Raw genomic sequence first — 356971 nt, forward strand, 5'->3', positions numbered from 1 at the left:
GTGACCGATCCAGACCAGCAACAGACCGATGACCATGGCCAGAAGACCGCAGCCGCGCAGAAGCGGCTCCGGCAGACGGGCCAGGACGAGGAGCAGCTTCCTGACCCGCAGCGGCGACAGAAACCAGGGAACCCCTTCGAAGATAAAAACCAGCCCGACCACTACCAGCAACGACTTCACATTCCCTCCATCCCGCGTCCCTGAATCGTTTGGCAGGTTATTTGCAAAAATGGGACAGGGTTCAACGGGCGGAGCATACTAGAACCTTCCCGCATCAGTGTCAAGGAACGGGAGAGCCTCCGGCCGGCGCCCAACGAATGCGGAAAGGCTCACTCTCTTAAAGAAAAATCATTGTACTTCAACTTCCTTTCTCTGCTAGATTGGCCGCGCTGAAAACCCGGTTTTTTCGTCACTGCGGTGCGGGTTTTGCTGCCAAACCACGGACCGGAAGTTCGCTTTCCCCTTTCAGGAAACTGATGAACTCTTTAAAGATTAAAATTCTCGGCTTGACCACTGCCATCATGGTGATGGCGGTCGGCCTGACCGCCTGGCATAACCTCAAGACCCAACGGGCCATGCTGACCCGCTTTGCCGAGCAGACCAGCCGGGTTCTCGGTGAAACGATCCGCAACAGTATCATCACCCATATGGCCAATGGCCAGAACGCCGAGGTTGGCCACATCCTGGAGAAGATCAAGCGCGAGCCGGCCATCGAGTCGGTGCGGATTTTCGATGAATCGGGGCGCATCCTGATTTCGGGGATACAGGAAGAAATCGGCGACCTCGTCCCGTCGGCCGACCTGCTCGCCTATCGCTCACGCAAATTCTCCTTTGCGGAAATGACCGAAGGGCAGGAATTCCACAGCACCACCGTCCCCATTTACAATGCACCGCTCTGCTTTCGCTGCCATGATGAGGAGAGGAAAGTCCTTGGCATCCTCAACGTTCACCTCTCGCTGAACGTCCTCGACAGCCTGCAGCAAAAGGGGCGCGAAGCGACCCTGATCTCCTCCGCCGGTATGCTGGCGATTCTGGTCCTGACGATCTCGGTCTTCATCCTGGTCTATGTCGATCGTCCGATCCGTCGCCTGGTCAACGCCATGACCCAGGTGGAGAACGGCAACTTCGAAAAGGCCCACACCCAGGTTCGCAGTTCCGAGGAGATGGAACTGCTGACCAGCAAGTTCAACCTGATGGTGGACCGGCTCAAGGGATTGATCGACACCACCGTCCTGCACGAGCGGGAAATTGCCGTCAGTCAGGAAAAACTGACGCACCACGATGAAATCCGCAACATGAACATCACCCTTGAGGAGCGACTCAAGGAGATTGAATACCTGAACATTACCCTCGAGGAACGGATTGAAGAGATCGAGGAAGCCAACTACAAGATTGCCGACCTGGCGAGCGAACTCGAGGACAAGAACACGACCCTGGAGACTGCCGTGGCCCGGCTCTCGGCTCTCTACAGGATGGGTCTTGGCATCAACTCGACGATGGACATCGAACGCCTCTTCGCCCTGCTGGTAAACAAGACCCTGACCACCCTCAAGGCCCGCATCGGTTACATTCTTCTCCTCGACCGTGAGAGCTGGGTTTTGAACATCGCCAGCGCCGAAGGGCTGCCGGTTCATTTCGACCTGGGCAAGCGGATCCCCCTCAAGCCGGGGGGGTGTTCCCACTGGGTGATAAACAATCGCCAGCCGCTGCTGGTCCAGAATATCGGTGACAACTCCGAATTCAGCCGGGTCAGTCGCCTCGGCTTTACCCGGGAGTCGGTCATCTGTGCGCCCCTGGTGATCAAGGACGAGATCATCGGCACCATCACCATCGCCAACAAGCTCGACGAAACCGCTTTTACGCCCGACGATCTGGAGTTGCTGTCAACCATCGCCGCCCAGGCGAGCATCGCCATCAACAATGCCCGCCTCTACGAGGAGCAGCAGCAGACCTATCTCAATACGGTCCAGGCCCTGGTCTCCGCTATCGAGGCCAGCGACGCCTACACCCGGGGCCACTCCGAGCGGGTGACCCGCTACAGCCTCGCCCTGGCACGGCATATCGATGTCAACCCCGAGGCGATCCGTCGCCTCGAACAGGCGGGGATTCTGCACGACATCGGCAAAATCGGCATCGGCACCTATCTGCTGCACAAGGAGGGGAAACTTTCCGGCGAGGATATTGAAATCCTGCGCCAGCATCCGACCATCGGCGTGCGCATCCTCGAACCGATCCGGTTTTTGACGGGGGTTCGGGAAATTATCGAACAGCACCATGAACGGTTCGACGGCAAGGGTTATCCGCGCGGCCTGGCGGCGCGGGAGATATCCCTGGAGGCACGGATTCTGGCAGTCGCCGATACCTACGATGCCATGACCTCGGATCGGCCCTATCGCAAGGCGCTGAGCCATGAGACCGCGATCACCGAGATCCAGGCTTGTGCCGGAAGCCAGTTCGACCCCGAGGTGGCGGCAGCTTTTATCGATCTTTGTGAAAACATCGGTTTGACTGCCTGATGGGCAGGGCATGATGCAGACAACACCCACCTACCACGGCTGGTCGCTGCGGCGCCGGCTCCTCCTCCCCTTCTCACTCTTGCTGGTGCTGCTCGGAGCCGCGGCGACCATCGGCTCCGGCATGGTCATCATTGAAGCCCTTTCGCGGGACGCCGGCCAGCGGCTCCTCGCCATCCAGGAGATCGTCTTTCGGGAGATTACCGAACAGGAACTCCTCCTTGACACCTACGCCGATCTCCTCGCCTATACCCGCGCCGTCTCCCTCGAAAAAAAGATCGACCTTGCTGCCAGGGCGGTGCTGGAAAAGCATGTCGCCAGTGCCCTGAACGGCGCCAATATCCGGCTCGATTATTATCCGGTTACCATTATCGACATTCCGACCCAGCCACAACGGGACCTTTTCGATCAGGCTTTGCGCAGCGGCCGGCCGCGGTTCCGCTTCGTCTCTGCCCCCGGACAGGCCCCCGACCTGACCGTGGTTCACACCGTGACGAAGGAGGGCGCAGCGCAGGAGTTCCTCGCGTTGCGGACCCCTATCAGCCGCGCCTTCCTGCACCAGATGACCGGCCCTTTTACGATTCGCACCTACATTCTCTCCCGGGAAGGGAAACTCCTTTCCGCCAGCGACGAGGGGAGCGCCGCGCCGCTACTGCAGCCGGAGGAGCTGGCCCGGGTTCTGGACGGCGAACGCCTGTTCAAGACCGTCAATATGCCGTTGCCCCATCGGCAACTTTTCAGTGCCATCCCCCTGGGAACGACCGATCTTGTCCTGCTTGCCCTCGATACCCCGCTGACCGAGCTGGACGCCGTCATCGGAGCGATGACGACCCGCTCCGTATTAACCATCCTCGTGGTCCTGCTCTTTGGAGGCTACATCTTCTTCCGCCTGGTGAATCGCGTCATCATGAACCCCATCGACGACCTGCTGACTGCCACCGAGGCGATCGGCCATGGCAATCTCGATTACCGGATCCGTGAAATACCCGCCGGGGAAATGGGCACGCTCGCCCACTCGTTCAACGCCATGTTCGGTGAAATCGGCCAGCTCTACCAGGAACGGCTCGGCCATGAAAAATCTCTGACCCTGGCGCAGGAAGAGCTGCGCTACAAGGATATCCTCCAGGCCAAGAATGCCGAGATCGAAGCCTCCAACCGCGAACTGAAGACCCACCTGCACGAAATGGCGACCCTCTTCCAGCTGAACCAGGCGATGATCTCCACCCTCGACCTGAATCTCCTCTTCGACCGGATTCTCAAGTCGCTGCAGGATGTCATTGCCTGCAACGAGATGGTCCTTTTGCTCTACAACAGCGGGGCCGAGGAGCTGGAGGTCCGCGGGGTCCTCGGCCTCGATCCGGAGGCGCTGCAGGGGATCTCCTTCCGACTCGACGAAGGGATTACCGGTCAATGCGCCAGTTCCCTCGACGTCGTCTATATCCGTGACCTGATGAGCGACAGCCGCAACCTGAACTACAAGGGGAGAATCCTGCGCAAGGGCTCCATGCTTTCGGTCCCCATGGTCATCAAGGGGCGCCTCACCGGGGTTCTCAACCTGCACAAGGAGCAGACGGCCGCCTTCAGTGACTCGGATATCAAACTGGTCCAGGCCGTGGCCAACCAGGCAGCTATCGCCGTGGAAAACGCCCAGCTCTATGAGAAAACCCGCAACCTCTCCAACACTGATGAGCTGACTGGCCTGGCCAATCGCCGCTACTTCCAGGAAATCTCGGCGCGCGAGCTGTCGCAGGCGCAGCGGTTTCGTTCCCACTTCGCCATCATCATGGCCGATATCGACCATTTCAAGGCGTTCAACGATTGTCACGGTCACCTGCGCGGCGATGTGGTCCTGAAAAAGGTCGCCTCGATCATGCTGCAGAATACCCGCGGCATCGACCTGGTCGGTCGTTTCGGTGGCGAGGAGTTTGTCATCCTGCTCCCCAAAACCACCCGCGAGGGGGCGGCTGCCGCGGCCGAGAAGCTGCGTCAGTGGGTGGAACAGGAGACCTTCGCCGGCGCCCAGAAGAGTCAGCCCGGCGGCCGTCTGACCCTCTCCCTGGGGGTTGCCGAGTTCCCCACCGACAGCAAGGATCTCTACGAGCTCCTCGACCTGGCCGATCGCGCCCTTTACCGGGCCAAGGAAGCCGGGCGCAACCGGGTGGTGGCCTGGACTCCCGACGCCTGACCTTGCCGCCGAAAGATCCAGGGGCCGGCAGCTAACGCTGCCGGCCCCGATTTTTTCTGCCGCCCTTACCTCCACCGGCGCCGAGCAGTTCGCCGGCGACCGATTCCCTGCGGCACAATTTCAGCGCCTCGAGAATATCTCCCCGCACCTCGGGGCGATGCCAGAGCAGCAGAGCCTTCTGCAGCCGGCGTTCCCGCGGGGAGCGCGGCACATGAAGCGACTGGCCGGTAAAGGGATCGACGCCGCTGTAATAGATGCAGGTCGCCAGGGTCCCCGGCGTGGGCGTGAACTCCTGGACCTGCTCCACCCGCAATCCGTTGCGTTTCAGAAAGAGCGCGACCTCGACCATATCCTCCAACCGGCAACCGGGATGCCCGGCGATCAGGTAGGGGACCACCCCCTGGCGCTTGCCGTTGCGGGCCGACCGTTGCCGGTAGAATTCGAGAAAGGCGAGCAGCGCTTCGGGGCCGGGCTTGCGCATGACCGCGGTGATCTGGGGGACCGTCGACTCGGGTGCAATCTTGAGCAGACCGCCGACGTGGTGATCGAGCAGTTCGGCAAAATAATCGGCCTGGGTCTCGAGCAGGTCATAGCGAACCCCCGAGGCGACAAAGAGATGGCGGACATGGCTGATGCCGCGGATTTTCCGCAGCAGGGCAACAGCACTGCGCCCTTCGGCACGGAGGTGGGGACAGCGGCGGGGAAAAAGACAGCTCTCGCGACGGCAGTCCCTTCCGCCAGCGCCGGCCCCGCAAGCGGTGCCGTACATGTTGGCGGTGGGCCCGCCAAGATCGGTCACCGTGCCGCGGAAGTCAGGATGGGCGGCGAGTTGGTCGACCTCGGCATGAATCGACTCGATACTTCGGGACTGGATTGTCTTCCCCTGGTGGGCGGTAATCGCGCAGAAGGCGCAACCGCCATAACAACCGCGATGGGTCGTGATCGAAAAGCGGATCTGCTGGTAGGCGGGGATCTCCTCCCGGTAACCGGGATGGGGACGCCGGCTGAAGGGGAGCTGGTAGAGGCGGTCGAGTTCGGCACCGCTCAAGGGGCGGGCCGGCGGCTGGACCAGCACCTGGCGCCCTCCCTGGTCCTGGAGCAGCGGCCTGCCCTGCGGACGCTGTTCGGCCGCCGCCAGCCGGAACGCCTCGTTGTAGGTCGCGGGGTCGGCGCAGACCCGGTCGAAGCCCGGGAGGATTACCGCGTCCGGGACCGATCCCGGCGCAAAGGAGGCGGTCCCCGGGATATCGGTCATGGTGACCGGGGCTTCCCCGCTGGCAGCCCGGCGGGCAATGGTGGTCAGGGCGAGCTCCCCCATGCCGTAAACGAGCAGGTCGGCCTTGGCATCGACGAGGATGGAGCGCCGGACCCGGTCGCTCCAGAAATCGTAGTGGGCAAGGCGGCGCAGGCTCGCTTCGATGCCACCGATCACCACCGGCAGACCGCGGAAGGCCCCCTTGACCGCCGCCGTATAGGCAATCACCGCCCGGTCGGGACGGGCGGCGGCCTTGCCACCCGGGGTGTAGGCATCATCGTTGCGGACTTTTTTCGCCGCCGTGTAGCGGTTGACCATCGAATCCATCGCCCCGGAGGAGACCGCGGCGAAGAGGCGCGGCCGCCCCATCACCCGCAAGGACTCGGGGTTGCGCCAGTCAGGCTGGGCCAGGATCCCGACCCGGAACCCCTCGCTTTCGAGCAGCCGGGCCAGAAGCGGAACTCCAAAGGCCGGATGATCGACGTAGGCGTCACCGGAGATGAAAAGAATGTCGAGCTCATCCCAGCCGCGGGCGGCGAGTTCTTCCCGGTTGGTTGGCAGAGGGGCAAAGGTAACGGAAGTCAGCGGCAGCGATCCTTCAGAAAATGGTTCAGAGATCGATCGTAACTGCGTTCTCCGGCAGCAGAAAAGAAACAGCCGGGAATCTCGTTACGCTGCCGGTGAAAGAGGACGCACTGGCAGCAGTTGCCATGCTTGTCGCAGCCGGGGTAACTGCAGCTGCAATGGGTGGGGGATGATTTGGCCGTGCATTCCATGGTGAAAATCCGGCCGCAGGCCGGCCTCCTTGGTGGGCGGGTCCCCGCCGCTACTTCCCCTGGTCAGGGGAAGATTGGCAGGTTGCCGAGACCGGCGGTTTCGGCAAAACCGAGCATCAGGTTCATGTTCTGCACCGCCTGCCCCGCCGCCCCCTTGACGAGATTATCGATGGTCGCCACGACAATGACCCGCCCGGTACGGGCATCGCTGACCAGGCCGATATCGCAGAAATTGCTGCCACGGACAAAGGCGATATTCGGCAGGCTCCCCTGCGGGCAGACGCGGACAAAGGGTTCTGTACCGTAGCGTTCGGTGTAATATCCGAGCAACGTGGCGCTGTCGCTGGCGCCGTTCAGGGTTGCATAGCAGGTCGAGAGAATACCGCGATTGACTGGCAGCAGGTGGGGGGTGAAGTTGACGGTCACCGCCTCCCCGGCCAGCTGGGTCAGGGTCTGTTCGATCTCCGGCGTATGCCGGTGGGAGGCGACCCCATAGGCGGCAAACCCCTCGTTAACCTCGCAGAAAAGGCTGCCGACCTTGGCGCTGCGACCGGCGCCGCTGGTCCCCGATTTACTGTCGATGATCAGGGTGCGATGATCGATTAGCCCCCGCTCCAGAAGCGGTGCCAGGGCAAGGGCGACGCTGGTCGGATAGCAGCCGGGGTTGGCCACCAGCCGGGCCCTGCAAATCGCCGCCCGGTTCAACTCGGGCAGGCCGTAGACGGCCTCATCGAGCAGCTCCGGGCTGGTGTGCTCCTGGTACCAGTGCCGGTAGACGGCCACGTCATGCAGGCGGTAGTCGGCCGAGAGGTCGACGACCTTCTTGCCGGCGGCAAGCAGGTCGGGAACCACCTCCATGGCGGTCTGGTGCGGCAGGGCGGTGAAGATGAAATCGGCCTTGCCGGCCACCAGCTGCGGGTCGCCGGGATCGCAGCTGAGGGTCACCCGCTCCCGCAGGGAGGGAAAGAGCCGGGAGATATCCTCGCCGACATTCTGCCGCGAGGTGACGCAGCTGACCTCGACCTCGGGATGAACTGCCAGCAGCCGGAGCAATTCCACCCCGGTGTAGCCGCTGGCGCCAACGACGGCAACCTTGACCATAGCCTTATCCTTTGCCTGAAAACGAAAAGGGAAACCCTTGGGGCTTCCCTTTTCGATAACGTTGCTGCCAGGGAACCACCCGGCGCTGCGCTTCTGGTTAACGCTTGGAGAACTGGAAGCTCCGGCGTGCCGCGCGACGTCCGTATTTTTTCCGTTCCTTGACCCGGCTGTCGCGGGTGATGAAACCGGCCTTCTTGAGAACGCCGCGCAGGTCGGTATCGACCGCGAGCAGCGCCTTGGTGATGCCATGCTTGATGGCGCCGGCCTGCCCGGAGGGGCCACCGCCACAGACGTTGACCATAATGTCGAACTTGCCGGCATTGTTGGTCAGCTCGAGGGGCTGACGCACGACCATCTTCGAGGTCTCGCGACCGAAGTAATCGTCGATGCTGCGACGGTTGACGACGATGTTACCGGAGCCAGGCTTGATCCAGACCCGGGCCACGGAGGTTTTTCTCTTGCCGGTGGCGTAATATTTCTGTTCGGCCATCTTATTCTATCTCCTTGACCCTTAAAGGGAGAGTTCCTTGGGTTGCTGGGCGGCATGGGGATGATCGGCGCCGGCATAAACCTTCAGCTTGCGGAACATCTGGCGGCCCAGTTTATTCTTGGGCAACATCCCCTTCACCGCCTTCTTGATGACCTCCTCGGGCTTCTTGGCAAGGAGTTTCTCGGCGTTGATGGAGCGGATGCCACCGGGATAACCGGTGTGGTGGTAGTACATCTTGTCACCGAGCTTGTTGCCGGTGAAATTGACCTTTTCGGCATTGACGACAACGACGAAATCGCCGGTATCAACGCTCGGATGGTAGATCGCCTTGTGCTTGCCGCGCAGAACACGGGCAATCTCGGTAGCGGCGCGACCGAGAACCTTGCCATCGAGATCGATGACGAACCAGGCCCGTTGCACGTCGCTTTTGCTGATAACCTGCGTACTCATGGAAGTTCCTCTCTATAGTGAAATCTGTGATATGAACGGGGCTCACAGAAGTGGTGAAATTAGCTAAATGTTTGCCGGTTGTCAAGAAGTTTTTTCGCTGCAGCCGACGGCTCAGGGCCGGCGGGACAGCCCTGGTCGTACCAGACCTCCATCAGGCAGAGCCCCTGGGGCGGGGCGGTGAGACCCGCCTCGGGTCGGCAGCCGGCGGTGAGCAGCCGTTCGATGTCCCCTGCCGGCCGCCGGCCGCGGCCGATTTCGACCAGGGTACCGGTCATCACCCGCACCATGTTGCGCAGAAAACCACTGCCGCAGACATCGAAGAAAATCAATTCGTCGTGGCGCGCAACCCGGGTGGCAAATATCTCCCGTTCGGTCGTAACCGCGTCACAGCCGCTGGAGCGAAAGGCGGCAAAATCGTGCCGGCCGACAAAAGCAGCCGCCGCAGCAGCCATCGGGGGAAGATCGAGAGGCGCACGCAGATGCCAGCTGCTGCGGCGAACCAGGGGCGAGCGAATCGCGCCGTTGTAGATCTGGTAGCGGTACCATTTTCCCCGGGCATCGAAGCGGGGATGAAAACCGGGTGCCGCCTCCCAGGCCTCCCGGATCGCGATATCGCCGGGGAGGAGGCGATTGACCCCTTCGCGATAGGCGGTCAGCGGCAACGCCCGCGGGCTGGTAAAGCAGGCGATCATCCCCCGGGCGTGAACTCCGGCGTCGGTGCGCCCGGAGCTGACCAGGCGTACCGGTTCACCGAGCAGCCGCTCCAGCGCCGCCTCGACCGTTTCCTGCACCGAAACTCCGTTGCGCTGCCGTTGCCAGCCGACGTAGGCGCTGCCGTCGAACTCGAGGCGAAGACCGATGTTCGTCATGCCAGCCTCCCGTAGCAGAGAGCGGCGAGCAGCGTGATGAGACCGAAGAGGGCGACACTCCCTGCTCGACAGGGAGCAAGGGGTGACGCCAGTTCAAGCCCGGGGACAGGTTCCCCGGCGGCGAGCTGAGCGGCGAGGCGATCGGCGCGCTCGACCAGGCGCAGCAACAGCGGGGTCAGCATCCGGCAGACGAAGCGGCCACGGGCCAGATAGCCGGTTGGCGGGATGCCGCCCGCTTCAGCCACCAGCCCGGCATGGACGGCCAGGGCCTCGACCCGCATTAGCGGGATGAAGTGCAGGACCAGCAAAATCAGGTCGGCCGCCGCTGCCACCGGCAGCCGCAGGTATTCCAGGGGCCGCAGCAGCCAGGCGAGCGCGGCCGTCAGTTGCGCCGGCAGGGTTGTTGCGGCGAGCAGCGCGGCAAAGAGGAGCGCCAGCAGCAGGCGCCAGCAGGCGAAGAGGCCGTCTTGCAGACCCTCCATCGAGAGCCAGCTGAGCCCGAACAGGGTGTGCCCGGGAGCAAAGAGGAGATGGACCACGAGGGTAAAGAGGAGGAGCCAGCGCAGGGCCCAGGCCAGGCGTGCCAGCATTCGCGGCGGCAGTCCGGCCAGCATCCAGGCGCTGCCGGCCACCAGGCTCAAGCCGCCGAGCTGCCCCGGGCTTATAGCGGCAAAGGTTGCCGCCACCAGCAGTGGCACCGCCACCAGCTTGAGTCGTGGATCGAGGCGATGCAGCAGGGAATGGCCCGGCAGGTAGCTGCCGATGGGGAAGTCGGTCTCTGGGATCATGGCCGGCATTTTCGGCGGCAGACGGAATGAGGAGATGCGCCAGGGGCACCGGGGCGGCCTATCGCGCCGCCTCGGTGCCCCTGGCTGTCATACGGGATAACCGCTCAGCGTTCGAGCAGGATCCGGAGCATCCGCCGCAGCGGCTCGGCGGCGCCCCACAACAGCTGATCGCCGCAGGTGAAGGCCGAGAGGTAGTGCGGCCCCATCTTCATCTTGCGTACCCGGCCGACCGGCACGCTCAGGGTGCCGGAAACGGCGGTGGGGGTGAGCCCGGCCAGGGTAGCGGCCTTGGTATTGGGGATCAGCTTGACCCACTGGTTGTCGTTCTTGATCAGCTCCTCGATGTCGGCGATGGGCAGATCCTGTTTCAACTTGATGGTCAACGCCTGGCTGTGGCAACGCATGGCACCGACCCGCACGCAGATGCCGTCGACCGGGATCGGCGTCTTGCTGCCGAGGATCTTGTTGGTTTCGACCAGTCCTTTCCACTCTTCGCGGCTCTGGCCATCCTCGACCTCCCGATCGATCCAGGGGAGCACGCTGCCGGCAAGCGGAAAGCCGAACTCCTGCGTGGGCAGCAGGTCGCTGCGCAGCATGGCGGTCACTTCCCGGTCAATTTCGAGGATCGCGGAAGCCACATCCTGAAGCCGCTCGTGGACCGAGCCGTGGATGGCGCCCATCTGGCTGATCAACTCGCGCATGTTCGGAGCGCCGGCGCCGGAGGCGGCCTGGTAGGTCATCGAAGTGAGCCATTCGACCTGGCCGGCACGAAACAACCCGCCCAGCGCCATCAGCATCAGGCTGACGGTACAGTTGCCGCCGATAAAGTCTTTCTGGCCATTTTGCAGCGCCGCATCGATAACGCCGCGATTGACCGGATCGAGAATGATCACCGCGTCCTTTTCCATGCGCAGGGTGCTGGCGGCATCGATCCAGTACCCCTGCCAGCCGGCCTGGCGCAGCTGCGGATGGATCGCCTTGGTGTAGTCCCCCCCCTGGCAGGTAAGGATGACGTCGAGCTTTTTGAGCTCGGCGATATCTTCCGCCCGCTTCAGGGTCCCGGCGTTCATCGGGGCGGGCGCCCCGGCCTGGGAGGTGGAGAAGAAGACCGGCTCGATGCCGGCAAAATCGTTCTCCTGCTGCATGCGCTGCATCAGGACCGATCCGACCATTCCGCGCCATCCGACAAGTCCGACTTTCATCTGCTGCTTTCCTTTTCTGGTTAAATAACCCTTAAACCGGCTCAGCCCTGAAGGAGCGCGATGATCGCGTCCCCCATCTGCCGGGTAGTCAGTTTCTGTTCGCCAGCTTTTCCCTGAAAGATATCGCCGGTACGCAAGCCCTGGTCGAGGGCCGCCTCCACCGCCACATCAATGGCGTCGGCCGCCTCGACCAGGCCAAAGGAGTAACGCAGCATCATCGACGCCGAAAGAATCTGGGCGATCGGATTGGCGATCCCCTGCCCGGCAATGTCGGGGGCGCTGCCGCCCGAGGGCTCGTACATGCCGAAGGTCCCCTCGGCGAGCGAGGCGCTCGGGAGCATGCCGAGAGATCCGGTGAGCATCGCCGCCTCGTCGGAGAGGATGTCGCCGAACATGTTCTCGCAGAGGATGACGTCAAACTGCTTCGGCCACTTGACCAGCTGCATGGCGGCGTTGTCGACGTACATGTGGGAGAGGGCGACCTCCGGGTACTCTTTGCCGATCCGGGTCACGATCTCGCGCCAGAGGACCGAGGTCGAGAGGACGTTGGCCTTGTCGATGGAGCAGAGCTTGTTGCCCCGTTTCCGTGCGGCCTGGAAGCCGACATGGGCGATGCGTTCAATCTCGGGGACGCTGTAGCGCATGGTATCGACACCGATACGGGCGTTCCCCTCCCCTTCAATCCCCTTCGGCTGCGAGAAGTAGATACCGCCGGTCAACTCCCGTACCACCAGGACGTTGAAACCACCGGCGATCACTTCTTCCTTGAGGGAGGAGGCGCCGGTCAGGGAGGGAAAGATGATCGCCGGCCGCAGGTTGGCGTAGAGACCGAAGATCTTCCGTAGCGGCAGCAGGGCACCCCGCTCCGGCTGCTCGTCCGGGGGGAGGCTCTCCCACTTGGGACCGCCGACGCTGCCAAAGAGGATGGCGTCCGAATTCTTGCAGATATCGATGGTGGTCTGCGGCAGCGCCTTTCCTTCGACATCAATGGCGATACCGCCGACATTGGCCAGGGTCCGTTCAAAACGCACCGCATATTTCGCCTCGACCGCATCGAGGACCCGCAACGCTTCAGCCATTACTTCCGGGCCGATACCGTCACCGGACAGGACCGCCACCTTGAAAACCTTCGACATCTTGTTTCATCTCCTTTGCAATGTCATAGCAACCTGGCGGGCCACCCCTGTGGACCCGGCAAAGTCCCCTTTTTTCGAATGGTTGCCACTATAGGAAGGGGTCAATTCTTTGTCAAATGCTTTTTCTGCCAACCTCCCGATCCGGGTCCGATGTCAGCCAAACCTGGCACAGGCTGCGCGCCAATTGTGGCACACAATGACAATCGGGGTCAACCGGCCGTGCCATCGGAACCCGCTGTGGCTGCGGCAACCGGGGGCTTGCCAAACCAACCGCGCACCGCGCCCTGGAGACGGTCAAAGTAGTAATAGATAACCGGAGTAATGTAGAGGGTGAGCAGTTGCGAAACCAGCAGGCCACCGACCACCGCCAGGCCAAGGGGGCGGCGCGATTCGGCGCCAGCCCCGATGCCGATGGCAATTGGCAGGGTCCCCATCAATGCCGCCATGGTGGTCATCATGATCGGGCGGAAACGGACCAGGGCCCCCTGGTAGATCGCATCGAGGGGCGCCTTTCCTTCAGTGCGCTGGGCCTCGAGGGCGAAGTCGATCATCATGATCGCATTCTTCTTGACGATCCCGACCAGCAGGATGATGCCGACAAAGGCGTAAAGGTTAAGGTCCTTGCCGAAGGCGAGCAGGGTGACCAGGGCGCCGAAACCGGCGGCGGGCAGCCCGGAGAGGATCGTCAGCGGGTGGATGTAACTTTCGTAGAGAATCCCAAGGACGATATAGATCACCACGATCGCCAGCAGCAGCAACCATACCAGGCCCCTGGTCGAGGCCTGGTAAACCTGGGCCGCACCCTGGAACCCGGTGGAGATGGAGGCGGGCAGCGCGGTGGCCTCGGCCTCGATCGCCTTGACCGCATTGCCAAGCGGCACATCCGGGCGCAGATTGAAGGAAATCGTCACGGCGGTGATCTGCCCGAGGTGATTGACCGACAGGGGACCGAGACTGCGGGTCACGGTAACGAGGGAAGCCAGGGGGACCAGTTCGCCACTGTCGGAGCGGACATGGAGCAGGTCGAGGGAGGATGGGTCGGTCTGGAAGCGAGGCTCCAGTTCCATGATCACCCGGTACTGGTTGGTCGGCGAGAAGATCGTCGACACCTGGCGTTCGCCGTAGGCCGAATAGAGAGCATTTTCGATGCGCTCGGCCGTGATGCCGAGCGCCGCGGCCCGGTCGCGGTCGATAGCCAGGTTGACCTGGGGGTTATCGATCTCGAGATCGGAGTTGACATCCTGCAACAGCGGCAGATTGCGCAGTTTCTCCTCGAACCCGGCCGCCTGGCGATAGAGCTCGGCCGTATCGGGACTTTGCAGCACGAACTGGTACTGGGCCTTGGAGGAGGTCGATTCGAGGCGGATCGGCGGCGGGTTCTGCAGATAGATCCGGATGCCGGGAATCCCGGAGAGCTGCGGCCGCAGGCGCTGAATGATCTGGTCGGCGCTGGCCTGACGCTGGTCGCGATCCTTGAGCTTGATGAACATGAAACCGCTGTTCGACCCGACCCGCGAACCGGCAGCGCCGACCGAGGACATGAAGGCAGCGACATCGGGGTCGCGGATGATGATGTCAGCGAGCTGGGCCTGGTTGCGCTTCATCTCCTCAAAGGAAACCCCCTGCGGGCCCGAGGTCATGCCGCGGATGGCGCCGATATCGTCGGGCGGGAAGAGCCCGGTCGGCATCCGGGTAAAGAGCCAGACCACGCCCAGGGTCAGCGCCAGGGTCAGCACCAGCGTCGTCCGCCGGTACCCCAGCACCCACCCGAGACTCTTTTCGTAGAGGCGCAGCCAGCCGTCAAAAAAGCGCTCCATCCAGTTGTAGAGCCTGCCGTGAACCTTCTCCCCGGTCGGTTTTAGAAAACGGCTGGCGAGCATCGGTGTCAGCGTAAGGGAAACCAGCCCGGAGAGGAGGATCGCCACCGCAATGGTAACGGCAAATTCGTGCAGCACCCGGCCGAGCATGCCGCCCATGAAGAGGACCGGAATGAAGACGGCAACCAGGGAGATGGTCATCGAGATGATGGTAAAGCCGATCTCCCGCGCTCCGCTGAAGGCCGCGGCCATCGGCTTTTCGCCGGCCTCCATATGGCGGACGATATTCTCCAGCATGACGATAGCGTCATCGACGACGAAACCGACGGAAAGGGTCAGGGCGAGCAGGGTGATATTGTTGATCGAGAAGCCGAGCAGTTCCATGGCCGCGAAGGTACCGACGATGGAGAGCGGCAGCGCCAGGCTGGGGATAATCGTCGCCGAAAGATTGCGCAGGAAGAGGAAGATCACCAGGATGACCAGGGCAATGGTCAGCATCAGGGTGAACTTGACCTCGGCCACCGACTCCCGGATCGAACTGGAGCGGTCATAGAGGAGATTGAGCTCCACCGCGCCGGGGAGTTGCTGGCGCAAGCTCGGCAGCTGCTGGCGGATGCTGTTCACCACCTCGATGGTATTGGTGCCGGGCTGACGCTGGATGGCGAGCACCACGGCCCGGGCATTCCCCTCCTTGGTGCGAAACCAGGCGGCGACCTTGTTATTCTCGACGCTGTCGCTGACCTCGGCAATATCCTGCAACCGGACCGGAGCGCCGCCGCGGTAGGCGACAACCAGCTGGCGGAACTGTTCGGCATTGTAGAGCTGGCCGCCGACCTGAATGGTAAAGGACTGGGTCTGGCCCTGCAGGCCGCCGGTCGGCAAATTGACGTTCCAGCGTCCCAGTGCCGCTTCCACCTCGTCGAGACCGATGCCGCGCCGCTTCAGCTGCTCTGGATCGAGTCCGACCCGCACCGCATACTTCTGGGATCCGTAGACATTGACCTGGGCGACTCCGTTGACCATGGAGATGCGCGGTGCGATGACGGTATCGGCGAATTCGTTGACCTCCGAAAGGGGAAGGGTCGATGAGGTCATCGCCAGGTAGAGGATGGAGGAGTCGGCCGGGTTGACCTTGCGGATCGAAGGAGGACTCGGCATCTCCCGTGGCAGCTGGCGTGCGGCCTGGGATATGGCAGTTTGTACATCCTGAGCCGCCGCATCGATATCCCGTTCGAGGGTGAACTGCAGCGTGATAATGGTCGAGCCCTGGCCGTTGGTGGAGCTGAGGGATTCGACGCCGGCGATGGTGGAGAGTTGCCGTTCGAGGGGGGTCGCGACGGCGCTGGCCATCGTCTCGGGACTGGCACCGGGGAGACTGGCCCGCACCTGGATAGTGGGGAAATCGACATTCGGCAGATCATTGACCGGCAAATTGCGGTAGGCAAAGAGGCCGAAGATCATGATCGCCAGCATGATCAGGCTGGTCATGACCGGCCGGCGGATGAAGAGGGCGGAGAGGTTCATGGCTGCCCAGTCCGGGCCGATTCAGCTGCCGCTGTCTTCACCGTCACCCGGGCACCGGGAAAGAGCCGCAACTGGCCATCGGTGACGACGGTTGCTCCCGCTTCGAGGCCGCTGTCAATGACGGTCAGATCGTTCCAGGTGATCCCGGCGCTGACCGCACGCGAGGCGACCGTGGCGTCGGCCCCGACCACAAAGAGGTAACTTCCCTGTTGTCCGGTCTGCACAGCGGCGGTCGGCACCACCAGAGCGCCTTCGAGGGTCTGGAGCAGAACCCGAACCTGGACGAACTGCCCGGGCCAGAGCCGGCGGTCCGAATTGGCAAAGGTTGCCTTGAGCCGGATCGTGCCGGTGGCCGGATCGACACTGTTGTCGAGAAAGGTGACCACCCCCTCCCCGGCCGGCTCCGCGGCGCCGGGCAGCAAGGCACTCACCCGCAGCGGTTCGGTGGCGAGGTGGCGACGAACTTCGCCGAGGAGGCGTTCCGGAATATGGAAAGCGACCGTCACCGGTTGCAGCGCCCTGATCGTCACCAGGTCTGGAGCATCGTTGGCCCTGACCACCGTCCCCGGGTGGACCAGCAAGGCGCCGGTCAGACCGTCCTGGGGCGCGCGGATGGTCGCGTAACCGAGCTGGATCGTGGCATTATCGAGACTGGCCTGGCTCGACGCAACGGCCGCGGCCAGGGCGTCGGCCCGGGCCTGGGCGGTTTCGGCCTCGTTGCGACTGATAAAGCCGTCGACGAGCAGTTGCGCATAACGCTGCGCATCCCTGGCGGCATTAGCGGCTTCGACCCGGGCCTGGTTCAAATCGGCCTGCGCCCGGGCGACGGCCGCCTGCAACGGGGTCCGATCGAGGGTGAAGAGGGGAGTCCCTTTTTTTAACTCCTCCCCTTCCCGGAAGTGGACCGCCGTAATGACGCCCGCGACCTGGGAGCGGACCTGGACCGTCGCTGAAGCTTCGACCTGGCCGACTGCCTGCAATTCCACCGGCACCGCCTGCAGACGGGCCACAGCGACGGCGACCGGTAACGGCGGCGCGGTTTTCGCCGCAGGCGGCTCCCCGGAACAGGCGACCAGCAGCAGCATTGACAGTGCCAGCAGACTTCCAACCCGAACGATTCCTTGCATCTGCGGCTACTCCGCTCTTGCTGAATTGAATTTCCCGCCGGGCCCTGCTCTCCCCGGTCCCGCTCACCCTCCGTGCAAATTACGTCATTCTCTGGAGAGCGTCAATTTGATTTGCACCCGCCCGAATGACAAGGGGCCGGCGAAACTGGCCGGCCCCTTGTCATTCAGTTTTCCCAGTCTCCTCAATAGCGGGCATCGGCGAATTCGACCCAGCCACCCGCCTCGACCAGGGCCTTGTCGAAGGGAGAGATTTCGAACCGGAAAGCTTCGCTTTTGCCCCCTGCTCGGGCGGAAAGCTGCTGCCCGGCAAGGTCAACGGTGACTTCGACCGGACCGGCCGCCTGCAGGGCAAAGAGCCGGTCGATATCCGCCCTGGGAAGTTCAATCGCCAGCATGCCGCCATTGAACATATTCTGCCGGAAAATCCGGGCATAGCCCTCGGCGATGATGGTATGGATATCGTTGACTTCGAAGACCCAGGGCGCATGTTCCCGGGAGGAGCCGCAACCAAAGTTCTCCCGGGATACGATCACCCGGGCCTGCTTCAGGGTTTCCCCCCGGGGGTCGAAACCTTCGAGCTTGAGGTCCTCCAGGCAATAGGGCTTGAGGGCCTCTTTCGTCACCTCGGTCAGGTACTTGGCCGGGATGATTTCATCAGTGTTGATATCGGAACGGTCGAGAAGGAGCGCCGGGCCGCCAAAAACCTTTTTCATAGCGATGAATCCCTTTCAGACTGTGCGAAAATAGTGCGCCACGCTACCGCTTCAGAGCGAACGGGCATCGGTAATGACCCCGGTGAGGGCCGAGGCCGCTGCCGTGGTCGGGCTCATCAGGTGGACCATCCCGCCCTTGCCCATGCGGCCGTTGAAATTGCGGTTGCTGGTCGAGGCACAGACCTCCCCTTCGGCGAGGACACCGTTGCTCATCCCGAGGCAGGCGCCGCAGGTCGGATTGGTGACACAGAAGCCGGCCTCCATGAAGACCTGGATTATCCCCTCGGCGAGAGCCTCGTTGAAAATTTTGGGGGTCGCCGGCGAGACGATACCGCGCACGGTCTCGGCAATCTTCTTCCCCTTGAGCACCGCCGCGGCCTGGCGCAGGTCTTCGATCCGCCCGTTGGTACAGGTGCCGATATAGACCTGGTCGACGCGGGATCCGCTCAATTCGCCAACCGCCTTGACATGATCCGGTTTGTAGCCATAGGTAACCTGAGGCTCGAGCCCGGAGACATCGAAGGTCAACACTTTTTCGTAAACCGCATCGGCGTCTGAATGCCAGACCCGATAGTCCTCGACTGCCGCCGCCTTGTTCGGAAACTCGTCCTGAATGAAGGTCCAGAGGTAATCGACCGTGGTTGCATCGGGAAGACAGATGCCGCAGGTCCCACCCGCCTCGATCGCCATATTGCAAAGCGTCATTCGCGCATCCATGCTCATCGCTTCGACGATCGGCCCGCGGAATTCCAGGACCCGGTCCGTGGCGCCGTTAACGCCGAGTTGGCCGATGACGTGAAGGATCACATCCTTGGCATAGACACCTGCGGGCAGGGTACCGACGAGATCAACCCGGATCGAAGCGGGTTCCCGAAAGGCACATACCCCTTTAAGGATGCCGACCTCGAGGTCGGTGGTACCAACGCCGGCGGCAAATGCGCCGAAAGCACCATGGGTACAGGTATGGGAGTCACCCATGATGACGGTGTAACCTGGACGGATATAGCCCTTTTCCGGGAAGAGCGCGTGGCAGACCCCGTTGTGCCCGACATCGAAAAAGTCCTTGATGTCATGGCGCCGGGCCCAGTCGCGCAGCATCTTCGCCTGCAGGGCAGTTTTGCTGTCCTTGGACGGGGTGACATGGTCAATCACCGCCTTGATCTTGGTGTTGTCGAACACCCGATCCTTTCCCCGCCACTCGAGGTCGGCAATCGCAACCGGAGTGGTGATTTCGTGGCAAAGAACCCGGTCGAGGTCAAGCACCTTGGTCCCCGGGAAGGGTTCATCACGCAGGTGTGCATCGAAAATCTTTTCAGCAATGGTCTTGCCCATGTTCACTCCTTGATAGCTTCGGCTGTTCGCGTTTTGCCGCTGGCTGCCTGCTGGCAGCTCCTCTTCACAAATGGACCGGGTTCCGCTTCGGTGTCGAGGCGACCTTGTTAATGGCATTGATATAAGCCTTGGCCGAGGCAACGATGATGTCGGGATGCGCTCCCTGACCGATGATCTCGCGACCGCCCTCTTCCAGGCGGACGGTACATTCCCCCTGGGCATCGGTACCGCCGGTAATAGCGCCGACGGTAAAGGTGACGAGGCGGGCCGAACTCTTGGTCAGCTTGCGGATCGCCTTGAAGGTGGCGTCGACCGGTCCGTCCCCCATGGTGGCGGTCTTGCGCTTGCGGCCGTCGATTTCCATTTCGACGGTGGCCGTCGGCGCGGCGAAGGAGCCGGAGGAGACGTTCATCTGCAACAGCTTGAAGCGCTCGGGGACGCGGATGATCTCGTCGGCGACGATGGCGTCGAGGTCCTCGTCAAAAATCTCCTTTTTCTGGTCGGCGAGGGACTTGAAACGAACAAAAGCCTTTTCCGAGTCCTCCTTGGAGAGGGTGTAGCCGAGTTCCTTCAATCGCTCGATAAAGGCATGGCGTCCCGAATGCTTGCCGAGGACCAGTTTGTTGGTATTGAGACCGATCGACTCGGGGGTCATGATTTCGTAGGTCGATTTCTCCATCATCACACCATGCTGGTGAATGCCGGCCTCGTGGGCAAAGGCGTTGGCGCCGACGATCGCCTTGTTGGGCTGAACGACGATGCCGGTGATGGTGGAGAGGAGCTTGCTGGCGGCATAGATATGTTCCGTCGCCACATTGGTCTTGAAAGGCATGATGTCCTGGCGGGTGCGCAGGGCCATCACCACCTCCTCCAGCGAGCAGTTGCCGGCACGCTCGCCGATGCCGTTGATGGTGCATTCCACCTGCTCGGCACCCGCCTGGACTGCGGCCAGGGAGTTGGCGACCGCCAGGCCGAGGTCGTTATGACAATGGACCGAAATAATCGCTTTTTCGATATTCGGCACATTCTCCTTGAGGTAGCGGATGATATTGAAATATTCCGACGGGATGGTGTAGCCGACGGTGTCGGGAATATTGACGGTGATGGCGCCAGCATCGATCACCGCCTCGATCACCCGTGCCAGAAACGGCAGGCGGGTGCGTACGGCATCCTCGGCGGAGAATTCGACGTTCGGCGTGTAGCCGGCGGCGCGCTTGACGGCACGGACGGCGGTCTCGACGACCTGGTCCTCGCTCATCTTCAACTTGTACTTCATGTGAATGTCGCTGGTGGCGATGAAGGTATGGATCCGGCCCCGCTCACCGGCGTACTTGAGTGCTTCCCAGGCACGATCGATATCCATGTCGCCGGCCCGCGACAAGCCGGCGATCTGCGGGCCGCGGATGGTCTGGGCGACCCGTTTTACAGCCTCGAAGTCGCCGTCGGAGGCGATCGGAAAGCCGGCCTCGATGACATCGACATTGAGCTTTTCGAGCTGGTGGGCGATGCGCAGTTTCTCCTCGATGTTCATGCTGGCGCCGGGGGATTGCTCGCCATCGCGGAGGGTGGTATCGAAAATTCGGATTCTTTTGGGCTCGCTCATGCTTCGTCTCCTTGAATGGTTGCGGACCGCCTGGTCCGAAGTGACCGCAAAAACCTGGTTCCGGACGCATCGAACACGCGTCCTTCGGCTAGTTCACCTAGGTCAGCTTCCATACGGCCACCTCCTTTCCCTGCTGCCGGCGTCGGCAGGTCTTGCCGACGTCGCAAAAAAAGCTCCCGCCCTTTACAGGGGCGAGAGCTTGCGCTTCGCGGTACCACCCTGATTCAGTCCCGTCGGGACCCTTGATTGGCCGGTTACGCTGGCTGGCGGCGAAAGCTGAGCTGCCCTGGCAGGTTCACTTCCGCGGCTCCGAGGCGAGTTCAGCTTTTCCTGTACCGGCTTGCAGCGACCGCCGGCTCTCTGGGACAGGAGGGGAGCCTACTACTCCTCTTCATCGCCTTTCTGCATATGCCCAGTAAATAGACCAGAAGATCCAGGGGGTTGTCAAGCCTGTTCCGCGGTTTTGAAACGCCGGCATGACGTTTTTCCGGCGGGCCAGACTCGGTTTGATTCCCCCGAATCGATTTTTCGGTCAGCGCAGGAACCCGAGGATCGATTCCCCGGCAACGGTCGTCTCGCCATTGCGGACCGTGACTTCAGAGCCGGGGGGGAAATAGAGATCGACCCGGGAACCGAAGCGGATCAGGCCGTAACGGCAGCCGCGTTCGAGGGTATCGCCAACGTCCGGGTAGGTGACGATGCGCCGCGCGATCAGGCCGGCGATCTGGACACAGAGGAGCCGCAGTCCCTCGGGCGTTTCGATCAGCAGACCGGCCTGCTCGTTCTGCAGGCTCGCCTTGTCGAGGGAGGCATTGACGAAGGCGCCCTTGTTGTAAAACTTCTCGACCACCGTGCCGCTGACCGGGGCGCGGTTGACATGAACGTTGAAGACGTTCATGAAAATGCTGACCTTGGTCGCCTTCCCTTTGAAATAGCGATCCTCCATGACCTCGCCGACAAAGATCACCTTGCCGTCGGCGGGGGCGATCACGGCATCCGCTTCATCGGGCGTCACCCGCTCGGGATTACGGAAGAAGTAGACCGTGAAGAGGCTCAGCCCGAGGAAGAGCAGGGTCGGCAGCGACCAGCCCAAAAGAGCAAAAACCAGGGTGATAAAAGAAAAAAGGGCGATAAAAGGATATCCTTCGCTCGCCACCGGTTGGTTCTGATTACGCACCGTGATCGTCCCTTCTGCAATACGAGCGGGGGGCCGGGAAGTCCATCGACTCCCCGGCCCCCCGCTCATGATCAGTTTTTACTCTTGTCGACGATCTTCTGGATCCAGGGCATCATGCTGCGCAGCCGCTCGCCGACCTGCTCGATGGGGTGCGCGGCGTTGAGGCGACGGCGGGCGGTCATCTCCGGGTAGTTGGTCTGTCCCTCGAGGATGAAGCGCTTGGCGTAGTCACCGGTCTGGATGTTTTTCAGGCACTCGCGCATCGCCTTGCGGCTTTCTTCGTTGATGACGCGGGGGCCGGTCACGTACTCGCCGTATTCGGCATTGTTGGAGATCGAGTAGTTCATGTTGGCGATGCCGCCTTCGTACATCAAATCGACGATCAGCTTGAGCTCATGGAGGCACTCGAAGTAGGCCATCTCCGGCGCATAGCCGGCCTCGACCAGGGTTTCGAACCCGGCCTTGACCAGTTCCACGGCGCCGCCGCAGAGGACCGCCTGCTCCCCGAAGAGGTCGGTTTCGGTTTCATCCTTGAAGCTGGTCTCGATGATGCCGGTACGACCACCACCGATGGCACTGGCGTAGGAGAGCGCCACATTCTTCGCCTTGCCGGAAGCGTCCTGGAAGACGGCGATCAGGTCGGGAATGCCACCGCCGCGGGTGAACTCGCTGCGCACGGTGTGCCCCGGGGCCTTGGGGGCAATCATGATGACATCGAGGTCGGCACGGGGGACGACCTGGTTGTAATGGATTGCGAAACCGTGGGCAAAAGCGAGGGTCGCCCCCTGCTTGAGGTTCGGCTCGATTTCCGCTTTGTAAAGCTGGGACTGGAATTCGTCGGGGGTGAGGATCATCACCAGGTCGGCCGCCGCCACGGCGGCCGGGACGGGCTTGACGGTGAGGCCGGAATTCTGGGCCTTCTTCGCCGAGGCCGAGCCCTCACGCAGGGCCACGGTGACATCAACCCCGGAATCCTTGAGGTTGTTGGAGTGGGCATGCCCCTGGGAACCGTAGCCGATGATGGCAACCTTCATCCCGCGGATCAGGGAGAGGTCGGTATCCTTGTCGTAATAAACCTTCATAGTCTGGTTTCCTCCTCGTTACGGAACATAGTCGCTATTGAGCCAATCCTTATAACATGAACGGCACTCCGGTGCCAAACCCTTTTAACCTGGACCGTAAAGGGAGCGACATCAGCGAGCGGCGGCCGGCCGGCCCCCTACTCGGCCCCCTTCCACCCCTTGCTGCCGCGTCCGAGCACCACCGGCCCGGAGCGGACCAGTTCCTTGATCCCCAGCGGCCGCAGCAGTTCGACGATGGCATCGATCTTGGCCGGCGCACCGGTGATCTCCACCGTATAGGAGCGGGGCGTGACATCGACCACCTTGGCGCGGAAGATATCGACAATGCGCAGGACCTCCGCCCGGGTCTCCTCTTCGGCGGTGACCTTGATCAGCGCCATCTCCCGCTCGATAAAGTCCTGGCCGGTAAAATCGATCACCTTGATGGTATCGATCAGCTTGTTGAGCTGCTTGGTGATCTGTTCGAGAATCTGGTCGTCGCCCCGGGTCAGAATGGTCATCCGTGAGATCGAGGGATCGAGGGTCGGGGCCACCGACAGGCTCTCGATATTGAAACCGCGCCCCGAAAAGAGCCCGGCCACCCGGGTCAGGACGCCGAACTCATTCTCCACCAGCACCGAAATTGTATGTTTCATCGGAAGAGTCTCCTTGGAGTTGCATTGCAGTCGATCGATGTGAATAGGACCGATGAAGCGCCATAAGTCCCAGTGGTCCTATGGGTCCTGGTCCTTGGCCCTTAAGACGCCAGCACCATTTCGTTGAGTCCGGCGCCGGCCGGAACCATCGGCAGCACGTTCTCTTCCCGGGCCACCTTGAACTCCATGATCACCGGACCGGGGGTCGCGAACGCCTGCTTGATCACCTCCTCGACCTCGTCGGGGCTGGTCGCCCGCAGGCCAGTGGCGCCATAGGCTTCGGCCAGTTTGACAAAATCGATGGGGAGTTCCATGCAGGTCTGGCTGTAGCGGCGATCGAAAAAGAGCTGCTGCCACTGGCGGACCATGCCGAGAAAATTGTTGTTGAGGATGACGATTTTCACCGGCAAGCGGTACTGTACCAGGGTCGCCAGTTCCTGGGAATTCATCTGGAACGAGCCGTCGCCGGAGATATCGATCACCTGGCGCTCGGGGAAGGCGGCCTGGGCCCCGAGAGCCGCTGGCAGTCCGTAGCCCATGGTGCCGAGCCCGCCGGAGGTGAGGAAGGTCCGGGGCTGACGGAACTCGAAGAACTGGGCGGTCCACATCTGGTGCTGACCGACTTCCGTGGTGACGATGGCATCGTCGTTCGAGAGTTCGCGCAGCTTTTCGATGACGTACTGGGGCTTGATGATCTTGTCGGAGGCCTGGTAGGCCATCGGATGCTTGGCCTTCCAGCCGTCGATCTCCTGGCGCCAGGGCGCGAGGGTCGCGACCAGTTCTTTCACCTTGTCAGCATGCCCGCCCAGGTCGGCCACCATTTTCTGCAGGACATCCTTGAGGTCGCCGACGATCGGCAGATCGACGCGAACATTCTTCTTGATCGAGGTCGGGTCGATATCGATATGGATGATCTTGGCGTGGGGGGCGAAGGTCGCGATCTTCCCGGTCACCCGGTCATCGAAACGGGCACCGACAGCAATCAGCAGGTCGGAATGGGTGATCGCCATGTTGGCATAATAGGTGCCGTGCATGCCAAGCATGCCAAGACTCAGCGGGTTGTTGCGGGGGAAGGAAGCCATCGCCATCAGGGTGGTGGTCACCGGGGCCTGGATGGTTTCGGCAAAACCGAGCAGTTCGTTGCTGGCGTCCGACAGCGTCACCCCGCCGCCGACATAGATGACCGGCTTTTTCGCCGCCAGGATCATCTTCACCGCCTTCTCGATCTGGCGCGGGTTGCCGCTGTAGGTCGGCTTGTAGCCGCGAATCTCGACCGTCTCGGGATATTCGAATTTGGTCGAGGCCATTTGCACATCCTTGGGCAGGTCGATCACCACCGGCCCGGGGCGGCCGGTGCGGGCGATGTAGAAGGCCTGCTTGATGATCCGCGCCAGGTCCTTGACATCCTTGACCAGGTAGTTGTGCTTGGTGATCGGGCGGGTGATGCCGATAATGTCGGCCTCCTGAAAAGCGTCGTTCCCGATCAGCGCCGTCGGCACCTGGCCGGTGATGACGACCAGCGGAATCGAATCCATGTAGGCCGTGGCGATGCCGGTGATGGTGTTGGTGGCGCCGGGACCGCTGGTTGCAATGGCGACACCGACCTTGCCGGTGGCCCGGGCATAGCCGTCGGCGGCATGCACCGCCCCCTGCTCATGGCGGTTGAGGATGTGCTTGATCGGATAATCCATCAAGTCGTTGTAAATATTGATGACAGTCCCCCCGGGATAGCCGAAAACGGTATCAACCCCTTCCAGCACCAGGCTTTCGAGCAGAATCTGCGATCCGGTTTTCTTCACCGAAACCTCCCCATTTTTAAAAGCAATGTTAAATTTTGAACTTCGAATTTTGAATTAAATTCACAATTTATAATTCAAAATTCAAAATTGTCATTCATGCCTTGGTCACCGCCCCGGTATTGGCCGAAGTGACGACGGCCGCATAACGGGCGAGCCAGCCGCCACTGATTTTCGGCTCGGGCCGGCTCCAGCGGCTGCGGCGCTCCTCCAGAACGGCCGCATCGACCTTGAGTTCCAGCTTGCGGTTGGGAATATCAAGCAGGATGGTATCGCCATTTTCGACCAGGGCGATGGGACCTCCTTCCGCCGCTTCCGGCGAAATATGCCCGATGCAGGGCCCGCGGGTGCCGCCGGAGAAGCGCCCGTCGGTGATCAGGGCGACGCTGTCGCCGAGGCCAAGCCCCATCAGGGTCGCGGTGGGGGCGAGCATCTCGCGCATGCCGGGTCCTCCCTTGGGCCCTTCGTAGCGGATGACGACGATATCACCAGGGACGATGACGCCATTCATCAGCGCCTGCATTGCCCCTTCCTCGGAATCGAAGCAGACCGCCTTCCCTTCGAAGAGCATCATCTGTTCCGACACGCCGGACTGTTTGACGACCGCCCCGTCCGGCGCGAGGTTGCCGCTGAGGACGGCAATCCCGCCCTCGGCGCGCACCGGATCACTCACCGGGTGGACGACCTCCTCGTCGACCCGTTCGACACTGGCGACGATCTCCTGCACCGTCGGTCCGGTCAGGGTCGGGTTGTCGTTGATGCGATCGCGCAGCTGGTAGAGGACCGCGGCGACGCCGCCGGCGGCGTCGAGGTCTTCCATGAAATGCTTGCCGCCGGGGTTCATCGACGCCAGTTGCGGGGTGGTGCGCCCGAGCTCGTCGAAGGTCTCCAGCGGCAGCTCGACGCCGGCCTCCCGGGCGATGGCGAGGAGATGCAGAACCGTGTTGCTCGAGCCACCGAGGGCGAGGTCAACGCGGATGGCATTTTCAAAGGCGGCCCGGGTCATGATCTGGCGCGGCGTGATCTGGTCGCGCACCAGTTGCACGATACGCTCCCCGGAGGCGAAGGCGATGCGCCGTTTGAGGGAAGAAACCGCCAGCGCCGTTCCGCAGCGCAGCAGGCTCATGCCGAGGGTCTCGGTCAGGATCGCCATGGTGTTGGCGGTGAAGAGCCCCTGGCAGGAACCGGCGGTGGGACAGGCCTGGTCCTCGCACATCTGCAATTCCTTGGCGTCGATCACCCCCGCCTTGTAGCGGGCCATCGCCTCGAAGGTGTCGCTGACAAAGGAGAAGCGCCGGGTCCCCTCGCCGCGGCCGGTCAGCATCGGTCCGGCGGTGACGACAATGCAGGGGATGTCGAGCCGCGCTGCGGCCATCAACATCCCCGGGGTGATCTTGTCACAGTTGGTGAGGAGCACCAGGCCATCGAGGCGATGGGCCTCGGCGACCGATTCGATCATGTCGGCAATCAGCTCCCGGGTCGGCAGGGAATAGTGCATCCCCTTGTGCCCCATGGCGATGCCGTCACAGACGCCGGGAATCCCGAAAAAGAAGGAATAGCCGCCACCGCTGTGTACGCCCTTTTCGATAAAGCGCTCCAGGTCGCGCATCCCGGTATGGCCGGGGATGAGATCGGTGAAGGAGGTGGCAACCCCGATGAAGGGGCGGTCCATCTGTTCCCGGGGGACACCGGTCCCCATCAGCAGGGCGCGATGGGGGGTACGTTCGAAACCCTGGGTGATCATGTCACTGCGTTTGCTCATGGCAGGGCGAATCCTTGTCTGGATGCTGAGAATAAGCGGACAGGGGTCGGTCAGACCCCTGTCCGCAACTGGTCCTTCGTTCGATTTCCCACCCAAGGCGGGATCATCCTGAGACAGCAAGGGGTTCCGGTGCTCACGGAACCCCTTGCCGTGCAAAAGCTGGCGGTCAGTGCCGGTGGCCGGCGATAATTCGCTCCATCTCGTCCTTGCCGGCAAGTTTCAGTTTCTGGATTTTTTTCTTTTCTATCTCGTCTTCCGGGGTCAGAAAGGGCCGATCCTCAAGCTGATTCAATTCCTTTTCCAGCAAGCGGTGTTCTTCGTAGAGCAGACGAAAGCGAGGATTGCTGTCGAACAGCGTCTGAACCACAGTCTGGTCTTTCTCCTCCATCGAGCACCTCCCGGGCAAGGGTTAACACGGAGCGAATAACGCCTTTTTAAAATAGCGATTGGCCAAAAACTTGTCAACCATCTAGAACGCCGGCGGCGGTCCGCCGGGAATGCATGATTTCCGCTTCGCTGCGACGGATGTAGCGGGCTTTCAGGGCGGCCGCCGAGCAGCCCTCCCCGGCGGCGAGCGCCTGCTGCACCAGGGGAGCGGCAAAGCTGACACGAAGAAGATTCCCCGGCCAGGGGACAAAGTGAGCCCGGGTGCCGAGACGCCGGACAATAAGGGTCCGGTAGACCAGAGCGCCGTCGCCGACAAAGAGGGTCGTCTCGGCAAGGTCGTCGAGCAACCCTTCCGGGTCGATCACCGCCTCTACCCCCTGCAACTGCGGAACACCCTCAAACCATCGGTAAAGCCCGGCATAGACTTCCTTTTTTCGGGCATCGAGCAGGACACAGACCGGAAGGGAAGAGGCGGGGAACTGGCAGGCCAGCGCCTGCAGCGAGGAGATGCCGACCAGCGGCTTGCCGGTGGCCAGCGAGAGTCCCTTGGCGGTTGCGATTCCGACCCGCAACCCGGTAAAGGAGCCGGGGCCGTGCACCACCCCGATCGCGTCGAGTTGGGAAAGGCTGGTACCGGTATCCGCGAGAAGCCGGTCAATCCCGGCCAACAGGCGATCGGAATGGGGGCTGGCAAGGTTGAGCAGCAATTCGGCGAGCACCTGCTCACCGGCGGTGAGCGCGATACTTCCCGCCGGGGTAGCCGTGTTGATCAGGAGCAGGCGTGGGTCCATCACTGACCACCGAAGAGCAACCGCACGATGTCGTTGTAGAAGGCGAGAACCATCAGCATGATCAGCAGCGCCAGGCCGACCTGCTGGGCGATTTCCCGGGTGCGCAGCGACAGGGGGCGCCGCAGCACCGCCTCGAAGAGATTGAAGAAGAGATGACCACCGTCGAGAATCGGGATCGGAAAGAGGTTGAGAATCCCGAGCTGGATACTCAAAAAGGCCAGCACCGAAAGAATGCTGGCGAGATCGGTCTGCGCCGCCTGTCCGGCGATCTGCACCACGGTAATGGGACCACCGATGTTCTTGGTCGAGACCTGTCCGGCGACCAGCTTCTGGATAAAGACCAGGGTCAGCTCGATCAGCTCAATCGACCGCTTTCCGCCCGCCTGAATCGACGCCAACAGGCCGAAGCGCTTGAAGACCGTCGCCTGGTCCGGGGCGATCCCTATCAGGTAGTCCGAACCCTGGCCGTCTTCGCGCACCGGGGTCAGGGTGAGCGCAAGGGGCTTGCCCTGGCGCTCGATGTGAAAGGTCATGGCAGCGCCCTCCCCCTGCTGGATGACCTGTTTGAGGTCGTACCAGGAGGTGATGGGAGTAGCGTCGATGGCAAGGATGCGATCGCCGACCTCGAGACCGGCGGCGCTGGCCGGCATGCCCGGTGCGAGGCCACCGACCACCGCCTCCTGGCGGGGAAAGAGCCCGAGGGAACGCAGGCCCTCAAGCCCGCCATTGGCCGGCGTCAGGATGAGGCTCAGCGGCTGCCCGTCACGGCGCCCCTCCACCTGCAACACGCTCCCGGCGTGGGCAAGGAGGGAGAGGTTGGCCTCATTCCAGGTCGAGACCGGGTCGCCGTTGATCTGCTCGATGCAATCCCCCGGCAGGAACCCGCTGCGACCGGCGTCGGAATCGGCAGCGACAAAGCCGATGCAGGGCGGCTCTTCGAGGAAGGCCGGCAGCTGCACCCCGACCAGGTAGGCAACTGGCATGATCAGGAAGGGGAAGATCAGGTTCATCAAGGGACCGGCGGCGACAATGGCGCTACGCCGCGATACCGACTTGTCGGCAAAGGAACGTTCCTTCTCGGCGGCGGTCAGTTCGGCATCTTCACCGTTCTCCCCCCCTCCTTCGCCCAGCATCTGGACGTATCCGCCAAGCGGAACGGCGCAGATCATGTACTCGGTTTCGCCCCAGGTCCGGGAGACCAGCCTGGGACCGAATCCGAGGGAAAACTTGAGAACCTTGACGCCGGCCCACTTGGCGACGCAGAAATGTCCGAGTTCATGGACGAAAACCAGGATGCCGAGCATGATAATCCCGGCCAGAATGGTGATCATTGGACCTCCCGGTCAGAGTAGGACGGCCATCTGCCGGCGGGCTTCTTCGCGAGCCCAGCGGTCAGCGTGGAGGACGTCATCGATATGGTGCAGGGGAGAAACCGGATGCCGGTCCAGAACCTGCTGGATCAGCGCCGGGATATCGAGAAAACCGATCTGGCCGCCGAGGAAGGCTTCGACGGCAATTTCGTTGGCGGCATTGAGAACCGCCGGGGCGCTCCCCCCGGCGGCGAGGGCGGCGTAGGCAAGTTCCAGGCAGGGAAAACGTCCCTGTTCCGGCGCATCAAAGGTGAGACTCTGCAAGGCGCAGAGGTCGAGGGGCGGCAGATCAAGGGGCAGCCGGTCGGGGTAAGAGAGGGCGTAGGCAATCGGCGTTTTCATGTCGGGTATCCCGAGCTGGGCGATAACCGACCCGTCCCGATATTCGACCATGGAATGGACGATGCTCTGCGGGTGGATGTGCACCGCGATCCGCTCTCCGGGGAGGTCGAAGAGCCAGCGGGCCTCGATCACCTCCAGCCCCTTGTTCATCATCGTCGCCGAATCGATGCTGATCTTGCGTCCCATCTGCCAGTTGGGGTGGGCAAGGGCATCGGCCGGAGTTACGCCGGAGAGTTCCGCCAGGCTGCGGGTCCGGAACGGACCGCCGGAGGCGGTGAGGATCAGGCGCCTGACATCGGCATGGCGATGCCCCTCAAGGGACTGGAAAATGGCGGAATGTTCACTGTCGACCGGGAACAGCTTCACCCCTTTGCGCGCTACCGCGGCCATCACCAGCGGGCCGGCTGTTACCAGGGTCTCCTTGTTGGCAAGGGCGATCCCCTTGCCCGCCTCGATTGCCGCCATGGTTGGCACCAGCCCGGCAGCCCCGACGATGGCCGAAACGACCATGTCGACCCCCGCGAAGGTGGCGCAGGCGATCAGCCCTTCAATGCCGCTGACGATTTCGACCGGGGAGGGCCCGAGCAGCTGTTGCAATTGGGAGCGATGGTCTTCGCTCAATACCCCGACCAGGGCCGGCCGGAAGCGGCGGACCTGGTCGGCGAGGCGCTCGATGTTCTGCCCGCCGCTGAGGGCACCCACGGAAAAGCGATCGGGATGGGCGGCCACGATGTCGAGGGTGCTGACGCCGATAGAACCGGTGGCCCCGAGGATGGCGAGACATTTGTGATCGGCAGGCGGCATGGTCAGGCACCGAACCGTAGCAGGGCGTAATAGTAGGCGAGAGGAAAGACGAAAAGAAGGCTGTCCAGGCGGTCGAGAATGCCACCGTGGCCGGGAATCAGGGTCCCCGAATCCTTGACGCCGAAACTGCGCTTCAGCATCGACTCAAAGAGATCACCCAGTTGACCGACACTGCCAAGGACCAGGCCGAGAAACAGCGTATCGATCCCGGTCAGCATCGGCAGAAACCAGAGTTTGGCCAGAAAGGCGCCAGCCAGGCTGCCAAGCAGTCCGCCGATAGCGCCCTCGATACTCTTCTTCGGGCTGATGGCGGGGTAGAGTTTATGGCGACCGAAGTTGATACCGCTGAAGTAGGCAGCGGAATCGCCCGCCATCACCACCAGCATGACGAGAAAAACCCAGCCCCGGCCGTCGGGGAGCCCCCGCAGCATCGCCAGATGGGCGAGCAGCAGTGGCACGTAAATGAAACCGAGCAGAATCAGGTTGATCTGGGTGATGACCGAGGCGAGATCCCGAAAGCGCAACAGAAAAAGGATGGCGATGAAAATAAAAGCGAGGGCAATGCCACCGAGGCCCCAGGGCGAGGGGGCAAGGCTGACCAGGGGAACCAGGAGCGCACCCGCAACGACAGCGATGCGCTTTTCAAGAACCCGGTCGGCCGGCAGGCTCATACTGAAGAGTTCGTGCAAGGCCGGGATGGCGACCACCGTGACCAGGGCGGCAAACCAGGCCGGTCCGGCGAAATAGACGAACAGCACCAGTAACGGCAGGAGAATCAGGCCGGTCAGAATTCGCTGTCTAATAACAATCCTCCGAGGACGAATCCCGGTCCCGGGCCAATTGGGCGCCCGTCAGACCGAAGCGCCGCTGGCGCCGGCTGAATTCATCGATCGCCTTGTGCAGTTCAACGGGGGAAAAATCGGGCCAGAGGGCCTCGCTGAAATAGAGCTCGGTATAGGCCAGTTGCCAGAGGAGAAAATTGCTGATGCGGTGCTCACCGCTGGTCCGGATCAGCAGGTCCGGATCGGGGAGACCTGCCGTGTCGAGGCGGCCGGCGAACTCTTCCTCGTCGATCCGGGCCGGGTCGAGACGGCCGGCGGCAACATCGCGGGCCACCGCCTGCATCGCCCGCAGAATCTCGTTGCGGCTGCCATAGGAGAGCGCCAGGGTCAGGACCATCTCCCGGTTCGACGCGGTACTCTCGATGGTCGACTCGAGAATCTGCCGGATTTCAGCGGGGAGCCGATTGATTTCGCCGATGACGCGGAGTTGGATCCCCTGCTTGAGCAGGGAATCGAGTTCGCTCTGCAGGTAGCGCCCGAGCAGCCCCATCAGGGCGTTGACTTCAGCGGCGGGGCGTCCCCAGTTTTCCGAGCTGAAGGCATAGAGGGTGAGGAAAGGAATCCCCGATTCGCGGCAATCGGTGACGATCTTCTGCACCACCTCGACCCCACGCTGATGGCCGACAATACGGGGCAGCCGACGGTTTTCGGCCCAGCGGCCGTTGCCGTCCATGATGATCGCGATATGTCGGGGAGCAGGCATGGGAGGCTCTCGCAGCTGGAAATTCAGGCCTTTATAGGTAGCATGAAACGCACCTTCAGGCAAGCGCCGCGAGCGAGGATTTGGGGCAAAAAAGGGGCGCCGCAAGCGGCGCCCCGGCTCGGTTCAGTCGACGATGGCGTTTACCGGGCAGCTGTCTTCGCAGGCACGGCACTCGGTGCAGTCGTCGTTGATGGCGAATTTGTCGCCGGCCTCGACGATGGCGCCCAGGGGGCAAGTATCAACGCAGGTTCCACAGGCAATGCAGTCTTCGGTGATTTTAAGAGCCATTTCTAAGTTCCTCCTTTTGGTTTTGGTTTGTGGAGATCAGATCTCCATCACTTCTTTTTCCTTGACCGCCACCACCTCGTCAGCCTTTTTGACAAACTGGTCGGTCAAATCCTGAATCTCCTTCTCGCCGCGCTTGAGCTCATCCTCGGAGATTTCCTTTTCCTTTTCCAGTTTTTTCAGCCCTTCGTTGCCATCGCGGCGGACATTGCGGATGGCGATCTTCGCCTCTTCCCCCATGCGCTTGATCTGCTTGACCATTTCCTTGCGCCGCTCTTCCGTCAGGGCCGGAATGGCAATGCGCACCAGAACCCCGTCGGAAGCGGGATTCAGCCCAAGATCAGACTTGAGAATCGCCTTTTCAATATCGGGGATCAGCTTCTTTTCCCAGGGCTGGATGGTAATCAGGCGCGGTTCGGGGACGACCAGGGTTGCGACCTGATTGAGGGGAGTCGGGGTGCCGTAGTAATCGATGCGGATATCGTCCAGCAGCGAAACCGACGCCCGCCCGGTACGGACCCGGGTGAACTCTTTTTTCAGTGCCTCGATCGCTTTCTCCATGCCGACTCGAGCCTTGCCGATGAGATCCTGGTACATGGTCAGTCTCCTTTCACGATGGTCCCGATCCCCTCGCCGAGCACAACCTTCTGGATGTTGCCGCGCCGGGTCAGATCGAAAACCACGATGGGAAGGTTATTATCCATGCAAAGCGACGTTGCCGTGGCATCCATCACCTGAAGATTCATCTTCAGAACGTCGAGGTAGGTAAGGGTCGGGAACTTGACCGCGTTCTTGTCCTTGGCCGGGTCGGCGCTGTAGACCCCGTCGACCTTGGTCGCCTTGAGGATCACTTCGGCATTGATCTCCATGGCCCGCAGGCTGGCGGCGGTATCGGTGGTGAAGTACGGGTTCCCGGTCCCGGCGCCAAAGATGACGACCCGCCCCTTCTCGAGGTGTCGCACCGCGCGGCGCCGGATATACGGTTCGGCGACCTCCTGCATTTCGATGGCCGACTGGACCCGGGTGACGACCCCGACCTTCTCCAGGGCATCCTGCATCGCCAGGCTGTTCATCACCGTCGCCAGCATCCCCATGTAATCGGCGCTGGCCCGGTCCATCCCCCGGGAAGCGGCGGCAACGCCACGGAAGATATTGCCGCCACCGATGACCAGGGCAACCTGGACGCCAAGGGCGATCACGTCACGAATCTCTGCTGCAATGGCACCGATGACCTCGGGGTCAATCCCGTAGCCCTGGGTGCCGGCCAGCGCCTCGCCGCTCAGTTTAAGCAGAATGCGGCGGTAGATCGGTTCTTCGCCTGCCATGGCAACTCCAAAGGTTTATTTGGACAGGGAGGCTACTTCCGCAGCGAAATCGTCCTCTTTCTTCTCCAGCCCTTCGCCGAGCTGGAAGCGGACGAAACGATCAAGAGTCAGCGGGGCACCGATCGTCTTGCCGAGGGCCTCGACGACCTTGCCGACCTTCTGATCGGGATCGATGACGAAGGCCTGCTCCAGCAGGCAGACTTCGCCGAAGAACTTGTTGATCTGCCCTTCGATGATCTTCTCGACGATGTTGGCCGGCTTGCCGCTCTCAAGAGCCTTGGCCCGCATGATTTCCTTTTCCCGCTCGATCACCTCGGCCGGGACCTCGTCGCGCCGCAGGAACTGGGGGCTGGCAGCGGCAACATGCATCGCCACCTGCCGCGCCAGGCCGGCGACGCGCTCATCGTCACCGCGGCTCGTGCCGAGCTCGACCAGCACACCGATCTTGCCGGCACCGTGAACATAGGAAGCAATGACCCCCTGCGCCTCAAAGCGGGCGAAGCGGCGGATATTCATATTCTCGCCGATGGTGGCAATCTGGTGGGTCAGTTCCTCGCCAACGGTGCGGCTGCCACCGGGAAAGGTCAGCGCCTTGAGGGCTTCGACATCGGCGGGAGCGTGTTCGAGGACCGCCGCGGCAATGCCGGCGACAAAGCTCTGGAAGGCTTCATTCTTGGCGACAAAGTCGGTTTCCGAGTTGACCTCGACAACGACGCCCCGGTTCCCCTCACCGGCACAGGCGATCATCCCCTCGGCGGCAACGCGGCCGGACTTCTTGGCGGCGGCGGAGAGCCCCTTCTTGCGCAGGATATCGACCGCTTCCTCAATATTTCCATCCGCCTCGGCAAGGGCTTTCTTGCAATCCATCATGCCGGCGCCAGTCTTCCCGCGCAGTTCAGAGACCATTGATGCAGTAATGTTAGCCACGCTTTCCTCCTCTGAAAATCTTCTATTGGTTAAGGCCATCCGCCGGCCCGGATCTGTCAACCGGCCGCGAACGGCTATTGTCGGCAAAAAGGCGGCCGGACAGGTGCCGGCCGCCCTCGGGGCGTTTCACAGCAGTTGGGAATCAGGCCTCTGCGGCCGGACCCGCTGCGGCAACAACTTCAGGCTGAGCAGCCTCGACGGCAACTTCAGCGGCCGTCTCGCCACCTTCGGCGTCGCTGCGCAGACCAGCTTCACGGGCCTGGGCGCCCTCGATGCAGGCGTCGGCAATCCGCGCGGCAAAGAGGCGGATGGCGCGAATGGCGTCGTCATTGCCGGGAATCAGGTAATCGATTTCGTCAGGATCACAGTTGGTGTCAACCACGGCAACCACGGGAACACCGAGTTTGCGGGCTTCCTTGACGGCGATCCCCTCTTTCTTGGGATCAATGACAAAGATCGCACCAGGCATCTTGGTCATCCCCTTGATGCCGCCAAGGCTTCGCTCGAGCTTTTCCTTCTCCCGATCGAGCTGCAAAGCCTCCTTTTTGGTGATCAACTGATAGGTCCCGTCCTGGGACATGGTTTCAATCTTCTTCAGCCGGTCGATGCTCCCCTTGATGGTGCTGAAGTTGGTGAGCATCCCGCCAAGCCAGCGGTTGTTGACAAAATACTGGCCGGCGCGAACTGCCTCCTCGGCGATCGAATCCTGCGCCTGCTTCTTGGTGCCGACGAAAAGAATTTTGTCGCCGCCTTCGACCGTCTCCTTGACGAAGTTGTAGGCGGTCTTGAAATAGCGCACGGTCTTCTGCAGGTCAATGATGTAGATACCGTTACGGGCCCCGAAGATATAAGGTTTCATCTTGGGGTTCCAACGTTTGGTCTGGTGTCCGAAATGGACCCCGGCTTCGAGCAGTTGCTTCATGGTGATCTGGGACATCTTTTACCTTCTCCTTTAGCGGTTGATTTCCTCCGCCCCGGCTCTGGTTCCGCAACCCGTCATCAGTCCGGGCACCGCGCGGAGAGCCACCGAAGCGTGCGATTTGAATAACGTGTGTCTATACCATGCACCCCCCTGGCAAGGCAAGGGAAAAATAGGGGGATTCCAGTTTACAAGGACGCCCTTCTATACTAGGATGTCCGCCTATGTCAGCCCATCGAATCCATCGCTATATTGCACGCGAGGTCACCATCCCCGCCCTGCTCGGACTGCTGGTCTTCACCTTCGTGCTGATCCTCGGGCGGCTCCTCAAGCTGGCGGAGCTGGTCATCAACCAGGGCGTTCCCCTCGGCCAGATCACCACCCTTTTTGCTTACCTGATGCCAACCTTTCTGGTGATCACCATCCCGCTCGGCTTCCTCCTCGGCGTCCTTCTCGGCTTCACCAGGCTCTCGACCGACAATGAGATCACGGCCTTCAAGTCGACCGGCGTCAGCCTCTACCGCCTGCTGCGACCGGTTCTCTTCTGCGCCCTCGCCGCATCAACGCTGACCGCCCTCGCCACCCTGGTGATCGCCCCGGCCTGCAAGCAGCTCTTTCGCAGCCAGGTCTTTGAAATCGCCCTCAACCAGGCCAGCATCAAGCTGCAACCCCGGACCTTCAACACTGATTTCAACGGGCTCGCCATCTATGCCAATGGCGTCGATGAGCAGAGCGGAACCATGCAGGGGATCCTGATCGCCGATGAACGCTCCGGCAGCGCTCCGGCCGTGATCCTCGCCCGCTCGGGACGGATCATCCCCGATTCGAGCCAGATGGCTGTCACCCTGCGCCTGAATGACGGCACCATTCATCGCAAACCCGAGCAGAAATCGGGCGAAACCTACCAGCTGGTCAGCTTCGCCAACTATGACATCAACCTCAACCTCGGTCAGCAAACCCCCAGCAAGGAGAACCGCTACCGCAAGCCCTCGGAATACGCCCTCGGCGAGCTGATTACCAGCCTGCGCACGGCACCTGACGCCGCCGACCGGGCAGGATTCAGCATCGAACTCCAGCGCCGCATGATCCTCCCCCTGGCACCGCTCCTCTTTGCCCTGATCGGGGTTCCCCTCGGGGTGCAGTCCAACCGCAGCGGTCGCAGCAGCGGGTTCGCCCTGGCGCTGATCGTCTTCCTCCTCTACTACATGTTCCTTTCCCTCGCCCAGACCCTGGTCGAAGAGAAGAACTTCCCGGTAATCCTCACCATGTGGAGCCCCAGCGTCCTCTTCTTCGCCGCCAGCATCTACCTGTTGCGGATCACCGCCAGCGAGAGACGCCTCCCCCTGGCCGACTGGATCAGGGACCGCTGGCGTGTGGCACGCCGGCTGTTGCGCCGCCGGGGGCTGGCATGACCCTGATTACCCGTTTCCTTCTGCAGGCCTTTTCCCGGGTCTTCCTCCTCTCTCTGGTCGCCTTTGCCGGCATCTACCTGCTGGTCGACTTTGTCGAAAACGTCGACAGCTTCATCGCCCGCCAGGCGACAGCCACCGCATATCTTGTCTATTTTTTCGGCAAGCTCCCGCAGATCCTCACCCAGGTGACGCCGATGGCCATCCTCTTCGGGGTTTTCATGACCCTTGGCGGTCTCTCCCGCAGCAATGAGCTGACGGCGATGCGGGCGGGCGGCATCAGCCTCTGGCGTATCAGCATGCCGCTCCTGGGCGTGGCTCTGCTCGCCACCGTCGCCACCCTGGCCGCCAACGAATATGTGGTCCCCTACACGGCCAGAAAGGTCAACTTCATCAACCGCACCATCATCAAGGGGGAACCGAGCCAGCTGCTGCGCCGGGACCGGGTCTGGTTCCGTGAAGGGGACCAGCTGATCAATGTCCGCCTCGTCCTCCCCGCCGAAAAACTTCTCTACGGCATCTCCCTCTTCCGTATCGACCGTGATTTCCGGCTTCTCGCCCGCATCGACGCCGACCGTGCCGTATACCAGGATGGCCACTGGCTGTTCCAGAACCTGACCACCCGCACCTTTGCCGCCGACGGAAGCGAGTCGATGACCCTGGTGCGCGCGAAAGAAGAGGTCTTGCCGCTGGCCAAGACACCGAAGGACTTCGCAACGCCCGAATTCCGCAATGACGACCTCTCCTACCGGGAACTGCACCAGATGGTCGAGCGGCTCGAATCCGAGAATTTTTCGGCGACCCGCTACCGGGTTGACATGATGGCCCGCCTGGCCACCCCCTTCACCAGCCTGATCATGGCCTTTCTCGGCATCCCCTTTGCGCTGCAGAAAGGGCGCAATGCCAACCTGGCGATGGGGGTAGCGCTCAGTATTGCCGTCGGAGTCGTCTTCTACCTGGTCCAGGCGACCCTTCTCGCCTTTGGCTACTCGGCCGTGGTTCCCCCCCTGGTCGCAGCCTGGGCGCCCAATCTCCTCTTCGTTCTGATTGGCGTCTGGCTCCTCCTCTCCGCCCGCGACTGATCCCCTTGTCTCCACAGCGGCCTGTGGTTTAATCAAAAGTTGGGTTCAATTCCCCGCAGCTTGCTGCGCGATTTTTACTAAGGGTGTAGGCTGTTGATACCCCGTAGCTTGCTGCGGGGTAGTTCAATGAATCTCCCCGCAGCAAGCTACGGGGTATCAAAAGTTTAGATTGATCGCTTTCATCGAAGCAAGCTTCGGGGAATTCGACCCACCTGAGATTAAAGCTACGACTGTCAAGGAGAAGTAGCATGCGCAAATATTTCCTCTTCCTGCTGGGATTCCTCCTCTCTACGTCACTGCCGGCCCTGGCGACGGTGCAGATTACCTCGATGAGCCCGGACAGCGCCGCCCCCGGGGACGAAATCACCGTCACCGGCGGCCCCTTTTCCAATGAGATCGAAGTCCTTCTTGGCGAGATCAGGATCACGCCCCAGGCCGTTTCGGACCGGCGCCTGACCTTTTCCCTGCCGGAGCTCCCCCCCGGCCAATACCTGTTGCGCCTGGCCGAGCAAGGCCGGGTTTCGGCAAGCCCCCTGCTCTTCCGGGTGACCGAATCCGAACCGCGGATCAGCTCGTTGCAGCCGGTGGAGGTGGACGTCTGCGATACCGACCCGCCAGCGCAACTGACCGTCGAGGGGCAGGGCTTCCAATCGGGCAGCAGCTTGCTGATTGATGGCGTGACGATTGGTGTCGAGAAAATTTCCAGTGACCGCATTACCCTGACCCTCCCCCCCCTCGCCCCCGGAACCCACCAGGTGCAGGTCGCCAACCCTGCCGGCAGCCGCTCCCTCCCCCGTGGCCTGCTGGTCAACGGCACCCCGGTAATCTTTTCTACCCGGATCGGCGCCGACGATGTCACTACCTATGCACTGATCATCGAGGGGAAGAACTTCCTCGCCTCCTCCCAGCTACTCGTCGACGGCAAGCGCATTCCCCTCGTTGACCGGCAGCCGCCCGGCCGGGAAAGTGCCAGTCTCGGCGACTGTCGGACCATCGTCTACCACCGCCGTCCCTACAGCAGCCAACCGAAACCGATCACTCTGAAGGTGATCAACCCCGGCGGCCGGGAGAGTGCCGCGGTAACCATCCAGGCCCCTTAGATAACGCGTCGAGCAGCAGCACCCGGCGGCGCCTCGAACGAAAAAAGCCCCGCAGTTGCGGGGCTTTTTTCGTTTTGTTGCATGCTGCCAAACCGGCTCAGTACCGATAATGGTCCGGCTTGAAGGGGCCGGTGGCAGAAACACCGAGGTATTCGGCCTGGGCCGGGGTCAGGGTCGTCATCCTGGCCCCGAGCTTTTCAAGATGCAGGCGGGCCACCTTCTCATCGAGGAGTTTCGGCAGGACATAGACCTGGTTGCCATAAAGGCCGGTGTTGGCGAACAGCTCGATCTGGGCGATCACCTGGTTGCTGAAACTGTTGGACATGACGAAAGAAGGATGGCCGGTAGCACAGCCAAGGTTGAGCAGGCGGCCTTCGGCGAGAACGATGACCCCGTGGCCGTCGGCAAAGAGCCACTGGTCGACCTGGTTGCCGTGTTCCTGCGGGTTTTTGATGTTGATCTTGCGAATCCCCGGCACCTTGGCCAGCCCGGCCATATCGATCTCGTTGTCGAAGTGACCGATATTGCCGACAATGGCGTTGTGTTTCATCCGCGCCATATGCTCCGGGGTGATGATGTTGAAGTTGCCGGTGGCGGTAACGAAGATATCGGCGCTGGCCACCACATCCTCCAGCGTCTTCACCTCGTATCCCTCCATCAGCGCCTGCAGGGCGCAGATCGGGTCAATCTCGGTGACGATGACCCGGGCACCCTGCCCACGCAACGACTGACAGCACCCCTTGCCAACATCCCCGTAACCGCAGACCACGGCAACCTTGCCGGCGAGCATGACATCGGTAGCGCGCATGATCCCGTCGATCAGGCTGTGGCGGCAGCCATAGACGTTGTCGAACTTGCTCTTGGTGACCGAATCATTGACGTTCATCGCCGGGAAGGGGAGCTTCCCTTCTTTCTGCAGCTGATAGAGGCGATGGACACCGGTGGTGGTCTCTTCGGTAACCCCCTTGATCGAGGCACAGATCGCACTCCAGTCGTTCTTGCCGGCGGCAATCGACGCTTCCAGGCAGCGCACCAGTTCGCGCCAGTCCTCCGGGGCGTCCGCCCCGACCGCCGGAACTCCGGAGCGCTGCCAGTCGGCCCCATGCAGGACCATCATGGTGGCATCGCCGCCATCGTCGAGAATCATGTTCGGCAGCTGGCCATCGGGCCAGGAGAGGGCCTGCTCGGTGCACCACCAGTACTCGCTGAGGCTCTCCCCCTTCCAGGCGAAGACCGGGATGCCGGCGGCGGCGATCGCCGCCGCCGCCTGGTCCTGGGTCGAGAAGATGTTACAGGAAGCCCAGCGGACCTTGGCGCCAAGAGCGACCAGGGTTTCGATCAGGACCGCGGTCTGGATGGTCATATGCAGCGAACCGGTAATACGGGCGCCGGCAAGGGGACGCGCCGCGCCGAATTCTTCCCGCAGCGCCATCAGGCCGGGCATTTCAACTTCAGCCAGTTCAATCTCCTTGCGCCCCCAGCTGGCGAGGGCCAGGTCCTTGACCTTGAAGTCGCCCCGGGCCAGAACCGGATTATTCATTTTCTGCTGTGACATGCTAACCTCTTTTCGTTGCGGGCCGGCCAAGCCGGCAGGTTTCAATTTACTGCTTTTCGAGCGCAAAGCAGAAAAGCCGTGAACGGCCCGGGCTCTCCGGAGAGTTCACGGTAGGACTCCATGACAAAACCGCCATCCTGCAGCCAGCCGGTGATATCCTCGCGAACAAAACCAAGCCAGAGATCACCGAGCTCTTCCCGCGCCCACTCCTGCTCGTGGCGCAAAAGGTCGAGGATGACAAGTCGGCCGCCGGGCTGCAGCACCCGCAGCAGTTCGCCGATAATGGCCCGGGGACGATCGGCATGATGGAGAGCCAGGTGCAACAGCACGCCATCGACACTCCCATCGGCAAGGGGAAGATGGGTCATTTCGCCGAGGCGAAGGTCGACCCGTTCCGTCAACCCCGCGCCGGCGACCCGCTGCCGGGCTTCGGCGAGCATCGCCGGCGACTGGTCGATACCGACAACCTGGCGCGCCTTGTCGCAGAGGGCCGGCAGCAGGGCACCGGTACCGACCCCGAGATCAAGAATGACACCCGCTGGCGGGAGACTGGCCAGAACCAGGGGGCGCCAGTTTTCGAGGGGCAGAAAGCGCTTGGCCAGCCCCTCCCAGTGCCGGGCATGACGATCGAAAAAGGTGACGCTCGCCTGGCGCCGGCGCTGCAGAATCATCTCCAGCCGCACCAGGTCGCGGCGGAAGTCATCCCCGGCCAGACCGGGAGCAAGGACGGCCCACCAGGAGCGCAGCGGCTCCTGATCGACCAGGCTGCGGTAATAACGCCAGGTTCCCTGCCGCTGAACGGCGAGTAGCCCGGCATCGGCAAGTATTTTCAGGTGCCGTGAAATCCGGGATTGCCCCATCCCGAGGATATCCGTCAACTCCTGGACGGTGAGTTCGGCCTGGGCCAAAACCGCGACCAGCCGTAACCGGGTGCCATCACCGAGGGCCTTGAGAACTTCGAGCAGCGACATATCAATGTGGCCTGTTGTTGTTAAATCAGGTTTTCTTGATATATCATCGCTCCGCCCCAAAGGTCAAGAAAAAGGAGCTGGATCCCGAAGGACCCAACTCCTCGCCAGCGGATATGCGTGCCACCCCTAAAGAGCCAGGGTCGTGTTGAACAGCGTCCCTGACTCCGGGTCTTTCAGCTGCAGCCGAAGCTGGCTGGCAGAGGGCGCCTCCCCCGGGAAAAAGAGAAACCCGCGCCCCAGAACTCCCGGCCTTATGCTGCGATTTTCAAGGGACTTGTTGGCCAGGTCCCGGGAGATCTGCCGTTCTTCCTCCCCGGAGGTCCCGCTGTCGACGCCACCAAGCAGGGCTCCGCCGGCAGCGCCCACCGCCGCCCCCTTACCGAGCGCTTCGCCGACGCTTTCGCCAGTGAGAATACCGATAGCGGCGCCGATGACGGCACCACCGGCGGCACCCAGTACTGCGCTCCGCCCCGACCCCTTGGCAATCCTGGCGTACTCGGAACTCTTCTCCACCCGCTCGTAGGCGGTTCGGCGATCGAGCAGGTTCCAGTAGTTGCCGACGGCGTCGATCAGGAAGGTCTGGGCCGGCACCACTTCCAGAGTAGTCGAACCAATATTGTCGATGACGACCTGGACCGGCAACAGTCCGGCCTCGCGGATATCGAACCCGAAGGCTTCCCGGGCCTTCGATTTGTCGGCATACCCCTCGGCGGCGACCTGGGCGCCGGCGACAACCTGCATTCCGGGGTAGGCGGCCGGCGGGCGGAAGGGGAGCTCCTGGCTCTGGTAGGAAGCGCAGGATGCAAGCAGGAAGGTCAAAATGGTCAGCGACATCACGAAACGAAACGATTTCATCGGAATCTCCTTTTGCTGAGATTTTATTCTATCACCGCCGGCGCGATCAACAACAGGACCAGCCCGACGTGCGCCAGCGAATTCACAGCGCCCGATCCCCGACCGTTGCGCCCTCCCGGGCTTGCCGACGGGCGAGTCGGAACCGGGTCAGATGGAACCAGCAAAAGACCAGCACTGTCGTCAGGGCCCGCCCCGGCGGGTGATCGGTTATCTGCTCAAACCAGCGGTCGAACCATTGTAACCAGGGGGTCGGGCCGGCTCCGGGGGCATGGCCGGCCCGGCGATTTGCGCGACAATCGAGGGCAAGTCCCAGCTGCCAGCCCTGGCTGCGTACGTAGCCACCGGTCCGCCGCCACAGCCGGCGCCGCTCCGCCACCGGCAGGGTTGCCAGCAGTTCGCGGATGCGATTGAGAAAGGGGAGCAACTGCAATTTCGCCGTCGTGTCCTGTTGCCGATAGAGTCCGGGAACCTCGGCAAAAAAAAGCTCCCAGCCGATGGCGGCAAAATTCATGACCAACGCATTGAGAACCTGGCGCTGCAACAGACCCTCCCGGTGAAAACGGCGGGTCGAGGTAAGAATTTCTGCCGGCAGCAGCAGCCAGTCACCGGTCGCCAAGACCCGCTCGGCAAAGCGATGGTCTTCCAGAAACGGCAGGGATTCGAGAAAACCACCCATTTCGCAAAAGGCCTTACGTCCGATCAAAAACCCCTGGTCTCCGTGAATGGTTCCGGGGCGCCCGCTTTGCGCCTTGCAGGAGTAAAAATAGTAGGGGGCGGTATCGGCGCCGGGGCCGCTGAAGCAAAGGCGGAAATGGCCGGCGAGGGGCCCGGGTCCGGAGGCAGATCGGGCCCTTCGATAGGCGGCAAGGGCTTCGCTGAGGGCGAGCGGAGAAGAAAAACGGGAATCGGCATGCAAAAAGAGGAGGGTTGCTGCTGTGGCCACCCGGGCCGCGGCATTCATTTGCTGGCCGCGCCCGGCGGGGGAAAGAACCAGGCGCGCATTTACGTTGGGCGCGGCGGTGGCCTGGCGGCAGAGTTCGAGGGTGCCGTCGGTCGACCCGCCGTCGCAAAGGATCAGCTCGATACGTACCCCGTACTGCCCCCCGAGGTTGGCGAGCAAACCTGGCAGGGTTTCCTCCTCGTTCAGCAGCGGGACGATAATGGAGAGTTGCGGCGCCAGATCACCTTGAACCACTGCGGAGCCTCCTCGCTGCGGCAGCCGGTCAGATAAAAAAGGCGGGCCGCTGCCGGCCCGCCTGGAGTAACTCGCTCGCGACCGGTTTCAGATCCCGGCCCGCTTGCGCAACGACTCGACCCGGTCGGTACGTTCCCAGGTGAATTCGGGGAGTTCACGCCCGAAGTGCCCGTAGGCTGCGGTCTTCCGGTAGATCGGACGAAGCAGATCGAGGGTCTCGATGATCGCCCGCGGCCGCATGTCAAATTCCTCCTGGGCAATCCGGGCGATATCGTTGGAGGGAATCTTGCCGGTCCCGAAGGTGTTGATCATCACCGACACCGGCTGGGCTACACCGATGGCGTAGGCGACCTGAACCTCGCATTTATCGGCCAGCCCGGCCGCGACGATATTCTTGGCGACATAACGCGCCATGTAGGAGGCGCTGCGATCGACCTTGGAGGGGTCCTTGCCGGAAAAGGCGCCGCCGCCGTGGGAGCCCTGGCCGCCGTAGGTATCGACGATGATCTTGCGGCCGGTCAGGCCGCAGTCCCCCATCGGTCCACCGACGACGAAGCGGCCGGTCGGATTGATAAAGTACTTGGTCCGCTCGTCCAGCAGATCGGCCGGAATAACCTTGCGCACGACCTCCTCGATGATCCCTTCCTTGAGGTTCTCGTAGGTCACCTCCGGGCTGTGCTGGGAGGAGACGACCACGGCGTCGACGCGAATCGGCTTGTCATTGATGTACTGAATCGAGACCTGGGACTTGCCGTCGGGACGCAGGAAATTGAGCAGACCGCTCTTGCGTACCTCGCTGAGCCGCTTGGTCAGCTTGTGGGCAAAGGTGATCGGCATCGGCATCAGTTCGGGGGTTTCGTTGCAGGCGTAACCGAACATCAGTCCCTGGTCGCCGGCCCCCTGCTCGGTAAAGAGCCCCTCTCCCTCGGTGACCCCCTGCGAGATGTCGGGCGACTGCCGATCGATGGAGGTCAGGACGGCACAGGTCTCCCAGTCAAAGCCCATCGACGAGTCGCCATAGCCAATGTCGCGAATCGTCTCGCGTACGATCACCGGCATATCGACGTAAGCGCTGGTGGTGATCTCGCCGGCGATCATCGCCATGCCGGTCGTCACCAGGGTTTCGCAGGCGACCCGGGATTTCGGATCCTGGGCCAGGATGGCGTCGAGGATACTGTCGGATATCTGGTCGGCGACCTTGTCCGGATGTCCTTCGGTCACCGATTCGGAAGTAAAGAGAAAGTCTGTCATGGCCATGGGCGGGATGTCCTCCTTTGTGCCGGTTTCAGATGGCAAGGTTTCGCATCTTAGGTTAGAGCGGAAGGGTCTGTCAAGAGCCCGGGTTGGGTCGGGAGATTCTTCAAATCTCCGGATTGCCGAATATCGCAGGGAAATTCCGGTCCATGTAATTCTCAAGGGTGGCGGCTACCTCCACCCCCGTGGCGAGCTGAAGCAGGTCTTCGAGCAAGCGGACCCCGTCTTCGCGGCGGATTTCCCGGAGGATCTGCTTGACGCGTGGAATGCCGGTGGCGTTCATCGACAATTCACGGAAACCGAGGCCGAGCAGGATCAGGCTGTAGCGGGGCTCACCCGCCATTTCGCCACACATGCCGACCTCGATTCCGGCGTCCCGGCCAGCCTGGCAGGTCATCTGCAGGGCCCGCAGCACCGCCGGATGGAGCGGCTCGTAGAGATAGGCGACATGCTCGTTGCTGCGGTCGACAGCGAGGCAGTACTGGATCAGGTCGTTGGTGCCGACGGAGAAGAAGTCAACCTCGGCCGCGAGCAGGGGAGCGATGATCGCGGCGGCCGGGGTTTCGATCATCACCCCCACCGGCAGGTTGTCCGCTACCGGAATGCCTGCGGCGAGCAGCTCGTCCCGGGCCTCGGCGAGGCATTCCTTGCAGTGACGGATTTCGGCGACCCCGGAAATCATCGGGAACATCACCCGCAGGTTGCCATGGACGCCGGCACGCAGAATCGCCCGCAGCTGAATATGGAACAGGCGGCGCTCCTTGAGGGAGAAACGAACGGCCCGCAGGCCGAGCGCAGGATTGCTCTCGTCGCTGAGGTTGATATCCGGCACGAACTTGTCGCCGCCGACATCGAGGGTGCGGATGGTGACCGGATGCGGCGCCATCCGTTCGGCCAGTTCGCGGTAGACCTGGACCTGTTCCTCCTCGTCGGGGGGAAGCGGACGGTTCATGAAGAGGTATTCGGTACGAAACAGGCCAACCCCTTCGGCGCCGAGGTTGAGGGCCCCGGCAATCTCGGCTGCAGTCTCGATGTTGCAGCGCAGCGCCACCCGCTCGCCGTCACGGGTCGCCGCTGGCAGTTCGCAAAAGGAGAGGAGCTGCTGCTCCTGGTATTCATAAGCCTGTTTTTTCTGCAGATATTCGCGAAAGGTTTCCGGGGACGGGTTGAGAATGACGGTGCCGGCGCTGCCGTCGACGATCAGCGGGGTCCCCGGCGGGATCAGGGAGGTCACCGATTCCAGGCCGACAACCGCCGGAATCCCAAGGGAACGCCCCAAAATCGCCGTATGGGAGGTCCGGCCGCCGACATCGGTGACAAAGCCGTTGATCTTGCTGCGGTCCATCTGCATGGTGTCGGCGGGAGATAGGTCGTGGGCGACGATAATGACCTTGCGATCGATATCCCGCAGCGACTGCTGCCCTACCCCTTTCAGGTTGCGCAGCAACCGATCCCCGATGGAATCGATATCGGAGCGCCGCTCGCGCAGGTATTCATCCTCAATCTTGTCGAAGACCGCCCGCACCCGGTCGAGGGTCGCTTTGAGCGCCCCTTCGGCATTGACCAGTTCTTCCCGGATGGTGCGGATGGTCTTTTCGACCAGCATCTGGTCTTCCAGGATCAGCAGATGGGTATCGATGATGTAGAGATGTTCTGAGAGCTGGGCATCGTCGACCCCGTCGCGCACATCCCGAAGCTGTTGCTTGGAGAGGTCGAGGGCGGCGCGAAAGGCAGCAACCTCCCCGTCGACTTCCGCCGGCGTTATCTGGCGGTCAATGGTTGCCATCCGTGCCCGGTTGACCAGGTAGGCTTCGCCGATGGCAATCCCCGGCGACGACCCGATGCCGACGAGGAAGGTATCGCTCGATATCTCAGTCTTCACCGAATCCATCCGTGATCAGCTGGCCGACGGCCTCCATGGCCAATTGCTCATCCTCGCCATTGGTCGTTACCGTAATCTGGGAACCCTTGGGCGCGGCAAGCATCAGAATTCCCATGATGCTTTTGCCGTTGACCTCCTCGTCATCCTTGGCGACGGTAATCTCACTGCGGAAGCGGTTGGCGGTCTGGACAAGCTGCGCAGCAGCCCGGGCATGCAGGCCGAGACGGTTGACGATGGTAAAGTCAGCTTTTTGCATTCTTCAGGTCCTTTATCAGGAGACAGCCATAGCCGCCAGGGCAAGTACCAGGGCGGTAACCAGAATAACCAGCAACAGGGCCGACCAGCCCCGACGGGCCAGAACCGCCAGCAGATAGACCGGAGCAAGCAGGAAGAAGCCCCAAAGTTCGGAAACCTCCTGGCGATGGCAGGCGGAATAGACCAGAAATCCGCTCAGCACCCCGAGCAGCACAACGGTCGCCTCTTTGCAGCGCACGGCCAGATCGGGGAGTTGAAAGCGCTGGATGAACGCGACCAGCCCCATCCCGAGCCGATACCCCTGAACCAGCCCCAGGCACCGCAATCCAAGGTGGGGAAGGTTGAAAAGGATCAGAAAAACCAGGGGCGCCCACAGCGACCCCTTGACCGCGATAAAGAGGGCGACACCGGCAGCCAGTGGTCGCAGCCCCCCCCAGAAGAGCGCGTCCCCGATGGCGGCGTAGGGCGCCATGATCATCCCCTTGAACTCGGCAACCCCGGGGGAAGCGGCACCGCCGCGGCCAGCATCTTCCTCCAGGGCCAGGGTGGCACCGAAGACCGGCCCGGCGAAATAGGGATGGGTGTTGAAGTAGACCAAGTGCCGCTGGTAGGCCTGCACCAACGCTTCCCCCCGGAAAAGAAGGCGCAGGGCCGGTGCCAGGGTAAAGATGACCCCCAGGTTCTGCATCCGCTCAAAATTCCAGCTCGCCTGCAGCAGAAAGGAACGCAGCATCACTGCCACAAGGACTGCGCCGGGAAGTTCCCGATTCACCATACGCCCCCCTAAACCAGCCAGAGCACCAGCAGGGAACTGCCGAAAGCAGCCCCGAACAGGGTCCAGGAGCGATTGACGTTGACGGTTCCCAGCAGCACGGCGACCCCGACCAGCGGTAATGCGAGCTGCAAGGGGATCGCGGCGACGGAAAACCAGGGCGCAAAAACCGGCGCCAGCAGCAGCAGCGCCAGGGAACCACCCCCCACAATCGCGCCGAAGGTGGTCAGGGAAGCCAGGGCAAAATGACCGAGCCCCTGCAGGTGCAAAGTCTCGATCCGCCCCAGCCGCCCGGCGGCCAGGGCCGTTTCGGCCGCCGGTACCAGGCGATCATTCCAGTGTCGCACCAGGCGATCGGAAACCTGCCCGATCTTTCCGATCGGCAGGGCAACCAGCACGCAGAGCAGAACAAACCCTGGACCGTGCAGACCAAGAGCCTGCCCCATGACGACACTGAGGGTGGTCCCACCAATCGCCACCTGGGTGTCATCCGGGGGAATTGCCGCTCCGACCGGCAGCCGGCCGAGCCAGAGCAATTCAACCACCGAGCCCACCAGCAGTCCGCTCTGGGGGGCGCCAAGAATCAGGCCAGCCAAAGGCGCCGCCACAATCGGTCGGGCCAGCATTACCTGCATCGCCGCGGTGCGGTCGAGACCAGCGGCCACCGCCAGCAGGGTGACCCAGAAGAGATCAATTATCGGCATGTCAACCATCGCTCAGCGGCAACAGGTTCTTCCAGGGGCGTTCCCGGTCCGAGGGGATACACTGGGACATGATGCGTACTCCATCCGCCTCCAGTTGCTGCAGGTTGCCGATATCTTCGGGATCGAGGGCAATGGTGCAGGAGAGTTTCTGTTTCCCCGCACCGGCATGCATGTTGCCGAGGTTGAGCTCGTGAAACGGTGCCCCGCTGCGCAACCCCCGCAAGGCATCTTCGGAGGTGGCATACAGCAGCAGGACCCGGAAGTCATCGAGTTCGCCGGTCGACAGGAGCGCTGAACTTTCGGCAACGCTGCCAATAAGCACCTTGATTCCCTTCGGCACCGCCGCTTCCATCAGCATGCGCTGGAACGGAGCGGAGGCGGCCTGATCATTGGCCACAACGATACAATTGGCCCTGACCGCCGGGACCCAGGCTTCCAGCACCTGTCCGTGAATCAGTCGGTTGTCGATACGGACCAGAACAATACTCATGGAGACAAGACCTTCAACCGCACCCCTATTTGGTGAGAAACTCACTTGCCAGGGTAATGCCCTGCTGGCCATACGCCTTGACCAGGACGGCCCGCTCGACCAGGGAAAGATTTTCCTGGGTATTAAAAAACTTGAGGATCATCGGCAAGTTGACGCCAGTCAGCACCTCGACCTTCCCGGGATCGAGAAAAGTAAGGCTGAGATTGGCGGGAGTCCCGCCGAACATGTCGGTCATGATCAGCACCCCGTGGCCGTCACCGCCAACCTCCTCGATGGCAGCGGCCAGGCGGCCGCGGATCTCCTCCACCGCGTCTTCCCGACGGATGGCGATACTGCGTGCCATGGCAAGCGGACCGATAATGGTACTGCAGGCCTGCAAAAACTCTTCGGCGAGGTTTCCGTGGGTGGCGATAATCAGACCGGTCATCGAATTCTTATCCCTTGTCGAGATCCCGATGGGTTGTCTGCACGGTGATTCCGGTGCCGGCAATGAGAGGGCTGAGCGCCTCGGCGAGCGCAACACTGCGATGACGGCCGCCGGTGCATCCGATTGATATCGTCAGGTAGCTCTTCCCCTCCTGGCGGTAATGGGGGAGGAGGAATTGCAGCAGGTCCCGGAACCGGTCGAGAAACTCCCGGCAGATTTCCTGGTCGAAAATAAAATCCCGGACTGCGGGGTCAAGCCCGGTCTGACCGCGCAGATCGGGATGGAAATGCGGATTGGGCAGAAAACGCACATCCATCAACAGATCAGTACCCGGGGGGATACCATAGCGAAATCCGAACGACTGCACCAGAACTGCCAGAGGGGTGGCATCGTTGCCGCCCAGAACGAGGGCGGTGACCCGGGCCCGCAGGAGGTGCGGGGTCAACTGCGAACTGTCGGTGATCATCGTCGCCTGGCCACGAAGTCCGGCCAGAAGCTCCCGTTCGCGGTGGATGCTGTCGAGGACGCCGACACCGCCACCGACCGGGTGGCGGCGGCGGGTTTCCGAATAGCGGCGCAACAGAATTTCGTCGCTCGCTTCGAAAAAGAGGATCTCGAGACGATAACCGGCCTGCCGGATCTCGGCGAAGACCGTCTCACTGGCAGCCAGAAAACTGCGATTGCGGATATCGAGGACAATGGCAACATCGCCACCGGCGGAGGCCGCCGCCGGGCTGATCTCGAGCAGGCGCGGCAAAAGCGGTATCGGCAGGTTGTCGACGACGAAAAACCCTTCGTCCTCCAGCGCCCGGGCCGCCGTCGTCTTTCCCGACCCGGAGAGTCCGGTGATGATGATCAGCCGTTTCTGGGTCATTCGAGATTATCCCCGATGATCTCATGGGCATGCAGCCGCGCCATCTCTGCCATCCGTTTTTCCAGGCGATCCTGGAATTCCAGGGCGCTGTGATAACCCATTTCCTTAAGGAGCTGGTTGCGCGCGGCAACCTCGACGATCGAGGTCATATTGCGTCCCGGGCGAATGGGAATGCGCAGCAGCGGGATCCTGACACCGAGCAGGTCGAAGGTCTGGTCCTCGATGCCGAGGCGGTCATATTCCTTCTCCTCGTCCCATTCCACCAGTTCGATGGCGAGGTCGATCTTCTTCCGCTCACGAATTGCCGCTACCCCGAACAGGTGCTTGATATTGATTATCCCCAGCCCCCGGATCTCCATATGGTAATGGAGCAGATCACTCCCCTCACCGAAGAGGACGGCGGGGAGTTTGAGACGAACCTTGACCACGTCATCGGCGACCAGCCGGTGTCCCTTGAGAACCAACTCCAGGGCACACTCGCTCTTGCCGACCCCGCTCTTGCCGAGGAGCAACACCCCCACCCCGAGAACATCGACGAGAACGCCATGCACCGTGGTCGAGGGGAGGAGCCGTTCCTCAAGAAACTTGGTGATCAGGGAGATGAAAGTTGAACTCTGGTGATGGGTGGACAACAGCGGGATGCCGTTGCGTTCGGTCTCGCGGATCAGCAGGGGGGGCGGGGTCTGTCCCTTGGTAATGATAAAGCAGGAGATATCGAGGTGACAGAGCTTTATCAGGTGTTCTTCCGCCCGGTCCGGGGGGAGTTGCCCGAGGTACGTCAACTCGGTCGAGCCAAGCACCTGAATCCGGTCCGGATGAAGATTGGTCGTGTAACCGGCAAGGGCCAGCCCCGGTTTCTGGATGCGCGGCACCTGCACCCGCCTGGCGAGACCGGCCGCCCCAGAGAGCAGTTGCAGGTCGAGTCCGGCTTCCGTTTCGGCCAGCAGCTCCTCAATAGTCAATCCAGCCATGCCCAGTCCCGTTCCGTGCCCCCCGCTGTATATTCTTCCCAACTGGCCTTGGCCGAGGTCTAGAGTTTCTCCTCTTCCTCGGCAATAATACGCTGCAGGTCAGCGGCGTCCTGACCTTCGAGCAAACGCTTGCGGACCTGCGGGTTCTTCAGCAGCTTGGAAATGCGCGCCAGGGTTTTGAGGTGAATCCCGACCGACTCTTCCGGCGCAACCAGGAGGAAAAAGAGATGGGCCGGCTTGCCATCCATCGAATCGAAGTCGACCCCGGAGGTGCTGCGGCCAAAGGAAATCAGCAGACGGTCAAGATCCTTCAGCTTGCCATGGGGAATGGCCACCCCTTCGCCGATGCCGGTGCTGCCAAGGCGCTCCCGCTCCTGCAGCACCCGCACCACCTCGTCGCGGCCAAGGGATTTCTCGACACGCAGCAGGGCATCGGTCAGCTCACCCAGCACTTCGTTTTTGGTCGTCCCGCGAAGTTCGGCAGCGATGGCCAGGGGGTCCAGCAGATCAACGATTTTCATAGCTAATTGTTCTCGCCTCCAGAAGCTGAAAAACCGGACGGAGCGGCACAGTCTGCCCTCTCCGTCCGGTAGCCATCGCCCCTTATCTTGCCTGGGGAATAATCAAACCGTAATTGCCGTCCTTGCGCCGGTATACAACATTGACCTCCTCGGTCCTGGCATCGGTGAAAACCAGGAAATCCTTGTGCAGCAGGTCCATCTGCATGACCGCCTCTTCCACCTCCATCGGCTTGACCGGGAAGCTGTCGGTCCGAATGATGACCGGTTCGCCCTGCCCCTCGTCAATGCTTTCCGCCGCGAGCACCGATTTCTGGACCTGGCGCTCCTTTCCGGCGTGGGGCTTGTGCATCTTGATTTTTTCCTTGTAACGCTTGAGCTGACGCTCAATCTTGTCGACCACGTTATCAATGGCCGAATACATGTCGTTGGTCTCCTCCGACCCCTTGATGGTGATCCCCTTGGCGACGATGGTCACCTCGGCACGGTGGCGGATTTTTTTCTCGACGGAGATGGCAACCTGGGCATCGATCGGCTCGTCGATGTATTTCTTGACCCGGGAGACTTTCTCTTCGATATAAGCGCGAACCGGCTCACTCGTTTCCATGTGACGGAATGTAACGGCAATTTGCATGTGGACCTCCTGGAAAATCCCCGTCCGGGGGGTGATATCAGTTATTTGTTGTGATTATACCACCGGCTGCTGCGATGGCCACGACCGGCCTGACTAGAAGAGCCTTTTGCGTTCCGTGGAAGAACCGATCCCAAGCATTTCACGGTATTTGGTGACGGTCCTGCGCGCGATATCGATGCCATGGCGCTTGAGTATGTCTACAATCTTCTGGTCGGAATAGGGCTTCTTGGGGTTCTCTCCCGCAACGATATCCCGAATCTTGCTCTTCACGCTCTCCGACGCCACCGATTCACCTTCGGTAGTGTTGATGCCGCTGTTGAAGAAATACTTGAGTTCGAAGAGCCCCTGCGGGGTCTGGACATACTTGTTGGTGGTCACCCGACTGATCGTCGATTCGTGCATCTCGATGTCTTCGGCGACATCGCGCAGAACCAGGGGGCGGAGGTGCTCGATCCCCCGATCGAAGAAATCCCGCTGGAACTTGACGATGCTGCGGGTGACCTTGTAGATGGTCCGCTGGCGCTGATGGATACTCTTGATCAGCCAGACCGCGCCGCGCATCTTCTCCTGGATGTATTCCCCGGCCTTGGCATCGATGCTCGAAGCGCCGGAGAGGGCATGGCGATAGAAGGAGTTGATCCGCAGGTTCGGCAGTCCTTCGTCATTGAGCACGACGACATACTCCTCGCCGATCTTGTAGACGAAGATATCCGGAATGATATAGTGGACATCGTCATGGCCGAAAGGAGTACCCGGCTTGGGATCGAGTTGGCTGATCACCTTGGCCGCGCCCAGAACCTCGTCGAGAGTCGCCCCGACCGCCTTGGCAATCGCCTGGAATTTCCGGTTTTCGAGTTCACCGATAAAATCCCGCAGAATGGTCTCGACCAGGGTGCCGGCCATGTCCAGTTGCCGGACCTGCAACAGCAGGCACTCCTGCAAGCTTCGCGCGGCCACCCCGGGCGGGTCGAAGGCCTGAACCTGGCCCAGGACGGTCTCGACCTCCCCGTTGGTACAGCCGCAGGCCCCGGCGATTTCTTCGGGTGTAGCGGTCAGGTAGCCGTCGTCATCGATGTTGCCGATGATCTCGGTAGCCACCAGCCGCTGCAACCCGGATATTCGCGACAGTCCCAACTGCCAGAGGAGGTGATCGGAAAGGGTGCTCTTCTTGGTCAGCAGGTTTTCATAGGAGGGGCGATCTTCGTCTTCTTCGTAGGAGTCGGCCACCGTACCGCCAAGGTTGTAGCCTTCGAGGTAGGTCTGCCAGTCGATATCATTCAACCCCTCGTCGCCACCGGCAACTTCCTTAACTTCCTCGGAAGCGGATGCGGACTCATCCGTCCTCTCGGCCTCGGCCGCGACGGTTTCTGCTTCCTGGACTTCCTCGGCGCCTTCTTCCAGGACGGGATTCTCCTCCAGTTCCTGCTGCACCAGTTCGACCAACTCCATGCGTGACAACTGCAAAAGCTTGATCGCCTGCTGCAGCTGGGGAGTCATCACCAGTTGCTGGCTCAGTTTCAGTTGTTGTCGGATTTCAAGGGCCATTGTTCTCCTGCAGCCGGTGACCATCAAGTGGACAGAAGGTCCCAACCATCAAAGGCTGAATTTTTCTCCCAGATAAATCTGTCGCGCCCGGGGGCTCGCGGCAATTTTTGCCGGTTCGCCAAATTCGAGAATTTCGCCGTCGCTGAGAATATAGGCCTGATCACAGACCCCCAGGGTCTCCCGGACATTGTGATCCGAGATCAGCACCCCGATCCCCCTCTCGCGCAACTGCCCGATGATCGTCTGGATGTCAATGACGGCAATAGGGTCGATGCCGGCAAAGGGCTCGTCGAGGAGGATGAACGATGGTTCCAGGACCAGCGCCCGGGCAATCTCCACCCGGCGGCGTTCGCCGCCGGAGAGGGAATAGCCGAAAGAACGGGTGATATGGGTCAGGCGCAGCTCCTCGAGCAACTGGTCGCAACGCCGCCGCTGCTGACGGGAATCGAGATCAAGAGTCTCCAGGATCGCCAGCAGGTTCTGTTCCACGGTCAGCTTGCGAAAAACCGAGGCTTCCTGGGGGAGGTAGGAGATCCCGGTCCGGGCGCGCTGATACATGGGGAGCGGGGTCAACTCGGTATCGTCCAGAAAAACCTGCCCCTGGTCGGGGCGAACCAGTCCGACCACCATGTAGAAACTGGTCGTCTTTCCGGCGCCGTTGGGGCCGAGCAGACCGATCACCTCGCCGGAGGCAACCTCGAAATCAACGTTGCGTACTACCTCGCGGCCCCGGTAGGCCTTGCAGAGGCCCCGGGCCAGCAAGCGCCGCTTCAAGGCTTCACCCCCCGGGGATGAAAGACCGCATTAACCCGGGAGCCCTGGTCGCTTTTGACGATACTGCGCTCCTCGTCGAGAAAGACGATAATCTCATCCCCCTCCAGAAAGTCATCCCCCTGGTAAACCCGCGGCGACCCGGTCAGAACGATCTTTCGTTCGGCGTTGAAGAAGCTCGCCTTTTCGCCCGTGGCGATACGGTTCCCCTGGACGATTCGCACCGCCCCAGTCGCATCGATCCGCTCAATATCCCGTCCCGATTCAGGATAGACCAGCATCAGTTCACCGGCGTAGATGGCCACGTCTCCCTGGCGGGCGACAACATTGCCGGAAAAGCGGACCTGATGAAGCTTGTCGTCGGCCTCAAGCCGGTCCGAAGTAACCGAGACCGGGGCATCGGCCTGCAACCCCGGCGGCGCAATCTGGGCGAATGCCGGCACTCCGCTGCAAAGAGCGAGAATGAGAAATCGAGCTGCCAGCCATCGGGTCATGGGTGCTCCCTGCTAAATCCCCGGGGGAATTCGGCTTTTACGTCGGCAAGCAGGGTCAAGGTCCGGTCGACGACATTCAGGCGCATGCCACGGCCACGGATAGTCCCCGTCGGAGCTTCCAGCCGTACCGGCAGGTTGGTCCTGATAAAACGGTCGTTTTCACGGTAATCAAGGCGCTCGGTATAAAAGCTGTACCCGGCGGGGCTGCGAACCACCACGTTCCCGGTGGCGGTCACCTCGCGTTTTTCCGGGGACAATTCGCCGTGATCGGCCTGAACCCTGAGTTCACCCAGCCGCTGGTCGAAGAAGGTCATGCGCACATTTTCAATCCGCCCAACCCCCTCGGTCAGGTTATGCGCGGCAGAATCGGCCGTCAGGGTCCAGGTCCGCTTGCCGTCGCGCGTCTCGGTATAGTCAATCTTCTTCAGCGAGAGGTCAACGTTCTTCGGCAGCCCCTCAAGAACTTCTTCCGGAGCATTCCCTTTCAGGTTGCTGGCAATGAAGAGGGCGAGGGCGGAGGCGAGAGCCAAGATTACAAACGCCAGGCCATTGCGTAGTTGCAGTCTCTTTTTCATAAGCTGGGCCAGTATAACACTCGGCGCAAGGGCGTGTAAAGACCAATCGGCAGATTTGGCACGGGAATTGTATAAGGCCCTCAGCCGCCAGCAAAATAGCGAGCGGTTACGGCGGTCCAGGCTCCCGACTCCTTGAGCAGCAGGTCGCAGATTTCCCGGACCGCGCCCCTGCCGCCAGGTCGCCGGCAAACATAGTGAACATGCGGCTTGACATCTTCAGCCGCGTCGGCAACCGTCGCCGCAAACCCGACCCGGCGCAGAATCGGCAGGTCGACGACGTCATCGCCGACATAAGCGACTTCCGCGTCGGTCAGGCCAAGCTCGGCGAGGATCGCCCGGTAGGGCTCAAGCTTGTCCTTGATCCCCTGGTGGAGAATATCGATACCGAGTTCCGCGGCCCGCACCTCGACCAGTCGCGACTGGCGTCCGGTGATGATGCCGATACGCACTCCGGCCCGCTGCAGCAGTTTGAGACCGTGACCGTCCTTGACATCGAAAGCCTTGGTTTCGACGCCATGGTCGTCATAGACGATGCGCCCGTCAGTGAGGACACCATCAACATCAAGCAGGAGCAGGCGAATGGCACGGCAACGCTCCTTCATCAGACCACCCCCGCCTTGAGCAGATCATGCAGGTGGATGATGCCGACCGGAACCTGATCCGCCTCCCCCTCGAAGACAAAGAGAGAGGTAATCGAATGCTCTTCCATCTTCTGCAGCGCCTTGGCAGCGAGGTTGCTGCGAAGGATCCGTTTCGGGTTGCGGTTGCTGAAATCACCGATCGGCCGGTTTAGAATCTCTATCCCTTCACCAAGGGCGCGGCGCAGGTCACCGTCGGTAAATACTCCGCAGAGACGACCGTCGGCGGTGCCGACCCCGGTGATGCCCAGCTTCTTGCTGGTAATCTCGAAGAGGGCTTCCTTGAGCAGGGTCGATTCCGGCACCATCGGGATGTCCTTCCCGGTGTGCATGATATCCTCCACCCGCAGCAGCAGCCGCTTACCGAGGGCGCCACCAGGGTGGAAAAGAGCAAAATCCTCTTCCTTGAAGCCGCGTTCGACCAGCAGGGCCACCGCCAGGGCGTCGCCCATGGCCAGGGTCGCCGTGGTACTGGCCGTCGGCGCCAACCCGAGCGGGCAGGCTTCCTCGCGAATCGAGATGTCGAGGAAGACATCTCCGGCCCGGGCCAGAGTGCTTTTCGGATTGCCACTCATGGCAATCAGGGGGAGCCCCATGCGCTTGATCACCGGCAGGATCCGGGTGATCTCTTCGGTCTCCCCCGAGTTGGAAACGGCAATCACCACGTCCCCCTTCATCAACATCCCGAGGTCGCCGTGAATCCCTTCGGCAGGGTGGAGAAAGAGCGCCGGGGTGCCGGTGGAGGCCATGGTGGCGGCGATCTTCTGGCAGATGAGACCCGACTTCCCCATCCCGGTGATCACCACCCGCCCCTGGCAGGCGAGGAGCATCGCCACCGCCCCTTCGAAACGGGCATCGACCCGGTCAACGAGGGCGAGGATGGCTTCCGCCTCGATGCGCAACACCTGTTTTGCCTTTTCCAGCATCGGTAATTTCTCCAGAGGCCTGCGGTTGATGAAAGGGCCGGCTATTTCTTGACGATCGCATCGATCGCCAGGAGGTCTTCCAGCATCGGCCGCAGGTCTTTAAGGTAAAGGGAGTTCGGTCCGTCGCAGAGGGCCGCTTCGGGGTTTTCGTGGACTTCCCAGAACAGCCCATCGATTCCGGTCGCCACGGCGGCGCGGGAAAGGGTACCGACGAACTGCCGCTGCCCGGCCGAAGAGGTCCCGGCGCCGCCGGGGAGCTGTACCGCATGGGTCGCATCCATGATTACCGGGCAGCCGGTTTCGCGCATGATCGGCAGCGACCGCATGTCGACCACCAGGTTGTTGTAGCCGAAAGAGGCGCCGCGCTCGGTCAGCAAGACCCGGTCATTCCCGGCCGCGGCCATCTTGCCGACCGCGTTCTTCATATCCCAGGGGGCCAAAAACTGCCCCTTCTTGATATTGACCACCTTGCCGGTCTTTGCCGCAGCGAGCAGCAGGTCGGTCTGCCGCGACAAGAAGGCGGGGATCTGCAGGATGTCGAGGACCTCGGCCGCGATCTCGACCTGGCTGATCTCGTGAATGTCGGAGACCACCGGCACGTCGAACTCACGCTTGATCCGCGCCAGGATCTTCAGCCCCTCCTCCATCCCCGGACCGCGAAAGGCAGCAATCGAGGTCCGGTTGGCCTTGTCGTAGGAAGCCTTGAAGACTAGGCCGATACCGAGATCCCCGGTCAGCCGCTTGAGGAATTCGGCAATCCGCAGGGTGAGAGACTCTTCCTCGATGACGCAGGGGCCGGCGATCAGAACCAGGGGGCGATTGCCGCCAAAGACGACGTTGCCGATACGGATTTCACGGGTCATGTTATTTCTCCCCACGATGTTTCAGGCAGGCGCCGACAAAGGATTCGAAGAGCGGATGGGGCGCCATCGGCCGCGAGCGGAACTCGGGGTGGAACTGGCAACCAAGGAACCAGGGGTGGTTGGCGAGCTCGACAATCTCGACCAGGTCAAGCTCGGGATTGCTGCCGGAGATGACCAGACCGGCCTTGCGCAGGGTATCGCGGTAGTGGTTGTTGAATTCGTAGCGATGCCGATGGCGTTCGCTGATCGACTGCTGGCCGTAGATCCGGCGCGCCTGGGTCTTGGCGGCGAGCTCGCAGGGGTAGGCGCCGAGGCGCATCGTCCCCCCCTTCCCTTTCACCCCCTTCTGCCCTTCCATGATATGGATGACCGGATTTTTCGCCTCTTCCCGGAACTCGGAAGAGTAGGCATCCTCGATATTGCAGACGTGGCGGGCAAATTCGACCACCGCCATCTGCATACCGAGGCAGATACCAAAGAAGGGGAGCTGGTTTTCCCGGGCATGGCGAATCGCCGCAATCTTTCCTTCGCTCCCCCGTTCACCGAAGCCGCCCGGTACCAGGATGCCGTCGGCACCGGCAAAGGTGTCGCCGACGCCATGGCGCTCCAGGGCTTCGGAATCGACGTAGGTCAGATTGACGCGGCAGTCGTTGGCGATGCCGCCGTGGGTCAGGGCTTCGGCCAGGGACTTGTAGCTCTCGGTCAGCTCGACATACTTGCCGACGATGGCAATGGTCGTCTCGCCGGCCGGTTCGCGCACCCGCTTGGCGATCCGCTCCCAGTCGGAAAGGTCGGGCGCCTTGGTCCAGATATTGAGGAGTTCGACCAGCCGCTCGTCGAGCCCCTGGTCGTGGTAGACCTTGGGGACCTCGTAGATCGACTGCACGTCACGGGCGGTGATGACCGCCTCTTCACGGACGTTGCAGAAGAGCGCGATCTTCGCCTTCATGTCCCGGGGGATTTCCCGGTCGCAGCGGCAGAGGAGAATGTCGGGTTGAATGCCGATCTCGCGCAATTCCTTGACGCTGTGCTGGGTCGGCTTGGTCTTCAGTTCACCGGCGGTGGGGATATAGGGGACGAGGGTGAGATGAATGTAGAGAACATTTTCGTGGCCGCGGTCGGTGCGAAACTGGCGGATCGCCTCCAGAAAGGGCAGGGACTCGATGTCGCCGACGGTCCCGCCGACTTCGATGATGGCAAGATCGACCCCCTTGGCATTCTCGAGGATCTTTCCCTTGATTTCATTGGTGATATGGGGAATGACCTGGACCGTCCCGCCGAGGTAGTCGCCACGGCGCTCCTTGCGGATGACCGAGTCGTAGACCTGGCCGGTGGTGAAGTTCGATTTGCGCGACAGGGTCGCGGTGGTGAAGCGCTCGTAGTGACCGAGATCGAGGTCGGTCTCGGCCCCGTCATCGGTAACAAAGACCTCGCCATGTTGAAACGGGCTCATGGTCCCGGGGTCGACATTGATATACGGATCCATCTTTTGCATGGAAACCCGCAAACCCCGGGCTTCGAGGAGAGCCCCGATGGAGGCGGCGGCGAGTCCCTTGCCCAGAGAGGAGACGACACCGCCGGTAACAAAAATAAACTTGGTCTTCATGGGGACTCCTTTGGCAGCACGGAAACCTGCCCCAATGCCGAAGCAGGCAGGATCAAAATCGAAATTTTACACATCGGGGTGGCAAAAGAAAACCCCAATTTCACCCCTTGACCCTGCCGCCACGCAGGAGTTCGACGACCCGCTGCAGATCCGCCGGGGTATCGACCCCCTGGGTCGGAAGAGCGGTCTCCGCCACGCGGATGCGAAAACCGTGTTCGAGCGCCCGCAACTGCTCAAGTTTTTCAAGATTTTCCAGCGGGGTGACGGCCAGTTTGGGATAGGTGAGGAGGAAATCCTTGCGATAGACGTAAAGACCGACATGCTTGAAGCAATTGAGGCCGGCAAGATCCTCGGGGAGGAGGTCGCCGAGGTCGCGGGCATGGGGGATCGGCGCCCGGGAGAAGTAAAGGGCGAACCCCTGGCGGTCGGTCACCACCTTGACCACATTGGGGTTGCGGAACTCTTCCAGCGAGGTCAGGGGGCATTTGAGGGTCCCCATCGGGATGCCGCGATTCTTCTTCAGCGGCGCCAGCGCCTGTTCGATCATTTTCGGGTCGATCAGGGGCTCGTCCCCCTGCACGTTGACGACCAGATCGGTTTCGATGCGCGCAGCGACCTCGGCCAGGCGGTCGGTGCCGGTGGGATGATCCGGCCGTGTCATTTCGACCTCGCCGCCGAATGCCCGCACGGCGTCGGCAATGCGCTGGTCATCGGTAGCGACGACCACCCGGTTGATCCCGGAGGCCCGGGCGGTCCGCTCGCAGACCCATTGGATCATCGGTTTGCCAAGCAGGTCGGCGAGGGGCTTGCCCGGAAAGCGGGTGGAGGCAAAGCGGGCGGGAATAATCGCGGTAACGCGCATGATGGAACGAATCCTTTCACTGCTGCTGGAAGCCGCCCGTAGAGTAAAGAAATCGCAGGGGGAAGTCAAGCCATGCAGCAGCGGGGGGAACGCGCCCGAGGCCGCGACCCGCAAGGGATCAGCGGCGGCGCTGGCCGCCGAAAAGGGAGCCGAGCAGGCCGCGCAACAGCTGGCGCCCGAGTTGACTGCCGATGGCGTGGGCGGCGCTCTTGGCGGCCGCCTCCAGCAGCACCTTCTGCCGGTTTTCCGGGGCGGCCGGGGGCTTCCCGTTCCCCACCTCGGGCACCGCCCGGGCAGCCCGGATCTTGAGGCGTTCGTAGGCAGAATCGCGATCAATCGTCTGCTCGTACTGCCCGGCCAGCAGCGAGGCGGCGACCACCTGCTGCCGTTCGGCAGGAGTAAGGGGGGCCAGGCGGCTGCGGGGTGGACAGACCAGTGCCCGTTCCACCGGCGTCGGCGCACCGCGGGAATCGAGCACCGAGACCAGCGCCTCGCCGACGCCGAGTTCGGTAATGGCGCGGGCGACATCGAGTCCGGGACGGGAGCGAAAGGTCTCCGCCGCCGCCCGTACCGCTTTCTGGTCACGAGGAGTAAAGGCACGCAGGGCGTGCTGGACGCGATTGCCGAGCTGGCCGAGGATGGTGTCAGGAAGATCAAGGGGATTCTGGGTAACGAAATAGATCCCGACCCCCTTGGAGCGAATCAGCCGCACCACCTGCTCGATGGTCTCGAGCAGCGCCTTGGGCGGATCGGCGAAAAGGAGATGGGCCTCGTCGAAAAAGAAGACCAGGCGCGGCTGGTCGACATCGCCGACCTCCGGCAAGCGCTCGAAGAGCTCCGCCAGCAGCCAGAGCAGAAAGGTGGCGTAGAGCTTCGGCTGCTGAATCAGCCGGTCGGCGGCCAGGATGTTGATGACGCCGCGACCGTCGCCGGCAGTTTGCAAAAGGTCCTCGAGATCGAGACCCGGTTCCCCGAAGAAACGCGCCCCCCCCCTGCTGCTCGAGGGCGAGCAGGGCACGCTGAATGGCACCGATGCTCGCCGCCGAGATGTTCCCGTACTGGGTGCGGAAGGTCGCCGCCTGGTCGCCGACGAAACGCACCATCGCCTGCAGGTCTTTGAGGTCGAGCAGCAGCAACCCCTGGTCGTCGGCTATCTTGAAGACCAGGTTGAGGACTCCGGCCTGGGTCTCATTGAGGTCGAAGAGCCGGGCCAGCAGTAGCGGCCCCATTTCCGTCGGCGTGGTGCGCACCGGGTGCCCCTGGGCGCCGAAAAGATCCCAGAAGACCACCGGAAAGCCGGCCGGATTGAAATCCGTGAGCCTAAGGTCTGCGGCCCGCTGTTGGATCCGCGGCTGGTCGCCGCCGGGGTGGGCCAGGCCGGAAAGATCCCCCTTGACGTCGGCGACAAAGACAGGAATGCCGCGGGCGCTGAATTGCTCGGCCAATACCCGCAAGGTAACAGTCTTGCCGGTACCGGTAGCGCCGGCGACCAGTCCGTGCCGGTTCGCCATGGTCGGCAGGATGCCGATGAAGTCCGCCCCTTTGGCAATGGTCAGCTGATTATTGTCACCCATGACAGACGCTCCAGGTTCGCAAATGGGGTCCCCTTCCGAGAGGGACAGGAGAGATGGCAACAGGTTGGTTTCAGCTCCCCGGCCCGGGACGGACGAAGATTTCCCGCGCCAGCTCCTGGTCGACGGCGAATTCGGAATGACCGATGCGGAAGATGTAGCTCGGGTAGGCGCGCTTGAGCAGTAACTGGTTGCCGGGAAGAACGCCCATGCTCATCAGTTTCTGCATCTTCTTCGGCTCGGCGGTGGAGAGATAGGCAATTTCGCCGACTTCGCCCGCTTTGAGTTCGGTCAGGGCGACCACCCCGGGCGCACCCTGCTGTTTGGCGTCACGGCAGCACCGGCCAGGAGGAATCGGCCGGCCATGGGGACAGGTCGCAGGGTGGTTGAGCAGGGTGCAGAGCTTGGTGTCGACGGCGCCGCGCAACAGGTGCTCGAATTCGCAGGCCTTCTCGTCCCCTTCCGGACCGCGGATATCAAAGATGTCCATGGTCAGGCGTTCGGCCAGCCGGTGCCGGCGCACTGCCATCTGCGCCTCCTCGCGCCCTTCTTCCCGCAAATGAACCCGCTCCCCTTGGATATCGACAAAGGCGAGCCGGTCGAGTTCCTCCAGAGCGGCGTCATCGGGACGGAGCCCGAGGGTCTCAAGCAGGGCGCCGTGGTCCCCTTTCTCCTCGGTCGCAATCCAGAGCGCCTCGAGGATATCTTCTGCCTGGTGCGAGATCATCATGAATCCTCCTTCTCCCCCTTGGCCCTGGAACGAGTCAGTTTTTGCAGAAATGCCGGCACCGACGGATTGGCGTACCCGCAGTGCGGACAATGAACTTTGCGACAGCCACCGGGACAAGCGCCGCAACGGTCTTCCGGTTGGGGAAGACGGTCGGGAATCTCCCGGCCGCAGAAACCACAGATCATGAAAGGACTCCGGTGAAAAGCAGGGCCTGGTTGAGAAGCCAGCCGCAACCAAAGGCGACGGCAGTGACGAAGACAAAGATGCCGGTCGCCGTTGGCCAGCCCCGCTCCTTTTTCATCATCAGGAACTGGGCGATACAGGGGACAAAGAGGGTCAGGGTGACCGCGGCTACCGTCAGCTGCACCACGCTGAGGACGCCGTTGGCCTGCATGTCGTAGAGCCCGGCGGCGCCGAAATCGCGCCGGAAGAAGCCGAGGACGAAGACCGCTGCGGTGTCGGGTGGCAGCCCCAGGGCGAGCATCGCCGGCCGCAGCAGGGTAATCAGTCCGCCAAGGGCGCCGCTGAGCTTGCCGGCCCAGAGCAGCACCGAGGCGAAGATGAAGAGGGGGAAAATTTCGAGCAGGTACCACTGCATCCGGGTCAGGGTCTTGACCAGGACGTTGCGTGGCTGCGGCAGGCGCAGCGGCGGAATCTCCATGTAGAACATCGGCAGCTCGCCGGGCGTCACCCGGGCGGCGAGAAAGCCGATGACGAGAAAGATGGCGGCAACGCACAAGGTCCAGACCAGGAGGGCGCCGGGGGCGCCGGAGAGGAGCCCGAGAATGACGCCGAGCTGGGCGCTGCAGGGGATCGCCAGGGCAAGCAGGACGGTGGCGATCAACCGCTCGCGGACCGTCTCCAGGGTGCGCGTGACCATGGTCGCCATGGTGTCGCAGCCAAAACCGAGGACGATCGGGATTACCGCCCGGCCGTTGAGGCCGATCTGCTTGAAAATCCGGTCGACCAGCATCGCCAGGCGCGGGAAATAGCCGGTATCCTCGATCACCGAAAAGGCGAGAAAGAAGGTCCCGACAATCGGCAGGATGATGGCGACCGCGTAGCGGATGCCGAGGGTAAAGATGCCGTACTCGCCGGTGATCAGTTCGCGCAGCCAGTACCAGGGAAGGAAGCGATCGGAGAGGGCGATCGCCCAGGGATTGAGCCATTGCTCGAAAAGATGCCCTTCGAGCAGGTCGACCACCGTCCCGGCGCCGAAGTTGCCGACGAACTGATAGAGCCCGAAGTAAAGCACCAGCAGCAGCAGCGGAAAGCCGCTCCAGGGATTCATCATCCAGCCCGACAGCCGTTCGCTGAAGGGGGTGCGGGCGCCGGAATCCTGGCTGACCACGCCGTCGAGAACCCCCTTGCAGACCCGTTTGCGCTCCAGGCTGATGCGCAGATGCAAGTCGACGCGGCGTTCGAAAGCGACCGCCCGCACCGCCGTCTCGACGGCAGCAAACCCTTCCCCTTCCGCCGTCCGGACCAGCTCCAGCACCTCCTCGTCCTTCTGCATCAAGAGCAGCGCGATGGCGCGGCGATCGAGGGGGTAGTCGCTGGCGAGGGTGGTGGCAATCCGCAGGATATCGCGCTCAAGGTCACTGGCATAGGCGAAGGTGGGGCGGCGCGTGCTGTCGAATGCGGCGATGGCAGCGCGGATCTCCTTCAGCCCCCGCTTGCGGGCGGTGGCGGCGCCGATCACCGGAATGCCGAGTTTTTCCTGCAGCAGCGCGGTATCGATCTGCATGCCGATGCGCTCCGCCTCGTCGAGGATATTCACCACCAGCAGCACCGGTAGCCGGCCCTCGATCAGCTGCAGCGTCATCGGCAGCATCCGTTCGAGGTTGCGGGCGTCGATAACGTGAACAATGATGTGGCCGGTTTCGGCAAGGAGAATCTGCCGCGCCACCCGCTCCTCTTCGGTAATCGGCAGCAGGGCGTACATCCCCGGGGTGTCGAGCACCTCGTAGCGGGTGCCGTCGATTTCGCAGTGGCCACGGGAGACCTCCACCGAGGTCCCGGGGTAGTTGGAGACGGTGGTGTAGGCCCCGGTCAGGGCATTGAAGAGCACACTCTTCCCTACGTTGGGGTTGCCGACCAGGACGATTTTGGGGTGATTCGAATCAGCGGGAGGGGTCTGCATCAATAACAGCTTTCACACCTAAGATGGATATTCATTTTCACTACGGGGTGAAACCGGGATCACCCTTGCGCACACTTGCCGCAACGCCCGTAAAGTTCGAGGCGATGGTTTTCGATGACGAAGCCGTGCTGTGCGGCCACCTTGGCCTGCAGCTCCTCGATACGGAGATCCTCGAATTCGATGATCGCGCCGCAACCGAGGCAGATCAGGTGATCGTGGTGTTCTTCGCCACTGCGTGACTCGTAGCGGGTCTGGCCGTCACCGAAATTGCGCTCTTCGGCAATCCCGCATTCGGAGAAGAGCTTGAGGGCGCGATGAACCGTCGCGTAGCCGATCCCCGGGTGTTTTTTTCGCAGACGCAGGTAGAGCTCTTCCGTCGAAGGGTGTGAAGCGCAGCGCAGGAACTCGTCGAGGATAACCTCCCGCTGCCGGGTCGACTTCAATCCCTTGGCGGCAAGATAGTCGCGAAAAAGGGTTTTTCCGGGCATGGCTCTCTCCAAAATTGAAAATCGTTTTCAACCATAGAGAAGCGGGCTGCCGCTGTCAAGCCGAAAACGCGCTGCGCCTTCAGCCGGTCAGGGGCAACCAACGATAGAGGTAACCGGAGAGTTTGCCGAAAAAGCCGAAGAAGAGCATCACCCCCACCGCCATCAGCAGCACCCCGGTCAAAATTTCCATGATGCGGATATGTTTCCGGAAGCGGTTGAAAAACCCGAGGAACCCATGAAATAGCAGGCCGGAGATGAGAAACGGGATCCCCAGCCCTACCGAGTAACAGGCGAGGAGTAGAATTCCGCGGCCGGCGCCGCCACTGGTGCCGGCGACCATGGCGAGAATACCACCGAGAATCGGCCCGATGCAGGGGGTCCAGCCGGCGGCAAAGGCGATGCCGACCACCAGCGTTCCGATGAACCCGCTCGGCTTGGTCTGGATATGAACCCGTTTTTCCCCGAGGAGAACCCCGAAATGAAAGAGACCGCTCATATGGACGCCAAACAGGAAAATCAGCAAACCGCCGACCCGCTGCACCCAGACCAGCCCTTCGCGCAGGTGGCTCTGAAAGGAGGCGGAGGCGAGGCCGGCAAGGGCCCCGAGGGAGATGAAAACCAGGGAAAACCCGAGAATAAAGGTCAGCGAATGGAGCAGCACCACGACCCGCACCTTGGCGGTCGGGTGGGCTTCCTGCAGTTGCTGGAAGGAGAGTCCGGTAATGTAGGTAAGGTAGGAAGGGATCAGGGGCAATACGCAAGGGGAAAAGAACGAGAGAACCCCGGCGGAAAGCGCAATCCAGACCGTCACATCGGCATTAGCGGTCACATCCTCACCCGTTGATCAGGAATTTGATCAGGTTGAGGACCTTGGGACCGGTCCAGTCGATGGCGCCGATAACGTGATCGGCGATAATCCCGTCGCGGCGGATGATAAAGGTCTCCGGAAAGGCATAAACCCCGTATTGTTGCTGCACCGCGGTCTCGCCGTCGAGGAGGACCGGAAAGGAGTGGGGTGACTTTTGGAGATACTCCTGGACGATATCGAGGGCGTCCTCCTCGGCGTTGATGGCGAGGAGCACGAAATCATCATTCGAAAGCATGGCGCTCAGCTTCTCCATCGACGGCATCTCCGCCCGGCACGGCGGACACCAGGTCGCCCAGAAGTTGACCAGCACCACCTTGCCGCGCAACTCCGACAGGGTGTAGCTGCGCCCCTTGACATCCTTGAGGGTGAAGTCGGGGGCGAGCTGCCCGACCCGCGGCGGACCGGCCTTTGAGGTGCCGGCGGCGACCAGGTTGGCGGAGAGGGAGAAAAAAAGGAGCAGCAAGAGCGGTACTATTTTGCAGACAGGACGAAACATCGGGAAGGTTTCCTTTCAGAAGGGTAGGCCCATTTCTACCCGTCAGCGGGGGAAATGTCAAGACGGAGGCCACCCCGGCGGCGCAGCCTGCCGGTACGGCTCAGTGACCCGATTCCGCCCAGTGCGCCTCGATGTGGTCCATCTCCTCCTCGGAGAAGCCAAAATAGTGGGCCAGCTCGTGCAGCAGGGTTTCGCGGATCACCCGCAGCAGTCCTTCGCCGCTTTCACGGGCATATTCCTCGATCGCCCGCTGGTAGAGGACGATGACATCCGGCAGCCCCGGCAGCTGGTCGAAACCGCGTTCATCGAGGGGGAGCCCGCGGTAAAACCCGAGGAGATCGCGGGGGTCCTCGAAACCGACCTCGGCCAGGGTCTCCACATCGGCCCAGTCCTCGACCTGGAGACTGAGATTGTCGACCCGCTCCAGAAATTCCCCGGGAATGGCGGCCCAGCTCCGCTCGACCAGGGCGATGAAGTCCTGGCGGTTCATTCGCCGATCCCCTGCCCGCGGGCGACCCGAAAGACCGAGCTGAAATGCGCCACCTCGCGACCGTCCTCAGCGACGACCCGGGCCTCGCCGAAAAAACTGCGCCCCTCGGGACCGCGTACCCTGGCATGGGCCACCACCCGCCCGGACGCTACCGGGGCGAGAAATCGGGTCGTCAGTTCGGTGGTGGCAAAGATCGTCCCGGCCGGCAGCCGGGACTTGATCGCCATGGCCACGGCGGTATCGGCGAGGGCAGTGAGCGCCCCGCCATGCAGCACGCCGCCCCCCTGGGCGAGGCGAACGACGAAGGGGAGGCTCAGCACTGCGGCCCCCTCCCCCACCGATTCGATGGTCATGCCGAGCAGGTCCTCGAAGGGGGCGGTATCGATCCATCCCTCCAGCTCGAACTGTGGCGATCCCGGCTGCCGCGGAAGGGTACCGTCGACCAGCATGCGTGCCATGGCTGACTCCAGTCAAGACGCCGGTGGCGTCGAAGATGAGGGTTCCCGGTCAGGGGAGATCGATGTAGGCGCCGCGGTCCCCCCGGCCGAAGAGGAAGCTCTGCGGCAGTTCGCCAAGATGGGCTTCGAAGTAGGCCCCGAACTCCCTGGCGCCGCTAAAGCGCTGACCCCCGACTTCCGCCACCACATCCCCGACCTGAAGGCCGGCCTGCTGGGCCGGACTGCCGGCGGTGACGGCGGCAATCACCAGACCACGGGAACCTTCCCGGACCCGGAAACCGAAAATTCGCTCGACATAGCGCAAGCCATATTCTGGCGGCAGCGGAGCGAGAACGACCGTCACCTCCTGCTCCTGGTCGCCGCGCAGCAACCGCAAGCGCAGCTGATCTTCGGGCGTGTAACTGGAGAGGAGTTGCAGCATCTCGGCGGGCGACTCGACCTCGAGACCGTCGATGCCAAGAATGACGTCGGCCAGCTCCACCCCGGCCTTGGCGGCCGGCGAACCCGGGTCGACCTCGGTCACCAGTACCCCGCCAGCGCCGCGACTGCGGGTCAGGGCCACATTGACCGATCCTGGCAGCAGGCCGAGCCAGACCGGGCGGCGCTGGCCATGTTTTATCAGGTCTCCGGCGACGCGCCGGGCGAGATCGATCGGGATCGAGAAGCCGATCCCCTGGGCCTGGCGGGCAATGGCGGTGTTGATGCCGATCAGCTCGCCGTTGATGTTGAGCAGCGGGCCACCGGAGTTCCCCGGGTTGATCAGCGCATCGGTCTGGATGAAATGACCGACGACGCCGTCGTCCATCGGCAACCGCCGGGAGGCGGCGCTGACGACACCAGTGGTCACCGAATGGCCGAGTCCGAGAGGGTTGCCGATGGCAATCACCGTCTCGCCGAGGAGGAGGTCGTCGGAGCGGCCCGGGGCCAGAAAAGGAAAATCCCCCTCCCCCTGGATGCGGACCACCGCCAGGTCGAGGCGCTCATCGCTCCCAACCAGTTCCCCGGCCAGTTCCCGGGTCTGTCCCGGCACTGCGACGAAGATCTTCGACGCCTGTTCGATCACGTGGGCATTGGTCAGGACGTAACCGCGCCGATCGACGATCACCCCCGAGCCGAGGGACTGGGTCTTGTAGACCTGGGGCGCGGCGAAGCTGCGAAAGAACTCGTCGAAGATCGAATCGCCGAACCCGAAGACCGGCGCGCGCCGGCGTTTGACGATCTGTTCGGTGCGGATGTTGACCACGGCCGGGCCGGCCTTCTCGATCGCCGCCACCACCGGACTGCGCCGCTCGGCGGCCGGCAGAGAGGCGGGCAACAGGGTAGCGAGCAGCACCAGCAGGGTGAAGATACCTTTCATGACGGACGGGTGCCTTCCTTTCCAGCGACGTCAGCGGTCGCCGTCGCTGCCTCCGCGCCGTCATCCGACGGCCGCGGGATGGCATATTTTTCCATCCGGTAGACCAGGGTGTGCCGCGGTATCCGCAAAAAGGCGGCGGCCCGGGTCTGGTTGCCGCCACAACGCCGCAGCGCTTCGACTACCACCTCTTTCTCCAGTGCCTCGAGACTGTAGCCCCCCTCCGGCAGGGTAACGACCCCGCCAGAGGGGGAAAGGGGCGTACGAGTGATCTTTTCCGGCAGATCCGCCACCTCCACCACTCCCCCCTGCCGCAGGACCAGCGCATGCTGCACCGCGTTTTCGAGTTCGCGCACGTTGCCGGGCCAGGGATAGGCAGTGAGCGCCTGCAGGGCGGCCGGGGCAAAGTCACCGCCGCCGTACTTGCCGGCAAAGTGCCGGACCAGCAGCGGGATATCTTCCCGCCGCGCCCGCAGCGGCGGCAGGCGCAACGGCACCACCGCCAGCCGGTAATAGAGATCCTCCCGGAAGCGCCCCTGCGCCAGTGCCTGGTCGAGGTTCTGGTTGGTTGCGGCGACCAGGCGCACATCGACCTTGCCGGGGAGACCGCCGACCGGTTCAATCTCCCGTTCCTGCAAGGCCCGCAGCAACTTCGGCTGCATCTCGCTCGGCAGTTCGGCGACCTCGTCAAGAAAGAGGGTGCCGCCATCGGCCTGGGCAAACTTGCCGCGGCGATCGCGGATGGCACCGGTAAAGGCCCCCTTGACGTGGCCGAAGAGTTCGCTCTCGAGCAGGTCGGCGGGAATCGCCGCGCAGTTGACCGCGACGAAGGGACCGTCGCGCCGGTCGCTCTGCTGGTGAATCGCCCGCGCGATCAGCTCCTTGCCGGTCCCGCTCTCCCCCTCAAGGAGGACTGACGCCTCGCTGGCGGCGACCCGACGCACCCGTTCGAAGACCTCCCGCATGACATCGGAGTTGCCGACCACCAGGCTGAAGTCCTCGCGGGTCGCGAGGGCATCGCGCAGGCGCCGGTTCTCCTTTTGCAGGTCGAGGAAACTCCAGGCCCGCTCCAGGACGAGGCGCAGCTCGTCGCGGGAGAAGGGTTTGGTGAGGAAATCGTAGGCCCCCTGCTTCATCGCCGCGACCGCTTTCTCCACGGTGCCGTAGGCGGTAATCATTACGACGACCGCGCTCGGGTCGAGCTCCCGCACCGCGGCCAGAAGCTCCATCCCCGACATCCCCGGCATCTGGATATCGGTAACCACCACCGCAGGCCGTTCCTGGCGGAAGAGGGCCAGACCCGCTTCGCCGTCGGCCGCCAGCAATACCCGCCACCCTGCCTGATCGAGAGTAAATTCCATCACCCGACGCAGGGAATCGTCGTCATCGATCAACAGTACGCTGCTCGTCCCAACTTCAATCATTCGCGGTTCCATTTCATTTCAGCCCGTTGCCAGAGCCGGGAAAGTCAGGGTGAAGAGGGTTCCGACGCCGGGCTGGCTCGCAACCTCGATCCGGCCGCCGTGCCCCTGCACGATGCGGTGGGTAATCGCCAGCCCCAGCCCGGTCCCTTCGCTGCGGGTGGTGAAGAAGGGGTTGAAAATCCGGCTCAGGTTGGCGGGGGGGATGCCGCCGCCACTGTCGCGGAACTCGATCGAAACCGTCTCCCCGTCGCTGCGCGAGGCGATCTGCAGGGTACCGCCATCGGGCATCGCCTGCAAGGCATTGAGGATCAGGTTGAGAAAGGCCTGCCGCAGCTGTTCACTGTCGGCCTGGACCAGCGGAATCGATCCTGGCGCAAAGTCGACTGCGACACCACCGCTGCGGGTCGGCTGCCGGGTCAGCAGCAGCAGCTCCTGCAGCAGCTGGTTGAGATCGACGGGACTGCGGCCGGTCTCGCCGGGGCGAGCGAATTCGAGAAAATCCTGCACCACCCGGTTGAGGCGATCGACCTCCCGGATCAGGATGGCGGCAAACTCGCTGCGCGGATCATCGACCGCCATGCCGTCGCGCAGAATCTCGGCGGTGCCGCGAATCGAGCCGAGGGGGTTGCGGATTTCGTGGGCCATCCCTGCGGAGAGTTCGCCGAGGGCGGAGAGGCGATCGGCGCGGCGCAGCTGTTCCTCGATCTCGAGGATCTGGTCGGCCTGCTGACGCAGCTTGGCGTAATTCTCCTCGAGAATCCGGGCCGCCTGCTGGTAGCGCTCCTTCTGCAGTCGCTCGCGCTGGGAAAGAAGACCGGTCAGGCCGCCGATCACGTTGTAGAGGAGGATTTCCAGGTACTGCTCGACCTCGGTCAGCGGATGATGCCCCCACTGCAGCACCACGTGCGGGAGGTAGAGGAGGGAGACCGCCAGCGCCACCCCGATGCCGCCGCGCAGCCCGAACCAGAGCCCGCCAAGTACGATGGGGAGATAGTAGAGCCGCCGATAGATATCGTGGAACTGGGCATACTGAATGGTCGTCAGGTAGTGCAGGGCGGTGATCCCTGCTACCAGAACGAACAGGATGGCAATCCGCGAGCGGTCGATTCGATGCATACCTGCGATTGTGAAGTGCGGCCAGGCAGCCGTCAAGGGGGAAGCGACTTCGAGAATAATCTTGAAGAGGATTTCCTCCCCGGGGTATCCTCCCGGAACGCCATCCAAAGCGAGGTCCTCCCCCGGTGCTCTTTTTCGACATCCTCAATATCGTCCTGCCGGTCTTCCTGGTCATCGGCCTCGGCTACCTGCTGCGTCGGCTCGCGCTGATCGACGCCGGTTTCCTGCTGCAGACCAACCGCCTCGTCTACTACATCTGTCTGCCGCTCCTCCTCTTCTACAAGATCGGCAGCGCCGACTTTTTTGCCAACTTCAACCCCACCCTGGTCCTCGGTTCCGCCGCCGGAATCGGCGCCGGTTTCCTGGTCAGCTACGGCTGGGGGGCGCTGCGCCACTATCCGCCGCCGGCGCACGGCGCCTTCAGCCAGGGCTCCTTTCGTGGCAACCTCGCCTACATGGGCCTCGCCATCGTCTTCAATGCCTACGGCGAAAACGGCCTGACCCGGGCCGGCATCCTCATGGGCTTTCTCGTCCCGGTCCTCAATTTCCTCGCCATCCTCGCCCTGCTCCTCCCCCAGCGCGACAGGAAAACCGGCCGCGGCTACGGCTTCTGGGGCCGCCAGATCCTCCTCAATCCGTTGATCATCGCCTCCTTCGCCGGCATCGCCTGGAGCTTTCTCAAGCTCCCCTTCCCCGCCGTCCTCGACCGCAGCCTGCATATCGCCACCGGCATGACCCTCCCCCTCGCCCTGATCGCCATCGGCGGCTCCTTTTCCCTCGAAAAGCTGCGCGGCGACCTGGTGCGGGCGGCCTTTGCCACCGGCATCAAGCTGCTCTGGCTCCCCCTCGGCACCGCCCTGCTCCTGGTCGGTCTCGGCGTCTCCGGCATCGACCTGGCGATCGGCGTGCTGATGGCGGGAACCCCTGCGGCGACGGCAACCTACATCATGGCCCACCAGCTCAAGAGCGATGCCGAACTCGCGGCCTCCATCGTCATGCTTTCAACCCTCCTCTCCGCCGGCACCTACACCATCGCCCTGCTGATCCTGCGGACCCTCGGGCTGTGAATTCCCCGGCAGTCTCGATCCTGCTGACAGTCCGCAACGAGGAAGAGTTCCTGCCGGCCGCCCTCGCCTCCCTGCAACGCCAAACCTTTACCGACTGGGAGCTGGTCGCCGTCGACGACGGCTCGACCGACCGCACCCCGCAACTTCTCGCGGCCGCCGCTCTCGATCCCCGGGTGCGCCTCCTGACCCTGCCGCCGCAAGGGCTGGTGAGCGCCCTCAATAGCGGCCTGGCCGCCTGCCGGGCGCCCTTGGTGGCGCGCATGGACGGGGACGATGTCTGCCACCCCCAGCGCCTCGCCCGGCAGTGGCGCTACCTGCAGAATCATCCTGAGTGCCTGCTGGTAGCGAGCCGGGTGCGCCACTTTCCCCGGCCGCGGCTGGCGGGTGGCATGCGTGACTACGAGCGTTGGCAGAACAGCCTTCTCGACGATGCCGCCATCCGCCGCGACCTTTACGTCGAGTCCCCCTTTGCCCACCCCAGCGTCATGTTCCGGACCGGGCAGGTCCTGGCCGCCGGCGGCTACCGCGATCTCGGCTGGGCCGAGGATTATGACCTCTGGTTGCGCCTGGCGCGCCGGCCGGGAACCTTCGCCCGATTACCGGAGCCGCTTCTTTTCTGGCGCGACCGGGATCGCCGCCTGACCCGCACCAGTCCCGCCTGCAGTCCGGCAGCATTTCGCGCCTGCAAGATTCATCACCTGCGTCAGACCTTTCTCGCCGGGGCGACCCAGGTAACCTTATGGGGGGCCGGCACAGAGGGGAAGGCCTGGCGCAAGTCTCTGGCAGAGGCAGGGATCGCTGTAAGCGGCTGGGTCGAGGTCGACCGCCGCAAGATCGGCCAGGTCATTCACAAGGCGCCGGTTGTGGCTGTCGATGCCCTGCAGGCGGGCGGGGCGAGGATTCTGGTGACGATCGGCGCCAGGGGCGCCAGGGAGCAGGTCCGTGAATGGTCCAGGCAGCGCGGCCTGGTGGAGGGGCGGGATTTTCTATGCGTGACCTGAAACCGGGGGGTCGACCTACTCGTGGAGCAGGCTGACCAGCCATTCACCGAGCAGGTAGGCAGTCAGGAAGAAGGGGAGCCAGCGGAGAATCCGTTCGCGCATGACCATGGTCTCCGGTGCGGCAGGGGTTGCAGGAACGCCTCTAGGTGCGCTCCTGCAGTTCGCTGAGCAGAGAACGATAGAGGGGCTCCCCACTGGTAAAACGCAGGATGCGCACCCCCATCCCTCCCTTGAGACGACGCAGCAGGTTGGGCGGAACCTTTTTCGCCCACATCACCCTTCCGACCAGGTGGATGACCTCGCCGCCGGGAGAGGTAAGCTCCAGCTTGAGAACCGAATTGGGATTCTGCACCACTGCCGATTTGATGAAAATCCCGGTATCGGAAATGTCCTCGGTGAAGCCGAAGCGGCCCGCCTCGTCCACTCCGAACTTTATCTGCAGGCGCTTGCGGTGCCGCCTGATATTGCGCTTGTCACTGGCCATGCCAGCCTCCAACATTGAATGAATTCATGAAATAAGCGTAGAACCAGTGCCTTGTACCATTTCACGATAAAAATAACAATGGTCAAAACGGGTAGTTACCGACGGCTAGCCAAGCAGGGTTCCCCAGCGACTGCGCACGGCTTCTTCAGACCGCGCCCTGCAGCTTTGCCTTGCGCTCCTTGAGGGCGGCGGCGTGGCGCTCTTCCTCCCCGGCCAGCCAGGCAAAGGCCTGGCGCCCGTCGGCGCTGCGGGCCTGGCTGGCGGCGAGGTTGAAATAGGCGGCAAACTTCTCTTCGGCCTCGATCGCCAGGTCAAAGGCCTGCAGGTCGGAATCACCACTTCCCAGCATCGCCTCAAGACGTTCCGGGGCGGGGAAGATGCTCTCCTCGGCAAACCGTTTCAGGTAGGGGAGGAAGAGTTCCTCGTCCTCCCAGAACTGACCCTCCTGGAACTGCGGCACCATTCGCTCCAGGGTACGCAGGTGCTGCACTTCGTCCTGGGCGAGCCAGGAAAAGATCTCCCGCGCCAGCTCGCTGCGGGCCTTATTGGTCATGGCGCTGTAGAAGCGGTGGCCATTCTTCTCGATTTCCATGGCGGCGCGAATCACCTCGAAACCGCTGTAGTCTTCCATTCCTGCCATCTTGCCGGGCTCCCTTTCATAAAAAAGATCGTTCTTTGTACTGCATGGAGAGCGCCCCTGTCAATTTTTGAACAGGCCGCGGATGCTCTCTTCGAGGAGCTTCTTCTGGTCAGTGCCGCCGGCCGGCTCCCCCTTCTCCTTGGGCCCGAGCTTGTCGATCAGCTTCTGCTCCAGTTTCTGCTGCAGCTTTTCCCCGGCCTGGCGCGTCGCTGCGCGGGCGTCGATCTCGAAGTGCGGCTTGTCGATATTGCCGCTCAGTTTCAGGGGCAACTGCCCCCAGCCGTCAGCATCCTTGAAATAGGAGCTGACCTTTCCGCGCTGGTCGAGCTTGGCGGTCAGTTCCGGCGCGACCCGGGTATCGAGCACGACATTGAGGCTGCCGTCCAGCCCGACCGACCCCTGCGGCGACAACCGGAGCTGACCCCCACTGAAGCGGCTGTCGAACTTCACCTTCCCCGCCTCGATACGGAAGTTGCCGTCCCACTGCTGGAAGGTCAGACGCTGCAGCTCGTCGAGGCCGAGGACCGTGGCCAGCCCCCGGGCCAGTTCACCGCCGTCGAGGCGTCCATTGCGGAGCGTGACCTCGCCGTTGCCGGAGAGCTCGCGGCGGATGGTCGCCGGCAGGGTCCCGTTACCGGCCAGGTCAGTGACCAGGGCAATGGTTCCCGACAGCTTGCCGTTGGCCTCGGGTTGCAGGGCGCCCACCAGCGGCTCGAGCTCGATATCGGTCAGCACCAGGTGGGTGCGGTAGGCGAACCCGGGGCGACCGAGGTCGATGCGGGCGGTGTCGGTGAAATTCCCCCCGGCGAGGTTGCCGCGCAGGCTGTCGATCTGCAGGATGTTCTTCACCAGCGTCCCGTGCAGGAAAAGATCCTGACACTCCAGTCCCTGGTAGATCGTTTTCTTTACTGTCATGGTGACGTCCGCCGTAAGCGGCAGATCGAGGGGGCCCGCTTCGGTTGCCGGTGGAGACGGCGGCGCATCCGCGGCCGGGGTATCCGGGGGCGGGTTGCCGGCGGCAACCAGTGGATCGAGCAGCAGGCGGTCGGCGCTCACTTTCAAGCTCACCACCAGCGGGCGGGCGAAGAGGTTCGCCACCTTGAGGTCGAGATCGGCCCGATTGTCGCCGGCAACCAGCTGCAGCCCCTGGCTGGAGAGGGCGCCCCCCTTGAGGGCGAAACTGCCATTGAGCGCCGGGCGCAGACCGGCCAGGCTCGCCTGCACCGCGCTCAGGCGCAGGCTCCCTTCCTGCAAGAGAGCCTCGGGGTGATCGGTGGTTCCGGCGAGATGGGCCTGCAGATCGAGCTTTCCGGCCGGATCGAGTCCGTCCGTCGCGGCGACCAGCCCGGGCGGGAGGGCGTCGAGGGCCTGTCGCAGGTCGAGGGCCGGCAGGGCCAGCTGGAGATCGACCCGGGGGGTGGTCCCGTAGTCGGCGACGCTGCCGCTCAGCTCTGCCGCGATACCGTTGAAGGTGAAATGCCCCTTGTCGATTGCCAGCTGCTGCCGGGTCGGGTCGAGCCTGATCGCATAGTCGAGACCGAGGCGGGCCTGGCGCAGCGGCGCATCCGGCAGCGCATCGAGGGTGAGGTCGAGGTTGGCGAGGGTCAGCTCTCCCCTGGATGTGAGCTGGCTGGCATCACCGGCCAGGGTCAGGTCGGTGCTGACCTTGAGCGCGCCGAGCGTGCCGGGGATGTGGCCGCGCAGATAGGGGGCAAAGCCGGTCACGTCGAGATCGGTGAGGCGCACATGGGCGTTCCCCTTGCGGGCCCCTAGGTCGGCGTCACCGCTGATTTCGAGCTGGGCATCGTTGATCCGTGCCTGCAGTTCGAAGGGGAAAGACCGGGTCAGGGAGACATCCTGCAGCTCCAGGCCGATGGCGGAGAACTTCAACCGGTAGGGGGCCTTGGCGTCGACTCGGTAATCGAGGAAGACCACCTCCCCCCCTTCGATGGCGACCCGGGAGATGCTTAGGTCAATAGGGGTTCCCGATCCTGGCGACGCTGGCGCTGCTGGCGTTTCCGAACCTGCAGGTGGCGCGGCGACCAGGTCGTCGAAGTTGAAACGGCCATCGGCCAGCCGCACGATGCGGATTTTCGGTCCGACCAGGCGCGCCTCGTCGATGACGACCTGACCCCGCAACAGGGGCCAGAAGCGATAGCGCAGCACCACCTTGTCGGCGGCGACAAAGCTTTCACGGCCATCGGGTTCGCCGATTTCCAGGTTGGCCACCTGCACCCCGGAGAAGAGCCCGATGTTGATCTCACCGAGGGCGACCGGCCGCTGCAGCGCCTTTTCCGCCAGCGGCACCAGGGTGGCCCGAACCCGTTCCGGCGTCACCAGCAGCTTGACCAGCACAAATCCGGCGATCAGCAAAGCGACCACCACGACGGCGACGATCGCCAGCCAGCGTCCAATCCGTTTCATTCCTACCTCCCAAGAACCTGCTCCACCCAGAGGCGGAGCGCTAGATTTCCTGCAGGGGATCGGCGACCCCGGCCAGGTTGAGGACGACTCGCCATTCGCTTTCACGCACCGGCTGCACCGAGAGCCGGCTCCCCTTGCGCAGCAGCTCCATTCCGGCCAGTGCCGGATGCCGGCGCAGGTCGTCGCGGGTCAGCGGCTGCGGCAGGGGCCGCAGGGCGCGGACATCGACCAGAAACCAGATCGGGTTGTCGACGCTGGCCCGGGGGTCGAAGTGTTCCGCCCGCGGATCGAGGGCGGTGGCATCGGGGTACCCCCTGCTCGCGACAACAGCAAGCCCGACGATCGCTGGCGCCGGGATATTGCTGTGGTAAAATAGGATCCCGTCACCGGGCTGCAACTCGTCGCGCAGCAGGTTGCGGGCCTGGTAATTGCGGACCCCGTCCCAGGAACTGGTGCTCTCCGGCGCCCCCTGCAGATCGGCAAAGGAGAAACAACCCGGCTCCGACTTCAGCAGCCAGTAGCGGCACATGACAGCCTTCATCTGCCTGGGTCCTGAAATTTTTTCATTTGTTGTTTCCCTTTTTGATCAAAGTCAAAGCCGCTTCCAGAATTTACCGCTAGGGTAGCGCCACCTGCAGCAGATTTACCTGCGTGCAGGAATTATAACAGTTGCCGCGGCAAGTTTTCCCTGCACCGTACCACTTGTCAAGGAATCCTTCCCGCTGCCGGCTCTCCCCGAAACCACGACCTATCAACCAACCACAAGGAGGACACCAATGGAGAACATGTTCTGTTTCCAATGTGAGCAAGCCGCTCAGGGTACGGGCTGCACCAAGATCGGCGTCTGCGGCAAGCAACCCGAGGTCGCCGCCCTGCAGGACCTGCTGGTCTACACCCTGAAGGGGATCGCCTTCTGGGCCGACAAGGCCCGCGCCGCCGGCAAGAAGGACGCCGAGATCGACCGTTTCATGATCGAAGGGCTCTTCACCACCGTCACCAACGTCGACTTCGACGCTGAAGATATCGCCAAGACCCTGCGCAAGGCCGGCACCCTGCTCGGGAAAGCCAAGGCCCTTGCCGGCCCCGTCGCCGGGTCCATCCCCGCCGCCGCCAGTTTCCAGCCGGCTGGTTCGACCGCTGAGCTGATCGCCCAGGGCGCCGCCCACGGCGTCAAGAGCGACAGCATCGACCCCGACGTCAAGTCGGTCCAGGAGATCGTGGTATACGGCATGAAGGGGTACGCCGCCTATGCCGACCATGCCCTGATCCTCGGCCGCGAGAATGACGAAATCTACGCCTTCACCCACAAGGCCCTCGCCGCCACCCTCGACCCGAGTCTCGGGCTGATGGACTTCGTCGGCCTCGCCATGGAGTGCGGCCGCATCAACCTGGTCACCATGGAGCTGCTCAGCACCGCCCACACCGACACTTACGGCCATCCGGTGCCGACACAGGTACAACTCGGCACCAGGGCCGGCAAGGCGATCCTCGTTTCCGGCCACGACCTGAAGATGCTCGAAGAACTCCTCAAGCAGACCGAAGGCAAAGGGATCAACATCTATACCCACGGCGAGATGCTCCCCGCCCACGGCTACCCCGGCCTGAAAAAATACGCCCATCTCGCCGGCAACTTCGGCGGCGCCTGGCAGGACCAGGCCAAGGAATTCCCTGCCTTCCCCGGCGCCATCATCTTCAACACCAACTGCATCCAGCGCCCGGCCGAGGCCTACAAGGACCGCCTCTTCACCTGGGGGCTGGTGCAGTGGCCCGACGTCAAGCACGTTGAGGGCTGGGACTTCTCCGCCGTCATCAAGAAGGCCCAGGAATGTGAAGGTTTTGCCGACAATCCCGGCCAGGAGATCCTCACCGGCTTCGGCCACAACGCCGTCCTCGGCGTCGCCGACAAGGTGATCGCCGCGGTCAAGGCGGGCCAGATCAAGCATTTCTTCCTCGTCGGCGGCTGCGACGGCGCCAAGTCGGGACGTAACTACTACACCGAGTTCGCCGAGAAGGCGCCGAAGGATACTGTCATCCTCACCCTCGCCTGCGGCAAGTACCGTTTCAACACCATGGACCTCGGCGACATCGGCGGCATCCCGCGCCTGCTCGACGTCGGCCAGTGCAACGATGCCTACAGCGCGATCCAGATCGCGGTCGCTCTCGCCGGCGCCTTTGAGTGCGAGGTCAACGACCTGCCGCTGTCGATGATCCTCTCCTGGTATGAGCAGAAGGCGGTGGCGATCCTGTTGACCCTGCTCCATCTCGGCATCAAGAACATCAAGATCGGCCCGTCGCTGCCGGCCTTCGTCACGCCCAACGTCCTCAATTTCCTGGTCGAGAACTTCAATATCGGCCCGATCGGCACTGCCGAAGGCGATCTCAAGCAGATCCTCGGCTGATCGATCACCAGGCTGTCCAGCGGCAAAAAGCCGGGCCCATTTCGGGCCCGGCTTTTTGCGTGGCAGAACCGGCGGCAGGGGTACGCTCCCTTCCTCTCCCGGTCGCGGTTGCACTATTTACCCGGAGCGGAGGTGACATCCTCTGCGGCTCCCCCTTGACTATTGACCAGCTGGTTGAACTCGAAGGGTCCGCTCTTTTCGCCGAAGTAGAGAGAGCGGTGCGGGAAGGGGATTTCGATGCGGTTTTCATCGAAGGCGAACTTGACCCGGCGCAGGAACTCGCGGCCGACCTCCCATTGGCGGATCGGCTTGGTCTTGATGCGCCCCTTGATGATGACGGCGGAGTCGGCGAACTTGTCCACGCCGAAAATCTCCGGCGCTTCCAACATCAGGGGACCGAAGTACTCATCCCCCCGCATCCCCTCCCCGACCTGCTGCATGATCGCGATGACGCGATCGGTATTCTCCTTGTAGGCGACCCCGATCTCGAAGACGCTGGCCGACCATTCATTGGTCAGGTTGCTGAGGGTATTGATGGTGCCGTTGGGGAAGATATGCACCACGCCGCCGAGATCGCGCAGCACGGTGGTGCGGAAGTTGATCTTCTCCACCAGTCCGCCGGTGCCGTTGATAATCGCCACATCGCCGACGCGGATCTGGTTTTCCAGGATGATAAAGAAGCCGGCGATGATATCGCGCACCAGGTTCTGGCCGCCGAAGCCGACCGCAAGACCGACGATCCCCGCGCTGGCGATGATCGGACCGATCTCGACGCCGAATTCCTTGAGGACCACCAGGCCGACCGTCAGCCACAGCATGAGCAGGGCGCCCTGCCGGATCAGGCGGACAATGGTTTCGATCCGTTTTTCCGATTCGCTGGGCGGCTCCTCCCCGGCCGCGCTCTTTTCGAGCAACCGCCTTTCAAAGCTCTTGATAAACTGCTGCAACACCTTGGTGGCAATCCAGGCTGCCACCAGAATGAGAGTGACGCGCAGCCCGGTCTTAATGATGGCATCCCAGCTGAACGAGGCAAAATAGTTCTCAATTACATCCATGCCTTCTCCCTTGATAGAGGTAGATTTTGTCAACGCACCCAATGTAACGCACCGCGCCAGCGAGGTCAAAACAGACCGCTGGAGCGATATCTCCTTTGCACACTCCCCCCTTTTTGCTTCCCGGGCCCGGCATGGTAAGGTTTAACTGTCGAGCAAAATTCAGCTGGAAACTGACCCACCAGGAGACCTTGCCATGGCCGAACCGATTCACACCTCGCGCATCACTATCACCCGCGACCGCGGCCCGATCCGCATCGCCCGCATCGAGGGCTTCAAGGACCCGGTCTATTACGGGATTCACGGCGGCATCCAGAAGTTCTACCAGGTCGATCCGGTCGAGGAGCACGCCGCCACCCTCGACCACATCGTCGGCGCCGTCGCGGCCTGAATGATGGGAACCTTCGCCAGCGTGCTGGCGACCAGAAAGATCAGGAGTCATACCGACCGCTTCCGGGCCGAAATCGAGGGGGATATCGAGGATGTCAACGGCGTCCTCAAGATCACCGTCATCCGGGTTCACTACACCCTGAAATTGAAGGCGGAAGAAGAAGCCGATGCCCGCTGGGCACTGGCGAACTACATCGAAAAATGCCCGGGGGCGATGAGCGTGACCGGGTGCATCCGCATCGATCACAGGCTGACCACCGTGGTGGAGTGAAAAGAGGGAGGATTAAGCGATGACCGCCGCACCCGTCGTCGAGGTTTTCTTCGACTACATCTGACCCTGGTGCTACCTCGGTACCGTGCGTACCGACCGATTGCAGCGCGAATGCGGGGTCGAACTGCGCTGGAGCGTCTTTCCCCTGCACCCGGAGACGCCGCCCGAGGGGACGGAACTGGCCGACCTTTTCGGACGCAGTGCGGCCGAGATCAGGGCGCTGCAGGAGCGCCTGCAAGGGCTGGCCCGGGACGAGGGGCTGAGCATCGTCCCCCGCAGTCGCACCGTCAACAGCCGCCGCGCTCAGGAGTTGGGGAAATGGGCAGAAGGAAAGGGCCTGGGCGAAGGCTACCGGATGGCCACCTTCGCCGCCTACTTCAGCGCAGGGCGCGACATCAGCCAGGAAGAGGAATTGCTGACAATCATCGCCAACCTTGGCCTTGACCCGGTCGAGGCGAAGGCGGTTCTCGCCGGCGGGCTTTTCGCCGCGGCGGTCGATACTGACTGGGAACGGGCCCGCACCTTGGGCGTACGCGCAGTACCGACCCACCTCTGCCAGGAGCGGCGGCTGGTCGGCTTTTCCCAATATGAGGATTTTTTGGCCCTGGTCGGCCAAAGCTGAACCAGGAGGCCGCATGATCGACCCGCCGACTATTCCCCGTCCCGCCGGGCAATCTTTCACCCCAATGGACTGGCCGGCCTTTCACGCCGAACTCCTCAACGAGGTGCGGGGGGAATTTAGCAGCGGGACCGGTGATCAGGAAAAGATAGCGGCGGCGATGGCCATGCACGCCAAAACCGAGGCGATCCTGCCGACCCTGCGCCAGGAAGCATCTCTGGTCGCCTGCGGGCCCGGCTGCGGCCATTGCTGCATCGTCAACGTCGCGGTGCTGGAACCCGAAGCGCTGCTGGTGGCCCGGGAGGTGAACAGGCTCCCTCCGCAGCAGCGAGCAAAGGTGCGGGAACGACTACGGAAGCTCGATTGGGAGACCGCCGGCATGACCGATGAAGAACGCCTGGTGATGCAGCGCCCCTGCGCGTTCCTGGATGCGGCGGGGAACTGCTCGATTCACCCGGTGCGCCCCCTGCTCTGCCGCAAGCTGACCTCCACCAGCGCGGAAGACTGCGAGCAGGCCAGAGTCCGGGCGGTCTTTGGCGAGACATTGTCACTGACGGCCGACCTGTGTCACGGCCAGGTCTATGAAAGCGCTTTCACCGCCCTGGCCGAAGGGTTGCGTGAAGCCGGCTGCGATGATCGCAGCCGGCGGCTCAGCGCCTCGGTGCTGGGACTGCTGGAGAGCAACAGGCTCACCCCTTCCGGTCAATTTCCTGACCGCCCCACGATGCCCGCATAACAGTCCGTTCCCGGAGGCAACCGTCAATGCGCTCCCGTGCGGATCAGGTCCGCCAGATCGGCCGCAGGCAGATAACGCCGGCAGATCGCTGCAAAGGTGCCATCCCCTTTCATGGCGTCCAGGGTCGCCTGCCACGCCGCCACCTCGGCGGCGGGGGTCCCGCGGGAGAAAGCGATGTAGAAATCGGTCCGGGTGACGGTGAAGACCGGTTCCAGATCCTCCATGCGGTAGCCGGCCTCCCGAACGATCTCCGCAACGGTGAGGTCCGTGAAGATGGATAACCGCACCCTCCCCTCCATCAGTTGCCGGACACTTTCGGCCGGCTCCGGCGAACTGACCAGATTGGCAAACCCCTCCTCCTTCAGATACTGCTCGGTGAACCAGTTGCTGGTGGTAGCGATGGCGTCCAACGCCCGGGCATCCGCCAGATTCTTCACCTCGACATGGGAGCCCTTTTTGGCATAGAAGACAGCACTGTTGCGGCCGACCGGACCGACCCACTGGAACAGTTTTTCCCGTTGCGGGGTGCGCTCGGTGCTGAACAGCACCACGTTCGGCTGGTGCAGGGCGAGATCATAGGCGTTCTTCCAGGAGGTGACGCGGATGTCAGCGGGGAGACTGCGGCGCGCTGCAATCTCCCGGACCATGTCGGTGACCAGCCCACCCGCCTTACCGTTCTTCAGGAAGGTGACGGGCGGATAATGCTCGGTCATCAGTTGGAGGATGCCGGGAGGCGCCTCGGCAGGGAGCCAGCGGGCGTAAATCTTCCCGAAGGTGCCGTCCCGTTTCATCTCATCCAGCGCCTGCTGCCAGCGTTTCACCTGCTGCTCCGGGGTCGCCCTGGAAAAGGCCAGGTAGGTCAGGTCCGTGGACAGGTTGAAGACGCTCTTCACGTCACCCGGGTTCGCCCCGATTTTTTCCAGGACCGCCGGCAGTGCAGTGTTGTTGCCGACCACCAACTGCACCTTCCCGGCCAGCAGCTTCTCCAGTGCCTCCTTTTCGCTGTCACAACTCTCCAGGTTGGCGAAACCGGCCTGTTTCAGAAGCTGTTCGCTGTAGTAGCCGGCGACCGTGGCGATCCGGTGGGCTCCTTTCGCCGCCTCCAGGGTGAGGATTTCTATCTCGGACCCGCGGGGGGCATAGAGATTGGTCTCCAGGATACCGATCGGCCCGACCCACTGAAACTGTTCCTTACGCTCCGGAGTCATGGCGGTGGAGAAGAGCGCCGTATCGGGTTCTTCCCGCACCAACCGGTACCCTTCCCGCCAGGGGACCAGGCGGATTTCTGCCGTAGTCGCGGTCCGGCGCAGCAACTCCCGGACCACCTCCGTAGCCAGGCCGGTCACCTGGCCGTCCGCCGCGAAACTGAGCGGGGGATAGGCCTCGGTAAAAATCCGCAGGGCGGCGTTCGCCGGAGGCAGGGGTACGAATGCGGAGAGCAACAAAAAAAAGAACGCGCACAGGGCCAGTCTGGTCATCTAATCCTCCGATACGATGTTCATCCCGCTGTTCCCAACAGGCGACGCCAGCGGGAAAGGTATAGGGTTCTCTCCTCACGGAGTGGATGGGGTACCGCCCCTTCAGCCTGCGGAGCGAATTTGCTCCAAATATAAAACAGCACTCAACACCGAAACGGGTTGAGTGCTGGCAACGGTTCCAGGCACCTGCATCGGATCTCCCTCGTCGGAAACCTGGCGATCCGGGTCCCGCAGGATGCGGTACCGAGGACCCATGGCTTTGCGTCGCCGGATTTCTCCGGGTTTGCCATTATCGGAGGTTTGATCGCTAATCTTTCATGAAGTAAACATCATCTTCTAGGCTTGTCAAGGATGGCCTGCGGGGTGGACGCGCGGTACATGGCACTGCTGAAGGCAGTGGCCGATGGTGTTGCGATGCAGCCTGCCCCGCGCATCGTGGTGGGCATGGGGCCTAACGTTCACGTTGACGGTTCGTCTGGAGGCGCGCTCGGCGCGGCTTCAGAGGATACCTGTCGAACGTGTTGTTCTGTCTCTCTCGTGATCCATTTAGCCACGGTGTTTGACTTGAGCATCAAGAAGATGCCGAGGACAAACTGAATGGCGGTAGGCAATACGCTCGTCCAAAGTTCACTGTACCGCGTTTGCCACAGCATCTGCCTTGACATTGCGTGAGCGAGTGAATTGCTTGAGTAGGCATGTGTCATCCATTCAGAGAGCGCTTTGATCAGTTCAGGGATTGCCTCCACAGATGTGAATACTCCGACAAGGGCAATTCCTGTCCGTAGGGTCGCGCCAGCATCCAGTCCAACTGGCGCGCCTTGCTCAATGATTCTGAGCCGGTCGGCAAGCCACTGAGTCTTGAACATGAGCACCCAAGCCAGTCCGAATGATGCGACTACGAAAACCACAAGGCCGACGGCATACATTGCCGAACCCTGACCCTGAGCGCCTGGGATTCTTGTCATCGCTTTCAGTGCGGCACTGACGCTCGTTAGATACGTGAGTGACCAGTAGACCTGTAGCAGCCCAAGTAGTTTTGCGAGACACACAAAGAGACTTCTCATCAATTCCTTCCCTCGATGACAGAACAGTGTTTAGACGGATCCGTATAAGACGCCGGGCTTGGCCCCGATGGCCAAAATCCCACAATTTTGCAAATTGTCGAACGGGTTACAAATAGCTTAATCCGCAGGCAATTTCAACCAACAACGTCTTATGACGGAGTTTTATACGGATCCGTATAAGACGCCCGGCAGTCCTAAGATATCAGAGGCCGTCCATGGGGCTTTTTACTCCTGATGGCCCGCGATTGAGGACATGCGTATAAATCATGGTGGTCTTTACGTCGTTGTGGCCGAGGAGTTCCTGAACCGTTCGTATGTCGTATCCACTTTCCAAAAGATGCGTTGCGAACGAGTGCCGGAAGGTGTGACAGGTTGCCCGTTTGACCAGGCCTGCCTGGTTAACGGCAATGCGCATTGCTTTTTGAACCAGAGAGGCATCGATGTGGTGACGCCCCTGCTCCCTGGTTTTCGGGTTGGTCCAACGCTTCTCCTGGGGAAAGACCCATTGCCAGCGCCACTCCGCTGGGGCATTGGGGTATTTCCGATCGAGCGCCTCCGGCAGTTGCACCCTTCCCCAGCCGTCGGCCAGATCCTTTTCATGGATGATCTTGACCTTGGCGAGATGTTCCTGGAGTGGCCCATCGAGAGCCTCCGGCAACATGGTGATGCGATCCTTCGCTCCCTTGCCATTCCGGACCAGAACCTCCCTGCGCGGTGGATCGATGTCCTGTACCCGCAATCGCACGCATTCCATCAGGCGTAACCCGGCCCCGTACATCAGCGTGGCCATGAGCCACTTGTCCCCTTCCAGGTGGTCCAGAACGATCTTCACCTCTTCGCGGGTCATCACGACCGGAAGCCTGGTCGGCTTTCGGGCACGAATGACGTCCCCCAGGTCTCCCACGTCCTGGCCGATGACATGACGGTAAAGGAACAACAGGGCGGCCAATGCCTGGTTCTGAGTGGAGGAACTGACTTTCTTGTCGACGGCCAAGTGGGTCAAAAATGCATTGATCTCCGGCTCGGCCATCTCACCAGGATGGCGGATTCCGTGAAAGAAGATGTAGCGCCGAATCCATTCGCGGTAGGTTGCTTCGGTCCTGCGGCTGTAATGACGGGCCCGCAGTTCGTGGCTCAACCGGTCGAGAAGTTTGGGTGGCTGCCCTTCGGTTGGCGCCAAGGTGCCTTCTTCTTTGTCCATCCACTCCCCCTCCTGCTGCGGTGAAAGGAACTTCCTCGCATTGAGACCGTTATCCTACCTTGGCAACTCTGACAATTATCTGATAGCCCGGCGTGGTTATGGGGGGAACGTAGTTGTTTGATTGCTTTATCCTGCCTGCAGTTTACAACCGCGCCCCGACAGGATGGCCCGTCGCCGTGCAGAAACCTTCATGGCAAAAGGCCGTGCGGTTGCAAATTCCAGGCAATCCGCCAGCAGGACCGTATAATGGGGAGAAAACCAACGGGACCCGGAACTGGCCCGGAAAAGGAGACGAGGATGGAAAAAGGGAGTAAGCAGAGGCGGGCCGACTACCCGGTGGACAACCTATTTCTCGACCGCTGGTCGCCACGGGCGATGTCCGGGGAGGGGATCCCGGAAGAAGAGCTGATGATCCTGTTCGAGGCGGCGCGCTGGGCGCCGTCAGCCTTCAACAACCAGCCCTGGCGCATCCTCTTCGCGCGGCGGGAGAGCGAGCATTGGCCGCTTTTTCTCGACCTGCTGGTCGAGTCGAACCAGGCCTGGGCCGCCAATGCGGCTGCCCTGCTCCTTTTCCTGTCGAAGACGACCTTCGATCACAACGGCAAGCCGGCGCGCACCCACTCTTTCGATACCGGCGCCGCCTGGGAGAACCTCGCCTTGCAGGCGCTGCTGCGCGGCTATGTCGCCCATGGCATGCAGGGGTTCGATTACGAACGGGCCAGGACAGTTCTCGCCGTCCCGGAAGGTTACCAGGTCGAAGCGATGGTGGCGGTCGGGATGCCGGGAGAGAAGGACTCCCTGCCCGAAAATTTACGCGCCAAGGAGATGCCCAATGACCGGCGTCCCCTGGCCGAAACAATCTGCGAAGGCCCCTTTCGCCCTTAACCTTAATTATCAGAAAAGGAGTCCAACCATGCAGATAAAGGTCGGTTTTAAAGAGATGGTGCGCCGCGCTGAGGCGGAGATCGAAACCATCAGCGCAGCCCAGGCGCTGGACGCCGCCAGCCGGGAAGAAACCCTCTTCGTCGATCTGCGCGATATCCGCGAGCTGCAGCGGGAAGGGAAAATTCCTGGCGCCCGGCATGTCCCGCGGGGGATGCTCGAATTCTGGATCGATCCGCAGAGCCCCTACCACAAGCCCCTCTTCACCGAGGAGCGGCGCTTCGTCTTTTACTGCAACCTCGGCTGGCGCTCGGCCCTGGCAGCCCAGGTCGCCCAGCAGATGGGGCTGGAGAACGTCTGCCACATCGCGGGCGGTTTCGAGGCCTGGAAAGCGGCCGGCGGCGCAGTGGAGGAATTGAAGAAATAACGAGGGGTCGCAGCGCCCGTCTCAACGCACGCCGTAGGTCCGATGGAGGCGCAGGGTGTTGCGCATGCACATCGCCACCGTCACCGGGCCGACCCGGGGGATGAAGAGTTCGGCCTCTTCCTCCACCTCCGGCGCGAAGTTCTTGACGGTGGCGAAGTTGAGGCAGATGGCATGAGGCGGGAGTTCCTCCAGGCGGATCTTCGGGAAGCTGCGACTGGGGACGCCGGTGATGACAAGGTCCGACTGCCGCAGAGCCTCGCTGCGGCTGATTTCGGTCTCTTCGGCGTGGCCGTCGCGGTAGAGGAGCGGCCCCTGCTCATCGAAGGAGAAGACCCGCGCGCCGTCGTTGGACATCATCACCGCCAGCGGCCGGCCGACCACTTCGCTGCGATTGAAGATGGCCACCGTCTTGCCCTCGGCAGGCCGGGTGCCGCTCGCGCCGTAGGCGCCGTTGGCCTCGAGAACCTTGAGGATGGCGAGGGCGGTGCAGGGGACCACCGCCTTGCCGCTCTGTTCGGCGCCGCGTACCAGGCGCTCATTCTCGTAAAGCTTGCCGATCCAGTAGGCGCCCAGCCCCTCGATATCCTTGCGATAATCGACCAGGTCCTTGAGGTAGCGATCCTGCTCGTTGCCGAAGATCGGGTAGTAGACCATGATGCCGTGCACCGTCGGGTCGGCATTGGCCTGACGGATCCCCTGCTCCAGCTTGAGCCGCGGCAGGATGCGCAGCTCATAGACGATGCCGAGATCGGCACAGGCACTGCGGGTATACTCGGCATAGGTCAATGACGGCCCATAGTCGCCGGCAAGAAAACCGACCACCTTCAGTTCGGTTGCCAGGGCACGGATTTCCTGGCGGATTTCGGCGCGGTAGCGGGCGGCAACGGTAGCAGGGGTGACCAGCATGGCAATGACCTCCTCAAGGGATGCGGCGGCAGACCGGCCGGCGCGAAAAAGCTAACACAGCCGGCCCCCGGGAGCAATCCTGTATACCCCATCCTGTATACCCCAAACCGCCCTGCCCCGTTCCAATCACCCTTGCATTCCGGAACTGAAATAGATACCAGTGACAACGCCTGCTGCGCCGCCCCGTCCGGTTCCGGCTTTTCCTGAGGCGGACCATTGCCGGTCGCGTGCCGACCTCTCCTGCAAAACGACAAGGGCGGAGCCAGATGGCTCCGCCCTTGTCGTTTTCCTCGAAAATTTCCCCGGATCAGCTGCGCACGAAGTCGGCAGCGGCGGTCAGCAGCCGCTCCAGTTCCGATGCGCTGTCGGCTTCGGCATAGACCCGGACTACCGGCTCGGTCCCCGACTTGCGAAAGAGTACCCAGGAACCGTCACGGAAGAGGAGCTTGACACCGTCAATGGTGATCACCTGCTCGACCTTTTTGCCGGCAATCTCGGCCGGAGGAGTGGCGACCTTGGCGCCATACCCCGCCTCCAGCTCCGGCGAAAGGTGGATATTCTCGCGCCGGGTGTGGAACTCACCGACCCGCCGGTAGAGATCGGCGAGGAGCTCCCCCAGCGACTTTCCTTCCACCGCCACCATCTCGGCCACCAGCAGACAGGCGAGAATGCCGTCCTTGTCGGGAACGTGGCCACGCACGGTCAGCCCGGCGCTCTCCTCGCCGCCGATGAGGATGCGGTCCTGGCTGATGTACTCGCCGATGTACTTGAAACCGACCGGCGTCTCCAGCACCTGCAAGCCGTGATGGCGGGCGACGGCATCGACGAAATGCGAGGTGGCGACGGAGCGGGCGATGTCGCCGTTCTTCCCCTTGACCCGCACCAGGAAGTCGAAGAGCAGGGCGAGGATATAGTTCGGTTCGATGAAGCTGCCGTCGAAGTCGACAATCCCGTAGCGGTCGGCGTCACCGTCCGTCGCCAGCCCGATGCGGATCTTTGCATCGCTGCGGACCAGGTCGATGAAATCCTCGATATGCTCGGCTGATGGCTCCGGCGGCAGGCCGCCGAAATAGGGGTCGCGGTGGTTATTGAGGGTAACCACTTCAACTCCCGCCTCCTGCAGCAGAACATCGAGGTAGCCCCGTCCGGCACCATACATCGGATTGACGGCAATGGTCATCCCCGCCCTGGCGATGGCGGCAAAATCGACCAATTGCCGCAGGCGGGCGAAATAGTCGGCACGGGGGTCGATCTCTTCCACCAGCCCGGCCTGGCAGGCCGATTTCAGGTCCATTTCCCGGTAGCAGATTTCGCCGAGCATGGCATTGGCCCGCTTCTCGATATCGCGGGTCGTCTCGGGCAGGGCCGGCCCGCCGCTCTCTGGAGAGAATTTGAGACCGTTGTACTCGGGCGGATTGTGGCTGGCGGTGAAGTTGATCCCCCCGGCGGCCTGACGGCGGATGATTTCGAAGGCAATGACCGGGGTCGGCGTATCGCGATCGCAGAGAAAGGAGTGGATTCCGGACCCGGCGAGAACGCGGGCAGTCTCCCGGGCGAACCGCTCGCCCATGAAACGGCTGTCGTGGCCGATCACCACGCCGCGGCTGGCGGTACCGAGCGCCTGCAGGTGATCGGCAATCGCCTGACTGACGATCTTGACGTTTTCGAAGGTGAAATCTTCACAGAAGATGCCGCGCCAGCCCGAAGTGCCAAAGGTGATCCGCATAAAAAGTCTCCTCCAGTTCAATGTGAGTGCCAGCAGTGATCACGGGACCATCGCCGGAAAGCATACCACAGCCACCACCGGGGCACAGCCGGCGGTTCAGGGAATCTCCTCCTCGTCCCAGAGTTGCGGCCCGCAATAGCCGGGAATCGCTGCGACGTAGGGACAGTCGCCCGGCAGCAGGCCCTGGCGCAGCAGGCGCGGCGTCAGGGGGGCGCAGTCCGGGCGCAGCTCATGGCGCCGCCGGTAAACCGTGCAGTGACGGGTTTCGCGATCGAGATATTCGCAGGGCTGGTCGGTATAGTAAACCGTCCCCTCGAATTCGATCTTCTCATAACAGCAGCGCCCGCAGCGCCGGCATTTCGCTTCCCAGGACCGGGTGGTCATCATTTGCCTCCTGTTGTTACGGTAGCCAATGCCTGGTGACAGGGTCAAGGGAAATGCTGGCCCGATAAAGAATTTTTGTTGACAATTTTCCGGCTGTTCCCTGATAATCTTTTTTTGTCACCGAAACCGCAAACGCAAGGAGGCACCGCAGATGCAATGTCAAACCGTTCTTCCCGGTACCGAGTGTACCTTCTGGTCTAAGCAGGGTTGTAACTTCAACGGCAGCAGCTGCCAGAACGTGGTCGCCGAGTGCGAAGGTTGTGATCGCATCGTCGAGGGGACCATCGGCAAAGTCTGCTCCGTCGCCCCGGCTCCGGAGCGTAAATGGGCAGCCGGCCTTTGCAACATGGCGACCCACCGCAAGGTCGAAATCAAGACCGTCGAAGCCAAGGTCAACCCGCTCAAGGCCTCCAAGAAGGCATCGGCCAAGAAGAAGTAATCCGGGCCACAACAACAGCAAGGAAAAGGGCAGGTGCGCAGGCATCTGCTCTTTTCTTTTGCCTGCCGCTCAACCAAAGAGCAGATAGACCAGCGGCACCAGAAAAGCGGTGATCAGGCCGTTGAGGCCGATCGCCAGTCCGGCGACCGCCCCGCCGAGCCGATCGACTTCGAGCATGCGGGCGGTGCCGATACCATGGGCCGAGGTACCGACGGCGAGGCCGATGGCGGCCTGGTGGCGCAGTCCGATCAGGCGGCAGAATTCCGGGCCGCAGATGGCACCGACGCAGCCGGTGATGACGACGATGGCCGCGGTCAGCGGCGGCAGACCGCCGACCTTTTCGGCGATGCCGATGGCGATCGGGGTAGTGACCGACTTGGGGGCGAAGGACCAGATCACTTCGCGACTGCCGCCGAGCAGCCAGGCGAGCCCCGATGCCGTGACAATCGAGGTCAGCGCGCCGGCGGTGACGCCGGCCAGGATCGGCAGCTTCCGGGCGAGGATCTCCCGGCGCCGCTGGTAAAGAGGGAGGCCGAGGGCGACCACCGAGGGACCAAGCAGGAAGAGGAGCAGGTCGCCGCCGCGGGCATAGTCCTGGTAGCTGATTCCACCGAGCTGCAACAGCGCGATGATCGCGGCGATGGCGATCGCCACCGGGTTGAAGAGGATGCTCCCACTCTTCTGGTAGAGCCGTTGCGCCAGGAAGAAGACGAGCAGGGTGAGCCCGACGCCGAACAGGGGGGTGCGCAGCAGGTCAATCCACATGGGCCCCTCCCCGCTTCTCCAGCCAGGCCTCGGTCCAGCCGGTGACGGCCATGACGACGAAGGTGCTGACTACCAGAGCGACGATGATCGCCAGCCACTCCCGGCGCAGCAAGTCGAAGTAGACCATGACACCAACCCCGGCCGGAACGAAGAGCAGGGCCATGTGGGAGAGGAGGAGTTCGGCGGCGTCTCGGATCGAGCCCTCCTCGATCCAGCCAAGGAGCAGGCCGATCAGCAGCAGGCCCATCCCGAGGACGTTCCCCGGGATGGGGAGACCCAGGCCCCGCGCCAGGACTTCCCCGAGAAACTGCAGACCGAGCAGCACGGCAAATCCGCGTACCATGATCGTCCCTCCCCCCTCCCCCGGTTAGAGTTCGTCCTTGAGCCCCGCGATCACTGCGGCGACTTCGTCGCGAATCTCCGCCGCCGCCGGCGAGCGCTCCCGCAGCAGAAATTCCTGGAAAAAGTGCAGGGCTTCCCGGGGCTGCTCCTGGTCAAGAAAAATGTTCCCGAGGGTCAGGCAGGCGAAGGCATGCCCGGGGTCGAAGCGCAGCGCGGCCCGGCATTCGGTTTCGGCAGCCGCCAGCTCGCCCCGCTCGTAGTAGATTTCGCCGAGGTTGTAGTGGGCCTGGGCATCCTCCGGGTCGAGTTCGAGGGCGCGTCGGAAACTTTCGAGGGCAGCCCCAGCGTCCCCCTGAGCAAAGAGGGCATCCCCGAGGGAGTTGAGGGCGAACAGGGACTCGGGGTCGATTTCGAGGGCCCGGCGATAACAGGCGACCGCCTCGGCGAACTGCTCCTGGTTGAAGTGCACCAGGCCGATACTGACCAGGGCATCGGCCTCTTCGCCGTCGCGATCGAGGATGGCCTGGTAGGTGGCAAGGGCCTTGGCCAAATCGTTCTTCTCGAAGTAGGCATCACCGAGGGCAAAGAGGAGGTCGAGGTCGTCGGGCGCGAGCTTGCTTGCCGTCAGCAAGGCCTCGATCGCCTCCTGCAGGCGCCCGGTTTCGGCATAGGCCTCCCCCAGCAATTGCCACCCTTCCGCGTTTTCCGGGGCGCTTCGCGTCAGCTGGCGCAGTTCAGCAATGGCGCTCGGATAATCGCCGGTTTCCAGGGCTTCGCGGCCCCGCCGCAAGACATCGTCTAATTCTGCCATCGTCCTTGCTCCTTGCTCGCGCCCGGGGGGCGCCGAGTTAGCTGTTCGTTAACCGGCCCGGACCACCAGTCTGGCGGCCGGCCCGGGACTAACCAGGGCTATTCCCGCCCGGCGGAGAACTCCTCGAGAAAATCGAGAAGTCCCCAGGGGGAGGCGCCGACAACGCGTACCGGCACGCCCAGTTCCCGTTCCAGATCACTGAGCGCCATATCGTCGAGGAGCAGACTGTCTTCCTCGCGCAGCATCACCGCGGGAAGGAGTAGGATGCGCCCGAGGTCCTTCCCTTTCAGCGCCGCCAAAAGATCGGCGCCGGTCAATAGCCCGGCAACCGACACATGGCCACCGAAAAAACGGTTGGCGACCGGGTAGAGCCGAATCGTCACGCCCGTGGCGGCAGCCAGCGCATCGACAAAACGCTTAACTTCCCCCCAGGCCGATGCACCGGTGACGACGGCGACGGGGTCACTGGCGAGCGGTCCGGCCTCCGCCAGCACCTCGGCCGCTTCAGCGCGAAACTGGGCGAGCAGCCCGACGCCATTTTCAAGCTGGAACAACTCCTCGTAGGCGCTAAGGGGTGGCACCTCCTGCTCCGCCTTGAGGTAGAGCTCGTCGGCGGCGAAGACAAAGCGGGTCCCGATCTGAGCCAGGAATTGTTCCTGGCAATCATGGATCAGGGCAAGGATCGCCGCGGCCTCGCTGCGGTCGGGAGGGCGCAGGGCGGGCAGGCGTTGCCGATACCCGGTAAGGCCGACCGGGACCACCGCCAGGCTCTTGACCCCGGGGGCAAGCTGTTGCAGCTCGCGGATGCTCTGTTCGAGGACCGTGCCGTCGTTGATCCCCGGGCAGAGTACGATCTGGGCGTGGATTTCGATGCCGGCGCCCGTCAGTCGCTGCAGCAGCTCCCGGATCGAAGGACCGGGATGGCCGAGCAGGGCCTGCCGCACCCGGTCATCGGTGGCATGCACGGAAACGTAGAGGGGCGACAGCCGCTGATCGATAATGCGGTGAATCTCCGCCTCGGCCACATTGTTCAGCGTGACATAGGCACCATAGAGATAGGAGAAACGGAAGTCCTCGTCCTTGACATAGAGGGTCGGACGCATGCCGCGCGGAAGCTGGTGGACGAAGCAGAAAAGGCAGTTGTTACCGCACTGGGTCGGTTGCGGGTGCTCCAGTTCCAGTCCCAGGGGCTGCGGGGCATCCTTCTCCAGCTCCAGGTCCCAGAGTTCGCCGTTCTTCTTCTGCACTTCGAGGAGCAGCTCTTCTTCGGCTTCGGCCACCAGATAATCGACCAGGTCCCGCAGCGGGTGGCCGTTGATGGTAAGCAGGAAGTCACCCGCTTCCAGTTCGAGTTCAGCGGCAATACTGCCAGGGGTTACAGCGAGGATTTCAAGCATCGGATCGGATGCCTTTGCCGCGGGTCGAAAGGGCCGAGGAGGTCAGGCTGTCGCGCAGCAAACCGGCGGCGCTGACCGGGAGACGGATCGTTACGGGACGTCGGGCTTTTGCTGCGCGGCTTCCCCATCGCAAACGGAAAAGTCCCTGCCGGGAGGTTGACCCATCCAGGCAGGGACCTGTCGTGCCGTGCGCTGTCAGCCGCCCGTGCGGGCTGGTCAGTCTTTCCCGCCGTGCAGCCGGAAAGACCCGTCGCTGGAGGTGATGGACGAAACCGCGTGTTTGTAGAGCAGGATATCCCCGCCGCTTTCGATCAGAACACAGAAACTGTCGAAGGACTTGATATACCCCTCCAGCTTCTCGCCGGACATCATGACGATGGTGACGCGAACCCGTTCTTTGCGGGCCTGGTTTAAATATTGGTCCTGAATATTGAATGGTGTCTTGGCCATGTCCGCTCCTTCATTGGGGCATAAAATCGTCAAATAACGACAGGATTCTAGCAGACTCTCGCGAGGAATCAACCCAAATAATTGATTTGTCTCTCCGGAACCAGGTGAGCTGCCGCTTGGCATAACGCCTGGTATTGATGATGATTCGCTCCCGCATCGCGGCGGAGCTGCATCGGCCGTGGAGATAGTCCAGCACCTCCCGGTAACCGATGGTCTGCAGCGCCTTGAGATTCTCCCCGTAGCCCGCGGCCAGAAGGCCCGCCACCTCGGCGACCAGTCCGGCGCCAAGCATGGCATCGACCCGTTGCTCGATCCGCTGCAGCAACTCCGCCCTGGGGGGTGCCAGGCCGAGCTTGAAGCAGCGATAGGGCTGCTCGGCAAAGGCGTGGCTCGCCTGATGACGGGAGATCGGAACTCCGGTCAGGGTCCAGACCTCGAGGGCGCGGATGATCCGCACCAGGTTGCGCGGCGGCGTATTCGCCGCCGCGACCGGATCGACCGCCGCCAGGCGGCGGTGCAGGGTTCCGGGGCCCGAGTCTTCCTCTTCGGCAGCCAAGGCGGCGCGCAGCTTTGGGTCGGCGCCGGGAAGGTCGAGCAGGCCAGCGGTAAGGGCGCGCAGATAAAGGCCGGTACCACCGACAATCAACGGCACTTTCTGGCGCTCTCCGATGGCCGCGATTGCCTGGCGTGCCAGGGAGAGAAAATCGGCCACGGAAAAGTCCTGGTCCGGGTCGGCGACATCGAGGAGATGATGGGGAACCAGAGCCTGCTCGGCAGCGCTCGCCTTGGCGGTGCCGATATCCATGCCGCGATAGACCTGGCGGGAATCGGCGGAGACGATCTCCAGCGGCCAGTGCGCCGCCAGCGCAAGGGCGAGGGAACTCTTGCCGGAAGCTGTCGGCCCGCAGAGGACCACGACGGGAGTCTGCTTCCCGTTGGCAGGTGCCATTTCCGTCATCAGCCTGCTAGCTCCGTTTGAACATCCGTTCGACCTCAGCCAGGGTCAACCGCTTCATCACGGGCCGGCCGTGGGGGCAGTTGCCGCGGAAATCGACACGGTCGAGGTCTTCCAGCAGGGCCCGACCTTCGGCCGGGCTGAGGGTCTGGTTGGCGCGCAACATGCCGTGGCAGGCCATGCGGATCAGTACCTTGTCGAGAGCGTCTTCCAGCAGACCGCTGTTGCCGAGAGCGGCGAGTTCGCCGGCGACGTCCCGGATCAGGTCATTTACCGTGACCTCGCCGAGCAACTGCGGCGTCGCCTTGACGACAAAGGCATTGCCGCCGAAGGGCTCGATCTCGAAGCCGAGCCGGGCGAGATCGTCGAGATGCTCGCCAAGCCAGGCCGCTTCCCGGAAATCGAGTTCGAGCAGACTCGGGAAGAGGAGGAGCTGGCGCTCGATACCCGCGGCAAGGAATTGTGCCTTGAGCCGTTCAAAACCGATCCGTTCGTGGGCCGCATGCTGGTCGATCAGCACCATGTCATCCCCATCCTGGCAGAGGAGGTAGCTGCGTCGGTACTGGCCGATGATCGCCAGCGAAGCGAAGTATCCCTCCGGGCTCGGTGGCAACCTTGCCGGCGGCTCGTTGTCGGCGGCCATGGGCAAGGGCCACGACTGGGGTGCCGGGGGTGCCTGGGGTCGCTGGGGAAAGAGGTCGGAAGTTCCGCTTCTGGTGGCATAGGCCTGCAGCGCCTCTTCGATGCGGCCGACGGCGGCAGCGGCGGCACTCGGCGGATCCGTAATTCCGGCTGGCGCCGCAACGGTTTCCGATGGGGCGCCGAGCCAGCCGGTGGGGCGCAGGGTTGCCCGCAGGCTGGCAACAATGAACTCGTGGACCTGGCGCTGGTCGCGGAAGCGGACCTCATGCTTGGTCGGGTGCACATTGACATCGACCAACTCCGGATCGAGATCGAGAAAGAGGACCACCACCGGGTAACGCCCTTTGAGCAAGAGGTTGCGATACCCTTCCATGACGGCATGCTGAACCACCCGGTCACGGATATAGCGCCCGTTGATATAGGTGAATATGGTATTGGAGGTCGACCGGTTCTGCCCGGGCTGGGCGATCAGCCCGTGCAGCGCCAAGGGACCCTCCCCGTCCTGGCAAAGGGGGAGCAGATCCTTGAGCAGCGGCCTGCCGAGCAGCGCGGCAACCCGCTCCTCCAGGCTATGGTTGCGGTAGACGTCGATCAGGGTACGGCCATTGTGCTGCAGGCGAAACCGGACCTCGGGATTGGCCAGCGCCAGCTTGGTGACGACATCGCCGATATGGCCAAGTTCGGTCTCGTCCCGACGCAGGAACTTGCGCCGCGCCGGAGTATTGAAAAAGAGGTTGCGGACTTCGACCACCGTCCCGCAGGGGAGCCCGACGGCGTTTGAGCGGCGCACAACGCCCCCCTCGAGATAGACTTCCCAGCCCGCCTCGGCGGAAGCGGTACGACTGCTCAGGGTCAGTCGGGAGACGGCGGCGATCGACGGCAGGGCTTCACCGCGAAACCCGAAGGTCCGCAAACGGAAGAGGTCGTCGTCGCTGGCAATCTTGCTGGTGGCATGGCGTTCGACACAGAGGAGCAGATCATCGCGGTCCATCCCCTCACCATCGTCGCTGACCCGGACCAGCCCCTTCCCCCCCTGTTCCACCTCGATGGAGAGCTCTGTGGAGCCGGCGTCAAGGGCATTCTCCAGCAGCTCCTTGACGACCGACGCCGGCCGTTCCACCACTTCGCCAGCGGCAATCTTGTTGCAAAGATTCTCCTCGAGAATGCGGATCCTGTTGGTCATCATCCCTCTCCGGGCGAACGTGGTCGGGAAATGCAAACGGCCGGGGAGCCCCGGCCGTTTGCATATGTGTGGCTGCCTGGCAGGCCGTCAGAACTTCTGTTCCAGGCGATCCAGCATATTTTCTATTTCATCGAGTTCGCTGCGGCTGTCCCCCGCTACCGGTGCGGCGGAATCCTGCCGCAACAGGCCGAGATCCTCGGCGACGCTGTGCACGATGCTCGCATCGACGGTCGCCTGTTTGCGCAGCGCCCCTTCGAACAGGCAATTGTCGCAGACCGTGTTGATCAGGCGCGGAACCCCGCCAGTATATCCGTGGATCAGGCCGATACTGTCGCCGGCAAAGAGCATCCGCTTGGCCCCGGCAACCTGGAGCCGGTGCTTGATGTAGGACTCGGTAATGTCAATGGTCAGGGACTTGAGGTGATATTTGACGGCCACCCGCTGGGCCAGGGGTTCGTCCAGCTTCAGACATTCCTCCAGTTCGGAGAGGCCGAAGAAAACGATGTTGAGGAGCTTCTTGCCCGGGAGTTCCAGGTTCAGCAGACCGCGAAATTCTTCCATTAATTCGCGACTTTGCAGCATCTGCGCTTCATCGATGAGCACCACTGCCCGGCGTCCGGCCTCGTCGATCTGCAGCAGGCGATCATAGAGCTGCTTGAGAACGGCCAGGCGGTCACTGGCAGGATTGGCAACCCCCAGCTGCAGGGCAATCCGGGTCAGGATCCACTCCGGGGTGATGCCGGAATGGACCATGACGAGCATGGAGGATTCATACTTTTGCTCGGGCAGGCTGTCGAGCATGCGGCGGGCAAGGGTGGTCTTGCCGGTACCGACGCCGCCAACCAGAACGGCCAGTCCCTTGTTGGAATCGACGGCGTACATCAGGCGCAGCAAGGCCTGGCTGTGGCGTTCGCTGTTGTAGTAGAAACGGGCATCCGGAGCATTGGAAAAGGGTTCCCGTTCCAAGCTGTAATGCTCGATGTAGCTCATGAAAAAACTCCTGGCGGGTGCGAAAGGTCAGAGCTAGAGATAGGACACCCGGTTCTTTTTCCCGTTAGCGGCAGCGCTGCCGGCTGACTCCCCGTCGACTACCCCGAGTTCAGCCCGCAATGCAGCCACCTTTTCGCCGACATCCCGGTAGAAGTGGTCCTCAGCCGCAACGGCTTCAAAGGCTTCCAGCGCCTGCTGCGGCCGCTGCCAGTCCTGGTAAAGCAGGCCGAGTTCATAGCGCAGACTGGCCGCCTCGTCCTTGGAGAGGCGCAGCCGGCCGAGCCCGGCAATGAAAGTCTGTTCTGCCTCGGCATGCTCCCCCTTTTCGACCAGGCAGATCCCCTTCAGAGTGATCGCGTCAAGCGCCCGGGCAGGACTGCGTGCCGCCTTGTCGAACTCGACAATGGCATCGTCGGTCAGCCCCATCTCCTTGTAGGCGATGCCGAGGTTGTAATGGGACTCGGCATCCTCGAGGTCGATCTGGTCAACCCCTTCGCCGGCTCCGGAGGCGAGACTCCCGTCAAACTGGAACCCTGGCGCGCCCTCCCCACGCTCTGCCGCGACAGGACCTTCGGCTTCGGCACGAAGTTCACCCGCCAGGTCGAAATAGTCTCCGGCCGGTGCTTCCGGGGGCGCTTCTTCGGCAACAGTCTGGGCCGCAACGAGGGTACGAATATCGGCCAGCTTTGCATGAGCTTCCGCGCAATCAGGAGCGGTCGCCAGCAAACCACCCAAAACCCGCGTGGCGTCGTCGTACAATCCCTGCTGAAAGTAGAATTCAGCTTCCTCAAGGTCGGCCCGGATCGCCTGGGCAGCGGCTTTCGCCAAGGTCTCGGCATCCGGCTCCACGATCGCTTCCGGTTCGGATTCCGGTCCGGATTCAGGTTCGGGCTCGGCCGGCAGGAGGGCGTCCTCCTCCAGCTCCAGCTCGACTTCGGCAAACCCGGTCTCTTCGTCCATCGCGACTTCGGTGACCGGCTCCAGTTCTTCCAGGGGGGACAAGGTTTCGAGAGAGGGAGCGTCAACCTCCTCGGCGACGGGCTGCAACTCCTCGTCCAGCTCCAGGTCGAGTTCGAGTTCCAGTTCCAGATCGTCCTCGGCAGCAACCGTCCCTTCCTCGCCAGCGGTCGGGACCGCATCGGCCGCAACCGGCTCGTCCTCGATGACGGGGTCATCGAAAACCAGCTCGCCAACCCCTTCGAGGAACTCGAGGGGAATTTCCTGTGCTTCCTCGGCAACCTCCTGGGTCAGCTCCGCTTCGGTCGCTGCCTGGTCCAGATCAGGGACGTCTTGCGGTGGCTCGATCTCGTCGATGGTTTCGAGCTCTTCAAGGTCTTCCACCGCCTCCTCGAGGATGGAGCCGTCGAGGATCTCCTCCCCCTCCTCGTTCTCGCTGCCGGTATCGAAACCGTCGACAGCGGCGGGCATGGCAGAGATCAGCGCAAAGAGTTTCTCCCCTTCCCCGGTCAACTCGTAAATGGAGTGCAGGGTCTTCATGACCCGATCGTCATCAAGGTGCGCGTCTTTCAGCCGTTCATAAAACTCTTTCAGCAACGCCACCTTGCCAGCAGCGAAGAAGGTCTCTTTCCAGTCCTCCAGCTCATCGAGCGCCCGCGGGGAGTCGCCCTGGTTCAGGCAAGCGCGGATATACCCTTCGCGGAATTCCAGCTCATCGGGAGCATTCTTCAGCAGGTGCTGGTAGGTCAGGCGTTCGTTTTCAAAATCTTCCCTGCTATGGTAGCCATGGGCCAGCACCAGCAGGATCTCGGTGCTGTCCGGGGCCTTCTTGAGCAAGCCCTTGAGGTTATCGAGGCCCTGGTCGATGTCGCCCTTTGCAATCAGGGTCTCGGCCTGGCCGATCTCCAGATCGATATCCCCGTTGAAGCGGGGGAGAAAGAGTTCATAGAGTTTGAGAATCCGGGCAAAGTCCTGTTTCTGGTGCAGCAGGTTGAGAATTTCCAGGAACTCTTCCCGGGCCTTTTCCTTGAGCCCTCCCGAAGCAAAAGTCTCGGCAATCTTGACCCGGATATTCAGGTTTTCCGGCTCCAGTTCGCGCATCTTCTGCAAGACATTGATCGCCTCGGGAAGCATGCCGTTCTTCTCGTAATAAGCGACCAGACTGCGATATTCGGCAAGAGCGTTGCCGACCAGGCCCTGCTTTTCGTTGAGCTCGGCCAGTCGGTGATAAATGCTGACCCGGGTCGGTTCGAGCTTCTGCATCTGCTTGTAGACGGCAATCGCCTTGAGGTAGAAGCCATTTTCAGCGTAATGCTTGGCGACTCCCTCGTAAGCTTCAACCGCCTCGGCGGGGTGGTTGTCACGGCTGTAGAGCTCGGCGAGTTTCTGCCGGTTTCGCACATCGCGCGGATCGAGCTCGACAATTTTCTGATAATCCTTGATGGCGCGCGCGACCTGGCCCTTTGCCAGGTATTTCTGCGCCGATGCGAGGAGTTTTTCCTTATTCGACAAAATGGCCACCCATTAAGGAGAAAACAGCACAAATAAGCATTGAATCTAAACCAATCCCAGCAGACCTGTCAAGGTCAAAGAGGGCGGAATTTCCTTGAGAATGCAGCATTTTAGAACCGCCCGAAGGCCGGAAATGCGCCGCGGAGAAGGTCTTGTGGCCAGGTTTGCGGGAGCGCCGGCATGAGGTGCAGCGGAATCCCCGAACCGGTCCCGACCGCGGGGGGAGCCGCCACGGCGCGGCAGTCCGATTATGGCAGAAGTCAGAGCCTTTTCAATCGTGAGACTTCCTCTGCCGTCAGGGGCCGGAACTCGCCGGGACGCAGTCCCGCCAGGTCGAGGAAGGCAAAGCGCACCCGCTTGAGGCGGCTGACCGGATGGCCGACCGCTTCGCACATACGCCGCACCTGGCGATTGCGCCCTTCGTGGATGGTGATCTCGAACCAGGTATGCCCGGCACTGAAGCGGACCTTGGCGATCTTGGCCGGCGCCGTCGGGCCATCTTCGAGCACGACCCCGCCAGCGAGACGACGCAGGGTCTCCGGTGCAACCTGCCCGCGCACCCGAACCAGGTAGGTCTTGTCGACCTGGTGGCGGGGGTGGGCCAGATGCTGGGTCAGTGCGCCGTCATTGGTCAAAAGCAGGAGACCTTCGGTAGTCAGATCGAGACGTCCCACCGGATGGAGGCGCCCGGGAACCTGCCGGACCAGGTCGCAAACCGTCGGGCGCCCTTCCGGGTCCTGCAGGGTCGTGACATAACCGACCGGCTTGAAAAGGAGCAGGTAATGGTGCGCTTCGGCGGCGGCTAGCGGCTGCCCGTCGATGAGAATCGTGTCCAGCGCCGGATCGGCGCGGTCGCCGAGACTGGCGATGACACCATTGACGCTCACCCGCCCGGCGGCGATCCACTCTTCGGCAGTTCGCCGCGACGCCAGTCCGGCAGCGGCGATCAACTTTTGCAGGCGTTGCGGCATTAATCAAGGTCTCCGGAAATGAAAAAACGCCGGGGTGTTCCCGGCGTGGCAACAGGGTTGCGAATCAGGTGGGGGTGCCTTCCTCGGCAAGGGGTTCGAACCCGGGCAGCAAGGCCTCCCCCGCCGCCAGTTCCTCGGGGTTCAACTCGCTGAACTCCTTCAGGGTCGGCAGGCTGGCGAGGTCGCGCAGGCCGAAAAATTCGAGAAACTCACGGGTCGTCCCATAAATCAGCGGCTTGCCGGGGACATCCTTCTTGCCGAGGATTCGGATCAGGTGGCGTTCCAGCAGGGTCTTGATCACCCCCCCCGAGTCGACCCCCCGCAGATAGTCGATCTCGGAGCGGGTAACCGGCTGGCGGTAGGCAATGATCGCCAGAGCTTCGAGGGCCGCCCGGGAGAATCGCACCGGCCGGGTCTTGGTCAGCCGCAGGACCCAGTCGGCATATTCCGGGCGGCTGCGAAACTGGTACCCCTCGGCGACCTGTTGCAGAAAAAAGCCGCGACCGGCCTCCTGGTATTCGTTAACCAGCGCCGCGAGCGCCGCTTCGACCTGGGGCCGGGGCAGCTCAAGCGCCTCGCTGATCCGGTCCGGGCGCAACGGCACATCGGCGACAAACAGCAGGCTCTCCACGATCGGCTTGATTTCAGAGATATCCAAGACTTCCCTCATCCACAGCGGCAGTTGGGGCGGCCTCCTCGGAGACGGCCGGATAGAGCCAGATGCTGCCGAAACGGGCATTTTGCAGCAGGCGGACCAGGCGCATCTTGACCAGTTCGAGGATCGCGAGAAAGCTGACCACCACCTCGTTGCGCTCGGGGCGGGTGCTGAAGATCTCGTTGAAGGCGAGGCTCTCCCTGCCATCGAGCCGGGTGAGAATCAGGTTGATCCGGTCACTGACCGACAGGCGTTCCATTTCGACCTGGTGGATGTAGGGCTCGGGCGCCTGCTGCAGCAGCGCCCGAAACGCTTCGACCAGCTCGAACAGGCCGACCGCTTCCAGTTCGGTATTTTCGGCCTCTTCCAGCTCTGCGGCCGGGAACTTGCGGGCAAAGACCTCGCGCCCGAGGTGGGGGAGCCGTTCGAGGGAACCGGCGACATCCTTGTATTTCTGGTATTCGAGAAGCCGGCGCACCAGTTCCGCCCGGGGGTCGTCTTCCTCCTCCTCGCTCAGCTCCTCTTCGCTGACCGGAAGCAGCAGCCGCGACTTGATGTGGAGCAGGGTCGCCGCCATCAGCAGAAACTCTCCGGCGACATCGAGGTTGAGATGCTGCATGGCATCCAGAATTCCGAGATACTGGGTGGTAATCTCGGCGATGGGAATATCGTAGATATCCATCTCGTTTTTCCGGATCAGGTGCAGCAGCAGGTCGAGGGGCCCCTCGAACTTTTCCAGATGAATATCGTAACCCATCCGTGCGCCCCTAGTGACCGAAGAGGAACTGCATGGCGCGCTGGACGATGGCCGCCTGCGGTCCGGCGAGCAGAGCGACCAGATGATAGACCACCGGCCCCAGAACAACGCGCCAGAGGCTGGTGAAAAAGACCAGGAAGATGATAATGACAAAGCCGAAGGGTTCGAGCCGTGCCAGCAGCTCGGCCTGCCGCTTGGGCAGCAGTCCGGTCATGACCCGCCCGCCGTCGAGGGGAGGGATCGGCAGCAGGTTGAAAACCCCGAGGATGATATTGATGTAGAGGCTGAATCCAGCCATCAGTCGCAGCGGTTCGACGGCGGCCCCCAAAGGGGAGCCATCGGCCACGCCGCTGCCGGCCAGCCAGGCGAGACTGCGCAGCAGGAGTGCCGACGCCAGCGCAAGGACGAAGTTGGTCCCCGGGCCGGCCAGCGAGACCAGGATCATGTCCCGGCGCGGCCGCTGCAGGTTGAGGAAATTGACCGGCACCGGTCGCGCCCAGCCGAACCCGAAGATCAGCAGCGCCAGCGTCCCGATCGGATCGAGATGACGCATGGGGTTGAGAGTGAGTCGCCCCAGAAGGCGGGCAGTCGGGTCACCGAGTTTATCGGCAATGAAGCCATGGGCGACTTCGTGCAGGGTCACGGCGAGGAGTGCCGGAACCAGCATGATGGAAATCTTGGCGAGGATATGTTCCAAGTCGATGCCTTTGACCAGATGGCTGGGGGAATCCACAGGCGCCGCCCCGGTGGCGGAATCCTTACGGGGATTGAAAACCTCCGGAAAGACTTCGTCTTTGTAGCAAAAGGAGGCGGGGAAGTCAACGCGGGACTGGAGCCGTCACGTCTCTCGCCCCGCACCCTTTTTTTCTCCCGCAAGGAAGCGGCGGCGGACCAGTTCCAGCTCCTCCTCACGACTGGCGATCTGGCCGTCGAGCCGGGCCGCGAGCAGGCATTCGAAAATCTCGCGGTAGACCGGGCCCGGCGCCAGGCCGAGGGCGGCGAGGTCCGCGCCGGTCAGTTCCGGGCGCTGCCCGCGCTGATGGGTGACATAGAGGGAGAGGAGCCGTCGTACCTCTTCCCGGCTGGTGGCGGCGAGCAGGAAGAGAACCATCTCGATCGCCAGCGGTTGCAGCAGCCGGCAGATCTCGCTCGCCCGCGGGGCCCGCTTGCCCCGGCGCCGTTCGAGCTGGCGCAGCACCAGCAACCCCTCCTGGCGCTGCTGGCAGAAGAGAGGCCGGTATTTTTCAGGAATGGCAAGGCGCCGGCAGAGGGCGTCCAGGGACGGTTCGTCAAGATCGTTGCTCAGGCCGAGGAAATAGACCTGCCAGCGGCTCGCTGCCTCCCCGGTGAAGAGGAGGTCGAACCAGTTCAGCACACGGCGGGTCTCGGTGAAGAGTTCGCGCAGGCGCTCGCCGACGGCCAGCCTGGGCTGGAGCGCCTTGAGCAGGCCGAGGGCATCGAGGCGGAGCACCGCCGGCAGGGGGTCGGCTTCGCGCAGGATAATCACCAGCTCGTTGAAGACCCGGCTGCCGCCGACCTTGTCGAGAAAGCCGGTGCGCACCGCACTCACCAGCAGGTGCTCGGTATGCTGGCCAAGGTGGAAGCCGAGGCGCTGCTCGAAACGAATGGCCCGAAAGACCCGGGTCGGATCCTCGACGAAACTGAGGTTATGCAGGACGCGGATCGCCTTTTCCCGCAGATCGCGCTGGGCCTGAAAAAAATCGAGCAGTTCGCCGAAGCTGTCGCCGTTCAGCGCCAGCGCCAGGGTATTGATGGTAAAATCGCGGCGCGCCAGATCGAGGCGAATCGAGGCGTGTTCGACATTCGGCAGGGCACCGGGTTCGAGATAATACTCCATGCGCGCCGAAGCGACGTCGATTTTGAAACCATCGGCAAAGGCGATGACGGCGGTAGCGAACTTCTGGTGCGACCGCACCCGGCAGCCGTGGCGGCGGGCGAAGGTCTGGGCAAAGGCGATGCCGTCCCCCTCGACGACGATATCGATATCGAGATTTTCCTGGCGCAGCAGCAGGTCGCGTACAAAGCCGCCGACCGCAAAGACATTGACCCCGAGCTCATCGGCGGCCCGGCCGAGCTCGGGCAGCAGCTCCTGCACCCGTGTGGGGAGTTGTTCGCGCAGCAGGCGCAGCACCTGGCGGCGCTTGAGACCGTGGCCGGCATCACCGCCCGGTCTCCCGGAGCGGGCGGAGAGACGCCCTTTCGAGGCAAGGTGGCGCAGCAGGTCGGTGCGGGTGATGGCTCCGGCGAGACGGTCGCCGTCGAGGACCGGGACGAAGCGCTGGTTGCGATCGACGATCAGTTCCCGCAGGCTCTCCAGCGAGGCATCGGGGGGGACGGTGACGAATTCGGTGCTCATGTAGTCGACCACCGAGGCGCGGCCGAGGCCATGATGGACCGCCTTGTCCATCACCTGCCGGGTCACCAGGCCGGCGACCCGCTCCCCTTCCAGCACCGGCACGGCGTTGAGGTTGTAGCGGGTCAAGAGTTCCCGGACCTGGTCGATGTTGGCGGTAACCGGAACACTCTTGACCGGGTGCGACATCAGGTGGCGGGCTTCCCAGTGGGGGTTGACCTGCCCCTGCAGCAGTTGCGGCAGACGCTCGACCACCTGCAGCAGCGTGAGATCCTTGACCGTTCCCGAGGCGGCATAGGCGTGCCCGCCGCCACCGAACTCAGCGAGGATTTCGCCGACATTCACCTCCGGGATGCGCGAGCGACCGACCAGGAAGACCCGCTCCCCCATGCGCACTGCAACCAGCAGGGCATCGAGGTTCTCCATGTCCTTGAGCTTGTGGGCGAGGACCGCGAGATCGCCGACAAAACGGTCGGTCGAAGCCTGGGCGATGGAGATGTCGATGCCGTTGACGTTGAGGACGGTACGCGACTCGATCAGTTCATGGAGAAGGGCGACCTGTTCGGCGGTCAGTTCCTGGGTGAGAAAATCGGAAACGGTATTGAGGTTGGCGCCATGTTCCAGGAGAAAGGCTGCCGCCTGCAGGTCGCGAACGGTGGTGGAATTGAAGCGCAGACTGCCGGTATCCTCATAGAGCCCGAGCATCATCAGCGTCGCTTCGTCAGGGGTCGGCTCGATCCCCCGCTCGCGGAAGAGTTCGCAGAAGAGGGTGACGGTGGCACCGACCGGTTCGATCACCTCGACGGCGCCAACGAGATCGGCCTGCCCGGACGGATGATGGTCGAAGATGTGCAGCGCTACTCCGGCGCGTTTGGCGACGGCGCCGAAGGGACCGATGCGGTCGGATTGTCGGACATCGACCAGGACCAGGCGCTCGATGGCATCGAGGTCGATGTCGCGGATGCGCTTGAAGCCATAGGCGTAGACGGTGCTGCGCAGGAAGAACTCGCGCAGGCTCTTCTCCTGGGCGCCGGCGAAGACCAGTTCGGCATCGGGGTAGAGCCGGCGCGCCGCGATCATCGCACCGAGGCAGTCGAAGTCGGCATTGATGTGGGTGGTGATGACATCCATAAGACCGGGAAGCGGGATGCGGGACGGGGGAGGAGGAATGACCCGATCCTCAACCGTTCCTGGGAACTGACTACAGTCTACCCGACCTTGAAGGGCTCTGCTCTTCCTCGTACCTCGTCCCGCGGCCCCTGGTTTTTTGGGTTTAGCCGGTGAAACTGCCGATCACCTGGTTGATGTCGGTCAGCCCCTCATCGACCAGGAACTGTTCGAGATCGTCAATGATCGTCATCATCACCCCGGGGTCGATGAAGTTGGCGGTGCCGACCTGCACCGCCCGGGCACCGACGATAAGGAATTCGAGGGCGTCGCGGGCGCACATGATGCCGCCGATGCCGATGACCGGAATCTTCACCGCCTGCACCACCTGGTAGGTCATGCGCACCGCCACCGGTCGAATCGCCGGACCGGAAAGACCACCGGTGCGGTTGGCAATCTTCGCCTTGCGACTCTTGACGTCGATCGCCATGCCGGTAAGGGTGTTGATGCAGCTGATGGCGTCGGCCCCCGCTTCTTCCACCGCCCGCGCGATAACGGTGATGTCGGTGACATTGGGGGTCAGCTTGACGATCAGCGGCTTTTGCAGCGCCTTGCGCACCAGGGTGACCACCTGGGCGGCGGCGGTCGGCTCGGTGCCGAAGACGATCCCCCCCTGCTTGACGTTGGGGCAGGAGATGTTCAGCTCTACCGCGGCGATCTCGGGAATGTCGGCCAGCCGCCGCGCCACTTCCCCGTACTCCTCCAGCGTATTGCCAAAGAAGTTGGCGATTACCGGCGTCGTCAGCTGCCGGTAAAGGGGTGTCTTGCCCTGGATGAATTCACTGACGCCGACATTCTGCAGACCGATGGCGTTGAGCATGCCGCTGGTGGTCTCCGCGATGCGCGGAGTCGGGTTGCCGGCCTTGGGGTTGAGGGAAAGTCCCTTGGTGACCAGGGCGCCGAGGCGGTTGAGGTCGAGGTAGGGGGCGTACTCCTCGCCGTAACCAAAGGTCCCCGAGGCGGGCATCACCGGATTCTGCAACTTAAGGCCGGCGATCTCGACGGCGAGACTGGGACGGGTGGCGGGCATGGCAGCATCCTTCTGAGTGAAATCGATCATTTGCACTCACCCCCGCAGCCGTCGCTGGCAACCGTCGCCCGCTCCCAGTCGAGGGCTGCGGCAGCAAAGACCGGGCCGGCCTTGCAGGTACAGAGATAACGGGGCGTGGCTTCGCTGTGACCGACCCCCTTGACGACGCAACCGAGACAGGCCCCAACGCCGCAGGCCATGTGAGCTTCGAGGGAGACCTGCAGGTCGGCCCGCAGGGAGGCACAGAGATCCGCCACCGCCCTCAGCATCGGCATTGGACCGCAGGCATAGACCTCGGCGTCCGGATATTTGCGCAGCTTGCGCTCCAGGACCTTGGTGACCAGTCCCGCTTCGCCGAAACTGCCGTCATCGGTGGAGACGTAGGTCTCGACCCCGGAGCGCTCGAATTCGGTCAGTGCCAGGATGTCGTCCCGGGTGCGCCCCCCCATCAGCAGCCGCACCCGGCTCCCTTGGGCGAGGAGCGCTTCGCCGAGCATGAAGAGGGGCACCAGGCCGATGCCGCCGCCGACCAGAAGCTTCTCCCTGCCGGGGGCGCCGAGGTCGAAACCGTTGCCGAGAGGGCCGAGGAGCTCCACCCGGTCCCCCTGGTGGAGTTCACTGAGGATGCGGGTTCCTTCCCCGACCACCTTGTAGAGGATCTCCATATATTCCCGCGGCGGCAACCCCTCACACTCCGCCGGCAGGCAGCCGGTGCGGAAGATGCCGAAGGGGCGCCGCAGCATGGTCGGCAGCCCCAGCTCCGGCCGAACCATGACGAACTGTCCCGGCGCCGCCACCGCGGCGAACCCGGGCGTCAGGATGCGCATCCGGAAGTAAGCCGGCGAAATCTCCTGGTTGGAGAGAATGATGGTTGCGTAGTTTTTCATCGACCCTTCCTCTCACGATTACCTGTCATCAGGACCGTAGGTTGGGTTGAGCTCCGCGAAACCCAACATCGGCGAACCCCGCGGTTGCAATCCCGCAGCGGGGAATGCAATCCCGCAGCGGGGAATGCAATCCCGCAGCGGGGAATGCATTCCCCCATCGGGATGAATTGATTGTTCGTTACCGAATGCCACCAGCGTTGGGTTTCATTGCATTCAACCCAACCTACCTGTTGATCTGGACCCGCTCGCCTTCTCCATCAGCAGGGCGTCCTCGCCGTCGGGGTAATACCCCTTCCGCCTCCCGCTCTCGACAAACCCGAACCGGCGGTAGAGGCGGATGGCTCCGTCGTTACCGGCCCGCACCTCCAGCAGGGCCCGCTCCATTCCGACAGCCGCGCCCTGCCGCAGGGCCTCCTCGAGGAGCGCGGCGGCGACCCCGCGCCGCCGGAAGCAGGGGGCGGTGGCGAGGTTAAGAACGTGGAGTTCACCACACAACAGCCACCAGCAGTGGTAACCGGCCAAGTCTCCGTCGATCAGCAGCAAATCGAGGTGGGCGTGGGGAGTACCGAGCTCGTCCCGGAACTGGACCTCGCTCCACGGCTGCGAATAGCAGCTTTGCTCCACCGCCAGGATGGCCGGAAGATCGGCGGCGGTGGCCGGGCGGATTTCCGATGGGCTGGGCACTTCCGCCATGGTTCGTCATCGTCGGGAGGTTGTGAATGACAAGCGCCGCCAAAGCAGTTAGAATTAGTGCGGCAGGCGGCGGCGCCGGTCAGGATGCCGGCCATTCTATGTCACGCCCAACCACCTGTAAAGTCTTTCCGTGCCGGCTGCCAGGGGGGACTTTGCCGTTGACAATCACACGGAGCTTGATTTATTAATGGGCCACCAAATTTACAGGAGTCAAAACAATTGGGCACAGACAGCAAGGTAACCTATAAGGATGCCGGCGTCGATATCGATGCCGGCAATCGTTTTGTCCAGCTGATCAAGCCGCTGGTGAAAGCCACCTCCCGCCCGGAAGTCCTCACCGACATCGGCGGCTTCGGCGGTCTCTTCTCCCTCAACGCCGGCAAATACGAGAAGCCGACCCTGGTCGCCTCCACCGACGGCGTCGGCACCAAGCTCAAGATTGCCTTCCTAGCGGACAAGCACGACACGATCGGCATCGACCTGGTGGCGATGTGCGTCAACGATATCGTCGTCCAGGGCGCCGAGCCCCTCTTCTTTCTCGACTACCTGGCGACCGGCAAGCTCGCACCGGAGAAGGCGGTGGAGATCGTCCGGGGGATTTCCGAGGGGTGCGTCCAGGCCGGCTGCGCCCTGATCGGCGGCGAGACCGCGGAGATGCCCGGCATGTACGGCGACGGCGAATACGACCTCGCCGGCTTCACCGTCGGCGTGGTCGACAACACCAGGATCATCGATGGCTCGTCAATCACCGTCGGCGACCGGGTAATCGGCATCGCCTCGAGCGGCCTCCATTCCAACGGCTTCTCGCTCGCCCGCAAAGTCTTCCTCGACATCCTGCAGCTCCCCCTCGATGCCACCCCCGCAGGGCTGGAGCGCCCCCTTGGCGAAGAGTTGCTGACCCCGACCCGGATTTACGTCAAGGCGATTCTCAACCTGCTGCGCGACTTCCAGATCAAGGGGATGGCCCATATCACCGGCGGCGGCATCCTCGAAAATGTCCCCCGCGTCCTTCCCAGGCACTGCAAGGCGGTCATTGCCAAGGAGAGCTGGCCGAAGCCGGCAATCTTCGAGCTGCTGCGAACCGGGGGCAATATCGAGGAAGCCGAGATGTACCGCACCTTCAACTACGGAATCGGCATGGTCCTGGTTGTCCCGGAGCGGGAAGTGGACGATATCATGACGCGGCTCGTCGGACTGAAGGAGACCGCTTTCCTGATCGGCGAAATCGCCAAGTGCGGCGATGACGAAGATCAGGTCGAGTTGACCTAGGAGCGCCAGGATGGCCGGGAGCATGCGCATCTCTGTCCTCGCCTCCGGCGGCGGCACCAACCTCCAGGCACTGATCGATCACGCCGCCGCGGGATCGCTGGGGGCCGACATCGGTCTCGTGCTCAGCAACAACCCGCAGGCGGGCGCCCTCGAGCGCGCCCGCAAAGCGGGAATTGCAACCTGCTGCATTGACCATCGCCAGTTCGCCGGCCGCGAGGAATTCGATCGCGCGGTGGTGGCCGCCCTTGAGGATGCGGGAACCGGGCTGGTCGTCCTCGCCGGCTTCATGCGCATCCTCAGCCCCGTCTTCATCGACGCCTTCCCGGGTCGCATCATGAATATCCACCCAGCCCTGCTGCCGGCCTTCCCGGGACTGCACGTGCAACGCAAGGCAATCGAATATGGCGCCCGTTTCGCCGGCTGCACCGTCCATTTCGTCGATGGCGGGGTCGATACCGGCCCGATCATCATCCAGGCCGTTGTCCCGGTGCATGAAGACGACAGCGAGGCGACCCTCGCCGCCCGCATTCTCGAACAGGAACACCGCATCTACCCCGAAGCGATCCGGCTCTTTGCCGCCGGTCGCCTCCAGATCGACGGCAGAAAGGTACGGATTTCTCCACCGGCCGCCCTCCCCTCCGGGGTACTGATCAATCCGCCGCTGGCGTCTGCAACCTAGCCACCTCTCATCCGGACCACCCGCATGTCTCAGCCGATCCTCGTCAGCGCCTGCCTGCTTGGGCTCGACACCCGCTACGACGGTTCCACCCGGCGCAACGAGCGGGTCATCGCCTGGCTGGCGACGCAGGACCTGGTCCCGGTCCCGGTCTGTCCGGAACAACTGGGCGGATTGCCGACACCGCGACCACCGTGCCAGTTCGAGAGCGGTGATGGCCATGACATTCTCGACGGCCGGGGACGCCTGCTGACAACCGACCAGCGGGACGTCAGTGCAGCGTTTCGTCAGGGCGCCCGGGAAACCCTCAAGGCCTTCCGCGCCTGCGGTTGTCAATCCGCCCTGCTCAAGGAGCGGAGTCCCTCCTGCGGCCGCCACCAGGTTCACCGTGCCGGCCGGGTGGTTGCCGGGCAGGGGGTCGCCTGCGCCCTGCTGCTGCGCGCAGGGATCGCCGTCATCAGCGAAGAGGACCTTTCCGCCTAGGAGTCTGCCCATGTTCCAGCTTGCTCCGCCTTTGCCCAGCCGCCCCCGGGCAACTTCCTCCCGGCGCCGCCCCTTGATCAGACGACCGACAGCATGAAACAGAGCCATCATTTCGACGCCGTGATTCTCGGCGACAGCCTCGCCGCCCGCATTACCGGCGCCCTCCTGGCCCGCGCCGGCTGCCGGCTGTTGACCCTGCGTCCGGCCCAAACCCTCCCCACGCCGACCTGGTTCTTTTCTTCGCTGCTGCTGGAGCGAATCCTCGATCAGCTGGATGGCCGCGCGGTCCTCACCAAGCCGCAACCGTTTCAATACCTGGCCGATGAGGTACGTCTCGATTTTCATGGCCGCAATCCGCTTCCCGAGGAAGTTCGGCGGGAATTTCCCACTGCGGCCGATGAAATCCTCGCCACGACCTCGACCCTGGCGGCTTTGGGTGACAAGCTGGCAACCCTGCTCTGGGAGCAGGGCGGGCTCCCCCTCTCCGGGCTGCCTTCGCGCTGGTCCTTTGCCTTCCGCTGCCTGCGCAAGGGGCTGACCCAGGGGCGCCTGCACGAACCTCTCGGCGACCGCCTCGACGAACTCGACTCGACGGTGGCAGCCGGCTTCCTTTCCGGCCTCCTGCCGGGCCTGGCGCTGCGCAGCGCCGAGGAGTTGAGCCTGGCCGAGGCCGCTCTTCTCTGGCATGGGGTGATGCGTCCCACGGCCGCCTCGGCTGCCGGGCTGGAGGGTTTGCTCCAGCGCCGCTACCAGCAGTTCCATGGCCAGGAGGACGACCTCGCCCGGCTCGAATCTCTCGATCCCGGACGCCACCAACCGAGCCGCCTCCATTTTCGCGGTGGCCAACAGATGACGGCAAGCGCCGTGGTCGTCGGGGGGGGCGCTGCGGCAGCATTTCTCCCCCAACCGCTGCAAACCTTCACCGTCGCCGACAGCCAGCAGCCGCCTCAAATTCCCCTCGGCGACAAGGTTCCACCTGTGCTTGCCGATCATGTCGTGCTCGCGGGAGCGCCGCCACTGCGACTCTTTTTCTCCGGCTCGGGAGACCAGCGCCGGGTAACCGTCGAATGCCGGCAAGAACTCTCCGCAAAGGCCCTCAAGGCCCGCCTGGAGGCCCTGCTCCCTTTCGCCACCTTCGCCATCCCTGGGGGAACGCGCCCGGCAGTGCCGGACCTGCCGCCCGGCTTGCGGCAGGCAATCAGGCGGGCGGTTCCCGCACCAGGCATCTATCACTCTTCGGAAGCGATCCTGCCCGGCCTCGGCAGTAATGGTGAAATCCTCACCGGTCTCTCGGTCGCCACTGCCATCCAGCGCCGTCTCCGTCGAAAACCGGCATGATCCAAGGCAGGCACCCCGGGGGAGAAAAAAATGTTGCATTCAGGTGCCGGGCATGCTAGAAATTCACGTTCTAAACTTCCAGGAGGTCAGGTACCATGTCCCGTATTTGTGAAATCTGCGGAAAAAAACCGACGACTGGCAACAACGTCAGTCATGCCCATAACAAAACCCGCAAGGTCTGGTATCCCAACCTGCAAAAGGTCAAGGCGATCGACAAGGGAACCGTCCGTTCGATCAAGGTCTGCACCCGCTGCCTGCGTGCCGGCGCCGTGACCAAGGCGGTCTGATCCCCCTTTCGCAGGGCAGAAACCCGAAGAGGGGGGCGGAACAACCGGTTCCGCCCCCCTCTTTCTGCTTCCTCGCACCAGACCGGGGAGACAGCTCCAGCACCAGCTCCCCCGCAACCAAACCGGCCGGCGCGCCGGCTTCATCGACCGGGGCGTTATGACGTCGCTCACCCCCATCCTGCTGGAAATCGGCCTTCCGATCCTGGCGATGCTGATCGCGGAACGTTTCGTGGTCGGCTATTTCCTGCGCACCCCCGCGCAGATTGCCTGGGTCCGCCGCCACTGGTGGCTGCACCCCAACGCCATCAGCCGCGCCCGCTACCCCATGGGGATCGCCTCGGTCCTGCTGCTCCATTTCGATTATCCCCGCGCCTGCCTCTTCTTTTTCACCTTCTGGATGATCACCGATATCACCGACGGTGAAATCGCCCGCAAATGCGACCTCCACACCGAAAAGGGGGAGTCGATCGACCCCCTTTCCGACAAGCTCATGTACCTGCCGATGCTGATCTATTTTGCCTGGCGCGGCTGGCTCAACCCGGTCTTCCTCGGCTTTTTCGTCGCCTTCGATATCATCGGCCAGGCCTCCCGTCATTTCATCAAGATCAAGGCCGCCAACCTCTTCGGCAAGGCCAAGACCTTCCTGGTGGTGGTGCTGCTGATCGTGGTTGGTCTCGAATGGCTCTACGGTCCGCTCCCCCTGCTCGGCCGCGCGATCCAGCCACTCCTTGGCATGTGCGCCTTTCTCGCCTTCTGCTCGACCTCCTTCAAGCTGATTCCCAACTACTGGTATGCCAACATCCTCAGCCTGATGAACCTCGCCTGCGGGATTGCCGGCTGCTGGGTCATCCTCCGTAACGGCCCCCCCGTTTACGCCTTGGGCCTGGTCTTTCTCGGCCAGTTCCTCGATCTCTTCGACGGCCGGGCCGCGGAACGCTGGGGCTCCACTCCCCGGGGCGAGGTCTTCGACGACGTCGCCGACGGCACCAGTTTCGGCCTGACCATCGGCCTGATCGCCACCTTCTCGTTTACCAACTTCTGGGTCGGAGTGGCGATCGGCAGCTTCTACCTGGTCGCCGTCGTCTACCGCCTGGTCCGTTTCGTCGTCGAAAAACGCAAGGCCGGCATTGCCGGCGGCGTTGCCACCTTTGCCGGGCTGCCATCACCGGCCGGAGCCCTCCTGGCCGGTACCGCCTGCGTCCTGATCGGGTCCGATCTCATTTCGGGGGCAATCGTTCTCACCACCGCCTTGCTGATGGTCTCGAGAATTCCTTACGCCCATTTCGGTCGCGCCATCCTGCCGAGAATCCCGCGCGTGGTGAAGGTTCTCACCCTGGGGGGGTTCCTCTTCCTGCTCGCCCTCGGCTTCCGCCACGATGAGTACACCGCACCCCTTTTGATCGTCCTCTGCGCCGCCCTGGTCTACCTTGCTTCCCCCCTCTTCTGGAAACCCCGCGCCTGAACCACCCCCTACCCTGCGGCCGGAACTTCACCAGCTGTAACCACCCGTCAATCGACCTCCCGATTTGACGAGTATGTTACTATTTAGTATCTATGCAATAAGATTGGGAGGAGCTTCTGTTGTCAGCTGCCGGTCAGGAACAAATCACGCGCAAGGGTCTCTACCTCTGCCTCATCAGTATTCATGGCCTGATTCGCGGTGAAGAGCTGGAACTCGGCCGCGACGCCGACACCGGGGGGCAGACCAAGTACGTGGTCGAACTCGCCCGGGCCCTGGCGCGACACCCGGAGGTCGCCCAGGTCGATCTGCTGACCCGCCAGGTGGTCGACGCCCAGGTCAGCGGCGATTATGCAGAGCCGATCGAGGCCCTGGCCGCCAATGCCCGTATCATCCGCATTGAAGCCGGTCCCCCGGGCTACCTCGCCAAGGAAACCCTCTGGGATCACCTCGATACCTTTGTCGACAATACCATTGCCTATTTCCACAGCCAGCCACGGCAACCCGACCTGCTGCACAGCCACTACGCCGATGCCGGCTACGTTGGCAGCCGTCTCGCCCACATCCGTGGCATTCCGCTGATTCATACCGGTCATTCCCTGGGACGGGTCAAACGCCGCCGCTTGCTGGCGACCGGTCTGAGCTCCAACCAGATCGAGGAACGCTACGCCATGGCTCGGCGCATCGAAGCCGAGGAGTTGACCCTCGCCTCGGCGGAACGGGTCATTACCAGCACCCGCCAGGAGATCGAGGAGCAGTACGCCCTCTACGACTATTACCAGGCCGAGCAGATGCAGGTGATCCCCCCCGGGACCGACCTGGAAAAATTTCATCCGCCGGCAGGAGATGAAGAAAAGGCGCCCATCGCCGCCGAAATCCGGCGTTTTTTGCAGGATCCTGACAAGCCGATGATCCTGGCCCTCTCCCGCCCCGATGCCCGCAAGAACGTCGGCGCCCTGCTCACCGCCTTTGGCGAGGACCCGCAGCTGCAAAAGGCCGCCAACCTGGTGATCGTCCTCGGCAACCGCGACGACATCCAAAACCTCGAAAGCGGCGCCCAGGAAGTTTTGACCCAGCTGCTGGTACAGATCGACCAGTACGATCTTTACGGCCGGGTCGCCTACCCCAAGCATCACGCCGCCAGCGAAGTACCGCTGATCTACCGCCTGGCGACCAGGACCAGGGGCGTCTTCGTCAATCCGGCGCTGACCGAACCCTTCGGCCTGACCCTGATTGAGGCGGCCGCCAGCGGCCTGCCGATCGTCGCCACCGAGGATGGCGGCCCGCGTGACATTATTGCCAACTGCCACAACGGCCTCCTCACTGACCCCCTCGACCCGCAGGATATCGCCGCCAGGATAGGATCGATTTTGTTCCAGGCGGCGCGCTGGGATGAATATTCCCGCAACGGTATCACCGGGGTCGAGGCCCATTACTCCTGGGATGCCCATGTGCAGAGTTACCTGACCATGGTCAGCGCCGTCATCAGCAGCGCAGGAACCCCCCTGTTCCGCCAACGCAAGACACGCAAGAAACGCCTTTACCATGACCGGGCAATCTTCAGCGACCTCGACCAGAACCTTCTCGCCGACCCTGAAGCCATTCCGGAACTCGCCCGGGTGCTGCGGGAAAATCGTAATATGGCCTATTTCGGCATTGCCACCGGTCGCCGCCTCGACTCGGCGCTGGAGGTCATCCGCAGATACGGCATCCCGGAACCGGACTTTCTCATCACCAGTGGCGGCACCGAGATCCACTATGCGCCGGAACTGACCGAGGACACCGCCTGGCCCCAACATATCGACACCCGCTGGACCCCCCAGGTGGTACGGCGGACTCTCGCCAGTCTGCCCGGCTTATGGCTGCAAAAGAAACAGGACCAGAGCCGCTTCAAGATCAGCTATTACATCGACCCCGACCTCGCGCCGAGCCTTGAGGAGATCAACCAGTTGCTGGCGCGGGAGGAACAGGCCGTCAACGTGATTCTCTCTTTCGGCCAGTTTCTCGACATCCTGCCGATCCGCGCCTCCAAGGGACTGGCGCTGCGCTACATCGCCGCCCTGCGCGAACTCCCCCTGGAACGGATTCTCGCCTGCGGCGGTTCCGGTGCCGATGAAGACATGATGCGCGGCAACACCCTGGCCGCGGTGGTCGGCAGTCGTCACGAGGAAGAGCTTTCCCACCTGACCGATCTCGATCGGATCTATTTCGCCCGGGCGCCGGGGGCGCGCGGCATCCTGGAGGCGATGGAGCATTACGACTTCTTCGGGCGCTGCCAGCCCCCGGAGGAGGAAGCAACGCAGCCATGACCGCCAAGCGCCTGTTGCTCTGCACCGATCTCGACCGCACCCTGCTCCCCAACGGGCCGCAGCGGGAGTCGCCCCGGGCCCGCCAGGGACTGGCGGCCCTGGTCGCCCATCCCGAGGTCAGTCTCGCATTCGTCAGCGGCCGCGATCGCCAGCGGGTTCTCGCCGCCATGGCGGAATTTCAGCTCCCCGCCCCCGACTTTGTCATCGGCGATGTCGGCACCACGATTTACGACCTGCGGTCGGGGACCTGGCAGCTCTGGCAAGAATGGCGCCAGCGGATTGCCGCCGACTGGGGTGGGAAGAGCTGGCGCCAGCTCCATCCGGTGCTGGCGCAGGACACGCCCCTCCACCTGCAACGGGAGGACCAGCAGGGCGAATTCAAGCTCAGCTATTTCGTCCCGGCAAACGCCGACCGTTTACGGCTCGCTGCTACCCTTGACCGGCGGCTCAACAACCTGGGCATTGCCACCCGGTTGGTCTGGAGTACGGATGAAACCGCCGGCGTCGGCCTGCTCGACATCCTGCCGCGGCGGGCCGGCAAACTGCAGGCCGTGGAGTTTCTGGGCGCAGCCCTCGGGCTTTCGTGGCGCCAATGCCTCTTCGCCGGCGATAGCGGCAACGATCTCGAGGTCCTGGCCAGCCCCATTCCAGCGGTCCTGGTCGCCAATGCCATTGCCGAGGTCCGTGCGGAAGCCGTCGCCGCCGCCGACCGGGCCGGCAACCGGGAACAGCTTTACCTGGCCGGTGGCAATTTCTGTGGGCTCAATGGCAATTACAGCGCCGGCATCCTGGAAGGTGTCGCGCACTTTCATCCCGAACTGGTCGAGTTCTTCGCCTCGGCCCTGGAATCCCATGACTAGGCTCCCTGACAATTCGCCCCCGCTGCTGTCGCCGGTCATTTTCGGCGAAGTCCTCTTCGACTGCTTCGAAGACGGCAGTCGAATCCTTGGCGGCGCCCCCTTCAATGTCGCCTGGCATCTGCAGGCCTTCGGCGTCCCGCCCCTCTTCATCAGCCGCGTCGGCAACGATCCTGCCGGGGACGAAGTCTACGCCAGGATGAGGCACTGGCATCTGGCGACCTGTGGCCTGCAACGCGACCCGGATCGCGGCACCGGCCTGGTCCGGGTCCTTCTGGCCGATGGCCAACCCGCCTTCGACATCGCTGCCGAGCGCGCCTTCGATTATATCGATTCGGCCGCCTTTCCCGCCCTCCCCCCGACTGCGCTGGTCTATCACGGCAGTCTCGGGGTCCGTCATCCGACTGCGGCGGCAGCCCTGGGTGCCCTGCTGGATACCACCCAAGCCCAGGTCTTTCTCGATATCAACCTGAGGCCCCCCTGGTGGCGCCGGGAGCAGGTCGAAAAGCTGCTGCAGCGCGCCCACTGGGTCAAGATCAACGAGGACGAGCTCCACACCCTGGCCCCGGGACCGGGCACCCTGGAGGAAAAGGCCGAAAAGTTCATCGCGCGTTACGAGCTGGCACTGCTCCTGGTCACCTGCGGAGCACGGGGGGCATTTGCCCTCGATCGGGCCGGCAGCTGCCACCAGGTGGCGCCCGCGGGCAAGACCCGGGTCATCGACACGGTCGGCGCCGGTGACGCCTTCGCCGCGGTCTCTATCCTCGGCCTGCTACGCGCCTGGCCCCTGCCCAAGACATTGGCCAGGGCGCAGCAGTTCGCCAGCCAGATCGTCGGCCTGCGCGGCGCCCTGAGTCACGACCTGAACCTCTATGCGCAGTTGCGCTCAGCCTGGAAAAAGGAAGACTGATCTATGTACGAACAGGTATCCCACTCCCTGCTCAATGAAATCCTTGACGAACTCAAACCCGAGATCCGTCGCCAGGACCTGCGCCATTTCTATACCCGCCTCGGCGCCAATTTCTATGTCATTCATTCACTGTTTCATCACCTTTACGGCAAACGCGAGGACTTTCGGCGAAAGATGGTCGAGCTGGTGGAAGTCATGGCGAGCCGCTACATCGAACGCTCGACGGAGTTGGAGTCCTGCGACAAGGGCCGGGAAAAGGAGCACAACTGGTTTCTCAGCCAGGAATGGATCGGCATGGCGCTTTACGCCGATGGCTTTGCCGGCAACCTCACCGGGGTCCAGGAGAAACTCTGTTACCTGCAGGAACTCGGGGTGAACCTGCTGCACATCATGCCGATGATGCCTTGCCCGGTCGGCGCCAGCGACGGCGGCTACGCCGTGAGCAACTTCAAGGAGATCGACCCGCGTATCGGCACCCTGGAAGAGCTGCGCCAACTTGCCGCGGCCCTGCGCAAGCGCGGTATCCTGCTGACGCTCGATGTGGTCGTCAATCACACCTCCGATGAACATGAATGGGCACGCCGCGCACGCGGCGGCGAAGAGAAATACCAGAACTACTTTTACATCTTCCCCAGTCGCGACGTGCCGGACATGTTCGAAGAAACCATGCCGCAGATTTTTCCGGAAACCGCGCCGGGCAACTTCACCTGGGATGACGCCCTGCAACAGTGGGTGATGACGGTCTTCAACAGCTACCAGTGGGACCTCAACTACAGCAACCCCGATGTCTTCATCGAGATGGTCGATATCATCCTCTTCTGGGCCAACCTCGGCGCCGACATCGTCCGCCTCGATGCCGTCGCCTTTCTCTGGAAAAAGATCGGCACCAACTGCCAGAACCTGCGGGAAGCCCACCTGATTCTGCAGCTTTTCAAGGATTGCTGCCAGGTGACCGCCCCCGGAGTCCTCTTCATCGCCGAAGCGATCGTGGCACCGGTCGAAATCATCAAGTATTTCGGTGAGGACGCGGTGATCGCCAAGGAGTGCGAAATTGCCTACAACGCCACCTTCATGGCGCTGCTCTGGGACGCTGTCGCCACCCGCAACGCCAAGCTGCTCAACCGCGGGATCAAGAGCCTGCCGAACAAACTCGACCGGGCAACCTGGCTCAATTACGTGCGCTGCCATGACGACATCGGCTTCGGCTTTGACGATGCCGACATCGTCCGCTGCGGCTACGATCCCGCCACCCACCGCCAGTTTCTCGTCGACTATTTTACCGGCGCCTATGCAGCCTCCGAAGCCCGCGGGCTCCCCTTCGGTCGCAACGGCAGGACCGGCGATACCCGTATCGCCGGGTCACTCGCCTCGCTGATCGGTCTCGAGGCGGCCCTCACCCATGAGGATCCGCAGGAAATTGACCGCGCCGTCGATCTGATCCTGCTGCTCCATGGCATGATCCTCTCCTTCGGCGGCATTCCCCTCCTCTACTACGGCGACGCCATCGGGACCCTTAATGATTTCAGCTACCTCGGCGATGCTTCAAAGGCCGCCGATACCCGCTGGATCCATCGTCCGCAGATCGACTGGGAGAAGGCCGAGCGCCGCCACCAGCGCGGAACCATCGAGTACCGGATTTTCCAGGGGTTGCAGAGGTTGATCGCGGTGCGTAAATCGATCCCGGCCTTTGCCGATTTCAACAATCGCGATCTCGTCGAGGTCGACAATGAGCACCTCTTTGTCTTTCTGCGCAGCCATCCGCAACACGGCAACGAGAATGTCCTCGTCGTTGCCAACTTCGATGGCAGGCCCCAGCATCTTGACATGGACAACCTTGGCCAGCGCGGCCGGTTCCAGTTCGGCGTCCCCCAGGATCTGGCCAGCGGTGAGTCCCCCGCCCTTTTCAACCGGCAACTGGTCATCCCCCCGTTCCGCTTTTACTGGTTGACCGACCAGCGCTCAACCGCCATCCCCTGAAAGAGCCGGCCGGTGATGGCCGCGGGCGATCACTGAACCAAGCGAAAGGGCCAGCTTTCCAACGGGAAGTCTGGCCCTTTGGGCGGTCTAGAAACCTGAGCCGGGCTGTTTCAGGAAATCGCGTTCCTCGGCACTGGAAACACGCCCCAGGATCTGGTTCCGGTGGGGATAGCGACCAAATCGATCGATAATGGCCTTGTGCCGCAGTTCAAACTCGTAGCTGGCTGGCGGCGTGTGGTCGCGGAAGAGCTGTTCCGCCCAACGATGAATTTCCCGCGATTCGCTGTGCATATAGGGCATCAACAGGAAACTTCGTTCGGTCGCAGTCAAGTCGGCAAGGGCGTCGGCGGCAACCGCCTCCTGCGCCAGCACCAGGGCCATGGAGTCCTGGGAGAATGCAGCCGGCGTCTGCCGGTAGAGGTTGCGCGAGAACTGATCGAGGAGGATGATTTCGGCTAGGCGCCCTTTCGGTTCCCGGCGCCAGGAATAGAGTTCAGCTCGCGCGGCGCGCTCCAGCAGGGTGAGGAAACGCTCCCTGATCAGATTGTCGAAGTCCGGATTGGCGGACCACCACATCCTGGGTTCCGTTTCGACAAACCAGAAGTCGAGGATCTGCCGGTACATTGCTGCCTCCAATCTATGCCGTTTTGGTTTTTCACCCCATCGGGCGCTGTCGGGTCAGGTGCAGGGGTCACCAGATTGCAGGATAGCAGCTTGCTTCCATGCCGCAAGCAAGTGCCCCGGGCAAACAAGAAGGGCCTGCCGCGGATGCAACCCGGGAGGCCCTTCCATTTTACCTGGAGCAGTGCAGTCTAATCCTTGCGGCAGGCGATGCAGTCGATCTCGACCAGCGCCCCCTTGGGGAGGGCAGCCACCTGCACCGTGACCCGGGCCGGGGGGATGGCGGGAAAGGCTTCGCCGTAAATCCCGTTAACAACCGCGAAGTGGTTGAGATCGGTGAGATAAATGGTGGTCTTGACCACGGCATGGAAATCAACTCCGGCGGCGTTGAGAACCGCCTTGAGATTGGCCATGACCTGGCGGGTTTGCGCCTCGATGCCGGTGCCGATCAATTCGCCGGTACGTGGATCGAGGGGGATCTGGCCGGACAGGAAAATCCAGTCGCCGGCCTGGATCGCCTGGGAATAGGGCCCGATCGCCTCGGGAGCCCGATCGGTCGCGATTGCCGTGGTCTTCATCTGCCACTCCTTCCTCATGGTTCACAATGCAAGACTGCCAACAAAAGGCCTTCGCCATTCCTGCCTACTGATCTTACCTCAGTTCCGCAAACGTTCCACCCCGGTCACCCCCTTCAGTTTGAGCAGGGCACTGGTCACCCGGTTGAGATGGTCGAGATCCTGGATGTCGATTTCAAAATTGTTGACCCCACGGTGGTCGGCGGTGGAGACGACATTGGCACTGATAATGTTCGCCTCGCAACTGGTTATCGCACCGGTGATTCCGGCCAGCATCCCCTTCTGATCGAGACAGTAGACCCGGATCTTGATCGGCCGGGAGGCTTTCTTCTTCATGTCCCATTCGATATCGACCCGCCGTTCGGGGTCACCCTCGGCGACATGGGAACAGTCGAGGGTATGCACGGTGACCCCGCGCCCCCGGGTAATGAAGCCGGTGACCGGATCGCCCGGCAAGGGATTGCAGCATTTGCCGAAGCGCACCAGGATATCGTCGATGCCGTCGATCTTCATCGCACTCGACGGGCGCTTGCGAATCTTGTCCAGGACCCGGCCGAGCCGATTGGGCTTGGTCGATTCCTTCTTCAGCTTATCGTGGGGGACCAGCCGGCCGATCGCCTGACCGACGGTCACCTTGCCGTAACCAAGCGCCGCCAGCAGATCGTCGACCTGCTGGAACCCGAGTTCTTCTACGGTTGCCGCCAGTTCCGGCGAGGTAAGGGCCCGATTGAGACTGAAGCCATGCTTGCGCAACTCCTTTTCGAGAAGGCTGCGCCCGAGTTCGAGGCTCTTTTCGTGCTGCTGGGTCTTGATCCACTGGCGCACCTTGTTGCGGGCCCGCGGCGTTTTGACGAATTTAAGCCAGTCCTTGCCGGGGTTCTGATGCGGTGAAGTGATCACCTCGACGACATCGCCGTTCTTCAACTCGGTCTTGAGTGGCACCAGCTTGCCATTGACGCGGGCGCCACTGCAATGGTGGCCGACATCGGTATGAACGCTGTAGGCGAAATCGACAGGGGTGGCCCCCCGCGGGAGTTCCTTGACGTCGCCGTTGGGGGTGAAGACATAGACCTCCTCGGGAAAGAGGTCGATCTTGACCGTGTCGAGAAATTCCCGGGAGTCCTTGAGTTCCTTCTGCCATTCGAGCATCTGCCGCAACCAGGAGAAACGCTTGTCCTCGCTGTCGACCACTACCGAGGCCCCCTTCTCCTTGTACTTCCAGTGGGCGGCAATTCCTTCTTCGGCGATGGAGTGCATGTCGAAGGTGCGGATCTGCACTTCCATCCGCTCGCCGAAGGGACCGATAACGGTGGTGTGCAGGGACTGGTACATGTTCGCCTTGGGCATGGCGATGTAGTCCTTGAAGCGGCCGGGGACCGGCTTCCAGGCGGCGTGAATGATGCCGAGGACCGCGTAGCAGTCCCGGATATTGTCGAGCAGGATGCGAAACGCCACCAGGTCATAAACCTGTTCAAAATCGATCCCCTGGCGCTGCATTTTCTGATAGAGCGAATAGAGGTGCTTGTAGCGCCCGGAAATCTCGCCACGGATTTCATGCTCGACGAGCTTGGCGCTGATCTGCTTCCTGACGTCCTCGATGTAGGTTTCCCGCTCCCGCTTGCGTTTGGCCACCTTGGCGTCGAGATCGGCATAGACCTCCGGTTCGAGGTAGCGAAAGGCGAGATCTTCGAGCTCGCTTTTCAGCCAGCTGATACCGAGGCGATTCGCCAGCGGCGCGAAGATGTCGAGGGTTTCCCGGGCGATCCGGCGCTGGCGCTCTAGCGGCTGGAAATCGAGGGTGCGCATGTTGTGGAGACGGTCGGCGAGCTTGACCATGATCACCCGCAAATCGCGCGCCATCGCCAGCAGCATCTTGCGGAAGTTCTCGGCCTGGCGCTCCTCGCTGGTCCGGAAGGTGATCTTGCCGATCTTGGTCACCCCCTCCACCAGGCTGGCGACCTCGACCCCGAAGAGGGTTTCCAGTTCTTCGGGCGTGGTCAGGGTATCCTCGATGGTGTCGTGGAGCAGACCGGTAACGATCGTCGGTACGTCCATCTTGAGCTGAACGAGAATTTCCGCCACTTCCAGCGGGTGGGTCAGGTAGGGCTCGCCGGAGAGGCGGACCTGCCCCTGGTGCCCCTTGGCGCTGAAGACATAGGCCTTGCGGAGAGGGTCGAGATCGGCCCCCGGATTATAGGCGAGGATTTTTTCGAGAATTTCGTTGAAACGTACCATCGCGATTCTTACCGGTGATCATCCGGAGTCGGGGAAGAGAGCGGGACACCGTCAGCAGCAAGCGGCGGTGGTAGGCATGAAACAAAAAAAAGCAGGCGACCCGATGGCCGCCTGCGGTGACTGCTGTTCAGCGTTTGCGGGCCGGGATTTCGAATTCGACCTTGCCGGCGGCGATCTCCCGCAGGGCGAGGACGATCTTCTTGTTGCCCGCCCGGTTCTCGATCAGCCCCTGGCTCCCCTTGTAGAGCTGCTTGGCGCGTTTTGCCGCGACCATGACGAGCAGAAAGCGGTTGGGGACCTGGTTCAGGCAGTCTTCGACGGTAATACGTGCCATGGGATTAGTGAACTCCTTCTACAGTGTTGCCGGTGATCGACCCTAGCGGCGATCAGCCGGGAGAAAAATCGAAGCGACCCTTCAGCGTCGGCAGGACCAGCGACGTCCGCTGCCCTGCGGCAATAATGATCGCCTTCAGCTGGTCGAGCGCCTTGGTGAAGTCATCGTTAACGACAAGGTAATCGTAGCGGGGGGCGTGGGCGATCTCCCCGCGGGCGTTGACAATGCGTTGCTCGATAACCTGGTTGCTATCGGTATTACGATGGACGAGGCGTCGCCGCAACTCGTCGAAATCGGGGGGGAGGATGAAGACAAAGACCCCGGAATCGAGGGTGCGACGTAACTGCTCGGCGCCCTGGCAGTCGATATCGAGGAGGATATCCTGTCCGTTTTGTCGGGCGGCTGCCAGGGTCGCCAGGGCGGTGCCGTAACAGTTGCCATGCACCTCGGCCCATTCGGCAAAGGCGCCTTCGGCGACCATCGCGCGAAAACGCTCCCTGGTCACGAAATGGTAGTCGACACCCTCTCCTTCGCCGTTGCGGGGAGGGCGCGTCGTGTAGCTGACAGAATGCCGCAGGGTCGGAAAAAAGTCAATAAGTTCCTTGCACAACGAGGTTTTTCCCGCACCCGATGGGGCGGAGATGACAAAGACATTGCCGTTGCGCCGGGGACTCCCGGTCCCCTGCTCACTCGACATTCTGCACCTGTTCGCGAATCTTCTCCAGTTCCGACTTCAGGGTCACCACCGATCGGGTCAGCTCCGCATCATTGGACTTGGAGCCCATGGTGTTGGCTTCGCGGTTCAGCTCCTGGACCAGAAAATCGAGTTGGCGGCCGACCGGCTCTGCCGCGACGAAGAGAGTCCGGAACTGTTGCAGGTGACTGCGAAAACGGGTCAGCTCCTCGCTGATGTCGCAACGGTCGGCATAGACGGCGAGTTCCTGGGCGAGGCGCTGCGGGTCGATTTCTATTTCCTGGGCGTAGCGGGCGAGTCGTTCCTTAAGCCGTTGCTGCCACTCCAGCGGGACCTGGGGGGCCCGCGACTCGATCTGACCGAGAAGCTCTTCGACCGTCGCCAGGCGCTGTTCGAAATCGGCCAGGGTCGCCGCCCCTTCGGCAAGACGCATCTTCTCCAGCATGTCGAGTGCCGCCGTCAGCGCCAGTTCCACCGCGCCGGCGAGGGCATCCTCGGCGACACCCCCCTCCTGCAGCAGGACGACGTCCCGTTGCCCGGCGAGGAGTTCGAGGGGGACGCCGCCGGTCAGCGGGAAGTCCCGGGCAAGCTTTTCGAAGAGCTGCATGTAGGCTTCGGCCAGCGGCAGGTTGAGCGTCGGCAGGGCGCTGTTCCCGGCGGCGGTCTCCTGGGTGATAAAGACGTCGATCTTGCCGCGCTTGAGCCGCTCGGCAACCCGCTTCTTGATCTCCAGCTCGCTGGCGAGGAGCCCACGCGGGGCCTTGACGCTGACATCGCCGTAACGATGATTGACCGAGCGCACCTCGACGGTGACGGTCAAGCCATCGACGGCGGTCTGCCCCTTGCCATAGCCGGTCATGCTCTTGATCATGGTCTGGTGTCCAATTCTCCTTCCCGCTCCGCCGCAAGAGGACGGACAGTGGAAGGGTCAGGGGAAGGTTGGGGCCATCCGAAATCCTTGTGCGGCACGATCCTTGGCCGACAACAGCGGTGCCGCCATCGGCCAGGTGATCCCGAGGTCGGGGTCGTCCCAGCGGATACAGCACTCATGCTGCGGCGCATAGTAGTCGGTGGTCTTGTACAGAAATTCGGCGCTTTCCGACAGCACCAGGAAGCCGTGGGCGAAGCCGGGCGGAATCCAGAGCTGGTGCTTGTTCTCCGCAGAGAGATGAACCCCGACCCAGCGACCGAAAGAGGCCGAACTGCGCCGCAAATCGACAGCCACATCCCAGACTTCTCCGGCCACGCAGCGCACCAGCTTCCCCTGGGGCTGTTCGATCTGGTAGTGCAGCCCGCGCAGTACCCCCTGCGCCGAGCGGGAATGGTTGTCCTGCACGAAGGGAATGTCGAGGCCGGTTTGCGCCGTCCATTGCTTCTGATTGAAGCTTTCGAAAAAAAATCCCCGATCGTCGCCAAAGACCCGTGGTTCGATCAGCAGGATATCTGGTATCGCGGTTGGCGTCACCTGCATCAGAATTCGTCCCTCAAAATCATCTCCAGATAGCTGCGATACCCCGATCTTGGTGTGGCCGCGATAATCGCCTCAAAACCGGCGCGATCGACAAATCCCTTGCGGTAGGCAATCTCTTCCAGACAGGCGATCTTCAGCCCCTGGCGGGCTTCGAGGGTCCCGATGAAGTGGCTCGCCTCGAGGAGGCTCTCATGGGTACCGGTGTCGAGCCAGGCGATGCCGCGCCCCAGCTTCTCGACCCGCAGGCGGCCGCTGCGCAGGTAGGCGAGGTTGACATCGGTGATCTCCAGCTCCCCCCTGGCTGAGGGCTTCATCGCGCGCGTCACCTCAACCACCTCTCCGTCGTAGAGGTAGAGGCCCGGCACCGCGTAGTGGGATTTGGGCGCGACCGGCTTCTCCTCGATAGAGAGAACGGTGCCGGACTTGTCGAACTCCACCACCCCGTAGCGCTCGGGATCGTGGACCGGGTAGCCGAAGACCATGGCGCCGCCGGAGAACGCTCCGGCGATACGATCAAGGGCCATCTTGCCGTAGAAGATATTGTCGCCCAGAATCAGGCAGACCGGGTCGCCGGCGATGAATTCCTCACCGACCAGAAAGGCCTGGGCGATCCCTTTCGGTTCCGGCTGCACCGCGTAGGAGAGCCGGATACCGAAGCGGCTGCCGTCACCGAGCAGCGCGTCGAAGCGGGGGGTGTCGTGGGGGGTGGAGATGATCAGGATGTCGTTGATCCCCGCCATCATCAGGGTCGAGAGGGGGTAATAGATCATCGGCTTGTCGTAGACGGGCTGCAACTGTTTGCTCGCCACCAAGGTCAAGGGGTAGAGGCGGCTGCCGGCGCCGCCGGCGAGAACGATCCCCTTTTTGATTCCTGCCATCTCTCTTCCTCCGTTCACAACAGGTTACCGGGCGGGCCGGTTGAGCTGCCGGCGCCGCACCAGATAGCGATCGAGGGCGTCCTGCCAGGAGGGAATCGCCTTCCCGGTGGCGGCCTGATATTTGGCGGTCGAAAAGACCGAGTAGGCCGGCCGCGCGGCCGGCAGCGGGTAGTCGGCGGTGGTGATCGCCAGATGACGCTGCAGTGCCACCTCCCCGCCAGATTCGACATACTTGCGCACGATTTCGCGACTGAACTGATACCAGCTGCAGACCCCGGCGTTGGCGAAGTGAAAGAGACCGTACGCTTTTTTCTCCAGCAAGGCAAAGATCGCCTGGGCGAGGTCGGCGGTATAGGTCGGGGAACCGACCTGGTCATCGACCACCCGCAGTTCCTCCCGTTCCGTGGCCAGGCGCAGCATGGTCTCGACGAAATTTTTCCCGCCCGGTCCGAACAGCCAGCTGGTGCGGATAATCAAAAACTTCTCCAGCCTCGAACCGAGGATTTCCTCTTCGCCAAGGAGCTTGGAGCGGCCGTAGGCGGAGCGGGGTCCCGTGGCCGAGGTCTCGCTGTAGGGCCTGGTCGCCAGGCCGTCGAAGACGTAATCGGTGGAGATGTGGACCAGCGTCGCCCCGCTGAGCTTCGCCGCCTCGGCCAGCAGCCCGGGGCCGTCGCCGTTGACCCGGTTTGCCAGCTCCGGGTTGCTCTCGCAGCCGTCGACATCGGTATAGGCCGCACAGTTGACGATCAGGTCGAAGCCGCCGCGGCCGATTTCGCTCAGCACCTGGCCGCGCAAGCTCAGGTCGAAGGCCGGGAGGTCGAAATCGCTCCAGTGGTAATGGTCCGGAGCAACCTCCCGCACCATCTGCCCCAGCATCCCGCTGGCGCCGATCAATGCCGCCCTGACCGGCTGGCTACTCATGCCTCGGCTCCGTACATCCGCTGGTAGAATTCCCGGTAACTGCCATCGAGCACCGCTTCCATCCACTCCCGGTTGGCAAGATACCAGTCGATGGTCTGAGCCATGCCGGTGGAAAAGTCGAGCGACGGCTTCCAGCCGAGTTCAGTGCGAATTTTTCCGGCGTCGATGGCGTAACGCCGGTCATGCCCGGCGCGGTCCTTGACGAAGCGGATCAGGGTGGTGCGAGGCTGGCCGGTGGGGAGGAGACCGACTTTCCGGTCGAGCAGCTCGCAAATCGTGGTTACCACTTCGAGATTCTGTTTCTCGCTGTTGCCGCCGATGTTGTAGGTCTCACCGGCACCTCCCCTGGCGAGAACTTCGAGGATTGCGGCGCAGTGGTCGGTAACGTAGAGCCAGTCGCGCACGTTGCGGCCATCGCCGTAGACCGGAAGCTCCTTGCCGTGGAGCGCATTGTTGATCACCAGCGGGATCAGCTTTTCGGGGAACTGGAAGGGACCATAGTTGTTGGAGCAGTTGGTGATCGTCACCGGCAGGCCATAGGTATGATAATAGGCACTCGCCAGGTGGTCGGAGGAGGCCTTGCTCGCCGAGTAGGGGGAGCGCGGGTCATAGGGGGTCGACTCGGTGAAGTAGCCGCTATCGCCCAGGGAACCGTAGACTTCGTCGGTGGAGACATGCAGGAAGCGGCAGGCGCCGACAGCCTTCCCGCTCCACGCCTGGCGGGCGGCCTCGAGGAGAGCAAAGGTGCCGACGATGTTGGTCTGGATGAACTCGCCGGGGCCGACGATGCTGCGATCGACGTGCGACTCGGCGGCGAAATGGACAACGGTGTCGACCTGCTCGCTGGCAAACAGCTCCGTCAGCAGGGCTCCGTCACAAATATCGCCGTGGACAAAACGGTAACGCTCGTCCGATTCGATGTCCCGCAGGTTTTCAAGGTTCCCGGCATAGGTCAGCTTGTCGAGATTGACCAGGCGCAGGCCGGGATGCCGTGCGAGAGCGAGACGGACAAAATTCGAACCGATAAAGCCGCAGCCACCGGTCACCAGCATCGTTTTCATCATCGAACTCCTAGAGGGACCAGTAATAGTAACCGGCTTGCCGTGCCGCGACCGGATCGAGCTGAGCCTTGACATCGATCAGCACCTTCCCGCTGCCACCGTCCCGGTAGAGTTTGCCGAGGCGAGAAAAATCAAGGGCGGCAAACTCCTGGTGGGCCACCGCCCAGACCACCCCATCGACGTCCTGCACCGCGTCAAGGGGGGTCAGCGTGACGCCGTATTCGTGCGCTGCTTCCGCCGGGTCGGCGACCGGGTCATGAATCACCACTTCGACCCCGTACTCGGCCAGTTCGCGCACGATGTCGATGACCTTGCTGTTACGGATATCGGGGACATTCTCCTTGAAGGTCAGCCCCAGCACCAGCACCCGGGCCCCCTTTACCGCCTTGTCGGCACGGATCAGTTCCTTGACCGTCATCTCCGCCACATGCTTGCCCATGCCGTCGTTGATGCGCCGGCCGGCAAGAATCACCTGCGGATGGTAGCCGATGCTTTCGGCCTTGAAGGTCAGGTAGTAGGGATCGACGCCGATACAGTGGCCGCCAACCAGGCCGGGGGTGAACTTGAGGAAGTTCCACTTGGTGCCGGCGGCGGCGAGAACGTCGCGGGTCGGGATGCCGAGGCGACCGAAGATCAGCGCCAGTTCGTTCATCAGGGCAATGTTGAGGTCGCGCTGGGTATTCTCGATCACCTTGGCGGCCTCGGCGACCTTGATCGAGGCGGCGCGATGGACGCCGGCGCTGACCACCAGCTCGTAAACCGCCGCCACCGTCGCCAGGGTCGCGGCATCGAGACCGGAGACGACCTTGACGATCTTGTCGACGGTGTGGACCTTGTCGCCGGGGTTGATCCGCTCCGGCGAATAGCCGACGCTGAAATCGACACCGCACTTAAGGCCCGACTCGGCCTCGAGAATCGGCACGCAGATCTCCTCGGTGACCCCGGGGTAAACGGTCGATTCAAAGACGACGATGCTCCCCTTGGCGAGGTGACGGCCGATGGTGCGCGAAGCGCTTTCCACCGGCCGCAGGTCGGGACGCTTGGCCTCGTCGATGGGGGTCGGCACGGTGACGATGAGAAAGGAGGCCTCGGCAAGCCGAGCCGCGTCGAGGGTAAAATCGATGCGGGTGGCCGCCAGGTCGTCCCGGGTGAGTTCGCCGGTGGCGTCGAATCCCTCTTTAAGTTCCGCGATCTTTTTGGCGCTGATGTCGAAACCGATGACCTCGACCACCTTGCCGAAAGCCGCAGCGAGGGGGAGACCGACATAGCCGAGACCGACCACCGCCAGCTTGGCACGTCGGCCGGTCAAATCGTCAATGGAGAGCATAGGACCTCTTCAGGGCTTGAGGGGAGGATTGCAATGCGTGCGGTCTGCTTGACCGTTGCTCCCAGCTGCGGCACATCGCATGGTAAATCTGATGGAAATCAATTAATTAAGTGGCCAGGCAAAAAAAGAATTAGATACCATGAGCCGCCCCGGGCGGTCAAACAAAAACCCCATTGCAGCCCTCAGCCAGCCATCCGCAGAATCCACTCCACGGCCGCGGCCAGATCGACACAGCGCACAACCGGATCGTCCCCCAGTTCGACACTGCTGGCGGACCCATAGCCCGTCAGCACCAGCAGCGGGGTGCAACCGGCGCGGCGGCCCGCCTCGATATCCGCCACCTTGTCCCCGACCATGAAGGAACGGGAGAGATCGACCCCGTAATCGCCGGCAGCCTGCAGCAGCAGACCGGGATTCCCCTTCCGGCAGTCACAGGTTCGCCGCCAGGGATCAAGGCCCCGTTCCGGGTGATGGGGGCAGACATAAAAGGCATCGATGGCCGTCCCCTGGCGGACCAGTTCCTGCTGCACATGATGATGCAGGCGCTCGACATCCTCCAGGGTAAAGTAGCCGCGGGCCACTCCCGACTGGTTGGTGACGATGAAAAGCAGGAATCCCGCTGCCTTCAGCCGGCGCAGGGCGTTGACGGCGCCGGGGATGAACTCGAAATCCTCGACCCGGTAGAGGTAGTCCTTTTCGACGTTGAGGGTGCCATCACGGTCGAGAAAAACGGCCGGCTGCAAGGTCGGTTTCATAAAATCCTTATCCCGGGAGGAGTCCGTCGGCCCCTGTCTGCGATCGCACAAAGACGGTTGCAGCACTCGCCGGCACAGGGTACTATCGCAGCCACGAACCCGGCTGCGGCCCTACTACGGAGATTCCGGCATGGAAAAACTTTCGGCATTCGTTACCACTTACAATAATGCACGCACCCTGCCTGCCTGCCTGGAGAGCGTCAAGTGGGCGGACGAGATTGTCGTTCTCGACTCCTTCAGCACGGATGATACCCCGCAGATTGCCGCCGCTTACGGCTGCCGCTTCTTCCAGCACCGGTTTCTCGGTTACGGCCCGCAAAAACAGCTGGCCCTGGAACATACCAGCCACCGCTGGGTTCTCCTCCTCGATGCCGACGAGGCCCTCTCCCCCGAACTGCAGCAGGAGATCCGCGACCTGCTGCAACGGGGTCCGGACCAGGCCGGTTACGAACTGCCGCGCCAGGAGCAGATGTTCTGGCAGATGGCCAGCACCGCCTCGCGCCTCAATGGATTCCTGCGCCTCTTCGACAAGAGCCGTGGCCGGGTCAGTAACATGCCGGTGCACGCCGCGCCCGAGGTGGACGGCCCGGTCGGGCGCCTCAAGGCCCCCTTCTACCACTACGGCGAGACCGACATCCATACCAAGGTCGACAAGGTCAATGCCTATTCCACCGGCCTGGTCGCCGACAAACTTGCCCGGGGCAAGCGGGCCAATCCCTGGCTGATGATCGTCTACCCCCCCTTTTTCTTCCTGCGCCTCTACCTCTTCAAACGCAACTTCCTCAATGGCTGGGCCGGCTTCATCGCCTCGGTCACCGGCGCCTTCTATGCCTTCCTCAAGTACGCGAAGCTCTTCGAACATCAGCAGTTGCAGCGGCTTGGCACCTCGCGGCTGCCGCAGGACGCGCCGGCGCCCGAACTCAGGAGCGCCCCGCAATAAGCCCTTCCGGCAGCCTGGCCAGCACCATCTCCGGCGTTATGCGGACCATGCAGCTGTGGTGCTCGCAAGGGGCCTTGCAGTAGCAGTTGATGCAGGCGAGACCGGTCGTCTGCAGGGCCACCACGTTCTCCCCCACCGGTTTGACCCGCAGCGGGTCCGTCGGCCCGCAGATGACCACCATCGGCGTCGGGGTGGCGGATGCCACATGGGCGGTTCCGGTGTCGTTGGCGACGATCAGGCGCGCGCCGGCGCAGAGCGGGACCAGTTCGAGAATCTGCGTCTGACCGCAGAGATTGACCAGCCAGTCGCTGCCGCAGCGGTCTGCGATCCGGGCGCACTCCTCGATCTCGTCGGGCCCCCCGAGCAGGACCACCTTGGCCAGCCCCCGCTGGTGCAGCAGCCCGGCCAGCGCCGCGTAGCGTTCCCACCCCCAGCGCTTCAGCCGCCCCGCTGCCTGGCTTCCCGGCAATAACACCGCGTAATTGTCCGCTTCCAGTCCGAACTGCCGTTGCAGCTCCTGCGCATGGGCGAGGTGCTCCGGCCCGGGATAGAGAACCGGCCGCGGGGTGACGGTCGGGATACCGCCAACGCGGAGCGTTTCCTGCTGTAAATCGAAGGCGTGGATGACCCCCGCTGCCGGCTCCGGGGCGAGGGTATAGGGGAAGCGCCGGTGGTTCCCCATCAGGTGGCGCGGCGCAGCGCCGGTCAGTTTCAGCAGGGTCATCAGGCTGCGGCTGCGGTCGTTGGATTGCAGATCGACGATCAGGTCGTAGCGACGGCTGCGGACGAAACGCAGCCAGGCGAGCAGTCCGCGCAGCCCCCCCTGCTTGCGCCGCACATCGATGGTGCAGACCTCGGCGAAGCGGGGATCGTGGCGGAAGAGGCCGGCCCAGGGTGGCAGGGTATGCAGATCGAGGGTCGCCGCCGGAAAGGCGCGCCGGATATCCTCGAAGAGGGCGCTGGAGATAACCACATCCCCCATGGCGCTCCACTTCAGCACGAGGATTCGCCGGATGGAGGAGTCGGCGGGGAGATCAATGGGCGTTTTCATAGGGCCTTGCTGCTAAGGGTTCAATAGTGAGGGGGCTACAGATCACGATAGTTTTCGAGAATCCGCTCGACGATACCGGTGGTCGACTTGCCGTCCACAAACTGGATCAACTCGACCCGACCGCCATAACTCTCCACCAGTTCCCTGCCGACCACCCGCTCCGGGGTGTAGTCCCCCCCCTTGACGAGGATGTCGGGCCGTAGCAGCTCCAGCAGCTCCAGCGGCGTATCCTCGTCGAAAATGGTGACAAAATCGATGCAGTCGAGGGCAGCCATGATGTGAGCGCGCTCCTCCTCGCCGATCAGGGGGCGTTTCGGTCCCTTGAGGCGGCGGATCGAGGCGTCGGAATTGAGTCCGAGCACCAGCAGGTCGCCAAGCTGTCGCGCCCTTTGCAGGTAGCGCACATGGCCGACATGGAGCAGATCGAAACAGCCGTTGGTGAAGACCACCTTGCGCCCCTGGCGGCGGGCAGTGGCGAGTAGCGGGGCGAGGCTCTCCCGGCTGCGGATCTTCACGCCGCCGTCGCTGCTCTGCAACAGGGCGGCGTGCCGCAGTTCGTCGGGGCTGACGGTCGAGGTGCCGAGCTTGCCGACGACGATCCCGGCGGCGAGATTGGCGAGGCGCGCCGCCGCGCCGATGTCGAGACCGCAACCAAGCCCGGCGCCCAAAAAGGCGAGCACCGTATCGCCGGCGCCGGAGACATCGAAGACCTCCCGCGCCTCCGTCGGCAGGTGCAGATGCTCGCCGTCCCGGAAAAAGAGGCTCATCCCCTCTTCGCTGCGGGTCAGGACCAGGGTCTCCAGGTCGAGGTCCCGGCGCAGCTTTTCGCCAGCCGCCAGCAGGCTCGCCTCGTCGACGATGTCGATGCCGGCGGCGGTCTGCGCCTCCCGTCGATTGGGGGTAAGCGCAGTGGCCCCCCGGTACTTGGCAAAATCACGCCCCTTGGGGTCAATCACCACCGGGATCCCCCGGGCCCGCCCCTGGGCGCAGAGCGCTTCCAGCACCCGCTCGCTGAGCACCCCCTTGAGGTAGTCCGACACCAGGATAACGCTGAAAGCGTCGAGCGCACCGCGCAGGTAATTCAGCAGCGCCTCCTCCTGTTCGGTCGCCAGCGGGGTGCGGCTCTCGCGGTCGATACGCAGCATCTGCTGGTGGCTGGCGAGGACCCGGGTCTTGCGGCTAGTGGTCCGCCCCGGCGCGAAGAAAACGCCCCCGGCAGCGATTCCCTCCCCCACCAGCATCCCGTGCAGCAGCCGCCCGTCGCCATCGTCGCCAAGGACGCTGGCCACCTCGACCTGGCAGCCGAGTGCCACCAGGTTGTTGAGGACGTTCCCGGCCCCGCCGAGACGTAGTTCGTCGCGCTCGATCTCGACCACCTGGACCGGCGCCTCCGGGGAGATCCGCTCGGTGCGCCCCCAGAGATATTCATCGAGCATCAGATCGCCGACCACCAGCACCCGCAGTCCGGCGGCGCGGCTCAGAAAGGTATCGATATCGGGCAGTCCCATCAGCGCGCGCCCTCCCCTGGTTGCTCCAGCTCCCGCAGTCCCTCCAGCACCGCGGTGGCGAAGAGCGGGATATTGATCTCATGGTGGCCGGTGAGCGTATAGCCGCGGCCGCTGCCGGAGGTGGGGCGTTTGACGACATTCTGCAGCGGGCGATAGTGCTGGATCATGTCGAAATTTGCGGTGGTGAAGTCCTCCACGTGGTGGCCAAGGTTCTGGGCGATGGAGAGGGCCTTGAGGAAAACCTCGGGGAGGAGGACCGCCGAGCCGACGTTGAGCCAGACCCCGCCGTCGCCAAGATCGGCGACCACCGCGGTCAGCAGGCGGAAATCACGGAACGACATCTCGCCGAGGATGGCGCCGTCGGCGGCCGGGTGCTGGTGGATGATATCGGTTCCGATGGCGACATGCACCGTCACCGGAATCGAGGCACGGACACAGGTCGCCAGCAGGCTGTAATCCGCAAAGGGGTGCTGGGCGTTGACAATCTGCCGACCGAGCGCCTCACCGAAGCCCTGACCCGCCGCCAGGCCGGTGCGCAGCGCCCGATGCATGCCGCCGCCGGTCTCTTCCGAAAAACCGAAATCCCCCGAGTGCAGCACCGCGCCGACATCCTCCGAGGTCGCACCGACCAGGGAGACCTCGTAGTCGTGGATCGCCGTCGAGCCGTTCATCGCCACCGCCGTCACTGCACCCGCCTCGATCAGGCTCTTCAGCACCGGTTGCAGCCCGCATTTGATGACATGGCCGCCGATGGCGAGGATCACCGGCCGCTGCCGGCGGCGCGCCGCGATCACCGCCGCGACTACGCCACGCAGACTCTCGGCGCCAAGCAGATTGGGAAGCGCGTCGAAGAATTGGCTGAAGCTGCCGCCAACCTTGGGTGGCTGGGCAAAATGCTCGCGGACGTTGACCTTGTTGTCGCGGCTGCGGATCGAATAGGTGTGTACACCGCTCAGGTCGATGGGACGATAGGTCTTGCTCATGGCGACTCCCCAGAAGCGGCACCCGGCTGGTCGCACAGGGTGCGTTCGACCAGGTCGCAGAGGATGTGGATGATGGTGGCGTGGGCCTCCTGGATGCGCGGCGTCGCCGCGGTCGGCACGACCAGCGCCAGGTCGACGCCGGCGGCGATGGCGCCGCCGCTGCCGCCGAGCAGGCCGACGGTTTTGCAGCCGATGGCGCGGGCGGAGGCCAGGGCGATCCGGACGTTGGCCGAATTGCCGCTGGTGGAGATGCCGATCACCACGTCGCCGGGGGCGGCCAGCGCCTCGACCTGGCGGGAGAAAATCTGTTCGAAACCGTAGTCGTTGGCGACCGCGGTCAGGATCGAGCTGTCGGTGGTGAGCGCCACGGCGGGGAGCGCCCGGCGCTCGCGGAGGAAGCGCCCGACCAGCTCGGCCGCCAGGTGCTGGGCGTCCGCCGCCGAGCCACCGTTGCCCATCACCAGCACCTTGCCGCCACCGGCAAGGGCGCCGCAGAGCAGCTCGGCGCAGCCAGCGATCGCCCCGCTCAGCTCCGCCGCGACCAATTCCATGGTCCGCCGGTGCTCAGCCAGGTTCACCTCGATCAAATCCCGTGTCATATTTTCACCAGCCATGGACAATCCTCCAATTCAAAATTCAAAATTCAAAATTCAAAATTCAAAATTGCCCTCACAGGTTTTCCCGATACCAGGCGATCGAGCGCTGCAACCCCTCCTCGACCTTGACCGCCCCGCGGTAGCCGAGCAGGCGATTCGCCTTATTGATATCGGCGAGACTGTCCCGCACATCCCCGGCCCGGGCCGGGCCGTAGTTGGCAGGAATGGCGGTCCCGAGCAGCTGCTGCAGGCGGGCGTAGAGATGGTTGAGGGAGGTGCGTTCATGGCAGGCGATATTGAAGACTTCCCCCACCGCCGTTTCCGGGGCGGAACAGGCGAGGAGGTTGGCGGCCACCGCATTGGCGACGAAGGTGAAATCCCGGGTCTGCTCGCCGTCGCCATTGATGGTCGGCGCCGTCCCCCGCAGCAGGGCGCTGACAAAGAGCGGAATGACCGCCGCGTACTGGGAAAAGGGATCCTGGCGCGGTCCGAAGACGTTGAAGTAACGCAGTCCGACCGTCTTCAGCCCGTAGCAGCGGCCGAAGACCTGGGCGTAGAGTTCATCGGCGTACTTGGTCACCGCGTAGGGGGAGAGGGGGTTGCCGATGCGCCCTTCGACCTTGGGCAGCTCCGGATGATCCCCATAGGTCGACGAAGAGGCGGCATAAACGAAGCGCTTTACGCCGGCGTCGCGGGCGGATAGCAGCATCTTCAGCGTCCCGGTGACGTTGACCTCGTGGGAGGTGAGCGGGTCGGCGATGGAGCGCGGTACGCTACCGAGGGCGGCCTGGTGCAGCACGAAATCGACCCCGGTGCAGGCGCCGCGGCAGGTCTCCAAATCGCGAATGTCCCCTTCGATCAGTTCGATGCGGCCGGCGCAGTGAGCGAGGTTCTCCCGCTTGCCGGTGGCGAAGTTGTCGAGTACCCGCACCGTTTCACCGCGGGTGAGAAGTTCGTCGACGATATGGGAGCCGATGAAGCCGGCGCCGCCGGTGACGAGATAATGAGCCATGATTACCCTCTATTTCAGGAACGAGGATGCAACCCGAGATCGATCAGAACTTGCACGAGTTGCTTTTCAATATGCGCCACAGAGAGAAAGGCCTCGTAGCTCTGCCGTGCCGCCGCCCCGAACACGGGGAGAGACCACGGGTCGCTGGCCAGGTCGGCAACCGCTGCCGCCAAGGCAACGGGATCTCCAGGCGGAACCCAGAAAAAACCTGAATTTTCCTTTGCAATCAATTCAGCAGGGTATGCCTGGGCGTGCAAAGTAACTACCGGACGGGCGCAGGCAGCGGCTTGGTACACTTTATTGGGAATCACCCGCGACGCTTTGGGCGTGGCTCCGAATATCCCGAGCAAGATATGAGCTTGGGAAATCCGACAAGGTAGTTGCTGATAAGGAACCCAGGGTTCGAAAGAAATTTGGTCGAGGTCCGCGGCTGCCTGACGACACTCGGCAAGCAGCGGACCATCGCCAACGAGTACCCAGCGTACCGCCGGTCCCCGGTAACACCGTGCTGCTTCGATAATAACCCGGGGGCCTTGTAGCGGAATAAAACTGCCGAAAAACAGTATCTCCAACGCTCCGCCAGTGCCAAGGGAGGGCCAGGGGCCGGGGGAAAATAGCCCCTCCTCGGCACCTACCGGCACCACCTGGATCTTTTCGATCGACACCTGCAGGGTTTTACTGAAATATTCGGCATGGGCAACCGTATCAGCCAGGACCCTGTCAGCCAATCCCAGGCAACGCCGCTCCCAAGTTAGCAGCCGCCTGGCCCGGCCACTGTCGACATTAAATTTGCGACGTTCGAAAACCTGTTTGTCATAGGCGCTGATGAGGGGATCCACCAACAAGGGCACCCCACGCCGTCGAGCCCAACGATGGGCGGCGACGATGTCCCGCTGGCGAAAACAGGGGACCCAGACCAGCGCGGGGGTTTCTATTCCACGCAAGGTGGCTTCAAGGTCTCCCAGGGCGCTGGAACGTGGACGAAAATCCCGTACCGACCAACCGAAGTTGGCAAGCACCTGGCGCAGGATACGGTTGCGCGAGTATTCGGGGTCAAAATGCCCCCACCAGAGTACCGTCCTCTTCCCATCGCCCTGCCTGCCGACATTGACAGTGATTGCGGGAGCTTTCACCACCGACGCCTCAGACTGCCGCCCGAACCGAAGCAACCACCGCCTCGGCCTGGGCATCTTCTATGTGAGGCCCCATCGGCAGGCTGAGAATCTCGCCGCTGAGCCGTTCAGTTACTGGGAAACGGGCTGGATCGGCTCCTAGACCAGCATAGGCCTGCTGGCGGTAGGGAGGGATCGGATAATGGATCAGGGTACCGATGCCGGCTGCTTGCAATGCCTTCTGCAATTGGTGGCGCCTCGGCGAGCGTATCACATAAAGATGCCAAGAGGACTCGGCCCAGTCAGGTACCTGCGGCAGGCCGAGGCCGCAATCGGCCAGGCCAACGGTGTAGCGCTGCGCCAGGCGCATCCGGCGACCATTCCATTCGTCGAGTACGCCGAGTTTGACCCGCAGCAGGGCGGCCTGAAGTTCATCGAGTCGGGAATTGAAACCCGCCACCTGGTGGACGTATTTCTCCTGGGACCCATAATTACGCAGCGCCCGCAAGCGTTCGGCCAGTTGGTCGTCGTCGGTGGTCACCGCTCCGCCGTCGCCCATGGCACCAAGATTCTTCCCAGGGTAGAAACTGAAAGCGCCAGCATCGCCGAGGGTGCCGGCCCGCCGACCGCGGTAGCGGGCTCCATGGGCCTGGGCCGCGTCTTCGATCACCCGCAGACCACAGGACTCGGCCACGGCCAGAATCTCCTGCATGGCGGCCGGTTGACCGTAAAGATGGACTGGCAGAATCGCCTTGGTTCGTCCCGTAACCGCGGCGGCAAGCTGCGCCGGGTCAAGATTGGCCGTCTCATCGAGTACATCGACCGGCACCGGAGTGGCGCCAACCTGGGAGACTGCCAGCCAGGTGGCGATGAAGGTATGGGCCGGGACAATCACCTCGTCTCCCGGTCCAATGTCGTAGCCGCGCAGAATCAGGTGCAGAGCGTCGAGGCCGTTGCCGACCCCGATACAGTGCTTGACACCGCAATATTTGGCAAACTCAGCCTCGAATGCCTCGACCTCCGGCCCCAGGATGAACCAGCCAGATTCCATTACTCGCTGCCAAGCAGCCTCGAGTTCTTTCCGAAGCTCCCGGCCAGGGGCCTGAAGGTCAAGGAAGGGGAGCTTCATCAAAGGGTGATTCATGGGGTAATCCCGCGCGCAGCGACATAGTCCGGATAGTCCCGGAAGTAATCCGCTTCGTCATAATGGTTGGAGGCGAGCACCAGACAGACTGAACCTGAAGAGAAATTGTCGATTTCCCGCCAGATCATCGGGCAGACATAAAGGCCGTAATAAGAACGATTGAGGTGAAAGCGCTGCTCCCCATATCCATCGTTGAGAACCACGTCGAAACTTCCTGACATGGCGATAATCAGTTGCTGCAACCCCTTGTGGGCATGACCGCCGCGCGAGGCACCGCCGGGGACATCATAGAGATAGTAAACCCGCTCGATGGCAAAGGGAACATGCTGGCTCCCCTCAATGAAGGTGAGGTTGCCGCGGGGGTCCTGGATTTTGGGCAGTTCAACGATCCGGCATTCTTCGAGCAAGCTCATGCAGACTCCTCAGGTCAAATCCCACTGGTAGGTATCGTGAACCACTGCCCGGGCCCCGAACATCTCTTTCTGGGCGAGCAGACCAGCATTCAGAATACGCCCCCCCTCTTCGGTCGAAATGCCGAAATCGAAGAAGCGCACCTGATCCGCGTAGAGGGCGATCACCTGCTGGACAAGCAGATCGAGGGCACCACACTCCCGACCAGCTTCGGTAGTGGCCATATACTGGACATGGGCGACATTCGCACCGGAGTAGATGATCAGGCCGGCATGCAGTTCGTCATTGCAGAAGGCACCGAACAGTTTGATATTTCCCGGGAACCGGCCAGCCAGCAGTTGCAGCTCCGCCGTGCTATGTACCGGTTTGGTGCCGTATTTTTCCAGAAGGAGTCGCGCTTCGATCGCCATGAAGCTGTCATAGTCGTCGGAGGGCCGGATTTCAATTCCGGCCTTTTTCGCCTTACTTATCCCGCACTTGCGCCCCTTGCTCAGTTTCAGCGGAGTCGCCAGGTTGATGGCGCTGGTTACCTCGCGTTTGAGCAGGATTGCATTCTGCAAAAAGAGAGAGTAGCGGTCCTCTTCGGCCGGAACGGTGTGGTATATGTGGGGCACCGCCTTGTAAACCAGCTGGTGCAGCCCCTCCTGGCGGGCGTGGTCGGCAATGGCGGCAAAAACCTCCAGCATTTTTGCCGTGGTCATCCGCTCATCACTCACCACCCCGCCGAATGTCAGGCCGCCATGGCTGATCAGCGCTTCCTCCCGGCGGTTGGCCGGCAACAGGGCGCAGAGTTTATCCGCCTCATCATAAAAAAGCAGGGAATGGTCCTCAAAACGATCGGCATGGTAATCCATGTAATCACGGAAAAAAAGGAAGAGCCCATTCTTCGCCTTGCGTACGAAGTTATCCCAGGCGGGTCGCTCCTCACCCCGGTAGCGAACCGCCCTCATAAACTCTCCAGCAGGGCCACGCCGAACCCGGTCTGCCCCATGTTGTTGCCATTGTAGAACATGTAGGTCCGATCTCGCCACGTCAGAATGGCCGGGTAAGCCAGGTGGAGGGAATCCCAGCCACCCTCGCTCAGCCCGATCCCCAGTTGATCGTCCATCCGAGTCCAGGTCAGACCGTCATCGGAGCGGGCATATCCGGCAATGTAATCGCCGTCCAGGGTTCCCCGGGTGTAGTGCATGTGGTAACAGCCGCCAGCCTTGAAAACCCGCGGGCGGCCGATCCGGTATTCCCGCCCGGTGACATCGATGCAGGGGACACCTTCACCCCGAAAGGTCGTGCCGTCGGGTGATTCGATATAGCGGATGTGGTAGCGGGGATAGGGCCTGCCGTCGATCAGTTCCCAGCCGTCACCGGCGGCGAACCAGACCCGGAAGCGGCCATCCTCCTCCATGATTGAGTGAATCGCTCGAATGTAGCGCTGCCGATGGCAACGGTCGAGCACGGGCGCATCACTGCTGCGCTGAAAGCTTCGGCCGCAGTCACTGCTGATCGCATGACCGGTAAAGGCCAAGAACTTAACCTGGGCCACCAGTTGAAACCCGACATAATAGAGGTGCAACGACTCCCCCCGGGGAAGAATATCTCCCAGGATCACCCCATTGTCGTCAAAGGTACCCGGGGATCCCACATCGAGGGCCGGGGTCGTTGCGACTTCCAGCACCCGCAAGGGATCAATCGGATCGACATCGACAAAACCGATGCGGCTGACCCCGACCTGGTCGCGGATGCCGACAAAGACCCGAATTCGATCCTCGAGCAGGACCGGGGTCGGAGTCAGAGCGGTATTCCGGGCCCACCCCTCAGAGCCGGAAGGTGCATAGACCTGGCCGATCTTTTGCCAACGCATGCTGACTACTCCTTGATACGGAACAAACGGTGACTGGTCACCGCCGACGGCTTGGTGCTCTCCCCCTGATAGACTTCCCCCTCACCCGTATTCTTCTGGATGAGCGTACCGGCGCCGATGAAGCAGTCGCGGCCGATGCTGATGTTATTAATGACGGTGCTGTTGACACCGAGGAAACAGTTGGCGCCGATTTCACAAAAACCCGACACCACCACCTGTGAGGCAATGAAGCAATTGTCGCCAATTCGGCTGTTGTGTCCGATATGGTTACCGCTCCAGAGCACCACATTCTCCCCCACCTCCACAAAGGGCTGCAGGGTATTGTCCTCGAAGATGAAACAGTTTTCGCCGATCTTCACGTTATGCCAAACGAAGGCCCGGCTGCTGACATAGCTGGCGCACTGGTACCCCTTCTCCTTGGTTGCATGAAAGAGTCGGGTCCGCACCCGGTTGAGTTTGGTTGAGCTGACAGCGACGAAGGCCTGGTATCCCTCTGGTGGGAAGTGTTCCTCGATCTCCTCGAAGGGGACCAACGAAAGGCCGTTGAAGTTGGGTTCCTTGAGATAGGCTGCCTCGACACTGAATCCGGCCACGGTGTAGGGCGAATCGTGGGTGAAATATTCATAGGCAATGGCCGCCGTCTCTCCGGAACCGATGATGACAATCGATTTGCTACTGTCCTTTTCCATGGTGTCGACCCCCTTAAACGGAGTGCTGCCGCACTGCCGTTCGGTTGAAATTTCGTCAGCGGAAGCTCCCTCCTTGCGAGGAGGACCAGCGGGCCATGGCCGCCTGTAGTCGACCACGTAGCACGGCCGCGGGCAGAACCCCGTCAAGCAACTGAACCGCCCGGTGATAATAGGAATGTTCGGCCAGAACCCGTTGCCGGGCTCGGTGGGCCAAAGCTTTTGCCCGTTCCGGGGCTGCGAGTAGCTCGGCCAGCTTCTCGACCAGCTCCGTCTCTTCACTAAACACTGCAAGCTCCCGCTCCAGGTCGAAGAACCGTTCCAGGCCAGGACGCTTTTCGACCAGTTGGGCAATGCCGTAGGCAGCGCACTCGAAGGTCCGCATATTGGTCCCTTCCCGCACTACTTCGGCATGGATATTCAGGCTAAGCTGGTGCCGCCCATAAATGCGTCCCATGGCTTGATTACTGACCGCGGGGCGGAAGTTGAGCGGATGGCGCCAGAAGAACGGGTGATGCAAAAAGTAATTGCCTACGACCAACGGAAAATGCCCGGCCTGAAAGAGGGCGGCCAGATAACGATCCCGCTTGGGATCGCGGTTACCGATGAAGCAGGCTCCCTCCCGCCGGCCTTCAGGGGCTCGTGGAGCGTGAACTGCCGGGCAGTAACCGAAAGAAACTTCGCCGCCAAAGCTCTCCGCCGCAAGTGCCGCCTTGACCTCGCCCACGTATCCGGGATCGGAAAGGCAGACCCGGCCAAAAGGGTCCAGTTCTCCGGGGCGGGGACGAGGTCCGTCCGTCAACCAGAGAATGCGGTTTTTCCTCGGCGCCAGGGGTGGGAGTTCTCTGGGATAATTGATAAAGATCTGCGCCTCCGCCGCGCACCGGTCGATCCGTTCCCAGAGTCGTGCATACCAGCCTTTTTTATCCCGCGCGAAGGCCAGCCGCCCACCCAGAGTCACTGGGCGGGTTGGCCACCACTCCACCGAACCGGGGACGATCTCGGTCAACGCCTGGTAGAGATAATCGGCCAGACCGCCGCGCCAGGGTTTGGCGACCAGCAGCAACTTCACGAGCGCCCCTCCAAACGATGCGCAATTCGTTTTGCCGCCAGTGTATAATCCGCCGGGGTCGGGAGGCGCAAGGGAGACTGCAACGCCTGCGCCAACAACCACGGGAGAAAACCCGGGTCTTCCCGCCGCGCCCAGCGATAAAGGCGGTGAAGATTCTTGCGCCAGTTCTTCCGGATGAGAGCCGCGGGGAGGAGCTCTGCGTCCTTGGCCAGGAACTTACCAAAAGTTAACAGCATGGCCCGCAGCATGCGTGCCTGGCCGCGGTGGCTGTTGTCGGCGTGATAGCGGTACCTGCTGACCGGCTCCGGCACCCTGCCGATGGGGTAGCGCGCCGAGAGACGTAGCCAGCAGTCCCAGTCCTCCATCGGCAGACTTTCGTCGAAACCACCGATCGCCTCGATGGCCCGGCGCCTGAATGCCATGGTCGGCCCGTTGAGGCGGTTGGCGAAAAAAAGTTCGAGGTAGCCTTGGTGGTTAGGGCCAGGGGGCGGCCTGACCCCCTTGGGCATCTCGACGGGGTTGCCGTCCATGTCCATGAAGAGGGTGTCGCCATAGATCAACGCCACTTCCGGGACCCCCCATTCCTGGTAGGCCTGCCAAATCACCTCCACCTTGTTATCCAGATACATGTCGTCGGAGGAGAGGGGATGGATCCATTCGCCACGACTTAAGGAGACCAGTTCGTTGAGGGTCGCACTCACCCCCCGGTTGGGCCGGGAACGGAATTCAACCCGGGCAAAACGCGCCTCATATTCTGCCAAAAAGGCCTCAATAACCGCCGCCGTTGCATCTCGGGATCCATCATCGATGATAATCAGTTCCAGATTCTGATAAGTCTGGCGATAAATGGACATCAGACAATCACGGATGTAGTTGGCGTGATTGTAGGCAGGAACAATGATGCTGGCTATGGGTTGATTGCTGTTCATCGTCGGTCCCCTAGGCAACAGTCGGCCACAGAATGCTGGTTAGCGGCGAAAAAATCAAGGGCAGGCACGTCGATTTAGTGACCTCCAGCATTAAGAATCCTCGTGGTTCGGTCCCGGAGAACCTTTGGATAGTTCTGATTTATAAACCGTCAGGGTCTCCGCCACCATCCGCTCCAGGGTGAAGTTTTTCGCCACAAAGTCCCGTAACCCGGCAAAAGAAGTGAGCCGGGCTCGGAGGATCAGGTCCGCGAGGAGGGCGGCCTCCCCCGGCGGGAAGAGGTAGCCGGTCTCGCCGTCCCGGACGATATCGACCACACCGCCATGATTCGTTGCCAGCACCGGCGTCTCCATTGCCAGCGCCTCGGCGGCGGCGCGCCCAAAACTCTCCGGTTTCTTTGAGGCGGAGACGACCAGATCGCTGAGGGCGTAGATTTCCGCCACCTGTCGCTGGCTGCCGGTAAAACGGATGTACTCTTCTGCTCCGGCGCTGGCAATGCGCTGCTGCAGCTGCCGGAAATAGGTCTGTTTGTCCTCCCGCACCCCACCGACGATCAGCCCGAGGACTTCGGGCAGGACCGTCTTGACCCGGACCAGGGCGTCGATGAAGGTTTCATAGTCCTTGAGCTGGGTGATGCGGCCGACACTGGTAATGACGTAACGCCCCTCGAGCCCGTATTCCCTGCTGAAATTCTCCTGGAATTGGCGGTCAAGTTGGCCCGGATCGAACCGCACCAGATCGACCCCCCTCGGAATGACCACCATTTTTTCGGTGGGAACGCCGTAGTGGAGCTGCACATAGTCGCGGATGGCGCTGCTGACACAGATCACCCGGTCCCCGAAGGTCATCACCCGGCTGTAGGCATTGACACTGTTGAAGCCGTGTACCGTGGTGACAAAGGGAAGCTGCAGGGAGCGGTTGGCGAGCCAGCCGAGCCAGGCCGGAACGCGGCTGCGCGCGTGCAGGATATCGGGACGGAGATTTTCCAGCAGCCGTCGCAGCTGCACCACCCGCAGCGGAGCGGTGAGCGGATTCTTGCTGCAGAGGTCGAAGCTGATATGGCGCCCGCCGTCCGCCGCGATCTGCGGGGCGAGGTTTCCTCCGGCGCTGAGGACAAGGCTGTCATGCCCGAGCCTGACCAACTCCCGGCTCAGCTCCACCACCCCCCGTTCGACCCCGCCTTCGTTCAGTTCCGGCAGCAGCTGGATTATCCGCATAGCCGAACCCCTTGCAGCAGCGCCGCGAGATCGATCTTTTCGTCGCAGTCCCCGAGGGTGCCGTCGAAGATGTGCAGGCAGCCGCGCTGCGCCAGGGTGGCAACCATGGTCCCGACCTTGTTGCGCGCCCCGGTCGATTGCAGGGGGAGGACCTCGACCCGCGCCGCGCCGAAGCTGACCGCCTCGCTGATCATCGAAGTCGAGTCCTCGGTAACGAAGACGTAGTCGCTGAGCGCCAGAAAGTCGGGGATCGGGTTGATCGGCTCCCGCGAGTAGAGGACCCGGCGCCGGAAGGGGAAGGTCTCAAGGAGCGCCTCCACCGCTGCCGGGGTACGCCGAGAGCTGGTCACCAGCAGATCGGCGCCGGGAAAGAGGGCAAAGATCGCCTCGATCTGGCTGCGCAGGGTCTCCGGGTCCATCTGAAAATGCCGGCTCGGGCCGCCGATCACCAGGGCGACACTCGTCTTTCCGGGAACGGCCGCGACCAGCCCCTGCGGACGCGGCCGGCAGAGGTTGATCGGCAGGGTCAGGATATTGGCGCGCTGCGGCGGCCGATCGTGGGCCTGGGCCAGGATCAGGTCGAAATCGTAGCGGTAACCGCGGGGGAGCATGATGGCAGCGACCGGCACCCCGAGTTGCCGCGCAATCACCTTGGCCGCGTAGTAGGTGGCGGAACCGGCGGCAGCCACAGCGCAGCAGTCAGGCAGCGCTCCCTTGACCTGGAAAAGGTGCGGCGAATGCAGCCCGCAGCGATCCAGAAGATAGGAGAGCCCCTTGGCGCCGGCGAAGGCAAAGGCGACCTCGCGCACCGCGGCCTGCAGCCCGAGCAGGTCGGCAAAGGCCAGCGACTGGTTCAGGTGCCCGGGCTTGCCGTCGCTGAGGACCAGCAGCGTCCGGCCTCTGATGTCGGTGCCTGGAATCAAAAAGGTTCCGCCTCGTCGATGAGCATGACCGGGATATTGTCCCGGACCGGGTAGCTCAGTCGGCAGGCCTGGCAGACCAGGGCCGACTCGTCGGGCCGGGGCTCGACCGGCCCCTTGCATTTGGGACAGGCGAGGATTTCAAGAAGCTTTTTGTCAAGACTCATGCCACCTCCTTGCCATGCAGGCAGTTCTCTATCATGGCTGCGAAACGCTCCGGTGCGTCGAACACGATCTCCAGCGGCAGCTGGTAACAGGGGACGGGGAAGTCCGCCCCTGTTAGCTTGACGCCGTCTTTTTCCGTGGTCACCAGGCAGTCGGCCTGCCGCGCGGCGGCGCTGAGCTGCGCCCGCAGTTCCTGGCCGTAGCTGGCGTGATCGGGCAACGGAAAGGTCGCCACCAGTACCATCCCGTGCGCGGTCAGGGCGGCGAAAAAGGCCTGGGGATCGGCGATGCCGGCAACGGCCACCACCCGGCGCCCGGTCAGTTCCGCCAGTGGCCGGGGTTCACCCTTCAGATCAATGGCCGCTGCCGCCAGCTGGTGCCGACAGCAGAGGGTCGGCTTCTCCACTGGCAGAACAGGGAGATCGCCGCCGCAGTAGCGGGTCAAGAGCAGCAGGTCGGCCCGCTTCAGGGCCGCGGCCGGCTCGCGCAGGCGCCCGGCCGGCAGCACCCGGCCGTTGCCGAGGGGGCGCGCCGCATCAAGAAGGACGATATCGAGATCGCGGACGACGGCGAGGTGCTGAAATCCGTCATCGAGAACCACCACCTCGGCGCCTTGCCGGACGGCGGCTGCGACCGCGACGCGACGGCGGGGGTTGACCAGCACCAGCGCCCGCGGATTGCGCCGGGCAAGCAGATAGGGCTCGTCGCCGGCGGCCTCCGGGCCGACGATCGGCCCACCTCCCCTGCTGACCAGCCCCTCCCCCTCGACCCCGGCGCCGCCATAACCGCGGCTGACCACGGCCACGCGCAACCCGCGGGCGAGGAGGAGCTTGACCAGGTAGTCGGTCACCGGCGTCTTGCCGGTACCGCCTACCGCCAGGTTGCCGACGGAAATCACCGGGACCGGTGCCCGGTAGACCGGCAGCCAGCGCCAACGGTAGCAGGCGACCCGCAGGCGCCCCAACAGGCTGAAAAAGAAGGCTGGCAGCCGCAGCAGAAACAGCAGGGCCTGCTGCGAAAAGGAATTCGCGCACCCCTCGATCAGGCGCCGATGCCATCCCCCGAGATCAGCCATGCGCCTCCCCGAGCAGGCCGGCAATGACCCGCAAGGTGTGCGCCGTCGCCCCGGCGTTGGCGGCCAGCAGGTCGCGTCCCTTCGCCCCCATCGCCTGGCAGGCCTGGGGAGAATCGAGCAGTTTTCCAGCCTCCCGTGCCAGGCTCTCGCCATCGGCCACCTGGATGCCGCCGCCGACCACCAGCAGCAGCCGGGAGATTTCCTTGAAGTTATGCATGTGCGGGCCGAACAGGACCGGTTTGCCGACCAGCGCCGCCTCGAGGACGTTGTGCCCGCCCACCGGTACCAGGCTGCCGCCGACAAAAACCAGGTCGGCGACGGCATAAAAACGGAGCATTTCTCCCAGGGTATCGCCGATCAGCACGGCGCCGGGGCTAAGCCGCTCCGGGCGCCCTTCGACCTCGCTGCGCAGCACCCAGGGGAGCCCGGCCGCGCCGAGCATCTCGGCCACCAGGCGACAACGCTCGGGATGGCGCGGGACCAGGATCAGGACGGCCTGGCGGCCACTGGCGAGGAGTTGCCGGTAGGCGGCGACCACCGTCTCCTCTTCCCCGGCATGGGTGCTGCCGGCGACCAGGACCTTGACCTCGGGAGAAAGCTGGTAGCAATCCCGCAGGCGCAGAACCTCAGCCGCGTCCGGCAGCGGCGCCTGCATGTCGAACTTGAGGTTATGGGTGACCTCGACCCGCCCGGGGTCGGCCCCCAGCTGTCGGATCCGTTCGCCGTCCAGCTCCGACTGCATGCAGAAGGCGGAAAACTTCGCCAGCAATGGCGCCATCAGGGGGCGAATGCGCCGGTAGCGGGGGAAAGAGCGGTCGGAGAGGCGGCCATTGACCAGCACCACCGGGATGCCGAGACGATGGCCGAAACGAACGAAATTGGGCCAGATTTCGGTTTCGACAATGATCAGCATCGCCGGCTGCACCTGTGCCAGCACCCGCCGCACCACCCAGGAGAGGTCGAAGGGGAAGAAGAGGCAGAGGTCGGCTTCGCGCACCGTTTCGGCCACCGCATGGCCGGTCTCGGTCATATTGCTGATCAGTACCGCCGCCTCGGGATAGGCCTCTTTCAGCGCCCGCACCAGCGGGATGGCAGCCCGGGTCTCGCCGACGGAGACGGCGTGCACCCAGAAGACCCGCCTGCCGGCGAGGGGCGCGAGGCGGTCGGGCGCAAAGAAGCCGATCCGTTCGCGGATACCGCGCCGGCTCTTGCCATAGCGCAGGCCCCGGAACAGGTAGTAGGGGACCAGCACCAAGCTCGAAGCGAGGAGCATCAGGTCATACAGCAGATACACCGAAAGCCTCCAGGCAGGCCCGTGCCTGCCGGTCATTCTCTTCCATCGCCTCCTGCAGCCGGGCGAGAAAGGCCTCCCGGTCTTCGCCGCGCTGATGGCAAACCGGCGCCGCGTAGCGGAAGATTGCCCGGCTGAAGGGATAGGGGAGCAGAAAGCGGTCCCAGGAAGCAAAGCGATGGCCGCGGCTGCAGGCAAAGGCGAGGGGAATCACCGGCCGGCCGGTAATCCGGGCCAGTTCCCCGACGCCGGGCTTGATCCGGTGTCGCGGCCCCTTCGGGCCATCGGGGGTGATACCGAGATCGAAATCCTGCCGGCCGAGCTCCACCATCTCCCGGAAGGCCTCCCGCCCCCCGCGGCTGGAAGAGCCGCGCACGGTACCGAGACCGAAGTGCTTCAGGGTGCGGGTCAGAAGTTCGCCGTCCCGGGAGGCGCTGATCAGGACCTTGGCGCCCGGTCCGTGGTAGACCTGCGGCATCATCAGGAGCTGGTCGTGCCAGGAGGCGAGGATCACCCGCTCCCCCCGATCCCAGTAGCCGCGCGGACCTTCCTCGCCACGAATCTCGATGCGCATGCTGGCATGGAGCAGCAGGATCACCGGGGCGGCCAGCGCAGGCGCCAGAGCGAGCAGCAGCCCCTCGCCGAGGCGCGATTTCATGACGACTCCTTGAACTGCATTTCATAGAGGCGCCGGTAGAGCCCGCTCACCTCCAGCAACTCCTGGTGGCGGCCGCACTCGACCACCCGCCCCGCTTCGAGGACCACGATACGATCGGCATTCATGATCGTCGACAGCCGGTGGGCGATGACGAAGGTGGTCCGGTTGCGCATCAGGTTGGCCAGCGCCTGCTGAACCATCGCTTCGCTCTCGGTATCGAGGGCGCTGGTCGCCTCGTCGAGGATCAAGATCGGCGCATCGCGCAGAATCGCCCGGGCGATACAGAGCCGCTGGCGCTGACCGCCGGAGAGGCGCAGGCCGCGGTCACCGATGGAGGTCTCGTAGCCATCGGGGAGTTGCCGGATAAAGTCATCGGCATAGGCGAGGCGCGCCGCCTCCTCCACCTCGGCCTCGCTCGCCGCGAAGCGCCCATAGCGGATATTGTCGCGGATCGTTTCGTTGAAGAGGAAGGTCTCCTGGTCGACCAGGGCGATATTGTCGTGCAGGTTCTTCTGGCTCATTTCCCGCAGGTCGCAGCCGTCGACGAGAATCCGCCCGCCGGTGGGATCGTAGAAACGACAGAGCAGTCCCGCCACCGTCGACTTGCCGGCGCCGGAGGGTCCAACCAGGGCGACCACTTCGCCGGGGGCGGCCGTGATCGAGAAATCCCTGAGCACCGGCTCATCGTCATAGGCGAATTCGACATTTTCGAACCGCACCGCGCCCTGGATCCGTCCTGGCGATTTCCCCGCGGCGGGGTCCTGGATCGTCGAGCGTTCCTCCAGCACTTCAAAGACCCGCTCCGCTGCCCCCATCGCCTGCTGTACCATGTTGTTGGTGCGGGTCAGGCGCTTGAGCGGAGTGTACATCAGCAGGATCGCGGTGAGGACGGAAAAGAGCTCGCCCTGGGTCATCGCCCCCGACATCACCCGGGCCAGCCCGAACCAGAGGACGCCGGCCACCCCGAAAGCCGAAAGGATTTCGATCATCGGCGAGGAGCCGGCATCGTACTTGATCACCTTGCGGATGAATTTGTAGAATCGATCGTTGACGGCGAGGAAGCGGCTTTTTTCGAACTCTTCGGTGCCGAAGGCCTTGATCACCTTGATGCCGGAAAAGGTCTGTTCCAGAGAAGTCGTCAGGATCCCCATCGCTACCTGGCCGCTGCGGGAATAACCCTTGATTTTTTTGCCGATGAAGGAGGCCGGCCAGCCGGCGACCGGAAGAACGATGAAGGCGATGGCCGCCATCTTCCAGTCGGTGTAAAAGGCCACCGCCGTCAGGGCAACCAGGGTCACCCCTTCCCGCATGATGTTGACCAGCACATCTGAAACCGCCCCCTGCATGACGCCGACATCATTGAGGATCCGGGACATCAACGTTCCCGCCGGGGTGCGGGAGAAAAAGCGCATCGGCAGATCGATGGCATGGCAGTAGAGTTCATTCCGAATCCGCTGGATGACCAGCTGCCCGGTGGTCTTGATGAAATATTCCTGGACATAGCGGGAGCCCCCCTTGAAAAAGGCGAGGCCGAGCACGAGAAAGGGGACCAGGGCGACCATGGTGCGGTCACCGGCGACGATCAGGCGGTCAACGAAGGGCTGAACCAGTTTGGCGGTGGCGGCATCGGTCCCGGCAACCCCCAGCGAGGCGACGATCGAGAGCGCGATGCGCCAGCGGTAGGGCCAGGCATAAGCGAAAAGCCGGCGGTAAAGGGTCAGGCCCTGCTCTTTCACGAGGTCCCTTTCGTCTTGCTGTTGGTAATCATTTCAACGGCAATCTCCGCCACCCGCCGTGAACATCCGGGGGCGCCGAGGCGCTCGCGAACGGCAGCGAGGCCGGCCAGGGCGTTTTGCCGGTAAGTCTCGTCCTGCAGCAGGCGCTCTATCTCCGCCACCAGGGCCTCCGGAGAGGCGGCATCCTGCAGAAACTCGCGGGCCACCTCGCGGCCGGCGACAATGTTGGGCAGGCCGAAGTGGTCGATTCGGATCAGCCGCCGGCCTACTTCGTAGGTCAGGGTGGCGCCCTTGTAGAGGATCGCCAGCGGCGTTCCGGCGAGGGCGGCCTGCAGGGTCACGGTACCGGAAACGCAGAGAATCGCGTCGCAGGCGGCGGCGACATCGTAGATATTCGCTTCGACCAGAGCGATGGGGAGACCGGCCGCGGCAATCCGTTCCGCCAGAAAGTAGCGATCAACCCCCGGGGCCACCGGCATCAGAAATTGCCTGGCCACACCACCCTCGCGGAGCCGCCGGGCACTCTCCAGCAGAGTGCCGAGCATGTAGCGGAGCTCGGCGGCGCGGCTCCCCGGGAAGAGCCCGACTACCGGCAGCCCCGGATCTAGGCCATGGCCGCTGAGCAACTCCGGCCGCTCCTGCTCCCGCCGATATTCGTCAAGGAGCGGGTTGCCGACATATTCCACGTCGAGTCCGAGCCCCTGGTAGAGAGCCGGCTCAAAGGGGAAGATCACCGCCAGCTTGTCGACCCGGGCGGCGATGGTCCTGACCCGTCCCCGCTTCCAGGCCCAGACCTTGGGACCGATGTAGTAGAGGACCGGGATGCCGGCCCGCTTCGCTTCCCGGGCAAAGCGGAGGTTGAAGCCGGGATAGTCGATCAGGATCACCAGGTCGGGACGCTGCGCCCCCTGCAGGGCGTCCCTGAGCCGACGAAAGGCGCGCCGGATCGTCGCCAGCTTGCCAAGCACTTCCACCAGCCCCATCACCGCCAGTTCTTCGGCCGGGAAGATGATTTCACACCCCGCGGCCGCCATCCGTGAACCGCCGATACCGAAAAAGGAGAGCCCGGGATCGACATCCCGGGCTGCCCTGATCAGGTTGGCGCCGTGCAGGTCGCCCGAGGCCTCGCCGGTGACAACCAAGGCCCGCCGCAGCCTTCCCATCTGGTTCATGGACGGCTCCGCATCCATCGCCTCAGCGCGCGATCCCCCGCTGGCTGTTGCGGATGAAATCGACAAAGAGCGCCAGTTCCGGGCTCTTCTCGAGTTCGCTGTCGATGCGGGCCAACGCCTCTTCGAGGCGCAGGTCACTGCGGAAGACCAGCTTGTAGGCGGTCTTGATCGAGCGCAGGACTCCTTCCGAATAGCCGCGCCGCTTGAGGCCGACGATATTGATCCCTACCGTCTTCGCCCGGTCCCCCTGGGCGATGGTGTAGGGCGGCACATCCTGGGCGACCATCGAGCCGCCACTGATCATGGTGTGGCTGCCCACCCGGGTAAACTGGTGCACCGCCGAGAGCCCGCCGAGGATGGCATGATCATCGATCTCGACATGGCCGGCCAGGGTGGCACAGTTGGCGAGAATGACGCGGTTGCCGACCCTGCAGTCGTGGGCGACGTGCGAGTAGGCCATGAAGAGGTTGTCATCGCCGATCACTGTCTCGCCGCCGCCGTCCTCGGTGCCGCGATGGATGGTGACGAACTCGCGAATGGTGTTGCGGTCGCCGATCTTCAAAAAGGTCTCCTCGCCGTGGAACTTGAGATCCTGGGGGACGGCGCCGACCGAAGCGAACTGGAAGATCCGGTTATCGCGGCCGATGGTCGTCGGGCCTTCGATGACGGCGTGGGGACCGATGCTGGTACCGGCAGCAATGCTGACCCGGTCGCCGATCACCGCATAGGGCCCGACGCTGACCCCCTCTTCCAGGGTGGCACCGGGGTGAATGATGGCCGTGGCATGAATCATCGTCGTCACCCTTCCTTGGGGGCGAAGGTTGCCTTGAGATCGGCTTCCGTCACCAGCAGATCGCCGACGTAGGCTTTGCCGGAAAAGCAGTAGAGCCCGCGCCGGCAGTTGGTCAGTTCGAGCTCCATGCGCAGCACATCCCCGGGAACGACCGGGCGCCGGAAGCGGGCATTGTCGATCCCGGTGAAATAGGTGACCTTGTCCGGTCCGATCTTGTCGGAAATGATGGCGAAGACGCCACCGACCTGGGCCATCGCCTCGATAATCAGGACCCCGGGCATCACCGGATGGCCCGGGAAGTGCCCCTGAAAGAAGGGTTCGTTGATGGTGACATTTTTGATCCCGACCACGCGCTTCCCTTCGACCAGCTCCTCGATCCGGTCGACGAGGAGAAAGGGGTAACGATGCGGAAGAATCTTCATGATCTGCAGACTGTCAAGTTTCATCCTTGGCTCTTCTCCTTCAACAGCGTTTCCATCTCATCGAGCTGCCGGCGCAGCCGGGTCAGCTCCTTGCGCATTTCGGGCAGCTTGGCAAAGCTCATCGAGGCTTTCAGCCATTCGCGGTGGGGCATCGCCGGCGAACCGGAGAGCACCTGGTTCCCCTCGGTATTCCCCGCGATCCCGCTCTGGCCGCCGAGCATCACGTTGTCGCCGACCTTGATGTGGCCAACCACCGCCGACTGGCCGCCAAAGGTGCAGTGGTTGCCGATCACCGTGCTGCCGGCGATACCGACCTGGGCGACGAGGATCGTATCTTCGCCGATGGCGACATTGTGCCCGATCTGCACCAGGTTATCGATCTTGGTGCCGCGCCCGATCCGGGTCACCCCCATGGCAGCGCGGTCGATGCAGCAACAGGCGCCGACCTCGACATCGTCCTCGATCACGACAATGCCGACCTGGGGGATCTTGTAGTAACGGCTGCCGTCCGGGGCGAAGCCGAAACCGTCGGACCCGATCACGGCGTTGGGCTGCAGAATGACCCGGTCACCGAGCCGGCACCCTTCGCGTACCACCGCGCCGGCATGCAGCAGAGCGTCGGCTCCCACCTCCACCCCGGCATAGAGGACCACCCCGGGATGCAGGATGGTGCCGCGACCGATACGGACCCCGGGCCCGACCACGCAGCCGGGGTGGATCGTCACCTCCTCCGCCAGATGGGCCGAGGGATCAACGCACGCCCCGGCCATCACCCCCTGCGGCTGCGGACGGCTGGGCTGCAGGCAGGTCAGGATTTTCGCGAAGGCGAGATAGGGGTTGGCGCAGACCACCAGCGGCAACCCGGGGCTCTCGATCCCGGCGCTGACAATGGCCGCCGCCGCCCGGGTCTCGGCCAGGCGCGGCAGATATTTGGGGTTGGCGACAAAGGTAATCTCGCCGGGTCCAGCGCTGTCGATCGGCGCGACGCGGAGAATCTCGAGCCGGTCGTCCCCCACCACCTTGCCGCCAACCAGTTCCGCCAGTTCCTTGAGGGTCGCCATCATCCCCCCTTACTTCCCGGCGCCCTTCTGGAACCGGGCATCGAACTCTTTGAGAACAATGGCGGTGAGATCCACCTTGTCGGCACCGTAGATGATACCGCCGCTGTTGCGCTCGACAACCAGGTCGTAGCCATCGCGCTTGGCAATCTCCTGCACCAGGTTAACCAGCTTCTCGATGATGCGGTTGGTGTGGTCGCTGTCCTGCTGCTGCAGCTCCTCCTGAACATCCTTGGTGAAACGCTGGAATTCCTTGAGCTTCTGCTGGTAATCGCGCTCCTTGGCGTCGCGCGCCTCGGGCGAAAGGAGGACCGCCTGCTTCTCCAGATCCTCCTTGAGCTTTTTCAGCTCCTGCTGCCGGCTGTCGATGACCGACTCGTATTCCTTGACCTTGGCGGTGATCTTCTCCTTCGCCGCCTTCCCCTCGGCGGAGAGGTTGAGCGCCTTCTGCAGGTCGACGAAGCCGACCTTGGTCTCGGCAGCCGAGGCGGCGAGAGCACCGAAGAAAATCAGGGACAGGGTCAGGATCAGCACCTTCTTCATGACGAACTCCTTGCGGGATAGGGTGAAAACCTAAAAGAAATTACCGATGGAAAATTCGAACTGGGAGGCGCCCTCCCCTTCCTTTGGATCGAGGTTCTTGCCCCATTCGAGACGGAGCGGACCCAAGGGGCTGAACCAGCGGATGCCGGCACCGACACTGGAACGCATATCGGTAAAATAGTCCTGGTCTTCACTCCAGGCGTTGCCGGTATCGTAGAAGAGCACCCCCTTCAGGCCCAGATCCTTGACCAGGGGAAAGAGATATTCAACGTTGAAATAGGCGTCCTTGGTGCCGCCGATGTACTCGAAATCTTCGCCGGTGGAGAGAACCGCCCCGGTTACCGGATCGACACTGTTGCCGACCCGTCGCACCCGCGGCCCGACCTCCCGTGACTTGAAGCCACGCAGGGTCCGGATCCCCCCCAGGTAGAAACGCTCGTCGATGGGAATCTCGCGGCCACCCACCTGGGCGACATAGCCGACCTGGCCGTGAATGGAGAAGACCGTCCCCCAGAACCAGGGCCAGAAATGGCGATGATCGAGGATGGTCCGCGCAAAACGGTCGGTGCCGCCGAGGCCGGCATATTCAATGGAAAACTCGGAGACGCCGCCGCGGCTCGGGTCGAGCCGGTAATCGGTCGAGTCCCGGCTGACCGAGGCGTAGATGGAGGAGAGGGATGACTGCCCAGCCTGGTCCTTGATGGTCCGGGACGCGTTGGGGTCGACATCGTAGAGATCCTTCTGCTCGTACCGGTAGATGAAGAAGGCCCGGGAATTATCGGTCAGCGGAAAACCGAGCTTGATGTCGCCCCCGGTCGCCTTCTTGCTGAAATCGGTCCATTCGCGATCGGTCTTGTAGAGGTCCCCACCGAGGGAGAGGTTGCGATCCAGGAAATAGGGATCGAGCAGCCCGAGCTGGTAGGTGGTGCTGGTGCCACCAATCGACCCGGAGAGGTTCAGCTTGAGGCCGCGGCCGAGAAAATTGGCCTGGGTGATCGATCCCTGGCCGATAAACTTGTCGACGGAAGAATAACCGAAGCCGAGGCTGAAGGTTCCGGTCGGCTTCTCCTTGACGGAAATATCGATATCCATCAGCGCTTCCTCCGGCCCCTTGGCGGTCGCCAGGTTGACCTCCTCGAAGAATCCGAGGTTGTTGAGCCGGCGCCGGCTCTCCTTGAGGGCGGTGGCGCTGTAGAGGTCCCCTTCGACCAGTTTCATTTCCCGGCGCACCACCTTGTCCCGGGTCTTGGTATTGCCGGAGACGCGAATCCGGTCGATATGTACCTGGAACCCCTGCTCGATATCGTATTTCAGGTCGATGGTGCGCTGGTCGGGATCGGTGGTGGAGAGGGGTGCGACGTTGACGTAGGCGTACCCCTGATCGGCGTAGAGGTCGTTGATGGTGGTAATATCCTGGCGCAGCAGTTCCCGGCTGAAGACATCCCCGGCCTTGAGCTTGGTCAGGGCGAGGATTTCTGCGGCCGGCTTGATGAGGTCTCCGGCCACCTCGATCTTGCCGACGTGGAACTGGGGGCCTTCCTCGATGACGATCAGGATATCCATGTAGCGATTTTCGTCGACCAGGGTGATCTGCGGCTTGCGCACCTTGACCTGGACATAGCCCTGATTGAAATACTGGTCGGCCAGAAGTTCCAGGTCGTTGTCGAGAAGGTCTTCGCGGTAGGTGCCACGATCGGTCAGCCAGGAGAGGAACCAGCGCTCTTTGGTCTGCATCACCTTGCGCAGCTTGCGGTCGGAAAAGACCGTATTCCCTTCAAAGCGGATCGTATCGATCAGGACCTTTTCCCCCTCCTTGATGGCCAGGGTCAGGGTCGCCTCGCCATTGGTTCCAGCGACCAGTTCCGGTGTGATGACCACCGCGTGGTAGCCCTCTTCGACGTAGGCCTTGCGAATCGCCGTGGTACTCTGTTCGACCAGGCGCGGATTGTAGATATCGGGAATTTTCAGGCTGATCAGGGTGCGCAGTTTCTCTTCGGTGAACTCCTTGTTGCCAGAGAAGACCACCTTGCGCAACAGTGGACGTTCGACCAGCCGGTAGGTGAGGATAGTGGCGCCCCCCTGTTCGGTGATATCGGCGCTGACATCGGTAAACCGGCCGAGCTTGAAGATCGCCTGGATATCCTTGTCGATCGCGTCCAGGGTTACCGTCTGCCCGGGCTGCACCGAAATGACAGCGCGCACCGCGCTCGGTTCCACCCGCAGCACCCCTTCGACCTGCACGGCGCTGATCAGGTAGGGCTGGGCCCAGGCTGCGACGGGGAGCCAGAGGAGTGCCAGCAGCATGAGCAAACATTTCAACATACAGAAAAAACTCCTGAAAATCCGCTGCCAAAGGGCGTCATTATAGAAAATGCCCGCCAGCGTGTAAACCAAAAAACTAGCAATCGAGCAACCCGTCGCGCATGCGGATAATCCGGTCCAGCCGTCCGGCCAGCCGTTCACTGTGGGTAACGATGACCATGGTCAGACCATGGCGCCGGTGCAGCTCGTCGAGCAGGCGATAGATCTCGTCGCTGGTGCCACTGTCGAGATTCCCGGTCGGTTCGTCGGCGAGGAGCAGCCGCGGGGACATCACCAGGGCACGGGCGATGGCGACGCGCTGCTGCTCGCCGCCGGAGAGCTGCCCCGGCTTGTGATCGAGGCGGTGCGCAAGGCCGACTTCGCGCAGCAACTCCTCGGCCAGGGCACGGGCCGCCGCCGGACTTTTGCGGGCCACCAGCGCCGGCATCATGACATTTTCGAGGGCACTGAACTCGGGGAGGAGCTGGTGAAACTGGAAGACGAAGCCGACGCTACGGTTACGAAAGGCATCGAGGGCCTGACCGCGCAGTCGGGCAAGGTCCTGCCCGGCAAAGGTGACGGTGCCGGCGGTCGGCCGGTCGAGGGCGCCGAGGATATGCATCAGCGTGGTCTTCCCCGCCCCGGAGGCACCAACCACGGCGACCCGCTCCCCGGCGCGGATTTCGATATCGATGCCGCGCAGCACCTCGACCACCCCGCCGGCCGTCGCAAAGCTCTTCGCCAGGCCGGTAACCCTAAGCAGGCTTGTTGCCACCGCCTCAGTCATAGCGCAGCGCCTCGGCCGGGTCCATCTTCGCCGCGCGCCAGGCCGGGTAGATGGTGGCAAAGAGCGAAATCCCCATGGCGACGGCAATCACGGCGAGCACGTCGCCGGAGTTGACCACCGAGGGGAAGGTATCCATGCCGTAGACACTCTGGTCAAAAATCTTCACGTGCAGCAAACTCTCCAGTCCCTTGATGATCGGATCGGCATTCTTGGCCAGCAGCAGGCCGAGCAGGGTACCGAGGAGGGTGCCGACGGTGCCGATAATCAGCCCTTCGAGGACAAAGATCTTCATGATGCTGCGGGCATTCGCCCCCATCGAGCGCAGGATGGCGATGTCCTTGTGTTTTTCCATGACGACCATGATCAGCGTGGTGCCGATATTGAAGGCGGCGACCAGAACGATGATACCCAGGACAATGAAGAGGCCGAGTTTTTCCAGCTTGAGGGCGGAGAGAAAGGAACCGAAAAGGTCCTCCCAGGAACGCACCACGTAGGGGAAGGAGAGCTCCTGCCGCAGTTCGGCCGCCACCGGACGCGCCTGGTCGAAGTTGTCGACCTCGACCTCGATGCCGCTGGCGCGGTCCTTGGCATCGAAGAAGGTCTGCGCCACCGGCAGCTGGATATAGGCAAAATAGGTGTCGAGAAAGCCCCCGCGCTGCCGAAATATGCCGACGATCCGGAACGGTTTCATCTTCGGGATCATGCCGAAGGGGGTAATGGTGAAGAGGGGCGGGATAACGTTGATCGACTCACCCACCGCCACCCCGAGGGTGGTCGCGGTGTCGAGGCCGATGATAATCCCCGGCAGACCGTCCGTCGCCTGGAAGAGCAGCTCCTCGGCACTCTTGCCATCCAGGGTGAGAAACTTCTGCTGAAAGATCTTGTTCCCTGCCTCGATCCCCTTGACGTTGACCGCCGCGACATTGCCGCGGGAGAGGAGCATCGCCTCCCTGGAGGCAAAAGGGGTGGCGGAGGTGACATGGGGGAGTTGGCGGATCGAGGCCGCTACCTCCTCGTAACCGCTCATATCGGCGCCCTGTTTCTGTACCAGGACATGGGGAATGTTACCGAGGATCTGCTTGCGCACCCCATCGTGAAAGCCGGTCATCACCGCCAGCACCACGATCAGCGCCGCCACCCCCAGCGTCACCCCGGCGATGGAGATGAAGGAGATGACCGAGATGAAGGTCTGTTTGCGCTTGGCCCGCAGGTAGCGCAGGCTGACAAAGAGTTCGTAGCTCATAGTAGGTCCGGGACGCGGAACGCGGGACGAAAGGGGGTGGTTTCGACGTGGGGAACCTTCGCGTCCCGCCTCCCCCGTCCCCCGCTGCGGTCAGTTCTTTTCGGGCCGCAACTGCGGAAAGAGGATGACGTCGCGGATCGAGGCCGAATCGGTGAGAAGCATCACCAGCCGGTCGATGCCGATCCCCTCGCCCGCCGTCGGCGGCAGACCATGCTCGAGGGCGCGGACATAATCCTCGTCCATGGCGTGGGCTTCCTCGTCCCCCGCCTCTTTTTCGGCCAGCTGCTTGAGAAAACGCTCCTTCTGGTCGTCGGGGTCGTTAAGCTCCGAGAAGGCATTGGCCAGTTCGCGGCCGACCATGAAGAGCTCGAAACGGTCGACGACCTCGGGGTTGGCGTCATTGCGCCGGGAAAGGGGCGAAACCTCGGTCGGGTACTCGGTAATGAAGGTCGGATGCCAGAGCTGCGGCTCGGCGACGGCGTCGAAGAGCTCGGTCAGCAGCTTGCCGTGGCCGATGCCAGGCTCCAGCTCCAGACCGATGCTGCGGGCATAGGCGAGGGCCTGCTCCCGGTCTTCCAACGCCGCGGCATCGATGTCGCCGTACTGGATGATCGCCTCGCGCACCGTCAGGCGCTGCCAGGGGGGGGAGAGGTCAACCTCGCGGCCGCCGTAACTGATCTGCAGGCTGCCACAGACCTCGGCGGCGACGTGGCAGATCAGTTCCTCGGTGAGGTTCATCAGGTCATGGTAGGTCGCGTAGGCCTGGTAGAACTCCATCATGGTGAACTCGGGGTTGTGCTGAATCGAGATCCCCTCGTTGCGGAAGTTGCGGTTGATCTCGAAGACTCGCTCGAAGCCGCCGACCACCAGCCGCTTCAGATAGAGTTCCGGAGCGATGCGCAGGAAGAGATCCATCTTCAGGGTATTGTGGTGGGTGATGAAGGGCTTGGCGGTGGCGCCGCCGGCAATCGGCTGCATCATCGGCGTCTCGACTTCGAGGAAGTCGCGCTGCTGCATGAAATCGCGGATCAGACCAATGATCCGGCTGCGCTTGCGAAAGGTTTCGCGGACATCGGGGTTGACGATGAGGTCGAGATAGCGCTGGCGGTAGCGGGTCTCGACATCGGTCAGCCCGTGCCATTTCTCGGGGAGCGGCTGCAGCGACTTGGTGAGCAGCCGCAGGCTGTCGGCCCGCAGCGAGAGTTCCCCGGTCTTGGTACGAAACGGTACGCCGCCGGCAGCGACGATATCGCCAAGGTCGAGCTTCTTGAACTGCTCAAAGGCCGCTTCTCCGATCAGGTCGCGACCGACGTAGACCTGCAACCGGCCGCTGCGGTCCTGCAGCTGGATAAAGGCGGCCTTGCCGAAATCGCGTCGGGCCATGATCCGGCCGGCGACGGCGTAATGGGGCGCCCCGGCTTCCAGAGCCGCCGCATCCTGGTCGGCGTGGGCCGCGTGGATTTCCGCCGCGGTATGGCTGACCGGGCAATCATTGGCGTAGGGGTTGAGCCCCTGGGAGCGCAGCTCGGCCAGTTTGGCGCGGCGCTGAAGGACCAGGTCGTTGAGTTCTTCCATGGTTCGATTCTGCCTTTCCTGCCGGATTCAGGTCGCGGTCGCAGCCCATAAGGGGCGACCGGTATTCATCAAAGGGTGGTGAAAAACCAGCTCACATTCCGCGCCAGGGGCTGGCCGGAGAGGTCGGTGATGGCGGAGGGCAAGACGCCCCCGTTGCTGTCGCGCGCCAACAGCGTCGCCGTATAGACGGTCCCCGGCGCCAGGGGGGAGACCGGCGTCAGGGTGGCGGTACGACTCGCATCGTCATAGGTCACCACGGCGGCGACCGCCACGGCGGGATCGCCGGCGCTGAGGGTGAAGCTGCTGTCGGTGATGGTGGCTGCGGCCATCGCCACCGGGAAGGTGACACTGACGGTCGTCGCGGCAGCGACATCGAAGGCGCCGGGATGAGGAATCCGGTCCGCGACCAGTTGCTGGGTGATCAGGGTCCGCGCCGTGGCGGTGATATTGTTGGCGCTGTCACTGGTGATGACGATATTCTTCCCGGCGGCGAGGGCGGAAAGGGAAAGGTCCCAGAGCCCGGCCGCGGCATTGAGGGTGCCGGGAGTGGCCGTCGCCACCGAGACCACCGGGGCGGTGGTGTAGCTGCCACTCAGGTTCTGGTCGGCAGCCACCGTCGGCGTCACCACCGGGTCGATGGTAATAATCGGCGCCAGGGTATTGACTTGGAGGGTAAGATTCTTTTTTACCAGGCCGAAAACCGGGTGGGTGACGCTGACCTCGAGGGCATTGCTGCCTTCGACCAACCCGGTGAGATCAAAACTCCAGCGGTTGCCGCTTACTGTGCCATTACCGACAACCACGCTGTTCAGGGTCACCTCCGGCGCCGCCAGGGCCGGATCGACCTGACCGCCGATCGTCTGGCTGGTGCCGGGGAGCGGGGAAACGTAGGTGTCGATGGTGAGCAGATCGTAAACCAGGAAGAAGGAGAGGATATTCTGGTTGCCGATGGCATCGACGGCGGTGACGCTCACCAGGTTGCTGCCGGCGGCCAGATTGTCGATCACGCAGCTCCAGTAGCCGCCCGATACATGCACCTGGCTTGCCGGGAGGAGATCGTTGCCGAGGGTCACCTCGACCGTCGCGCCGGCTTCGACCGTTCCCGACAGGTAGCGGGTACGGGAGGTCGTATCGGCAGCGGCGCCATCGAAGGTTATCCTGGGGGCGACAAGATCCTCCTGACTGCTGCCGCAACTGGTGAGCAGCAGTCCAGAGAGCAGCAACCCCATCACCAGGGTCATCCCATTCCAGATATTGCAACGCTTCATTTTTGCAACTCCCTGCCGCTCACCGCGGTGAACGGCCCGGCTATTTTTTACTCAGCAGATAGGCCTCGATGAAATCTTCGATATTGCCGTCGAGCACCGCGTCGGTATTGCCGACCTCATGCCCGGTGCGGTGGTCCTTGACCATCCGGTAAGGATGCAGGACATAGGAACGAATCTGGCTTCCCCAGCCGATCTCCTTCTTTTCGCCGGCGATGGAATCCGCCTCTTCCTCTTTTTTGCGCACTTCGAGTTCATAGAGCCGGGCCTTGAGCTGCTTCATGGCGGTAGCCCGGTTTTTGTGCTGGGAGCGCTCGTTCTGGCAGGCGACGACGACGCCGGTCGGGATATGGGTGATGCGGATCGCTGATTCGGTCTTGTTGACGTGCTGACCGCCGGCGCCGCTCGAGCGGTAGGTATCGACGCGCAGATCCTTTTCGTCGATCACCACCTCGATATCGTCGGAGATCTCGGGGAAGACGAAGATGGAACAGAAGGAGGTGTGGCGGCGCGCATTGGAATCAAAGGGGGAGATTCGCACCAGCCGGTGAATCCCCATCTCCGCCCGCAGGTAGCCGTAGGCGTAAGGGCCCTCGACGGTGAAGGTCACCCCCTTGACCCCGGCCTCGTCGCCTGGCTGATAGTCGGTGATCTCGGTACGGAACCCCTTGCGTTCGCAGAAACGCAGGTACATGCGCAGCAGCATTTCGCCCCAGTCCTGGGCTTCGGTCCCGCCGGCGCCGGCGTTGATGCTGACAATGGCGTTGTTGGCGTCATGCTCGCCGGAGAGCATGCGGGCGAACTCCATGCGCGCGACCCGGGCTGCCAGGGCCGGCAGCAGCTCCCGTACCTCGACCAGGGTCGCCTCGTCCTCACTCTCCTCACCGAGTTCGCACAGGACCAGCAGATCCTCCAGCTCGCGCGTAGCGCCCTCCCAGTCCTCCACCACCTTCTGCAACGTGGTCCGCTCGCGGAGCAGTTCCTGAGCCCGGTCCCCCTGATTCCAGAAATCGGGCTTGGCGATTTCGGCTTCCAGCTCAGCCACCCGTTCCTGCTTGGCGGCTAAGTCAAAGATACCTCCTCAGCTCGGCGAGCTTGTCCTGGAGTTCCTTGAGGGCTTCGATTTCTTCACGGTACATAGCGGCGCTCCCGTTGGATTTGGCAAGGTTTGCGATTATAGCGACTGCCGCGGCTTTCCACAAGACTTCTCTTGCCAGACTTCTCTTGCCAACAGGGCCGAAGGGGGCGGGACCCGGGCCGGACCGAAACTCAGGGCAGCGGGCGCTGGTAGCGGCGGCGCAGCAGGCGCAGGAACCAGAAGAGGGAGAGGGCGAGACAGACCCCCGGCAGGATGTCGCCATAGCGGCTGTAGAAGGCATGGCCACTCCCCAGGCCAACCCTGCCGCGCAGAAAAGTGGAAAGGAAGATTTCGGTCTGGTCGGGAATCCGCCCCGAGGGCGCGATCAGGGCCGAGACTCCCGTATTGGCGGCGCGCGCGACCCAGATGCGGTTTTCGATGGCGCGAAAGCGGGTCATGGCGAGATGCTGAAACGGGGCCGAGGAACGACCGAACCAGGCATCGTTGGTGATATTCACCAGCAGGTCACTCCCCTGGCGGACGAAATCCCGGGCCAGTTCGGGGAAAATTCCTTCGAAGCAGACGAGAACCCCGAGGCGGTGACCATCGAGGCGCAAGGGGGCGACGCTGCCGGGAGAAAAGTCACCGATACCGACGACCAGCTTGTCAATAAAGGGGAAAAAGCTTTTCAACGGCACATATTCGCCGAAGGGGACGAGATGAACCTTGTCGCTGCGTCCCAGGACGGCACCGGTCGGGGCAAGGAGAAAGGCGCTGTTCAGATAGCGGACAACGTTATTCCGGCGTTCATAGGCCGGACTGCCGAAGAGGAGCCAGGAGTCGGTGACCCGCGGCACCTGATGCACCAGGCTTTGCAGGGGAGAAGGATCCTGGGCGTAAAAGGGGGTCGCACTCTCCGGCCAGACGATGAGCGCCCCGGTCAGCCCGGAGGCGCCCTGCAGGGAGAGGTCGCGGTAATGTTCGACGGTTGCTTCCTGGAACGCCGGGTCCCACTTGATCGACTGGTCGATATTCCCCTGCACCAGGACCGTCTCCAGGGTAGTATCGCGGCGGTCGATATCTTGCCCGAGCCGCCACTGCCCGTAACCGAGATCAGCCAGCACCAAAAGGAGGAGTGCGACCAGCGACCAGCGGGGGGTCATTGCCAGCTTCCGCTGGTATCCAGCCTGCAGCAGACAGGAGAGAACCGTGTTGGCGAGGAGCAAAAGATAGCTGATCCCGTAGACGCCGCAGAGGTCGGCGGACTGGATCAGCGCAAGATGACTCTGTTGGGAATAACCGAGGGTCGCCCAGGGAAAGCCGCTGAAAAGGAAGGAGCGCAGGAATTCTAAACCGACCCAGAGGACCGGCAAGGTCAACGGCAACGGCAGCCTGAACCGATCCCGCAGCGCAAAGCCGCCCCAGACCGCAACGGCAATAAAGAGGCTGAGATAGGCGACCAGCATCAGGTAGGCGACCACCGACAGCAGCGGGTTGAGCCCGCCATAGGTGGTCATGACGATATTGAGCCAGTAAAGGACGATCGCAAAGAAGGTGGCGCCCGCGACAAAACCGTCCCGTAGCGGGCGCTCGCCGCTGAATATCAGCAGCGGGACCAGGCCGAACCAGGCGCAGCTGGCCAGGTCGGGGCGGGGAAAGGCGAGTGCGAGCAGCAGGCCGGAGAGCAAAGCGGCGGCCAGGCCGCGATCAGGGCGCAAGCGCATCAGGGGATGTTCTCCCCGCTAGCGGGATCGCGCAGGAGCCGGACGTGGACCTTGCGCACCTTGCGCTCATCGGCATCGACGGCCGTCAGCGAGAGAGAAGCATCGCAAACCTCCTCCCCCTGGCGTGGCACATGACCGAGCAGGTGAATGAGATACCCGCCGACCGTATCGAACTTCTCCCGCGGGATCTGGATCGCGTAATGTTCTTCGAGGTCTTCGATATTGAGCCGGCCATCGACCAGGACCGAGCCGTCCCCCTCCTCGATCAGCCATTCTTCCTCGGTATCGTATTCGTCCTGGATGTCGCCGATGATCTCTTCGATCAGGTCCTCAATGGTAATCAGGCCGGAGGTCCCCCCGTATTCGTCGATGGCGATCGCCATGTGGACCCGCCGGCTGCGAAAATCCTGCAGCAAATCTTCGATATTCTTCGATTCGGGAACGAAAAACGGGGGGCGCATCACCTCGGTCAGGCGGAGATCCTCGGCGGCCGCCCCCCAGTAGCGAAGCAGGTCCTTGGCATAGACGACACCGACAATCCGATCGACCACCCCCTCATAGATCGGAATCCGGGAATGCCCGGAGGAGAGTATCGCCTCGAGGACTTCCGGCAGTTGCGCCTGGCAACTGCAGCAGACCATGTCGGGTCGCGGCACCATCACCTCGCGCACGATGGTGTCACCGAATTCGAAGATGGAGTGGAGCATCTCCCCCTCATCTTCGTTGATCAGCCCCTCCTCCTCCGATTCCTGAATGATGTCCTGCAGGTCCTTTTCGGTCAGCGCCCGCCGCCGGCCGAACAGCAACCGCTGCAAGGTACCCTTCCAGAGACCCGAATGTCCGTTACTACTGCCGTCTTCGTCCAAGGAACCCTCTCCTCCCCAGCAAAAAAATATTCGATCCGCTCAGCGCGGCAGATCAGCCAAAGACCAGGTAGATAACCAGCGTCACACCACTCCCCAGCAGTGCACCGGCAAGGACTTCGCGCAGACTATGGATCCCCAGCAGCAGGCGACTCTGGCTGACCATGACCGCCATCCCCAGCGCCAGCAGGACCAGCACCGTACCGGGCCCGGCAAGGGCCAGGGAAGTGGCAATGGAAAAAGCGACCGCGGCGTGGCCGCTCGGCATCCCCCCCTGCAACGGGGTGCCGTAACCGAAGCGCGCCTTGAGCAGCACCACCAGCAGGGTGACGACCAGGACCGCCGCGATCGAGAGTTCTCCTGGCGGGTGACCGAGCAGGTCGAGATTCCGGCCCAGCGGCGGAACCAGGTAGCGGGCAAAGGCGAAGAACCCCAGCACCGCCGCACCGCAGCTGGCGACCAGAACCGCGCCGGCGGCTACATCCTTGGCCCGCTTGGCGAGGATATGATAGTCGGGGGAGACCAGGTCGACCAGCACTTCAAAAGCGGTGTTGACCAGCTCGGCAAAGAGAACCAGGGTGATGGCGAAGGTCAGCAGAATAAACTCAAGGGTCGAAACCCGCAGAAAAATCGCCAGCAGCAGGACCAGCACCGCCGCCAGAAAGTGGGCGCGCATGTGGCGCTGGGTCGAGGTGGTCCAGAGAATCCCCTCAATGGCGCAGTTGATCGCCGCCACCCAGTTGGCCGGTTTGATTTTCTCCCTGCTCACCCGGTCACAAACTCCCTGCGCAACTGGGCGAACAGCTCCGCTTCCCGGGCCTCCATGCGCCGGGCCTCGGCAGCCGTCCCCCGCTCATGATCATAGCCAAGCAGATGCAGAATGCCATGCAGGAGCAGGAACCAGAGTTCCTCCTCGAAGCCGATGCCCGCTTCGGCGGCATCCCGCGCCGCGGTCTCGGCGGAAATGACCACATCGCCGAGTAGCAGCGGGTTGATGCCGCTCCCCTCCCCCTCCTGCATGGCGAAGGAGATCACGTTGGTCGCCTTGTCGCGCTGCAAAAAGTCCCGGTTGATGACCCGGATTCCGGCGTCGTCGACAACCAGGATCGAAAGCTCGGCATCAGGACATCCCGAGGCGCTTAAGATCCTCCGTGCTACCCTTCGCAGTGGCAGTTTCCTTATCTTTTGCTTCCTTTGCCGGTTCTCGATTTGAATCTTCACCATTTTTCCTTTTGCTGGGATCCTTTTCCCGCTCCTTGTAGGCCGGCTCGGGATAATCGACCCGGTGGTGGAAAATACCGGAAAGGATGCGATTGAAACTCTTGGCGATGTTGTCGAGGTCCTTGAGGGTCAGCTCACATTCGTCGAGCTGGCCGTCGATGAAGATATTGTTGATAATCTTCTGCACCATGCCGCGAATGCGGGCCGGGGTCGGGTCGGTGAGGGTACGGCTGGCCGCTTCCACCGCGTCGGCGAGCATGATCAGCGCCGCCTCCCGGGTCTGCGGCTTGGGACCGGGATAGCGGTAATCCCGCTCGTCGACCTGCTGGACATCGGGGTCGGACTTGTTCTTGGCCTTGTCGTAAAAGAACTTGATCAGCGAGGTGCCATGATGCTCGCGGATGATATTGATCAGCGGCTCGCCGAGCTTGCACTCGCGGGCCATCTCGACCCCGTCCTTGAGGTGGGCCATCAGCACCAGCGCGCTCATCGATGGCGCCAGCTTGTCGTGGCGATTCTCCTGCCCGCCGAGGTTTTCGATGAAATAGAGGGGTTTGCGAATCTTGCCGACGTCATGGTAGTAGGCCGCCACCCGGGCCAGCAACGGATTGGCGTTGATCTCTTCCGCGGCGGCTTCGACCAGGTTGCCAACAATGATGGAGTGATGGTAGGTCCCCGGCGCCTGCACCATCAGCTCGCGCAACACGGGGGTGTTCATGTTGGCCAGTTCCAGCAGCTTGATATCGGTGGTGTACTTGAAAAGATGCTCGACCAGGGGAATCAGGCCGGTGACGATTACCGCACAGAGGAAACCGCCCCCCAGGCCAAAGCCGATCTTGTAGAGCAACTGCGTATCGAAGCCCCGGCCGGCGAGGAGCTGCAGGCCGAGAATCATCAGGGCATTGACAATGGCCACCCGGAAACCGGCGCGGTAGAGGCTTGTCCGTTCTTTGCACTGGCGAACCCAGTGGGCGCCGACCAGGCTGCCGCTCATGGCGTAGAGGGTAATGAAGAGGCTGTTGCCGAAAAGAACCCCGAGCAGGGTGGTGGAGAGGAGGATAAAGATCAGCGCCACTTCCGAATTGAGGACGATCCGGACCAGCATGGCGCCGACGGCAAAGGGGAAGAGATAAAAATAGCTCGAGGAATCGATGTAGGGGAAGGCGCTCTCCAGCGCCGTGGAGATAAAGATCGCCAGTTTGATCAGGACAAAGAGCCCGAGAAAGGCAGTGACGAGAAAGAGGAGGTCACGGGTTGCCGGCCGGTATTTGCGCACATTGAGCTTGGCGAAGCGGTGGGTGATAAAGATCAGCAGCAGCGTGACCAGGAGCATCCCGGCGCCGGTTCGCAGCGTGCTCGAATCACTTCCCGATTCGCGCAGTGCCCGCAGCTTGGAGATCTGCTCCGAAGTGACCCGCTCCCCCTCCCGGGCAATCATCTCCCCCTTCTTGACCTGAAAAAGGACCGGTGCTACGGCGGCGCGGGCGGCCGCCCGCCGCGCTTCGGTTTCATTCTTATTGAAGGTCAGGTTGGGGTGCACCAGCCGGCGCAACAGCCCGTCGAGAAACTCCCGCTCTCCCCGGGAGAGCTCCTTCAGTTGGCGCAGACCTTCCCCTATCCGGTCCTGCGCCCCCCCCAGGCCGATGACAGAGGAGATATCCTCAAGTTTTGACTCCTGCTGGCTGGTCAGGTCCCTGACCAGGACGCCCCGCTCCTTTTCGCCCTGGAAGAGCTGCAGATTCCCGACAATCCTGCCGCCGAGAGCGCGAGCCACTACGGTTCCGAGCTGGGTATAGAATGCATCCCCCTCCGGAATCTTGCGCAGCCCGGCCAGGTCAGCTTCCGTCAGTGGCACCCCGAGGGTTGCCTCGATCTCCTTGCGCAGGCTCTCGGATTCACTTCCCGGTGGCGGTTCCCGGCGGCTCTGCCGCAATGCCTGCACCAACTGATCCGCGATCTCCCTGCCAACCGCGGGATCGTAATCGTACAAGGGGAGGACAGCAGCTTCCGCCTCAACCCGCTTCTTTTCGGTCAGGGGCTGGTCGGGGATGAGCAGATCCTTGGGCGCCTTGATATCCCGGGAGACGATATCACCCGGCTCGTAGTAGTCAGGGACGAGCCCCCCCTTGGGGATGATGATAATGGTCAGAACGACGGCCAGGAAGATCAGCAGCAGTTGGCGCCGGGTTCGTTCCTGCAACGGCGGTCCGGGCAGCTCGGGAGCGAAGCGTCCCTTGCGCTTGGAACTTTCCGGTTTCCGTTCAGCTTTGGTCATGGCGGAGAAGATCCTGGCCGGCGACTGGAGGTCTGCCAGGCAACGGAGCGCGCTCGTAGGCCTGCACGATCAGTTGCACGATCGGATGCCGGACCACGTCGCGGTCGGTAAAGTGGTTAAAGGCGATCCCGTCAACCCCGGGCAGGACGCGCAGCGCCTCGACCAAACCGGAGGTGCGGCCGGTCGGCAGGTCAACCTGGGTCACATCCCCGGTCACAACCGCCCGGCTGCCGAAACCGAGGCGGGTAAGGAACATCTTCATCTGTTCGGCGGTGGTATTCTGCGCCTCGTCGAGAATCACGAAGGCATCATTCAGGGTGCGACCGCGCATGAAGGCCAGGGGCGCCACTTCGACCACTCCCTTTTCGATGAGCGCCTGCCCCTTTTCAAAGTCCATCATATCGTAGAGGGCATCGTAGAGCGGCCGCAGGTAGGGATTGACCTTCTCGGCCAGGTCGCCGGGCAGGAACCCCAACTTCTCCCCGGCTTCAACGGCGGGCCGGACCAGGACGATACGGCTGACCTCTTTCTTCATCAGCGTCGCCACCGCCATCGCCATGGCGAGGTAGGTCTTGCCGGTCCCGGCCGGACCAATACCGAAGACGACGTCATTGCCGCGAATGGCATCGATGTAGGACTTCTGCGCCAGGCTCTTTGGGGCGATAACCTTGTTGCGGGCAGAGACGTAGATCGTATCGAGAAAGATATCCCGGAGGTGGCTGCCGGAGTCGGCACTGAGAATGCGGATGGCGTAATCGATGTCGGTCGGGTAGAGGGGATAGCCTTCCTGAAGCAGGATCTGCAGTTCATCGAGCAGGCGCCGGGTCAGGCCGACCTGGGGCGGGTCCCCCTCGATGCGCAACTCGCTCCCCTTGGAGCCGATGCGCACCCCAAGCACCCGTTCCATAATCTTCAGATGGCGGTTCTGTCGGCCGAAGAGGAGGTTCGCCAGGTGTTGATCAGCAGCCGAAAAATGTCCTGCAGTCGGATCAGTATCCAAAAAACTTCCTTTTATGCACGCATGAAATTTGGAGGCCAAACAATAGCACCACCCCCCGGGAAAATCAATCGTCATTTCCCCGAAGGCGCCGCGGCAAGGGGGAAAAAAGGCTTTCCTTTCCGGCCCGTTGTGCTATAAAAGGAACACTTCGCCCCGGCCCCTGCCGGGGGCAACATAATTCCAGTCCCAAGGGGGTTCAAATGAGTGAAATTATTGACATTTATGCCAGAGAGATCCTCGATTCCCGTGGCAACCCGACGGTCGAAGTGGAAGTTTACCTGGAGAGTGGGGCCATGGGTCGGGCAGCGGTTCCGAGCGGCGCCTCTACCGGTGAACGGGAAGCGCTGGAACTGCGGGACGGCGACAAGGGGCGTTACCTCGGCAAAGGGGTCACCAAGGCCGTGGAAAACGTCAACGAGGTCATTTCCGAGGCGCTGGTCGGCTGGGAAGCCTCCGACCAGGCGGGAATCGACCGCAAGCTCCTGGAACTTGACGGCACCGATTTCAAAAGCAACCTGGGCGCCAATGCCCTTCTCGGCGTCTCCCTCGCCTGCGCCAAGGCGGCGGCAGAGGATGCCGGCCTCCCCCTCTACCAGTATCTCGGCGGCTCCAACGCCAAGGAATTGCCGCTGCCGATGATGAACATCATCAATGGCGGTGCGCACGCCGACAACAATGTCGACATCCAGGAATTCATGATCATGCCGGCCGGCGCCACCTCCTTCAAGGAAGCCTTGCGCATGGGAGCGGAGATCTTCCACGCCCTGAAGACGGTTCTCAAGGGGAAGGGCTACAACACCGCCGTCGGCGACGAGGGGGGCTTCGCCCCCAACCTGGGCAGTAACGAAGAAGCACTCCAGGTCATCATGGAGGCGATCAAAGCCGCCGGTTACAAGCCGGGAGAAGATATCCTGCTCGCCCTCGACGTCGCCTCCTCGGAACTCTTCAAAGACGGCAAGTATCACCTTGAAAACGAGAAGCAGCCGGTGAAGACGCCGGCCGAGCTGGTTGCCTTCTATGAAGACCTGGTCAACCGCTACCCGATCATCTCCATCGAAGACGGCATGGCGGAGAACGATTGGGACGGCTGGAAACTCCTTACCGACCGCCTCGGCAAACGGATCCAGATCGTTGGCGACGACCTCTTCGTCACCAACCCGAAGATCCTCAAGGAAGGAATCAGCAAAGGCATCGCCAACTCGATCCTGATCAAACTCAACCAGATCGGCACTCTCACCGAGACCCTCGACGCCATCGAAATGGCCAAGCGGGCCGGCTATACCACCGTCATCTCCCACCGCAGTGGCGAGACCGAAGACACCACCCTGGCCGATCTCGCCGTGGCCGTCAATGCCGGCCAGATCAAGACCGGCTCCCTCTGCCGCACCGACCGGGTCTGCAAATACAACCAGCTGCTGCGCATCGAGGATGAACTTGACGAGGTCGCACAGTTTAACGGGCGCGAAGTCTTCTACAACCTGCGCTGATCGGCGTAACTTCTGCTCTCACCAAAAGGGCCGGTCCGGAATATTCCGGACCGGCCCTTTTTCTAACCTGATTAGGTCCAATTCTCAGCTCGGCGAAGCCAGGCCTCGGGCCGCTTGCCGATTGAGACACAGGCGAAAAGCAGTCTTGGCAGCATGCTGCGCAGATCGAACCGCCGGTTGAACCGGTACTGAAACTCGGCCAGATAGCGATGCGCATATTTGTCGAAGTCAAACGCATGATACGTTCCGGCCATGGCCGTCTTAAGATTGCCCAGGATGGTGTTGATCCAGTGGAAGCAGCCCATGTCGGTACTTCTGCGTTGATCACCAACCACCTCTCGCTGATGGTAGCACCCAGTCTTGGTGACCGCGCGGAAGCAATTCAGGCCATCAGAAACGACCAGCGCCGTCGGTGCCAAATGATTCTTGGCCCATTGATCAACGTCATGGCTGCTGAAGGTCGTCACCCGGCTAAAAACCGCTCGCAGCGGATGGCCGTCATGACTCGTTTCCACCGCCGCAATGAAGGGAACTTTGTTCTCCGAACCGCGACCGACTTTCCCGCCGGAGCGTTCTCCGCCCAAGTAGGCATCGTCGATCTCGACTCGCTGACCCAGAACCGTTGTCTCTTCGCGTTCGAACATCGCCTGCATGAGCTTGTGCTTGAGTCGCCAAGCCGCCTTGTAGCTCAAGCCCAGCATACGTCTCATCTCCAGCATCGACAGGCCGGACTTGCCTTGTGTCATAAAGTAGAGGGCAAGAAACCACTGGGTCAGCGGTAGATTGCTCCCATGAAAAATCGTTCCGGAAATCAGAGAGATCTGTTTTCGACAGCGACTGCACTGGAAGATTTTCGACTGTCCTCGCCGGAACTGGACCGCGCGGCTTGCACTGCATGCTGGGCAGACAAATCCTTGGGGCCAGCGCGAGCGCTCAAGGATCGCCTCGCATTGGGTTTCCGTACCGTAGTCTTTGAGAAAATCAGCCAAGCTCAGCCCCGGTTGAAACTGGATACGATTGATGGCCATGGGTGCTAACCTCCTTGTTTTTCATGGGTTCCATGGCCAAACTCTATGCTTCCTGTGCGACAGAATGTGTCATAGCTGAGAATTAGGGCTAATCAGGTTTTCTAATGCAATACTCCGATCGAAACCTCGCGCCGCAGAAACGGGAACCACTATCCCCGGGACGCTCAGGCCGGAAAGAGTTTATAGGTGCTCCCCTCTTTCACCCTGCGAACCAGGCCGCCGCGATCGAGCCGCAACAGCAGTTCCTGCAAGGTCTTGCGATCAACTTGGCTCATTTCCCGGTAGATGTCGGTCTGCAGCCGGCCCGGCCGGGTCCGGATCAGGCTCAGCACCTGGTTGTCGAGGGTAACGGCCACCGGTTCCGACCCTCCCCCTGACGGCAGCGCCGGCTCCCTTGCAGATACTTCGTCCTTTTTTGGTTTCTCCTGGCGACCGGCAATCTCGCCACGAATCTCTGTTTCCATCTCCCGCAAACGACGAAATGCCAGATAGCCACCAACCCCGCCAGCAGCCACCACGACCCAGAACCCGAAGCTCATCTTCCCGACTCCTTCTACCGATGGGGCCAATTTCCCAGAAGCAACTCGCTGCTGTTTACTTCTTCCAGTCTGAAGCTTAGCAGGCCCACAGGACCTAGCAAGGTGGTTCAAAAAACGGGGGCGGCGCATCGGCGCCGCCCCCGTTAGGGTCAACTTTTCTGCTCCTGCTGAAACCAGGTCTCAAACCAGGTGCGGTGATCCTTTTCGGCCAGTATCTGCAAATCCTTCGGTCCCAGCCAGACACCGCCGCACCCAGGGCACTGGTCAAGAGGCACGCCACGAAATTCTTTCGGTTCGATCGGCTCACCACACTTGGGACAACGATTGCGGCAGGCTTCGCGGATCAATCGCTCGCGGGCATCATGCTGCATCCGCGCAATCTGTTCCTTTTCAAGCTTGAAAAAGTATTCGTTTTCAAGCGCTTTCTTGCGTTCCTCCCATGCATCTGTCATGGCGACACCTCCCCGTAATTACTGCCTTTTTAGGAAGTATAGCGAACAATATCCCGACTACAACCACCATCGGCACAAAAGGCGTTACGCCCGGCCCGCCGCCAACGGTTCAATTGCATAGTGGCCAGCGCCATACGCCGCCCCCTTGCCGATCCCGACCAGGGCGCCCAGGAGAAGGAGCGCCCGCAGATCCTCGTCCGCGGGGGCAGCAAAGGTCGCCGACCCGACCAGCCCGCCGAGATCGAGACTCTCCGCGCCCCCTTCCAGGGAGCGCCAGTCCTGCCACCAGAAACGTCCCCGGTCGAGCACGAGCGCCTCAGCAGCCGCAAGGACGCGGCGGGGATCCCGAACCAGTTCCACTCCGCAGTGGGCATAAGCCATCGAAGTAACGCGGCGCATGACAAAAGGGACGATGCGCGGCAGTGTCCCCCGAAAGAGAGGGCGCCCGGCCACCAGTAGCCGCGCCGGGGTCGAAAACCGCAGAGACCAGATCGCGCTTTCGGCGAAGGTTTCCAGATACCAGCGGGCGCTGACTATCGGCAGTCTTCCGCCGACCGGGAATGCGGCGCCGGTCAGGTCCTCCCCGCCCCCGGCGGCATCGAACAGGCGCACGGCGCCAATTTCGAAACGGCCGGCGCCCTGGGCCAGCCCCTGTCTGCCAAGGGCGTCAAGGACGGCAATAAATGCGTCTGCGTTTCGGATCCCTGGCCCAAAGAGGACGAGGTCAAGGAGCAGTCCTGCCCCGGCTGCGCAGCTTCCGCACTGTTCCGGCGCCAGGTTCAGGACGAAGGCGGGACCGGGCCGCTGATAGCGCCGCTCCCCATAGGGAGAAGACGGGACCGGTGGGTCGAAAATGGCTGCATATGCCGCTCCCCCGCCAAGGACCTGGCGTCCCAGCCGCTGCAACTCGCGGCGCAGTCCGAGCAGGGCCACAGCCGGCAGCTCGACCGCCGTGCCCAGGTCAAGGCGCAGCCGCAGGCGGCTGAACTCGAATTGATCCAGGTTCTCAAGCATCAGTTCGGGGCATTCTGCCGGCAATTTGCTGCCAGCGTACAGCGAAAAAGGGCGGGTCCGAAGACCCGCCCGACTGGAGACCGCTGGCCAATTGCCGGCGGTGTTAAAATACCTTCCTGACCTATTCGCCCTGGGGCAGGGCCTTCATCAGTTCGCGATTCATACGGGCGATGAAGGTGGCCTTGATCCCTTTGGGACAGGCGGCTTCGCATTCGTAATGGTTGGTGCAGTTGCCGAAGCCTTCGGCGTCCATCTGCTGGATCATGGCGCGCACCCGGCGGGCCGCCTCCACCTCACCCTGCGGCAGCAGACCGAGGTGGGAAACCTTGGCAGCCGTAAAGAGCATCGCCGAGGCGTTGGGGCAGGAGGCGACACAGGCGCCGCACCCGATACAGGCAGCCGCATCCATCGACTTGTCGGCGTCGACCTTCGATACCGGGATGGCGTTGCCGTCCGGCACCCCGCCGGTGTGGGCGGAGGTATAGCCGTAGGCCTGGATAATGCGATCGAAGGCGCTGCGGTCGACCTGCAGGTCACGAATGACCGGGAAGGCCTTGGCACGCCACGGCTCGATATAGATGGTATCGCCATCCTTGAACTTGCGCATGTGCAGCTGGCAGACGGTGATCAGGTCGTCGGGACCATGGGCGATTCCGTTGATCATCTGCGAGCACATGCCGCAGATTCCCTCGCGGCAGTCGTGGTCGAAAACGATCGGCTCCCGGCCGGTCCGGATCAGGTCCTCGTTGACTTCGTCGAGCATTTCAAGGAAGGACATGTCGGGGCTGACATTCTTCGCCTGGTACTGCTCGAACTTCCCTTTGTCGTTGGCATCTTTCTGCCGCCAGACATGCAGCGTCAGATTCATTCCGTTCGCGGCCATTATTTGTAACTCCTCACGGCAAGATGAACATTGTCGAATTTCAGCGGCTCCTTGTGGAGTTCCGGCTCCTTGTCGTTGCCCTTGAATTCCCAGGCGCCGACATAGGTGAAGTTCTCGTCGTCACGCATCGCCTCGCCGTCGTCGGTCTGGTGCTCGACACGGAAGTGGCCACCGCAGGATTCCTCACGATGGAGGGCATCCTTGGCAAGCAGCTCGCCGAACTCGAGGAAGTCGGCCAGACGACCGGCGTTTTCGATCTGCTGGTTGACCTCGCCGGGACCACCGGTGACATTGACGTTTTTCCAGAATTCCTCGCGCAGGGCGGGGATCTCCTTGAGGGCCTTGGTGAGGCTCTCCTTGGAGCGCGCCATGCCGACGTTCTCCCACATGATCTTGCCGAGGTCGCGGTGCATTTCGCCGACGGTCTTCTTTCCCTTGATGGCGAGGAGCTTGTCGATCTGCCCCTTGACATCTTCGGCCGATTTCTTGAACTCCGGGTGGTCGGTCTTCACCAGGCCCGGTTTGATCTGCGCCAGGTAATGGGCGATGGTGTAGGGGATGACGAAGTAGCCGTCCGCCAGCCCCTGCATCAGGGCCGAGGCGCCGAGACGGTTGGCGCCGTGCACGGAGAAGTTCGCCTCGCCGAGCACGAAGAGGCCGGGAACGTTGCTCTGCAGGTTGTAGTCGACCCAGAGACCGCCCATGGCGTAATGCGGCGCCGGGTAGATCCGCATCGGCTGCTTGTAGCCGTTTTCGTCGGTGATCTTCTCGTACATGTCGAAAAGATTGCCGTAGCGCTCGGCGATGGTGGGCTGGCCAACGCGGTCGATGGCGGACTGGAAGTCGAGATAGACCCCGCGCTTGCCGGGGCCGACACCACGACCGTCGTCGCACTGTTCCTTGGCGGCACGGGAAGCGATATCGCGCGGCGCCAGATTGCCGAAGGAGGGGTATTTGCGCTCCAGGTAGTAGTCGCGATCTTCTTCCTTGACCTCGTGGGGCTTTTTGTCGCAGTCCTCTTTCTTCTTCGGCACCCAGCAGCGGCCGTCGTTCCGCAACGACTCGGACATCAGGGTCAGTTTCGACTGATGATCGCCGGTCTGGGGGATGCAGGTCGGGTGAATCTGGGTGTAGCAGGGGTTGGCGAAGAAAGCGCCTTTCTTGGCTGCTTTCCAGTTGGCCGTGACACTGCAACCCATGGCATTGGTGGAGAGATAGAAGACGTTGACGTAGCCGCCGGTGGCGAGGACCACGGCGTCACCGACGTAGGACTCGATCTCGCCAGAGACGAGGTTGCGGCAGGTAATCCCCTTGGCGACGCCGTCAATAACGACCAGGTCGAGCATTTCGCGGCGGGTGAAGAGCTTGACCGTCCCGGCCTTGACCTGGCGGGAGAGCGCCTGGTAAGCACCGATCAGCAGCTGCTGGCCGGTCTGTCCGCGGGCGTAGAAGGTACGGGAGACCTGGGCACCGCCGAAGGAGCGGTTGTCGAGGTAGCCGGCGTAGTCGCGGGCGAAGGGAACGCCCTGGGCGACGCACTGGTCGATGATGTTGTTGGAGACCTGGGCGAGGCGCCAGACGTCAGCCTCGCGAGCGCGGAAGTCGCCACCCTTGATGGTGTCGTAGAAGAGGCGATAGATGGAGTCGCCGTCATTCGGGTAGGCCTTGGCCGCGTTGATACCGCCTTGGGCGGCGATGGAGTGGGCGCGGCGGGCGCTGTCCTGGTAGCAGAAGGCTTCGACGTTGTAGCCGAGCTCGCCGAGGGAGGCCGCAGCGGCGCCGCCGGCAAGGCCGGTGCCGACCACCAGGATCTTGAATTTACGTTTATTGGCGGGATTGACCAGCTTCATGTCGAAGCGGTGTTTATCCCAGGAATTTTGAATAGGTCCGGTAGGACATTTGCCGTCGAGAATCACTGTTGTACCCCCTAGCCGTTGACTGCGCCGATGATGATGAGAAGCGGAATGGAGACATAGCCGAGCAGCAGCACGAACGCCACCGCCTTGCCGAATACGCCGATCCCCGGGAAGGTCTTGTCGTTGGTCAGGCCCATGGTCTGGAAGAAGCTCTGGACGCCATGACCGAGGTGGAGGAAGAGAAAGATCATCCCGACCACGTAGACCAGAGTGATGAAAAGCTGCTTGAAACTCAGCACGACCATGGTGTAGACGTCGGGAACCATTTCACCGTGAAGATCGACGAGATTGGCCTTGGCACTGAAGGGGCCGACGCTTTGGATGGTGAAATGAAAGAGGTGGTAGATGATAAAGGCGAGCAACACGCCGCCGGAGATAATCATCGTCTTGCTGGAGAAGGTCGCCCGCAGGCTCTCCTTCACCGAATAGGCCAGCGGCCGGGCGCTCTGGTTCTCCAGAGTCAGCTGCACGCCGAGTGCGATGTGAATACCGATCACGACCAGCATCACCAGGCGAAACAACCAGACCAGGGGACCGAGATCATGGAGATGCTTGGCATAGGCGTTGATCCCGTCCGGTCCGACGAAGACCGACGAGTTGCCGAGCAGGTGGACACACACGAACAGGAGCAGGATGAGCCCGGTGATTCCCATCAGGAGCTTTCTGCCCACGGAGCTTTGCGTCAGTAACATGATGTCTTTTCCCTCGATTGAAATTTCATTTGCCAAACTGGGGCATGAAAACCCCAGGCCTCTATGCGCTATGCCCCGTCGCCGCTCTCCGGATGGACTCACAGAGAATGTGGGCGCCGAAGACCGGTGAAGAAACAGGTGGAGCACGCCATTCGCCGTAGGATTTCATGATTCAGACCCCCTTTTCGGGAAAAAGGAATGGATTGGAACCGGCGCCAGGGTCAAAAGACCACGGACACCCTTTGAAGATGGCAGAATTTTAACGGGGCAGAAACTGGTTCTAAGTACCATTCGGGGTGTATACGTGTCAACTTAAAAGTGCATATTGTATACACCTTTCAAACAGTGTTAGGACCGCTTCCCGGGCCGTTTCCAGGCCGGTCCGCAGCCCCTCTCTCCGGTTGCTTTCCAAGGCGGCATCTGCTAGAGTCCGCAAGGCATGCCCGGATCATTTCGGGCTATTCTTTTTCCCCGGCTCGCCCCCAACTGGATGACTCCGATGTTTGACTTTCAGCTCCTCGCCACCGACCGCACCACCCGCGCCCGCCGCGGCCGTCTCAACACGCCCCACGGGGTGATCGAGACGCCGATCTTCATGCCGGTCGGCACTCATGCCGCCATGAAGGCAATGACGCCCGACCAGGTTGGCGAATGCGGCGCCCAGATCATCCTCGCCAACACCTACCATCTCCATCTCAAACCGGGCGAGGCGCTGGTACAGAAGGCCGGCGGCCTGCACCGCTTCATGAACTGGGGAAAACCGATCCTCACCGACAGCGGCGGCTTCCAGGTCTTTTCCCTGCCCAAGAAACGCATCACCGAGAACGGTGTTTTCTTCCGTCACGAGGTAACCGGCGAGGAGATTTTCCTGGGCCCCAAGGAAGCGATGGCGATCGAGAATGCTCTCGGCGCCGACATCATCATGGCGTTCGACGAATGTATCCCCTATCCCTCCGATCATGGCTACGCCGCCAACTCCATCCGCAAGACGATCCGCTGGGCCGAGCAATGCCGCAAGTCCCACCAGCGCACCGATCAGGCCCTCTTCGGCATCGTCCAGGGGAGCGTCTATCCCGACCTGCGCCGGGAATGCGCCGAGCAGCTGACCGCCCTCGATTTTCCCGGCTACGCCATCGGTGGCGTCAGCGTCGGCGAGGGGCTGGATCTGCTCAAGCAGGTGGTCGACGACACCGAACCCTTCCTGCCGGCCAACAAGCCGCGCTACCTGATGGGCGTGGGATTGCCGGAGGACATCCTCGAAAGCATCGAACGCGGCATGGACATGTTCGACTGCGTCATCCCTACCCGCTACGCGCGCAGCGCCACCCTCTTCACCAGCCGCGGCAAGATCCGCCTCACCCATCGCCGCTACCGGCGCGACTTCTTCCCCGTTGATGCCGCCTGTGACTGTTACTGCTGCCGGAACTTTACCCGGGCTTACCTCCACCACCTTTACAACGCCAATGAAATCCTCTCGGCGATCCTGGCGGCGATCCACAATGTACGCTTTTACCTGAACATGGTGGCCGGCGCGCGGGAAGCGATCGAGAGCGGCGACTATGCCGCCTTCAAGGCCGAGTTCCTGGGCCTTTATGGCACGAGCGGCGGCGACGAGTAACCGGACCCATGCCAGGCCCCGCATCCCGGACGCAGGGAGGCGCCGTTGAGTGAAAATCACCCCGCCGGCCAGCTTGACCCCGACCTGGTGGGCCGCCTGCGACAAGCGTTAACCGCAACCTCCGCCAACCTCTTCCAGGTTCTGCAGGATCCGGCTCCGGAGGTCCTGCGCGCGGCGCTGAAAAACCGTGCTCTTCGCGAAGAGCACCTCCTCGCCCTGTTGAAACGGCGGGATCTCCCCGAGGATCTGCTTCGGGCCTTGTCCCAGCTCCCTCTGGTCGAAACCAGTCACCGCCTGAAGCTGGCCCTCGCCGCCAATCCCGGCACCCCGGGAGCGGTCACCCTCACCCTCCTCCCCCACCTCTATCTCTTTGAACTCCTCAATCTCTGCATTCTTCCCGGCACCACCCCCGACCAGCGCCTTGCCGCCGAACGGGTCATCCTGCAGCGGCTGCCGACGGTCGAACTTGGCCACAAGCTGACTCTGGCCCGGCGCGGCACCCCGGTGCTGCTCGCCGCGTTGCTGCGGGAGGGAGAACCCCGGGTGGTCGAGGCCTGTCTCGCCAATGGGCAGCTCCGGGAAGTGGCCATCCTGCAGTTCCTCAACAGCGCCGCCGCCAGTGCCGAGACCATCTCCATGGTCGCGCGTCACCCGCGCTGGAAGAGCCGCCCCAACCTGCGGCTCGCCATCCTCAAAAACCGCCGGACCCCGGCGATCTGGTTCACCCTCTTCCTCCCCGCCCTGCGCACCCCCGACCTGCACAACCTGCTCGCCGGCCGGCGCCTTTCCCCCGCCCAGAGAGAACTGGTCTCCGACGAACTAAGGCGCCGTGGTCACGGCTGACCTGGGCCGTTTCCAGCGCAAGTCGCCGCTATTCACTAACGGCAAGAACGCTGTGGTAACAAGGGAAGTGAGCTGCGCCCCAAGGGGCAAACCGTGGGGCAGGAGACGGATGGGACTGGGGGCGAGCCGGATTTGAGGCTGGGTGGGAACCGGAGTTAAAGGCAGACCTTCATAACCTGGTCAAAATCGGTCTGTCCAGCCAGCACCTTGGCGACACCGTCCATTTTCAGGCTGCGCATCCCCTGGTCGAGAGCGAGATCCCGGATCTCTTCAAGGGGAAGATTGCGCTTGATGGCATGCTTGATCTCCGCGGTTGCGACCAAAACTTCATGCAGGGCAACCCGTCCCCGATACCCCTTGCCGTCACATTTTTCACACCCCTCGGCCAGCATCAGGACGGCATCGGGTGACCATGCGGGAAAGCCATCCGCATGATACCGCTCTTCACCATAGGCGGCGATCAAGTCGGACCAGGTCTCTCGGGACGCAGGCCGGGGCCGGCGACAGTGGCTGCACAGCGCCCGCGCCAGGCGCTGGGCGATTACCCCGAGCACGGCATCGGAAAAGCTGAACGGATCCATCCCCATCTCGATCAGCCGGGTGAGGGTCTCGGGGGCGCTGTTGGTGTGCAGAGTGCTCAGGACGAGGTGCCCGGTCAGGGACGCCTCGATGGCGATTTTGGCGGTCTCCACATCGCGCATCTCGCCGACCATGATGACGTCGGGGTCGGCGCGCAGGAAGGAACGCAGCGCCTCGGCGAAACCAAAACCGATTCGTGGATGGACCGGGACCTGGCGCAAACCGGACTGGGTAATCTCAACCGGGTCCTCGACGGTCCAGATTTTCCGCTCCGGAGTGTTGATCACGGCGAGCGCGGAATGGAGCGTCGTCGTTTTCCCCGAACCGGTCGGCCCGACGCAGAGGATCAGGCCATAGGGTTTGCGCAGAAAATCATGGAAGGCATTGAGATTGCGAGAGGAGAAGCCGAGCTGGTCGAGGGGCAGCGGCTTGGAGGAACTCAGCACCCGCAAGACGGCGTCTTCCTGGCCACCGACGGTGGGGGTGATTTCGACCCGGTATTCGAGGAGTTTGCGCCCGACCCGCAGCAGGATCTTGCCGCTCTGCGGCTTACGGCGCTCGGCGATATCGAGGTTGGACATGATCTTCAGGCGCGCGATGACCGCGCGTTTGAAGACGCCGGCGATTCTGTGAGCCACCAGGCAAGAGCCATCGATGCGGTGCCGAATCCGCAGCGGGGCCGAACCGGGACCGGGCTCGAAGTGGATATCCGATACCCCCTCCTGGTGGGCCTCGATGAGAAGCCGGTTGACGACATTGATCACCTGGGAGTCGCTCTCGCTGACCTCGGAGCCGAACTCCTTCGCCTCATCCTCTTCGAAGGTGGCAATCTCACCGTCGAGTTGCCCGAGGAGCGAATCGACCGAACCCTCGGGGGTGTAATAACGGGTCAGGGCATCGTCGATGGCGGCCGCATAGGCAACCACCAGATCGATGTGGCAACCGGTCGCAAAGCGCAGGCTGTCGGCAATGGTCGTGTCGGTGGGGGCTGAGGTCGCGATCAGCAGCCGGTTGCCGTCCCGCTCCAGGGGCAGGACCTTGAACCGGTAGGCCATGCCGCTGGAGAGGGCGGCAAGGGCCTCCTCCTGCGGCTCGACCGCGCTCAGATCGACCAGGGGGAGCCGGAATTTTGTGGCCAGGGCGACCATCAGCTGTTCCTCGGTAATCAGGCCCCGTTCAATCAGCAGGTCCCCGATCCGCTTGCTCTTCCCCTGTTCCTGGCTGGCAACCGCCTTCTCCACCTGTTCCCGGGTCACCAGTCCGGCCGCAATCAGGATGTCGCCAACCCGCGCATTTTTCGGCAGACTCCCCTCAGCAGGAGGGTGTTGCAGGGTCGCCTCAATGGTCCCCTGGGGGAGGTTGTTCTCCTCGGCGAGAATCTCCCCAACCCGGCGACGCCGCAAGCGATCCTGCTCGGCGAGAGCCGCGTTCATATCGGTTTCCCGCAACACCCCATTTTCCAGCAGTATTTGCCCGACCGGGCGCTGCAGCTGCCGCAGCCGGATGCCGTGGCTGGTGAAAAAAATCGACTGGTAGGGTCCCTGTCCATCTTCGGGAAAACCAAAGAAGCCGGCGGTGAACTTGTCCCGATCCGGAATCTGCACGCGAAAGGTCTCGCCGTTCATGGTGAGAACCTCCTCGTACCCCCCCCCCAGCTCGGCATTGACGATCTTTACCGCCGGCCCACAGAACTTGATGCAGGCCAGCTCGGAGAGACGGAATGTCAGTGCGCGACCCTGCCCCTCGAGGAGAACCTCGACGACCCCCTCGCCCGGCTTGAAGGGTCGTTTCAGCACCCCCTCGACCTCCGCGCGGTCGAGAAAGTTCAAAAATACTCGTTGTTCCATCGCTTGCGCCTCCGGTCGACATAAAATTCATACCAGGCCCGCCACCACAGCGGGAATGATGAAAGAAGGAGCATTACAACTTTTGGCATCTCTTTCCTGCTCCTGCTCTGGTCACGACCCCTGGCGAAATTTTGATCCTCGATTCAGCCTGCAGTAAGCTCCGAGGTGCAGTTGGGGCAGCGACTCGCCTTGATTGGTATGGCGGTGAAACAAAAGGGACAATCCCGGGTGGTCGGCTCAGCCACCGGAGCTTCCTCCTGCCGCTTCATCCTGTTGAGCGAACGGACCAGGAAAAAGACCGCAAAGGCAACGATCACGAAACTGACGACCGCATTGAAAAAGAGACCGAAGTTGATGGTCACGGCACCCGCCTTCTGGGCATCAGCCAGAGTGAGATAAGGGGCGGCCGTAGCCCCTTCCCGGAGCACCACATACAAGTCGGAGAAATCGACATTTCCCAGCAGCAGGCCGATCGGCGGCATGATGACATCGGCGACGAGAGACTTGACGATGGTACCAAAGGCACCGCCGATAATAATCCCGACCGCCATGTCGACGACGTTGCCGCGCATGGCAAACTCTTTGAATTCCTTCACCATGGCCATCCCATTCATCTCCTTCTCAAGGGTGAATCTGATTTCAACCGGGATTCCATGATGGTCACGACTGCACAGTTGCAGTCGCCCGGCATGGAGGAAGTCTACCACTCTGGCGGCAAATGCAAGGGAGGGACGGGTGAGGAGCTACCCTTCCGCCCAGAGCGGTCCCTGGTGCGGAAGCCTAGAACCCCTCGAAAGCGGTCACGGCCCGGCGAAATGGCCCGGGAAGCCGGACCGGGCGCCGGCTCTGGTAATCGAAGGCAACCAGGCTGGTTGTCCCCTCGGCAACGGCGGCACCACCCCGTTCGATGCGGTAGCTCATGATAAAAGACGAGTTGCGCAGTTCGCTGACCCGGACGCCGATTTCAAGCTGTTGGCCGAGAAACATCTCCGCCAGGTAGCGAACCTGTGCCTCGGGAAGGATGATGCCACAGCCGCCAATATCGAGTTCCGAGAAATCGCCGAGATGGCCCAGATAAGCAATGCGTGCATCCTGGAAAAAACTGAGAACCGCGGCGTTGGAGACATGACCACCGTAGTTGATGTCGGCCACCCGAACCGTGTAAGGGATGCTGAAACGAAAATTTTCCATGGCACATACTCCCGGATTTCAATTTCCAGCTGGGACTGTCAAAAAAGCGGCCGCACCAATTCACTTCCTGGCGGGAGGCCGGCTCTCGTTCGCGACGGTTATCGGCTTCGGCGGCAAGGGGAACCAGAGCGTGAAGGTCGTCCCACCTCCGGGTGAACTTTCGACCTCAATGCGGCCGCCATGCTCCGAAACGATATTGTGGCTGATGGAGAGCCCCAGGCCGGTCCCCGCCCCCTTGCTGGTGTAAAAAGGTTCGAAGATCAAGGGGAGACGCTCTGCCGGTATCCCCTCTCCGGAATCAGCAACGGCAATTCGCACCTGATCATCCTGGAGTGCGGCGCTCAGTCGCAGGACCCCTCCCGCCGGCATCGCTTCGATGGCATTGGTCAGGAGGTTGAGGAATGCCTGTTTCAGTTTGTCGCGGTCAAGGGGGAAGGAGGGCAGGTTCTCCGGGATACTCTGCTGCAGGGAGATTCCGGCCTTGCGACATTGCCCTTCGACCAGGAAGAGGGTGTCGGCGAGAACGCCGCCGATTGCATCGTTTTGCAGGCGCAACTTGGGGAGCGCAGCGAATTCGAGCAGTTCATTGACCAGCCCCTCGAGGCGCTCGATTTCACTCAGGGCGCGCCGGATCAGCACCTGGTCGCCACTGCTGCTGATCAGCCGGTCGTGCAGTTCATCGAGCAACAGACTGAGCCCGGTCAGCGGGTTCCGAATTTCGTGGGCGATCCCGGCGGAGAGCCGCCCCAGGGAGGCGAGGCGATCCATGCGCGCCAGGTGATGGCGCATCTCGACCCGCTCGGTGAGATCCTCCACCGTCAGCAGTTGCCCCCCCGCTTCGCCGAAACTGAGCGGCAGCAGGGCAAGGCGGAAGGTGCGCTCCTTGCCATCGCGGCTGGCAATAACGTAATCACTCCAGATCCCGCGCGCCCCTTTGGCCGCCTCTCCTGCACCGAGGGCGCCGAGAAGTTCCGGCCACCCGGCCAGCAGTACCGCGGCCGATTGGGGTGCGGCAAGGACCGGCAGATCGAGAATCTGCCGCGCCGGCCCGTTGGCCGAAGTCACGTTGCCGCCCGCGTCAAGGGTAAAGATTCCCGTTTCGACATTTTCGAAGATCGTCTCCTTGAAGTTGCGTTCGCGGAGAATCTCCTTGCGCGACCGGCGCAGGGCCTGGAGGGTGCGCAGCAGGCGGCCCCGGCGTTCATTGAGTTCGCGGGCCATGGTATTGAAGGAGGCGGCGAGCTGCCCGACTTCATCATGGCCGGAGACCGGCACCTCGGTGGCCAGCTTCCCCCGCGCCATCTTCCGGGTCCCGTCAATCAGCTCCAGGAGCGGTCCGGTAATCCCGCGCGACAATCGCCAGGCAGCGAACAGGACCAGCAACCCGGTGAGGGTGATCATCAGGGAGGAACCGCTGACGAAACGGGTGATTTCGCGCCGGATAACTGCCGAGGTGGCGAGAGCGGTCTTGTGAAACTGGCGCACCTCGGCGCCAATCGTCACGCCGCCAAAGATTCCCCGGTCACCATAACTCCCCCCGCTATACCGAATTGGCGCGTAGGCCATGATCTTCTCCGAGCCACCGACATTGGTGACATCGGCCACCCCCGATTGGCCGTCGAGAACAGCGCTGGCCACGACCGGATAATTGGGATGGACGAAACCGGCGTTGAAGAGATTAAAGGGGATACGCCCGGCCTGGACATCCTCAAAACTGGAGGCAAGGGTATAGGGGGGAACGAGCCGGCCCTGGGAATCCAGCCCGCGGATGTCCCAGAACTTGGGGTGGGCGATCATCCACCCCTCGTCATCAAATAAAAAGGCGTAGTTGCCGCTGTCGTAGGAGGGAAAGACGACGTAGCGTTCCTCCGTCGGCATGATGTGCTGGGTGAACTCCATCAGGTGACGGTGATCGAGAGAGAGCACGACCACCCCCCGCAAGGTGCCGTCCGGGGCGCGCTGCGGCATGGCGAAGCGGACCACTCCCTGGTAGCTCGCCCCCTCCACCGCTTCCTCGGGGCTGGCGGCGTCCCCCAGCTGCGCCTGGCGTCCGACATGCCAGCCGGTGACATGGGACACATAGACCGCACCGGCGGGCAACCGGGCCGCTTCCCTGAAGTAGGTTTCGCTGCGATAGGTCGTATCGGCCGGGTCGGCAACCTTGCGCAACTCCCGGCTCACCACCCCGTCGACAATCCGGAGTCGCTCGAAGCCGTCGGCACCGACAAATGCCAGTTCCCGGTAAAGGGGGATTTCGTCGCGGCATTCCTGCGGGGCCCGATTGGTTCCGCAGCGCTGCCAGATCGCGCGATGATGGTTGGCACTGAAGGCGAGGTAGGAATCGGGCCGGGCGGGGAGGAGTGCCAGGTCGCGCAGGTCCCCTTCGACCCGTTGCAGAAAGTCGCCGACATCGGTTGCAACCATCTCGGCGCGCAGTTGCAAGGCCCGGGCGGCCTGCTGATCGATGGCGGCAGTCGCACTGGCGCGCAGCAGTGACTCCACCAGCCGCAGACTGTGGTTGGAACTGACCAGCAGCAGAATCAGCGGGATCAGCGACAGGGCCCAGAAGGCATAGAGCACCTTGCGGTGCAGGTTCAGACGCGGCATGGACGGGAGTATAGCAGCAGGGCGGGGCTGTCGACCACCCTGTTGGGACAGTCGCTAAAAAATTAGCAGCTCAGGCGGCGGGTCGCGTAGAGCAATTCGCGGGAATTGACCGCCAGCGGGAGCAGCCGCTGGTGCCGGGAGAGTGCTTCTTCGAGGGAAATCCCGTCGTTGATGATGACGTCACGGGGGGTAAAGAAAGTCTTGGCAACATGCGTACCATCCGCCCGCCGAAAGATCAGAATTTCGTAATCGTTTCCGGCAATCGCATGGTGGGTGGTGTGAACCAGAGTTTCCATAATCGTCCCCCCCGGGGGTTCGGCAGGTTTAGCCAAAGTGCCCGGCTGACGGGCGCCAATAAAATATGGATTCTATTTTTGAGCAAAATTCAGGCCAACCAGAAAATCTCCCCAGGTGCAAACGAGAGACGCCCGCAACGGCGGGGCCGTCACGGGCGTCACTGGAAGAACCAGACCAATCCTCTCAAGTTATTTAACCGGTCGGTCGCCGTCTATTTACGGCGACTAAGGACATAGTCGGCCACGGTTTCTAGGGCGTCCCGCTCCTGGCCGGAGGCAAAGGCGGCGAGGTGGGACTTGGCACGGGCAACCATATCGGCGGCACGGCGGCGGGTGTATTCGATCCCCTGGTAGCGCTCGATCAGCGCCGTCACCCGGGTCAGGGCGACATCGTCCAAATCCTCGGCCTCGACTATTACAGCCACTTCCTGGCGCTCGGCAGGGGTACACTGGCGCAGGGCGTGGATCAGCGGCAGGGTCATTTTCCCTTCGGCAAGATCATGCCCCTTGGCCTTGCCGAACTCGTCCTGGTCAGCCACGTAATCGAGGGCATCGTCCATCAACTGGAAGGCAATTCCCAAATCCATGCCATAAGCGGCGAGGGCTTCCTCCTGCTGGGGCTCCAGGTTGCCGAGGATGCCGCCGACGCGACAGGCGGCGGAGATCAGAATGGCCGTTTTGTTCTCGATCACATTCAGGTAACTCGCCTCGTCGATATCGAGGTCACAGGTACTGATCAGCTGCTGGACTTCCCCCTCGGCCATCTGCGTGGTGGCATCGGAGAGTGCCTGGAGGACCGCCAGGCTGCCGCCCCTAACCATGAGCGAGAAGGACTTGGCGAACAGAAAATCACCGACCAGTACCGAGGCCTCGTTCCCCCAGACCGAATTGGCGGAAGCATTGCCGCGCCGCAGCACGGCGCTGTCGACTACGTCGTCATGCAGCAGGGTCGCGGTGTGGATAAACTCGACGACGCTGGCCAGACCGATATGGGCGTCGCCGCGGTAACCGGCCAGGCGCGCACAAAGAAGGAGCAGAATCGGCCGGATCCGTTTGCCGCCGCTGGCCAGGACATATTCCCCAACCTTGCGGATCAGGACCACATCCGAGGTCAGGTCGATCTTGAACTGGGCTTCCACCCGTTGCAGATCGTCTTTCAGTTGGGCCAGTACCTTGTCCATAAGTGTCAAGCCATCTCCGGCAAATAGGAAATTCTCGTCATCCTAAAGAATCGTCGTAACCCTTGTCAAAACTTTTTTCCGGGCTTTGAATGGGCAATTGCAAGCGGAAGCAGGCGCCGGCCCCTTCCCGAGCCTCAGCCTCGAGACTCCCGCCATGCTCTTCGATCAATTTCCTGCAGACCGGCAAACCGAGCCCCGTCCCCTCACCGCTTGGTTTGGTGGAGAAAAAGGGCTCGAAGATTCGTTCCCGCAACTCGGGTGGTATCCCCGGCCCGTCATCGCAAATGCGCAGCACCAGGGCTCCCCCCTCCCGGGCCAGTTCCATGTCGATCATGCCCTGACCACCAAGAGCCTGGGCGGCGTTGATCAACAGATTGACCAGCACCTGGCGCAGACGGTCGGCATCGCCGACCAGCAACGGCAGATCGGGGTCAATGGCAAGGCGACAGTCGATGCCGCGAAAAATCTTCTGGGGCTGCAGCGAGGTCAGGGTCTCGCGCACCAGAAGGGTGAAGTCGAGGGGTTCCCACTGCACCGGGGTGCTGCGGGCCAGTCCGAGCAAACCGCCGGTAATGCGCCGACAGCGCTGACATTCGGCGATGATTGCCAACACGTCCTCGCGCCGCGGGTCGGTCTCCGGCAAGTCTTCCAGCAGCAGCTCGGCATAGCCGAGAATAATGCCGACCGGGTTGTCGATTTCGTGGGAAACTCCTGCCGCCAACTGGCCGATAGTGGCAAGGCGCTCGGCCCGGATCAGGTGTTCCTGGATCGCCTGCAGTTCGGCGTTGGCCCGGATCAGGGCGGCGTGTTTGGCCGTCAATTCGTCCTGGTTGGCGGCCAGGCTCGCCGCCATTTCGTTAAAAGCCCGGGCCAGGGTCGCCAGTTCATCCCGCCCGTTTTCGGCAATCCGCGTTGCCAACTGGCCGCGGGCAACGGCGCGGGCGCCGGCGGTCAGGGCCTGGATCGGCCGGGTCACCCGCCGCGCGCCAAGCCCGGTGAGGAGCAGGGAGCAAATCAGGGCAATACCGCCGATGCGCCACGATTGCTGACGCATCTCGAGCAGGCGGCGGTCGACGGAATCGAAGGAGACCAGGTAGCGGATGGTCAGCACCTGGGCCCCGGTCGGCCCGAACGCAGGCTCGGTCAGGTCGAGAAGCCGCTGGCCATCCTCCAGGTGCAAGGTCTGCACCGTCATGCGCGGCACCTTCAAACGCTCGCGGTCCACCGCGATGCTGTCAAGTTTAAGGGGGAGATCGAGGTAATCGGGAAACTGGGGAGACTGGAACAGGAGACGCCCGGCCGGGCTGTAAATCTCGAAGCGCACCAGGTCACGGTTAAAACTGAGGAAGTCATAGACATCCTGAAGCACCACGCTCTCCCGGGGGGGGAAGTCCCCCCGGAAAAGTTTCAGGAGTTCAGGTGTCGCCAGCCGGGCAAAAGAGCTGTTCTGGGTCCGCAGGTGGTCCTCCCACTGGCGGGCCTGTTGCCGTTCCAGGGTCAGAAACGCAATGAGCAGCACCACCACCAGGGTACCGCCCGAATAGAGAAAGAATTTCCGCCCCAGCGTCAATGGCACAGCCCTGCCCCCTTTCCGACCGGGGCAACAGCCACGGTGCTGGCATCATAGTGAAGCGGTGATATAACTGTCAACTACATGCCCCGAACTACATACCCAGGCTACAGAACCCGGGCTGACCTGCGCCCGGAAAACAAAATACGACAACCGGGTTGACATCCAACCGGCACTGAGTAATATAGGACAATTTTTATCTCTTTTACCTTCAGCGGGGGACCCTGCCTGCCCCGCTTCCCGGCCACACCGGGAGGGACCTGCCACGATCTCAAGGAGGCGCCATGGAACAACCCGGCTACAATTACGCCATCGTCCGCAGCTTCGTCAGCTGGAGCATCCTCTGGGGGCTGGTCGCCGTGCTGGTCGGCGTCCTGATCTCCTTCCAGCTGGTCTACCCTGACCTCAACTTCCCGCCCTACCTCACCTACGGCCGCCTGCGCCCGCTGCACACTAATGCCGGCATCTTCGGCTGGGCCATCGGCAGCTTCTTCGCCACCTTCCTCTACATGGTACAGCGTCTCACCCGCCGCCCCTTGTGGAGCAATGGCCTGGCGCGCTTCCAGCTCTGGTTTTTCAACGCTACCATCATCGCCGCCGCCATTACCCTCCTGCTCGGGTTCAACACCTCCAAGGAGTACCACGAGCTGGAGTGGCCGGTGGACGTCATGGTGGTCATCCTCTGGGTGGTCTTCGCCATCAACATCGTCATGACGATCATCAAGCGCCGGGAAGAGCAGATGTACATCTCGCTCTGGTTCATGCTCGCCTCCATCGTTGGCGTTGCCATCCTCTATCTGGTCAATGCAGCGGAGGTTCCGGTCTCTCTCTTCAAGTCCTATTCGGCCTATGCCGGCACCAATGACGCCAACGTCCAGTGGTGGTATGGCCACAACGCGGTGGCGATGGTGCTGACGGCGCCGCCGCTGGCGGTCTTTTACTATTTTCTGCCAAAATCGACCGGGGTGCCGATCTACAGCCACCGCCTCTCCATCGTCGCCTTCTGGTCGCTGATCTTCATGTATCTCTGGACCGGCGCCCACCACCTGCTCTGGACCCCGGTGCCGGACTGGATCCAGACCCTGGCGATGGCCTTCTCGGTAATGTTGATCGCGCCCTCCTGGGGTTCGGTCTTCAACGGCTACCTGTCGATGGGGGGGCAGTGGCACCAGATGCGGGAGAATTACCTGGTCAAGTTCCTGATCCTCGGCATCACCTTCTACGGCCTGCAGACCCTGCAGGGTCCGCTGCAGGCGATACGATCCTTTTCGGCTTTCATTCATTACACTGACTGGGTTCCCGGCCACGTTCACATGGGAGCCCTGGGTTGGGTTTCCCTGGTACTTTTCGCCGCCATCTACTACCTGGTGCCACGCATTTACGGCCGGGAGCTCTACAGCATCCCCTTGGCCAACCTTCACTTCTGGCTGGTTCTGCTCGGTCAGCTCGGCTATTCCGTCTCCATGTGGATCGCCGGAGTGCAGCAGGCCGGCATGTGGCACAGCCTCAATCCCGACGGCAGCCTCGCCTACTCCTTCATGGAAACCCTGATCGAACTCTACCCCTATTGGTGGATTCGGGCGATCAGCGGGGTGATTTACCTTGTCGGCCTCGCCACTTTCATCTACAACCTGTTCATGACGGTTCGCCGCGGCAAGCCCGCCGGCGCAATCGCTCAGAACGCTTGAGAGGGGAGGTCGACGTCATGTGGGAAAAAAAACCGGTCCTCTTTCTGCTGCTGGCTACCCTGACCATTCTGGTTGGCACCATCATCACCATGGTGCTTCCCTTCGCCTGGGTCAATACCGAAGCCGACCGTATCGCCAGCGTCAAACCCTATACCGCCCTGCAGCTGGCCGGCCGCGATGTCTATATCCGCGAGGGATGCAACAACTGCCATACCCAAACGGTACGGCCGCTGGTCGCCGAAGTGTTGCGCTACGGGGACTATTCGAAGTCGGGTGAGTTCGTCTACGACCGTCCCCACCTCTGGGGCTCGCGCCGTACCGGGCCGGACCTGGCCCGCATCGGCGGCAAGTATCCGGACGCCTGGCATTACCAGCACATGGCCGCGCCAACTTCCATGGTGCCCCGTTCCAACATGCCGGCCTACGCCTTTCTCGGCTTAGGGCTGGTCGACCCGGCCTACACCCGAAAAAAGATGGAGGTTTTGGACTTCCCATACCAGGAGGCTGACATTACCGCCCTGCAGGGAAAGAGCGAGATGGATGCCCTCGTCGCTTACCTGCAGAAACTCGGCAGCGACATCCCCTGGCGCCAGGCCGCGCAGACGATCATGGTCGGCGAATTGCAGAACCCCTACCAGAGCGATTCCAGCGTCCTGGAAGCCGGGGGAGCCCTGTTCGCCCAGCACTGTGCCGCCTGCCACGGCGACGACATGACCGGCGGTATCGCTGCTGACATCCACGACCTTGACCTGCCCGATGCCGACCTTTACGAAATCATTTTCAACGGTATCCCCGACGCCGGTATGCCGGGCTTCGCGGCCCTCGGTCCCGACCGGGTCTGGAAGCTCGTCACCTTCGTCAAGTACCACAAGCGCCACTGATGAGATGGGCCTCGCTCCTTTATCTGGGGATCACCTTCGGCCTCTTCCTGGTCTTTGCGGTTATTGTGGTGCGCACCTACAGCCGCAAGCGCAAGGAGACCTTGGAGGAACCGAAAAACCGTATGCTTGATGACGACTGACTTTCGCGGAGGAATTCGCTATGGCCATGCTCGACGACCACGAACACAAACACGCTGTGCACAATTTTGACGGGATCATTGAAAATCGCGTCACCGCGCCGCCCGCCTACTTCTCCGTCCTCTTCTACGGGCTGATTCTCTGGGGTGTCATCTTCTCCGCCTACTACCTGCTCTCCGGCTGGAGTTCTGAGGCCGAGTTCGAGCAGAAGATGGCGACCCACCAACAGCAGGTGGATCAGCAGGGCGGCAAGACTCCTTCAGGATCAGCAGCAGCGGTTGCGGCTAAGCCCGCCGAGCAGAGCCAGGCAGACCAGGTCGCGGCCGGCAAGGAGCTTTTTGCGCAACATTGTGCGGCTTGCCATGGCGCCGCTGCGACCGGCGGTATCGGACCCGACCTGACGGCCAAAACCCTCAAGTTCGGCCGTACCACTGCTGACATCGAGACCTCGATCAGCGGCGGCCGGCCGGGCGGCATGCCGGCCTTCGGCAACCAGCTCTCCAAGGACCAGATCGCCAGCCTGACCGCCTTTATCGAATCGCTTTAAGGAAACCGGCGGGGGAGTTACTCCCCCGCCGGCCTTTTCCCCGCCATGACCAAGTCCACCCCCCATCGCCTCGGCCCCTGGCGCCGAACTTTCCAGTGGTGCACTTCGTTGGTCCTGGTGGTGATTCCGTTTATCCGCAGCGGGGATCAAAGCCTGCTGCGGCTCGATATTCCGACCCTCTCGCTTCAGCTCTTCGGCAGCACCCTCCATCTCGAAGAGCTCTATCTCTTCCTGCTGCTGGCCCTCTCCCTGATCTTCCTCTTCCTGCTGGTGACCCTGGCGTTCGGACGGGCCTGGTGCGGCTGGGCCTGTCCGCAGACGACCCTGAGCGATCTCAGCGAGGGGCTCGCCCGCCGCCTCGGCCTGGAGCTGGAGCAGGGCGGCTTTTCCGGCGCTCCCTGGCGCCGCGGGCTGCTGCACCTGCTCCTCATCCTGCTGGCCTTGCTGGTCGGCGCCAACCTGGTCTGGTATTTCATCTCCCCCTACAGCTTCTTTCCCCGGCTGTTTACCCTATCGCTCCCCCTTGGCGCAGTGATTTCCCTTTTGGGCACGGCCCTGATCGTCTACCTCGACCTGGTCTGGCTGCGACGGCTCTTTTGTCAGGAGTTTTGCCCTTACGGCCGTTTCCAGACCGTCCTGGTCGATTCCGGTACCCTGACCCTGCGTTATCACCCCGACCACGCCGACCGCTGTATCCAGTGTGGCGCCTGTGTCCGGGCCTGCCCGATGAAGATCGACATTCGCCGCGGCTATCAGGTAGAATGCATCAACTGCGGTCGCTGTCTCGATGCCTGCCGGGAGGTCATGGCCCGTCGCGGCCAGAGTGGAATCATCCGTTATACCTTCGGAGTCGATGGCAATGGCTTCGCTGCCCTCCTCAATCTGCGCATGCTGCTGGTCGGCGCTGCCTTCATCCTCCTCTCCGCGGTGCTGGTCGTCGCGACCCTCAACCGGCCGCTGGCGACTCTCAAACTGGCGCGCGCGGGAAATATCGCACCCCGCGCGCTGGAGGATGGAAGGGTGGCCACCATGTTCACCACCGTCATCGCCAACCGCGGTGCCGCTCCCTTGTCGCTGACCCTCTCTGCCCATGACGACAAGGGGCACACCCTGGAGTTGCGGGGTCCGACTGAGCAACTGCAGGTGCAGCCGAATGAACGGCGCCAACTCAGCATTCTGCTTCTCGCCCCCGCCGCCCCGCAGCGGCAGGCAGTCGATTTCAGGCTGAGCAACAGCCAGGGAGAACCCCTTGCCAGCAGTCGGGCCTACCTCGATCCGTTACCCGGGAGTCATTAATGAAACAAGTCATCCGCCGTCGCCATTGGCAGCCCCTGCTGACGATTCTCATCGTCCTTTTCCTCGCTCTGACCGCCTGGGCCATCGACCAGGCCCGGCAGAAGGGGAGCGCGGTCAGCGACCAGGATTATTATCGCCACGGCCTCGCCTACAATGAAAACGCAGGGGGCTCTGAGGCTGGTGCAACAGGCAGCTGGTCGCTTACTTTCCAGCTTGACGGCACCCTCCTGGAGATCCGCCTGCAGGCCGCTGACGGCAGCAGCGTCAGCGGCGCCAAGGGCGAAATCGTCCTGCTCGGATCCCGTCCCGGCGCCATGAAACGCTTCGACCTGTTCCTTACCGAAGGGGACCCCGGCCAATACCTGGTGCGCCTCCCCGAAGGTCTGGATGGACAGGTCATGGCCCAGCTCACCCTGGAGAAGGGGAGCACCAGCCTGCACCGCAGCCTGTTACTGAACTTCTGAGACGCGGGCCCCGCTTCCGCCCCGCTCCGAGCCAATCCCGATGATGACTCCTTCTGACCAGTGCGCCCATTGCGGCCTGCCGATTCCGCCCGGGGAGCGCATCAGCGAAACCCTGCCCGATCGCCGGCTCGATTTCTGCTGCCAGGGGTGTCACGGCGCCTTCCGGATTATCAACGGCGCCGGCCTCGATCGTTTCTACCGTGAACGGCATTGGGAGGAGAGCGGTCTGCCGACCGGGGCCTATCGCGGCCGCTTCGATCCGGCCACCCTGGCCAACGAGGTTCGCATGACCCCGGACGGCGCCGAACTAACCTTTCTGGTCGAGGGGGTACGCTGCGCCACCTGTGTCTGGCTCAACGAGAAGATTCTCTCCCGCCTTTCCGGAGTGCTCGATGCCCGGCTCAACTATGCAAGCCATCGGGCGCGGGTCCGTTTTGACCCGGCCAGGACCACTCCCGTAGCGATTTTCGAAACCGTCAGCAGCCTCGGCTACCTCCCCCGCCTCGACAGCCATGACAGCCAAACGCAGCTTCGTCTGCAGGAACGCCGCCGACTGCTGATCCGTTTTACCACCGCGGCCTTTCTCTCTCTGCAACTGATGGGATTTTCGATCGCGCTATATGCCGGTTATTTCCAGGGCATGGCCCCCGGCATCCGAAGTCTGGTGCAGTGGCTTGCCGCCATCGTCACCACCCCGGTCATCTTCTTTTCCGGGTCATCCTTTCTTACCGGAGCCTGGCGCAGCCTGCGCAACCGCACCCCGGACATGGAGCTGCTCATCGCCCTCGGCGTTCTGGCGGCTTATGGCTACAGCATGGTGGCACTGCTGCGGGGAGGCGAAGTCTATTTCGATACGGCGGCGATGATCGTGACCCTGGTCCTGCTCGGCCGCTTGCTCGAAAATGGTGCACGCCAGCGGGCGGCGGAAGGAATCGAACGCCTGCAGGCCCTCGCCCCGGATACTGCCTGCCGCATTGCCGACAATATTGAAGAGCTGGTCGACAGTGCGCTGCTTCGCCCCGGCGACCTGATTCTGGTGCGCCCCGGCGAACGGGTCCCGGTCGATGCCGCAGTGGTCTCCGGCAGTACCGAAGTCGACGAGGCCGTGGTCAGCGGCGAACCCTTGCCGGTCCTGCGCGGGCCCGGCGACCCGCTTCTCTCCGGCAGCCTCAATCTGAGTACGGCCGTGACCCTGCGGGTGACCCGGGCCGCCAGCGAATCTTTCCTCGCCCGGATCGCGGCCCTGGTCGAAGAAGCCCTCGCCCGCAAAGCTCCGGTACAACGGCTCGCGGATAGCATCGCCGGCATTTTTGTACCGATCGTCATTCTCCTCGCCATTGGCACCGCCGCCTTCTGGTTCGCCAGGGGTGCCGGCAGCGCAACCGCACTCCTCCACGCCGTGGCCGTCCTGGTCGTCGCCTGCCCCTGTGCCCTCGGCCTCGCCACGCCGACCGCGGTCATGGTGGCAACGGGGGCTGCCGCCCGCCGCGGCATTTTCTTTCGCGGCGGCGATGTTCTCGAGAAGGTCGGCCGGTTGCAGTTGGTCGCCTTCGACAAGACCGGGACCCTGACCATCGGCCAGCCAACGGTCAGCTCCCTGAACCCGGCGAGCGGGGTCAGCGAAGAGGAGCTACTTCGCTGCGCCGCGGTCGTCGAGGGGGGCTCCGGTCATCCCCTCGCCCGGGGGATTCGCAGTGAAACCGCGCGGCGGGGCTGGCCGGTCACCAGGATCGGCAGCGGCGCGCGGACCCTCCCCGGGGCGGGCGTCAGCCTCGACCTTGCGGGGGAGCGCCTCCTGGTCGGCACCCGCGAATTTCTTTCCGGCCAGGGGATTCCGGTCTCCGCGCCTGGCGCCGGGACCCCCTTGACCGAGGTCCATGTCAGCCAGGGCAATCGCTATCTCGGCATGATCCGCCTCGAAGATCCGCTACGCACCGAGGCCGCGGCGGCCCTTGCCGCCCTCCATGGCCAGGGCGTGACAACCGCCATCTTGAGCGGTGACCGGCCGGCGGCCGTCGCCAAGGTCGCCGACCGTCTCGGCATCAGCCACGCCTGTGACAGCCTCACTCCGGCCGGCAAGGGCACCTGGATTGAAGATCGCCGCCGTTCCGGCCAGCGGGTGATGATGGTCGGCGATGGCATCAACGATGCGCCGGCCCTGGCGGCCGCCGATGTCGGTTGCGCCCTCGCCGGCGGCACCGACATTGCCATCGAAACCTCGGATCTGGTCCTGACCCGTCCCGACCTGCGGCGCCTGGTCGAGGCGATCACCCTCGGCCGCCGCACGCTGCGGGTCATCCACCAGAATCTTTTCTGGGCCTTCATCTACAACCTGGCGGCCTTGGCCCTCGCTGCCAGCGGCAGGCTGGCACCGATTCACGCTGCTGCGGCCATGGCGCTCAGCTCGTTGTGTGTGATCGGCAATTCCCTGCGCCTGGCGCGCAGTTCGATTGCGGAGGAGCGCGGATGTTGACCTCCGTCGTGATGTTGATTATCCTTTCCCTTTTCCTCGCTACCGGGGTCTGGCTGGTCTTTCTCTGGGCGGTCCGCAAGGGGGAATTCGACGATGCCGAAAGGCCCAAGTACCGTATGCTCGATGAAGATGAACCTGCTCCGCCGATCGAGGAGATTGAGAATGGCCCGAAACAATAGACCTGCCCCCTACCGCCCGCTGCTTGTTGTCACCACTCTCATCCTCGCCTTGCTCCTCCCGGGGTGGGCCATGGCTGCCAGCACCCGCATTGCCGCCTCTGGCCAGGCCGGCTACCGCGGCCTGCTCGAATTTGCCGCGTCACCGCTGCAGACGATGCGGCCGACGGCCTTCACCCTCACCCTGCAGGATCCCACCGGCCTGGAGACGACCGCACCGGACGCCAGTTGCTCCCTGGTCATGCCGGCCATGGCCATGCCCGAGAACCGGCCGCGGGTGACCCGCTCTGGCGGCCATTTTGCCGGGGAAGCCATCTTCACCATGGCCGGGGCCTGGCAGATGCTGGTCACCCTGCGCCGTGACGGCACCGAGGTTGATCATCTCACCTTCGACATTGAGCGGGTCCTCCTTCAGTGATCGACCCGCTCTACAGCATGGCCCTGATGACCGGGCTGCTCGGCACCGGCCATTGTCTCGGCATGTGCGGCGGGCTGGTTGCCGCCCTCGGCCTGGCCGGCGAAGGCAGACCGCGCGGCCCTCTGTTTCATCTTGCCTACAACCTCGGCCGCATCACGACCTATACCCTGATCGGCCTGACCGTCGGCTGGCTCGGCTCGGCGATTGCCTACACCGACGCCTTCAGCCTCTGGAGCCGGATCATCCTAGTCGCTTCGGACCTCTTTATCATCACCCTCGGTCTCGGCACTGCCGGGCTCCTGGCCCGCATCAACCTCAATCGCCTCGAGTGCGCCCCCCTCCTCCCGGCGCTGACCCGTGGCGCGACACGCCTGGGCGCTTCGAAGACATCCCTGGTCGGGCTCCCCCTTGGCCTTTTGATGGGGTTCCTCCCCTGCGGTTTCCTTTATGCCCTGGCGATCACGGCGGCGCAGAGTGCCGACCCCTGGAAGGGAGCGCTGATGCTTGGTGCCTTCGGCGCGGGAACGCTGCCGGGCCTGCTATTTTTCGGTAGCGGCGCCCATTGGCTCGGGCAGAGGATGCGGCAGGGAATGATGCGTGCGGCAGGAATGATGGTGGCACTGATGGGTATTTACAATCTGTTCCGGCATGGCCAGCTCCTCGGCTGGTGGTGACCGGTGCGGCCCCGGCAAGACCTCATTTGCCCGGGTGTTCGGGGATAAAGACTCTCTTGCCCGGGTCCCAGCGGTAACCTTCGGCATCCCAGATATCTTCCAGCTGGTTCCAGTCGAGATGGACCCCTTTCATCTCGTCAAAGGTGTCGGAGGCGGTGAGCATTTCACTGTCATCGACCCGGCCATCCCCGTTGAGATCGGCCCAGAGATAGGGGCCAACCTTGATATTATTTTCCCCCAGAAGGGCCGTCGGCGCATTGTTCCCGTTCGGGTTGGCCACGATTTCACCGCTGAAGGACCCCGTTGATCCCAAGGGAGCATCGGTGGCAGCGCGCACCAGATAGGCAATCAGGGGACGGGTTTCATCCGGCTTGACAATCCAGCGTGCGGTCCCTTCTTCATTATTGAGACTCGAAGGGGGCGGGTTCGCCTCGATCAATTGCCACCCCGGCGGGAAGTGTTCGCGCAGGATAAACCCCTTGGTCTCCGGTCCGGCTTCGAGCCGGACCCGCACCGGGACAATCCCCCCGGGCGCGGCAAACTCGGGCAGAACCCGCTTCGCAATCAGGACCAGGCCCGGACTCTCCTGCCGCTGGTAATAGCCGAATAGTGCCGCCAAAACCACGACCACGCCGAGCAGCGGCAGGTACCTGATCAATGCGGGGGTGGTCTCTTCTGCGGCCTCCGCAACCGCGGCCATCTCTTCGATGGCCGGCTGCAACAGCTCATCGACCTCGACTTCGAGGGCAACGGCCAGGTTCAGGGCATTCTCCCGCTTGATGGACGGGTAGCGATTATTCTCCCAGCGTGAAATCGTATCGGTGGTGACACCAACGACCTTGGCCACGTAGAGCTGGGTCAATTTTTTCTCTTCCCGAATGCGGCGCACGGCGCTGCTGTCAAGGCAGACCGTTGGCGGCAGGATTTTATTTGCCATGCATTCACCTCACAGAGTCGCGCCGAGTCTAGCAAAGCGGCGATAGCCTGTAAACCCTAAACATCGACCCGACTTCATCCTTGGAGCTGACCCGACATTCCATATTCCAACCCATTGATTTCACATGATCAAAACCCGACATCGGGGTGTACGGCGATCGATGTCTAATGCATTGTCGGGAAAAACCTCTTATACTTGTAGCCAACTTAGCCAGGCGGAATAGTGGTTAGCGCCCGCCTGCCCCATCAACCCGGAAACTGGAGGAAATCAACATGAAACGTCTCATCGTCACCCTGCTCGTCGCCGCTTTCATCGCCGCCGGCTCCCTCGCCTTCGCCGACAACGGCCCGGCCGAAATGAAACTGCCGGCCAAAATGGGCGAAGTCACCTTCAACCATGCCGGCCATCAGGCCAAAGTTGGCGACTGCAAAGTTTGCCACGAAGCCGGCCCCGGCAAGATCGAAGGTTTCGGCAAGGACTGGGCTCACAAGCACTGCAAGGACTGCCACAAGGAAAAAGGCGGCCCGACCGGCTGCAAAGACTGCCACAAGAAATAAGTTACCGTTCCACCTGCTCGCCCAGAAGGGGGTCGCTGTCCGCAGCGACCCCCTTCTTTTTGTCACCCTTTCCCGCCACGAATAATATTTTTCCTTTTCTTCCCCATCCCCCCTTTTTTCATCCCGCAGTTGAACAGTTAACCGATCAATTTCATTGTATTTTTTTTCCGAAAAATATTTCCGTTGACAGGTCGTTCCGATGAGGAGTATACGCATTTCTAACGGTGTCACGTTCCGGTCCAGGACGCGCACGACGATCAAGCGTAAAAAGCAACCCCTTTTTATGGCCTAACGCCTCCGGGCACCCTGGACCGAGTGAACAGACCCGCCTCTCCTTCTGGAGAATTACGGCACGATCTGGCTTTGAAAAGGGGTTAAAAATGCATATCGCTCTCGCCTTCAATCTGCGGGAGGATTCCGTCCAGGCGGCTGACCAGCCTGCCCCGGAACCTCCGTCCGAACCTCCCTCGCAACCGGGTGACGATCGCTACGCCGAATGGGATGACATTCAGACCATTCGTGCCGTGGCTGACGCCCTCGCCAGCCGGCATCAGGTTTCCCTGGTTAACGCCGCGCACGACCCCTGCCGGGAATTCCGGCGCCTCCGCCCTGACCTCGTCTTCAATATTGCCGAGGGGCTCAACGGGGCCAGCCGCGAGGCCCAGGTGCCGGCGATGCTCGACTTTCTCGGCCTTCCCTATACCGGCAGCGACCCGGTCACCCTTGGCATCTGCCTCGACAAGCAGCGGACCAAGGAGATCCTCGCCTACCACCAGATTCCAACCCCGCGCTTCCATGTGGTGCGTTCCCTGGCCGAAGTGCCGGCCCGGCTGCGCTACCCGCTCCTGGTGAAACCGACCCTGGAAGGATCGAGCAAAGGGGTCACCGACAAGGCGCTGGTGCAGGACCGCAAGGCGTTGCTGGCCCAGGTTGACTGGGTCCTGTCGGGTTACGGTCAACCGGCCCTGATCGAGGAATACCTGCCGGGGCGGGAATTTACCGTCGCCCTGCTCGGCAATGGCGAGTCCCTGCGTACCCTGCCGATCGTCGAAATTGACTTCACGACCCTCCCCGCCGGGGTCAATCCGATCTACTCCTTCGAAGCCAAGTGGCTCTGGGACCAGGAAGAGAACCCGCTGCAGATTTTCGCCTGCCCCGCCCCCCTCGAACCGCTGCTGCAGCGCAACATCGAAGAGACCTGCAAGCGCGCCTTCCGCGCCATGGGCTGCCGTGACTGGTGCCGCATCGACGTGCGTCTCGATGCGCGCGGCATTCCCAACATCATCGAACTCAACCCGCTTCCCGGCATCCTGCCGCGTCCGGAGCAGAACAGCTGCTTCCCCAAGGCGGCGCGAGCGTCCGGCCTGACCTACGACGCCATGATTCTCAGCGTGGTCGATGCCGCCTGCGCGCGGCTCAATCTGGTCCCGGGGGTTGCCGATGAACGTCGCCGTATGCTTTAACCGCGTCCCCCCCAAGCTCTTCAAGGGGGAAGCCGCCGACCGCATCAGCGAGGAGGGGGCCGAAGCCGAGGCGCGGGCGGTCAAGAAGGCCCTTACCGAGCTCGGCCACAGCGTGCGCCTGCTGCCGCTGGCCGGCGACGTCGCCCCCTTCATCGAGGAGTTGCGCAGCAGCCGCAGTGAACTGGTCTTCAACCTCTGCGAAGGGTTCTGGGGAAACAGCCGCCTCGAACTGCACGTCGCAGCGCTCTTCGACCTGCTGGGGCTTGCCTACACCGGGGCGCCCCCTCTCGCTCTCGGTCTCACTCAGGACAAGGTCCGCACCAAGGACCTGCTGGTCCGCCACGGTCTGCCGACACCGAAGTATATCCTCGTCAAGATGGGGGAACAGTTCCCGAAAACCCGCGACCTCACCTACCCGCTGATCGTCAAACCGCGCTTCGAAGACGCCTCGCTGGGCATCACCAATGAGAGCATCGTCGCCAACGAGCGTGCCCTGAAAAAACGGATTCAGTACGTCCACGACACCTACCGCCAGGGCGCCCTGGTCGAGGAATTCATCGAAGGGCGCGAGCTCAACGCCGCAGTGATCGGCAACGGTCCCTTCGAGGTGTTGCCGGTTTCTGAAATCCTGTTCCAGCCCGGGCTCAAGCACTCGATTGTCAGTTACGACGGCAAGTGGCTGGAAGATTCCCCCGAATACGTCCGCACCGAACCGGTCTGCCCCACCCTCCTCAAGGCCAAGGAAGGCATCCTGGTCAAAGACGTGGCGCTGCGCGCCTACAAGATCCTCGAATGCCGTGACTACGCGCGGGTCGACATCCGCCTGCGCGATGGTGTCCCCTACATCCTCGAGGTCAATGCCAATCCCGACATCTCCCCCGGCGCCGGCCTCGCCCGCGCCGCCCGCGTCGGCGGGCTCCCCTATAGCAAACTGATCGAGCGGATTCTCGGCATGGCCCTCAAACGCAAGGAGCTGCAAAGTGCGAAAGCTTGAACGGTCCGACTTGCCGGAACTGGAGCGCGTACTGCGCGCCACCGGCGCCTTCACCGAGCCGGAGGTCGAATGCGCCATGGAACTGCTGCATATCGTCCTCGATGATCCGGCCCAGAAGGACTACCTGGTGGCGGTGGCTGACCACGAGGGCAAGGCTGCCGGCTACATCCTCTACGGCCCGGTGCCGGTGACCGAGGGGAACTTCGACATCTACTGGATCGCCACCGATCCGGCGGTGCAGGGAAAAGGGCTCGGCCGCGCGCTGATGGAATTTGCCGAAGCCGATGCCCGCGCCCGCGGCGCCCGCATGGTCTGCCTGGAGACCTCCTCCCAGGGGGGGTACCAGCGCACCCGGCGCTTTTACGACCAGGCCGGCTATATCCAGGAGTCGTGTATCCGGGACTTTTACAAGCCCGGCGATGATCGCCTCACCTACGTCAAACGCTTTTCTTCCTGAGGAGGAGACAAAAAGAGGATGGAGACCTGGCAGAAACTGTTGCAGGCAAGCATTACCCGTCCGAAAGATCTGACCCGGCGCTTCGGCGTCGATCCGCAGCCGCTCGAAGCGGTGGCGGAAGCCTACCCGATGCGGGTCAACCCCTACTATCTCGGCCTGATCCGCGAGGTCGGCGACCCGATCTGGCGTCAGGCGGTTCCCGCCGCCGAGGAACTGCAAGACGCGGTCTGCGTCGCCGATCCGCTGGAGGAGGAGAACCAAAGCCCGGTACCGAACCTGGTGCACCGTTACCCCGACCGCGCCCTCTTTCTGGTGTCGTCGGAATGCGCCATGTACTGCCGCTTCTGCACCCGCAAGCGCAAGGTCGGCGGCGAGAATATGGTCATTACCCGCGAGACCCTGCAGGCCGGTATCGATTACATCCGCAGCAAGCCCGAGATCCGCGACGTTATCCTCTCCGGCGGTGACCCGCTGCTCCTCGGCGACGAGCGCCTCGAGTGGATCCTCAAGGAATTGCGGGCAATCCCCAGCGTCGAGATCATCCGCATCGGCACCCGCGTGCCGGTGGTCCTGCCGCAGCGCATCACCCCCAACCTGGTGCGGCTGCTGCGCAAGTATCACCCACTCTACATCAACACCCACTTCAACCACCCCGACGAGATCACCGAGACCGCCGCCAAGGCCTGCGGCCGCCTTGCCGACGCCGGCATCCCGCTTGGCAACCAGACCGTGCTGCTGCGCGGCGTCAACGACGATCCGGCGGTGATGAAGCGCCTGATGCAGAAGCTCCTCACCATCCGGGTCAAGCCCTACTACATCTACCAGGCCGACCTGGTACAGGGGACCGACCACTTCCGCACCAGCGTCGAAGAGGGGATCGAGATCATCCGCGCCCTGCGCGGCCACACCAGCGGCATGGGGGTGCCGGCCTATGTCATCGACGCCCCCGGCGGCGGCGGCAAGATCCCGATCCTTCCCGACTACCTGCAGAGTCTCGGCGAAGAGGTTGTCCTGAAGAACTACCGCGGCGAGACCTACCGCTACACCAACGCCCAGGCGGTAATGACCGAGGACCAGCGCAAGGTGGTCAACGAAAACCGCTGATCTTCACCGCAAGGTGCCGTGCAACGCCAAAGGCCTGCCCCAACTGGGGCAGGCCTTTGGCGTTTATTCAGCTGTTTTCCCGCTATTCGAGTGAGTAGTCGGAGAGCCGGACAAAGCGGAAGCCGCGCCGGCGCAGTTCCGGAACGGCGGCGATGATGCCGGCGCCGGTTCCGGCCTCGGGGTGATTCATGTGGGCGATGATGATCTCCCCCGGCTGCGCGGCCAGCAGCGCCGCCTCCACCTCGGCAGCGCTGTAGGTTGCCCCGGCATCGCCGAGCACCGAAAATCCGATCACCTCATGACCGAGCCGCCGGGCCACCGCGACCGCGTATTCATCGTAGTAGGCGGTTCCGGAGCGGTAGTAGCGGGTGCGTGTGCCGGTCAGCGCTTCGATCTTGCGGGCATTGAGCTCGATCTCCTGCACCAGTTCGGAGACGGTGGCGGTGCCGTCAATGCCGTAGACCGAGCGGCCGTCAATGGAGGCCGGCTTGTGCCACATGCCGTGGTTGGCGATGGTAAAGAGGGGGTTGGCCGCCAAGCGCTGAAACAGTTCCGGGTTGGCGTCGATCCAGCGGGCATTGAGAAAGAGAGTGGCGGGAACCTGCTCCCGGGTGAGAAAGTCGAGCAACTCCTGATCGACCCCCTTCCCCTTCGGCGAACCGCAGGCATCGAGGGTCAGCACCAGCACCCGCTCCGGCGTCCCCAACCGGGTCCTGACGCCCGTCACGGTTTCACCCCACTCCCGCGCCTGCTTGCCGGAGAATTCCCGCTCCAGGCCACCTGCCAGGTCGGGCACAGAGGCACCGGCCACCGCCGTGGAAAGCGCCACCAGCAGGAGCAGCGGAATGCCGAGGGCCAGTCCCTTTACGAACATCTTCACCTCGTCTATTTTGGCCGCGGCCAGAGCGCTGCAGGAATCGCCGCCCGGTCCTGCACCAGACAACGGCGTTCACCACCAGGGGGTGAACACGGCAATTCGGCCTTACCCGGAGCCCCAGATTTTACTTCTCCCGGCGCGGCACCACGACGATACCTGAATCGGTAACCGTGTAGCCCTTGGCGCGATCGGCCGCGACATCGTAACCAATTTCGGAACCATCTTGAATCACTACGTTTTTATCGATGATCGCCTTGCGGATCTTGACGTGGCGGCCGACGGTGACGTTCTCGAACAGGATCGAGTCTTCCACCAGGCTGTAGCTGTTGATCTTGCACAGGGGGCCGAGGATGGAGCGCCGTACCGTGCTGCCGCTGGTGATGCAGCCGGCGCAGACGTAGGAGTCGATATTCTGGCCGCGGCGGGCCTCGTCGTCGAAAACGGTCTTGGCGGGGGGGAGGTTCCCCTGGTTGGTGAGGATCGGCCACTTGTAGTTGTAGAGATTGAGCTGCGGCGAGACGTTGACCAGGTCCATGTTCGCCTCGTAGTAGGAATCGAGGGTACCGACATCTCGCCAGTAGCCGCGCTCCTCGCTCTTCATGCCGGGGATGACATTGTCGTTGAAATTGTAGGCGAAGACGCGGTCGTTGTTCTTGAGCATCATCGGGATGACATGCTTGCCGAAGTCGAGATCGGCGTGGTTCTTCTTCCCCTCCAGCAGCACCTCGATCAGCTTCTTGGTCGGGAAGATGTAGTTCCCCATCGAGGCGAAACTGGTCTGGCGACCGGGAATCCGTTCCGGCTTTTCCGGTTTCTCGGTAAAGGCGGTGACCCGGGCATCCTCGTCGACGGAAAAGACCCCGTAGCGGCTCGCCTCCTCCACCGGCACTTCGAGCGCCGCGATGGTGATATCTGCGCGGTTCATGCGGTGAAAGTTGATCATCTGGGTGATATCCATCTTGTAGATGTGATCGCCGCCGAAGACCGCCACGTAATCGGCATCGGACGATTCGACGAAGCGCAGGTACTGCAGGATAGCATCGGCCGTCCCCTTGAACCATTCTTCGCTCTCGCTGCTCGTCTCCGGCGAGATGGCGACAAAAAACTCGCCGAGGCCGGTCCACTTCCCCCAGGATTCACGGATGTGCTTGTTGAGGGAAAAGGCCCGGTACTGAGTGAGGATGTAGCACTTCTTGATGCCGGAGTTGAAGAGGTTGGAGAGAACGAAATCGATGATCTTGTACTTGCCGCCGAAGGCGACGCTCGGCTTGGCACGCCGATGGGTCAGGGGGCTGAGCCGCTCCCCCTTGCCCCCGGCCAGCACCATGGCGATGGTGCTTCTCCCCACGTTGTCCATTGAATACATAAAAAAACCTCTCCCTGATAGAAATACGTCCGGCCCGCGCCGTCCGCCTTAAGTGTGACAAAACTCCCTGCGGTTGCAAGGGCGGGTTCGGATCAAATTCGAACGGTTGCCCCCTTGAGTCACGAGCTTAAGGGGAAGCCGGGAAATTGGCAACCATTCTTTATCTGCGGGCCAAGATTCCGCCGGAGGGGCCCTATCCGGATTCGTTCCGCTACCCTGCCAGCTGGCGGGCGGCGGTCTGCACCGGGTCCCAGACCGGCGAATAGGGGGGCGCGTAGCTCAGGTCGAGATCGACCAGGTCGGCCGCGGTCATGCCGGCGGTGAGGGCGGTGGCGACGATATCGATGCGCTTGGCGGCCCCCTCGTGACCGACGATCTGGGCACCGAGGAGACGGCCGGAACCGGCTTCGGCGAGGAGCTTGACGGTGATCGGCCCGGCGCCCGGGTAGTAGTGGGCTCGGGTCCGCGCCTCGATACGGGCGCTGATAAAATCGATGCTCAGCTCCTGCAGTTCCCTTTCCTGCAGCCCGGTGCGCGCCACCTCCACCTGGCAGATCTTGCTCACGGCCGTCCCCATCACGCCGGGGAACCAGGCCTGGCCGCCCGCAAGGTTGATGCCGGCGACCAGACCCTGTTTGTTGGCCACAGTCCCCAGCGCGATGTAGATCGGCTTTCCGGTCAGGCGATGGACGCTGGCGACACAGTCGCCGGCCGCCCAGATATTGGGATCACCCGTCTGCATGCGGCCATCGACATTGATCGCCCCGTTCACCCCGAGCTCCAGCCCGGCTGCGGCGGCCAGTCCGGCGTTGGGGCGCACCCCCATGCCGAGGATGACGATATCGGCCGGCAGCTGTCGCGCATTGGTGACCACCCCCGTCACCCGGGAGGCGGAGACCTGGAATTCGAGCAGTTCCTCGCCGCGATAAAGGGCCACCCCGACCTCCTGCAATGCAGCGGAGACCAGCGCTCCCATCTCCGGGTCGAGGGTGTTCATCACCTCGGGATTGCGATCGACGAGGGCGACTTCGAGCTTGCGGCGCACCAGCGCTTCCGCCATCTCCAGGCCGATGTAGCCGCCGCCGATCACCACCGCCCGGCGCGGCCGTTCCTTCTCGATAAAGGTTGCCAGTCTCTCCCCGCTCGCCAGGGTGGAGAGGCCGAAGATACCGCGGGCGTCACTCCCCGGCAGGTCGGGGCAGAAGGGGTGAGCTCCGGTGGCGATCAGCAACTGGTCGTAGGCTTCCCGGCATTCGCGGCCCTCGGCAGTGCGAACCAGGAGCCGCTGCGCCACCGGATCAATGGCGCGCACCTCGTGACCGGTCTTCACCTCGATATCATAATCACGCCGGAATACTTCCGGGGAGCGCACCACCAGGCTTTCGGCATTCTCGACCAGACCACCGAGCCAATAGGGAATGCCGCAGGCCGAATAGGAGGTATGGTCAGTCCGTTCCAGAACCAGGATCTCCCGCCGCGGCTCTTCGCGGCGAATTTTTGCTGCGGCACTCATGCCGGCGGCATCGCCGCCGATGACCACGACCCGGTTCCCTGCCATGATTTTCCTCCCGCCCCTCGCGTTTCGCCAGCAGCCTAACCGTCGGCCATCCCTTTTTCCGCCAGCTCGGCGCGTGCCTTGGCCGACTTTTCCAGCCCTGTCAGCCCCATTCCTCGCAATACCTGGTCCGCCTTGGTGAACTGGATGTCCCGATACTCCACCACCTGCACGTGGTTCCCCCAGGGGTCGAGGAAATCGAGCCCCCGGCTCGGCAGAATGGTTGCCGCCGTCTCGGCCAGCGCCCGGCGCAACGTCTCGCGGTCATCGACCACCAGGCCGAAGTGCCAGGCCGAGTCGGGCTCCTGGCTGCGGCGCGGCGAGAGATTGATGAACTGGTCACCGATATCGATGAAGGCCATGCCGTCGTGGCGACCGCGCAATTTCAGCTCGAAAAGGCTGCCGTAGAATTCCAGCGCGGCATCGACATCGCCAACTTCCAGGGCGACGTGATTGATGCCGACAACTCGGGCTTTGGTTTGACGATTTTTGGTCATGACGTCTCCTTTATTCAGGACTCCTGCACCCAGCCCGGATCGGGAGTAAAGCGTTCACCGTGGCGGGCGGCCAGCGCTTCCAAAACCCCGGCGATCTCGGCGAAACCCCGCTGCCGGGCGTAATGCAGGGGACCGCCGCGGAAGGGGGCGAAACCGGTGCCGAAGACCAAGGCGCCGTCGAGGAGTTCGGCGTCGGCGACCACCCCCTCGCGCAGGCAGGTCATGCAGGCGTTGAGCATCGGCAGCAGCAGCCGGTCGGCCAGGTCGTCATTGTCGGTGCTGTCGATCGTTTTCTTCTGTGGCCGCCCCTCTTTCCAGAGGTAGAAGCCCTCCCCCGACTTGCGGCCCAGCTTCCCCTGCTCCACCTTCTCCCGGAACCAGTCCGGGATAGCCGCCAACGGCCGGTCGAGGCGTTTTTCCAGCATCTCGGCGACATCGAGGCAGATGTCGAGCCCGACCTGGTCGGCCAGCTCCACCGGCCCCAGCGGCATGCCGAAATCCTCGGCGGCCCGGTCGATGATCTCCGCAGCAACGCCTTCATCGAGGAGGACGATTGCCTCCATCAGGTAAGGCATCAGCACCCGGTTGACCAGGAAGCCCGGAGCACTGGCGACGGTCACCGGCAGGCGACCGATCTGATTGACAAAGGAGCGGGCGACTTCCAGCGTCGCCGGCGCCACTGCTTCCGGGGCCACCACCTCGACCAGTTGCATCCGCGCCACCGGATTGAAGAAGTGCAGGCCGACGAAGCGCCCCGGGTCCGCGAGGTCGGCGCGCAGCTCTTCGAGGGGAATGCTGGAAGTGTTGGTGGCCAGAAGCGCCCCCGGTTTCAGCAACGGTTCCACCTCCCGGTAGACCTCGCGTTTGATCTCGATCTTCTCCGGCACCGCCTCGATGACGAGGTCGGCCCGGGCGATCCCCTGGTTGCGCAGGTCAGGGATCAGCCGGTCAAGGACCTCCCGGGTTTCGGCCGCGCCGAGGTGCCGGGCGCGGCAGACCTCGGCGGTACGGCGGACGGCAGCGGCGACGGCCGCGGGGTCCCGATCGTAAAGGGTCGCCCGCAGCCCCTGGATGGCGCACCAGCCGGCGATATCCCCCCCCATGGCACCGGCGCCAATCACGTGCACCTGGCCGATAGTCCGGCCCCCGGCGCCTGCGCTCTTCTTCAGCTTCTCCCGCAGGAAGAAGACCCGCAGCAGGCCGCGGGCGGTGGCGCTGGTCAGCAGCTGGGAAAAGGATTTCATCTCGGCCTGGCGCATTGCCACGGGGTCGCCCCCTGCTTCCTCCCAGAGGTCGATGAGGGCTCCGGGGGCGGGGTAATGCTCGGGGCGGGCCTTTTTGGCGCTCTGGGCCCGCATCTGCCGGGCCGCGAGGCGGCGGGCCGCGCTGGTGGTCAAAAGCTTCCCTTTCAATCCCACCCCCCGCTGCTCGATTCGCCCGGCAAAAGCGGCGCGAAGTGCCTGCTGCAGCTGGCGTTCCTCGATGACCCGGTCGACCACCCCGGCCTTCTTCGCCTGGCGGGCATCGAGCGTCCTGCCGGTGAGCATCAGGGTCATCGCCTCGATGGGGTCGATCAGGTGGGTCAAACGGGCGGTCCCCCCAAGTCCGGGGTGAAGGCCAAGGCGCACTTCGGGCAGGCCTAGCTTCAGGTCGGGCAACGCCAGGCGCAGCTGGCAGCAGAGTGCCAGTTCGACGCCGCCCCCCAGGCAGCTGCCATGGAGGATGGCGACGGTCGGAAAGGGAAGAGCTTCGAGGCGGTCGGCGACCGCGTGCGCCGCCTGGAGTTTGGCGAGGATCGCCTCCGCTTCATCCAGGTCGGTGAACTCGTTGAGATCAGCGCCGGCGCAAAAACCGGAGGCCTTGGCCGAACGCAAAACCAGCCCATGGGGGGGATTTTCCGCCAATTGCGCCAGGATCTCCGCCAACTCCAGCAGCACCGACTCGGAGAGGACGTTGACGCTGGCATCCTGCCGGTCGAAAAGGAGCCAGGCGATCTTCCTGTCGTCCCGGGCGAGACGCCAGTGGCGCCAGGAGCCTGCACCGCCGCTTTGTTCCGCCAGCGGGCCGAGCTCCATGAAGCGTTGCTGCAGCAGCTTGAGAATGGGACCGGTCATATCAAAACTCCTCGGGAAAATCAGGCCGCGGATTCGCGGAAAAAAGCTTTGTCCAGGGGGTTATGCCAACCGTCGGCCGTTATGCTCGCCTCAGACTCGTTCCAGCAGCATCCCCCCGGCCTGGCCGCCGCCGATGCATTCGGTGGCGATGCCACGTTGCACCCCCTGGTCAACCATGGCGTTGGCGAGGTGAAGCAGAATGCGATTGCCGCTGGCGCCCACCGGGTGCCCGAGACTGATGGCACCGCCGTCCACATTGAGGATCGCCCGGTCGATGGCGCCCAGGGGCTGGTCGCGGCCCAGGGCTTCGCGGCAGAAGTGGGGATCGTCCATCGCCTTGAGGCAGCCAAGAACCTGGGCGGCGAACGCTTCGTTGAGTTCCCACAACCCAACCTCGGGGACATCCAGCTCCGCCCTGCGCAGAAGTTCGGCGATGGCGAGCACCGGCGCCAGGCCCATGATCCCGGGATCGAGGGCGGACCAGGCGCTGTCGCGGATCACCACTTTCGGCGTCAGCCGGTACTTCTCCACCGCGGCTTCCGAGGCGAGGATGACCCAGGAGGCGCCGTCGGTCACCTGGGAGCTGTTCCCGGCCGTCACCTGGCCAAAGGGCTCGAAGACCGGTTCCAGCCGGCCCAGGGCCTCCATCGAGCTGTCGGGCCGCACCCCGTCATCCGCCGTGAAGAGCTCACCATCGGCGCTGATCGCCGCTTCAACCTCAACGTCGAGCCCCCCCTGCTGCTGCGCCCGGGCCAGGCGCTTGTGGCTGATGACGGCGTACTGATCGGCTTCCTGGCGGGTGACGGCGAAGAGATGGGCGACCAGTTCGGCGGTCTCCCCCATGCTCATGCCGACGATCGGATCGGTCAGCCCCTGGCGCAGGGAGAGGAGCGGCTTGAAGAGGTCGGGACGCAGTTCGGTCAGATGGCGGGTGCGTTCCCAGAGGGTATCGGCCTGGCGCTGCTCAGCAAGCCACTGCACCGCTTCGGGGCGCAGCTGCAGGGGCGACCGGCTCAGGGCTTCGGTCCCCCCGGCGAGGACCAGTTCCCGGGAGCCGTCGCGAATGGCGCGAAAGGCGCAATCGATCGACTGCATCCCCGAACCGCAGTTGATCTGCACGGTATAGGCGCGCATCGCCTCGCCCATGCCGAGCCGCAGCGCGGCTATCCGGGCCGGGTTCATTTCATCGGCGAGGACGTTGACGCAGCCGAGGATCACCTGGTCGTAGGCTGCGCGGGGAATCTCCTGGCGCAGCAGCAACGGCCGGCCGCATTGCACCGCCAGGTCGACGGGCGAAAACGGGCCTGGCTTGCCCCGCGCCTTGAGAAAGGGGGTGCGGGCTCCGTCGATGAGATAGACGGTCCGCGCTGTCGTTGCGGTCGATTTCGGACTCATGAAGATTCCTTTCCGGCCTGCGATTCAGACTCGGCAGAACCATTCGGCTCGCCAGGTTGAAAGTCGGTACCAAGGATGGGGACGACCAATCCAACCACTTTCATCATAACGCCATGAACCGGCCTGCGCCACCCGCGGGGGAGAGACGATGTCTGCCCTTCGCCGGTCGATCGGACCGGCATGGTATTATTTGAAGCAGGATCGAAAACTTCTTTACCAAGGGGAGACTGAACCATGAAAACCGAATGGAACCTGATGATACCTGTTACCCTGCTTACCCTGGTGCTGGCCGCCACGCCCCTGTTCGCGGCAGCAAACAGCACCGCCAAGACCACCGCCAACGATGTCCGCCAGGAGATCGGCGACGCCCTGCAGACCATCGGCAGCTACAGCGCCGAGCAGCGCGACGCGGCGGTGGCCGCCGCCAGGCAGGCCCTGGAAAAAACCGACGCCCGTATCGAGCAGTTGCAGAAGCGAATTGACCAGAACTGGCAAAGCATGAGCGCCGAGGCCCGGCAACAGGCCCGCGCGGCGATGAAGGAGCTGCAGCAGGAGCGCCGGGATATCGCCGAATGGTACGGCGGACGGAAACACAGTTCGAGCAATGCCTGGGATGAGATCAAGCGGGGATTTGCCAAAAGCTATGATCAACTCGGGAAATCCCTCGAGAAGGCGGCCGGGGAGTTCTGATCCACGTTCGCGGCAATTCAATGGGCGGCGAGCTGCGCCGGAAGGTTTGACATGGCCGGGAATTACGTTTGAATTTGAACTGATTTGCCGCGTTGCGGCGCCACCCCTTGCATCCATCATCTTTTTAGGAGGTTTAGCCATGCCCGACTTTGGACACCCCTTCAGCGGCCTCAAGCACGACCGCCTGCTGACCCAGCCTGAGCTGGTGCGAGCCATTCGTTTCATGGTCTCCGCCGAGTACGAGGCGATCCAGCTCTACATGCAGCTCGCCGAGTCGACCGACAACACCCTCGCCCAGCAGGTGCTGATCGACATCGCCAACGAAGAGCGGGTCCATGCCGGTGAGTTCCTGCGCCTGCTTAGGGAGCTCGACCCGGAGGAGGAGACTTTTTATCAGCAGGGGGCGCAGGAAGTGGAGGAGGAATTCCTCGGCGCCGCTCCCGCCGACGCTGCACCCGCCCCGGCCGCCAAGCAGGGCGGCGGCGGCATCGGTGTCGGCAGCCTCAAAAAATAGCGACGGACGCCGCCGGCTGACGCCACCCCGGCCGCTGCCGTTCCACCCGTTGCCAAGGAGATGCTCATGGACCTGCTCAGACGCGAACTCGCCCCTGTTACCCCCAATGCCTGGTCCGAGATCGACGCCATGGCCCGCGAGGCTCTGGTCGCCACCCTCTCGGCGCGCAAATTCGTCGACCTCGATGGCCCCCAGGGCATCGCCCACGCCTGCGTCAACCTCGGCCGCCTCGCCCTCCCCTCCGGCCAGCAAGACGGCAGCGTACGCTACGGCATCCACCAGGTCTTGCCGCTGATCGAAACCCGGGTCAACTTTGTCCTCAGGCAGTGGGAGCTCGACAATATCGACCGCGGGGCCAAGGACACCCAGCTCGACGCTCTGGTCGCCGCCGCCCGCGAGATCGCCGGATTTGAAGAGAAGGCAATCTTCCATGGCTTCAAGGAGGCCGGCATCAAGGGGCTGCATGCCGAGATCCCATCCCGCCCGGTTTCGCTGGAGCTGCACATGGACGCCTTCGTCGATGCCGTCTCCGAAGGGCAGGCGCAGCTGCTGCGCGACGGCGTCGAAGGCCCCGCCCACCTCGTGGTCAGCCCCGAGATCTGGAAATTTCTCGCCCGCAGCACCCCCGGCGGCACCCTGCGCAGCCTGCTCGAACAGCAGCTCGGCGGCCAGGTGATCTACTCCGCCACCGTCAAGGACGCGCTCCTTGCCGCCACCCGCGGTGGCGACCTCGAGCTGACCATCGGCCAGGATTTCGCCATCGGCTACCACCACCACACCGCCGAGGAGATCCACCTCTTCATGACCGAATCCTTCACCTTCCGGGTGATCGCGCCGGAGGCGCTGGTCGGTTTTGCGCTGAAGAAAGCAAAGAAGTAGAAGCAGCGGCTAGGTGGCCATCCCAAGTACGCATACCAGCAGGGTCCAGCCTGGCCAGGCTGGACCCTGCTGGTATTGCCTCAGTGATCGAGGGGCAGCGCCACTGGCGCTGGGGCGTGGAGGTGATACCCTTGCAAGAGTTATCGATTCCCAACCCCAACCAGGAGAAGAAGATGCGACTCATCCCGACCTTGCTCATGGCAGTGATGATCACCTTCCTCGCCGGGGCCTGCTCCCAGGAGCCTGCCCCCGTCAAGGAACCGGTCAAACCATCGGCGCAGGAGACGCAACCGACGCCTGCCACCGTCCAGCAGCCGGCCCAGCCAGCGGCTCAGGAGACGCAACCGGCCCCCGCGACGGCGGGAGAGAAGATGACGCAGCAGGTTGAAACCAGCCTTAACAAGGTTGAGCAGGAGGCGGTCCAGGGAGCCAAGGTCGTGGCCAAGGAGGCCGACAAGGTCGCAACGGAGAGCAAAGCCGTAGTCGAGGAAACTGTCACCAAGGCGAAGCAGGAAGTCGCTGCCGCCGCGACCGTGGTCGCCGATTCGCTGACCCCGCCGCCAGCACCGGCGCCGAAGGCGCCCGAAGTCATCACCTACCCGGCGTCGATGGGGAAGGTCGCCTTCACCCATGCCACCCATGCCGCCCGACTCGACTGCAGCAAGTGCCACACTAACGACCCACCCCAGAAGATCGCCATCGACAAGACCTCCGCCCATACGCTCTGCAAGGGGTGCCACCAGGTCATGGGCGGCAATGCCCCGACCGCCTGTACCGGCTGTCACAAAAAGGGCTGAGAATGCTACGATGGTAAAGAAGTTCAAACGAATAACGGGGTAAACCGGCTGCGATCCTGAATCTTGCCGGTCTGGCCGTATCGACCGAGCTTTTCAGGAGCAAGACTTGGGTTGAAGAATAAACGACCCCGTAGCGTGCTGCGGGGTCGTTTATTTGGAGCGGCGGCAGACTTGTCGATAGGAGGAGCATCGATGGAACCTGGACCGATGGAGCCCCTGGCAAGACCGCAGTGGGCGAAAACGGCCGAGGAATCGTTTCGGGACCGGGTCGAGGCCTTGTTCGACCTGGCCGGAGTCCGGGTGAACGGTAACCGGCCCTGGGATATCGAGGTAAACGATACCCGCCTCTTCCGACGGATTTTGGCCGAAGGGAGCCTCGGCCTGGGCGAGGCTTACATGGACGGCTGGTGGGACTGCCAGGCCCTCGACCGATTCTTCCATCGGGTCCTGCAGGCGGGGCTGGATGCAAAGGTGCGGACCCTCGGCATGCTCTGGGCGTCCTGCAAGGCGCGGCTTTGCAATCGCCAATCGGTTGCCCGCGCCCGCCAGGTCGGCAAGCGCCATTACGACATCGGCAACGATCTTTACCGGGCCATGCTCGATTCGCGCATGAACTACAGCTGCGGCTACTGAAAGGAGACCGCCGACCTCGAAATCGCCCAGGAGCAGAAACTCGACCTGATCTGCCGCAAGTTGCATCTGCGGTCCGGGCAGCGTCTGCTCGATATCGGCTGCGGCTGGGGGGCGATGGCGCGCTTTGCCGCCGAACGTTACGGCGTCAGCGTGGTGGGGGTGACCATCTCCGAACAGCAGGCCAGGCTGGCCCGGGAACTCTGCCACGATCTGCCGGTGGAAATCCGCCTGCAGGACTACCGCGCGCTCAACGAACCTTTCGATCGGGTCGTTTCCGTCGGCATGTTCGAGCACGTCGGCCCGCGCAACTATGCAACCTTCATGCAGGTCGTTGCCCGCTGCCTGGTTGATAATGGACTTTTCCTGCTCCATACCATCGGCGGCAACCGACCGACAGCGACCACCGACCCCTGGATCGAGCGTTACATCTTTCCCAACGGCGTTCTCCCCTCGCCCGGACAGATCGCCCGCGCCCTGGAGAAGGTCTTTGTGCTGGTGGACTGGCACAATTTCGGCCCCGACTACGATCTGACCCTGATGGCCTGGTACCGCAAATTCGAAGCGGCCTGGCCGGCGCTGCGCAGCCGCTACGACGAACGTTTTCACCGCATGTGGCGCTACTATCTCCTCTCCTGTGCCGGAGCCTTCCGCGCCCGGGTCAATCAACTCTGGCAGATCGTGCTGAGCAAGGAGGGGATTCCACAAGGGTACCGGGCACAGCGTTGAGGATTCCGAGGCCTGCAATTCCGGGTAGCGCAAAACCGGGGACGTTCATCAGTCGATTAGCGACAACAGCGCCGGATCGTTCTTGATCAATAGTTCCCCCCGTCGGACAGCCATACTCACCCCGGAGCGACTCAACCCCAGTTGCCTCCCCACCGCGGCACCGCTGTGACCAAGATAACGGGTGGCCAAATACGAAACGAGACCGCGAACCTCGGCGACCCCCACCGCGCGGCTCTTCTCCCGCAACAGAGCGGAATCGACGGTGAAACGATCACAGACCTTGGCGATCAGTTCAGCGATGCCGAGACGGGACGGCAGCTCCGCAGCCAACCCCCGGCGCCCGCGGAGGTCTTCGACAAAATCTCCCCCGCCCAGAATCCGGTCGTCATACGGATCATCGGGGTTCTCCAGGCGCCGCTTACCGCTGCTGGTCAAATCGTCCCGTTTTCCTTGTTCAACTCCATCGGCGACAAATTGACGGTAGCGGCGCCGTCCTTCGCCTTCACGCCTGGCAAAGAGGCGAAGGAGATCATCCACAGACTGACCTGGCAGAACGCCCTGCCCCATGATAACCGCATGGCCGGACCAAGGGCAGTCGTCCAGCGCCGTCAAGTCCGTCACCAGCCCGGCCCGTAACGGATTGAGATGGATATAACGAACCAGTTCCAGAAGGTAGGTGTCCTCATCGCAGACAATCGACTTGTAACGATTCTGAAAGAGGTGTCCGGAACGCTTGTGCCGGAGGTTGAAATAGATGGCATAGCCGGTGAGCAACCGACGCATGAAGGGTGCGAGGCAGGTCTGGCGGGGACGAAGCAAGAGATGGACGTGATTGGTCATCAACGCCCAGGCGAAACATTCGGTGCCGGTCTGAATGAGAAGACGTGAAAGATTATGAAGAAATCGCCGGCGGTCGTTGTCGTCGCGAAAGAGATCACAACGGTCGACACCGCGGAAGATGACGTGTTGAAGCAAGTCGGGAATATCGAGGCGAGCGGCTCTTGGCATGCTGAAAGACTAGCATCCGAAACAGGCTAGTCAACTATTGAACAACGTCCCCGGAGGGTCTGTGCTGCCTGTAGAACGCCAGAAAATCAGCCGGAGAGAGAACGGTCACCTCCTGGCAGGACTCAGACGGAAAATGTACGTGGTTGCCAGTGATAAGACACGCTACACAAGCGGCGATGGCGACTTCCAAAAATGGCTCGTCATCGGGGTCTGGCAACGGTTGCTTGAGGGGGGAAGCCGCGACGATGCTGCCGTAATGTTCTATGAGATCAAGCATGGCTGCAACCTTGTCCTGATCAAATCTGAATTTGGGTCGAGCAAGGACATCCTGATATTCCGTCAGGATTCTGGCATCAAGGGCGAGTATCAATTCGCCAGACGACACCATACGAACAACTTCCCCGCAAGGACCAAAAGGCGACAGTAGGCCGGCGACCAAAACATTTGTGTCAAGGACGATTTTCATCGCGGGCGTTTACCGCGAACTGCTTTGATCTCGCTGTCGATCTCCTCCAGAGAAATCCGATCTGTTCCCAGTTCAACTGACCGGCGCTGGAGATAGGCAGTTGCTTCGACCGCACGTGCAGTGCGGAATGCCGAAAGAGCCTCTTCAAGATTTGATTCGTTGATCGCCGCAAGAATGGCAATGGGTCGGCCGTTGCTCGTAATCACCATTTCCCGCTCTCCAGGGAGTTCTTTCCAAACCTTTGCGGATTGGCCTCTTAAATCGCGAACACTTAGAAATTTCATGACGACCTCCATTCGTGTACACCACAGAGTACACAAACGTCCCTCAATGTCAAGTTGTGGGTTTTAGAATTTTGACCGGTTGCCGTCAATATCGGGCTGGTCACTCCTCCTCGAACGCCTTCTCTTTCCGCTCCACCGGACACAACGCCGCCTGGTTCGGCGCTGCCAGCTTGGCGTGAATGCGGTCGATCCACTCGGAGGGGAGCTCGAAGATTGACGAGCGCAGGCGCTCCATCCACCAGTTGGAAATCTCGCGCAGATCCTCCTGGCCGTAGCGGTGCTCGACGATGCGGAAGGAATCCTTCTCGTACATGATGACGTCCACCGGCAAATCGACGTCGGTGGCGCTGATGCGGGTCGAGTCGAAGGCGAGGATGCCGACCTTGAGGGCGAAGTTGAGGGGGTCGTCGTAGGTGAAGGTACGGTCGAGGATCGGCTTGCCGTAGCCGCTGGCGCCGACGATCGAGTAGGGGGTCCCCTTGGCGACCTCGACCCAGTTCCCCTGCGGATAGAGGAGGTAGAGCTTGGGCTCGGCGTCCCGCGCCATCTGGCCACCGATCAGGCAGTGGATGTCGAAGATCAGGCCGCTTTTGGAGAGCGCCGGCTGATCCTCCTCGGCGACCTTGCGGATCATCTCGGCGAAGGCATTGACCGCCTTGTAGAGGCGATCGAAGGGGACCTCCTGGGCCTCGATGAACTCTTCGAAGTAGGTCAGTGCCTTGTCGCGCACCGAGCGCAAGCCGGAGGTCATCAGGAACATCGCCGACTTCTCGGCGTGGAAAATGGTGACTTTCTTGGCGGTGATCGCCTCGTAGCCGGAGGTGATACGGGTGTCGGCGATACCGACCAGCCCGGCGCTGGTGCGCATGCCGAGGCAAAAGGTCATTGCAGTTGCTCCTGTTTGGAGGATCGGCCGGTTTCGCCGAGGGGGTGCAGGGCGAAAAAGGTTTCGGAGATGGCTTCGCCGACATTGTTGATGCGCGTCTGGGTGCTGTCAAGAAATTCGTGCAGGCCGCCGTTCAATATCTCCTCGATGGTGATGTAGTCGAGATCGGCGAGGAGCTTGCCGAGGGTCTTGTCGGCGAGGTTGGAAAAAGAGCCGCGCGGGCGCCCGGTGATGTTGCGCAGGGAGATTTCGGCGGTGGTCAGGCAATAGTGGATCGCCCGCGGAAACTTGGTGTCGAGCACCAGATAATCGACGATCTTCTCGCGGTCGATGCGGCCGTGGCGCTTGCGGTACATCTCAAAAGCGCTCGCCGAGCGGAGCAGCGCCGCCCAGAGGATATTGTCGAAGGGGGTACCGACGTAATCGACCGACGGCAGCAGGATGTAATACTTGACGTCGAGAATGCGCGAGGTCTTGTCGGCGCGCTCCAGCATCCGCCCGAGGCGGCCGAAGTGCCACCCTTCGCCGTGGGTCATGGTGCTTTCGGTGATGCCGACGAAGAGGTGGCTCGCCATCATGATGTCGACAAAGAACTGGTGCGGCAGGTCCATGCTCAGCCCCCGCGGCGCCGCCTCGTTGACCATCAGGTAGAAGGTGTTGACCTGCTGCCACATCTCCGAGCTGATGTGCTCGCGCACCGAGCGGGCGTTCTCGCGCGCCGCGCGCAGACAGGAGAGGATCGAGTTGGGGTTGTTGCGGTCAAAAGTCAGAAACTGGAGGACGTTGTCCCGGGTCATCCCCTGGTAATGTTCGGCAAAGAGCTCGTCGTCGCCGGTGGTGGCGACCAGCGGCTCCCACTGCTCGCTCGCCCCGCGCGGCAGGTCGAGGATCATGTGATAGCTGGCATCGATGAAGCGGGCGACGTTCTCGGCGCGCTCGATGTAGCGGTTCATCCAGTAGATCGATTCGGCGACGCGGCTCAGCATGGCTCGCCCCCTCCTTCTTTGAGCGGCGGATTCGCCGGCATGGTCAGCGGGCAGCTGCTGTCGATGACCCAGGTATCCTTGCTGCCGCCCCCCTGGGAGGAGTTGACCACCAGCGACCCCTTCTTCAGCGCCACCCGGGTCAGACCGCCGGGGAGGACGTAGGTCTCCTCGCCGTAGAGGATGTAGGGGCGCAGATCGACGTGACGCCCTTCGAAGTGATCGTCGACCATCACCGGCACCCGCGAGAGGGCCAGGGTCGGCTGGGCGATGTAGTTGCGCGGTTTGGCCTTGATGCGCTCGGCGAACTCGGCCTGCTGCTCTTTGGTCGAGTGGGGACCGACCAGCATGCCGTAGCCTCCTGACTCGTTGACCGCCTTGACCACCAGCTCGCCGAGGTGCTCGAGGACGTAGCTGAGGTCGTCGGGGCGCCAGCAGGCATAGGTCGGCACGTTGTGAAGGATCGGCTCCTCGTCGAGGTAGTACTTGATGATGTCGGGGACGTAGGCGTAGACCGCCTTGTCGTCGGCGACGCCGGTGCCGGGGGCGTTGGCCAGCGCCACGTTGCCGGCCTGGTAGGCGGCCATCAGGCCGGGAACGCCGAGCATCGAGTCGGGGCGGAAGGTCGCGGGATCGATAAAGTCGTCGTCGATACGCCGGTAGATGACATCGACCCGCTCCAGCCCCTTGGTGGTGCGCATCATCACCTTGCCGCGCTGCACTACCAGGTCACGCCCTTCGACCAGCTGCACCCCCATCTGCTGGGCGAGAAAACTGTGTTCGAAATAGGCCGAGTTGTAGACGCCGGGGGTCCAGACCGCGACCAGCGGGTCGCGCACCTTCTTCGGTGCCAGGTACTGCAGCAGGTCGAGGAGCCGGCTCGGGTAGTCGGTAACCGGCAGGACGCTGCAGGCGTCAAAGACCATCGGGAAGGTGCGCTTCATCACCAGCCGGTTTTCAAGCACGTAGGAGACCCCGGACGGGCAGCGCAGGTTGTCCTCGAGGACGTAATACTGGCCGTCGGCGTGGCGCACCAGGTCGGTGCCGGTGATGTGGCACCAGATCCCCTGCGGCGGCTTGAGGCCGAGGCAGGGCTTGCGAAAACCGTCGGCGGAAAAGACGAGGTCGGCCGGGACAACCTGGTCCTTGAGAATCTTCTGGTCGTTGTAGACATCGTTTATGAAGAGGTTGAGGGCGTGGACCCGCTGCTTGAGCCCGGCCTCCATCACCGCCCACTCGCCCGCCTGGACGATGCGCGGTACGATATCGAAGGGGAAGATCCGCTCGGTCCCCGAGTCGTCGCCGTAGACGCTGAAGGTGATGCCGAGGTGGAGCAGCGCCCGCTCGGCAGCGCGCTGGCGGCGGGTCAATTCCTCCGCCGGCAGAGAATTGATCCGCTCCACCACCAGATTGGCGCCGGGACGGGGCGTCCCATCGGCGTCGAACATCTCGTCGTAGAATCCATCGGTCTGGTAATTGTCAAAATTCATGCAGGACCATCCTTTCTCACAACAAGGTCTTCACCGGCAGGCCGGACTCAAAATTCAAAATTCAAAATTCAAATTCCCCTCCCAGCGGCTGCACATCGACCGACACCTTCAGCTTCTGCTTGCCGCCGCCGAAGGCGACCCCCTTGAGGGGGGTGACGTCGGCAAAGTCCCGCCCCCAGCCGATGGTGATGTGACGCTGCGTCGGGCGCAGGTTGTTGGTCGGGTCGAAATCGACCCAGCCGCTGCCGGGGAGAAAGACGGCAAACCAGGCATGGGAGGCGTCGGCGCCGACCAGCTTCTCCTGCCCCGGCGGCGGCAGGGTTTCGAGATAGCCGCTGACGTAGCGGGCGGCGAGCCCCTGGGCGCGCAGGCAGCCGATGGCAAAATGGGCAAAATCCTGGCAGACGCCGCGCCGATGGGCGATGACCTCGGAGAGGGGGGTCGCCACCGTGGTGACGCCGGGCGAATACCTGAAGTCGCGGTGTATCCGTCCCATCAAATCCTCCACCGCCTCGACCAGGGGCCGGCCTGCCTGGAAGGAGTCGCCGGCATAATCGGCCATCTCGCCGTCGGTGACAATGATCGGCGAGTCCTGGGCGTAGGCGAGGGCAGCGAGCAGCTCCGGTGCACGGTCGCTGCGCAGCTGGTCGCGGACCTGCTCCCAGGGGACGTCGCTGCCGAAGACGAAGGCTTCCTGCTCCTCGCTCAGGGCGACCTCGCTGGTGGCGGTGACAACCAGCTTTTCGTACGGCTGCTGAATCGCGAAATAGGCGACCCGGTTGCCGAAAAAATCGACCCGCTCGCGGTAGTCGACCGGCGCCGGGTCGACCGCGAGGACGCTGCGCAGGCAACGCTGGCGCGGCGAATGGCGTGGCTGCAGGCGCGCCTCGTTGTAGCAGAGGGAGGCCGGCTCGCTGTAGTTGTATTCGGTGCGATGCACCACGCGGTAATTCACAACTCCACCTCCAGCGGATCGGCCGCCAGCAGCCGCGGCCCCTGGGCATGGCTGAAATAGGCCCGGGTCAGAGCATCGGAGAGCTGGGCGAGCAGGGAGGTGACCCCGTCGAGCAGATCATCGAGGTCGGCAAAGATATCACTTTCGGCTGCCGTCGCCAGCCGGGTGACATCGGCCAGGCGCACCCGGGTGAAGGCCTCGAGCACCAGCCGTTCATCTTCCTGCAGCGTCGGCCAGGCCTTTGATTTCGGCAGGAAGGCGATATGACTCTGCAGCTTGCGCAGCTGGTAGGCAAGGGCCCGGGGATGCTTCTCGTCGAGGAGCAGCAGTTCGAGGACCGCCGGCAGCTGCAGGTGGGAACGGTAACGGCGGCGGAAGGTCACCAGGCTTTCGGTGGTGGCGAGAACCGCCTCGAGAACCTGGCCGACCACCGCCGGGTGATGGCAGGAGACCAGGGTCGCCCGCAGCAGGGCGGTGGTCAGCTTGGCCCGCTCCAGCCGCCGGCCGATATCGAGCAACAGCCAGCCGGAGTCGTGGGCCATGCTCTCGGTGGTCAGGCCGGAAAAGGCGACCAGCTTGAGAATCAACTGGTCGAGGGAGTCCTGCAGCGACTCGGGGGCTTCGCCCGGGGGCCAGGACTGCACCTGCCGCCACTGCTGCTGGATTTCGTCCACCACGCGCCAGGCATCGTTGGACCAGAGATCTCGGACGGTAAAGGCGGCGCGGCTGAAGGCGACCAGGGTCCCCGGCAGCGAGCCGGGGCGCTGTTCGTTCAGCAGCAGGGAGCGCAATTCCGGCAGCGGCTGCGAGAGCCGCGAGGCGCCCCCTTCACCGACAAAGCCGGGATAGCTGCTGGTCAGGTGGGTGACTGCCCGCAGCAGGTGCTCAAGACAGATCGCGTCGCCGGGGTCGTCGATCTCCTGCTGCTCGTCGAGCTTGTTGAGAATGGTGCGCACCAGCCGGGCGCTGCTCTCCGCCCGCTCGGTATAGCGGCCGACCCAGAAGAGGTTGTCGGCGGAGCGGCTCGGCAACGGCCCGAGCATCGGCTGCACCGTGCCAGGGGATTCCGGCGCGGGCGTCGTGGTGGAGAGCTTTTCGACCTCGTCGACAAGCACCCAGGTGTCCTTGCTCACCCCCCCCGATTGGCCGGAGACCGAGAAGCTCTCCTTCGCCGGCGCGATTCGGGTCAGCCCGCCGGGCATGGCGAGGTAGTCCTGCTCGCGGGCGACGAGGAAGGTGCGCAGGATGGCGTGCCGCGGTTCGACCCCCTCCCCCACCAGCGACGGGACTGTGGAGAAGCTGATCCGCTCCTGGCCGACATACATGTGCGGCTTGGCCCGGATCCGCTCCCGCCAGAGCGCCAGACCGGCCTGGTCGAGACTGCCACCAAAGACCGACGACTTGCCGGGGGTGCGGTGGATGGTCTTGATCACCAGCTCGCCGAGGTTGGCGAGGACGAACTCCCGTTCCCGTGGCTGGCCGCACCACCAGGTGGCGACTGCCGGGAGCTCCAACTCGGCGCCGAGCAGGTGGCGCGCGATGCCGGGGAGGAAGGGGAGGAATCCGGGGTTCTCCAGCAGGCTGCTGCCGATCGGGTTGGCGATGGCGACGTGGCCGCGGCGCACAGCCTCGACCAGGCCCGGAACCCCGAGCAGGGAGTCGGAACGCAGCTCCAGGGGATCGCAGAAGGAATCGTCGAGGCGTCGCAGGATGACGTCAACCTGCTGCAGCCCCTCCAGGGACTTGAGCCAGACCCGGCCATCGCGCACCGTCAGGTCATCCCCCTGGGCGAGGGGATAGCCGAGGTAGGCGGCGAGGTAGGCCTGCTCGAAGTAGGTCTCGTTGAAGGGACCGGGGGTCAGCACCACCACCCGGGGGTCATCGCGGTTGTGGGGCGCCAGCCGGGCCAGGGCGAGGCGCAGCGAACGGAAGAACTGGGCGAGGCGCTGAATCTGGGCGTCCCGAAAGAGGCCCGGCAGGATGCGGGTCATCACGGTGCGGTTTTCCAGGGCGTAGCCGGCACCGGAGGGGGCCTGGCTGCGATCGTCGAGGACCCACATCCGCCCTTCGGGGCCGCGGGCGAGGTTGGCCGCGTAGAGGACCAGGTGCCGCCCCCCCACCACCGGCACGCCGACGCAGGAGCGCTGGAACCCGGCGTGACAGTGGACCAGCTCCAGCGGCAGCAGCCCGTCGCGGATCAGCGCCTGCTCGCCATAGAGGTCGGCAAGGACCCGGTCGAGCAGTTCGGCGCGCTGCTGCAGGCCCCGCTCCAGCCGCAGCCACTCTTCGCTGCCGAGGAGGAGGGGAATCGGGTCGAGCTGCCAGGGGCGCAGGTTTCCTTCCGGGTCGTTGTAGACGTTGTAGGTGACCCCGTTCTCCCGCAGCAGGCGTTCCGCCTCCTGGCGCCGGCGTGCCAGCCCCTGGCCGCCGAAGGCCGCCAGCGATTTCAGCAACTGCTCCCAGTGCGGCAATACTGCGCCGGCGGTCGCCTGCATCTCGTCATAGGTGCCGAGACGGGTCGCATAGTACTGGGCGCCGCTGCCGCCGCTCATTTCATCTGGCATCTTCATGCCGACCTTTCACCGATGGCTGACTGCATGCAGCTACCCCCGCCCGCGGCGCAGGTCGAGGGTGTAGGGGAACTCTTCGTTGACATCCTCGGGCGGCGGCGCCATCGGGCGCGGCGGACTGCCGCTGGGAATAAACTTGCCGAGGCTGGCGAGCTCCGGAACCGGCTGCAGCGGCCCCGGCGTATGGCCGTTGTCCCAGAAGCGGCTGATGCGCCGCGACTCGGCCTCGAAGGCATTGACCGGGAAGATATCGTAGCTGCGCCCCCCCGGGTGGGCGACATGGTAGGAGCAACCGCCGATGGAGCGGCCGTTCCAGGTGTCGATGACATCGAAGACGAGCGGCGAGTGGGGCTTGATGGTCGGATGGAGCGCCGAGGGGGGCTGCCAGGCCCGGTAGCGGACGCCGACGACAAACTCGTCCTTGCGCCCGGTGCTGCGCAGCGGCAGCCGGCGCCCGTTGCAGGCAACGACGTGGCGCCCTTCGGTGAGGCCGGAGACCCGCAGCTGCAGCCGCTCCACCGAGGAGTCGACGAAACGGGCGGTCCCCTGGTTGCTGACCTCTTCGCCGAGGACGTGCCAGGGCTCGATGGCAAAGCGCAGTTCCAGTTCGAGGTTGTCGATCTGGACCGTACCGTAGTGGGGAAAACGGAATTCGAAGAAGGGATCGAGCCATTCGAGCTGGAACGGATAGCCGGCGCGCTGCAGGTCGGCGGCGACGTCCTTCAGGTCCTGGCGCACGTAGTGGGGGAGCAGGAAGCGGTCGTGCAGCTCGGTCCCCCAGCGGATCAGCGGGTGCTTGTAGGGCGTGTTCCAGAACCAGGCGACCAGGGTGCGCAGCAGCAGCGCCTGGACCAGGCTCATGCGGGCGTGGGGGGGCATTTCGAAGGCCCGCAGCTCGACCAGCCCGAGGCGGCCGGCGCTGCTGTCGGGGGAGTAGAGCTTGTCGATGCAGAACTCGGAGCGGTGGGTGTTGCCGGTGATATCGACCAGCAGGTGGCGCAGCAGGCGATCGACCAGCCAGGGGGCCGGGGTCTCCCCTTCCGGCATCTGCTGAAAGGCGATCTCGAGCTCGTAGAGGAGATCGTCCCGCCCCTCGTCGACCCGCGGCGCCTGGCTGGTGGGACCGATGAACATCCCCGAAAAGAGGTAGGAGAGCCCCGGATGGTGCTGCCAGTAGGTGACCAGGCTGCGCAGCAGGTCGGGACGCCGCAGCGCCGGGCTGTCGGCCGGGGTGGCGCCGCCGAGGGTGATATGGTTGCCGCCGCCGGTGCCGGTATGACGCCCGTCGAGCATGAACTTCTCGGTGCCGAGGCGGGCCAGGCGCGCTTCCTGGTAGAGGGTGGTGGTATTGCTCACCAGCTCCTGCCAGCTCGCCGCCGGGTGAATGTTGACCTCGATGACGCCAGGATCGGGCGTGACCAGCAGCCGCTCCAGGCGCCAGTCGCGCGGCGGCTCGTACCCTTCGATCACCACCGGCAGGGAGAGGTCGGCGGCGGTCGCCTCGATGCTGGCGATCAGGTCGAGGTAGTGCTCCAACATCCCCAGCGGCGGCAGGAAGAGGTGAATCCGGCCGTCGCGGGCCTCGACGCAGAGGGCGGTATGGGGAATCTCCACCAACTGCTGGCCGCTGTCGGCCGGCGACTGCGGTTGCAGCTCGGGGTGCGCCGGAAGTTCGGGCTCGAAACGGCTGTAGCGCCGGGCGACCTCGCCGTGGATATCGCCCAGCTCCGGCAGCTCGGCGAAGAGGCTGTTCTCGGCCAGCGGTTCCCGCTCCTCGGGGGCGACCCAGGGGATCGAATCGAGGGGGAGGCGCAGCCCCATTGCCGAGTTGCCGGGGACCAAAAACATCGCGCCGCGGCGGAAATCCCAGCGGCCACTCTGCCAGCCGCCGGCATCGGCCCGCCATTTGAGCGGCAGGGCGAAGCCGATCGGCTCGCCCAATCCCTGGTCGAGGAGCCGGGTGAGATGTTGGCGCTCCAGGGAATCTTTCAGGTTGGCCTTGAGGGGATCGCAGTTGGCCGGAATCGTCCCCTCTTTCCAGAGGTAATAGAAGACATCCTCGTGGCCGGGAACGAGATAGCCGGGGTTGATGCCGAGCCGTTTGGTGAGCTGGCGGGCGAAACGGCCGGCGTCCACCACCGTAGCGCCGTCATCCCGGGTGAGATCGGCGAGGAGCTTGGGGTTGTGCCAGACCGGGACGCCGTCCTTGCGCCAGAAGCAGCCATAGGCCCAGCGCGGCAGCGGCTCCCCGGGATACCATTTCCCTTCGCCGAAGTGCAGCACCCCCCCGGGCCCGAAGGCCGCGCGCAGGCGCAGGGTCAGCTCATGGGCGAGCTTGCGCTTGTGGGGACCGTCGGCGCGGGTATTCCATTCGGCCCCTTCCATGTCGTCGATGGAGACGAAGGTCGGCTCGCCCCCCATGGTCAGGCGCACATCCCCGGCGAGCAGGTCGGCATCGACCTTGGCGCCGAGGGCGTCGATAAAGGCCCACTGCTCGTCGCTGTAGGGTTTGGTGACGCGGGGATCTTCGTGGATGCGCCGAACCGTGTTGGAGAATTCGAAGCTGACCTCGCAGGGCTCCATCGCCCCATCGACCGGAGCAGCGCTTCCCGGGGACGGGGTGCAGGCGAGGGGGATGTGACCCTCGCTGGCGAAGAGTCCCGAGGTCGGGTCGAGGCCGATCCAGCCGGCGCCGGGAAGGTAGACCTCCGCCCAGGCGTGGAGATCGGTGAAGTCGGCCTCGGGTCCCGATGGACCGTCGAGGGATTTCTCATCGGCGGTCAGCTGCACCAGATACCCGGAGACGAAGCGAGCCGCCAGGCCGAGGTGACGCAGGATCTGCACCAGCAGCCAGCCCGAGTCGCGGCAGGAGCCGATCGCCCGGCCGAGGGTCTCCTCGCAACTCTGCACCCCCGGCTCCATGCGCACCGAATAGTTGACCGAGTCCTTGACCCGCTGGTTGAGCTCGACCAGGAAGTCGATGCTGCGCCGTTTCTTGAGGTCGACCTTCTCCAGCCAGGCACTGAGGAGCGGCCCCTTCTCGCTCTTTTCGAAATAGGGGGCGAGTTCCTTGCCGAGCTGCGGATCGTAGGTAAGGGGATAGTTCTCCGCCGACTCCTCGACAAAAAAATCGAAGGGGTTGATCACCGTCATGTCGGCGATCACCTCCACTTCGATGCGCAGCTCCCGGGCCCGTTCCGGGAAGACCAGCCGCGCCAAGTAATTGCCAAAAGGATCCTGCTGCCAGTTGAGAAAGTGGGTCTCGGGGAGAATCCGCAGGGAGTAGGCATGGATCGGGGTGCGGCTGTGGGGAGCCGGGCGCAACCGTAACACGTGCGGCGCAAGGGAAACCGGACGATCGAAGCGGTAATGGGTCACATGATTCAGAGCAACTCGGATCGTCATTTCAGCCTATCCTTCAAGCAGGGGTGCCACCCGGTTGGGCAGCAAGAGGGGTCCGGCGGCGGGAAAACGCAGGAGGATCGCCAGATCAGCAAGTGAAACGCATTAATTATGCCACGAAAAGTCACCAATAGCATTTTATGGCAATTTATATCCCGCTTTCATTCCCCGGGCGACCGGGACTCCTCCCCTGCGGGCGACCCTCCCTGTAACCGGTTATGGACCTGGCCTGGGAGTCGGCCTATACTGGGCAGAGACGTTGCGCCAAGGGGAGACGGCATGGACTGGATTTTCTGGGACAATGACGGGGTACTGGTCGCTACCGAGGACCTCTATTTCCAGGCGAGCGCCGAAGCCCTCGGTCTGGTCGGCATCGACCTCGACCTGGCAGACTTCCGGACCATTTCCCTGCAGCGGGGCGAGAGCGTGTTCCAGCTCGCCACCGGCACCGACCTCGGCGCCTGGACCATCGACGCCCTGCGCGACTGGCGCGACCGGCGCTACAGTGAGTTGCTGGCGGCCGGCGCGCCGCTGCAACCGGCGGTTATCGCCACCCTCGAAGCGCTGCACGGCCAGGTTCGCATGGCGATCGTCACCAGTTCCCGTCGCCACCATTTCGAGGCGATCCATCGTCACAGCGGCCTCCTCCCCTATTTCGAATTCTGCCTGGTGCGCGAAGACTACCACCACTCCAAGCCGCACCCGGAACCTTACCGGCTCGCCCTCAGCCGCAGCGGCGCCCGCCCCGAGCGCTGCCTTGTCATCGAGGACTCCCCCCGTGGTGCCGAGGCGGCCCTCGGCGCCGGCCTCTCCTGCCTCGTCATCCCCGGTGCCATGAACGCCGGCGGCCCGTTTCACACCGGCTGCCGGGAGATCCGCTCCCTCGCTGAAATTCCCGGATTGCTGGGGTTGTCTCACGGCCGGTGAGAAAAATATCAGATCGGCCATTTTTCCCTTGAAATTTCTTTTTTGTCCCCTTAATATCGCCACGAGCTTTGGCCTGGTTTACCAGTCCAAAGGTTTGGCCCCGTACGCACCCCCCCTCCGTGTACGGGGCCTTTTTACGTCCGCCGCCCGCCAACCGTCTCCTTAAAAAAATTCTCCCGGGATGATTTCTTTCCGGTTGCACGACGGGGCCGATTCGGGTAGACTCCCGCCAATGCTTCCCCCGGCACCCCCAAAAGGCCGGGGGGTTTTTGCCCCGTGATACCCCTCCTTCACGGGGCTTTTTTATGTCCGCAGCCCACCGCCCGGCCGCGCCCCTCCAGTCGCCCCACCCGGCGTTCATGCTAGAATGGTAGCCTCTCTGCCAAGGAGTGCTGTCATGCCCACCCCCTCCGCCCCACCCCCCGGCCGCGACAAGCCGTCCCCGCGGGAACGGCCGCGATCGAACCGTCTCGCCCGGGAAAAGAGCCCCTACCTGCTGCAGCACGCCGACAATCCCGTCGACTGGCATCCCTGGAGCGAAGCCGCCTTTACCCGGGCGCGGGCGGAGGAGAAACCGGTCTTTCTCTCCATTGGCTACTCGACCTGCCACTGGTGCCACGTCATGGCCCACGAATCGTTCGAGGACGAGGAAGTCGCCGCCCTGCTCAACCGGCATTTTGTCGCCATCAAGGTCGATCGTGAGGAGCGTCCCGACATCGACGCCACCTACATGGCGGCCTGCCAGATGATGACCGGCAGCGGCGGCTGGCCGCTCACGGTCATCCTGGACCCGGAGCGCCAACCCTTCTTCGCCGGCACCTATTTCCCGCCCCGGTCCCGTCCCGGGGTTCTCGGCCTGATCCCGCTGCTGGAGAAGATTGTCGAGCTCTGGCAGGGGCAGCGCCAGCGCGTCCTCGCCACCGGCACCCAGCTCGCCGTCTCCCTGCGCCAGCGCAACAGCCGCAGCGCTCCCGACAAGCAGCCAGGTGGCCAGCCGCTGCGCCAGGCCCTCCAACTCTATCGCCAGACCTTTGACGCTACCCACGCCGGCTTCGGCGCCGCGCCCAAGTTTCCGGCCCCCCACAACCTCTCCCTGCTGCTGCGCCTCGGCGCCCGCTTCGCCAGTGAAGACGCCGAGGAGATGGCCGTCGCGACCCTCCTCGCCCTGCGGCGGGGGGGCATCTACGACCAGCTCGGCTTCGGCCTCCACCGCTACGCGGTCGATGCGCGCTGGCTGGTGCCGCATTTCGAAAAGATGCTCTACGACCAGGCGCTGCTGATCCTGGCGGCTAACGAGGCCTGGCAGGTCAGACGCGACCCCGCCCTGGCACAGATTGCGATCGAAACGGCGGCCTACCTGCTGCGCGACCTGCAGCACCGGGAGGGGGGCTTCTATTGCGGTGAGGACGCCGATTCCGAGGGGGAGGAAGGGGCCTTCTATCTCTGGACGCCGGCTCAGGTTCACGCCGTTTTGGGCGATGACCGTGCCGAACTCTTCTGCCGCCACTTCGATATTTCTGCCGCGGGCAACTTCGAAGGGCGCAGCATCCCGAACCTGCTCGGAAGGCATTCCCCTCCGGACCCGGTGACGGCGGAGCAGCTGGAACAGGCCCGGATAGCGCTCCTGGCCGCCCGCACCCGGCGACTTCGTCCCCATCTCGATCGCAAACTCCTCACCGGCTGGAATGGCCTGGCGATTGCCGCCCTGGCCAAGGCCGGAGCGGCCCTGGGCCGGCCGGACCTGGTAGCAGCGGCAAGGGCGGCGGCCGATTTTGTCCGCGGCCACCTGCGCACCGCCACCGGGCGGCTGTTGCGGCGCTGGTGCGACGGCGAGGCTGCGATTCCCGCCTTCCTCGAAGATTACGCCTTTTTCTGCTGGGGGTTGCTCGAACTGCACCAGGCGCAGCTGCTCGCGGAAGACCTGCAACTCGCCCTTGAGCTGGCGACGGCGATGGAAGATCTCTTTGGCGACGGCGAAGGGGGGCTCTTTGACATCGGCAGGGATGCCGAGGAGGTGCTCGGCCGGGGGCGGTCGTTGCAGGACGGTGCGATCCCGTCCGGCACTTCGGTGGCGATCGGGGTGCTGCTGCGCCTGGGACGGGTGAGCGGCCAGCGGGAGCTGACGGCGCGTGGATTAAAACTGCTGGCCCTTTCCCTGCCGGAAATCGAACGCTATCCGGCGGCCTATGCCCAGGCGCTCTGCGCCCTCGATGTCGCCCTCGCGCCGGAGGCGGAGCTCAGTTTCTGGCCCGGCGCGGAGGAGACGGCGCCAAGTCCGCTGCTGGCGGCAGTCCAGCAGGGCTTCTATCCCGGCCTGGTCTGGCGGCGCGGCAGCGGCCCCGCTCCGGAACCGGGACCAACCGCCCAGCTCTGCCGCGACCACACCTGCCTGGCGCCGGTCCATAGCGCCGCAAAACTGCTGGAACTGCTGGCCCCCGCGGCTAGGCCTTGAAGGCCTTGAGCAGGTGCGGAACCAGCTGCTTCTTGCGCGAGAGGACCCCGGGGAGATCGAAGAGGTTGGCGTCGACTTGGGAATAGCCGATGCGGTAGGAAAGATCGCGCCCGCCGACAGCGAGGAGCAGGCTGGTCTCGCGGACAATGTCGGTGACCAGCAGCCCGGCGAAATCGAGCCGGCGTTCTTCGCGCAGCTTGCCGAGTTCGGCGGCGATCGCCTCCTTCATCCCCTGGAATTCGTGAAAGCTGACCACCTCCACCTGCCCGACGCCGAAGGACTGCTCGCCGGCACTGTATTCCTTGAAATCGGCCAGCAGCAGTTGCCGCAGGCTGGCGTAGGCGGCCAGGGCGCTCCCCGCCGCGAAGATCCGGCGGCCGAACTCCTGGGGGTCGCGGCCGGCAAGACGCCCGAGCCAGGTCGCCAGCTCGTGGTCGCTGGGGGTGGTGGTCGGCGACTTGAGGATCACCGTGTCGGAGAGGAGACCGGCAAGGAGCAGACCGGCCATTTCCGGCTCCGGCTCGAGTCCGGCCTGGCGATAGAGGGAGGCAACGACGGAGCAGGTACTGCCGAGGGGCTGGTTGATAAAGCGGATCGGCGCTTCGGTGTGGAAATTGCCGAGGCGGTGATGATCGACGACTTCGGTGATCTCGACCTTATCGGCACCGGGGACCGCCTGGGCGAGCTCATTGTGGTCGACCAGGATCAGTTGCAGCGGCGAACTCTGCAGCAGGTTGCTCTTGGTCGCCACCGCGGCCACCCGTCCCTCTTCGTCGAGAACCACCACACCCGGGTCCTTGCCGTGGGTCAGCTTGAGGCGCAAATCGTCAAGGCGGTCCGTGAGACTGACGCTGGTGACCTCGCCGTCGACGAGGTGGGAGATTGGGGTCGAAAGGCGGGTCAGCCAGGCGCTGGTGGCGGTGTCGAAGGGGGTGGAGAGGACCGTCACCCCGCGTTTCGCGGCTATTTCCAGCAAACCAGGCGCGACCGGCAGGTTGCCGGTGACGATCAGCACCCTTACCCCCATCTCGATCCCCTTGCGCTGGATATTCTCCCGGTCGCCGGTCAGCAGCACCAGACGGCGGCCTTCGAGTCCGGCGAGCTTGGCATCGAAGGTGGCCGAGGCCATGGCGCCGACGTAGAGGGAGAGCTCCTCGACCGTTTCCAGCTCGTCGCCGACCAGCACCGTCCCCTTCAGGCAACGGCGCAGCGACGCCGGTGAAGCCTGGACGCGGCGGATTGCGCTCTCCTCGCGGGGAACCAGGAAACGTTCGGCGACCCGCTTCAGGACCAGCATGCCGACCGGGCGGCGATCGTTGTCGACCACCGGCAGCAGACGGATGTTGTGCAGGTGGAAGAGTTCCAGCGCCCGCGACAGGGGTGCTCCACCGTCAATGGTCACCACCTCCCGGCCGACCACATCCTTGACCCGGGGATAGACATCGATCAGCAACTGCGGTTGCGGGATGCCGAGCTCCTCAAGGACAAATTCGGTCTGGCGGTTGACGTTGCCGGCCCGCGCCGGAAGGATATGCTCCACCCCCTGGCGCTGGCGCAGCCGGGCATAGGCAATGGCGCTGCAGATGGAATCGGTGTCGGGGTTGCGGTGGCCGACGACGAAAATGCGGCGTTGGGTCATGGCACTTCCTCAGGATGAAATTTCAGGGACGCAGGCTGCCGCGCACGTCCCCGAGACCGATGACGTTCTGGACGATGCCGCGGGCCGGACGGAGTTGATCATCGAGCCAGACGTAGATCCCGCCATCCTCCGAATCGAAAATCTCCGGATCGACCTTGATCCGGGCGACCAGGCCGCCGCCGGGGAAAAAATCGAGTCCTTTTCGGTCCTTGCTCGCCAGCAGGTCGATTTCGATATTGCCGGCCCCCTGACGGTTGAAGGTCGGCACCAGGTAGTGGCGACCCGCTTCAAGAGGGCCGAAGTAGCCGGCGCGAAAATTGAAAAAAGCCGTGAGGATGTCGTTGGGCGTACTCTCCGCCATCGGTTTGACCTCCTCCCAGACCTGCTTGCCATCGGCCAGTTTTTCCATCCGCACTTCCCGCCGCACGTGATCGAAAGTGAAACGCTTGGTCCGTTCGATCAAGGTCTTGTCGCGGCGCCGGATGATCCGTGATTCGTACCGCAGCGAGCGCAGCTGGCCGTCCGGCTGCCGCTCCATCAGGGCGACGTAGCTCTGCACCCGGTCCTGGGTCAGCCAGGCGGCAACGCCCAGGGTCCGCGCCTCCAGCACCGCCCGGTAGGTGCCGGGCTGCTCCCCGGGCAGGAGACTGAAACGCCCCTTGGCGAGGCGGTCGAACCAGAGGAAGGAGATGTCGTAGGAAAATTCACGACCGACCAGTTCGTCGAAGGAAAGGACCTGTGTTTCCAGGACCGGTCGGTCCGCGGCTATTTCCTCGGCACCAGGCGTCGCCGGCCAGCTGACCAGGATCAGCAGAAGGAGGAGTCGTTGCAACAAGGTCGGTTCCTTTCCGAGGGCGAGAAGCGCGGCCAGTGATGGTCGCCGCACCGGCAGAAGTGAGGGGTCGAAGGCAGACTTGAGGCTGGCTTTGAACCCAATTATTTCCACATAATACACGAAATCGTATTGACAAGCATTCACCGGCCCAACTAAAATCCGCATATTCGAATAATCGTTCGGGCCTGAGATCGGGAGAATAGCAATGGATCGTGTGGAATTCAACAAGGACCTCAACTGCGATCGTGAAGCGGAGATCCTCAAGGTCCTCGGCCACCCGGTGCGGCTGAAGATCGTTGCCGGCCTGATGTCCCAGTCCTGTAACGTGAAGAAGATCTGGGAATGCCTCGGGCTGCCGCAGGCGACCGTCTCCCAGCATCTCGCCCTGCTCAAGAACAAAGGGATCATTGACGGGCGCCGTGACGGCGTCGAAGTCTTCTACACCGTCATCTCCGACCCGGCGCGGATGATTGTCGGCGCCCTCTTCGATCCCGGCAGTTGCCCTTGAAGCACCAGCTTCTGCTGCGCCCGGGGCAGGATCGCCGCCTGCGCGCCGGCCATCCCTGGGTCTTCAGCAACGAAATCGAACACCTCCCCTCCGACCTCCCGCCCGGCGCCGCCGTGGAAATCCGCTCATCACGGCAGGCCTATCTCGGCAACGGCTATTTCAACCCCCACTCGCTGATTGCCGTCCGCGTCCTCAGCCGCAGCGGCGAAGATATCGATCATCCCGACTTCTATCGTCGACGGTTGGAGCAGGCCGCCGCCCACCGCCATCGGCTCTATGGCCACCGCGACGGTGTGCGCCTGGTTCACGGCGAGGCGGACGGGCTGCCGGGACTGGTCGTCGACGCCTACGGCGAGGTCCTGGCGGTCCAGTTTTTGACCTGGGGGATCGACTGCCGGCGCGACCTGGTGCTGCAGGCCCTGCAGGAGCTTTTCCAGCCGCGGGCGATCGTCGCCCGCAACGATGTCGCCGTCCGCGAACTGGAAGGGCTGAAACCGCAGGTCGAGCTTTTGACCGGTGACCTCCCCGACCCGCTCTGCTTTCGCGAAGGGGAACTGAGCTTCCGCGTCGACCTCCTCGGCGGGCAGAAGACCGGCGCCTTCCTCGACCAGAAGGAAAACCACCAGGCGCTGCGCGGCCGGGTGGCCGGGGGGCGGGTCCTCGACCTCTTCTGTTACGGCGGCGGCTGGTCCCTGCACGCCGCGCACTTCGGTGCCGCCAGTGTCACCGGCATCGACATCTCCCCGGGTGCGGTCGCCCTGGCGGCGGAGAACGCGCGCCGCAACGGTCTGGACCAGGTCTGCCGGTTCGAACAGGGGGATGTCTTCGAGCGCCTGCGCCAGCAGGGTCCCGGCTACGACGCTGTCATTCTCGACCCGCCGGCCTTCGTCAAGAGCCGCAAAAAACTTCCCGAAGCGCTGCGCGGCTATCTGACCATCAACCGCCGGGCGATGGAACAGGTCGTCCCCGGCGGCATCCTCGTCACCTGCACCTGCTCCCATCACCTTGACCGCGAAACCTTCCTCGGCCTGCTGCGCCAGGCGGCCCACCAGGCCGGCCGCGAGGCCCGCCTGCTCGAGGTTCGTGGCCAGGCCTTCGATCACCCGGTGCTGCTCGCCTGCCCGGAGACCGAATACCTCAAGTGCGTGATCCTGCAGCTCCTCTGACCCTCCCTGCCCCTGCTCATCCCACGAAAACCAAAGTCCCTGGCCCAAAGCTTCTCCTCTGATCGCCATCGAGGATGCAGCTATCCTACTTTCCGCGCCAGCAGATAAATCACCTCGTAGGTGGCCGGGATCGATCCGGGCCGGCCAAACTCGGCCTGGTAAATCTGGGTCATCCGCTGCATGACATCCCGGCGCGCCAGGCCGGGGGGGCGGCTACGGGCGGCGTTGGACGCTCCGAGCCCCTTAAGACCGCGCAACAGGCTGGCGACATCCCGATGGGTTTCAGACACCTCGTCGCTGAAAAGCTGGAGGGGGGAGAGGCCACTCCCCGCCAGGGCGGCCTGAAGGTCGCCGAGATCAGGAAAGTCGAGGGCATGGGAGGGCTGGAGACTGTTGCTCTCGGCAACCGCCCGCCGGTGTGAGGTGCGCAGTTCGTGGAGGGTCCGCCCGCCAAAGAGGGCGAGGGCCAGCACGCCTGAAGGGCGCAGGATGCGTCCCGCTTCGGCTAGGGCGCTGGGGAGGGAATTGAGCCACTGGTAGACCGATGCGGAAGCGACCAGGCCGCAGCTCCCGCTGGCGAAAGGGAGCGTCTCGGCATCGGCATCGACGGCGGAGGCAGCGGGGAGCAGGTTGGCGGCACAGCAGGTCATCGGGTGGGCGAGGTCGGAAAGGATCAGGGACGCTTCAGCGCAGCGGGAGCTTAAGAGGCCCGACAGCAGCCCGGTACCGCATCCGACCTCGAGGATGGGGCCGGCCGGCCAGTCGACACCGTCCAGGAGCCCGGCAAGGCGCTGGGCGACCTGGCGCTGTACCCGGGCGTGGCGCTCGTACTCGCTGGCCTGGCGGGCAAAGTTGCGCTTCACGCTGGCCCGGTCGACGGGACGCAGGGGGGTCATGACAGGAACGCCTCCCAGGTTTCGACGCTCTGCTGCGGGGCACTGAGGAAGGGGGCGTGACCACGCTCCGGCAGCAGCTCCAGGAGCCCCCGGGCAGAGGTGGCGGCGAGAGCCGCGGCTGCACCCGGCAGGGTGATGCGGTCGAGTTCTCCCTGCTGGACCAGGACCGGGCAGGGAAGCTCGGTCAGCTCCGGGCGCAGGTCGCCCTCCTTCAGGGTCTCTAGCGCGGCGAGCGCCACCTCCACGGGGGCCAGTTTCCCGCCCCGAACGGCAAAGGAGACAATTTCGCGCAGCCGCTGGCGCGGAATCGCTTCGCCGGCAAACTGGAGCTGAAAGAAGTCGCCCTGGGTCTTGGCATAGGCACGGACGAGGTCGCGGGCCATGACCCGAACCTGCCCGGCCGGGAGGCCGTGGGGCCAGTCGCCGGCGGCGACAAATTTCGGTGTTGTTGCTACCAGCAGCAGCGCCCTGACCTCGATCCGACGACGGCGCGCCAGGCGGATCGCCACCTGGCCGCCGAGGGACCAGCCGAGGAGATCGATCTGCCGATGCCCGCTGGCGAGCAGCCAACCTTCGAGATCGGCGGCAAAATCGTCGAGGGCGTAGCCGGGCCCCGGGGAGGAGTCCCCGTGCCCGCGCAGGTCGGGAGCGAGGGCCAGGCGCCTCGCCCCGAGCAGGGGCAGCACCTCGCCAAAGACCGCCGATGACATCGACCAGCCATGCAGTAGCACCAGCGGCGCACCGCTCCCCTGCTGGCGCCAGGCCAGGTTGCGGCCATCGGCGAGAAGATGCCGCCTCACGGCAGGTTCTCCAGGGTGGCGACGATCGCTGCCGCGGCCCGCTCCAGTTCGGCAGGATCGTGGTTCGCCATGACCGTCGCCCGCAGCCGGCATTTGCCGACCGGGACGGTGGGCGGCCGGATCCCCTGCAGGAAGATACCGCGTTCGAAGAGACGGTTGGCGGCTGCCATGGTCGGTTGCGGCTCCCCGGTCAGCACCGGCACGATCTGCGTGGTACTGCCGAGCAGGTCGAGACCGGCGGCGCTCAGCACCGCGCTGAAACGGCGACGGTTCTCTTCCAGCTGCCGACGCAGGCGGGCGCCTTCGTCGCTGGCGACGATGGCCAGCGCCGCTTCGGCCGCCGCGGCAACCGCCGGCGGCAGGCTGGTGGAGAAGATGAAGGGACGGCTGCGGTTGATCAGGATATCGATCACCGGCCGCGCCGCCGCGAGGTAGGCGCCGGCCGCACCGAGCCCCTTGCCCAGGGTTCCCATGTGCAGGTCGACCTGGTCGAGGCAGCCGAAATGCTCGGCCGTGCCGCGACCATGGGGACCGAGTACCCCGGTGCCGTGGGCATCGTCGATCATCAGCAGGGCGGAGAAGCGTTCCTTGAGGCGGACCAACTCGGGGAGTGGAGCCAGATCGCCGTCCATGCTGAAGACGCCGTCACTGACGATGAGCCAGCGCCCCTTGCGCTGCGGCGCCTCGGTAGCGAGCAGGGCTTCCAGGGCGGCGCAGTCGGCGTGGGGATAGACAACAGTGCGGGCTCCGGACAGGCGGCAGCCGTCGATCAGCGAGGCGTGGTTCAGGGCATCGGAGAAGATCACGTCACCGGGGCCGAACAGCCCCTGCAGAATCCCGGTGTTGGCGGCATAGCCGGAATTGAAGAGGAGCGCCCCTTCGCACCCCTTGAAAGCGGCCAGGGCCTCTTCGAGACGCACATGGGGGCGCATCGAGCCGGAGACCAGGCGACTGGCGCCGGACCCGGCGCCATAGCGGGCGGTCGCCGCGCAGGCCGCCTCGATCAGCGCCGGATGGTTGGCGAGCCCGAGGTAGTTGTTGGAGCAAAGGAGAAGGAGCTCGCGTCCCTCGACCATGACCCGGCTTTGCTGGGGGCCGTCGACGGTGCGCAGCGAGCGGTACATGCCGTCGGCGCGCAAGGCTTCCAGTTCACGGCGCCACTTTTCCATGTCAGGACTCCTGCGCCGGAGGGCGGGCGATGGTGCCGACCTGGTCAATGAGCAGCACCTGGCGTTCGAGAAAGGTCACCGTCTCCTCCAGGCTGGCGGTGCCGGAACGCCAGAAAAAGGCGCGACCGCCGCGCTCTTCGCCGAGTGGCTTGAGGTGGGGCAGGCGCAGGTAACCGTCCACTGCCGTCGCCACGTAACCGGCCGGGTAATCGGGATCATCGGACCAGCAGAGCTCGGCGACGATCCCCGGGGCTGCCAGGACCTTGGCGGCGAGGACCAGGGCCTCGCGAACGTGGGGGTTGTTCAGACCGACCCGGGCGAGGCGACGGCGCAGCATACGATCCGCCGACCGGGTCAGGTCCATGCGGCTGGCGCGAACCCCGCGGGCAGGGTCCGCCTCGAGCCGGGCGCCGCTGTCGGCGTCGACCAGCATCGCGCCGCGCATGCTGACGCCGCCCGGGGCAGGACCGGCGACCAGCGCCGCCAGCGCCTGATCGACGGCCAGCCTGCTGACGCCGGCCTTGATCAGGAGATCGACCGCTAGGCGGCGACCGGCCTGGTAATCGGCAACGGGGAGCGTCCGTACTTGGGGCAGGCGCCCGTAGCGAATCTTTGCCGGATCAAGCGCCTCGGCACTCAGGCGCAGTTCGTCAGCAGCACCGCGGGTGTGGTCCAGAGCCCGTTGCAGCAGGTCCCTGCCGGCGCGCGCCAGCTCTTCGGCAGGCACGATCCTTTCGGCGCCGGAGATATGTTTTCCCTCCCGGGTGCTGTGCATGCGCAGGCTGTAAAGGGTCGGATTCATGGGCGAAGAAGCTAGCATGACGGCCCGGCCCTGTCAACCTCAAGGAGATGCCTGGTTGACAATCGTTACGGGCTGTCGTTACGGGCTTGGCGCGGGCGCCGGTTTGGTTTATGCTACCGGGCCAAACCCTCCCTTCCCTCTCCGGACCGTCACCGCCTGCGGAGTTTCCGCCGATGTTGCTGTTGACCCGCATTCTGCTTGCCGCCGCCTTCGCCAGTTACCTGCTGGCGGTCATCCTTTACCTGCTGCAACTGCGGTATCGAAACCGGGGGCTGGTGCGCAACGCCCTGCGCCTGATTGGCCTTGGTTTCCTTCTGCAGAGCATCTGCCTGGCACAGCGCTGGTGGCTGGCCGGGTTCCTGCCGGTGACCAACCTCTTCGCGACCCAGTTCTTTTTCAGCTGGGCCCTCGCCGCGACCTTTCTTTACTTCGAACTGCGCTACCGCATCGGTGCGACCGGCCTCTTCGTCATGTTCCTCAACCTGCTCCTGCTCGGCAGCGCGCTCCCCCGCGACCCGGCGATTCCGCCGCTGATCCCGAGCCTCGATACCCCGCTCTTCACCCTGCACATCGGCTTTTCTTTCTTCGGCTACGCCTTCTTTGCCATGGCCTTTTCCCTCGGCGTTCTCTACCTGGTCCAAAAACGCTGGCATTCGCCGCTCCTGCCCGGCCTCCCCGAGTTGCGCCGCCTCAACGAAGAGGCGATCTTTCTCGGATTCTGCCTCTTCACCTTCTGCATGCTCTGGGGGAGCCTCTGGGCCTACATCGCCTGGGGCTTCTATTTTTCCTGGAACGTCAAGGCGGTCTGGTCCTTCATCGTCTGGCTCTTCTACGCTGGTATGTGCCACGCCAAGTTCGTCCGCCGCTGGCAGGGGACTGGTTACGCCTGGCTGTCGATCGCCGGGTTCGCCGTCGTTCTCTTCACCTACCTCGGCATCGGCCTGCTGCTGACCAGCAACCACCCCCTGGATTGAACCATGCCGACGCTGCGCCAGAAGATATGGGACTATTGCATTTCCCTCAAGCTGACGATCCTCCTCGCCAGCCTCGCAACCCTGCTCACCATGGGCGGTTCCCTGCTGATCCATTTCCTGCCCGGCATCTTCGGCAACCTCGATCAGGTTCCTCTCGGCGCCTGGTTCCTCGGTCGCGGCCGCGAGCATCCCTTCTTCGCCGCCTGGCTTGCGGCCCTGGTGCTGCTGATGGGGCTGCTGGCACTCAACACCGGCTGCTGTTTCCTCGACTGGCTGATCAGGCTGCGCAGCCGCTGGCGCAAAAGTGGTGAGTATCTGCTCCATCTCGGCTTTCTTCTGATCGTCTGCGCCTACCTCTGGGGCGGGATGACCGGATCACGGCAGTCCGGTCTGCGCTTTTCCCCGGGGGCCCCGGTCCCGTTGCCGGGGCAGGCCGGGCTCTACCTGCGCCTCGATCAGTTCGATCCGGTCTTTCGCGATGGCCGCCCCATCGACATGATCAGCAAGGTGACCCTGCTGCAGGGAGATTCCCCTCTATCCTCCGCGGCCATTCGCATCAACCACCCATTGATCTGGAAAGACCTGGTTATCCTGCCGGAAAGCTTCGGCCAACAGCCGACCGGCTTTCGCTTCCTGCTCGGCAATGGCGCCGAGGTGGAACTGCGTCCCGGTTCGCGGCACGATCTCGGTGGTGACCGCGCGCTGCTGGTTCGCGGCTTTCTTCCCGATGCCTCGATCGGCAGCGACGGTCGCGCCTATGCCCGCAGCGAGAACCTCGGCGATCCCGCGCTTTTGCTGCAGCTGGTCACCGCCGACCGCCTCCTCTGGCAAGGGTGGTACCCGTTACGGCAGGGACTGCCGCGCGCTGCCGCCGTCGCCGGACTGCAGATGACGCCGCTGGCACCGATATTTCAGACCTATGCGGTGCTGACCGTCAACAGCGACCCGGGCGCGCACCTCGCCCTCGCGGGGGCAGCGGCGATGCTGACCGGCGTCAGCCTGGCCCTCGTCTCCTTCTACCGGAAACGGCGGCGAGGTGACCGACCCGACATTGGCTGACCACACGAATATTCTCCAACGATCCGTTTCTTCCTTGCAAAAACCTCTGTCTCTTCTTATAGTTAATGGCTGATTCCGGAGACGGGCCCAACTTCCAGACGACACGGATCGTTTACACGGGCTTTCGATATTTCTGGTGGACGACTTTCTGCAGCAGCCTGAACGTCGGCGCCAGCGCAAGCTCCCCGAACTGGTAACCGCCGTCACCCGCCGGTGGTAACAAGTCGAGCCAGCACGACCAAAGGTTACGGCCGTCATCTCTGCCGCGCCGTCAGGGGAAATGGGGCAAGGCCATCCCGACTCTCGATACCCTCCTCGCATTCGTCCCGGGAGGGCGCGGGAAGGCCAGGAACGCCTATATCAGGCATCCCCCAGATGCTGGTCCTCGCTCTGGCCGATGGTCGCCGTTCCATCCACACCATCTGTAGCGAAGCGACCATGCTCGATTTCGAGGTGTACAATTTTCTCTACCTGATGGTTCGTGCCCGCATTCTGCAATTGGACGAAGCTGAGGGACACATCCCAGAGAGGGAAGCCTAGGCGATGATGACCGCTGCGCAGCAACAGGACCACGTCCGGCGGCTGCTGATTGTTGACTACTCTGCCGAACGGCGTGCCAGCCTGCGCCAGCTGTTGGAGGAACGGCAGATAGTGACGCTCGAGGCTGACAGTTGCGAAAGCGCCCTGGCCATGTTGATCGTGGAACCGGTTGCCCTGATCCTTACCGAGACCGAGCTCCCGAACAAGAGCGGTCTTTATCTGCTGCAGAAGGTGAAGCAGAAGCACCCCGAGGTTGAGGTCATCCTCCTCACCCACAACGCCTCTTCCTATAATCTGCTCCAGGCCCTGCGTAACGGTGCCTACGACTTTATCGTTCGCCCCATTGACACCGGGGAAATCCTGCACAACGCGCTCGACCGGGCCTTCAGCCACATCCAACTGCGGCAGCAGAACAACCAGCTCCTCAGCGAGCTGGCCCAGCACAACCGCTTTCTGAGCCACAGCCTGGACATGCTAAAAGCCCTCAATACCTCCATCGAGCGGGTGGCCGCGGCCACCGACATCGAAACCCTCTTCATGGAACTGCTCACTTCGGCGGTTGAGGAACTGCACCTGAAACGCGGCTTCCTTGCTCTCTTTGACCGTTCCTCGGAAAAACTCGGGCTCAAGGTCGGCGCCGGTATCCCGACCGCCATCTGCCGCCAGTATGCTACGACCATTCCCGCGGGACTGACCACGAAGCTTGCCAGCCGCGGCAAACCGCTGCTGATTCCGGGAGAATTGCCATCCAAATTGCAGCGCCTGGCCGATGTGGACGAATTGACCGATCTCCTCTCCAGCCCGGGACTCCTCGCTGCACCGCTGACGCTGCGTGACCGGGTTGTCGGCATTGTCGTCCTCTCCGGCACGCGGCCGGAACATCCCTTCACCGAACACGAAATGCATTTCCTGATCCAGCTCTCCCATCACGCGGCCCTGGCTCTCGAAAAGGCCGGCATTATTCACCAGCTCAAGCGGAGACATTCTCACCGGGGGGAACCGGGATGACGCGGCAGCGGCCATGGAACTGCTGACGGCCTCTCCCTACTTCAACCTATTCCTTCTCAGCTTTCTCGCCGCCACCCTGATCCCCCTCGGTTCCGAGTGGCTGCTGCTGGCCCTCCTGATCGAGGGATACCCTGCGCCGCAACTCCTCACCCTGGCGACCTTCGGCAACCTCCTTGGCGCCTGCACGACTTATCTGGTCGGCCGCGGCGGCAGCGACTGGCTGGTGACCAGGGTGCTGCGAATCAGCCCCGGGCAGCGCCAACGGGCAGAAGGGCTCTACCAGCGGTTCGGCCGCTGGAGCCTGCTCCTCTCCTGGCTGCCGCTGATCGGCGACCCGATCTGTCTCGCCGGCGGCATGCTGCGCGTCAACTTTGGCTCCTTCCTGGTACTTGCCGGAACCGGCAAATTCTTCCGCTATCTTCTCATCGCCCTCGCTGTTCAGACCGGCAACCACCCGATTTGAAGCAAAGAAAAAACGACCGCGGGCACCCTTGCCGGGTGCCCGCGGTCGTCCTGATCCTTGATGGTACCAACCCGGATTTCACCCGGCGGGCGGCAGCAACGAAAAGAAAAAACAGCTGCCGTTTCCCGGTGCACTCTCCGCCCAGACCTGGCCACCATGACGTTCAACCACCCGTTTTACCGTGGCCAGCCCGATGCCGGCGCCGGGATACTGTTCCTGGCTGTGCAGCCGCCGAAAGGGTTGAAACAAGTCGCCGGCCTGGGCCATATCAAATCCCGTCCCGTTGTCGCAAAGGAAATAGACCGGTCCATCTTCCCGCTCCCGGCGCCCCAGCTCAATCCGCGCCAGCTCTTCATCGCGCGTATACTTCCAGGCATTGCCGATGAGATTCTCCAGCAACACCCCCAGCATCTGGGGGTCTCCCTCGACAATCAGATTAGCGGGAGCGATGAATCTACTCTGGCGCCCCGTTTCCTCCTGGGTCAGTCCCTTGAATATCCGGCGTGCTACGGCAGCCAGGTCGACCTCCTCCCGCTTCAACTCGCTCAAAGTCAGCCGGGAGAGACGCAGCAGGGCATCACTCAGCATCGTCATCGAATCGCACCCCTCCCGGATCCGAACCAGGCAGTATTGCCCGGTCTCGTCGAGTTGGGAGAAGGCCCTCTCCTCGAGGATTTCCGCCGCAAGACTGACCCGGGAAAGGGGATTGCGCAGGTCGTGGCTGAGGCTGTAGCCAAAGGCTTCCAGTTCCCGGTTGCTGGCGGCCAGTTCTGCTGCCTGGCGCTGCAATTCGAGGTTCAGCTGGCGGATTTCCCGTTCCGTCTGTTTTCGTGCCGTCAGATCGACCATGACACCAACCAGGCCGGCAGGCGGCCCCTTCTCCGGACCGTAGGTCGCCTTGGAGAAGACAAAATCGCGTACCTGGCCATCACCGCAACAGACCTGCTCCTCGTAGCTTTGAATTCCGCCGCTGGCAAAGAGAGCATCGTCCTGCTGGCGATAATGGGCGGCCAGCTCGGGGGGAGCGAGATCCTCCACCTGGCGGCCGACCACAGCCTCCCGGGTCAGGCCATGCAGGTCGAGAAACGCCTGGTTGCACCCCTGGTAGCGGCCGGCGCTGTCTTTGTAGAAAAGGGGATTGGGAATGGTATCGATGAGCCTTTGGAGAAATCGGCTGCGGAGGGTCGCCTCTTCTGTCGCCGCCTTGCTGAGGCTGATATCCCGGACGACCTCAATGCCGGCGACAATCTCCCCGGCGGCGTTACGCAGGGGCGAAGAGAGAATCTCGATGTGCGACAGACCCTCTTTTCCCTCCAGGCGCTTCTCCAACCGGTGAATTCCCCCGTCGGCAAAGGTCCGTGCCACCGGGCAGTTGTTGCAGACCTGTTCCTGGTGGTCGTAGGCCTGATAGCAGAAGCGGCCGACGAAATCGCCCTGGACCAATTCCCGGTGGGCGGCGTTCTGGTAGAGAATGCGAAAATCGGTCCCCTGGATGCTGACACCATCACCGATGGCGGCAAGCACTCCGTCACTGCGTTGGCGGGCCAGAGAGGCCTCATCGAGGGCGCGGGTCAAATCGGCGGTCAGACGGCGGTTCTTCCGCAGACTGTTGCGGAACAACCAGCCGAATCCGAGGAGCAGGGCGAGGGAAAGGAGCCGGAGCAGCACCTCGTGGGGTTCACCGAGGACAGCCTCGGACAAGGTGGCGGCATTGCGGACATGCATATCGAGCAAAGCATCCCCAACCCAGAGTCCAGAGAGGAGCAGGAACCCGAGCAGAAGAAGGTGGTCGAAGTTAGGTCCGCGGGAGTTGATGGGGAACCTCGAAAGGGTTTGCAGAACTTAGCGGGAAACCACCTGCGCGCCCGACTGTTGCAGAAAAGGTCGAACGGCGTTGGTAATCCCAGCGGCATCGAGACCATAGCGGGCCAGAAGTTCGGCCTGGCTCCCCTGCTCGACGAAGTGGTCGGGGAGCCCGAGGCGCAGAACCGGAAGGGTGACCCCGGCGTCGGCGAAAAGCTCGAGAACGGCAGAGCCGAAACCGCCCTGCAGGGCATTCTCCTCGATGGTGATGACCTTACCGGTTCGCTGAGCCTCGGTGAGCAGCAGCTCACGGTCGAGCGGTTTGACGAAACAGGGGTCGACCACCGCCAGGGAAATACCTTCCGCAGCCAGGGTCTCCGCCGCCCGCAGGGCCGGTTCAACCATGGTGCCGAGAGCAAAAACAACCCCGGAATCACCGGCACGCAGCTTTTCACCGCGCCCAACCGGAAGCGGCTGAGGGTCGCTTGCCAGCTCCAGGCCGAGCCCCTTGCCCCGCGGGTAACGGTAGGCAAAGGGACCTTCCGCGGCCAGCGCGGTCACCATGAGGCGCTGCAATTGGAGTTCATCGCGGGGGACGGCGAAGGTCAGGTTGGGAATGTGTCGCAGGTAGGAGAGGTCGAAAACCCCGTGGTGCGTCGGGCCGTCGGCGCCCACCAAACCGCCCCGGTCCATGGCGAAGGTTACCGGCAGGTTTTGCAGGCAGACGTCATGCAGGACATTGTCGTAAGCACGCTGCAGGAAGGTGGAATAGAGCGCCACCACCGGCCGCAACCCCTGGCAGGCGAGCCCCGCCGCAAAGGTCACCGCATGCTGCTCGGCAATGCCGACATCGAAGAAGCGGTCCGGATGGCGCTCGGCAAAACGACTCAGGCCGGTGCCGTCGGGCATCGCCGCAGTGATCGCCACCACCCGTTGATCGCGATCGGCCATGGCGCAAAGGGTCTCCCCGAAGACACCAGTAAAGCTCTTCGCCCCCCCCTTGCCAGCGGCAACGACCCCGCTCTCGGGGTCAAAAGGGCCAACCCCGTGAAAGACCGAGGGGGAACGCTCGGCGGCGGCGTACCCCTTCCCCTTCTTGGTCACGACGTGAACCAGGCGTGGCCCCTTCAGGCGTACCACGTTACCGAGGGTCTCGACCAGATCATCGAGCTGGTGGCCGTCGATAGGGCCGACATAATCGAAGCCGAAGGCCTCGAAGAGCATCCCCGGGGTGAGAAACCCCTTGACCGACTCCTCGGCCCGGCGGGCCAGGTTGACCAGGTCCTTGCCGAAGCGGGGGACCGTGCCGAGCAGGTGTTCGGTTTCCCGCCGGAAACGGACGAAGAGATCGGAGGTCATCTTGCGACTGAGGAACGAAGAGAGTGCCCCGACATTCTGGGAAATGGACATCTCGTTGTCGTTGAGGATGACCACCAGGTCCTTCTTCAGGTGCCCCGCCTGGTTGAGCCCTTCAAAGGCGAGGCCGGCCGTGAGCGAGCCGTCCCCGATAATCGCCACCACCTTTTCGGTACCACCGAGCGCATCGCGGGCGGCGGCCATCCCCAGCGCCGCCGAAATGGAGGTACTCGAATGGCCGACATCGAAGGCATCATAGGGGCTCTCCATCCGTTTCGGGAAGCCGCTGATGCCGTCAAGCTGGCGCAGGGTATGAAAACGATCCAGCCGACCGGTCAACAGCTTGTGCGCATAGGCCTGGTGACCGACATCCCAGACAATCTTGTCCTTCGGGGTATCGAGCACCCGATGCAGAGCAATGGTCAGTTCGACCACCCCCAGCGAACTCGCCAGGTGACCGCCGTTGCTCGCCACCGTGGCAATGATCGTCTGGCGAAGCTCCCCGGCAAGAGTTTCGAGCTCGGCCAGGGTGAAGCCCTTGAGCTCGGCGGGAGACTGTAAACGGGAGAGGATTTCCGTCATAGGCAAGACACCACGTAAAAGGTTACGAACTGCGGTTGACGATGTAATGGGCAATCTGCCGCAGAGGCTCGGCCGCATCACCGAGGGGTTCGATGGCGGCAACCGCGCGATCGCGCAGTTCCCGGGCCCGTTGCCGCGCCGGCTCCAGCCCGAGCAGGGCGACATAGGTCACCTTGCCGCGGGCGGCGTCGCTGCCGACATCCTTGCCGATTTCGGCCTGGTCGCCGACGACGTCAAGGATATCGTCGGCCACCTGGAAGGCGAGGCCGGCGGCCTCACCGTAGCGGCTCAGCGCCTGGAAGGCGGAGTCCGAGGCGCCGCCAAGCAGACCGCCGCACTGAACTGCAGCAAGAATCAGGGCGCCGGTCTTGTGGGTGTGGATATATTCGAGGGTCGGCAGATTGACCTCCTTCCCTTCCGATTCCATGTCGACGACCTGTCCACCGACCATGCCGAGGCTGCCGGCACAGCGGGCCATGACATGGATCACCTGGCGAACGATCGCGACGGGGACCGCCTCCTGCAGGTCAGGATTGCTGAGCAGGATGAAGGCCTCGGTCAGCAGGCCGTCACCGGCGAGGATTGCCGTTGCCTCACCGTATACCTTGTGACTGGTCGGACGGCCGCGCCGGAAATCGTCGTCATCCATCGCCGGCAGATCATCATGGATAAGGGAATAGGTGTGGATCATCTCCATGGCGCAGGCCGCCGGCAGGACCAGTTCGGGATCGCCGCCGACCGCCTCGCAGGCGGCAATCATCAGCAGCGGCCGCACCCGCTTGCCGCCGGCAAAGACCGAGTAGCGCATCGCCTGATGGAGGCTGGCCGGGAGGGTGTCGGCGGCGGGGAGGTAGCGATCAAGGGCCTGGTCGACCCGCAGCTGCCGTTCGGCCAGGTAAGCTTTGAGATCCATCGAATCAGTCATCCTCGGCCGGTTGGAAAGGCTCGACCCGCAGGCTGCCAGCACGATCTTTGAGCAGGCAGTCGACCCGGGTTTCCACATCCTTGAGCAGCAACTGGCAGCGGGACGCTGCCTGCACCCCCTGCTCGAAACAGGCGAGGGCCTGTTCCAGTGGCAGGTCGCCCTGTTCAAGGCGTTCGACCGCCGCTTCCAGGATTTTCAGCGTCGCTTCGAAGTCGGGAGGAACACTCTTTTTTGCCGTCATAAATCGCCACCATCAGGAGAAGGTTCATTATTGCCGGGGGTCCGGGGTGAGTCAAGGCTTTTCCCGGTAACGGCAAGCAGCGCCAGCGGGTCGATTCGTGCCCCGCGCAGCTTCGCCCCCCAGTGCAGGTGGGGCCCGGTCGATCGTCCGCTGCTGCCGACCCGCCCCAAAAGAGCCCCCCCCTCCAGGTCGTTGCCGGTGCGGCAGTCCAGTCTCTGGAGATGGGCATAGAGGGTATAGAGGCCTTCGCCGTGATCGAGAATGACGGTATTGCCGGTAAAGTAGAGGGCGCCGGCAAAGACCACCCGGCCGGCGCCGGCAGCCAGCACCCGGCGTCCCAGCGGGCTGCGAAAATCGACGCCGCCGTGGGGGGAGCGGGGAGAACCATTGAGAATTCGTCGCAGGCCGAAACTGCTGCCGGCGGGATCGGGGACCGGGCGCCGGAAGGGACCGGCCCGTAATCCCGGGGTCTCCTTGGCAAAAAGAGCCGCGAGGCGCTTGGACTCGCGCTCGATCCGAGCGAGGATAGCCGGGTCCCGCGGGTTGACCATCGCCGCCGGCAGGGATAGGCGCTCTTCCGGGAAAGGGGTCGCAAAGACCTCGAGGGCGGACTGGAAAAAGTGGGAAGCGCCACTGCGGTCGACTACGGCCAGGGTGAGCGGATAGGATCCCGGCGCCAGCGCCAGGTCGGCCCCGAGCAGGGCATGGGCGCCGTTTCGGTCCCGCTCCAGGTAGATCAAGCGGTCATTCCAGCGCGCCACGGCCAGCACCGGTGGCGCGCCGCGATAGGCCAGCCGGACCACTCCGCCGGTGGCGACCCGCGGCGCCGAGAGCTGCAGCTCACCGGCCCCGGCGGCTGTCGCCCAGAAAAGCAGAGCGAGCAGAAGAAGAATTTTCATTCCCCCTCCTCCGCGACCACCACCCGCACCTTTCCCCGGGCCAGGTGGAGCCGCAATCCCTCGCCCGGTACCAGGGTGGCGGCATCGACGACAGCCCGTCCGTCGCTTTCCCGCAAGGCGATGGCATAGCCGCGCTGCAGCGTTCGCAGCGGTGAGAGGAGATCGAGGCGAGTGCCGAGAACCGCGAGCCGCCCGGAGTACTCCTGCCAGCGGGATTGCCAGGCCAGGTAGAGCCGCTGCTCGAGGGCGAGCTGCCGTTGCCGCGACAGCGCCAGGTCGGCGAGGGGGGAGCGCAGTCGCCGCTGCAGACCCGTCAGCCGCTCCCGCAACAGGCCAAGCCGGCTGTCGATCTGGGCGCCGAGCCGCAACACCAGGTGGTCGAGGTGGCGCTCCAGTTCAAGGCGGCTGGCGACCACCAGCTCGGCCGCAGCGCTCGGTGTCGGCGCGCGCAGGTCGGCGACAAAGTCGGCGATGGTGAGGTCGGTTTCATGCCCGACCGCAGAGATCACCGGCAACCCTGAGGCCGCGATCGCCCGTGCTACCACCTCGGTATTGAAGGCCCAGAGGTCTTCCAGCGAGCCGCCGCCGCGACCGACGATCAGGACTTCGGCGCGGCCATGCCGGTTGAGATCCTCGATCGCGGCGGCAATCTCCTCGGCCGCACCCTCCCCCTGGACCCGCACCGGGCGGAGCAGCACCCGCACTCCGGCGGCGCGGCGCTGCAAGACGTTGAGAATGTCATGGATCGCGGCGCCGGTCGCCGAGGTGACCACTCCGACCATCACTGGATGCCCGGGAATTGGCCGCTTGCGCTCCGCGGCAAAGAGCCCCTCCGCCGCGAGACGTCCCTTCAATTGCTCGAAGGCGAGCTGCAACCCTCCGGCGCCGAGGGGATGCAGGGTATCGACGATGAGCTGCAACTCCCCGCGCTGGTTGTACACCGAGACCCGGCCACTGCAGACAACCTGCAGGCCGTTTTCCGGCTGGAAGCGGAGCAGCCGGTTCTGGGTGCGAAACATGACCGCACGCAGCTGGGCCTGCTCATCCTTGAGGGAAAAATACCAGTGCCCCGAAGCCGGTGCGGCAAAATTGGACAACTCCCCCTCGACCAGGACCTGGACAAAATTGTCTTCGACGGTCTCCCGCAGCAATGCTACCAGTCGGGAAACGGTCAAACGCGGCGCTGTCTGATCCATGCCTAGACCACCAGATATTGGGGTTTTAAATTGACAAAGCGGCCCTGATTCCCTATATATAGGAATCTCTTCAATGAATCAAGGAACCGTCATGTCGCAACTCTACGTGGTGACAATCGCCAGCGAAAAGGGGGGGGTCGGCAAAACCACCCTGGCGACCAACCTCGCCATCTATCTCAAGGCATTGTGCGAAGACCTGCCGGTCACCCTGTTCAGCTTCGACAACCACTTCTCGGTCGATCGCATGTTCCGGATCGGCCAGGGAACCCCGCGCGGGGATGTTGCCGACCTGCTACAGGGAACGCCCGCCGAGGCGTTGGTCGAACTGGGCGAATACGGCGTCCAGTTTATCCCTTCCCGCTCTGACCTCACCAGCCTGCGCGAGCGACTGACCACCCCGGACCTCCTCGCCAGGATGCTCTGTGCAGCGCAATTGACCGGGGTTCTGATCATCGACACCCGCCCCGACCTCGACCACTTCACCCGCAACGCCCTCTACGCCGCCGACCGGGTTATCGTCCCGGTCAAGGATATGGCCTCCCTCGAAAACTGCCGCAACCTCTACGCCTTCTTCGCCGAGCAGGGGCTGAGTAAAAAGGCGCTGCGCATTCTCCCGTGCCTGGTCGACTCGCGCATTCATTTCGACGGCCCCTTTCGCGATTCCTACCAGCTGCTCAAAGGCTATGCCATCAATCGCGGCTACCGCTGCCTGGAGGGATATATCGCCAAGAGCCCCAAGGTCGAATCTCTCAATACCAACCCCGACGGCAAGATCTACCCGGTCATTACCCATGGCCGCGGCACGGAGGTCCATATCCAGTTCAGCCACCTGGCCCGCCAGGTCTTCCTCGACCTGCGCGACTGCAATGAACTCCGTCTTTCGGCCATAGCATTGGAGCAAGAGCGCCGGAGCCAGGAGCGCAGCAGCGCCTTTGCGGCCCGTCTCGCCAAAATCGCCCCGGGTTGCCTGCTGTGCGACCGCGAACTGGTCGGACCGGGAGGAGTCGAATCAGCGGGCTATTTTGCCGCAACCGGAAGCGGCAGCCTCTCCGGTTTCCTCGATGAGGAATGCTACTCGGAGCTGGTCTTCCGCCATATCTTCCAGTCATCGCGGGAAGGGAGCGGCAGTCAGCCTTTGCGGGAGCTGTTCCGGGAATCGGCGCAGCGCTCCTACTTCGTCCTGCGGCGTGCCCCGGGAACCCGCAATTTCTTTCGCCAGCAGCTCTCTTTTTACCGCTTCGACGAAAGCGGTCTCGAAGTTTCCCACCGGGTAATCGACCTCGACGGGCTTGGCCGGGAAACCGAGAACCCGTTGCAGCGACTGGCGCTAAGGACCCTCTGCGACCAGCAGGGACGACTGGGGGACGATTTCCTGCTGGTGCGCAGGGTGAGCAGCGATGTGCCGGAAGAGATCCTCTACGATGAAGCCCAGGAAGCCTTCCGGGAAGCCGGGCGGCGCATTGCCAGCCAGTTCTACTGAGGGGCGGTCGGAACCGCAACCAGCTGCGAAACCGGCACCACTTCGATGCCGGCGGCGCGCAGTTCGGGGAGGGCCTGGCGCAAGGCGGTCAGGGTCGCGGGATGGGGATGGCAGATGCCGATGGCGCTGCCGTGCTGGCGAGCCATGCGAATCAGCTTGCGGATTTCACCGCCGATCAGGCCGGCGTCCTGGACATTATCAAGGAACATATCGCGCTGGGCCACCGGAATTCCGGCCCGCCGCGCCAGTTCAAAGGCGACCGATGCGCCGGTCGTCCGGCTGTCAACAAAGAAGAGCCCCGCCTCGCGCATCTGCCCCAACACCACCGCCATTCCCGCCGGATCCTCGGTAAATCTTGACCCCATGTGATTGTTGCCGCCCACTGCAAAGGGGACCGCGGTCAGGTAGCCCTGGAAACGTTGCCGCAATTCATCGGCGGAAGCGGCGACGAAAAGGGCATCATGCCCCGGGTTGACGGCCGGGTAGCCCTGCGGCTCCATCGGGATGTGGATCAACACTTCGTGCCCCGTTTCGTGGGCAAGCCGGGCCGACTCCCGGGCATGGGTCTCGTTGGGAAGAATGGCCAGGGTCAGGGGCACCTTGACGCCGAGGAACTGGCGCAGGGTCGCGACGTCACGCCCGAGATCATCAACGATGATCGCAACCCTGGCACTCCTGCCGGGCTGGGCGGGAGGGGCTGGGGGCTGGAAAAGGATCGCCCCCTGCTGATGATCGCCATGAAGAATCCGCAGGCCTCGTCCCGGCAGGAGCTCGGCCTCCACCCCTGGCAGACGACACAGCGACTCGGCCATGGCCGCCAGTTCGGTCGATGGGGGGATGGGACGGGCGACCCGGTACTCCCAGCTGGCGGCACCGGGTTCGGCATCAAACCGTTCCCCCCGCCAACCGGCGCTCTCGAGCCGGCGCCGGATTTCCTCCCAACGGGTCCCTTCCGTTACCTGCGGGGGAGTTGCCGGGGCGCCGGCACTGGGCGAGGGGGGCGGCACGGTCGGCGAGAGATAGCGGCTGCGCAGCTCGCCAAGCAGAATGAGGCTGACCAGGACAAAGCCGACCAGGAAGACCCCGGCGAGCCAAAGTTTCAGGGTCAGGGACCCCCCGTGCGAACGGCGGGGGGATTTGCGCCGCGACGGTTTTTTCCTTGCGGACATGAAGGTTCCAGCAGCAACGGGGATTGGGCCCCCGGAAAAGACGACAAATCAAGCGGCCTTGTGGGTCAGCTCCTGCATGATGCGATACCCCTTGAGCAGATCGAGGGCCCGCAGCAACTGATAATCCTGCCGTGCTGCCTGGTCAAGCTGGAATTTGGGTGTCGCCGCCGGTTCGGTGGTCACGGCCGGGCTCCCCCCCTCGAAATGATTGGTGAGATCTTTTTCCCGCAGCCCGCTACCCTCTTCGAGTTCCTTGATCTCCATGGCCGGCACGACGATATCCGGGGTTATCCCCTTGGCCTGGATGGAGATCCCCGCCGGGGTAAAGTAGCGGGCCGTGGTCAGGCGCAAACCGGAGTTGTCGCTGAGGGGCATGATAGTCTGCACCGAGCCCTTGCCGAAGCTCTGGGTGCCGAGAATTACGGCACGATCGTGATCGTGAAGGGCGCCGGCCACGATTTCCGAGGCGCTGGCGCTACCGCCGTTGATCAGGACCACCAGGGGATAGTCCGGTTCGGTCCCGTCCTGGTGCGCGGTGAACTTCATCGCGCTCCCCTCTTCGCGCCCTTCGGTATAGACAATCAGGCCACTGTCGAGAAAGAGATCCGACACCTTGACCGCCTGATCCAGGAGCCCCCCGGGGTTGTTGCGCAGGTCGAGAATGAGACCGGAGAGCCCCTGGGGGTTTTCCTGGTGAAGTCTTTCCAGGGCTTTCAGCAGATCGTCCCCGGTGCGCTCCTGGAACTGGGTAAGCCGCACATAACCGAACCCGTCTTCGAGGGTCTTCGCCTTGACACTCTGGATCTTGATCAGTTCCCGGACCAGGGTGAATTCCTGCGGTTTTTCGAAGTCATCGCGCATCACGCTGATCGTCACCGAGGTCCCCTTCGGACCACGCATCTTCTTGACCGCGTCCATGATCGTCATCTCTTTGGTCGATTCCTCACCGATCATGATGATCTGGTCACCGGCCTTCAACCCGGCCCGGAAGGCGGGGGTATCCTCGATCGGCGAAACCACCGTCAGCACGTGGTCCCGAATGGTAATCTCGATGCCGAGCCCACCGAACTCCCCCCGGGTGTCGACGCGCATCTCCTTGTAGACGTCCGGCGGCATGAAGGAAGAGTGGGGATCGAGGGAACCGAGCATGCCGTTGATCGCCCCGTAAATGAGGTCTTTCATCGGCACTTCTTCGACATAGCTTTTGCGGACGATCGCGAGGACATCGGTAAAGAGCTTGAGTTCCTGGTAATCCTGCCCCGATTCGGCAATCGCCGGCGGGTTGAACCTGCCGCTGGAAAGCCAGCCGAGCAGGACCAGGGCAAGAACCAGGATGAAAAGAGTCGCACGCCGACTTTTATGCATATCCGTCTCCTCCGGACTCAGTGATTTTGGTGGGGTGCCAGCCAGGCTTCCGGGTCAAGGGGGGTGCCGCTGTGACGGATTTCAAAATAGAAGCGGCGGGCGCCTTCGTACCCGGTCAGCGCCACAACCTCGCCCCGCTCCACCTGGTCACCGACCTGCTTGGTCAGGCTGGCCGCCTGGGCATAGAGCGAATAGTAACTCTCCCCGTGATCGATGATCAGCAGCCGGCCGTAGCCCTTGAACCAATTGGCGAAAATAACCCGCCCCGCCCAGATGGCCCGCACTTCCTCGCCCGCCCGGCAGCCAATTTCAATCCCCTGGCTGTCGTGCAGGGTACCCAGTTGCGGGTTCCTTCCGGTCCCGAAACTGACCTCCACCGGACCCGGCAACGGCCAGGCAAGACGGCCCTGCTGCTGGACAAACAAGTGTGAATCGCCACTATACTCGGCACCTTTGGTGGATTCAAGCCTTTTGACCAGGGCCACCAGCCGCTCCGCCCGTTCGCGCAGATCGGCCAGTTCCCGCTCGAGGCCGGCCCGTTCCTGGCGCAACTCGGCAACCAGGCGCGCCTTGAGCGCTCCAGCTGCCTTCAACGTTTGCTGTTCCCGCCGGCTCGCTGCCAGGCTGGCCTCTTCCTGCCGTTTGAGCTGCGCCAGGCGCTGCAGGCCCGCTTCCTGCTGCTGCAACGTGTCCCGGTAGCCGGCAATCAGCTGCCGGTCCCGGCCGATGATCCGTCCCAGGAAGTCATAGTCTTCGGCCAGACTGGCGGGTGAGGTTGCCCCGAAGAGGACCCGCAGCAGGCCGCCATCACCCGACTTGTAGAGGCCGACCAGGCGTTGCCGGACCTTTGCTGCCAGGGCGGTGACCGATCGCTTGATTTCCGCGACGAGTTGCTCTTCGGTACCGATCCGGGCACTCAGCTGCCGCAGCGAAACCTGCCGCTCACGAATGCGCTTTTCGAGCCGGCCCTGTTCCTCCTCAAGGGTCGCCAGGTCCGCGGCAAGGTGTTTCTCCCGATCCTTTTTTTCGGCGGCGTTTGCCGCCGTAGTTTCAATCCGTCGCTCGATCTCGGCAAGTCGCTGCCTGGTTGTCGTCAGCTCATCGGCCCGGAGCGGCCCTGGGGCGAGCAGGACCAGGAGGAGCAGGCCGACGCCAATACGCCTCCCCCGGGCACCGCCGTGCAACCGCATCAGGCCCGTACCAGGCGGCGCAGGGAGAGCAGGCTGCCGGCCACCCCGAGGAAGACCCCGAGCCCAACCAGAAACAACTGGTAGATCGGGGGGAGAAAGGTAATGCCGTCAACCCCTGCCGCCAGCAGCAGGGTACTCAGCCCCTGTTGCAGGAAACCGTGAAACACCAGCGCCGCACCGGCCAGGGCCAGGCCGCCGCCGCACAACCCCTGGATACCGCCCTCGAGAAGAAAGGGGGTCTTGATAAACCAGGGGGTCCCCCCCACCAGCGCCATGACTTCCAATTCATCCTTGCGCGCATAAAGCGTCAGTTTGATGGTGTTGGCGACGATAAAGAGGGCGGCAAAGAGCAAAAAGCCGCCGAGGACCAGAAAGCCGGTGCGCAATAGGGTGAGAAACGCCTCAAAGCGGTCGAGCCAGTCCTGCCCGTAACGAAGATCGGCCAGCCCCAACCGGTCTCGCAGCGCCGCCACCACCACCTCCGCGCCGGCACGATTGCGGGCCTCGGGACGCAGGCCGATTTCAAGCGAGGCGGGCAGGATGTCCTCCTCGACACCTTCCAGCAGGGAGGCATCGGCGCCAAGCCGTTGGCGAAAACGTTCGAGGGCGGTGCCGCGACTGACGAAAACGACCCGATCCACCTCAGGAAGAGCGGCGATCGATTTCTTCCAGGACTCCAGAACGGAGGGTGCCGGAACCTGGTCAAGATAAGCGACCACCTGGACTTGCTGACTCCACTGGCTGGTCAGTTTCTGGATATTCAGGACGAGGATGCCGAAAAAGGCGAGGATGGTCAGGGCGACGGCCACCGTGCCAATTGCGGCGCCGCACAACACCGGGCTTTGCCGAATGTTGCGCAAGGCCCGTCGCAAGAGGTAGAGACTCCGTTCCAGCACTCCAGGTTCCTTTTGCAAGCGGCGGATTCGACCCCTGCCGCGCCGGTTAAAAATCTAGGGAGTACGGTCTTCCACCAGGCGACCCTGATCGAGAATGATCTGCCGGCGGGGAAATCGGCTGATCATCGCCCGGTCGTGGGTGGCGATCAGGACCGTGGTACCGCGGGCATTCGCCCCTTTGAATAGCTCCATGATATCGAGAGTGATTTCCGGATCAAGGTTGCCGGTCGGCTCATCGGCCAGCAGAACCAGGGGGTCGACGACCAGCGCCCGGGCAATGGCTGCCCGTTGTTGTTCGCCACCGGACAATTCGAGGGGGCGGCGGTGCAGCTTGTGCTCCAGACCGACCTGTTTGAGGGTTTGATAGACCTTTTTACTGACCTCGAAGCGTTTGCGCCCCTGGACCTCAAGGGGAAAGGCCACATTTTCGAAGATGGTACGGGTCGGGATCAGCTTGAAATCCTGAAAGACGATGCCGAGTTGCCGCCGCAAATAAGGAATGCGGCCGGGCCCCATGCGGGTGACATTGAGCCCATTGATCAGGATCTGGCCGCGACTCGGTTTTTCAGCCGCGTAGAGAAGCTTGAGCAAGGTTGATTTGCCGGCGCCCGAGGCCCCGGTAATGTAGATGAAATCGCCTTTGGGAACCTTGAGGGAGATATCGGACAACGCCGAGGCGTCTTTCTGGTAGGCCTTGCAGATGTTGAAGAGCTGGATCATCGCCCTACCACTCGTTGTACGGAATGCCATTGAGTCCGACCAGGTCACTCCCGCTGCGGACATCGAAAACACCCCCTTCGGCCAGCGCCCCCTCCGGGGTCGGTTGGGGTGGCTCGATCACCCAGGTATCGGCGGAGCGGGTAAAGGGGTCGACCGGGATATCCCGCAAATAGCGGGCATCGACCAACTCGTTGAGTGAATCAGGATAGCGGGAGTGATCGGCAAAATAGCCGTCAATGGAGCGCCGCATCTGATAAAGATCTTCCATCAGGACCGTTTCCCGGGACCTGATCAGGCTGGTCTTGTAGTTGGGAACAACAATGCTGGCGAGGATGCCGATGATCGTCATGACGATCAACAGTTCGATCAGCGTGAATCCGCGTTTGCAACTACAAGGTAAAATGTTGAATTTCATCGCAGATCTACCAACTGTTATAGGGCGTGCCATCGAGCGCAGTGGCATCACTCTGGGAATAGACATCGTAAACATCCTCCCCCCCCCAAACCGTCGAGTCAGGTTCATCGGTGTAGGCCCGCAGGCCCCACCCCTGACCATAGGTATCGAAGGGGTCGACGGGAATGCGCCGCAGATATTTGCGCGGGAAGGGGTAGAGATCTCCCCATTCCTTCCCCTCGACCAGGTCCTCCAGGCTTTTCGGGTAGCCGGTTTCATTGACCGAGGTAATGATCTTGTTCTCCGCCTTTGCCTTATCGAAATCGGCTTTGTATTCGTCGATAGCGACCCGGATCATGCGCAGGGAGCGACGCAGTTCCAGTTCCCTGGTCCGGGTCACTGTGACCTCGGCCATCGGCAGAATCGCCGAGGCGAGGACGCCGAGGATAGCCATGGCGATCAACAGTTCGAGCAGGGTCAGGCCTTGCTGACCCCTTCGCGAAAAAAAAGGCCGGGGCATTGACAAGCTAGCGCACCTCGATCGGCAGTCCGTCGGTCACTACTGACAACCGGTTTCCGGCCGGGTCCCGGAAATTCACCCGATCGAGGGTGATCTCGCCCCGGCCTACGGCCTGGGCGGTGAAAACTACCCGTGCCAGGATTCCGGCGCCGGAGGAACCGGTTCCGGCGGCCCCCTGCTTGGTACCGATGATCAGCTGCCCCTTGTCGCGATTGGCGCTGGAGGTGAAGATCGTGCTCGCGCCACTGGCGCCGAGGAACTCTCCTTCCTCGGCCCGTACGAAACTGCAGAGCTCCGGAGGGAAGAACAGAAAGAAGGGAGCACTGTAAAGGTTCTGCATTGCATCCACAGCAACCTCGACGACAAACTCCTCTCCAACCGTGACCAGGCCAGGCCCCTTCAGAAAAATCCGCGCCTCGGCTGGGGCAGGTGCCAATTCAAGGGGAGGCAGGGTCACCTCGGGGACATTCCCGGGAGGTAGGGGTTTGCCTTCCGTCCCAGGGGGGGGCAGCGCGAGCGGCAGACTGGCGGCGGCCGGCATCTGAGCCTGGGGAACTTCCATCATGGCCGGCGGCTCCTGGGGTGGGGGCAGCACGGGAAGAGCGGACTCAGGGTTGCCCGGGCTCATTGTGGCTGGAGGTGGACCTTCCAGCCCTGCCCCTGCCGGAGAAGTGACCGCAGGCTGCAACGGCTGCGCCGGAGTTGCAGGTAATGAGGACACGGAGAACTCAGCTTCACCAGGAACAGCAGCCCCCTGAGTAACCGGGTTGCGCCCAGGAGCGGGAGGGGGCGCGGTTTTATTCTGCTGTGCCTCGAGCGGCGCAGCGAAGGCGCTGAAGTTCGGCCCCGCCTTCAAGTCATCCTCCCCACCCGACCAGATGCTGGCGACATCCGACCTGGGCAATTCGAGGGCCTTGACGATATGGGGGGTGATCGAAAGCAGGATCTCGCGCTTGGTCTTGTCGCGCTTGTGGCCGGAGAGGAGGTCGCCCACCAGAGGAATCCGGCCGAGGAACGGAAAGGTATTTTTGGTCTTGGAGTAATCGTCACGGATCAGGCCACCGAGAATGGTCGTTTCCCCGTCCTTGAGGGTGAGGGAGGTGTTGGCGTTGGTGGTGGAGATGGTCAGCGCCAGGGTACCATTATCGGTGGTCATTCGGTTGGTGACGTTGCTGACTTCGAGCCCGAGCTTGGTGATCACGGTATTGTCCAGCTGCACGCTTGGCTCGACCTCGACCTTGACCCCGACATCGACGTACTGGATATTGTCGGAACGGGTATCAGTCCCGGTGGTGGTGACAGTGATGACCGGTTCGCGCGAGCCGATATGAACCTTGGCCTTCTCCTTGTTGCGCACCCGGATCTTCGGGTTGGCCAGAATCTCCGAATCGGTCAGGGTCTTCTGCAAATTGAAGGTGGCAGAGGGAATGGTGTAGAGAAAATCGAGGTTGCGCAGCCCGCTCATACCGTTGACGGTGATGCTGTCCCCGATGGAGGTCTCACCCGGGTTGACGAAGCCGAAACTGGTGCCATAGCTTTTCAGCCGGGCGCCGATATCGAGGTTGTCGGTGTGGCTGATCTCGACCAGTTCCAGCTCATAAATGACCTCGGCATCGCCGCGATCGGCGGCCTCGATTATCTGCTGCGCCAACCGGATGACATCGGGCGTATCGCGGATCACCAGGGCGTTCAATTCTTCGTGGACATAGATCTTGCGCAGTTGCAGCATCGTCCGCAGCAGGTTGACCGCCTTCTTGGCATCGATGTTGGAAAGATAGAAGGTCTGGATCAGCTGGTCCTGGTACTGCTTCTCCTTGTCCTTGCTGCTGCTGTAGATGATCACGGTCTTCGGGTTGAGCACCCGCTTGCCGAGGTTGTTCATCTTCAGCAGCAGTTCGAGGGCCTGGGCAAAACTGGCGTCCTCGAGAAAGACGGTGACCTTCTGCTCCTTGGTATCTTCGTCGAAAAGGAAATTGATCCCAGAGAGCTTGGAGAGGATGCTGAAGACCTCCTTGATCTGCGCATCCTTAAACTTGAGGGTGATCGGTTTGTCCGAAGCAACATCGAGTTCCTGGCCATCCAGGATGGTTCCCCCGGAGCTTTGGACCTTTTCGAGCAGGGTGCGGGCGCGGAGGTTCTCCGGGTCAAGAATCAGCGCCTGTTGCAGGTTTTTCCGGGCCGGGGCAAAACGGCGCTGCCGGTAAAAATCCTCGGCTTCGTCAATGAGCAGTCCGGCCTGGATCCGCGCCTCCGCCTGCTTGAGCTCCAGCCCGGCGACCGCGAGACTAGGGTCATAGCTGATGGAGCGGCGGAATTCATCGACAGCAGCATTCAATTCGTTCCCGGCGGATAATTCCCGCCCCTTTTGAAGATGTGCCCAACCCGCCTTGGCCCGGGCGTTGGCGAGTTTGACCCGGTACTCGTCGGTATCCGGGTCCCCGCTGGCAGCAGCCAGATACTTTTCAACCGCCGCATCGTATTGGCCCTGGGCCATCAAGTCCTCGCCGGCGACGAAAGACTTCTTGGCCGCGCAACCGCCAAGCAGCAGGGCAAGTAACACGAACAGAACGCAAAACACGCTTGATGCTGGTTTTATCATTGGCCAACCTCATTCGCCTTGACCGGAGATTCCGGCAAAGGGCTATCCGGGGGCAATCCCTCCTCGACGGGAGGAACGGTAATATCGGGGAGTGGCTCGACGGCAGGAGCCTCTTCGCTCCCGGTCATGACCGGCATGGTGGTCGCTGATGGCCGCACCGGCAACAACATCCGCGGGTTAATCCGCGACCCCGGGGTCGGGCTGCGTCCTGTCTTATTTCCGCCACCGGTACCGAATTGGGGGATCAGGGGCTGATTCTCGGCCAGTTCGATCTCGATCTTACGGCTGTCGCCGGCCACCTGGATTACCAACCTGGTGGCAGTCAGTTCGCCGACAGTGAATTCCTGCCGATCACCGAAACGCGTCCCTTTCTTTACCAGATAAAGATCCTTGTCACGACTTAGAAATACAGTCTTTTCCTGATCCTTTTCGAGATAACCGAGAAACCTGAAGCGCGCCAGCTCCCGTTGCACCACCGGGGTGGGCTGCGGTGGCGGCGGAGGTGGCGGTGCCGCGACGACCGGGGCACTGACGACCTTCGGCGGTGGCGGGGGGGGCGGTGGCGGCGGTTCGACGCTGCCAAAAATATTCCGCTTGTACCCGGGGAACGTCCCCTCATTTACCTGGAACAGCTCCAGGTGAAGATGGGTATCGTCGACGGCCGGATCGCCCTTGGGCGTGGTCAGCCGGGTTGGCAAGGGACGTTCCTTGCCGGGCGGGTTCTGCCGGGGAATGCGTTCCTGACGCGGAGAAGCCCAGTAGCTGTAGGCGATGGAGAGCCCGAGACAGATGAGCAGCAGCAGGAGAATAAGTGGTTTTCGCTTCATGGTGCCGGCTTCCGAAAATAGGTCGTCAACCGCAGCCCGAGGTTGATCTGGTCGGGGCGCTCTGCTCCTGAAGAAGTATTCAGGTTCAATTCCTCGATGGCCACCAGACGCGGGGAATGCTCAATAAGGTAGATGAACTTTTTGACCTGCCCGTAATCGCCGGTCACCGTGAAGGAGACGGTGTAGCTGAGCAACTCCTCCTCGCCCTTGACCGGGGCGGGGTCGTAATTGACCCGGTCGATGGCAAGCCTGGACTGACCCGCCATCGCGAAGAGATCGCCGATCAGGCCGGTGAAGTCGGTCCGATCGGGAATAGCCGCCGCCAAGGTTTGCAGGTCGGCAAGACCGCGCCGGAAGAGCCCCTGGGGTGATTCGTCAACCTCTCCGGACTTGCGGGCGTCACGATAATTCTGCTGGGCACGGAGAAAGTCGTTCTCCAGGGCAGCCAGCTGCGGGCCGACGTACCAGAATGCCACAGCTGCCGCGGCAAGACTCACCAGCAACAGGATGCCGATTAGTATTGGCAACACGCGGTTGGTGCGCCAGATAGCCGCCCAGAGCGATTCCCGGACCATGTCAAAAGGCTCCTTCGAGGACCAGGGAGAAGCTCAGTTCCTCCCCCCCCCCGGTCTGCCCCCGGCCCGGTTCAATGCGGGCCTGGTTGAGCAGGTAAACCGCTGCAATATCCTCGGACGCCAGCAGGCGATCGAGGAAATTCTGCAGTTTGTCAAGGTTGCGGGCGAGGCCGGAGATTCTTAGCGAGCGGCCACGAAAGTCAGGCTGGATACTGCGCAACCCGATCCCCGCCGGAACCAGCCTCTCCAGGCGCCCGAGGAGGTCGGTCCAGCGAAAGGTATCCTTGGCCAGAACACCATTAAAAAAGGCAATCCGTTCCCGCAGGCGCTGGTACTCCTCAGCGGAAAAGCGAACTTCGGCAGTACCCACTTCAGGCTGCGCTGCCCGCTCCATCTGGACAATAGCTGCGCGCAGTTTTTGGCTCTCCTGCCAGCAACTCCAGAAATAAGCTCCCAGCCCCGCCAGCAATATCAGCAGAAGCAGCATCGCCACCCCATAGCCGGCATAGAGCAGGCGGCGGTTCAGGTAGGTTTTGGTCGCCAGGTTCAGACTTGGATTCATCCCCTTACCTCAAAGAAGTCGTTCCGCAACGCCGATAGCCGCGGCCAATCCGCGCGCCCGCCAGGGTGGGAGGTCGAGAGCACCGGTGGCCAGTTGTTGGAGATTGACATCCAGCAGGGTTGATTCGCGACCGAAGGCCGAATCAACCGCAGCGGAAACGTCACCGGTTTCCGGCCAGTCGCAATGGAGGAAAACCGGGGCGCGGCCGCTGCCAGGGATTTTCTCGCTTTGCCCGGCGAGGGAACGGGCCAGTTCCTGGAACACCCGGGTCGGGCTGCTCTCCACATCCCGGGCCCGGTAGAAAGCCAGGGCACGGTCCTGGTAAACCTGGAGCGAGAGCGTCTGCCGGTCGACCCCGACCAGAATGAAATCATTCCCCATTTCAAGTCGCGGCCGATAGAAATTGTAAACGTTGAGAGGATGAAAATCGATCAGTTGCGCCCCGTAGCCGGCCGCGGCGAGGGTCTCCTCGTAATCGAGCAGGACATCCTGGGCGACCAGACCGACCAACAGCCGGGTGCGCCCGTTCTGCCCCGGCCCGATCGACTGATAATCGAGATGAACCTCCTTGGCTTCCCCGGGGAGCTGGTTTTTCAGTTGCCAGCGAAGAATCTCCACCCCCTCTTCGCGCGAACGGAAGGTCTCCCCTACCTCGGTCAGCAAGAGTCGGCCGGCCCCCTCCGGCAGGGAGACTGCAACCCGTTCTTCCGTGCCGGCAAGGGGGTGCAACACCTCCTGCAGCGCCTTGACAAAGAGCCTCCGGTCCGGGATATTGGCGCCCCGCAGGGCCGGCCGGAGCAGGCCATCACGCAACGGCAGCAGGCGGCCGTTGGTCAATCGCCCGGAGCGGCCATGGCGGTGCAGGGCGACCGCGCGCAACTCACCGCTGCGGATATCGAGGCCGAGATAGGTGCGGCGGATCATAGACTCTCCGTCGGTTCGACAAAGGTCACCCGGTTGATTTCACGCAGGGTGGTGATGCCGGAAAAGACCTTTTCCAGAGCCGCATCCCGCAGAAAAACTGTGCCGCAGGCTTTGGCCGCCCGCTTTAATTCGGTCACCGGAGCCCGGGTGATAATCAATTCGCGAATCTCGTCGGTCAATTCCAGCAGTTCGACGATGGCGCTGCGTCCCATGTAGCCGGTGCCGTGGCATTCGGAGCAACCTGCCCCCTCGAAAAACACCTGGTCGGCCATCGCCTCGATCTTGAGACCCGAATCGAGCAAAAGCTGCGGATCGGCCGGAACCTGCTGCCGGCAATGGGGACAGATTTTGCGCACCAGGCGCTGGGCCGCCACGCAGTTGAGACAGGAGACGAAATTGTAGGCGTCAATCCCCATATGGAGGAAACGGCCAAGCACATCAAAGACGTTATTGGCGTGAACCGTGGTAAAGACCAGATGCCCGGTCAGGGCCGACTGCACAGCGATCTGGGCGGTCTCGGGGTCGCGGATCTCGCCGACCATGATCTTGTCCGGGTCATGGCGCAGAATCGAGCGTAACCCGCGGGCGAAGGTCAAACCCTTCTTTTCATTGACCGGAATCTGCACCACCCCCTTGACCTGGTATTCAACCGGGTCCTCGATGGTGATGATCTTCTCTTCCTCGTTGTTGATTTCGAGGAGGGCGGCGTAAAGACTGGTAGTTTTGCCGCTGCCGGTCGGACCGGTGACCAGCACCATGCCGTAGGGTTCACGGATCTTGCGCCGGAACCGTACCAGTTCCCGCTCGGTAAAGCCGAGGGCCTCCAGGGTCAGCCCTTTGAGGTCGGCCGCGATCGACTCCTTGTCGAGGATACGGATAACCGCATCTTCACCAAAGATACTCGGCATGATCGAAACCCGAAAGTCGATCGACTTGCCGCCGATCCGGACCTTGAAGCGGCCATCCTGGGGGATGCGCCGTTCCGAGATGTCGAGTTCGCTCATGACCTTGATACGGGAGATGATCGGGCTCTGGAAGCGGCCATCGAGGGGCTCGGTGGCGCGGTAAAGGACGCCGTCGACGCGGTACTTGATGATGACTCCTTCCTGGCTCGATTCGATATGGATGTCACTCGCCCGCTTGACCAGGGCGTCATAGAGGGTGGAATCGATCAGGCGGATTATCGGGCTGGTGTCGGCGGTCAGTTTCTCGATGGAGAGGACCTCTTCGCCCTTGTCGGTCTCCTTCACCAGCTGCAGCTTGAAGTCCTCGGAGACTTCGCGCAAGACCCGCTTGGAGCCGGCCTCTCCCTTTTCGAGGAAGCGGTCGATGCGGTCCCTGGCCGTCACCATCAGGGTCAGGGGCTGGCCGAGCTGGGCTTCGAGTTCATCGAGGGAAAGCACATCCGTGGGGTCCGCGACCGCGACCACCAGCCGGCCGGCTTCCCGCCGCACCGGTATGAAATGGAAGCGCAGCGCCAACCCGGGCGCAAGTTCGCCCAGCAGTTCGGGGTCCGGGATAAAGGTCCCGAGATCGAGAAACTCCAGGCCAAACTGCTGGGCCAGCGATTGCGCGAGCAAGTCCTCGCTGAAGAACCCCTCGGCGACGCCGGTTTCGCCGAAACGCTTGCCGTGCAGCTCCTGCTGGGCACGGATCAGGTCGACCTCCGCCGGCGTAATGGCGCCCGCCTCGACCAGAATTTCACCGAGTTTTCTGCGCTGGAAATTCATTCCTGCTCCGAAATTATCAACGGACGGTACCGGCCATCTGGAAGATCGGCAAATACATGGCGACGACGACGCCGCCCACCAAAAGACCCATGCCGAGCATCATCAGCGGCTCGATCATGGTTGTCAACCGATCGAGCCGTTTCTCGACTTCGCCCTCATAAAAATCGGCTACATCGGTGAGCATTTCGGCCAGGGCGCCGCTCGTCTCGCCAATCCCGACCATACGCAGGGCGATCAAGGGGAAGATGCGGCTCGGCTCAAGAGCGGCCGAGAGCGACGTCCCCTCCTCGACCCGACGGACGACCAGGCCGAGGCTCCGTTCAAGAACCCGGTTGTTGAGCGTGCCGCCGGACATGCGCAGGGCCGGCACCATCGGAATCCCGCTCGAAAGGGTCGTGCCGAGGGTGCGGCAGAAACTGGAGAGGGCATAATCGGCAAAGAGCCCGCCGAAAAAAGGGAGGACCAGCCGTGCGCGGTCGACCAGCAGCCCCCCTCTTTCGGTGCGCAGGAACCCGCGCAGGAGGAGGGCGACGGCGGCGAGCAGGGGAAGGGTTACCGGCAACGAGCGGACCGCCCCCTTGGAAAACCCGATCAGGAGACGGGTCGCCAGGGGGAGTTCCACATTGGCATCGGCGTAAATCTGGGTAAAGCTGGGGATGACGTAGAAGATCAGGAACGAGAGTACCGCCACCACCGCGATCGTTACCAGCAGCGGATAGAATGATGCGCTGCGGATCTTCCCCTTGAGCACCTCGATCCGCTTCTGATAGGCAATGAATCGCCCCAGGGTCAGCACCAGATCGCCAGTCTTTTCCCCCGCTTTGAAAGACGCAATGTAAAGAGGGGGAAAGATTTTCGGAAATTTTCCGAAAGACTCGGAGAGGGAACTGCCCCCCTTGATATCCTCCCGCACCTCCCGGAACAGGTCGAGCATGAGCCCGGGCTCCATCCGCTCGATGAGGACATCGAGGACCTGAAGAATGGGCAAGCCCGACCGCAACAGGACCAGGAGTTCCTGGTTGAGGGCCAAAAAACGCCGGCTGTTGAGACGGCGTCTGAAAAGCTGGGCCGGTATCAGGGAACGAAAGAGCCGCTTCCGGATCCGGAAGACAAAGAAACCCTGCGTCTCGAGGTTCTCCCGGAGCAGCTCCTGGTTGCTGGCCTCGAACTCTTTCTCGAGGACCCGGCCGTCGACGGTGCCGAGCTTACAGAGGTAGGTTGGCATAGGGTCGAAAAGATATCACAAATCCACCGGGAATTGAATAGAAACCTTGCAAAACGGCCGGTCGGAATAGTATCCGACCGGCCGTTAAAAAAATTCAAAACAGCCTTTGCGTCAATAACTTTTCGGGTTGTGTTCGACGCCATGGCAGTTCAACAGACAGCTGCCGTGCCTGCTGGCCACCCCCTGGGCATTAAACTCGAGCTTGTTGTCGGCATTGGGCTGCACGAAGTCTTTGTTAAAAGAAATCAGAAATTGATATCGGTTGCTACCATGGGCGTCATGGCAGGAAAAACAGGTCGTCCCAAGTTTCCCAGTTGCCACGTTACCCTTAATATGAAGCGCATGATAAGGGAAACTTTCATTACCGAGGATACTCGTCCGGCTGTGGCACTTGTAGCACAGGGCGTAGGCGAACTCGCTCTCGGGCCGTTCGTCTTCCATCTCATAATTGTTAACGAGCAGACCCCTGTAATTCGACCCATGCGGTCCCTTGGGACCGGCCGAGTCGTCATTCCCATGACAATCCCGGCACGAGATGACAGAAATGTCACCAGGCTTCTCCTGACGCGTTGCGTAGGGAGTTTTGAGGCTGATCACATACGCATTTCGCCCCTCCCCTTCGATCGGATGGAAGGAGGTGTTCGTAACGGAAAATTCTGCGTGTTTGTTGGAAGAATCGGACGGCAGGTTGGCACTCTCGGCGTGACACTTGTAACAAAGTTCGTACTCTTCGGTAAGTTCGACTGTGAAATTACCGACCCGCTTTCCGGAAAGCCCCCGGAAGGGGGTGTCACGATCCAGCTGGTGCGGCTCGTGACAATCCACACATTCGGCGTGCCGCGCCGCATTCACCAACTCCTCGGGAAGCGCCTCGTTGGCCTGATGCACCCCACTGGTCGCCAAAACCGGATGGTTGTATGGTTTACGCAATTCCGCACCGATATCCCGCAAGGCCCCGGCCCCCTCCGACTTCAGGTAGCCCCGGCGGCTCATCTCCTGACGTCCCTGGCTGTCGCCGTGGCAAACGAGGCAGGCCTGCTCCTCTCCGGAAATGCTCATGGACATCCCCCGGTGGCAGGCACGACAGGATTTTGGCAGCAGGGTCTTGTCGCCGTGTACACCCTGCAGCATGCTGGCCCCGGGAGCGGCAAACGCAGCCCAGGGCGCGACTATAAGCAGCAGGGCAAAAAGCGCAAATTTAGGCATCAGATTCCGTCGACGAAAATTGGTCATGGTCAGAAGGTGTTATGCCCCGCCCCGACCCCACCTCCGGCGGGAAGACCTCCGGAAGAGAACGCCGGTCCGTGGCAGGCATTACAGGTCGTGTCATAATCGCTAACAGCACTGGCATCGTTGGTGTAATGGGCCCACATGGGGAGGTCGTAACTGGCGTTTCGCGTGTCGTTGTGGGGATCATGGCAGGTGGTGCACTGCATTCGCTTTTCCTTATCCAGGTACTCTATTGGGGGCTCGATATAGTTACCTTTGCCGACGACAGCGCTCAGGGTACCTTGCACGGTCCCGTCGTAGACAAAGGAAATCGGGTGGGAGGTCGTCAAGTCGATCGTCCCCTGAGCGGACATGGTCAAGTTGGCAATTGTGCCCCGACTGATGACTTCGCCGACCGCAGAAACCCCGTCATGGCAGGAAAGGCAAAGTCGCGACGCCCCGTTCGGGTACTCGATGGTGGGATCGGTATTGGTATACTTGGCCGCGGGAATTTCGTCGATGGAAATTGCCGCCAGATTGCCGTAGAGGGGAAATCCGCCACTCGGCCTCGTGGGGTCGTTGCGGTTCCAGAGTGGACCCTTGGTGGAAGCACCATGCGGCGTATGGCAAAAGACGCAAACCTGTTGCACGTTCTCATTCGACGTCGCATGGATGGCACTTTGGCTGTTGCTGGAAAGGTTGTGCGGATGGTCGTTGACCCCGCCGGTCCCTGCACTCAGCTTCTGTGCGGCGTCAGCAGTGCCAAGGACCAGGAGCCCCCCCCCCAGGCAACCCAGACCGTACAGCAAAATTTTTTTTAGGTAGACCATATCTCGTCTCACGGGCAGAACTGGATGTGGATAGCAATCACCCCGACCTGGCTAGGTAATGCAAGAAAAACACCATCGCTACAGCGGCACCACTCGATTTCAGGGGCTGACCAGGTACTGAAAGATCTGTACCCGGAAGTTACAGGCATCCACAGCATATAGCCGATCGTGGTTGTCCATGAAAAGCCCGGCAGGCAGACAAAACTGCCCGGCGCCTCGTCCCGGCTGACCGAAATACAGCAGCAAATTCCCTTCCGAATCGAAAACCTGGATATTATCGAATGCCGCATCAGTCACGTAAATATTGCCTGTCGAATCAAGGGCAATTCCACGAGGTCTGGCAAAAGTCCCGGGTCCGTCGCCTAGCTGGCCGATGTACCCCAGAAAATTTCCTTGGGAATCCTGAACTTCAACGCGAAAATTCAAACTATCAACAACAAAAATCCGACCGTCCTTGGCCACCACCACCGCGGTAGGGTGATTAAACCCTCCCCCTTGGCCGGAACCGCGGATGGTTTTCTGATAGGCCAGGTTGCGGTCAAAAACCTCGACGGTCCCTTCCAGGACATCTACGACATAGAGCTGCCCGGCGGAATCGACCGCCAGACCGCCGGGGCGGGAAAAGGGTTTGTTGGGCTGGACAAAGCCCTGCCATTTCCCCGAATAGTCGAAAATTGAAACGCTTCGTGCTATTGAATCGGCGACGAAAATCCTCCCCTGGCCAGAATCGACGGCGATTCCCACCGGCGAGGTCAGAGGCCGGTTGGCAGCACTAAGCCACTGCTCGTGCGTTCCCCGTGTCAGGTCGAAGCGATGGATAGCGGGGGTCCCGGAATCGGTGACCCAGATGCGTCCTTCGCCATCGGCGACAACCCCGTAGGCATTGGCCAACGGCCTCGGGGTCCGATCCTTTCCTGCCAACCACTCGAAAAACCTGTTCCCTTTGCTGCCATCCCCTTCGCCAATGTTCTCCTCATTAACCGTCCGCAGGAATCGGATTCGCGGTGGCGAGGGAGCTTGGGGCCATGCGAGGTTTATCTCAGGGTTGCTCCACCTCGCTCCGGATGACAATCCGGAGGAACAACCACCCAGGCACAACAGACCGCCTAGAGCCAACCAACTCCAAGAGCGCAGCAAGGTACAACACCCCCTAATAATATTTAACTGGATACTTTTCTTTCAGGGCGTCCATCCAATCCTTGGTTAATTGTTCCCGTTGCTGTTTTTCCAGGTCGCTTTTGATCTTGTCATGCATCTCTTCATACGATAGTTGCTTTGGCTCTTTGACTTCGAACAATTTAATTATGTGATACCCATACATGGTTTTTATGGGTCCAGATATTTCACCGGGTTTCATCGACTTTAACGCTGCGTCAAATTCAGGGACAGTCTGTCCCTCATGAAAAGTACCAAGATCGCCGCCGACGTAACGGGTCCGGTCATCGGAATTGTAATATGCCAGGTTATAAAAATCATCTCCAGCCTTGGCTTTTTCAAGAAGATCCTCGGCCTTTTCTAGCAGAACGGTACGCTCTTCCTGGTTGGATGAGGGGTCGACTTTAATCAGGATGTGGCTTGCGTGATATTGTCTGGGGCGCTTGAAGCGTGCCTTGTTCGTTTCGTAATACTCCTTGATTTTTGTTTCCGGTACCTTGACCTTACTGCCAACGGCAGCCTCTTCGGCCTTTTCAGCAAGAAGGTCCCGGTAAATGTCGGCGCGCAGGAATCCGGCTCCCTCCGCGCCAATTGCATCCCTAAAATCAGCTTCCGATTTAAATCGGTCCCGGATTTTCTGAAAACGCCTGTCAACCTCACCATTATCGACAACCAGTTCCTCACTGAGGGCGTACAGAACTTTCAACGCGCGTTGAACCAAACCATCCAAGGCTTTCTTTTTGATTTCCTGAATCTTCTCCGGTGAAACACCGCCATGAAAGCTGACATTTAAGGGGAGAACTTTCTGGATTGCCTGATTCATCTCCTGATTGGAGATCGTCAGGCTTCCGACCTGGGCAACACCTTCGGCCTCGGCAGCAAACACCGATACATTAAAAATTCCGGCACATAAAAAGACCAGAGCAACCAGGCCGCGAAAAGCATAAAGCATTTTATAATCTCCTTTAATCTCAGGTGGGTCGAATTCCCCGAAGCTTGCTTCGATGAAAGCGATCAATCTAAACTTTTGATACCCCGTAGCTTGCTGCGGGGAGATTCATTGGATTGGTCAGGAACCGTTATCATAGGGAACCGACTCAGGCAAAGTCAAGTCATAGACCCAAAGTACAAAGAGGAGGCGAACCATTGCGAGTTCGCCTCCTCTTTGCATTCAATAAAATGGCGGGGCTGACGGGACTCGAACCCGCGACCTCCGGCGTGACAGGCCGGCGTTGTAACCGACTCTACTACAGCCCCATATCTGTTTGACTCTGTTGCTACCGCTGAGGACTGGTGGGCGAAACAGGGATCGAACCTGTGACCCTCGGCTTGTAAGGCCGATGCTCTCCCAGCTGAGCTATTCGCCCCGGCAGCCAGTAAACAAGGAAAGGAAATGGCGGGGCTGACGGGACTCGAACCCGCGACCTCCGGCGTGACAGGCCGGCGTTGTAACCGACTCTACTACAGCCCCATTTCTTAGACAGAAAATAGGAAACAAAAATAGTCGTTAAGTGGGAGCGAAGCCGGCTATTTCCGTTTCCTATTTCCCTGATTTTTTAGCCGCTGGTGGCAGGACAGCGGGGTGAAGCAATTTAGTTGACCGAATCCTTGAGAGCCTTGCCAGCCTTGAATTTGGGGGTCTTGGCGGCAGGGATGTTGATCTTGGCGCCAGTCTGGGGATTTTTGCCCGTACGGGCCGCACGAGCGCTAACACTGAAGGTACCGAATCCAACCAGGGCGACTTTCTCGCCGGCCTTGAGAGCATCGGTCACCGCATCGGCAAATGCTTTAAGTGCCTTCTCGGCATCGGTTTTGCTCAGACCTGCTTTTTCTGCCATCGCATTAACAAGATCCGCTTTCGTCACAACATACCTCCACGTATTAGGGATTATTAAAGCCCTGCTGAAATCGCGATACTTATATCAGAGTTGGAAAAAGAGTGTCAAGAGAATATTTCCGCCGCAACCCTAATGGTGGAGCGGTTCTTCGGCCTCCGGGCGGTAGTCTTCAGCCGGTGGGAGCGAGCTCAGGGGGAGGTCGACCAGCAGGGCCCTCTCCAGGACCTCGTCCATGTGTCCAACCGGGGTCACAGTCAGTGCCTTGAGTATCTGCGCCGGCACCTCTTCCAGGTTCTTTTCGTTCTCCTTGGGGATTAAAACCTTGGAAATCCCTGCCCGCCTGGCCGCCAGAAGCTTCTCCTTGAGGCCACCAATCGGCAGAACCCGGCCGCGCAGGGTGATTTCTCCAGTCATCGCCAGGTCGCGGTCGACACTACGGCCGGTAAGGGCTGAGGCCAGGGCCGTTGCCATGGTGATCCCGGCCGACGGCCCGTCCTTGGGGATGGCCCCCTCGGGGACATGAATGTGGATATCGAGCTTCTGGTAAAAATCCTTCTCCAGGCCCAGCTCGGTCCAGCGCGAACGAACGTAACTGAGGGCCGCCTGGGCTGATTCACGCATCACCTCACCGAGCTTGCCGGTGATGGTCAGCTTGCCCTGGCCGGGGAGGATAGCCGTCTCGATCGTCAGCAACTCACCGCCGACTTCGGTCCAGGCCAGCCCGGTGGCCATGCCGACCCGACTCTCCTCATCACGAACACCGTAACTGTACCGGGGGACGCCGAGATATTTCTTGACCTGGGCGGCAGCGACATTGAAGCGGCGCTGCTTCTCTTCTGATTTGACCAGCTCCCGTGCAATCTTGCGGCAGATGTTGGCCAGTTCCCGTTCCAGGTTGCGCACGCCGGCCTCGCGGGTGTATCGGCGGATAATCTCGTAGAGAGCGGTTTCGGAAAACTGAACCTGGTCAAGGGCCAGGCCATGGGCCGCGAGCTGCTTGGGCACCAGATAGCGCCGGGAAATATTCAGCTTTTCTTCCTCGGTATACCCCTCGATGCGGATCACTTCCATCCGGTCCCGCAACGGCCCGGGAATAGAGAAGAGATTGTTCGCCGTGGCGATAAAAAGGACGCTAGACAGGTCGTATTCGACATCGAGAAAATGATCGCCGAAGCTGTTGTTCTGTTCCGGATCGAGGACCTCCAGCAGGGCAGAGGACGGATCACCGCGGAAATCGGTGCTCATCTTGTCGATTTCATCGAGCAAAAAGACCGGGTTTTTTACCCCGACCTTGCGCAGGCTCTGGATGATTTTGCCCGGCATGGCGCCGATGTAGGTCCGGCGATGGCCGCGGATTTCGGCCTCATCGCGGACGCCACCGAGAGAGATGCGGACAAATTTCCGGCCGAGAGAACGGGCGACGGAGCGTCCCAGCGAGGTCTTGCCGACCCCGGGAGGTCCGACCAGGCAGAGGATCGGCCCCTTGATCTTCTTGACCAGGGCCTGGACCGCAAGGTACTCGATGATCCGCTCCTTGACCCGCTCCAGCCCGTAATGATCCTCCTCCAACACCTGTTCGGCAAAGGCGAGATCGAGCCGGTCGCGGCTTGCCTTGCGCCAGGGGAGGGAGATCATCCAGTCGAGGTAGTTGCGCACGACGGTCGCCTCGGCGGACATCGGCGACATCATTTTCAGTTTCCGCAGTTCGCTGTTCGATTTCTCCGTGGCTTCACGGGACATCCGTTTTTTACTGATCTTCTCTTCGAGTTCGCGCAGCTCCTGCTTGAACTCGTCCTTGTCCCCGAGTTCCTTCTGGATCGCCCGCATCTGCTCGTTGAGGTAGTACTCCTTCTGGCTGCGCTCCATCTGGCTCTTGACGCGGTTGCGAATCTTCTTCTCGATCTGCAGAATTTCGACTTCCCGCTCGAGCATGGCGAGGAGCTGTTCCAGACGCTCCTGGGGATTGATCAGTTCCAGCAGCTCCTGCTTTTCGGTGATCCGCACACTGACCTGGGCAATGACCGTATCGGCCAACCGCCCCGGCTCGGTGATACCGGCGATCGAAGCCACCATCTCCGGGGGAACTTTTTTACTCAGGTTGATGTAACTCTCAAAGGTGTCGCGGACGCTGCGCAGCAACGCCTCGATCTCCGGGGAATCGACCGGGAGATCGGCCAGACGCTCCGCCGAGACGAAGGTACACCCCTCCCCGTTGACAACTTCGAGGATTTTGGCCCGTTCCTTCCCTTCGATCAGAACCTTGACAGTGCCATCGGGGAGTTTGAGGAGCTGGATGATCTGACCGACACAGCCGGAATGGTAGATGTCGTCGAACTCCGGGTCATCGGTGCGGGGGTCGAGCTGGGTCGCCAGAAAGATTTCCCGGCCACGCTCCATCGCCCATTCCAGCGCCTGGATGGAGCGCGCCCGACCGACGAAGAGGGGAGTAACCATGTGGGGGAAGATGACGATGTCACGCAGCGGCAGCAGGGGTAACAGCCCGCTGTCGAGCATCTCTTCGGCGATAGGTTCGGTCTTATCGGTCATGAGTGGAATGACCTTTCTCGACGCCGGCGTTCAAACAGTTCACGCCGACTCGGCGCATTCGTAGAGGACGATCGGCCGGGCATTGCCAATGATGGTTTCCTCACTGATCACGACCTCTTTGACCCGGTCCTGGGACGGAATATCATACATGACCTCCAGCATGGCATTCTCGAGGATCGAGCGGAGGCCACGAGCGCCGGTCTTGCGCTTGAGCGCTTCCCTGGCAATGGCAACCAGGGCGCCGTCGGTGAAGCGAAGATGGACCTTTTCCATCTCGAAGAGCTTCTGGTATTGCTTGACGAGAGCGTTCCTGGGCTCCTTGAGAATCTGGATCAACGATTCCTCATCCAGTTCGTTAAGGGTGGCAACCACTGGCAGCCGGCCGATAAATTCGGGGATCAGGCCGTATTTCAGCAGGTCCGAGGGTTCGACCTGGGCGAGGATTTCTCCCAGGTTCTGTTCACTCTTGCGCCGGATATCGGCGCCAAAACCCATCCCTTTGGCACCGATACGCTGGGAAATAATGGTGTCGAGGCCGGAAAAGGCACCACCGCAGATAAAGAGGATATTGGTGGTATCGACCTTGAGAAATTCCTGCTGGGGGTGCTTGCGCCCCCCCTTGGGAGGAACGCTCGCCATGGTCCCTTCGATGATTTTGAGCAGCGCCTGCTGCACCCCTTCGCCGGAGACATCCCGGGTGATCGACGGGGAATCGGACTTGCGGGCGACCTTGTCGACCTCGTCGATATAGATGATCCCCTTCTGCGCTTTCTCGAGGTCGTAGTCGGCCGCCTGCAGCAGATTGAGAATGATATTCTCGACATCTTCACCGACATAACCCGCCTCGGTCAGGTTGGTGGCGTCGGCGATGGCAAAAGGAACGTCGAGGAGTCGGGCCAGGGTCTGGGCAAGGAGGGTCTTGCCGCTGCCGGTCGGTCCCAGGAGCAGGATGTTGCTCTTCTGCACCTCTACATCACCGGTACGGCCGGTATTCTCCACCCGCTTGTAATGATTGTAGACCGCGACCGCCAGGACCTTCTTGGCGCGCTCCTGGCCGATGACATACTCGTCCAGAACTTCCTTGATTTCGATCGGTTTGGGCAGGCTGCCAGTCCCGCTGCCGCCAGACTCCTCGAGCTTGGCTTCCTCGGCGATGATGTCCTTGCACAGCTCGATACACTCATCGCAGATGTAGACCGCCGGGCCGGCAATCAGCTTCTTGACCTCGTCCTGGGCCTTGCCACAGAAGGAACAGATCAGCTGTCCGGAATGCTCGTTGTTCGGGCTCAATACTGCCTCCGTTCAGGGGTGATTCAGATTTTGCTCTTCACGATGTCGTCGACGATACCATATTTCTTCGCCGCCTCGCTACCCATGAAGAAATCCCGCTCGGTGTCAGCCGCGATCCGCTCCAGCTTCTGTCCAGTGTGTTTTGCCAGAATCCCGTTCAGGGTATCGCGCATGCGCAGAATCTCCTGGGCGTGGATATTGATGTCGGTCGCCTGTCCCTGGAAACCGCCGAGGGGCTGGTGAATCATGATCCGTGCATTGGGCAGAGCGAAGCGCTTCCCCTCCGACCCGGCCGCCAGCAGGACCGCCCCCATGCTCGCCGCCTGCCCGACACAGATGGTCGATACGGGAGCCTTCAGATACTGCATTGTATCATAAATGGCCATACCAGCCGTCACCACCCCACCGGGGGAGTTGATATATAGGTGAATATCCTTTTCCGGATCCTCGGACTCGAGAAAGAGGAGCTGGGCAATGACCAGGTTGGCCATATGATCCTCAATCGCTCCGCCGAGAAAGATGATCCGGTCCTTGAGCAGTCGTGAATAGATATCGTAGGCGCGCTCGCCCCGTCCGGTCTGCTCAACCACCATCGGTACCAGGGTCATCAGCTTCACTCCTTGTCGTCGGTCGATTTGGCCGCCAGGTCTGCTTTGGCAACTTCGCTGATCTGTGCCCCGGCCAGCAGGAACTCGATCACCTTCTCTTCACCCATCTGCAGCAGCAGGCCGCGGCGGGCGTCTTCGTTGCCGTAATGGCGCTTGACGGCATCGATTGGCGCGTTGGACATGGCGGCAATCTGCTCGAGTTTGCCGTCGATCTCGCTCTCCTCGACCTGCAATCCCTCCTGGCGGCCGATCGCCTCCAGGATCAGGGTCCCCTGCACCTGCTTGACCGCCGTGTCGCGGTACATGGCGCGGAAAGACTCTTCGTTCATGCCAAGCATCTCCAGGCTCATCCCCTGGGACTGCATGCGGGAACGGATGTTGGCGAGCATGTAATCGAGCTGGCCGGAGACCATGGTCTCGGGGGCCTCGACCGGGTTCGCCGCGATCAGGGCTTCCATCAGGCGTTCACGCAGGTCACCGTCGATCCGGTTCCGCTCCTGGGTGAGGTAGTTCTCTTCGAGACGCGCGCGCAGCTCGGCGACGGAATCGAGTCCGAACCCCTTGGCAAACTCGTCATCGAGAGCGGGCAGTTCCTTCTCCTTGATCTCGTGCAGACGCACCTTGAAGGTGACCTCCTGGCCGGCGAGTTCCTCGTTGCCGTAGTCGGCGGGGAAGGTGACCTGAATCTCCTTCTCCTCCTCCCGTTTCATCCCTTCGAGCTGCTCTTCGAAGCCGGGGATGAAGCTCCCCGAACCGAGCTCGAGCTGGTGCCCTTCCGCCTTCCCCCCTTCAAAGGCCTCCCCCTTGAGGAAACCTTCGAAATCGATGACGACAAAATCGCCCTTGCGCGCCTTCTTGCGAGTGGAAACCACCATCTCGGCCCGGGAGGCCCGCATCTCCTCGATGCGCTTGTCGGTCACCTCGGGATCGGCCTCGAACCGCTCCTTTTCGAGCTTGAGCCCGGTGTAGTCCTTGGCGGTGAATTCCGGCTTGACCTCGACATGGGCCTCGTAGGTAAAAGGCTGCCCTTTTGCGATCACACCACTGTCGACGATTTCCGGATCGGCGATGGCCAGAATCTTGTGCTCGAACAGGGCCTTGAAGTAGGAATCATTGATCAGCCGGCTGAGTACCTGCTCTTCCATCTGCGGCGCAAACTGCCGTTCGAGGATAGCCCGCGGAACCTTGCCGGGGCGAAATCCGGGAAGCTTGGCCGACTTGCCAATCTTGCTGTAGGCCTTGTCGATCTCTGCCGCCACATGGTCGGCAGGGAGCTCGAAGGAAAGTTTCTTCCGGACGCTGCTGATCTCTTCTATCTTGACGTTCATCTGATTTTCCTCACCTTGGATTGAAGCTGTGAAAAAGGGCAAAGGGGCCTGATGGCCAACCGGTCGGATGCGTGGGCGCGGCCAGGATCCTTGCCGCGATTATTGAGGTTGGTGCGAGAGGGGGGAGTCGAACCCCCACGGTTGCCCGCTGGATCCTAAGTCCAGTGCGTCTGCCAGTTCCGCCACTCTCGCACGGAATTTTCCAACGACGCGGTCAGGCCAACCGGCACTCGGGAAGGTTTCCCGGCGGGTGCGCCTGTCTGCCGATGGGAAAATAGAGAAGCCCGCCCTTTTTTGCCGACTTACCTGTGGCCCGGAAAGCCACAAATCTCAGGCACGGAAAAGGCGGGCCAGTCCAATCTAAATGGGGTGAGTGAAGGGGATCGAACCCTCGACAACTGGAGCCACAATCCAGTGCTCTACCAACTGAGCTACACCCACCACAAAACGGAGCCAATACTAGCCAAGCAACTGGCCATTTGTCAACGGGAATCTTGGGTTTTCCCGACACGGCTGAAATGGCGCGCCAGGAAGGATTCGAACCCTCGGCCAACGGCTTAGAAGGCCGCTGCTCTTTCCAACTGAGCTACTGGCGCGGAATGGTCGGGGCGACTGGATTCGAACCAGCGGCCCCCTGCTCCCAAGGCAGGTGCGCTACCAGGCTGCGCTACGCCCCGACAAGAGGGAGATTACTAACACACCCCCGTACTTTCTGCAACCCCAAAATCGGCCTTCATGGCCTGCCGACTCTCCGCCCGGCTCCACAATCGACCTGCAACCCTTCAATCAGCCAGCGACCTGGGCATCATGTCGCCCGTGAGGGTGCGACTTTGGCCGTGACATTCCCTTCCGGTCGGTTAAACTTACGACCTGACAAATTAACCTTGGGAGTTGCCTGCCAATGACTGAAACCACCCCCGCGCCCGGTCCCTTCGGCTACGGATTCGAAACTGTTCGACAGATCGAACTGCCGGAACTCAATGCCACCTTCATCCAGCTGCGCCACCCGGCGAGCGGCGCCCGCTATGTCCACCTCGCCACTGCCGATCCCAACAACCTCTTTGCCGTCACCTTCCGCACTCCACCCGCCGATTCGACCGGCGTCGCCCACATCTTGGAGCACACCGTCCTTTGCGGGTCAGAGCGCTTTCCGGTGCGCGATCCTTTCTTCACCATGCTCAAGCGCAGCCTCAATACCTTCATGAACGCCATGACCGCCAGCGACTGGACCTCCTACCCCTTTGCCAGCCAGAATCGCAAGGACTTCTACAACCTGATGGAGGTCTACCTCGACGCCGCCTTCTTCCCCCTGCTGCGGGAGCGCGACTTCCGCCAGGAGGGGCACCGGCTCGAATTTCTCGACCCGACCGACCCGGCCTCCCCCCTGACCTACAAGGGAGTGGTCTACAACGAGATGAAGGGGGCGATGGCGTCCCCTTCATCGCTCCTGTCGCGACGGCTAAGTCGCGCCCTTTACCCGACCACCTGCTACCGGCACAATTCAGGCGGCGAGCCGGAAGAGATCCCCGCGCTGACCTGGGAAGGACTGCGCGCCTTTCATCGCGACTACTACCAGCCCGGCAATGCCTGGTTCTTCAGCTACGGCAACCTGCCGCTGCAGGAGCACCTGCGGGTCGTCGAGGCGAGAGTGCTGCGCCATACCCTGCCGCGCCAGGTCGACAGTGCAGTCCCGCCCGAGACCGGGCTCACCGCGCCGCGCCGGGTGGAGGAGTTCTATCCCCTCGATGCCGCCGAGGCGCTGACGGCCAAGACCATGATCCAGGTCGGCTGGCTGGCCGGAGATGTCAATGACAGCTTCGAGCGCCTCGCCCTGGGCCTGCTCGCGACCCTCCTCCTCGGCAACCCGGCGGCACCGCTCTACAAGGCGCTGCTCGACTCGGGTCTCGGCGGCAACCTCGCTCCCGGGGGGGGCTTCCACGACGAAAACCGCACCACCTATTTCGCCGCCGGCCTGCAGGCGAGCGAACCGGAGCACAGCGCCAGGGTCGAGGCCCTGATCTTCGAAACCCTGGAACAGGTCGCAGAGACCGGCTTCTCGGCAGAGCGCATCGAAGCGGCCATTCATCGCCTCGAATTCGGTCATCGCGAGGTCTCCGGCGACCACTACCCCTACCCCCTCGCCCTGCTGATGCGGATGCTCGGTCCCTGGCTCCATGCCGACGACCCCCTCTCACCGCTGCAGCTCGATGCCAATCTCGCCCGGCTGCGCCAGGAGCTGGCCGCCGGCCCCTTCTTCCAGCAGCTGATTCGCCGCCGGCTTCTCGACAACCCGCAACGGGTCACCCTGACCCTGCGCCCCGACCACCAGCTGCAGCAGCGCCAGGAAGCAGAAACCAGCGCCCGGCTGCAGACGGTCGGCGCCACCCTCACTCCCGCCGAGCGGGAGGCGATCAAGCGCGCCGCCGAGGAACTGCAGCAGGCCCAGGAAGCGGCCGAGGATCTCTCCTGCCTGCCCGGCCTCGGTCGCCAGGATATCCCGCCGTCCGAAGCTGCGGTGCCGGTAACGCAGCAGAGCCTTGCACAAGGTGCGGTCCACCTCTTCCCGCAGCCGACCAACGGCATCGGTTATCTCCACGCCCACATGCCGGTCGCCCTGGTCCCGCCCCGGCTGCTGCCGCTCATCCCCTTCTACTGCACCCTCCTCACCCAGGTCGGCGCCGCTGGCAGGAGTTACCTCGAAATGGCGGAACGGATCGAGGCCGCCACCGGCGGAATCAGTATCAGCACCGACCTCCTCGAAGACCCGGCCGACCACCGCCAGCTGCAGGCCATTCTGAGCCTGCGCGGCAAAGCCCTGGAGCGCAACGCCGGCCCGCTCTTCGCCATTCTCAGCGATCTCAGCCGGGCTCCCGATTTTTCCGACCTCGCGCGGCTGCGCACCGTCTTCAACCAGCTGCGTACCAACCTCGACAATTCAATTACCGGCTCCGGCCACAGCTACGCGGCCCGTGCCGCCGCAGCCCGCCTGACCCCCGGCGGCGCCCTGCGCGAAGGCTGGGCCGGCCTCACCCAGGTTCGGCAGGCAAGGCGCCTCGCCGCCCTGGAACCGGCCGCGCTGCAGGAGGTGGCGACAAACCTGCAGGAACTGGCCGGCATCCTCTTTGGCCGCGCCACCCTCACCTGCGGCTTGACCGGCGAGGAGGAGCAGCTGCCGACCTTCTCCCGGCAGCTTGCCGGCTACCTTGAATCTCTGCCGGCCGGCACCGATAACCGGCACCCGCTGCCAACCTTCGAGGGTGGCCGCGGAAGTTTCGGCTGGGCCACCTCGGTTCCGGTGAATTACGTCACCCGGGTCTTCCCCGGAGTCTCCTTCACGGCACCCGACACGGCCGCCCTGCTGGTCCTCGCCAAGCTACTGCGGACCGGCTACCTGCATCGCGAAATCCGCGAAAAGGGGGGCGCCTACGGCGGCATGGCAAGCTACGATGCGGAAGGGGGGCTGCTCTCTCTTCTCTCCTACCGCGATCCGCAGCTCGCCCGCACCCTGCGCGTCTTCGACGAGGCGGCGAACTGGGCGGCCGGCGGCCACTTCGACACCCAGGGAATCGACGAAGCGGTCCTCGCCGTCTTCGGCGACCTTGACCGCCCCCTCGCCCCCGGCAGCCGCGGCGCCCGCGAGTTCGCCAATCTCCGCCAGGGGATGACCCTGGAATTGCGCCAGCAGTTGCGGCAGCGGATCCTCGCCGTTGATCGCCAGCAGCTGATGGCGGCGGCGGAGAAATACCTGATCGCCGGACGCAGCGCAAGTGTGGTTTCGGTGATCGGCGGCGAAGAGGCGCTGCTCGCTGCGAACCGGGAGCTGGCCGCAGAAGAGCAGTTGGAGGTGGAGCGGATATAAACAAAAAGGCGGGAAGGTGGGTATTGATGCTGGCTGGACTGCTGCTGACCGCCTGCGCCGGGGAGATCCCACCGGGGCTTGGTCTCCAGAACGGGCGGCTCGCCGCCTGTCCCAAAAGCCCTAACTGCTTCGCCAGTCAGGAAGGTGATGCGGACCACCGGATCGCGCCGCTCAGCTACAGCGGCAGCCGTGCGGCGGCGCTGGAACGACTGGCGCAGGTAGTCGCCGCGCAGCCCCGCACCCGCATCGTCGCCCGCAGCGACGATTACCTGCATGCCGAGGCCCGTTCGCTGATCTTCCGTTTCGTCGACGACCTCGAGTTCTATCTCCCCGCCGACGAAAACCGGATCGAAATGCGCAGCGCCGCCCGCAGCGGCTGGTCCGACTTCGGCGTCAACCGCCGGCGGCTGGAGCAGATTCGCGACGCCTTTTCAGCCGATTAATTCGTTTCAACCGGGCAAAAACCCTGAATAGGTTGTCCTTGACTGAAATCCGTGTTCATCCGTGCAATCCGTGTCCACATGACCTTGACTTCACTACCCTTTGGACATGGATCAAATCGGATTACCCGGATCAGGCCAATCGAAAAAGAAGTTGAGTTGGAGGTAGCATGAACGTGATCATCGATCTCTGCATCGTCCCCCTCGGAGTCGGCGTTTCGGTCTCCCCCTACATCGCCGCCTGTGAAAAAGTGATCCAGGAAGCCGGACTGAAACACAACCTGCATGCCTACGGGACCAACATCGAGGGGGAATGGGACACCGTCTTCGCCGCCGTCAAGCGCTGCCACGAGACGGTTCACGCCCTGGGCGCGCCGCGCATCACCACCACCCTCAAGGTCGGCACCCGTACCGATCGCACGCAGACGATGGAGGAGAAGATCCGCAGCGTCTGCGATAAGCTGTAGGTCACGCCACTTCTTACTCGGCGCCAGCCTCTGCGCTCTTTTCCACGACCTGCTTGAGCCAGTTGATCTCTTCCGGCACAAACTGCTTGGCATGGTCGGTCCCGACATTCATCGCCAGGTGCAGCCCTTCGGTCGCCATCGCAATTGCCACGTAGCCGGGCATGGTGAGGCACTGCACCTCCTCCTCGGCCCAGGCGGTCACCCGCTCTTCTTCGTCAAACAACATCATGAAGTTGCTGCCGTCGGCTTCCATGATCAGCGGCAACGCCTTCTCCGGATCAGCCTTTGGCCCAGTTGCACTGGACACGCCGCCACTCTCCTGGTCGAAAATCGGCACAAAAAAGTTGCTCTGGAGAAAAAGGCTGTAAAAGTGATGCCGATTCTCGAGACTTTCGGGGTCGTCATGGAGGCTTTTGAGGGCCTGGTCCAGAGGTGTCATCGTGTCAAACCTTTCGGAAAAATTGGCTCGCTCGGGCGAAGGTCAATAGCGATCTCATCGTAACAGATCGGGCCTCCCGGGCCAACAGGTGGGCAGGGAGTACCCGCCTAGGTCCGCTTCTTGACCCGCCTGGTCGCCACCGTGTTCCAGGGGTCATCCGGCCAGGGATGCCGGGGGTAGCGCCCCTTCATCTCCTTCTTCACTTCGGGGTAGACGCTGTCCCAGAAAGAGCGCAGATCGCGGGTGACAGCCAGCGGCCGGCCGGCGGGAGAGAGGAGATGGATCAGGACCGGCACGGTGCCGCCGACGACCGCCGGTGTCGCAGCCAGGCCGAAAAGTTCCTGCAGCTTGCAGGCGAGGACCGGGCCCTCGGAGGCCGCGTAGTCGAGGCGGATAGCCGAACCGCTCGGCACGGACAGCCGCTCCGGGGCGAGGCGGCTCAGCTCCTGCTGGCGCTGCCAACCAAGATAGTTCTGCAGGGCGGACCAGAGGTCGACCTTGCGCAGACCGGCCAGAGTGGTGGTGCCGGCCAGGTGCGGTGCAAGCCAGGCCTCCAGAGAGGCCAGCAACCCCGCATCGGAAAGGTTGGGCCAACCGGGACGATGGGCGGCGACCAGCGCGGCGCGCGCCCGCAGTTGCAGCGCGGCCGGGTTCCAGTCGAGCAGGTCGAGGCCCCGGCGGCGGATCACCGCCAGTAGCGCCGGAACCGTATCCGCCGGCGTTGCCTTCACCGGCCGCTCCTGCAGCAGCAGCGCCCCCAACCGGCGCACCTCGCGGGCGACCACCCGCCCGGCGCGCTCATCCCAATCGACCTCCCGCTCCCAGGCCAGGTCCCGGCCGAAGAGTTCCTCGACCGTCTCCCGGCGTAACCGGTTGGCGAGATCGATTGCCCCCTCCCCGCCCGGCCTGCCGGTAACCTCCACCGCCACCAGCCACTCCCCACCCTTGAGGGCCGAGCGCGCCGAGAGTTTGCCACCGAATCCGCCGCTGAACAGGTAGCGCCCGCTGCCGGGTTCCCGTTCGCGGCCGATGCGGTCGGGGAAAGCTGCTGCCAGCAGCCGTCCGACCGCTTCGGCGTCGGGAGGAGCCTCCGCGGCACCAACCACGAGTTTTTCCCGCCAATAACGTGCCGCGCGCGCTGCCGCCTCCCCCCCGCGCCGCCGCAGCAGTTCGAGCCGGTCGAGCAGGTCACTGGCGCCGGCGTGGGCTGGCGCCTCGCGTCCGGCCAGGTCCCGTTCCCCGAGCAGGGCGGCGAGATCGGCGCCAAGGCCCGGCACGCCGGCATCCTGCGCCGCGAGGAGGAGGCGGGAGAGGCGCGGATGGGCCGGCAGTTGCGCCATTGCCTCACCGCGGGAGGTCAGGCGCCCCTGGCCGTCAAGAGCACCAAGGAGGTGCAACAGGGCATGCGCCCCGGCGAGGTGGCCGGCGGGAGGGGGGTCGAGCCAGGCGAGCTCGCTGGCGTCCTGCACTCCCCAGTGGGCGAGTTCAAGGGCGAGGGGGGCGAGATCGGCGCCACGGATCTCCGGGGGGGTGTAGGGGAGCAGCGCTCCCTGGCTCCCTTCGGTCCAGAGCCGATAGCAGACCCCGGGGCCGAGGCGCCCGGCACGACCGGCGCGCTGTTCGGCACTGGCCCGGGAGATTCGTACCATCTCCAGGCTGGTCATGCCACGGGCGGCGTCAAAACGGGGTCGCCGCTCAAAACCGGCATCGACCACCACCGCCACCCCTTCGATGGTCAGGCTGGTTTCGGCGATGTTGGTGGCAAGGACCACCTTGCGCCTGGGGCCGGGAAGGATCGCCCGTTCCTGTTCGGCAAAAGGGAGATCACCGTAGAGCGGCCGGACATCGACCTTGCCGGCCAGATCGGCTAACTGCTCGGCGCAGCGCCTGATCTCACCGCTGCCGGGGAGAAAAACGAGCAGATCGCCCCGGGTCTCGCCAAGAGCCCGGCGTATTGCCGGCGGAACATAGTCGCCGACCCGGCCGGTCGGCTCTTGGGGCAGATAGCGCACCTCGACCGGGAAGCTGCGCCCGGTGCTGCTGATGCGCGGGCAGCCGCCAAGGAGCTGGGCCACCGGGGCGGCGTCGAGGGTTGCCGACATGACGAGGAGCTTCAAGTCCGAGCGCAGCCCGAGCTGGGCATCGCGGCAGAGGGCGAGGGCAAGGTCGGAGTTGAGATTGCGCTCGTGGAATTCGTCGAAGATGACCAGCCCGACGCCGGCGAGCTCCGGATCGCTCTGCAACCGGCGGGTGAGAATCCCTTCCGTCACCACCTCGATGCGCGTTCGCCTTGACACCTTGCGTTCATAGCGAATGACGTAGCCAACGGCCTGCCCGACCTCTTCGCCCCGCAGTCGTGCCATGAAGCGGGCGGCATTGGTAGCGGCGAGCCGGCGCGGCTCAAGCATAATGATCGACTGCCCGGCAAGCCAGGGCTGGTCGAGGAGCGCCAGCGGCACCCGCGTCGTTTTGCCGGCGCCAGGGGGCGCTTCGAGGACCGCCGCCGGGTGGGTGGCAAGGGCCGTGATGAGTTCAGGGAGAACCTTGTCGATGGGGAGGGGTGCAGACATGATGCCCTATCTAGCACGGACCGCCAGCCAATTACCAGCGTAGGTTGGGTAGAGCAAAGCGAAACCCAACACAAGAATCGATGTCAGGTTTCATTGCATTCAACCCGGAAATCTCCGGTGGGGTGCCAACAGTGTTGGGTTTCATTCCATTCAACCCAACCTACGGTTCGTTCGGCGATCAGGCACCCAGCTCCCGAAAGCGCGCCACCGCCGCCGGCACCGCCGCTTCCGGCAGATTGCCGAAGGCGAGGCGCAGGTAAGGTTCGAGGCCGGGCCCGAAGACTTCGCCGGGGAGACAGCTGAGGTTGCCAAGATCGGCGAGGCGGCGGGCGGCGTGACGGCCGGAGAGGCGGTCCCAGGGGTGACGCACCCAGGCGAAGAAGCCGCCGCTGGCGACCAGCTCGAAAGGGTTGCCGGGACGCCGGAATTCCTTGCGGAAGAGGTCGTGGCGGCGCTGCACCATGGCGTTGTTCGCCACAACCCAGGCATCGAGATGATCGCAGCCGAAGCGCACCGCCTGCTGGGTGATGCGCGGCTGGCAGACCGCCATCGTGTCCTGCACCTTGAGGGCGTGGCGGATAAAGGGAGCCGAGGCGATCAGCGCGCCGGCCCGGTAACCGGTAAGGGCGAAGGTCTTGCCGAAGGAGGCGATCTGGACGAAATGGTCGCTCCAGGCCGGATCGCAAAAGAGTTCGTGGGGGCGGACGTTGCCGGGGAGGAAGGCGTTGTAGGTTTCGTCGAGGACCAGGGCGAGATTGCGGACCCGCGCCATGTCGAAAAGTCGCCGCAGCGTTTCCGGCGGGGTCACGGCGCCGGTCGGGTTACTCGGCGAGACCAGCAGGATCGCCCGGGTGCGGGGTGTGACCAGGGCGGCGATCGCCCGGGGATCGGGAAGGCCGCCGGACGCCTCTTCGAAGGGGGCGTAGACGCAGCGGATGCCGAGAGCCTGGAGCGCCATCGGGTGATCGAAGTAGGCCGGGAGTTGCACGATCACCTCGTCACCGGCCTGGCAGAGGACCGTCATGGCGAGCCAGAAGGCCTGGCTGGCGCCGATGGTCAGGCAGAGCTGGTCGGCCTGCGGTCCGCCGCCGTAGCGCCTCCCGTACCAGGCGCATACGGCCGCGCGCACCTCCTCAAGCCCCTCGTCGGGGGTGTAGCGGGAGGTCTGAGGATCATCGAGCAACGGCCTGAGATGGTCGACCAGTTCAGATGCAGGAGCATAGTCGGGGACCGCCTGGCAGAGATCGATCAGCGGGCGCTGCGCGGGAAAATTCCGTCCCACCAGCCAGCCGCGCACCTCGGAAATCGGCGGAAAATGGACCCCTTCGATCTGCGGCGAGACCTTGAATTTCATGGCTTAACCTTAGGTTCGGCGGCGAGGCGGATCGTCTCCACCAGCAGCTCCGTCACCCGCACCATATCGGCGACGCTGACCGCTTCCTGGACGGTGTGCACATCCCGCATGCCGGTCCCGACAATCACCGTCTCGATGCCGTGACCGTTGAAAATGTTGGCGTCCGAACCGCCTCCCTCGGCGCGGATCGCCAGGGTGCGGCCGAGGTTAGCGGCGGCCTGTTGCAGCAGCAGGAGAATCGGGGCGTCCAGCGGAACGTTGACCAGGGGATAATCATTGATTACCTCGACCTTGACCTGGGCCGCGACGGTCTGGCCGTCGATCTCCCGGACCTGGTCGCGGGCGGCGCGTTCGAAACAGTCGACCATGTGCGCGGTCTGGGTGGCCAGCTTGTCCGAATCGTGGCTGCGCGCCTCTCCTTCGATGATGACACTGCGGGCGACGATGTTGGTCGCCAGGCCGCCGGCAATGGTGCCGAGGTTCGCCGTGGTCTCGGCGTCGATACGCCCGAGGCGCATCCCGGCAATGGCCCGGCCGGCAACCTCGATGGCCGAGATTCCCCGCTCCGGAGCGATGCCGGCGTGGGCCTCGCGGCCGGTAATTTCGAAGCGCAGCTTGTTGGCGCAGGGGGCCCGGTGGATCACCACATCGACCCCGGAGGTGTCGAGGGCGAGTCCGCGCCGGGCGCGAATCAGTGAATAGTCGAGAAACTTGGCACCGACCAGGCCGATCTCCTCGCAGATCGTCACCACCACTTCGAGGGGCGGAACGGGAATCGCTCGGGCCTGCAGCACTTCGAGGGCCTCGATCAGTTCAGCGATACCGGCCTTGTCGTCCGCTCCGAGGACGGTCTCTCCGGCGCTGGTGAAGAGGCCATCCCGGAGCACCGGCTGAACCCCGGTACAGGGTTCGACCGTGTCCATGTGAACCGAGAGCATCAGCGGCTCACCCTGACCGGGAAAGCGGGCGATCAGGTTGCCGGTTTCGCCACCGACCTGGTGGCCGGCGCCATCGAAGAGGACCTCAGCGCCCAGAGCGGCAAATCTCCCGGCCAGATAGCGGGCCATCCCCCCCTCTTTGCGGGAAGGACTGGCAATTTCCGCCATGCGGGCGAATTCGGCAGCAAGGCGATTGGCATCGATCATGACAAGAGCTCCTTGGTGATAACCTGGGGGCTAAAAAGAGTGCCCCCATCTTTAGCCCATCCCCGGCGCCTTTTCAACAGAAATGGCCCGGAGGAACGGCCTGCTGCGGCTGGACAAAAGGCGGTCGCTCCTGTTAAGATGGCGCCACTTTCCGAGCCTTTTGTTACCGGCATTTCCGAACCTTGAGGAATTTCGTGGATTTCGACTTCAACCCGCCCCTCGGCAGCACCCCCCCGCCTCGCTCCGCCCGTCCCCGCCGTTCTCTGGTCGTGCTGCTGGCGGTGGTACTGGCGCTCGGTGCCGGGCTCCTGGTGCTGCGCCTGCTGGTGCCGCAGCTTGAGGCCCGTACCAACCCGGTCGAAATCAGCGCCCCGCCGCCGGAGGCCCAGGTTCACCGCAAGGTGGTCGAGGGAACGATCCAGCCCGGAGACACCATCACTGGCCTGCTCGGCGACTACTTCAACCCGCAACAGTTGCATGACCTGGCGACGACCAGCCGCAAGGTCTTCCCCTTGAGCGGAATCTGCGCCGGCCAGCCCTTCAAGCTCTGCCTGCAGGATAACGCGGTCGAGCGGTTCGAATACGACATCGACCGTGACCAGCAGCTGATTATCCGTCCCAGCGAAAGCGGATTCGATGTCGCCCGGGTGCTGATCGCCTATACGGTGCGGACCGACCTGGTGCGCGGCACCATCTCCACCAGCCTCTTCGAGGCGGTCACCGAGAGTGGCGAAAATGCCGAGCTCGCCATCGCCCTCGCCGATATTTTTGCCTGGGATATCGACTTCATCCGCGATATCCGGGTCGGCGACGCCTTTCAGGCGATTGTCGAAAAACGCTTCCGCGACGGTCAGCCGGCCGGCTATGGTCGGATCCTCGCCGCCCAGTTCATCAACCAGGGGGACCACTACGACGCCTTCCTGTATCAGGATGGGGACCGGACGCCGGCCTACTTTGACGCCGACGGCAACAGCCTGCGCAAGGCTTTTTTGCGGGCGCCCCTCGCCTTCAGCCGCATCTCTTCGGGGTTTTCCATGCGGCGCTTCCACCCGATCACCAAGACCTGGAAATCCCATCCGGCCATCGATTACGCGGCGCCGACCGGCACGCCGATCATGGCGATCGGCGACGGCAGCATCGTCAAGATCGGCCGCACCAAGTACAACGGCAACTACATCAAGTTGCGGCACACCAATGGCATCGAGAGCCTCTACCTGCACATGAGCCGCTTTGCCAAGGGGATGAAACAGGGGAAACGGGTGGCCCAGGGGCAGGTCATCGGCTTTGTCGGTGCGACCGGCCTCGCCACCGGACCGCATCTCTGCTTCCGCATGTACAAAAATGGGGCACCCCTCAACCCGTCCAAGCTCAAGAGTGCCTCGGCGTCACCGGTCTCCAAGGCCAACCTTCCGGCCTTCAAGGCCCGGGCCGGCGAGCTCCTCGCCGCCCTCGAAGGTCGCCAGAACCTGGCCGCCGCAACGACAGCAACGGCTACCCGCTAACCAACCCGTTATCCGGAGAGCAGTCATGCCTCGATTCGCTCCGTCCTGCGCCCTTTTCCTGCTCCTCACCTTCCTCCCGGCCTGTAGCGGTCCGGCAAGTGCCGGCACCGCGCGGCCGCAGCCAGCAGCTTCGGCCAACCACGTTGAATTTTCCGGCCAAGTCGTCCTCAAGCAGCTCGAAGGCGGCTTCTGCGGTCTCGTCGCCGCAGACGGACAACGCTACGACCCGGTCAATTTGCCGGTCGAGTTCTGCCAGGATGGCCTTGCCGTACAGGTCAGCGGCGAACGGATCGAGGGTGGCGTCAGTTTCCGCATGTGGGGCAAACAGCTGCGCATCGACCACATCGAACGTCGATGAGCCGCACCACCACCCTCTCCTTCTGCTTCTGCCTGCTCAGTCTGCTCGTTCCCGGCTTTGCCCCGGCGGCGCCATCGGCAACCGACCCGGCCGTGGTCAAGGTGCGCAAAGGGGATACCCTCTTCGCCATCGCCCACCGCAACGGCCTCTCGGTCAAGGACCTGAAACATCTCAACCGATTGGGCTCCGACCTGATTCACCCCGGCCAGCGGCTGCGCCTCGCTTTGCCCCGGGAGCAGCCGGCCGGGGCGGAAAAGACCGCGTGCGGCGGGGAAGACCCGCTGGCGGACGCGGCCTGCGACTACCTCGCCATCCCGTACCGCTTGGGCGGCAACGACCTTAGCGGTATCGATTGTTCGGCCCTGGTGCAACGATTCTTCCGCCCGCTGGGGATCGAACTGCCACGTACCGCCCGCGAGCAATTCCGTCTCGGCCATCCCGTCGACCCGAAAGACCTGGCCAGCGGGGATCTCCTCTTCTTCCATACTTATGCTCCCTACGCTTCCCATGTCGGCATCTACCTGGGAGAGGGGCACATGCTGCATGCTTCTTCGCGCAGCCACCGCGTCGTCATCTCGGCCATTGCGAACAGCTATTTCCGCCAGCGGCTGCTCGGCGCCAGACGCCTCCTGGACCCTATCGAATTGCAGGAGCAGCTCCAGCTGACCACCCTTGACCTGCCGCAGGAAGAAGCGGCCAGCGACCCGCTGGCGACCCTCCCCGGCACCCTCCCCGCCCGATGAACTACCTCGTGCATCTCTACCTCTCCGACCCCGAGCCCCTCTGCCGGCTCGGCAACCTGACCGGTGATTTTGTCAAGGGCGTACTCAGGGATGGCTGGCCGCCGCTGCTGCTGCGCGGCCTGCGCCAGCATCGCCAGGTCGATGTCTTTGCCCAGGGGAACCGTGCTTTTCAGCGCAGCCGGGAACGCCTCGACCCGGCCTTCGGACTTTGCCGGGGGATCCTCGTCGATCTCTTTTACGACCACTTCCTCGCCCGCCACTGGCACCGCCACGCCGAGATTCCCCTCGGCGATTTTGCCGAGGCGGTCTACCGCGACATCGAAACCTACCTGCCCCTGCTGCCGCCCGGATTCCAGGCGGTGGCGCCGCGGATGATCGCCCACGACTGGCTCACCTCCTACTGCCAGCAGGAGAATGTCGGCCGCGCCCTTGAGCGCCTCGGCCAGCGCCTGCGCCGCCCCCGCGACCTCGCCGCCGGGCTGCACGAGCTGCAGCGCCATCGCGCCGGGCTCGCTGCCGATTGTGATGAATTCCTCGGCGCCGCCCGCGACTTTCTGCGCCGTCATCCGCTCCTATAAAGGAGCGGGGTGGCCGTTTCCGACCACCCCGCTCCTTTCCTTTCAGACTGTCGCGCCATTTCAGAGAAGGCGTTCAAGACCTGCCGCCAGCTGTTTCAGATGGCGGCGTTCCTCGTCGGCCAACAGCTCGAAGACCCGCTGCGAGTTCTCATCCGGCAGCCGGCGCTGGAGATAGAGGTAACGGTCGAGGGCGCTCGTCTCCACCGCCATCGCCAGTTCCAGAATCGCCCGCGCCGGCTGCTGCCGGGCCCAGGCGATCGCCTCTGCGACCTCCATCCCCCCTTCCATGTAGTCGTCAGCAGCGCCTGCGCCGAGTTCGCAGGCCGGGAAATCATCGGGAGCGAGAGCGCCGCGGAGCGCTTCGTAGACCCCCCGCAACATCTTTTTGTGCCCCTCCTCGGCGTTCACCAGCTCGCCGAAGAGGGTGCCCAGTTCCGGGGTCTCCGCCTGTTCGGCGGCGGCGGCGTAAAATCGGCGCGTCCCCTCCTCAAGGCACCAGGCCAGGGCCGCATGTTCGGTTGGCCGGGTGTAACGCTGGAAGCGCTCGAGTTCGACCGCCGGATGGCCCGCCGCCAGCTCCCCCTCCCAGGCGTGCAGTCCCCCGGCCAGATGATGAACGTCGTGGTAGCCGGCACGGGCGAGTGCCGCGGCGGCGGCGTGGCTGCGCATCCCGCTCTGACAGTAGACGATCACCGGCCCGACGCCGTCGAGTTCCGGCAACCGGTCGAGCAGCACATCGAGGGGAAGGTTGATCGCTCCCGGCAGGTGCCCGGGGGCAAACTCCCGGGGTTGACGCACATCGAGGAGGGTATAGCTGTCGGGGTGATGGCTGGTCAGAAAGTCGCGCACCTGGTCCGCCGACCAGGCCGATACCTGCGGGGCAAGGTCCAGAAAACCCATCGTCAGACTCCCTCCCGAATTACAAAAACAGGCCAAGGGTCATGCTGCCGGCAGCTTCAGGCGGGTAGCGGCCAATCACTCTGGTAGCCGGCCGGAAAGAAATTTTCGCGCGTGCGGTTGAAGTAGCCGTACTGGATTTCCGGGAAGTTGCCCTTGACCCGAGCCAGCATCGTTGCCATCCCCATCCCTTCCCCGGCCACGCCCAGCGCATCCCGGTAGAGAACCGGATCGATAGCGAGATTGCGCATCTGGATCAGGTCGACTTCGCCACGGGCAAGAACCTCTTCCAGCGCCGCCACCTCCGCCGCGCTGTCGGTCACCCCCGGGAAAACCAGGTAATTGAGCATGGTGAAGATTCCGGCCTGGCGCGCCCGCCGCAACGACTCCAGGACATCGGCAAAGCGGTAGCCGCGCGGCCGGTAGTAGGCGTTATAAAGCTCTTCCTGGACCGAGTTGAGGGAGATGCGGATCGAATCGATACCGGCCGCCGCCAGCTCTTCGACGGCGTCGGGGAGGGAGGCGTTGGAGTTGAAATTGATGGTGCCGCGGGTGGTCGCCCTGCGCATCGCCCGCACCGCCGCGGCGATGGTGTCGGCCTGCAGGATCGGATCTCCCTCGCACCCCTGGCCGAAAGAGACGATGGCGTTCTCGGCCTGTTCGAGGTGCGGCACTGCCACCTGGCAGAGCTCCGCGACCGTCGGCACGAAAGTGAGGCGTTCCTGGCTCGACGGGCAGCACTCCGACTCCTGCAGCGAGATGCAACCCAAGCAGCGGGAATTGCAGACCGGCGAGGTCGGCAGCGGCGCCTCCCAGCGCCGATAGAAGAGGTTCTTGGCGGCGAAGCAGTGATAATCGAGGGCACAGCGGGAGAGCTGCTCGAAGAGGCGGTTGTCGGGAAATTCCTTGAGGATGCGGCGCACCACCGGGTCGATGTCGCGATCGTCGAAGTGGTCGGGACGCCACTGGTCGTTGCGATCGACGCGCACCGCTGCGCAATAGAAACGCTCTTCCTCGACACACCAGCCAACGGCGGTGTAGGACCACAAGGGGAGAGTCAACCCCTTGCGGCGCCAGTCGGCGGCAGGAAGCAGGGTACGGGTGAAGGCGGGGGTGAGAAAGGCCGACACCGCCTGCACCTTGCCGCCACCCCAGCTGCGCGGCAGTTCACTGACAGTCTGCAGCTTGTTGCTGCGACGATCGAAGCCGATCGGCGGGGTGCCGGGGATGGTAAAGAGCCGGCTCCCCTGCGGCAGCGGAATCAGCTCCTCGGAGCGGGGCCGGCGAGCAACGAGGCCACTCATGCCGGCCAGCAGCAGGTCGGGATGTTCGAAGACTTCGCCCCGCTCGTCGGCGACGACGGCGAGGATGGTCTTTTCAACTGCCATCGGCTGCACGTTCGGTAAGGGGATCGGGACCGCCGGAGACCGCCCACCGCGGGCGCCCGCAGGGTGAGACTACCACAGCCGGGGGCGGGGAGACAATCATCGATCCTGGGGGGACCGCCCTCAGCCGGCGGTGCGGCCGGCGTTCAGGTGCCGGGCGAAGGCGCGGTCCATTTTGCGGATGTGGCCGACCAGCCACTCCATCAGGGTAGTGTTGGTCTTGACCAGCAGTCCGAGGGAGGCCCCTTCGCTGCGGAACTGGTCCGCCAGCGCCTCGGTGGTGGCGATGAAGTTATCGTGCTGGGCCCGGTGTGCCGGGTAGTCCGGAAAGTTGCTGCGCTGCTGCATCAGTTCCTCCTCGTGAAAATGGCTGCGGATGTAGTCGTCGAGGAAGGTCAGGGTACGGAGCACCTCCTCCCGCCCCTGCCCCTGGTTGCAGGCGGCGAGGAGATTGTTGAAGCGGCGGAAGAGTTCCCGGTGCTGGTCGTCGATGTCGTCTACCCCGGTGAGGAGAGAGTCGTCCCAGTTGATGGCCATGTGATGTTCCTTTCTTGTCGTTCCCCTGGCGGGTCAGGCCACCTTGGCCAGCCCTTCCAGCATGGTTTGGTAGAGATCGCGCGAGGCGGACTGGGCGGTCAGCCGCGCGGCGTTGACCTCGGTGAAGTTCTGCTCCAGCAGTGCCACCAGGGCCCCGTCGAGAGCCTCGCTGGCCGCCATCTCGCGCAGGAGATGGAGGATCTCCTCCCCCGCCAGCCCCGCCCGGTAGGGGCGGTCCTCGGCGAGGGCAGTGAAGACGTCGGCCACCGCCATGATCCGCGACCCGAGGGGGAGGTCGTGGCGGTCGACATGGAAGGGGTACCCCTGCCCCGCCGGGCACTCGTGGTGAAAGGAGCTCCAGACATTGATTATGGCGAAGTCAGGAATCCGCTCCAGGGTCCGGTAGGTGTAGAAGGGGTGGCAGCGCACGATGTTGCGCTCGCTGGCGGAGAGGGGTCCCGGCTTCTCGAGGATTTCCGTCGGCACCCCGAGCTTGCCCAGGTCATGCAGAAAGCCGGCGATCTGGATCAGCTGGCATTCCCGCCAGCTCCAGCCGCAGAGCCGGGCCAGGGTTTCGGCGCAGGCGGCGACGCCGCTGGAGTGGGTGGCGGTGAAGGGGCTGCGAAAGTCGATCACCCGGGCGAAGACCCGGGTCAGGTCGCGCAGGCCGTCGAGGTTGAGCAGGAACCCCTCCATGCCGACCCGCCGTTGCAGGCGGGAACGGAGCAGCGGCGAGACGATGTCGAGCCAGAAGTAGTCCTTTGCCGCCAGGCGCCGGAAGGCGGCCACCGCCTCGGGGTGGAAGACGCCGCCGTTCTGCGCCTCGATCTCCCGGCGGATTCCCGCCGCCTGACCGAGGGCGTCCGGGCCGCTGCGGGTCAGGACTGCCACCCGGTCGGCGAGGTGGAGAATCTGCGACTTGACCACCAGGTCGTTGGCGCCCCGCCCCTGCACTTCCCCCCAGCGCTCGTGGTGACCGCGGATGATTTCGGCTACGGCACCGAAGGGGGCGAAGTCCCGCAGCAGCAGGTAGCCGACCTCGGCATGGCGCTGGGCCGACTCGGTCTCGAAGCTCAGCAGCCGGAGGCGCTCCTGCAGGGAAAGGGCGCCGATGTCGTGCAACTTGCCCGCCACCAGCAGTTCGGTGCTCGCCTCCTCCCCCAGCCCCATCTCCCGGGCGATGGCGCAGGCGATGTAGGCTACCCGTTTGTGGTGATCGACCAGCTCCGGGTTGATCAGGTCGATGACGTCCGAAAGGCAGGCGATGAGATCGGCAAGGGGAATCCGGATTTCCTGGCGACTGAGCATGAAAGCACTCCTCAAAAGTAACGATGCGGTTCCGTTCCCCCGGTCGGCGCCGGTGAGCTTTTTCTCATAGATAACCGGCTTTGTCAACTATTAATTGATGAAACTTCGCTACTTAAAGGGAATGAACTACCCCGCAGCAAGCTACGGGGTATCAACAGCCTACACCCTTAGTAAAAATCGCGCAGCAAGCTGCGGGGAATTGAACCCAACTTTTGATTAAAATGGTGCGCCGCCGTCCGGCCAGGGCCGCCGCTTTCTCCTTGGCAGGGCGCTCTTCCTTCGGTATTCTTCCCCCTATGCGCGTCCTTCTCGCCACCCTGCACAGCAAGTTTATCCACCCCAGCCTCGCCCTCCCCTGCCTGGCCGCCTACTGCCGCGACCTGCCGGTCGAACTGGCGATTCGGGAGTTCACCCTCCACGAGCCGAAGGAGAGTGTCCTCGCCGCCCTGCTCGCCGAGGAGCCGGAGGTGGTCGCCTTTTCGGTCTACCTCTGGAACCGCGGCGCAACCCTGGAACTGGTCGACGCCCTGGCGGTCGCCCGGCCGGGACTGCGGATCGTCCTCGGCGGCCCGGAGGTCTCCTTCGATGGCGCCGACCTCTTCCACCGGCACCCGGGACTGACCGCCCTGGTGCGCGGCGAGGGGGAGCTGCCGCTGCACGGCCTGCTGGCCGCCTGGAGTGCCGGGCGGGAACCGCAAGGGGTGGCGCGGCTCTGCTGGCGCCGCGCCGAGGAGGTGGTCGAAGGACCGGACGGGCCGCCGCTGGCCCACCTCGATGCCCTCCCTTCCCCCTTCACCCTCGGCCTGGCCGATCTCTACCGCGGCTTTGTCTACTACGAAAGCAGCCGCGGCTGTCCTTACGACTGTTCCTTCTGCATGAGCGCCCTCGATGCCACGGTCCGTTCCTTCTCGATGGAGCGGATTCACAGCGACCTCGGCTGGCTCCTGGCACAACGGGTAGCGAAGATCAAGCTGGTCGACCGCACCTTCAACTACGATACGGCCCGAGCCCGGGAAATTTTCCGCTTTATCCTGGAAAACAACCGCGGCAGCCACCTCCATTTCGAGATCGGCGCCCATCTCCTCGACGCGGCGACCCTGGAGCTCCTCGAACAGGTCCCCGCCGACACCTTCCAGTTCGAGATCGGCGTGCAGTCGACGCTGCCGGCCACCCTCGCCGCCATCGGCCGACGCGCTCCCCTCGAAGCGCTCTTCGCCAATGTGCGCCGGCTGCGCCAGCGGACCGCGGTCCAGCTTCACCTCGACCTGATCGCCGGTCTGCCGGGCGAGGGGTTCGACGCCTTCGTCGCCTCCGTCGACCGCGTCGCGACGCTGGCCCCACACCATCTCCAGATCGAGCCGGTCAAGCTCCTCCCCGGTTCCCCCCTGCGCCGCGAGGCGTCAGCCCGCGGCATCCGCTTCGACCCCAACCCGCCCTACACCGTGCTGGCGACGCCGGACCTCGATTTCACCGAACTGGAGCGCTTGCGCGGGCTGAGCCGGCTCTTCGACCTGATTGTCAACAGCGGACGCTTCCCCGGCTTTACGGCCGGCCTCACGGCGGCGACCGGCTCCCTGGCCGGCGGCCTGCTGCAAGTCGAAGCCGACTGGCGTCGCCGCGGGCTCTTTCGCCACCCGCTCTCCCAGCGTGCGCTGTTCGAAGCCCTCGCCGAATTTGTCCATGCCACCTTCGACGGGGAGCGCCGGCAGGAGATACTGGAACTCCTCGCCCGCGACTTTGCCCGCTGCGAACGGGTGGTGCCGGGAAAGGCCCCGGCCTTTTTCGACATCGATTTGACTGCGGAGGAAGAGGATAGGGTCCGGGAGGCGGTGCGGCGCGAGACCGGAGAGATCCGCGGGCAGGGGGTCAAACTGCAGCATTTTGCCGCCGTCTTTCACCAGCTCCCGGTGGGGACCGGGCGCCAGCTGCGGCTCTTTCTCTACCTGACCCGCAGCGGCGCCGGGCTGGAAGTGCGGGAACTGCTTCTGGAGTCTGGCGCGCCGGTCAAGGAGTGTTCCGCCGGCTCGGATCGGGATTGAAGTGGTTGCGGGGAACCACCGTCGCTCCCCCCTCCCCAGAGCAAGGTTACCGGCAAGAGCATGACACTATTTTCCTCCCCCTGCCCCCACCACTCGCGGCTCAAGCAATCCTGACAATCAGCCCGCCGATAAAACGGGGATCGAGATCGTCGGCATCCAGGGCACAGAACTCCTCCTCCCAACGATCAAGGGCGGCATTGGCAAATGCGCCGCCCCCCACTTCCAGGCTGTCCAGCCAGGCGACCGTTTCGCGGCGCAGGCCGGCTGCCAGCTTGCCACTGTGACTGACCCCGGCATGAAGTTCGCCGAGGCGACCCGCGGCGACCGGTTCGGGCAGAAACGCGCCGCCGAGCAGACGGTTGGCGAGAGCGGTGAGAAAGAAAGTCGAAAGGGTAAGCGCCTCGGCCCCAGACGGCTGGCAGCCGTCCAGGTCAAGATCGGCGGGGTTGGGGAGCCTGAAGTCGAAATGTTTTTCGAAGAGCCGCACCTGCACCTCCAGCCAGCCGAGCCACTCCTCGGCCCGGCGCAGATCCCGCAGGGTGGCAAAGGGGCGCACCCCGCCGCTGGTGGCATCCTCGATCCCGGTAAAAAAGAGCGGTAGCCGGCGGTCGAGAGCGGCAAGCAGGGCCCGGAAAGCCGGGTCGTAGTAGGGGGCCAGTTTCTTGCCGGCGAGGGCGGCGGCCCGCCGCCGCAGCTCCTGGGTCAGGGTGAAGCCAACCCGGAAGAGATGTTCGACATAGTGCCCGTTGAGGAGTTCCCGGCCGCGCAGCGCATCCTCCCCGGCCAGCTCCTCGAGGGCGAGGTTGAGATAGCGGTAAACGCTTTCCGCGGCCCCCTGCACCTGCTGTGGCTCACCGACATCGACCCGTTCGGCCATCATCAGCTTGTTGATCAGGTAGACCAGTTCCCGGGCGGTCGCCTCACTGATACCGGCGGCGAGCACCTCGGCGAGCAGGTCCAGCGGGCGCGCCGCGGCGAGGAAGAATCCCGGCGAGGGGACCCGGCCGCGTCCGGTGGCAAAGGGAGTCTTCACCTTTTCCGGAGCTTCCAGCTGGTCCACGGTCAGCAGCGCGTAGATGCGCTGTGCCGTCTGCGGGTCGGGGAAACCGCAGTCCTCGAGACGACCGCAATGGAGCTGGTAGGCATCCTCCTCTAACTGCGCCTCCTGCTCCCAGCGCACCGCCTCGATCAGGCCGCGAAAGAAATCCTGGTCGCCGCGATAGAGCACGCCGAGGAGCTGGGCCAGGGGCTTCGATTTCTCGCTGTCGAAATAATCGAGCTGGTAGCCGCCATCGCGGGCCTGGGCCTCGACACGTTCATCATCACCGACGAAATCCCCGGGACCGGCGATCACATTCAGGTGCTTTTTCAGCATCAGTACCAGCATCTCGAAGTCGAGTTCGCGCACTGTCTGCAGCACCTTGTCCTCGCCACAGTCGAGGAGCGCCTGCAGCCACTTGAAGACCGCGTCCCCTTCGAGCTGATCCTGGTCCCAGCAGTCGAGATCGAACAGCAGGTTGTACTGCTCGCTGCTGATCATCGGCAGCAGCTCGGCGACGTCCTCGAAACCCTGTTCGCGGATCAGCAGGTAAAGCTCCTGAGGCGCCAGCTGCGGCACCAGGGTTTCGATATCCGCCGCCTCGAGCAGTAGCCGGTATTTCTCCCCCCCCTGGGCGCAGCTGATCAGTTCGAGGCGTTCCTCGGCACTCAGGAGGTTGAATTCCCTGGGGGTGATGCTGCGCGCCTGGCGCAACAGGGTGAGGTGGCCGCTCCGTTTTTCGGCGGGGAGTTCAATGCGGGTCACGATGGGATATCTCCTCGGTTTGGCAATGGAGGGCCAATGTAAAGCAGGCTCAGGCGAGGGTCAAGCGCTATCGACCCCGGGAAGCGGCCGCAAGCATGCCAAACCGCCCGCGGCTCTTTACAGTATACTCTCCGCTCCCCACTCGACACGATCTGGCCAAGCAGGGAGGGGACGGTTATACTGGGAGCATGCGGCGTGCTGCCGCCCCCAATCCCGGGAGTTTCCATGTCCACACCACCATTCCGGTTTGCATTTCTCGTCCTGCTCTCCCTCCTGCTCGCCTTCCCCGCACTGGCGCGGGCGCTCGACCTGCAGCAGCTGATCCACGATGTCGAACAGCAGTACATGGGGGTCTCTTCCCATTCGCGGATGGAGATGCAAGTAGCGACCGCACACTGGCAGCGCAACCTGACCATGGAGGCCTGGTCCCTGGGGCGCGAGCACTTCCTGGTCCGCATCCTCGAACCGGCCAGGGAGCGCGGCGTCGCCACCCTCAAGGTGCGCCGCGAGGTCTGGAACTACCTCCCCAAGGTCGACCGGGTGATCAAGATCCCGCCGTCGATGATGGGGGGCGCCTGGATGGGGAGCCACATCACCAACGACGACCTCGTCAAAGCGAATCACGTCGACCAGGACTATACCTTCACCCTCCTCGAAGAGACTCCGGAACTCTGGCGCATCGAAGGAACCCCCCGCCCTGACGCTGCGGTGGTCTGGGGCAGGATCGTCTACACGGTTCGCAAGGCCCCCCGGGTCCCGGTGCAGGTCACCTATTTCGACGAGGCGTTGCAACCGGTCCGCACCATCACCTTCAGCGACGTGGAAAAGGTCGGGAACCGCACCCTGCCGCTGACGATGACGGTGCAGCCCCTCGACAAACCGGAGGAACAGACCGTCCTCCATTATGACAGCATCGAATTCGACCTGCCGCTGGGGGAGGACTACTTCTCGCTGCGCAATCTCAAGGCGCGCTGAGATGCTACTGCGTCTCGCCCTGCGCAACATCTGGCGCAACCGGCGCCGCTCTCTCCTCACCCTCTCGGCGATGGTCGTCTCCGCGTCGCTGCTGATCCTCGCGCTCGGCGTCTTCTCCGGCATGCTCGCCGACATCCTCGCCTCGGCCACCGAGCAGTATCAGGGACACCTGGTCATCGCCCGCAGCGGCTACCAGGATGACCATGACCTCTTCGCCAACTTCAGCCCGACGGACCAGACCCTCGAATCCCTGCGCGCCGATCCCGCGGTCCTCGGCGCCACGCCGCGCCTGCGCGGCTTCGGACTGGTCTCCCATCGCCAGGCGACCTACCCGGCCGAACTGCTCGGCATCGAAGCGGCGGCCGAGCGCCAGGTGACGACCCTCGCCGGGCGGCTGAGCAGCGGGCGCTATCTCGACAGCGGGGAGAAGGACGGCGCCCTGATCGGCACCGGCCTGGCGGCCCGGCTCGGGGTCAAGCCGGGGGACGAGCTGGTCTTTGTCACCCAGGCCGCAGACGGCTCCATCGGCAACGACCTGTTACGGGTCAAGGGGATCTTCGCCACCGGCGACAGCAGCCACGACAACGGCCTGGTCCTGGTCAACCTTGGCTGGCTGCAGCGGCTCATGGTCCTGCCCGGCAAGGTCCACGAGATCGCGGTGCGCCTCGCCGACCCGATGGCCGCCGCCAGCGTCGCCGCCCGTATCAACCGGTGGCTGCCGGCCGACCTGAGCGCCGTCGGCTGGGAAACGCTGCTGCCGGAGATGAAAGAAGTAATCGCCAGCTTCGATGTCTCGCGGATGATCATCGTTATCATCCTCTACCTCGCGACCGGCCTCGGCATCCTCAATACCTTTTTCATGTCGGTGCTGGAGCGGACCCGCGAGTTCGGGGTGCTGATGGCGATCGGCATGCGGCCCTGGAAAATCCGCGCCCTGGTCCTGATCGAGACCCTGGTGATGGGCGTTTTTGCCCTCGTCGCCGGGGTCAGCCTCGGCCTGCTGATGAGTCTCTACATGGCCCGTTACGGTATCGACCTCTCCGCCACCATGACGCCGATCACCTACGCCGGCGGCACCCTGCCGCCGCGCCTGCATGCCGTCATCGTCGCCAGCAATGTCCTCCTCCCGGCCTGGCTGCTGCTGGTCGTCTGCCTCCTCGCCGGCTTCCTCCCCGCCAATCGCGCGGCGAAGCTGAAGGTGGTCGAGGCGCTTCGGGAAGACTGATAGGAAGTTTTGCGTTCTGAGTTCCGGGCACCTCGTCGCTCGTCGCTCGTCACCTGACCCTGGGAAGCCATGGATTTGTTACAGCTGGCCTGGAAAAATCTCTGGCGCAACCCGCGCCGGACCCTGATCACCCTGGCGGCGCTGAGCTTCAGCCTGATGCTGGTGCAGGCCTTCCACAACCTCTCCTTTGGGGTTTATGCCGGCATGATCGACAGCGGGGTGCGGGCCGGTTCGGGACATATCGCGATCTACCGCGGCAATTACGCCGCCAGCCGCAACGAAAAGCTCTCATTCCCGGCGGCGCAACTCCCAACCACGACGGCGGCGCTGCCGGCGGTCCTGCAGGCGCTGCCGCGGGTCTATCTGCCGGGTCTGGCCCAGTCGAGCCGCGAGAGCCGCGGCATCCTTTTGACCGGGGTCGATCCGGAGTTGGAGATGGCGATCAACCCCTTCCTGCGCCACCTCGGCAACGAGGAGATGCTGCGCGCCGACAACAGCCGCGATGCCCTGGTCGGGGAACGGCTGCTACACGAACTCAAGCTGCAGCCGGGGAACAAATTCGTCATCACAGTGCAGAATCGCGACGGCGAGCTGGCGAGCGAACTTTTTCGCGTCCGCGGCGTGGTCCAGAGCGGCATCCGTGAGGTCGATCGCTCCCTGGTCATGGTCGACCGGCGCCGCGCCGCGGCCATGGCCGGCATCCCCGGCGAGATTCACGAGCTCGCCCTGGTCCTGCGCGGGACCGGGGACGAGGCGGCGACCCTGCCACAGGTGGCCGCCCTGGTCGCCGACCGCCCGGAACTGCGCGCCCTCGGCTGGCAGGAGGCGATGCCGAACCTCTCCAACGCCATCCGCCTCGATTACGCGAGCCAGAAGTTTATCTTCGTGGTGATCCTGCTCATCGTCACCATCGGCGTCGTCAACACCCTGCTGATGTCGGTGCTGGAACGGATCCGCGAGTTCGGTGTGATCCTCGCCGTCGGCGCTACCCCGGGACGGCTGCGGCGGATGATCCTCGCCGAAGCGTTGATCCTCGGCCTGGCTGCCCTGCTGCTCGGCAGCCTCCTCGGCAGCCTCGCCACCTGGTACCTGGTGACGGTCGGCATCGACCTGCGCACCTTCCTGCCGGAAAACCTCGAATTCGGCGGGGTCGTTTTTGACCCGATCCTGCGCGCCACCTGGGACATCGCCTGGATGGTGCGCATCGCCCTTTACGTTCTCGCCCTGGCGCTCCTCGCTTCCCTCTACCCGGCGGTCAAGGCGGCCCGCATTCGCCCGGTCGAGGCGATGCGGCATTTTTAAAGGTGGACCCTGCCCATGCCCCTGATCGAACTGAACGACCTGACCCGCATCTACCCTGTCGGCAACCGCACGGTGACCGCCCTGGCCGGGCTGACCCTGACGATCGCGGCGGGGGAGTTCACCGTCCTCGCCGGCCCCTCGGGGAGCGGCAAGACCACGGCCCTCAACCTGATCGGCGCCCTCGATGCGCCAACCCGCGGTTCGGTCACTATCGCCGGGCGCAATCTCGGCGGGGAGAGTCCGAAGGCGCTCGCCGAGTTCCGTCTCCACCAGGTCGGTTTCATCTTCCAGTCCTACAACCTGATCCCGGTCTTGACGGCGGCGGAGAACGCCGAATTCACCCTGATGCTGCAAGGTGTGCCAAAACGGGAACGGCGCCGGAAGGTAAGCGCCCTCTTCGCCGAGCTCGGCATCGCGGGGCTTGAAGAGCGCCGCCCCGGCGACCTCTCCGGCGGCCAGCAGCAACGGGTCGCAGTGGCGCGGGCGATCATCTCGCAGCCGGCCGTGGTCCTCGCCGACGAACCGACCGCCAACCTCGACTCCCACACCAGCGAAGAGCTGCTGCGGCTGATGCGTAACCTCAACACCGAGCACGGCACCACCTTCATCTTCAGCTCCCATGATCCCCAGGTGATTGCCCTGGCACGGCGCGTGGTGCGCCTGCGCGACGGCCAACTGGAGAGTGATTCGGTGGGGGCGAGATGAAAAGAACGGGCTGGCTGCTTTTCCTTATTATCCTCCTCTCCGCCCCGCTTCCCGCTATCGCCGAACTTCGCCCGGGGGGCTCACTGAAGAGTCTCAACCTCTACCTTGAGGCTCCGCCGGGGGGAGATAACGGCTACGGCGCCCTCAGCAGCAACCGCCTGCGCCTGGAGCTGACAGGTCCCTGGCGCCACGGCCTCGATGTCGAATTCGCCCTCGACAACCAGTTATTGTTCAGCGACCCGCCCGGCTACCTCCCCCTCCCGGTGGCCGGCGTCAATCGCCGTCTCGATCTCGACCGGAGCTGGAACGACGGCGGCCGCTGGGCCGATCGGCTGCAGGTCGACCGCGCCAATCTCGCCGGCAGCCACGCCGGATTCAACTGGCGGCTGGGACGCCAGGCCCTCGGCTTCGGCCGCATCGCCCTGGTCTCCCCCCTCGATGTCATCGCCCCTTTTCCCCCCGACGCCATCGATACCGATGTCCGCCCCGGGGTCGATGCCGTGAACCTGGTCCGCTATTTCGGCCTCGGCGGCCAGATCGGGACCACCGTCGTCTTTGGCGACAGCAGTCGTCACAACAGCTACCTGCTCACCCTGACGGAGAATCGGGGCGGCGTCGACCTGCTCGCTATCGTTGGCAGCCTGCGTCACCGCTCCCTGCTCGGTCTCGGCCTCGCCGGCAGTCTCGGCCCCCTCGGACTGAAGGGGGAAGTGGCCGGCTACCAGGGAACGTCGTCAGGGGAGCCCGGCGGCGATCCCGCCCGCCACTTCGCCATCGCGGCGGTCGAGACCTGGTATCGCTTTGACGTCGGCCTGGTGCTGCTCGCCGAATACCTCTACAACGGGCCCGGTAGCAGCGAGCCGGCCGCCTACCCGACGGTCTGGGCCGGCGCCCCGTTCCGGGAGGGCCTGAGCTTTCTCGCCGGCCGCCACTACCTGCTGCTCGGCCCCTCCTGGGAAGTCCACCCCCTGCTGCGGCTCGACGGGCTGGTGATCGCCAATCTTGACGACGGTTCCTGCCTGCTGCGCCCGCTGGCTGAAATCTCCCTCAGCGACGCCGCCACCCTGCAACTCTTCTGGAATTTCAGCCGCGGGCCCGCCCCCCGTTCCACCGCCCCCCCCTTCCCGGCCACCCCGCGCAGCGAATTCGGCACTACCGGCGCCAGCGGCGGCCTCTTCCTGCAATACTTCTTCTAAAAAAAAAAGAGCCCCGCATCAGGCAGGGCTCGGATCGAGGGGGTGGCGGCATGAGTTCAGGGCTGTCCCGAGTACTGGCGCAATTTCTCCCTGAAGCGCCCGATCTCGGGCGTCTCGCGACTGGCATTGCCGTTGATGATGCTGCGCGGCGAGAGGTAGCGGGCGCCGTAGTAGTCCGCGTTGACCGGGTCATCGATCTGCAGCACCGACCCTTCCAGCGCCACCCCGGCAAAGAGCCCGCGGCTGCGGGAATAAGAATAGATTTCGGCACGCAGCGTGGTGTCGGTCGCGCCGGACATGTTCCGGCCCACCGGACCGGCCGCCACCGCGGCGTCGGCGCCGAGGGTGACCTTGCCGCTGAGAATGCCGTTGACGCTGCGCGGCGACTTGAAGACGAGAATGACATCGGTCGCCTGGGCGCCGATCTGCCAGCCAAGGCTGCCGCCGGTGAGGGAGATGAAGATCGGGTCGCTCCAGCTCCCCTGCTCGTTGCGCAGCGACAGGATCCCCTTGCCAAAGCGCCCCCCGACCATCAGGCCGACCTTGAGAACGTTGGGGATGACCGCAATCCCGGCCGCATTGGCAAGCAGGTTGGCGGGCATCCCCTTTTCCGGGATCAGCATGATCTCGTCGAGAATAATGGACGCCAGCTCGATCCGCTCCCGTTCTTCGTTGGGCGCTGCATATGCAGCCGGAAAGCTCGTCTGCAGGATCATGACAGCAAGAACAGTGGTCAGAGAAAAGCGCATATCAACAAATCTCCTGTCAGGCAAGGGGAAGGAGGATAGGCATTAGGGTGCGGGAAGGGGAGCGAGCTGCCGCTCCGGGTTGATGCCCGCCTCCCGTTCCCCAATCCAGGTCAGGAGTTCATCCAGGGCGAGGGGCTTGTCGAAGATCCGGCAACCGAGGCGCTGCGCCTCGAGGCGCTGGGCATCGGTCCAGGCCCCGGAGATCAGCGCCTTGTTGACCGCCGCCCCCTTGCATCCCTGCTCGGCCTGGCGGCGGATGAATTCCAGTCCGGTCATGCGCGGCATCCGATTATCGCTGATCAGCAGATCACCGCAGGGGTACTGCTGGGAACAGGAGCAGTCATCCCTGCTGTAGAGGGGGCAGGCCAAAGGGTCGGGAAAGGCGAGAACTTCGTGCCCGAGTTGCTCGATGGAGCGAAGCAGCAACTCCCGGGCAAGGGGGTCATCTTCGAAGATGATGATGCGCAGCCGCATTGGGTTCCTCCCAGGCAAATTCAACGTTACTACAATAGCAGGAAAAATGACCGAAGGAAGCCCCTCTGCCGCCGGGGCCCCAGAAACGTGACCGATTGTCAGGGAACTAAATTCTGTTAGAGTCTTCAAACTGGACCGACGCTGAATGGTAGTCCCTTCCTCTAGCAAGGAGCATAATATCTATGAATCGAATGACCAGTACCATTTTTGGAATTTTCCTGATTTTAATCCTGGCAGTTCCGGCACTGGCAGCCAACCAGGGAGGAACCTATACCCTGACACCGCTGGTCGGAGGCTATCTCTTTGAAGGGCAGCAGAATGTCGAGCGCAATGCGCCGACCCTGGGGCTCGCCCTCGGTTACAACTTCGACCGGAATCTCGGCACCGAGGCCACCTTGCAGTATATCAATGCCAACACCAACCGGGGCGGGGGCAAGGATATCAATGGCTACCTCTACCGGATCGATGGAATCTACCACTTCTTCCCGGGGAATATGGTCGTCCCCTACCTGGCTGCCGGCTTCGGCGGCCTGACTCTCAACCCGTATTTCAACGAGGAGGAAACCAACGGACTGTTCGACTGGGGCGGCGGACTCAAGATCTACGGCAGCGACAACCTGGCACTGCGCCTCGACGTCCGTCACCTGCTGGTTTTCGACCACCCGGAAAACAACCTCGCCTATACGGCCGGCTTAATGTACCAGTTCGGTGGTGCGCAGCCAGCACCGGCGAAAGTCGTTCCCCCGGCCGACAGTGATGGCGACGGGATCCTGGATTCTGAGGACAAATGCCCCGGGACCCCGGCGGGGGTTCGGGTTGACAAGACCGGCTGTCGCCCCGACAGCGATGGCGACGGCGTCTTCGACGATCTGGACAAGTGCCCCGGGACTCCAGCCGGCGTCCGGGTTGATACCGCCGGCTGTCGCCCCGACAGTGATGGCGACGGTGTTTTCGACGATCTGGACAAGTGCCCGGGGACCCCGGCCGGCGTCCGGGTTGATACCGCCGGCTGTCGCCCCGACAGCGATGGCGACGGTGTTTTTGACGATCTGGACAAGTGTCCCGGAACCCAGGCGGGAATCCCCGTCGACCAGAACGGTTGCCGCCCCGACAGTGACGGCGACGGCGTCTTCGACGATCTGGACAAGTGCCCGGAAACCCCGGCCGGCGAACTGGTCGACAAGACCGGTTGCACCCTGAAACTGACCCTGCACATCAAATTCGATTCCAACAAAACGGAGATCAAACCGGAATTCAAGGACGATATCAGCCGCACAGCGGCTTTCATCCGCGCCAATCCGAATGTTCCCTACTTTGTCATTGCCGGCTACACCGATTCCATGGGGGATGCCACCTACAACCAGCGACTCTCTGAACGCAGGGCCGCCGAAGTGCGCGATGCCCTGATCCGCGATTACGGTTTGAGCCCGGACAAGATTCACGCCCGCGGTTATGGTGAAACCAAGCCGGTGGCCAGCAACGAAACCGCGGCAGGACGTTATGAGAACCGGCGGGTGGAGATCATCTGCTGCGCGGTTCTGCCGCAGTAGCCGGTTTCGAACCTGCCTGAAATAACCAGGGGGGCGGTGACACCGCCCCCCTGGTCTTGCCTGAAGTTCCGAACCATTCAGAATCCCTGGACCTGCCCGGCCGGCGCCACAAAGACAGGAATAGCCGTCAAAAGCTTCCCCCGTTCCTGCGGGGATTCGCCAAGGTCCAACCGTTCCATCTCCAGACCGGCCACCTGCAGAAAGGTCAAGGCGGCCCTGGTCAGGGCGTGCCAGCCCTCCTTGCCGACCGGTTCACGCGCCGGGCGATACACGAGGGTGCGCTGACTGCTGCCAAGCCGAAAGACGACCTGCAGCGTCGGCACCCCGCCACGGCGCCAGCCAATGATCCAGGCCGATGCGTACTGGTTGGGAAAACCCTCCAGGGAGAGCTGGGTCTGGTTGATCGATTGCCAGACTTCGAGAAGATCCGTCGCCGGGTTACAAGCGATTCCATCTTGATCGAGATCGGCAATAAAGGGAGCACCGGAGACAGCGGTGCGCTGGCGCCGGGGCGGCGCCGCCGATGGCGGTGGCGGCGCCGGTTTCTCCTGCAGGGGAAACCTTGGCAAGGTTTCCTTCCCCGGCTCCGCTCCACCCCCCTTTCGCGCGGTTTCCTGTCGCTGCAGGAGAGCCAGCCGTTCTTCGGCCAGGGTCTTGGCGGCGAGCAGTGCTTCGCGGTCGCGCCGCTCCCGTTCTGCTTTTTCGACCGCCATTTTGGCCACCCGTTCCAGCTCCGCGGCCTGCTGCTCCAGACGTGCTTTCTCGGCGCTCAACCACTCCTGGTCGAGCCCCTTGGCCCGGGTCTCTTCCCGGGCGGCGGCTGCTGCCGCCGCCAAAGCGGCCGCCTGGCGCTCCAGCGCCGCCTTCTCGGCGACAAGGCGCGCCTTTTCCGCCAGCAGGATTTCCCGCTCCCGCTGTTCGATGGCGAGACGCTCCCGGGCTTCGCGTTCGGTCTGGGCCATCGCGTCGGCCTGACGGGCCACAGCGGCGAGTTGGGCCGCCCGTTCTTCCAGGGCCGCCTTCTCGGCAGCCAGCCGTTCCCGTTCCGCCCGCTCCCGCGCGAGGGTGTCGCGGGCAGCCGCCTCGGCAGCGGCACGGGCGGCGTTCTGGCGAACCTGCTCCCCGAGTTCCCGCAGGCGCTCTTCCGCTTCGGCTTTCTCCCGGACCAGCTCTGCGCGCAACTTCCGCTCCAGGTCCAGGCGCTCCTCCACCTGCTGCAGGTTGGCGGCCATGATCCCCGCCTGCTCCTCGGCCGCCCGCTTTTCCGCCGCCAACCGGTCACGCTCGCTGCGATCCCGATCGGCCCGGGCGACAGCGGCGGCGACTTCTTCGGCAAGGCGGCTGGCGCGCGCTTCGGCCGCGGCCTTCTCCCGGTTCAGGCTTTCCTTGTCCCGTTCAGCGGCCTGCTCTGCCTGCTGGGCAGCACGGGCCAGGGCTTCCGCCTCGGCCTGGCGGGCCTGCAAGCGGGCCACTTCTTCCTGCTCGCTGCGGGCCTTGCGCGCGGCCTGGCGCACCGCCTTGGTCAGGGCGACCGTGCGCTCTTCCAGCGCACTCTTCTCCGCGGCCAGGCGCTCGCGTTCTGTGCGTTCCGCTGCGATCAGCTCGGCCGCCTGCCGGCTTGCAATTGCCAGCTCGGCAATTTCCTGTTCCGCCCCATTCAGTTCTCCGGCCCCACTTCCGCTTTCGGCAATCGCGGTCGACGGCAGGGGAACGTTAACCTCCGGCGCGGCGGACGGGGCGGGAACCTCTTCCGCCCCAGGCGGAAGATCCTGCTCCTCCGGACGGCCATTGAAGAGATGCCCGATCCGGGTCAACAAGGCGTCGCCGCGGCGCTGCTCCTCCAGTCTGCGCAACGCGGCCCGGGTCAGGCCGAGACGCTCCTTGCGCGCCAGATCGAGGGCAGCGCGCCGGGCCGGAGAAAGATCGCTCTCGCCGGCCGGAGCATTCTCTTCATTGGCTTCGGCCTGCCACTTGAGTTCGGCCTGCAGGGCGGCGTGCTGCTCCAGGGCCCGCTGGGCAGTTTCCGGCGATGCGATGACCGGGATATCGCGAATGACCACTTCCCGCATTGCTGCGCCGTACTTGAGATTGACCGGTTCGAGGTGAAAGCCGTGGGCGGAAAAGCGGGCGAAAGCGCGCTGCAGCAAAGTATCGGGGGGCAATTCCGGCTGCTGGGCCTCCCGCACCTGGAAGACCAGTCCGCGTTTGAGCTCCCTGCTGTAGAGGGCGGCGAAGACCTGTTGGCGACCGCCGCTGCCGGTGACGACGACGAACCCCTGGAGTTGGGGGAGGTCCGGCCGGGCGCCACGCAATGGCTGGGGCGCCGCTGACCGATAGACGGCCACCACATCGGCGGTCTCGACCACGATCCAGTTTGCGTCCTGATGCAGCTCGAACATGCCAGCTCCTGCTCCTCGGAACCCGGCCTCCCGCAAAGAGGAAAGGCCGGAGCGAAAAATATCGACGATATTTCGGCATCCCGGCCATCTCAAAGAGACCCTGGGCTTTCCGCCCCATCCTCACGGATGGTTTAGTCTTGTCGGCTACCGTCCAGTGAATCGCTGGTAAAAAATGGGTCCAAACAATATTAGCAAGGTACATGCCGAGGCAGGCACGACCTGGCGATGGGACGATATGCCCCACAAATTAGGGCTGAATCCAAAACGGACATGGAATTACCGTCATATGGCGATGACGAAATCCGGTCCTTTCGCAGCCCGGATTATGCAGCTCCACCCCCGCGCCGCGCTGCCAGCACCAGAAACGGGGCATGCACGCGGTTAGGCACGCGCAGCTGCAGGGTCTCCCAGTGCTGAGGGGGGAGGGCCGCGAACCACCCTTCGACCACCGCGGCCTCTTCCCCCCCGCCGGGATGCCCCGGGTAGCCAGCAACCAGCAGCCTGCCGCCGGGCAGCAGATGCCGCTCCGCCCCCTGCAGGGCGGCGAGGGTCGTTTCCGGCCGGGTAACGAGCTCCCGGTTCCCCCCGGGGTGGAACCCGAGATTGGCAAAGATGACCTGCGGTGCGGCCGGGAGGAATTCACCGAATCGGCTATGGCAGGCGGCGACCGGGTAGACGCCGGGTTCGGGGCCAGCCGGTTCGCCGAGCTTCCGGGATGAATGGACCGGAGCGCCGGCAGATTCGAGGCGGGCGACAGTTTCTGCCAGGGCCGCAGTTTGAATGTCGAAGCTGAGGACCCGGCCGCTGGGGGCTACCTGCTGCCAGAGAAAAAGGGTATCGCGACCGCAGCCGGCAGTGAGGTCAACGGCCAGGTCGCCGGCGGTGAGACAGTCGCCGACCAACGAGTGGGCCCAGGCGACGATTCGGGTCAGTGGCGGGACGGGCAGGGGCACGGGGGGGGAGGCCTCAGGGACGTCCCTGCTCGCCGAGGACCCGGAGTTTCAGGTCGATGGCCTGGCGCGGCGAGAGGCGGAGCAGGCCGGCGAGCTGGCGCGCCAGGGCATCCTCGTACTTGTCGAGAACCCCGTCGGCATAGATGATCCGCCACAGAGTCTCCATGATCGCCAGTTTCTCCTCCAGGCTGCAGACGGCGTTGATTTCACGGGCGAACTGGAAGAGGTCGGCGCTCTCGCGGCGGGCCTGGCGAGCGTTGGCGAGCAACCCGTCGAGGGCGGCCGAATCGAGCTGAAAATGCTGCTGCAGGTGGGTGCGCAGCAACGCCTCCTCGGCGGGATCAAAGCTGCGGTCGGCGTAAGCCATCTCCAGCAGCAGGGCACAGGTGGCGATTTGCAGTTTATCGGCGCTCCGCTCCTCGCTAGCGGCCGAGGTCAGGAGGCGACGCAGGTGATTGAGCATCAAAATTACTCCGAGTAGCGAATGACGTGGGCCTTCTCCAGGGTGACAAGCCCCCCCTTGAGCATGGTGTCGAGCCGGGGCAGCAGACAGTCGATCTTTTCGCGGCTGTCGACCACCTCGACCACCACTGGCAGGTCGCTGGAGAGCCGCAGCAGCTTGTCGCTGTGCACGACGCTGGCGGCGCCGAAGCCCGCCGCCCCTTTAAGGACCGTGGCGCCGGCGAACCCTTCACTCCGCAGCAGATCAAGCAGCGCCTCGTAGAGGGGGCGATGTTCGAAACGGTCGCTTTCGCCGATGAAGATCCGCATCAGGGTCTGCTCCCCTTCCAGTTTGCGCATGGCTCCTCCTAGAGTTGGCGGGCGACGAAGATTCCGGCGGCGGCAAATGTGAGACAGACGATCATATTGAGCAGGATATTGGTACCGGCCTGCCAGAAACTCCCCTCCTCGAACAGCCGCACGGTCTCGTAGGAAAAGGTCGAAAAGGTGGTAAAGCCTCCCATGAAACCGACGCTGATTCCCACTCGCACCGCGGGAGAGAAGAAGGTGCTGCGCAGGCTCCCTTCCATCAGCAGCCCGAGCAGGAAGGAGCCGACGACGTTGACGACCAGGGTGCCATAGGGGAGAGTCCGCCCGCAAAGGGCGTAGGTCCAGCCGGAGACGAGATAGCGGGCCAGACAGCCGCAGGCGCCGAAAAGACCGATATAGATGAGCTGCATGGCAGATCCCGCACGGTTGGAGAGGAAAAAGACCCGCGTATTATGTTGCCGCCGCCGGGTGGCTGTCAACCATGGGGAAGCGCAACCTGTCGGCGCCCTACCCTTGCGCCCAGCTGCGGCAGCGCCGGATCAAAGCATTGGTGGAGGGATCGTGCCCCGGTTCCGCCGCTCCAGACCCCTCCAGATCGGGCAGGATCTTCCCAGCGAGCTGTTTGCCGAGTTCCACCCCCCACTGGTCGAAGGAGTTGATCTGCCAGATCACCCCCTGGACGAAGACGCTGTGCTCGTAAAGGGCCACCAGCCGGCCGAGCATCGCCGGGGTCAAGGCCGCGCCGAGGATGGTGGTGGTCGGCCGGTTGCCGGGAAAGCTGCGGTGCGGAATCAGTTCCGCGGCGACCCCCTCGGCACGAAGCTCGGCGCCGGTCTTGCCGAAAGCGAGGGCGGCGCTCTGCGCCAGCAGGTTGGCCAGCAGCAGCGCCTGATGGCGGCCGAGGTCGTGGCGGGGCCGGGCGAAGCCGATGAAATCGCAGGGAATAATCTCGGTCCCCTGGTGGAGGAGCTGGTAGAAGGAGTGCTGGCCGTTGGTTCCCGGCTCGCCGAAATAGACCGGACCGGTAGCGCAGTCGACGGGGCGGCCATCGCGGGTCACCGACTTGCCGTTCGACTCCATGGTCAGCTGCTGCAGGTAGGCCGGAAAACGTTTCAGATACTGGTCGTAGGGGAGGATCGCAACACTCCGGGCACCGCAGAAGTCGACGTTCCAGACCGTCAGCAGGCCGTGCAGCACCGGCAGGTTGGCGGCGAAGGGGGCGCTGCGGAAGTGCTCATCCATGCTGCGGAAGCCGGCGAGAAATTCCCGGAAGCGGTCGGCGCCGATCGCCAGCATGGTGGAAAGGCCGATCGCGGAATCGATCGAATAACGTCCGCCGACCCAGTCCCAGAAACCGAACATGTTGGCGGTATCGATGCCGAAGGCGGCGACCTTTTCGGCATGGGTCGAAACGGCGACGAAGTGGCGGGCGACCGCCTCCTCGGCACCGAGCCCGGCCAGCAGCCAATCGCGCGCGGTATGGGCGTTGGCCATCGTCTCCTGGGTGGTGAAGGTCTTCGAGGCAACGATAAAGAGGGTTTCCGCCGGGTCGAGGCCGGTGGTCGCCTCGACAAAATCGCTGGCATCGACGTTGGAGACGAAACGGAAGACGAGGTCGCGCCGGCTGAAGGAGCGCAGCGCTTCGTAGGCCATCACCGGGCCGAGGTCGGACCCCCCGATGCCGATATTGACGATATTGCGGATCGGCCGGCCGCTGTAACCGCGCCACTGGCCGCTGCGCACCTGTCCGGAAAATTCCGCCATCCGGTCGAGCACGGCATGGACTTCGGGGATCACGTTGACCCCATCGACGACGATGGTGGCGGCGCGGTTTGCCCGCAGGGCGACATGCAGGACCGCCCGCTGCTCCGTACTGTTGAGCATCTCACCGCGGAACATCGCTTCGATCCGTTCCCCCAGACCGCACGCCACGGCAAGCTCTACCAGCAGTTGCAGGGTCTGGTCGGTGATGCGCTGCTTGGAGAAGTCGAAGTAGAGCCCGGCGGCCTCGACGGCAAGGCGCTCGGCACGGGCCGGGTCGGCCTCGAAGAGCTGGCGCAGATGCTGGCCGCGGAGGGTTTCGGCATGGGCCGCAAGGGCTCGCCAGGCCGGCAGTTCAGTGTGGGAAATAGAGGGTTCCGGGGTCATGGTGCCTCCTGATGGCGGATATCGTAATTGGCTGTTTACTCTACCAGAGACCCGGCGGCATTTCGAGCTGGAAAGCACCCCGCCGGCCTGCTGACGCCGCCGCTTGCATTAAAGCAACTGATTTGCTATATTTGGCACTCTAAAGGACAGAGTGCCAATCTATTGTATTAACAGCGATATCTTGAGGTCAATCGATGAACAGCGCCCTCCTTTCGGTCACTACCGACAGTTTTGAGCACTACATGAGCCAGGTTCACCGCTTCCCCCTTCTCAGCCGCGAGGAGGAGAATCAGCTCGCCCTGCGCTATCGCCGCGATGGCGACCTGGAGGCGGCGCACACCCTGATCTGCGCCAACCTGCGTTTCGTCGTCAAGGTCGCCAACGAATATCGAAACTACGGTATCAAGCTTCTAGACCTGGTCCAGGAAGGGAACATCGGTCTGATGATGGCGGTGAAGAAGTTCGACCCGGAGCGGGGTATCCGCCTGATCTCTTACGCCGTCTGGTGGATTCGGGCCTACATTCAGAACTTCGTCATCCGCAGCTGGTCGCTGGTCCGCATCGGCACCACCCAGGCCCAGCGCAAGCTCTTCTTCAAACTCGGCCAGGCGCGCCAGGCGATCGAGCGCCTGGGCGGCAGCAGCGACGCCGAAGCCCTGGCGCAAGAGCTCACCGTGCGGGCCGATGAAATCGACGAAATGACGGTACGCCTCGCCGGGCGGGATGCCTCTCTCGATGTCGAACTGACCGAAGGGGACGACTACTCCCTCCTCGACACCCTCGCCGACCAGCGCCAGAGCCAGGAGGAACTCCTGATCGAGCGGGAGAGCGAAAGCCGCCTCTCGGCCCGGGTCGGCAAGGCCCTGGCTGTCCTCAACCCGCGCGAGCGGCACATTGTGCAGGACCGCATCCTTGCCGACGACCCCCGCACTTTGCAGGAGTTGGCGGACGATTACGGCATCAGCCGCGAACGGGTCCGGCAGCTGGAAAAGCAGGCGCTGGGCAAGCTCAAAGGGGTGCTGGCGGAGGCGTCGTAGCAGCGGAAAAAACGAGCCAACGGCGCATTTGCAACCGGGGAAGCCGCCCGGGTCGAAAGTTCACCGACTCGGGCGGTTTTTCGTTTTCAGCGATCGCGAGGGGGGAGAACACCAAGCCTGGGTCAATGGGGTCGTACCTTGAAGAGTTGTAGATTTTCAGGATGTTCGAAACTTCAAGGCCCTACTGCCCCCGCCAGTCCGATCACCCGGAGGTGATCGGGCGGCTGGGCTGGTCCGCGGCGCTGGAAGCGGAGTGGCGCGGCTAAGAAGGCAAAATGATTGACAGCCGGCTACGATTTCCGGTATTTAACAAGGGTCTTGATTCCATTGCATTTGTGGAGGGATGATGCCGGGAAGAGGACCAGACCGGGGAACGTTCACGAGCCGCCCGACCGGAGCAGAATCCGGCGGGCGGCTCGTTGTTTTTTCCGCCAGGGTGAGGTGCCGGCAGCGGCCCGGGTCGCCTCTCTCACGACAGGCCATCCAGCGGGCTTTGCACCCCGAGGATATTCTTCTTCGCCTCGTGGCCACGCAAGGTTGTCAGAAAGCAGATGAAGCACCGCAGGGGCAGGCGCCCCTGTTTCACCTGCCACTCCTCATGGGATTTCGCCATCTCCGTCAGAAAGACACTCTTCTGATCCGTCGCCAACGGCTGCGCCAAACCCACCCGGCAATGGCTGTAGGCATTGCCAACCCCGGGACCGTAATAAGGAACACTCTTTTCCTTGACGGTGCCGCTGGTTGCCAGATACCCTCGAAAACCGTTCAGCATAATCCCCCTCCGTTATTCCGCCGCTGCAGCATAACTCCCCCGATTTGGCGAGTTATGTTGCATGCCGTGGAGTTTTTCCTGGCTAATTTTAACAAGATACGCCCCAACCGGGTGGTCCGGTCGGGAATTTCTGGGAAAAGATAGAAGAAACAGAATTACTAATGTTATGCCAATAAAATGAACGATCAAAGGAAATATTGATGGACCCTGCTAAATTCTCGAAAGAACCAACGTTTACCAGTACCGGCCTTAATAGCCCGATAACTGAATTTGCTCTCGGAATAGTGGCCCATAAGGATGGGAAATATTATGCGGATGGTTCAGCAATAATTATTGCTCCATACATTGCGATCACAGCCCAACACGTTATTAACGGGTTCTTTCGTGATTTTGAAGGAAACGATATTGATGCACCACCGAATAGTAAGTTGGCAGGAACCTTTCACCTGCAATTATTTCAAATTTTGGACAGTGGGAAATCCGGGCTGATATGGAATGTAACACAGTTATGGTCTTGTAGCTATACTGATATAGCCATTATGAGACTTACTCCAACTACTAGAGAAGCAGCGGAATACAAATGGCGATTACCGCGAATAGATTTAATTCCTCCAAAGCTTGGCGAAAGAATTTCATGTTTTGGGTATAGGCATCCTAAAATTCAGCAGTGTCCGGTTAGGTTTATGCAATCCGACTGATTGGGTAGAAATAACTGAAAAATCGAGTAGTTATGCGATTTTTCAGTTGACAAACCGTTGGGAGGTCGCGCGGATTTTTCGTAAATACCTGCTTTTAAAGGATTTACGAAAATGCCATTGCTTGCCCGCGTTCACCGTGCCCGGCTCAATGCCCGGTCCCTGACCAGAATGTTGACGCCGCTTACGGCCTCTGTCGACGATGCTCCCGCTCTTGAGGCCCGAGGAAACAGACCCTTGCAGATGACGTTCGAGGATCAGATAAAAATCCTGATCTACTATCACCTCGAAGAACACACTTCGGGGCGGCATCTGCTGCAGGTTCTTGCCCAGCAGGATTTCGCCGCAACACACATCGCGCCACCCCACGGCATCCAGAAAAGCGCCTTCTTCGAGGCCATCAACTCGCGGGGTTTGGAACAGGCGGCCCATGTCTATGAGCACCTTCAAAGACAGGCCACGGCCAAACTCCCTATAGCCAAGGAGATCGACGGCCTGGGGGAGCTGATCGCGGTCGACGGTTCCCTGATTGATGCCACACTCTCCATGATCTGGGCCGACTACCGAGACGAAGTCAAAAAAGCCAAGGTGCACCTGGGCTTCAATATTGGCCAGAGCATTCCGCACAAAATGGTCCTGACCGATGGCAAAGCCGATGAACGGCAACAGGCTGAGCGTCTTGTTGCTCCTGGCCAGACGGGGGTCTACGATCGCGGCTATCAGTGCTACAAGAACTTTGACGACTGGCAGGAGCAAAAGCGCCATTTCGTCTGTCGCATCAAGGCCTCTTCCCGCAAGACAGTGCTGCGAGAGAATCCTGTCGGTCCCGACAGTCACGTCTTTTACGATGCCGTGGTGTTGCTCGGCACCAAGGACATCAACCAGACCGCGCGGGAAGTCCGCGTGGTCGGTTACAGGGCCGACGGCAAAACCTACTGGGTGGCCACTGACCGCTTTGACTTGAGCGCCGAGCAGATCGCCCTGATTTACAAGCTGCGCTGGACGATCGAGTCCTTTTTCGGGTGGTGGAAGCGCCACCTCAAGGTTTACCACCTCATCGCGCGCAGCCCCTACGGCTTGCTGATGCAGATTCTCTCTGGATTGATTACCTATCTGCTGCTGGCCATGTATTGCCATGAGGAGCATGGTGAGAGGGTCAGCATCCGGCGGGTGCGCGAGTTCCGCAACAAAATCCGAAACGAAGCCGCCGAAGATGCGGTGGCTGACGGCTTAACGTCTCCCGGCTTCATTGATTGGGGATTAAGCGCTTGTGCAACTTCTTAACCGGACACTGCTGATGAGAAGTCGTTCTATGTCGAATATGTTTGAACAATCCATTTCTATCCAGGGGCCCCCGACGCTTGTATGGGGGGGGGCAGAGGGGACGTCCCTTTTTATTTTTCTAATTGAGGTGCGCATTGATCGGAATTTCGCGGGGACAGGCCCGGAACTCCTCTTCCGTAACAGATAGTTGCAACCATATTTTGTCACACAGAATCAAGGTCTCATGCCGAACCTCCTTCCCAAGCTCTTCCGCCTTAAAATCGACCGCTTCCATAGCGCCGTCCCGCACAAACCCCTTCTGAGTCCGGGGGATACCTCACTTAATTACGACGGTTGCGCTCCCTGGTAAATGACCGGCTGTGATGACAGCGGCCTCTGGTCCCTCCGCGTTGAATACACCAACCTCGTCACCACCACTTCGTCAAAGCCGGGGGGGGCAGAGGGGACGTCCCTTTTTATTTTTCTAATTGAGGTGCGCATTGATCGGAATTTCGCGGGGACAGGCCCGGAACTCCTCTTCCGTAACAGATAGTTGCAACCATATTTTGTCACACAGAATCAAGGTCTCATGCCGAACCTCCTTCCCAAGCTCTTCCGCCTTAAAATCGACCGCTTCCATAGCGCCGTCCCGCACAAACCCCTTCTGAGTTCGGGGGAAGCCTCACTTAATTTCGACGGCTGCGCTCACGGGTAAATGACCGGCTGTGATGACAGCGACCTCTGGTCCCTCCGCGTTGAATACACCAACCTCGTCACCACCACTTCGTCAAAGCCGGAGAATCTACTCATCTGCTCGCCCGCGCGAAAGACAGAAAGATCACCCTCCCCAGGAATGAAGTTTCCCGCTGGCATTTCAGGTGGTTGGCTGATATAGTCAATTTCCATGGAGACGCGCACCGAGGAATGGCTCCGCCAGTCGGATTATGATCTTGAGACCGCCGAAATCATGTACCAAAGCGGGCGGCAGATCTATGCCGTCTTCATGTGCCATCTGGCCATCGAAAAAGCCCTCAAGGGCCTCCTCTACGATCGACTCCGCGAGATTCCGCCGAAGAGCCACAGCTTGGTGCTGCTGATGACGAAGCTGGAGGAACGGCCTCCCGAATATCTGGGCAAAGTGATCGTCAAGCTCAGCGAAGCAAGCATACCAACCCGGTATCCTGATGATCTTGCCAAAGTGCAGCGGGATTATTCAGCCGACGTGGTTCGAGAGCTCCTGGATCGCAGCAGGGAGGTAGTCGTATGGATAAAAAAGCAGTTGTCACCATAGTTGAGCAGTTCACCCGTGAACTGCAGGCACGCGGCATCCAGCCGCAGCAGGTGATTCTCTACGGCTCCCAAGCTGCCGGCACGGCAACCGAGGCCAGCGATATCGATGTGGTGGTCGTATCGGAGAGCTTTGCCGGGAAGAGTTACTGGGAGCGAATCGAAATCCTGACCGATGCCATCTATGCGGTCTATGCACCGATCGAAGCGGTCGCCATGACGCCGAAGGAGTGGCAGGCGGGTGATTCCATGATCGTCGATTTCGCCGGCAAAGGGGAGGTTCTGTATGCCGCGTAAAGAACCCCCAGCGGGACGTTCCTGATGTGTCACAGGGGTTTGCGAGATGGTATAAGGACATGTCTGTAGGGCTTGGAAAGTTGGAAAATTCTGCTGAGTTTAAAACCTTCCAGGCCCTACTGCCCCCCTGACCCTATTTCCCCATTCTTTGGAATTATCTGCTTAAATTTCCGACAATTTTGGTTATAGTTGAATCATGCCCTGGCACTCGTCGCCGGTGCCGGGGCTTTTTTCATACTCAGATGCACGATTTCGCCGCGGAGGGAGAAAGGTCACACCCCATGGCGCAAATCCTCCACCTGCACTGCCGATACTGCGGCGAGCGGTTAAAGAACCGCTCCCAACCCTACTGTCCCGCCTGCAACCTCTACCTCTGCTACCGGGCCATGCCGATTCTGCTTGGCATGGTGCTGACCGGCCACCTCGCCCCCGACCTGGCCAACGTCGCCTGGGCCCTGGAGAAAATCCCCTCGGGCTACGACGACGACAACGCCCTGATCATGGAATAGACCAGTGGCTATCGGGTGCCCCATTTAAAGGCGCCGGTCAATAGGATAAAAATTTTTCTGGCTTGGAAAGTTGGAAAGTCCTCGTATTTTTCTAATATTCAAAGACCCGACTGCCCTACCTTTGATCGCAGGAACGGCTTGTCCTGGATGCGGAGGTCAATTGGGTCGTACCTTGAAGATTTGAAGATCATCAGGAAGTTCACCTTCAAGGCTTTGACCCAACTGCCCACGGAAGCTTGCGTGTTTCCCCGCCCCCATCCCGGGCAAGCTCAGGGAAGTGTTGGCGGAGGGGTGAGCGGGGGATCATCGAGGAAGCTCTTCAGGGCCTCATAACCGGGCCGGTTCATCTCGTGCAGGACAATCAGGCTGGCGTTGGCCGCCGCTTTGACCGCCATCGGCACGCCGCCGCCGTATTCGCCGCAGTGGCCGCCGAGCAGCAGGCGCTTAACCGGCGTCTGGTGATGGGCGACCCCGGCGCGGATGTTGCGGCCGGTCGGTTTGACACCGGAAAAACTGCCGCGGGCGTTGCCGGTGTAGCGCCAGTAGGTGATCGGCGTGGCCAGCTCCATCACCTCGATATGTTGCCGCAAACCCGGGGCGAAGGCGGCTTCGACCCGTTCAAGCAAGGTGGCGGCAAATTCCTGCTTGAGTGCCCGGTAGGCCGGGCCACGGACCAGCCCTGGTTCCGTTCGCCAGAAATTCTCGTAACCAAAATCGGCACTGCAGTGAATGGTCAGGGTCCCTTTCCCCGGCGGCGCCAGGGAGGGGTCGCGATGGGAGGGGGCAAGGACGACGAGGCTGCAGCGCTGCGGGTCGCCGCTGTTATGCTCGGCCCGCGTCGCATCGCTGCGCATCAGATGCAGGGCCTCTTCGCCGAAACCGAGTGCCGCCGGAGGGCAATCGAGGCCAAGAAAAATGCTGAAGCTGGAGGGGTAGAGGTCGGCCTGCTGCAACGCCTGCTGCAACCGTTGGGGAATCGTCCCTTCCGGCAGCATCCGCTGGTAAAGATGGAGGCTGTCGCAGGCGGCGATGACGTAACGGGCTTTCACTGCCATGCCATCGGCAAGACGCACCCCCGCCGCTGCACCCTGGTCATCGAGCAGAACCTTCTCCACCCTGCGATTGAGCAGCACTTCCGATCCCGCCCCCTCGATCCGCTCGCACAGCCAGGTGGCAATCGCCTGGCTCCCTCCCGGCGGACAGCCCTGGAAGTTGCCGGAAAAAGCCCAGCCAATCGAAACCATCACCGCCATGAGCGAATCATGGCCGGCGAACAGGTCGGCGCCGCCGCTGGCTCCGAAGTAACGCTGCAGCCCCTTTTCGACCGGGGTGCGCAGGTAGCGCAGGATGGGGAGAGACCAGCCGAGCATCTGCAGCCCCCGCAGCGCCCGGTCGACGCCGCTCAGGGTGGCGCCGCCGACGGTGCGGGTGTCGAGCCGTTCCAGACGGCGGCCGAGGCGTTCGCCATCCCGGAACAGGGCACGGATACCACGCTCCGCGCCGGGAAAATCGCGCACCAGCTCGCCGCAGAGCTGGCGCGGATCGCTGGTCAGAAGATAGTCGAAGTGGTCGCTCTTGAAGCGCTGGATACGGTGCAGAGGGGGACACTCGGGGGGGGATGCGCCGAGATGACCGAAGATGGTGCGGACAAAGCCGTTGGGACCGCACTGGTTGAGCCATTCGATGGAACTGCTGAAACGGAAGCCGCGGCGGTCAAAGCCGGCGAGGTAGCCGCCGACCTGGGACTCTGCTTCGAAAACGACCACCCGCAGACCGCTGCGGGCGAGCAGGGCCGCGGCCGTCAATCCACCGACACCGGCGCCGATTACGGCGACATCCATCTTTTCCGGCAGCGGGTCCGTCGATCCTGACATGGCGGCACCTTGGGCTCTGAGGTGATATTTTTACCCGGCAACAGTAGTGGCGGGCGGGGGTAGTTGTCAATCGAATCCGGCACCACCGGCAAGTTCCGGTGCGACTTCTTCCTTCTTGAACTGCCGAGAGCAGCTGTCTATACTCGGATAACCGGCCGCCGGCCGCGCTTTCATCCCGGGAGGAACCGTGCCGATCCCCACCCCGAGCCAGCAAGTGACCGACAAGGAGCGCGACATCACGCGCCTGAGCGCCTTTGTCGAACCGCTCTTCCATGAAATGGGCAAGCAGATCGTCGGCCAGCGCGAGCTGGTCGAGGCCTTGCTGATCGGCCTGCTCAGCTCCGGCCATGTTCTCATCGAGGGTCTTCCCGGCCTCGCCAAGACCCGCACCGTAAAGACCCTGGCCAGCGCCCTCGCCCTCGATTCCGGGCGCATCCAGTTCACTCCCGATCTCCTCCCGTCGGACCTGCTCGGGGCGCCCGTTTACCATCCCGGCAGTGGCGCTTTCAGCGTGCGCCGCGGTCCGATTTTCACCCACCTCCTCCTCGCCGACGAAATCAACCGTGCCCCGGCCAAGGTCCAGTCGGCGCTGCTGGAGGCGATGGAAGAGCAGCAGGTGACTATCGGCGACGAATCGCTCCCCCTCCCCGAGCCGTTCCTGGTTCTCGCGACCCAGAACCCTCTCGACCACGAAGGAACCTACCCCCTCCCCGAGGCGCAGCTCGACCGCTTCATGCTCAAGGCCCTGGTCGGCTACCCGAGCCGCCGCGAAGAGGAAGAGATCCTCGCCACCATCGAGGAGGCGTCCTGCCGCCCGGTGCTGCCGGTCCTCGCCGCGGCCGAGCTGGCGGCGGCCCGTGCGGCAGTACGTGAGATCTTCCTGGCGCCTTCGCTGCGAGGTTACATTCTCGACCTGGTCGCCGCGACCCGGAACCCGGCCACCAGCGGCCTCGCCGAACTGGCGCCGTTCCTCGAGCATGGCGTCTCTCCCCGCGGCGCCATTTTCCTCGCCCGCGCGGCCCGCGCTCACGCTTTTCTCGCGCACCGTTCCTATGTCGTTCCCGACGATATCCTGAAGGTCCTGCCGCTGGTCTTCCGCCATCGCCTGGTGCTCTCCTTCCAGGCCGTCGCCGAAGGGGTCGATGCCGACCAGCTGCTGGAACGGGTCGCCTGCCACATCCCGCCGCCCTGAGGTTCGATGACCACTCCCGCCGATCTGCGCGCCCTGGTCCGGCGCCTGGAGCTGCACTCCCGCCGCCTGCTCGACACGCCGCTGGCCGGTGATTATCGCAGCCGGATGCGCGGCCGCGGGATGGAATTCGCCGCTCTGCGCCCCTACGAGGCCGGCGACGACCCGCGCGCCATCGACCCCTTCGCCTCGGCCCGCAGCGGTCGTTTGCACGTCCGCCTGCAGCAGGAAGAGCGGGCACGGGAAATTGTGCTGCTGGCCGACCTCTCCCAATCCTGTACTCCCGCCAAACGGGAGCTGTTGACCGAAACCGTGGCCCTGCTCGGAGCGGTCGCCGTCAACCACCGGGACCGGGTCGGTTTGATCGCCTTCTCCGACCGCATCGAACTGCTGGTTCCAGCTAGCGGCGGCTGGCCGCACCTGCGCCGGCTGCTCGCTGAGCTGCTCGCCTGCCGACCAGCCGGGAGCGGCACCGACCTCGCCCTCCCCTTTGCCACCGCCGCCCGGCTGCAACGGCGTAGCAGCCTCTGTTTCGTTCTCTCCGACTTCCACGCCCCCTGGCCAGCCACGGCCATCGACCGTTGCCACCTCCGTCACGACCTTTTGGCCCTGGTCCTGCGCGACCCCCGCGAGCGCGACTGGCCGGCGGGTGGCATACTCCGGGTCGGTGACGCCGAAGCGGGCCGGCACGGGCTGCTCGACCTGCACAGTCGCCAGCGCCGGGGCATCGTCACTGCCTGGCAGGAATGCGACCGCACCCTGGCGGCCCGATTCAGCCAGCGTGCCATCGACCATGTTTTTCTGCAGAGCGGCACCCCCCCATTGGCGGCCCTGCGCGAGCTCTTCCAGCGCCGGAGGCGAACATGAAGCGGTTCTGCCTCCTCGGTCTTGGCTGGCTCCTCCTCACCGCGGCAGGACCTACTCCGCAACTCAATCCACCCCGGCCCCGGCTCGGTGAGCCCTTCGTCGCCAGCTACCCTCTCCCGGAACCGGGTCTGAGGCTGACGGGGCTACCGGCGCTCCCCCCCCTCGAACTCCTCGCCCCGCCCCACACCAAGGATGGCGAACTGCGCCTCTACCTGGTGGCGATGCGACCCGGCCCGGTGCGAATTCCCACGCTGCTGCTCGAAAGTCAAACCGGCACCCGGGTCGAGACAGCAGCCGTCGAACTCCAGGTCGCCAGCGGCCTGGCCAGCGACAGCGCGATCGCGCCTTTCAAATCCTTGCCCTCCCCGCCGCCAGCCCCGGCAAGTCGCTGGTGGCCCCTGTGCTTCCTGCTCCTCCTCGCCGGTAGCCTGGCGCTGCCGCTCCTGCGCCGGCGGTTGCGGCGCCCGCAAACCGGGCCCCCCGGCGATGCCGAGGAGCTGCTTCTCACCCGGCTGCAGCGGCAACTCGAGGCTGCGCCCGGCGAGGAGGACCCGGCCTGGCGGCAATTGCACGAGGAACTGCTACGGTTGCGTTTTGCCCCAGGTCCCCGTCCGCCGCAAGCGGTCGCGCACCTCGCCGAAAAAATAGCGCTGCAGACCGGGGGGGCAGCGCCATGAATTTCGCTTTCGAACAACCGGCCTTGCTCTGGGCCCTCCCCCTCGCCCTGCTGCCGCTCCTGCCGCGCCGGGTGCGGACCGTGCCGATCTCCACGCTGGATCACCTGGCCGCCGCCGGCCGCAGCTGGCGGACCCGGCTGGCGGCGCTGGAACCGGTGGTGGCGCTGGCAACTCTGCTGCTGCTCATCCTCGCCCTTGCCGGGCCGGTTGCGTTCACGGAGAACCAGCGGGTGATCCGCCGCGGCATCGACCTGATGCTCGTCCTCGACATTTCGGCGAGCATGGGGGCCGCCGACATCCCGCCGGACCGGCTCAGCGTCGCCCGCGCTGCCGCCGCCGAATTCATCGCCGGCAGAAGCAACGACCGGGTCGGCGTCGTCCTCTTCGCCGGCATCCCCTACCTGCTGGCACCGCCGACCCTGGAGCGGGCGCCGCTGTTGGCTCGTCTCGCCGCCATCGAGCCCGATCGCCAGGGGAGCGGCACCGCCGTTGGCGACGCCCTCGCCGCTGCGGCGGCACGGCTGGCCGGCTCGGATGCGGCCAGCCGCGCCGTGATCCTGCTGACCGACGGCAGCAACAACCGCGGCCACCTGACCCCCGTGGCGGCGGCCCGGGCCGCGGCGGCCCTCGGCATCCGCATCTACAGCATCGGCTACGGAACCAGCAGCGGCGCCCCCGTCCCCCTCGCCAGTCCGGCCCCGCTGTTGCGGGAGAGCCTTCATCCCGAACCGCTGCGCGAGATTGCCCGCCTTACCGGCGGCCGTTATTTCCCGGCGAGCGACGCGTCGACGCTGCGGGAAGTCTACCGCCAGATCGACGCCCTCGAGACCAGCCCGCTGGAGACCAGGGTAGAACGGCGCGCCACCCCCCTGGCGCCGGCGCTGGCCCTTGCCGCCGCCCTGCTGCTGGGGCTCGAACTCCTCCTCTGGCGCTGCTGGCTGCGGAGGGTGCCATGACAGGGCTGCTGCTCCTTCTGATTGCGGCCCTGCTGCTGTTGGCGGAACGACGCAGTCGCCGGCTGCTGCGCTATTGCCGGTTGCAACCCCGTACCCTGCCACGGCTGGCCGGGGATGCCTGCGCCCTGGTCGCTCTCGGTCTGCTCCTGTTCAGCAGCAGCAAGGTTCCGCAGGGGGAAACAAGAACTGCCGATCTGGCGATCGCCATCGCGGTCGATGTCTCGGCCAGCATGACCGCCACCGATCTCCTCCCCTCGCGCCTCGACCGGGCCCGGGCCGAGATCGCGGCCCTGCTGACGGCCCTTCCCGGCGCACGCTTCGCCCTGCTCCCCTTTGCCGGCGAAGCGGTCCTGCAGGTGCCACTGACCAGCGATACCCGCGCCCTCGGCTTCTTCCTTTCGGGGCTGGACAGCAGCACCGTCAGCGCTCCCGGATCGGCGCCCCAGGAAGCTCTGCTAGCAGCCCGCCAGGCCCTGGCCGATGCCGGCGGCGTTCGGGCGATCGTTCTCTTCAGCGACTTCGAGCGCACTCACCCCGAGCCGCCCCCTCCCCTGCCCCGGGACCTCCCTGTCTACCTGGTCCCCCTCGCGACGACGACCGGCGCCACCGTTCCCGGGCACAGCTTGCGCGGAAAACCGGCCACCAGTCGCCTCGATCGACCGGGTCTGGTCGAATTTGCCCGGGATTGCGCCGCCAGCATTGTCGAGTTGCCCGGGACCGGCCTGGCCGCGGAGGGTCTGGCCGCCCGCCTGCGACCATTGGGGTCATCCCCGGGCTCCGCCCCCCCGGTCCCCTGGCTGGTTCTCGCCCTGGCGTTGCTGCTGGCCCGCCAGCTTCCCGGTCTCCCGGGCTGGCGACCGCAAGCTGCCGCCGGCCTCCTCGCCCTGCTGGTTTTCGCCGCCTGCTCCCCGGCCCAGGAAGAACCACCGGGTCGCGACGATTTTTCCCGCGGCGTGAGCGCGGCCGCCGCCAGGGACTATCCGGGGGCGGCTGCAGCCTTTGCCGCCGCTGCAGCGAGCCTGGAGGGAGAGGAGCGGGGAATCGCTCTCTATAACAGCGGCAGTGCACTGCTGCAGGGCGGTCAGGCGCCGGCGGCGCTCCCGCTCCTGGAGGAGGCGCTGCTCCTCCTCCCCGGCGACGCCGAGGTCCGTCGCAACTTCGCCCTGGCGCTGCGGGAGGCCGGCGACCAGGCCGGCGCCGGGGTCGGCGAGGAAATGCCATCCCGCCCCGACCATGGCGCTGACGGTTTTTCTGCCGAGCAGGCCCTGCAACTGCTGGAAGCGGTCCGCCCCGCCCCCGGGGCGCCGCCGACCGCCACCGGCAGGGTCTTCGAACGCCGCCCGGAAAAGGACTGGTGATGGCGCGCCTGCTCTTTTGCCTGTTGCTCCTGGTCCTTGGTGCGGCTCCGGTTCCCGGGAGTGCGAGCACCGAATCCCCCCGGGTCCGCTTGCTCGCCTCCAATCCGCTCCCCTATCTCGGTGAGGAGCTGATCCTGACCCTGGAGTTTGCGTACCAGCAGCGCCCCCCGGGAAACCTCACGCTGGTCTGGCCACTCCTCGACCGCTTTGCCATCGAAGAGCTCCCGCCTAGCCGGCCGCGACGGGTCGCGGTGGCGGGAGAAGCCGCCGAAATCATCGAAAGCCAGCGCCTGCTGCTGCGTCCCCTGGCTGCGGGACCGGTGCTGCTGCAAGGGGGCGGGGTACGTCTGGCGGATGGCCGCCTGCTGGCCGCCCCGGACCTCCCCTTGCGGGTCCGCCCCCTCCCCGGCGCCGGTCGCCCACCCGGCTTCCGAAGCCCCCCCGGTGCGATCGACCTTACCCTCGAAGCGGCCGGCGCCGGGCTGCGCGAAATCAGCATCTCGCTGCGGGGGAACGCCTGGCTGCAGGGGTTCGCGGTGCCGACCGCCACTCCGCCCCGGGGCGGACGGTTGATCCCCCTCGGCGAGGAAATGGCCGGGGTCCCGGGGGGACCGCGGAGCCGCACCTTCCGCTACCTTTACGATCCGGGCGCCGATCCCCGGGCCCTGCCCTCGGTCGACCTGACCATTTTCGACCCCGGCCACAGCCAATACCGGCAACTGCACGCCGGCCGCCAAAATAGCGGAAGGAGCTTCCCCGTTATTCCTGTCGCCCTCAGCCTCCTGATCCTCTTCGGCCTGGCCCGTCACCAGCTGCGCCGCCGCCGCAGCCTCGCGACCCTGTTGCGCCAGCTCCTCGGTCGCTCACCGCAAGGACTGACCAGCGCAAGGATCCGGCAGGAGCTGGCCGCCCGCGGCGCGGCTCCGGCAACGGTCGCGCTGTGGGAAGCCTGGCGCAGGGCCGAGGACGAGGAGCGCTTTGCACCAACCCCGTGCGGCGACAAGGCACGGCGCCTTAGGTTGCGCTCCCTTCTGCGCCGGGCGCTCGCAAATGACATTGACAAACGCCGGGGGTTCCCTTACCTTCAACAGGTTCGAAACCGTGAAATTCCCACCCAAGAGGTCATGCGCTGATGTCGTTGCCACGCCTTTCGCTCCTGCTGTTGCTCCTCTTTCTCGCCGCCTGCAGTTCGACCATCGTTCCGCCACCCAAGTCTGCCGCCACCTATTTCCAGGAGGGGGAGAACTACTTCGACAAGGGACTCTATGACGAAGCGGTTACGGCCTGGGAAAAAGTCCGTGACAGCTACTATTCCCCGGAACTCAATGTGCTGGCCGAGATGAAAATCGCCGAGGCCTACTACCTCGGCGAACGCTACGTCGAGGCGGCGACCGCCTACGAGGATTTTCTCAAGCAGCACCCGGACCATGAACGGACCGAGGAAGCCATCTACCGGCTCGGCATGTCCTACTATCACCAGATTCTCTCCGCCGATCGCGATCAGACGGCAACCCGTAATGCCCTGGTGACCTTCGAAACCTTCCTCAAGCGCTTCCCCAAATCGAACCGCAGCGAGGAGGTCGCCGTCTTTGCCAGCCGCTGCCGTGACCGCCTCGCCGAACACGAGCTCTACGTCGGGCGGTTTTACCTGCGCACCGGTCATCCGGAGGCGACCATCGGCAGACTGCAAGCCCTGCTCAAGGATTACCCCAACTTCATCGGCCGCGACTCGGCCTGGTTTTTTCTCGGCAAGGCCTACCTGGAGACTGGCAAGCGGGACCAGGCGGTCATCGCATTCAATACCCTTTACCGCGATTTTCCGGAGAGCGAATATATCCTTCAGGCGCAGAAATACGTGGAAAAGAAATTCTGAGAAACTTCCAACCAGGAGCTTGCGGCGGCCCCTGAATGGAACCCAAATTTCCGAAATTTTTCTTTTGTTTTCAAATATTTGCTACTCTTGTGGGCCACCCTGCCCGGCACCCTTTTTTGCTTGACTTGATGTTTACGGCATTATATAAAAGTCGTCACTGTTATAACGGAATTCTATTCAACCAGACGAGGACTTCCCTTTCCCCACCCGTTCTCGTTTGCCACAATCCACAGAGGGCAAAACTTTCCATTGAATTAAAGTGACTTACAGCAAAACAAGGTTCAGCTGAAAAGTGCTTGACCTTGTTTTACTTTTTTACCCCCCGTTTCGGGACGCACCCATTTCGTGCGCCACCGACATATTACAGTAGGAGGAGAGAGATGGCCGATTACGGTACCCTGAAAGATCGCGTTCGCTGCAAGTCCCTGCTCAACAAGGTGATGACCCCCGAGGAGACGGTCCCCTTCTTCAAGTCCGGCATGAACCTCGGCTGGTCCGGCTTCACCCCCGCCGGGTACCCCAAGGTGGTGCCCATCGCCCTGGCCGACCACGTCGAGAAGAACAACCTGCAGGGGAAGATGAAGTTCAATCTCTTCATCGGCGCCTCGGTTGGCGCCGAGACCGAAGACCGCTGGGCAACCCTCGACATGATCGACCGCCGCTGGCCCTACCAGACCGGCAAGAACATCGCCAAGGGGATCAACGAGGGGCGCATCCGCATGGGTGACAAGCACCTCTCCCTCTTTGCCCAGGATCTCGGCTACGGCTTCTACACCAAGGACTCCCCTACCGGAAAGCTCGACCTCGCCATCATCGAAGTCTCGGCGATCACCGAAGACGGCGGCCTGGTGCCGACCAGCTCCTGCGGCGTCATTCCGGAAATCCTGATGGTCTGCGACAAGGTCATCGTCGAGGTCAACACCGGACAGCCCTCCTTCGAAGGGATCCATGACCTGGTTTCCTGCAACAACCCGCCGAATCGCCAGATCCTCGGCATCACCAAGGCCGGCGAGCGCATCGGCTCCACCTCGATCCCCTGCGACCCGAGCAAGATCATCGCCGTCGTCGAATCGAAGCTGCGCGACAAGGGGCGCGCCTTCACCGACATGGATGCGACCTCGGAAGCGATCGCCGCCAACATCATCGACTTCTTCTCCAACGAAGTGAAGGCCGGGCGCCTGCCGAAAAACCTGCTGCCGCTGCAGTCGGGCGTCGGCTCCATCGCCAACGCCGTCGTCGGCGGCCTCGCCAAGGGTCCCTTCTACAACCTCAGCGTCTACACCGAGGTGCTGCAGGACACCATGCTCGACCTCTTCGACTCCGGTCGTCTCGACAGCGCTTCCTCCTGCTCCCTCTCCCTCTCCGAGAACCCGGGCTTTCCGCGCTTCTTCGAGAACTGGGACAAGTACTTCAGCAAGATCACCCTGCGCCCCCTGTCGATCTCCAACGCGCCGGAGCCGATCCGCCGTCTCGGGTGTATCGCCATGAACACCCCGGTCGAGATCGACATGTACGCCCACGCCAACTCGACCCTGGTCGGCGGCACCCGCATGATCAACGGCCTCGGCGGTTCGGGCGACTTTTTGCGCAACGGCTTCCTGAAGATCATGCACACCCCGTCGAGCCGTCCGAGCAAAACCGACCCGACCGGCATCTCCTGCGTCGTGCCGCACTGCTCGCACATCGACCATACCGAGCATGACCTCGACTGCGTCGTCACAGAGCAGGGTCTCGCCGATTGCCGCGGTCTGGCACCGAAGGATCGCGCCAAGCTGATCATCGAGAAGTGCGCGCACCCGGACTACAAGGACCAGCTCAACGAGTACCTGGCGATTGCCAGCAAGGATTGCCTCTCCCGTGGCGTCGGCCACGAGCCGCAGCTGTGGGACCGCGCCTTCAAGATGCACCTCAATCTCGAGCGCAACGGCACCATGAAGCTGAAAAACTGGGACGTCAAAGTCGATCTCTGCGAATAGTTCGACTGCACCACTTCATCATCCAGACAAAATACCCCCCGGGAAACCGGGGGGTATTTTGTCTGGATTTCAAATCAGAGCGGACCGGGTTTCTCCTTGACTCCAATCCGCTTTCGTCCTTAAATAGCCACTTGTAACGGCGTGGTGTTGTTCACGCTGAGCAGAGCCAACCCAAGGGAACCCGGAGGTCAGGCACCCCACAACGACCCAACCGGAGGGGACTGCACAAGAGAGGAGATGCCCCAGCCAGGAAGGACGCGGGCAGGCCCATGGAGGTGGGGCGCACATTCAAACGGCCGGAGCAGTGTTTTTTTTGCTAGGGCACCCCAATTCTGTTCTTGCTTCCACGATCACTCACCCGCCGCGACCCTGCATCCGAAACAGCTTCACGACCGCCATCCACCCGCCACCTACATTAGATGAGAATGAACGCCTTAAAGCATTTGACATTGCTGTTTGTTGAAGACCAGAATTTGCTGCGCCATGCCCTGGCAGACCTTCTGGCGCCCCATTTCGGCAAGCTGCTTCTGGCGGCTAACGGCCGCGAGGCCCTGGAGATTTTTCAGCGGGAAAACCCGGACCTGGTGCTGACCGACATCATCATGCCGGAAATGGATGGCATCACGCTGACCGAAGAACTCAGCCAACTCAGTCCTGAAACCCCCGTCATTTTCTACAGCGCCTTCTCCGATGTTCCTAATCTGCTGCGCGGGATCGAACTGGGCGTGGCAGGCTTTGTACCCAAACCCTGCGATGACGAAAAGCTGCTGACCACCCTTCAAAAAGCAGCCCTGCCAATACTGCAGAAACGGCAGCTGTCCGAACTCAAAGAAGATTTGCAGCTGTCGCTAGAACAGATGCTCGGCAAAGGGTCAAAGCTGAAAGCCATCGCCGCGCAGGTCCGCCGCATCGCCCGCAGCCATTACGCCGTCCTCATCCAGGGGGAAACCGGAACCGGGAAATCGCTACTGGCCTCGATGATTCACAATCTCAGCTCGCGTTCCGACAAACCCTTCGTTACCGTACAATTGGGGGCCATTCCCGAGTCCCTGGTCGCTGCTGAACTTTTCGGCCATGAAAAGGGTGCCTTCACCGGCGCTGAGAAAAAACGCGAGGGCCGCATCAACGCCGCCCAAGGGGGGACGCTCTTTCTCGATGATATCGATGCGGCCCCGCCGGCGATACAAGCCATGCTGCTTCAGCTGGTTGAGGAAAAAAGCTATCACCCCCTCGGCAGCGCCCACAAAGCCCACGCCGACATCCGCATCATTGTTGCCAGCAACAAGGACCTGGCAGCCGCAGCCGCGGCCGGGACTTTCCGCCAGGATCTTTATTACCGCCTTGCGACCTTCATGATCGAGATGCCCCCCTTGCGCGCCATTCCTGAGGATATCCCCGTGCTGGCATCAAAGTTCCTGATTGAGGCATGTCACGAAATCGGCAGAACCCCGCCGGAGTTTTCCGACGATGCCATGACCGCCTTGCGCGAACATCCCTGGCCGGGGAATATCCGGGAGCTGCGCAACGTCATCAAGAATGCTGCTGTCATGGCGGACGACCTGATCTCCTGCGCCATCTTGCAGGGGATTTCGACCAAGCCCGATCCGGGCGTCAAGCCGGCTGCGGTGCAGGAGAAAGGCCTCGACGCCTTCCCCGAAGGACTCCCACTTAAGATGGCGGAAGTGGAAAAGTGGGCGCTGAAGCGGGCCCTGGCGGCGGCCAATGGGAAAAAGATGGTGGCCGCGCAACTTCTGGACATGAATTACTACACCTTCCGGCGTCGCCTGGCACGTTACGGCATTGATGAGGAAGCTGAAAGTTGATCTGTTCGGGTATCCATGGACCCCAGGGCCAGAAACTAACCCTATAGAGTTTTCGTTCAGCCTTTTGCAAAAAGAGGAAATTGATTGTTCCCTGGAACGGCTTTCCCGGGCGATACCGCAGAAGGGGGCCTGCTATTTCCAGCTCTCGCCGCATCTAATGCTGTCCTGATAATTCCAAACGATTTCTGCGCGACACCAGCACAATGCATGGGTGAATTTCATGTAATTTTGGCGACTTGGACGAAAGTACACGCAACAGCCGGCACGGGCTCTCTCACCTTTCATTGACACCCCCTACCTGGGGTGCCATACTTTCCACCACCTTCCCCCTTCCCTTACCGTGAGTTCCGCATGCTCGAAGCGCTACGCAGTGTGCTGCTGGCCGAAAGTAACCAGCAGGACCGCGAAGAACTTGCCGGCATGATCCGCAAGGAGATCGACTGCGTCGTCTACGAAGCGGACAATTCGGCCGAGGCGCTTAACATTCTCGCCAATGAAACCGTCTGCGTCCTTGTCATCGGCATTCTCCCCCCGGACCAGGATGAGACGAACCTCCTGAAAACCGTGCTCAGGCAGTATTCCCAAGTGCTTGTCATTCCGGTGGTTCCCCTGGGAAACCAGGAGGCCATCGTCGCGGCGCTCAAGGTTGGCTGCTTTACCTACCTAAATCATCCTTACCACTTCACCGAGGGGGTCATTGCCGTCGCCAGGGCCCTCTACTTCTACGATCTGCTGATTCACCAGGAAAAGCGCGGCCCAAAAATCCGTAAAACCGACGGCTTCTACGGTATGATCGGAGACTCGCCAAAAATGCACGTTGTCTACCAACTGATCGAAAAGGTTGCCGAGGACGGGCTCAGCACTGTCCTGATCCAGGGGGAAAGCGGCACCGGCAAGGAGTTGGTGGCACGAGCGATCCACGCTCATAGCCGGCGCCGATTGAAAAATTTTGTCCCTGTCAATTGCGCCGCCATCCCCGAGGATCTTTTGGAGAGCGAGCTCTTCGGCCACCACAAAGGAGCCTTTACCGGCGCGATTCAATCGAAAATCGGGCGAATCCAGTATGCAGAAGGAGGCACTCTCTTTCTCGACGAAATTGGCGACATGTCCCCCTCCCTGCAGGCCAAGTTGCTGCGGGTGGTGCAGGAGAAATCGTTCGTCCCAATCGGCGGTCTGGAACAGGTGCCGGTCGATGTACGCATCATCGCAGCCACCCATCGCGACCTGGAAGCAATGGTCGCGGATGGAGACTTTCGCGAGGATCTCTTCTACCGACTGAGCGTCGTCCCCCTTTCGCTCCCGCCCTTGCGCGAACGCCGGGAGGACATTCCCCTGCTGGTGGAAAAATTCGTCCAGATATTTAATCGGAATCGTCCGAACCGCTTGCAAGAAATCAAACCTGCGGCCCTCGCGGCGCTGGTCGAATATCCCTGGCCGGGAAATGTCCGCGAGTTGGAAAATCTGGTTCAGCGCCTGGTCGTGCTGCATGGAGGGCGATCTATCGGCGTTGCCGAGCTTCCCGACAAGTACTCCCCGTCCCGGCAATCAGACTCCCCGCCCAATACGCAGACAACGACAGCGGTTCTGGCCCACCCCTTCGGTCCCGAGGGAGTCGATTTTGACGCCTTGGTCCAGGACTTCGAGGACCGCCTTATCCTGCACGCCCTCCAGCTCAGCAATGGCAACAAGAAAGAGGCGGCGCGGTTGCTCCGGTTGAACCGGACGACCCTGCTGGCCAAGATGAACAAAAAAGGGTTGCGGTAAACCTGAATCCGTTGGGGGGTGCGGGATTTCAATCGTGGAGACTTGACGACAAGTCATTGCGTGCAGCGAATGCCAGAGGATAGCGAACGCGTTTAACACAATCACCTTCCTGCTCGACCTCCTTCAGGGTGCCCTGAAAATGGGCTGAAAAGTCAGCCGGAAGTGAACGAGCCCCCCAGGTATCTATTTTGAGTATCCAAAATGGATACCTATACACTTTTTACTCCCCCCCCCTGAACCCTCCAACCACCTGGAATCAGGTCATAGCAATGCTGGCACGCTGTATGCTATATACCAATGCACAGGCAACTAAAGGCCGTAAAAAATTAAATCGCAAAAACAGGCCTTTAGCTTGGCGGATTGAATTTTTGGGTATTGACTTTCTCCTGACACTATGCGATGCTCCGCTAATTATAACCAATTTAGTCTCCGATACTGGCAAAGCCGGAGAAATCCGGTGACGCAAAGCCACGGGTCCTCGGTCATCGAAAGATGGCACGGATCGCCGGGTTGCCGAAGAGACGGGTGACGCAAGTTCCCGTTACTTCTGCGCGCCCGTCTTCGGCAACAGCTGAAGACGGGCGCTTTTTGTTTAGCCCATATACGCCTGAATCGACAGGCTCAAACAGGGATCATCCCACAAACCACAGAATGGAGGAACACATGAAAACGATGAAACTGGCAGCATTGGCTCTGGCCCTCACCGGGATTTTCGCGGCGGGGAATGCAATGGCGGCAAGCCAGAACGCTACCGTTGACGTTAGCGCGACGGTTTTGGCAACCTGCAAGGTCAACAGCGGCGGCGCTCTGGATTTCGGCACCCTCGATCCGGTCAACGACACTGGCACCAAGAGCGCCACGGCCACCAGCCCTTCGATCACCTGCACCAGTGGCGCCTCCTTCACCGTGGGCGACAACAGCGACACCTACCTGCTCACCGACGGCACCAACAGCTTCTCCTACAGCATGACCTTCCCGGCTAGCGGCACCGGCACCGGTACTGCCCAGGCCCTTGCCATCACGGGTTCGGTTGCCGCTACCGATTACGCTTCGGCGCCGGCCGGCGCCTACACCGACACCGTTACCCTTACCATTACCTATTGATCATGGCTCTTCCAGGCCCGGCGGCTGTCGCAACAGTCGCCGGGCTTAGGAAAACCTCCCGTCTTCGACGAAAGGCGGATCGAAGGACAGGCAACTGCAAATTGATATGAGATTTTCACAAATGGTGACGCTGCGACTCAAAAAACTGCTGCTCTTTGGCCTCGCGACAGCGCTGCTGTTTGCTCCCGGCAGCCTTGCCTGGGCTGCCCCCGTCACCGTCGCCATCTCCGCTACCATCCTCTCCAAAAGCAACTGCCAGTTCCAAACGACCAACGCCGCCCTGAACTTCGGCACCCTTGACCCCACCAACCCGGTGAACAAAACGGTCAACGCCATCCCTCCCGTCACTTACACCTGCCGCGGCAGTGCGCCCGTGGCGACTTTTCTTATCAGCGACGACGACGGTCTCTACGAACTCGGGCCTAACGGCAACCGGATGCGGCACGCCACCGCCCTGACTGCCTTTTTGCCCTATAGCCTGTCCCTGAGCCCGGCAACCGGCAGTGTCGCCAAAAACACTACCCAGACACTGACCGTCACCGGCACCATTTTGGGAACAGACTACCAGACCGCTATTGCCGGGAGCTATTCGGACCAGGTAACCCTGACCATCACCCCGTAGCGATGTGGTGAAACTCAGCAATTAAAAACCCACGAAACAATTGCAAAAGCAGGCCGGATGGGGTAGATTCGCCAGCATGAAACCAAGCTTCCTCGACCATGTCCGCTCCGGCAAGCCCCAACTCTGCATCATCCTGGGGATGGTCCTGTTGTTTGCCTCGCAGGCCTTCTGTGGGGAGTGGCGGGTCATTCCCATCCGCCTCGATTTCGACCAGAGAACCCGCAGCGGCGTAATCACCGTCACGAACGACGGCGAGCAGAAAATCAGCTTCGATATCAGTGCCCTGGCCTGGACTCAGGACGCCGAAGGTAAGGACCAGTACGCGGCTACCGATGAGGTGATTTTCTTCCCCAAGCTCCTCACCATCGGCGCCCATGAAGAGCGGGTCATCCGGGTCGGCATCAAAGCGCCCGCCATCCTCCAGGAGAAGACATATCGTCTCTTCATCCGCGAGCAGGCGGCACCCCAAGATGCCAAAGGGTCAACCGTCGCTATCGCAATTCAATTCGCGGTGCCCATCTTCTCTGCACCGGCGAAAACCATTGCCGAAGGGAAGATCGTCGACAAAGGGATCGTTAATGGCCTGGCCACGATCTTACTGAAAAATACCGGGAACGTTCATTTTCGTGTCACGGATGTAGCGCTCTCCGGCAAAGACGTTTCTGGTGACGAATTATTTTCCAAGGATCTTCCCGGCTGGTATCTTTTGCCCGGAACCTCCCACAGCTACGCGGCCCCAATTCCCAAGCAGGACTGTGAACGGCTCCGGAATCTCGACATCCTCTTGACAACCGACAAGTTCCAACTCACCGACAGGATCGATGTCGATTCAGCCATGTGTACCGCGAATTAAGAATAATGGGCGCCACTGGCTCCCCTGCATCGCCCTGACCCTGCTGGCCAGCCTCACGCTCGGTCTGTTTTTTCCCTCCTCCTCGCTCGCCGACCAGACCATCATTGTTTCGCTGACCCTGAATCAACAGATCAAGGGTGATATTTTCGTCATTTTTCGGGATGACGGGGACTTCCTTGTCAGGGCTGCCGATCTTCACGACGCCGGATTCCGCAGTCTCCCGGGGGTAAAACTGTTGGTGGATGGGGACACCTACGTTTCCCTGAAATCCCTGGCGGAAGTGACATATCATTTCGATCAAGCCACCCTTACGCTCGGAGTCACTGCCCCACCAGAACTTTTACCCAGGACGGCAATCGACCTCAGCCCCGCCCGGCGCACTGACATTCTTTATCCCCACGACAACAGTATCTTTCTCAACTATGGCCTCGATTATTCGGCTGGCGGCAACAACCTGGCCTTCAGCGGGATGTCCGTTAGCAACGAACTTGGCGTGCGTTACAACGACCTGCTGCTGATCAACGACTCCCAGTACTCCGAAACCCCCGACAATTCCAACTTCGTCCGACTCAATACCAACCTGACCTGGGACGACCACGCCACGTTGCGGCGGATGGTGGGCGGCGACTTCTACGCAACCTCCGGGAACCTCGGCAGCAGGGTGCAGCTGGGTGGCCTGAGCATCTCCAAGCAATACAGTATCGATCCATACTTCATCCTCTATCCGCTGTTCGATTTCAGCGGCCTGGTGTCACTCCCCTCGACCGTCGACCTCTACGTGAATGGCATCCGGGTCCACTCCGAGAACTTCGCGCCCGGGGCATTCGAACTGCGCAATTTTCAAGGGATCGGCGGAGCACAGAATGTGGAGGTGGTGATCCGCGACGCGTTGGGACGCGAGCAGCGAATCGCCGCTCCTTTCTATTTCACCAGCCAACTGCTGCGTCGTGGCCTGAATGAATACAGCTACAACCTGGGCTTCATGCGTCAGGAATTCGGGCAGGTGAGCAACCACTACGCGGATTTGGTTTTCAGCGGTTTTCACCGCTACGGCGTGACGGACCGTCTCAGTCTGGGGCTGCGTGGCGAAGCAAAGAACGGCCTGTTGAACCTGGGGGGCGAATCGGCCCTGACTGTGGGTGGGTTTGGGCTTTTGCATTTTGAAGTCGCCGGAAGCACGGGTGAGGGGAATTCGGGCAGCGCAGGACTGATCAGCTACGAGTACCAAAGCCCGCGGGTTCGAATCCATTTGTCCCTGCAAAAGTTTTCCGGGGGCTACAGGACGCTCGATGACACCGAAAGCGGATCCCGGCGCGAGTTGAATCTGCGGGCGGGCATCGTCTATTCGACGCAACAATTCGGCTCCTTCGGCGTCGATTTTTCCCGTGCAACGGTTTTCAACGGCACTGACCAACAGGTGACTAACTTTTCCTGGTCGCGGTTGTTGTGGCGCAATGTTTATGTCCTCGCCTCCATGCGTCAGGTCCGCGATCCCCGTACTTCCTACGAAGCGGCCCTTAACCTTTCCTGGTATTTCGATAAGGGCTATTCCTTCACAAGCTCGGTGCAGCACGAAAACGGAAGAAGCAGTCAGGTTATCGAGGCCCGCAACACCATCCCGCTCGGTGAAGGTAGCGGCTGGGACCTCCGTGGCGAGCATTCGGGGGATTCCTATTTACTGAATGCCACCGCCCAACACAACGCCCGCTATGCCAGCCTGCGCGGCGATTTCACTTTGGACGACAGTGCCGCAGCTACCACCAAGGACTTGCGACTCTCACTTTATGGGGCCCTCGTTCACATAGGCGATACCTTCGCCCCGACCCGCCCGGTAAGAGACAGTTTTTCCCTCGTCAGTGTCGGAGAAGCCGAAGGGGTCAGGGTCTACACTAACGGCCAGTTGGCAGGGCGAACCAACATCCATGGTAAAGCTGTCATCCCCGATCTAACCTCTTATTACGATAACCAGGTTGCAATCGAAGACACGGACATCCCTATCGACTACCTGATGCCGCGTGTACGCCTCTTCGTTTCCCCCCCCCTGCGCAGCGGCTCCTGCCTCAACTTTCCCCTGCGCCGCTATCAGGCCTTCACCGGCACCCTGCTGCGGGATGAAGCCAGCGGCGAGCCATTGGCCAACGCGGAGTTGATTCTTGCCGCACCGGACGGCCCGGTCGATTTCTGGACCGGGGGAGACGGCGAATTCTATTTCGACAGCCAGATGGCGACGGTCGATAGCAACCGCTACCAGGGGTGCGATGCTCTGGAGCAGGGCCCCGGCGAATTTCTCCCCGCCGGCAGCTACGGGGTCACGGTCAAACTGGAGAATGAAACCTATCAGGCCCAGGTGACCATCCCGACCAGCACCGGCGAAACCGTTGACCTTGGGAAGCTGGTCTGCCGCAGGATCGCTTTGGGAAAACCTGTCGCGGTGGGGCCTGCCACTTTGGCGCCTCCAATCAACGTGAGCCCAACTCCACCATCAGGAGCACCGCCTGCCGTCGAGGCGGAAAACATCCTTGAGAAAGAACCACTCCCGCCGTCACCAGTGACACCAGAAGTGCGTCCGGAGCCGATTCCCGACCGGGTCGTCCTCCAATTTCCTTTTGATCGTTCCCGCCCCTTCCCGCAGGAGTGGGAAAAGCTGCAGCCCATGGTTCGATATTTGCAATCTCATTCGGGAATGAAGCTGGAAATCGTTGGTTATACCTGCAGCCGGGGAACCGAGGCTTACAATCTCAGGCTCGGCCGGCGGCGCGCCGAATCTGTTCGCGACTATCTGTTCAACGCGGGTGTCGAAGCAGGGCAAATCTTGCGCGTCGTCAGCCGTGGGGAGGCAAACCCCCTCTGCTCCGAATCCACCCCAGGTTGCCAGATTCGAAACCGTCGGGTGGTGATGACGGTGGTAGCCGGGGAGGAATAGTGTTAGGTTTAACGGGCGTACGATAACGTTTCGGAGGTCAGGACATGATGCGCATACTTTTCATTACCCTGGGACTGTTTTTGACGTTGCTGAGCGCTGCGCCCGAAGCTCTCGCCTTTAAATGTAATGTCATGGCCACCGGGCTCAATTTCGGCAGCTACGATGTGTTCGACAATGTCGCCAAGGATACCACCGGCGCCATAACCGTCACCTGCAATGCCCCGGAACAAAATCCCAACGCCCCGCTCCCGGTCACGGTTTCCCTCAGCCCCGGCAATTCCGGGACCTTCGCGCAACGCCAGCTTCGGGGGACGGGGAACACCCCGCTCGTTTACAATCTCTTTACCAATGCGGCTTGTTCCACCATCTGGGGCGACGGCTCCGGTTCATCGAGCATCATCAGCGGCAATGTAACCAGAACTTCACCCTTGACGGCAACGATCTACGGCAGAATCCCCCCCCGCCAGAACGTTGCCGCCGGTAGTTACAGCGACCTCATCACGGTAACCATTCAGTGGTAACGTCTATGGCCTCTCCCCGGGAGGAAAAGTGTCAAATTATTGATTCCGCGTCAAAATTACAACCACCCTGTAGCAGCCAACGAACTGCTCTAGGATTCGTATCCCCGTATATTATCAGCAAGTTACCAGCTCCCCGCCGGGACTGACGATCCAACCTTCCCCAATCCTTCGATCCTTCCCTGCCAAGTTATTGACTCTCCATATTTTTTCTTCCCTGTTTTCAACAACTTGAGGCTTGGCACAACAATCGCAGCTTACACTGATCAAGAGCCCTGCAAGGTTCATGGATCCAGGAAAGGCAAAACGAAAACGACCAGCCTTTCCCCGATCACCGTAAAAGGGCTGCACACTTCAGCGACAACGGCAAACCCGGAGAAATCCGGCGACGCAAAGCCACGGGTCCTCGTCAACCTGAACATTGGTGCAGGTGGAACGGATAGCCGGGTTACCGAAGGGAGTGACAATCATGAAACTTCTCGTCACTGTAATTCTGGCACTTGCCATCCTCAGCCCCTGGGCCGCGACGGTACAGGCGTCCTCCAGCAGCAGCGCCATCGTACAGGTCCAGGCCGTTATCCGCCCCTGGATCAAGTTCTCGGCCAATCAGCCTATGACCAGCTACGAAGTGACCAGTGAAGACATCCGTCGCGGCTACATTGATTTGCCCCAGGCCCTGACCTTCAGTGTTCAGACCAACATCCGCGATGCCATCCGCTTCGAAATCAGCAGCGGTGGTCCGGAACAGATCCTGGTCAAAGATGGTCAATCCGCCCTGTCGGAGGCTGTCCATGTTGTCGGCACCCTGCCATCGGTTGCAGTGACACGTAACCTCGACATGCGTGTCGTCCTTGCCGAAGGAACCCAGGAAGGGACCTACCCACTGATGATCGCCATGGCGCCGATCGCCTACTGATCGACCACATCGCCCAGCCGAAAGAAAGAGAGCGCCATCCTGTGCGGGACGGCGCTCTCTTTCTTTCGTTCTTTCGGCTGCAGAAATCTTTTTCAGAGACTCCCGGCCTTCTTGCTCAGATAGCTGGCGACACCTTCGGCGTTCGGCTTCATCCCCTCATCCCCCTTGTTCCATCCCGCCGGGCAGACCTCCCCGTACTTCTCGGTGAACTGCAGGGCGTCGACCATGCGCAGCATCTCGTCAACGTTACGACCAAGGGGGAGATCGTTGACGACCTGGTGACGAACGATCCCCTTCTCATCGATGAGGAAGGAGCCGCGATAGGCAACCCCGGCATCACCGAACTCGACATCGTAAGCGCGGCAGATCTCGTGCTTGACGTCGGCGACCAGCGGGTACTTGACGGCGCCGATACCGCCATCCTCGACCGGCGTATTGCGCCAGGCGACGTGGGTGAACTGGGAATCGATGGAGCAGCCGATAACCTGCACGCCACGTTCCTCGAATTCCTGGATCCGGCGGCTGAAAGCAATCAGCTCGGTGGGGCAGACAAAGGTGAAGTCAAGGGGATAGAAGAAGAGGACGATGTATTTGCCGTGGTAATCGGCGAGGGAGAAATCCCCCTTGATGGTACCATCGGGCAGGACCGCTGCAGCCGTGAACTCGGGGGCTTTCTTGCCAACCAGAACGCTCATTGTACTACTCCTTTCAGGGGGTTGAATCGGTTGTCAGTGTTCAAATTGGCACCAGTTTACCGATTGCTCCGGAGGTGTCAAGGAATTACTGACCGTTTTTGTCTTTTTTTATCCGGCTGCGCGGATGGGCGTCGTCGTAGACCCGGGCGAGGTGCTCGATGCTGACCTGAGTGTACTTCTGGGTGGTGGAAAGGGAGGCGTGGCCGAGCAGTTCCTGGATCGCGCGCAAGTCGGCGCCGCCCCCGAGCAGGTGGGTGGCAAAAGAGTGGCGCAGGGAATGGGGGGTCGCCTCCTTGAGGATGCCGGCCTGCAGCAGCCGGACCTTGAGATTGCGCTGGACGCTGCGGGGGGTGAGCCGGCCGCCGCGGTGGTTGATGAAGAGGGGCGCATCGAGGGGCGCCGGGCCGCGGGCATCGAGATAGTCACGCAGCGCCTCCCGCGCCTTGCGACCAACCGGGACGATCCGCTCCTTGCGCCCCTTGCCGACGACCCGGACCAGGCCGGCCGCAAGATCGAGCCCCTGGATGTCGAGCCCGGTCAGTTCGCTCACGCGCAGGCCGCAGGAATAGAGGGTCTCGACGATCGCGCGGTCGCGCAGACCGAGGAGGTGGTCACCGCCGTCCCGTTCCATCAGGGCGAAGGCCTCGTCGACGGAGAGGGTTTTGGGCAGATACTTCTCCGCCCTCGGCGTCCCGACCAGTTCGCCGGGGTTGACCTCGAGGAGACCTTCGCGAACCAGGTAGCGGAAGAAGGTGCGCAGCGCCGCCAGTTTCCGGCCGATAGTCGAGCGCTTGCAACTGCGGTGCAGCAGGGCCAGGTAACGGCGCAGGACGATCTGATCGACGCGCCGCAACAGCGCGGCGTCCACTTCTTCCCATTTCAGCTCGTGATGTAGAAAGGCATTGAACCCGAGCAGGTCGCGGCGATAGGCATCGAGGGTATGGGGTGAGACGTTCCGTTCGACGCTCAGGTGCTGGGTAAAGCGTTCCAACAGGCGGTCCACAGATAGCTCCCGGTTGAGGTTGGGCGGGTCTGCCGGAATTATGGCATTCTCGCGCCGGCGGCACAAGAGGCGGGGGGACGATTGACGACCCCGGCCTGGCATGCCATACTTGCCGCAGACAGGAGGGAACATGTTGATTATTTTCGTCATTTTGGGCGCCCTGGGCGGCGCGGCAGGACTGGTGGTTCTACTCTCTTACGCCATTGCCTGGTATGAGAGCGCCAGCGCCCAGCCGGAACTGGTCCCCGGCCGCTTCGCGCCGGAGCGGCTCTGGCTTGCCGTCCGCCTGCTGCTGCAGGAAGCCTTTTTTCTGATCGTCACCCTTCTGCTGCATCCCTTTGGCTGGGTGGCGCCCAGGCCGGCCCCCTTCGATCCCGGGGGCGGTCCCCCGGTCATCCTGTTGCATGGGCTGTTTCATAACCGGGCCTGCTGGCTGTGGGTCAAGTTCCGCCTGCGGCGCAAGGGCTTGCGCAACCTCTACACCATCAATCTCCCCCCCTGGAAGGATATCGAAAGCCTCACCGAACGCCTGACCCTGAAGATCGACGAACTGCGCCTGGCAGGGGCCGGCGACCGCGTCCACCTCGTCGGTCACTCCATGGGCGGCATCATCGCCCGCAACTATCTCCAGCTCCGGGGTGGCGGCGAACGCATCGACCGCTGCGTCCTCCTCGCCGCGCCCAACCACGGTTCCAAGCTCGCCCCCTTTGCCGTCTCCCGGCTCGGCGAGGCGCTGGTGCCAGGCTCCGCCTTCCTCAACCGCCTCAACGCGGCCCCCCTGCCGCGCCCCGAGCGGGTCACCGCCATCTGCAGCTGCCACGACAACATCGTCCTCCCCTGGCAGAGTGCCCGTCTTGGCGGAGTACGCAACATCGAACTTTCCGGGATGGGACACGTCGGCATCCTTTACTGCCCCAGCGCCCTCGACGCCCTCATTGAAGGGCTGTGTGCATCGCCTTCTGCCCCAGCGCCAACCGGAGCCGAGCATGCCCTCCCTTGAGATCGTCAGCCGCGCCCAGGTGGAGCTGATCGACATCACTGCCGCCGTGCGAACCAGCGTCCGCGCCAGCGGGGTGCGCGACGGCCTCGTCTGCCTCTTCGTCCCCCACACCACCGCCGCGATCACCATCAATGAAAATGCCGACCCGGACGTCGTCACCGACCTGGTGATGGAATTGAACAAGATCGTCCCCTTCGCCGACAACTACCGGCACGCCGAAGGGAATAGCGCCGCCCATCTCAAGGCGACTCTGGTCGGCGCCAGCGAGACGCTGATCCTCGCCGGCGGCGACCTCGTCCTTGGCACCTGGCAGGGCCTCTATTTCTGCGAGTTCGACGGCCCGCGCCGGCGCTCGCTGCAACTGAAGATTCTGCCCGGATGAAACCAGCCGTCAGCCTCCAGGCACTGGCCGACTACCGCCCGCCCGCCGTTAGTGCCGCCCTCGCCCAACTCCTCGCCCCCCTCGGCGGCATCGCCACCTTTGTCCGCCCCGGCCAGAAGGTGCTGCTCAAACCGAACATGCTCGCCGGCAAGGCGCCGGAGAAGGCGGTCACCACCCACCCGGAAATCCTGCGCGCCGTGATTCGCGCGGTGCGCGCCGCCGGCGGCCTGGTCAGCGTCGGCGACTCCCCCGGCGTCGGTTCCCCCGAGCAGGTCGCACGGCGCTGCGGGCTGCTGCAGGTGATCGAGGAGGAGGGTGCACGTTTCGCCCCCTTCAGCGAGTCGGTGCGGGTCCGCGTCGGCCAGGGGACCTTTCATGAGCTGGAGCTCGCCCGCGACGTCCTCGACGCCGAGGTGATCATCAATCTGCCGAAGCTCAAGACCCACCAGATGATGGGCTTGACCTGCGGCGTCAAGAACCTCTTCGGCGCGGTGGTCGGCATGCGCAAGGTGCGCCTCCACCTCCAGGCCGGCACCGACAAGGCCTTCTTTGCGCTGATGCTGCTGGAACTGGCCGAGCAGATCGCCCCGGCGCTGACCATCGTTGACGCGGTGGTCGCCATGGAGGGGGACGGCCCCGGCAGTGGCGACCCGGTCCTGGTCGGCGCCCTCCTCGCCGGCGCCAACCCGCTGGCCGTCGATACCGTCGCCGCCGCCCTGCTCGGTCTCGGACCAAAGGTCAACTGGACGCAGAAGGTCGCCTCTCAATCCGGGCGGGAAGGGAGCGACCTGGCCGGAGTCGATATTTTCGGAGCCGTGCTGGAAGAGCTACAGGTCAGCCAGTTCCGACCCGCCAGGACCACCGACGTCAACTTCGGCCTGCCGGCCTTCATCAGGCGGCCGCTGAAAAACGCGCTCACCGCCCGGCCGTCACCCGACCATACCAAATGCGTCCGTTGCGGACTCTGCGTGGAGCACTGCCCGCCGCAGGCGATGCAGATCACCGATGAGGCTTTGGAGATCGACTACGCCCGCTGCATCCGTTGCTTCTGCTGCCAGGAGCTCTGCCCGCATGGAGCGCTGCTGACCGAGCAGGGGCTGCTGCTGCGGCTGACCCGCTACCTTAACGGCAGGAATTGATTATTGCGCTCGCCTGAACCGATAAGAAAATTGCCCCGGAAATCCCTCCCGGAGGTTCCCTTCCCTCCGGCGGACAATGGCTCGACGGATAACCTCCACGGAGCTGGACAGGGCCGATTCGCAGCAGGAACCTTCAGACGGCCACCCTGTTATGCTATGCTTGGTCAAACATTGATCTGGGAGGAAAGCATGAAAATCGATTGGGCTTACCTGCGAAAAGGCTGAACGTCCTGCATTAATGCCCAGGAGTTTCTTGGGAACAGGCAGCTCGAGCCGAAAGAAGTCGTCGACGCCCGGTTGACGCGATTTGATGCCGACCAGGCATGGGCCCTCTTGAAGTCCGCCCATTCCGTCACCGTCGCCAAGGGGAAAAAGTTCCAGTGCTTCGAAGAGGTCGCCAGGGAGAAAGAAGAAGTCCTGAAAGCGGCGATGGGACCGAGCGGCAACCTGCGTGCCCCGACCTACCGGGTTGGCAATGACTTTGTCATCGGCTTCAACCCGGAACTCTACGAGGAGTGGACCCGAGGATAGCCCGGGAGCAGGGGGCGGGGTGCCGGGAACGGTACCCCGCCTTTTTCATCAGGAGCTTGCCGGTCCGGAATTTCCCTGCCACCGGAGCAAGGAAGCGGGAAAGATTCCTTGAGGATTTTCCGCGTCTTTCCATTCCGGCCCCCTTCGGTTATGATTGCTCCTCACTCCGGGCGGAGCGCAGCCTCCCCCGCTACATTCAAGGAAAAATCCGAAGATGACCTTTGCTGATCACCCGATTCTGATCTTTGACGGCGCCTGCGGCACCAACCTGCAGCAGATGGTGATCCCCGCCACCGCCTGGCAGGGGTGCGAAGGGTGCAACGAGATTCTCAATATCAACGCTCCCGAGGTCATCGTCCGCCTCCACAGCGAGATGCTCGATGCCGGTGCGATGGTCCTGGAGACCAACACCTTCGGCGCTTCGCGGGTGGTGCTCTCCGAGTACGGCCTGCAGCAGCGGGTGAAGGAGATCAATCGCCAGGCGGTCGCCAACGCCCGCGCCGCCAGCGCCGGCCGGCCGGAGCGCTATGTCGCCGGCTCCATCGGCCCGGGGACCAAGCTCCCCTCGCTGGGACACATCGAGGTCGCCGAGCTCGCCGCGGCGACCCGCGAGCAGGTCGAAGCTCTGCTCGAAGCGGGCGTCGACTGCCTGATCGTCGAGACCTGCCAGGACCTGCTGCAGACCAAGACCGCGTTGGTCGCCGTCTTCGAGGTGCTGGCGTCAGCCCGCCTGGAGCTGCCGGTGCTGGTCTCGGTGACGATCGAACAGCAGGGGACGATGCTCCTCGGCACCGACATCGCCGCGGTCGTCACCACCCTCGAACCCTTTCCGCTCTTCTCCCTCGGCCTCAACTGCGCCACCGGGCCCCGCGACATGACCTCGCACATCAATTATCTCAGCCACCACTGGCCGGGGCGGATTTCCTGTATCCCCAACCAGGGGCTGCCGCAGGTGGTGGGCGGCGCGACGGTCTACCCCTTGTCTCCGGACGATTTTGCCACGCAGATGCACGGCTTCGTCACCGAGCAGGGGGTGAGCGTGGTCGGCGGCTGCTGCGGCACCAGCCCCGCCCACATCCGCGCCCTCGCTGAAATACTCGCCGGGGTGACACCGAAAATCCGGGAGGTGAGCGCATGAAACCGGCCGTCGCCAGCCTCTACCAGTCCGTCGAGCTGCACCAGGAGATCCCGCCGCTGCTCATCGGCGAACGCTGCAACCCCAACGGCTCCAAGGCCTTCCGCGAGGCGCTCCTCGCCGAAGACTGGGACGGCTGCCTGAAAATCGCCCTCGACCAGGAGGCGCGCGGCGCCCAGGTCATCGACCTCTGCGTCGCCTACGCCGGTCGCGACGAACTCGCCGACATGATCCATCTGACCAGACTCTTTGCCGGCTCCTGCAAGGCGCCGCTGATGCTCGACTCGACCAGCCCGGAGACGCTGGCGGCGATCCTCCCCCGCTATCCCGGGCGGGCGATCATCAATTCGATCAACCTCGAAGATGGCGGCGCCAACCTCGAACGGATCTGCACCCTGGCGAAAAAGTACGGTGCGGCAGTGGTCGCCCTGACCATCAGCGTCGAGGGGATGGCCCTGACCTGTGCCAAAAAGGTCGCCGTCGCCCGGGAGATCTACGACCTGGCGGTTCACCGCTTCGGGCTGCGGCCGCAGGATCTCCTCTTCGATCTTCTCACCTTCACCGTCGGCTCCGGCGATGAAAAGATGCGCAACGCCGCCATCGAAACCCTGGCGGCGATCAAACAGGTGAAGCGTGAGCTGCCGGGCGTCGGCTTCACCCTCGGGGTCAGCAATATCAGCTTCGGCCTGCGGCCGGTGGCGCGCAAGGTCCTTAACTCGGTCTTCCTCCACGAAGCGGTCGCCGCCGGGCTCAATACCGCCATCGTCGACGCCGCCAAGGTCCTCCCCTACGCGGCGATCAGCGAAGCCGATCGCACCCTCTGCCTCGACCTCCTCTACAACCGCAGGGAGTCGGCGCTGATGGACTTCATCGATCACTTCGAGCAGGCGGTGGAGGAGAACGAAGAGAGCGGAGAGGTGCTGCGGCCCGAGGAACTGCTGCGGCAGAAGGTGCTGAAAGGGGAGAAGGAGGGGCTCGAGGACCTGCTCAGTGAACTGCGGGGCCGCTGGCGGCCGCTCGATATCATCAACACCCTGCTGGTGCCGGCGATGCGCGAGGTCGGCGAACTCTTCGGCCGCGGCGACCTCCTCCTCCCCTTTGTGCTGCAATCGGCGGAGGTGATGAAACAGAGCGTTGGCCTGCTTGAACCCCACATGGAGAAACTCGCTGCCGAGGGGCGTACCCGGGTGCTGCTGGCGACGGTGGCCGGCGATGTCCACGACATCGGCAAGAACCTGGTCGACATCATCCTCTCCAACAACGGCTACCTGGTGCACAACATCGGCATCAAGGTGCCGGCCGAAGAGATCATCGCCAAGGCCCGCGAGTTCCGGGTCGACATCATCGGCCTCTCCGGGCTGCTGGTCAAATCGGCGCTGCTGATGAAGGAGAACCTCGCCCAGTTCCAGGCCGCCGGCCTGACCCAGCCGGTCCTGCTCGGCGGCGCGGCACTGACCGGCAAGTATGTCGCCGAGGATTGCGTTCCCAACTATGCCGAGCCGGTGGTCTACTGCGCCGACGCCTTTGCCGGGCTCAAGGCGCTGCGCGAGTTCGAGGCCGGCACGCTGCAGTCGACCACCTGGCAGGCGGCGGCGACCCCCGCCAACCGCCCGGGGCCGCAAATCGAAACCCTCGACCGTACGGTCGAACCGCCAACCGTCCCCTTTGCCGGCCGCCGGCTGGTCACGGACATCGACCCGGGACTGCTCTTCGACTACCTCAACCTTGCCGCGCTCTTTCGCGGGCGCTGGGGCTATCGGCGCGGCAAGCTCAGCAAGGAAGAATACGAGACCCTCACCAACGAGACCGTTCTCCCCCTCTATGAGCGACTGAAACGGGAACTGCTCGACCAGGGCCTGCTGCAGCCGCAGGTCGCCTACGGTTACTTCGACTGTCACCGGGACGGCGACAGTCTGCTGGTCGACCACGGTGCGGGCTACCGCTTCGACTTCCCGCGCCAGGCCGCGGCGCCGGGCTTGTGCATCGCCGATTACTTCCGCAGCGCCGCGGAAGGGGGGGACAAGGTCGGTTTCTTCGTCGTCACCATCGGCGCCGCCCTCGCCGAACGGACGCGGGCCCTCTACGAGGCCGACAGCTATCACGACTACCTGATGCTGCATGGGCTCGGGGTCGAGCTGACCGACGCCCTCGCCGAATACTGGCATGAGCAGATGCGCATTGAACTCGGCCTGCAACAGAGTGCCGGCGACCCGGCCGCCTACGTGGCCCAGGGCTATCGCGGCTCCCGCTACGGCTTCGGCTACCCCTCCTGCCCCGACCTCGAGGCGCACCGGCCCCTCTTCGCGCTGCTGCGCCCGGAAGAGATCGGCGTCACCCTCACCGAGTCGTGCGAGATGGTACCGGAGATGACGACCTCGGCCATTGTCGTCCACCACCCGCAGGCGAAATATTTTGCCGTCTAGTAATTGATTCAGGGAGGGAAAGATGCGGTATATCTGCAGCTGTTGCGGCTACATCTACGACCCGGAGCAGGGCGATCCGATGAACCAGGTGGCGCCGGGGGTCCCCTTCGAGGAATTGCCGGAAGGGTGGGTCTGCCCGATGTGCTACGCCAGCCGCGACCAGTTCGATCCTCTGGATTGAGGTAGGACAATTCTGGGGGCAGCGGAAAGGCCCCTAGAGAATTCCGTCCAGGTAAGCTGCAATATCGGTGCGAATCGGCATGAAGTAAAGGTTGCTGTCGTGGTCGCGGGCGAATTGCAGTGCCTGGCGGGCAAAGCCCCGGTTCCACTCCAGGGTCGGGCGAAAATCGGGCGGAAAGACAGCGTTATTCTTGTTCTCCCAGTAATTCTGGCTGTTCTCGGTAAGAACCGGCGAGACCCCCCAATATATCTGGCAGTCCGGCAGCAACCCCTGGTAGATCTCCATCAGACGCAGGTCAAAGAAGGGCTGGGTGAAGAACCCTTCGGCACCGGCATCCTGCTTGGCGCGCAGGTAGTCGATCTCTTCCTTGATGCCGCTGCGGTAGGGATCCATGCCGGCATAGATGGTGAGGGCGGGAAGCTCGCGTTTGAGACGGCGGATCATCTCCAGGCAGCTGGTGCGGTAGCATTTATGTCCCATATCCTGGGGGAGGTCGCCGGTCAATACCAGCACCGCCTCGATCTCCCGGCAACTCAGATTCTCGCAGATCGGCAGCGGGCTGTTGGGATCAAAGTCGATGGCGCGCAGGTGGGGAATGGTCCTGGGGAAATATTCGCCGGCAATGCGACACCCCTGCCAGCTGCGCAGGTCGAAGCGCAGGATATCGGGGATGTTGATCCGGGTGACGGCGGGAAAGTGGCGCCGGACCTCGTCCAGTTCACGGCGCAGCGAGGTTTCATTGCGCGGCACCAGTTCGATGGAGATCTCGGTCATGGGCGGTTCCTGTACGGGCGACGGGGAGCGGGCCAGTTGCCGTTAAGGGCCTACGGGGAAGCCTGATGGTGCAGAAAACGGCAGGAAATTGCAACGGTTAACTTGCCGGACCGGTAACGGCGCGCCTCACGAGCTCCGCCCCGGTCCGCAGTTGGGGCAGCCGCTGCCGGCGCCCATCGCCACCTGCAGAAACTCCATCGCATCGTCCATCCTCCCCAGGCTGCCGCCGAAGCCGGTCTGAAAACGTCGTGCCACCTCGAGATCACTGAACGTCAGCAGCGAGGGGTGACAGCAGGGGGCGGCCGAACTCCCGAGCAGAAAGTAGGAATCCAGGGCCGGGTGAGGGTGTCCGCTGAGGTAATCGACGCACATCGCCAGCGACACCTGGTCCCGCAGCACCAGCTGGGCGGAGATGCCGCAGTGCGGGCAGCAGGCGAAACGCTGCTCGCCGCTGGTCAGGGTGATGGTATAGAGCAGGTTGGCCGGGGGCGGGCGCCGGCAGACAGTGCAGACCCGCGACAGCGAGGAATCGCCGCCAGGATGGGCGGCGCCAGTCCGTTCAACCACCGGAACGGCACCGCCGAAAATGCGCTTGATCGCGCCGCGCTGTTCGAGCTGCTCGAGATCGCGGTGACCGGTCATCTTCGAAACGCCGAAACGTTCGGCGATCTCCCCCACCGAAATTCCTCCCTTGGCCTTGAGCATGGCCAGAATCTCTTTCCTGCGCTGCGCGCTTCGCATCCCCTCGTTCCTCCTCCCCCACCTAAATTGTGAACAATGTAACATTATTTTTGTTACTTTCAAAATTATTCTGTTGTTGGCCAAACTTTTTCCGCTATAGATTTAGACCGTTATCACAATTCAATCACACCAAAACCTGCCTTACTTTATATCGTCCCGGGAGGGAATTCCATGTCATCTGCGCTACTGTCCGGCCTGCTCGTCCTCGCCCAGACGCGCCAGCGCAAGCGCTCCCGAAAGGAGCTGCCATGGACCGGATGATGCGGGGGGGCGCTCCCCTTTCCCTCTCCCTGCTGGCATCGCTGCTCTTTCACGGCCTGGCGATTCTGATCCTCGCCCTCGTCGCCGGCGAGTGGCAGCGCAAGCCTCCAGTAGTGCTGATCGAGTTCAATCTCAGCAGCGCGGCGCCGACCACGAACCGCATCTTACCGCCCCCAGCGCCGCGAGCGCCCCGCCCGGCGCCCCGGCCACCCCAGGCTCCGGCACGAAAAGCGCCGGTCGCCCCGGCAGCACTGCCGCAACCGGTCCTGGCGCCACATCCTCCCGCTCTCCCCGTTCCGGTCCCGACCGTGGCCGAGTCTTCCCTTCCCGGTCAGAATGCAGAGACGGCGGACCGGGTGGCCGAAGAACCGGCCACACCCCTGACTCAAGGATCGACCTCCCCGGCCGCGGCCCAGGCGCACTACCTTGCGGCCAACTTCGCCTATATCCGCGACCGGGTGCTGCAGCGGCTCAACTACCCGGCCGTCGCCAGGCGCAACGGCTGGGAGGGCGAGACCCGCGTCGCCTTCCTGATCCGCGCCGACGGCCAGATCGAGCATTTGCGCATTGAACAGAGTTCGGGCCGGCCTCTGCTTGACCGCCAGGCCCTGGCCGCGGTCGACCGGGCCGCCCCCTTTCCACCACCGCCAGTCGCCGCAGAGTTGATTCTGCCGGTCGCTTTCCAGTTGCGCTGATTCACCCTGTTGCCGCGTTGCAGCCAGCCTCACTGCAGCAAGCCGGCCGAGCCCCGAGGCAGAAGAGGGTCCTGTTCATGTCATCTCATCGCATCCTGCTCACCCTGGCGGTGAGCGCCCTGCTCCTGGCCCCCCGGCTCGCCCCGGCCGCCGAACCGCTGCTCCTCGAAGAGATCAATATTCGCGGCGACCAGCAGTCGTCGATCGAAGAGAGCCTGACCATGCGCGAGGTGCGCGAGAGCCCGGCCCGCGACATCGGCGAGGCGCTGCAGCAGCTCGGCGGCATCAACACCGTGCGCAAGGGGGCGATCGCCAACGACATCGTGCTGCGCGGTTTCCAGCGTGACAACATCAACGTCACCATCGACGACGTGCGCATCCACGGCGCCTGCCCGGCGCGCATGGACCCGCCCGCCTTCCACTTCGACTTCGCCGAGGTCGAGAGCGTCGAGGTGATCAAGGGCCCCTACGACATCACCAGCCCCGGCGGCATCGGCGGCAGCGTCAAGGCGGTCTCCAGGCGCCCCGCCCACGGTTTCGGCAGCAGCGTCAACCTGACCTATGGCTCCTTCGACCTGACCAACCTCGCGGCCAGCGCCGCCTATGGCAGCGACGCCTACGACGTGCTGGCCGGCTACGCCTACAAGTACTCCCTCTCCCCCCGTTCCGGTGACGGCAAGCGCCAGACCGAGGTCGCCAACTATCGCCCCGAAGCGATCGATTCGCGCGCCTACGAGATGAACACCGGCTGGCTCAAATTGGGCGTCAACAGCGGCGCGCACCTGCGCAGCGAGCTTGGCTACACCTACCAGGACGCCGACCACGTCCTCTATCCCTACCTGAAGATGGATGCCGACTATGACCGCACCCACCGGCTCAACTGGAACCTCACGGGGCACGACCTCTCGGGACGGGTGAAGGAGGTCGCCTTCAAGACCTACTGGGACAAGGTCAACCACGTCATGGACGACCGGCTGCGCACCAGCTCCCTCGCCAAGCCGAAGTACTACATGATGCAGACCGACGCCAAAACCGAGACCGCCGGCGCCAGCCTCGGCGCCAAGATTGCCGCCGGCCCCGGCACGGTCAAGACCGGCATCGACCTCTACCGCCGCAACTGGGACGCGGTCAACGAGCGCATGATGTACACCATGATGACTCCCTACACCCCGGTCAACATGATCCCCGACGTCGTCATCGTCAACCTCGGTCTCTATGCCGGGTACGACTGGCCCCTCTCCGCCACCCTCACCCTGAAAGGGGGCCTGCGCGGCGACGTCACCACGGTCAAGGCCGGGACGGCCAATGGGCTGACCACCTCCAAAGGCGACGACCGTGACTTCTCCACCCTCGGCGGCAATCTGCAGCTGCAGTGGCAGGCGAGCACCCCCCTCCAAATCTTCGTCGGCATCGCGAGAGGGGTGCGCACCCCCGACCCCGAGGAACTCTACATCCATCTCCCCGGCAGCACCGTCTGGAGCGGCGACCCCGACCTCGATCCGACCGTCAACCACCAGGCCGATCTCGGCGTCAAATACGCCACCGGCCGCTGGTTCGCCAGCGCTTCGCTCTTTTACAGCCGCCTGACCAATTACATCAACTTCACCCAGCTCAACGCCACCACCAAGGGGTACCAGAACGTCGACGCCACCATCTATGGCAGCGAGCTGAGCGGCCAGGTGGCCCTCCCCGCCGACCTCTTCCTGCGCGCCGCCTACTCCTGCAGCTGGGGTGACAACCGCGACAGCAATGAACCCCTCGCCGAGATGCCGCCCCGCAAGGGGCTACTCGCCCTGCGCTACGACAACGGCACCTGGTTCGTCGAGGCGGCGGAAAACCTCGCCGCCCGCCAGGACCGCGTCGACCCGGCGCTGAACGAATCTGAGACCGCGGCCTGGGCGACCACCGACCTCAAGGCCGGCGCCACCCTCGGCCAGTGGTCGCTCTACGCCGGCGTCAACAACCTCTTCGACCGCCAGTACACCACCCACCTCTCCTACCAGCGCGACCCCTTCGCCACCGGCAGCAAGGTTCCCGAGCCGGGGCGCAATCTTTATGTGACGCTCAACTGGAACTACTGAAGAGAAATTCAAGGTTACGATAAGAAGAGCCGGCTCCCGCAAAGGGGCCGACTCTTTTTGTTGCTGGGCGGGGCAAACAGGCACGTTGCAAAAAGCAACTATTTTCAGTTGCACTTTTTAAATAATATCTGCTAGAGTTTCTGCAATGGAGGGGGGAAATGACCAGACGTGACAAGCTGTTGCAGCGCTTCTGCAACCGACCGAAGGATTTCACCTGGCAGGAGCTTGAAACTCTGCTGGCTGGATTCGGCTACCATCCGGCAGTTGCCGGCAAGACCGGAGGTTCGCGGGTCAGGTTCCTGCACGAGACGCGGGCTCCCATCATCCTGCATAAACCCCATCCGACCCCGGTCTTGAAGCACTATCAAGTGGAACAGATCAAGGAAACACTCGCCCAAGAGGGTTTACTATGAAAGACATGATGCGTTACCGGGACTATTTCGGTTCCGTCCATTACAGCGACGAGGATCGCGTCTTCTTCGGCCGCGTGGAGTTTATCCGCGCCCTGGTGAGTTACGAAGGAACCGACGTCACCTCCCTGCGCCGTTCCTTCGAGGAAGCGGTCGACGACTATCTGGAAACCTGCCAGGCGGCAGGCCACGCCCCGGAAAAACCATTCAAGGGCTCCTTCAACGTCCGCGTCGGCGCCGCCCTGCACCAGCGCGTCGCCATCGCCGCGAGCCAGCGGGGAATGACCTTGAACAAGTTCATCGTCGAGGTGTTGGAACGGGAGGCGGGAAAAGATCTGGCAGTGTAGAATACCTCTGCTGGCGGGATGGCCGTCAGTCCCCTGCTCCACCTTGACCGGATATACCCTCCCCTCCCCGTAGAGGCCCGCCGGTGCTCTGGTTCCCCCTCACCCTCTTCTGCGCCCTCGCCCTGGCGAGCAGCGTCGCCCTGGGCAGCTCGGCAAGGAGGCGATCATCGCCGCCTCGCCGAGGGTCAT

The 356971-nt window shown here is 62.9% G+C and carries 333 protein-coding genes, 7 tRNA genes, 4 pseudogenes, 4 riboswitches and 1 other annotated feature (1 of these 349 only partly in view); of the genes and pseudogenes, 106 read left to right on the plus strand and 238 right to left on the minus strand.

The genetic code is table 11. The features are described 5' to 3' along the window. Positions 1-180 carry the 5' portion of a DUF2065 domain-containing protein gene (locus ACYQ8E_RS05225; RefSeq protein ID WP_066727508.1) on the minus strand. It extends 3 nt beyond the left edge of the window, so 180 of the gene's 183 nt are visible here — the first part of the coding sequence; the start codon lies at positions 178-180; its stop codon lies beyond the left edge, outside the window. 296 nt (positions 181-476) lie between these two features. Here ACYQ8E_RS05225 and ACYQ8E_RS05230 point away from each other — a divergent pair, with 296 nt between their 5' ends. Then, positions 477-2516 carry an HD domain-containing phosphohydrolase gene (locus ACYQ8E_RS05230; RefSeq protein WP_231875321.1) on the plus strand — a complete coding sequence of 680 codons (2040 nt, stop codon included), beginning with the start codon at positions 477-479 and terminating at the stop codon, positions 2514-2516. 13 nt (positions 2517-2529) lie between these two features. Next, a complete protein-coding gene (locus ACYQ8E_RS05235) occupies positions 2530-4698 on the plus strand; it encodes a diguanylate cyclase (protein ID WP_197463631.1) in 2169 nt (722 codons plus the stop codon). 31 nt (positions 4699-4729) lie between these two features. Here the strand turns inward: ACYQ8E_RS05235 and ACYQ8E_RS05240 are convergent, their stop codons facing one another. The 30 genes from ACYQ8E_RS05240 to rpsB all read right to left on the minus strand — a co-directional run bounded on the left by ACYQ8E_RS05240 (position 4730) and on the right by rpsB (position 36046). Continuing rightward, complete coding sequence (locus ACYQ8E_RS05240; protein ID WP_066727510.1) at positions 4730-6538, minus strand: YgiQ family radical SAM protein; 1809 nt, start codon at positions 6536-6538, stop codon at positions 4730-4732. Beyond that, a complete protein-coding gene (locus tag ACYQ8E_RS05245) occupies positions 6535-6729 on the minus strand; it encodes a DUF6485 family protein (RefSeq protein ID WP_066727511.1) in 195 nt (64 codons plus the stop codon). Before ACYQ8E_RS05245 ends, ACYQ8E_RS05240 begins: the two co-directional genes overlap by 4 nt. A 63-nt stretch (positions 6730-6792) precedes the next feature. Continuing rightward, the gene (gene argC, locus ACYQ8E_RS05250) at positions 6793-7830 is read right to left on the minus strand and encodes an N-acetyl-gamma-glutamyl-phosphate reductase (RefSeq protein WP_066727512.1); all 1038 of its coding nucleotides are present in this window, start codon (positions 7828-7830) and stop codon (positions 6793-6795) included. Between the two features lie 97 nt (positions 7831-7927). Beyond that, complete coding sequence (gene rpsI / locus ACYQ8E_RS05255) at positions 7928-8320, minus strand: 30S ribosomal protein S9 (RefSeq protein WP_066727513.1); 393 nt, start codon at positions 8318-8320, stop codon at positions 7928-7930. Positions 8321-8341: 21 nt separating this feature from the next. After that, positions 8342-8770: a 50S ribosomal protein L13 gene (gene rplM, locus ACYQ8E_RS05260; RefSeq protein ID WP_066727514.1), complete on the minus strand. Its 429-nt coding sequence runs from the start codon at positions 8768-8770 to the stop codon at positions 8342-8344. 59 nt (positions 8771-8829) lie between these two features. Next, entirely contained in the window at positions 8830-9639 is an 810-nt protein-coding gene (truA, locus tag ACYQ8E_RS05265; protein WP_082820298.1) for a tRNA pseudouridine(38-40) synthase TruA, read from the minus strand. Continuing rightward, on the minus strand, positions 9636-10427 hold the full coding sequence (locus ACYQ8E_RS05270) for an energy-coupling factor transporter transmembrane component T family protein (RefSeq protein WP_066727515.1): 792 nt from the start codon (positions 10425-10427) through the stop codon (positions 9636-9638). The genes truA and ACYQ8E_RS05270 overlap by 4 nt, the downstream gene beginning before the upstream one ends. A 104-nt stretch (positions 10428-10531) precedes the next feature. Beyond that, positions 10532-11629 carry an aspartate-semialdehyde dehydrogenase gene (asd, locus tag ACYQ8E_RS05275; RefSeq protein ID WP_066727516.1) on the minus strand — a complete coding sequence of 366 codons (1098 nt, stop codon included), beginning with the start codon at positions 11627-11629 and terminating at the stop codon, positions 10532-10534. A gap of 41 nt (positions 11630-11670) precedes the next feature. Then, complete coding sequence (leuB, locus tag ACYQ8E_RS05280; protein ID WP_066727517.1) at positions 11671-12765, minus strand: 3-isopropylmalate dehydrogenase; 1095 nt, start codon at positions 12763-12765, stop codon at positions 11671-11673. Positions 12766-12974: 209 nt separating this feature from the next. After that, positions 12975-16106 (minus strand): efflux RND transporter permease subunit, encoded by a 3132-nt coding sequence (locus ACYQ8E_RS05285; RefSeq protein WP_066727518.1) that lies wholly within the window; start codon positions 16104-16106, stop codon positions 12975-12977. Further along, on the minus strand, positions 16103-17233 hold the full coding sequence (locus tag ACYQ8E_RS05290) for an efflux RND transporter periplasmic adaptor subunit (protein ID WP_082820300.1): 1131 nt from the start codon (positions 17231-17233) through the stop codon (positions 16103-16105). The genes ACYQ8E_RS05285 and ACYQ8E_RS05290 overlap by 4 nt, the downstream gene beginning before the upstream one ends. A gap of 182 nt (positions 17234-17415) precedes the next feature. Next, positions 17416-17946, minus strand: a complete 531-nt coding sequence (locus ACYQ8E_RS05295) for a 3-isopropylmalate dehydratase small subunit (protein WP_066727520.1) — start codon at positions 17944-17946, stop codon at positions 17416-17418. Positions 17947-17997: 51 nt separating this feature from the next. Next, positions 17998-19278, minus strand: coding sequence for a 3-isopropylmalate dehydratase large subunit (locus tag ACYQ8E_RS05300; protein ID WP_066727521.1), 1281 nt, complete (start codon positions 19276-19278; stop codon positions 17998-18000). 64 nt (positions 19279-19342) lie between these two features. Beyond that, positions 19343-20881, minus strand: coding sequence for a 2-isopropylmalate synthase (locus ACYQ8E_RS05305; protein WP_066727522.1), 1539 nt, complete (start codon positions 20879-20881; stop codon positions 19343-19345). Positions 20882-21065: 184 nt separating this feature from the next. Next, positions 21066-21285: a binding site (T-box leader), on the minus strand. A 128-nt stretch (positions 21286-21413) separates the two neighbouring features. Continuing rightward, positions 21414-22058, minus strand: coding sequence for a phosphatidylserine decarboxylase family protein (locus tag ACYQ8E_RS05310; protein ID WP_066727523.1), 645 nt, complete (start codon positions 22056-22058; stop codon positions 21414-21416). Between the two features lie 71 nt (positions 22059-22129). Next, complete coding sequence (gene ilvC, locus ACYQ8E_RS05315) at positions 22130-23140, minus strand: ketol-acid reductoisomerase (RefSeq protein WP_066727524.1); 1011 nt, start codon at positions 23138-23140, stop codon at positions 22130-22132. Positions 23141-23277: 137 nt separating this feature from the next. Next, positions 23278-23775: an acetolactate synthase small subunit gene (gene ilvN / locus ACYQ8E_RS05320; RefSeq protein ID WP_066727525.1), complete on the minus strand. Its 498-nt coding sequence runs from the start codon at positions 23773-23775 to the stop codon at positions 23278-23280. A gap of 101 nt (positions 23776-23876) precedes the next feature. Next, entirely contained in the window at positions 23877-25574 is a 1698-nt protein-coding gene (gene ilvB / locus ACYQ8E_RS05325; protein ID WP_066727526.1) for a biosynthetic-type acetolactate synthase large subunit, read from the minus strand. 94 nt (positions 25575-25668) lie between these two features. Then, complete coding sequence (gene ilvD, locus ACYQ8E_RS05330; RefSeq protein ID WP_066727527.1) at positions 25669-27333, minus strand: dihydroxy-acid dehydratase; 1665 nt, start codon at positions 27331-27333, stop codon at positions 25669-25671. A gap of 166 nt (positions 27334-27499) precedes the next feature. Beyond that, positions 27500-27721: a DUF465 domain-containing protein gene (locus ACYQ8E_RS05335; RefSeq protein WP_066727528.1), complete on the minus strand. Its 222-nt coding sequence runs from the start codon at positions 27719-27721 to the stop codon at positions 27500-27502. 73 nt (positions 27722-27794) lie between these two features. Next, on the minus strand, positions 27795-28511 hold the full coding sequence (gene tsaB, locus ACYQ8E_RS05340; RefSeq protein WP_066727529.1) for a tRNA (adenosine(37)-N6)-threonylcarbamoyltransferase complex dimerization subunit type 1 TsaB: 717 nt from the start codon (positions 28509-28511) through the stop codon (positions 27795-27797). Then, positions 28511-29842, minus strand: coding sequence for an RIP metalloprotease RseP (rseP, locus tag ACYQ8E_RS05345; RefSeq protein WP_066727530.1), 1332 nt, complete (start codon positions 29840-29842; stop codon positions 28511-28513). Before rseP ends, tsaB begins: the two co-directional genes overlap by 1 nt. Positions 29843-29854: 12 nt before the next feature. Continuing rightward, a complete protein-coding gene (locus ACYQ8E_RS05350) occupies positions 29855-31027 on the minus strand; it encodes a 1-deoxy-D-xylulose-5-phosphate reductoisomerase (RefSeq protein ID WP_066727531.1) in 1173 nt (390 codons plus the stop codon). Between the two features lie 2 nt (positions 31028-31029). Continuing rightward, a complete protein-coding gene (locus ACYQ8E_RS05355) occupies positions 31030-31851 on the minus strand; it encodes a phosphatidate cytidylyltransferase (protein ID WP_335339878.1) in 822 nt (273 codons plus the stop codon). Beyond that, a complete protein-coding gene (gene uppS / locus ACYQ8E_RS05360; RefSeq protein WP_066727533.1) occupies positions 31826-32572 on the minus strand; it encodes an undecaprenyl pyrophosphate synthase in 747 nt (248 codons plus the stop codon). Before uppS ends, ACYQ8E_RS05355 begins: the two co-directional genes overlap by 26 nt. 123 nt (positions 32573-32695) lie before the next feature. After that, positions 32696-32860: a 4Fe-4S binding protein gene (locus tag ACYQ8E_RS05365; protein ID WP_066727534.1), complete on the minus strand. Its 165-nt coding sequence runs from the start codon at positions 32858-32860 to the stop codon at positions 32696-32698. Between the two features lie 36 nt (positions 32861-32896). Continuing rightward, positions 32897-33454: a ribosome recycling factor gene (gene frr / locus ACYQ8E_RS05370; RefSeq protein WP_066727535.1), complete on the minus strand. Its 558-nt coding sequence runs from the start codon at positions 33452-33454 to the stop codon at positions 32897-32899. Between the two features lie 2 nt (positions 33455-33456). Further along, positions 33457-34182, minus strand: coding sequence for a UMP kinase (gene pyrH, locus ACYQ8E_RS05375; protein ID WP_066727536.1), 726 nt, complete (start codon positions 34180-34182; stop codon positions 33457-33459). A 15-nt stretch (positions 34183-34197) separates the two neighbouring features. Further along, positions 34198-35109, minus strand: a complete 912-nt coding sequence (tsf, locus tag ACYQ8E_RS05380) for a translation elongation factor Ts (protein WP_335339834.1) — start codon at positions 35107-35109, stop codon at positions 34198-34200. A gap of 142 nt (positions 35110-35251) precedes the next feature. Beyond that, complete coding sequence (gene rpsB / locus ACYQ8E_RS05385; RefSeq protein ID WP_066727538.1) at positions 35252-36046, minus strand: 30S ribosomal protein S2; 795 nt, start codon at positions 36044-36046, stop codon at positions 35252-35254. Between the two features lie 206 nt (positions 36047-36252). Here rpsB and lptF point away from each other — a divergent pair, with 206 nt between their 5' ends. The 3 genes from lptF (at position 36253) to ACYQ8E_RS05400 (ending at position 39619) form a co-directional block, all read left to right on the plus strand. After that, positions 36253-37440 (plus strand): LPS export ABC transporter permease LptF, encoded by a 1188-nt coding sequence (lptF, locus tag ACYQ8E_RS05390; protein ID WP_459860344.1) that lies wholly within the window; start codon positions 36253-36255, stop codon positions 37438-37440. Continuing rightward, entirely contained in the window at positions 37437-38519 is a 1083-nt protein-coding gene (lptG, locus tag ACYQ8E_RS05395; protein ID WP_459860346.1) for an LPS export ABC transporter permease LptG, read from the plus strand. The genes lptF and lptG overlap by 4 nt, the downstream gene beginning before the upstream one ends. Positions 38520-38767: 248 nt before the next feature. Continuing rightward, a complete protein-coding gene (locus ACYQ8E_RS05400) occupies positions 38768-39619 on the plus strand; it encodes an IPT/TIG domain-containing protein (RefSeq protein WP_066727541.1) in 852 nt (283 codons plus the stop codon). A 97-nt stretch (positions 39620-39716) separates the two neighbouring features. Here the strand turns inward: ACYQ8E_RS05400 and ahcY are convergent, their stop codons facing one another. The 35 genes and pseudogenes from ahcY to ACYQ8E_RS05575 form a co-directional block, all read right to left on the minus strand. Continuing rightward, positions 39717-41174, minus strand: coding sequence for an adenosylhomocysteinase (gene ahcY, locus ACYQ8E_RS05405; protein WP_197463632.1), 1458 nt, complete (start codon positions 41172-41174; stop codon positions 39717-39719). Positions 41175-41215: 41 nt separating this feature from the next. Next, positions 41216-42145, minus strand: coding sequence for an ArsR/SmtB family transcription factor (locus ACYQ8E_RS05410; RefSeq protein ID WP_066727542.1), 930 nt, complete (start codon positions 42143-42145; stop codon positions 41216-41218). 126 nt (positions 42146-42271) lie between these two features. Further along, the gene (locus ACYQ8E_RS05415; protein WP_082820302.1) at positions 42272-43000 is read right to left on the minus strand and encodes a YajG family lipoprotein; all 729 of its coding nucleotides are present in this window, start codon (positions 42998-43000) and stop codon (positions 42272-42274) included. A gap of 82 nt (positions 43001-43082) precedes the next feature. Then, complete coding sequence (locus ACYQ8E_RS05420) at positions 43083-44195, minus strand: TIGR04283 family arsenosugar biosynthesis glycosyltransferase (RefSeq protein WP_459860349.1); 1113 nt, start codon at positions 44193-44195, stop codon at positions 43083-43085. 87 nt (positions 44196-44282) lie between these two features. Continuing rightward, entirely contained in the window at positions 44283-45452 is a 1170-nt protein-coding gene (gene metK, locus ACYQ8E_RS05425; protein ID WP_459860351.1) for a methionine adenosyltransferase, read from the minus strand. Positions 45453-45555: 103 nt separating this feature from the next. Next, on the minus strand, positions 45556-47340 hold the full coding sequence (gene ptsP, locus ACYQ8E_RS05430; RefSeq protein ID WP_459860352.1) for a phosphoenolpyruvate--protein phosphotransferase: 1785 nt from the start codon (positions 47338-47340) through the stop codon (positions 45556-45558). Further along, complete coding sequence (locus tag ACYQ8E_RS05435; RefSeq protein WP_066727546.1) at positions 47321-47587, minus strand: HPr family phosphocarrier protein; 267 nt, start codon at positions 47585-47587, stop codon at positions 47321-47323. The genes ptsP and ACYQ8E_RS05435 overlap by 20 nt, the downstream gene beginning before the upstream one ends. Before the next feature lie 15 nt (positions 47588-47602). Next, a complete protein-coding gene (locus ACYQ8E_RS05440; RefSeq protein ID WP_459860353.1) occupies positions 47603-48361 on the minus strand; it encodes a PTS system mannose/fructose/sorbose family transporter subunit IID in 759 nt (252 codons plus the stop codon). An 8-nt stretch (positions 48362-48369) separates the two neighbouring features. After that, complete coding sequence (locus tag ACYQ8E_RS05445) at positions 48370-49062, minus strand: PTS sugar transporter subunit IIC (RefSeq protein ID WP_459860355.1); 693 nt, start codon at positions 49060-49062, stop codon at positions 48370-48372. A 1-nt stretch (position 49063) separates the two neighbouring features. Then, a complete protein-coding gene (locus tag ACYQ8E_RS05450; protein WP_066727549.1) occupies positions 49064-49552 on the minus strand; it encodes a PTS sugar transporter subunit IIB in 489 nt (162 codons plus the stop codon). Between the two features lie 25 nt (positions 49553-49577). Continuing rightward, the gene (locus tag ACYQ8E_RS05455; RefSeq protein WP_459860357.1) at positions 49578-49979 is read right to left on the minus strand and encodes a PTS sugar transporter subunit IIA; all 402 of its coding nucleotides are present in this window, start codon (positions 49977-49979) and stop codon (positions 49578-49580) included. A 7-nt stretch (positions 49980-49986) separates the two neighbouring features. Beyond that, a complete protein-coding gene (rapZ, locus tag ACYQ8E_RS05460) occupies positions 49987-50853 on the minus strand; it encodes an RNase adapter RapZ (protein WP_066727551.1) in 867 nt (288 codons plus the stop codon). Then, entirely contained in the window at positions 50850-51824 is a 975-nt protein-coding gene (hprK, locus tag ACYQ8E_RS05465) for an HPr(Ser) kinase/phosphatase (protein WP_066727552.1), read from the minus strand. Before hprK ends, rapZ begins: the two co-directional genes overlap by 4 nt. 59 nt (positions 51825-51883) lie before the next feature. Continuing rightward, positions 51884-52345 carry a PTS sugar transporter subunit IIA gene (locus tag ACYQ8E_RS05470; RefSeq protein ID WP_066727553.1) on the minus strand — a complete coding sequence of 154 codons (462 nt, stop codon included), beginning with the start codon at positions 52343-52345 and terminating at the stop codon, positions 51884-51886. 82 nt (positions 52346-52427) lie between these two features. Next, a complete protein-coding gene (gene hpf, locus ACYQ8E_RS05475; protein ID WP_459860360.1) occupies positions 52428-52976 on the minus strand; it encodes a ribosome hibernation-promoting factor, HPF/YfiA family in 549 nt (182 codons plus the stop codon). A gap of 93 nt (positions 52977-53069) precedes the next feature. Further along, positions 53070-54521, minus strand: a complete 1452-nt coding sequence (rpoN, locus tag ACYQ8E_RS05480) for an RNA polymerase factor sigma-54 (RefSeq protein ID WP_459860362.1) — start codon at positions 54519-54521, stop codon at positions 53070-53072. Between the two features lie 48 nt (positions 54522-54569). Then, the gene (gene lptB / locus ACYQ8E_RS05485) at positions 54570-55295 is read right to left on the minus strand and encodes an LPS export ABC transporter ATP-binding protein (RefSeq protein WP_066727556.1); all 726 of its coding nucleotides are present in this window, start codon (positions 55293-55295) and stop codon (positions 54570-54572) included. Next, positions 55292-55786: a lipopolysaccharide transport periplasmic protein LptA gene (gene lptA / locus ACYQ8E_RS05490; RefSeq protein WP_459860364.1), complete on the minus strand. Its 495-nt coding sequence runs from the start codon at positions 55784-55786 to the stop codon at positions 55292-55294. Before lptA ends, lptB begins: the two co-directional genes overlap by 4 nt. After that, positions 55783-56361: an LPS export ABC transporter periplasmic protein LptC gene (gene lptC, locus ACYQ8E_RS05495; protein ID WP_459860366.1), complete on the minus strand. Its 579-nt coding sequence runs from the start codon at positions 56359-56361 to the stop codon at positions 55783-55785. Before lptC ends, lptA begins: the two co-directional genes overlap by 4 nt. A gap of 80 nt (positions 56362-56441) precedes the next feature. Then, complete coding sequence (locus ACYQ8E_RS05500) at positions 56442-56963, minus strand: KdsC family phosphatase (protein WP_459860368.1); 522 nt, start codon at positions 56961-56963, stop codon at positions 56442-56444. Continuing rightward, positions 56963-57925, minus strand: a complete 963-nt coding sequence (locus ACYQ8E_RS05505; RefSeq protein ID WP_459860370.1) for a KpsF/GutQ family sugar-phosphate isomerase — start codon at positions 57923-57925, stop codon at positions 56963-56965. The genes ACYQ8E_RS05500 and ACYQ8E_RS05505 overlap by 1 nt, the downstream gene beginning before the upstream one ends. 41 nt (positions 57926-57966) lie before the next feature. Next, positions 57967-58788 carry a 3-deoxy-8-phosphooctulonate synthase gene (gene kdsA / locus ACYQ8E_RS05510; protein WP_459860371.1) on the minus strand — a complete coding sequence of 274 codons (822 nt, stop codon included), beginning with the start codon at positions 58786-58788 and terminating at the stop codon, positions 57967-57969. A gap of 1 nt (position 58789) precedes the next feature. Next, positions 58790-60394, minus strand: coding sequence for a CTP synthase (gene pyrG, locus ACYQ8E_RS05515; protein WP_459860372.1), 1605 nt, complete (start codon positions 60392-60394; stop codon positions 58790-58792). Positions 60395-60494: 100 nt separating this feature from the next. Next, on the minus strand, positions 60495-61256 hold the full coding sequence (kdsB, locus tag ACYQ8E_RS05520; protein ID WP_066727563.1) for a 3-deoxy-manno-octulosonate cytidylyltransferase: 762 nt from the start codon (positions 61254-61256) through the stop codon (positions 60495-60497). 118 nt (positions 61257-61374) lie between these two features. Continuing rightward, positions 61375-62830: pseudogene (locus ACYQ8E_RS05525) on the minus strand (helicase HerA-like domain-containing protein). Positions 62831-62900: 70 nt separating this feature from the next. Further along, the gene (locus ACYQ8E_RS05530; protein ID WP_066727565.1) at positions 62901-63557 is read right to left on the minus strand and encodes a metal-dependent transcriptional regulator; all 657 of its coding nucleotides are present in this window, start codon (positions 63555-63557) and stop codon (positions 62901-62903) included. A 181-nt stretch (positions 63558-63738) separates the two neighbouring features. Then, entirely contained in the window at positions 63739-65700 is a 1962-nt protein-coding gene (feoB, locus tag ACYQ8E_RS05535; protein ID WP_459860373.1) for a ferrous iron transport protein B, read from the minus strand. 59 nt (positions 65701-65759) lie between these two features. After that, positions 65760-66188 (minus strand): Fur family transcriptional regulator, encoded by a 429-nt coding sequence (locus ACYQ8E_RS05540; RefSeq protein WP_459860375.1) that lies wholly within the window; start codon positions 66186-66188, stop codon positions 65760-65762. Positions 66189-66267: 79 nt separating this feature from the next. Beyond that, positions 66268-67017: a cytochrome c biogenesis CcdA family protein gene (locus ACYQ8E_RS05545; RefSeq protein WP_459860376.1), complete on the minus strand. Its 750-nt coding sequence runs from the start codon at positions 67015-67017 to the stop codon at positions 66268-66270. A gap of 4 nt (positions 67018-67021) precedes the next feature. Continuing rightward, positions 67022-67552 (minus strand): TlpA disulfide reductase family protein, encoded by a 531-nt coding sequence (locus tag ACYQ8E_RS05550; RefSeq protein ID WP_459860378.1) that lies wholly within the window; start codon positions 67550-67552, stop codon positions 67022-67024. A gap of 100 nt (positions 67553-67652) precedes the next feature. Further along, a complete protein-coding gene (locus ACYQ8E_RS05555) occupies positions 67653-68042 on the minus strand; it encodes a metallopeptidase family protein (protein ID WP_066727570.1) in 390 nt (129 codons plus the stop codon). Beyond that, positions 68039-68500 (minus strand): PaaI family thioesterase, encoded by a 462-nt coding sequence (locus ACYQ8E_RS05560; protein WP_066727571.1) that lies wholly within the window; start codon positions 68498-68500, stop codon positions 68039-68041. Before ACYQ8E_RS05560 ends, ACYQ8E_RS05555 begins: the two co-directional genes overlap by 4 nt. Positions 68501-68549: 49 nt before the next feature. Beyond that, complete coding sequence (locus ACYQ8E_RS05565) at positions 68550-69857, minus strand: trypsin-like peptidase domain-containing protein (RefSeq protein WP_459860380.1); 1308 nt, start codon at positions 69855-69857, stop codon at positions 68550-68552. Continuing rightward, positions 69854-71278, minus strand: a complete 1425-nt coding sequence (locus ACYQ8E_RS05570) for a sigma-54-dependent transcriptional regulator (RefSeq protein ID WP_459860381.1) — start codon at positions 71276-71278, stop codon at positions 69854-69856. Before ACYQ8E_RS05570 ends, ACYQ8E_RS05565 begins: the two co-directional genes overlap by 4 nt. A gap of 18 nt (positions 71279-71296) precedes the next feature. Next, a complete protein-coding gene (locus ACYQ8E_RS05575; RefSeq protein ID WP_459860382.1) occupies positions 71297-72394 on the minus strand; it encodes a two-component system sensor histidine kinase NtrB in 1098 nt (365 codons plus the stop codon). Between the two features lie 125 nt (positions 72395-72519). On the opposite strand from ACYQ8E_RS05575, the gene ACYQ8E_RS05580 reads away from it, so the two are divergent. Both ACYQ8E_RS05580 and ACYQ8E_RS05585 read left to right on the plus strand, forming a co-directional pair. Further along, complete coding sequence (locus tag ACYQ8E_RS05580) at positions 72520-73461, plus strand: AEC family transporter (protein WP_066727573.1); 942 nt, start codon at positions 72520-72522, stop codon at positions 73459-73461. Continuing rightward, positions 73458-74462, plus strand: coding sequence for a glycosyltransferase family 2 protein (locus tag ACYQ8E_RS05585; RefSeq protein ID WP_066727574.1), 1005 nt, complete (start codon positions 73458-73460; stop codon positions 74460-74462). The genes ACYQ8E_RS05580 and ACYQ8E_RS05585 overlap by 4 nt, the downstream gene beginning before the upstream one ends. A 142-nt stretch (positions 74463-74604) precedes the next feature. Here ACYQ8E_RS05585 and ACYQ8E_RS05590 read toward each other — a convergent pair whose 3' ends face one another. From ACYQ8E_RS05590 to ACYQ8E_RS05605, 4 genes are all read right to left on the minus strand, one after another. Further along, complete coding sequence (locus ACYQ8E_RS05590; RefSeq protein ID WP_066727575.1) at positions 74605-74946, minus strand: PilZ domain-containing protein; 342 nt, start codon at positions 74944-74946, stop codon at positions 74605-74607. Positions 74947-75091: 145 nt separating this feature from the next. Continuing rightward, entirely contained in the window at positions 75092-75586 is a 495-nt protein-coding gene (locus ACYQ8E_RS05595) for a ferritin-like domain-containing protein (RefSeq protein ID WP_066727576.1), read from the minus strand. 60 nt (positions 75587-75646) lie between these two features. Beyond that, positions 75647-78010, minus strand: coding sequence for a DUF748 domain-containing protein (locus ACYQ8E_RS05600; protein ID WP_066727577.1), 2364 nt, complete (start codon positions 78008-78010; stop codon positions 75647-75649). 40 nt (positions 78011-78050) lie between these two features. Next, the gene (locus ACYQ8E_RS05605) at positions 78051-78551 is read right to left on the minus strand and encodes an EVE domain-containing protein (protein ID WP_066727578.1); all 501 of its coding nucleotides are present in this window, start codon (positions 78549-78551) and stop codon (positions 78051-78053) included. A 244-nt stretch (positions 78552-78795) separates the two neighbouring features. Between ACYQ8E_RS05605 and hcp the strand changes: the two genes are divergently transcribed. Then, a complete protein-coding gene (hcp, locus tag ACYQ8E_RS05610) occupies positions 78796-80409 on the plus strand; it encodes a hydroxylamine reductase (RefSeq protein WP_082820482.1) in 1614 nt (537 codons plus the stop codon). A 113-nt stretch (positions 80410-80522) separates the two neighbouring features. Here the strand turns inward: hcp and ACYQ8E_RS05615 are convergent, their stop codons facing one another. Then, positions 80523-81464, minus strand: a complete 942-nt coding sequence (locus ACYQ8E_RS05615) for a mechanosensitive ion channel family protein (protein WP_066727580.1) — start codon at positions 81462-81464, stop codon at positions 80523-80525. A gap of 193 nt (positions 81465-81657) precedes the next feature. Here ACYQ8E_RS05615 and ACYQ8E_RS05620 point away from each other — a divergent pair, with 193 nt between their 5' ends. The 4 genes and pseudogenes from ACYQ8E_RS05620 to ACYQ8E_RS05635 all read left to right on the plus strand — a co-directional run bounded on the left by ACYQ8E_RS05620 (position 81658) and on the right by ACYQ8E_RS05635 (position 83477). Next, positions 81658-81852, plus strand: coding sequence for a hypothetical protein (locus ACYQ8E_RS05620; protein WP_066727581.1), 195 nt, complete (start codon positions 81658-81660; stop codon positions 81850-81852). Continuing rightward, positions 81853-82122 (plus strand): OsmC family protein, encoded by a 270-nt coding sequence (locus ACYQ8E_RS05625; protein WP_066727582.1) that lies wholly within the window; start codon positions 81853-81855, stop codon positions 82120-82122. 76 nt (positions 82123-82198) lie between these two features. Then, positions 82199-82744, plus strand: a pseudogene (locus tag ACYQ8E_RS05630) (DsbA family oxidoreductase); the annotation flags it as partial. Between the two features lie 13 nt (positions 82745-82757). Next, positions 82758-83477 (plus strand): YkgJ family cysteine cluster protein, encoded by a 720-nt coding sequence (locus ACYQ8E_RS05635; protein ID WP_066727584.1) that lies wholly within the window; start codon positions 82758-82760, stop codon positions 83475-83477. 23 nt (positions 83478-83500) lie between these two features. On the opposite strand, the gene ACYQ8E_RS05640 is transcribed toward ACYQ8E_RS05635, so the two are convergent. The 3 genes from ACYQ8E_RS05640 to ACYQ8E_RS05650 all read right to left on the minus strand — a co-directional run bounded on the left by ACYQ8E_RS05640 (position 83501) and on the right by ACYQ8E_RS05650 (position 87220). After that, the gene (locus tag ACYQ8E_RS05640) at positions 83501-84955 is read right to left on the minus strand and encodes a substrate-binding periplasmic protein (protein ID WP_066727585.1); all 1455 of its coding nucleotides are present in this window, start codon (positions 84953-84955) and stop codon (positions 83501-83503) included. A gap of 204 nt (positions 84956-85159) precedes the next feature. Next, a riboswitch (cyclic di-GMP riboswitch) is annotated at positions 85160-85253 on the minus strand. Between the two features lie 160 nt (positions 85254-85413). Further along, a complete protein-coding gene (locus tag ACYQ8E_RS05645) occupies positions 85414-86019 on the minus strand; it encodes a hypothetical protein (RefSeq protein WP_459860388.1) in 606 nt (201 codons plus the stop codon). Positions 86020-86221: 202 nt separating this feature from the next. After that, entirely contained in the window at positions 86222-87220 is a 999-nt protein-coding gene (locus ACYQ8E_RS05650) for an integron integrase (RefSeq protein ID WP_066727587.1), read from the minus strand. A gap of 297 nt (positions 87221-87517) precedes the next feature. Here ACYQ8E_RS05650 and ACYQ8E_RS05655 point away from each other — a divergent pair, with 297 nt between their 5' ends. Together ACYQ8E_RS05655 and ACYQ8E_RS05660 are read left to right on the plus strand one after the other, a co-directional pair. Then, complete coding sequence (locus ACYQ8E_RS05655; RefSeq protein WP_082820312.1) at positions 87518-88105, plus strand: nitroreductase family protein; 588 nt, start codon at positions 87518-87520, stop codon at positions 88103-88105. A gap of 34 nt (positions 88106-88139) precedes the next feature. Beyond that, complete coding sequence (locus ACYQ8E_RS05660) at positions 88140-88529, plus strand: rhodanese-like domain-containing protein (protein WP_459860490.1); 390 nt, start codon at positions 88140-88142, stop codon at positions 88527-88529. A gap of 21 nt (positions 88530-88550) precedes the next feature. On the opposite strand, the gene ACYQ8E_RS05665 is transcribed toward ACYQ8E_RS05660, so the two are convergent. The 3 genes from ACYQ8E_RS05665 to ACYQ8E_RS05675 form a co-directional block, all read right to left on the minus strand. Further along, positions 88551-89435 (minus strand): bifunctional methylenetetrahydrofolate dehydrogenase/methenyltetrahydrofolate cyclohydrolase, encoded by an 885-nt coding sequence (locus tag ACYQ8E_RS05665; protein WP_066727589.1) that lies wholly within the window; start codon positions 89433-89435, stop codon positions 88551-88553. A 307-nt stretch (positions 89436-89742) separates the two neighbouring features. Then, on the minus strand, positions 89743-91161 hold the full coding sequence (locus ACYQ8E_RS05670) for a phosphoglucomutase/phosphomannomutase family protein (protein ID WP_066727590.1): 1419 nt from the start codon (positions 91159-91161) through the stop codon (positions 89743-89745). A gap of 96 nt (positions 91162-91257) precedes the next feature. After that, entirely contained in the window at positions 91258-91548 is a 291-nt protein-coding gene (locus ACYQ8E_RS05675; protein ID WP_082820313.1) for a CxxCxxCC domain-containing protein, read from the minus strand. 148 nt (positions 91549-91696) lie between these two features. Here ACYQ8E_RS05675 and ACYQ8E_RS05680 point away from each other — a divergent pair, with 148 nt between their 5' ends. Then, positions 91697-91984: a PxxKW family cysteine-rich protein gene (locus ACYQ8E_RS05680; RefSeq protein ID WP_066727592.1), complete on the plus strand. Its 288-nt coding sequence runs from the start codon at positions 91697-91699 to the stop codon at positions 91982-91984. Between the two features lie 69 nt (positions 91985-92053). On the opposite strand, the gene ACYQ8E_RS05685 is transcribed toward ACYQ8E_RS05680, so the two are convergent. The 17 genes from ACYQ8E_RS05685 to rimI all read right to left on the minus strand — a co-directional run bounded on the left by ACYQ8E_RS05685 (position 92054) and on the right by rimI (position 110522). After that, complete coding sequence (locus tag ACYQ8E_RS05685; protein ID WP_066727593.1) at positions 92054-92749, minus strand: LrgB family protein; 696 nt, start codon at positions 92747-92749, stop codon at positions 92054-92056. Then, entirely contained in the window at positions 92739-93092 is a 354-nt protein-coding gene (locus ACYQ8E_RS05690) for a CidA/LrgA family protein (RefSeq protein ID WP_066727594.1), read from the minus strand. The genes ACYQ8E_RS05685 and ACYQ8E_RS05690 overlap by 11 nt, the downstream gene beginning before the upstream one ends. A 24-nt stretch (positions 93093-93116) precedes the next feature. Next, entirely contained in the window at positions 93117-93902 is a 786-nt protein-coding gene (locus ACYQ8E_RS05695) for a tetratricopeptide repeat protein (protein ID WP_066727595.1), read from the minus strand. A 98-nt stretch (positions 93903-94000) separates the two neighbouring features. Further along, the gene (locus ACYQ8E_RS05700; protein ID WP_066727596.1) at positions 94001-95299 is read right to left on the minus strand and encodes a DUF512 domain-containing protein; all 1299 of its coding nucleotides are present in this window, start codon (positions 95297-95299) and stop codon (positions 94001-94003) included. 216 nt (positions 95300-95515) lie between these two features. Next, positions 95516-95749, minus strand: a complete 234-nt coding sequence (gene hfq / locus ACYQ8E_RS05705) for an RNA chaperone Hfq (RefSeq protein WP_066727597.1) — start codon at positions 95747-95749, stop codon at positions 95516-95518. 10 nt (positions 95750-95759) lie between these two features. Next, positions 95760-96698, minus strand: coding sequence for a tRNA (adenosine(37)-N6)-dimethylallyltransferase MiaA (miaA, locus tag ACYQ8E_RS05710; protein ID WP_066729805.1), 939 nt, complete (start codon positions 96696-96698; stop codon positions 95760-95762). A 16-nt stretch (positions 96699-96714) separates the two neighbouring features. Next, positions 96715-98529 carry a DNA mismatch repair endonuclease MutL gene (mutL, locus tag ACYQ8E_RS05715; protein ID WP_066727598.1) on the minus strand — a complete coding sequence of 605 codons (1815 nt, stop codon included), beginning with the start codon at positions 98527-98529 and terminating at the stop codon, positions 96715-96717. An 87-nt stretch (positions 98530-98616) separates the two neighbouring features. Further along, positions 98617-99519: an ExeA family protein gene (locus ACYQ8E_RS05720; RefSeq protein ID WP_066727599.1), complete on the minus strand. Its 903-nt coding sequence runs from the start codon at positions 99517-99519 to the stop codon at positions 98617-98619. Positions 99520-99552: 33 nt separating this feature from the next. Beyond that, positions 99553-101988 (minus strand): tetratricopeptide repeat protein, encoded by a 2436-nt coding sequence (locus ACYQ8E_RS05725; protein WP_066727600.1) that lies wholly within the window; start codon positions 101986-101988, stop codon positions 99553-99555. Positions 101989-102248: 260 nt separating this feature from the next. Further along, entirely contained in the window at positions 102249-102959 is a 711-nt protein-coding gene (locus tag ACYQ8E_RS05730) for a pseudouridine synthase (protein ID WP_066727601.1), read from the minus strand. Between the two features lie 64 nt (positions 102960-103023). After that, positions 103024-103617: an SMC-Scp complex subunit ScpB gene (gene scpB / locus ACYQ8E_RS05735; RefSeq protein WP_231875323.1), complete on the minus strand. Its 594-nt coding sequence runs from the start codon at positions 103615-103617 to the stop codon at positions 103024-103026. After that, positions 103604-104371: a segregation and condensation protein A gene (locus ACYQ8E_RS05740; protein WP_066727603.1), complete on the minus strand. Its 768-nt coding sequence runs from the start codon at positions 104369-104371 to the stop codon at positions 103604-103606. Before ACYQ8E_RS05740 ends, scpB begins: the two co-directional genes overlap by 14 nt. Before the next feature lie 10 nt (positions 104372-104381). Beyond that, positions 104382-105068 carry a site-2 protease family protein gene (locus tag ACYQ8E_RS05745; RefSeq protein ID WP_442856865.1) on the minus strand — a complete coding sequence of 229 codons (687 nt, stop codon included), beginning with the start codon at positions 105066-105068 and terminating at the stop codon, positions 104382-104384. A gap of 141 nt (positions 105069-105209) precedes the next feature. Beyond that, a complete protein-coding gene (locus tag ACYQ8E_RS05750; RefSeq protein ID WP_066727604.1) occupies positions 105210-107876 on the minus strand; it encodes a CBS domain-containing protein in 2667 nt (888 codons plus the stop codon). Between the two features lie 142 nt (positions 107877-108018). Next, complete coding sequence (locus tag ACYQ8E_RS05755; protein ID WP_066729808.1) at positions 108019-108942, minus strand: dihydroorotate dehydrogenase; 924 nt, start codon at positions 108940-108942, stop codon at positions 108019-108021. Positions 108943-108968: 26 nt separating this feature from the next. Then, positions 108969-109829 carry a dihydroorotate dehydrogenase electron transfer subunit gene (locus ACYQ8E_RS05760; protein WP_066727605.1) on the minus strand — a complete coding sequence of 287 codons (861 nt, stop codon included), beginning with the start codon at positions 109827-109829 and terminating at the stop codon, positions 108969-108971. 213 nt (positions 109830-110042) lie between these two features. Further along, positions 110043-110522: a ribosomal protein S18-alanine N-acetyltransferase gene (gene rimI / locus ACYQ8E_RS05765; protein WP_066727606.1), complete on the minus strand. Its 480-nt coding sequence runs from the start codon at positions 110520-110522 to the stop codon at positions 110043-110045. Positions 110523-110741: 219 nt separating this feature from the next. On the opposite strand from rimI, the gene purM reads away from it, so the two are divergent. From purM to ACYQ8E_RS05815, 10 genes are all read left to right on the plus strand, one after another. Continuing rightward, a complete protein-coding gene (gene purM, locus ACYQ8E_RS05770) occupies positions 110742-111791 on the plus strand; it encodes a phosphoribosylformylglycinamidine cyclo-ligase (protein ID WP_066727607.1) in 1050 nt (349 codons plus the stop codon). 10 nt (positions 111792-111801) lie between these two features. Next, the gene (gene purN / locus ACYQ8E_RS05775; RefSeq protein ID WP_066727608.1) at positions 111802-112470 is read left to right on the plus strand and encodes a phosphoribosylglycinamide formyltransferase; all 669 of its coding nucleotides are present in this window, start codon (positions 111802-111804) and stop codon (positions 112468-112470) included. A 24-nt stretch (positions 112471-112494) separates the two neighbouring features. Beyond that, entirely contained in the window at positions 112495-112950 is a 456-nt protein-coding gene (locus ACYQ8E_RS05780; protein ID WP_066727609.1) for a 2-thiouracil desulfurase family protein, read from the plus strand. 93 nt (positions 112951-113043) lie between these two features. Further along, positions 113044-114288 (plus strand): hypothetical protein, encoded by a 1245-nt coding sequence (locus tag ACYQ8E_RS05785; protein ID WP_066727610.1) that lies wholly within the window; start codon positions 113044-113046, stop codon positions 114286-114288. Positions 114289-114383: 95 nt separating this feature from the next. After that, entirely contained in the window at positions 114384-114575 is a 192-nt protein-coding gene (rpmB, locus tag ACYQ8E_RS05790; protein ID WP_066727611.1) for a 50S ribosomal protein L28, read from the plus strand. Positions 114576-114732: 157 nt separating this feature from the next. Next, positions 114733-116037, plus strand: a complete 1305-nt coding sequence (locus ACYQ8E_RS05795) for a CDP-alcohol phosphatidyltransferase family protein (protein ID WP_066727612.1) — start codon at positions 114733-114735, stop codon at positions 116035-116037. 119 nt (positions 116038-116156) lie between these two features. Further along, a complete protein-coding gene (locus tag ACYQ8E_RS05800; protein WP_231875324.1) occupies positions 116157-118343 on the plus strand; it encodes an HAD-IIB family hydrolase in 2187 nt (728 codons plus the stop codon). After that, positions 118340-119203 carry an HAD-IIB family hydrolase gene (locus ACYQ8E_RS05805; RefSeq protein ID WP_066727613.1) on the plus strand — a complete coding sequence of 288 codons (864 nt, stop codon included), beginning with the start codon at positions 118340-118342 and terminating at the stop codon, positions 119201-119203. Before ACYQ8E_RS05800 ends, ACYQ8E_RS05805 begins: the two co-directional genes overlap by 4 nt. Continuing rightward, a complete protein-coding gene (locus tag ACYQ8E_RS05810) occupies positions 119196-120110 on the plus strand; it encodes a carbohydrate kinase family protein (RefSeq protein ID WP_066727614.1) in 915 nt (304 codons plus the stop codon). Before ACYQ8E_RS05805 ends, ACYQ8E_RS05810 begins: the two co-directional genes overlap by 8 nt. A 3-nt stretch (positions 120111-120113) precedes the next feature. Next, a complete protein-coding gene (locus ACYQ8E_RS05815) occupies positions 120114-122087 on the plus strand; it encodes an alpha-amylase family glycosyl hydrolase (protein WP_066727615.1) in 1974 nt (657 codons plus the stop codon). An 87-nt stretch (positions 122088-122174) separates the two neighbouring features. Here ACYQ8E_RS05815 and ACYQ8E_RS05820 read toward each other — a convergent pair whose 3' ends face one another. The 12 genes from ACYQ8E_RS05820 to gmhB form a co-directional block, all read right to left on the minus strand. Next, positions 122175-122711: a DUF924 family protein gene (locus ACYQ8E_RS05820; protein ID WP_066727616.1), complete on the minus strand. Its 537-nt coding sequence runs from the start codon at positions 122709-122711 to the stop codon at positions 122175-122177. A gap of 188 nt (positions 122712-122899) precedes the next feature. Then, positions 122900-123286 carry a RidA family protein gene (locus ACYQ8E_RS05825; protein ID WP_066727617.1) on the minus strand — a complete coding sequence of 129 codons (387 nt, stop codon included), beginning with the start codon at positions 123284-123286 and terminating at the stop codon, positions 122900-122902. Between the two features lie 78 nt (positions 123287-123364). Beyond that, positions 123365-125518: a RelA/SpoT family protein gene (locus tag ACYQ8E_RS05830; RefSeq protein WP_066727618.1), complete on the minus strand. Its 2154-nt coding sequence runs from the start codon at positions 125516-125518 to the stop codon at positions 123365-123367. A gap of 127 nt (positions 125519-125645) precedes the next feature. Beyond that, positions 125646-125852 (minus strand): DNA-directed RNA polymerase subunit omega, encoded by a 207-nt coding sequence (gene rpoZ / locus ACYQ8E_RS05835; protein ID WP_066727619.1) that lies wholly within the window; start codon positions 125850-125852, stop codon positions 125646-125648. 52 nt (positions 125853-125904) lie between these two features. Further along, positions 125905-126549: a guanylate kinase gene (gmk, locus tag ACYQ8E_RS05840; protein ID WP_066727620.1), complete on the minus strand. Its 645-nt coding sequence runs from the start codon at positions 126547-126549 to the stop codon at positions 125905-125907. Beyond that, complete coding sequence (locus ACYQ8E_RS05845) at positions 126539-127417, minus strand: YicC/YloC family endoribonuclease (RefSeq protein WP_066727621.1); 879 nt, start codon at positions 127415-127417, stop codon at positions 126539-126541. Before ACYQ8E_RS05845 ends, gmk begins: the two co-directional genes overlap by 11 nt. A gap of 57 nt (positions 127418-127474) precedes the next feature. Then, entirely contained in the window at positions 127475-128017 is a 543-nt protein-coding gene (gene rfbC / locus ACYQ8E_RS05850; RefSeq protein WP_066727622.1) for a dTDP-4-dehydrorhamnose 3,5-epimerase, read from the minus strand. Next, on the minus strand, positions 128017-128895 hold the full coding sequence (gene rfbA, locus ACYQ8E_RS05855) for a glucose-1-phosphate thymidylyltransferase RfbA (RefSeq protein WP_066727623.1): 879 nt from the start codon (positions 128893-128895) through the stop codon (positions 128017-128019). Before rfbA ends, rfbC begins: the two co-directional genes overlap by 1 nt. A 24-nt stretch (positions 128896-128919) precedes the next feature. Further along, positions 128920-129816 carry a dTDP-4-dehydrorhamnose reductase gene (gene rfbD / locus ACYQ8E_RS05860; RefSeq protein ID WP_066727624.1) on the minus strand — a complete coding sequence of 299 codons (897 nt, stop codon included), beginning with the start codon at positions 129814-129816 and terminating at the stop codon, positions 128920-128922. Next, the gene (gene rfbB, locus ACYQ8E_RS05865; protein WP_066727625.1) at positions 129813-130877 is read right to left on the minus strand and encodes a dTDP-glucose 4,6-dehydratase; all 1065 of its coding nucleotides are present in this window, start codon (positions 130875-130877) and stop codon (positions 129813-129815) included. The genes rfbD and rfbB overlap by 4 nt, the downstream gene beginning before the upstream one ends. A gap of 10 nt (positions 130878-130887) precedes the next feature. Further along, entirely contained in the window at positions 130888-132204 is a 1317-nt protein-coding gene (locus ACYQ8E_RS05870) for a nucleotide sugar dehydrogenase (protein ID WP_066727626.1), read from the minus strand. Between the two features lie 182 nt (positions 132205-132386). Next, complete coding sequence (gmhB, locus tag ACYQ8E_RS05875) at positions 132387-132959, minus strand: D-glycero-beta-D-manno-heptose 1,7-bisphosphate 7-phosphatase (protein ID WP_066727627.1); 573 nt, start codon at positions 132957-132959, stop codon at positions 132387-132389. 130 nt (positions 132960-133089) lie between these two features. On the opposite strand from gmhB, the gene ACYQ8E_RS05880 reads away from it, so the two are divergent. After that, positions 133090-133899 carry a glycosyltransferase family 2 protein gene (locus ACYQ8E_RS05880; protein WP_082820315.1) on the plus strand — a complete coding sequence of 270 codons (810 nt, stop codon included), beginning with the start codon at positions 133090-133092 and terminating at the stop codon, positions 133897-133899. Here ACYQ8E_RS05880 and ACYQ8E_RS05885 read toward each other — a convergent pair. The 37 genes from ACYQ8E_RS05885 to ACYQ8E_RS06065 all read right to left on the minus strand — a co-directional run bounded on the left by ACYQ8E_RS05885 (position 133880) and on the right by ACYQ8E_RS06065 (position 172641). Next, positions 133880-134950, minus strand: a complete 1071-nt coding sequence (locus ACYQ8E_RS05885) for a glycosyltransferase family 9 protein (protein WP_197463635.1) — start codon at positions 134948-134950, stop codon at positions 133880-133882. The two genes, ACYQ8E_RS05880 and ACYQ8E_RS05885, sit on opposite strands and share 20 nt — an antisense overlap. Positions 134951-134985: 35 nt before the next feature. After that, on the minus strand, positions 134986-136458 hold the full coding sequence (rfaE1, locus tag ACYQ8E_RS05890; protein WP_066727628.1) for a D-glycero-beta-D-manno-heptose-7-phosphate kinase: 1473 nt from the start codon (positions 136456-136458) through the stop codon (positions 134986-134988). Continuing rightward, entirely contained in the window at positions 136458-137441 is a 984-nt protein-coding gene (locus tag ACYQ8E_RS05895) for a GSU2086 family protein (RefSeq protein ID WP_066727629.1), read from the minus strand. Before ACYQ8E_RS05895 ends, rfaE1 begins: the two co-directional genes overlap by 1 nt. Next, positions 137438-138055, minus strand: coding sequence for a D-sedoheptulose 7-phosphate isomerase (locus tag ACYQ8E_RS05900; RefSeq protein WP_269465515.1), 618 nt, complete (start codon positions 138053-138055; stop codon positions 137438-137440). The genes ACYQ8E_RS05895 and ACYQ8E_RS05900 overlap by 4 nt, the downstream gene beginning before the upstream one ends. 55 nt (positions 138056-138110) lie before the next feature. Next, positions 138111-139049 (minus strand): SDR family oxidoreductase, encoded by a 939-nt coding sequence (locus ACYQ8E_RS05905; RefSeq protein WP_066727630.1) that lies wholly within the window; start codon positions 139047-139049, stop codon positions 138111-138113. Positions 139050-139063: 14 nt separating this feature from the next. Then, on the minus strand, positions 139064-140182 hold the full coding sequence (locus tag ACYQ8E_RS05910; protein WP_197463636.1) for a glycosyltransferase: 1119 nt from the start codon (positions 140180-140182) through the stop codon (positions 139064-139066). A gap of 10 nt (positions 140183-140192) precedes the next feature. Further along, entirely contained in the window at positions 140193-141290 is a 1098-nt protein-coding gene (locus ACYQ8E_RS05915; protein ID WP_066729817.1) for a DegT/DnrJ/EryC1/StrS family aminotransferase, read from the minus strand. Positions 141291-141301: 11 nt separating this feature from the next. Continuing rightward, entirely contained in the window at positions 141302-141718 is a 417-nt protein-coding gene (locus ACYQ8E_RS05920; protein WP_066727632.1) for a sugar 3,4-ketoisomerase, read from the minus strand. A gap of 9 nt (positions 141719-141727) precedes the next feature. Continuing rightward, positions 141728-142666 (minus strand): GNAT family N-acetyltransferase, encoded by a 939-nt coding sequence (locus ACYQ8E_RS05925; protein ID WP_066727633.1) that lies wholly within the window; start codon positions 142664-142666, stop codon positions 141728-141730. Continuing rightward, a complete protein-coding gene (locus ACYQ8E_RS05930; protein ID WP_066727634.1) occupies positions 142663-143574 on the minus strand; it encodes a glycoside hydrolase family protein in 912 nt (303 codons plus the stop codon). Before ACYQ8E_RS05930 ends, ACYQ8E_RS05925 begins: the two co-directional genes overlap by 4 nt. Before the next feature lie 5 nt (positions 143575-143579). Continuing rightward, positions 143580-144263, minus strand: coding sequence for an acetyltransferase (locus tag ACYQ8E_RS05935; RefSeq protein WP_066727635.1), 684 nt, complete (start codon positions 144261-144263; stop codon positions 143580-143582). 55 nt (positions 144264-144318) lie between these two features. Beyond that, a complete protein-coding gene (locus ACYQ8E_RS05940; protein ID WP_157471874.1) occupies positions 144319-145326 on the minus strand; it encodes a CgeB family protein in 1008 nt (335 codons plus the stop codon). Between the two features lie 2 nt (positions 145327-145328). After that, on the minus strand, positions 145329-146261 hold the full coding sequence (locus ACYQ8E_RS05945; protein WP_066727637.1) for a glycosyltransferase: 933 nt from the start codon (positions 146259-146261) through the stop codon (positions 145329-145331). Between the two features lie 90 nt (positions 146262-146351). Next, the gene (locus ACYQ8E_RS05950) at positions 146352-147476 is read right to left on the minus strand and encodes a glycosyltransferase family 4 protein (RefSeq protein WP_066727638.1); all 1125 of its coding nucleotides are present in this window, start codon (positions 147474-147476) and stop codon (positions 146352-146354) included. Next, the gene (locus tag ACYQ8E_RS05955; RefSeq protein ID WP_066727639.1) at positions 147467-148399 is read right to left on the minus strand and encodes an ELM1/GtrOC1 family putative glycosyltransferase; all 933 of its coding nucleotides are present in this window, start codon (positions 148397-148399) and stop codon (positions 147467-147469) included. Before ACYQ8E_RS05955 ends, ACYQ8E_RS05950 begins: the two co-directional genes overlap by 10 nt. Continuing rightward, positions 148396-148563: a Trm112 family protein gene (locus ACYQ8E_RS05960; protein ID WP_082820317.1), complete on the minus strand. Its 168-nt coding sequence runs from the start codon at positions 148561-148563 to the stop codon at positions 148396-148398. The genes ACYQ8E_RS05955 and ACYQ8E_RS05960 overlap by 4 nt, the downstream gene beginning before the upstream one ends. Then, on the minus strand, positions 148560-149636 hold the full coding sequence (gene lpxK / locus ACYQ8E_RS05965; protein ID WP_066727640.1) for a tetraacyldisaccharide 4'-kinase: 1077 nt from the start codon (positions 149634-149636) through the stop codon (positions 148560-148562). The genes ACYQ8E_RS05960 and lpxK overlap by 4 nt, the downstream gene beginning before the upstream one ends. Beyond that, a complete protein-coding gene (locus tag ACYQ8E_RS05970) occupies positions 149629-150930 on the minus strand; it encodes a 3-deoxy-D-manno-octulosonic acid transferase (RefSeq protein ID WP_231875326.1) in 1302 nt (433 codons plus the stop codon). Before ACYQ8E_RS05970 ends, lpxK begins: the two co-directional genes overlap by 8 nt. Continuing rightward, entirely contained in the window at positions 150914-151585 is a 672-nt protein-coding gene (locus ACYQ8E_RS05975; RefSeq protein ID WP_066727642.1) for a lysophospholipid acyltransferase family protein, read from the minus strand. The genes ACYQ8E_RS05970 and ACYQ8E_RS05975 overlap by 17 nt, the downstream gene beginning before the upstream one ends. Continuing rightward, positions 151582-153321 (minus strand): lipid A export permease/ATP-binding protein MsbA, encoded by a 1740-nt coding sequence (gene msbA / locus ACYQ8E_RS05980; RefSeq protein ID WP_459860413.1) that lies wholly within the window; start codon positions 153319-153321, stop codon positions 151582-151584. The genes ACYQ8E_RS05975 and msbA overlap by 4 nt, the downstream gene beginning before the upstream one ends. After that, on the minus strand, positions 153318-154493 hold the full coding sequence (lpxB, locus tag ACYQ8E_RS05985) for a lipid-A-disaccharide synthase (protein ID WP_066727643.1): 1176 nt from the start codon (positions 154491-154493) through the stop codon (positions 153318-153320). Before lpxB ends, msbA begins: the two co-directional genes overlap by 4 nt. A gap of 22 nt (positions 154494-154515) precedes the next feature. After that, entirely contained in the window at positions 154516-155286 is a 771-nt protein-coding gene (lpxA, locus tag ACYQ8E_RS05990; protein WP_066727644.1) for an acyl-ACP--UDP-N-acetylglucosamine O-acyltransferase, read from the minus strand. Positions 155287-155291: 5 nt separating this feature from the next. Next, on the minus strand, positions 155292-155732 hold the full coding sequence (gene fabZ / locus ACYQ8E_RS05995; RefSeq protein WP_066727645.1) for a 3-hydroxyacyl-ACP dehydratase FabZ: 441 nt from the start codon (positions 155730-155732) through the stop codon (positions 155292-155294). Continuing rightward, positions 155729-156772 carry a UDP-3-O-(3-hydroxymyristoyl)glucosamine N-acyltransferase gene (lpxD, locus tag ACYQ8E_RS06000; RefSeq protein ID WP_066727646.1) on the minus strand — a complete coding sequence of 348 codons (1044 nt, stop codon included), beginning with the start codon at positions 156770-156772 and terminating at the stop codon, positions 155729-155731. Before lpxD ends, fabZ begins: the two co-directional genes overlap by 4 nt. A 6-nt stretch (positions 156773-156778) precedes the next feature. Next, the gene (locus ACYQ8E_RS06005; RefSeq protein WP_066727647.1) at positions 156779-157309 is read right to left on the minus strand and encodes an OmpH/Skp family outer membrane protein; all 531 of its coding nucleotides are present in this window, start codon (positions 157307-157309) and stop codon (positions 156779-156781) included. A gap of 30 nt (positions 157310-157339) precedes the next feature. After that, positions 157340-159631 (minus strand): outer membrane protein assembly factor BamA, encoded by a 2292-nt coding sequence (bamA, locus tag ACYQ8E_RS06010; RefSeq protein ID WP_066727648.1) that lies wholly within the window; start codon positions 159629-159631, stop codon positions 157340-157342. A 76-nt stretch (positions 159632-159707) separates the two neighbouring features. After that, positions 159708-160397, minus strand: a complete 690-nt coding sequence (locus ACYQ8E_RS06015) for an ABC transporter ATP-binding protein (protein WP_066727649.1) — start codon at positions 160395-160397, stop codon at positions 159708-159710. Next, the gene (locus ACYQ8E_RS06020) at positions 160390-161640 is read right to left on the minus strand and encodes a lipoprotein-releasing ABC transporter permease subunit (protein ID WP_066727650.1); all 1251 of its coding nucleotides are present in this window, start codon (positions 161638-161640) and stop codon (positions 160390-160392) included. Before ACYQ8E_RS06020 ends, ACYQ8E_RS06015 begins: the two co-directional genes overlap by 8 nt. 90 nt (positions 161641-161730) lie before the next feature. Then, complete coding sequence (lysS, locus tag ACYQ8E_RS06025) at positions 161731-163215, minus strand: lysine--tRNA ligase (RefSeq protein ID WP_066727651.1); 1485 nt, start codon at positions 163213-163215, stop codon at positions 161731-161733. 68 nt (positions 163216-163283) lie between these two features. Further along, positions 163284-164483 (minus strand): Ig-like domain-containing domain, encoded by a 1200-nt coding sequence (locus ACYQ8E_RS06030; protein WP_066727652.1) that lies wholly within the window; start codon positions 164481-164483, stop codon positions 163284-163286. A gap of 40 nt (positions 164484-164523) precedes the next feature. Beyond that, positions 164524-165619, minus strand: a protein-coding gene (gene prfB, locus ACYQ8E_RS06035; RefSeq protein WP_157471875.1) for a peptide chain release factor 2 whose coding sequence is annotated in 2 segments (ribosomal slippage) — positions 164524-165549 and positions 165551-165619 — 1095 coding nt in all. Because the reading frame shifts where the segments join, the coding sequence is not laid out codon by codon here. A 130-nt stretch (positions 165620-165749) separates the two neighbouring features. After that, the gene (gene lnt / locus ACYQ8E_RS06040; RefSeq protein ID WP_082820319.1) at positions 165750-167282 is read right to left on the minus strand and encodes an apolipoprotein N-acyltransferase; all 1533 of its coding nucleotides are present in this window, start codon (positions 167280-167282) and stop codon (positions 165750-165752) included. Continuing rightward, entirely contained in the window at positions 167282-168097 is an 816-nt protein-coding gene (locus ACYQ8E_RS06045; RefSeq protein WP_231875327.1) for a hemolysin family protein, read from the minus strand. The genes lnt and ACYQ8E_RS06045 overlap by 1 nt, the downstream gene beginning before the upstream one ends. 103 nt (positions 168098-168200) lie before the next feature. Next, positions 168201-168914: a diacylglycerol kinase gene (locus tag ACYQ8E_RS06050; RefSeq protein ID WP_231875328.1), complete on the minus strand. Its 714-nt coding sequence runs from the start codon at positions 168912-168914 to the stop codon at positions 168201-168203. Next, a complete protein-coding gene (gene ybeY / locus ACYQ8E_RS06055) occupies positions 168911-169369 on the minus strand; it encodes an rRNA maturation RNase YbeY (protein ID WP_157471876.1) in 459 nt (152 codons plus the stop codon). The genes ACYQ8E_RS06050 and ybeY overlap by 4 nt, the downstream gene beginning before the upstream one ends. Further along, positions 169266-171641, minus strand: coding sequence for an HD family phosphohydrolase (locus ACYQ8E_RS06060; RefSeq protein WP_066727654.1), 2376 nt, complete (start codon positions 171639-171641; stop codon positions 169266-169268). The genes ybeY and ACYQ8E_RS06060 overlap by 104 nt, the downstream gene beginning before the upstream one ends. Further along, entirely contained in the window at positions 171628-172641 is a 1014-nt protein-coding gene (locus ACYQ8E_RS06065; RefSeq protein ID WP_066727655.1) for a PhoH family protein, read from the minus strand. Before ACYQ8E_RS06065 ends, ACYQ8E_RS06060 begins: the two co-directional genes overlap by 14 nt. A 200-nt stretch (positions 172642-172841) precedes the next feature. Between ACYQ8E_RS06065 and eno the strand changes: the two genes are divergently transcribed. Further along, positions 172842-174128, plus strand: coding sequence for a phosphopyruvate hydratase (gene eno / locus ACYQ8E_RS06070; RefSeq protein WP_459860418.1), 1287 nt, complete (start codon positions 172842-172844; stop codon positions 174126-174128). Positions 174129-174199: 71 nt separating this feature from the next. Here the strand turns inward: eno and ACYQ8E_RS06075 are convergent, their stop codons facing one another. The 7 genes from ACYQ8E_RS06075 to ACYQ8E_RS06105 all read right to left on the minus strand — a co-directional run bounded on the left by ACYQ8E_RS06075 (position 174200) and on the right by ACYQ8E_RS06105 (position 180652). Then, positions 174200-175156, minus strand: coding sequence for an IS1595-like element ISDesu2 family transposase (locus ACYQ8E_RS06075; protein ID WP_066727657.1), 957 nt, complete (start codon positions 175154-175156; stop codon positions 174200-174202). A gap of 164 nt (positions 175157-175320) precedes the next feature. After that, positions 175321-175695 (minus strand): hypothetical protein, encoded by a 375-nt coding sequence (locus ACYQ8E_RS06080; protein WP_066727658.1) that lies wholly within the window; start codon positions 175693-175695, stop codon positions 175321-175323. 149 nt (positions 175696-175844) lie between these two features. Further along, positions 175845-176147 (minus strand): zf-TFIIB domain-containing protein, encoded by a 303-nt coding sequence (locus ACYQ8E_RS06085; RefSeq protein ID WP_066727659.1) that lies wholly within the window; start codon positions 176145-176147, stop codon positions 175845-175847. A gap of 84 nt (positions 176148-176231) precedes the next feature. Next, positions 176232-177161 carry a CRISPR system precrRNA processing endoribonuclease RAMP protein Cas6 gene (gene cas6 / locus ACYQ8E_RS06090; protein ID WP_066727660.1) on the minus strand — a complete coding sequence of 310 codons (930 nt, stop codon included), beginning with the start codon at positions 177159-177161 and terminating at the stop codon, positions 176232-176234. Between the two features lie 121 nt (positions 177162-177282). Continuing rightward, a complete protein-coding gene (locus ACYQ8E_RS06095; RefSeq protein ID WP_066729831.1) occupies positions 177283-178029 on the minus strand; it encodes a succinate dehydrogenase/fumarate reductase iron-sulfur subunit in 747 nt (248 codons plus the stop codon). A gap of 14 nt (positions 178030-178043) precedes the next feature. Beyond that, the gene (locus ACYQ8E_RS06100) at positions 178044-179960 is read right to left on the minus strand and encodes a fumarate reductase/succinate dehydrogenase flavoprotein subunit (protein ID WP_066727661.1); all 1917 of its coding nucleotides are present in this window, start codon (positions 179958-179960) and stop codon (positions 178044-178046) included. A gap of 11 nt (positions 179961-179971) precedes the next feature. Next, on the minus strand, positions 179972-180652 hold the full coding sequence (locus tag ACYQ8E_RS06105) for a succinate dehydrogenase cytochrome b subunit (RefSeq protein ID WP_066727662.1): 681 nt from the start codon (positions 180650-180652) through the stop codon (positions 179972-179974). A 499-nt stretch (positions 180653-181151) separates the two neighbouring features. On the opposite strand from ACYQ8E_RS06105, the gene tgt reads away from it, so the two are divergent. Next, positions 181152-182270 (plus strand): tRNA guanosine(34) transglycosylase Tgt, encoded by a 1119-nt coding sequence (tgt, locus tag ACYQ8E_RS06110; protein ID WP_066727663.1) that lies wholly within the window; start codon positions 181152-181154, stop codon positions 182268-182270. 45 nt (positions 182271-182315) lie between these two features. Then, the gene (locus ACYQ8E_RS06115) at positions 182316-183113 is read left to right on the plus strand and encodes a hypothetical protein (RefSeq protein WP_066727664.1); all 798 of its coding nucleotides are present in this window, start codon (positions 182316-182318) and stop codon (positions 183111-183113) included. 155 nt (positions 183114-183268) lie between these two features. Here ACYQ8E_RS06115 and ACYQ8E_RS06120 read toward each other — a convergent pair whose 3' ends face one another. The 7 genes from ACYQ8E_RS06120 to ACYQ8E_RS06150 all read right to left on the minus strand — a co-directional run bounded on the left by ACYQ8E_RS06120 (position 183269) and on the right by ACYQ8E_RS06150 (position 192390). After that, positions 183269-185539, minus strand: coding sequence for a GspE/PulE family protein (locus ACYQ8E_RS06120; protein ID WP_066727665.1), 2271 nt, complete (start codon positions 185537-185539; stop codon positions 183269-183271). Between the two features lie 143 nt (positions 185540-185682). After that, entirely contained in the window at positions 185683-186138 is a 456-nt protein-coding gene (gene mscL, locus ACYQ8E_RS06125) for a large-conductance mechanosensitive channel protein MscL (RefSeq protein WP_066729833.1), read from the minus strand. 181 nt (positions 186139-186319) lie between these two features. Beyond that, positions 186320-186730, minus strand: a complete 411-nt coding sequence (locus ACYQ8E_RS06130) for an acyl-CoA thioesterase (RefSeq protein ID WP_066727666.1) — start codon at positions 186728-186730, stop codon at positions 186320-186322. A gap of 60 nt (positions 186731-186790) precedes the next feature. Then, a complete protein-coding gene (locus ACYQ8E_RS06135) occupies positions 186791-189337 on the minus strand; it encodes a PAS domain-containing sensor histidine kinase (protein WP_066727667.1) in 2547 nt (848 codons plus the stop codon). A gap of 62 nt (positions 189338-189399) precedes the next feature. Then, positions 189400-189633 carry a hypothetical protein gene (locus ACYQ8E_RS06140; RefSeq protein WP_066727668.1) on the minus strand — a complete coding sequence of 78 codons (234 nt, stop codon included), beginning with the start codon at positions 189631-189633 and terminating at the stop codon, positions 189400-189402. A gap of 212 nt (positions 189634-189845) precedes the next feature. Beyond that, positions 189846-190814, minus strand: coding sequence for a polyprenyl synthetase family protein (locus ACYQ8E_RS06145; protein WP_066727669.1), 969 nt, complete (start codon positions 190812-190814; stop codon positions 189846-189848). Between the two features lie 37 nt (positions 190815-190851). Further along, a complete protein-coding gene (locus tag ACYQ8E_RS06150; RefSeq protein ID WP_157471878.1) occupies positions 190852-192390 on the minus strand; it encodes a sensor histidine kinase in 1539 nt (512 codons plus the stop codon). Positions 192391-192668: 278 nt separating this feature from the next. Between ACYQ8E_RS06150 and ACYQ8E_RS06155 the strand changes: the two genes are divergently transcribed. From ACYQ8E_RS06155 to ACYQ8E_RS06200, 10 genes are read left to right on the plus strand one after another with little or no spacing between them, the layout of a single operon-like run. Beyond that, the gene (locus ACYQ8E_RS06155) at positions 192669-194072 is read left to right on the plus strand and encodes a cbb3-type cytochrome c oxidase subunit I (protein WP_066727671.1); all 1404 of its coding nucleotides are present in this window, start codon (positions 192669-192671) and stop codon (positions 194070-194072) included. 17 nt (positions 194073-194089) lie between these two features. Then, complete coding sequence (locus tag ACYQ8E_RS06160) at positions 194090-194953, plus strand: cbb3-type cytochrome c oxidase subunit II (RefSeq protein ID WP_066727672.1); 864 nt, start codon at positions 194090-194092, stop codon at positions 194951-194953. Then, complete coding sequence (locus ACYQ8E_RS06165) at positions 194953-195093, plus strand: cbb3-type cytochrome c oxidase subunit 3 (RefSeq protein ID WP_082820321.1); 141 nt, start codon at positions 194953-194955, stop codon at positions 195091-195093. Before ACYQ8E_RS06160 ends, ACYQ8E_RS06165 begins: the two co-directional genes overlap by 1 nt. Before the next feature lie 20 nt (positions 195094-195113). Next, complete coding sequence (locus ACYQ8E_RS06170; RefSeq protein ID WP_197463637.1) at positions 195114-195638, plus strand: c-type cytochrome; 525 nt, start codon at positions 195114-195116, stop codon at positions 195636-195638. A 45-nt stretch (positions 195639-195683) separates the two neighbouring features. After that, positions 195684-196934 (plus strand): 4Fe-4S dicluster domain-containing protein, encoded by a 1251-nt coding sequence (locus ACYQ8E_RS06175; protein WP_066727673.1) that lies wholly within the window; start codon positions 195684-195686, stop codon positions 196932-196934. Then, positions 196934-197398, plus strand: a complete 465-nt coding sequence (locus ACYQ8E_RS06180) for a FixH family protein (protein WP_066727674.1) — start codon at positions 196934-196936, stop codon at positions 197396-197398. Before ACYQ8E_RS06175 ends, ACYQ8E_RS06180 begins: the two co-directional genes overlap by 1 nt. Before the next feature lie 40 nt (positions 197399-197438). Next, positions 197439-199871: a heavy metal translocating P-type ATPase gene (locus ACYQ8E_RS06185; RefSeq protein ID WP_066727675.1), complete on the plus strand. Its 2433-nt coding sequence runs from the start codon at positions 197439-197441 to the stop codon at positions 199869-199871. Continuing rightward, on the plus strand, positions 199865-200050 hold the full coding sequence (gene ccoS, locus ACYQ8E_RS06190; protein ID WP_066727676.1) for a cbb3-type cytochrome oxidase assembly protein CcoS: 186 nt from the start codon (positions 199865-199867) through the stop codon (positions 200048-200050). Before ACYQ8E_RS06185 ends, ccoS begins: the two co-directional genes overlap by 7 nt. Then, the gene (locus tag ACYQ8E_RS06195; protein ID WP_066727677.1) at positions 200034-200465 is read left to right on the plus strand and encodes a hypothetical protein; all 432 of its coding nucleotides are present in this window, start codon (positions 200034-200036) and stop codon (positions 200463-200465) included. Before ccoS ends, ACYQ8E_RS06195 begins: the two co-directional genes overlap by 17 nt. Then, the gene (locus ACYQ8E_RS06200; protein WP_066727678.1) at positions 200462-201139 is read left to right on the plus strand and encodes a sulfite exporter TauE/SafE family protein; all 678 of its coding nucleotides are present in this window, start codon (positions 200462-200464) and stop codon (positions 201137-201139) included. Before ACYQ8E_RS06195 ends, ACYQ8E_RS06200 begins: the two co-directional genes overlap by 4 nt. Positions 201140-201161: 22 nt before the next feature. On the opposite strand, the gene ACYQ8E_RS06205 is transcribed toward ACYQ8E_RS06200, so the two are convergent. Next, positions 201162-202076: a helix-turn-helix transcriptional regulator gene (locus ACYQ8E_RS06205; protein WP_066727679.1), complete on the minus strand. Its 915-nt coding sequence runs from the start codon at positions 202074-202076 to the stop codon at positions 201162-201164. Positions 202077-202348: 272 nt separating this feature from the next. Here ACYQ8E_RS06205 and ACYQ8E_RS06210 point away from each other — a divergent pair, with 272 nt between their 5' ends. The 5 genes from ACYQ8E_RS06210 to ACYQ8E_RS06230 all read left to right on the plus strand — a co-directional run bounded on the left by ACYQ8E_RS06210 (position 202349) and on the right by ACYQ8E_RS06230 (position 206651). After that, positions 202349-202633: a cytochrome c3 family protein gene (locus tag ACYQ8E_RS06210; protein ID WP_066727680.1), complete on the plus strand. Its 285-nt coding sequence runs from the start codon at positions 202349-202351 to the stop codon at positions 202631-202633. Between the two features lie 380 nt (positions 202634-203013). Further along, positions 203014-204096 (plus strand): D-alanine--D-alanine ligase family protein, encoded by a 1083-nt coding sequence (locus tag ACYQ8E_RS06215; RefSeq protein ID WP_066727681.1) that lies wholly within the window; start codon positions 203014-203016, stop codon positions 204094-204096. Continuing rightward, positions 204074-205090 carry a D-alanine--D-alanine ligase family protein gene (locus ACYQ8E_RS06220; RefSeq protein WP_066727682.1) on the plus strand — a complete coding sequence of 339 codons (1017 nt, stop codon included), beginning with the start codon at positions 204074-204076 and terminating at the stop codon, positions 205088-205090. The genes ACYQ8E_RS06215 and ACYQ8E_RS06220 overlap by 23 nt, the downstream gene beginning before the upstream one ends. Next, a complete protein-coding gene (locus tag ACYQ8E_RS06225) occupies positions 205077-205547 on the plus strand; it encodes a GNAT family N-acetyltransferase (protein WP_459860426.1) in 471 nt (156 codons plus the stop codon). Before ACYQ8E_RS06220 ends, ACYQ8E_RS06225 begins: the two co-directional genes overlap by 14 nt. An 18-nt stretch (positions 205548-205565) precedes the next feature. Beyond that, positions 205566-206651, plus strand: a complete 1086-nt coding sequence (locus ACYQ8E_RS06230; protein ID WP_066727683.1) for a KamA family radical SAM protein — start codon at positions 205566-205568, stop codon at positions 206649-206651. Between the two features lie 82 nt (positions 206652-206733). On the opposite strand, the gene ACYQ8E_RS06235 is transcribed toward ACYQ8E_RS06230, so the two are convergent. The 6 genes from ACYQ8E_RS06235 to ACYQ8E_RS06260 all read right to left on the minus strand — a co-directional run bounded on the left by ACYQ8E_RS06235 (position 206734) and on the right by ACYQ8E_RS06260 (position 214455). Then, complete coding sequence (locus ACYQ8E_RS06235) at positions 206734-207525, minus strand: polysaccharide deacetylase family protein (RefSeq protein ID WP_066727684.1); 792 nt, start codon at positions 207523-207525, stop codon at positions 206734-206736. A 127-nt stretch (positions 207526-207652) separates the two neighbouring features. After that, on the minus strand, positions 207653-208894 hold the full coding sequence (glgC, locus tag ACYQ8E_RS06240; protein WP_066727685.1) for a glucose-1-phosphate adenylyltransferase: 1242 nt from the start codon (positions 208892-208894) through the stop codon (positions 207653-207655). 211 nt (positions 208895-209105) lie between these two features. Next, positions 209106-210452 (minus strand): FAD-dependent oxidoreductase, encoded by a 1347-nt coding sequence (locus ACYQ8E_RS06245; protein WP_066727686.1) that lies wholly within the window; start codon positions 210450-210452, stop codon positions 209106-209108. Positions 210453-210487: 35 nt separating this feature from the next. Then, positions 210488-210946, minus strand: coding sequence for a VOC family protein (locus ACYQ8E_RS06250; protein ID WP_066727687.1), 459 nt, complete (start codon positions 210944-210946; stop codon positions 210488-210490). A gap of 14 nt (positions 210947-210960) precedes the next feature. Continuing rightward, positions 210961-213060: a 3-hydroxyacyl-CoA dehydrogenase NAD-binding domain-containing protein gene (locus tag ACYQ8E_RS06255; protein WP_066727688.1), complete on the minus strand. Its 2100-nt coding sequence runs from the start codon at positions 213058-213060 to the stop codon at positions 210961-210963. A 90-nt stretch (positions 213061-213150) separates the two neighbouring features. Next, positions 213151-214455 (minus strand): acetyl-CoA C-acetyltransferase, encoded by a 1305-nt coding sequence (locus ACYQ8E_RS06260; RefSeq protein ID WP_066727689.1) that lies wholly within the window; start codon positions 214453-214455, stop codon positions 213151-213153. Positions 214456-214689: 234 nt separating this feature from the next. Between ACYQ8E_RS06260 and ACYQ8E_RS06265 the strand changes: the two genes are divergently transcribed. The 5 genes and pseudogenes from ACYQ8E_RS06265 to cfa all read left to right on the plus strand — a co-directional run bounded on the left by ACYQ8E_RS06265 (position 214690) and on the right by cfa (position 218694). Continuing rightward, positions 214690-215145, plus strand: a complete 456-nt coding sequence (locus tag ACYQ8E_RS06265) for a sll1863 family stress response protein (RefSeq protein WP_082820322.1) — start codon at positions 214690-214692, stop codon at positions 215143-215145. A 139-nt stretch (positions 215146-215284) separates the two neighbouring features. Next, positions 215285-215659, plus strand: coding sequence for a ferritin family protein (locus ACYQ8E_RS06270; RefSeq protein ID WP_066727690.1), 375 nt, complete (start codon positions 215285-215287; stop codon positions 215657-215659). Between the two features lie 66 nt (positions 215660-215725). Then, positions 215726-216538 (plus strand): family 1 encapsulin nanocompartment shell protein, encoded by an 813-nt coding sequence (locus ACYQ8E_RS06275; RefSeq protein WP_066727691.1) that lies wholly within the window; start codon positions 215726-215728, stop codon positions 216536-216538. Positions 216539-216669: 131 nt separating this feature from the next. Continuing rightward, entirely contained in the window at positions 216670-217335 is a 666-nt protein-coding gene (locus tag ACYQ8E_RS06280; protein WP_231875329.1) for a cytochrome c3 family protein, read from the plus strand. A gap of 207 nt (positions 217336-217542) precedes the next feature. Next, positions 217543-218694 (plus strand): annotated as a pseudogene (cfa, locus tag ACYQ8E_RS06285) (cyclopropane fatty acyl phospholipid synthase). Positions 218695-218742: 48 nt separating this feature from the next. On the opposite strand, the gene ACYQ8E_RS06290 reads toward cfa, so the two are convergent. From ACYQ8E_RS06290 to ACYQ8E_RS06330, 9 genes are all read right to left on the minus strand, one after another. After that, the gene (locus tag ACYQ8E_RS06290; protein WP_066727692.1) at positions 218743-219702 is read right to left on the minus strand and encodes a transposase; all 960 of its coding nucleotides are present in this window, start codon (positions 219700-219702) and stop codon (positions 218743-218745) included. Between the two features lie 34 nt (positions 219703-219736). Then, complete coding sequence (locus ACYQ8E_RS06295; protein WP_082820324.1) at positions 219737-220168, minus strand: putative toxin-antitoxin system toxin component, PIN family; 432 nt, start codon at positions 220166-220168, stop codon at positions 219737-219739. Next, positions 220165-220452, minus strand: a complete 288-nt coding sequence (locus ACYQ8E_RS06300) for a prevent-host-death protein (RefSeq protein ID WP_066727694.1) — start codon at positions 220450-220452, stop codon at positions 220165-220167. Before ACYQ8E_RS06300 ends, ACYQ8E_RS06295 begins: the two co-directional genes overlap by 4 nt. A gap of 100 nt (positions 220453-220552) precedes the next feature. Next, positions 220553-221338 carry a proteasome-type protease gene (locus tag ACYQ8E_RS06305; RefSeq protein ID WP_066727695.1) on the minus strand — a complete coding sequence of 262 codons (786 nt, stop codon included), beginning with the start codon at positions 221336-221338 and terminating at the stop codon, positions 220553-220555. After that, entirely contained in the window at positions 221335-222324 is a 990-nt protein-coding gene (locus ACYQ8E_RS06310) for an alpha-E domain-containing protein (RefSeq protein WP_066727696.1), read from the minus strand. Before ACYQ8E_RS06310 ends, ACYQ8E_RS06305 begins: the two co-directional genes overlap by 4 nt. Further along, entirely contained in the window at positions 222318-223811 is a 1494-nt protein-coding gene (locus tag ACYQ8E_RS06315) for a circularly permuted type 2 ATP-grasp protein (protein ID WP_066727697.1), read from the minus strand. The genes ACYQ8E_RS06310 and ACYQ8E_RS06315 overlap by 7 nt, the downstream gene beginning before the upstream one ends. A 61-nt stretch (positions 223812-223872) precedes the next feature. After that, positions 223873-224766, minus strand: a complete 894-nt coding sequence (locus ACYQ8E_RS06320) for a transglutaminase family protein (protein WP_066727698.1) — start codon at positions 224764-224766, stop codon at positions 223873-223875. Beyond that, entirely contained in the window at positions 224763-227336 is a 2574-nt protein-coding gene (locus ACYQ8E_RS06325) for a circularly permuted type 2 ATP-grasp protein (RefSeq protein ID WP_459860433.1), read from the minus strand. The genes ACYQ8E_RS06320 and ACYQ8E_RS06325 overlap by 4 nt, the downstream gene beginning before the upstream one ends. Before the next feature lie 33 nt (positions 227337-227369). Beyond that, on the minus strand, positions 227370-230741 hold the full coding sequence (locus ACYQ8E_RS06330; RefSeq protein ID WP_459860434.1) for a transglutaminase family protein: 3372 nt from the start codon (positions 230739-230741) through the stop codon (positions 227370-227372). A gap of 276 nt (positions 230742-231017) precedes the next feature. Between ACYQ8E_RS06330 and ACYQ8E_RS06335 the strand changes: the two genes are divergently transcribed. Together ACYQ8E_RS06335 and ACYQ8E_RS06340 are read left to right on the plus strand one after the other, a co-directional pair. Beyond that, on the plus strand, positions 231018-231665 hold the full coding sequence (locus ACYQ8E_RS06335; protein ID WP_066727700.1) for an HAD family hydrolase: 648 nt from the start codon (positions 231018-231020) through the stop codon (positions 231663-231665). Between the two features lie 397 nt (positions 231666-232062). After that, a complete protein-coding gene (locus tag ACYQ8E_RS06340; RefSeq protein ID WP_066727701.1) occupies positions 232063-234117 on the plus strand; it encodes a thioredoxin domain-containing protein in 2055 nt (684 codons plus the stop codon). Here ACYQ8E_RS06340 and ACYQ8E_RS06345 read toward each other — a convergent pair. Then, the gene (locus tag ACYQ8E_RS06345) at positions 234107-235756 is read right to left on the minus strand and encodes a putative manganese-dependent inorganic diphosphatase (RefSeq protein WP_459860435.1); all 1650 of its coding nucleotides are present in this window, start codon (positions 235754-235756) and stop codon (positions 234107-234109) included. The two genes, ACYQ8E_RS06340 and ACYQ8E_RS06345, sit on opposite strands and share 11 nt — an antisense overlap. Before the next feature lie 22 nt (positions 235757-235778). Continuing rightward, positions 235779-236588: a DUF3108 domain-containing protein gene (locus ACYQ8E_RS06350; protein WP_459860436.1), complete on the minus strand. Its 810-nt coding sequence runs from the start codon at positions 236586-236588 to the stop codon at positions 235779-235781. A 208-nt stretch (positions 236589-236796) separates the two neighbouring features. Between ACYQ8E_RS06350 and ACYQ8E_RS06355 the strand changes: the two genes are divergently transcribed. Both ACYQ8E_RS06355 and ACYQ8E_RS06360 read left to right on the plus strand, forming a co-directional pair. Beyond that, positions 236797-237099 carry an ArsR/SmtB family transcription factor gene (locus ACYQ8E_RS06355; protein WP_066727704.1) on the plus strand — a complete coding sequence of 101 codons (303 nt, stop codon included), beginning with the start codon at positions 236797-236799 and terminating at the stop codon, positions 237097-237099. Next, entirely contained in the window at positions 237096-238265 is a 1170-nt protein-coding gene (locus tag ACYQ8E_RS06360; RefSeq protein ID WP_231875330.1) for a class I SAM-dependent rRNA methyltransferase, read from the plus strand. Before ACYQ8E_RS06355 ends, ACYQ8E_RS06360 begins: the two co-directional genes overlap by 4 nt. Positions 238266-238345: 80 nt before the next feature. On the opposite strand, the gene bioC is transcribed toward ACYQ8E_RS06360, so the two are convergent. From bioC to ACYQ8E_RS06380, 4 genes are read right to left on the minus strand one after another with little or no spacing between them, the layout of a single operon-like run. Continuing rightward, on the minus strand, positions 238346-239161 hold the full coding sequence (bioC, locus tag ACYQ8E_RS06365) for a malonyl-ACP O-methyltransferase BioC (RefSeq protein WP_066727706.1): 816 nt from the start codon (positions 239159-239161) through the stop codon (positions 238346-238348). Then, complete coding sequence (locus ACYQ8E_RS06370) at positions 239158-239961, minus strand: alpha/beta fold hydrolase (RefSeq protein ID WP_066727707.1); 804 nt, start codon at positions 239959-239961, stop codon at positions 239158-239160. The genes bioC and ACYQ8E_RS06370 overlap by 4 nt, the downstream gene beginning before the upstream one ends. After that, entirely contained in the window at positions 239958-241130 is a 1173-nt protein-coding gene (bioF, locus tag ACYQ8E_RS06375; protein ID WP_066727708.1) for an 8-amino-7-oxononanoate synthase, read from the minus strand. The genes ACYQ8E_RS06370 and bioF overlap by 4 nt, the downstream gene beginning before the upstream one ends. 1 nt (position 241131) lies before the next feature. Next, positions 241132-241932 carry a 6-carboxyhexanoate--CoA ligase gene (locus ACYQ8E_RS06380; protein ID WP_066727709.1) on the minus strand — a complete coding sequence of 267 codons (801 nt, stop codon included), beginning with the start codon at positions 241930-241932 and terminating at the stop codon, positions 241132-241134. A 173-nt stretch (positions 241933-242105) separates the two neighbouring features. Here ACYQ8E_RS06380 and ccsA point away from each other — a divergent pair, with 173 nt between their 5' ends. From ccsA to ACYQ8E_RS06405, 5 genes are all read left to right on the plus strand, one after another. After that, positions 242106-242906 (plus strand): cytochrome c biogenesis protein CcsA, encoded by an 801-nt coding sequence (ccsA, locus tag ACYQ8E_RS06385; RefSeq protein WP_066727710.1) that lies wholly within the window; start codon positions 242106-242108, stop codon positions 242904-242906. A 3-nt stretch (positions 242907-242909) separates the two neighbouring features. Beyond that, positions 242910-243965: a cytochrome c biogenesis ResB family protein gene (locus ACYQ8E_RS06390; RefSeq protein WP_066727711.1), complete on the plus strand. Its 1056-nt coding sequence runs from the start codon at positions 242910-242912 to the stop codon at positions 243963-243965. A gap of 375 nt (positions 243966-244340) precedes the next feature. Next, positions 244341-244505 carry a hypothetical protein gene (locus ACYQ8E_RS06395; RefSeq protein ID WP_157471882.1) on the plus strand — a complete coding sequence of 55 codons (165 nt, stop codon included), beginning with the start codon at positions 244341-244343 and terminating at the stop codon, positions 244503-244505. A gap of 3 nt (positions 244506-244508) precedes the next feature. Beyond that, positions 244509-245513, plus strand: a complete 1005-nt coding sequence (locus ACYQ8E_RS06400; RefSeq protein WP_459860442.1) for a response regulator — start codon at positions 244509-244511, stop codon at positions 245511-245513. Between the two features lie 13 nt (positions 245514-245526). Beyond that, the gene (locus ACYQ8E_RS06405; protein WP_066727713.1) at positions 245527-245976 is read left to right on the plus strand and encodes a YqaA family protein; all 450 of its coding nucleotides are present in this window, start codon (positions 245527-245529) and stop codon (positions 245974-245976) included. Positions 245977-246054: 78 nt separating this feature from the next. On the opposite strand, the gene ACYQ8E_RS06410 is transcribed toward ACYQ8E_RS06405, so the two are convergent. The 6 genes from ACYQ8E_RS06410 to xseA form a co-directional block, all read right to left on the minus strand. Continuing rightward, a complete protein-coding gene (locus tag ACYQ8E_RS06410) occupies positions 246055-247701 on the minus strand; it encodes a sensor histidine kinase (protein WP_066727714.1) in 1647 nt (548 codons plus the stop codon). Positions 247702-247818: 117 nt separating this feature from the next. Beyond that, positions 247819-249717, minus strand: coding sequence for a 1-deoxy-D-xylulose-5-phosphate synthase (gene dxs / locus ACYQ8E_RS06415; RefSeq protein ID WP_459860444.1), 1899 nt, complete (start codon positions 249715-249717; stop codon positions 247819-247821). Positions 249718-249739: 22 nt separating this feature from the next. Continuing rightward, the gene (locus ACYQ8E_RS06420; RefSeq protein ID WP_066727716.1) at positions 249740-250630 is read right to left on the minus strand and encodes a polyprenyl synthetase family protein; all 891 of its coding nucleotides are present in this window, start codon (positions 250628-250630) and stop codon (positions 249740-249742) included. 4 nt (positions 250631-250634) lie between these two features. Further along, positions 250635-250883, minus strand: coding sequence for an exodeoxyribonuclease VII small subunit (gene xseB, locus ACYQ8E_RS06425; RefSeq protein WP_066727717.1), 249 nt, complete (start codon positions 250881-250883; stop codon positions 250635-250637). Further along, the gene (locus ACYQ8E_RS06430) at positions 250880-251782 is read right to left on the minus strand and encodes a M23 family metallopeptidase (protein ID WP_066727718.1); all 903 of its coding nucleotides are present in this window, start codon (positions 251780-251782) and stop codon (positions 250880-250882) included. Before ACYQ8E_RS06430 ends, xseB begins: the two co-directional genes overlap by 4 nt. Further along, positions 251779-252978: an exodeoxyribonuclease VII large subunit gene (gene xseA / locus ACYQ8E_RS06435; RefSeq protein ID WP_066727719.1), complete on the minus strand. Its 1200-nt coding sequence runs from the start codon at positions 252976-252978 to the stop codon at positions 251779-251781. The genes ACYQ8E_RS06430 and xseA overlap by 4 nt, the downstream gene beginning before the upstream one ends. Positions 252979-253051: 73 nt before the next feature. Between xseA and ACYQ8E_RS06440 the strand changes: the two genes are divergently transcribed. Beyond that, entirely contained in the window at positions 253052-254458 is a 1407-nt protein-coding gene (locus ACYQ8E_RS06440) for a ParA family protein (protein WP_082820327.1), read from the plus strand. Here the strand turns inward: ACYQ8E_RS06440 and ACYQ8E_RS06445 are convergent. The 30 genes from ACYQ8E_RS06445 to ACYQ8E_RS06590 all read right to left on the minus strand — a co-directional run bounded on the left by ACYQ8E_RS06445 (position 254452) and on the right by ACYQ8E_RS06590 (position 280636). Beyond that, on the minus strand, positions 254452-255627 hold the full coding sequence (locus ACYQ8E_RS06445) for a divergent polysaccharide deacetylase family protein (RefSeq protein ID WP_066727721.1): 1176 nt from the start codon (positions 255625-255627) through the stop codon (positions 254452-254454). The genes ACYQ8E_RS06440 and ACYQ8E_RS06445 overlap by 7 nt on opposite strands. A gap of 48 nt (positions 255628-255675) precedes the next feature. Next, positions 255676-256992, minus strand: a complete 1317-nt coding sequence (locus ACYQ8E_RS06450; protein WP_066727722.1) for a S41 family peptidase — start codon at positions 256990-256992, stop codon at positions 255676-255678. A 17-nt stretch (positions 256993-257009) separates the two neighbouring features. Continuing rightward, positions 257010-258182, minus strand: coding sequence for a murein hydrolase activator EnvC family protein (locus ACYQ8E_RS06455; RefSeq protein WP_066727723.1), 1173 nt, complete (start codon positions 258180-258182; stop codon positions 257010-257012). Further along, the gene (ftsX, locus tag ACYQ8E_RS06460; protein ID WP_066727724.1) at positions 258182-259078 is read right to left on the minus strand and encodes a permease-like cell division protein FtsX; all 897 of its coding nucleotides are present in this window, start codon (positions 259076-259078) and stop codon (positions 258182-258184) included. Before ftsX ends, ACYQ8E_RS06455 begins: the two co-directional genes overlap by 1 nt. A 54-nt stretch (positions 259079-259132) precedes the next feature. Then, a complete protein-coding gene (ftsE, locus tag ACYQ8E_RS06465) occupies positions 259133-259798 on the minus strand; it encodes a cell division ATP-binding protein FtsE (RefSeq protein WP_066727725.1) in 666 nt (221 codons plus the stop codon). Positions 259799-259802: 4 nt separating this feature from the next. Beyond that, positions 259803-260213 carry a type IV pilin protein gene (locus tag ACYQ8E_RS06470; protein ID WP_066727726.1) on the minus strand — a complete coding sequence of 137 codons (411 nt, stop codon included), beginning with the start codon at positions 260211-260213 and terminating at the stop codon, positions 259803-259805. Between the two features lie 7 nt (positions 260214-260220). After that, positions 260221-260712, minus strand: a complete 492-nt coding sequence (locus tag ACYQ8E_RS06475; RefSeq protein ID WP_066727727.1) for a type II secretion system protein — start codon at positions 260710-260712, stop codon at positions 260221-260223. A 7-nt stretch (positions 260713-260719) separates the two neighbouring features. After that, on the minus strand, positions 260720-263290 hold the full coding sequence (locus ACYQ8E_RS06480) for a secretin N-terminal domain-containing protein (protein WP_066727728.1): 2571 nt from the start codon (positions 263288-263290) through the stop codon (positions 260720-260722). A gap of 17 nt (positions 263291-263307) precedes the next feature. Then, entirely contained in the window at positions 263308-264138 is an 831-nt protein-coding gene (locus tag ACYQ8E_RS06485) for a hypothetical protein (protein WP_066727729.1), read from the minus strand. Then, positions 264135-264713, minus strand: coding sequence for a type 4a pilus biogenesis protein PilO (gene pilO / locus ACYQ8E_RS06490; RefSeq protein WP_066727730.1), 579 nt, complete (start codon positions 264711-264713; stop codon positions 264135-264137). Before pilO ends, ACYQ8E_RS06485 begins: the two co-directional genes overlap by 4 nt. Position 264714: 1 nt before the next feature. Beyond that, complete coding sequence (locus tag ACYQ8E_RS06495) at positions 264715-265275, minus strand: PilN domain-containing protein (protein ID WP_066727731.1); 561 nt, start codon at positions 265273-265275, stop codon at positions 264715-264717. Positions 265276-265284: 9 nt separating this feature from the next. Beyond that, the gene (locus ACYQ8E_RS06500; protein ID WP_066727732.1) at positions 265285-266199 is read right to left on the minus strand and encodes a type IV pilus biogenesis protein PilM; all 915 of its coding nucleotides are present in this window, start codon (positions 266197-266199) and stop codon (positions 265285-265287) included. Next, positions 266196-267929: a GspE/PulE family protein gene (locus ACYQ8E_RS06505; protein WP_066727733.1), complete on the minus strand. Its 1734-nt coding sequence runs from the start codon at positions 267927-267929 to the stop codon at positions 266196-266198. The genes ACYQ8E_RS06500 and ACYQ8E_RS06505 overlap by 4 nt, the downstream gene beginning before the upstream one ends. Before the next feature lie 16 nt (positions 267930-267945). Continuing rightward, positions 267946-269154, minus strand: a complete 1209-nt coding sequence (locus ACYQ8E_RS06510) for a type II secretion system F family protein (protein ID WP_066727734.1) — start codon at positions 269152-269154, stop codon at positions 267946-267948. A 111-nt stretch (positions 269155-269265) separates the two neighbouring features. Further along, positions 269266-270387, minus strand: coding sequence for a cytochrome c3 family protein (locus tag ACYQ8E_RS06515; protein ID WP_082820329.1), 1122 nt, complete (start codon positions 270385-270387; stop codon positions 269266-269268). Positions 270388-270389: 2 nt separating this feature from the next. Continuing rightward, the gene (locus ACYQ8E_RS06520; protein ID WP_066727736.1) at positions 270390-271193 is read right to left on the minus strand and encodes a hypothetical protein; all 804 of its coding nucleotides are present in this window, start codon (positions 271191-271193) and stop codon (positions 270390-270392) included. Positions 271194-271292: 99 nt separating this feature from the next. Next, complete coding sequence (locus ACYQ8E_RS06525) at positions 271293-272084, minus strand: 6-bladed beta-propeller (protein ID WP_066727737.1); 792 nt, start codon at positions 272082-272084, stop codon at positions 271293-271295. Positions 272085-272343: 259 nt separating this feature from the next. Beyond that, complete coding sequence (locus ACYQ8E_RS06530; protein ID WP_157471883.1) at positions 272344-273366, minus strand: peptidylprolyl isomerase; 1023 nt, start codon at positions 273364-273366, stop codon at positions 272344-272346. A 162-nt stretch (positions 273367-273528) separates the two neighbouring features. Continuing rightward, a tRNA-Asp gene (locus ACYQ8E_RS06535) sits at positions 273529-273605 on the minus strand. Positions 273606-273639: 34 nt separating this feature from the next. Continuing rightward, positions 273640-273715 (minus strand) — tRNA-Val (locus ACYQ8E_RS06540). Between the two features lie 27 nt (positions 273716-273742). Next, positions 273743-273819, minus strand: a tRNA-Asp gene (locus tag ACYQ8E_RS06545). A 121-nt stretch (positions 273820-273940) separates the two neighbouring features. After that, complete coding sequence (locus ACYQ8E_RS06550; RefSeq protein ID WP_066727739.1) at positions 273941-274213, minus strand: HU family DNA-binding protein; 273 nt, start codon at positions 274211-274213, stop codon at positions 273941-273943. 102 nt (positions 274214-274315) lie between these two features. Continuing rightward, positions 274316-276733 (minus strand): endopeptidase La, encoded by a 2418-nt coding sequence (gene lon / locus ACYQ8E_RS06555; RefSeq protein WP_066727740.1) that lies wholly within the window; start codon positions 276731-276733, stop codon positions 274316-274318. Positions 276734-276772: 39 nt separating this feature from the next. Next, on the minus strand, positions 276773-278023 hold the full coding sequence (clpX, locus tag ACYQ8E_RS06560) for an ATP-dependent Clp protease ATP-binding subunit ClpX (RefSeq protein ID WP_066727741.1): 1251 nt from the start codon (positions 278021-278023) through the stop codon (positions 276773-276775). A gap of 23 nt (positions 278024-278046) precedes the next feature. Further along, on the minus strand, positions 278047-278631 hold the full coding sequence (gene clpP / locus ACYQ8E_RS06565; RefSeq protein WP_066727742.1) for an ATP-dependent Clp endopeptidase proteolytic subunit ClpP: 585 nt from the start codon (positions 278629-278631) through the stop codon (positions 278047-278049). Between the two features lie 5 nt (positions 278632-278636). Then, positions 278637-279959, minus strand: coding sequence for a trigger factor (gene tig, locus ACYQ8E_RS06570; RefSeq protein WP_066727743.1), 1323 nt, complete (start codon positions 279957-279959; stop codon positions 278637-278639). 109 nt (positions 279960-280068) lie between these two features. After that, positions 280069-280151 (minus strand) — tRNA-Leu (locus ACYQ8E_RS06575). Positions 280152-280324: 173 nt separating this feature from the next. Next, positions 280325-280400 (minus strand) — tRNA-His (locus ACYQ8E_RS06580). Between the two features lie 78 nt (positions 280401-280478). Continuing rightward, positions 280479-280555: transfer RNA gene (locus ACYQ8E_RS06585), tRNA-Arg, on the minus strand. 4 nt (positions 280556-280559) lie between these two features. Beyond that, a tRNA-Pro gene (locus ACYQ8E_RS06590) sits at positions 280560-280636 on the minus strand. 224 nt (positions 280637-280860) lie between these two features. Between ACYQ8E_RS06590 and ACYQ8E_RS06595 the strand changes: the two genes are divergently transcribed. From ACYQ8E_RS06595 to ACYQ8E_RS06605, 3 genes are all read left to right on the plus strand, one after another. Then, entirely contained in the window at positions 280861-283818 is a 2958-nt protein-coding gene (locus ACYQ8E_RS06595; protein WP_066727744.1) for an insulinase family protein, read from the plus strand. Positions 283819-283844: 26 nt separating this feature from the next. Then, positions 283845-284261, plus strand: a complete 417-nt coding sequence (locus ACYQ8E_RS06600; RefSeq protein ID WP_066727745.1) for a DUF1499 domain-containing protein — start codon at positions 283845-283847, stop codon at positions 284259-284261. 167 nt (positions 284262-284428) lie between these two features. Continuing rightward, entirely contained in the window at positions 284429-284725 is a 297-nt protein-coding gene (locus ACYQ8E_RS06605; RefSeq protein WP_066727746.1) for an MTH1187 family thiamine-binding protein, read from the plus strand. A 13-nt stretch (positions 284726-284738) separates the two neighbouring features. Here the strand turns inward: ACYQ8E_RS06605 and ACYQ8E_RS06610 are convergent, their stop codons facing one another. The 4 genes from ACYQ8E_RS06610 to ACYQ8E_RS06625 all read right to left on the minus strand — a co-directional run bounded on the left by ACYQ8E_RS06610 (position 284739) and on the right by ACYQ8E_RS06625 (position 290233). After that, complete coding sequence (locus ACYQ8E_RS06610; protein WP_066727747.1) at positions 284739-285164, minus strand: SseB family protein; 426 nt, start codon at positions 285162-285164, stop codon at positions 284739-284741. 107 nt (positions 285165-285271) lie between these two features. Continuing rightward, the gene (hrpB, locus tag ACYQ8E_RS06615; RefSeq protein WP_066727748.1) at positions 285272-287734 is read right to left on the minus strand and encodes an ATP-dependent helicase HrpB; all 2463 of its coding nucleotides are present in this window, start codon (positions 287732-287734) and stop codon (positions 285272-285274) included. Between the two features lie 178 nt (positions 287735-287912). Beyond that, positions 287913-289088: an aminotransferase gene (locus ACYQ8E_RS06620; protein ID WP_459860455.1), complete on the minus strand. Its 1176-nt coding sequence runs from the start codon at positions 289086-289088 to the stop codon at positions 287913-287915. Then, entirely contained in the window at positions 289085-290233 is a 1149-nt protein-coding gene (locus tag ACYQ8E_RS06625; RefSeq protein ID WP_066727750.1) for a M20/M25/M40 family metallo-hydrolase, read from the minus strand. The genes ACYQ8E_RS06620 and ACYQ8E_RS06625 overlap by 4 nt, the downstream gene beginning before the upstream one ends. A 194-nt stretch (positions 290234-290427) precedes the next feature. Here ACYQ8E_RS06625 and ACYQ8E_RS06630 point away from each other — a divergent pair, with 194 nt between their 5' ends. The 4 genes from ACYQ8E_RS06630 to ACYQ8E_RS06645 are packed head-to-tail and all read left to right on the plus strand — an operon-like array spanning position 290428 to position 293414. Next, positions 290428-291735 carry a M23 family metallopeptidase gene (locus ACYQ8E_RS06630; protein ID WP_231875331.1) on the plus strand — a complete coding sequence of 436 codons (1308 nt, stop codon included), beginning with the start codon at positions 290428-290430 and terminating at the stop codon, positions 291733-291735. 25 nt (positions 291736-291760) lie between these two features. Beyond that, complete coding sequence (locus ACYQ8E_RS06635) at positions 291761-292093, plus strand: hypothetical protein (RefSeq protein ID WP_066727751.1); 333 nt, start codon at positions 291761-291763, stop codon at positions 292091-292093. Beyond that, the gene (locus ACYQ8E_RS06640; RefSeq protein WP_066727752.1) at positions 292090-292836 is read left to right on the plus strand and encodes a C40 family peptidase; all 747 of its coding nucleotides are present in this window, start codon (positions 292090-292092) and stop codon (positions 292834-292836) included. Before ACYQ8E_RS06635 ends, ACYQ8E_RS06640 begins: the two co-directional genes overlap by 4 nt. Further along, entirely contained in the window at positions 292833-293414 is a 582-nt protein-coding gene (locus ACYQ8E_RS06645) for an acyl carrier protein phosphodiesterase (RefSeq protein ID WP_066727753.1), read from the plus strand. The genes ACYQ8E_RS06640 and ACYQ8E_RS06645 overlap by 4 nt, the downstream gene beginning before the upstream one ends. Before the next feature lie 60 nt (positions 293415-293474). Here ACYQ8E_RS06645 and ACYQ8E_RS06650 read toward each other — a convergent pair whose 3' ends face one another. The 4 genes from ACYQ8E_RS06650 to ACYQ8E_RS06665 all read right to left on the minus strand — a co-directional run bounded on the left by ACYQ8E_RS06650 (position 293475) and on the right by ACYQ8E_RS06665 (position 297541). Then, the gene (locus ACYQ8E_RS06650; protein ID WP_066727754.1) at positions 293475-294314 is read right to left on the minus strand and encodes a rhodanese-like domain-containing protein; all 840 of its coding nucleotides are present in this window, start codon (positions 294312-294314) and stop codon (positions 293475-293477) included. Between the two features lie 56 nt (positions 294315-294370). After that, entirely contained in the window at positions 294371-295699 is a 1329-nt protein-coding gene (locus tag ACYQ8E_RS06655; RefSeq protein WP_066727755.1) for a radical SAM family protein, read from the minus strand. A gap of 120 nt (positions 295700-295819) precedes the next feature. Further along, positions 295820-296233, minus strand: coding sequence for a bacteriohemerythrin (locus ACYQ8E_RS06660; RefSeq protein ID WP_066727756.1), 414 nt, complete (start codon positions 296231-296233; stop codon positions 295820-295822). Positions 296234-296266: 33 nt separating this feature from the next. Then, the gene (locus ACYQ8E_RS06665) at positions 296267-297541 is read right to left on the minus strand and encodes an HD domain-containing phosphohydrolase (RefSeq protein WP_066727757.1); all 1275 of its coding nucleotides are present in this window, start codon (positions 297539-297541) and stop codon (positions 296267-296269) included. A gap of 296 nt (positions 297542-297837) precedes the next feature. Between ACYQ8E_RS06665 and ACYQ8E_RS06670 the strand changes: the two genes are divergently transcribed. Beyond that, entirely contained in the window at positions 297838-299580 is a 1743-nt protein-coding gene (locus ACYQ8E_RS06670; RefSeq protein WP_066727758.1) for a B12-binding domain-containing radical SAM protein, read from the plus strand. 100 nt (positions 299581-299680) lie between these two features. On the opposite strand, the gene ACYQ8E_RS06675 is transcribed toward ACYQ8E_RS06670, so the two are convergent. Continuing rightward, positions 299681-301384 (minus strand): DUF6178 family protein, encoded by a 1704-nt coding sequence (locus tag ACYQ8E_RS06675; protein WP_066727759.1) that lies wholly within the window; start codon positions 301382-301384, stop codon positions 299681-299683. Positions 301385-301609: 225 nt separating this feature from the next. Between ACYQ8E_RS06675 and ACYQ8E_RS06680 the strand changes: the two genes are divergently transcribed. The 5 genes from ACYQ8E_RS06680 (at position 301610) to ACYQ8E_RS06700 (ending at position 306787) form a co-directional block, all read left to right on the plus strand. Further along, a complete protein-coding gene (locus ACYQ8E_RS06680; protein WP_066727760.1) occupies positions 301610-302359 on the plus strand; it encodes an outer membrane lipoprotein-sorting protein in 750 nt (249 codons plus the stop codon). Between the two features lies 1 nt (position 302360). Beyond that, the gene (locus tag ACYQ8E_RS06685; RefSeq protein WP_066727761.1) at positions 302361-303584 is read left to right on the plus strand and encodes an ABC transporter permease; all 1224 of its coding nucleotides are present in this window, start codon (positions 302361-302363) and stop codon (positions 303582-303584) included. A 69-nt stretch (positions 303585-303653) separates the two neighbouring features. Further along, positions 303654-304886, plus strand: a complete 1233-nt coding sequence (locus ACYQ8E_RS06690; RefSeq protein WP_066727762.1) for an ABC transporter permease — start codon at positions 303654-303656, stop codon at positions 304884-304886. Positions 304887-304901: 15 nt separating this feature from the next. Continuing rightward, complete coding sequence (locus ACYQ8E_RS06695; RefSeq protein ID WP_066727763.1) at positions 304902-305591, plus strand: ABC transporter ATP-binding protein; 690 nt, start codon at positions 304902-304904, stop codon at positions 305589-305591. Next, positions 305588-306787 (plus strand): hypothetical protein, encoded by a 1200-nt coding sequence (locus ACYQ8E_RS06700; RefSeq protein ID WP_459860461.1) that lies wholly within the window; start codon positions 305588-305590, stop codon positions 306785-306787. The genes ACYQ8E_RS06695 and ACYQ8E_RS06700 overlap by 4 nt, the downstream gene beginning before the upstream one ends. Before the next feature lie 56 nt (positions 306788-306843). Here the strand turns inward: ACYQ8E_RS06700 and ACYQ8E_RS06705 are convergent, their stop codons facing one another. Continuing rightward, positions 306844-307536, minus strand: a complete 693-nt coding sequence (locus ACYQ8E_RS06705) for a lipid-binding SYLF domain-containing protein (RefSeq protein WP_066727765.1) — start codon at positions 307534-307536, stop codon at positions 306844-306846. A gap of 42 nt (positions 307537-307578) precedes the next feature. Further along, entirely contained in the window at positions 307579-308010 is a 432-nt protein-coding gene (locus tag ACYQ8E_RS06710) for a response regulator (protein ID WP_066727766.1), read from the minus strand. A gap of 182 nt (positions 308011-308192) precedes the next feature. Between ACYQ8E_RS06710 and ACYQ8E_RS06715 the strand changes: the two genes are divergently transcribed. Then, complete coding sequence (locus ACYQ8E_RS06715; RefSeq protein WP_459860463.1) at positions 308193-309560, plus strand: OmpA family protein; 1368 nt, start codon at positions 308193-308195, stop codon at positions 309558-309560. A gap of 77 nt (positions 309561-309637) precedes the next feature. On the opposite strand, the gene ACYQ8E_RS06720 is transcribed toward ACYQ8E_RS06715, so the two are convergent. The 6 genes from ACYQ8E_RS06720 to pgi form a co-directional block, all read right to left on the minus strand. Continuing rightward, the gene (locus tag ACYQ8E_RS06720) at positions 309638-311959 is read right to left on the minus strand and encodes a hypothetical protein (protein ID WP_066727768.1); all 2322 of its coding nucleotides are present in this window, start codon (positions 311957-311959) and stop codon (positions 309638-309640) included. A gap of 71 nt (positions 311960-312030) precedes the next feature. After that, positions 312031-312105: riboswitch (cyclic di-GMP riboswitch) on the minus strand. Between the two features lie 177 nt (positions 312106-312282). Next, a complete protein-coding gene (locus ACYQ8E_RS06725; protein WP_066727769.1) occupies positions 312283-312912 on the minus strand; it encodes a tRNA (mnm(5)s(2)U34)-methyltransferase in 630 nt (209 codons plus the stop codon). Positions 312913-312925: 13 nt separating this feature from the next. After that, positions 312926-313375, minus strand: a complete 450-nt coding sequence (locus tag ACYQ8E_RS06730) for a tellurite resistance TerB family protein (RefSeq protein ID WP_066727770.1) — start codon at positions 313373-313375, stop codon at positions 312926-312928. Positions 313376-313380: 5 nt separating this feature from the next. After that, on the minus strand, positions 313381-313713 hold the full coding sequence (locus tag ACYQ8E_RS06735) for a DUF190 domain-containing protein (protein WP_066727771.1): 333 nt from the start codon (positions 313711-313713) through the stop codon (positions 313381-313383). Between the two features lie 8 nt (positions 313714-313721). After that, entirely contained in the window at positions 313722-314093 is a 372-nt protein-coding gene (crcB, locus tag ACYQ8E_RS06740) for a fluoride efflux transporter CrcB (protein WP_066727772.1), read from the minus strand. A 97-nt stretch (positions 314094-314190) separates the two neighbouring features. Continuing rightward, positions 314191-315831, minus strand: coding sequence for a glucose-6-phosphate isomerase (pgi, locus tag ACYQ8E_RS06745; RefSeq protein WP_066727773.1), 1641 nt, complete (start codon positions 315829-315831; stop codon positions 314191-314193). Between the two features lie 194 nt (positions 315832-316025). Between pgi and rpoH the strand changes: the two genes are divergently transcribed. Beyond that, complete coding sequence (gene rpoH, locus ACYQ8E_RS06750; protein ID WP_066727774.1) at positions 316026-316868, plus strand: RNA polymerase sigma factor RpoH; 843 nt, start codon at positions 316026-316028, stop codon at positions 316866-316868. A 469-nt stretch (positions 316869-317337) separates the two neighbouring features. Here the strand turns inward: rpoH and ACYQ8E_RS06755 are convergent, their stop codons facing one another. Then, positions 317338-317640, minus strand: a complete 303-nt coding sequence (locus ACYQ8E_RS06755) for a hypothetical protein (RefSeq protein ID WP_066727775.1) — start codon at positions 317638-317640, stop codon at positions 317338-317340. Between the two features lie 200 nt (positions 317641-317840). Here ACYQ8E_RS06755 and ACYQ8E_RS06760 point away from each other — a divergent pair, with 200 nt between their 5' ends. The 5 genes and pseudogenes from ACYQ8E_RS06760 to ACYQ8E_RS06780 all read left to right on the plus strand — a co-directional run bounded on the left by ACYQ8E_RS06760 (position 317841) and on the right by ACYQ8E_RS06780 (position 321691). Further along, the gene (locus ACYQ8E_RS06760; protein WP_459860466.1) at positions 317841-318338 is read left to right on the plus strand and encodes a hypothetical protein; all 498 of its coding nucleotides are present in this window, start codon (positions 317841-317843) and stop codon (positions 318336-318338) included. Positions 318339-318449: 111 nt separating this feature from the next. After that, positions 318450-319550, plus strand: a pseudogene (locus tag ACYQ8E_RS06765) (IS4 family transposase); the annotation flags it as partial. Between the two features lie 952 nt (positions 319551-320502). After that, on the plus strand, positions 320503-320889 hold the full coding sequence (locus ACYQ8E_RS06770; protein WP_066727779.1) for a HEPN domain-containing protein: 387 nt from the start codon (positions 320503-320505) through the stop codon (positions 320887-320889). Next, positions 320862-321182, plus strand: coding sequence for a nucleotidyltransferase domain-containing protein (locus ACYQ8E_RS06775; protein WP_066727780.1), 321 nt, complete (start codon positions 320862-320864; stop codon positions 321180-321182). The genes ACYQ8E_RS06770 and ACYQ8E_RS06775 overlap by 28 nt, the downstream gene beginning before the upstream one ends. Positions 321183-321463: 281 nt before the next feature. Further along, positions 321464-321691 carry a hypothetical protein gene (locus ACYQ8E_RS06780; protein ID WP_066727781.1) on the plus strand — a complete coding sequence of 76 codons (228 nt, stop codon included), beginning with the start codon at positions 321464-321466 and terminating at the stop codon, positions 321689-321691. A 269-nt stretch (positions 321692-321960) separates the two neighbouring features. Here ACYQ8E_RS06780 and ACYQ8E_RS06785 read toward each other — a convergent pair whose 3' ends face one another. Further along, positions 321961-323565 (minus strand): phytoene desaturase family protein, encoded by a 1605-nt coding sequence (locus ACYQ8E_RS06785; protein WP_066727782.1) that lies wholly within the window; start codon positions 323563-323565, stop codon positions 321961-321963. A 187-nt stretch (positions 323566-323752) separates the two neighbouring features. On the opposite strand from ACYQ8E_RS06785, the gene ACYQ8E_RS06790 reads away from it, so the two are divergent. The 16 genes from ACYQ8E_RS06790 (at position 323753) to ACYQ8E_RS06865 (ending at position 342984) form a co-directional block, all read left to right on the plus strand. Further along, positions 323753-324757 carry an AAA family ATPase gene (locus ACYQ8E_RS06790; RefSeq protein ID WP_231875332.1) on the plus strand — a complete coding sequence of 335 codons (1005 nt, stop codon included), beginning with the start codon at positions 323753-323755 and terminating at the stop codon, positions 324755-324757. Between the two features lie 6 nt (positions 324758-324763). After that, positions 324764-325621, plus strand: a complete 858-nt coding sequence (locus ACYQ8E_RS06795) for a DUF58 domain-containing protein (RefSeq protein WP_066727783.1) — start codon at positions 324764-324766, stop codon at positions 325619-325621. After that, positions 325618-326298 (plus strand): hypothetical protein, encoded by a 681-nt coding sequence (locus ACYQ8E_RS06800; protein ID WP_066727784.1) that lies wholly within the window; start codon positions 325618-325620, stop codon positions 326296-326298. Before ACYQ8E_RS06795 ends, ACYQ8E_RS06800 begins: the two co-directional genes overlap by 4 nt. Beyond that, positions 326295-327254, plus strand: coding sequence for a VWA domain-containing protein (locus ACYQ8E_RS06805; protein WP_066727785.1), 960 nt, complete (start codon positions 326295-326297; stop codon positions 327252-327254). The genes ACYQ8E_RS06800 and ACYQ8E_RS06805 overlap by 4 nt, the downstream gene beginning before the upstream one ends. Beyond that, complete coding sequence (locus ACYQ8E_RS06810; protein ID WP_066727786.1) at positions 327251-328612, plus strand: vWA domain-containing protein; 1362 nt, start codon at positions 327251-327253, stop codon at positions 328610-328612. The genes ACYQ8E_RS06805 and ACYQ8E_RS06810 overlap by 4 nt, the downstream gene beginning before the upstream one ends. After that, positions 328609-329745: a hypothetical protein gene (locus ACYQ8E_RS06815; RefSeq protein ID WP_157471885.1), complete on the plus strand. Its 1137-nt coding sequence runs from the start codon at positions 328609-328611 to the stop codon at positions 329743-329745. The genes ACYQ8E_RS06810 and ACYQ8E_RS06815 overlap by 4 nt, the downstream gene beginning before the upstream one ends. Beyond that, positions 329745-330485: an outer membrane protein assembly factor BamD gene (locus ACYQ8E_RS06820; protein WP_066727788.1), complete on the plus strand. Its 741-nt coding sequence runs from the start codon at positions 329745-329747 to the stop codon at positions 330483-330485. Before ACYQ8E_RS06815 ends, ACYQ8E_RS06820 begins: the two co-directional genes overlap by 1 nt. Positions 330486-330865: 380 nt before the next feature. Beyond that, positions 330866-332461, plus strand: a complete 1596-nt coding sequence (gene scpC / locus ACYQ8E_RS06825) for a succinyl-CoA:acetate CoA-transferase ScpC (RefSeq protein ID WP_066727789.1) — start codon at positions 330866-330868, stop codon at positions 332459-332461. 449 nt (positions 332462-332910) lie between these two features. Next, a complete protein-coding gene (locus tag ACYQ8E_RS06830) occupies positions 332911-334284 on the plus strand; it encodes a sigma-54-dependent transcriptional regulator (RefSeq protein ID WP_066727790.1) in 1374 nt (457 codons plus the stop codon). Positions 334285-334635: 351 nt separating this feature from the next. Beyond that, on the plus strand, positions 334636-336048 hold the full coding sequence (locus tag ACYQ8E_RS06835) for a sigma-54 dependent transcriptional regulator (RefSeq protein WP_066727791.1): 1413 nt from the start codon (positions 334636-334638) through the stop codon (positions 336046-336048). 427 nt (positions 336049-336475) lie between these two features. Continuing rightward, a riboswitch (cyclic di-GMP riboswitch) is annotated at positions 336476-336566 on the plus strand. 145 nt (positions 336567-336711) lie between these two features. Next, the gene (locus ACYQ8E_RS06840) at positions 336712-337152 is read left to right on the plus strand and encodes a spore coat protein U domain-containing protein (RefSeq protein ID WP_459859992.1); all 441 of its coding nucleotides are present in this window, start codon (positions 336712-336714) and stop codon (positions 337150-337152) included. A 106-nt stretch (positions 337153-337258) separates the two neighbouring features. Beyond that, on the plus strand, positions 337259-337774 hold the full coding sequence (locus ACYQ8E_RS06845; protein ID WP_082820336.1) for a spore coat protein U domain-containing protein: 516 nt from the start codon (positions 337259-337261) through the stop codon (positions 337772-337774). Positions 337775-337850: 76 nt separating this feature from the next. Next, positions 337851-338627: a fimbrial biogenesis chaperone gene (locus ACYQ8E_RS06850; protein WP_459859994.1), complete on the plus strand. Its 777-nt coding sequence runs from the start codon at positions 337851-337853 to the stop codon at positions 338625-338627. Then, a complete protein-coding gene (locus ACYQ8E_RS06855) occupies positions 338596-341550 on the plus strand; it encodes a fimbria/pilus outer membrane usher protein (RefSeq protein WP_459859996.1) in 2955 nt (984 codons plus the stop codon). The genes ACYQ8E_RS06850 and ACYQ8E_RS06855 overlap by 32 nt, the downstream gene beginning before the upstream one ends. A 44-nt stretch (positions 341551-341594) precedes the next feature. Then, positions 341595-342071 carry a Csu type fimbrial protein gene (locus ACYQ8E_RS06860; RefSeq protein WP_066727796.1) on the plus strand — a complete coding sequence of 159 codons (477 nt, stop codon included), beginning with the start codon at positions 341595-341597 and terminating at the stop codon, positions 342069-342071. Between the two features lie 352 nt (positions 342072-342423). Then, positions 342424-342524, plus strand: a riboswitch (cyclic di-GMP riboswitch). Positions 342525-342537: 13 nt separating this feature from the next. Beyond that, a complete protein-coding gene (locus ACYQ8E_RS06865) occupies positions 342538-342984 on the plus strand; it encodes a hypothetical protein (RefSeq protein ID WP_066727797.1) in 447 nt (148 codons plus the stop codon). A gap of 92 nt (positions 342985-343076) precedes the next feature. On the opposite strand, the gene ACYQ8E_RS06870 is transcribed toward ACYQ8E_RS06865, so the two are convergent. Then, positions 343077-343679, minus strand: a complete 603-nt coding sequence (locus ACYQ8E_RS06870) for a peroxiredoxin (RefSeq protein ID WP_066727798.1) — start codon at positions 343677-343679, stop codon at positions 343077-343079. A gap of 85 nt (positions 343680-343764) precedes the next feature. Next, positions 343765-344682 carry a tyrosine recombinase XerC gene (gene xerC, locus ACYQ8E_RS06875; RefSeq protein ID WP_066727799.1) on the minus strand — a complete coding sequence of 306 codons (918 nt, stop codon included), beginning with the start codon at positions 344680-344682 and terminating at the stop codon, positions 343765-343767. Between the two features lie 100 nt (positions 344683-344782). Between xerC and ACYQ8E_RS06880 the strand changes: the two genes are divergently transcribed. The 7 genes from ACYQ8E_RS06880 to ACYQ8E_RS06910 all read left to right on the plus strand — a co-directional run bounded on the left by ACYQ8E_RS06880 (position 344783) and on the right by ACYQ8E_RS06910 (position 351473). Then, positions 344783-345682 (plus strand): esterase/lipase family protein, encoded by a 900-nt coding sequence (locus ACYQ8E_RS06880; RefSeq protein ID WP_082820337.1) that lies wholly within the window; start codon positions 344783-344785, stop codon positions 345680-345682. After that, positions 345669-346064 (plus strand): secondary thiamine-phosphate synthase enzyme YjbQ, encoded by a 396-nt coding sequence (locus tag ACYQ8E_RS06885; RefSeq protein WP_066727801.1) that lies wholly within the window; start codon positions 345669-345671, stop codon positions 346062-346064. Before ACYQ8E_RS06880 ends, ACYQ8E_RS06885 begins: the two co-directional genes overlap by 14 nt. Then, complete coding sequence (locus tag ACYQ8E_RS06890; RefSeq protein WP_066727802.1) at positions 346061-347203, plus strand: DUF362 domain-containing protein; 1143 nt, start codon at positions 346061-346063, stop codon at positions 347201-347203. The genes ACYQ8E_RS06885 and ACYQ8E_RS06890 overlap by 4 nt, the downstream gene beginning before the upstream one ends. 234 nt (positions 347204-347437) lie before the next feature. After that, positions 347438-347734 (plus strand): ArsC family (seleno)protein, encoded by a 297-nt coding sequence (locus ACYQ8E_RS06895; protein ID WP_258577557.1) that lies wholly within the window; start codon positions 347438-347440, stop codon positions 347732-347734. A 214-nt stretch (positions 347735-347948) separates the two neighbouring features. Further along, positions 347949-348872: a homocysteine S-methyltransferase family protein gene (locus tag ACYQ8E_RS06900; RefSeq protein ID WP_066727803.1), complete on the plus strand. Its 924-nt coding sequence runs from the start codon at positions 347949-347951 to the stop codon at positions 348870-348872. After that, positions 348869-351292 carry a methionine synthase gene (locus tag ACYQ8E_RS06905; RefSeq protein WP_066727804.1) on the plus strand — a complete coding sequence of 808 codons (2424 nt, stop codon included), beginning with the start codon at positions 348869-348871 and terminating at the stop codon, positions 351290-351292. The genes ACYQ8E_RS06900 and ACYQ8E_RS06905 overlap by 4 nt, the downstream gene beginning before the upstream one ends. A gap of 22 nt (positions 351293-351314) precedes the next feature. Further along, entirely contained in the window at positions 351315-351473 is a 159-nt protein-coding gene (locus ACYQ8E_RS06910; RefSeq protein ID WP_066727805.1) for a rubredoxin, read from the plus strand. Between the two features lie 33 nt (positions 351474-351506). Here ACYQ8E_RS06910 and ACYQ8E_RS06915 read toward each other — a convergent pair whose 3' ends face one another. Further along, positions 351507-352247, minus strand: coding sequence for a methylenetetrahydrofolate reductase (locus tag ACYQ8E_RS06915; protein ID WP_066727806.1), 741 nt, complete (start codon positions 352245-352247; stop codon positions 351507-351509). A gap of 126 nt (positions 352248-352373) precedes the next feature. Further along, complete coding sequence (locus ACYQ8E_RS06920; RefSeq protein WP_459860467.1) at positions 352374-352988, minus strand: DeoR family transcriptional regulator; 615 nt, start codon at positions 352986-352988, stop codon at positions 352374-352376. A gap of 248 nt (positions 352989-353236) precedes the next feature. On the opposite strand from ACYQ8E_RS06920, the gene ACYQ8E_RS06925 reads away from it, so the two are divergent. The 4 genes from ACYQ8E_RS06925 to ACYQ8E_RS06940 all read left to right on the plus strand — a co-directional run bounded on the left by ACYQ8E_RS06925 (position 353237) and on the right by ACYQ8E_RS06940 (position 356782). Further along, on the plus strand, positions 353237-353944 hold the full coding sequence (locus ACYQ8E_RS06925; protein WP_459860469.1) for an energy transducer TonB: 708 nt from the start codon (positions 353237-353239) through the stop codon (positions 353942-353944). A 77-nt stretch (positions 353945-354021) separates the two neighbouring features. Beyond that, the gene (locus tag ACYQ8E_RS06930) at positions 354022-356025 is read left to right on the plus strand and encodes a TonB-dependent receptor (RefSeq protein ID WP_459860472.1); all 2004 of its coding nucleotides are present in this window, start codon (positions 354022-354024) and stop codon (positions 356023-356025) included. 158 nt (positions 356026-356183) lie between these two features. Next, the gene (locus tag ACYQ8E_RS06935) at positions 356184-356438 is read left to right on the plus strand and encodes a type II toxin-antitoxin system HicA family toxin (protein ID WP_459860474.1); all 255 of its coding nucleotides are present in this window, start codon (positions 356184-356186) and stop codon (positions 356436-356438) included. Further along, positions 356435-356782, plus strand: a complete 348-nt coding sequence (locus tag ACYQ8E_RS06940) for a type II toxin-antitoxin system HicB family antitoxin (protein WP_459860476.1) — start codon at positions 356435-356437, stop codon at positions 356780-356782. Before ACYQ8E_RS06935 ends, ACYQ8E_RS06940 begins: the two co-directional genes overlap by 4 nt. Positions 356783-356971 lie beyond the last annotated feature (189 nt).

It is taken from the genome of Desulfuromonas carbonis (assembly GCF_054658035.1).

Coding starts and splice junctions, on each gene's coding strand:
- ACYQ8E_RS05230 (WP_231875321.1), top strand. CDS start 477: ATGAACTCTTTAAAGATTAAAATTCTCGGCTTGACCACTGCCATCATG.
- ACYQ8E_RS05235 (WP_197463631.1), top strand. CDS start 2,530: ATGCAGACAACACCCACCTACCACGGCTGGTCGCTGCGGCGCCGGCTC.
- ACYQ8E_RS05245 (WP_066727511.1), bottom strand. CDS start 6,729: ATGGAATGCACGGCCAAATCATCCCCCACCCATTGCAGCTGCAGTTAC.
- argC (WP_066727512.1), bottom strand. CDS start 7,830: ATGGTCAAGGTTGCCGTCGTTGGCGCCAGCGGCTACACCGGGGTGGAA.
- rpsI (WP_066727513.1), bottom strand. CDS start 8,320: ATGGCCGAACAGAAATATTACGCCACCGGCAAGAGAAAAACCTCCGTG.
- rplM (WP_066727514.1), bottom strand. CDS start 8,770: ATGAGTACGCAGGTTATCAGCAAAAGCGACGTGCAACGGGCCTGGTTC.
- truA (WP_082820298.1), bottom strand. CDS start 9,639: ATGACGAACATCGGTCTTCGCCTCGAGTTCGACGGCAGCGCCTACGTC.
- ACYQ8E_RS05270 (WP_066727515.1), bottom strand. CDS start 10,427: ATGATCCCAGAGACCGACTTCCCCATCGGCAGCTACCTGCCGGGCCAT.
- asd (WP_066727516.1), bottom strand. CDS start 11,629: ATGAAAGTCGGACTTGTCGGATGGCGCGGAATGGTCGGATCGGTCCTG.
- leuB (WP_066727517.1), bottom strand. CDS start 12,765: ATGTCGAAGGTTTTCAAGGTGGCGGTCCTGTCCGGTGACGGTATCGGC.
- ACYQ8E_RS05285 (WP_066727518.1), bottom strand. CDS start 16,106: ATGAACCTCTCCGCCCTCTTCATCCGCCGGCCGGTCATGACCAGCCTG.
- ACYQ8E_RS05290 (WP_082820300.1), bottom strand. CDS start 17,233: ATGCAAGGAATCGTTCGGGTTGGAAGTCTGCTGGCACTGTCAATGCTG.
- ACYQ8E_RS05295 (WP_066727520.1), bottom strand. CDS start 17,946: ATGAAAAAGGTTTTTGGCGGCCCGGCGCTCCTTCTCGACCGTTCCGAT.
- ACYQ8E_RS05300 (WP_066727521.1), bottom strand. CDS start 19,278: ATGGGCAAGACCATTGCTGAAAAGATTTTCGATGCACACCTGCGTGAT.
- ACYQ8E_RS05305 (WP_066727522.1), bottom strand. CDS start 20,881: ATGAGCGAGCCCAAAAGAATCCGAATTTTCGATACCACCCTCCGCGAT.
- ilvC (WP_066727524.1), bottom strand. CDS start 23,140: ATGAAGGTTTATTACGACAAGGATACCGACCTCTCCCTGATCCGCGGG.
- ilvN (WP_066727525.1), bottom strand. CDS start 23,775: ATGAAACATACAATTTCGGTGCTGGTGGAGAATGAGTTCGGCGTCCTG.
- ilvD (WP_066727527.1), bottom strand. CDS start 27,333: ATGAGCAAACGCAGTGACATGATCACCCAGGGTTTCGAACGTACCCCC.
- ACYQ8E_RS05335 (WP_066727528.1), bottom strand. CDS start 27,721: ATGGAGGAGAAAGACCAGACTGTGGTTCAGACGCTGTTCGACAGCAAT.
- tsaB (WP_066727529.1), bottom strand. CDS start 28,511: ATGGACCCACGCCTGCTCCTGATCAACACGGCTACCCCGGCGGGAAGT.
- rseP (WP_066727530.1), bottom strand. CDS start 29,842: ATGATCACCATTCTGGCCGGGATTATCATGCTCGGCATCCTGGTTTTC.
- ACYQ8E_RS05350 (WP_066727531.1), bottom strand. CDS start 31,027: ATGCCGCCTGCCGATCACAAATGTCTCGCCATCCTCGGGGCCACCGGT.
- uppS (WP_066727533.1), bottom strand. CDS start 32,572: ATGCCTGCTCCCCGACATATCGCGATCATCATGGACGGCAACGGCCGC.
- ACYQ8E_RS05365 (WP_066727534.1), bottom strand. CDS start 32,860: ATGGCTCTTAAAATCACCGAAGACTGCATTGCCTGTGGAACCTGCGTT.
- frr (WP_066727535.1), bottom strand. CDS start 33,454: ATGTACCAGGATCTCATCGGCAAGGCTCGAGTCGGCATGGAGAAAGCG.
- pyrH (WP_066727536.1), bottom strand. CDS start 34,182: ATGGCAGGCGAAGAACCGATCTACCGCCGCATTCTGCTTAAACTGAGC.
- rpsB (WP_066727538.1), bottom strand. CDS start 36,046: ATGTCCCAGATCACCATGAAGCAACTGCTCGAAGCCGGGGTCCATTTC.
- lptF (WP_459860344.1), top strand. CDS start 36,253: ATGTCAGCCCATCGAATCCATCGCTATATTGCACGCGAGGTCACCATC.
- lptG (WP_459860346.1), top strand. CDS start 37,437: ATGACCCTGATTACCCGTTTCCTTCTGCAGGCCTTTTCCCGGGTCTTC.
- ACYQ8E_RS05400 (WP_066727541.1), top strand. CDS start 38,768: ATGCGCAAATATTTCCTCTTCCTGCTGGGATTCCTCCTCTCTACGTCA.
- ahcY (WP_197463632.1), bottom strand. CDS start 41,174: ATGTCACAGCAGAAAATGAATAATCCGGTTCTGGCCCGGGGCGACTTC.
- ACYQ8E_RS05410 (WP_066727542.1), bottom strand. CDS start 42,145: ATGTCGCTGCTCGAAGTTCTCAAGGCCCTCGGTGATGGCACCCGGTTA.
- ACYQ8E_RS05415 (WP_082820302.1), bottom strand. CDS start 43,000: ATGAAATCGTTTCGTTTCGTGATGTCGCTGACCATTTTGACCTTCCTG.
- metK (WP_459860351.1), bottom strand. CDS start 45,452: ATGGCCATGACAGACTTTCTCTTTACTTCCGAATCGGTGACCGAAGGA.
- ptsP (WP_459860352.1), bottom strand. CDS start 47,340: ATGGATTCGGTGAAGACTGAGATATCGAGCGATACCTTCCTCGTCGGC.
- ACYQ8E_RS05435 (WP_066727546.1), bottom strand. CDS start 47,587: ATGCAAAAAGCTGACTTTACCATCGTCAACCGTCTCGGCCTGCATGCC.
- ACYQ8E_RS05440 (WP_459860353.1), bottom strand. CDS start 48,361: ATGGTGAATCGGGAACTTCCCGGCGCAGTCCTTGTGGCAGTGATGCTG.
- ACYQ8E_RS05445 (WP_459860355.1), bottom strand. CDS start 49,062: ATGCCGATAATTGATCTCTTCTGGGTCACCCTGCTGGCGGTGGCCGCT.
- ACYQ8E_RS05450 (WP_066727549.1), bottom strand. CDS start 49,552: ATGAGTATTGTTCTGGTCCGTATCGACAACCGACTGATTCACGGACAG.
- ACYQ8E_RS05455 (WP_459860357.1), bottom strand. CDS start 49,979: ATGACCGGTCTGATTATCGCCACCCACGGAAACCTCGCCGAAGAGTTT.
- rapZ (WP_066727551.1), bottom strand. CDS start 50,853: ATGACCCAGAAACGGCTGATCATCATCACCGGACTCTCCGGGTCGGGA.
- hprK (WP_066727552.1), bottom strand. CDS start 51,824: ATGGCTGGATTGACTATTGAGGAGCTGCTGGCCGAAACGGAAGCCGGA.
- ACYQ8E_RS05470 (WP_066727553.1), bottom strand. CDS start 52,345: ATGAAAATCGTTGATCTGCTGGACCCCCTGGCCATCGCTGCCGAACTT.
- hpf (WP_459860360.1), bottom strand. CDS start 52,976: ATGCAAATTGCCGTTACATTCCGTCACATGGAAACGAGTGAGCCGGTT.
- rpoN (WP_459860362.1), bottom strand. CDS start 54,521: ATGGCCCTTGAAATCCGACAACAACTGAAACTGAGCCAGCAACTGGTG.
- lptA (WP_459860364.1), bottom strand. CDS start 55,786: ATGACCCGATGGCTGGCAGCTCGATTTCTCATTCTCGCTCTTTGCAGC.
- lptC (WP_459860366.1), bottom strand. CDS start 56,361: ATGAAAAAGAGACTGCAACTACGCAATGGCCTGGCGTTTGTAATCTTG.
- ACYQ8E_RS05500 (WP_459860368.1), bottom strand. CDS start 56,963: ATGAAGGAGCGTTGCCGTGCCATTCGCCTGCTCCTGCTTGATGTTGAT.
- ACYQ8E_RS05505 (WP_459860370.1), bottom strand. CDS start 57,925: ATGCTGGAAAAGGCAAAACAGGTGTTGCGCATCGAGGCGGAAGCCATC.
- kdsA (WP_459860371.1), bottom strand. CDS start 58,788: ATGACCCGTGAAATCCGTATCGGCAACGTCGTCTTTGGCGGCAATCGC.
- pyrG (WP_459860372.1), bottom strand. CDS start 60,394: ATGAAGACCAAGTTTATTTTTGTTACCGGCGGTGTCGTCTCCTCTCTG.
- kdsB (WP_066727563.1), bottom strand. CDS start 61,256: ATGCGCGTTACCGCGATTATTCCCGCCCGCTTTGCCTCCACCCGCTTT.
- ACYQ8E_RS05530 (WP_066727565.1), bottom strand. CDS start 63,557: ATGATGATCTCGCACCAGGCAGAAGATATCCTCGAGGCGCTCTGGATT.
- feoB (WP_459860373.1), bottom strand. CDS start 65,700: ATGCAGACCCCTCCCGCTGATTCGAATCACCCCAAAATCGTCCTGGTC.
- ACYQ8E_RS05540 (WP_459860375.1), bottom strand. CDS start 66,188: ATGCCCGGAAAAACCCTTTTTCGCGACTATCTTGCCGCCAAGGGATTG.
- ACYQ8E_RS05550 (WP_459860378.1), bottom strand. CDS start 67,552: ATGTTTCGTCCTGTCTGCAAAATAGTACCGCTCTTGCTGCTCCTTTTT.
- ACYQ8E_RS05555 (WP_066727570.1), bottom strand. CDS start 68,042: ATGAACCGCCAGGACTTCATCGCCCTGGTCGAGCGGAGCTGGGCCGCC.
- ACYQ8E_RS05560 (WP_066727571.1), bottom strand. CDS start 68,500: ATGGCACGCATGCTGGTCGACGGTACCCTTCCGCGGCAGCCGGGATCG.
- ACYQ8E_RS05565 (WP_459860380.1), bottom strand. CDS start 69,857: ATGAAAGGTATCTTCACCCTGCTGGTGCTGCTCGCTACCCTGTTGCCC.
- ACYQ8E_RS05570 (WP_459860381.1), bottom strand. CDS start 71,278: ATGATTGAAGTTGGGACGAGCAGCGTACTGTTGATCGATGACGACGAT.
- ACYQ8E_RS05575 (WP_459860382.1), bottom strand. CDS start 72,394: ATGCATCGAATCGACCGCTCGCGGATTGCCATCCTGTTCGTTCTGGTA.
- ACYQ8E_RS05590 (WP_066727575.1), bottom strand. CDS start 74,946: ATGGCCAGTGACAAGCGCAATATCAGGCGGCACCGCAAGCGCCTGCAG.
- ACYQ8E_RS05595 (WP_066727576.1), bottom strand. CDS start 75,586: ATGGCAGGAATGGAAGACTACAGCGGTTTCGAGGTGATTCGCGCCGCC.
- ACYQ8E_RS05600 (WP_066727577.1), bottom strand. CDS start 78,010: ATGAAACGGATTGGACGCTGGCTGGCGATCGTCGCCGTCGTGGTGGTC.
- ACYQ8E_RS05605 (WP_066727578.1), bottom strand. CDS start 78,551: ATGAAGGCTGTCATGTGCCGCTACTGGCTGCTGAAGTCGGAGCCGGGT.
- hcp (WP_082820482.1), top strand. CDS start 78,796: ATGTTCTGTTTCCAATGTGAGCAAGCCGCTCAGGGTACGGGCTGCACC.
- ACYQ8E_RS05615 (WP_066727580.1), bottom strand. CDS start 81,464: ATGGATGTAATTGAGAACTATTTTGCCTCGTTCAGCTGGGATGCCATC.
- ACYQ8E_RS05620 (WP_066727581.1), top strand. CDS start 81,658: ATGGCCGAACCGATTCACACCTCGCGCATCACTATCACCCGCGACCGC.
- ACYQ8E_RS05625 (WP_066727582.1), top strand. CDS start 81,853: ATGATGGGAACCTTCGCCAGCGTGCTGGCGACCAGAAAGATCAGGAGT.
- ACYQ8E_RS05635 (WP_066727584.1), top strand. CDS start 82,758: ATGATCGACCCGCCGACTATTCCCCGTCCCGCCGGGCAATCTTTCACC.
- ACYQ8E_RS05640 (WP_066727585.1), bottom strand. CDS start 84,955: ATGACCAGACTGGCCCTGTGCGCGTTCTTTTTTTTGTTGCTCTCCGCA.
- ACYQ8E_RS05645 (WP_459860388.1), bottom strand. CDS start 86,019: ATGAGAAGTCTCTTTGTGTGTCTCGCAAAACTACTTGGGCTGCTACAG.
- ACYQ8E_RS05650 (WP_066727587.1), bottom strand. CDS start 87,220: ATGGACAAAGAAGAAGGCACCTTGGCGCCAACCGAAGGGCAGCCACCC.
- ACYQ8E_RS05655 (WP_082820312.1), top strand. CDS start 87,518: ATGGAAAAAGGGAGTAAGCAGAGGCGGGCCGACTACCCGGTGGACAAC.
- ACYQ8E_RS05665 (WP_066727589.1), bottom strand. CDS start 89,435: ATGCTGGTCACCCCTGCTACCGTTGCCGCCCGCTACCGCGCCGAAATC.
- ACYQ8E_RS05670 (WP_066727590.1), bottom strand. CDS start 91,161: ATGCGGATCACCTTTGGCACTTCGGGCTGGCGCGGCATCTTCTGTGAA.
- ACYQ8E_RS05675 (WP_082820313.1), bottom strand. CDS start 91,548: ATGATGACCACCCGGTCCTGGGAAGCGAAATGCCGGCGCTGCGGGCGC.
- ACYQ8E_RS05680 (WP_066727592.1), top strand. CDS start 91,697: ATGCAATGTCAAACCGTTCTTCCCGGTACCGAGTGTACCTTCTGGTCT.
- ACYQ8E_RS05685 (WP_066727593.1), bottom strand. CDS start 92,749: ATGTGGATTGACCTGCTGCGCACCCCCCTGTTCGGCGTCGGGCTCACC.
- ACYQ8E_RS05690 (WP_066727594.1), bottom strand. CDS start 93,092: ATGGTACGCGGATTTGCCGTGCTGCTCGGTCTGCAGTTTCTCGGGGAA.
- ACYQ8E_RS05695 (WP_066727595.1), bottom strand. CDS start 93,902: ATGGCAGAATTAGACGATGTCTTGCGGCGGGGCCGCGAAGCCCTGGAA.
- ACYQ8E_RS05700 (WP_066727596.1), bottom strand. CDS start 95,299: ATGCTTGAAATCCTCGCTGTAACCCCTGGCAGTATTGCCGCTGAACTC.
- hfq (WP_066727597.1), bottom strand. CDS start 95,749: ATGGCCAAGACACCATTCAATATTCAGGACCAATATTTAAACCAGGCC.
- miaA (WP_066729805.1), bottom strand. CDS start 96,698: ATGGCACCTGCCAACGGGAAGCAGACTCCCGTCGTGGTCCTCTGCGGG.
- mutL (WP_066727598.1), bottom strand. CDS start 98,529: ATGACCAACAGGATCCGCATTCTCGAGGAGAATCTTTGCAACAAGATT.
- ACYQ8E_RS05720 (WP_066727599.1), bottom strand. CDS start 99,519: ATGAGCTACATCGAGCATTACAGCTTGGAACGGGAACCCTTTTCCAAT.
- ACYQ8E_RS05730 (WP_066727601.1), bottom strand. CDS start 102,959: ATGCCGCAACGCCTGCAAAAGTTGATCGCCGCTGCCGGACTGGCGTCG.
- ACYQ8E_RS05740 (WP_066727603.1), bottom strand. CDS start 104,371: ATGGGTTACGATATTCATCTGGAAAAGTTCGAGGGGCCCCTCGACCTG.
- ACYQ8E_RS05750 (WP_066727604.1), bottom strand. CDS start 107,876: ATGGATGTCATCACCACCCACATCAATGCCGACTTCGACTGCCTCGGT.
- ACYQ8E_RS05755 (WP_066729808.1), bottom strand. CDS start 108,942: ATGCCCGCCACCCGTCCCAGTCTCGCCGTCGAGATCGCCGGCCTTAAG.
- ACYQ8E_RS05760 (WP_066727605.1), bottom strand. CDS start 109,829: ATGAAAAACTACGCAACCATCATTCTCTCCAACCAGGAGATTTCGCCG.
- rimI (WP_066727606.1), bottom strand. CDS start 110,522: ATGGCGGAAGTGCCCAGCCCATCGGAAATCCGCCCGGCCACCGCCGCC.
- purN (WP_066727608.1), top strand. CDS start 111,802: ATGGCCGGGAGCATGCGCATCTCTGTCCTCGCCTCCGGCGGCGGCACC.
- ACYQ8E_RS05780 (WP_066727609.1), top strand. CDS start 112,495: ATGTCTCAGCCGATCCTCGTCAGCGCCTGCCTGCTTGGGCTCGACACC.
- ACYQ8E_RS05785 (WP_066727610.1), top strand. CDS start 113,044: ATGAAACAGAGCCATCATTTCGACGCCGTGATTCTCGGCGACAGCCTC.
- rpmB (WP_066727611.1), top strand. CDS start 114,384: ATGTCCCGTATTTGTGAAATCTGCGGAAAAAAACCGACGACTGGCAAC.
- ACYQ8E_RS05795 (WP_066727612.1), top strand. CDS start 114,733: ATGACGTCGCTCACCCCCATCCTGCTGGAAATCGGCCTTCCGATCCTG.
- ACYQ8E_RS05805 (WP_066727613.1), top strand. CDS start 118,340: ATGACCGCCAAGCGCCTGTTGCTCTGCACCGATCTCGACCGCACCCTG.
- ACYQ8E_RS05810 (WP_066727614.1), top strand. CDS start 119,196: ATGACTAGGCTCCCTGACAATTCGCCCCCGCTGCTGTCGCCGGTCATT.
- ACYQ8E_RS05815 (WP_066727615.1), top strand. CDS start 120,114: ATGTACGAACAGGTATCCCACTCCCTGCTCAATGAAATCCTTGACGAA.
- ACYQ8E_RS05820 (WP_066727616.1), bottom strand. CDS start 122,711: ATGTACCGGCAGATCCTCGACTTCTGGTTTGTCGAAACGGAACCCAGG.
- ACYQ8E_RS05825 (WP_066727617.1), bottom strand. CDS start 123,286: ATGAAGACCACGGCAATCGCGACCGATCGGGCTCCCGAGGCGATCGGG.
- ACYQ8E_RS05830 (WP_066727618.1), bottom strand. CDS start 125,518: ATGGTACGTTTCAACGAAATTCTCGAAAAAATCCTCGCCTATAATCCG.
- rpoZ (WP_066727619.1), bottom strand. CDS start 125,852: ATGGCACGTATTACCGTCGAAGACTGCCTGAACCAGGTCCCCAACCGC.
- gmk (WP_066727620.1), bottom strand. CDS start 126,549: ATGTCGAGTGAGCAGGGGACCGGGAGTCCCCGGCGCAACGGCAATGTC.
- ACYQ8E_RS05845 (WP_066727621.1), bottom strand. CDS start 127,417: ATGATCAAGAGCATGACCGGCTATGGCAAGGGGCAGACCGCCGTCGAT.
- rfbC (WP_066727622.1), bottom strand. CDS start 128,017: ATGCAGGTGACGCCAACCGCGATACCAGATATCCTGCTGATCGAACCA.
- rfbA (WP_066727623.1), bottom strand. CDS start 128,895: ATGGCAGGAATCAAAAAGGGGATCGTTCTCGCCGGCGGCGCCGGCAGC.
- rfbD (WP_066727624.1), bottom strand. CDS start 129,816: ATGAGTAGCCAGCCGGTCAGGGCGGCATTGATCGGCGCCAGCGGGATG.
- rfbB (WP_066727625.1), bottom strand. CDS start 130,877: ATGAAAACGATGCTGGTGACCGGTGGCTGCGGCTTTATCGGTTCGAAT.
- ACYQ8E_RS05870 (WP_066727626.1), bottom strand. CDS start 132,204: ATGCTCTCCATTGACGATTTGACCGGCCGACGTGCCAAGCTGGCGGTG.
- gmhB (WP_066727627.1), bottom strand. CDS start 132,959: ATGAAACCGACCTTGCAGCCGGCCGTTTTTCTCGACCGTGATGGCACC.
- ACYQ8E_RS05880 (WP_082820315.1), top strand. CDS start 133,090: ATGGAAAAACTTTCGGCATTCGTTACCACTTACAATAATGCACGCACC.
- ACYQ8E_RS05885 (WP_197463635.1), bottom strand. CDS start 134,950: ATGAAAACGCCCATTGATCTCCCCGCCGACTCCTCCATCCGGCGAATC.
- rfaE1 (WP_066727628.1), bottom strand. CDS start 136,458: ATGGGACTGCCCGATATCGATACCTTTCTGAGCCGCGCCGCCGGACTG.
- ACYQ8E_RS05895 (WP_066727629.1), bottom strand. CDS start 137,441: ATGAGCAAGACCTATCGTCCCATCGACCTGAGCGGTGTACACACCTAT.
- ACYQ8E_RS05900 (WP_269465515.1), bottom strand. CDS start 138,055: ATGGCTGGTGAAAATATGACACGGGATTTGATCGAGGTGAACCTGGCT.
- ACYQ8E_RS05905 (WP_066727630.1), bottom strand. CDS start 139,049: ATGGCTCATTATCTCGTCACCGGCGGCGCCGGCTTCATCGGCTCCCAT.
- ACYQ8E_RS05915 (WP_066729817.1), bottom strand. CDS start 141,290: ATGAAGCTCCCCTTCCTTGACCTTCAGGCCCCTGGCCGGGAGCTTCGG.
- ACYQ8E_RS05920 (WP_066727632.1), bottom strand. CDS start 141,718: ATGAGCTTGCTCGAAGAATGCCGGATCGTTGAACTGCCCAAAATCCAG.
- ACYQ8E_RS05925 (WP_066727633.1), bottom strand. CDS start 142,666: ATGAGGGCGGTTCGCTACCGGGGTGAGGAGCGACCCGCCTGGGATAAC.
- ACYQ8E_RS05930 (WP_066727634.1), bottom strand. CDS start 143,574: ATGCGTTGGCAAAAGATCGGCCAGGTCTATGCACCTTCCGGCTCTGAG.
- ACYQ8E_RS05935 (WP_066727635.1), bottom strand. CDS start 144,263: ATGGAAAAGGACAGTAGCAAATCGATTGTCATCATCGGTTCCGGAGAG.
- ACYQ8E_RS05945 (WP_066727637.1), bottom strand. CDS start 146,261: ATGAACAGCAATCAACCCATAGCCAGCATCATTGTTCCTGCCTACAAT.
- ACYQ8E_RS05950 (WP_066727638.1), bottom strand. CDS start 147,476: ATGCGGATAATCCAGCTGCTGCCGGAACTGAACGAAGGCGGGGTCGAA.
- ACYQ8E_RS05960 (WP_082820317.1), bottom strand. CDS start 148,563: ATGAGTCTTGACAAAAAGCTTCTTGAAATCCTCGCCTGTCCCAAATGC.
- lpxK (WP_066727640.1), bottom strand. CDS start 149,636: ATGGCTGATCTCGGGGGATGGCATCGGCGCCTGATCGAGGGGTGCGCG.
- ACYQ8E_RS05975 (WP_066727642.1), bottom strand. CDS start 151,585: ATGAAATCGCGCCTCGGCGAGGGGCTGCTGCTCGCTCTGGCGCCTGCG.
- lpxB (WP_066727643.1), bottom strand. CDS start 154,493: ATGAACCAGATGGGAAGGCTGCGGCGGGCCTTGGTTGTCACCGGCGAG.
- lpxA (WP_066727644.1), bottom strand. CDS start 155,286: ATGATTCATGCCACGGCCATCATTCACCCCGGTGCCACCCTGGAAGAG.
- fabZ (WP_066727645.1), bottom strand. CDS start 155,732: ATGAAACTTGACAGTCTGCAGATCATGAAGATTCTTCCGCATCGTTAC.
- lpxD (WP_066727646.1), bottom strand. CDS start 156,772: ATGATGGCGACCCTCAAGGAACTGGCGGAACTGGTTGGCGGCAAGGTG.
- ACYQ8E_RS06005 (WP_066727647.1), bottom strand. CDS start 157,309: ATGAAGAAGGTGCTGATCCTGACCCTGTCCCTGATTTTCTTCGGTGCT.
- bamA (WP_066727648.1), bottom strand. CDS start 159,631: ATGTTGAAATGTTTGCTCATGCTGCTGGCACTCCTCTGGCTCCCCGTC.
- ACYQ8E_RS06015 (WP_066727649.1), bottom strand. CDS start 160,397: ATGACTGAGGCGGTGGCAACAAGCCTGCTTAGGGTTACCGGCCTGGCG.
- ACYQ8E_RS06020 (WP_066727650.1), bottom strand. CDS start 161,640: ATGAGCTACGAACTCTTTGTCAGCCTGCGCTACCTGCGGGCCAAGCGC.
- lysS (WP_066727651.1), bottom strand. CDS start 163,215: ATGGAAGAACTCAACGACCTGGTCCTTCAGCGCCGCGCCAAACTGGCC.
- ACYQ8E_RS06030 (WP_066727652.1), bottom strand. CDS start 164,483: ATGAAGCGTTGCAATATCTGGAATGGGATGACCCTGGTGATGGGGTTG.
- lnt (WP_082820319.1), bottom strand. CDS start 167,282: ATGCGCTTGCGCCCTGATCGCGGCCTGGCCGCCGCTTTGCTCTCCGGC.
- ybeY (WP_157471876.1), bottom strand. CDS start 169,369: ATGGTGAAGATTCAAATCGAGAACCGGCAAAGGAAGCAAAAGATAAGG.
- ACYQ8E_RS06060 (WP_066727654.1), bottom strand. CDS start 171,641: ATGACCAAAGCTGAACGGAAACCGGAAAGTTCCAAGCGCAAGGGACGC.
- eno (WP_459860418.1), top strand. CDS start 172,842: ATGAGTGAAATTATTGACATTTATGCCAGAGAGATCCTCGATTCCCGT.
- ACYQ8E_RS06075 (WP_066727657.1), bottom strand. CDS start 175,156: ATGGCCATCAATCGTATCCAGTTTCAACCGGGGCTGAGCTTGGCTGAT.
- ACYQ8E_RS06080 (WP_066727658.1), bottom strand. CDS start 175,695: ATGAGCTTCGGGTTCTGGGTCGTGGTGGCTGCTGGCGGGGTTGGTGGC.
- ACYQ8E_RS06085 (WP_066727659.1), bottom strand. CDS start 176,147: ATGACAGATGCATGGGAGGAACGCAAGAAAGCGCTTGAAAACGAATAC.
- cas6 (WP_066727660.1), bottom strand. CDS start 177,161: ATGCTTGAGAACCTGGATCAATTCGAGTTCAGCCGCCTGCGGCTGCGC.
- ACYQ8E_RS06095 (WP_066729831.1), bottom strand. CDS start 178,029: ATGAATCTGACGCTGCATGTCTGGCGGCAGAAAGATGCCAACGACAAA.
- ACYQ8E_RS06105 (WP_066727662.1), bottom strand. CDS start 180,652: ATGTTACTGACGCAAAGCTCCGTGGGCAGAAAGCTCCTGATGGGAATC.
- tgt (WP_066727663.1), top strand. CDS start 181,152: ATGTTTGACTTTCAGCTCCTCGCCACCGACCGCACCACCCGCGCCCGC.
- ACYQ8E_RS06120 (WP_066727665.1), bottom strand. CDS start 185,539: ATGGAACAACGAGTATTTTTGAACTTTCTCGACCGCGCGGAGGTCGAG.
- mscL (WP_066729833.1), bottom strand. CDS start 186,138: ATGGTGAAGGAATTCAAAGAGTTTGCCATGCGCGGCAACGTCGTCGAC.
- ACYQ8E_RS06130 (WP_066727666.1), bottom strand. CDS start 186,730: ATGGAAAATTTTCGTTTCAGCATCCCTTACACGGTTCGGGTGGCCGAC.
- ACYQ8E_RS06135 (WP_066727667.1), bottom strand. CDS start 189,337: ATGCCGCGTCTGAACCTGCACCGCAAGGTGCTCTATGCCTTCTGGGCC.
- ACYQ8E_RS06140 (WP_066727668.1), bottom strand. CDS start 189,633: ATGGAAACTCTGGTTCACACCACCCACCATGCGATTGCCGGAAACGAT.
- ACYQ8E_RS06145 (WP_066727669.1), bottom strand. CDS start 190,814: ATGGACAAGGTACTGGCCCAACTGAAAGACGATCTGCAACGGGTGGAA.
- ACYQ8E_RS06155 (WP_066727671.1), top strand. CDS start 192,669: ATGGAACAACCCGGCTACAATTACGCCATCGTCCGCAGCTTCGTCAGC.
- ACYQ8E_RS06160 (WP_066727672.1), top strand. CDS start 194,090: ATGTGGGAAAAAAAACCGGTCCTCTTTCTGCTGCTGGCTACCCTGACC.
- ACYQ8E_RS06165 (WP_082820321.1), top strand. CDS start 194,953: ATGAGATGGGCCTCGCTCCTTTATCTGGGGATCACCTTCGGCCTCTTC.
- ACYQ8E_RS06170 (WP_197463637.1), top strand. CDS start 195,114: ATGGCCATGCTCGACGACCACGAACACAAACACGCTGTGCACAATTTT.
- ACYQ8E_RS06175 (WP_066727673.1), top strand. CDS start 195,684: ATGACCAAGTCCACCCCCCATCGCCTCGGCCCCTGGCGCCGAACTTTC.
- ACYQ8E_RS06180 (WP_066727674.1), top strand. CDS start 196,934: ATGAAACAAGTCATCCGCCGTCGCCATTGGCAGCCCCTGCTGACGATT.
- ACYQ8E_RS06185 (WP_066727675.1), top strand. CDS start 197,439: ATGATGACTCCTTCTGACCAGTGCGCCCATTGCGGCCTGCCGATTCCG.
- ccoS (WP_066727676.1), top strand. CDS start 199,865: ATGTTGACCTCCGTCGTGATGTTGATTATCCTTTCCCTTTTCCTCGCT.
- ACYQ8E_RS06195 (WP_066727677.1), top strand. CDS start 200,034: ATGGCCCGAAACAATAGACCTGCCCCCTACCGCCCGCTGCTTGTTGTC.
- ACYQ8E_RS06205 (WP_066727679.1), bottom strand. CDS start 202,076: ATGGCAAATAAAATCCTGCCGCCAACGGTCTGCCTTGACAGCAGCGCC.
- ACYQ8E_RS06210 (WP_066727680.1), top strand. CDS start 202,349: ATGAAACGTCTCATCGTCACCCTGCTCGTCGCCGCTTTCATCGCCGCC.
- ACYQ8E_RS06215 (WP_066727681.1), top strand. CDS start 203,014: ATGCATATCGCTCTCGCCTTCAATCTGCGGGAGGATTCCGTCCAGGCG.
- ACYQ8E_RS06220 (WP_066727682.1), top strand. CDS start 204,074: ATGAACGTCGCCGTATGCTTTAACCGCGTCCCCCCCAAGCTCTTCAAG.
- ACYQ8E_RS06230 (WP_066727683.1), top strand. CDS start 205,566: ATGGAGACCTGGCAGAAACTGTTGCAGGCAAGCATTACCCGTCCGAAA.
- ACYQ8E_RS06235 (WP_066727684.1), bottom strand. CDS start 207,525: ATGTTCGTAAAGGGACTGGCCCTCGGCATTCCGCTGCTCCTGCTGGTG.
- glgC (WP_066727685.1), bottom strand. CDS start 208,894: ATGTATTCAATGGACAACGTGGGGAGAAGCACCATCGCCATGGTGCTG.
- ACYQ8E_RS06245 (WP_066727686.1), bottom strand. CDS start 210,452: ATGGCAGGGAACCGGGTCGTGGTCATCGGCGGCGATGCCGCCGGCATG.
- ACYQ8E_RS06250 (WP_066727687.1), bottom strand. CDS start 210,946: ATGACCAAAAATCGTCAAACCAAAGCCCGAGTTGTCGGCATCAATCAC.
- ACYQ8E_RS06255 (WP_066727688.1), bottom strand. CDS start 213,060: ATGACCGGTCCCATTCTCAAGCTGCTGCAGCAACGCTTCATGGAGCTC.
- ACYQ8E_RS06260 (WP_066727689.1), bottom strand. CDS start 214,455: ATGAGTCCGAAATCGACCGCAACGACAGCGCGGACCGTCTATCTCATC.
- ACYQ8E_RS06265 (WP_082820322.1), top strand. CDS start 214,690: ATGAAAACCGAATGGAACCTGATGATACCTGTTACCCTGCTTACCCTG.
- ACYQ8E_RS06270 (WP_066727690.1), top strand. CDS start 215,285: ATGCCCGACTTTGGACACCCCTTCAGCGGCCTCAAGCACGACCGCCTG.
- ACYQ8E_RS06275 (WP_066727691.1), top strand. CDS start 215,726: ATGGACCTGCTCAGACGCGAACTCGCCCCTGTTACCCCCAATGCCTGG.
- ACYQ8E_RS06290 (WP_066727692.1), bottom strand. CDS start 219,702: ATGCCAAGAGCCGCTCGCCTCGATATTCCCGACTTGCTTCAACACGTC.
- ACYQ8E_RS06295 (WP_082820324.1), bottom strand. CDS start 220,168: ATGAAAATCGTCCTTGACACAAATGTTTTGGTCGCCGGCCTACTGTCG.
- ACYQ8E_RS06300 (WP_066727694.1), bottom strand. CDS start 220,452: ATGAAATTTCTAAGTGTTCGCGATTTAAGAGGCCAATCCGCAAAGGTT.
- ACYQ8E_RS06305 (WP_066727695.1), bottom strand. CDS start 221,338: ATGACCTTTTGCCTCGGCATGCGCACCAGCGCCGGGCTGGTCGGTATC.
- ACYQ8E_RS06310 (WP_066727696.1), bottom strand. CDS start 222,324: ATGCTGAGCCGCGTCGCCGAATCGATCTACTGGATGAACCGCTACATC.
- ACYQ8E_RS06315 (WP_066727697.1), bottom strand. CDS start 223,811: ATGAATTTTGACAATTACCAGACCGATGGATTCTACGACGAGATGTTC.
- ACYQ8E_RS06325 (WP_459860433.1), bottom strand. CDS start 227,336: ATGAAGATGCCAGATGAAATGAGCGGCGGCAGCGGCGCCCAGTACTAT.
- ACYQ8E_RS06330 (WP_459860434.1), bottom strand. CDS start 230,741: ATGACGATCCGAGTTGCTCTGAATCATGTGACCCATTACCGCTTCGAT.
- ACYQ8E_RS06335 (WP_066727700.1), top strand. CDS start 231,018: ATGGACTGGATTTTCTGGGACAATGACGGGGTACTGGTCGCTACCGAG.
- ACYQ8E_RS06340 (WP_066727701.1), top strand. CDS start 232,063: ATGCCCACCCCCTCCGCCCCACCCCCCGGCCGCGACAAGCCGTCCCCG.
- ACYQ8E_RS06345 (WP_459860435.1), bottom strand. CDS start 235,756: ATGACCCAACGCCGCATTTTCGTCGTCGGCCACCGCAACCCCGACACC.
- ACYQ8E_RS06355 (WP_066727704.1), top strand. CDS start 236,797: ATGGATCGTGTGGAATTCAACAAGGACCTCAACTGCGATCGTGAAGCG.
- bioC (WP_066727706.1), bottom strand. CDS start 239,161: ATGACCCCCCTGCGTCCCGTCGACCGGGCCAGCGTGAAGCGCAACTTT.
- bioF (WP_066727708.1), bottom strand. CDS start 241,130: ATGGAAAAGTGGCGCCGTGAACTGGAAGCCTTGCGCGCCGACGGCATG.
- ACYQ8E_RS06380 (WP_066727709.1), bottom strand. CDS start 241,932: ATGAATCCGACCCTTTACAGCCTGCGCATGCACAGCACCCGGGAGGGA.
- ccsA (WP_066727710.1), top strand. CDS start 242,106: ATGTTGCTGTTGACCCGCATTCTGCTTGCCGCCGCCTTCGCCAGTTAC.
- ACYQ8E_RS06390 (WP_066727711.1), top strand. CDS start 242,910: ATGCCGACGCTGCGCCAGAAGATATGGGACTATTGCATTTCCCTCAAG.
- ACYQ8E_RS06395 (WP_157471882.1), top strand. CDS start 244,341: ATGCTGGTCCTCGCTCTGGCCGATGGTCGCCGTTCCATCCACACCATC.
- ACYQ8E_RS06400 (WP_459860442.1), top strand. CDS start 244,509: ATGATGACCGCTGCGCAGCAACAGGACCACGTCCGGCGGCTGCTGATT.
- ACYQ8E_RS06405 (WP_066727713.1), top strand. CDS start 245,527: ATGGAACTGCTGACGGCCTCTCCCTACTTCAACCTATTCCTTCTCAGC.
- ACYQ8E_RS06410 (WP_066727714.1), bottom strand. CDS start 247,701: ATGCATGTCCGCAATGCCGCCACCTTGTCCGAGGCTGTCCTCGGTGAA.
- dxs (WP_459860444.1), bottom strand. CDS start 249,717: ATGACGGAAATCCTCTCCCGTTTACAGTCTCCCGCCGAGCTCAAGGGC.
- ACYQ8E_RS06420 (WP_066727716.1), bottom strand. CDS start 250,630: ATGGATCTCAAAGCTTACCTGGCCGAACGGCAGCTGCGGGTCGACCAG.
- xseB (WP_066727717.1), bottom strand. CDS start 250,883: ATGACGGCAAAAAAGAGTGTTCCTCCCGACTTCGAAGCGACGCTGAAA.
- ACYQ8E_RS06430 (WP_066727718.1), bottom strand. CDS start 251,782: ATGAAAATTCTTCTTCTGCTCGCTCTGCTTTTCTGGGCGACAGCCGCC.
- xseA (WP_066727719.1), bottom strand. CDS start 252,978: ATGGATCAGACAGCGCCGCGTTTGACCGTTTCCCGACTGGTAGCATTG.
- ACYQ8E_RS06440 (WP_082820327.1), top strand. CDS start 253,052: ATGAATCAAGGAACCGTCATGTCGCAACTCTACGTGGTGACAATCGCC.
- ACYQ8E_RS06445 (WP_066727721.1), bottom strand. CDS start 255,627: ATGTCCGCAAGGAAAAAACCGTCGCGGCGCAAATCCCCCCGCCGTTCG.
- ACYQ8E_RS06450 (WP_066727722.1), bottom strand. CDS start 256,992: ATGCATAAAAGTCGGCGTGCGACTCTTTTCATCCTGGTTCTTGCCCTG.
- ACYQ8E_RS06455 (WP_066727723.1), bottom strand. CDS start 258,182: ATGCGGTTGCACGGCGGTGCCCGGGGGAGGCGTATTGGCGTCGGCCTG.
- ftsE (WP_066727725.1), bottom strand. CDS start 259,798: ATGATCCAGCTCTTCAACATCTGCAAGGCCTACCAGAAAGACGCCTCG.
- ACYQ8E_RS06470 (WP_066727726.1), bottom strand. CDS start 260,213: ATGAAATTCAACATTTTACCTTGTAGTTGCAAACGCGGATTCACGCTG.
- ACYQ8E_RS06475 (WP_066727727.1), bottom strand. CDS start 260,712: ATGCCCCGGCCTTTTTTTTCGCGAAGGGGTCAGCAAGGCCTGACCCTG.
- ACYQ8E_RS06485 (WP_066727729.1), bottom strand. CDS start 264,138: ATGAAGCGAAAACCACTTATTCTCCTGCTGCTGCTCATCTGTCTCGGG.
- pilO (WP_066727730.1), bottom strand. CDS start 264,713: ATGGTCCGGGAATCGCTCTGGGCGGCTATCTGGCGCACCAACCGCGTG.
- ACYQ8E_RS06495 (WP_066727731.1), bottom strand. CDS start 265,275: ATGAATCCAAGTCTGAACCTGGCGACCAAAACCTACCTGAACCGCCGC.
- ACYQ8E_RS06500 (WP_066727732.1), bottom strand. CDS start 266,199: ATGATCCGCCGCACCTATCTCGGCCTCGATATCCGCAGCGGTGAGTTG.
- ACYQ8E_RS06505 (WP_066727733.1), bottom strand. CDS start 267,929: ATGAATTTCCAGCGCAGAAAACTCGGTGAAATTCTGGTCGAGGCGGGC.
- ACYQ8E_RS06510 (WP_066727734.1), bottom strand. CDS start 269,154: ATGCCAACCTACCTCTGTAAGCTCGGCACCGTCGACGGCCGGGTCCTC.
- ACYQ8E_RS06515 (WP_082820329.1), bottom strand. CDS start 270,387: ATGACCAATTTTCGTCGACGGAATCTGATGCCTAAATTTGCGCTTTTT.
- ACYQ8E_RS06520 (WP_066727736.1), bottom strand. CDS start 271,193: ATGGTCTACCTAAAAAAAATTTTGCTGTACGGTCTGGGTTGCCTGGGG.
- lon (WP_066727740.1), bottom strand. CDS start 276,733: ATGACCGATAAGACCGAACCTATCGCCGAAGAGATGCTCGACAGCGGG.
- clpP (WP_066727742.1), bottom strand. CDS start 278,631: ATGACCCTGGTACCGATGGTGGTTGAGCAGACCGGACGGGGCGAGCGC.
- tig (WP_066727743.1), bottom strand. CDS start 279,959: ATGAACGTCAAGATAGAAGAGATCAGCAGCGTCCGGAAGAAACTTTCC.
- ACYQ8E_RS06595 (WP_066727744.1), top strand. CDS start 280,861: ATGACTGAAACCACCCCCGCGCCCGGTCCCTTCGGCTACGGATTCGAA.
- ACYQ8E_RS06600 (WP_066727745.1), top strand. CDS start 283,845: ATGCTGGCTGGACTGCTGCTGACCGCCTGCGCCGGGGAGATCCCACCG.
- ACYQ8E_RS06605 (WP_066727746.1), top strand. CDS start 284,429: ATGAACGTGATCATCGATCTCTGCATCGTCCCCCTCGGAGTCGGCGTT.
- ACYQ8E_RS06610 (WP_066727747.1), bottom strand. CDS start 285,164: ATGACACCTCTGGACCAGGCCCTCAAAAGCCTCCATGACGACCCCGAA.
- hrpB (WP_066727748.1), bottom strand. CDS start 287,734: ATGTCTGCACCCCTCCCCATCGACAAGGTTCTCCCTGAACTCATCACG.
- ACYQ8E_RS06620 (WP_459860455.1), bottom strand. CDS start 289,088: ATGAAATTCAAGGTCTCGCCGCAGATCGAAGGGGTCCATTTTCCGCCG.
- ACYQ8E_RS06625 (WP_066727750.1), bottom strand. CDS start 290,233: ATGATCGATGCCAATCGCCTTGCTGCCGAATTCGCCCGCATGGCGGAA.
- ACYQ8E_RS06635 (WP_066727751.1), top strand. CDS start 291,761: ATGCCTCGATTCGCTCCGTCCTGCGCCCTTTTCCTGCTCCTCACCTTC.
- ACYQ8E_RS06640 (WP_066727752.1), top strand. CDS start 292,090: ATGAGCCGCACCACCACCCTCTCCTTCTGCTTCTGCCTGCTCAGTCTG.
- ACYQ8E_RS06645 (WP_066727753.1), top strand. CDS start 292,833: ATGAACTACCTCGTGCATCTCTACCTCTCCGACCCCGAGCCCCTCTGC.
- ACYQ8E_RS06650 (WP_066727754.1), bottom strand. CDS start 294,314: ATGGGTTTTCTGGACCTTGCCCCGCAGGTATCGGCCTGGTCGGCGGAC.
- ACYQ8E_RS06655 (WP_066727755.1), bottom strand. CDS start 295,699: ATGGCAGTTGAAAAGACCATCCTCGCCGTCGTCGCCGACGAGCGGGGC.
- ACYQ8E_RS06660 (WP_066727756.1), bottom strand. CDS start 296,233: ATGGCCATCAACTGGGACGACTCTCTCCTCACCGGGGTAGACGACATC.
- ACYQ8E_RS06665 (WP_066727757.1), bottom strand. CDS start 297,541: ATGCTCAGTCGCCAGGAAATCCGGATTCCCCTTGCCGATCTCATCGCC.
- ACYQ8E_RS06670 (WP_066727758.1), top strand. CDS start 297,838: ATGCGCGTCCTTCTCGCCACCCTGCACAGCAAGTTTATCCACCCCAGC.
- ACYQ8E_RS06680 (WP_066727760.1), top strand. CDS start 301,610: ATGTCCACACCACCATTCCGGTTTGCATTTCTCGTCCTGCTCTCCCTC.
- ACYQ8E_RS06685 (WP_066727761.1), top strand. CDS start 302,361: ATGCTACTGCGTCTCGCCCTGCGCAACATCTGGCGCAACCGGCGCCGC.
- ACYQ8E_RS06690 (WP_066727762.1), top strand. CDS start 303,654: ATGGATTTGTTACAGCTGGCCTGGAAAAATCTCTGGCGCAACCCGCGC.
- ACYQ8E_RS06695 (WP_066727763.1), top strand. CDS start 304,902: ATGCCCCTGATCGAACTGAACGACCTGACCCGCATCTACCCTGTCGGC.
- ACYQ8E_RS06700 (WP_459860461.1), top strand. CDS start 305,588: ATGAAAAGAACGGGCTGGCTGCTTTTCCTTATTATCCTCCTCTCCGCC.
- ACYQ8E_RS06705 (WP_066727765.1), bottom strand. CDS start 307,536: ATGCGCTTTTCTCTGACCACTGTTCTTGCTGTCATGATCCTGCAGACG.
- ACYQ8E_RS06710 (WP_066727766.1), bottom strand. CDS start 308,010: ATGCGGCTGCGCATCATCATCTTCGAAGATGACCCCCTTGCCCGGGAG.
- ACYQ8E_RS06715 (WP_459860463.1), top strand. CDS start 308,193: ATGAATCGAATGACCAGTACCATTTTTGGAATTTTCCTGATTTTAATC.
- ACYQ8E_RS06720 (WP_066727768.1), bottom strand. CDS start 311,959: ATGTTCGAGCTGCATCAGGACGCAAACTGGATCGTGGTCGAGACCGCC.
- ACYQ8E_RS06730 (WP_066727770.1), bottom strand. CDS start 313,375: ATGCTCAATCACCTGCGTCGCCTCCTGACCTCGGCCGCTAGCGAGGAG.
- ACYQ8E_RS06735 (WP_066727771.1), bottom strand. CDS start 313,713: ATGCGCAAACTGGAAGGGGAGCAGACCCTGATGCGGATCTTCATCGGC.
- crcB (WP_066727772.1), bottom strand. CDS start 314,093: ATGCAGCTCATCTATATCGGTCTTTTCGGCGCCTGCGGCTGTCTGGCC.
- pgi (WP_066727773.1), bottom strand. CDS start 315,831: ATGACCCCGGAACCCTCTATTTCCCACACTGAACTGCCGGCCTGGCGA.
- rpoH (WP_066727774.1), top strand. CDS start 316,026: ATGAACAGCGCCCTCCTTTCGGTCACTACCGACAGTTTTGAGCACTAC.
- ACYQ8E_RS06755 (WP_066727775.1), bottom strand. CDS start 317,640: ATGCTGAACGGTTTTCGAGGGTATCTGGCAACCAGCGGCACCGTCAAG.
- ACYQ8E_RS06760 (WP_459860466.1), top strand. CDS start 317,841: ATGGACCCTGCTAAATTCTCGAAAGAACCAACGTTTACCAGTACCGGC.
- ACYQ8E_RS06770 (WP_066727779.1), top strand. CDS start 320,503: ATGGAGACGCGCACCGAGGAATGGCTCCGCCAGTCGGATTATGATCTT.
- ACYQ8E_RS06775 (WP_066727780.1), top strand. CDS start 320,862: ATGGATAAAAAAGCAGTTGTCACCATAGTTGAGCAGTTCACCCGTGAA.
- ACYQ8E_RS06780 (WP_066727781.1), top strand. CDS start 321,464: ATGGCGCAAATCCTCCACCTGCACTGCCGATACTGCGGCGAGCGGTTA.
- ACYQ8E_RS06785 (WP_066727782.1), bottom strand. CDS start 323,565: ATGTCAGGATCGACGGACCCGCTGCCGGAAAAGATGGATGTCGCCGTA.
- ACYQ8E_RS06795 (WP_066727783.1), top strand. CDS start 324,764: ATGACCACTCCCGCCGATCTGCGCGCCCTGGTCCGGCGCCTGGAGCTG.
- ACYQ8E_RS06800 (WP_066727784.1), top strand. CDS start 325,618: ATGAAGCGGTTCTGCCTCCTCGGTCTTGGCTGGCTCCTCCTCACCGCG.
- ACYQ8E_RS06805 (WP_066727785.1), top strand. CDS start 326,295: ATGAATTTCGCTTTCGAACAACCGGCCTTGCTCTGGGCCCTCCCCCTC.
- ACYQ8E_RS06810 (WP_066727786.1), top strand. CDS start 327,251: ATGACAGGGCTGCTGCTCCTTCTGATTGCGGCCCTGCTGCTGTTGGCG.
- ACYQ8E_RS06820 (WP_066727788.1), top strand. CDS start 329,745: ATGTCGTTGCCACGCCTTTCGCTCCTGCTGTTGCTCCTCTTTCTCGCC.
- scpC (WP_066727789.1), top strand. CDS start 330,866: ATGGCCGATTACGGTACCCTGAAAGATCGCGTTCGCTGCAAGTCCCTG.
- ACYQ8E_RS06835 (WP_066727791.1), top strand. CDS start 334,636: ATGCTCGAAGCGCTACGCAGTGTGCTGCTGGCCGAAAGTAACCAGCAG.
- ACYQ8E_RS06840 (WP_459859992.1), top strand. CDS start 336,712: ATGAAAACGATGAAACTGGCAGCATTGGCTCTGGCCCTCACCGGGATT.
- ACYQ8E_RS06845 (WP_082820336.1), top strand. CDS start 337,259: ATGAGATTTTCACAAATGGTGACGCTGCGACTCAAAAAACTGCTGCTC.
- ACYQ8E_RS06850 (WP_459859994.1), top strand. CDS start 337,851: ATGAAACCAAGCTTCCTCGACCATGTCCGCTCCGGCAAGCCCCAACTC.
- ACYQ8E_RS06855 (WP_459859996.1), top strand. CDS start 338,596: ATGTCGATTCAGCCATGTGTACCGCGAATTAAGAATAATGGGCGCCAC.
- ACYQ8E_RS06860 (WP_066727796.1), top strand. CDS start 341,595: ATGATGCGCATACTTTTCATTACCCTGGGACTGTTTTTGACGTTGCTG.
- ACYQ8E_RS06865 (WP_066727797.1), top strand. CDS start 342,538: ATGAAACTTCTCGTCACTGTAATTCTGGCACTTGCCATCCTCAGCCCC.
- ACYQ8E_RS06870 (WP_066727798.1), bottom strand. CDS start 343,679: ATGAGCGTTCTGGTTGGCAAGAAAGCCCCCGAGTTCACGGCTGCAGCG.
- ACYQ8E_RS06880 (WP_082820337.1), top strand. CDS start 344,783: ATGCCATACTTGCCGCAGACAGGAGGGAACATGTTGATTATTTTCGTC.
- ACYQ8E_RS06885 (WP_066727801.1), top strand. CDS start 345,669: ATGCCCTCCCTTGAGATCGTCAGCCGCGCCCAGGTGGAGCTGATCGAC.
- ACYQ8E_RS06890 (WP_066727802.1), top strand. CDS start 346,061: ATGAAACCAGCCGTCAGCCTCCAGGCACTGGCCGACTACCGCCCGCCC.
- ACYQ8E_RS06900 (WP_066727803.1), top strand. CDS start 347,949: ATGACCTTTGCTGATCACCCGATTCTGATCTTTGACGGCGCCTGCGGC.
- ACYQ8E_RS06905 (WP_066727804.1), top strand. CDS start 348,869: ATGAAACCGGCCGTCGCCAGCCTCTACCAGTCCGTCGAGCTGCACCAG.
- ACYQ8E_RS06910 (WP_066727805.1), top strand. CDS start 351,315: ATGCGGTATATCTGCAGCTGTTGCGGCTACATCTACGACCCGGAGCAG.
- ACYQ8E_RS06915 (WP_066727806.1), bottom strand. CDS start 352,247: ATGACCGAGATCTCCATCGAACTGGTGCCGCGCAATGAAACCTCGCTG.
- ACYQ8E_RS06920 (WP_459860467.1), bottom strand. CDS start 352,988: ATGCGAAGCGCGCAGCGCAGGAAAGAGATTCTGGCCATGCTCAAGGCC.
- ACYQ8E_RS06925 (WP_459860469.1), top strand. CDS start 353,237: ATGGACCGGATGATGCGGGGGGGCGCTCCCCTTTCCCTCTCCCTGCTG.
- ACYQ8E_RS06930 (WP_459860472.1), top strand. CDS start 354,022: ATGTCATCTCATCGCATCCTGCTCACCCTGGCGGTGAGCGCCCTGCTC.
- ACYQ8E_RS06935 (WP_459860474.1), top strand. CDS start 356,184: ATGACCAGACGTGACAAGCTGTTGCAGCGCTTCTGCAACCGACCGAAG.
- ACYQ8E_RS06940 (WP_459860476.1), top strand. CDS start 356,435: ATGAAAGACATGATGCGTTACCGGGACTATTTCGGTTCCGTCCATTAC.